The organism is Xanthomonas sp. CPBF 426, assembly GCF_903989465.1.
Lineage (GTDB): Bacteria > Pseudomonadota > Gammaproteobacteria > Xanthomonadales > Xanthomonadaceae > Xanthomonas > Xanthomonas euroxanthea.
In genome coordinates this window covers 1,380,756-1,842,128 of sequence record NZ_LR861805.1, presented here as the reverse complement: position 1 = coordinate 1,842,128, position 461,373 = coordinate 1,380,756, and the positions used below count along the sequence as shown (strand labels likewise).

Here is a 461,373-nt window from a genome sequence, read left to right as displayed (position 1 = left end):
CGGCGGTTTCGTCTGGGCGCAGGTCATCACCGGCGGCATCGCGGTGTTCTTCGCGCTGCTGGGCGCGGTGATCGGCGCGATCAGCGCGCGTCGCAACATGATCGGCGACAGCATCACCATGGACGATCTGGCCGAATACACGCGCACGCTGGGCCAGGTCGGCGACGGCCTGCTGCTGGGCGGCATCGGGATCGCCTCGGTGGTGCTGGCATTCGTGGTGTTCTTCTATTCGCTGGGCAGCCTGTACGACGACCGCCGCGACCGCAGCGTGCTGTTCTGGAAGTCGCTGCCGGTGTCCGATGTGCAGACGGTGCTGTCCAAGGCGGTCTGGGCGTTGTTGCTGGCGCCGCTGATCGCCATCGCGATCGGCGTGCTGGTCGGCCTGGCGCTGTGGCTGATCGCCATCGTGGGCGCCCTGATCGCCGGCGTCCCCAGCCCCTGGGCACTGGCAACCCATTCGCATCCCTTCTCGCTGCTGTGGCTGTTGCTGAAGACCGTGCCGATGAGCCTGCTGTGGGCGTTGCCGACCGTGGGCTGGCTGATGTTCTGCTCGGCCTGGGCCACCAGCAAGCCGTTCCTGTGGGCGGTGCTGTTCCCGCTGCTGGCCTGCGTGATGTTGAGCATCCTCTCGGCGATGCCGGGTGTCTCGCTGCCGATCGGCTGGATCTGGTACATCGTCGGCTACCGCGGCCTGCTCAGCGCCCTGCCCGGCACCTGGTCGCCACGTGCGGTCAGCGGCAACCTCGACAGCAGCGCGATGCAGAACCCCAGCGATCTGGTGCAGTGGGCGCTGCAGCACACCGACAGCGCACTGGTCTATGGCAATCCGGACATCTGGATCGGCGCCGCCATCGGCGTGGTGCTGATCGCTGCCTCCATCTACCTGCGCCGTCGGCGCTCCGAAGCCTGAAGGACATCCCATGCGTCGTCTGCTGAGTCTGGCCATCCTGTGCGCAGTGCCCGGCGCTGCGTTTGCCGAGGAGCAATGCACATTCTCCGAACCGCGCAGCCTGGAGTTGAAACTGAGCGGAGTGAAGTCGGTGCTGTTCGAGGTCGCCTCCAACGACCTGCATCTGGACGCCGCGCCAGGCAACGGCGGCCGTCTGAGCGGCCGCGCCTGTGCCGCCAGGGCCGACCTGCTCGAGGGCCTGACCGTCACCCAGAAGCGCGTCGGCGACAAGCTGGTGGTGACGCTGGCCGATGACCGCCCGTCGCGCATTTCCATCGGCGACAGCTACGCGTACCTGGACCTGCGTGGCAACGTGCCCGACACGCTGCTGGTGCAATTTGACGTGGGCTCCGGCGACGCCGAGATCAGCGGCGCGGCTGCAGTGAGTGCCGATGTCGGCTCCGGCGACATGGCCATCCACCGCACCAAGGGCCGGGTGACCGCCAAGGTCGGTTCCGGCGACATCGAACTGGAGGACATGGGGGCATTGCGCGTGCTGGCAGTCGGCTCCGGCGATCTCAAGGCGCGCCGGATTCGCGGCGCGGCAGAGGTCGGCAAGGTCGGCTCCGGCGACGTCAAGCTGCGCGGCGTTGCCGGCCACGTCAGGCTCGGCACGGTCGGCTCCGGCGATGTCGATATCGACGATGTACAGGGCGATGTCGGCGTGGAAGCGGTCAACTCCGGCGCCCTGAGCGTGCACAAGGTGCGCGGCGACGTCAGCGTGGCGCGCAAGGGCAGCGGCGACATCGACGTCAGCGATGTTGCCGGCACCACCCGCGTACCGACCGACAACTGACCACTGCATTGACCATTACTGAGGGGGACTGCTGATGAAACTGTTGATTTGTGCGGTATTGGCGGGTGCGCTGCTGGTCGGTTGCGGCAAGTCCGAACCCACCGTCGTGGTATCGGGCAAGGCCAACGCGCGCGGGGTGAGCTTCAACGGCAAGAGCCTGACGCTCCACCGCGACGGTCTGCCTGCTGCCACCATCGGCGCGGATGGCGCGCTCAGCATCGCCGGCAAGCCGGTGAGCCTGAACGATGCGCAGCGCCAGGCGATGCGCACTTTCTATGTGCAGATCCAGGGCGTCGCCGAAAAAGGCATCGACATCGGCACGCAGGGCGCGGCCTTCGGTGCGCATGCCGCCGGCGAAGCACTCAAGGGCGTGCTCAGCGGCAACACCGACCAGATCGGTGACAAGATCCAGGCGCAGGCGGAAACCTTCAAACACAATACGATGCAGATCTGCGACCAGCTGGCCACGCTGCGCAACGCGCAGGACGCCGCCGCGCAACTGGTGCCGGCATTCGCGCCGTACTCGACCCTGACCCAGCACGACGTCGACGACTGCCGCAAGTAAGCGCGGCACCGACCGCCGCTGCGCCCGTCGATGGGGGCGCAGCGGCGGACCGGAACCAGCTGGAGCGTCGTGTCGATTCTGCGCGCACGCCAGGCAACCGATACCGGCCTGCGACATCTTGTCAGCGGCGCCATGTGCCGCCGGCACTGATCGGCTGCCGGAGCGGGATTACACTAATGCGCTCCCCAGACCCCAGCGACCCCATGAACAAGTTCGTGATGCTTTGCATGGCGCTCCTGCTATGCGCCCTGACCGCCTGTGGCGACCAGTCGTCGCGGCGCGCCGAACGCGGCAAGCCGCGCGTTGCCATCACCACCCAGTCGGTGATGATCCGCCGCCCACCGGCCGCCAATGCGGAAATCACTCCGGACGGCACGCTGAAGATCGACGATATCGCGCTGCCGCAGAAGGAACCGACGCGCGCCAAATTGCAGTTGCTGTTCGGGCACCTGCAGATGCTGCGCCAGCAGGCCGTCAACGAGGCCGGCGCGGATCCGGAGTACAAGTCGATCAAGCTGACCGCCACGCCGGAGATCCAGCAGCTCAGCGGCGAATTGCTGGACGAGATCCCGTCGCTGCAACCGTATCGCGAGAGCTTCGGCAACGTGCAGGCCGAGCGGCACTGAGTCGCTGGCGACGCCGCGGACTCGCGCAAGCCCGTGTAGGAGCGCACCTGGGCGCGACGGGGCTGTATCGACAACGCCCGTCGCGCCCAGGTGCGCTCCTACACACACACGCTGTCAGTGATCAGCCACCGCCGCCACTGCTGCCGGCCTGGATGCCACCACGCGTCAGCGCGGCCGGGTCCAGCAAACGGCGCAGATCCGCCTCAGTGAGCCCGCTGTCTTCCAGCGCCACGTCCAGTACCGGGCGCTGCTCCTTGTAGGCACGTTTGGCGATCGCGGCGGCCTTTTCGTAGCCGATGATCGGATTGAGCGCGGTGACCAGGATCGGATTGCGGTCCAGCGCCTCGCGCACGCGCTCCTGGCGCACCTTCAAGCCGGCAATCGTGCTGTCGGCCAGCAGCCGCGCCACATTGCCCAGCAGGTTGATCGAATCCAGCAGGTTGTAGGCGATCAGCGGCAGGGTCACGTTCAACTGGAAGTTGCCGGTCTGCCCGGCCACGGTAATCGCCGTATGGTGGCCGATGACCTGCGCGCAGGCCATCACGGTGGCTTCGGGAATCACCGGGTTGACCTTGCCCGGCATGATCGAACTTCCCGGCTGCAACGCCGGCAACTCGATCTCGCCCAGCCCGGCCAGGGGGCCGGCATTCATCCAGCGCAGATCGTTGGCAATCTTGATCAAGGCCACCGCCAGCGCATTGAGCTGGCCGGACAACTCCACCGCATCGTCCTGCGCGGCCAGGCCTTCGAACTTGTTGTCGGCACTCTCGAACTTGACCTTGCTCAAGCCCGACAGGGCCTTGGCCACCTTGCCGCCGAAACGCGGATCGGCATTGATGCCGGTGCCGATCGCGGTGCCGCCCAGCGGCAGCCGCCGCAGGCGCTTGAGCGAATCGTCGATGCGCTCCTGCGCCGAACTCAGCTGCGCCGACCATGCACCGAATTCCTGGCCGAAGGTCAGCGGCATCGCATCCATCAGATGCGTGCGCCCGGTCTTGACGACCTTCTCCAGCCCCTTGGCGCGCTTGTCGATGGTCTTGCGCAGATGCTTGAGCGCCGGTTGCAGGTGTTCCTGCACCGCAAGCAGCGCAGACACGCGGATCGCGGTGGGGACCACGTCGTTGGAACTCTGCCCGAGATTGACGTGATCGTTGGGATGCACCGCGTCCTTGCCGGCGCGCGTGGCCAGCGTGGCGATCACCTCGTTGGCATTCATGTTGGACGAGGTGCCCGAGCCGGTCTGATAGACGTCAATCGGGAACTGCGCGTCATAGGTGCCGTCGGCCACCTGCAGCGCCGCGTCCTGCACGGCCTTGCCGATCGACTTGGGCAGCAGCCCGAGCTCGGCGTTGACGCCGGCCGCGGCGGCCTTGATCAAGCCCAGCGCGCGAATGAAGCCGCGCGGCATCGGCTGGCCGGAGACCGGAAAATTCTGCACGGCACGCTGGGTCTGCGCGCCCCACAAGGCATCGGCGGGCACCTGCAATTGCCCCATGCTGTCGTGTTCGGTCCTGAAACGTTCGCTCATCTGCACTCTCCGCACATGGTTGGTCTGTGGTGATGGATGGCTGGCAGCGGGCGCACCCACGCTGGCGAGACTGCCTACGATACTCGCTCGCGGCGTTGCGACCGTGTCGTCGCAAGCCGTGGGCTAGACTGCCCATCGATCCATACGAGGTACCACGCTGCCATGGGCGACGACCCTGACTGTAGCAACGCATTGGTTGCGTCCTTGCTGCCCGCACACCGCCCAACCCCTCACGCGCAACGGCGGACACGCGGCATGACCGCCGCTGCACGGCACCGAGGCCGACGCCATGCTGGGTAATGTGCTGCTGTTGTTCGTCGCGTTGCTGCTGGTGCTGCTGAACGGCTTCTTCGTGGCCGCCGAGTTCGCGCTGGTCAAGCTGCGCCACACGCAGGCGGTGGGCCTGGCGCAAACCAACGGGTGGCGTGGCCGTCTGTTGCTCGGGGTGCATGCGCACCTGGATGCCTACCTGTCGGCCTGCCAGCTCGGCATCACGCTGGCCTCGCTCGGCCTGGGCTGGGTCGGCGAGCCGGCGTTCGCGCACCTGCTGCAGCCGCTGTTCGACAGCGCCGGCCTGTCGCCGGAAGCGGCGCAGTTCACCGCGCTGGCGATCGCCTTCAGCCTGATTTCGTTTCTGCACATCGTGCTGGGCGAACTGGCACCCAAGACCATGGCGATCCGCCGCCCGGAGCGGATGTCGCTATGGACCGCCGCGCCGCTCTACGTGTTCTATTGGCTGATGTATCCGGCGATCTGGGTGCTCAATACCAGCGCCAACCGCCTGCTGCGGGTACTGGGCTGGGGCGATGTGGAACATCAGTCGCATCGCTATTCGCGCGAGGAGCTGATGCTGATCGTCGGCCGCCAGGATCCGAACGCGGCCACGCCCGATCACGGGCTGGCCCTGATGAGCCACGCGCTGGAATTGCCCGATCTGGTCGCCGGCGACCTGATGCGCCCGCGCGAGCACCTGCGCAGCCTGCGCGAGGGCATGACGCTGGAATCGGTGCTGGCCGAGTTCAGCGAGTCGCGCTACAGCCGCTACCCCTGGTTTGACGCCGATGGCGAGCAGGTGCTGGGCATCCTGCATACCAAGGATCTGCTGGTGGCGATGGCGCGCAGCCAGGACCTGGACGATCTGCGTCCGTTGCTGCGCCCGCCGACCCTGCTGACGCTGGAAACCCCGATCCCCAGCGCGCTGGAGCAGTTCCGCACCGGCACCACCCATCTGGCGCTGTGTGTGGAAGACCAGGGCCGCATCCTGGGCTTCTTCACCCTGGAAGACCTGCTGGAGGTGGTGGTCGGCGAGATCGAGGACGAGCACCGCCACGTGGTGCGCGACGCCCCGATCCGCAGCCAGGACGGCTCGCTGCTGGTGGCCGGCAGCACCTCGATCTTCCGCCTGGAGCGCCTGCTCGGCCGGGACCTGAGCGCGCCGGACCACGTCAATTCGGTCGGCGGGCTGATCGTGCACCGGCTGCAGCGGCTGCCCGAAGAAGGCGAGACCCTGGAACTGGACGGCCACGCACTGACGGTGCGGCGCATGGCCGGGCACCGGATTCAGGCGATCACGGTGCGGCCGATCGGCGAAGCCGGCGCCGGGGCGGCGTAGAATACGCACCCCCGCCAGCCTCCCAGTGCCCTGCCCATGTCGGATTCCGCCCTGCTCGCCCTGTCCCCGCTCGACGGCCGCTACGCTTCCAAAGTGGATGCGCTGCGCCCGATCTTCTCCGAATACGGCCTGATCAGGGCACGGGTCAAGGTCGAGATCGAATGGCTGCTGGCACTGGCGGCCGAGCCGGGCATCGCCGAGCTGGCGCCATTCTCGGCCGCCGCCACCCAGACCCTGCGCCGCCTGGCCGACGATTTCAGCGTGAGCGACGCCGCACGCGTCAAGCAGATCGAGCGCACCACCAACCACGACGTCAAGGCGGTGGAGTACTTCATCAAGGAACAGCTCAAGGACGATGCGGAGCTGGGCCCGGCGCTGGAATTCGTGCATTTCGCCTGCACCAGCGAGGACATCAACAACCTCAGCTACGGCCTGATGCTGGAACAGGCACGCCGCGAGGTGCTGCTGCCGACGCTGGACGGCATCACCGCCACGCTGCGCAGCCTCGCCCATGCCCAGGCCGGCCAGCCGATGCTCTCGCGCACGCATGGCCAGACCGCCTCGCCCACCACGCTGGGCAAGGAAATCGCCAACGTGGTCGCGCGCCTGGAGCGTCAGCGCAAGCAGATCGCCGCGGTCGAGCTGACCGGCAAGATCAACGGTGCGGTCGGCAACTACAACGCGCACCTGGTGTCGTACCCGGAGCTGGACTGGGCCGCGTTCGCGCAGCGCTTCGTCGAGAGCCTGGGCCTGGTGTTCAACCCCTACACCACCCAGATCGAGCCGCACGACAACGTGGCCGAGATCGGCGACGCCAGCCGTCGCGTCAACACCATTCTGATCGACCTGTCGCGCGACATCTGGGGCTACATCTCGCTGGGCTACTTCAAGCAGAAGCTCAAGGAGGGCGAAGTCGGCTCCTCGACCATGCCGCACAAGGTCAACCCGATCGACTTCGAAAATGCCGAAGGCAATTTCGGCATCGCCAACGCCTTGTTCGAGCATTTCTCGGCCAAGCTGCCGATCAGCCGCTGGCAGCGCGATCTCACCGACTCCACCGTCCTGCGTGCGCTCGGTACCGCATTCGGCCACACCCAGGTCGCGCTGGATTCGCTGGCCAAGGGCCTGGGCAAGCTGACCGTCAATCCGCAGCGCCTGGATGCGGACCTGGACGCGGCCTGGGAAGTGCTGGCCGAAGCCGTGCAGACGGTGATGCGTCGCCACGGCCTGCCCAACCCGTACGAACAGCTCAAGGCATTGACCCGCGGCCAGGGCATCACCGCCGCGTCCATGCAGGCCTTTGTCGAGAGCCTGCAGCTGCCGGAGCAGGACAAGCAGCGCCTGCGGGCGCTGACGCCGGGCGCTTACACCGGCCTGGCCGAGCAGCTGGCGCGCGCGATCTGAACCAGCGGCAGTCAACGACCGGCATCGCAATCCTCCATCCAGCCGTCAGGAGGAGTGCCATGGCATTGCGCTCACTGCTGTCTGTGCCCCTGCTGGCATCGGTCGCCTGCGGGAGGCAGGCCGCTGCCGCTTCCACCGCTGCCGCGTCGCAAGCGCTGGCAGGCGTGTCGACCACACGGTTGCATCGGTGCCTTCGCCCAGCGACAGCCAGCTCGCCATCCACTGACCCGCCGATGCCGGCATCCCCCGTGCATGCCGGCCACGCATGGCAGGCACAGGTGCACTGAAATCACCGCCACAGCCGCCAGCAAGGCATCGCATGGCGGGCTGGGCGACAATAAGCCACTCCGCCGGCCGCACAGCGCCGGCCCTCCTGTCGGACCCGTGACACCATGAAAAAGACCGCCGCAAAAAAGATCGCCGCCAGGAAAGGCGCGCCGCTGCCCTTCGAGGTCCACGCCACCGGCGACCAGCCCCTGGGCATGCCGGTCGAGCGCTTCCTGCGCAACTACTGGCACAAGCACCCGCTGCTGATCCGCAACGCGTTTGCGGACTTCCAGTCCCCGCTGCAGCCCGAAGACCTGGCCGGCCTGGCCTGCGAGGACGGCGTGCTGGCACGCCTGATCAGCCACGACCGCGCCACCGACGGCTGGGACGTACGCACCGGCCCGTTCCAGGAAACCGACTTCCCCGGCCTGCCCGACCATGACTGGACCCTGCTGGTACAGGACGTGGACAAGTGGGACGCCGACGTGCGCGCGCTGCTGGAACAGTTCCGCTTCCTGCCACGCTGGCGCATCGACGACATCATGATCAGCTTTGCCGCCACCGGCGGCTCGGTCGGCGCGCATGTCGACCATTACGATGTCTTCCTGCTGCAGGGCCAGGGCCACCGCCGCTGGCAGATCGACGCACGCGCGCAACAGGGCCGCAAGGCCGCGCCGCTGGCGTTCCGCGACGATGTCGAGCTCAAGCTGCTGCGCGACTTCAAGCCCACCCACGACTGGGTGCTGGGCCCGGGCGACATGCTGTACCTGCCGCCGCTGGTGCCGCACCACGGCGTTGCCGAAGACGCCTGCCTGACCTTCTCCATCGGCACCCGCGCGCCGTCGTCGGCCGAGCTGATCGGCGACTATCTGGATACGCTGATCGCCGATGCCGACGAGGCCGTGCGCTATCACGACGAAGACCTCAAGGTGCCGGCCGACCCGTACGAGATCGACGTCACCGCGATGAACCGCGTGGTCGAAGCGCTCAACGCCCTGCGCATGAACGACCCGGATCGGCTGGGCGACTGGTTCGGCCGCTTCATGACCACCTACCGCGCCTCCGGCGACGTGGTGCCGGCCCCCGAACCGATCCCGCGCGAGGCGGTCGAGCAGGCGCTGGAAGAAGGCGTGCTGCTGCACCGTCACCCCTGGTCGCGGCTGGCCTGGCGGCGCGCCAAGCGTGGCGCCACCCTGTTCTGCAGCGGCCTGGAATTCGCGCTGTCGGCCAAGGACGCCGCGCGCCTGGCCGCGGCCGAAGAGATCGACGGCACGCTGTATGCGCAGTTGTCCAACCGCGGCCGCGAGGTGGTGCTGGAGCTGCTGGCGCAGGGCCACTACCAGCGCGCCCACGAGGACGCGGAAGACGACATCCAGGACATCGACGACGACCAGGCCCATGGCCTGAGCCTGTCGGCCGACCAGGACGACGCCGAGGCCGACGCGCCGGACGCAGACGACGAGATCGACGCGGAGGCCGACGTCGAGCAGGTCGCCGATACCGCCGACGGCCCGGCCCAGGCTGATGAGGACGAACCAGCTGCCGACGCCCACCAGGACGATGACAGCGAGCTCGCCGACGACGCGGCAACGGACGCTGGCGACGACGGGTCCGACAACCGCGCATGAGCCCCCAGGCCGGCCCGCAAATCGTCTCGCTGGACCCGGCGTCCGACGCCGCGGCCCTGCGTGCGCTGCGCCTGGCCTGCGGCCGCGGCGACAGCGGCGCTGCCGAATGGGACGCTCTGGACCCGCTCGGCCTGCACCTGGCCCTGCGCAGCGAGGACGGCCAGCTAATCGGCTCGGTGCGGCTGACCGCGGATCGGCGCATCGACAGGCTCGGCATCCTGCCGGGCTGGCGCCGCCGCGGCCTGGCCGACCAGTTGCTCACAGCCGCCGTCGCCACCGCGCAACAACGCGGCTGGCCCGGCGTACGGGCCCGCGTCAATGCAGATGCCGGGGCGGTGTTCGCACGCCTGGGCTTCCTGCCGGACACCTCTTCCGACCCGCATCCCGATCGCGCCGCAACGGCGGGCGATCGGCCTGACGGGCCCTTGCACCGCCGTCTCGACGGCCCGATGGCGGTGGACGACCTGCGCGAGGCGCAGGCCGCCACCACCGGCCTGCTGTGCGCCGCACGCCGCCAGGTCCTGATCTATACGCGGGCACTGGATCCGCCGCTGTTCGACAACGCCGCAGTGCTCGATGCGCTGCGCCGCTTCGCCACCGCCCGCCACGACAAGCGCGTGCAGGTGCTGGTGCAGGACACCGCCATTGCCGGCGCCAGCAGCAGCGCGCTGCTGCGGCTGGCCCAGCGCCTGCCCAGCGTGTTCCGCTTCCGCGCGGTCAGCGATCCGGTCGACAGCAGCTATGCGTCGGCCTATGTGGTGGGCGATGACGCCTACTACTTTCGTCCAACAGGCCATCGCTTCGACGATGGCGAAACCTGGCTGTCGGGCGCGGCGCGCAGCCGCCAGCTGGAGCGCGAATTCGCGCAGATATGGGAGCGCAGCGCGCTCTGGAACGAACCGCGCGCACTCGGCATCTGAGACCGCAGCGCCTTTCGCGCCTGGGCGCCAGGCGGCCGCACCTACCCGCTCGGTCAGCTTGCAGACGCCCCCTCACTGGCGCAAGGGGGTATAATTTTTCGAGATTTGAGACCGACCGATGGGGCATCTCGCCCTGCCGCTTCCGCACAATCATCCCCACAGCAGACCCGACTTACCATCGTGGATAATCTCCTAAAGCAGTTCGCACAGTCATCGCAGCTCGCCGGCGGCAACGCCGCCTATATCGAGGATCTGTACGAGCAGTACCTCGTCGCCCCGGACAGTGTCGACCCGAAGTGGAAGAGCTATTTCGATGGCTTCAAGGGTCGCGATGCCGGTGATGTGCCGCACTCGGCGGCCATTGCCCACATCCTCGCCGCCTCCAAACAGGCCGCCAACGCCGGAACCGGCGCAGGCGCCAGTGACGAGCGCGAGCGCAACGTCGGCCGCCTGATCACCGCCTATCGTGCGCGTGGTCACCTCGGCGCGCAGCTCGACCCGCTCGGCCTGACCCCGCCGGTCAACCCGCCCGATCTGGACCTGCCATTCCACAGCCTGTCGCAGGCGGATATGGACAGTGAGTTCAGCACCGGCGGCGTCGGCGGCCAGCCGCGCATGAAGCTGAAGGATCTGCTGACCCGCCTGAAGGCGACCTACGCCAGCACCATCGGCGCAGAGTTCATGCACATCCAGGAGTTCGACCAGCGCCAGTGGATCTACAAGCGCCTGGAAGATGCCGGCGGCAAGATCGCCGGCGACGCGGCCAGCCGCAAGCGCACGCTGGAGCGGCTCACCGCTGCCGAAGGCCTGGAGCGCTACCTGCACACCAAGTACGTCGGCCAGAAGCGCTTCTCGCTGGAAGGCGGCGATGCGTTGATCCCGATGATGGACGAGATCATTCGCCAGTCCGGCAACGATCAGGTCAAGGACATCGTGATCGGCATGGCCCACCGCGGCCGTCTCAACGTGCTGGTCAATACGCTGGGCAAGAATCCGCGCAAGCTGTTCGACGAGTTCGAAGGCAAGTTCGAGCACGCCCACGACGACCGCGCGCACACCGGCGACGTCAAGTACCACATGGGCTTCTCGGCCGATATCGCGGTCGGTGGCGACAAGCAGGTGCATCTGGCACTGGCCTTCAATCCCTCGCACCTGGAAATCGTCGACCCGGTCGTGGTCGGCAGCGTGCGGTCGCGCCAGGAACGCTTCGGCGATGCCGAGCGCAAGACCGTGCTGCCGATCCTGATCCACGGCGATGCCGCATTCGCCGGCCAGGGCGTGGTGATGGAGCTGTTCCAGATGTCGCAGGCGCGCGGTTTTGCCGTCGGCGGCACCGTGCACATCGTGGTCAACAACCAGATCGGTTTCACCACCAGCGCCCGCGACGACGCCCGTTCCACGCTTTACTGCACGGACGTGGCCAAGATGATCGGCGCACCGGTCTTCCACGTGAACGGGGACGACCCGGATGCGGTGATGTTCGTGTCCAAGCTGGCCTACGAATTCCGCCAGCAGTTCAAGAAGGACGTGGTCATCGACCTGGTCTGCTACCGCCGTTGGGGCCATAACGAGGCCGACGAGCCGGCAGCGACCCAGCCGGTGATGTACCAGACCATCCGCAAGCACAAGACCACCCGCGAGCTGTACGCCGCCAAGCTGGAAAGCGACGGCGTGCTGAGCGCCGACGAGGCCAAGGCGCTGGTCGACGGCTACCGCAACAAGCTCGATTCGGGCGAATACACCACCGAACTGGCGACGCGCAAGCCGGACGAATTCGCCATCGACTGGTCCAAGTACCTGGTCGGCACCGCTGCCGATCCGGTCGATACCCGTGTCAAGCGCGAGCAGCTGGATCGCCTGGCCAAGCTGATCACCACGATCCCGGAAGGCGTGGAGCTGCATGCCCGCGTGGCCAAGATCTACGAAGACCGCGTCAAGATGGCCGCCGGCGACCAGGCCGGCGACTGGGGCTTTGCCGAGAACCTGGCCTACGCCACCTTGCTGGCCGAAGGCCACAAGCTGCGCCTGGTCGGCCAGGACGCCGGTCGCGGCACGTTCTTCCACCGTCACGCGATCCTGCATGACCAGAAGACCGACAGCTACTACCTGCCGCTTCGCCAACTGGTGCAGAACCCCGAGGACGCCACCATCATCGACTCGCTGCTCAGCGAAGAAGCGGTGATGGGCTTCGAGTACGGCTACTCCACCACCGACCCGAATGCACTGTGCATCTGGGAAGCGCAGTTCGGCGATTTCGCCAACGGCGCGCAGGTGGTGATCGACCAGTTCATCGCCGCCGGCGAAGCCAAGTGGGGCCGCATCGCGGGCCTGTCGCTGTTCCTGCCGCACGGCTACGAAGGCCAGGGCCCGGAGCACAGCTCCGCGCGTCTGGAGCGCTTCCTGCAGCTGTGCGCGCTGGAGAACATGCTGGTCTGCGTGCCGACCACCCCGGCGCAGTGCTTCCACATGATCCGCCGGCAGATGCGCATGACCACCCGCAAGCCGCTGGTGGTGATGACGCCCAAGTCGCTGCTGCGCCACAAGCTGGCGGTGTCGAGCCTGGAAGAACTGGCGGAAGGCGAGTTCCAGCATCTGATCCCCGACGCCAAGGCCGATGCCGGCAAGGTCAAGCGCGTGGTGCTGTGCTCGGGCAAGGTCTATTACGACCTGCTCGAAGACCAGACCAAGCGTGGCCAGGACGACGTCGCCATCCTGCGCGTGGAGCAGCTGTATCCGTTCCCGCGTGCGCAGCTGGCCGCCGAACTCAAGGCCTATGCCAACGCCACCGACGTGGTGTGGTGCCAGGAAGAACCGCAGAACCAGGGTGCGTGGTACCAGATCCGCCACCACCTGAACTTCTGCCTGGCCAGCGGCCAGAGCCTGCATTACGCCGGCCGTGCCCGTTCGCCCTCGCCTGCCGCCGGCCATATGGCCGACCACATCGTCGAACAGCAGAAGCTGGTCGCCGATGCGCTACTCAATCCGTTCAACGACCAAGTCGCTGAATAACTCCTCTTCCCCAAAGAACGAAAACCCTAGGACGCTCCCCGAATGGCCACCGAAGTCAAAGTTCCGGTACTGCCCGAATCCGTTTCCGACGCCACCATCGCCAGCTGGCACAAGAAGGCCGGTGAAGCGGTCAAGCGCGACGAGAATCTGGTCGACCTGGAAACCGACAAGGTCGTGTTGGAAGTTCCTTCGCCGGTCGACGGCGTGCTGAAGGAAATCAAGTTCGAAGCCGGCAGCACCGTCACCAGCAACCAGATCCTGGCGATCATCGAGGAAGGCGCCGTGGCTGCGGCCGCACCGGCCGAGGAGAAGAAGGCCGATGCACCGGCACCTGCCGCTGCTGCAGCGGCCGCCGCGCCGGCCCCGGCTGCCGCCGCTGCGCCGGCTGCTGCCTCCAAGTCGGCTGCCGATGCGCTGCCCCCGGGTGCGCGTTTTTCCGCGATCACCCAGGGCGTGGATCCGGCCCAGGTCGAAGGCACCGGCCGTCGTGGCGCGGTGACCAAGGAAGACATCGTCAACTTCGCCAAGGCCGGCGGCGTGGGCAAGGCGTCCGGCGCTCGTCCGGAAGAGCGCGTGCCGATGACCCGCGTGCGCAAGACCATCGCCAAGCGCCTGATGGAGTCCAAGAACTCCACCGCGATGCTGACCACCTTCAACGAAGTGAACCTGGCCAAGGTGTCGGCCGCGCGCAAGGAACTGCAGGACGAGTTCCAGAAGGCGCACGGCATCAAGCTCGGTTTCATGAGCTTCTTCGTCAAGGCCGCCGCCAACGCGCTGCAGCGCTTCCCGCTGGTCAACGCCTCGATCGACGGCGACGACATCATCTATCACGGCTACAGCGATATCTCGATCGCCGTCTCCACCGACAAGGGCCTGGTCACGCCGGTGCTGCGTAACGTCGAGCGCCAGTCGTTCGCCGACGTCGAGCAGGGCATCGCCGACTACGCCGCCAAGGCGCGCGCCGGCAAGCTGGGCCTGGACGACCTGCAGGGCGGCACGTTCACCATCACCAACGGCGGCACCTTCGGCTCGCTGCTGTCCACCCCGATCATCAACCCGCCGCAGAGCGCCATCCTGGGCATGCACGCGATCAAGGAACGTCCGATCGCCGAGAACGGCCAGGTCGTGATCGCGCCGATGATGTACCTGGCGCTGTCCTACGACCACCGCATCATCGACGGCAAGGATTCGGTGCAGTTCCTGGTCGACATCAAGAATCAGCTGGAAAACCCGGGCCGGATGTTGTTCGGTCTGTAAGAGCCGGGAATCGGGAATGGAGAGTGGGGAATGGGCAAGCACCCATCGACCGCTCCATTCCCGCCTTGACTCGGATGGGACGCGAGCGGCGCATGCGCTGTTGCGATTCCCCATTCCCTACTCCCCATTCCCGTGAGCAAATGAAATGAGCGAACAATTCGACGTCGTCGTCATCGGTGCCGGCCCGGCCGGTTATCACGCTGCGATTCGCGCGGCCCAGCTGGGCATGAAGGTGGCCTGCATCGACGCGGCCATCGGCAAGGATGGCAAGCCTGCACTGGGCGGCACCTGCCTGCGCGTGGGCTGCATTCCGTCCAAGGCGCTGCTGGATTCCTCGCGCCAGTTCTGGAACATGGGCCACCTGTTCGGCGACCACGGCATCAGCTTCAACGACGCCAAGATGGACGTGCCCACCATGATCAGCCGCAAGGACAAGATCGTGAAGCAGTTCACCGGCGGCATCGCGATGCTGTTCAAGGCGAACAAGATCACCCCGTATTACGGCTTCGGCCAGCTGCTGCCGGGCAACATCGTCAAGGTCGCCCAGCACGAAGGCGGCGAGATCGAGCTCAAGGGCACCAACGTGATCCTGGCGCCGGGTTCGGAATCGATCGAGTTGCCGTTCGCCAAGTTCGAAGGCGACACCATCGTCGACAACGTCGGCGGCCTGGATTTCACCGCCGTTCCCAAGCGTCTGGCAGTGATCGGCGCCGGCGTGATCGGCCTGGAGCTGGGCAGCGTGTGGAAGCGCCTGGGCGCCGAGGTCACCATCCTCGAGGCACTGCCTGACTTCCTGGCGCTGGCCGATGCCGAAGTGGCCAAGACCGCGCTGAAGGAATTCAAGAAGCAGGGCCTGGACATCAAGCTCGGTGCCAAGGTCAGCAAGACCGAGATCACCGGCAGCGGCGATGCCAAGCAGGTGGTGGTCAGCTACACCGACGCTGCCGGCGAGCAGACCCTGACCGTGGACAAGTTGCTGGTGGCCGTGGGCCGCAAGGCCGCGACCAAGAACCTGCTGGCCGAGGGCACCGGCGTCAAGCTCAACGAGCGTGGCCAGATCGAAGTGGACGGGCATTGCCACACCGGCGTCGATGGCGTGTGGGCGATCGGCGACTGCGTGCGCGGTCCGATGCTGGCGCACAAGGGCTTCGAGGAAGGCATCGCGGTGGCCGAGCTGATCGCCGGCCTGCCCGGCCACGTCAACTTCGACACGATCCCGTGGGTCATCTACACCGAGCCGGAGATTGCCTGGGTCGGCAAGACCGAGCAGCAGCTCAAGGCCGAAGGCGTCGCCTACAAGGCCGGCAGCTTCCCGTTCGCGGCGATCGGCCGTGCGGTGGCCATGGGCGAGCCGGCCGGCTTCGTCAAGGTCATCGCCGACGCCGAGACCGACCGTGTGCTGGGCATGCACCTGGTCGGCGTGGGCGTGTCCGAGCTGGTGCACGAAGGCGTGCTGACGATGGAATTCAACGGCTCGGCCGACGATCTGGCACGCATCTGCCACGCGCACCCGACGCTGTCCGAGGCGGTTCACGATGCCGCGATGGCAGTGAGCAAGCGCGCGATTCATAAGGCTAACTAAGCCGGGAATCGGGAGTGGGGAATCGGGAATCGTAGAAGCATTCCCATTACCTCACTCCTCATGCTGACGCCGGACTTAGGTCCGGCGTCATGCGTTCTGGCTTCCGCTGTGCTTCGACCTATTCCCAACTCCCGATTCCCGTTCCCATGAAAAGCATCTGCGTCTACTGCGGCTCCAATGCCGGCAACAAACCCGCCTACGCCGAGCGTGCCACTGCGTTGGGGCAGCGCATCGCCGCGCAGGGCCTGCGGTTGGTGTATGGCGGGGGCAATGTGGGTCTGATGGGCACCGTGGCCAATGCGGTGCTGGCAGCCGGTGGCGAGGTGACCGGCGTGATTCCGCAGCAGCTGGCCGATTGGGAAGTGGCGCACCGTGGGCTGACCACGCTGGAAATCGTCGGCTCCATGCATGCGCGCAAGATGCGCATGTTCGAGCTGTCCGACGCGTTCGTCGCCCTGCCCGGCGGCTTCGGCACCATGGAAGAGATCTTCGAGATGCTGACCTGGCGGCAGCTGGGCATCGGCAACAAGCCCTGTGCGTTCCTGGATATCGAAGGCTTCTACGCGCCGCTGATCGGCATGATCGACCGCATGGTGGAAGAACGCTTCCTGCATCCGGACCAGCGCACCGACCTGTGGTACGGCGCCGACATCGAGCAGATGCTGGAGTGGATGCAGCACTACACGCCGGCGCAGGCCTCCAAGTGGATCGACGAGAAGCGCCGCTCCACCCTGGTGTAAAACGGCAGCGCCTGCGCTAACCGCACCCCCGGGGACTGCGCGCGCCCATCGCGCGCCCAGCCCGTCTCAATGCATCATCGAACACCCTCGATCTGCCGGCTTGCAACGGCAGTCACGACGGCCGCAGCGTCCGGCACGACCGGCTCGCATAGAATGGCGACGATGCTCGATACCCTCGCCGCTGACGCGCACCACAGCCTGGACATCAAGCACAGTCGCTTTGTGGCCAATGCTGCGGCACTGGACTCTCCCGCGCAGGCGCTGGAGATCGTGCAGCGCGTGTCCGTCGCCGATGCCACCCACAATTGCTGGGCCTATCGCTTCGGGCAGGACTACCGGTCCAGCGACGATGGCGAGCCCAGCGGCACCGCCGGACGGCCAATCCTCGCAGCCATCGATGGCCAGGGCTACGACCGCGTGGTCGTGGTGGTCACCCGTTGGTATGGCGGCATCAAGCTCGGTGCGGGCGGTCTGGTGCGTGCCTACGGCGGCACCGCGGCCGAATGCCTGCGGTTGGCGACGCGACAGCCGTTGATTGCGTTGTCGCTGCTCGATCTGCAGTGTCAGTTCGACGACCTGGGCGTGGTGCATGCTGCCTTGAGCGCCTTCCGCGCCGACAAGCTGGATGAACGTTTCGACGCGCAGGGCGCCGCGCTGCGCGTGCAACTGCCTGCCGATCAACTGGCCAGCTTGAAAACACGCCTGTGCGACGCCACTCGCAACCGTGTCCATCTCTCATCACCGGAAGCCGCATGAACCAGCCAGCCGCCGCCAGGCCCAACCCATTGCGGAAGCTTGGCAGCCTGCGCACCCTGTGGCCGTTCGTGCAGCGCCAGCGTGGCCTGTTCGCCGCCTGGCTGATCGCACTGGCCATTTCCTCGGCCGCCACATTGAGCTTGCCGGCGGCAGTCAAGCAGATGATCGACCATGGGTTTTCCGGCGGCTCGCAGATCAACCACGCCTTCGCGCTGCTGTTCGCCGTGGCGGTGGTGCTGGCGGTGGCAACGGCCGCGCGCTTCTATTTCGTCGCGCTGCTGGGCGAAAAGGTGGTCGCCGATCTGCGCGGCCGCCTGTATGCACATCTGATCGGGCTGGACGCCGGCTTTCATGATCGCAGCCGCAGTGGCGAGCTGGTGTCGCGGCTGTCGGCCGACAGCGAGCTGCTGCGCGGGGTGATCGGCACCACCATGTCGGTGGCGCTGCGCAGCTCGGTCACGGTGATCGGCAGCATGGTGATGCTGTTCGTCACCAGCCCGCGGCTGGCCGGCTTCACCCTGATCGGCATTCCGCTGGCGGTGCTGCCGATCGTGCTGGGCGCACGCCGCCTGCAGAAGATCTCGCGCGCCAGCCAGGACCGCGTGGCCGATGCCAACACGCTGGCGGCCGAAACGCTGGGCGCGGTGCGCACCGTGCAGGCGCATGCGCGCGAGCGCTACGAGAGCCAGCGTTTCAGCCAGGCCCTGTTCGCCGCGATCGATACCGCGCGGCTGCGCATCCGCACCCAGGCCATGGTCACTGCGGTGGCGATCATGCTGATCTTCGGCGCCATCGTCGGTGTGCTGTGGCTGGGCGCGCACGATGTGATCGCCGGACGCATGACGCCCGGCACGCTGGGACAGTTCGTGCTGTACGCACTGATCGGCGGCGGCTCGGTGGGTGCGCTGGCCGAGGTCTGGAACGAGTTGCAGCGCGCGGCCGGCGGCATGGGCCGGGTCGGCGAATTGCTCGACGAGCAGCCGGCGATCGTCGCGCCGGCCACGCCGCAGCCCTTGCCGCAGCCGCTGCGTGGTGCGATCCATTTCGACCAGGTGGTGTTTCATTATCCGCAGCGCCCCGATGCGCCGGCGCTGGACGGCTTCGACCTGCATGTCCATCCGGGCGAAACCGTGGCGCTGGTCGGGCCCTCCGGTGCCGGCAAGAGCACGGTGCTGGCGATGTTGCTGCGCTTCCACGACCCTGTCAGCGGCAGACTGCGCATCGACGAGGTAGACCTGCGCCAGACCGACCCGGTGCTGCTGCGCGAACGGATTGCATTGGTGCCGCAGCAACCCACGCTGTTTGCCGCCAGCGCCGCCGACAACATCCGCTACGGGCGCCTGGACGCCAGCGACGCGGAGGTGCAAGCCGCCGCGGCGGCCGCCGAGGCCGATGGGTTCATCCGCGCCCTGCCGCAGGGCTACGCCAGCGAACTCGGCGAACGCGGCACGCGCCTGTCGGGCGGCCAGCAACAGCGTGTGGCGATCGCGCGCGCCCTGCTCAAGGACGCGCCGATCCTGCTGCTGGACGAGGCCACCAGCGCGCTGGATGCGCAGAGCGAACGCGCGGTGCAGCAGGCGCTGGACCGCTTGATGGAAGGCCGCACCACGCTGGTCATCGCCCATCGCCTGGCCACCGTGCTCAAGGCCGACCGCATCGTGGTGATGGAGGCCGGCCGCATCGTCGCGCAGGGTACGCATGCGCAATTGATCGCCGAAGGCGGCCTGTACGCCGAACTGGCGCGGCTGCAGTTCATCGACCAGTGACGCCTGGGTGACCCCGGCATGTGCTGTCATGCCGGGGTGTCCGCGGCAGCGGCCCGGGCCGACCCTGCGCCCCCACGCGCCCCACCCCTGACGACATCCCGCATGCCCCGCCCCAGAACCACCATTCGCCAGCTCAGTTATTTCGTCGCGCTCGCCGACACCGGCAGCTTCACCCGCGCCGCCGAGCAGATGGGTGTGTCGCAACCCTCGTTGTCGCAGCAGATCCGTGCGCTGGAAACCATCGTCGGCGCCGCGCTGTTCGAGCGTGGCGTGCCGGCCATCCTGACGCCGCTGGGGCGCGACCTGCTCGATCGCGCGCGCAGCATCCTGCTGGACGTGGCCGATCTGGAAGACGTCCGCGCCACCTCGGCCGACACCTTGATCGGCACCATCCGGCTGGGCGTGTCGCCCACGCTGGGCGCCTACCTGATGCCGAGCCTGGTCGCGCGCCTGCATCGCGAACACCCGGCACTGCGCGTGCACGTGCGCGAAGGCCTGCCGACCGTGCTCGCCAGCGGCCTGGCCAGCGGCGTGCACGACCTGATCCTGGCGCAATTGCCGGTGGCCGGGCGCGGCCTGCACAGCGAGCGCCTGTTCCGCGAACCGCTGCACGTGACCATGGCCGCCGATCACCCCCTGCGTGCCAAGGCCTGCATCACGCCGGCCGATCTGCGCGGCGCCAACCTGCTCACCCTGATGCCCGAATACCGCCTGGCCGAACAGGTCGCGGCGATCGCCATGGACGTCGGCGCCAATGTCCTGCGCGATTACGAAGGCACCAGCCTGGATGCGATCCGCCAGATGGCCGGGATGGGCATGGGTCTTGCATTACTGCCAGACCTGTATGTGCGCCAGGAAATCCGCGAGGGCGACGATGTCGTCGTACGGCCGATCAAAGGCGGACGCTACTATAGGGAGATCGGTCTGCTGTGGCGGCAAGGCGCAGGACGCGCGCCGGCCTTCGGGCTGATTGCCGATCTTCTGCGTGCGGTGGCCGCATAGGAAAATCCTATGCATCGAATAAGCGCTGCTGCCTTGTTCGCCAACTGCAACTCGTCAATGCTTCATTGAACTCATCAACGGAAATCGAATGGCGGGCAAGCAGATCGGATGGCGGGAAGCGGGAGCCTGGCTGGCGGAGATCGTCGGGCCGGACATGCCCTACGTGCGCCTGGCCATGGTGTACGGGGTCGCGATCAGCCTGCTGTCGCTGGCCACGCCGATCTCGGTGCAGTTGCTGATCAACAGCGTCGCCAACACCGCGCTGCCCACCCCGCTGTGGACCCTGTCCAGTCTGTTGCTGGGCCTGCTGTTGCTGGTGGCGGCGCTCAGCGCGATGCGGGTGTGGATGATGGCGCTGTTCGAGCGCCGCCTGTTTGCGCGTGTGGTGGCGGAAATCACCGTGCGCGCGGTGCATGCGCAGAACCCGTTCTTCGCCGACCAGAACCGTGGCGACGTATTCAACCGCTACTTCGATCTGGTGGTGGTGCAAAAAGCGGTGCCCAGCCTGGCCGTCGGTGCCTTCACCATCGTGCTGCAATCGGCGGTGGGCCTGATCGTCACCAGCTTCTATCACCCGTTCTTCCTCGGCTTCAACGCGCTGCTGCTGCTGATCATCTTCGCGATCTGGATGATCTGGTCGCGCGGCTCGATCCGCTCGGCGGTGGAACTGAGCCACGCCAAGCACAACGCGGCGCACTGGCTGGAAAGCGTGGGTGGCTCCAACGGCTTCTACAAATCCAGCCGCCATCTCAACTTCGCGATGGAGCGCTCCGAAGCGGTGACCGCCACCTATGTCGCCCGGCATCGGCGCCATTTCCGCTACACCTTCACCCAGACGGTGGCATTCCTGCTCACCTACGCGGTCGCCAGCGCGGCGCTGCTGGCACTGGGCGGCAGCCTGATCCTGCGTGGCGAACTGTCGATCGGCCAGCTGGTGGCCGCCGAGCTGATCCTCAGCGCGGTGTTCTACGGCATCGCGCAGTTGGGCACCTACCTGGACGTGTTCTACGACCTGGTGGCCAGCGCCGAGGAATTGTCGGTGCTGTATGCCATTCCGCAGGAGCGCCCGGTGGCTGCCGCGGGCAAGATCCCCGGCAACAGTGCCGTGCGCCTGGACGGGGTGGTGATCGAGGGGGCGCGCTTCGATTTCGCGCTGGAGGCCGGCGAACAACTGGTGACGCTGGCCGACGGCGGCGCCGAACGTCTGCTGGCGATGGTGCTCAAGCGCCATGTCGTCCCGGACCGCGGGCTGGTGATGGTCGGCGGCGCCGACATGGCCACCTTCGACATGTACCTGCTGCGCTCTGAAGTGACCGTGCTCGATCGGCCAACCATCGTCGAGGTCACCATCCGCGAATACCTGTCGATGGCCTCGGCCGAGGTGACCTCCGAGACGATGCTCGAAGCCATCGATACGGTGGGGCTGCGCGCGCGCATCGCCGCGCTGCCGCAAGGCCTGGACACCCGGCTTGCCGCCTCCGGCTACCCGCTGTGGATCGGCGAAGTGATGGCGCTGAAACTGGCCAACGCATTGCTGGTGCGTCCGCGCGTGCTGATGCTGTCGCAGCTGTACGACCTGCTGCCGGCCGAACGCCTGACCCGGGTGCTGCGGCAGCTGAAGCAGGCCGGCACCACGGTCCTGCTGTGCACCGGCCGGCCGGAGGACATCACCCTGGATGGCTGGTTCCGCCTGGAACCGGAGCGCCAGCAGCGCTACGCCACGCGCGCCGACCTGATCGCATCCACGCAGGAGGCCGACGATGCAGCACGCCTCTGACCGGATCGCGCACTTCCCCACCCTGGCATCCATGCGCCCGCCCAGCATCGCCAAGGTGTTGGCGTGGATGCTGCTGATCGGCGTGGCCATCGCCGGTTCCATCCTGGCGTTCGCACCCTGGGTGCAGACCGCCAGCGGCAAGGGCCAGGTGGTGGCGCTGGACCCGGGTGACCGCCAGCAGCAGGTCACCGCCTTCGTGCCGGGCCGGGTGGAGCGCTGGTATGTACACGATGGTCAGCACGTCGCCAAGGGCGACCCGATCGCCCGCGTCGGCGACCTCGACCCGGACCTGCTGGCCCGTCTTGCCAGCGAGCGTGCGCAGGTGGCGGCGGAAATCAGCGCCATCCAGCAATCGCGCGCGGTCGCCAGTATCGATGTGGAACGCAGCCGCCAGCTGCTCGCCGAAGGCCTGGCCGGCCGCCGCGACTACGAACTGACCCAGATCAAGGTGGCCGAAGCCGATGCCAAGCTGGCCGAATCGCGTGCCAAGCTGACCCGCATCGACATCCAGTTGAACCGTCAGTCGGCGCAGCTGGTGCGCGCACCGCGCGATGGCCGCGTGCAGCAGCTCAACGCCGCCAGCGGCAGCGCGATGGTCTCGCCCGGCACGGTGCTGGCGGTGATCGCGCCGGAGCGGGTAGAACGTGCGGTCGAGCTGTACATCGATGGCCGCGACGTGCCGCTGATCCGCCCCGGTCGCCCGGTGCGGCTGGAGTTCGAGGGCTGGCCGGCGATCCAGTTCAGCGGCTGGCCGTCGGTGGCGCACGGCATGTTCGATGGTCGCGTCCGCGCCATCGACCCCAATGCCGCACCCGACGGATTGTTCCGCATCCTGGTCGAACCGCAGCCGGGCAAGCCGGCCTGGCCGGCGCAGGAATTCGCCCGCCAGGGCGGCAAGGTGCGCGGCTGGGTACAGGGCGAAACGGTAAAGGTGGGCTACGAACTGTGGCGCCAGCTCAATAATTTCCCGCTGGAGTTCGGCCGCCGCCCGTCGGCGACGACGACGCAGGATGAGGGCAAGGCCAAGCCGGCGTCGGCCGGCAAGTCCGAAGACGACGAGACCGGCAAGAAATGATCCGCCGTCTTGTCGTCCTGCTGGTCGCGCTCGTACCGGGCGTGGTTGCCGCCCAGACCACCGCGCTGACGCTGGATGAAGTGCTGCGCTCCTCTGCCCGCGCTTCTCCGCAGATCATCGAATCGCTGGCCAAGGTCCGCCAGGCCGAAGGCAAGGGCATCTCGGCCGATGGCGCGTTCGACACCGTGTTCGATATCGACGGCCGCTCGCGCGAGGCCGGCTACTACGACGGCAGCGCGATCGAAAGCACCGTCAAGCGCCCGTTCGACGACAACGGCGGCTATTACTACGGTGGTTACCGCTCCTCGCGTGGTTCCTTCCCGGTCTACGAAGACAAGTCCTACACCGACCGCGGCGGCGAAGTGAAGGTCGGCGCGCTGTATGCGCTGCTGCGCGACCGGGTGGTCGACGAGCGCCGCACCCGCCGCAGCGTTGCCGGTGCCGATATCGATGTCGCGCAATACGAAGCGGAAATGGTCGCCATCGGCGTGCAACGCCGCGCGGTGGACGCCTACCAGAGCTGGGTCGCGGCCGGCCTGAAGCTGCGCGCGTACAACGACCTGCTGCAGCTGGCCGAGCAGCGCCGCAATGCGATTTCCCGGCAGGTGACACTGGGTGCGCGGCCCACCATCCTGCTGACCGAAAACGACCAGAACCTGGTCCGCCGACGCGCATTGGTGGTGCGCTCGGAGCAGGACTTCGCCAACGCTGCCAATGCCTTGTCGCTGTACCTGCGCGATGAAGCGGGAATGCCGTTGATCGTGTCCACCGAACGCCTGCCGGCCGATACGTCGGCGCTGGAAGGTCTGGCCGGCGCCAGCAAGATCACCGCACCGGTGGAGCGCCCCGATTACCGCGCGGTACTGACCCGCATCGATCAGGCCACCGCGCGGCTGATGCTGGCGCAGAACGATCTCAAGCCACGCCTGGATGTGAGTTTCGAGGTCAGCAAGGACCTCGGGGCGCCCGGTGTCGGCGGCCCGAACCGCTCGCCGACCGATGCCATCATCGGCTTCCGCTTCAGCGTGCCGCTGGAAAACCGCGCCGCCAAGGGCCGGGTCGCCGAAGCACGCGCCGAGATCGAGGCGCTGGATCAGCGCAGCCGTTACCTGCGCGACCAGATCACGGTGGAGGTCGAGTCGATCGTCATCTCACTCACCGCCGCCGAACGGCTGGCCAAAATCGCCGACGAAGAACGCGCCCTGGCCGACCGTCTGGCAGCCGCCGAGCGCCGCCGCTTCGAGCTGGGGTCGGGCGATTTCTTCCTGGTCAACCAGCGCGAGGAGACCGCCAACGATGCCCGCGTGCGCCTGATCGATGCGCAGGCGCGCATCGCCTCGGCGCGTGCGGAGCTGGCGGCGGCAACGGCCGATCGGGACGCGTTGCAGCTGAGCCGGTGAACGGGCTGGCGGTTGGCTCGCCAACTTGCCGCATCGCGCAATGACGCCCGGGTAACACCTGCCTGCGCATGCTCGCTTCGGCCGGCCCGGCGCCGGTGGTGCGATCCCTGGCAGCTCGCACGACGTCCCTGATTCTTTCGGAGGTGCGTATGTCGTTCCGGCAATTTCCCGCAATCGGTGCAGATGGCGAGTCCTACGTCATCATCGAATTCCGCGACGAGCCCGAATCCCGCAACGGGCAGCAAGCCCAGATGCAGTCACGCGCTGCGCCACGCTACGAACTCCCCGATGGCCGCCGCCTGCAGCGGCAGGGCCAGCGCTTCATCACCGATGGTGGCGAGTTGCGGCTGTCCACGTCCTGAGATGACGCTGGTCATTTTTTGACCACCCGGTCGGCAACCCTTGCAGTGCAAGGGCTGCACGCGGTTATCCACATGCTTGTGCAGGTTTCATCCACACCCTGTGTGGATGAAACCGCTGTGGCAAGCACTCGGCGTCGTGCCCGGCCACACCCGGTATTGCCCCCATATCGCCCTCGGCGCGTCGCATGTGGTTCAGTCAGCCAACATGGATCGCCGCAGGCCACACGCCGCGATATCGGCATCGCTCAGGCTCAGGCCGGCTGTGGATCGTGGCTACCCGGTGCGATCGGAACGCTCCAGCACCCGTCCGATGCCGCTGCGATCGATGTCGCTGGCTGCCTGCGCCAGCGCCGCGCGATCGCTGTCCGGCTCGAACCCGATGCGGAAATGCAACTCGCCCACCGGCGTGCGCGACGAGTGGATCGACGACAGATTCACCCCATGCTGCTCGAACACATGCAACAGCGCACGCAACGAACCGGGCTGGTCTTCCGGCAGGTAGACGCTCACGGTCAACGGCTCGGTGAGGTCGGCCAGCAGGTAGCCCACGCGCTCATAGGTGTAGTTGCCCGCAGCCAGCGACTCGCCGCGTAGCGCCTGCGCGTTGTCGTCCAGAAACCGAGCGCGAAACTGCGCGCGCGCCGCATCGTCGCCTTGCGCGACCAGCGCGCGCAATTCGCGCAGCTGCAGCAACAGCCGGTCGAGCATCTCGCCCACGTACGGGTTGCCGAACTGGATGTCTTCATAGATCGCCGGATTGAGCGAGAGGATGCGCGCGATCACCGCGCTATCCAGCTCGAACGAGGCCGAGCGATACGGCATCAGCGCGCGCAGTTCGCCCAGCAGCGGCGCGTAGTCGCGCAAGGTGCCGGCCTGCGCCAGATGGGTGGCGTGCACCATCGCCTGCACCAGCGCCATCACGCGGTCGTGGTGCTCGGGCGTGGCGTACACGCACTCGGCCTGCAGCGCGGTGCACAGCATCTGCACCCATGCCGACCACTGCTGCAACCGTGCCTGGCAGACCACCATCACCCGCCCTTTCAAGGTGGGCGATTTGGGCGGTGCGGTCATCGGATGCAGGCCGACGACCTCGGCCGGCGATGCCAGCATCGCGGCAACCGGCGCCTGCTTGATCGAGGTGACATCCATCCACAACTGCGACGCGGCACGCGGGCCGGCAAGGTCCACATAACGCGCGATCAATGCGGCGGTGTGGCGAATCGGCGCAGAAAAGATCAGCACGTCCGCACGCTGCGCCAGGGTGGCCTCGTCCATGTCGCCGTCACCGGCCGGATCGAAGCCGATCACCTCCAGCCCCAGGCGCGTACGCAAAAACTGCGCCAGCCAGCGTCCGTAGGCACCGGCGATGCCGACGATGCCGACCACCGGCTGCGCCATCATGCCAATCGCTCGAGCGCAAAACGCGGGGCAGCCGCGAGTGCGGCCGGTGCGGCGGCCAGCACATCGAACTCCTCGATGCCTGCATCCAATGTGGCTTCCAGTGCACCATGCACGCCGCTGAGCGCATGCCCCACCGCCTGCTCGAACCGCATATCGCGCAGCAGGAAACCGATCAGCAAGGCCATCAGCACATCGCCGGTGCCGGCCACATCCACCGGCAGATGCGGCGTGGCCCAGCGATACACCGCCGTGTTGCTGACCGCCAGGGTCACCAGCTCACCGGCCGCACCGGCCACGCTGTGCGCAAGCACCCACTGCGGACCGCGCGCCAGCAATGCGCGCGCGGCAACGACGGCATCGTCCTGCTCCAGACTCGGCAAACCGGTCAGTCGCCCAAGCTCGAACGCATTCGGCGTCACCAGCCAGGCATGCGGCAACAGCCGCTCGGCGAACACGCGCTCCAGTCCGGGTTCGACATACGGGCCGGTGTGCGTGTCGCCGATCACCGGATCCAGGCAATAACGCAGTTGCGGGGCCTGCGGCAGGGTCTGCTCCAGCCAGTCGGCAAACGCCTCGCCATTGGCCAGGCTGCCGAAATAGCCGGAGACCAGCATGCGCGCACGCTGCGGCAGGCCGCGCTCGCTCGCCCCCAGCAGCAGGTCGGCCAACCAGTCGGCCGGCAGGATGCGGCCGCGCAAGGTGGCGTAGAACGGCGCATTGCTCAGCAGCGTGGTCGGCACTTCCGCCACCCGCAGGCCAAGCGCACGCAGCGGTGGCACCGCCGCGCTGTTGCCGGCATGGCCGTAGACCAGTTGCGACTGGACCGAGATCACATCGATCGGCGAAGGACCATCCGGACGCTGGCGGCGGCCGTGGACCAGATGACTGTCGGGGGCATTGTTCATCGCAGCATTTTACGCCAGCGCCACGGCGCGCCCACCGTCGATCGATGCGACCGTCGTCCGTTCGCCGCTGCGCGTACCGCCGCCAAGCCAGTCTTCGCCAGGCCGGTCCGTGCGCTGGCAGCAGCCGATATCGCCTCCGATCTGCGCCGGCTCCTGCCGCAAGAACGCAAATGCCGGCCCCGGGGCCGGCATTCGTCTGGAGAACCTCGCTCAGTCATTCAACTTTCCGGACATTCGGGAGCATTCATCCGCTCCCGCACATCCCGAATCGCCAAAATGGCGCACCGCTCCGGCCACACCGCTCTTACGATTCCCCAATCCCGATTCCCGATTCCCAGCCTCAGGACGTCATCCGATCCCAGAAGCCCTTGACGCCATCGATGAAGGTAGCCGACTTGGGCGAATGCTTGCGTGCATCCTCACCAGTGAACGTGGCTTCGAATTGCTGCAACAACTCGCGCTGGTCGGCGGTCAGGTTCACCGGCGTCTCGACCACCACGCGGCAATACAGATCGCCTTCGCTGCGACTGCGCACCGAGCGCACGCCCTTGCCACGCAACCGGAACAGCTTGCCGGTCTGGGTTTCGGCCGGAATGCGGATTTCCGCCTCCCCGCCCAGGGTGGCCACGCGCACGGTGTCGCCCAGCGCCGCCTGCGAAATACGGATCGGCACTTCGCAATGCAGGTCGTCGCCGTCGCGCTGGAAGATCGCATGCTCGCGCACGCGCACTTCCACATACAGATCGCCCGGCGGCGTGCCGGCCGGGCCGGCTTCGCCCTCGCCGGCCAGGCGGATGCGGTCGCCGGTATCCACGCCGGCAGGCAACTTGATCGACAGCACCTTGTCTTCTTCCACGCGACCGGCGCCGTGGCAGGTCTTGCACGGATTCTGGATCAGCGTGCCGCGCCCGTCGCAATGCGGGCAGCTCTGCTGCATGGCGAAAATGCCGCGCTGGATGCGGACCTGGCCGCGTCCGTGGCAGGTCCCGCACACTTCCACCTTGCCGTCTTCCGAACCACTGCCATGGCAGGGCTCGCACTCGATCAGGGTCGGGATCTCGATGCGGCGTTCGATGCCGGCAACGGCTTCTTCCAGATCCAGTTCCAATACGTAACCGACGTCGGCACCACGTCGCGCAGCGCGCGGACCGGCGGCGCCACCGCCGAAAATATTGCCGAAGATATCGCCAAAGATATCTCCCATGTCCGGGCCACCCGGCCCGCCACCACCGCCCATGCCGTGCTCGAATGCAGCGTGGCCGTGCGCATCGTAGGCGCGGCGCTTGTTGCCGTCCGACAACACCTCATAGGCTTCCTTGCACTCCTTGAACATCGCTTCGGCAGCAGCGTCGCCGGGATTGCGGTCCGGGTGGTGCTTCATCGCACAGCGCCGATACGCCTTCTTCAGCTCCTCGTCGCTGGCGCCACGGGCAACGCCCAGCACTTCGTAGTAATCGCGTTTGCTCATGACAGGGAATCGGGAATCGGGAGACGGGAATCGTTCAAAGCGTACATCCTCAGTAAATCGCAATCGAAAGTGGAAGGATCAGACAACGGGAAGGAGCGATGCCGCAGCACCGCTCCTCCCATTCTCGATTCCCTATTCCCCACTCACGCCTTCTTGTCGTCCTTGACTTCGGTGAACTCGGCGTCCACCACGTCGTCGGCGGCCTTGGAGGCCTGCGCGTTGCCGCTGGCCGCATCGGCGTTGCCGCCCTGCTCTGCCGCGGCAGCGGCGGCGTACAGCGACTGGCCGGCTTCTTCCAGGGTCTTGCTGCGGGCCTCGATCTGCGCCTTGTCGTCGCTCTTCATGGCGGTTTCCAGATCCGACAGCGCCGCTTCCACCTTGCCGATCACATCGCCACCGACCTTGCTGCCATGCTCGGTGATCGCGGTGCGGGTGGCGTGGATCAGGCCATCGGCCTGGTTGCGGGCCTGCACCAGTTCCTGGAACTTCTTGTCTTCCTCGCGGTTGGCTTCCGCGTCGGCGACCATGCGCTGGATTTCTTCGTCCGACAGGCCCGAACCGGCCTTGATCTCGACCTTCTGCTCCTTGTTGGTCTTCTTGTCCTTGGCCGACACGTGCAGGATGCCGTTGGCGTCGATGTCGAAGGACACTTCCACCTGCGGCATGCCGCGCGGGGCCGGCTCGATGCCGGACAGGTCGAACTTGGCCAGCGACTTGTTGAAGCGGGCCTGCTCGCGCTCACCCTGCAACACATGCACGGTCACGGCCGACTGGTTGTCCTCGGCGGTGGAGAAGGTCTGCGAAGCCTTGGTCGGGATGGTGGTGTTCTTTTCGATGATCTTGGTGAACACGCCGCCCATGGTTTCGATACCCAGCGACAGCGGGGTCACGTCCAGCAGCAGCACGTCCTTGACGTCGCCGGCCAGCACGCCGCCCTGGATTGCGGCACCCACGGCCACGGCTTCGTCCGGGTTGACGTCCTTGCGCGGTTCCTTGCCAAAGAAATCGGCAACCGCCTGCTGCACCTTCGGCATGCGGGTCTGACCGCCGACCAGGATCACTTCGTTGATGTCGCTGGCGCGCAGGCCGGCGTCGTTCAACGCGGTGCGGCACGGCTCGATCGACTTCTTGACCAGGTCCTCCACCAGCGCTTCGAGCTTGGCACGGGTCAACTTGATGTTGAGGTGCTTCGGGCCCGAGGCATCGGCGGTGACGTACGGCAGGTTCACTTCGGTCTGCTGGCTGGTCGACAGCTCGATCTTGGCGCGCTCTGCGGCATCCTTCAGGCGCTGCAGCGCCAACGGATCCTTGCGCAGATCGATGCCCTGATCCTTGTTGAATTCGTCGACTAGGTACTCGATGACGCGGTTGTCGAAGTCTTCGCCGCCCAGGAAGGTGTCGCCGTTGGTGGCCAGCACTTCGAACTGCTTCTCGCCGTCAACTTCGGCGATTTCGATGATCGACACGTCGAAGGTGCCGCCGCCCAGGTCGTACACGGCAATCTTGCGGTCGCCGCCGTTCTTGTCCAGGCCATAGGCCAGCGCTGCCGCGGTCGGCTCGTTGATGATGCGCTTGACGTCCAGACCGGCGATGCGGCCGGCGTCCTTGGTGGCCTGACGCTGGCTGTCGTTGAAGTACGCCGGCACCGTGATCACGGCCTCGGTGACCTTCTCGCCCAGGAAGTCCTCGGCGGTCTTCTTCATCTTTTCCAGCACGCGGGCGGAGATTTCCTGCGGCGCCATGCGCTTGCCATCGCTGGTCTGCACCCAGGCATCGCCGTTGTCGTGGGCGAGGATGCCGTACGGCACGTGCGAGATGTCCTTCTGCACTTCGGCGTCGGTGAACTTGCGGCCGATCAGGCGCTTCACCGCGTAGAAGGTGTTCTTGGGGTTGGTCACTGCCTGGCGCTTGGCCGAGGCACCGACCAGGACTTCGCCGTCCTTGGTGTAGGCGACGATCGAAGGCGTGGTGCGATCGCCCTCGGAATTTTCGATGACGCGGGCCTTGCCGCCGTCCATGATCGACACGCACGAGTTCGTGGTGCCGAGGTCAATACCAATGATCTTGCCCATGGATACGCTCCTGATGATTCTTTAGCTGTGTCCGGCGACGCCGGGTCTGGCTGAGATGTGGGGGTGGCGCGCAGGTGTTCAAGCCATCTGTGCGCATCTGTGTTCTAACCGCGCGCCCGGCAGTTCAGCCGGGCGCCGGCAATCAGTCGTGCTTGGCCACAACCACCAGGGCCGGGCGCAGCAGACGCTCGTTGAGCAGGTAGCCCTTCTGGAACACCTGCACCACGTGGCCCGGGGCGATGCCCTCGGCCTCGCCCTGGCTGATGGCCTGGTGCTGGTCCGGGTTGAACGGCTGGCCGACCGGGTCGAGCAGGGTCAGGCCGTTGTCGGCCGCAACCTTGAGCAGTTGCTTGTAGGTCATGTCCAGGCCATCGCGCAGCGGGCTGGGCTCGGTGCCGGCCGCGGTCAGGCCGGCGTCCAGGCTGTCGAATACCGGCAGCAGCTCGCCCAGCAGCTTCTCGTTGGCGAACTTGCGCGCGTTCTCGACATCACGGGCAATGCGCTTGCGCTGGTTCTCCAGATCGGCACGCTCGCGCAGGGCATCGGCCTTGACCAGCGCGATCTCGCTGCGCAGCGATTCGATCTCGGCCTTGAGCGGATCGGTCTCGGGTGGGTTCTGGGACAGGTCTTCGGAGTCGAATTCGGGGTGGTCTTGGTTCATGTGCAGTTCCCGGGCAAGCGGAACGCCCGCCCCAACGTCACCCCGTATGTGGGCGCGCGCGCGCGTTTCAAGCAAAATGATCGTATCGATCGTTGCCGCTTATCGCGTGCCGGGCGGTTCCATCGCCGCGCCCAGCACCTGGGCGGCGGTCTGCACCAGCGGAATCACCCGGTCGTAGGCCATGCGTTTGGGCCCGATCACGCCCAGCACGCCCAGCACCTGGCCATTGGCGGCGTACGGCGCGGTGACCAGCGAGACGTCGTCCAGCGACACCATGCCGGTCTCCTCGCCGATGAAGATGCGCACGCCCGGCGCCTGGATGGTGCGTTCGAGCAGCTGCAGGATCTCGCGCTTGCTGGCGAAGGCCTCGAACAGCTCGCGCAGCCGGTCCAGGTCCGACAGGTCCTGCACGCCCATCAGGCGGGTCTGCCCGGCCATCACCATGTCGTCGGCATCGGCCGGCACCAGCGCCTCGCTGGCCAGGTCCACGCTGTGCGCCAGCAGCTGCTCCATCTCGTTCTTGGCCAGGCGCAGCTCGCGCAACAGGCTGGCGCGGATGTCCGCCAGCGCGCGCCCGGCAAATTGCGCATTGAGGTAATTGGCCACCCGCTCCAGCTCGGCCGGCTCGTAGGCCCGGCGCGGCTCGATCACCCGGTTCTGCACCTCGTTGTCGGCAAACACCAGGATCGCCAGCACCCGCCGCGCGTCCAGCGCAACGAAGTCGATGTGCCGGAACGCGAACTGCTCGCGCCGCGGCGCGCTGACCACGCCAACGAAATGGCTCATCGCCGACAGCATCTGCGAGGCACTGCCCAGCAACGACTGGGTGCCGCTGCCGCTGGCAAGCTCCGCGCGCAGGCGGCGCACTTCTTCCTCGCCGGGCGGCTGCATCTGCACCAGGCTGTCGACGAACACCCGGTACCCGTGCGCGGTGGGCACCCGCCCGGCCGAGGTATGCGGAGAGCTGAGCAGCCCCACGTCCTCCAGATCGGCCAGGATGTTGCGGATGGTGGCCGGGCTGACGTCCAGCCCCGCGTGCTGGGCCAGCGTCTTGGAGCCCACCGGCTCGCCGTCGCGGATATAGCGGGCAATCAGCGTCCGCAGCAGCTGGCGAGCGCGGGGGTCGAGCGTTGGGGACTGTGACGCGCGCATGGGATCATCCGGTGAGACTGGGCATAGATAATGTCTGGCCCTGCGGTTGGCAAGCGTCTTATTCCCTGCCCGCCGCTCCCACCCTAAGCTTCCCCAAAGCGTTCACACTCGACCCCATGCTCAGACACCTCTCCATCAAGGATTTCGCCGTCGTCCGCGCCACCGAACTGGAATTCGGGCCGGGCATGACCGTGGTTTCCGGCGAAACCGGCGCCGGCAAGTCGCTGATGGTGGACGCCCTGGGCTTTCTGTCCGGGCTGCGCGCCGACAGCGGCGTGGTTCGCCACGGCGCCGACCGCGCCGAACTGTCGGCCGAATTCCAGCTGCCGGCCCAGCACCCGGGCCTGACCTGGCTGTTGGACAACGAACTCGACGACGATGCGCAGTGCCAGCTGCGCCGGGTCATCCGTGCCGATGGCGGCTCGCGTGCCTGGATCAACGGCCGCCCGGTGACCTCCTCGCAACTGGCGGAACTGGCTTCGCGGCTGGTGGAGATCCATGGCCAGCACGAACACCAGGCCCTGATGGCCCGCCACAGCCAGCTCGCCCTGCTCGACGCCTACGCCCGCAACGGCGCGCAGCGCGAGCAGGTGCGCCAGGCCAGCCAGCGCTGGCAGGCCCTGCTGGACGAGCGCGACGCGCTGTCCGCGCAAGGCGATGTCTCCGACCGCATCGGTTTTCTGGAACACCAGCTCGGCGAACTGGAACGCGAGGACCTGGACCCGGCCGCGATCGCCGCGCTGGACGTCAATCACCGCCGCCAGGCGCATGCCACCGCCTTGATAGGCGCCTGCGACAGCGTGGCCCTGCAGCTCAATGGCGACGACGGCGCCTGCGCGCTGGGCCTGCTGCAGGACAGCCGCCACGACCTGGCGCGCGTGGCCGAGCACGAGCCACGCCTGGGCGAGGTCGATGCGCTGCTGGACAGCGCGGTCATCCAGATCGAAGAGGCGCTGGCCCTGCTCGACCGCGTGCGCGACGACCTGGAGGCCGACCCGGCCCAGTTCGAGGCGATGGAGCGCCGGCTCGGCCGCCTGCACGATCTGGCGCGCAAGCATCGCGTCACCCCGGACGAACTGGCCGCCCAGCGCGAGCGCATGAGCCTGGAAGTGGAAAGCCTGCGCGGCGCCGACGAGCGACTGCAGCAGCTGGACAAGCACATCGAGGCGGCAATCGGCGTCTGGCGCAGTGCAGCCAGCACCCTCAGCGCCAGCCGCACGGCCGCCGCCGAGGCCCTGTCGGCCGCCACCACCACGCTGATCGGCGAGCTGGGCATGGGCGGCGGGCAGTTCCTGATCCAGCTGCAGCCGCAGGACACCCTGCGCCCGGATCCCAATGGCGCCGAGCGGGTGGAATTCCTGGTGGCCGCCAATGCCGGGCAGCCACCCCGCGCATTGCGCAAGGTCGCCTCCGGCGGCGAGCTGTCGCGGATTTCACTGGCGATCGAGGTCGCCGCCCTCGGTCTGGACAGCGTGCCGACCATGGTCTTCGACGAGGTCGATTCCGGCATCGGCGGCGCGGTGGCGGACATCGTCGGGCAGAAGCTGCGCGCCCTGGGCGAAGAGCGCCAGGTGCTGTGCGTGACCCACTTGCCGCAGGTGGCCGCCAAGGGCCATGCGCACTATCGGGTCAGCAAGGCGCCGGTGGACGGCATGACCCAGAGCGCGGTCGAACTGCTCGGCCCGCAGGCCCGCCAGGAAGAGCTGGCGCGCATGCTGGGCGGGGTGGAAGTCAGCAAGGAAGCCCGCGCGGCGGCACGCAAGCTCCTGCAGAGCGCCTGAGCCGACCGGCGTGGCGCCGGCAGAGCTCGGCGTGGCCGGGCAGCCAATGGCTGCAAACGCACAAGGCGGCCGAAGCCGCCTTGTCGTTACCGCAATACCCCTGGCTTGCCGTCAGCGCGGGCGCTTCTTGCGCACGTACAGCACCAGCGAGTGCTCCTCCAGCTCGTAGCCATGCTGGGCGGCGATCTGACGCTGCAAGGCCTCGATCTCTTCGCTCTCGAACTCGATCACGTGGCCGGTGTCCACGTCGACCATATGGTCGTGATGGCCGCCGCGATCCAGCTCATAGACCGCCTGGCCGCCTTCGAAATTGTGCTTCAGCACCAGGCCGGCAGCCTCGAACTGGGTCAGCACCCGATACACCGTGGCCAGACCGATTTCGTCGCCATGATCGAGCAGCTGCCGATAGATGTCTTCTGCGCTGAGGTGGTGCTGGTTGCTCTTCTGCTCGAGCAATTCCAGGATCCGCATCCGCGGATGGGTCACCTTGAGCCCGACTTTGCGCAGGTCGTGGGTTTCCATATGTTCTCCGTTCATTGGCGATTTAGCGCCAGCTGCCATCAAACGGGTCGCGGCGACCGGCGGGAGTGTATCATCGGCGTGATTTCCTCAGCACTTAATCCCCGATGCGTAATCTCCTGCTGGTCGCCGCCGTTGCTCTTTCCACCGCTGGCTGCGGCATCATCTACAAGCAGCCGATCTACCAAGGCAATCTGATCAAACAGAATGCCGTGGAGCAACTGCAGGTAGGCCAGAGCAAGCAGCAGGTCAGCGCGTTGCTGGGTACCCCCTCGATTCCCGACCCGTTCCATTCGCAGCGCTGGGACTACACCTCCACCCAGCGCGTGGACCGTCTGGCGCGTACCGAGATCAAGAACTTCACCGTTTTCTTCGAAAACGAGCAGGTCGTGCGCTGGGAAGGCGATTATTTCCCGTCGCAGGACGAGCAGTTGGCCAAGTCGGCGCCCAAGCAGTTCGGCCGCAATCTGGCCCGCGACAAGAAGAAGCAGCGCGGCCGTTGATGCGCTTGCTCGGCGGTCTTGCGATCGCCCGAGTGTTTGTCAAATCAGAAAACGCATCCTTTCGAACGGATGCGTTTTTTTATTTGCCTGGTCGAAACGACGTGGTTGCTCATGGACGACGGTGCCGAGCCAGCTGCCGATAGCTGGGGCTTTCAATCAGATGTTTTGCATCACCCTGCGCCGGTCCAGGCCACCGGGTGCGTTCACGCTGCTGACCTGCCACCGGAACAGTTCGCTATCACGCGCACACGCACCGCGGCACTGGCAAGCAGTTACTTGCTGGGACCGGCTTTTTTGCTCGGTCCGGCACGGCGACGCCGCGCGTCCTTCGGATCCAGCAGCAGCGGCCTGAGCAGTTCGACCCGATCGCCGTCGCGCAGCACCTGATCCGCGCGCGCAATCAGCCCATGGATCGCCTGCGCCGCGGGTGGTCGGTCCGGTGCCAGACCGGACGCGGCAATCGCCTCGGCCACGGTGGCGCCCTCGGCCAGGTCCAGCGACACCGAACTGTAGCGGTCCGGCCAGGCCAGCACGACGTCGACGCGCATGCTCAGGTGTCGCCGCGATCGGCGACCCGCACGAAATCGTTGACCATGCGGTCGGCCAGGCCTTGAAAGCCCAGCGCCAGCGCCGGACCCAACAGCCGCGAGCTGGTTTCCACTTCCAGGGTCAGGCTGACCTTGCAGGCGTTCTCGCCCAGCGACTGGAATTCCCACAGGCCTTCCAGCCGCTTGAACGGCCCATCGCGCAGATGCATGACGATACGCTCGGGGCGCTCGAGCATGTTTTCGGTGGTGAACCAGGTGCGGAACGATCCCAGCCCCAGATCCAGCCGCGCCACGATGTGCGCCTGGTCCTGTTCAAGCACCTGCGCAGCATCGCACCAGCCGAAACGGCGCGGATAGGCGGCAACATCATTGACCAGGTCGAACATGCGGGTGGCGCTGTGTTCGACCAGGGCGCTGCGACGGATGGTAGGCATTCGCTAACTTGTGAAAGACAGAAGATCGTTTGATGACGCCGAATCGGCGACAATAGCGGCATGAGCAAGAAACCAGCCAAGGATAAAGCAAACGGCGCGACGGCCACGAAAACCATCGCGCTGAACAAGCGTGCGCGCTACGAATACCACCTGGAAGAGCGCTACGAAGCCGGCTTGGCGCTGCAGGGCTGGGAAGTCAAGGCGATCCGCGCCGGTCGCGCCAACATCATCGACGGCTACGCCTACGTGCGTTCAGGCGAGATCTTCCTGATCGGCGCGCAGATCACCCCGCTGATCCAGGCCTCCAGCCACACCGTGCCGGTGGAACGCCGCGACCGCAAGCTGCTGCTGCACCGCCGGGAGATCGACAAGGTGTTGAGCAGCGTCGAACGCGACGGCTACACCCTGGTGCCCACCGCGCTGTACTGGAGCAACAACAAGGTCAAGCTGGAAATCGCACTGGCCAAGGGCAAGCAGAACCACGACAAGCGCGACGCCGCCAAGGACCGCGACTGGCAGCGCGACAAGCAGCGCGTGATGCGGCGGCATAACCGCGACGCGTGAGTGGGGAATCGGGAATGGAGAATCGCAAGAGCTGGGCAGGCTCACTGCGTTGATCTCAGCTGCGTTGACCTCACGTTAGTTAAAGACGCGGGCATTGCTGGATCCGTGAGAAGCATCGCGCTTTTACGATTCCCGATTCCCCACTCCCGATTCATCACGTCGCCCCAAGCATCCGCATCAAATTCGGCACCCCCCTGCCCTGCACATAGCGATCGCGCTGCAGGTCGGTGCAGGTATCCAGCATCAGTTGCTTGACCCGGTCCGGGAAGCCGATGAACTCGCGGCGTGCGGAGAGGAATCCGGCCAGCACGCCGGAGACATGCGGTGCGGCCATGCTGGTGCCGCTCATCTCCACCATCAGGCTCGCCGGGTCGTTCGGGTCGAAGTCGTAATAGGCCGACAGGATCTTTTCGCCCGGCGCCACGACGTCCGGCTTGCCGCGACCATCGGCGGTCGGTCCGCGCGAGGAAAAATACGACACGCCGTAGTTGTGCGGGCTGCTCTTGTGCACCGAGCCGACCACGATGGCGTCTTCCAGATTGCCCGGGTCGCTGATCGACAGATCCATGTTGGCCGGATATGCATCGCCGTCGTTGCCCATCAACCACGCCAGGCCCTCGTTGCCGGCGGCCACCACCACCAGCACGCCTTGCCGCCATAGCCGCCGCAGCTCGTTGCACAGCGGCGTAAAACCGCAGCCATAGCTCTCCGGATCGAAGTAACCGCCAAGGCTCAGATTGACGCCGTGGATGACCAGCTCGCCGGCGCGCTCGTTGATTGCCGCCACCTGCTGCACTGCCTTGATCATCCACGAATCGCGGCCGTTGCCGGCATCGTCCAGCACCTTGAAACCGTAGAGCTGGGTGTCCGGCGCCATGCCGGCGAACTCCAGCGGCTTGCCCGGGTTGCCCTGCGCGTCGGCAATCACCGCGCGGCTCTGGCCGGCGATGATCCCGGCGATATGCGTGCCGTGCCCGTGCCGATCCAGCCGGGCGAAGGCATCGCCGTCAGCGCGTGTCAGTCGCTTGGCCACGCCGCGGCGCGTGCAATCCCATTGCGCCACCACCGTGTCGCGCTCGCCCTTTGCGAAGAAATGCGGATGACTGGCCGCGATACCGGTGTCCAGCACTGCCCAGCCGATCTGCTGGCCGCGTGCGCGATACGCGGTACGCGCCGCATCGGCATGCAGGACGTTGCCGGACACGTTGATCAACGCGCGCTTGCCGGCATCGCGCCACATGCGCCGGAATCCCAATGCCCGGTAGCGGTCCTGCAGCGATTCGATCTCGAACCGCGTCAGCCGTGCCGACACAAACCGCTGCAGGCCATCTTCCAGCGCGATCGCCTCGTCCAGCGCTTCGCCGCTCAAGCCGGTTGTGCCTGCAGCGGCCTGGCGCAGTTGCGCCAGCAGCAGCGCACGCGTGCCGGCCGGATCGTCGCCCGACACCCGCCGATCCAGCTCGATGAGCACCTCGTGCCGGTACTCGGCGCCATGCGCTTCCAGTTGCTCGCTGAGATCCTTGATCAGCACGGCATTGGACACCGGTTGATCGAACCCGACACCCACCGCCTCGCGCACCGCCGCACGCACCTGCGGGATCGACAGGTAGCCCGAACCCGAATGCGCGTTGTGCTGCCAGTCCGGGTTCAAGCGCGCGCCTGAGAGGTTTTCGAACCGTCCCTTGGCATTGGCGATGTCGTCGCTGAGATCCGGATCCAGCGCGATCGGATCGCGCGTATCGGCGACGTTGATCCAGCGCCGCACGCACGGAGGAAACGGCAGCTTGCGCGTGCCGGTCCAGCGCTTAAACATGCTGCGCACCTGCGGCAGGCCCAGGGGCGAGCCCAGGGTCAGGAACAGGCTGACCTCGCACTCGGCAGCCTGGAGCTGACGCAGCACGTCGAAGGCGATCATCGACCCCTGGCTGTGCGCGACCACCACAAACGGCCCGCCCCCCGAGCGCAGGCGCTGCACCAGGCTGTCGCGCATCAACGCTGCACGCTCGGGCACGAAGAACAAATCGTGCACGTCCTGCAGCAGCGCGGCGGAGATCAGCCGCAGCAGCACGCGGTTGATTGCATCGATCGGACCTTTGGCCTGCACCTCGCCGGCTGCCGGCATGGCGGGCGCGGCATCCAGCTCGTCCAGCAAACTATGCAGATCACTGCGTTCCTGCTCGCTCTGTGCCAGGGCGTCGGCGAGCAGATGCAGGTCCTGCTCGCCTGGCACCAGCCCAAGCGTGCTCAGGGCGCGCTGCACGCTCTGATTGAGTGCCGGGCCGACATCGCGCGCATCGCAATTGCCGGGTTCGGCAACCGGATAGCGCTCGCGATTGACCCAATACGCCAGGCGCGTGCGCTCGCCCATCGGCCGCCCGAACAACGCCTTGTCCCACTGACAGCGCAACACCTCGGCCGGCGGCTTGTTGCCGATGCCATGGATGTAGATCACCGTGCGCGCCTTGCCCTGCACGCGTGTCAGCGTGGTGTCCTGCGCCTCCTGCTGCGGGGCCGTGGCTGCGCGCCGAGGCTTGGCTGCGTCGACACCTGGTGCGTGCTTGCGGGGGACGCTACGTGCCTGCCGCGAACGGGGGGGCTTGCCTGTCGCCATCGCTTCTCTCCTTGATTACCAGACCATTCCGTCCGATAGGACTGAAGCCACTGTAAGCGCCGCACGTCTCACCACTTGTGACAGGGCGCCCCGATCCCTACACTGATCAGGTCAGCGTTTTTAAGCTTTCCCCGGGGGTGCACTGGTTTCGACGGGGGTCGCGAAGTCGCTTGGCGCATGCCGAGGGGGCAGCTTTCCTCGTTAATCCAGCAGCAAACTTTTAGTTGCCAACGATGACAACTACGGTTCGGACTTCGCTATCGCCGCTTAATTGGCTTTAGTTGTAGTTCTACAGCCGCCTAAGGCGAACCCCCGAACCTACTTGTGCCCGTGCTCGTAGGTGTAGGGTCATTATCACGGAACCATCGGTAGTGGCTGCCTGTCAGCTACCGGTTAGATAAAGCAGGCTGGTTTCCAGGTGCGCTTTGCCAACCGTGCTGCCTGGGAATGAGATCTAACGGAGGGCTAAGCATGTAGTGCTGGGGATGGAGTGCTTCCGGACGGCGGTTCGATTCCGCCCACCTCCACCATCTGATCGCGGAAAAGAGCAGTAAGTGCTTGATTTCGCGAAGGTTAGGCCCGGGGTTTGATGTTCAGTTTGAGCCTGCGTTAGGTATCAAACGAGGTATCAAACCCCGTGCCGAAGCCTTATTTTCTGCGCCGCCCTGCTGGGCTCTACGTGCGCTTCTTCGTCCCGACCGACCTGCAAGCCATCATTGGCTCGCGCTACCTTGTCCGTCCCGTTCGCTTGTCCCTGGGTGATGCTGCCCGACTGGCCGTAGCTCGAACTGCTGTGGCACTCTCGGAAGCATTCGATCGGATGCGGCGGGGGGCAAGCAGCATGAAGGACGATTTGCTGAGCCAGGCTTTGGCCGCATTGCAAGGCAACGAAGCTCAGCCCTACACCATCAAGGTGGGTGGGATGGAACTGTCTGCTGACGGAGCCGAAGACCATGCTCGGCTGCTCGAAGCGTTGAAAAATCTCCCGCTGCCCTCTTCCACCGAAGTGAGGAAGAAGGCCGGGCCGTTGTTTTCTGAACGCGCAGCCATCCATGTTCGTGAGATGAAAAGAGTCGGTCGAAGTGCGACCAACATCTTCGACACCGAATACAGCCTCGGATTGTTCGTTGCGTTGGTCGGTGACAAGCCTGTTGAAGACTACAAAGCCGATGATGTGCGGAGCTTCCTGGAAGCCATCGAGCACTACCCCAGCAACGCGAGCAAGAAGGCAGAGTTTGCGGGGCTGGCCCCTGCCGACATCTTGAAGAAAGCCAAAAAAGGCAGCTACGCCAAACTTGGGATGCGCACGAAGGAAAAGCATCGAGATCGTTTGGCAGCATTTTTTAATGCGTTGGCCAGCGAAGATCTGATCAGCAAAGCTCCTCATAAGGCAATCCTCAATCGGTCGAAGGCAACCACCGATGAGCCAAGTCGCAATCCATTTTCAAAAGAAGAACTCAACGCGTTGTTTGAGCCTTCAACATTTAAAATGTGGGCTTCGAAGTATCCCCATCGCTGGTTTGGCACCTTGTTGGGATTAACAACAGGTGCCCGCATCAATGAAGTTGCGCAACTTTATGTGGATGATCTAGATCAAGTGGGAGGATGTTGGGGCATCCACATTCGTGCGACACGAGCCGATCAGCGCTTGAAAAATCCGCATTCTTCCCGCTTTGTGCCACTTCCCTCTGCACTGATTGAAGCAGGAATTTTGGTCTATCGAGATGAGGTCAAGTCGGCTGGTTTTGACAGACTGTTTCCCCATCTGCCGTATCACAGTGAACATGGTTACGGGGATGCGTTGGGCGACCAATTCCGAACGTATGCCAAGAAATGCGGATTAACACAACGGCTCAAAAGCTTCCACTGCTTCCGCCACACCCTTTCCAATGCGTTGATCAATGAGCATGGCGTTTCGGTGATGACCACTCAGCAGATCACAGGGCATGATCTGACGCTCCCACCGGGGCTGAAACATTATGTTGATCCGCCCACGGTCCCAGCCCGTTTGCAAGCCTTGGAAAAGTTTGGTCCACCGCTTGATTTGCCAGCCTATCAGCCTAAGCAATTTGATCTTTCGTTTAAACAGGTTCGCCACATGGAACGGCGACGACAGACTGCAAAGCAAGAAGCTATTGCGGTGAAAAATAAAACTGGTTGGAAAAATTAGACACGAGGATTTGCGCATGGACGGTCAAGATCAAGCGGCAAAAGAGGAAGCTGCAAGCGCATCCGAAACACTGCCATCAATTATCGACAAGCCTGTTCCGCTTACAATCTTGGATGATTTCGATTGGGAGGCCCATCTCGCCGATCACGACTGGACAAATCACCGCTGGGGTGCATCCCAGCTGACGGATCAAAGATCTAAAAATTTGGCTGAGGAAGGCCACGAAGAAGAAGCATTGGTTTTGAAGTTGCTTAGTGCAGTCATATCAATGCACTTCCGTGGAAACTTGCCAGAGCCATTTGGACCAATGTGGCAGGATGGTAATCGCTGCACACCCGCTCCGCAGCACCTTGGACAACTGGATGTGCAGTTTCTTCAAGCCATGGCCAAGTCCGCGAGAAATGCTTGGCTTAAAGCGCGCTTGGCGGATGTGGCGTGCGTAGCAGGGCCATCGGTTGGTTTAAAGGGCCGGGGAATGGGAGAAATGGGAGCATTAGCAGCCCGAGCCTACCTCGATCATGCCAAGAAATTTCTCAAAGGGGACGAACCTCTCAGAGCGATGAACTCTGTGGAGTGCTTGCAGCGAGCGATGCATCTGGGCTGGAAATTTCGCAGAAAAGAAGATGCGTTCCGAGAGGAAGTTTGGGGAACAACTGTTGATGCAATCAATCGCGCTATCGAAAGACAACACCTTGGCATCATTTCCGCACTCATAGAAGAAATTTTGCAAAGGCAACATTCTTTGGCGGAAGCAACCGCTGAAAAGCTCGAAAGAGCAGTTGACGCTTGGTCCACGATCAACCAAGAGGCAGTCCGCGATAATATTCCAGAATTCTATATAAAGGCTGCCCGGCTTTGGCATGCAGCCAAAGACGCTGCTCGATCTGAGGCGTGCTATCACAAAGCAGCCGATGCCCTGATAAAAAAAGCGCGTGGCGACCGACAGGCCATGGTGCGAGCAGATTGGATGGCAGAAGGCATCGGCTTGCTTCGGAGGCACCGAGGTAACCGAACCAAAATTAACGAGCTGCAATCAGAGTTAGCTGAAATCCGAAGGACCATCTCGGATGAGATGCACTCCGTCAGTCACGCCATCGATACCAAAGACCTCATTGCTTTTGTCGAGCAGCAAGTCACAAGCACCGATCTGCCTACGGCACTAACCCAAATAGCGTTTGCGTTCTCGACCTTCACCTCGGTCGAGAAAATAAAAGCAGAAGTGATCGAGACTTCGAAGAGATATGTCTTCCAACATCTCTTTTCGAGAGTGGTCTATAACGATGAAGGCGTTCCAGTCGAACGAGGAGATGCGTTCGATGCCAACGATCCAGCCAATTTGGAACAGCACATGATCGAAAACATCTGTCGTTTTCATCATCCGCTGCTTGCCAATGTTGCTGTTATGCACGCCACCAGCTTGGTCCGCAATCAGTATGAGCCCACGCTCAATGATTTGCTGGCCCTTACTCATGCATCTCCTGTGGTTCCGGAGGGGCACGAGTGGTCGCTGGCAAGAGGCTTGCTCGCGGGTTTGGAACACGATTGGGAAGAAGCCGCCGTCTTTCTTATTCCACAAGCTGAGCCCTTTGTGCGTGCTGTGTTTAAGCGGCACAACATCAATACGCTCGCCATCAAAGATGGTGTAGAGGAAGAGAAATCTTTAAGTGAGCTGTTAGGTCATGAAGACATCGCTCAGGTGTTCCACGAAGACATCGTAATCGAGCTGAAAGCCATTCTCACGCACCGATCGGGTCACAATTTGAGAAATCTCTATGGCCATGGATTGATCAAAGATGAGCACCTCGCCTCGACAGCAACCATCGTGCTTTGGTGGACGTTACTACGCCTCATCATGTGGCCTTATCGAAGTCACTTAATTCCATCAGGAGAAGCGCAAATGAGATAAATACTTAAAATACTTTTCAGCTTTCACCCATCTTAAAAGGAGATTTTAATGACGAGATCAACGTCGCTAGGCTCAACAGCAACCGCAGCGGTCTTAGCCTCTGTTGCATTTTTTCTTATTCCTGCTCGCAATGAAAATGGAAACTTGTTGGTAGCAGCACTGATATCATTAGCATTCGTTGTAATCGCTGGCTATGTAGGCGACTCAATCTATAATTCTTGGAATGCGCCTGCCAGGCCAAAGTGGCAGCGAGCACTTTTCTTAATTACGATCATGCTTGCTGACTTATTTATTGCTTGGCTGCTGTCTCCGGTGGTCCTCAACCTCGTTAAATGACTCGCAGGACGCTTTTGTAGTTGCGTAAACCCAGTAGAAAAAAACTAAAATCCAAAATAGTTCAAAAAATTTCATTTCATCACCGATATTTTTACCTACCAGCTTTATAAGCCATAAAAATGAAAAGTAAACAATTATTTATTAAAATTTGCCGCCCTTATCAAAGGGTGGCACTTCTTTCTCAAAACCTTGGCTTCGGTGGCCTAAGTTGCATGTCCCTATTCTCGGCTGCGGCCTGAGCACCTTTCTCAACAGACGTATCCATAACCGCTGAGGCTGGTTTATCTGAAAAGCTCCGTAGAAGTGCTCGTGTTTTCCCGTTGAGACTCCTCCTGGCATCATCGATCCTCCACTCTCTTAACTTCATCACCCGCTTGGAGATCATGTGCTTTGCCCTTTGAGCTTGTCGAGCGGCCAACGCTGATTCAGCCGTTGGCGCTTCACCATCGAATTCTGAGAGCCTGGCCTTTGCGGCAAGGTAGTCACACTGCGCTCGGTAGGGGCTGACCAGCATCCGTGCATAGCGCAACATGGATCGGCCCAGCTGCTCAGTGTCCTCAAATAAAAATGGCTTGGTCGCATATTGATCCACTCGCCGACACATCAACGCGTCATACGCTTGGTTGAAGCAGTCTTCAATTTGGATGCCCGGGATGCTGTTGAGAATGTCTAATGCTTGCTTCGCCATCTCATGCTGCGCTTCCAACCATTGCTCAATGAGTTCTGCTTCTTGATTTAAAACCTCTGCATCTTTGCCTGTGGCTCTCGCCAAGCGTGTCACCTTGCTGGCTTGCCTAGTCAAAGGACTATATTGAGTATGGATACGATTTAGCGTCTGCTGGCTTGGCCTTTGAAAGGAGTTCGATCGATCATTCTTTGGTAAAGACGACCGATCTCTTCTCTCTCGTAAGCGGTCCCTGAGTGCTGCTTCATGGCTATGGCTTGCTGGGACCCCATGAATATCCCTGCCCTGCTGAGCTTCTCGACGCTCCTTTAAAATTTGAGCAAAATGTCGATCCGCTGATGTGATTTTTTCACCCAAAGCCACGGCTTTCTGATGGCGCTTGGCTTGGAAGAATTCACCCCGCGAGACGCGTTTTTTCGGGGCTCTGGTGAGCGCTCTGGCCCTCTCGTAATCGCCTTGTTTGAAAGCATCTTGCGCTTGGGCCCTCAGTGTTCTGTGGTCCACTCGTGCTTCAACGCCGGCCATGATGAGATGCGCATTGATGGTGGAAGCAATCTCTCCACGGAGAACTTTAATCTCCGTTGCCCCTGCTCCCTGCCTTGCGTCGAACTCAGCACAAGCCCGCTCCCCCAGACCGTTGGCGTCTACTTTCCTGGCAGAGATGAGTAGATGCACATGATGATTGCGCTGGTCCCCTCTTCGACCAGGTGAGTGAACAGCAACCAGCACAGCCGCTTGATAGCGCTCGACAAGAAGCTGACCAAGTGCGACCGCAAGCATTCTGCGCTGTGGAGCGTCTAGACTGTTAGGTAACGAAACTTCGACTTCTCTCGCCACCCGAGCATTTGCTCTGGTTTCTTGTTGCTCATTAATATCCCAGAAGCTTCGAACATCGAGACACCACCTCGGTGCTCCTTCGGGCGCAAGCATTTGTTGTGAAACAACGCCTGACCTCTTCTCATATTTGTGCGTCGTTTTGTGAGTTGTATCCCGCAGATTGATCCCTGCACGATAAGCAGCCGCTGCGACTGATGATTGACCTTTTCCACGACTAAACGATTTGATGCTGACATGATAAATTGCCATTAATTTCCCGGTTGAGATTGGTTGATAGTGGGAATAACAAAATGGCTAAACTTTCTTTTGTCCAGATCAAACCACTGGACCCGTTTTTGAGAGATAAATCACGGGGTTTGTGTCATTTCTAAGCAGAGCTTCTAGGCCCACTCGATGCGCAAGCAGCGGCATTTCATCGCGAAAGCGATGCCTACGGTTTTTGCGGAGCAAATAACCATATGTGGGCCCTTGACCTTCTCTTTTTTAGGTATTTATTTGAGGGAATATTAGGTGTGAATTTAAAACATATTTTGCAGGGTGCAGATGGCCAACGCCCATGATCAAATGAACATGAACAAAACCTGTACGGACTAAGTATAATGTGATCCCAAATGCCGCAATCAAGCGGCAAACAAAGACCGTCAATCACAATCAGAAGGCAGCTACAAAAAATGGAATGGCTTAAATTCTTAACCGGCGAAATCGCCGCTGGCTCCATCATCGTTTTTCTGTTGGCAGCTGCATTTACATGCTGGCGCACAGGCTCTCTCCATCCCATCAATACCCGTGTGCTGCGTCTATTTATCAGCAAGGACGACATTGAAGACCCTGTCATCCGAAAGGATTTAGCAGACCACTCCGCACTTGCGGGATTTCGAATGGCACATCAAATTCGCGTCCAAACACTCAAAGACGCGAAGGCTCTCATTGGATTCGCGGACTTACACAATATCCCGCTAAAACTCATTGGACATGCAGGTTGGGCGTTTGACCTCAAAACTCACGTCATCCACCCCAAAAGAGTTCATTCTAAGTGGTGGTTGATTTTGCCATCTATCGCATTCGTGGGGTTTATTCTTCTCGCAGCCATCCTAGGCACGATTGCCACCCAGGACAGACTGTTAGTCACCTTAAAAGAGACAGATACGAACCTTTTTATCTCAGAAAATGAGGCGAAGACTCTGGGGCTTATCTCAACCAAAAGCGACGTATTAACGATCGAACAGTGCAAAAACACCGCCGACAAACAAGTCGTCCCTCCAACATTCGATCCAAGAGACCTTAAAATTCTTTGCGACGTCTGGGCAGATCCCATTCTCAAATCGCATTTAACAAAAGAAGTGCCTAAGCAACGTAATGCATCGCTGTTCGCCTTCGTCATCTCACTATGGTGCGCTTGGTTCTTCTATACCATATTCAGAGAGCTGATCTCTGCAAATATACTTAAAACCCTTCTTGAAGAACGTCAGTTAGGCACAAGCCAATAAAACCGTGCCGAAATTTGAGCACAATTAAAAGGTGAGGAGGGGAACCCTCCTCACCTTTTATCCAGGCTTCAAATTTTACTCAATCGGCCTCGGGGACGGACGCTGATACTTAGAGAACGTCTTGTAGAGAGATGCTGCGCGCTCATCAGCAACAACATTTTCAACACCACTCAATCCACGCTGAGCAATTTCACCGGATGCTTTACTATCGCCTATGATATAAGCCAGTCGTAAATAAGCAATGCTATCAACTAGATTCTTGTTTTCACCATCGCTTGCATAGACATCTGATAACCCATAATAAGCATAAAGATTTCCGGCCACTGCTGCTCGCCGTAGAATATCTATGCCATTGTAAAATGGGCCATTCAGTGCAATCTTCTTCCCATAAATAACCGTCGCTGCTTGATTACCGGCCTGAGATTCTGCCTTCAACTGATCCAAATTTAGACCTTCCAGCCTCGCCAATTCTGCTTCAGTGGGATAGCCATGCGACAAAAGCCACTTTGCTTCGGCTTCTGAGTTGGCAACAAACGGACCACTGATCTTGCAGCCATTTACACCGTTCTTACACATATATTCTTTTGCATCTTGCACACCACTCAGTGCTGGGGTGCTCCTCGCCTTCGGGGTTGCACTTGCCACCCCACCCTGATTATTGTCGACGGTTGCAGACGTTTCAGACTGTTCTCTCGCAGCATCTTCATTTACAGCAGGCTTATCAGTCTTTCCACAGGCAGCAAGCGCGATAGAAAGTGTTGCCATGCACAAGATAAATTTCGCTTTCATAGTGCCATCCATTATAGACTGCATTGGTTTTCCTGAAAAGTGGTCCACCATCTCGAACAAGCCGCATCGGCTGTTGTCACTCGCCACTTCGTTCCAATCGAGTTATCTAAACTCTCGGAATTAAGGACTTCTCCTGGAACATATCTTTCAAGATTGACGGCATAACGTTTAGACCAGTCGATAAAGAATTGAACAAAGCTCATTTGGTCATCAGCCTCAATGTCGAGCGCCTTCATGATTTCAAAACAATAATACTCCGGCACAGTCTGTTGACCCACGATGCGATATTTATCCGATTCCATGCTTTCATAATCGCATACCGCCTTCACGTCTTCTCGAAAAATCTTGGTGGCTTCTTTTAAGGGCAGCCCGTTTTTCGTAAAATTCTCGGTCTGTTTATTTAATATGAAATCCATGAGCCAAGCGGCGGTCTCATTGGGTGCAGCTGTCGTCCCGTTAGGACCAAACGCTCTGCCTTGCGAGTAACCAATCGCCATCAAAAGCGTAGATTTTCCGTGGATACTCGCGCCAGGCAATTTGTCTTGGGCATATGTTGCGCCTGCTGGAAGTGGTATCGGGTTCGGACACATCTGAGGCTTTTGATTTCTAAGGTTATTGCAAACCACCTCAGGATCTCCATTATCGCCACCGCCGCCGCCGCCACCATCACCACCGCCGCCGTCGCCCGGATCTGGATAGTAAGGTGGTGTCGGATTTTCAATCGGCGGCGGGATGTAGGGAGGCGGAACTTCGACGGGCGGCATTGTCGTGGTCCCCTCAGTATCGGAGGCTGTTGCCAATGGCGATAAGACGCTGGCAACCCCTGCTAGCACCAAGGTCAGATAAATGGTTCGCCTGATCGCAGCTTTGAGCTGCTTGGGCTTGCCGTCTTGCGACTCATTCAATTTCATAACTATCCTTATTAATAGAGCGATCAATTCCGATGATCAGGATTTCAAGCTCGGCTGAGTAAAATATCCCCTGTTCCTGTTCTAATAGCGCCGGCAGACGCCCCATAATTTTTGCAGCAAGCGCTGGACTGCATGCATTTTTTCCAGCACAAAGCGTTTCTACGGATACATATCCGTATGAAAGAAGTGACCACAACGCTCTTGGATCCAAACCAGCCGACACCAAATCGGAAATTTTCTGCAAGATCAAATTAATTTGATCCAACCACATATCTGAATTGCTGAGGTCTAGGCTTGTGGCAGTCGAAGATGCCTGCATCCAGGTTTGACCTGTTCGCTGTTTAGCAAAGCTCAGGCAATGCGCAATATAGAGCGGATAAAGATTTCGATAGCGTCCCGCCAGATTTATCAGGAGAGTGCGGGTTACCCGTCCATTAGTATCACTAAGTGGATGGATGCAGATCATCTGATACGCAATGGCTTCGAAAAAAGCACAGTTGATCGGCTGGGCGATCTTTCCTTGTAGCAAATCTTCGAGGTTTCTCAGAAGATAAGGCAGTTGATCTGCCTGCGGTAAAACAAGCCAGGCTTCTGACGGTTTCTTTCCACCGACCCATGCATTATCCGTGCGGCTCTTAACTTGGCTATTGCCCAAATTTTTTGCTAAATTCAAGGACCAATTTAAAACGCCATGCGCATCTGGAAGCCCTGCTTTAAGGGATGCATTGATGGCTGATGTCGCGTAGCGACTTGCCCTCAAATCAGGAATGCCAGAGAATTTCCAGGCTCCTCTGCATACATGAACTAACCGAGAAGACAGAGCTGAAAGGTAGCCAACGCATTGAGCATCTGACTCAAACCGTTGGTAATCTCCTATTTTCTCATAGGTTCGAAGTGGCGGCTCTAACAACGCTGGCGTATAGACCGAAAACGATGCATCGAGCCAAACAGAAGCATTAGGCGCATCGCGTCGTCCTGGAAGTGGCGCAAAAGCCAAATCAAGGGGCGCTAACTCAAAATTTCCATCCATAAAATTTCGACGCACTGACGGAGCCCAAGCAACATGCCCTGACAACTATGTCAAATCAAGGCAAAAATCGAAGATGAAGTGACGCGCGTCACATAAATAGTGAAAATCTGATAATTATCAGAAAACCCTTACATCGATCACGTCTTTCACCGACAAACTTTGTGCCAGTTAACGCACTCGATTGGTCTTAGAGCGCGACTTGATGTCAGCCAAGAGCGCGTGCTGTTCTTTGGCAGGAAGCTGCGTGAACTCCTGGATAAGTTCTGCCAGTTCGTCTGTCTCTGCATAAAGGTAGGCAAGCGAGACCCCAAGAGCGTCAGCCATCTTCTGGGCGGTCTCACTGTCGCATTCGTGCACTGCCCGCTCGTATCGATTAATTCGAACGCCTGCGACATCTTCTGGTAGTCCCATGAGCACTCCTAAGGCCTTCTGACTGAGCCGAAGCGTCTTCCTCCGCTTCTTCATGCGGGCGGCGAAGACGACACGAACACTGCGGGCGTTGGGAGAAGTCATGCCCCAAGGATGAACGTAAGCTACGTTGTTCGTAAATTACGTTGCCCGTATGTTACGTTTAGCGTATCTTTTGCTTCGTTGCAACCCTTCTGGTTGCACCCACCCAAGGCAAAGGACCCAACCATGTCGAAGCGTCGTGTCGCACTCATCATCCTGCTCATCGCCGGGCTGACAGCCTGCTCAGGAAGTGGTCCGGCTCAGACGGAGAGAGAGCATGCGTTCTTGCAATACGTGAAAGACAACGGCAGCGATGACGCCAGGATTGAAGACTTCAAGAGTGGCAAATGCACCAAGGCAGAAGGTGCTCCAAGCTATGCCTGTGACGTAAGTGCAGAAGTCACAGCCATGGGACGAAAATTCGGCCATGAGATGGACGGCGTCTATACCTTTTCGGAAATTGGCGGAGTTTGGAAGGTCACTGGCCGCATCCAGTAATCCTCTTCTCATTGGTATCCCCCTCCTCCGCTTTGGAGCTTCAATGACGGTCTGGAATTTCCTTACTCTTCTGTTGGTTGGTGGTGCCCTTTTTATTGTGGTTGGATCTCTTGTGACCTTGAAGCTGCACAGTGAGCGTGCAGCTTTTAAGGAAAATTATCAGCGGTTCCATTTTAATAAGCGCACTGGCATTGCGATCTCTACTGCTCGCTCATCCATTAAATTTAAAATGGGCAGCGCCGCCAAAGCCTATGAGTTTTCGGATGTTCGCTCCTGGGATAAGCATTGGCACCGCTCGAAACATGAAGGAACGATCAGCGTCAGTGTGAGAGACATTTACCACCCGAATTGGACGATCAGTTTTGGAAATGAGCGCGAGATGGACAAGTGGTATGAGCTTATTCGACAAGCCGTCAATGAAGGCTTGAAGCTTTAATTTAAACTAAAGCAATAAAAAGCGGGCCCCAGTCGGGGCCTTTCTTTTAATTTAAATAAGGTCGTCAACCCGCACGGCTAATCAGAAATCTCCCTCTCCCACTCATTCTTCATTTCGTTTAAATTTGCAGCTTCGATCCAAAATTCCTCGTCTATCACGTCCAAATCGGTCATAAGCCATGATGTAAACAGGCCAATCTCAAAGCAGCAGAAGAGAGAAGTCTCAACTCTACTAGGCAAAACTAAGCCAAGCCCTACTTCAAAATGTGTGTCTGTTTCCTCCATTTTAATGGAAGGAATGATGGATCTGACATTAGGATGAGCACCGTCATCGATCATTGAGTCATACATGTCAGTGATGAGACCTGCACTTTCTGGCATCAACTTACCGAAACGCTTGCATGTTTTCTTGACTGCATCGTTAAACTCAACTCGGCACCTTTTTCGAGCATCTTGGTCTCGATGCCGTTTAACCCATACGTCGCCAAGCTCTGGCTTCTGTTCGATGAGTTGTGCGTAGCAGGCCGCTTCAAGACACGCTCTGAGAGTCGGAAAGATCGCTGCACGGTATCCAATGAGAGCAGTGTTGACCGATGCACAGAACATGCCTCTGGCACTCAACCGCAGAAGGGCCGCAATGGGCACTTGCAAACGAGCTGCTGCTGACTTCTCAATGAAAGCGTCCAGCTCAGCGCATCGCCTTACCGCACTGGCATTCGATTGGATTGCGTCTTTTGCGCAATCGGAAGCAGCTTCAAGAAATTGATAAAGGGAGCATGCGGTATCCATGATTTGAAAGCTCCGTAGAGGACCTTAAATGATACCAGTCCATAAGAATCGGGTTGGTCGTGCTGCTTCCCGGCGATTCTTATACTTGCTCAGGAATCACCTTGACTGAAGTTGATTCCCGATTATAAATGTGGCATGGGTAAAAAAACAACATCGACTGATTATCACCTCGCCGAGCCTCTTCTTGACGAAGAAGAGCGCGCGTTCCGCACTAAAATGGTAGAAACAACTTATCAAGTCCTCAAAGCCAATAAGGTCCGCCCGCCTAAGCGCGTGAAGCACCTCTCCCAGCTTTATGTCGATGGCCTGATTAGCGATAAAGAGCTAAGCGTGCTCTTGAACGCTCTCACTTCAAAGTGATTAAACAGCGCAACAAATCTAACCCATTTATATAACATTGTTCGCGACTCCTTCCACTGCTGGGGATTTTAAATTTAGCGCAACAAAACAAACTGCATCAAAAATAGTGTTTTCGACATGGGTATTGACAGCCATCTGCTCGACGTTAGTGTCGGGTGCAGAAGGAAACTCCATGCCCGATCATACAAAACAAAGCACATCTTGCAGATGCATCATTAGAAATTTGCCCCTCGGAAATACCGTCATCGGTGAGATCATTGTTGAGGGGGTAGATGCAGCCGAGTGCTTTGACAAAGTGCTGAAAACGCTCACGCGAAGAGCTAGGCGCAAGAAGTCTGATTACAGCGAAGAAAAGCCAACTCTCAAAGTGCGCATGCTTTCGGATGAGATCACGGGATATATCTCCGATCTGAAACGGACAAAAATGACGCTCACACACATTCAATCCAATGAGCAAACGCTTGGTGTCATGCTTGCGGCCATTGGCGATAAACAAATAGCGTCAGTCACAGACACCGATATTCGTGCCGCGTTGGACAGCTATAAGTTTTGGCCCAAAAATGCCAGGCGAAAAAAAGCCTACAAATATTTAAGCTTCCAGGAAATTCTGGAAATAGGCAGAAAGGAAAAGCATTCATCCATAAACGCTGCAACCTACAACAATCACGTTAAGCGGATTAATGCCTTTTTCAATATGCAGCTTGATGCCGAACACATTGAACGCTCACCCGCGAAAGGCATTGCTGTTGAGGTGGATACCTCGACATTGGTCAAAACTCGCCGACCTCTCAGCAGAGATGACCTAGCCCGCATTTTCGAATTAGAACCCTACGCCCAATGGAGCAAGGATATGCCCCACCGATGGTGGGCACCGATGATCGCGCTTTATAGCGGTGCCAGAGCAGGCGAAATTGCACAGCTTAAAATCTCAGACATTGTCACCATCGACGGCATTTCTTGTTTTTGTTTCCGCGTGACGACCAAAGATCAGCGCATTAAAAACGCTTCGTCAATTCGAGTCATCCCTATTGCTCAACCGCTTCTCGACGCCGGCATTCTTACTTACGTCAATGAGGTCAAATCCACGGGGCAAGACCGCTTATTCCCGCATCTGCCGCTTACAATTTCAGTCTACGATGGCGAGGCATACATGAAGGGTTACGGGAGCGCGATGGTTCAACAGTTTGGCCGATATCTGAAAAAACGAGGGTTTAAGACGGGCATCGGATCTCATATTTTCCGACACACCTTCGCCACAAATTTGACTCGTGAGAAAGTCGGAGCAGTTCAAATCGCGGCGTTGACCGGACACAAGGTGATCGGTTCTGCGTCAGAAAGTGTTCTGGTTCCGGGCTTGCAGTCGTATATTGATCGGAACGAATGCCCGCCCGAGTTACGCGCGTGTGCGGAGACACTTGCCAAGTTCAATCCCGGCATTGAGATCCCGATCTATACGCCAGGGCAATTTGCAAAAGCGCTATCCGACAGAAAATGCTTCAAAAAATAGCCCCGCGATGCGGGGCTCTTCGTTATCCCGGAAACTTCGGGAATTTTTCGTCCGGATGCTTTGCCTTCCATTCTTTATAAGCCGCCGATCCTTCGTAAGCTGCAAAAGCACGTGGGGTCCTACCACGACCAGACCAAGTTTCTTGCGTGTGGGGAAGCCAATACTTGGGAGCCACTTCCTTACGAGTGCCGGCTGCTTTCTTCGGACGACCAGGTCCGCCAGCAGAAGCTCCAAGCTGAGCTGCGAGATCTGCTTTCTGCTTGGCGGTAAAGTGCTGGCCGAAGCGGCTCAGCAGATCTGACACTTCCTGAAAAGCGTTCGCAGCTTCTTCTTGCAGCAGATTGGCCTCTTGCTCTTCAAGCTTTCTTAGCTCTTCCTCAAGCTTGGCTCTGGCTGAAGCAATCGAATCTAGGCTTTGTTTGCTCATCGGCTAATCATATGATATGGAAGACACCCAGATTATCTAACGCTTGATCTAAATTGCCAAGCACTTTGAGAGGCGCACTTGATGGCTAAGAATTCGACCAGTTTCATGAACGAACGAAGCTTGGAATATGTGGTTGTTCCAGAATTGGTCAGGATTATTTCAGCAAACGGAAATTCCGTCGCGCCGATATTTTTCTGGAAAAGCCGAGAAGGAGAAGCCCGATCCGCCCACGCACACAATGGAAAGATTGTTCGTGTTGTTGCCCTCTTTGCACGAAGGCCAAAGATCAACGAGGCCCCTGATATTGTCAGCGGTAAAATTAATTGGCAGCTGATTAATTTCGCTATCGAAGCTTATAAATATGGAATACCGAGCATCGCTGCCTTCTGCGCTGCAAGAACTCTATTTGAGCTTGACCCAGTGAACGCACATTGGATTAGCCTCTGGGAAAGAAAAGAGGTCGAGGATATTCAGTTCTATCAACATACTTGCGCCAAATCGCCATCCCTATTGCGCGATGATGGAACTTTGATTGCCACTATAAACAGAGAAAAACTGGCTCAATCGCTTCTTGCAGCTAGTGAACCGATGTCGTTTACCACTGCAATCCAACGAATGGACCAACTCCGTCCTTTTATCACCAACAACCCATATTACTTTAACGCCTTTTTATCAAGCAGCTATAAACCCGTTTATCTATTGATTGAAGAGCTACTATGATTTTGTTGGAAGTGCTGTCAGAATGATATCTTCAAAGCTCGATTGACTGCCAATGTATGCCGACGACATCAAAGCCGTAATTGTTTCGGCAATATTACCAACTCTCAATTTTGATGAAGTCTTGGGGTCGGAAGTGCGGTTTGGCGATGGCAGGTATCGGGCTGACCTTGTTATATCATCGCCATCACGCCTGAGCGCTATTGAAATTAAGGGGCCGAGAGATAATTTAGATAAATTGGGTGGTCAAGTGCTTGGCTACTCTGAAATGTTCCTAGACTTCTCTGTCGCTACGGATGCGAATTGGATTTCCACCGTCAGGGAACGCTTACCAAGATCAACCGGCTTAATGGCGTTGCGCGAGGATGAACTTGTCACGGTTAGAATGCCACGTGAGCGGTCTCGATTAACATCAAACGCAGCATTAAAGTGGCTAAAAACAGAAGATCTGCGCAAAATTATGCGAGAGAAGAAGCTGCCAGTGACAGGGCATTATGAGTCGCTTGCAGAGGCAACCCGGCAACACATACCGGGCGCTGAACTATCCAATTTCGCGCTACGAACCGTGCATGAAAGGCTCCTGCCACGGTTTGAAGCGTTCAGAAATGAGTTAGGCCACACGGTTACGCTTGATGATGTGCGGATGCTCACTCTTAATGAAAATATCAGCCAACGACCCTGAGTGTCTGTCGAGAGAGGTGGAAGTTCACCCTATTGGATATCCAGAAGGATGGGCTGCGGCCTGCTGGCGTTCCAGCAGCGGCCAACTTGATATTTTCCTCAGCCCAGCAAGCTAGGGGGACATATCTGGAATCCTTATAAGCTTCCTGCGCTGATTTTATATATCCCCCATCTGAACGACGATAGCGATGATAGTAAAACTTGGTATCCAGCATTACATCTACGCGAGGCACCCAGTTCGTGACAGTGCCAGTAAAATCCATAGGATGCACACCGGCATAATCGCCATAACTTAGGTCGGCATATTTTTTCCTCAAGTCATCCCAAATAAGAACTTCGGTTAGATCAAACTCGCCCTGGTCATCTCCGCCCCCCGCTGACACAACGCTGTTTGGGAATGAACTGGCTGCAATTGTCTTCGAGTAGAATTTGACTCCATTCACTGCAAATAGCATTTCTGATAGTCGAGCATGAGCCCCGCCGACTGCCTTCTGTGAGACATATCCCGCATCAAGAATCAGGCATATCTGCGAAAGATCAGAAAATACAAGTTGTAGTGCGCTAATCAGCGTCCCATAGTCGACGTAATTGGTGGGAACACGAATAGCGAGAACGGAAAATTTTTTCTTTAACTCTGCTACTTGTGATTGAAATGGGGCAACTTCAAATGGTTCAAGCAAGTGAACGACCGGAATGCACTGCTCTGGCAGGCTCTTTAAAGCAAAATTTGTCCATGCAGCAAATCCAGAATCATCACTGAGTAGCTGATCAAACTCTGCATTCTGCTGACTTTCGAGCGAAGTCAGGTCTGCTATGAACCGCTTCTCGCCCAAAATCTCACAAACAGCTTCGACACTTTTGACGATGTCACCACCAGGATTTTTGCTGGTCCGGCGAGAACGGGTTAGTTCAATGATCGGAAGAATTTTCCCCTTAGTCTGGTCCGTCAGTTCCTTCAATCCACGCAACTCGGCCGCCCTGGACCGAAGGATAGGGGAGTAGTTCGTCATTGGTTAACCTGGTAGCCTAGATTTTGGACTCTATATTTCATCGCTAATGCAGATACTCCGAAATTTGTTGCCAATCCTGATAGCGTTGTTACCCCTGACGCGATCAGCTTACGGACCTCATCTTCTGGCATAAGAAGTTGAGCAGCAAAACGATCCGCCTCGCGCTCCATGAGGTTTGGAGCATCATTGCGACGCGTGAATGTTTGATCATGAAAGCTCTTCTGCCGTGCCGAATGCAACACGTAATGAGCGATTTCATGCGCAATCGTAAACCGCTTTCGATTTCTGTGATGCAGGGAGTTCACCCCTACCACCCAGCTTCCCGATCTAACTTCGAGATAGCCAGAGAGATCGTCCGCCATCGGTTCTTCGATGACTTCCAACCCAAGAAATTCTGCAACTGCCAAAATATTAACTGGCACAGCCAATAAACCCGCCTCAGCTAGACGCAGATGCAGATTTTTTTCCAACTGTTCGCTGGCCACCACGATGCTCGTTGGAATTGACTTTTTCCGCACAACTGCCATTAGTGTTCTTTACTCCCACTACCGGGGACTACGTTACCGTCCAAATCTTCATCGTCACGCCCCACTGTAGAGCGCCTTTTAATTTTCCTTAAAATAGATTTAATAGATTCAATATCTTTTTCCAAATTTTCAAGCTGATACGCCAGTCCAGTTTCCTCAACGGCATATTTTACATTATCACCAAATTGCCTAGTTTCTAAGTAGTAACCCATCGCCTCTTTGGCCGCTTGGTGTGCGATATCCTCCGCTGCCGTCTTCGAAAGAAATCGCAGAGTTATCACGGCTAATATTCCGATCACGCCTAGCAAAAAGCCCATCAATGTGATGATTGTTTGGTAAAAGCTGCTCAGTGCTGAAACCACATCTCCATCACTCCACCGGTCTGGCTTTGATGGCGCATTGACCGAAGGCGAAGCTGCTGTTGAACCAACCGGAGCAGCTTGTGACTTCGCAGGTGTAGCAAGTGCTTTATCAGGAACCTTATGGAGAGCGTCTTGAAGGTCGAATGCATGCACTTGCCAGACCACGACAAAGAACCCGAAGAAGGCAACAAAGATCACAGAGGTCAAAATCCTGTAAGTCCAACGCTGGTAGTGCTTCGTCCTAGAAGCCTTCATACCTTTCCCCTGTCTCATCCGCTGCGACTTTGTGAACAGCATACATCATGCCTATCAGCAGGCCGGTCTTGGCAGGACCAAACGCCCAAACTTCTCGCTATGACCTAAGGTATCATTTGAGGTATCAAAGCAGGCACATCTGCTGAACCCAAATTTCTTTAGGATCAATGGGTTGTTTGAGGGCGTTTACAGGCTCCGCCCACCTCCACCAAACAACGGTCCTAAGACGACCGACTAAGGCCGGGACTCCTCGATGCAGAGGGCTCCCGGCCTTTTTCATGGGCGATACCGAGACCGCCGGCTCTGGAGACCGCGTGATCTGCCACCAACTGGCGCTGACAGGCTGCCGCGCCAGCCGTTGCCAGATGCGAACACAAGACAGGCCGAAAATTGCGCCGGTGCTGGTGCACGCGTCGAACGCCTCGGCGTGCGCCTACCCTCCAGCGCGCGGGTCTTTCAGGCCTCCTCCCTACGCCCGCCGGGAACTTGCCACGCATCGGCCGGGAGTGCGCCACGCGCGAGTGCACGCCGGCAGGATGCGTCAATTACTGACGTGGGCGGTCTGTTCGGTGCGCCCGGCAGGTCCGTCCGCAACGACGTTGACTGGCTCGTGTGCCGGTGCCGCATCGCCACGCAGTTGGTCGAAGAGCGCGAGCAGTTCGGTGGCTTCCTGTTGCAGCAGGACCAGGGCACTTTTGTTGGGTTCTTGCATGTCGCCTCCGTCCAAGACGCTCCCCAGCGTTCTCCAGGGCTGGAGCAAACCGCATGCCAGCCTGTCTGGTGCTGGCTTGGCCGATGCGACCATGCGCACCAGCACCTGCGCTCAGGCGGGTTCGAGCTGTCGTTGCGCTTCGGCGTGCATGGCCTCCAGCGTCACCATGCCGGCGACGCGAGCGGCCGCCATGGCGCTGCGGTGGTCGGGAAACGTGGCAGAAAGTGCGCTGCCTGCCCGGTCGCCGGCGCTTCCGGCACCGATCTGGGCGATCTGCCAGTCGGCAACCCAGCCGGGGCTCGGGCCATCGCCCCGGGCAGCGCGGCAGGTCAATTGATAGCTACCTAGAAAAATGACCAATCTGTTGCCCGGCTCGATGACGAGCGTAAAGCATATCGCCGTGCCGCCGCCGGAGCGACCTTGAGCCCGTCCCGCAGCTGACTGGCAAGCGAAGTGAAGCATAGGCACGCGACTTGCATCGGCCTCTACTAGACAATCAGTGTCGGGGAAACACGGTGTTGACCAAGAAAGCAAAACGCCACGCTGCCGGCGCCTTGTTGCTCGGCGGGATGATCTTCGTCCTGATCGGCATAGGCGGGTATTTGACCACGCAGCGTTCGCTGTCCGACGCCGGCTGGGTGACGCACACGCAGGAGGTGATCGCCAGCATCGACGAAATCCAGGCCGGAATGCTGTCGGCGGAGTCGTCGGTGCGCGGCTATGTCTTGACCGACAACGAAGCGTTTCTCGGGGTGTACGCCGATGCGATCGGGCGACTGCCCGAGCGCATCGTGCGGCTGGACGCCCTGGTGCAGGACAACCCGGTACAGCGGCGCCATGTCGTGGAGCTTGGACGCCTGGTGGACATTCGCCTGACGCAGATCGACGACCTGTTGCACAGCTACCGCAAGCAGGGCCTGGATGGGGCGCGCGCCTCGATCGCACGCGGCGTGTTCCAGACCTCGTCCTCGCTGCGCCGCCAGGTACAGGTCATGACGGAACTGGAGCGCCAGCAACTGGTGAAGCGCAATGACACCAACACGCGCAGTGCGCAGTGGGTGCTGTGGGTCACGGTGGTCGGGATTTTCAGCGGCTTGCTGGTGATGTTGCTGGCCTACCGGCTGCTGTCACGCGAACTGGAACGGCGCGTGCGCGCCGAGGACGCCGCCAGCACGACCAGCGAGCGCCTGATCGAATCGTTCGCCACACTCGAACGCACGTCGGCGGGACTGGAGGCGCTGGCGCGTTACTCGGGGTTGCTGCAGAACTGCCGCGATGCCGAGGAAGCACTGGAAATCACCGCACGCACGATCGCGCCGCTGGTGCCGGGCGCGGCCGGTGCGGTCTATCTGCTGCGCGCCTCGCGCGATCGTGCCGAACAGGTGGTGGCCTGGGGCACGATGGCCGACGACGACAACGCCAGCATCGCGCCGGACACCTGCTGGGCCTTGCGCCGCGATCGCACGCATGTGGTGCAAGACGCCAGCCAGGGCATGCTCTGCCAGCACGTCGGCGCCAATCTTCCGGCGCACGCGAGCACCGTCTGCATCCCGTTGTCGGCACAGGGCACGCAGTTGGGGATGCTGGCGCTGCGCAGCGAGGATCCGCGCGACCTGGCCTCGTTGACCGTGGCCGAGGCAGCGGCCGAACAATTGTCGCTGGCGCTGCACAACCTGCGTCTGCGCGAAACGCTGCGCCAGCAGTCCATTCGCGATCCGTTGACCGGACTGTATAACCGCCGGTATCTCGAAGAGGCGCTCAATCACGAACTGGCGCGCTGCACGCGACGGGTACAGCCCTTGTCGGTGCTGATGCTGGATGTGGACCACTTCAAGCAGTTCAACGACCTGCACGGCCACAGTGGCGGTGATCGCGTCCTGGCGGCGATCGGCGAATTCCTGCTGGCGCAGACGCGCGGCGAAGACATCTGCTGCCGCTACGGCGGCGAGGAGCTGACGATCATCCTGCCGGAAGTGGACCTGGCGACCGCCTGCCGGATGGCCGAGAAGCTGCGCGCCGGCATCGAGTCCCTGCAGGTCATGGCCGATGGCGTCTCGTTGCCGAAGGTCAGCGCATCGTTCGGCGCGGCCAGCTTTCCCGAGCATGCAAGCAACATGGCGCAGCTGCTGCGGCGCGCGGACGAGGCGCTGTACCGCGCCAAGCAGGCCGGACGCAATCAGGTGGTCAGTGCGGGCGCGTCGGCCACACGGTAAGCCACGCCGTTACCAGCATTGGGGCTGCGCCTGTAGCCCCACCTTCGCGCCGCCCCGGCCGACTGCGATGCAGGCAGCTTGCCGGTTGGGCAGAGCAGCAATCACGTGCAGCTCTGCCCATCCTCATCGGTAGGAATCAGGCCAGCGCCCGCCAGCATGCCGTCCACACGGGTCCGCACATAGGCTGCGTCCTCGGCCGCGGCGCTGCTCAGCAGGGCCTGGGCACGCGCCTGGAAATCGAGGTAGTCGAAATCCGCGTCCTCATCGGCGGACAGCTGCGGCAGTTCGTCCTGCAGCGCATCCAGGCGCGTGTCGAGTTCTTCGCGTGTGGGCATGGCAGACTCCGACGACAAAGACGCTACGGTTGCGGCACGGCCGTCAAGGATGTGCGAAGCCCGGCGCGGCAACGCTTCATTTTCCTACCCGTTGCCGCGGCGCGTGCACGCTCAACTTTCGCAAGGCTCCGCCGATAATGATGCCGACTCCTATAGAACCTTCCCTGTGATCCTCCACCTGCGGCGGGATTTCCGCCTCGGCATCGTCAAGACGCTGGGGCCGATCACCGCGCTGTTGCTTTGCCTTTATGCGGTGTACCTGGCCATCACCGGTCAGGCGCTGGCCTGCCTCATCACCGCCTCGCTCGGTATGTTTGCGATATGGCGGGGTTGGAGGATGCGCGATGCCGAACGCACTGGCGCTGGTGGCGTGTGGCTGGCCTCCATCAACGTCGGTGGCTGTCTCGTGGCCTGCTGGACCGGCGGCGATGGTGCCCTGCCCTGGCTGTTTCCGGTGTTGGCCACCAACTACTTCCTGTGCGGCCCGCAACGCGCGGTGCTGCTGAGCCTGCCGCTGCTGGCGGCACTACTGCTGTTGCCTGGCCTGATCGTCAGCCCCGGCCAGGGCGTGTCGACGGTCGTGGTGACGGTGGTGACGCTGGCGGTGGGCTATGCGTTTTCGTTGCGCATGCAGGACGACCGCGTGCATCTGGAAGAACTGGCCTCGCTGGATGCGCTGACCGGCCTGCCCAACCGACGCATGCTCGAGCGTGCGCTCACCCACCAGATCGATCGGCGCCAGCCGCATGAACGCCTCAACAGCCTGATCATCCTGGATCTGGACCATTTCAAGGAGGTCAACGATCTGTACGGGCATGCCGCAGGCGATGCCGCGCTGTCGGATCTGGCCACCATCCTGCGTTTCGAAGTGCGCGAGCCGCATCAGGTGTTCCGCTTCGGCGGCGAAGAATTCGTGGTGTTGTTGCGTGCCGGCTCCTTGCAGGAACTGGAAGCGGCCACCGAACGCCTGCGCAAGGTGATCCGCAACGGTCTGCGCGGCCCGGGTGGCCGTATCACGGTATCGCTGGGCGCGGCGCGCCACGATGGCGAGACGCATTGGCAGGACTGGTTCTCGCGGGCCGATGCCGCGCTGTATCTGGCCAAGAACGGCGGCCGCGACAGCGTGCGGGTGGCCGACTGAGCGCAGGCCGTCGTCTCAACGCCCGGGCAGCGGGCACACCGGTTCGGCGCTGAGCTCCCGGCACGCGTTGGCCAACAGCCGACAACGCGTCGGCGCGGCTTGTCGCAGGCCGCACAGCTGACAGCAGCTCGCACGGCTGGCGAACAGCGTCAGGTCACACGCAACCGGCGGGTACCGGTGATACTTGCCGATGGCGAGCCCTGGCCGCACTCGCCCGCCGGCGGTCCATCAGGGCGTCAGCCGCGCCAGACGGTTACGTCTCCGAGTGAGACTGCGGGGCGACCTGACCGCCGCCCCGCATGCCTGCCTAGCGATCGAGCACTGCCACCGGTGCTGCAGGCGCCTGGTCCTGCTTCCAGCCGCCCAAGGCCTTGTACACACCGACCACACCGACATTGACCGCTGCTTCGGCCTGCGCCAATGCATCGTCGGCGGCCAACTGGGTGCGTTGTGCGTCCAGCAGGGTCAGGAAGTCTTCCGAGCCCTCGCGGTAGCGGATCTGCGCCAGTTGTTCGGCACGCCGCGCCGCATTGGCCTGCTCCACCACGATCGCCAGGCGCGCCTGCTGGCGGCCGTAGCCGATCAAGGCGTTCTCGGTGTCTTCCAGCGCCAGCAACACCGTCTGCTGGTATTGCGCCAACGCGCCGTCGGCCTGCGCCTTGCTGGCACGCAGGCGTGCCCGCACGGTGCCGAAGTCGAATGCCGCCCAGCTGATCGACGGGGTGATCGACCAGGCCTTGCCGCTGCCCTCGGTCAGCCTGGCCGCGTCGCCGGACAGGAAGCCGACAAAGCCGCTGACGCTGATGCGCGGAAACAGGTCGGCCGTGGCCACGCCGACCTGCGCGGTGGCCGCCGCCAGCCGACGTTCGGCGCTGCGCACGTCCGGGCGCTGACGCAGCAATCCGGCGGTATCGCCCAGCGGCAACGCACGTGCGAACGCCGGCGTGGTGCGCGCCACCAGGGTGGCATCCAGGGCATTGGGCGGCTGGCCGAGCAACACCGCCAGGCGATGGCGGTACTGCGCTTCGGCGGTTTCCAGCAGCGGAATGTCCGCCTCGATCGCCTTCAACCGCGCCAGGCTGCTCTGCACATCCAGCTCGCTGCCCGCGCCCAGGTCCCAACGCGTCTGCGTCAGCCGCTGGGTGTCGTGCAGGTTGGTCAGCGTGCGCTTGGAAACCTCCAGCTGCTTCTGCGTGCCGCGCAACTCGAAGTAGTTGCGCGCCACTTCGGCAGCGACGGTGACCTGCACGTCAAGCAGGCCGGCCTGCTCGGCTTCCAGATCCGCGCGTGCCGCTTCGGAGGCGCGCCGCTGACGGCCGAACAGATCCAGCTCCCAGGCCGCATCCAGCCCCAGGGTGGTCTGCTCGGTGAGGAAGCGCTGGTTGCCGGCGACCACCTGCTGTTGCTCGCGGCGATCGAAGCTGCCCTGCGCGGTGATGTGCGGGGCCTGGTCGAGGCGACGCTCGACGAACACCGCACGCGCCTGCTTGACGCGCGACACGGCGATGCGCAGATCGTGATTGGCGAACAAGGCATCGCGCACCAACTGTTCCAGCACCGGGTCGTCGAACTGCGACCACCAGTTGCCGACCGGCGATTCGGCACTGAAGGCCGCGTCCTGCGCGCCCTGCAAGGTCACCGCGGCCGGCGGGTCGGGCCGGTAATCCGGCCCGACCGCGCAACCGCTGAGCACCAGCGCGGCCAGTGCCACGCTCAGAAGGTTTCTTACCATGGCAACACTTCTCCCAGATGCGTAAAGCTGCCGGTGGCGCCGTGCGCGTCGAGCAGCGCCATCTGCACGCTGCTGTGCGCGCCCTGCTCTACCTCGATCTCGCCACCACCGCCGTTCATGTCGGTTTTGACGTAGCCCGGATGCACGGTGTTGACCTTGATGGCGGTGTCGCGCAGCTCATGTGCCAGATGCACCGTCCAGCTGTTGACCGCGCTCTTGGAGGCGTCGTAGGCGGGAATCTTGAAGTCGTAGATCGGCGAGCCGGGCTGGGTATGCAGGGTCAGCGAGCCAAGCATGCTGGACACATTGACGATGCGTCCGGCCAGCGAACGACGCAGCAGCGGCAGGAACGCCTTGGTGACGCTGACGACCGCGAACAGGTTGGTGTCGAAGGTCCGCTTCCACACCTCCAGGCTCTGCTGCGACGGGGTGCGCTGCATGTCCTCGATCATGATGCCGGCGTTGTTGATCAGGATGTCCAGGTGGCCGTGACGCTGTTCCACCGTACCGACCGCCGCGGCGATGCTGATGTCGTCGTTGACGTCGAGCTGGATGGCTTCCACCGGCAGGCCTTCGGCCTGCAGCTTGAGTGCGGCGGCGACGGCATCGTCGCGCTTGCGGCCTGCCAGCAGCGTGTGCACGCCGGCCTGGGCCAGCTGCCGGACGGTTTCCAGGCCGATGCCGCGGGTGGCGCCGGTGACCAATGCGATCTTGTGGTTGCTCATTTCAATGTCCTTCTACTGCGAATGGGGGTTGGGAATGACGCACTCACGCCTTGACGTGATCGTGCGCGACGGTGGCCGGTGCGGCGGGTTCGCGACGCGTCACCCACTTGCGCAGCGCCACATAGAACACCGGGGTCAGGAACAGCCCGAACAGGGTCACGCCAAGCATGCCGGCGAACACGGTGATACCGGTGACCGAGCGCACTTCGGCGCCGGCGCCATGCCCGAACACCAGCGGCACGGTGCCGGCGATGAAGGCGATGGAGGTCATCACGATCGGACGCAGACGCAGGCGGCAGGCTTCCAGCGCGGCCTCGACGATGCCCTTGCCGTGCATTTCGAGTTCGCGGGCGAACTCCACGATCAGGATCGCGTTCTTGCACGCCAGGCCCATCAGCACCACCAGGCCTACCTGCACGAACACGTTGTTGTCGCCGCCGGTGAGCCACACGCCGAACAAGGCAGACAGCAGGGTCATCGGCACGATCAGGATCACTGCCAGCGGCAGCGTCCAGCTCTCGTACAACGCGGCCAGCACCAGGAACGCCAGCAACACCGCCATCGGGAACACGATCAACGCCGAGTTGCCCTGGGTGGATTGCTGATAGCTCAGATCGGTCCACTCGATGTTCATGCCGTTGGGCAACACCTTCGGCGCCATGCCAGCCAGCGTCTGCATCGCCTGGGTGGAGGAGAGCACGCGCGGGTCCGCCTCACCGATCAGATCGGCGGCCGGATAGCCGTTGTAGCGGATCACCGGATCCGGGCCGTAGGTCTGCCCCAGCGTGACCATGCTGCCGATCGGCACCATCTGCCCGCGATCGTTGCGGGTGCGCAGGTTGGCGATGTCCTCGACGCTGTCGCGGAACTGTCCATCGGCCTGGGCGATCACCTGGTAGGTGCGACCGAAGCGATTGAAGTCGTTGATGTAGGACGAGCCCAGATAGGTCTGCAGCGTGTCGAACAGATTGGTCAGCGGCACGCCCTGTGCCTTGGCCTTGTCGCGATCGACCTTGGCATCGAGCTGCGGCACATTGGCCTGATACGTGCCGATCGGGAACTGCATGCCCGGCGTTTGCGAGATCGCACCGGACATCGCATTGACCGCACTCTGCAACTGGCCATAGCCCAGGCCGGCGCGGTCCTGGATGTACAGCGAGTAGCCCGAGCCCTGCCCCAGGCCCAGGATCGGCGGCGGCATGAACGCAAACGCAAAACCCTGCTGGATCTGGCTGATGCGCGCGTTGATCTCCGCGTTGATCTGCGCCGCCGTGCGGCTGCGCTGACTGAACGGCTTGAGCGTCAGGAACACCGTGCCGGTATTGGGCGTATTGGTGAACTGCAGTGGATTCAGGCCCGGAAACGCGATCGCGTGGTCCACGCCTTCGGTCTGCAAGGCGATCTGGGTGATCTGACGGATCACCTCGTTGGTGCGTTCCAGCGAGGCGCCTTCCGGCAACTTGGTGCCGGCAATCAGGTACAGCTTGTCCTGGGTCGGGATGAAGCCGCCCGGCACCACCTTGAACATGAAACCGGTGACCACCAGCAGCAGCACATACACCGCGAACACCGCGCCACGCTTGCCCAGGGTCCGCGAGACCGCGCCCTGGTACTTGTGCGAACTGCTGTTGAAGAAGCGGTTGAACGGACGGAACAACCAGCCGAACAAGCGGTCGATCAACCGCGACGGGCCATCTTTCGGTGCGTCATGCGGCTTGAGCAGCATGGCGGCCAGTGCCGGCGACAGGGTCAGCGAGTTGATCGCCGAAATCACCGTGGAAATGGCGATGGTCACCGCGAACTGCTTGTAGAACTGGCCGGTCACGCCCGACAGGAACGCCATCGGCACGAACACCGCGCACAGCACCAGCGCGATGGCGATGATCGGCCCGGAGACTTCGCGCATCGCCTGATGCGCCGCGGCCAGCGGGGCCAGGCCTTCTTCGATGTTGCGTTCGACGTTTTCCACCACCACGATCGCATCGTCGACTACGATGCCGATCGCCAGCACCAGGCCGAACAGGCTCAGCGTGTTGATCGAGAAGCCTAGCAGGTACAGCGCGGCAAACGTACCGACCACCGACACCGGCACCGCCAGCAACGGAATGATCGAGGCGCGCCAGGTCTGCAGGAACAGGATCACCACCAGCACCACCAGCAACACCGCTTCCAGCAAGGTATGCACCACCGCGCTGATCGAGTCGCGCACGAACACGGTCGGGTCGTACGCAGCCGACCACGCCATGTCCTGCGGGAACTGCTTTTCCAGCTCGGCCATCTTGGCGCGCACCGCATCGGACAACTCGATCGCGTTGGCACCGGGCGACTGGAACACGCCCATGCCGACCGCGTTCTTGTTGTCCAGCTGCGAGCGCAAGGTGTAGTTGCCGGCGCCCAGTTCCAGGCGCGCCACGTCCGACAGGCGCACGATCTCGCCGCTGTTGCCGCTGCGGATCACGATGTTGCCGAACTCTTCTTCGGTGGTCAGGCGGCCCTGGGCATTGATCGAGAGCAGGAAATCGCTCTTGTTGGGCATCGGCTCGGCACCGAGCTGGCCGGCGGAGACCTGCACGTTCTGCTCGCGGATGGCGGCGACCACATCGCTGGCGGTGAGCCCGCGCGCGGCGACCTTGTCCGGATCCAGCCAGATGCGCATGGCGTAGTCGCCGGCACCGAAGATCTGGATCTGGCCCACGCCCGGAAGGCGCGACAGCTCGTCCTTGACCTTCAAGGTGGCGTAGTTGCTCAGGTACAGCGAGTCGTACTTGCCCTTGGGCGAGGTCAGATGCACGACCATGGTCAGCGTCGGCGACTGCTTCTGCGTGGTCACGCCCTGGCGCCGCACGTCCTCGGGCAGACGCGCCTGCGCCTGGCTGACGCGGTTCTGCACCTGCACCTGCGCCTGGTCCGGATCGGTGCCCGGCTTGAAGGTCACGGTGACCACCAGCACGCCATCGGAGCCGGCGACCGACTTCATGTACATCATGTCTTCCACGCCGTTGATGGCTTCCTCAAGCGGCGTGGCGACGGTCTCGGCGATGACCTTGGGGTTGGCGCCCGGATACACCGCACGCACCTGCACGCTCGGCGGCACCACTTCCGGGTACTCGCTGATGGGCAGCAGCGGCATGGCGATCAGGCCGGCGGCGAAGATGATGATCGACAGCACCGCGGCAAAGATTGGTCGGTCGATGAAAAAACGGGAAAAGTCCATGGGGGTGGTCCTGAAAGAGGTTGCCGCCGGGTGGCGGCGCGGCACAGCGGGCCCGAGCCGGCCTCGTTGCGAGGCCGGTGGTCACGGGTGCGATGCAGCGATGAATCAGTTCGACGCGGTGCGCTTGTCCGGTGCCGTGGCCATGGCAACGGGCTTGGCATCGACCGGCATGCCGGGCATGAAGATCTTCTGCACGCCATCGACCACCACGCGGTCGCCGGCAGCCAGTCCCTTGCGCACGATGCGCAGGCCGTCGGCATTGCGGCCAAGCTCGATATCGCGCCGTTGCGCCTTGCCGTCCTTGTCGACCACGTACACGTACTTGCGGTCCTGGTCGGTCAGCACGGCCTTTTCGTCGACCAGCATGGCCTTGAACTGGCCGCTGCCCAGCAACTGCACGTGCGCATACAGACCCGGCGTGAACTGGCGCTGGGCGTTGTCCAGCACTGCGCGTACGCGGATGGTGCCGGTGCTGCGGGTGACCTGGTTATCCAGGAAATCCACGCGCCCGGTGTGCGGGAAGCCCTGCTCGCCGACCAGGCCGATGCGCACCGGCAACTCGCCACCGCGCGCATCCGGGCGCTCGCCGTTGCGCGCCATCTGCGAATAACGCAGGAAGGTGCCTTCGTCGGCATCGAAGTACACGAACACCTTGTCCAGCGACACCAGCGTGGTCAGCACGCTGGCGCTGTCGCTGGCGGTGACCAGGTTGCCGGCGGTGACCATCGCACGCCCGGCGCGGCCATCGATCGGCGCACGCACGCGGGTCCAGTCCAGGTTGAGCTTGGCGGTATCCAGCGCAGCCTGCGCGGCCAGCAGATCAGCGTCGGCCTGATCGGCGGCAGCGCGACGCTGCTCCCAGGTCTCGGTGGAAATGGCCTGCTGGTCGGACAATTTGCGCGCGCGTGCCGCCTCGCTGCGGGCCAGCGTGGACTGCGTGCGTGCACGCACCAGCGCGGCGTTGGCGCGGGCGAATTCGGCGCGGTAGCTGCGGTCGTCGATGCTGAAGAGCACATCGCCCTTCTTCACTTCGGCGCCTTCGACGTAGTTGACCTTGTCGATGTAGCCGGACACGCGCGGGCGCAGCTCGACGCTTTCCACCGGCTCGATGCGGCCGCTGAATTCGTCCCACTGGCTGATCTCCTTCAGCAACACCGGGGCGACGCTGACGCTGGGCGGCGGCGGCGCGCCGGTCTCGGCAGCCTTGCTGCCGCAACCGGCCAGCACAACCGCGAGTACGGCGCCCGTCAACACAGTACGCAAGGGAAAACGGAACGGGGTGGCGTTCGGGGTCATGGGGAAATCTCTCGGGTGGGGATGGGAAAATGCAGACCGGCGAGCCGGTCGGCCGATGGAGCGGCGTGCAGGCGACGGCTGACGGTCACGATGGCTTGCCCGGGCTGGCCAGGCCCGGCGATCAGCGAGACCGCCGCGCGGCCGACATCCACGGCGCGGATCCATTCCGGACACGCATCCTTGGCACGGCCCGGCGTACACACCGGCTGCTCGACCGACAGCAGGTGCACGCGGACGCCGAGCGGCTTGGCTTCCTCGTGCAGGACCTGGGCGAGCATGCGGGTGGCGGCAGCGGCAATCGAGGTATCGCCGTGCGCGGCCCAGGCACGCAGCGCGCAGGGGCTACCCAGCAGCAGATAGCGGCCGCCGCCCTCGGCCTCGGCCAGCAGCGGCAGTAGATGCCGCGCGGCCGCCAGGTGCGGCAGCACGTCGCGCTCGATGCGGCGACGCAGCGCAGTGACCGGGCGGTCCAGCAGGCGGCCGGCCTTGAGCGGGCTGCCCACGCTGGCGATCACCGCTGCCAGCGGACGCGGGCGCTGGGCCAGTTCGCCGGCCAGCGCCTGCGCCGAAGCGTCGTCGGCGACCGAGCCCTGCAAGGTCTCCAGCAGCGGTGTGTGGCCATGCTGCGCGCGCAGCGCGTCGAGCTTGGCGGCGTCGCGTCCAATCACCAGCACCGGCATCCGGGCATCGAGCAAGGCGGCGACGATACCGGCGCCGACATTGCCCGCGCCGCCAATGACGGCCGTCTCGGATTGGACCATCCCGGTCATGGGACTTTCACTCCCGACATCGGGACAATTCCGCGCTGCGCCAGACGCGCCGACAGTCCGGTCCGCTGCGCAGGCGCCCCGCCGGCCTGACGCCTGGGCGGCGTCGAAAATGCACGTGAAACACTGGCACGCGGGCTTCTCGCCGCCGGAATCACGGGATCGAAGGCGCCTTCGATGGCGCTACGGGAGGCGGACGACACGCCGAACACATTGCACAACCACATGGCCGTGCTCCTGGATGGAGGGGATGGCGCATAAGTTAGGCCTCAAACCAGCACTTGATTAGTCCGGATTTAGGGGAATAATCGTCCCGTAAGCGGTCTAATCCCTCCTGACCCCGGAAGGCAGTCCCATGACTCACGATCTCAACGACACCCTGATCTTCGTCAAGGTGGTCGAACAAGGCAGCTTCATCGCGGCAGCCAACGCGCTTGGCCTGCCCAAGACCACCGTCAGCCGCAAGGTGCAGGAGCTGGAAACCCGCCTGGGTGCCCGCCTGCTGCACCGGACCACCCGCCGCATCGGCCTGACCGAAGCCGGCTCGGTGTACCACGAACACTGCCAGCGCATCGCGCGCGAACTGGAAGAGGCCGAGAGCGCCGTCGGGCAATTGCAGTCCGGCCCGCGCGGCTGGCTGCGTTTCACCGTGCCCTACTCGCTGGGCATCACCTGGATCGCACCATTGCTGGGCGAGTTCCATGCGCAATACCCGGAAATCCAGCTGGACATGCATCTGGGCAACGAGAAGCTGGACCTGATCGGCGGCGAAGCCGATCTGGCATTGCGCGTCGGCGCCCTGCCCGATTCCAATCTGGTCGCGCGCAAGCTCGGCAGCCTGCGCACGCAGGTGTTCGCCAGCCCGTCCTACATCGAGCGCTATGGCGAGCCGTTGCATCCGGACGAGCTGCAGTTCCATCGCACGCTGGCGCTGCGCAAGAACCGCAACGTGCACAACAACCGCTTTTTCTGGTCGCTCAGCGACGGCAGCGATGTGCGCGATTTCCCGGTCAATCCGTTGATGGTGGCCAACGATCCGGCTGCGCTCAATGGCGCGGTGCTATGCGGCGAAGGCTTGCTGCTGACCGGCGACGTGATGGCCAAGCCATTCGTGCAATCGGGTCTGGTCCGCCGGGTGCTTGCGGGTTGGACCGGGCCGGAGGTGGACTTCAACGCGGTGTTCGCCGGCGGCCGTCTGGTCTCGCCGAAAGTGCGCGCCTTCGTGGACTTCCTGGTGACGCGGATGAACTTCGATGCGGATTACATGATGGCGCAGTGCCCTGCGCGTCTGGCGGCACAGAAGGCCGACAACGATGCGAAGATCGAAGTCGGCGCAGACGCGCAATTGCGTGCAGAAGGCAAGCGCATCCTGGAAAACGTCACGGCGTAGTCCGTGCTCCATTATTCGCCCATAGGCGCAAGTCAAAAGCCTAGTTGATCGAGTGCGCGCTGCCCTTGTCGCTTGCGGGACACGCCGTGAATCCGTCCGTGGAGGCTCGGTGGCGGCATCCATGCCGCCACACGGTCCCGTAACCGGCAAGGACACTGCACCAGAATGGTGGTCGGCGGCCGTAAAACGCCGCTTTCCGCTCGACTTGCATCGGAGGTTGAGCCGGCGCTTCATAATCGAACGACGCGCATCAACGATTGCTCTTAACTGTGCACACCGACTATCCCGACTGGTCCTTGTCCGCCCACCGTCGCGGGACCTTGAGCGGCATGGATGCCGCGCCAGAGCCTACAGGGACGTACTTGCGGCGTGTCCTGCGATGGTGGGCGGGCAAGGGCCCTGCAGAAGACCCGCAGATCGGCAGCTTCGCACCCGACGCACCCACACCATCCAATCACCACAAAGGCGACCAAAACCCGAACTTCTGCGGTGATGGAATGTTCAATCCGGTTGACCTAGGTCGCGATGCTCTCCCCTCGCTTCTCCCTGCACGCCGTAAATCCATCCATGGAAGGATCCATTCCGCCCCATAGATCCCGCAACCGCAATGGAACCGCACCCGCCAAAACAGCACTCAAGAGACTTACGCGTCGCGCTTGATCAAAAAAATTCGCAGCGCAAAAAAAAACAGGCCGCTTTCGCGGCCCGTCTTGTTTACTCATCGCGGCTCGTCAATCGACTCGTCACGATTCAGTGCGGCACACTCAACGCATGCCGGTGTTGTTTCCGGCACCTTCGGAGCGCAGCGGAATCAGGCGGATTTCGACGCGGCGGTTCTGCGCGCGGCCGGCATCGGTGCTGTTGTCGGCAATCGGGTAGCGCTTGCCGGCACCCATGGTTTCCATCCGCTCACGCTGCACGCCCTGTGCGGTCAGGTACTGCGCGACCGCGCCGGCGCGTTCTTCGGACAGACGCTGATTGACCGCGTCGCTGCCCACGCTGTCGGTATGACCGACCACTTCCACCATGGTCTGGTTGTATTCGCGCAGCGTGGAGGCCACGCCATTGAGCGCGCTGTAGAACTGCGGCTTCAATGCAGACTTGCCGAAGTCGAAGGTGATGCCGTCGGGCAGGTTCAGGGTGATGTTGTCGCCCTGGCGCTGCACTTCGATACCGGTGTTGGCGGTGCGCTCACGCAGCGCGCGCTCCTGGCGATCCTGGTACTGGCCAACCGCCGCGCCGCTGAGCGCGCCGATGCCGGCACCCACCATCGCATGCTGACGGCGCTCGGTGGCGCTGTCGCCGGTCAGCAGACCAGCGGCCACGCCGATCGCAGTACCGATCAGCGCGTTGCGGCCGGTGCGATTCTGCTGTTGCGTCTGCTCGCCATATTGGTCGCGCTGCACATACGAGCCGCCGGTGGCGCAGGCGGACAACGCGATGGCGCTGGCCAGGGCAACGGCAAGGCTCTTGGTGGCTGCTGGGGACATGGTGTTCTCCTGTGGCCGGACCATCCGGCACTCAATCGTGTCGGCGAGGATAAACAGGCCAACGCGACTGGCGCATGATGAAACCGACCGCCGGCTGCATCTGGCTAGTGCTGCATTCAGGAAAACGTTTTCTGTTCAAAACTGCGCCTTACATATCTGCATCGTCTTCGTGCGTGTGCCACGCAACCGACGCAGCGCAAGCATGCGACGGCTCAGCCCTGCAAAAGAAACGCGCGGAGCTTGGGTCTCAGGTAAGTACGCAGCACCGTTGGCCTTCGCGCTGGCGCGCGTGCTTATCCGCGCGTTTTCGCATAGGCCGCCAACGCCGCGTCGCGGCCCTCGGCCAGGCCGATGACCGGCGTACGCGGATACTCCGGTGCCAGACGCGCCAACGACAACGGATGCAGCCACGGCGCGAAGCGTTCCTTCACCGCAAGCTTGCCGAGTTCCGGTAGCCAACGCGTGATGTAGGCCGCCTGTGGATCGAACTTCTCCGCCTGCGTGACCGGGTTGAACACGCGGAAATACGGCGCTGCATCGGCGCCGGTACCGGCGACCCATTGCCAGCCCATCGTGTTGTTGGCCAGGTCCGCATCCACCAAGGTGTCCCAGAACCAGCGTGCGCCCTCGATCCAGTGCACGCGCAGATGCTTGCACAACAGGCTCGCCACGATCATGCGCACGCGGTTGTGCATCCAGCCGGTGTGCCAGAGCTGGCGCATGCCGGCATCGACGATCGGAATCCCGGTGCGGCCGCGCTGCCAGGCCTGCAACGCGACCGGGTCCACCTTTGCCCAGTCGAAGCCTTCGAAGCGCGGGTTGAGATTCTGGTTGGTGGTATCGGGAAAATGGTGCAGCAGGTGATACGCAAAATCGCGCCAGCCCAATTGGCGGATATAGCCGTCGATCTCCGCCGCGTTGCGTGCGCTGCGATTGGCTTCCAGCGTGCTGGCGATCCGCCACGGCGCGATCTCGCCGAAGTGCAGATGCGGCGACAGCTGCGAGGTGCCAACCCGATCGGGCCGGTCGCGGTTTTCGCGGTAGCCGGACAGCGCACCGTCGATGAAGATCTCCAGCATCTCGTGCGCGCCGGCCTCGCCGGGCTGCCAGTGGTCCCAGAAGCCCCGGTCCCAGTCCAGCGTCGGCAGCAACCCGAGCGTCTCCACCGCCATAGTCTTCACTTGCACCGGCAACGGCGGCAGGCTGCGCGGTGCCGGCGCGGCAGCAGGCAATTGCAGCTGCGTGAGTGCGTTGCGCCAGAACGGGGTGAACACCTTGTACGGGCCGCCCTGCTGCGTCGCCAACTGCCAGGGTTCGAACAGCAGTGCGGAGTTGCAGCTGTGCACCTCGATCCCGCGCTCACGCAAGCTGCGCTTGATCTGCGCATCGCGCGGCTGTGTGGCCGGCTCGTACTTGCGGTTCCAGTACACCGCCACCGCCTTGGTCTGCGCAATCACCTCATCCAGTGCCTGGGCGCTGTCGCCGGCGCGAATGACCAGGCCGCTGCCCAGCGCGCGCAAGGCCGCATCCAGTGCCGCAAGCGAGCGATGCCGCCAGCTCCGCGAGGCCGCGCCCGGTGTCCACTCGCCTTCTTCGTGCGGCGCATCGATATACAGCGGAATCGGCTGGTGCCCCGCATCCAGCGCAGCCTGCAAGGCCGGGTTGTCTTCCAGGCGCAGATCGCGACGGAACCAGACGATGGCGTATGACATACAAGCTCGGCAGCGACGATGAGGCGCGCAGGATAAGCCAGCCGCTGCAACGATGGCGCGATGCCGCAGCGACGGATTGCCGCCCGGCACCACGCGCGACGCTTACTCGAAACTGCCTACCGAGTCGTGGGCCAGATTGTCGAAACGGGTGTATTCGCCGAAGAACTTGAGCTTGCACGAACCGGTCGGTCCGCCGCGGTGCTTGCCGATGATGATCTCGGCCAGGCCCTTGTCCGGCGAATTTTCCTTGTTGTAATAGTCGTCGCGGTAGATGAACACGATCATGTCCGCGTCCTGCTCGATCGCGCCGGATTCGCGCAGGTCGGCCATCACCGGGCGCTTGTCGGTACGTGTTTCCAGCGAGCGGTTGAGCTGCGACAACGCGATCACCGGCACGTTGAGTTCCTTGGCCAGGCCCTTGAGCGAACGCGAGATTTCCGAGATCTCGGTCGCACGGTTTTCGCTGTTGCCCGGCACCGACATCAGCTGCAGGTAGTCGATGACGATCAGCCCAAGGTCGTGCTCGCGCTTGAGTCGGCGGCACTTGGAACGCAGCACTTCCGGCGACACGCCCGGCGTGTCGTCGATGAAGATCTTGGTTTCCTTCAGCATCTTGATCGCGCCGGTCACACGTGCCCAGTCCTCGTCTTCCAGCGCACCGGTACGCAGCCGCTGCGCATTGATGCGGCCATTGGACGAGATCAGGCGCATGGCCAGCTGCGATGCCGACATTTCCATCGAGAACACCGCCACGCCCTTCTTGGATTTGATCGCGGCGTATTCGGCGATATTCAGCGCAAAGGTGGTCTTGCCCATCGCCGGACGCGCGGCCAGGATGATCAGGTCGGTCGGCTGCAGGCCGGAGGTCATCGCGTCGAAATCGTTGTAGCCGGTCGGCAGGCCGGTGATGTTGCCGCCGTTTTCGAAACGGCTGCGCAATTCTTCGAAGGCGTCCTTCAATGCGCCCGGCATCGCCACGAAGTCGGTGCGCCCTCGCGCGCCGGCCTCGGCGATCTTGAACACCGCCTTTTCCGCCGACGACAGCAACTCCACGCTTTCGCGGCCCTCGGGCTGGAAGCCGTCGTTGACGATGGTGGTACCCACTTCGATCAGTTGCCGCAGCACCGCCTTGTCGCGCACGATCTCCGCGTAGGCGGCGATATTGGCTGCCGAGGGCGTGGTGCTGGCCAGCTCGATCAGGTAGGCGCCATCGCCCACCTGTTCCAGCTTGCCTTGCGATTCGAACCACTCGCCCAGGGTCACCGCATCGAAGGGGCGGTCCTTTTCGTTCAGTTCGCGAATCGCGCGGTAGATCAGGCGATGATCGCGGCGGTAGAAATCGTTGTCGGTCAGCTGGTCGTTGACCCGGTCGAACGCCTCCGGCGCCAGCATCAGCCCGCCGAGCACGGCCTGCTCGGCCTCGACCGAATGCGGCGGCACCCGCAACTGGTCAAGCCGCGGCTCGGGACGATCGTAATCGTCGTCGCGATCGCGATTGCGCTTGGAACGGAAACCAGGACGAGCAGACATGGACAAACAGACCTGACACGAGGGAGACGGAGGCAGGAAGCATAGTCATCGGCGACGCCGACGACCATGCACAACTCTGTGGATAACTGGTGGACAGCCGGTGCATCACCGTTCTACGCGGCAGCTGTCGCAACCGCCGAGACGCCTGCGGTGCCTGGGTTTTCGCCGCACCACCGGCCGCCATTGGCGGCCGCCTCCAGGCGCACCACCGCTGTGGTCAACTCAGCGCTTGAACTGTTCGGTCAGGCCCAGGAAGGCGTCGACAAAGCCCTGCAGGAACTTGCGGCTGTCGGCGTTGGCAATCTGGTTGTCGGCCCCGAACAGCCCGTCCTTGTACTGCAGGAAAACTTCCGGCTGGCCGAGCACATGCATGTCCAGATACGACAACACATTGCGCAGATGCTGCTGCGCGGTGGCGGTGCCGATCGCCCCGACCGAGATGCCGACCACGGCAGCCGGCTTGCCCGCAAAGGCGCTGTCGCCGTAGGGACGCGAGCCGGTATCGATGGCGTTCTTGAGTACGCCGGGAATCGAGCGGTTGTATTCGGGAGTCACGAACAGCACCGCATCCGCCGCCCGGATCTGCTGCTTCAGCCGCGTGCCTTCAGCCGGAAAATCGCCGTCGCGGTCCTGGTTGTACAGCGGGATGTCGCCAATCTCCAGATACTCGAACACCGCCTTGTCGCCGGCCAGATGCTCCAGCGCGTGCGCCAGCTGGCGGTTATAGGACGCTGCACGCAGGCTGCCGACCAGCACGGCGATGGTGATCTTGCTCATGGGAACGCTCCATTGGGGAATCAGCGCCCGACTCTAGTCAGCCTAGCGCTCATACCCGGTGAAGCGCGGCCGCCTCAGCGGCCGATTGCGGCGCGTTGCGTGCGCCAGTGCGCCTGCCAGGCCTGGAACATCAGCACCGTCCACAGATGGGTATGCCATTTGCGCTCGCCGCCATTGAAGTCGCGCCATAGCCCGGCCACGGTGTCGGCAGCGAAAACGCCGTCGCGCTCCAGGGTGGCGTGCGCCAGCAGATCGTCGGCCCAGCCATGCAGATCCCCGCGCAGCCAGGCGCTCACCGGCGCGCCGAAGCCGCGCTTGCCGCGGTAGACCATCGGCTCGGGCAGATACCGGCACAGCACGCGCTTGAGCAGGTACTTGCTGACTCCGTCACGGTACTTCAGCGACAGCGGCAGCGACCAGGCGAACTCGGCCACGCGCCAGTCCAGCAACGGCGCGCGCGCTTCCAGCCCCACCGCCATGGTGGTGCGGTCCACCTTGCACAGCAGGTCATCAGGCAGATAGGCGGCAAAGTCGGCCAGCATCATCGCGTCGGCCGGCGTGCCGGAGCCGTGCAGCGGGTCGGCCAGGCTGTAGAAACTGTCGGGCTCGGTCGCGCCCAGCACCACCGCGGCCGGATCGCGCCAGCGCGAAATGCGGTTGCGATAGATGTCGCCGATGCCGCGTGCGCCGGCCTCGGCCACCAGCGCGGCCAGGCCGCCGGTGCGCGAGGACTCGCCGTTGCGGCGTGCCGCCAGCGCCATCAGCCGCCGCAGCGGCCCCGGCACCAGCCCATGCATGCGCCAGTTGCGCAGCGCACGCTGGTACCGGCCGTAGCCGAAGAACAACTCGTCGCCACCATCGCCGGACAGCGCCACCGTCACCCCGCCACGCGCCAGCCGTGCGACCAGCGCGGTCGGCACCTGCGAGGCATCGGCGAAGGGCTCGTCGAACATGTCCGGCAGGGTCGGCACCACCGCCAGCGCGTCGGTGCCGCTGACATACAGCTCGGTGTGGTCGGTGTGCAGATGCGTGGCCACTTCGCGCGCCAGCGGCGCCTCGTCGTGATGCGAGCCTTCGAAGCCGATGCTGAAGGTGTGCACCGGCTGGGTGCTCTGCGCCTGCATCATCGCGGTGACGATCGACGAATCGGTGCCGCCGGACAGGAACACGCCCACCGGCACGTCGGCCACCATGCGCAGCGCCACCGCATCGCGCAGCACCGCATCGAGCTGTTCCTCGGCCTGCACATCGCTGCCGGTGAACGGCGCCGCCAGTGCGCGCTGCATCGCTTCGCGTGCGTTCCAGAACGGCTGCTGCGCCTGGTCCGGCCGATGCGCCGCCGCGCCGGCCGCCACCATCTGCGCATCCAGCCGCAGCACGCGCCCGGGCATCAACTTGAAGGTCCGCTCGTGGATGCAGGCCGGCGCCGGGATGTAGCCCAGCCGCAGCAGCAGGGTCAGCGCATTGCGATCGACGCCGTTATCGAACTCCGGGTGCTGCCACAGCGCCTTGAGTTCGGAACCGAACACCAGCGTGTCGCCGGCCCAGCCGTAGTACAGCGGCTTCTTGCCGACGCGGTCGCGGGCCAGAGACAGGCAGTTGTCGCGCTCGTCCCACAGCGCCAGCGCGAACATGCCGTTGCAGCGGGTCAGGGTGTCGTCCAGCCCCCACTCCACCACCGCCGCCAACAGCACTTCGGTATCGGAATGACCACGGAAGCGGTGCCCGAGCGCGGACAGGGCCGCGCGCAACTGCGCGAAGTTGTAGATCTCGCCGTTGTAGGCCAGCACATAACGGCCATCGGCCGAGCGCATCGGCTGATGGCCGAGCGGCGACAGATCCAGGATGCTCAGGCGTTGATGCGCAAGCGCCACGCCGGCCTGCGCATCGCACCAGGTGCCGGCATCGTCGGGGCCGCGATGACGCAAGGCGGCCCCCATCGGCCGCACCAGGGCGTCGAGTTGTTCGCCATGCATGCGTGGCGAGGCCAGCAGCAGTCCAGCCAATCCACACATCGTCAGTGCTCCTGCCGGCAGCGCATGCCACTCATGCCGTCACCGCGCCGGGTGCCGGTGCCGGCATTGCGATGAAACCAGGTACTGCCTGCACACGCTGCAGCCAGGCACCGATCGCCGGCCAGCGCTCCAGATCGAAGCCGCCGTCCTCGGCGCAATGGGTGTAGGCAAACAGCGCGATGTCGGCGATGCCGTAGTCGCTGCCGGTGAACCAGCGGTGCTGCTGCAGATGCTGTTCCATCACCGCCAACGCCTGCTCGCCGCGTGCGCGCAGCTGCGGCAATTCGACGCGGCGCGCGGCATCGCGCGGCGTCCACAGGCTGATGAAACGCGCCCCCGCCACATACGGCTCATGGCTGTACTGCTCGAAGAACATCCAGCTCAGGGCCTGCGCACGCTGCCACGCGTCGGTGGGCAGATACGGGGTGCCTTCGGCCAGCCAGAACAGGATTGCGTTGGATTCGACCAGCACGCGGCCGTCGTCGCGCTCCACCATCGGCACCTTGCCATTGGGATTGATGGCCAGGTACGCGGGCGTGCGGGTTTCGCCGGCGACGCTGTCGACCTCGACCCAGTGATAGCGGCTGCCCAGTTGCTCCAGCAGCAGGCGCACCTTGTAGCAGTTGCCGGAACTGGACATGCCATGGACGGTCAACGGGGGACGCACGCTCGACATCAGGCTGGCTCCGCGGCAGCAACGAGGGGCTGGCAGTGTCACAGCCCCGGGAGTCTTTGCAAAGCCCTGCGCCGATTCTGCCGCAAGGCGTGGCCGCGGCTGCGTGCGCCGCGGGCGGCGCGCCTCAGCGCATCGCCACCAGCGCCACCGGCACCCCCAGCACGGCAATCAGCATGCCCAGCACCGACAACGTCAATGCCAGCGCACCAAAGGCACGCGCCCGTGTACCGCCGGTCGCACCGGCGACCGCCTGGACCGCCGCGATCGACCACCACAGCCCGCCCAGCAGCATCAGCAGCACCGCCATGGCCAGCTGCGCCAGCCTGGCTGGATCATGCACGCCGGTGCCGAACAGCACGCTATCGCCGCCGAGCGCGGCCAGCGCCGCCAGCAGGCAGACCAGCCATGGCAATGCGCTGCCCAGCAGCGCCGGCAGCAACGCACCGACCTGTGCGACACCGCCCATCCAGCGCAGCATCCGCTGCAGCAGCACGCAGCCCACCAGCGCGATGGCCAGCATGATCACCACGGCGATGGCGTGCACCCACAGCGGCCGCGGAGACACCCACATCCAGCTCGAGAGCACGACGACCAGGCCGAATACACACCACGCGCTCCAGCGCGCACCGGGCTGCGCGTGCAAGCGCTGCGCAACGGTGTGCGGATCGAACAGCATCCCGCCCAGGCCACCGCCGCGCCACCAGGCCAGGCATGCCAGCACCAACACGACCAGCGCCAGCAGCCCGGCCAGCGGATAGACGAAGACGTGCATCTCCAGCGGCTGTCTGCGCGGGTACGGCTTGAGATCGTGATTGAAGTACAGCAGGTCGCGGGCACGCTCCATGTCGGCGGCCGCACGCTTCACGCCGCTGGCGGGGATGCGGTCGGACAAGCGCTGCCACTCGCCAACGATGACGATGCGCCCCTGGTGCATGGAGACCGTGCGCGAGAACCGGAACCACGGGTTGGCGACCACCTGCGTATCGGCCTCGACCTGCACCGCCGGATCGACCCGCACCCGCACGGTCTGCCGCGCCAGCCGCGGGCCGTCCAGTGCCAGCGGGCTCTTGCGCGCCGTGGCGGGCAAGGTGTCCATCCATTCGCCGAGCTGGAACAGCGGGAAGCCGACTTCGTCGCCCTCGTCGGCCGGCCACTCCAGGCGATAGGCCTCGTGCGTGCGTACGTTCAGTCGATCGGTCGCGTCGATGGTCGGCACGCCGACCTGGGTCAGCGCGCTGTAGTACTGCTGCATGAATTCCAGATAGTGTTCGCCGACCGCCTGCGCGCCGTTGTCGTCGAAACTGGTCGCCACACGTTCGCCGCGCCCCTGCCGGTACGTCGTGTCCACGCTGAAGGTCGCCACGCGCTGCGGCTTGCGCAGCGACACCGCGATCTCCTCGTCCACCTCGATCAGCGGCAGCGTCGGCATCGGCGATGGCACCGCCACCAGGTCGCGCTGGCCGGCCATCACCGGCAGGCCACGCACGAACGGCAACGGCAGCCGTTGCGCAAGCGGGCCCTCTTCGCGATCGCGCGTGGCATCCACCCATACCTCGCCCTGCGGCAGGTGCGCGCGTACCACCACATGATCGAAGGCATACGGACTGGGCAAGCGCAGATCCAGTCCATGGCCCTTGTCGCTGCTGACCAGCACCGGCTCGGCGCGGATGCCGGCCAGCTGCAGCAGCGCAATCAGCAGCGTGGCCTTGTCCTTGCAGTCGCCATAGCGGTTGCGCAGCGTCACCTCCGGCGTATGCGGCGCGTGCGAGTTCTCACCCATGTCCAGGCCGACGTAGCGGATTTCGCCCTGCACGAAGGCCACTGCACGCAGCAGTGCGCCCTGCGGCTCGTCGCTGCGCAGCTGCAGGCTCTGCACCATGCCCTCGGCGGCGCGTGCGTCCTTGAACGCGCGCGGATACAGCTGCGCTGCCCACGCCGCCACCGTTTCCCAGTTGCCGGCCGTGGAGACTTCGATCAGGCCATACGGATCGACATCCTCCGGGGCGTCTTTTTCCTCCTGCACCGCGGGCAGGTCGCGCGCTGCAATGTCCAGCGTCGCCACGTCGCCGGCGCGGCTGACGTTGCGGCTGAAGCCTGGCGCGCTCACCCGCCACTGCAATCCCATCCCGGCGGGATACCGCACGCGCACCCGGCGCTCGCCCAGCGGTACGCCGTAGCGCGCGTCGAACACGTCGTAATAGCCCTTGCCGAACACCGGATTGCTGCCGGTGATGGTCACCCCATAGTCGACCCGGTCGCCCACGCGCAGGTCCGGCAAGGTGATCGACAGCGTCAGCGCGCCATCGATCAGGCCCTCTTCCAGTCCGCTTTCGCGGCGCAACCTGGCATAGTGCGCCTGTGTGCGCATGTCGATGCGCCTGCCGTCGCGCCAGACCTCCAGGCTGTTGAGCGCCAGCTGCTGGTATTGCGGCTGGTAATCGATGGAGATCTGCCCGGCTTCGTCCAGGCTCTTCGCACGCTGCACGGTGTAACTGAGGCGGCGATAGGCCTGCGGCGCGGCGCCGGTCAGGTCGACCTGATCGGACACCAGTGCATAGCGCAGCCCGCTGGTACCGGGCACCTTGTCGGGCACCGCATCGGCGATGACCCAGGCCGGTGGCGGCGCCATGCGCGGCGCCTCGCTGGCCTGTGCCGGTGCGATCGCGCTCGCAACCACCGCCAGCACGCAGAGCATCCAGGACACGCCACGCAGGCGCCGCCTTCCATCCTTGTCGATCAACACCCACTCCTCGTCAAAACGCATTGAGTCCCGTCAACGCACGCCCGACCACCAACTGATGCACGGTCTCGGTGCCCTCGTAGGTGATCACCGATTCCAGGTTCAGCGCATGCCGGATCGCCACATGCTCGGTGGTGATGCCGGCCGCGCCGAGCAGGTCGCGGCACTCGCGCGCCACATCCAGGGCCATGCGGCAATTATTCCATTTTGCCAGCGAGATCTGTTCGGGCCGCAGCTGGCCGGCTTCCTTCAGCCGCCCGAGCTGCAGTGCCAGCAGCTGCGCAGTGGAAATCCGCCGGGCCATGTCGGCCAGCTTGATCTGCGCGCTCTGCGTGGCCGCCAGCGGCCGGCCGAACAGGATGCGCTGCCCGCTGTAGGCCAGCGCCTCGCGCAGGCAGGCCACCGCCGCACCGATCGCACCCCAGGCAATGCCGTAGCGCGCCTGATTGAGGCAGTTCAACGGCGCCTTCAGACCGGCCGCGTTCGGCAACCGCATCTGCTCCGGCACATAGACATCGTCCAGGAACAGGCCCGAGGTCACCGACGCGCGCAGGCTCATCTTGTGCCCGATGTCCTGCGCACGGAAGCCGGCGCTGCCGGTCTCCACCAGAAAGCCGCAGACCCCGTCATCGGTATGCGCCCAGATGATCGCAATGCCGGCGATGCTGCCGTTGGTGATCCACATCTTGGACCCGTTCAAGCGCCAGCCATCGCCCTGCCGTACCGCGCGCGTGGTCATCGCGGCCGGGTCCGAGCCACCCTGGGCTTCGCTCAACCCGAAACAGCCGATCAGACGCCCCGCTGCCATCTCCGGTAGCCAGCGCTGGCGCTGTTCGTCGCTACCGTAGGCATGGATCGGGTACATGCACAGCGAGGACTGCACGCTGACGAAACTGCGCAGGCCGCTGTCGCCGCGCTCCAGTTCCTGGCAGATCAATCCGTACGCCACCGCGCCCAGGCCCGCGCCGCCATCGCGTACCGGCAGGCTGGCGCCCAGCAGGCCGAGCTCCGCCAGTTCCGGCACCCATTCGCGCGGGAAGCGCCCTGCATCGAAGGCGTCGCCGATCGCCGGCAGCACCCGCGTGTCGGTGAAGCGCGCCACCGCATCCTGCACTGCCCGCTCTTCATCGGTCAGCAGCGCGCGTACATCGAACAGATCATCGGGACGTACCGGCATGTCGGATTCCACTGCGGGAGAAGCAACGATTATCAGCCAGTTGCCGGCCGGACATGGCGGCGCCCGTGCAGCGCACGGGATGCACCGTTGGCGCCTGGAAACGAAAAGAGCCGGCAATGCCGGCTCCTTTCTTGCTACTGCAGCGCGATCCCGGGTGGGTGGCTGCCAGCGATTTACTGGCGCGTGCTGCCCGCATCCACACGGACGCCGCGGTCACCGGCCGTCGAGGCGGTCTGGGTCACCAGTTGACCATCAACCACCGGCAGGCGGTCGCTGGCCGGCTTGTCGTTCATGCGTACGGTCTTTTCGAAACCGTCGTAACGGTAGGTCACGTCGTAGGCCACCACGTTGTCGGCATCGCCCAGCGAGATGCGCTCGCCCGGCTTGCTGTCCATGCGCATGGTGCCGGTGGTGCCGTCGGCATTGCGGTAGGTCACGTCGTAGCCCACCACGCGCGAGGACTGCGAATTGGCGTTTTCGGTATGGCACTGGCGCTCGGTGCGGTCCACCACGCGGCCACCGACATGGTTGCGGTCCACGCGATTACCGACCATGCCGCCACCGACCGCACCGGCCACCGTGGCCAGCTTGCGGCCGTTGCCGCCGCCGACCTGGTTGCCGAGCAGGCCGCCGATCACCGCACCGGCGACGGTGCCGCCGACATTGCCATCGCGCTCGGGCAGACGTTCCTGCACCACCACGTCGCGGCAGACTTCACGCGGCGAGGAGCTGGTGGTGGTTTCGCGGATGGCCGCGCTGTTGACGACCTGCGCGTACTGCGGCTCGCGCTCAGTGATCGGTGCCACCTTGACCACGTCGGCGTATTCCAGACCACGCGGTGCCGGCTCGCCGTTGGCGACGAAATCGCCGGATGACGGGCGATTGTTCATAAAGGCAGCAGTGGCCACGCCTCCGACCAGCAACGCACCAGCAGCGACCAGTATAGTTGTCGTATTGCTCTTCATGATCCAGCTCCGTGCGGACACGCCGCGTTGTTGACGGCGTGATTCCAGCACGTGAACCCTGAACAAAAACGCCCTCGCTCATGAACGCCGCAGTTAAGTTCAGCTAGCGGTTACTTCATGCGCTTCTAACAGCCGGAGCATTCGCATGCGCAACCCCATCACCTCGCGCGCCCTGGACTGGGCCAGCAAGCTGCGCTACCCCACCTTGTTCAAGCTGGCTGCGGCGCTGTTTCTGGTCGACCTGGTGCTCCCGGACCCGATCCCGTTCCTGGACGAGCTGCTGTTCGGCCTGACCACGCTGTTACTCGCCAACTGGAAGACCCGCAAGGCACCGCTGCCCGCGCCGGTGCGCCGCGATTGATGCAGCTGGTCGATAGCCACTGCCATCTGGATGCCAGCGAGTTCGACCACGACCGCGCCGCGGTGATCGCGCGCGCGCAGGCGGCCGGTGTCGTGCAGCAGGTGATCCCGGCGGTCACCGCCGCCAGCTGGCCGCAGCTGCGCAGCGTCTGCACCCAGGCCCCCGGCTTGCACCCGGCCTACGGGCTGCACCCGATCTTTCTCGATCAGCACCACCCCGACCATCTGGAACTGCTGGCCGACTGGATCGAGCGAGAGCGCCCGTGCGCCATCGGCGAGTGCGGGCTGGATTTCTATCTGGACGGGCTGGACGCGCAGATGCAGCGCGAGTATTTCGACGGGCAACTGCAGCTGGCCAGGCGCTTCGACCTGCCGCTGATCGTGCATGCGCGGCGCGCCACCGAAGAGGTCATCGCCCGCATCAAGGCCGTGGGCGGCCTGCGCGGTGTGGTGCACAGCTTCGCCGGCAGCCCCGAACAGGCACGGCAATTGTGGAAGCTGGACTTCCTGATCGGCCTGGGCGGCCCGGTGACCTACCCGCGCGCCAACCGCCTGCGCGGCCTGGCCGCGACGATGCCGCTGGAGTGGCTGCTGCTGGAAACCGATGCGCCGGATCAGCCCGACGCCAGCATCCGCGGACAACGCAACGAGCCGGCCTGCCTGCGCACGGTACTGGACTGCATCGCGCAGCTACGCGGCGAGCCGGCCGAGCGCATCGCCGCGCAGACCACCGCCAACGCGCGGCGGTTGTTCGGGTTGCCGGGCTGATACCGGTACGCGCTGCAGGCGAAGTGACGCAGCGCGAATGACGCCATCAGCCTGCAGCGGCCTCGGCCGCCGGCGACGCGGTCGTGGCCCGCTTCGGCTTGAGCAACATCTCCAGGGCCTTGCCCACCGCGACAAACGCAAAGGTGCCGGTGATATGCGTGGCCGCGCCCAGCCCGGCGCCGCAATCCAGCTTGAGCGTGGCGTCGGCATCCAGCTGCGGGCGGATGCCGCAGACGCTGCCATCGGCCTGCGGATATTTGACGTTTTCCAGCGAGTACACCGCCGGCACGCCGAAATAGCGCTGCGGATTCTTGGGGAAGTTGAACTCGCTGCGCAGCTTCTTGCGGATCAGCGCCAGCATCGCGTCGTGCTCGGTGCGCGAGACATCGCGTACGCGCACCAGGGTGGGATCGGTGCGCCCGCCAGCGGCGCCCACCGTCAGCAAGGGCAACTTGCGTCGGCGGCACCAGGCGATGGTTTCCACCTTCACCCGGAAGCTGTCGCAGGCATCGATCACCAGATCGAAGTCATCGCCGAGCAGCTGTTCGATATTGCCGGCGGTGAGAAACGCCTCCACCGCATCGGCCTGGATCTCCGGATTGATCGCCAGGCAGCGTTCGGCCATCGCGCGCGCCTTGTTGCGTCCGTACTGCCCTGCCAACGCCGGCAGTTGCCGGTTGGTGTTGGACACGCACAGGTCGTCGGCATCGATCAGGCGGATGTGCCCGACGCCGGTGCGCGCCAGCGCCTCGACCACCCACGAGCCCACGCCCCCCATCCCGACCACCGCCACGCGGCAGGCGGCCAGCCGCTCCACCGTGCCGACTCCGTACAGCCGGTCGATACCGGCAAAGCGTTCACGCCATTGTGCTTTCATCGGCCTATTTTACGCGCGCCGCTCAGCGCGCGCCCATCGACATACTGATGTCCGCGTCCACCGGAGTTCCGTCCATGCCCGCCCCACCCACCGAACAATCGCGCGCCTCCCGCTATGCGTTCCTGCTGGTGCTGGGCATCCTGATCGGGCTGGTCGGCACGGTGATGGTGGCGCGCGTGCTGCAGGCCACACGCAATCCGGTGCCGGACAGCCTGATGCAGGTGATGGCTTACCAGCTGCGCGCCTTGCAATCCGACGCCAATGCCAGCTGCGATGCCACACGCCAGCGAGCGCGGCTGCAATCGCTGCGTCTGCTTGCCGACGAACTGGAACCGGCGTTTCCGGACATCGGCGAAGACCGGCGCTTCGGAGCGCATGCCAGCGCCCTGCGCACCGTCCTGGACCAGGCACGGCGCACGCCCCCAGCCGATTGCGCCGCGCTTGCCGCAGTCAGGACACAGATCAATGACGCCTGCGAGGCTTGTCATCGCGACTTCCGCTGACCCGGCATCGCGCCACTGCATTGATGCGCGCGGCAGCGTTGGTGAACAGGACGCTCGGGTTTCGTTAAGCCTGGAGTGATGCAGTTGGCAGACCGTTCACCCGGACCAACACAGGATGACGTCGCCGCGGCCCTGACCGCTTTTTTCGAACCACCCCGGAGAGACCTCATGAAGACCCGACTGCTCGTCATTGGCCTGGCTGCAACCGCGACGCTGGTTGGCTGCGCCACCTCCCAGCCCCAGTACGGCAGCTATCGCGGCGACCGCGGCTACGACCAGGGCTACTCGCAGCCGCAGGCACGCTGTGTGGATTGCGGCATCGTGACCCGCATCGATGAAGTCGGCCCGACCCGCAGCGCTCCCACCGGCACCGGCGCGGTGCTCGGCGGCATCGTCGGCGCGGTGGCCGGGCGCCAGATCTCCAAGGAGACCGGTGGCAGCAAGGGCAACAAGAACGTCTCGGCGGTGGCCGGTGCCGCCGCCGGCGCGGTGGCGGGCAATGCGATCCAGAACAACGTCACCAGCGAGAGCTTCGATGTGCAGGTGCGCATGGACGATGGCCGCGTCATCGTGGTGAACCAGCGCGATCTGGCCGGCGTGCGCGAAAACGCCTATGTGCGTGTAGTCAACGGCAAGGTCGTGCTGCGCTGATCGACGCACGCAGCCGGAGCGCCAGCACAACGACGGCGCGCATCGTCAGGTGGGCGCGGTTGGCCGCCGGAACCGGCATGGACCACGCGTGCATTGATTGCTCCGCACCTGCCTGACAACTGCTCGCTACATTCGATTCGCCAGCGTCGGCGAGACGACAGAAAGGCCCGGCAACGGGCCTTTCTGCTGTCTGCACGATGGCCTGCCGTGTCGCGCCTCGCTCAGACCACCTGCACCGCGTCGGCCTGCAGGCCCTTCTGTCCCTGCACGACGGTGAAGCTGACCTTCTGGCCTTCCTTGAGGCTTTTGAAGCCCTGGATCTGGATCGCACGGAAATGGACGAAGACGTCCTCGCCGTTTTCGCGACTGATGAAGCCAAAGCCCTTGGCATCGTTGAACCACTTCACGACACCATTCTCGCGTTCGATATTGGACATCTCGACTGACTCCCTACGACACTGTGATGGACTGACGGTGGTGGCTGTGATTGCAAGGAGGAAGCGAGGTACAAGGATGTAGCGGATCGAACGATCTACCGCATCAGGCCACGATTCACGGTGACCGTTGCAAACAGCAGCGCTGGCAACTTAACCCGCACAAAACGAATTTTCAAGCAGGTCTTGCACAATTTTGTCAAGCCTGAAACGGGACATTTTTGAACCTCATGGATACGACCGTCGTCTACTACTTCCTGGCTGGCGTGCTGGTACTGATCGGCCTTGCCGGGGTCGTCCTGCCAGCACTCCCGGGCCTGCCACTGGTGTTCGCAGGACTGCTGGTGGCCGCCTGGGCCGATGGCTTCGCCCATGTCGGCTGGGTGGCGCTGGTGATCCTGGGCCTGATGACGGCGTTGTCGTTTGCGATCGACTTCCTCGCCACCGTGTACGGCGCCCAGCGGGTGGGTGCCAGCAAGGCGGCATTGTGGGGATCGGTGATCGGCTCGGTCGTCGGCATCTTCTTCATGCCGATCGGCCTGTTCGTCGGCCCGTTCGCCGGCGCGTGGCTCGGCGAATACTGGCAGACCCGCAAGTCCGACCAGGCCACCAAGGTCGGCATCGGCACATGGCTGGGCATCGTGTTCGGCACCGCGACCAAGCTGGCGCTGGGCCTGTGCATGCTGGGCGTGTTCGCCATCGCCTGGTTCTTCTAGCGGCTCGCGACGGCCCGACAACGAGCACTTGTTTGCGTGCAGGCTCGTCCTGACGAGGACGGCGCAAGCGTTCGTCGGCTGCCGACGTCCTTCAATTGCAGCACCGCCAGGATGTTATGCCACCGTGTACACATCGCGTATGCAGGCGCGACCGTTAAGCTTCGAATCTGACGCGCCTGCCTGGCGCCTTCTTCGGCCAGACTGCCCATGTCCAAACACCGCACCCGTCCCCTGATGCTGATCGCCCTGGTGGCCGCGCCGCTGGCGCACGCCCAGGAAATCGCCCCCACTCCGGCTTCGCCGCAGGCCTGCACCTCCGTCACCTCGGATGCGGCGCGGCTGGCCTGTTACGACCAGGCGCTGGGCTACACGCCGCAATTGACCGCCGAGGCCGACGCCGCCGCGCAGATCGCCAAGCAGAAGGAGTCCAAGCCGCAGGATGAGCGCGCCATCAGCCGCGTTGGCGATTTCTTCCGCGCCGATGGCCAGGACCAGCCCAAGGCCGAGGCAGTTGCCAATGCCGGCCGCGGCTCGTTGCTGGATCGCCGCTGGGAGCTGGCCAAGGATTCCAAGCTGGGCACCTTCCAGCTGCGCGGTTACAAGCCGGTCTACCTGTTGCCGGCGTTCTGGACCAGCGATTCCAACCGCACCCCGCAGTCGCCGAATCCGGCCAACTCGGTGTCCACCCCGCAGCAACTGGACAGCACCGAACTGAAGTTCCAGCTCAGCTTCAAGACCAAGGTGGTCGAGGATCTGTTCGGCGACAACGGCGACATCTGGATGGGCTACACCCAGAGCTCGCGCTGGCAGGCCTACAACAGCGATGCCTCGCGCCCGTTCCGCGAAACCAATTACGAGCCGGAAGCGATGCTGGTGTTCCGCAACAACTACAGCCTGTTCGGCTGGAAGGGCCGCATGAGCGGCATCAGCATCAACCACATGTCCAATGGCCGCGAAGATCCGCTGTCGCGCTCCTGGAACCGGGTCATCCTCAACATCGGCCTGGATCGCGAGAACTGGGCGCTGACGTTGCGCCCGTGGTTCCGCATCAAGGAAGACCGTGCCGATGACAACAATCCCGATATCGAGGATTACATGGGCCGTGGCGATGCCACGCTGGTCTACAACAAGGACGGGCACGAAGTGGCGTTGATCGCGCGGCATTCGCTGCGCGGCGGCGACCGCTCGCACGGCTCGGTGCAGCTGGATTACGGCTTCCCAATCACCAACCTGCTGCGCGGTCACGTGCAGGTGTTCGACGGCTACGGCGAAAGCCTGATCGACTACAACCACAAGGCCACCTACATCGGCCTGGGCGTGTCGTTGCTGGAGTGGTTCTAAACAGGTCGCGTTGCTGCAGTGAGCAACGTCCAGCCTCATTGAAAAGCCGGCATGCGCGCATGCCGGCTTTTTACTTATGCGATTGCGGGTAGACAAACAGCGCAGCAGACCGTGCTGCGCCGTGCTCATGAAACGGCTTTGCTGGATGACGCGGTGTTGGCGGCGATCAGACGTCGAAGAAATCGACCTTGCCATCTTTCAAGGTGTAGTACGCACCGACCACGCGGACATTGCCTGCACGCAACGGTTCGAGCAGCGCCGGTTCAGACGCGCCCCGCAGGCGGTCCACGGTGCGCTTGACGTTGGCCTTGACCGAGGCCGCCAGCAGGTCGTCGCCGCCCTTGCTCTTGGCGGTCAGCACGGCCGGGACGATGGGCTCGATCATCGCGCCGATCGCACCGGGGAAGAAGGCGTTCTGCTCCACCACCGACACCGCCGCAGCAACCGCGCCACAGCTTTCGTGGCCCATCACCACCACCAGCGGCACGCCGAGCTGGCTGACCGCGTATTCGATCGATCCCAACGCGGTGGTGTCGACGGTATTGCCGGCATTGCGGACGATGAACATCTCGCCCAGGCCACGCCCGAACAGCAACTCCGGCGGCACCCGCGAATCCGAGCACGACACCAGGATCACGAACGGGGTCTGCCCCAGCGCCAGTTCCAGACGGCGCTTGCTGTCGGAAATGACCTTTTTGGGGCGGTTTTCCACGAACGCGGCATTGCCGTCACGCAGGATCTGCAAGGCCTGCTCGGCATTGAAATCGGTCTTCTTCGACGGCGCCGCGCCCGCGGCAAACGGCAGTGACGCGGCGGCGGCGGCAATCGGCGCACAACAGGCGCATTGCAGCAGTTTTCGACGGGATGCGGAATGCGACATGGACGAGCCCCTGCTCTCTGGTTGTCTCGCGATCGTACACCGGGGCAGGCGCGGCACCATGGCCCGGCGCGGGCTTATGTCGACACGATTTCGCAACCCGCGCCCCCGGGTTCAGGTCCAGTCCGTCAGACCCTCGCGGCGATAGGTTTCCTGAAATGCCGGCCGGGCTTTCATTCGCTGCGCATGCGCCTGCAGGGCCGGCCAGGTGTCGCTGGGCCGGGGCATGTTGCGCGACCAACGCATCAGCATGGTCAGCATGAAATCGGCCGCGGACAGGGTCTGGCCCAGCAGATACGGACCATTGGCCTGCAAGTGCGCGTCGACCTGGGCCCAGGCCGCTTCGAGCCTGGCGCGTGCCTGGGCCTGCACGGCATCGGCATGCGCGGCGCCGGCCGGCTCGTCCGGATAGAACCAGGCCCGGTAGGCCGGCTGCAAGGTGTTGGCGCAGAAGAACATCCACCGGTAGTACGCCGCCCGTGCCGGCGTCCCCGGCGGCGGTGCCAAGCCAGCCTGCGGATGCAGGTCGGCCAGGTGCAGCACGATGGCCGCCGCTTCGGTCAGCACCTGCCCATCCATCACCAGCGTCGGCACCACGCCGGCCGGGTTGAGTGCGAGATACGCGGGGGATTTCTGCTCGGCGCGCTCGAAATCCAGCGGATGCAGCACGTGCGGCACATCGAGTTCGATCAGCAGCCAATGCACGACCAGTGCGGCAGTGCTCGGGGCGTGGTACAGCGTCGTGGTCATGCAGACTCCCTCGTTAGTTGGTGCAGAACTAGTTGGTACAGGAACGCAAGCAGGCGAGCTTGTGCGGTTCACAGCGATTGACATCGCTCTGCTGGGTGCAATCGAACACCTGGGCCATGCAATTGGCCCGCTGCGCCGGATTCTGGGTGGCGTCGCAGCTCTTTCCGCGTGGTGCCACCGCCATGCGGCAGCTGCTTTCGCTGGGCCGGTCGGCGGCGCACTGCGCGGCGCGGCGGTTGCACTGCGCGATGCAACGCTCCATCGCCGAGGGGCCGTCGAAGCGCGTTGCGGTGTCGCTGGGCTTGAGCGGCTTTTTCTCGGCAAACGGTACTGGCGCGGCGGGTTGCGGCGCATAGTTGCCGGACGGGAACAGCACGGTGGGCGGGGTCCTTTGTTGCGCTGCCAGCGGCAGGCTGGCGCACACCAGGACGGCAAGGCAGATGAGACGGAGCATTCCTGTTCTCCTGAGGGTGCCGGCATGTAGGCCCCGAGCATAGCCCGTTCCTGCTGGGCCGTCCGCCACCGACGTGAGACACGCATGCAGGCGTTTTTTCCAGGACACAGGCACCGCGTGCGAACAGCAGGCACGCGCAGCGCCCAAACCGAAAACGGCGACGCAGTGCACGTGCGTCGCCGTTCCAGGTTTACTTACTCCACCACCACCGGAATCTTGCCGATGCGCGATTGCCACTGGCGCGGGCCGGTCTTGTGCACCGACTCGCCGGTGGCATCCACCGCCACCGTCACCGGCATGTCCTTGACCTCGAATTCGTAGATCGCCTCCATGCCCAGATCTTCGAAGGCCAGCACGCGTGCGGCCTTGATCGCCTTGGAGACCAGATAAGCCGAGCCGCCGACCGCCATCAGGTAGACGGCCTTGTTGTCGCGGATCGCATCGATGGCGGCATCGCCGCGCTCGGACTTGCCGACCATGCCCAGCAGGCCGGTCTGCTCGAGCATCTGGCGGGTGAACTTGTCCATGCGCGTGGCGGTGGTCGGGCCGGCCGGGCCGACCACTTCGTCGCGCACCGGATCGACCGGGCCGACGTAGTAGATGAAGCGGTTGGTGAAGTCGACCGGCAAGGTCTCGCCGCGGTTGAGCATGTCGATCATGCGCTTGTGCGCGGCATCGCGGCCGGTCAGCAGCTTGCCGTTGAGCAGCACCACTTCGCCCGGCTTGAAGCTGGCCACGTCCTCGCGGGTGATGGTGTCCAGGTTGACCCGGCGCGCATTGGTCGGGTTGTAGGTGAGCTTGGGCCAGTCCTCCAGCGACGGCGGATCCAGCATCACCGGGCCGCTGCCGTCCAGGGTGAAGTGCGCGTGCCGGGTGGCCGCGCAGTTGGGGATCAACGCCACCGGCAGGTTGGCGGCGTGGGTCGGGTAATCCTTGACCTTGATGTCCAGCACCGTGGTCAGGCCGCCCAGGCCCTGCGCGCCGATGCCGAGCGCGTTGACCTTTTCGTACAGTTCAAGCCGCAGTTCCTCGGCACGGTTGGAGGCGCCGCGCGCCTGCAGGTCGACGATGTCGATCGGCTCCATCAGCGCTTCCTTGGCCAGCAGCATGGCCTTTTCCGCAGTGCCGCCGATGCCGATGCCGAGCATGCCCGGCGGGCACCAGCCCGCGCCCATGGTCGGCACGGTCTTGAGCACCCAGTCGACGATGGAGTCGGACGGGTTGAGCATGGCGAACTTGCTCTTGGCCTCCGAGCCGCCGCCCTTGGCCGCGACGATCACCTCGACATGGTGGCCGGGCACGATCTTGGTGTTGACCACCGCCGGGGTGTTGTCGCGGGTGTTGGTGCGCTTGCCGGCCGGGTCGGCCAGCACGCTGGCGCGCAGCTTGTTGTCGGGGTGGTTGTAGGCGCGGCGCACGCCTTCGTTGACCATGTCCTCCACGCCCATCGTGGCGTCGTCCCAGCGCACGTTCATGCCGATCTCGAGGAACACCGTGACGATGCCGGTGTCCTGGCAGATCGGGCGATGGCCTTCGGCGCACATGCGCGAGTTGATCAGGATCTGCGCGATGGCATCCTTGGCCGCCGGCGACTCTTCGCGCTCGTAGGCAGCGGACAGGTTCCTGATGTAGTCGACCGGGTGGTAGTAGCTGATGTACTGCAACGCGTCGGCGACGGACTGGATGAGGTCTTCCTGCTTGATCGAGGTCACGGCTGGCTCTACGGCTGGCGGGGGCAATCCGGCCATTTTAGTCGAAACTCCCGGCGTGTCCGGGCGTTGCGTCAATCGAGGCGATTGATCGGGCCATCGATCGCGCAGGGGCGGCCCGCGGCACGCGCGCCGCCAGACACCGATCGCGTTGCCGTGCAAGCCTGCAGCCAGCGCCGCAGCAGCGATTGCGCGCCACTGCCGCAATGCGCACTGCTGCGCTCCAACACCCCGCGCCCACGCAAAGCGCTGCACACTGATGCGATGTCAGCTTCCCGTTCCGGCGCCACCGCGCCCACCGTTCCCCGTCCCGGCCCCACCCTGCGCGAGCGCCTGGATGCGCTGCGCAACCTGCCCCCGTTCCTGCGCCAGATCTGGCAGACCAGCCGCTGGCTGAGCGCCAGCAGCATCGGCCTGCGCGTGCTGCGCGCGTTGATGCCGGTGGCCTCGTTGTATATCGGCAAACTGATCATCGACGAGGCGATCCACCTGGTCGGCCAACCACCGGCCTTCGACTCGCTGGCCCAGGCGCTGGGCAGCGGGCGCCTGAACCGGCTGCTGGAATTGCTGGCGCTCGAACTGGCCCTGGCGATCGGGTCGGACCTGCTCGGCCGGCTGGTCGGCTATGCCGATGCATTGCTGTCGGAACTGTTCAACAACGCCGCCAGCGTGCGCTTGATGGAACACGCCGCACAGCTGGATCTGGAGGATTTCGAAGACCCCGACCGGCAGGACAAGCTGGATCGCGCGCGGCGCCAGACCATGAACCGCATGAACCTGATGAGCCAGCTGTTCGGCCAGGTGCAGGACGCCATCACCGTGGTCAGCCTGGCGGTGGGCCTGGTGGTGTATGCGCCGTGGTTGATCCTGCTGCTGGCGATCGCCCTGATCCCGGCCTTCATCGGCGAGGCGCATTTCAACGCATTGGGCTATTCGCTCAACTTCCAGTGGACGCCGGAGCGGCGCCAGCTCGACTACCTGCGCCAGGTCGGCGCCAGCGTCGAGACCGCCAAGGAAGTCAAGATCCTCAACCTGCACCGGTTCCTGATCACGCGCTATCGCCGGCTGGCCGACAAGTTCTTCCAGGCCAACCGCGCACTGGCGCGCAAGCGTGCGTTGTGGGGCGCGTTGCTGGCTGCACTGGGCACGCTGGGCTACTACATGGCCTATGGCTACATCGCCTGGCGCACGGTGCGCGGCGATTTCAGCATCGGTGACCTGACCTTCCTGGCCGGCAGTTTCCTGCGCCTGCGCCAGTTGCTGGAAGGCCTGCTGATCGGGTTTTCGCAAGTCGCCGGCCAGGCCTTGTATCTGGACGATCTGTATTCGTTCTTCAACATCGTGCCGGAGATCCGCTCGCGCCCGAATGCGCTGCCGGTGCCGCGCCCGATCCGCCAGGGCTTCGTGTTCGAGGACGTGGGCTTCCGCTACCCGGATGCCGAGCAGTGGACGGTGCGGCATCTGGATTTCGAACTACGCGCCGGCGAAGTGCTGGCGCTGGTCGGCGAAAACGGCGCCGGCAAGACCACCCTGGTCAAGCTGCTGGCGCGGCTGTACGACCCGGACGAAGGCCGCATCCTGCTCGATGGCCAGGACCTGCGCGATTACGACCTTGACGATGTGCGCGCCAACCTGGGCGTGATCTTCCAGGACTTCGTGCGCTATCACCTGAGCGTGGGCGAGAACATCGGCGTCGGCCAGGTCGATGCGATGGACGATGCGCCGCGCATCCGCGCCGCTGCGCAGCGTGCGATGGCCGGCGAGCTGATCGACAGCCTGCCCGATGGCTACGACCAGTTGGTCGGGCGCCGTTTCAAGAACAGCGTGGACCTGTCCGGCGGGCAATGGCAGAAGATCGCCATCGCGCGCGCCTACATGCGCGATGCGCAGCTGATGATCCTGGACGAACCCACCGCCGCACTGGATGCGCGCAGCGAGTTCGAGGTGTTCCAGCGCTTCAAGGAGCTGTCGGACAACCGCACCGCGGTGCTGATCTCGCACCGCTTCTCCAGCGTGCGCATGGCCGACCGCATCCTGGTGCTGGCCGCCGGCCGCATCGAGGCCAACGGCACCCATGCCGAGCTGATGGCGCAGGGCGGGCGCTATGCGGAGCTGTTCGAGTTGCAGGCGGCGGGGTATCGGTGAGGCTGGGAATGGGGAGTCGGGAATGGGGAATCGTTAGAGGCGGCTTCGCGGCTGCTGACAGGCACTCAACCTCCCGATCCTGAAGGGGCCCAGATCTTTCGGCGCTGCACTCCATTCCCGATTCCCGATTCTCCATTCCCAGCCAAATGAGAGTTCATCTCATTTGGCCGGCTTGAGGTAGAATTGGCCGGTACTCTTCCCACGACACTTACCGGTATGTCTTCCGCTTTCGGCGCCGAAACGGTGCTTGAGGTCCGCCATTGGACCGATGCCTACTTCAGCTTCACCACCACCCGCGATGCCGGTTTCCGCTTCGAGAACGGGCAGTTCGTGATGATCGGCCTGGAGACCGAGACCCGCCCGCTGCTGCGGGCGTACTCGATCGCCAGTGCCAATTGGGAAGAACATCTGGAGTTCTTCAGCATAAAGGTGCCGGATGGCCCGCTGACCTCGCGGCTGCAGCACATCCAGCCCGGTGACAAGGTGCTGGTCGGCAAGAAGCCCACCGGCACGCTGCTGATCAGCGACCTGCACCCGGGCCGCAATCTGTACCTGCTGGGCACCGGCACCGGCCTGGCGCCGTGGTTGTCGGTAATCAAGGATCCGGAAACCTACGAGCGTTTCGACAAGGTGATCCTGACCCAGGGCGTGCGCTTCGTGCAGGATCTGGCCTACCGCGACTACTTCGAGCGCGAGCTGCCGCAGCACGAATTCCTCGGCGACCTGCTGCGCGAGAAGTTGCTGTATTACCCGGCGGTGACGCGCGAGGCGTTCGCCAATCAGGGCCGCCTGACCGAACTGATGGCCGATGGCCGCATGCAGCACACGCTGGGCTTGCCGCCGCTGGATCCGGCCAACGACCGCTTCATGATCTGCGGCAGCCCGCAGATGCTGGCCGACCTGCGCACCCTGCTGGACGCGCGTGGCTTCCAGACCTCGCCACGCATCGGCACGCCGGGCCATTACGTGTTCGAGCGCGCCTTCGTCGAGAAATGATGCGACCGGCGTGAAACGCCAGCGCAATGCGGCGTCTCACATCACGCCTCGGCGAAATCCGCTGTCGTAGGAGCGCACCTGGGCGCGACGAGGCATTCCCGGTAACGCTTCGTCGCGCCCGGGTGCGCTCCTACGGTTCCAGCGCCATGCCCTGCACGATCACGCGCCCAGCGCGCGTTCGATGTCCGCCGCCAGGGCGTCCGGCTTGGTGGTCGGCGCGTAACGCTCCAGCACCGTGCCATCGCGGCCGATCAGGAACTTGGTGAAGTTCCACTTGATCGCTTCCGATCCCAGCACGCCACGCTGTTCGTGCTTGAGCCACCGCCACAGCGGATGCGCGCCGCTGCCGTTGACCTCGACCTTCTCGGCCAGCGGAAAATCCACGGCATAATCGAGCGAGCAGAACTGGCGGATCTGCGCGGCATCGCCCGGCTCCTGGTGACCGAACTGGTCGCAGGGAAACCCGATCACCACCAGCCCACGCTCGCGATAGCGCTGCCACAGCGCCTGCAGTCCGGCGTATTGCGGCGTAAAGCCGCATTTCGACGCGACATTGACCACCAACACCACCTTGCCGGCGTAATCGCGCATCGACTGTGTACGACCGTCCAGGTCGGTGAATTCAAACGTGGAGATGTCGCTCATGGCCGCCCCGCTGTGTGCAAGCAGGGCAGCGTAACGCAACGGCCCGCAGCGCGGCATCGCGATCGCAAGCGTGTCAGCCGGGGAAAAAGGCGGTTTTCGACGGATCCATTGCCGCAGCCACCTGGCCCTACCCGATGATCCCGACCGTGGCCGGCCGTTGGCACGGCGCGTTAGCGGCCAGCATCGGCCAGGCGGGCAGATCGGCAGCTCGCCGGGCAGCCGGCATGCAGCCAGATGAAAAACGTGCCGCAGCGCGTATCGGCAGCGCCCGTCCGGCGGCGGCGCACGCACGGCGTCAGCGGTCCTGGGCCCGCAAGGCGCGCACCGCTCGCGCCCGCCTGATGGCAAGGCGAGGACCTTGCAGCCATGCCTTTTGTCACACGCCTGTCCGGCCCGGCTGGGGTAGCCTCGGCGGTTCGCACTTTGGAGCAACCCTCTTGACCACCCGTCTCGCCTTTGCCCTGGCCGCTTCCCTGGGACTTGCCATGCCGTCCTACAGCATCGCCGCACCCGCCACCACGCAGGCCGCCACCCACGCCAATCCGTTCTTCGCAGACAGCACGCTGCCGCTGCACTACCCGCAGTTCGACAAGATCACCGACAGCGACTTCGCACCGGCCTTCGACGCCGGCATGGCCGAGCAGTTGAAGGAAGTGGACAAGATCGCCAACCAGAAAGCCAAGCCGAGCTTCGACAACACCCTCATCGCGCTGGAAAAAAGCGGCGCCACGCTCGATCGCGCCACCACGGTGTTCTTCAACCTGGTCGGTGCCGACACCAACGACGCGCGCAAGAAACTGCAGGCCGACTACTCGGCGAAGTTCGCCGCGCACCGTGACGCGATCTCACTCAACGGCAAGCTGTTCGCGCGCATCCAGACGCTGTACGACCAACGCAGCCAGCTGGGCCTGGACGCGCAAGGCGTGCGCCTGGTCGAGAAGTACTACAGCGACTTCGTCCGCGACGGCGCCAAGCTCTCCGATGCCGACAAGACCACGCTCAAGGCGATGAATGCCGAGCTGGCCAACCTGGGCACCACCTTCAGCCAGAACGTGCTGGCCGAAGTCAATGCCGCTGCCGTCGTCGTCGATGACGTCAAGCAGCTCGACGGCCTGTCCGAGGAACAGATCGCCGCCGCCGCCGAAGCCGCCAAGGCGCGCAAGCTCGACGGCAAGTACGTGATCGCGCTGCTCAACACCACCGGCCAGCCGCCGCTGACACAGTTGAAGAATCGCGAACTGCGCAAGAAGATCTACGACGCCTCGGTCTCGCGTGGCAGCCACGGCGGCCAGTACGACAACACCGCGCTGGTGTCGCGCATCATGAAGCTGCGCGCCGACAAGGCCAAGCTGCTCGGCTTCCCGACCTACGCGGCCTATTCGCTGGAAAACCAGACCGCCAAGACGCCCGAAGCGGTCAACGCGATGCTGGGCAAGCTGGCACCGGCGGCGGTGGCCAACGCCAAGCGCGAGGCGGCCGACCTGCAGGCGATGATCGACAAGGAACAGAAGGCCGCACGCAAGCCGAGCTTCAAGCTCGAGGCCTGGGACTGGGCCTACTACAGCGAGAAGGTGCGCCAGGCCAAGTACAACTTCGACGAATCCCAGCTCAAGCCGTACTTCGAGCTGAAGAACGTGCTGGAAAACGGCGTGTTCTACGCGGCCAACCAGGAATATGGCCTGACCTTCAAGCAGCGCACCGACCTGCCGACCTACCGCGACGACATCACCGTCTATGACGTGTTCGACGCCGACGGCAAGCAGCTGGCGATCTTCATCGCCGACATGTACGCACGCGAATCCAAGCGCGGCGGCGCCTGGATGAACTCCTACGTATCGCAGTCGGCGCTGACCGGTTTCAAGCCGGTGGTCGCCAACCACCTCAACATCCCCAAGCCGCCGGCCGGCCAGCCGACGCTGCTGACCTGGGATGAAGTGACCACCATGTTCCATGAGTTCGGCCATGCGCTGCACGGCATGTTCTCGGACGTCAAGTACCCGTATTTCTCCGGCACCAGCGTGCCGCGCGACTTCGTCGAGTTCCCCTCACAGGTCAACGAGATGTGGGCCGACGAGCCGTCGATCCTGAAGAACTACGCCAAGCATTACCAGAACGGCACGCCGATGCCGCAGGCCCTGCTGGACAAGGTGATTGCCGCGTCCAAGTTCAACCAGGGCTTTGCCACCACCGAGTACCTGGGTGCGGCCATGCTCGATCAGAACTGGCACCAGATCAGCGCCAGCCAGGTGCCGGACGCCGCCGGCGTGATGGCCTTCGAGGCCAAGGCCCTGCAGCAGGACGGCATCGCCTACGCGCCGGTGCCGCCACGCTACAAGACCCCGTATTTCAGCCACATCATGGGCGGTTACGCGGCCGGCTACTACGCCTACATCTGGTCGGAAGTGCTCGACGCCAACACCCAGCAGTGGTTCAAGCAGCACGGCGGGTTGAGCCGCGCCAACGGCGACCGCTTTCGTCAGACCCTGCTCTCGCGCGGCGGCAGCGTCGATGCGATGGAGCTGTTCCAGAACTTTGCCGGCCATGCACCGCAGATCGAGCCGCTGCTCGAGAAGCGCGGCCTGAGCGCGCAAGGTGGCGATGGCGCCACACCGGAAGCGCCGCAGTCCAAGCCGTAATCGCACTGCAGTGAAATGAAGACGCCGCCCGGAGCGATCCGGGCGGCGTTTTTGCTGGTCGCCATCAGAAGACCTGCTGCAGTCAGCGCAAACGCCGCGCTCAGAGCTCGACCGAATCCACGCCGTCGAGCAGTTTCCTCAACAGCTTTTCAAGCCGCACCTGCTCGGCATCGCTGATGCCGGACGTCTCTGCATTGAGCAGCGTGCAGGCATCGGGCAGAAGACTGTTGATCAACGCCAACCCCGCAGGCTGCAAGGTCAGCATGATCTTGCGTCGATCGTCCGGACTGCTGCCCCGCGCGATCAATCCCTTCTCGCACAACTGATCGGTGAGGCGGGTGATGTTGGCCGGCTTCTCGCTGGCGGCCTCGGCCACCTCGGTGGGCGTGATCGCCTGCTCCGGGGTGCCATAGAGCATCATCAGAATCTCGTACTCCGGCGGGCTGATGCCATAGGGCTTCAACCGCACACACCCTTGCGTGTGCAGCCGCTTGTAGAGATGCTTGATCAGCCTCACCAGGACGGCCGGTTCCCGCGGAAACGCCGGATAGCGCACACAGGTGTGGTCCACGCGACGTGCGGTTGGATCGAAACTACTCATATCACCCGTTTGATTACATTACTGAATGGCCAAGCCATTCAATCACATCGTCTGCCGGGTGACACCTCAGCGTGCGAAGAGATGTACATATTCCGGCGCGACCCACGCCAACAACGTCGAGGCAGCGACCTCGGCCGTCTGCGTGCCATCCGAGTACGGCCCCACCTGGTACGGCGGAAACACGAACCGAAGCGCGGTGATCTGCCCGGCAGCATTGAGCACCGGCACGAACTGGGCAAAGTTGTCGACCTGCGCCGCAGTGCCTTCGGCAATCATGCGATCGGCCGAGGCCACCTGCGCGGCCTGCTCTTCGACCGGCACACGCTCGGCTTCCACGCGTTGGGCGGCGGCGTTGTGCAATTGCACGGCCACCTCGCGCCCGATCGCTTCCCAGCCTGCCGGGTCCGGAATCAGGGCCTGCGCGGTCAATTGCCTGCGCTCCTTGACCAGCCAGACGAAACGCGCCACCAACGGTTCGCCATGCGCACCACCGGTGTAGCGGCTGCCGTCGGCGGACACGACGATCAGGTCCGGGGTCTGCAACACGGTCTCGAACGCCAGCGACAATTCGTAGGGCGCAGCCGGCTTGTCGTTGCCGAGCCCGGACACCGCCTGCATGAGTTCGGCACGCGCTGCCTGCGCATAGCTGCGGATCAGCGCGCTCAGTTCGGGAAATGCGTCCAGCCCGCGCGGATAACTGATACCCACCATATAGGCGGGCGCGTGCTCGATCACGTCTTCCAGCGGTCCGCTTTGCACAAGCACCGGCTCTACCGGCGGTGCCGTCGCAACGCTCGCCTCGGCGGCCGGCTCTGCCGATTCGGCCGTCGTCGGCGCGCGCTGGCTACAGCCTGCCAGCACCGCCAGCATCAGCAGGCCCCGGACTGCGTTCACTCCTGACAACCGCCCCATTCCCGCCTGCTCCCTTCGATACATCATCTGCAAAGACACGCCGCCGCCGATCAGGCCAGCAGATCCTGAAACTGTTGGTGCCGCCGGATATACGCCTCGGCGTAGCTGCAGGCAGGCACGACCGTGTAGCCCTGCTGCAGTGCATGGGCCAATGCCGCCTCGACCAGCACTGCGGCAATGCCGCGCCCGGCGATCGCATCCGGCACCTGCGTGTGGGTGATGGTCATGCGCTCGCCTTCCAGACGGTACGCCAGCTCGGCATGTTGTCCATCGGTGTCTACGCTGAAGCGCTGCTGCGCCGAATCGTGGTCTGCCTGCACTTTCGCTGCCCCCATGGTGGTCTGCACGAGGCAGTGACGATGACGATCAGTGTGACCAGCGCGGCGCCGCGCCTGCGTGAAAATGAATCGATGCCGTGACTGCCCGCGCAGCCTGCCGAGCAGGCACTTAAGTTCGCTCGCGCCGCGCCGATAGCTCAGCCGAAGGCGCCCGTTGCCACTGGGGGCGGTACGACCTGCCAAGGCCTTCGCCTTACCTACGAGGAGTCACCGCATGCACAACGATTCGGCAGGACACAGCGCAGACAGCGATAGCTCGCTGCTGGAAGGCTTGTTCCAGTTCGCCATCAAGGGCGACACCCACAACCCCGACTTCGCGCAGCTCAACGACACGGTGTACCAGCGCCTGCAGCAGGCCTACGGCGCGGTGCCCACCAGCAGCGTCGGTAACGGGCAGAAGCGCGACGCGGCCTGAGCCGGCATCGCATCACTCGCCAGGACCCATCGCGCGTTGGCGCTGGTCCTGGCCCGGTCGCCCAAGGCGACCCGCTATTGCCACCATTTCGACCTAGCGCGCATGCCCGCCTGCGGCCAGCGGTGCGTGTGCCCGCTGCTATCAGCCGAAGCGCGGGTTGGACAGCTGCTCCAGGAATACCTGCAGCACGCGCGGCTCCATGATCAGCATGAACATCACGCCGAACGCGGCACCGGCCAGGTGCGCGCTGTGGTTGATGCGGTCGCCGCCGCGGCGGTCCATCCACAGGCTGTAGCCGACATAGAACACCGCGTAGATGATCGCCGGCGCCGGAATGAACAGCACCAGGATGATGGTCCACGGCTGCAGCAGGATGAAGGCGAACAACACCGCCGACACCGCGCCGGAGGCGCCCAGGCTGAGATAGTTCGGGTTGTTCTGGTTCTTCAGATAGCTGGGCAGGATCGAGACCACCAGCGCCGCCAGATAGAACAGCGGATAGGTCAGCACGCTGCCGGTCAGCTGGGTCATCACGTTTTCGATCACCCGGCCGAAGAAGAACAGCGTGATCATGTTGAAGACCAGGTGGCCCAGGTCGGCATGGATGAAGCCGTAGGTGACCAGGCGGTCGTACTGCTTGTGCTTGTCCAGCGCCGGCGGCCACAGCACCAGCCGGTCGGCCAGCTTGCGGTTGTTGAACGCCATCCACGAGACGATGCCGGTGATGGCGATCAGGATCAGGGTAATCATGCGGACCTCAGGCAGAACGGTAATTGTCGACCATGCGATACCGGCGCGCGTACAGGCCGAAGGCCAGTGCCGCCAGAAACGCGAAGGCCGCGAAGAAGAACATCAGAAATGCCGCCTCACTGAGTCCAGTATCGGCGATGTGGGAGGTCACCGTTGCATTGCGTACCGCCACGTTCGACAGCAGCACCCATAGATTGCCCACCGTGGTGGTCAGGTACCAGAAGCTCATCACCACGCCCTTCATCGACGGCGGTGCCTGGCTGTAGGCGAACTCGATCCCGGTGGCCGACACCAGCACCTCGCCGAAGGTCAGCAGCGCATAGGGCAGGATCTGCCAGGCGATATGCATCGGCTCGCCGCCGTCCATGCTGATCTGGATGGCACCGACCGCGATCCAGGCCAGGCCGCCGAAGGCGATGCCGCAAGTCATGCGACGCAGCGCAGTCGGCTCCCAGCCGCCACGCCGCAGCAGCGGATACAGCACCAGATTGTTGAACGGGATCAGCAGCATCACCAGCAGCGGATTGAGCGCCTGCATCTGCGAGGCGGTGAACCAGGCCGGCATCGTCATCTCGCGCCCCTGCAGCACCCAGGTGGAGGCCTTCTGGTCGAACAGCGAGAAGAACGGCGTCACCAGCGCGAAGATCACCAGCACCCGCAGCAGCGCGCGCCCCCCTTCGACCGCGGTATCGGGATGAATGCCACGCGCACGCTCCAGCTGCCACCAGGTGCCGCCACCGATGCCGGCCAGCAACAGCACCAGCGCCATGCACAGGCAGATGACGATGCCCAACTGGTCGACCAGCGCGACGCAGGCCAGCGCCAGCAGCACCGAGACGATTGCCAGCATCAGGCCCGGACGGCCCTGCCCCGGCGCCTGGGCCAGCAATGCAGTGCGCACCACCGTACCGAAGCCGTGCGGATCCTTCGGCGGCAACGGCACCCGCACATAGCGCCTGCGGCCCAGCCAGAACACCAGCGTGGCCACGAACATCAGGATGCCGGGAATGCCGAACGCCCACGCCGGGCCGAGATGCTTCAGCGCCAGCGGGATCAACAAGGAGGCAAACAACGAGCCGAAGTTGATGATCCAGTAGAAGCCGTCGAACACCACCTCGGCCAGGTGCTTGTTGGACTGGTCGAACTGGTCGCCCATGAACGAGGCCACCAGCGGCTTGATGCCGCCCGCACCCAGCGCGATCAAGCCCAGCCCGAGGAAGAATCCGCTGCGGCTGCCTTCGAACAGCGCCAGGCAGGCATGGCCGGCGCAATACACCAGGCTGAACCACAGGATGGTGTTGTATTTGCCGAAGAAGCGATCGGCCAGCCAACCGCCGAGCAGCGGGAAGAAAAACACCCCGATCATGAAGCTGTGCAGGATGTGCTTGGCCTCGGCCTCACGGCCGGGCCCGCTGACTTCCTGCAACAGCAGCGAGGTGATCAGGAACTGCACCAGGATGTTGCGCATCCCGTAGAAGCTGAAACGCTCGCAGGCTTCGTTGCCGATGATGAAGGGAATCTGGCGCGGCAGCCGCGCACCGGCAGTGGGGCCCGGCAAGGTGGAAGTGGTCAAGGGCAGTCCGGTCGAGCGAAAAAACACGCGCTATCGTACCGGCGGCTGCCGGTTGGCCGCCATCGCGACCATGGGATAAGGCCACGGGCGCGCCGCTGCATGCGTCGAGCACCGCGCCTGGCAGGCGTTGATTGCAGACCCGGCGGGCAGGTTGCTGCCGTTGCGGCACACCTGGCCAGTGACTCGGCCCAGGCGTGCCGTCCCCGCCGTCGATGCACCGCAACCACGCCGATCACACGCAAGTCATGACGCAGTGCAGATTGGCCTGCTGCGCCGGCTCGGCTACATTGCAAACGTTTTCCTGGAACACTGGACCGCTGGATGCCCCGCTTCACCCGCCTGGCCCTGAGCCTGCTGCTGCTGACCACCTGCCCCGCCGCACTGGCCGCCGAACCGTTGACCACCCAGGCCGAGCGCAGCGGGTTCGCGCAAACCGGACGCTACGACGAAGTCATCGCACTCTGCGATGCCTTTGCACAGCGCTACCCGCAGGCGGTGCGCTGCATCGAATTCGGCACCACCCCGGAAGGCCGGCCGATGAAGGCGCTGGTCGTCTCCACCAGCGGGGCACTGGATGCCGGCAGCGCTGCGCAACGCACGTTGCCGGTGGTGCTGGTGCAAGGCGGCATCCATGCCGGCGAGATCGACGGCAAGGACGCGGGGTTTCTGGCCCTGCGCGAATTGCTGGACGGCAAGATCGGCAAAGGCGTGCTCGACAAACTGGTCTGGGTGTTCGTGCCGGTGTTCAACGTCGACGGGCACGAGCGCTTCGGCGCCTGGAACCGGCCCAATCAGCGCGGCCCCGCACAGATGGGCTGGCGCACCACCGCGCAGAACCTCAACCTCAATCGCGACTACCTCAAGGCAGACGCACCGGAAATGCAGGCGATGCTGCGGCTGGTGCAGCAATGGGATCCGCTGATGTATGTGGACCTGCACGTCACCGATGGCGCCAAGTTCGAACACGACGTGTCTGTGCAGGTGGAGCCCGTGCACGCCGGCGATGCCACGCTGCAACGCGACGGCACGCGCTGGCGCGATGCGGTGATTGCCGACCTGGCCAAGCAGGGCTCGCTGCCGCTGCCGTATTACCCCTCGTTCGTGCACGAGGACGACCCGGCTTCGGGCTTTGCCGACGACGTGTCGCCGCCGCGTTTTTCGCATGGCTATTTCCTGCTGCGCAACCGCTTCGGCATGCTGGTGGAAACGCATTCGTGGAAGACCTACCCGGTACGTGTGCGCGTCACCCGCAACGCGATCGTGTCGGTGCTGCAGCAGGCCGCGCGCAACGGTGCCAGATGGCGCGCCGATGCACTGGCGGCCGATCAGCGTGCAACCAAATTGGCTGGCGAGATGGAGCCGTTGAGCTTCGCTGCCGGCCCCGCCGCACGCACCGTGGCGTTCCGTGGCTACGCCTACACGCGCACGCCCTCGCCGATTTCCGGCGCGTTGATGACGCGCTACGACGAGACCAGGCCACAGGTGTGGAAGGTGCCGTTACGCGACCAGATCAAGCCCGACGTGGTGGTCGATGCACCACGCGGCGGCTACCTGGTGCCTGCTGCGCAAGCGGCCCTGGTGGCGGAGAAACTGCGCCTGCACGGCATCGCCTTCGACACCATCGCCACCGCCGGCACCCATCCGGTGCAGAGCTTCCGTGCCGACACCGCCACGTTTGCCGCGCGCTCCAACGAAGGCCACCAGAACCTGGCAATCACCGGGCAGTGGCGCGATGACACCCGCACCGTGCCGGCCGGCTCCTTGTTCGTGCCGATCGCCCAGCCCAGGTCGCGCCTGGTGATGGCAATGCTGGAACCGCAGGCGCCGGATTCGCTGCTGCAATGGGGCCAGTTCAACACCGCATTCGAGCGCAAGGAATACATGGAGGATTACGTGGCCGAAGAGGTCGCGCGCGACATGCTCGAACGCGACCCGGCAGTGAAGGCGCAATTCGAACAGCGCCTGGCCAGCGACGCGGCCTTCGCGGCCGACCCGAAGGCACGCCTGGAATTCTTCGCTCGCCTGCATGCCTCCTGGGACGAGCGCTACCGCCTGTATCCGGTGTTACGCACCGCGCAGACGCAGTTCTGACGCGGCACCGATTCCGGCCAACACCTCGGCGCGCACGCGCGCCCTTCGAACACGGGCAGTGCGCTGCCCTCCCCTGATTGCAACCGCACCACAAGGACCACTCGTGCCACATTCCGATATGAAACCGTTTACAAATTCCCGACCACGCCGTCTCGCGCTCGCGATCGCCGTTGGCGCCAGCGTCGCGTTTGCCGCCCCGCTCGGCGCACAGACCGCCGCTGCAGCGCAGCCGTGGATGGACACCGCCCTGACCGCGGACCAGCGTGCCGACCGCCTGCTCGCGCAGATGAGCGACGACGAAAAATTCCAGATGCTGCGCAGCTACTTCGGCCTGGGCACCGACAAGATTCCCAAGCCCGAAGGCGCACTGGGCTCGGCCGGCTATGTCCCCGGCATCCCGCGCCTGGGCGTCCCGGCGCAGCAACTGGCCGATGCGGGCGTGGGCGTGACCAATCCCGGCGGCATCCGCAAGGGCGACTTCGCCACCGCGATGCCGTCCGGCCCGTCCACGGCATCGAGCTGGAATCCGCAGCTGGCGTATGCCGGCGGCAAGACCATGGGCCGCGAATCCTGGCAGCAGGGCTTCAATGTGCTGCTGGCCGGCAGCGTCAACCTGCAGCGCGACCCGCGCAACGGGCGCAATTTCGAATATGCCGGCGAAGACCCGCTGCTGGCCGGCACCATGGTGGGCGAGTCGATCCGCGGCGTGCAGAGCGAGCACGTGCTGTCGACGATGAAGCACTACGCGCTCAACGACATGGAGACGCGCCGCAATTTCCATAGCGCGGAGATCGGCGAGCAGGCGATGCACGAATCGGATCTGCTGGCGTTCGAGATTGCGCTGAAGATCGGCGACCCCGCCTCGGTGATGTGCTCCTACAACAAGATCAACGGCATCTACGGCTGCGAGCACGATTACCTGCTCAACCAGGTGCTCAAGCAGGAATGGAAATACCCCGGCTATGTGATGTCCGACTGGGGTGGCGTGCACAGCGGCTCCAAGGCGGCCCTGGCCGGACTGGATCAGCAATCGGCCGGCGAAGTGTTCGATGCGGCGGTGTTCTTCGACGCGCCGTTGCGCATGGCGGTGTCGGCCGGCGTGGTGCCGCGCGCGCGCTTCGACGACATGGTCAAGCGCGTGCTGCGCAGCCTGTTCGCGCATGGCGCGTTCGATCATCCGACCCAGCGCCAGCCGATCGATGGCAAGGCCGGGCTGCTGTCGGCGCAGCATGTCGCCGAAGAAGGCAGCGTGCTGCTGCGTAACGAGCAGGCCACCTTGCCGCTGTCCACGGACGTGCGCCGCATCGCGGTGATCGGTGGCTACGCCGACAAGGGCGTGATGTCCGGCGGCGGTTCCTCGCGGGTGGACTACACCATCAACGGCGGCAACGCCGTGCCCGGCATCACCCCGACCACCTGGCCGGGCCCGGTGATCATCCATCCGTCCTCGCCGCTGCAGGCACTGCGCGCCGCGTTGCCGAACGTGCAGATCGATTATGTCGACGGCAAGGACCGCGCTGCCGCGGCACGCGCGGCCAAGGCCGCCGATGTGGCGATCGTGTTCGCCACCCAATGGTCGGCCGAATCGGTGGACCTGCCGGACATGCAATTGCCCGACAACCAGGACGCCCTGATCGAGGCGGTGGCCAAGGCCAACCCCAGGACCACCGTGGTGCTGGAAACCAACGGTCCGGTGCGCATGCCCTGGGCCGAGCGCGTGCCGGCGGTGCTGCAGGCGTGGTATCCGGGCATCGGCGGCGGCGAAGCCATCGCCAACCTGCTGACCGGCAAGGTCAATCCCTCCGGCCATCTGCCGGTGACCTGGCCGGTGGACGAATCGCAGCTGCCGCGCCCGTCGATTCCGGGCCTGGGCTTCAAGCCGGCCAAGCCGGGCGAAGACACGATCGACTACGCCATCGAAGGCGCCAACGTCGGCTACAAATGGTTCGCCGCGCGCAAGCTGACCCCGCGCTACCCGTTTGGCCATGGCCTGTCGTACACCCAGTTCCGCATGGGCGGGCTGCGCGTGGACGCCAACGGCAGCCAGCTCACGGCAAACTTCGAGGTGGAAAACATCGGCCCGCGCGAAGGCGCCGCCGTGCCGCAGCTCTACGTCACCCTGCCCGACGGCCACGCCACCCCGCTGCGCCTGATCGGCTGGCAGAAGCTCACGCTCAAGCCGGGCGAAAAGCGCAACGTGCAGGTGATCGCCGAACCCAAGACGCTGGCCGACTTCGATGCCAAGGCACGCCACTGGACGATTGCCGCCGGCACCTATCGCGTGCAGCTGGCGCGTTCGGCAGGCGAACCGGTGCAGAGTGCGGAGGTCACCTTGCAGGGTGCGCAGCTGCCGTAATTGCGTGCCGCGGCGGGCATGCAGTGCGCGTGTCCGTCGCGCCGTCTTCTCCCGTGGCCGGCAGGCACCCGCCACCACGAAGAATTTGTGCCAGATACGTTGACAGCGTCGCGCGTAACTTGCACAATTCTCCTCCTGAGTCGCCCAGGTGGCGGAATTGGTAGACGCACTAGCTTCAGGTGCTAGCGGGGGCAACTTCGTGGAGGTTCGAGTCCTCTCCTGGGCACCACGACTCACGGTAGATCGTAAAAAACCCCGCTCAGGCGGGGTTTTTTGCGTCTGGGCCATGCGATGGGACGATGGGCTGTCGGTGGTGGCGCGCATGCCGATCGGCTGCGCTGCAAGCGTGCGCCGCGCGTGACTTTCGACACGCGACCACGTGTTGCGGCTGTGGCGACCATGTTCGACGCCTCCACGACGGCAGCACGCCCCATGCGCATCCTCCTCTGGCTTGCCCTGCTGCCGGCCGTTGCCAGTCTGCATGCACAGGCACAGCAGACCGACAAACAGGATGCCCCGCGCCATCGCGCGCAGGTGTCTTCGCAGCAATGCGGTCTCGGCACACCATTCAACGTGCTCGCCGACAGCGGCGGCATCTGGCTTTACCGCGACAGCGATTGGCCACGCGAAATTTTCTTCCACGGCGGCGAACTGAGCATCGACCACAAGCTGCAGCAGACCGGCACGGCCGATGCACGACGCCTCTGGGAGATGGAACAGCGCACCCGCGCACTGATGCCGCAGGTTGCCGGCATTGCACATCAGGTGATCGACCTCAGTTACGACGCACTCGGCGGTGTCATCGAGGTCATGACAGGCAGTGCGCTCAACGCCCGCAAGATCGAACGGCTGCGCAAACGCGCACGCGCGTATGTGGACGGCACCCTGGGCAAGGGGCGTTGGGAGCAGAAGGCCTTCGACGGCAACTTCGCAAATTACGTCGAACACGAAGCCGAGCAGTTCAAGGGCAGCATCGCGCGCCACATGCTCTGGCAGATCGTCACCGGGCGTTCGGACGGAATCGACAAACGCGCCCAACAGATGGAGGGCCAACTGGATGCAAGGCTGGACGCCCAGGCGTTCACCATCGAGGCCAACGCCAACGCGCTGTGCACCCAGGTGCAAGCACTGCGTCAGTTACAGGACGCGCTTGAGTTCCGCTACCAGGGCAAGCGGCTGCAACTGCTCGCGCCCCTGCAGGACGACACGCCGCGCCATGACGCCGAGCATGCCGAACAGAAGTCTGACAACGGCGACGCACCACCAAACCGCGCAGTCAAGCTGCAACCAGTAACAAACAGCTGAGGCCTCACGCCCTCGGTCGGATCATTGTTTCCCTGGCGGGGCGGGCATGCCCTTGATGCGCTGCCGGATGGCGCTCGAACGGGCGAGATCTCCGCTTGCCTCATACGCCTCGGCAAGGCTGTCCAGCGCATTGCGGGACGCCGGAAACAGCAACACGTTGAGCGCGAACACACGAATCGCCGCATCTGCGTCGATCAAGGCTGCAGCGCCCTCACCGCTCCAAACGGTTTGCTGGTTGCTTTGCAAAGCGCTACGCAACCGACCATCCCGACTGGCTCTTGCCCGCCCACCGTCGCGGGACCTTACGCGGCATGGATGCCGCGTAAGCGCCTACACGGACGTACTTGCGGCGTGTCCCGCGAGGGTGGACGGGCAAGGGCCCCGCAGCCAAGTCGCAGATCATTCGCTCTGCACTGGACCGACGTGAGGTCGTTGTCTTAGCCGATGTCAGAACGGCCAAGCGCCTTGTTAGCCGGCGCCTAATGCCCGCCAGCCGCCGCTGCGCCGCCCGCACCTGCACCGAACGGCGGCTTGGCCAGCCACAGGAAGAAGATGATCGCCAGGAACGTCCAGCCGAGCAGGTAGAAGATGTCGTTGAAGCCCATCTGCGAGGCCTGGTGGTTGATCATGTTGTTCAGCGATGCCGCGCCGCGTTGCAGGTCGCCCTGCCCCATCGCCGTGACCTGCTCCTGCATGCCCGGGGTGTACACCGAGATGTGTTCGGTGATGTGCGCGTGGTGCACCTGGGTGCGGCGTGCCCACAGATAGGTGGTCAACGATGCGGCGAAGCTGCCGCCGAGGGTGCGCAGGAAGGTGGCCAGGCCTGACCCTGCCGCGATCTCGCGACCGTCCAGGTCCGAGAGCAGAATCTGCAGCACCGGCATGAAGAACAGGGCCACGCCCACGCCCATCACCAACTGGACGGTGGCCACATGGCCGAAGTCCACCTGCAGGTTGAAGTTGGAGCGCAGGAAGCTGGTGAACGACAGGAAGATGAAGGCAACGGTGGCGAGCATGCGCAGGTCGAACCGCAGCGCGTACTTGCCCACGAACGGCGTCATCAACACCGGCAGGATGCCGATCGGCGCAGTGGCAAGGCCGGCCCAGATCGCGGTGTAGCCCATGTCGCGTTGCAGCCATTGCGGGATCAGCAGGCTCACGCTGAAGAACGCCGCATACGCCACCACCATCGCCAGTGTGCCGGCGCGGAAGTTGCGGTGCCGGAACAGCTTGAGATCGACGATGGGATCCTTGTCGGTAAGCTCCCAGATCACGAACACCACCAGCGCTACCGCGGCAACGCAGGCCAGCACCACGATCTTGTCGGAGGAGAACCAGTCCTCGTCATTGCCCAGGTCCAGCACCAGCTGCAGCGCACCGACGCCGACCACCAGCAGGATCAGGCCGATGTAGTCCATGCGCGGCTTTTCCAGCTGTTCGGGACGATGCCGCAGCTGCGAGCCGACGATGCTGCTGGCGATGATGCCCAGCGGCACGTTGATCAGGAAGATCCATTCCCAGCTGTAGTTGTCGGTGATCCAGCCGCCCAGGATCGGCCCGGCGATCGGTGCCACCACGGTGATCATCGCCAGCAGGGCGAGCGCCTGCCCGCGTTTTTCGCGTGGGTAGATCGACACCAGCAGGCTCTGGGTGATCGGGTACATCGGTCCGGCAACAAAGCCCTGCAGCGCACGCGACACCACCAGCATGCCCATGCTCTGGGCCAGGCCGCACAGCAACGAGGCAATGGTGAAGGCCAGCGTCGACCACACGAACAGCTTGGTCTCACCGAAGCGGCGGCTCAGCCAGCCGGTCAGCGGCAGGGCGATCGCGGTGCTGACCGCGAACGAGGTGATGACCCAGGTGGCCTGCTGCGAGCTGGCGCCGAGATTGCCGGCGATGGTCGGCAACGAGACGTTGGCGATGGTGGTGTCCAGCACCTGCATGAACGAGGCCATCGCCAGGCCCACGGTGCACAGCGCCACGCTCGCCGGGCGAAAGCCGGCGGCGGGCGCGGGTGCCGAGGGACCGCCTGGCGCGGTGGGAGCTTGCGAGGACATGCTGGCTCAGCCCGCCTTGGACGCAGCCTGCGCAGGCAGGTTGTCCTGGATGATGCGTTGGATATCCGCGTCGGCGGCCTGCAACTGCTGCGCATACACGTCGGTGGAGAACACCGCGCCATTGGCGAACTTGGTCGGCAGCACGCTGCCCTGCTGGTCGTGCAGGTTGACGTCGACCTTCATCGACAAGCCGATGCGCAGCGGATTGCCGGCCAGTTGCTTGGCATCCACCGCGATGCGCACCGGCACGCGCTGCACGATCTTGATCCAGTTGCCGCTGGCGTTTTGCGCCGGCAACAACGAGAACGCGCTGCCAGTGCCCAGGCCCAGGCTCTCGATGCGGCCGGTGTAGTTCACACCGCCGCCGTACAGATCCGAATGCAGTTCCACTTCCTGGCCCAGGCGCATGTGCTTGAGCTGGGTTTCCTTGAAGTTGGCTTCCACCCACACCTGCTCCAGCGGCACCACCGCCATCAGCACGCTGCCGGGCTGCACGCGCTGGCCCAGCTGCGCCGAACGGCGCGCCACGTAGCCGGACACCGGCGCGATGACACCGGTGCGGGCATGGTTGAGATAGGCCTGGCGCAGCTGTGCGGCGGCGGTCTGCACGTCGGGCTGGTTTGCCACCGCGCTATCGTCCACCAGCGCGCGGTTGCGTTCGAAGCTCTCGCGCGAACCGCTCACCGCCGCTTCGGCAGCGGCCAGCTCTTCGCGGGCATGCGCCAGTTCTTCGCTGGAGATCGCGCCGCTGGCGGCCAGATCCTTGCGGCGCGCGAAGTCGGCACGTGCGCTGCGCAGGGACACCTCGCGCGAAGACAGGTCGGCCTGCGCGCCTTCCACGCTGCGGTACAGACCACGTACCTGGCGCACGGTCTTGGCCAGATTGGCCTCGGCCTGCTGCAACGCGACCGCGGTGTCGGCCGGGTCCAGCTGCACCAGCAACTGGCCGCGCTCCACGCGCATGCCGTCTTCGGCGCCGATGCTGACCACGGTGCCGCCAACCATCGGGGTGATCTGCACCTGGTTGCCTTGCACGTAGGCGTCGTCGGTGTCTTCGTGCCAGCGGCCGACCAGGAAGTACCACACCACAAGACCGATGATCGCCAGGATCACCACAATGGCCACGATGCGCAGCGCCGCGCGGCGCTTGCTGGGCGCGGCCGGCGCAGGTTGGGAAGAAGTTGGAGTCGTCTGGCTCATCGTCGCTGTCTCAGGAATTCGGTTGTGCGGAAGTGGTCTCGGCGTGTGCGGTATCGCGCGCAGGTTCCGGCGTGAATCCGCCGCCCAGGGCACGCTGCAACCTCACCGAGGCCAACAGTTGTTGCGATTGCAGGCTGGCCATGCGCTCGCGCGCGGTGAGCAATTGCTCCTGCACGCTGAGCACTTCCAGATAGCTGCCGATGCCGGCGTGGTAGCGCTGTTGGGCAAGCGCGAAGGCGGCCGACACAGTCTGCACGGCGTCGTCCTGCGCGCGTGTGCGCTGCTCCAGCGAACGCACTGCGTTGACCTGGTCGGCCACCTCGCGCAGGGCGTCGATCACCTTCTGGTTGTAATCGGCCACCGCCAGGTCGTACTGCGCATCGCTGCCGGCCAGATTGGCGCGCAGCTTGCCGCCATCGAAGATCGGCAGGCTCAGCGCCGGCGCAACCACGCCAAGTACCGAGGCGCTTTCCAGCAACTGGCCGACGTCGCGATTCACCACCCCGCCCAGTGCAGTGATGTTGAAGCTGGGGTAGAAGCGGGTCTTGGCCGCGGCGATGTCCTGATTGGCCGCCTCCACGCGCCAGCGCGCGGCGACCACATCGGGACGGCGGCCCAGCAGGTCGGCCGGCAGGTTGCTGGGCAGCTGCGCGGCGATGGCCGCGCCCAGCGTCGGGCGCGCGATCTCCAGCCCGCGATCCGGGCCCTGCCCGACCAGGGCGGCCAGCGCGTTGCGCGCCTGGTCGATCTGCTGCTGCGCCGACTGCAGCTGCTGCTGCGCCGACGGCACGCGGGCCTGCGCCTGGCGCACCTGCAGATCGCTGTCGATGCCGGCGCTGCGGCGTTGCCGGGTGAGGTCCAGGGTCTTCTGCGCGCGGGTCAATTCATCGTTGGCCACGTCATGCAGGCGCCATGCATAGTCGAGCTGCGCATAGGCCTCGGCAATCGCCGCCGACAGGTTCAGGCGTGCCGCCTGTGCATCCACGTCGGCCGCATGCGCCTGGTCCACCGCCGCTTCCCAGGTGGCGCGCTTGCCGCCCCACAGGTCCACGCCGTAGCGGAAGTCCAGCACCACCTGCGCGCTGCCGGCATAGCTGCCGCCGCGCTCCTCGCCCACCATCGATTCGGGCAACTGCAGGCCGGTGTAGCCGCCGGAGACCGACAGGCTGGGGCCGCGATCGGCCTGGGCGGTACCGATGCGTGCCTGCGCCTGGCGCAGGCGTGCGTCGGCCGCGGCCAGGCTGGGGCTGTGCTGCAGGCCTTCGGCAATCAGCGCATTCAATTGCGCATCGCCCAAGGCGCGCCACCAGTCGCTGGTCGGCCAGGCGGCCGGGCTCAGGTTGGCCTGGGCGAGGGTGCGCTCGGCATGCAGCGCGCCCGGCTCCAGCACGGTGCCCTGCGGGGCAAGCCCGCGGCTGCTGGCGCAGGCGGCCAGCGCCAGCGTCAGCGCAGTGAGGACGAGCGGCCGCGCAAGCTGCGTGGACCGCAGGCGCAGCATCTGAATCGGGGAACTAGCAGCGTTCATGAGTTGAGTGCATCGCGGACACGGATGAGGAGAGAGGTGAGTTGCTCGCGCTCGGGCGGGGCCAGATCGCGCAGGCCATGCTCGATGGCGCGTTCGCCGCGCAGCTTCAGGCGCTCCCACAGCGCCACGCCCTGTTCGGTCATGACGATCTGCAGCGCACGCCGGTCCTGCGCATGCGGCTCGCGTCGCACCGCACCGAGCGCTTCGAGCTTGTCGAGCAGGCGGGTGACCGCGCTCGGGGTCTGGTCCAGCGCCAGCGCCAGTTCGTTGGCCGTGCAGGGCGAGCGCACCGCCAGGATCTTCAGGCCGACGTAGTGGCTGAAGCCGAAGTCCGGCAGCTCGCCCTTCATTTCGGCATCGAGCTGACGCATCAGCGCGTCACGCACCTGGCGCAACAGCAGCCCGAACGACGGCGAGGTGGTGGAGAGGTCATTCATGGCGGGCTATTTTCTTCCGAAAAATATATTTGTCAACGCAAATATCCCGGAAGGGATTAAACCGCCAGCAAGGATCGTCACCTTACGCGGCTGAACGCCTGGCCTGGTAATACAATTGCGCCAATGACTGTCGAAAACCCGCCAACCACGGTCGATGCGCTGCCGCCCGGTGTGCGGGACAGCTTCGAATGGGCCGACGGACCGGAGGTGATCGCGTTCCTGGCCAATCTGCGCGCGGTATGGGCGCCGGAGGCCGTCCGGCACGCCCATGTCCGCGGGCAGTTGATGTACGTGGAGCACGGCGTGCTGACGGTGCATACCGAGCAGGGAACCCTGTCGCTGCCGCCGGGCTGCGCCGGCTGGATGCCGCCCGGGCAGCAGCACACCGTGGAGCTGGCCGGGCCGCTGCGCGGCTGGGGCGTGGTGGTCCGGCCGGATGCCTGCGCTGCGCTGCCCGCGCAAGGCGGGGTGATCCGCCTGACTGCACTCGCCCGCGAGGTGATCATGCGCGCAGCCGACTGGCCCCTGGGTCAGCCATTGGACCCCGCGCGGCAACGCCTTGCCGCGGTGCTGCTGGACGAACTGCGGCAGGTGCAGATCGACCACCTGCACCTGCCGATGCCGGCCGACCGCCGGCTGCTGCGCATCGCCCGGCAGTTGCTGGAGACGCCGGCCGACCCGCGCCCGCTGGACGCCTGGGCCGACTGGGGCGGGCTGTCGGCGCGCAGCCTGAGCCGGCATTTCCGCAGCGAGACCGGGTTGAGTTTCGCGCAATGGCGGCAGCAGGCCCGGCTGGCGGAAGCACTGCGGCGGCTCGGCCAGGGCAGCCCGGTCGCCCAGGTCGCCGACCAGCTCGGATACAGCAGCCCCAGCGCCTTCGTCAGTGTGTTTCACCGCCATTTCGGCGCCCCACCCACGCGTTATCTGGCCGGCACGCATGCGCGCGGCTTGGCATCCCCCGCCGCATCCGGATAATCGGCGCTCTTCGAGCGCGCGCCACGGCGCGGGCTCCTCTTTCGTAGGACCTGGCTTTACATGACCGATCTGACCCGCCCCACCTTCCACGGCTTCGAGCAGCTGCCGCTGCGCGAGTACGCCGAACGCGCCTATCTCGACTATTCGATGTACGTGGTGCTCGACCGCGCCCTGCCGTTCCTGGGTGACGGCCTGAAGCCGGTGCAGCGGCGCATCATCTTCGCGATGAGCGAGCTGGGCCTGAATGCCGCGGCCAAGCCGAAGAAATCCGCGCGCACCGTGGGCGATGTGATCGGTAAGTACCATCCGCACGGCGACAGCGCCTGCTACGAAGCGCTGGTGCTGATGGCGCAGCCGTTCTCCTACCGTTACCCGCTGATCGAGGGCCAGGGCAACTTCGGCTCCACCGACGACCCCAAGTCGTTCGCGGCGATGCGTTACACCGAATCCAAGCTGACCCCGATCGCCGAGGTGCTGCTGGGCGAGATCAGCCAGGGCACCACCGACTGGGCGCCCAACTTCGACGGCACGCTGGAGGAGCCGACCTGGCTGCCGGCACGCCTGCCGCACCTGTTGCTCAACGGCACCACCGGCATTGCCGTCGGCATGGCCACCGATGTGCCGCCGCACAACCTCAACGAGATCGTCAGCGCGCTGCTGCGCCTGCTCGACAATCCCGATGCCACGGTTGCCGAACTGTGCGAACACGTGCTCGGCCCTGACTACCCGACCACCGCCGAAATCATCACCCCGGTGGCCGACCTGCGCGCAATCTACGAGACCGGCCACGGCAGCGTGCGCGCACGTGCCACCTACAAGAAAGAACACGCCAACATCGTCATCGACGCGCTGCCGTACCAGGTCTCGCCGTCCAAGGTGATCGAGCAGATCGCCCAGCAGATGCGCGCCAAGAAGCTGCCGTGGCTGGAAGACATCCGCGACGAGTCCGACCACACCAGCCCGGTGCGGGTGGTGCTGGTGCCGCGCTCCAACCGTGTCGACGCCGAACAGTTGATGGGCCACCTGTTCGTCACCACCGATCTTGAGCGCAGTTACCGCGTCAACCTCAACGTGATCGGCCTGGACGGCCGCCCGCAGGTGAAGAACCTGCGCCAGTTGCTGAGCGAGTGGCTGACCTTCCGCAGCGACACCGTCACCCGCCGCCTCAACCATCGCCTGCAGAAGGTCGAGCGCCGCCTGCACCTGTTGGAAGGCTTGTTGATCGCCTTCCTCAACCTGGATGAAGTGATCCGTATCGTCCGCAGCGAGGACGAGCCCAAGCCGGTCCTGATCGCGCGCTTCGCGCTCAGCGAAGAGCAGGCCGAATACATCCTGGAAACCAAGCTGCGCCAACTGGCGCGCCTGGAAGAAATGAAGATCCGCGGCGAGCAGGAAGCACTGGCCAAGGAACGCGCACAGATCCTGGCCATCCTGGAAAGCAAGACCAAGCTGAAGAAGCTGATCAAGGACGAACTGACCGCCGACGCCAAGAAGTTCGGCGACGCGCGTCGCTCGCCGCTGGTGCAGCGTGGCGCCGCCCAGGCGATCGATGAAACCGAGATGGTCGCCAGCGAACCGATGACCGTGGTGCTGTCGGAAAAGGGCTGGGTACGCGCGGCCAAGGGCCACGAGGTCGATCCGGCCGGCATGTCGTATCGCGAAGGCGACAGCCTGCTGGCGGCGGTGCGCAGCCGCAGCACGCATCAGGTGGCGTTCCTGGATTCGGAAGGCCGTGCCTATTCGACTGCGGTGCACACCCTGCCCTCGGCACGCGGCAACGGCGAACCGTTGACCGGCCGTTTCTCGCCGGCCTCGGGCGCGGCATTCCAGGTCATGGCCAGTGCCGACAACGCCACCCGCTTCGTGCTGGCGTCCTCGCATGGCTACGGCTTCGTCACCCGCTTCGAAAACCTCACCGGTCGCAACAAGGCCGGCAAGGCGATGCTCAACCTGACCACCGGCGCGCACGTGCTGACGCCTGCGCAGGTGACCAACCCGCAGAGCGACCGCATCGTGGCCGTCACCAGCGCCGGCAATCTGCTGGCGGTGACGGCCAGCGATGTGCCCGAACTGGACAAGGGCAAAGGCAACAAGATCATCGACATCCCCAAGGCCAAGCTTGGCACCGAGCGCGTGGTCGCGGTGGTGGCGGTGGCACCGGGCAACACGCTGCTGGTGCGCAGCGGCGCACGCACCATGAGCCTGTCGTTCAAGGATCTGGATGTGTATGTGGGCGCGCGCGCGAGTCGCGGGGCGTTGTTGCCGCGTGGCTGGCAAAAGGTGGACGGGTTGGAAGTGCAGTAACGGCTGTTCACCGACGCGCGCGTTCGACGCTGCCGCTGCCTCGATTTACTGAGGCGCGGCAGAAGGTCGACGGGTTGGAGTGCAACGGTGATGCGATGGCGCGCCGCGCGATGGCGCGTTGGCCGTGCGGTCTTGGGCGACCCACAAAACTACCGCCAGCTGGACGCTGCCGGCTTTAGGGCATCGCGCCCTCGGCCGGGTTGGTTTGCAACGGCGAGGCTACGCTGAGGCTCAAGCTCTGCATCGCCTTGAGAGGTTGAGCGAACGATGCGGATGCGTCGGTTGTGGAGCGGCTGATCTGCGGCTTGGCTGCAGTGCCCTTGTCCGCCCACCATCGCAGGACACGCCGCAAGTACGTCCTTGTAAGCTCTTACTCGGCATCCATGCCGCGTAAGGTCACGCGGTGCTGGGCGGGCAAGGACCAGTCGAGAGGGTCGGTGTGCATGGTAAGCGCAGTAAATGTCGCGCGGTGGTGCGGTATGGTCTGAGCGGCTCATTTCGATCTGCAGTGTCACTGTCATTCCGACAACACGTCACTCGTCAACGCAAACCGGCAAGACACCATCATGGACACAGCATTCTGGTTGCAACGCTGGCAGAACGGTCAGACCGGCTTCCATCAGGACGAGGTGATGCCGCTGCTGCAAAAACATTGGCCGGCCTTGCAATTGCCGACGGCTGCCCGCGTGCTGGTGCCGTTGTGCGGCAAGACGCTGGACCTGCACTGGTTGGCCGCCCAGGGGCATCGCGTGCTCGGTGTGGAGCTGTCGCCGCTGGCGGTGACGCACTTCTTTGATGACGCCGGCCTGCAACCGCAGCGACACACCAGCCGCGCGGGCGAGCACTTCATCGCCGGCCCGATCGAAATCATCTGCGGCGACGCATTTGCACTGGAGCCCGGCATGCTGGCCGATTGCAGCGCCGTCTACGACCGCGCCGCGTTGATCGCCCTGCCTGCCGGCCTGCGCCAACGCTATCTGCACAGCGTGTACGCGCAGCTGCCTGCGGGATGCCGCGGCCTGTTGATCACGCTGGACTATCCGCAGGCCGAAAAGGCCGGCCCGCCGTTTTCGGTGGACGCTGCCGAGGTGCACACCCTGTTCGGTACGCAATGGCAGGTGCAGCAACTGGAACACCGCGACATCCTCGACCAGGAGCCGCGCTTCCGTGGCGACGGTGTCACGGCCCTGTCGACCGGCGTGTATCGCCTGCAGCGCAACTGATTGTCCCTGGCAAACGCTCCGTCGTAGCCAGACCATGCCGTCACGGCAGTCGGCCGCCGCATGCGCCGCACGATCGGCGCCTTGCGAGCCGATCACCAACTGCGCGGCATTGCGCCACGCAGCGATGTTGCCGAACGGTGTGACGCGCCAGGCGGCATGCTGCAGTAGACAGCCGGCAGCCGACCCAGACCGCGGCAATGGCAATGCACAGCACAACCCGGCACCAGCGACTGCAGGTCTGCGCTGCGCCCGCTCGGAGGCTACGCAGCGCCAGTCACCGGGCTCAGCCGGCGACATGCCCCTTGTCGATCTTCGAGGTCTGATACAGCTCCAGACCGATGCGCTTGATCAGGCCGAGCTGCTGCTCCAGCCACCAGGCGTGGTCTTCCTCGGTGTCCTGCAGCTGCTTGAGCAGGATGTCGCGGCTGACGTAATCGCCGTGCTCTTCGCACAGCTTCATGCCGGCGGCGAGATTGGCGCGGACTTCGTATTCCACGACCAGATCGCGCTCGAGCATTTCGACCACGGTCTTGCCGGGCGCAAACTCGGCCGGCCGCATGTCCGGGTCGCCTTCCAGGAACAGGATGCGCCGCAGCAACGCGTCGGCGTGCTCGGTCTCCTCTTCCATTTCGTGATTGATGCGCTCGTACAGCGCCATCAGGCCCTGGTCCTCGTAACGGCGCGAGTGCAGGAAATACTGGTCGCGTGCCGCCAGTTCGCCGCGCAGCAGCTGTTTGAGGTAGTCGACGACTTCGGGATGGCCTTTCATGATGTGCTCCAGCGACGCAATGCGCGCATGGTGCCCTAACCCGCCGGGCAATGATCTAATCGGAATCACTTTCAGTTGCGCTTGCGGCCAGACCCGCCACGGTCATGACCGGCGGCCACACTGTGACCGAACTCAAGGACCCGACAACAATGCGCAAATGGCTGGGCCGGCTGCTGCTGACAATTGTGGTATTGACCGTGGCGGCCCTGTTGGCCGTGTACCTGCTGATGCGTGGCAGCCTGCCGCGGCTGGACGGCAACAGCGCACTGACGGGCCTGGCGGCACCGGTCAGCGTGCAACGCGACCGGCGTGGCGTGGTCACCATCGATGCGGCCAGCCAGGTCGATGCCATGCGCGCACTCGGCTATGTGCATGCGCAGGAGCGCTACTTCGAGATGGACCTGATGCGCCGCGCACCGGCCGGCGAGTTGTCCGAGCTGTTCGGCGCCGCGGCGCTGGACCTGGACAAGCGCAATCGCGTGCACCGGCTGCGCGCCCGCGTGCAGGCCAGCCTGGATGTCGCCGCCGGTAGCCAGCGCGCGGCGCTGCAGGCCTATACCGAGGGCGTCAATGCCGGGCTGGCCGCCCTGCGCGTGCGCCCGTGGCCGTACCTGTTGCTGCGGCAGACGCCGCGGCCGTGGACGCTGGACGATTCCATCCTCACCGGCATGGCGATGTATGCCGACCTGCAGGACAACGACAACCAGACCGAACTGGCAGCCGCACGCATCCGCGCAGTGGTGCCGGCGGCGCTGGCGGCCTTGCTCGATCATCAAGGTTCCAGCTGGGATGCCCCGCTGCTCGGCGCCGCGCAAGGCGATGCCGTGCTGCCCGATGCCGCCGCACTGGACCTGCGCCGCCTGCCGCATCCGGCCGCCGCGCCCGGCGCCGAGCCGCCGACGCCGGGCAGCAACAACTTCGCCGTGGACGGCAGCCTCACCAGCGACGGCCGCGCCATCGTCGCCGACGACATGCACCTGGGCCTGCGCGCGCCCAACATCTGGTTCCGTGCACGCCTGCGTTACCCGGACACCGGCGCGCCCGACGGCAAGGTGGATGTCACCGGCTTCACCCTGCCCGGTTTGCCGGCGGTGGTGGTCGGCAGCAATGGGCATGTGGCCTGGGCCTTCACCAACAGCTATATCGACACCGCCGACTTTGCGCGGATTGCGCCGGCCACGCCGGGCCATCCGCAGGCGCTCACCACCCATGTCGAAACGATTCGCGTGGCCGGCGCCGCACCGGTGCGTTTTGCGGTCCGCGAGAGTGCGTGGGGACCGATCCTGCACGACAACCCGGATGGCAGCGTGCTCGCGCTGCGCTGGGCCGCGCAGCTGCCCGGCGCGATCCGCCTGGACTTTGCGCAGATGAGCACCGCGGCCGATCTGCAGGCCGCCTTTGCCGTGGCGGATCGTTCGGGCATTCCGGCACAGAATCTGTTGCTGGCCGATCGCAGCGGGCGCATCGCCTGGCGGTTGATCGGCGCGCGCCCGGTGCGCAATGCCGGGTGTGGCCCGAGCGGCATCGCCGAACTGGCGGGTTCGGCGCAGCACGCGGACGCGGCATTGCCGTCGGCTGCGGTCATCACAGCCTCGGCACCCGCGCCGACCGGCTGCCTGCCCTGGCCGGTGCGCAGCGACGCCGCCCCTGCGCTGATCGATCCCCCCTCGCACCGGCTCTGGACCGCCAACAGCCGCGTCGTCGATGCGCAGCAATTGGCCACGCTCGGCAATGCCGGCTACGACCTGGGCGCGCGAGCGCAGCAGATCCGTGACGACTTGTTCGCCAGGCAGCGTTTCAACGAACTGGATCTGCTCGCCATCCAGCTCGACGATCGCGCCGTGCTGCTCACGCGCTGGTGGCAGTTGTTGCGCAGCGTGGTCGAACACAGCCAGGACCCGGCCTTGCAGCAGATCGAAGCCGCCACACGGCAGTGGGACGGGCACGCCTCCACCCGCTCGGCCAGCTATCGCATCGTGCGCGGCTTTCGCGGCATGACCATCGACGCAGTGGAAGCCGGCCTGCTGGCCCCGGCAAAAGCCGCGCTTGGCAAGGACTTTTTACCGCCGCGTCGCGCGCAACTGGAAGGCATCGTCTGGCCGTTGCTGCAGCAACGCCCGGCGCATCTGCTGCCGCCGACCTATGCGAACTGGGACCAGTTGCTTGCCGAAGCGGCACGCAACGCGCAGGCGGAGCTCGCTGCGCAGGACGGCGCCTCGCCGGATAGCCCCTTGAGTGAACGCAGCTGGGGCGAACGCAACACCGCTGCCATCTGTCACCCGATCGCGCGGGCATTGCCTGCGCTTGCCAAGCGCTGGCTGTGCATGCCGCCTGACCAGCTGCCCGGCGATCGCGACATGCCGCGCGTGCAAGGCCCGGCCTTCGGCGCCTCCGAACGCATGGTGGTGTCGCCCGGCCACGAGCAGGACGGCATCGTGCACATGCCGGGCGGCCAGAGCGGACATCCGTTGTCGCCGTTCTGGGGCGCGGGGCACGAGGATTGGGTGCACGGCCGGCCGACCCCCTTCCTGCCGACCGCTACCCGCTACACGCTGCGACTGCAGCCGAAGTAGGCACGAGGCTTCGCGCGGGCCCTCATCCGCCCTTCGGGCACCTTCTCCCGGAGGGAGAAGGACAGCCGCAAGCACATCTCCGGGAGGGAGTAGGACAGCCGCGAACCCCTCTCGTCGGGAAAGGGGTCCGGGTGAGGGTACGGGCACACGCCGTGCGACCGAGGGCATTGCGCGTCCCGGTACTTGCAGATCTCAGACCGCAGCTCGCGCCTCGCATGCCGCATGCCGCATGCGGCGCCGCGCACCTCGCATGCGCATGCGCATGCGCACGCGCACGCCGCAGTCTGTGCCGCAACGCCTACCCGCCGACCTGCGCAATCAAGCGAGCACAACATGCTAAGATGCATTTGATAACCATTCCCATTAGTGACCAATGCGCCCCACGCTCCTTGTCACCGCGCTCGCCGCCGCCTTCGCTCTGCCTTCGCCCCGCGCCTTCGCTCAACAACACGGCAGGACCTCGGCAACCGTCACCGACCTGGATGGCGTCCAGGTCGTGGGCCGTGCGCAGACGCTGTACAAATCCGACGACGCCGCAGTGGCCACACGCACCGACACGCCGTTGGCGCTGGTGCCGCAGTCGGTCCAGGTACTGCCGCGCGAACTGATCGACGACCAGGCCGCACGCCAGATCACCGACCTGTACCGCAGCATCAGCGGCATCAGCTTCTTCAGCTATGCCGGCGTCACCCTGCGCGGATTCCGCCAGGAAAACGTGCTGTACGACGGATTGCGCGGCGATCCGTATGCCGGCTTCTCGGTGCCGCAGTTGTTCAATATCGAACGCGTGGAAGTGCTCAAGGGTCCGGCCGGTGCGCTGTACGGTGGCGGCGAACCCGGCGGCGTCATCAATTACGTCACCCGCAAGCCCGGCCATCAGGCCGCGCGTCGGGTGGAGCTGCAGGCGGGCAATCAATCCTTCGGAGCCGCCTCGTTCGAAGCCACCGGGCCGGCACGCGACGACGGACGCATTCGTTACCGCATCGGCGCCTATGCCGATGGCGAGGACGGTTTTCGCCGCAACACCGATAGCCAGAGCCAGATCGGCGATGCGTCGGTGGCGTTCGATATCGGCCAGACCGGCGAGCTCACCTTGCAGTACACCGACATCACCCAGAACCTGGGCGGCAATCGCCTGCGTGGCGTGCCGGTGGATGACGACGGCAATTTCCTCACCGACCGGCGCTGGAACCACAACGAACCCACCGATTTCCTCGACATGCGCGCCAAGGTCGCATTCGCGCAGTACCGCTTTGCGCCATCAGATGCGTGGGACGTGGACATGGCGCTGCGCTGGTTCAAGAACGACGAGCATCAGGTCTATCACGAGCCGATGGGCCTGATCGACCGCGATGGCGACGGCACCGCCGAATGGATGACGCGGCAGCTGCGCAACCAGTTCCGCGACAACGATGCGATCTCCAGCAACGTCAACGCGGTGTTCCGCACCCGCATCGGCGCGATCGAGCACAAGCTGCTGATGGGCGCGGACTACTATCGGCTGGATGCGGATTTCCGCGCGCAGACCGCCAACACCGCAGACACCGGCCGCGTGCGTGGGCCGGTGCCGGGCATCGACCTGTTCAACCCGGTGTATGGCCGCAGCGGCTTCTACGACTACGGCCTGGACAGCCTGCCCTGGCGCGCCACCAGTACCCGCAGCCAGCGCTATGGGGCGTATCTGCAGGACGAACTCACGCTGACGCCGCGCTGGTTTGCGATGGCCGGACTGCGTTGGGACGGCTTCAAGGACGACAACCGGCTGGACGGCTCGCGCGTCACCGGCAACGATCTCAGCTGGCGTGTGGGCAGCACGTTCGTGCTGCGCGATGGCGTCAACGCGTACGCCAGTTATGCCAGCGGCTTCCTGCCGCAGGATGCGGCCAATCAGGACAGCAGCGTCGGTGGCCCGTTCGATCCCGAGCGCAGCACGCAGTGGGAAGTAGGCCTGAAGACCGCGCTCAACGATGGCGGGCTGACGCTCAACACCGCGCTGTATCGCATCGAACGCAGCAACATCGTGCAGGCCGACGGCAGCATCGTCGCTGGGGTCAATCAACTCGCCGCGCTCGGCCTGGTGCGCAGCGAAGGCCTGGAAGTGGATCTGCTGGCCGACCTCACCGAGCGTTGGGTGCTCAACCTGACCTACGCCTACAACGATGCACGCGTGCTGGATGCGGGCACCAACGGCATCACCAACGCGTCCGGCGACCGCTTCGCCAATGCACCGCGCAACACCTTCGGCCTGTGGACGCGCTACGACCTGCCGGCCTGGAACTCGGCAATTGCCTTCGGTGCCGACTACGTGGGCGAGCGGGTCAGCCTGGAAGGCCAGCGCGTCAAGCCGTATGCCATCTTCGACATCAGCTGGCAGACGCAGTGGGATGCCTGGAAGCTGCAGGTCAACGTCAAGAACCTGTTCGACAAGGTGTACGCCGTCAGCGGGTTCACTGAGCGCACCGGCCACTTTCCTGGCGAACCGCGCCGCATCTACGCGCAGCTGGCTTACGATTTCTGAGCAGGGCGATCACGCGTGTGCAGGTCTCGGACGTTGCCCAAGTGTGACGTTCGTCGGCCACCGCATGCACGATTGCGGCCTCGACCACGACAGTGCAATGAACCTGCGCCGAATCAGGCCGGCCGGAATCAGCCAGACTTTAACGTCCGGTGGGACACACTAGAGGCCGTCGCGATCTGGAACGTGTTTCCACACGATCGCCCTCTTCCCCCCACTGACCGGAATCCGCATGCCTCAGCTTGCCCGCTCCGTTTCCGCCCTGTTGCCCCTGCTCGTTGCCACTGCCTGCTCGGCAGCGCCGCCCGCCAAGTCCGGCCCACCGGACGCGCCGGTCGCGGCCTGCACCGCCAAGGTGCGCCCCGGGCAGGATCTGCAAAAAGCCATCGACAAGCTTCCGCAAAGCGATACGCGTGCGGTGTTGTGCCTGGAAAAAGGCGAATTTCCGCTCAATGGCCTGGTCTCGATCCACCGCGGCAATCTCACCCTGCGTGGCACGGGTCCGACCACGGTGCTGCGCATGGCCGATGGCGTGCAGCAACCGGCGCTGGTGGTCGGCGACTACGAAAACCAGCAGCCTACCGGCGTGATTCGCAATGTCAGCATCGAGGACATGCAGATCGTCGCCAGCACCGGCGACAAGGAATTCATGCCCGAGCGCCCGTACCTGAGCAATAGCGCGGTGGTCGTGCGTTCCGGCCAGGGAATTCGCCTGGCCGGCCTGCAGGTCAACAAGTGCCGCAGCGCCTGCCTGCTGAGCGAGTACGACACGCGCGAGATCACCATCGAAAACAATGATGTCTCCGGCGCGATCTGGGACGGGGTGTCGTTCAACCGCACCGCCAAGGTCACGATGGTCAACAACTACATCCACGACAACGTGGCCGCAGGCCTGACCACCGAACATCTGGAAGACAGCGAGATCCGCAACAACCGCTTCGAGCGCAACGGCAGCCAGGGCATCTATCTGTCCGACGCGCGCCGCAACCGCTTCAGCAACAATCAGTTCGACGGCAACAAGGTCGCCGGCGTCTTCCTGGCCTGCGCCATCCGCTATCGCACGCCGGAAATCCTGTGCTGGGACAACAGCATGAGCCAGGATAACGTGTTCGAGAACAACCGCTTCTCCAATACGCCGTTCACCTACACCATCGGTGTGGACCGCGCTGCCAACTGCACTGCGGCCGACTTCAAGCCGAACCTGTGGCGCAACAACCAGGCCGATGTGGCCGGTGTGGATATCGAGCCGCAGCGCTACGGCTACTGCGTGCGCCACGAGTGAGCGCAGCAGCGGCCGGCAGCGCGTGCGCGCATGCCGGCCGCTGCAGTTGCAACTTGGGATGCAGCAGCGTTACGACGCCAACGCCTGCTCGTGCACGCCGGCAATCGCACGGCCGGATGGGTCGGCCATCGCGGCGAAGCTGGCATCCCAGGCGATCGCGGTCGGCGACGAACACGCGATCGACTTGCCGCCCGGCACCGTCTCCGCGGCCGCCTGGCTGGGGAAGAACTGTTCGAACAGCGTGCGATAGAAATACGCTTCCTTGGTCTGCGGCGGGTTGACCGGAAAACGCCTGGAGGCGGCAGCCAGCTCGCGGTCGCTCACCTGCGCGGCGGCATGTGCCTTGAGTCCATCGATCCAGCCATAGCCCACGCCATCGCTGAACTGCTCCTTCTGCCGCCACAGGATCGATTCGGGCAGATACCCGGCAAACGCCTCGCGCAACACGCCTTTTTCCATCCGCGTGGCGCCGCTGCTGGTCTTGTCGATCATCTTGAAGCTGGCGTCCATGCGCATGGCCACGTCCAGGAACTCGCGATCCAGGAACGGCACGCGCGGCTCCACGCCCCAGGCCATCATCGACTTGTTGGCGCGCAGGCAATCGTAGTTGTTGAGCGCATCCAGCTTGCGTACCAGTTCCTCGTGGAATTCGCGCGCGTTCGGTGCCTTGTGGAAATACAGATAGCCACCGAAGATCTCGTCGCTGCCTTCGCCCGACAGCACCATCTTCACGCCCATCGCCTTGATGCGGCGCGCCAGCAGGAACATCGGCGTGGAGGCGCGAATGGTGGTGACGTCGTAGGTCTCGATATGGCGGATCACCTCGGGCAGCGCATCCAGGCCTTCTTCGAAGCTGTACTCGAAGCCGTGATGCACGGTGCCCAGCGCGGCGGCGGCGACTTCGGCAGCGGCCAGGTCCGGCGAGCCTTTCAAGCCGATCGCGAACGAATGCAGGCGCGGCCACCAGGCTTCGGTGGTGTCGTTCTCTTCAATGCGATGGCGCGCGTAGCGTGCAGCGACCGCGGCGACCAGCGAAGAATCCAGCCCGCCGGACAGCAGCACGCCATACGGCACATCGGTCATCAACTGACGATGCACCGCGCGCTCGAAGGCCTCGCGCAATTCCTGCAACTGCACCTGCACGCCTTCCACCTCGGCGTATTCGCGCCAGGCGCGCTCGTAGTAGCGACTCAATGCGCCGGTGGCGCTGTCGTACCAGTGACCCGGCGGGAACTGCGCCGCATCGGCGCAATCGTCCACCAGCGACTTCAGTTCCGAGGCCACCCGCAGCCGGCCCTCGCGATCGTGGCCCCAGTACAGCGGCACCACGCCGATCGGATCGCGCGCGATGATCACCCGCCCGGCGGCCTTGTCCCATAGCGCGAACGCGAAGATGCCGTTGAGGCGGTTGAGGTAGGAGGCCGGCGCATCCTCGCGGTACAGCGCGTTGATCACCTCGCAATCGGAGCCGGTCTGGAAGGCGTACGGCTGCACCAGTTCCTGCCTGAGCTCGCGATGGTTGTAGATCTCGCCATTCACCGCCAGCGCAAGCGCGCCATCGTCGGACAACAAGGGCTGCGAGCCGCCGGCCGGGTCGACGATGGCCAGGCGCTCGTGCACCAGGATCGCGCCGGTGTCGACATACACCCCGCTCCAGTCGGGTCCGCGATGGCGCTGCCGCTGCGAACATTCCAGTGCCTGCCGGCGCAAAGCCTGCAGATCGTCACCGGGTTGCAGACCGAAAATACCGAAGATGGAACACATGGAAACACTCCTGGATGAAACTACGGGGGTTGGCGGCCGGTGGAAAGCGTGCTGCAGGAAGTGACGCCCATAAAAAAACCCGCATCGGCCGATGCGGGTTCTCTGATTCCTGGGCGTTTGGTGGACGTCGCCTAGTCGCAGACCCGCATCGGCCGCGCACGATTGTTCGCGCGCAGATTGTTGCGGTTGGCGTTATTGAGCTTGGCGCGCTGGAAGACCATGTGGCCGACGCTAACCGTTCGTTTTCGCTGGCGCAACTGTTTCAGCGGCAACGAGGGCGGCAGCCAGGCAGTTCAGTCGACCAGCAGCCGCTCGATCAGGCTGCGGTACAGCGCCGGCAAGGCCTGCAGATCGGCCACGCGTACATGCTCGTCGACCTGATGGATGCTGGCGTTGACCGGGCCGACTTCGATGCACTGCGCGCCCAACGGTGCGATGAAGCGTGCATCGGAGGTGCCGCCGCCGGTGCTTTCTTCCGGGGGCGCGCCGGCAAACTGGCCCAGCACCTCGCGTGCGACGCTGCGCAGGCGCCCTTCCGGGGTATAGAACGGCTCGCCGCTGCGATGCCAGCGCAGCGCATAGTCCAGCCCGTGGCGATCCAGCAATGCGACGATCTCCGCTTCCAGCCGCGGCGCATCCCACAGCGGGGTGTAGCGCAGATTGAAGGCCACCTGCAGCTCGCCCGGAATCACGTTATTGGCGCCGGTGCCGGCATGGATGTTGGAAATTTGCAGACTGGTCGGCGGAAAACTCTCGAAACCCTCGTCCCACTGCCGTGCCACCAGCTCGGCCAATGCCGGCGCGGCCAGATGGATCGGATTGCGCGCCTTGTGCGGATACGCCACATGCCCCTGCACGCCCTTGACGACCAGCGTGCCGGACAGACTGCCGCGACGGCCCACGCGCAGCAGGTCGCCCAGCCGCTCGGTGGACGAGGGCTCGCCGGTGATGCACCAGTCGATCGCCTGCCCGCGCGTGCGCAACAGCTCGGCCACGCGCCGCACGCCATCGATGGCATCGCCTTCCTCATCGGAAGTCAGCAACACCGCCAGCGTACCGGCATGCTGCGGATGTGCGGCGACGACCTGTTCGGCGGCGACCGCGAAGGCGGCCACGCTGCCCTTCATGTCGGCCGTGCCGCGCCCGTACAGCACGCCATCGCGGATCTGCGGATCGAACGGATCGCTGGTCCAGGCCTCGCGCGGTCCGGGCGGCACCACATCGGTGTGGCCGAGCAGCACCAGCACCGGCGCACCGCTGCCATGCGTGGCCCACAGATTGTCGACCTCGCCCAGGCGCAGATGCTCGCAAGTGAATCCGGCGGCCTCCAGGCGTTGCGCAATCAGCGCCTGGCAGCCGGCATCGTCCGGTGTCACCGAGGCGCGTGCGATCAGCTCACAGGTCAGTTGCAGTACGTCACTGGTCATGCTCGTCCTTCCGATAAAAAGATGCACCCGGGCCGCCGCAGCAGCAGGCAGCTGGCCTTCCACGCGCCCGCCACGGACACATATGCGCGAGCCGATGACGCGATGGCGCCATCAGGCGATGTTGAACCTGGCCTTGAAGCCGTTGTCGGAGAAGCCCTGACTGAACGCACCATCGTCGCTCACCACCACCGGGCGGCGGATCAATTGCGGGTATTCGCGCAGCAGCAGCTTCCATTCGGCGTCCGAGCCCGGCGTCTTCTTGTTGTCGGGAAGCTGCCGCCAGGTGGTCGAGGACTTGTTGATCATCGCCTCGAATCCGCCGGCCTTGCCGGCCCAGTCCAGCAGCGTCTCCGGCGCGGGTAGGTGCTCGCGGTAGTCGACGAAGGTGTAGGCCACGCCGAAGCGGTCCAGCCACTTGGTCGCCTTCTTGCAGGTGTCGCAGTTCTTCAATCCGTAGAGCGTGGTCATCTCGTCTCCTTCTCGACCCCGCGGCGCGCGTTTGCACGCGCCAACAAAGTGGTTACCAGTTGATCGTGTTCCTGCCCGTGTGCGGGCAGGAACACCACATCGGCGCGTGTGCCGTGGAATCTCAGCGCCATCCGCCGTGGCGGAATCAGCCATGCGGCATCGACCGAGCGCAACTCGGCAAGATCCACGCACTGCGAGCGTCCATGCTGGACGATCACCAGTGCATCGCCCGCATCGCGGACCTGCGCCCAGCGGGTGGATGCCCATGCCAGACGCAGCGTCATCAGCACCACCAGTGCAGGCGCCAGCCAACGCAGGACCTCCAGCTGCTGCGGCACGCCATCGCGCACCAGCGCGCCGGCCACGTAGAGCGTCACCCATCCCAACCACATGGCCGGGATGCCCCAACGGATCCAGCCACTGGCCGGATGCGACACCATGGCGCCGAGCACCGGCTGCGCGCTACTCAATCGGCCAGACCGCGCAGCAGCTCGTTGACGCTGGTCTTGCTGCGCGTCTTGGCATCCACCTGCTTGACGATCACCGCGCAATACAGCGAGTGCGAGCCGTCCTTCGACGGCAGCTGGCCGGACACCACCACGCTGTAAGGCGGCACGTAACCGTAGGAAATCTCGCCGGTGGCGCGGTTGTAGATGCGCGTGCTCTGGCCGATGAACACGCCCATGCCGATCACGCTGTGGTGACCGATCACCACGCCTTCGACCACTTCCGAACGCGCACCGATGAAGCAATGATCTTCGATGATGGTCGGGCTGGCCTGCAGCGGTTCGAGCACGCCGCCGATGCCGGCGCCGCCGGACAGGTGGCAGTGCGCGCCGATCTGCGCGCACGACCCCACCGTGGCCCAGGTATCGACCATGGTGCCTTCGCCCACATAGGCGCCGATGTTGGTGAAGCTCGGCATCAGCACCACGTCCTTGCCGAAGTAGCTGCCGCGCCGCGCCACCGCGCCCGGCACCACGCGCACGCCGGCCGTGCGGAACTCGGCCTCGCCGAAGCCGGCAAAACGCGACTCCACCTTGTCCCAGAACGGCGCCGGCTGCGCGTCGATCACCGCCATCTCGTTGACGCGGAAATACAGCAGCACGGCTTTCTTCAACCATTCGTTGACGGTCCAGCCGCCCTTCCCGTCCGGCTCGGCAACGCGGAACTCGCCGCGCTCCAGGCCGTCGATGACGCGGGTGACGATGGCGCGGGTGGAGCCGTCGATCTCATCGACGGTCAGGCTGGCGCGGCGCTCGAACGCACTCTCGATGCCGAACCTGAGTTCGTCATTGCCCACCTGCGTTGCAGCACCCTGCACCGCCTTTTCGGCGATCGGCAGTTTCTTTGCAGCGGCAGCCTTCTTGGCAGCTGGTGCCGACACCACGCTGGTCGGCTGCTTGGCCACGCGCGGGGCCGCACTGGCGGCCGGTTTGGCCGCGTTTTTCTTGGCAACGCTTTTGTTGACGACACGTTTGCCGGCGCCAACGGCCTTGCCGGCCGCCGCGGTGACCTTGGTCTTGTCGACGGCCGGTGCCTGACGCGCCTTGCCGCTGTCGCGCGTGACGCGCTTGGGCGCTGCGCTGGTGGTGGTCGCGCCCTGCTTGCGCGTGGTCTTCTTGCTGGTGGCCATGGGGGTCTCCGAACGGACTGACGGACTACTAGGTGGGATCGAGGCAGGCGCACAGCGCATCGCGCAGCGCCTGCCGTGCGGATTCGGGCAACGGGCGGTCGTGCTCGTCGGTGATCTGGAACTGGTCTTCGGCACGCTCGCCGAAGGTGGCGATGCGCGCATCGTGCACACGCAGGTGTTGCAGGCGCAGCACGTTGGCCACATCGGCCAGCAAGCCGGGGCGATCGGGCGCCACCAGGCTGATGCGGGTACGGCGGCCACCGGCGCTTTCGCTGAATTCCACGCGCGGCGCAAAGCGGAAGTGGCGCAGCTGGCGCGGCACCGCCCGCCGCGAGGGCCGCACCTTGTGCAGGTCGCCGGCCAGCACCTGGCGCAAGGCCGCGGCCAGACGCTGCGGGTCGCCATCGGCGGAGCTGTCCTGCGGCAGCACCTCGAACACGTCGAGGATCGCATTGTGCGGCGCGTCCAGCACGCGGGCGCGATGGATGCCGTAGCCCTTGCGATCCAGCGTGGCGACGATCGCCGAGAACAGGCCATCGCGATCGGGCGAATACACGAACACTTCCAGCGCGTCGTTGTCCGGCACCGCGCGACGCGCCTTGACCAGGGTCTGCCCGATCTGCACTTCGATCAGCGAGACCGCCTGCCAGGCCAGTTGCTCGGGACGGAAGCGCAGGAAGTTTTCATCCGGCATGCCGGCAAACTGGCGGTCGATGGTGGCATCGTCATGGCCTTGCGCCTGCATCAGCGCGCGTGCGGACTCGCGCGCTTCGCGCAGGCGCTCCTCGCGCGGCGGCGGATGTTCCAGGCCCTCGCGCAGCGCGCGCCGCGCGGCGAAGTACAGGTCGGCCAGCAGCCGGTCCTTCCACGCGTTCCACAATTTGGGGCTGGTGCCGGCGATATCGGCGCAGGTCAGCAGATACAGATAGTCCAGGCGCTCGCGCGTGCCGACCAGGGTGGCAAAACGGTGGATCACCTCCGGGTCGGAGATGTCCTGCTTCTGCGCGGTCACCGACATGCGCAGGTGCTGCTCCACCAGCCAGGCCACCAGCGCGGTATCGCCGTCGCTGAGCCGGTGCGCCTGGCAGAACGCGCGCGCATCCACTGCGCCCAGCTCGGAATGGTCGCCGCCACGGCCCTTGGCGATATCGTGGAACAGCCCGGCCAGCAGCAGCAATTCCGGCTTGCGCAGGCGCGGCCAGACTTCGTGAGTGATCGAAAAACGCTCGTCGGCGCGACCGGCGGCGAACAACGCGATGTTCCGCAGCACCATCAAAGTGTGCTGGTCGACCGTGTAGACATGGAACAGGTCGAACTGCATGCGCCCGGACACGCTGGCGAATGCCGGGATCCACCGGCCCAGCACGCCCAGGCGCGCCATGCGGTTGAGCGACTCCACCGCCCGCGGGCCGCGCAGCAGCGCCATGAAGCGGTCGCGCGCGGTCGCATCGGCCACGTCGTAGGCCGGCAACTCGCGCAGCACCTCGGCCAGCGCGCGCGCCGTCAGCGAATGCAGCCCACGCACCTCGCGGTGCGCCGCCCACTGCGCAAACAGCGCAAAGACCTGCAGCACATCGCCGGCCGGCCAGTCCTCCGCATCCGCGGCCAGATAGCCGCGACGCAGACCGAAGCCCTCGCCAAGCGGCTCCGGCACCGCTTCGCCATCGAATTGTTCTTCGAAGCGCTGCAGCAAGCGGTCACTGATGCGGCGGATCAACGCAGCGCTGCGGTAGAAGCGCTGCATCATCTTTTCCACGCCCAGGCTCTCCGGGTCGTCGGCAAAGCCCAGCCGCTGGGCAAGCGTCTTCTGGTAATCGAACCCCAGCCGCTCTTCCGGCCGTTTGGCGACCAGATGCAGGCCGAAGCGCAAGCGCGCCAGCTCCTCGCGTTCGCGCCGCAGCGCTGCGGCTTCGTCGAAGCCGACATGGCCGAGGCCGACCAGCGCTTCCAGATCCTTGACCCCGAACGCGCGCAGCGCCATCCAGCCCAGTGTCTGCAGGTCGCGCAGACCACCGGGGCCGTCCTTGATATCCGGTTCGAGATTGTCGGCGGTATCGCCGAAGCGCTGGTGCCGCGCCAGCAGCTCTTCGCGCTTGGCCTGGAAGAATTCGCGCGCCGGCCAGACCTGTTGCGGCGAAATCGCGGCAGCCAGGGCCGCACGCGCCTGGCTGCCGGCCACCAGCGGGCGCGACTCGATCAAGGCGGTAAGCACTGTCTGGTCGGCGGCCGCGGCGGTGCACTGCGCCGGCGAGCGCACCGCGTGGCTGATCGGCAGGCCCACATCCCACAGCAAGGCAAACAACCGCGCCAGGGCCTGCTCGTGCTGTTGCTGCACGCCGGTCTCGCCCAGCACCAGCACATCCACGTCCGAACGCGGGAACAGTTCGCCGCGCCCGTAGCCACCGACCGCATGCAACGACAGTTCGGCATCGGCCGGGATGCAGCGCGTCCACGCATTGCGCATCAATTGATCGACCGCGCGTGCGCGCAAGGCCACCAGGCGCTCGATCGGCTCGCCCTGGTCGAAGCGCTTGCACAGCCGCATGTCGGCGTGCACCAGCAGCGGGCGCGCCTGCGCGGCCCACTCGGCATCGCCGGCGGCACCCGGGTCGGGTCGGTCCGCCGGCGTGGCCGTCATACCGGCGCGGGAGCGTTCGGCGACAGCGTCAGCACATCCACGCCGTCCTCGGTCACCGCGACCATGTGTTCCCACTGGGCGGACAACTTGCGGTCCTTGGTCACCACGGTCCAGCCGTCCGGCAGCGTCTTATGGTGGTAGGTGCCTTCGTTGATCATCGGTTCGATGGTGAAGGTCATGCCGGGCTTGAGCACCAGGCCTTCGCCGGGGCGGCCGTAATGCATCACCTGCGGCTCGTCGTGGTAGACCTTGCCGATGCCGTGTCCGCAGTAGTCGCGCACCACGCTGAAGCGCTCGGCCTCGGCAAACTTCTGGATCGCGTGACCGACATCGCCCAGCGTCGCGCCCGGCTTGACCGCGCGGATGCCGCGCCACATCGCTTCGTAGGTGGTTTCCACCAGCCGCTTGGCCATCACCGATGGCGTGCCGACGTAGTACATGCGGCTGGTGTCGCCGTGCCAGCCATCCTTGATGACGGTGACATCGATATTGACGATGTCGCCGTCCTTCAGGACCTTGGCCGCGCTCGGGATGCCGTGACAGATCACGTTGTTGACCGAGGTGCACACGCTCTTGGGAAAGCCGCGATAGCCGACATTGGCAGGAATGGTGCCCTGCACGTTGACGATGTGGTCATGGCAGATGCGGTCCAGCTCGGCCGTGGTCACGCCCGCCTGCACGTACGGAGCCACGACATCGAGCACCTCGGCGGCCAGACGGCCGGCGACGCGCATCAGTTCGATTTCTTCTTTGGTTTTCAGATTGACGCTCATGGCCACGATTATCGCCGATTCGGGCTGAATCTGAACGGCCTGCGCGCGCGTTTTTGCGTTGCGGAGGCAGAACCGCAGAAACGGAAGGGGCAGCAGGAAACTGGCGGCGCCACGCATTCATGTGTGACGCACTACCGCGCGCGTCAAAAAGCCTGTCAGCGGAGTCATCCGAAAGACATCGCACTTTCGGGAAAAACCCTGAGGTTAAACAGTGAGATAGCCAAATCATTCAGGGTAATCTTTGGCATGGCTGATGCATTTGGTCAGGGGCGACGAGTCGTCGCGTCACCAATGACCAGACCGGTCAAGGAAATGTCCATGCGTACTGTCCGCCCTGTCCTGCTGTCCCTTGGCCTGCTCTCGACCATTGGCGCTGCCACTGCAGCAGATACCACCACATTCAACGTCAAGATCGCCGTCACCAAGGCCTGCACCATCACCGCCGCGTCCGCGACGGACGTCGACTTCGGCTCGGTGTTGTCCACCTCCACCGCCAATGCCGACGCCAACGGCAGCGTTACCGCACAGTGCACCGCGCTGACCCCCTACAACATTGCGTTGAGCGCGGGCAGCAATGCCGGCACCGCCAACGACGTCACCACCCGCCGCATGAAGAACACCGATGCGCTGGTCACCACCAACAACTTCATCGCCTACCAGCTGTACCAGGATCTGGGCCGCAGCACGGTCTGGGGCAGCACCACCGGCACCAATACGCTGAGCCGCACCGCCACCGGCATCAACCAGGTCTATCCGGTCTACGGCCGCGTGACCAACCCGTCGGCCAACAATCCCGCCACCGGTACCTACCAAGACACCATCACCGCCACGATCGTCTATTGAGCGCGCGCATGCCATCGCACCACCCCCTGTCCTACCGGATGCCGGGCCGGCTGGTCACGGCCGGGCTGGCACTGATGCTGGCGCTCGGCAGCGGCTGGCCGCTGCAACCGGCCCATGCGGCCAGCCTGCAGCTGGCACCGACCTCGCTGACGCTGAACGCGCAGCAGTCCGCCGACGGGCTGTGGCTGAGCAACAGCGGCAGCGCGCCGGTGCAGGTGCAGACCCGGGCCTATCGCTGGACCCAGCGCGACGGCAAGGATCAGCTGGACCCGACCCAGGAACTGCTGATCAGCCCGCCGATGCGCACGCTGGCCGCCGGCGAGCGCCAGCTGATCCGGGTCATTCGCGCCGGGTCCGCGCCCACCAGCGAGGAAGCCTGCTACCGCATCATCGTCGACGAATTGCCCAATGCCGATGCCGATCGCAAGGGCATGCAGTTCGTGCTGCGCTACTCGGTGCCGATCTTCCTGCTGCCGCCGGGCAGGACCGAATCCGCGCCGACCTTGAACACGCAGGTGATCGCCGGCAGCGACGGCACTGCGCAGATCCAGATCAGCAACACCGGCAATGGGCACGCCCAGGTCGCCGACCTGCAGCATCGGGTCGATGGCACGACCAAGACCGCATTGAACGGGCTGGTGGGCTATGTCCTGCCCGGCCAGACCATGCGCTGGTCACTGGGTTCACCGCTGGCCCAGTTCGGCCGCGGCACCATCATCGCAAGGATCAATGGTGAGGCGGACGAACGCACCTTGTTGGCAGCGCCGACAGCGCCGTGATGCGGGCCGGCTGGCGATGACGCTGCTTGCGACCGCCACCTGCCTGGCGCATGCCGGCTCCGGCGACCTGGCCGATATGGCGCCACTGCCCGATCAGGCCCCGCAGAGCGTGGCGGCCCTGCCGCAGACGCTGTACCTGGATGTCACCCTCAATCAGGCCGACCGCGGCCTGGCACCGTTCGAACTGGTGGACGGTCACCTGCGCGGCTCGGTCGACACGCTGCGCAAGCTGGGCTTCATCCTGGCCGACCGCGGCGCCAACGAACTGGTCGACCTGGATCGCCTGCCCGACGTGGAAGTGCGCTACGACGCCGCGCTGCAACGGCTGGCGCTGCAGGTACCGCTGGCGCAGCTGTCGCTCTCCACCACGGTGCTGAAGGCCGAACAGGTCGCACCGCCCAGCGCCACCGCCTCGCCGGGCATGCTGCTCAACTACGACTTCTATGCCACGCGCAATGCCGGGGCCAGCAGCGTGTCGCTGGCGACCGAAGTGCGCGGCTTCGGCATCGGCCGCGGCATGGTCGATACCACCGCGGTGTTCCTGGCCTACGACCGCCCGCAGGACCAGCGCTGGCGCAGCGAAGCGGTGCGCCTGGACAGCGCCTGGCAGATGGACTTCCCCGACAGCGCCACCAGCCTGACGGTCGGCGATTTCTACAGCGGCTTTGTCGACTGGAGCCGCTCGATCCGCCTGGGCGGGGTGCAGATCGGGCGCAATTACGCCTTGCAGCCGTACCGCGTGCTGACCCCCACGCCAAGCTTCCTGGGCGAGGCGGTGGTGCCCTCGACCGTGGAGCTCTACGTCGATGGCCTGCGCCAGTACAGCGGCCAGGTGCCGGCCGGCCCGTTCCAGCTGGCCGCGCAACCAGGCATCAGCGGGACCGGACAGGCGCAGATCGTGGTGACCGATGCGTTCGGCCAGGTGCGTCGGCTGGACTTCGCGTTCTATGGCACGCCGCAACTGTTGGCGCGCGGCATTTCCGAGTGGTCGGCCGGCATCGGCCATCTGCGCCAGGACTACGGCGTGCGCTCGTTTTCCTACGCCTCGCGTACGGTTGCCAGCGCCACGCTGCGCAAAGGCCTGCGCGAAGACTTCACCATCGAGGCGCACGCCGAGGCCGGCGGCGGCGTGGTCAATGCCGGTGCGGGCGGTGTGTGGCTGCTCGGCGTCGGCGGCGTGGTCAACGCTGCCTATGCGCACAGCCGGATGGATGCGCTGCGCGGTGGCCAGTACGTGCTGGGCTATGCCTGGAACAACCGTCGCTTCAACGTCACCGCCGGTACCCAGCGCACCCACGGCGACTATCGCGACCTGGGCGCGCTGCAGGGCGCGTTGCCGGCGCGCATCAGCGACCGCGTGGCATTCGGCATCAACGTCAATCCGATCGGCTCGCTGGGCACCAGCTATGTGCGCCTGAGCTACCCGCAAGGCGACACCTCGCGTTACGCGAGCCTGTTCTGGTCGCGCAACTTCGGGCGCAACTGGGCGGCCAACCTGTCCGGCAACCAGAACCTGGATGTGCGCAGCGACCGCAGCCTGTACCTGTCGTTGTCGACCACGTTCGGCGAGTTGCGCCAGGCCAGCGCATCGATGCAGCGCAACGGCAACCGCACCGGCTTTGTGGCCGACCTCAGCCAGCCGCTGCCCGGCGACGGCGACCTGGGCGGGATCGGCTGGCGCCTGCAGGGGCGGGCCGGCGACGATGCCAGCGGCGGCCTGGCCGAACTGGGGTGGTTGAACCGCATCGGCCGCTACAACCTCGGCGTCGCCAACCAGGATGGCAACAACTTCGGCTATGCCAGTGCCAGCGGCAGCCTGGTGTGGATGAACGGCCGCGGCTTTGCCGCGCGCGACATCCAGGATGCCTTCGCGGTGGTGTCCACCGACGGCCAGCCCGGCATTCCGGTGCGGCTGGAGAATCGCCTGATCGGCGTCACCGACGCCCGCGGGATGCTGCTGGTCACCCCGCTGCAGTCGTGGCAGCGCAACCAGTTGTCCATCGACACCCTGAACCTGCCGGCGGACCTGCGCGTGGACCGCGTCGATACCGCAGTGACACCGCGCCAGCAGTCCGGGGTGGCGGTGCGCTTCGGCATCACCCGGGTGCGCGCGGCCATGATCGTGCTGCACGACGCCCAGGGCGTGCCGTTGCCGGTCGGCAGCGTGGTGCAGCGCGAAGGCGATGCCGAACGCGTGGTGGTCGGCTACGACGGCGAAACCTATCTGGACAACCTGCAAATCGACAACCGCATCCTGGTCGAGCTGCCCGCTGGCCGCTGCAGCGCTCGGTTCACCTACCCGGCCAACCCCGGCGGCATTCCGCGGGTCGGCCCGCTGCCCTGCGTGCTCGAGCAGGAGACCCCATGAGCCTGCCCGCACCCTGGCGCCTGCTGCTCGCGCTGGCGATCGCCGTGTTGTGGCTTGCCCCCGGCCAGGACGCGCGCGCGGACACCACCTGCAGCGTCACCCTCGGCACCCCGCTGGCATTCGGCAATGTGGCGGCCAACGGCACCACCGATGCGGTGGCGACGCTCAATGTCACCTGCGCGACCGCCGCGCTCAGCGTGCTGGGCTATGCCCAGGTGAGTCTTTGCCTGGACCTTGGGCCGGGCAGCGCCAGCAACGGCCTGTATGCGCCGCGCCGCATGCTCAACCCCACCGGCGACAGCCTGGACTTCCAGATCTACAGCGAGGCCACGCGCACCCAGGTCTGGGGCTCCACCGGATCGACGACGCCTTCGCCGCGCCTGCTGACGCTGTCCTACGGCGTTCCGGTGATCACCGGCGGCTCGCAGACGACCACCCTCACCCTGTACGGGCGGATTCCGGCCAGCCAGACCCTGTCGGTCGGCAACCACACCAGCAGTTTCGGCGGCGCCGACACCGTGCTGCGCTACTCCTACAACGAGAGCATCATCGGCGTCCCGGCGGCGCCGAGCAGTTGCACGGCCGGCGGCAGCGGCGCCAAGACCGCCAGCAATGCGTTCCCCTTCACTGCCTCGGCCAACGTGCCGGCACGCTGCAATACCTACGTCACCACCGACCTGGATTTCGGCAGCATTGCCGGCACCATCGATACCGCCATCGATCGCACTTCCACCATCAGCCTGTCGTGCACCAACCGCACCGCCTGGAATATCGGGCTGGGCGATGGCATCAATGCCACCGGCAGCGTCCGGCGCATGCGCCATGCCAGCAGTGCCAACTACATCGCCTACGAGCTGTATCGGGACGCCGGCCGCGGCAACCGCTGGGGCACCAGCATCGGCGTCGATACGCTCAGCGGCACCGGCAACGGCGTCGCGCAGACGGTGACCGTCTATGGGCGTGCGCCGGCACCGCAGCAGCCCATTGCAGGGGCCTACAACGACACGGTGACGGTCTCCATCACTTACTGACAGTTAATAAAGTTCGCATCGGGGGCGTCGCTATCTGTTACGTCTCCAATGCAAACGATTGCCTTCATGACGCTGGTCACTATCCTGAAGCGCCTGACGCTGGTCGCCCTCGTCTGCACCGCGACCTCGACCGCGGCCAACGCGGCCGCTGCGCGCGGCCCGGAAAACTTCACCCTGCACATCGGACTGCGCCTGCTCAGCGGCTGCGAGCTGCGCACTGCGCCCCCGCGCGCCAGTTGTTCCAGGGGCACGCCGATGGCGATCGCCCCGCCGGCCAGCACCGCCGAGGACCCCGCCGTCACCAGCACCGGGCAGGATGCCAGTGCACTCGCCGGGCCTGCGCCTGCCGGCAGTGCGCGCATGACCACGATCGCGTTCTGAGCATGGCCACGCCTCGCTCCCGCTGCTGCCTGCTGGCGCTTGCACTGGCCGGCCTGGCCATCGCCGGCACCGCCGCTGGCGCCGAGATCGCCATCGCCCCGACCACTGCACGCATTCCCGCCGACAGCGACCAGGCGGCCATCTGGCTCTACAACCAGGCCGCGCTGCCCTGGCGCGCCGAAGCCAAACTCTACCGCTGGCGCCAGGACGGCGACCGCGAACTGCTCGAACCGGCCACCGCGGCCACCGTCAGCCCGGCGCAGTTCGAAATTCCGTCGCAAGGCCGGCAGCTGCTGCGGGTGATCCGGCTGGGCCCCAGCCCGGCACAGGCCGAGGACAGCTACCGGTTGGTGGTGACCCAGCATGCCGCCGGCAGCGATACCGAGCTGCTGCGGTATTCCACGCCGGTGTTCGCCCTGCCCAGCCAACCCGGCGAACAGCACCCGGTGCTGCAGGCCAGCGTGTCCGGCCACGGCAGCGGCCGCGCCCTGCAGGTCCACAATGCCGGGCCGAGCCATGCCCGGCTGGCCGACCTGGCCTACATCGATGCCGGCGGTACCCGCCGCAGCATCCGCGACGACCTGGCCGGTTACGTGCTGCCCGGCCAGACCCGCCAATGGCCGCTACCGACCAACCTGCCCGCAGGCAACGGCCGCTTCGTGGCACGCATCAACAGCGATACCGAGACTACGCTGGCACTGGAGCCGTGAATCGTGAGTCGGGAATGGGGAATCGGTACGGCGCATCGCCATAGCTGATCGTTTCGCGTGCGGATGCTCAAGCAGCTAGGCTCTCCCGATTCCCGATTCCCGATTCCCGATTCCCGATTCCCGATTCCCGATTCCCGATTCCCGATTCCCGATTCCCGATTCCCGTCGATTGCACCTCCCCGCCCCGCCGGCTATACTCCGCCGGCTGTTTTGCGTATTGCACGCAGTGCGTCGTTCACGTCGGACGTCACCGACGAATTCACACCTGCCGCCGCCATCCGTGCCGGGGTGCCCCCAACAGGGGGTTCGACACGGAGGCGACAGGGAAGCCCAACCCCGGAATCATGTGCGTTTTGATGCGAGTCCCTCGCAACAGCCCGCACATCCATGTGCGGACTCCTCAAAGTCAAGGCCGCGCACGGTGATTCCGCTATCAGGAGTTACTTCAATGCCCCAAGTCACCATGCGTCAGATGCTGGAAGCCGGCGTCCATTTCGGTCACCAGACCCGCTACTGGAACCCCAAGATGGCGCCGTACATCTTCGGCGCGCGCGGCAAGATCCACATCATCAACCTCGAGAAGACCGTTCCGCTCTTCAATGACGCGATGAACTTCCTCTCCTCGATCGCGCAGAAGCGCGGCACCGTGCTGTTCCTGGGCACCAAGCGCAGCGCGCGCGAGTCCATCAAGGAAGAAGCCGAGCGTTGCGGCATGCCGTTCATGACCCAGCGCTGGCTGGGCGGCACGCTGACCAACTTCCGTACCGTCAAGCAGTCGGTTGCCCGCCTGAAGGAACTGGAGTCGGCCGAGACCGACGGCACCTTCGACAAGCTGGTCAAGCACGAAGTGCTGGGCCTGCGTCGCGAGCGCGAAAAGCTGGATGCCTCGCTGGGCGGCATCAAGGAAATGAACCGCCTGCCCGACGCGATCTTCGTGATCGACATCGGCCATGAAGACATCGCCATCAAGGAAGCCAAGAAGCTCGGCATTCCGGTGATCGCGGTGGTCGACACCAACTACGATCCGGCCCTGGTCGACTACGCCATCCCGGGTAACGACGACGCCATCCGTGCCGTGCAGCTGTATGCACGCGCCGCTGCCGACGCCGTGCTGGAAGGCAAGGCCGCTGCGCCGAATTCCGCGTCGGTGCGCGAGGAAGAGTTCTCCGCCGAGTCCGCCGACGAAGGCAAGGGCCGTCGCGCTCCGGCCAAGAAGGGCGACAAGAAGGCTGACGCGCCGGCCGACGCGGCCGCTCCGGCTGCCGAGTAATCGGCCTGCAATGCGGCCGCACCATGCTGTGCGGCCGCAGCCCCGACGGGTCCACCGCGGCCCGTCGCCGAGGCCACTGAACATCTCTACGGGGGCGGCCGGCATGGCTGCGTCGTCTCCTACTGGCGGAACATTCCGCCGCACGCATTCGTCCATATGAGGTAATTCCATGGAAATCACTGCTTCCCTGGTCAAGGAACTGCGCGAGCGCACCGGCGCCGGCATGATGGAGTGCAAGAAGGCACTCGTCGAAAACGCAGGCGACATCGACGCCGCTGCCGAATGGCTGCGCAAGTCTGGCCTGGCCAAGGCCGACAAGAAGGCTGACCGCGTCGCAGCCGAAGGCCGTATCGCCACCGCACAGGCCGGCGGCAAGGCCGTGCTGGTCGAAGTCAACTCCGAGACCGACTTCGTCGCCAAGGACGAGAACTTCCTGGCCTTCACCGAGACCGTGGCCACCGCCGCGCTGAACGCGGACGCAGCCGATGCCGAAGCGCTCAAGAGCGTCAAGCTCGACAGCGGCGAGACCATCGAAGAGCGTCGCGCCGCGGTCATCGCCAAGGTCGGCGAGAACCTGCAGGTGCGTCGCCTGGTCCGTATCGACAGCGCCAACAACGTCGCAGCCTACGTGCACGGCGGCCGCATCGGCGTGCTGGTCGAGCTGAAGGGTGGCGACATCGAGCTGGCTCGCGGCATCGCCATGCACATCGCCGCGATGAACCCGCCGCACGTCAAGGCCTCCGACGTCCCGGCCGAGTTCATCGCCAAGGAAAAGGAAATCGAACTGGCCAAGATGTCCGAGAAGGACAAGGCCAAGCCGGCCGAGATCCTGGAAAAGATCATCAGCGGCAAGATCAGCAAGATCGTCAACGAAGTGACGCTGTACGGCCAGCCGTACGTGCTGAACACCGACCAGACCGTCGAGCAGGCGGTCAAGGCCGCCGGTGCCGACGTGGTCGGCTTCCAGCGCCTGGCCGTTGGCGAAGGCATCGAGAAGGTGGTGGAAGACTACGCCGCCGAAGTGATGAAGCAGGCCGGACTGGCCTGATCCTCGCCGCACCGTAGAAAAAGCCGCGGCCTGCCGCGGCTTTTTTTTGCCCGGCGCTGGCGCGCGCGCCAGCAACGCGCGAAACTGAAGCGAACGCATCCGCCAGGCCCGCAACCGGCCTCAACATCTACAGATGTCGTGTCGGTGGCCGCTACAGCTGGATGCCGACCAGGCTTTCCGCGTCCATCACGCACGCGCTGCAGCGCGGCGGCGGCCAAGCATGGCGTGCCCCATTAACGAACGCAGCGGTATGCTTGCGTTCACCGTCGGCGATGACCCATGCAACCAGATCTACAGGCCGCCCTGCACTATTGCCGCAACCTGCCGTCGCCTCCGGGTGTGGCGTTGCGCGTCATCGAGCTGGCGCAGGACCCCGACGTGGACATGACCACCACGGCCAACGTCATCGGCATGGACATGGCATTGAGCGCGCGCATGCTGCGGGTTGCCAATTCGCCGCTGTACGCCAGCCGCCGCCGTATCGACAACCTCGGCCAGGCGCTGACCATGCTCGGCCTCAACGCGACCCTGAGCCTGGCACTGGGGTTTTCGATGGTGCACGGCGTGCGCAGCACCTTCGCCGCGCATCCGCTGCATGAGCGCATCTGGCGCCGTGCCGGGCTGTGTGCGCTGGCCAGCCGCATCCTCGGGCAGGCCTACGGCATCCGCAAACCCGAAGAACTCATGCTGGCCGGCCTGCTGCAGGACATCGGCAAGCTGGCCCTGCTGCAGGGCGCGCCGGAGCTGTATGCGCCGCTGCTGGAGCAGGCGCCCGACAACGCCACGCTGCTCGAGGCCGAACGCGAGCAGCTGGGCGCCACCCATGCCGAAGTCGGCGCCTGGCTCGCGCATCAGTGGCAGTTGCCGCCGTACCTGCAGAACGCCATCGCGCAAAGCGAGCAAGAGCCCGCCGGCCTGGAGCCGTTCATGGCCTGTGTCGCGCTGTCCGGGCGACTGGCCGACATCTGGCTGTCGGCCAGTGCCGTGGCGGCCACCGAACGCGCGCAACAACAGGCGCAGGAGGTGCTGGACCTGGACGCCGAACGCTTCGAGAAGGTGATCGAACGCATCGCCGAATCGCTGCCCGAACTGGAAGCCCTGTTCGACATTCGCGTGCCGCAGCCCGAGCACATCCAGATGATCTTCGAGCAGGCGCGCGAACTGGCGATGCTGCGCAGCCTGCGCGAATTGCAGGACGTGGCCGAAGCGCGCCGGCATGCCGACGAATCGGAAAACCGCATGCGCCATCTGGCCGAACAGGCCAGCCGCGATGCGTTGACCGGCGTGTTCAATCGCCATCAGCTCGGCACTGCGCTGGCGCACGAGTTCGAGCTGGCATCGCGCCAGAACTGGCCGCTGTCGATCGCCTTCATCGACCTGGACGACTTCAAGCGCGTCAACGATGCGCATGGTCACCTGGTCGGCGACGAGGTACTGCGCAACTTCGCGCAGACGCTGCAGCGCATGGTGCGCACCAGCGACCTGGTCGCCCGCTATGGCGGCGAGGAATTCCTGGTGATCCTGCCCAACACCGCGGCCGAAGCGGCATTGATGGTGGTCGAGCGCATCCTGGCCGAAACCGCACGCACGCCGATGGCGCAACTGCAGGGCGGCCCGCTGCACATCACCTTCTCGGCGGGGCTGGCCACCCACGGCGGCGACGACCGCCAGTTCGAGAGCATCGAGCATCTGCTGCAGGCCGCCGACAGCACGCTGTACCGCTCCAAACATCGCGGCCGCAACCGCGTCACCGCCTACGATGCGACCGACGTGCCGACACCGCAGCCGCCGCGCGCGCACTGAGCAACGTGTCACGTCATTGCCAACTACCGAATTTTTACCACGCCCGGTGACAGGCTTCCGCTAGACTTGCCGGCGTTTGCCGATCCCCCACACCGAGGTTTCCCCCATGTCCGAACTTGCCTATCGCCGCATTCTTCTCAAACTTTCCGGGGAGGCGCTGATGGGAGACGGGGATTACGGCATCGATCCCAAGGTCATCAACCGCCTCGCCCATGAAGTGATCGAAGCCCAGCAGGCCGGCGCGCAGGTCGCCCTGGTGATCGGCGGCGGCAACATCTTCCGCGGCGCCGGCCTGGCCGCCAGCGGCATGGACCGCGTCACCGGCGACCACATGGGCATGCTGGCCACCGTGATCAACGCGCTGGCGATGCAGGATGCGCTGGAGAAGCTCGGCGCCAAGGTGCGCGTGATGAGCGCGATCAAGATCAACGATGTCTGCGAGGACTTCATCCGCCGTCGCGCGATCCGCCATCTGGAAAAGGGCCGCATCGCGATCTTCGCCGCCGGCACCGGCAATCCGTTCTTCACCACCGACTCGGGCGCGGCGCTGCGCGCGATCGAGATCGGCGCCGACCTGCTGCTCAAGGCAACCAAGGTCGACGGCGTCTACGACAAGGACCCGAAGAAGCACACCGATGCGGTGCGTTATGACAGCCTGACCTACGACCAGGTCATCCTGCAGGGCCTGGAAGTGATGGACACCGCCGCCTTCGCCCTGGCGCGCGACAGCGACCTGCCGCTGCGCATCTTCGGCATGAGCGAGCCCGGCGTGCTGCTGCGCATCCTGCACGGCGAGCAGATCGGCACGCTGGTGCAGGGCCGCAGCTGAGGCTGGGAATCGGGAGTCGGGATTGGGGAATCGCAAAGGCGCGGCGCCCGGGCTGCGCTGATAGCTCACGATGGCGGCGTCGGGCGTGAAGTGCCGGCAAGTGAACCGGCTGCGCGGGTCCTGACGACCCGCGAGTCGTGAAACCTCAGTCCCGGCTATAATCTCCGGATTCAGCTCCACACGGATTCCGGCGATGCTCAACCAGATCAAACAAGACGCGCAGACGCGCATGACCAAGAGCATCGATGCTCTGCGCCATTCCCTGACCACGGTGCGCACCGGCCGCGCCTCTCCGGCGCTGCTGGACGGCATCAAGGTCAAGGCCTACGGCACCGACACCCCCCTCAACCAGGTTGCCAGCATCAGCGTCTCCGAAGGCCGCTCGCTGGTCATCAGCCTGTTCGACAAGGGCATGATCAAGGACGTCGAGAAGGCGATCTATGCCTCGGATCTGGGCCTGACCCCGACCGTGGTCGGCACCGTGATCCGTCTGAACCTGCCGCCGCTGACCGAGGAGCGCCGCAAGGAGCTCAGCAAGTCCGTGCATGGCGAGGGCGAGGACAGCAAGGTGGCCATCCGCAACATCCGTCGCGATGCCAACCAGCAGGTCAAGGATCTGCTCAAGGACAAGGCGGTCACCGAAGACGAGGCGCGCAGCGCCGAGGACGACATCCAGAAGCTGACCGACAAGGCCATCAAGGATGTGGATGAGGTCGTCAAGGCCAAGGAACAGGAACTGATGACGGTCTGATCGTGGCATCGCCTGCCATGCATCCAGCACCTTCCGCTGCCGCCGTGCCGCGCCACATTGCCATCATCATGGATGGCAATGGGCGTTGGGCGCAGCGTCGGCGGCGTCCGCGCATGATCGGTCATCGCGCCGGCGCGCGCGCGGTCAACCGCACCATCGACTTCTGCCTGGAAAAAGGCGTCTCGGCGCTCACCCTGTTCGCGTTCTCCAGTGAAAACTGGGGGCGCCCGCAGGAGGAAGTCGATGCGCTGATGAAACTGTTCCTGCATGCGCTCGACCGCGAGGTCGACGAGCTGCAGCGCCGCGGCGTGCAAGTACGCTTCATCGGCGATCGCGGCCGCTTCGCGGCGCCGCTGCGCGAGCGCATGGCCGGCGCAGAACGCATCACCGCGGCCAATTCGCGCCTGGTGCTGAGCATTGCCGCCAGCTACGGCGGCCGCCAGGACATTGCGCTGGCCGCGCGGGCCCTGGCCGAAGAAGTGGCGGCCGGTCGCCTGCAACCGCAGCAGATCGACGAAGCGCTGCTGGCCAGCCGCGTCGCATTGGCCGACCTGCCGGCGCCGGACCTGTTCATCCGCACCGGTGGCGACACCCGCATCAGCAATTTCCTGCTGTGGCAGCTGGCCTATACCGAACTGTGGTTCACCGAAACTCTGTGGCCGGAGTTCGATGCCGGCGTGCTGCAGCAGGCGCTGGATGACTACGCCGGGCGCGAACGCCGCTACGGCCTGACCAGTGCCCAGATCGCCGACAAGGCGACGGAGAGCTCCTCCGCATGACCAAGACCCGCGTGATTGCCGCGCTGATCATGGCGCCGCTCGCCATCTGCGCGATCGTGCTGCTGCCCACGCAATGGCTGGCGGCGCTGGCGGCGATCCTGTTCCTGACCGGTCTATGGGAGTGGCTCAAGCTCTCCGGCATCGACGACAGCCTGCCGCGCACCGTGCTGCTGATGCTCAATCTGCTGCTGATGGTGCTGATGGTGTGGGCCTCGGCCGGCTCCATGGTGCTGTTCCAGATCGCCGCCCTGGTGGGGGTGGTCTGGTGGCTGCTGGCGCTGCTGTGGCTGCGCTTTTTCACCTTCGGTGCCGATCACGGCAACGGCCAGGCGCGCGCGCTCAAGCTCGCCGCCGGCACGCTGGCGGTATTGCCGGCCTGGGCCGCGCTGGTGCTGCTGCATGCCAACCCGGACAAGGGCAACCTGTGGCTGCTGACCGCGCTGACCATGGTGTGGGCGGCCGATTCGGGCGCCTATTTCGCCGGCCGCGCGTTCGGCAAGCACAAGCTGGCACCGCGGGTCAGCCCCAACAAGACCATCGAAGGCCTGCTCGGCGGCATGGTCGCCGGCATCGTGGTCGCCTGCGCGTTCGGCTGGCTGGCCGGGCTCACCCTGGCGCACGTGCCGCAGCTGATCCTGGTGGCGGCGGTGGCGGTGCTGGCCTCGGTGCTGGGCGATCTGTTCGAGAGCCTGCTCAAGCGTCATGCCGGCGCCAAGGACTCGGGCGCGGTGATTCCGGGCCACGGCGGCGTGCTGGATCGCATCGACGGCGTGCTCGCCGCCCTGCCGGTGTTCGCACTCGGCAAGGAAATTCTCGGGTTCTAGATATGGCTGGCTCTGCTCTCCGTCACGTCGCCGTCTTCGGCGCCACCGGCTCGATCGGTGCATCGGCACTGGATGTGATCGCCCGTCATCCGCAGCGGCTGCGTGCCAGCGTGCTGTCGGCCGGCAGCAAGGTCGACGCGCTGCTGGCGCTGTGCGTCACCCATCGCCCTGCGCACGCAGTGATCGCCGACCACTCCCTGTACCCGGCACTGCGCGACGGTTTGCGCGCGGCCGGCCTGGCCACCCAGGCCCACGCCGGCAGCGAGGCCCTGGACGCGCTGGCCGCCAGCGATGCCTGCGATACCGTGGTGGCGGCGATCGTGGGGGCGGCCGGCCTGCCGTCCACGCTGGCCGCGGCCGGCGCCGGCAAGCGCCTGTTGCTGGCCAACAAGGAATCGCTGGTGCTGGCCGGCGAATTGCTGACCCGCACCGCGACTGCGGCCGGCGCCGAGATCATCCCGATCGACAGCGAGCACAGCGCCATCTTCCAGTGCCTGCGCTCCTGCGACGCCAGCCGCGGCGTGCGCCGGGTCATCCTGACCGCGTCCGGCGGTCCGTTCCGTGGCTGGGACCGCGCCGCGCTCGGTGCGGTCACGCCCGCGCAGGCGGTCGCCCATCCCAAATGGTCGATGGGCCCGAAGATTTCGGTGGATTCGGCGACGCTGATGAACAAGGGCCTGGAGGTGATCGAGGCGCATCACCTGTTCGGCCTGCCCGGCGCCCGGATCGATGTGCTGGTGCACCCACAGAGCCTAGTGCACTCGCTGGTGGAATTCGTCGATGGCTCCACCCTGGCCCAGCTCGGCCTGCCCGACATGCGCACCACGCTGGCGGTCGGCCTGGCGTGGCCGGAGCGGGTCGAGTCCGGCGTTGGCGGGCTGGACCTGCTGACCCAGGGACGGCTGGATTTCGAGGCGCCGGACACGGCCGCATTTCCGTGCCTGCGCCTTGCCTGGGAGGCGCTGGAGGCCGGCGGGACCGCGCCTGCGATCCTGAACGCGGCCAATGAAGTGGCTGTTTCAGCGTTTCTTCAGGGCCAGGTGGGTTTCCTAGCGATTCCCGCGTTGGTCGAACACACACTGACAACGCTCGCACGGCACAATGCCGACTCCCTCGACACCCTGCTGTCTGCCGATGCGCAAGCGCGGCAGATCACCGAACGCGCCCTCGCCAATCACCGCCTTCATGCCTGATCGATTTACGCAACCGAGTTGCATCCATGGGTGATTTCATCGGTTCGGTCTGGTGGATGATCGTCAGCCTGGGCGTGTTGGTGACCTTCCACGAATTCGGGCACTTCTGGGTCGCGCGCCGCTGCGGCGTCAAGGTGCTGCGCTTTTCGGTGGGCTTCGGCAAGCCGTTGTGGATGCGTCGTGACCGCCACGGCACCGAGTTCGTGGTGGCGGCCATTCCGCTGGGCGGCTACGTCAGGATGCTCGACGAACGCGAAGGCGACGTGCATCCGGCCGAGCAGGACCAGGCCTTCAACCGCAAGACGGTATGGCAGCGCATCGCCATCGTCGCCGCCGGCCCGATCGCCAACCTGTTGCTGTGCATGGCGATGCTGTGGGCGATGTTCGTGGTCGGCAAGCAGGATTACTCGGCCACCATCGGCCGCGCCGACGGTCTGGCCGCCGAAGCCGGCCTGAGCCCGGGCGAGCGCATCGTGCGCATCGATGGGCGCAGTGTCAGCAGCTGGAGCGATGCCAGCATGCAGCTCACCACGGCGGCGATGGACCAGCGCGACATCCGCGTGCTGACCGCCACCGAAGGCGCCGGCAACCGCGAGCACACGCTGCGCCTGTCGCAGCTGCCGGCCGGCTTTGACGAGCGCCGCGTGGCGTCGCTGGCCGGTATCGGCTGGCAGTTCATGCTGCAGCCGCCGGTGGTGGGCCAGGTGGTCGCCGGCTCGGCGGCGCAGGGGCTGCTGCAGCCGGGCGACCGCATCGTGGCCATCGACGGCCAGCCGATCCGGTCGGCCGACGAGATTCCCGCCCAGCTGCAGGCACTGGGCGCGCAGGGCGGGACCGGCATGATCGAGGTCGCGCGCGGCGACGACCGGCTGGCGCTGGAAATCGCCCCGCGCCGGTCGCCGCAGGGGCAATGGCTGCTCGGCGTGGGGTTTGCGCCAGCGCAGGCGCCGGCCTACGACAGCCGCCAGCAGTACGGCATGTTCGCCGCGGTGCCTGCCGCGATCCGTGAGACCGGCCGGATGACCGCCGACTCGCTGGGCATGATGAAGCGCATGCTGACCGGCCAGGCCTCGGTCAAGAACATCTCCGGCCCGGTCACCATTGCGCGCGCCGCCAACGCCTCGGCCGAACGCGGGCTCGACTGGTTCCTGTATTTCCTGGGCTTGCTGTCGCTCAGCCTGGCGATCATCAACCTGATGCCGATCCCGATCTTGGACGGTGGGCATCTGCTGTATTACCTTATCGAGTTGGTCAAGGGCAGCCCGATCAGCGAACGGGCCATGATTGCCGGGCAATATGTCGGCCTGGCGGTCCTGGCCGGGCTGATGGGACTGGCGTTCTACAACGACATCCTCGGCCTGGTTCCACGATGAAGCTGCTCCACTCTTTCCGCCTGTTGTCGTCGTCATACGTCGGCATCCAGCAACACCCGAAATCGACTCCAACCGGATGTGACATGACGCGTCTTCCCACTCGCCGCCTGCTTGCCCTCGCTCTCGCCGCCGGCCTCAGCCTGCCAGTCGTTGCCCTGGCCGCAGAGCCGTTCGTTGCCAGCGACATCCGCGTCGACGGCCTGCAGCGCATCGCCTCCGGCACCGTGTTCACCTATCTGCCGGTGAACCGCGGCGACACCGTGGACGATGGCAAGGTCGCCGACTCGATCCGTGCGCTTTACCGCACCGGCTTCTTCGAGGACGTGCAGCTGGATCGCCAGGGCAACATCCTGGTGATCACCGTGAAGGAGCGCCCGGCGATCAACAAGCTCACCGTGACCGGCAACAAGGACATCAAGTCCGAGGAACTGCTCAAGGGCCTAGGCGACATCGGCCTGACCGAGGGGGGCACCTTCGACCGCCTGAGCCTGGACCGCGTGACCCAGGAGCTGACCCGCCAGTACAACAACCGCGGCAAGTACAACGTCGAGATCACCCCGACGGTCAGCCCGCTGGACCGTAACCGCGTGGACGTGGCGATTGCGATCAAGGAAGGCAAGGCGGCCAAGATCCGCCACGTCAACCTGATCGGCACCGAGAAGTTTGCCAACGAGGACATCCTGGAGAACTGGGAATCCAAGGAGCACAACTGGGCCTCGTGGTATCGCCGCGACGACCAGTACTCCAAGGAAAAGATGTCCGGCGACCTGGAGAAGCTCAACTCCTGGTACCTGGACCGCGGCTACGTGGACTTCAGCATCGATTCCACCCAGGTGTCGATCAGCCCGGACAAGCGCGATATGTTCGTCAGCGCCGGCGTCACCGAAGGCGAGCAGTACAAGATTTCCGAGATCAAGGTCACCGGCGACACCGTGCTGCCGCAGGCCGACATCGAGCGCCTGGTCATCCCCAAGGCAGGCGACATCTTCTCGCGTGCGCTGCTGGAGTACACCTCCGATGCGATCACCAATACGCTGAGCAACGTCGGTTACGCCTTCGCCAAGGTCAACCCGATCCCCACCCCGAACCGCGAGGACCGCACTGTCGCGGTGAACCTGCAGGTGGTGCCGGGCCCGCGCGTGACCGTGCGCCGCATCCTGTACAAGGGCAACAGCCGCACCTCGGACGAAGTGCTGCGCCGCGAGATGCGCCAGTTCGAAAACACCTGGTATTCGCAGGCGGCGATCGACCGTTCCAAGATCCGCCTGCAGCGCCTGGGCTACTTCGAGAGCGTGGATGTGGAAACGCCGGCCGTGCCGGGCAGCAACGACCAGGTCGACGTGGTCTACAACGTCAAGGAGACCACCTCCGGCAGCTTTGTGTTCGGCCTGGGCTACTCGCAGAGCTTCGGTGTGACCACCTCGGTGCAGTTGTCGCAGAACAACTTCCTGGGCGGCGGCAACCGGGTGGCGGTGGAAGCCTCGCGCAGCAGCTACCAGCAGCGCTACGCGTTCTCCTACACCAACCCGTTCTTTACCGACGACGGCGTGTCTCTGGGCTACAACCTGTCCTGGCGCTCGCTGGACTACTCGGACTTCAACACCGCCCAGTACAACAGCAAGAATGGTTCGGCGCAGGTGGTGTTCGGCGTGCCGATCACCGAGAACGATACCGTCTCGGCGATGGTCGGCATCGACAGCAACCAGATCAATACGTTCCAGGGCCAGACCCCGCAGGCGATCATCAATTACATCGATGCAATCGGTACTAGCACCTTCCATGCCTGGCGCACAGAGCTGGGCTGGGCACGCGATACCCGCAACGACTTCTTCATGCCCACCCGTGGCATGTACCAGCGCGTCGGCCTGGAGACCACCCTGCCCGGCTCCACGGTTGAGTACTACAAGTTCAACTACCAGATCTCCAACTACTGGCCGATCATCCCGGCGATCGTGTTGAACACCCGCTTCGAGCTGGGTTACGGCGACAGCTATGGCAATGACAGCCGCCGCGACATATGCGGCGTAGTCACCAACATTAACAACAGCCCCACCTACACAGAGCAAGGCTGCAACGGCAGCAACCTGATCCGTACTGTCACTGCGACCGGGCTGCCGTTCTACGAGAACTTCTACGCCGGCGGTACCAACTCGGTGCGCGGCTTCGAAGACAACACGCTGGGTCCGCGTTCGGAAAGCACCTTCAACTACACGCGCGGCCAGCCGCTGGGTGGCTCGTTCAAGACCGTCGGTTCGGTGGAAATGTACTTCCCCAAACTGTTCGACAGCCCGTCGGCACGCGTGTCGGCGTTCTTCGACTTCGGTAACGTCTACGACGGCGTGGACAACTTCAAGGCCAACGAGCTGCGTGCGTCCACCGGTGTGGCGCTGTTGTGGCGCGCCCCGGTCGGTCCCATTTCGATCAGCTACGCATTCCCGCTGAAAAAGGAAGACAACGACGAGATCGAACGTCTGCAGTTCACCTTCGGCGGCCAGTTCTAATAGCGAACGGCAACAAAGAAGGCGGCCCGCGCAAGCGGGCCGCCCGTGTATCACCGGTTGGATGTGGGCCGGTCAGAACCAGCTGTCCAACCATGTGGAGACGGTGTTGGACAGACAGCTGGCGATGTCGCCGGCAGGCAGGCTGAGACACTGCAGCTGCTGCTCACCGGTTGCCCTGCCCTGCTCGACATCGAAGGATTGGGCCGATGCACCTGCGACCGCGCCCATCATGACCAGACCACCAAGGATGGAAAGAACGGTTTTCATATGCGTGTTCCTGGATTGGCCGCTTGATTGCGACAGGACCCTAGATACGCAGGCTTTGTTGGGAACTGTTTAATGGTGTTTTCTCCCCGTTAAAGCGGCTCTCCCACACTTACAAGAGGTTCACCCTGATGCGCTTGACCGCCAGTGCGATTGCCGAACAATTTGGTCTGACCGTCATCGGTGATGGCGCCATCGAAGTCAGTGGCGTCGCCACCCTGGCGCATGCCGGCGCCGGGCAACTGAGCTTCCTGTCCAATCCGCGCTACCGGCCGCAGCTGGGCCAGAGCCAGGCCGCCGTGGTGGTGCTGCGCGCCGACGATGCGCAGGACGCACGCGGCACCGCGCTGGTCGCCAAGGATCCCTACACCGCCTTCGCCAAGATCGCCGCCTTGTTCGATGTGGCGCCGCTGCGCGAACCGGGCATTCACCCGTCGGCGGTGATCGATCCCAGTGCCCAGGTCTCGCCGAGCGCGCATGTCGGCCCGTTCGTCAGCATCGGTGCGCGCAGCCGCGTGGGCGATGGCTGCGTGATCGGCACCGGCAGCATCATCGGCGAGGATTGCGTGGTCGATGACGGCAGCGAGCTGCTCGCCCGCGTCACCCTGGTCACCCGGGTGCGCCTGGGCAAGCGCGTGCGCATCCATCCCGGTGCGGTGATCGGCGCCGACGGCTTCGGCCTGGCGATGGATGCCGGCCACTGGATCAAGGTGCCGCAGCTGGGCGGTGTGGTGATCGGCGACGATTGCGAGATCGGCGCCAACACCTGCATCGACCGCGGCGCACTGGAAGACACCGTGCTGGAAGAAGACGTGCGCGTGGATAACCTGGTGCAGATCGCGCACAACTGCCACATCGGCGCACATAGCGCCATCGCCGGCTGCACCGGAATCGCCGGCAGCGCCAAGATCGGCCGTTACTGCCTGCTTGGCGGGCATGTCGGCGTGGTCGGGCACCTGGAGATCTGCGACAAGGTCGTGATCACCGGCAAGTCGGTGGTGCGCAATTCCATCCATGAGCCGGGCGAGTATTCGTCCGGCACCCCTCTCACCGACAATCGCACGTGGCGCAAGAATGCCGCGCGCTTCAAACAACTCGATGTGCTGGCAAGGCGCATCCTGGCTGTGGGCAAGGAGAAAGAATGAGTCACCCCACTTACGAGCTGCCGATTGACGTCAACCAGATCCAGACGCTGATCCCGCACCGCTATCCGTTTCTGCTGATCGACCGGGTCGTCGACCTCGACCTGGAAGCCAAGCGCATCGTCGGGCAGAAGAACGTCAGCATCAACGAGCCGTTTTTCCAGGGCCATTTCCCCACCCGCCCGGTGATGCCCGGCGTGCTGATCATCGAGGCACTGGCGCAGGCCGGTGGCGTGATGACCCAGCTCGGGCTTGGGCGCGACGCGCTGTCCAAGCTGTTCTACATGGTCAAGGTCGACAACGCCCGCTTCAACAAGCAGGTGGTGCCGGGTGACGTGCTGATGCTGGAAGTGCAGATGAAGCGCCTGATCCGCAACATGGGATGCTATTACGGCGAGGCCAAGGTCAACGGCGAAGTCGTGGCCAGCGCCGAAATCATGTGCGCCGGCGCCAAGGAATAACCCGTTTTTGGAGGTGAGACACGATGCGTGATCAAGCACCCTTGATTCATCCCACCGCCGTCATCGATCCGTCGGCGCAGCTGGCCAGCGATGTGCGCGTGGGCGCGTTCTCGTTGATCGGCGCCGATGTGCAGATCGATGCGGGCACCGAGGTGGGGCCGCATTGCTCGATCCACGGCCCGACCCGGATCGGCCGCAACAACCGCTTCATCGGCCATGCCGCGATCGGCGGCGAACCGCAGGACAAGAAATACGCCGGCGAGCGCACCGAACTGGTGATCGGCAACGGCAACGTGATCCGCGAATTCGTCACCATCAATCGCGGCACCGGCGGCGGTGGCGGCATCACCGTGGTCGGCGACGACAACTGGATGCTGGCCTACACCCACGTGGCGCACGACTGCCATGTCGGCAACCACTGCGTGTTCTCCAACAACACCACGCTGGCCGGCCATGTCACCGTGGGCGACTACGTGATCATCAGCGGCTTTGCCGGTGCCCATCAGTTCTGCCGGATCGGCGCGCACGCCTTCCTGGGCATGGGCGCGCTGACCAACGGCGACGTTCCGCCGTTCACCATGGTCGGCAGCGAATCGCTGGGCCGCCCGCGCGGCATCAACAGCGAAGGGCTCAAGCGTCGCGGCTTCGATGCCGAGCGCATCACCGCGATCAAGCGCGCCTACCGCACGCTGTACGTCGCCGGGCTGCCGCTGGCCGAGGCCAAGCTGCAGCTGGCCGAACAGGCCAAGAGCAGCGAAGACGTGCGCGGGCTGCTCGAGTTCATCGAGGCGGCGGAAAGGCCGTTGTTGCGATGAAGGGAATCGGGAATCGGGAATCGGGAATCGATGCAGGCGCGCACGCTGACACGCCTGCCGCCGGCCCACCGCCGGCACTTCCGATTCCCCATTCCCCACTCCCGATTCCCGGCGCGCAAGCGCGCTCCCCACGCATCGCGCTGATCGCCGGCGAAGCTTCCGGCGACATCCTGGGTGCCGGCTTGATCGAGCAGCTGCGGCGCCGCTATCCGGCTGCCGAGTTCGTCGGCATCGGCGGCGATGCGATGCGCGGCGCCGGCTGCCAGACCTGGTTCGATGCCAGCGAACTGGCGGTGATGGGGCTGACCGAAGTGCTGCAGCATCTGCCGCGGCTGCTGAAGCTGCGCCGCGCGTTTCGTGAGCGTGTGCTGGCATGGAAACCGGACGTGTTCATCGGTATCGATGCACCCGATTTCAATCTGTCGGTCGAGCGCTGGCTCAAGCAGCGCGGTGTGCGCACCGTGCATTACGTCAGCCCCTCGGTGTGGGCATGGCGCGAGAAGCGTGCGGAAAAGATCGGCGCCAGCGCCGACCTGGTGCTGTGCCTGTTTCCGATGGAGCCGCCGATCTACGCCAGGCACGGCATCGATGCGCGCTTTGTCGGCCACCCGATGGCCGACGACATCGCCTACCAGGCCGATCGCGCCGCTGCGCGCGCCAAGCTGGGTCTGTCCGCCTCCAGCACCGTGCTGGCGGTGTTGCCCGGCAGCCGGCATGGCGAGATCGGCAAGCTCGGCGAGACGTTCTTCCAGGCCGCCTGGCTGGTGTCCGAGCAGTTGCCCAACCTGCACGTGCTGGTCCCGGCGGCCAATCCTGGCTGCAAGCAGCTGCTGGCCGAGCAGTTGTCGCGCTCGTCGCTGCCGGTGCTGCGGTCGCACCTGCTCGATGGCCAGGCGCGCACCGCGATGCTGGCCGCCGACGTGGTGCTGCTGGCGTCGGGTACCGCGACGCTGGAGGCGATGCTGGTCAAGCGCCCGATGGTGGTCGGCTACAAGGTCGCCCCGCTCACCTACCGCATCGTCAAGACGCTGGGCCTGCTCAAGGTCAACCGCTACGCGCTGCCCAACATCCTGGCCAACGACGACCTCGCCCCGGAGCTGATGCAGGACGACTGCACCCCGGAGCGCCTGTGCGCGGCCCTGCTGGACTGGTTCAAGCACCCGGAAAAGGTCGCCGCGCTGCAACCACGCTATCTCGCCCTGCACGCGGAACTACGCCGCGACGCATCGGCACGCGCGGCCGATGCGGTGGCTGGGCTGCTGATGCAGCCGGAATCGGGAATCGGGAATCGGGAATCGGCAGGAGCCGGGTCGTGAAGCGCTTAACTTCCCACGGTGCCGTTCTCGTTCCGACGGCGCAGGACGCGCTTTTTCACGATTCCCCAGTCCCGATTCCCGATTCGCGTTTGATTGCCGGTGTCGACGAAGCCGGGCGCGGCCCGCTGGCCGGGCCGGTGGCGGTGGCGGCGGTGGTGTTCGATCCCGGCAAGCCGCGCATCAACGGGCTGGACGATTCCAAGCAGCTCAGTGCGCAGCGGCGCGAGCAGTTGTATGCGCGCATCGTCGAGCGGGCGCTGGCGTGGTCGGTGGTGCTGATCGACAGCGAGGAGATCGACCGCATCAATATCTACCAGGCGACCATGCTGGGCATGCGGCGTGCGGTGGAAGGCGTCGCGCATGTGGCCGGGTTTGCCCGCATCGACGGCAACCGGGTGCCCAAGGGCCTGCCCTGCCCGGCCGAGGCCTTGATCGGCGGCGATGCGCTCGATCGCGCCATCATGGCCGCCTCGATCGTGGCCAAGGTCACCCGCGACCGCCTGATGCACGACCTGCACGTCCAGCACCCCGAATACCGCTTCGACCAGCACAAGGGCTACGCCACGCCGGTGCACCTGGCCGCGCTGCGCAGCCATGGGCCGTGCCCGCAGCACCGTCGCAGCTTCGCCCCGGTGCGGCGTGCATTGGGCATCGAGGCGGCGCAGTCGCCGTGGGACGTGCCCTGCGCGCCCCCGGCCGATGCGCTGCTGCTTGCCGACTGAGCGCCCCCTCCAGGCTGACCTGGCCCGGTCCCGGCGCCACCCACCAGTGGCGCGGAAACGGCCGGTGCAGCCAGGGCTTCGCGTAGCAAGTCACGCACGCCCAGCGCCGCACGCCCCCGATCCGCGCAATCGCCACCGCTGCGCTGCATCCAGCTAGCCACAGCCTGAATCGGCCACACCGGCCAGCCCCCGTGGCAGCTGGCCGCGGCGCCGCGCCGGTGCTGTCAAGCCTTGTCCGACCCGATCACGCTCGCTACCCTGACCCCGCATTATTCCGGTCTCGCATGTCCACTTCCCGCTTCGTCCATCTGCACGTCCACACCGAGTTCTCGCTGGCGGATTCCACCATCCGTGTGCCCGAGAAACCGGATCAGGCTGACCCGAAAAAGGCCAAGCAGGCCAACCTGCTGAGCCGCGCGGTCGAACTCGACATGCCCGCGCTGGCGGTCACCGACCTCAACAACTTGTTCGCGCTGGTCAAGTTCTACAAGGCCGCCGAGGGCGTGGGCATCAAGCCGATCGCCGGCGCCGACGTGATGATCGCCACCCCGGACATGACGCCCTGGCGCATGACCCTGCTGTGCCGCGACCGCGAAGGCTACCTGAGCCTGTCGCGCCTGCTGACCCGCGCCTGGATGGAAGGCCACCGCCCCGAAGGCGGCGTGGCGATCCACCCCGAATGGCTGCAGAGCGGCCATGCCAACCTGTTCGCCCTGGCCGGCCGCGACAGCCTGGCCGGGCGCCTGTTCGGCGAGGGCCGCGCCGACCTGGCCGAGCAGCAGCTGGCCGACTGGCAGCGCGTGTTCGGCGACGGCCTGCATCTGGAACTCACCCGTACCGGGCGCCAGGGCGAAGAACGCTTCAACCAGTTCGCGCTGCATGCGGCCGGTGTGCGCGGCCTGCCGGTGGTGGCCAGCAACGATGTGCGCTTCCTGTACGCCAGCGACTTCAATGCGCACGAGGCGCGGGTGTGCATTTCCTCCGGCCGCGTGCTCGACGACCCCAAGCGCCCGCGCGAGTACAGCGACCAGCAGTACCTGAAGTCCGGCGACGAAATGGCCGCGCTGTTCGCCGACGTGCCCGATGCAATCGACAACACGCTGGCGCTGGCGCAGCGCTGCAACATCGAGATGCGCCTGGGCACCTACTTCCTGCCCGCCTATCCGGTGCCCGAAGACGAGACGCTGGACAGCTGGATCCGCAGCCAGTCGCGCGACGGTCTGGCCGCACGCCTGGAAAAGAGCCCGATCGCGCCCGGCAAGACCCGCCAGGACTATGTCGACCGGCTGGAATTCGAGCTGGATACCATCATCAAGATGGGCTTCCCCGGCTACTTCCTGATCGTGGCCGACTTCATCCAGTGGGGCAAGAACCAGGGCATTCCGATCGGCCCGGGGCGCGGTTCCGGTGCCGGTTCGCTGGTGGCCTGGGCACTGCAGATCACCGACCTGGACCCGCTGCCGTACAACCTGCTGTTCGAGCGCTTCCTCAACCCCGAACGCGTGTCGATGCCCGACTTCGACATCGACTTCTGCATGGATCGCCGCGACGAGGTGATCGACTACGTGGCGCGCAAGTACGGGCGCGAACGGGTCAGCCAGATCATCACCTACGGCACCATGGCGGCCAAGGCGGTGGTGCGCGACGCCGGGCGCGTGCTCGGCTTCAGCTACGGGCTGGTCGACAGCGTGGCCAAGCTGATCCCCAACATCCTGGGCATCACGCTCAAGGATGCGATGGGCGAAGGCAAGGACTCGGAGATGGCCTCGCCGGACCTGATCCAGCGCTACCAGGTCGAAGACGACGTGCGCGACCTGATGGATCTGGCCCGTCAGCTCGAGGACCTCACCCGCAATGCCGGCAAGCACGCCGGTGGCGTGGTGATCGCGCCCGAGCCGCTGTCCGAATTCTGCCCGCTGTTCGCCGAACACGACGAGGACGGGCGCGGCAAGAATCCGGTCACCCAGTTCGACAAGGACGACGTCGAAGCGGTCGGCCTGGTGAAGTTCGACTTCCTCGGCCTGCGCACGCTGACCATCATCGACTGGGCGGTCAAGGCGATCAACGTACGCCACGCGCGCGCCGGCATCGACCCGATCGACATCACCACCATTCCGCTCGACGACGTGCCCACCTACAAGGGCGTGTTCGCCTCGGGCAATACCGGCGCGGTGTTCCAGTTCGAATCCTCGGGCATGCGCCGCCTGCTCAAGGACGCGCGCCCGGACCGTTTCGAAGACCTGATCGCACTGGTATCGCTGTACCGCCCCGGCCCGATGGACCTGATCCCGGACTTCAACGCGCGTAAGCACGGCCAGCAGGAGATCATCTACCCGGATCCGCGCACCGAAGCCATCCTCAAGGACACCTACGGCATCATGGTGTACCAGGAGCAGGTGATGCAGATGGCGCAGATCGTCGGCGATTATTCGCTGGGCGGTGCCGACCTGCTGCGCCGTGCGATGGGCAAGAAGGTGCCGGCCGAAATGGCCAAGCACCGCGAGATCTTCCGCGAGGGCGCGGCCAAGGGCGGGGTGGGCGCGGCCAAGGCCGACGAAATCTTCGACCTGATGGAGAAGTTCGCCGGCTACGGCTTCAACAAGTCGCACGCCGCCGCCTACGCGCTGGTCAGCTACCAGACCGCGTGGCTGAAACGGCATTACCCGGCCGAATTCATGGCCGCGACGCTGTCCTCGGACATGGACAACACCGACAAGGTGGTCGGCTTTCTCGATGAGGTGCGCAATCTCGGTCTGACCGTCAAGCCGCCGCGCGTCAACGAGTCGGCCTACATGTTCGAAGCTGCCAGCCCGGACACGATTCAATACGGCCTGGGTGCGATCAAGGGTGTCGGTCAGGGCGCCTGCGAGGCGATCGTCGAAGAACGCCAGCGCGGTGGCCCCTACACCACGTTGCTGGATTTCTGCACGCGCGTGGGCACCGCCAAGCTCAACCGGCGCACCCTGGAAGCGATGATCAATGCCGGCGCGATGGACGGGCTGGGCAAGAACCGCGCCTCGCTGATGCTGCAGTTGCCGGAAGTGGTCAAGGCCACCGAGCAGCTGGCGCGCGAGCGCGCCTCGGGCCAGAACTCGCTGTTCGGCGGGCCGGACCCGAGCGCGCCGGCGTTGCGTCTGGACCTGCCCGAAAGCGAGGAATGGCCGCTGGGCCAGCTGCTCACCGGCGAGCGCGAAACGCTGGGCTTCTATCTCAGCGGCCATCCGTTCGACCCGCACCGCGACGAGGTGCGCGAGCTGGTCGGCTGCGACCTGGGGTCGCTGGAGAAGATCCTCGCCTCGCAACAACGCGGCGGCGGAGGCGGCGGCGATGGCGAAAAACGCGCCTGGCGCCCGGAAGTCAGCGCCATCCTGGCCGGCCAGGTGATCGGCGTGCGGCGCAAGGGCGACAGCCAGGTGTTCGTGCAGCTCGAAGACGGCCGTGGCCGGGTCGAATGCAGCGCGTTCTCCGATGCGATGGCCGAGTTCGGGCACCTGCTCACCCGCGATCGCATCCTGATCGTCAAGGGCGGCCTGCGCGAAGACGAATTCAACGGCGGCTACAGCCTGCGGATCCGCCAATGCTGGGACTACGAGCAGATCTGTGCCGACCATGCGCAACGCCTGTCATTGCGCCTGGACCTGCGCGAGAAGCAGGCCTGGAAGCGCATCGACGCCCTGCTGGCCAAGCACCGCCCCGGCAAGACCCCCTTGCGCCTGGACCTGCTGCTGCGCGCCCCGACCGGTGGGGTGGCCGGCATGCTCGACCTCAACGGCAGCCACTCGGTGCGCATCGACCAGCAGTTGATGGACAGCCTGCGCGCCGATCCGGCGGTGCGGACCCTGAAGATCAAGTACAGCCCTCCGTGGGCGTGAGAATGGGGAGTCGGGAATGGGGAATCGCAAAAGCGAGGCCGCCATCCGCCCTGCTTTGATTCCCCATTCCCGATTCCCGATTCTCCTAACCCCACCGTACGGGTTCATCGAACGCATTCGGCTACACTCCCCGCCTTACGTTGACGACACCACTGCATGAATCCCAACTACCTCGACTTCGAGCAACCCATCGCCGATCTGGAAGCCAAGATCCAGGAACTGCGCAAGGCCAGCACCGGCCCTGCAGTCAACGTGGACACCGAGGTGCGTGCGCTGCGCGACAAGCTGCGCGTGCGTACCGCACAGATCTTCCGCGACCTGTCGGCCTGGCAGGTCTCGCAGCTGGCGCGCCACCCGCAGCGCCCGTACACGCTGGACTACATCAACACCATCTGCGACGAATTCCAGGAACTGGCCGGCGACCGCGCCTATGCCGACGACAAGGCGATCGTCGGGGGCCTGGGCCGCATCGATGGCCGCGCGGTGGTGATCATCGGCCACCAGAAGGGCCGCGACACCAAGAGCAAGGTCGCCCGCAACTTCGGCATGCCGCGTCCGGAGGGCTACCGCAAGGCGCTGCGCCTGATGAAGCTGGCCGAGCGTTTCCGCCTGCCGCTACTGACCTTCATCGACACCCCGGGCGCCTACCCCGGTATCGGCGCCGAGGAACGCGGCCAGTCCGAAGCGATCGCGCGCAACCTGCTGGAGATGGCCGAACTGAAAGTACCGGTGATCTGCACCGTGATCGGCGAAGGCGGCTCCGGCGGCGCGCTGGCGATCGGCGTGGGCGACCGCACCTTGATGCTGGAATACGGCACCTATTCGGTGATCTCGCCCGAAGGCTGCGCTTCGATCCTGTGGAAGGACGCGGCCAAGGCCAAGGACGCCGCCGAGCAGCTCGGCCTGACCGCCAAGCGCCTGAAGGGCCTGGGCCTGGTCGATAAGGTGATCCGCGAACCCACCGGCGGCGCGCATCGCAATCCCGAACAGATGGGCAAGCGCCTCAAGGCCGTGTTGCTCAATGAGCTGGAAGCGCTGGAAAAGCTGCCGGTCGAAGGCCTGCTGCAGCGTCGTTACGAGCGCCTGCGCAGCTACGGTGCCTACGAAGGCAACTGATCGGCGATACGTCGAGGCGATGGTGCTGCGTGCACCATCGCCAGCCAGCAAGACGATTGGTCATCGAGGAAGGACCTGGTCGCAATAAGCCCTGCCTCTCCTGTCACCGGTGTTGCAGGCCGCCTGCTGCGCGCTTGTCGTACTCAGCAGGCGGGCGCTGTACTGGATCTTCATCCTGATCGCGTTCGCGTTCCTGGCGGTGTTGATCCAGGTGTGCGGCTGCAGACGTGGCCGGATCCCGGCTTGTCTCCCATGCGTGTCGGCACTGCGCGCCCAGGTAATGTCCGCCGTCGGCGCGCGGTGCCGGCCTGCACCCCTCGGGGTCGCATCGCCATCGTCGGCGGCGCATCGACAGCGTCAGGCAAACGCACGCGCTGCCTGTACTTCAACAACGCTCAGAACGGCTTGGCCAGCACCAGCCAGATCACCGCGACCAGCAACACCACCGGCACTTCATTGAACAGCCGCAGCGCGCGGCCGCTGGGCAGGCTGCGGCCCTGATCCACGCCCTTCAACCAGCGCCCGGCCACGATGTAATGCGCCAGGATCAAGGCCACCGCAAACAGTTTTGCGTGCAGCCAGCCACCGGCCACCATCGTCGGAAAATCCGGAATCACCCGATAGCCCTGCCACAGCACCGCGCCCAGCAGCAGCGCCAGGCCCAGCATGCTGTGGCCGAATCTGTAGAGGCGGCGCCCCATCAGCACCAGGCGTGTGCGTACCGCAGGCTCGGCACCGGCTTCGGCGATATTGACCAGGATGCGTGGCAGGTAGAACACCGCCGCCATCCACGCAGTGACGAACAACAGATGGAAGGTCTTGATCCACAGGTACAGGGTCATGTGCTGGCTTCGCTGGCTGGCGTAGGATGGCCCGCATTTTCACCCATCCGATCATGCGAAAGCACCTGACGTCCATGTCCGAACCCGACGACAAGCAGTACGACGCCCACTATTTCCGCCGCTGGTACAGGGATGCGGGGCTGGCCGACCCTGCGCGCCTGCGACGCAAGGTCGCACTGGCGGTGAGTCAGGCCGAGTACTACCTGGAGCGCCCGATCCGCAGCGTGCTGGATATCGGTTGTGGCGAGGCGGCCTGGCGCGCGCCATTGTTGGCCTTGCGCCCCAGGCTGAGCTATCTGGGCTTCGACAGCAGCGCCTATGCGGTACAGCGTTACGGGCGCAGCCGGCAGATCCATCCTGCCCGCTTCGGCGATTTCGCCTGGCTGCGCCCCTGCGCGCCGGTGGATCTGCTGATCTGCTCGGACGTGCTGCATTACGTGCCCACCCGCGAGTTCAACCAGGGGCTGCCGGGGCTGGCCGAGATGTGCGCGGGCGTGGCGTTTCTGGAGACATTTGCCGAAGAAGACGCCTTCGAGGGCGACCACGAGGGTTTTCAGGCGCGCCCGGCGCGCTGGTATCGTCGCCGCTTCGCCGGCGTGGGGTTTGCTGAACTCGGTTCGCACTGCTGGTTGTCGCCGCAATTGGCCGATGAGGCGTCTGCGTTGGAGCGCGGCTGAGCAGGACGTTGGCCGGCTGAGGCACACATGGCGAGGCGAGTGGCTTCGCCGCGCGCCCTCCCGCCACCCTCGCCCGCAGGAAAGCGGCCTTCCTTCTTTCTCCCGCCGGGAGAAGGTGCCCCGCAGGGGCGGATGAGGGTACGCACGAAGCCTGGTGGCAGTTGAGTGCGTGTGGGCCACACCCCTTGCCCCTCCCTGCAGGCAGAGGAGCCTGCCAGGCAGTCCGCACGGCTCTGCGAGAACGCGCACTTCCAGCCCGGCGCCGTCGTCCGACGTATCTCCGATGGCGGCAACGCAAAATCGCGGCAAATCAGGGCGCTCGCGCCTGCCACAGCTTGGATGACAGCCTCTACCGTCCGCAGCCCCATTAAGGTGCAAATGCGCCAAAGGGGGTATGCTGCGCGGCAGCAAAGAGCCGCACGGATGGGTGGAATGCTTTATCAACTGCACGAGCTGACCCGCAATCTGCTAGCGCCTTGGGTGCACCAGGCCCAGGCGAACGCCAAGATGTTTTCCGACCCCGACAGTCTGTGGGCCTCGCTCCCGGGCGCCGAACGCATGGCGGCCAGCAATGAGCTGTTCCATCGCCTGGGCAAGGAATACGAAAAGCCGGCCTGGGCACTGGACGATGTCGAGGTCGACGGCCACTCGCTGCCGATCATCGAACGTGAAGTGCTGAGCAAGCCGTTCTGCCGCCTGCTGCGCTTCAAGCGTTTCAGCGACCATGTCGAGTTGATCGGCACGATGAAGCAGCAGCCGGCCGTGCTGGTGGTGGCGCCGTTGTCCGGCCACCATGCCACCCTGCTGCGCGACACCGTGCGCACGCTGCTGCGCAACCACAAGGTCTACGTGACCGATTGGGTGGACGCGCGCATGGTGCCGCTGGAAGCCGGTGCCTTCCGGCTCGAGGACTACATCAGCTACATCCAGGAGTTCATCCGTCACATCGGCGCCGAGCGCCTGCATGTGGTGAGCGTGTGCCAGCCCACCGTGCCGGTGCTTGCGGCGGTGTCGTTGATGGCCACCAACGACGAGCCCACGCCGCGCTCGCTGGTGATGATGGGCGGGCCGATCGATGCGCGCCGCAGCCCGACCCAGGTCAACAACCTGGCTACCGAGAACGGTATCGAGTGGTTCCAGAACAACCTGATCCACACCGTGCCGTTCCCGTATCCGGGCCATGGCCGGCAGGTGTATCCGGGCTTCCTGCAGCACGCCGGCTTCCTGTCGATGAACCCCAACCGGCACGTGATGTCGCACTGGGATTTCTACACCGACCTGGTCAAGGGCGACCTGCAGGACGCGCAGGCGCATCGGCAGTTCTACGACGAATACAACGCCGTGCTCGACATGCCGGCCGAGTATTACCTGGACACCATTCGCGTGGTGTTCCAGGACTTCCTGCTGCCGCAGGGCAAGTGGAAAGTGGATGGCCAGCTGGTCAAGCCCTCGGCGATCCGCAATACCGCACTGCTCAGCATCGAAGGCGAACTGGACGATATCGCCGGCCTCGGCCAGACCGAAGCGGTGCACGATCTGTGCACCGGGATCGACGCGGCGCATCGCCGTCATCTGGTGGTGGAAGGTGCCGGCCACTACGGCATCTTCAGCGGCCGCCGCTGGCGCGAAGTGGTGTACCCGCAGGTGCGCGAATTCATCGCTCGCTACGATGCCGACCCGGTGGGCAGCCGCGATCCGGCCACCGTCACCCCGATCCGCAAGCGCGGCAAACGCGCTTGACCGGCAACAAAAAACGCCCCTCGATCGAGACCGATCGAGGGGCGTTTTTTTTATGCGCAGATTCCTGGTTCGCGCCAACCCAGAGGACTGGTCGCGTGCGCGGTGCCCTCACCGCCCTCACCGCCCGCAGGAGTGCCATGAACCCTTCCCGGTTCGGCATCGTGGAGCGCATCCTGAAGCGTCGCCGGGTCCGCGCAGGCCCGGGCTGGCGCACTTGCACAAGGTCATCGGGACTGGTGGTCGGCAAGGGACGTGCCTGTCATCAGTAGGTCCCCTCCAGCACTGCGTCACCGGAATCGCGGGTGGCGCGCCAGGCGGCGCTCCAGTCGCGCAGGCAATCACGCCCGGTTTGGGTGATGCGGTAATAGCGCTGCGGCGGCCCGGACGCGGAGGGCTCGACATGGCTGTGCGGCAGCCCTGCGCCGTCCAGATTGCGCAGCACCGGATACAGCGCGCTCTGCTTGCCGCTGAGCACGCCACCCAGCCGCTCCAGCCGCTCCAGCCGCTTGGCGATCAGATAGTCGTACAGCGGCGCATCGGCCTGCGCCAGCACTGCCAGCAAGGCCAGCGACACCGTGCCGGCACTCAGCTCCTTCTGGAATTTCCGCAGGCATCGGATTCGCTCATCGGCCAGCTCCACCAGGTCGAAGGCAATGCTATTGCGAGTTAGGAATAGCGAATATGTCGGTAGTCACGGGCCGGGATAGGAAAATCGGGATTGGGGATTTGCAAAGGCAAGCAACCGAGAATTTCCGTACACGACTCAAGCGAACTGAAGAATACCTGGCGCGTTATTTGCAGGCCCGCTTTTGCGAATCCCCAATCCCGACTCCCCAATCCCCGCTCATGTACTTAGAACCATTGGGTTACTCCCTTTGCGGCAGCGCTCCACTACAGTCATTGCCCACTGGGCCGATACCACTTGCTCAGACGACTCACTTTTTCGATAGGGCGACACGATGCGACTAGCACGCTTGGCACAGCCGGCCATGGCTGAAACTTCCTTTGGCGCCACCCGGTGCCTGTGCTTGGCGATCGGGTTGTCACTGCCGGCACTGGGGTTTGCGCAGGCGCAGACCGCGCCGGTCAATGCCGAGCAGACCCAGCCGGAACCTGCGAAGGCCGCGCCCGCCGCTCCTGCGGCGCCCGCGCCCGCCAAGGGGTATCCGCTCGAAGCGCAGGGCTGGGGAGCTAAGCAGGGCGGCAACATGTGGCAGGTGCGTTGGGCCGAGGACTGGTCGTATCTGAAGGATCCATCCAAGCGCAAGAGCCCGTTCGATCCGCTCAAGTACATTCCGTTCAATGAATCGGGCGATGTGTATGTCTCGCTCAGCAACGAACTGCGCGTGCGCAGCAACACCATCACCAATCCCGGTCTGATTCCCGGCAGCCACTCGCAGCAGCAGTACCTGTTGCGCGCGTTCTTCGGTGCCGACTTCCATATTGGCGAGCACTTCCGTCTGTATACGGAACTGGCGCACGGCAGCCTGGATGGACGCAACGAGGGCGCCAAGACCGGCACGCAGGAAAACAACGCGATCCTGCAGCAGGTGTTCTTCGATGTGAAAGGACGCGTCAACGATGCTGACCTCGGCCTGCGCGTGGGCCGCCAGGTGTTTGTCGATGGCCCCGTCACGCTGATGGCCCTGCGCGACAACACCGACATCTTCGTGACCTTCAACGGTGTGCGCGCCTGGGCGATCGGCGAAAAGACCCGCGTGGACCTGTTCGATTTCAACTTTAACCTGGATGGCACCGAGGGACTGGGCGACGATCGCATTGACCGCTCGCGGCACTTCCGCGGCGTGGTCGGCGGCTGGCGCATGCCGACCGCCAAGCCGATGTATCTGGAGCCGTTCTTCTATCAGTTCCGCAACGACAATCAGGTCTGGGGCCGGCAGACCGCCGAAGAAAACCGCAACTACTACGGGCTGCGCCTGTGGGGCAATGTGGGCAAGCTGCGCACCGACTCGTTCGTGACCGTGCAGCGCGGCAGCTACGGCGGGCGCGACCTGCGTGCCTACATGGCCAGCACCTCCAATGCGTGGACGCTGAGCGACAACGGCTGGAAGCCGCGCCTGGGCTTCCATAGCGAAATCGCCTCCGGTGGCGGCGGCACCTCCGGCACCGGCACGCTGCGCAACAACAACTTCCTGTACGGCAATACGATCTACTTCAGCTGGGCGACGTTCTTCGGCCCGGTCAACCTGGTCACCGCCGCGCCCACGTTCACCTTCTCGCCCACATCCAAGCTCACGGTGAACCTGGAATGGGAAACCCTGTGGCGCCAGACCACCAGCGATGCGATCTACAACAACCAGGCACGCGCCTACGCACGCACGCAGAACACCGGCGAGCGCCGCATCGGCACCATGCCGCGCATCAACGCCACCTGGAACATCGACCCCAACTGGTCGGTGACCTTCCGCGCCGAACACCTGATGGCGGGGCCCGCGCTGGAAAAAGCCGGCTACGGCGATTCGACCTTCGTCATGGGCTGGCTGAACTTCCGGTTCTGAATGCCGTTTGCCGGCACTGCAATCTGCTGACTCGATGTGCGAGCGTTTTGTTTTAACGCGTACTCGATCACATGCCGCGTCCCGCAAGGGCGCGGCATGTTGGTTTCTAAGCCTTGACCCGTCTGATGAGCATGCGTTTTTCGCAGGCTGCATGCATCTGGCAAGCGAGGCCTTCGCCTACTTGTACGACCGATTGCGTTCGACGGACAACCGCGCCCCCGCCTGGCCGAGACACCACACCACCGCTGCCCAACCGAAAGCCATGTTTGGCTTGAGCGCAGCAGCATCAGCCCAGTCGCCCAGGCAGTCGCGGCTGTCATACGCGCCTCCAGTGCCGTGCGTCCCTTCTCTCCGGCGGGATGAGGAAGCGACCTGCTACTGCCTTGCGCACGCGACGTGTCACTGCCTGAGGGCGACCTTTCAGCACGCAGCAGTGCATCTTTTACGAATCCCCAATGCCCAATCCCAAATCCCCGCCTCACCTGCACCGCGCGCGGCCGAATGCCTACAATGCGCGCATGTCCGAATCCCCCACCCCGCATTCCCGCCCTTCCCTGCAACGGGTCTTCCTGACCGGCTTGCTCACCCTGCTGCCGGTCTGGTTGACCTGGGTGGTGGTGAAGTTCGTGTTCTCGCTGTTGTCGGGCATCAGCAGCCCATGGGTGGTGCCGCTGTCCGAACGCATCGCCGCCTCGTTCCCCGATTATCTGGGCTGGATCAAGGCGCTGTGGGTGCAGAACACGATCGCGCTGATCGCCACCGTGGGCGTGATCCTGTTCGTCGGCATCCTGAGCCGGCGCGTGATCGGCCAGCGCCTGCTGCGCTGGTTCGAGGCGATCATGCGGCGCATCCCGCTGGCCAGCGTGGTCTACGACAGCGCGCGCAAATTGCTCGACATCCTGCAGACCCAGCCCGGCAGCACCCAACGCGTGGTGCTGATCGACTTCCCGCATCGCGACATGAAGTCGATCGGCCTGGTCACGCGGGTGATCAAGGAACAGGGCACCGGCCGCGAGCTGGCGGCGGTGTATGTGCCGACCACGCCCAACCCGACCTCCGGCTATCTGGAGATCGTGCCGGTGGAGCTGCTCACGCCCACCGACTGGAGCGTGGATCAGGCCATGAGCTTCATCATCTCCGGCGGCGCAGTGGCGCCCGACTCGGTTCCCTTCACCCGCACGGCGGATCGCTGACGCAATGACACAGCCGCGTACCCTCGACGATCGTGCGGTCCGCCTGTTCATTGCGCTGGCCGCGTTCTTTTGCGTCAACGCGGCATTGGCCGAGTTCATCGGCGTCAAGATCTTCGCGCTGGAAGACACGCTCGGCATCGCGCCGTTGAACTGGAACCTGTTCGGCCAGACCGGCTCGCTCAGCTTCACCGCCGGCACCTTGTTGTGGCCGGTGGTGTTCATCATGACCGACACCATCAACGAGTTCTTCGGCAGCCGCGGGGTGCGTTTCATCTCGTGGGTGGCGGTGGTGCTGATCGGCTACGGCTTCGTGTTCGCGTTTGCCGCGATCGCATTGGCGCCGGCAGCCTGGTGGGTGACTGCGGCGCAGGGCCAGGGCGTGCCCGACTACCAGGCGGCCTTTGCAGCGGTGTTCGGCCAGGGCCTGTGGACGATCGGCGGCTCGCTGGTGGCGTTCCTGTTTGGCCAGTTGATCGACGTGTCGGTATTCCATCGCATCCGCCGCGCCACCGGCGAAAAGCACGTGTGGCTGCGTGCCACCGGCTCCACGGCGGTGTCGCAATTGGTGGACAGCTTCGTGGTGATCTACATCGCCTTCGTGCTCGGACCGCAGCACTGGTCCATCGACCAGTTCCTGGCGGTGAGCACGCTCAACTACGTCTACAAGATGGGGTTTGCGATTGCATTGATCCCGCTGCTGTATCTGGCGCGCCGCGCCATCGGCGCATACCTGGGCGCCGAGCGCGCCGAGCAGCTGCGCGAAGAAGCCGCCTCCGGCTGACAACGCGGAAGCCTGCCGGCCGCATCGCTGCAGGGCAACCACCGGCGCCCGGGCGGCGGCATCGAAACGTCACATCGGTCTTGCGCGCAGCCCGCCTGCCGCCCGTTCGCTGCGCTTGCCGATCATGCGACGGCCGCAGCGGCCGCCCATCGAAATTTTGTTCAATCCGTGGCTGCGGTCGCCAGCCATGCTGGTGCGCCCCGCTACGGATTCCGCGCCATGGACCATCTTGTCGCAATGGCCAGCTTTGCGCTGGTGTGCTCGATTTCGCCCGGGCCGGTCAACCTGGTCGCGTTGAGCACCGGCGCCAGTGCCGGCGCGCGTGCCGGGCATGGCCACGTGATCGGCGCCACCGTCGGCTTCGTCGCGCTGCTGCTGTTGGTGGGCCTGGGACTGCAGCAGGTGTTGCTGCGCTGGCCGCTGCTCGGCCGTGCCTTGCATCTGGCAGGGGTGGGGTTCCTGCTCTACATGGCCTGGCGCCTGCTGCGCGACGATGGCGTCATCGAAACGGCCAGGCCGCGCCCGGCCGCCTCGTTCTGGACCGGTGCGGCGATGCAATGGCTCAACCCCAAGGCCTGGTTGGCGGCGACCTCCGGCGTTGCGCTGTATGCAACGGCAGGCACCACGCAGCTGGCGGGCTTTGCGGCGGTGTATGCACTGGTCTGCTACCCCTCGCTGGCGTGCTGGTTGCTGGCCGGCGCAGCGCTGCGGCGGCATGTGCAGGTGCCCAAACAGCTACGGCGCTTGAACCGGGTGTTGGCCGCACTGCTTGTACTGAGCGCGGTCTATCTGCTGATGGAACTAGGGACCGCATTGCGATAACGCCCCGGTGTCACCGCCCAGGCGCGTTTGAAGCTGCGCTGCAGATGCGCCTGATCGGCGTAGCCATGCGCATAGGCGACTTCGGCGATCTCTCCGCCACGCCGCAAGGCCTCGCGTGCACGCTGGAAACGGCAGTCCAGCAGATACGCATGCGGGGTCATCCCGTGGGCCTGGCGAAAGCCGCGAATCAGCCGCGGCGCCGGCATCCCGGCCAGCGTGCACAGTTCGCGCAGCGATACCGCACGCGCGTGATGGGTCTGCAGATACTCGGCCACCCGTCGCATCGGCCCGGTATCGACCGCAAGCGCGCGACTCATCGGCTCCACATGCAGATGCAGCCGCGCCACGAACGCGATCAATGCACTCTCGCGTGCAAGCGCGTCGGCATTGCCATCGGTCAATACGGCATGCATGCGGTCGAAGGCGGCATAGGCTGCCGGGGTCTGGCACAGCGGCGCCGCCAGCAGGTGCACATCGGCGTTGGTGGCCAGGCCGAGTGCGCGCTGTTGTTCGCGCAACCACGCCACGTCCAGATACAGCATGCGGAACGACCAGTCCTGCTGCTGATCCGGATTGCAGGCATGCACCTCGCCCGGGTTGATCAGGGTCAGCGACCGCGCGCCCACCTGCGCCCTCACGCGTCCATTGCGATAACGCGCAAGCCCGCGGTCGACCGCGCCCACCGACCATTGCTCGTGCGTATGCGCGGCATAACACAGGCTGCGGCTGTTGATCACCTGGCGCAGTTCGACAAAGGGCAACGCCGGATCGCGCCAGAAACCCTGCCCACCCTGCACGGGCACCTGCGTCCCGCATGTCGATTCATCGCTTGGCATGTACGCAAGCCTATCGCACTGCAGCATGCCTGCGCGCCGCAGGCATGCGCAGCGGGCTTCATGAATTCCAGGCGCGCCCCGTGCGCCCGATGGGTGGCCGGAACGGTGCGGATCGGGCAAGCTCCCCGCTCGCTTGTTCCCGGAGCCGGTAATGCCCCTCAGCTTTTCCCGCCTGCTGTCCCTGGCCCTGGCCGCCGTGCTTAGCCTGTCAGTGGCAGCGCCCGCCGATGCGGCCAAGAAGAAGACCGCCAAGGCACAGACCACGCAAACGCGCGCGAAGGCGAGCAAGGGCAAGAAGGCCACCAAGCCGGCGGCCAGAACCAGCAAGGCCGCCAAGGGTGGCAAGGCTGCCAGGCCCAGGCCGCGTGCGGTGGCCGCCCCGGTGGTGCTGACCAAGGCGCAGCAGCTCAACGTGCTCTACGACCAGTACTGGGATGCCTCGCTCAAGCTCAACCCGCTCCAGGCCACCTTCCAGGGCGAGACCCGCTACAACGACCAGCTGCCCAACTTCCTGTCGCCGGCGTTCCGGCAGCAGTCGCACGACTTCACCGTGCTGTGGCTGGGCAAGGCCGAGGCGCTGGGGCCGGACGGCCTGAGCGGGCAGGACCTGCTCAGCTACCAGATCTTCGTGCGCGATGCGCGCAGCGCGCTGGCGGCCGAGCAGTTCCCCAGCTGGATGCTGCCGATCAACCAGTTCTACAACATCGCCAGCATCGCGGTGGTGCTGGGCTCGGGCACCGGCGCGCAGCCGTTCAAGACCGTCAAGGACTACGACAACTGGTCGCGGCGTGCGGTGGGCATCCCGGACCTGTTCGACCAGGCCATCACCAACATGCGGGCCGGCATGCAGGCCGGCGTGGTGCAGCCGAAGGTGCTGATGCAGAAGGTGCTGCCGCAGCTGGATGCGATCATCGCGCGCAATGCCGAAGACAGCCTGTTCTGGGGCCCGGTGCGCAACCTGCCGGCAGACATGCCCGAGGCCGACAAGCAGCGCATCACCGCCGAATACAAGCGCCTGATCGAAGTGCGGATCATGCCGGCGTACCGGGCGCTGCGCGGCTTCATCGCCACCGAGTACCTGCCCGCCTGCCGTGACACCGACGGCCTGACCGCGCTGCCCAATGGCGCGGCCTGGTACGCCTACGACGTGCGCCAGAGCACCACCTCCGACCTGACCCCGGAGCAGATCCACCAGATCGGGCTGGACGAGGTGGCGCGGCTGCAGGGCGAGATCGCCGCGCTGGCCAAGCAGGTCCGGTTCCGCGGCAACCTGCCCAAGTTCTACAAGTTCATGCAGACCGACAGGCGCTTCGCGTTCCGCAACGAGACCGAATTACTGGGCTATTACCGTGGCCTGCAGGGACGCGTGCAAGCGGCGGTGCCGCGCCTGTTCAATGTCCAGGGCATGCCGGCGCTGGAAGTGCGCGTGGTGGAACCGCAGCGTGCGCAGTCGGCCGCCAGCGGCTCGTACATGCGCCCCAGCGGCGACGGCAGCACGCCGGGGGTGTTCTACGTCAACACCTCCGACCTGGACGCGCGCAGGACCTGGGAAACCGAAAGCCTGTATCTGCACGAGGCCATCCCCGGCCACCACTTCCAGCTCGGGCTGCAGCAGCAGCTGACCGACCTGCCCAAGTTCCGCCGCCTGGGTGGCGAGACCGCCTACATCGAGGGCTGGGGGCTGTACGCCGAATCGCTGGGCCGCGAACTTGGCCTGTATCAGGACCCGTACAACTACTACGGCTATCTGCAGAACGCGCTGTGGCGCTCGATCCGCCTGGTCACCGACACCGGCCTGCACAGCAAGGGCTGGACCCGCACGCAGGCGATCGACTACATGCTCAACAACTCGGCCATGACCCGCACCGATGCCGAGGCCGAGGTGGACCGCTACATGGCCATCCCCGGCCAGGCGCTGGCGTACAAGGTCGGCGAGATGAAGATCGCGCAGTTGCGCGAACAGGCGCAACGCGAACTGGGCCCACGCTTCGATGTGCGCGCCTTCCACACCGAGGTGCTCAAGGACGGCTCGGTGCCGCTGGATATACTGCAGGAGAAGATCCAGCGCTGGATCGCCACGCAGAAGGGGTGAGGCGAGCTGGCGCGGCATCACGGTCGTCAAGCAACCGCAGGTAACGCGCTCCGGACCAGGCGCGTCACCTGTGGGCGTGGCCCGAAGCGCAGGCGACCTGACGCGTCTGCCAGTGGCACACACGCGGCTGACAGGTCCGTCCGAGGCGCTGCCCTGCGATCAACGCCGCTGTTCTACCGGCTGCGTTTCAACCCGCCACGCGTGCGGCCGCCAGCGCGGCAATGTCGCGCGGCGTGGTGCGGCAGCAGCCGCCGATCAACCGCGCACCTGCGGCCAGCCACTGCGCATGCCGATCGGCCAGGGTGCACGCCTGCGCGGCGCCGGCGTGCCAGCGCTTGTCGCTGGCGTCGTAGTGTTCGCCTGAATTTGGATACACCACCAGCGGCAGCGTGGTCAGCGCGGACAGGCTTTGCAGCGCGGCGGTGACATCTTCCAGCGCAATGCAGTTGATGCCCACCGCGATCACCTGCGCGCAGGCATCCAGCGCCGGCACGACCTGCGCCAGCGGCGTGCCATCGCTCAAATGCGCCGCATCACGCAAGGTGAACGAGAACCACGCAGGCAGCTGCGGGAATTCCTCCAGCAGCAGCCGCAGCGCAACGATCTCGCTGGCCGACGGCAGCGTCTCGCAGGCCAGCACATCCACGCCCGCCGCGGCCAGCGCGGCGATGCGCGGGCGATGGAAGTCCATCAGTTGCGCCAGCGGCAGGGCATAGTCGCCGCGATATTCCGAACCATCGGCCAGGTACGCGCCATACGGCCCGACCGACCCGGCCACCCATAACGGCGCATCCTGCGGTTGCGCCTGCAGATGATCGGCGCGCGCCTGTGCAGCCAGGGCCACGCTGCGTGCGATCAGCGCCTGCGACTGCGCCAGGTCCAGTCCGCGCGCGGCAAAGCCCAACGGCGTGGCCTGGTAGCTGGCGGTGATGGCGCACTGCGCGCCGGCAGCGAAATAGTCGCGATGCACCTGGTAGATCAGCTCCGGCTGCTCCATCAGCACGCGCGCCGACCACAGCGCATCGTTGAGATCGCAACCGCGTTGTTCCAGTTCGGTGGCAAGCGCACCGTCGAGCAGCACGTAGCCGTCGTGCTGCAGCGCCTGGCTGAAAAGCGCCCCGGCGCGCGGCTGGCGGGGAAGAATCGTCATGGGCGTGGCCTCCTGGCAAGCCATTGGGTGAGTGCATGGGCGCCGTAGCACAGCGCCACGAACGGGATGCCGCACCACAGCGCAATGCGCTGCTGCGGATCGAATGCCAGGCCGATGCAGGCCAGCAGGCAGAGCGCAAACCCCAGCAGCGGCGTCCACGGATACCACGGCGCGCGGTAGGCCAGGCTCTCCGGCGCGATGCCGTCGCGCAGCAACTGGCGTCGAAAGACGTAATGCGAGGCGCAGATGCTCAGCCACACCACCACCACCGCAAAACCGGACACCGCCGAAATCGCCACGAACACGGTATCGGCCGCATAGACGCCGGTGAGCAGCGCCAACAGGCCGCCCAACATGCTCAGTATCAAGGCCGGCAACGGGATGCCGCGACGGGTCAGGCGTGCGAGCCGCGCCGGCAGCGTGCCCTCGTTGGCCAGCGACCACAGCATGCGCGCGGCCGCATACAGGCCGGAATTGGCCGCCGACAGGATCGCGGTGAGGATCACCGCATTCAACACATCGGCCGCATACGGGATGCCCAACAGCTCGAACGCGCGCACGAACGGGCTGGTGTCCACGGCCGCCTGCTCGGCCGGCAGCAACGCGGCAAGCACCAGCACGGTGCCGACGAACAACACCACCAACCGTACCAGCGTGGTGCGGATCGCCAGCGGAATCGCACGCGCCGGCTCCGCGGTTTCGCCCGCGGCCACGCCGATCAACTCGGTGCCGGAAAAGGCAAAGTTCACTGCCACCATCGTCATCAGGATCGGCAGCGTGCCTTGCGCAAACCAGCCGTCGGCGCGCAGGTGGCGCAATCCCGGCGCCGGCGACCCATCGGCCAACGGCAGCACGCCGATCACCGCCGCGCCACCGAGCACGATGAACAGCACGATCGTGATCACCTTGATCAGCGAGAACCAGAATTCGCCTTCGGCAAACCAGCGCGCCGAGACCGTGTTCAGGGCGAAGATCAGCGCGCAGAACAACAGACACCAAGGCCATGCCGGGGTGTGCGGGAACCAGTACTGCATGCAGAACGCCGCCGCGGTCAGGCTCGAGCCCAATGCCACCGTCCAGGTCAGCCAGTACAGCCACGCCACCACGTACCCGGTGGCCGGGCCGAGATACCGCGCGGCATACACATGAAAGGCGCCGGTCTGCGGCATCGCCACCGCCAGCTCGCCCAGGCATTGCATCACCAGGTACACCACCAGCGCGCCGATCAGATACGCGATCACCGTGCCCAACGCACCGGTGCTGGCGATGATGTAGCCGGTATTGAAGAACAGCCCGGTGCCGATGACCCCGCCCAGCGAGAGCATCACCAGATGGCGCACCTGCATGCTGCGCTGGAATTGCGGTGCGGCATTGGACGACGGGTCGGGCATCGGCGTGTCTGATCGGTGGCAGCGCATCCTGCCATGCGCGCGCAGGCGAGCACAGCCATGCAGTGGCCAGGCGTGACGCGCAACCAGGTATTGCGGGATGCCATGCGGCATGTCGCGCCCACGATCGGCCCACGTACGCTTCGCGCTCGGCCCGGCCGGCACGACACGCCCTGGCGCTACCGGGGGTATCCTCGCGACTGCTCATCCGGACTGTTGCCATGCCATACCATCTGCACACACGCACGGCGGCGCAGACGCAGCGCTGGAGCGCATCCCGGCTACCGGCACGTCTGGCAGCCCGGATCGCTGTCGCCGCGCCTCGCGCATCCGTGCCGGCCCCGCAGCAGCGCCCGTGTCCGCAACGCGTGCGAGGCGCCGCATGAAGCTGGCCGGCATCCACCACGTGGCGATCATCGCCGGCGACTACGCGGTCTCCAAGCGGTTCTACTGCGACATCCTGGGCCTGCGGGTGCTCGATGAGCATTACCGGCAGGCGCGCGATTCCTGGAAGCTGGACCTGGCGCTGCCCGATGGCGGCCAGATCGAGCTGTTTTCGTTTCCCGACGCACCGCTGCGCCCCAGCCGCCCGGAAGCCCGCGGCCTGCGCCATCTCGCCTTCCGCGTCGAGGATCTGGACGCGGCCGTGGCGCATCTCGCTGCGCACGAGGTGAGCACCGAGGACATCCGCATCGACGAATACACCGGCCGCCGCTTCACTTTCTTCGCCGACCCGGATGACTTGCCGCTGGAGCTGTACGAGGTCGGTTGAGCGCCGCGGACAGCAGGGTCCGGTCACATCCGCCGCACGGGCACGTCGAACAGGCGTAGTCGATCGTCGCTGTGACTTCCGGCGGATGCGGCGATACCGCAACGTCGTGAAGATCCAACCACCCCAGGACACAGGAACCGTCCATGCTGCAGATCCGCGCGCTGTCCAAGACCTACGCCAATGGCGTGCATGCGCTGCAAGGCGTCACGCTCGACATCCCTCGCGGCATGTTCGGACTGCTGGGACCAAACGGCGCCGGCAAGTCGTCGCTGATGCGCACGCTGGCCACGCTGCAGGAGCCCGATTCGGGCAGCGTCAGCCTGACCGGCGCCGATGGCAGCAGCATCGACGTGCTCACCGACAAGGACGCGTTGCGGCGCCGGCTGGGCTACCTGCCACAGGATTTCGGCGTATACCCGAAGGTGAGCGCGCTGGACATGCTCGATCACTTCGCCGTGCTCAAGGGGCTCACCGATCGCGGCCAACGCAAGGAGGTGGTCGAGCGGCTGTTGCAGCAGGTCAATCTGTGGGATGCGCGCAAGCGCAAGCTCGGCACCTATTCCGGCGGCATGCGCCAGCGCTTCGGCATCGCGCAGGCACTGCTGGGCAATCCGCAACTGGTCATCGTCGACGAGCCCACCGCCGGGCTGGATCCGGAAGAGCGCAATCGTTTTCTCAATCTGCTGGCCGAAATCGGCGAAAACGTGGTGGTGATCCTGTCCACCCACATCGTCGAAGATGTCACCGACCTGTGCCCGACGATGGCCATCATGAACAAGGGCCAGGTGCTGCTGACCGGGCGGCCTGCCGATGCGATCGACATGCTGCAGCAGCAGGTCTGGCGCAAACAGGTCAGCAAGCAGGCATTGCCCGATTACGAGGCACGCTTCACCGTGCTGTCCACGCGCCTGATTGCCGGCCACCCGGTGATCCACGTGTTCAGTACCGATTGCCCGGAGCCGGGTTTCGAACAGGTCGCTCCCGATCTGGAGGACGTCTATTTCCAACGCCTGCGCACGCAAGCGCTGGCCGCCTGACGGAGCGCGGCGATGATCCTGGCGTTCCTGCGCTTCGAGCTGCGCGAACAACTGCGCTCGCCCCTGCTGTGGCTGCTGGCTGCGTTGTATGCGCTGCTTGCGTTTGCCGCGCTGTCCAGCGACGCGGTGCAGATCGGCGGTGGCATCGGCAACGTGCTGCGCAATGCGCCTACGGTGATCGCCACACTGCTCGGACTTTTCAGCCTGCTCGGCCTGCTGGTGACCACCCTGTTCGTCAGCAATGCCTTGCTGCGCGACTTCGACCTGGGCACCGCCGAGCTGGTGTTTTCCACGCCGGTAAGGCGACGCGACTATCTGCTCGGCCGTATCGGCGCAGCGCTGATCGCCGGCATGCTGATGTATGTGGTGATCGCGCTGGGCATGTTCGCCGCCCAGTTCATGCCGTGGATCGATCAGGCGCGGCTCGGGCCGGTCGCCGTACTGCCCTATCTGTGGTCGCTGCTGGTGCTGGTGCTGCCCAACCTGCTGTTCACCACAGCGCTGCTGTCGGTGCTGGCGGTGACCACGCGCAGCATCCTGTGGGTCTATATCGGCGTGATCGTGTTCTTCGTGCTGTACGGCGTGAGCCGTGCGCTGATGGCCGACCTGGACAATGTATGGATCGCCACGCTGTCCGACCCACTCGGCATCCGCGCCCTGTCGCAGACATTGCGGTATTGGTCGGTGGAGCAGCGCAATCACCAGCTGCCGCCGCTGACCGGTTACCTGCTCGCCAATCGCGCGCTGTGGCTGGGCATGAGCGGTGTGTTGTTTGCCGCCACGTTCGCGCTGTTCCGTACCGAGCGCAGCGGGACGCGGCGGCGCCGTGGTGCGGCGTCGGTTGCGCCTGCTGATGCACCTCCCGCCAGCGCGCGCGTCACCACGACACGCCTGACGGTCACGCCCAGCTTCGGCGCGGCCACCGCATGGCGGCAACTGCTGCGCCAGATCCGTTTCGATACGCTCGGCGTGCTGCGCAGCGCGCCGTTCGTGGTGCTGCTGATGCTGGGCCTGGCCAATTTCATTCCGACCGCACTGTTCACTGCGCGCCTTTACGGTACCGCCGTGCTGCCGGTCACCTCCTTGATGCTGCAGGCGCTGCAGAACAGCTACAGCTTTCTGCTGATCATCGTGGTGCTGTTCTATGCCGGCGAACTGGTGTGGAAAGAACGCAGCAACCGTATCGACGGCATCACCGATGCCATGCCGGTGCCGGACTGGGTTCCCCTGCTGGGCAAGTTCGTCGCCTTGCTGGCGGTGATCGCCAGCTTCCAGGCCGCCGGTGCGGTGACCGCGATCGCGCTGCAGCTGGGCCGCGGCTACACCAGCATCGAGCCGCTGCTGTATCTCAAGACGCTGGCGCTGGGCTCGGTACTGTACGTGCTGATGGGCGGCATGGCGCTGGCGCTGCAGGTGCTGAGCAACAACAAGTTCGTCGGCTATGCGTTGCTGATGCTGGTGCTGATCGGGCAATCGGCGCTGTCGATGCTCGACTACACCCAGAACCTCTACACCTTCGGCGGCTGGCCCAATGCGCCCTATTCGGACATGAACGGCTACGGGCACTTCCTGCCCGGCCAGTTGTGGTTCCAGGGCTATTGGGGCGTGTTCCTGCTGGCCCTGCTGTTGCTGTCTTCGGCGTTCTGGCCACGTGGCGTGGGCCATGGCCTGCGCCAGCGTGTGCGGCAGGCGCTGCAGCGCCTGCGCAGCCCGACCGGTGCGGCCCTGGCGGTCAGCCTGCTCGGCTTCGTGGCAGTCGGCGGCTGGCTGTACTGGAACACCAACGTCTACAACAGCTTCCTGTCGCCGGAACAGCGGCTGGACCTGCAGGCGCGCTACGAGCGCGATTACCGCAAGTACAAGGATCTGCCGCAGCCGCGCATCATCGCCGTCGACAACCATGTCGACCTGCATCCGGAAACCCAGTCGGTGGTCATCGATGCCACCTGGACGGTGCGCAACACCCACCCCACGCCGATCAGCGAGGTGCACATCGGCATGCAGGGCCGCACGGGGGACCGCAGCCTGGTAAAGGTGGACCTGGGCGGGCAAACGCTGACCCTGCACGACGTGCCGGCCGGCTACCGCATCTATCGACTACGGCGGCCGCTGCAGCCCGGCGAAGAGCGCGTATTCCGTTTCCGCGTGGACCAGCATCCACATGGCCTCACCGCCGAGCAGGCACAGACCGAACTGGTCGCCAATGGCAGCTTTTTCAACAACACCTTGCTGCCCTGGTTCGGCTACAACACCCGGACCGAGATCAGCGACCGCAACGACCGCCGCAAGCGCGGCCTGGGCGAACCCACGCGTATGCCCAAGCTCGAGGACCAGGCCGCGCGCGCCAACACCTACGTCAGCGACGATGCCGACTGGCTCGACTTTGCCAGCACCGTCTGCACCGCGCCGGATCAGATCGCCCTGGCACCGGGCTATCTGCAACAGGAATTCCAACGCGATGGCAGGCGCTGCTTCCGCTACGTGATGGACCGGCCGATGCTCAATTTCTACGCCTACCTGTCGGCACGTTGGCAAGTGCGCAAGGCGCGTTACAAGAACATCCCGATCGAGGTCTATTACGACCCCAAGCACCCGTACAACGTGCAGCGCATGATCGAAAGCGTGCAGAAGTCGCTGACCTATTACGAAGCCAACTTCAGCCCGTATCAGCATCGTCAGGTGCGCATCATCGAGTTCCCCGGCTACGCGCGGTTTGCGCAGTCATTCGCCAATACCATCCCCTATTCCGAGTCGATCGGCTTCATCGCCGACCTGCGCGACAAAGACGCCATCGACTACGTGTTCTATGTCACCGCGCACGAAGTGGCGCACCAGTGGTGGGCGCATCAGGTGATCGGGGCGAACGTGCAGGGCGCCACCTTGCTGTCCGAATCGCTGGCGCAGTATTCGGCGTTGATGGTGATGGAGCGCGAGTACGGACGCGCCCATATGCGCCGCTTCCTCCGCTACGAACTGGATCGCTATCTGGAAGGGCGTGGTGGCGAAACCATCGAGGAGTTGCCGCTGTATCGCGTGGAAGACCAGCAATACATCCACTACCGCAAGGGCTCGCTGGCGTTCTACCGGCTGCGCGAGGAGCTCGGCGAGCAGGCGCTCAATCGTGCATTGCAGCGCTTCCTGGCGGCCAAGGCATTCCAGCAGCCGCCCTACACCACCTCGGCCGAGCTGCTGCAGGCCATTCGGGCCCAGGCACGCCCGGACCAGCAAGAACTGATCACCGACCTGTTCGAGAAGATCACCTTCTACGACAACCGCGTGGTCAGCGCGCAGGCGCGCAAGCGCCCCGATGGCCGTTTCGACGTGACCGTGCAAACGCAGGCGGCCAAGTTGCAGGCCGACGGCACGGGCAAGGAGCATGCGGTGCCGCTGGACGACTGGATCGAGGTGGCGATCTATGGCGCTCCGGCCGGCAAGAACGCACAGGCGCCGGTACTGGCCTTGCAACGGCAGCATGTCACCAGCACCGCGCCCAGTTTCAGCATGACCGTCGACCGCCTGCCGATGGAGGCCGGCTTCGATCCGGACAACAAGCTGATCGATCGCGTGCCGGCGGACAACCGCAAGCAGGTGACACTGCAATAGCGGGTGGTTGCTGCCCTGGCTGCTGATCGGTGATCGGCGAGGGCATGCGGGACACACAGCCGGCAGCGCAAGCGAGCCGAACAGCGCCATGACCGCTGACATGAGACATACCCGGCCCCGTCAGCGGACCTGGACCGGCAACGGCAGCGGGCGCGCGTGGCATGAACGCATTCCGCAGCGCGCCTTTCCCCCACCATACTCCACGGTATACATTCCGGTCAGGCCGCCGACGGCGGCCACAGCAATCCCTGGGAGGGGACACATGCGCAAGACCTTCAAGACCCTGATGCTGGCCCTGCCGCTGGCCGCCGCCTCGCTGCTGGCCCAGGCCGCCGATTCGCCGGTGGGCCGCTGGAAAACCATCGACGACGAAACCGGCAAGCCCAAGTCGGTGGTGCAGATCGAGCAGCTCGGCAACGGTACGCTGAGCGGCAAGGTGGTCGACATCCTGCAGTCCAACCATGGGCCCAACCCGACCTGCGACAAGTGCGATGGCAACCAGAAGGGCAAGCCGATCAAGGGCATGACCATCCTGTGGGGCCTCAAGCCCGACGGTACCGCGGTGTGGAGCGGCGGCTCGGTGCTCGACCCGGCCAAGGGCAAGACCTACAAGGCCAAGGTCACCCTGACCGACGGCGGCAAGAAGTTGCAGATGCGCGGCTATGTGGGCGTTGAGGCATTGGGCCGCACCCAGACCTGGATTCGTGAATAGCTGGGATTGGGGAATCGGGAATCGGGAATCGGGAATCGTAAAAGCAGGCGCCCGCGAGGGCGCCTTTTTTGTGCGTGTCCATCTGCGCGTAGCTGTGCAGCGAGTCCTGGCAGGCGACCATCGTCGATCCATAGCGCTCCAGGGCCAGCCAAGTGCCTGCGCGCCTCAACAACACGGTCGCCTAGCCCTGCTTTGACCGATTCCCGATTCCCGATTCCCGCCACCATTCCCGACTAATGCGATAATCGGCTGTCCCCCGCATTACGCCTGCCATGACCCGCACCGCACTCGTCACCACCGCCCTGCCCTATGCCAACGGCCCGCTGCATCTTGGCCATCTGGTCGGCTACATCCAGGCCGACATCTGGGTGCGCGCGCGCCGCCTGCGCGGCGACAAGACCTGGTTCGTCTGCGCCGATGACACCCATGGCACGCCAATCATGCTTGCCGCCGAAAAGGCCGGGGTCACCCCGGAGGCCTTCATCGCCAGCATCCAGGCCAGCCATGAGCGCGATTTCGCCGCGTTCGGGGTGACCTTCGATCATTACGATTCGACCAATTCGCCGGTCAATCGCGAACTCACCGAGGCCTTCTACACCAGGCTGGAGGCCGCCGGTCACATCAGCCGTCGCTCGGTGGCGCAGTTCTACGACCCGGCCAAAGGCATGTTCCTGCCGGATCGCTACATCAAGGGCATCTGCCCCAATTGCGGCAGCGCCGATCAATATGGCGACAACTGCGAGGTCTGCGGCGCCACCTACGCGCCGACCGAGCTGAAGGAGCCCAGGTCGGTGATTTCCGGTGCCACACCGGAGTTGCGCGACTCGGAGCATTTCTTCTTCGAAGTGGGCCATTTCGACGGCTTCTTGCGTGAGTGGCTGGCCGGCGATGTGGCACTGCCCGGCGTCAAGGCCAAGCTCAAGGAATGGCTGGACACCGAAGGCGGCCTGCGCGCCTGGGACATCTCGCGCGATGCGCCGTATTTCGGCTTCCAGATTCCGGGCCAGCCGGGCAAGTATTTCTACGTGTGGCTGGACGCGCCGATCGGCTACCTGTGCAGCTTCAAGACCCTGTGCGCGCAGATGGGCGAGGATTTCCAGGCGCATCTGGTCGCCGGCACGCAGACCGAGCTGCATCACTTCATCGGCAAGGACATCGTCAACTTCCACGGCCTGTTCTGGCCGGCGGTGCTGCATGGCACCGGCCATCGCGCGCCGACCCGGCTGCACGTCAACGGCTACCTCACCGTGGACGGCGCCAAGATGTCCAAGTCGCGCGGCACCTTCGTGATGGCGCGGACCTTCCTGGACGTGGGCCTGGAACCGGAGGCGCTGCGCTACTACTTCGCGGCCAAGTCCTCCGGCGGCGTGGACGATCTGGACCTGAACCTGGGCGATTTCATCGCGCGGGTGAATGCGGATCTGGTCGGCAAGTTCGTCAACCTGGCCAGCCGCTGCGCCGGCTTCATCGGCAAGCGCTTCGACGGCAAGCTGGCCGACGCCCTGCCCGACCCGGCACAGTACGACCGCTTCGTCGCCGCACTGGCGCCGATCCGCGAGGCCTACGAGCGCAACGATGCGGCCAGCGCGATCCGCCAGACCATGGCGCTGGCCGACGAGGCCAACAAGTACATCGACGACACCAAGCCGTGGGTGATCGCCAAGCAGGACGGTGCCGATGCGCAGCTGCAATCGGTGTGCACGCAGGGCCTGAACCTGTTCCGGATCCTGGTGGCCGCACTCAAGCCGATCCTGCCGCGCACCTGTGCCGAGGCCGAAGCCTTCCTGTCGGCACCGATGACCAGCTGGGACGACGTCGCGCGCCCGCTGACCGCGCACGTGATCCAGCCCTACACCGCCCTGTTCACCCGTATCGACCCCAAACTGATCGACGCCATGACCGACGCTTCAAAAGACACCATGGCCGCACCTGCGGCACCCGCTGTCACTACCGCCAAGCCTGCTCCGTCCAAGGCCGAGACCAAGCCGGCGGCCGTTGCGACTCCCCAATCCCCAACCGCCACTCCCAGCCTCATCGGCATCGACGATTTCGCCAAGCTCGACCTGCGCATCGGCAAGGTGCTGGTGTGCGAATTGGTGGAAGGCTCGGACAAGCTGCTGCGCTTCGAGCTGGATGCCGGCGAGCTGGGCAAGCGCCAGATCTTCTCGGGCATCCGCGCCAGCTATGGCGAACCGGAAACGCTGGTCGGCCGCAGCGTGGTGTTCATCGCCAACCTGGCCCCACGCAAGATGCGCTTCGGCATCAGCGAAGGCATGATCCTGTCGGCCGGCTTTGACGGCGGCGCGCTGGCACTGCTGGACGCCGATGCTGGTGCGCAGCCGGGCATGCCTGTTCGGTGAAGCGGGAATGGGGAATGGGGAATGGGGAATCGGGAGTCGGGAGTCGGGAATCGTAGAAGCCAGAGCTGATTGTTGAGGGTGACCTGACACCAGCGCCTGGCCCGTCCCCTCATCTGCCCCTGCGGGGCACCTTCTCCCTGTGGGAGAAGGGAAAGCAGACGCTGCGCCTTCAACCAATCCCCACTCCCGACTGCCCAATCCCAGCCCCTCATGCACCTGGCCCTGTTCGACTTCGACCACACCATCACCACCTGCGACAGCTATGCGCGCTTCCTGCGCAAGGTGGCCACGCCCGCGCAGCTGGCGACGGCGAAGTGGCAGGTCGGCCCATGGGTGCTGGGGTACCGGTTGGGCATGGTGTCGGCTGCGGCGCTGCGCGCGCGGGTCACCCGTATCGTGTTCAGTGATCGCCGGCTGGACGAGGTGGCCGCGCACGGCGCCGATTTCGCGCGCACGGCATTGCCGGGCGTGCTGCGCGCCGAGGTGATGCAGCGTATCGACTGGCATCAGGCACAGGGGCATGAAGTGGTGCTGGTGTCGGCCTCGCTGGACCTGTACCTGCAGCCGTGGTGCGCACAGCATGACCTGTCGTTGATCTGCAACAAGCTGGAACACCACGCCGGCGTGCTGAGCGGGCGCTATGCGGAAGGCGATTGCGGCCCACGCAAGGCCGCGCAGATCCGCCTGCGCTATGACCTGTCGCAATACGAATGCGTGCATGCCTACGGCGACAGCCGTGAAGACAAGCCGATGCTGGCGCTGGCACAGCAGCGCTGGTATCGCGGCAAGCTGCTGCACTGACATGCACACCGCAACGCCCGCCGCATCGCCCGACCTGGTCGAACGCCTCGACCGCCTGCTGCCGCAGACCCAGTGCGGCCAGTGCGGTTACGACGGCTGTCGCCCGTATGCGCAAGCGATGGCAGACGGCAAAGCGGATGTCGATCACTGCCCGCCCGGCGGCGATGCGGGTGCGCGTGCGCTGGCGCATGTCCTGCAGGTGCCCGCGCGCCCTTACGACCGCACGCGTGGCCTGCAGACACCGGCGCAGGTGGCGTGGATCGTCGAAGCCGACTGCATCGGCTGCACCAAGTGCATCCAGGCCTGCCCGGTGGATGCGATCGTCGGCGGCGCCAAGCACATGCATACGGTGATCGCGCCGCTGTGCACCGGGTGCGCGCTCTGCCTGCCGGCCTGCCCGGTGGATTGCATCGTGTTGCGCGCCAGCGGCTAGCCCGCTGGCCGGACGCGTGGCGCAGGTGCCAGGCGCGCCCCGCCCGGAATCGGCGGTGCCACCTGCACCGCGATGTCTGCACGCCATCCGTGCCCGCACGACGCGTGCATGCTCGCGGCCGGCCCCCTGAGCCGGCAGACTTGTGTCCACGCCCCGGCTTCCGCACCCGGCTGCGCCCTCGCCCTGGCCGCTCGCGCGCGACCGGCGCGGCACCGGCAATCCCATGCATGCACCTGCGCTCCGGGCAGCGCCCAACGCCCCAAACCCGTGGCATTGGCCTCCAGGTACGACCCCGCGTCAGGAACGTCCTGACGCATCCGGCGCATCCGCACTGCGGATGCGCTCGTATTGGTAGGCACTCCCATCGAGGAATCCGCCGATGCGTCCACTCGCCGCTGCCCTTGCCGCGCTCGCCAGCGTATGCCGGCCGGTTCCGCCGTTGCTGCTGCTGGTGCTGGGTGGCTTGCCGCTGAGTGCGGCGGCAGTCACCCGTGTGGATGGCGATGCCTTCGATGGCGACAGCGGCGCGCTGCGCTATCGCGAGTCGCACTGGTTGCTCGACGATGGCGGGCGCGTTGTGCTGTATCGCTGCGCCGACGGACGCCCGTTTGCGCGCAAGCAGGTCGATGGCGGCGGCAGCTCGCCCGACTTCAGCCTGATCGACGGCCGCGACGGCTATCGCCAGGGCGTGCGTCAGCGCGATGGCGTGCGCGAGATGTTCCAGCAGGAACCCGGCAAGGCCGAGCAACGCACGCCACTGCCGGCCGACGACGGCCCGCGCGTGATCGATGCCGGCTTCGATGCATACCTGCGCAGCCACTGGGAGGCGCTTGCCGGCACCCCGCAGCGCGTGGACTTCGTGCTGCCAAGCCTGCAACGCCAGCTGGCATTCCGTGTCGAGCGCATCGACGATACCGGCGGCCAGCGCCGTTTTCGCCTGAGCCTGGATGCGTGGTACGGCGCGGCAGTGCCAGCGCTCGAAGTGCGTTATTCGATCGCCGACAAACGTCTGCTGCAATTCCGCGGCGTGGGCAATCTGCGCGACGAGCGCGGCCGCTATCCGCATGTGCGCATCGTTTTTCCGGACACCGCTGCGCGTGCGGTCAGCGCCGATGAGCTGCGCCAGGCGCGCGAGCAGCCGCTGGTCAAGAGCTGCAGCGCCCCGTGAACCAGGTCCGCGCCATCTTCACGTTCGACCACGCGCGGTTGCGTACAACGGCCCGGTCACCTCTTCCCCATACAGGACCATCGCCATGGCCAAGGCCTACCTCTGGATCAACGCAGTGCTCTACGTCGTGCTGGCGATCTGGTGCACGCTCTCGCCGGCCAAGACCGCCAATGCCGTGGGTTACACCCAGCTCTCGCCGGCCGGGCAATCGGAATACCTGGTCATCTATGGCGGCCTGCAGCTGGGCATGGCGTTCCTGTTCGGCTACTTCGCGTGGATCGATCAACCGCGCACCGGCCTGCTGGTCGCACTCGCGTTCTACGTGCCGATCGTGCTGTTCCGCAGCGTCTCCCTGGCGCGCCTGTGGCCGGTCTCCGCGCCCACGGTGGCATTGGCCGGCGTCGAGATCCTGTTACTGCTCGCTGCCGTCCTGCTGTGGTTTCAGCAGCGCAAGTGAAGGACAGCGTCCGCCCAGTCCGGTAGCATCGCCCCCACCTCAAAAAACGCCCGACCGCATGAGTGCCATCCCCGGCCACGACGACGATGAAACCGGACGACTGCTGACCGCGACCGCGGGTGGCGACCGGCATGCCTTCGAAGCGCTGTACCGGCAGACCTCGCCCAAACTGTTCGGGGTGTGCCTGCGCATGATCCCGCACCGTGCCGAAGCCGAAGAGGTGCTGCAGGACGTGTTCACGCTGATCTGGCACAAGGCCGGGCAGTTCGATCCCACCCGTGCACGCGGGCTCACCTGGCTGGCGATGATCGCGCGCAACAAGGCCATCGACCATCTGCGCGCCAATGCCCCGCAACGCCGCAACGTGGCGCTGGACGATGCCGGCGAATTGCGCGCCAGCGATGCCTCGCCGCTGGAGCGCACCGAGCGCGCCAGCACGCGCCGTCGCATCGACCACTGCCTGGCGGAGCTGGAACCGCCGCGCAGCGAATTGATCCGCACCGCGTTCTTCGACGGCATCACCTACGAAGAACTCGCCGCACGCACCGACACCCCGATCGGCACGGTCAAGAGCTGGATCCGCCGCGGCCTGGCCAAACTCAAGGCATGTCTGGAACGATGAGCACGCCCTTTCCCATCGACCAGGAACCGCCGCGCGACGTGCTTGCCGGCGAATACGTGCTGGGCCTGTTGAGCGCCGACGAGCGCCTGGCTGCCGAACAACGCGTCGCCACCGACGGCCAGTTTGCGCAGGCAGTGACGCAGTGGCAGGAACATCTGGCGCCGTTGCTGGAGGAGATCGCCGCCGTGACGCCGCCCGGCCAGGTCTGGGCACGCATCCGCCACACCCTCGGCTTCGACACGCCATTGCACGCAGTGACCCCCGCGCCGTCGGCAGCGCCGCCGGCAGGCGCGCCAACGACAGCGGTGTGGAACAGTGTGCGGTTCTGGCGCTGGGCAAGCGCCGGCGGCCTGGCCACCGCGGCCGTGTGCCTGCTGGCATTGTTGAACCTGCGCACGCCACCGGCACCGGTATCGCCGCCGCAGGGCACCGGCCCGGTGGTACAGACACCGGTCACGCCGCCGGCGGCCACCACCGCGCCGGCAACCGGCATTGCGATGACCTCCACGCTGGCCACCGAAGACGGCCGCCCCGGCTATGTCGCATTGATGGATGCCGACAAGCACACCATCACGGTGACGCCGCTGGATCGCACCGCCACCGCCGACAAGGTACCCGAGCTGTGGCTGATCACGCCGGACGGCAAGGCGCATTCGATGGGCACCTTCGACGACCAGCGTGCACGCCGCGCGCAGATTCCCGACCAGCTGATGCCCATGCTCAGCAACGAGGCCATCCTGGCAGTGACGCTGGAGCCGCCGGGCGGTGCACCGGGCGGCGTCGCCACCGGTACCGTGGTGGCCAAGGGCGGCATCAGCACGCTGGCAATGGCGCCCTGATCCGGCGCGCCTGACGCCGCCTGCGACCACGTTGCAGGCGGCGTCAGGCGCGCAACAGCCTCATCTGCGTCACCCCTGGCTGGCGCGGTTCAATGTGTGCGCAATTGCGCGATTCGTTCGCACCGGCACGCCAAGCGCGCGCACGCATGCGACGATCGAACGCGCTGGTGCATCTGTTTACCGGCAGCGTCCGTAAAGGGTCACCACTACACACGGAGAACCACGCGTGCCGAGTACTGGCTTTGACCCACATGCCGCGCCGCCGCAGCCTGCCGACACCCGCCGACGTGGGTGGATCGCAGCGCGTACAGGCAGCCTGCGTCGTTGGGTGGATTCGCAAACCGACGAACCGCTGGACGAAGCACGCGCAGACCGTATCGACTGGCTGCGTGCCCTGCCCTTCATCGCGCTGCACCTGGCCTGCCTGGCGGTCCTGTGGGTCGGTGCGTCCTGGTTCGCGGTCGGCATGGCGGTGGCGTTGTACGCGCTGCGCATGTTTGCGCTGACCGGGTTCTACCACCGCTATTTCTCGCACCGCGCGTTCAAGACCTCGCGCGTGCTGCAGTTCGTGTTCGCGGCCATCGGCGCCACCTGCGTGCAGCGCGGGCCGCTGTGGTGGGCCGCGCATCATCGCAATCATCACCGCCACACCGACACCGGCCGCGATCCGCATTCGCCGGCGCAGCACGGCTTCTGGTGGAGCCATACCGGCTGGTTCCTGACCCCGCGCAACTTCCGCACCGACTGGGAGGTCATCCCGGACCTGCGCCGCTTTGCCGAGCTGCGTTTTCTGGACCGCTTCGACATCGTGATGCCGGTGTTGCTGGCAACCGGGCTATACCTGCTCGGCGACTGGCTGGCGGTTGCCGCGCCCGCATTGAAGACCAATGGCGCGCAACTGCTGGTATGGGGCTTTGTGATCTCCACCGTGGCGTTGTTCCATGCCACCTTCACCATCAATTCGCTGGCACATCGCTTCGGCAGCCGGCGTTTCGACACCCGCGACGACAGCCGCAACAACTGGCTGCTGGCGCTGCTCACCTTCGGCGAAGGCTGGCACAACAATCACCACTTCTATCCCGGCTCGGCGCGCCAGGGGCTGCGCTGGTGGGAGTACGACCTCACCTGGTACGGGCTCACCGTGATGTCGTGGGTGGGCTTGGTCTGGGACCTCAAGCCGATGCCGACATCGCTCACGCAACGTGCCGAGCGGGTGAGCCGATGAGCGAGGGCAGGATTGCCGTGGTCGGCAGCGGGATCGCCGGCCTGGGCGCGGCGTGGCTGCTGTCGCGCCGCTACGAGGTCACCTTGTTCGAGGCCGCCGATTATCTGGGTGGACATACGCACACCCACGACATCCAGCTGGACGGCCAACGCTATGCGGTGGACAGCGGCTTCATCGTGTTCAACCCGCAGCACTATCCGCTGCTCACGCGCATGTTCGCCGAGCTGGACGTGGCCGCGCAGCCGACCACGATGAGCTTCTCGGTGCACGACGCGCGCAGCGGGCTCGAATACAACGCCGGCAGCCTGGGCGGGCTGTTCTGCCAGCGCAGCAATCTGCTCAGCCCGCGCTTCTGGGGCATGCTGGCCGACCTGCGTCGCTTCTATCGGCAAGCGCCGGCGGTGCTGCACAGCCAGGAGCGCTTCAGCACGCTGGGCGCGTATCTGCAGCGGCATGGGTATTCGGCGGCGTTTCGCGACCAGCATCTGGTGCCGATGGCCTCGGCATTGTGGTCATCGCCCTCGCAGCGCATCCTCGAATTCCCGATGGGCCAGCTGATCGGCTTCATGGCCAACCACCACATGCTGCAGCTCAGCGGGCGTCCGCAGTGGCAGGTGGTGCGTGGTGGATCCAGCAGCTACGTGCGTGCGCTGCGCCGGCGCTGGCAGGTGCTCGAGCGCCTGTCCACGCCGGTGCATGCGATCCGCCGCGCGCCCAACGGTGTGGTGCTCAGTTCCCTACGTGGCGAAGAGCACTTCGACAACGTGGTGCTCGCCTGCCATGCCGACGACGCGCTGGCCTTGCTCAGCGACGCCTCCGCAGCCGAGCGGCAGGTCCTGGGCGGCATCACCTACCAGGACAACGACACCGTCCTGCACACCGACGCCAGCGTGCTGCCGCGCGATCGCCGCGCCTGGGCGGCGTGGAATGCGCATGTGCCGGCCGACCCGCAGGCGCCGTGCACGGTGAGTTACTGGATGAACGCCCTGCAGTCGCTCAACGCGCCGCAGCCGTTCATCGTCAGCCTCAATCGCAACCACGACATCGCCCCGGACAAGGTGCTGCGGCGCATGCGCTACCGCCACCCGGTGCAGAACGCGGCCGCCCTCGCCGCGCAGACGCGCAAGGCCGAGATCCAGGGCGTGCAGCACACCTGGTTTGCCGGCGCGGCCTGGGGCTTCGGCTTCCATGAAGACGGCCTGCGCAGCGGCGTGGATGTGGCCCATGGCCTGGGAGTGGACTGGTGATGCAGCTGCTGCGCGACGCCAGCCCCGATGCGGTACCGCTGCCTCCCGGCGAGGACAGCGGTGCCGTCAGCGGGGTGGGCGCGATGCGCAGCGCGATCTATACCGGTTGGGTGCGGCACCGCCGGTTTGCGCCCAGGCCGCTGGCGTTTCGCTACCGGCTGTTTCTGATGTACCTGGATCTGTCCGAGCTCGATGCGGTGTTTGCGCGGCGCTGGCTATGGTCGGTGGGGCGCGCCAATCTGGCGCAGTTCCGGCGCAGCGATTATCTCGGTGACCCGGACATTCCGCTGGACCAGGCGGTGCGCGACTGCGTGCAGGCCCAGACCGGCGAGCGCCCCGATGGCGCGATCCGCCTGCTCACGCATCTGCGCTACTTCGGTCATGTGTTCAACCCGGTCAGCTTCTACTACTGCTTCGATCGCCACGGGGGCCTGCGCTGGGTCGTTGCGGAAATCACCAATACGCCGTGGCAGCAGCGCCACACCTACGTGCTGCCGGTCGCGCAGGCGCGCACGCATCGCCAGGTGCATGCCTGGCGCTTCGACAAGCGCTTCCACGTCTCGCCCTTCATGGGCATGCAGCACCAGTACGACTGGCGTTTCAGCGTGCCCGAGGCGCAATTGCGCGTGCATATGGATGTGCTGGATGCGCCTGGCGGCGACGCGCCGGGCGGCAGCCCCGCGGCCGAGGCCGATGGCGCAGGCAGCGGTGCACGCCGCTTCGATGCCACCCTGGTCCTGCAGCGCCAGCCGCTCAACGCGCGCACCCTGGCACGCACGCTGCTGGCCTATCCCTTGATGACCGTGCAGGTGGTGCTGGCCATCCACTGGCAGGCCCTGCGCCTGTGGCTGCGCGGCAACCCGGTCCACGATCACCCTCATCCGCCTGTGCGAGAACCCCGATGAACGCCACGTCCCTGCCCGACACCGCTGCGCCGCGCGCGGCTTCCTGGACGGACCGCCTGTTGCGCAAGCGCCTGCTGGCCACGCTCGGCGAGCTGCGCGATGGACAATTGCAGCTGCACGAAGCCGACGGCGTCACCACCCTCGGCAACGCCAGTGGCGCCGATGCGCTGCAGGTGCAGTTGCGTGTCATCGACCCCGGCTTCTATCGCCAGGCCGCGCTCAACGGCAGCGTCGGTGCCGGCGAGTCGTACATGGATGGGCAGTGGCACTGCGACGACCTGGTCGCCTTGATGCGCCTGCTGCTGCGCAATCGCGACCGCCTGGATGCGATGGAAACCGGCACCGCGCGGCTGGGCGGCTGGGCGATGCGCAGCCTGCATGCGTTCGCACGCAATACCCGCAGCGGCAGCCGGCGCAACATCGCCGCGCACTACGACCTGGGCAACCCGTTGTTCCGCCTGTTTCTCGACGAGAACCTGATGTATTCCTCGGCGATCTTCGTCGATGGCGAAGAGGCCCAGGGCGAGGCGGCCCTGGAGCGCGCAGCCACGCGCAAGCTCGAACGCATCTGCCAGAAACTGCAGCTTGGCCCGCAGCACCACGTGGTGGAAATCGGCACCGGCTGGGGCGGCTTCGCGCTGCACGCTGCACGCGCGCACGGCTGCCGCGTCACCACCACCACCATCTCACGCGAGCAGTTCGAACTGGCCACCCAGCGCATCGCCGCGGCCGGCCTGAGCGACCGGGTCACGGTGTTGTTGCGCGACTATCGCGATCTGGACGGCCGCTATGACCGGGTGGTGTCGATCGAGATGATCGAGGCCATCGGCCATCAGTATCTGGACACCTATTTCGCCAAGGTCGGCAGCTTGCTGGCCGACGACGGCCAGGCGCTGATCCAGGCCATCACCATCGAAGACCATCGCTATGCGCAGGCCTTGCGCTCGGTGGACTTCATCAAGCGGCATATCTTCCCCGGCAGCTTCATTCCATCGGTGGCGGCGATGACCGGCGCGATCGCGCGCGCCAGCGACCTGCGCCTGTTCAACCTGGAAGACATCGGGCCGAGCTATGCGTTGACGCTGCGCGCCTGGCGCCAGCGCTTCATGGCGCAGCTGCCGCAGGTGCGCGCGCTCGGCTATGACGAGCGCTTCATCCGCATGTGGGAGTTCTATCTGGCCTATTGCGAAGCTGGTTTCTTGGAGCGCTCGATTGGCGATGTGCATCTATGGCTGAGCAAGCCGGGTGCGCGCCCGCCGCAGTTCGTGCCCGGCCTTCCCGTTGACGCATGAAGCAGCTCGGCAACTATCTGGGCCTGCAGGTGCTGTGGCTGGTGGCCGTCAGCGCGGCCGCGCAGGCGCGCATCTGGCCTACCCTGCTGGTGCTGGCGCTGTTCGCGCTGTATCAGCTGTGGCCGTCGCGGCGTGCGCCGGGCGATCCGCAGCTGCTGGTCGCCGCGCTGTCGCTGGGCCTGCTGCTGGACACCACGCTGGCGGCGGGCGGCTGGGTGCGTTACGCCGCGCCGTGGCCGGGCACGTTGCTGGCGCCGGCCTGGATCCTGGCGTTGTGGCTGGGCTTTGCGCTCACGCTCAACCATTCGCTGGCATCGGTGATGCAGCGGCCATGGCTGGCGGTGCTGCTGGGCGCGATTTTCGGTCCGTTTTCGTACTGGCTGGCACAACGCGGCTGGCAGGCGGTGGAATTCCGGCCGCCACAGTTGCAGGCGGTGGTCGCAGTCGGCATCGGCTGGGGCCTGGCCTGCGGCGTGTTGTCGCTGTATGCACGCCGCCTGGCGCGACCATCGCCTGACCATCCGAGGGGAGAACTGCAATGAATGCCTGGCCGCTGCTGCATGTGGGCGTGTTTGCGAGTGTGGTGATGGTGGTCGGCTGGCTGTGGCAACGCCGCAGCGGCAATGCCGGCCCGGTCGATGTGCTGTGGGCCGCGTGCCTGGCCCTGGCTGCGCCGTATTGCGCGTGGATGTCCGATGGCGCGCTGCTGCCGCGCGTGCTGGTCGCCGTGCTCGGCGGTGTCTGGGGCGCGCGCCTGGCGCTGCATCTGGGCGTGCGTGTGTTCGGCGACCCGCATGAAGATGGCCGTTATCGTGCCTTGCGCGAGCACTGGAACGGCGACCAACGCAAGTTCCTGGGCTTTTTCCTGGCGCAGGCAGTCGTGGTGGTGCTGTTTTGTGTGCCGTTTCTGGCCGCTGCCAGCAATCCGAATCCGGCCTGGAGCGCGTGGAGCACCCTGGCGATCGCGGTGTGGTTGATCGCGGTCGGTGGCGAAGCCCTCGCCGACCGGCAACTGTCTGCGCACAAGGCCAACCCGGCCAATCGCGGCGTCACCTGCCGCAGCGGCTTGTGGCGATATTCGCGCCATCCCAATTATTTCTTCGAGTTCGTGCACTGGTTCGCTTACCTGGCGCTGGCCGTCGGTGCCGGGCCATGGCCGCTCGCCCTGGCCGCGCTGGGGCCGGTGGTGATGTTCGTGTTCCTGTATCGCTTCACCGGCATTCCCTACACCGAGCAGCAGGCGCTGCGCTCGCGTGGTGAGGACTATGCGCAATACCAGCGCAGCACCAGCGCGTTTTTCCCGCTTCCCCCTTCGTCCTGAGTCGCCTGGAGAGTCGTATGTCCACCATCACCGTTCCGCCCTCCTCGCTGCCCGAAGAATCCGGCGCGACCCGGCTGGCCGAATCCGGCGTGCTCCCCGACGCCGCATTGCGTTACGGCATCCGCCGGTTGTGCGCGCAGCGCCTGCGCGATGAGCGCACCGGCGGTGCCGATGCCAGCGGCGAGCGCCAACGTGCCTTCATCGACAGCCTGCGTGCCAGCGCGATCGCCATCGAAACCGATGCGGCCAATCGCCAGCACTACGAGTTGCCGCCGCAGTTCTTCACCCTGTGCCTGGGCCGCCGGCTCAAGTACAGCAGCTGCTACTGGGACGCCACCACGCCGGATCTGGATGCTGCCGAAGAACGCATGCTGGCGCTGTACGGTGAGCGCGCCGAACTGGCCGACGGCCAACGCATCCTGGAGCTGGGCTGCGGCTGGGGCTCGCTGACCTTGTGGATGGCCGAGCGCTATCCCGGCGCCACCATCACCGCGGTGTCCAACTCGCGTCCGCAGCGCGCGCACATTCTGGAGCAGTGCCGGGTGCGCGGATTGAGCAACGTGCAGGTCATCACTGCCGACGTCAACGCGCTGGCGCTGCCGCCGGGCAACTTCGACCGCGTGGTGTCGGTGGAGATGTTCGAGCACATGCGCAATTACCGCGAGCTGCTGGCGCGCGTCGGCAGCTGGCTGGCGCCGGGCGGCAAGCTGTTCGTGCATATCTTCTGCCATCGCGACCTGGCCTACCCGTTCGAGGTGGCCGGCGAAGACAACTGGATGGGGCGGCATTTCTTCACCGGTGGGCTGATGCCGGCGGCCGATACCCTGCTGCATTTCCAGCAGGACGTGGTCATCGAACAGCGCTGGGTGCTGTCGGGCGAGCATTACGAAAAAACCGCCAACGCCTGGCTGGAGAACCAGGACCGCCACCGCGCCCAGATCATGCCGCTGCTGAAGCAGACCTACGGCGAGGATGCGCAGCGCTGGTGGCAGCGCTGGCGGATGTTCTGGCTGGCCTGCGCCGAATTGTTCGGTTACGACCAGGGTCGCGAGTGGGGTGTGGCGCACTATCGCTTCGTCAAACGCTGATCACCGCGCGCGGCCCGGGACGCCATCGCGGCCCGCCTGGGTGAACGCGAATATCCCGGCTTTCCGGTCGTGCCGGCGAACCGGCAGGCGGGTTGGCGCCACGGCCATGCCAGCGCGCCATCCGGGGGTTTGCACTGTCTGCTGACAACGCTGCGATGCGATGCGCAACGCTTGCGCGCAGACGATGCCATCGGCGCGCGCGATCGCCCCGCGACCGCGCGCCGCCCTGCGGTCAGCTTGCCGCAGCGGTGATCACGATTTCCACCTTCCATTCCGGCCGCGCCAATTTGGCTTCGACCGTGGCGCGCGCGGGGGTGAAGCCGTGCGGCACCCATTCGTCCCAGGCCGCGTTCATGCCGTCGAAATCGGCGATGTCGGCCAGGAAGATTTCCGCACGCAGGATCTTGGTCTTGTCGCTGGCCGCCTGCGCGAGCAGCTTGTCGATTTCGCCCAGCACCTGGCGGGTCTGCCCGGTGATGTCTTCGCTGGTGTCTTCGGCTACCTGGCCGGCCAGATAGCACACGCCGCCATGGACGGTCATTTCCGACATCCGCGGACCCGTTTCGAATCGCTGCAACATTTCAGACTTCCTACGGTTGATTGACCCGGGCATTGTCCCGCGAATGCGGCAAACGTGCAGCCCCGGCGCGCGGGTGCTGCGCCAACCACGCCCCCACCCGCACCATCCAGGCCACGATCAGCACGATGGCGCTCTTCTGGCTGATGCCCAGCGGCACGCTGCTGACCGTGACGTGGACCAGCAACACCGCAAATGCGCTCAGCCCCAGGCCAGACGCGGTGGTGAAGCGGCCCCGCCACACCCGGTCGCGGCGGAAATACCACGATTGCAGCAACACCGCCGCGATCACGCACAGAAACGTCATGTCGGCCGAGAGCAGATGCACCAGCATGGCCGCGTCGGGCGCCAGCTCCGGCATCCAGCTATCGCCGATCGACACCATGCTCAGGCCCAGCGCCGCGCTCCAGAACAGCGCCACCACCGTGCGGCTGCGCGCGGGCGGCGCAAGTGCCGCCTGCAGGCCCGGCGCCATCCACGCCATCGTGGCAGCCAGCACGCAGTAGGCCGTGCGTAACAGCAGGCCGTGGTCGCCGTGCAGATAGGCGCTGAGCTGTGCGTCGATCCAGTCCAGATCCCCACGCAGCCATTGCAACAGCAGAATCAATCCGATGAAGGCCATGCCCGTGCAGGCGGCGACTGCGCCGGCCTGCACGGCCCAGCGTGGCGGGCACGACGGCCCGGGCGGCATCGCGGTGCCGGTGTGGTGTCGATCGTCCATCAATTGCCTGTCTGTGGTGCAACGGTCATCGTGTCCAGGTGGGTCGCCTGCGGCACGTGGTCGCGGCGATGCCCTATGATGCGCGCGGCCGTCCTGAGCCGACACCTGTCGGCGCGACCGAAGCCTGCGTTCACCTCATTGGGCATCCACGCGATCACCCTGCATGTACCTTGACACCGACCGGCCCATGCAGACCAACCGCCCGCACGGCACGCACCATGCATGTGCCCTTCTTCCCCTCCAGCAGATCCCGTTTCCCTCATGACGGATACCTCCGTGTCTTCTCAAGCGCCGGCCAACGGCTGGCGCCGCGCCTTGCCGGTGATCATCAGCCTGGCGATCCTGGCGATGGCGCTGCACGCGCTGTCGGGACAATTCACCGACCACGGCTATCGGCAGATCCGCCAGGCGTTCCGTGCCTTGGGTGCCGGCCAGATCGCGCTCACCTTGCTGCTGGGCTTGAGCAGCTACGCCTGTCTGGTGGGCTTTGACTGGGTCGGGCTCAAGCGCACCGGCAAGCGGCTGCACCCGGCGCGCGTGGGCATCACCGCCTTCATGGCGCACGCGGTGGGGCAGACGCTGGGCTTTGCCGCACTCACCGGCGGCGCGGTCCGCCTGCGCGGCTATGGTAGCGTCGGGCTGACCCTGGCCGAGATCGGCCAGGTGGTGCTGATGAGCACACTGGGCTTCGTCTTCGGCGCCTGGGTGTTGCTTGGCCTGGCGCTGATGCTGGAACCGGAAGCGGCCGCGCGTGCACTGCCGATCACCGCAGAAGGCATCCGCATCGCCGGTATCGCCTTGCTGGTCGGCTACGTTGCGATGCTGGGACTGGTTGGCAGGCAGGGCCGCGAATTCGGGATTGGCCGTCATCGCTTCTGGTTGCCCGACCGCACCACGGTGCTCGGCGTCACCGCGCTGAGCGTGGTCGAGCTGGGCCTGGCGGCCGCCGCGTTCTACGTGCTGCTGCCGCCGGACCCGGGCACCGGCTACTTCGGTTTCATCGGGATCTGGCTGGTGGCGGTGGTCGCCGGGCTGATCTCCACGGTGCCGGCCGGGTTGGGCGTGTTCGAGTGGAGCCTGCTCAAGCTGTTGCCGCATGTCACCCCGGCTGCGGTGCTGGCCGCCGCGCTGGCCTACCGGGTCACCTACTACATCGTGCCGCTGCTGATCTCGGTGGCGATGGCGGCAGCCTCCGGCCTGGGCGCACCGGTGCGCGCCAGCGCCAGCACCGCACGCACCGTGTGGAAGGCCCTGCGCCCCTGGTTGCCGCAGATCCTGGCGTTGGCAGTGTTTGCGGTGGGCGCGGCGCTGGTCATCGACGGCACCTTGCCGACCCCGCGCGCGCGCCAGGAAGTGGCGCCGCTGCCGCTGATCGAGACCTCGCATCTGCTGGTCAGCCTGGGCGGCATGGTGCTGCTGCTGATCGGCCAGGGCCTGCAACGCCGCAGCCATGCGGCCTGGGTGCTGGCACTGGGCGTGTGCATCCTGCTGCCGCCGCTGTCGCTGTTGCGCGGCAGCCATATCTCGGTGTCGCTGTCGGCGGCGCTGGCCGCGGTCGCGCTGTGGGCGGCACGGCGCGAGTTCTACCGCCAGGGCGCGCTGCTGGACGAAGCCTGGTCGTGGCGCTGGCTGAGCAACCTCGGCCTGGTGCTGGTGGCCACGTTCTGGCTGTTGTTCTTCGTCTACAGCCATGTCGAATACAGCAACGACCTGTGGTGGGAATTCGCCACCTCGGCCAACGCGCCACGTGCGCTGCGCGCGGCGTTGATCCTGTGCGTGGGCGTGATCGTGTTCGGCATGGCGCGCCTGCTGCGTGGCGGCCGCCGCCCGATGCCGGCCGCCGATGCCCAGACCCTGCAGACGCTGGCGCCGGTCCTGGCCAGCAGTACCGACACCCAGGCCTGCCTGGCGCTGACCGGCGACAAGGCGTTCCTGCTCGACGAGCAGGGGCGTGGGTTTGTGATGATGCAGCGTTACGGCGGCTCGCTGATCTCGATGGGCGACCCGGTCGGCACGCCCGAGGTCGCACGCGCACTGATCTGGCGCTTCCGCGAAGAGGCCGACCATATGGGCCTGCGCCCGGTGTTCTACCAGGTCGGCGAAAAATACTGGCAGACCTATCTGGACATGGGCCTGACCCTCGTCAAACTGGGCGAAGAGGCGATCGTGCCGCTGGAAGGCTTCACCCTGGAAGGCCGCGACCGCGCCGATCTGCGCCAGGCCTGGAACCGCGGCAAGCGCGGCGGCCTGACCTTCCGCATGCTGCAGCCCGAGCAGGTGGATGCGGTACTGCCGCGCCTGACCGAAGTGTCCGAGCAATGGCTGGAAGAAAAATCCGGCGAAGAGAAGGGCTTCTCGCTGGGCAGCTTCGATGCGGACTATCTGCGCCGCTTCCCGGTGGCAGTGGCCGAGGCGGAAGGCCAGATCGTGGCCTTCGCCAACGTGTGGCAAGCGCCGGCCGGCGGCGAGCTGTCGGTGGACCTGATGCGGCACAGCGCGCAGGCGCCCAAGGGCACGATGGATTTCCTGTTCATCGAGCTGTTCCTGTGGGGGCAAGCCAACGGCTATACGCGCTTCTCGTTGGGCATGGCGCCGCTGTCGGGCCTGGCCGAGCATCGCCTGGCCGGCCGCTGGAATCGCTTTGCCAGCCTGGTCGCGCGTCACGGCGAGCGCTTCTATGGCTTCAGCGGCTTGCGTCGCTTCAAATCGAAGTTCGCCCCGACCTGGCGCCCGCGCTACCTGGTCGCGCCGGGCGGCATGCATCTGCCAGCCGCATTGCTGGATGTCACCCGATTGATCTCGGTGGATCCCGGCCGCCAGGAGTAACACCACACAGGGCCTGCGGTTTTCATGCGAATGCGTCGGTCTATGGCGGGCGCCTGCACGTGTGCCTGCGCGTGTGCCTGAAGGCATTGCTTGTTGGAGAGCGGTAGCGATATTGGGAGCGTGGTGCCGCGTCCGGGGGCGGGACCGTGTGGCGGCATGGATGCCGCCACCGAGCCTCAAGGGACGGATCTACAGCGTGTCCCGACACCGGATGCGGCGCCGCGCCACCGGCCGACTCCGTACACCGATCAATTGCGCACTAAATCCGTCCGCTTCATGCGAATGCTTCGGTCTGCTGCGGGCGCTTGCACGCGTACCGGCGTGGGACACGCCGCAAGTACGTCCGTGTAAGCTCTGGCGCGGCATCCATGCCGCTCAAGGTCCCACACCGGCACGCGCGCAAGCACCACCGGTTGCTGTCGGTTGCGGAAGGAAGAGCACTGCTTGGTCGAGTGGGCGTGGCTCGGATCGTGTTTTTAGCTGGCACTGCAAAGATCAAACGTCGAGGCGGTCTCAACGACATGAAGCGCCAACTCCGCAGGCACGATGACTGCCTGAAAGCAGTGCTCGCCGATCAGCACTAGCCATATTGGGAGCGTGGTGCCGCGTCCGGGGGCGGGACCGTGTGGCGGCATGGATGCCGCCACCGAGCCTACATGGACGTACTTGCGGCGTGTCCCGACACCGGATGCGGCGCCGCGCCGCCGACCGACTCCGCGCACCGACCAACCCTGCGCATGAGATCTGCCGGTGCTACGTAGAAGCTTCGGTCTACGGCGGGCGCTTGCACGCGTACCGGCGTGGGACACGCCGCAAGTACGTCCTTGTAGGCTCTGGCGCGGCATCCATGCCGCTCAAGGTCCCACGCCGACACGCGCGCAAGCACCGCCGGTTGCTGTCGGTCGCGGAGAAAAATGCCAAGCGCCTGCCGAGCTGCAGGCGGCCGAACCGAACGGCGACGACCAGGTTGTTGACATGCGTCAGCCGGAAGTCGGCTGACGCATGGGCAAAAATGCACTGCTCGCTTATGGCTTCGACAGTGCGTGCAACTGCTCCATGATCACCTTGGCCAGGGTCGCGTAATCGCCCTTGAAGTGGTGATCGCCCGGCAGCGCGACCCGCTTGGCGGCTTGTGGCGGCAGGCTCGGGCAGAGCGCATCCTGGTCGTCCTGGCCGTAGATGCAGACGGTGGTGCCGGCGGGCAGTCGCTGCACTTCCGGCGCAATCGGCAGGCCATCGTCGTCCGAACCCAGCCAGTTGCTGACGTGGAATTCGTAATCGGCCAGCTTGCCTACCGACAACAGCGCGGTCATGCGCAGGTTCTGCTTGGTCTGCGCCGGCAGCGTGTTGATCGCGGCCGGCAATACGTCCGCGCCCTGCGAGAAGCCGATCAGCACCACCCGCTGGCGTTGCCAGCGCTGCGCATAGAAACGCGCGATGCGATCCAGGTCGGTCGCAAAGCCCTGCGGTGTACGCTCAGTCCAGAAGTAACGCAGCGAATCCAGGCCGACCACCGGGATGCCTTGCGCGGCCAGCGCATCGGCCACCTCTTCGTCCAGGCCTGCCCAGCCGCCATCGCCGGAGACGAAGATCACGAAGGTGTCGTCGTCGCTGTCGCCGTCCGGCTTGGCCGGCACTTCCACCACCGGCAGATCTTCCAGCCCGCCCGGCGGTGGCGGCAAGGCCACGCCCTTCTGCTCGCCCAGCGAGCGTGCCGCAGCGCGCAGGCCCGGCAGGATGTCGCCTCGCGCCGAACGCGTAAAAGTGCGTGCCTGCGGCACCTGCTTGAGGAAGCTGTCTTCGGCGGCGGCCGGGCACCGCTTGTCCTGGCTCCCGGCAAGCACCCAGGGAATCTGCAGCGGCACCGGCAGCAGCGTGTTGCTGCCCGGGCGCACGCCCGGCTGGCAGATCGCCTGATCGGATACCGTGGCGGGGCACAGCCCATCGGTCAGCAGGCCGGCCAGCACATGCGGCTTGGCTTGCGCCCCGATCGCATAGGCCAGCGCGGCCCCCTCGCCGTCGCCGACCAGCAGCGGCAGGCGGTAGGTGGGCACGTGGTAGAAGGCCTGCACGTAGCGCGAGAAATTCTCCACATCGCCGACCGAGAACGCGCAGGTGCCGCCGGCCTTGCGCAGCACCGCATACAGATGCGCGGTATCCACCATCGCCACCATCGCGCCATCGGCACGCAGGCTTTCCGCCTGCGTCTGCCGCTTGACGTTGTTGCCGGTGCCGCTCAGCCAGATCACCACGCGCTGCGGCTCGCCCTTGGGCATCAGCACCGGCACCTGCTCGAAGCGGCCGTGGCTCACTGGCTGCGTCGTCTGCGCAGCCGCCATGCCCGATAGCGTCAACATCGCCGCGCCGCAGAGCGCGCTCCACATCTCAAGTCGTCGCATGTCGCACCATCGGAAAGAGTGGTTCAAAGATAATCGCTCCGGGCGGCCACGCGAAGCGCGGCGCTTCGCTTATCGCGCATGTGCCTGCTGCCGCGCTTCCCAGGCGGCCAACGCCTGCCGGTAGCGCGCCAGTTCCTCCGCGTACAGATCGTGCACGCACAACGGGCAACCGCTCTCGCAGCACTCGTTGGGTGCAGGCGGCTCGGGCGGCTGCGGGCGTGGATCATGATCGGGAGCGACGCGGTCGTGCATGTGCGCATTGTAGCGTGCGCCACCAGCGCGCCCGGATGAACCGCCTGGCCCCGTGTGCCGGGTCAGCGCCCCAGCCGCCGCCGCAGATTGGCCCGTGCCGCAGCGTCGTAGCGCGCATGGAAGTCGTCGCTCAGAAAGATGCGCGGACGCTCCAGCAGGCCGGCCAGGAACCGCCTGCGATTGAGCCGGAACAACAGGCTGGGCACATTCCCGCGGTATTCGACGGCAATGGCCTGGTCGTAGGCATCGAACACCGCCGCCGGTGCGGCCAGGATCGCCATGTCGCAATCCAGGAACAACGCCGCTTCGGCATCCACATCCGACGGCTGCAGTTGTCCGTGGCGCGCGGTCAGCAGGATCAGGTGCTGCACGCGCTGCAGATCCACCGACACCTGCGGCCACCAGCGCGGGATGCAGTCCGCCGCCCACCTGGCCGACTCCGCCTCGTTGTCGCTGCGCCCGGGTTGATACACCGCATCGTGGAACAGCACCGCCAACCAGACTTCGACCGGCTGCTGCCAGCCCGGCCCGGCGGCGACCTCGGCGTAATGCTGCAGCAGCGCGCGCACATGACCGAAGTGGTGATAGGCGCGCGGCGGCGTGGCATAGGCCTGTTCGAGCGCGGCCAGGTGCTCGGGCTGCAATGGCAGTGGTGTGGTGGTGGCGTCCATGCACGCAGGCTACCGCGGACGCACCTGCCCGCGCATCAGCGCAGCGACCACTGCCCTTCGAGCTGGTAACGCGACTGGCCCAGAAAGCTGCGCACCAGCGCGAACTCGCGCACCGTCCACGCCAGCGCCTCGCAGCGCCGTTGCGGCAACGACTGGTTGCAATACAGCAGCGTCATATGCGGCGTGTACTGCGCATCGCCGGCAATGCCCGCATGCGCAAGTTGCCGACCCAGCGCGCCCTGCAGTTCGTACAGCCCGCGCACCTTGTCTTCGCCACGCAGCACGCACGGCAGCTGCGAACGTCGTCCCCCGAAGGTGCCCACCCGATCGAACTCCACCGCGAACGCGTCCATTGCCACGCGCTCAGCCGCCTGACTGGCACGGCTCACCAACGACGGCGGCAAGCCGCCCGCGTAATCCCCCAGATGATGCAGGGTCACATGCAAGCGTTCGCGCGCCAGCGGCCTGCCATCGACCTGGCCACCATGCAGCAGCCCATCGGCAATCGCTGCGGCGCGCTGGGCAGTCGATGCATCGGCCATCACCGCGAAGAACAGGCGCTCGGTGGTCTTCTCCTCGCCAAGGCCAAGCGACAGCTGCGCCTCGGCCGAGGACAGGTACAGGAACTGCTGTTTCATGGGCTGATTCCACGACCGCGTACGCGGACCTGCCGGAAGAAGGGCGGCGGATACTAGCAGACCAACTGCGTGCGTGACACGCCTTCAACATCCACGCCACAACGTGGAACGCGCGCAATGCGTGGAACAAGAACTGCGTGTCACTGGCTGCGCGTGGCACAAAAAGAAACGGGCAGCTCGCGCTGCCCGTTTCCGCCTTTATCGGTTCACTCCACAAGCTGCATCACGGGGATGTGCCTGGGTCACGCGCGCAGGTTATGCGGCGCTCTTCATCGCATGCTTGCGGTTACGCATCACGTCATGACAGGCGCGCACTTCCGGCAGCAGACGCAGTGCGGCGTCGCGTGCGGCGGCCGGGGTGTCCTGATCGGCGATGGTTTCATCGAATGCCTTCAGCAAACGATCTTCGGACTCTTCCAGTTCGGCCACATAGCCATACTTGGTGTCGCCCAGGGTTGCGCGCACCTTGCCGTAGAACTGCTGCATGCTGCCGACCATGGTGCCGCTGGTTTCCGGCTTGCCACCGACCGAGGCGACGACGCTGCTCAGGTTGCTGACGATGTCGGACTTCACACCGGCGATGCGGCGGAACAGCGTTGCAAGTTCCGCATCGCCCACCTTGGCAGCAGCTTCTTCGTAGAAGTCCTTGCCGTCGCGGGAAATGGCGATGAGGTCGTTGAGGCTGTGCTCGGTCTTGCTCTGAATGCTCATGTGTCGCTCCTGGTTACGATGGGCCAGCGCTGCGCGCGTTGAAAAGGCGCTTGCGCTGGCTTTCGGGGGATGAGGCAATCAATGGATTGATTGCATGCATTGCGTTGTGTACGGCCTTAGCTTGGCGGGCCGCCCATAATCGAGATGTGAGTGCGGTGGCGATTGTCCTCACGCGATCATGCAGGCAATGAATGGCGATTCATCGATGCCAAGAATGAGTCAAGCTATTTCGGCTGCCGGCTCGCCCACATGTTGTCGACCAGATTGGGATACGGCCGGCCAGCCTCCTCCGCACGCTGTCTGGCAGCGGTTTTATGGGCAGCGGTCAGCGGCGTGGACGCGGACCTCCCCTTGGGCTTCGGGCGCTTCCATGGAGGTGGGGTGAAGTCGGTCATGGCGCTGTACGGTCCGCTCGCGATGAAGCATGCAGTCTCGATGTCGGGCCGTGAGTCGGCCGTGGATGGAGCCCTGCATCCTGGATGTGCAACTGCATCGCGACGGGTACGACCGCTATCCATGCTGCCACTCATCACGGCAACGGCAGCATGTGGCAGAGCAGGCCGGATAACCGCCTGCGCCACCGCGCCCCAGCCGCTGCGCTTCAGCAGCTCGCCAGCGCCGTCCGCTGCCGGCGTTCCTGCCAGACCGCCAGGGCATACACCAGCAAACCGCCCAGCGCAGTGGCCGCGCCCACGTAGCCGGTCGAGGTCCAGCCCCACCCGGCCGTGATCGCCATGCCACCCAACCATGGGCCCAGCGCGTTGGCGGTATTGAACGCGGCATGGTTGGACGCCGCCGCCAGGGTCTGCGCCTCTGCGGCCACATCCATCAGCCGCGTCTGCAGTGCAGGTGCCAGCGCACCCATGGTGCCGACCGCCACGATCGACACGAATACCCACAGGCCCGACTGCGCGGCCAACGGGAAGGTCAACATCACCACCACCGACCACGCCAGCAACACCGGTACCGCACGGAACTGCATGCGATCGAACAGCCAGCCGCCCAGGATGCTACCGAGCACGCCGCCGACACCGAACGCCACCATTGCCAGCGGAATCCGCGCCGGCGCCACGCCGGTCACTGCGGTCAGGGTGGGCGCCAGATAACTGAAGACGCAGAACATGCCGGAAAAACCCACCGCGCCGATCGCCAGGGCCAGCCACACCTGCGGCTGGTTGAAGGCCCGCAGCTCGCGCAGCGGCTGTTGGCGCGGCTCGTCCGGCGCGGGCGGCAAGCGTGATGCCACTGCGGCGACCGTGCACAACGCAAGCACCGATACCGCCGCGTAGGCCCAACGCCAGCTCACGATCTGGCCCAGCCAGGTCGCCAACGGATTGCCCACCAGCAAGGCGATGCTCAGGCCCAGCAACACCCGGCCCACCGCAGTGGCGCGCTGATTGGGCGGGCTGATCGACGCGGCGACCAATGAAGCAACGCCGAAGTAGGCGCCGTGCGGCAAGCCGGCGATAAACCGGCACAGCAACATCGTGTGGTAGCTCGGCGCCAGCGCACTGGCGAGATTGCCCAGCGCGTAGAACACCATCAACAGCAGCAACAAGGTGCGCCGCGGCCAGCGCGCGCCAATAATCGCCAGCAACGGCGCACCGACCACCACGCCCAATGCATAGGCGCTGATCACATGACCGACCTGCGGCTCGCTGATCTGCAGGCCCTGCGCGATCTGGGTCATCAGCCCCATGGTGGAAAATTCGCTGATGCCGATCGCAAAGCCACCCATCGCCAACGCAAACAGGATCAGCACGTAATCGCGCCGGGACACAGGCGGCGTTGAAAGATCGGTATCGGACATGCCCGACTCCAGGATGACGGGGCGGCTTATTATTGTGCAACGCAGCAATCGACGAAAGCGCGGCGCCTGCTGCGATTCAGCGCCAGGCCCCAGCACATCACAGTTTGGCCGATCCCGTCGCGACAAAAGACGCTGTGTCCTATCGCTATCGCTCGAATCCGCTTTGGTCCGCCACCATCGCTAGGGGGCACTCGCGATCGGCGCGGTGTCGCGCACGGCGCGTGATCCACACCCAATTGGTTGCTGATGTCCACATCCACTGAATCCCCATTGTTCTCACCGGTGCGCCTGGGCGCGCTGGATCTCGCCAACCGCGTGATCATGGCGCCGCTGACGCGCAATCGCGCCGTCGCCGGGCAGGTGCCCTCGCCGCTCGCCGCCGAGTACTACGGCCAACGCGCCAGTGCCGGATTGATCGTGGCCGAAGGCACGCAGATCAGCCCGCTGGGCCAGGGCTATCTGGATACGCCCGGCATCCACACCGCTGCGCAGGTCCAGGGCTGGCGTGCGGTCACCGATGAAGTGCATCGTCGTGGCGGCAAGATCGTGTTGCAGCTGTGGCATGTGGGCCGCGTCTCGCACACCAGCGTGCTACCGCCAGGCGAATCGCCGGTGGCGCCCAGCGCCATCCGCGCCGAGGGCAAGACCTACACCAAGGATGGCTTCCAGGATGTCTCCGAGCCGCGCGCGCTGGCGCTGGACGAAATCCCCGCCTTGATCGAGGACTACCGCATCGCCGCGCGCAATGCCATCGACGCCGGCTTCGACGGCGTGGAAGTCCATGCGGCCAACGGCTACCTGCTCGACCAGTTCCTGCGTGACGGCTCCAACCAGCGCACCGACGCGTACGGCGGCGACATCGAAAACCGGACCCGCCTGCTGACCGAAGTGATGCAGGCCATTGCCGACGAGATCGGTGCCGAGCGCACCGGCGTGCGGCTGTCGCCGGTCACTCCGGTGTACGGCATGCACGACTCCGACCCGCAGCCCTTGTTCGAACGTGCGGTGGAGCGTCTCAACCTGATCGGCGGGCTGGCCTTCGTGCACGTGATCGAGGGTGCAACCGGCGGTGCGCGCGACAACGTCGCCTTCGACTACGCCGCGCTGCGCGCCAGGTTCGACGGCGCCTGGATCGCCAACAACAGCTACGACAAGGCACTGTCCGAGAAAGCCCTCGACAGCGGCTACGCCGATGCGATCGCCTTCGGCCGGCCCTTCATCGCCAACCCGGACCTGGTGCGTCGCCTGCGCGAGAACGCCCCGCTGGCCGATGTCGACCAGGCAACGCTGTACGGCGGCGGTGCCAAGGGCTATATCGACTACCCCGCCCTGCCGGACTAAGAGCGCTGCAGCACTACCGTGCCGCCGCCGGGCGGGCGCGGCCGGTGCGCGGAACCGGCATCACGTCGGTTCCTCCGCGCCATCCGCACCCATCTGACAACGGCTCGCTATGTTCATCAGCCGCTGTAAGGCGCACCGGTTGCGCTCGGCATCAAGCGAGCGCAGCCGCTGCCACAGATCGGTCCGTCCATGCACGCAGCGCGGCTCCGGGCCTCGGGCAGCCCCGTGCGTCTTGCATGCGCCAAGCGCCCTGCTGCCGGATCGCGATGCGGCGGCCATCGGGCACCTGCCCACTCAATCATTGAACCAGCGCACAACACCACGCGCTTGTGCGTGTTACGCAACAGGCTGGCGACGACGCATACGTATCCATGGCACCGCGCTTGCAACGCCGATGCCTTCGCACCGTCGCACTATCGGCAGCAACCACATGACGCGCGCACCCGGCCCCGCTAGGATCATGCCGACACTGTTTTCTGGACTGCCGATGCGGCCCCTGCTCACTGCTGTTCTCTTCTGCACGTTGCTGATCTGCGGGCAAGCCTCCGCCGTGCCGTTCTGGGGCGCGCGCCAGTCAAGCCCTGCGGAAACGGCGCCGGCCGACCTCAAGCCGGGCGAATGGATCTGGGGCGGCGTCAGCAAGGGCTGGGGACCGATGGCGGTGATCGTCAGCCTCACCGAGCAACGCGCCTATGCGTATCGCAACGGCATCCTGATCGGCATTTCCACCATCAGCTCCGGCAAGCCCGGGCACGAGACACCGACCGGTGTGTTCACCATCCTGCAGAAGGACAAGGACCACCGCTCCAATCTCTACAACGCCGCGCCGATGCCGTATCAGCAACGCCTGACCTGGGACGGCGTGGCCCTGCACGCAGGCGGCCTGCCCGGGTATCCGGAATCGCATGGCTGCGTGCATCTGCCGTCGGAATTCGCGCGGCTGCTGTTCGACAACTCCAACATGGGCATGGTGGTGGTGGTTGCGCAGGCCGGCGTGGATGCCGACGCGGTGGTGCATCCACGCGCGCTCAGCCCGATCGACCCCACCACCGGCGCGCAGCGTGCGTTGCTGCCGCTGCCCAACGGCCAGACCTTTGCGTGGCAACCGGAACTGGCGCCCACCGGCCCGATCTCGATGCTGGTCAGCAGCAGCGATCAGCAACTGGTGGTGTATCGCAACGGCGTGGAAATCGGACGCGCGCAGGTGGCATTGCGCGCCCAGACCGGTGCCGCGCCGCTGGGCACGCAGGCGTTCATCGTCGGCCAGGGCTTCCTGCCTGGCGAGGTGCCTGGCCTGCCCGGTCAACGCATGCCCAACTGGATGCGCATCGGCATCCCCGGCAGCAATGCCGCGGCAGGACAGCCGCTGGATGCCGACACCATCGCCCGGCTGCAGGTACCGCCGGCATTCCTGGCAGGCCTGCTGCCGCTGTTGACGCCTGGCGTGGTGCTGGTCGCCACCGATCAACGCATCCTTCCCGAAACCACCGGCGGCAAGCTGCAGGTGCTGGATTCGGATCCGCCCGAGGCGCCGTGAGCGCAGGCTGCGCCGCGTTATCACGCCGGCGAGTTGCAAGCTGCGCGTGAGGTTGCGCGCGCACATGCTTGCAGCCCAGCATCGGCAGGCACTCGTCTGCGCGGGCGGTGCCGAGCGCTGGCCGCCCGCCCGGCGCTGTTGAGCGCGCGACCCGACGCGCGTTGCTGCGATTGTCAGCGCGACCTGCCTGGCAGATGATGCGGACATCCCTCATTGCCAAGGATGTGCGTGATGCGTTTACTCACTGCGGTTCTGCTCGGCAGCACGCTATTCGGTTACGCGTCCTCCACGGCAGCGGCCGAGCCGCTGCGCCCTGCCGCACCGAACGCCGAGTGCCTGGATGCGCGCAAGGTGACGGAACTGCATCAAGCCGATCCGCGCACGCTGGCGGTGGCCGAACAAGGCGGACGGCTGTTCCGCATCAGTCTGGCGCAGGACTGCCCGCAGCTGGCCGCACACGCGGATGCGCGCCTGCTGGCGGCGCACGGCTGGGTCTGCAACGGTGCGCCGGCATACGTGAGCTCGGGCCAGCAGCACTGCGCGGTCAGCCAGATCGCCAGCTTGAGTGCGCGCGAGTACGCCAGCGCGGCGCGGCAACGCGACAGCATTATCCCGACCCTGGACGGGGTCAGCGTGCGCGAAGCGCGCCGGCGCAATTTCGCCGGCTCGTCCAGCTACTGCTTCAACCCCAGCATGCTGCGTTCGTGGTCGGAAGACGGCCAGGGGCTGGTGGTGGAAGTGTCGCCACGTCACCCCGGCACGCATCGCCACTACCGCGTCGAACTGATGGACAGCTGCCGCGAACTCAGCGGCGCGCCGCCGATTCGCTTCGTCTCCGGCATGGGCTTGAACGCGATCTGCGGCAATCCCGGCGACAAGGTCGATGTGCTCGACGAAATGGCACTTGCCGGCGCAGCTGCCGGATCCGGCCAGCAGGGCGACCTGAGCACCACCCGCGGCGGCCTGGCTGCGCGGATGCGCCAGAGTTGCATGGTCGCGGCGGTGTATCCGCGCGACTGAGCGTGCCGCAACGTAGGAGCGCGCTTGCGCGCGAGGGAGCATTAGCGATGACGCCCCATCGCGCGCTAGCGCGCTTCTAACACACGCTACATGCGGCGCCGCCGCAACAGCCTCAGGCCTTGCGCAGGAAACAGGTCTTCAACACCAGGCCCTTGATCTTTTCCGAATTGCCTTCGATGTGCTCGGCATCGTCTTCGACCAGGCGGATGTTGCGGATCAGCGTGCCCTGCTTGAGCGGAATCGACGAACCCTTGACCTTCAGGTCCTTGATCACGGTCACCGTGTCGCCGGCCTGCAGCAGGTTGCCGTTGCTGTCGCGCACCACCGTCATGGTCGCGGCGGATTCGCCGGCGCTCCATTCGAAGCCGCAGTCTGCGCAAATCCACAGCGCGCCATCGGCATAGGTATTGTCCAGGCCACATTGCGGGCAGGCGGGAACGGAAGACATGCGATTCCTGAGAGTTGAAACGGGTGTGAATTGTAGCCTCCCTGCCGCGCGATCACGTCTCCGGCACGGCACCAGCGCGATAGTGCGGCGCTTGTCGAATGCCCTGCAGGTCGCGCGTGTCCAACCCATCGGTTCCCCAAGCCCCCGGCGCTGCGCCAGGACCCACCGAGCCCGCGGCTGGCGAACCGGGCGCGGCAAAAAAAACCGGCTCGCATCTGGTGGTCTACGTCGCGCTGGCCGGCAACCTTGCCATCGCGGTCGCAAAATTCATTGCCGCAGGGATTTCGGGCAGCTCGGCGATGCTCAGCGAAGGCGTGCATTCGCTGGTGGACACCGTCAACGAAGTCCTGCTGCTGTACGGTCTGCGCCGCGCAGCGCAGGCACCGACGCCGACCCATCCGTTCGGTTACGGGCGCGAGCTGTACTTCTGGAGTTTCATCGTTGCGCTGCTGGTGTTCGCGATGGGCGCAGGCGTGTCGCTGTACGAAGGCATCGTGCATCTGCGCAACCCCGAGCCGGCCAAGAGCCATCTGGTCGCCTACATCGTGCTCGGCGTGTCGATCGTGTTCGAAGGCATTTCCTGGGTGGTGGCGCTGCGCGAATTCCGCGCCAAGAAGGGCCGCATGGGGTATTTCCAGGCATTCCGGCAGAGCAAGGACCCCAGCACGTTCACCGTGCTGCTGGAAGACAGCGCCGCCTTGATCGGCTTGTTCATGGCGGTACTGGGCCTGGCCGGCGCGCAATTGCTGGACATGCCCGAGCTCGATGGCATCGCCTCGATCGGCATTGCCTGCGTGCTGGCCTTCACCGCATTCCTGTTGGCGCGCGAAACCAAGGGCCTGCTGATCGGCGAACCCGCGCATGCGCACGTCACCGAATCGCTGCTGCGCATTGCCGCCAGCGATCCGGACGTGCGTGCCGCCAATGGCGTATTGACCATGCAGATGGGCCCGAACCAGGTGGTCGCCGCCCTGAGCGCCGAGTTCGAGGACAGCCGCACCACCCCGCAGATCGAGGCCTGCGTCGGGCGCATCGAAGCGGCCGCCAAGCGCCAGCACCCCGAACTCACCGCGCTGTTCATCAAGCCGCAGACACCGGAAACCTGGCATGCGCGGCGTGTCCAGATGGAACAGGGTGCCGAGAAGGAATAGCGCGCTGCAGGCCGTGGATTGCGCGCGATGCGATGCGATCCGATGCGGCCAACCGCTGCGCAGTAATGCGCATGGCGCTGCTGACGTTCGAGCACCGATGCAGCGCCAGGAATGGGCCGCATCGCAGAGCTGACATCGTCACCACCAAGCTGATCCTCGCCATAACCGCCGCCGCGGCTGCGGTTGCATCGCCCGGGGCGATTGCCTACGGTAGGCGGGCACCAACTCCTGGCGTCGTGAGTCAGCCGACGCATCCCACTCGATCATCAGCATGGAGGTTTCCGATGGAAATCAGCCAGGGTCGCGTTGCGACCATTCATTACACCCTTTCCGACGACAGCGGCCAGGTCCTGGACCGTTCGACGCCAGACACGCCGTTGAGCTATCTGCACGGCGCCGGCAACATCGTGCCCGGCCTGGAACAGGCGCTGGACGGCAAGCGCAGCGGCGAGACGCTCACTGCCGACGTGGTGCCCGAACAAGGCTACGGGCCGCGCCACGCGCAGCTGATCCAGCAGGTGCCGCGCGCGGCGTTCCCGACCGATGTCGAGGTCGTGCCGGGTGTGCAGTTCGAGGCGCGCACGCAGCAGGGCCCGGTGCTGGTCACCGTCACCGAGGTCGGCCCGGAGCAGGTCACCGTCGACGGCAACCATCCGCTGGCCGGGCAGACCCTGCACTTTGCGGTCGAAGTCGTCGACGTGCGCGAAGCCACCACCGAGGAACTGAACGAAGGCCAGGTCGCCAGCGTCGCTGCCTGACCCTGCGTGCCGCGTGCCGGCGGGCATGCGGCACGTCGCTTGCTGCGACGTCCGAACGTAGGGCGATGGGCGTCGCCGGCAGCAGAAGTAGTAAAGTGCGCGGCCCGCTCACAGGCCTGCTTGCATGAAACTCGGCATCGACTTCGGTACCAGCAACTCCGCCGCTGCGGCGATCGTCGATGGCCAGGTGGTGCCGGTGCGCTTCGGCGAGGCCCTGCAGTTCCGCACCACGGTGTATTTCCCCGACACGATGCGCGACCCGGACGATTTCAGCCTGACCCCGGCGCTGGAATACGAGGTCGAACGGCTGATCGACTCCGGCCGTCGCGACGCTGCCGCGGCCGGCCGCACCTCCAGCACCGAGAGCCTGCGCCGCGACGCGATCCGCATCGTGCGCCGCCAGTGGATGGAAGAGCAGGTGCGCGAGCCGCGCAGCTCCGCCGCCCTGCTGCAGAACGCGGTCTATGGCGACGAAGCGCTGGATGCGTACTTCCTGGAAGGCGAAGGCAGCCTGGTGCAGAGCCCCAAATCGATGCTGGGCTACAACCTGCATCCGCGCGCGCGCCAGACCATCACCGGCATCGCCACGCATGTGCTGGAGCACATCCGGCTCACCGCCTCGCGCCAGTTCGACATCAATATCCGCAGCGCCACGCTGGGCCGCCCGGTGCAGTTCCGCAGTTCCATCGGCGAGGCCGGCAACGCGCAGGCGCTGGAAATCCTGCAGACCGCCGCGATCGCCGCCGGCTTCGACCAGGTGGATTTCCTCGAAGAACCCGCAGCGGCCGCGATGCACTACCACGTCAGTCACGACAGCCGCCACGACACCGTGGTGGTGGACATCGGCGGCGGCACCACCGACATCGCCCATGCCAGCGTCGGCGGCAGCACCGCGCCGCAGGTCCACCGTGCCTGGGGCATCGCGCGCGGCGGTACCGACATCGATCTGGCGCTCAGTCTGGCCGCCTACATGCCGCTGTTCGGCCGCGGCATCACCCGCGTGCCCACCCACCACTACGTCGAAGCGGCGATGGTGCAGGACATGACCCGCCAGCGCGAATTCCGCCTGCACAAGTACCAGGACGTCCCCGCCCCGTTCGACAAGCGCCTGCAGGCGCTGCAGGACACCGGCAATACCGCGCGCCTGTACCGCGGCGTGGAAGCCTGCAAGATCGCACTCAGCGAGCGCGACCGGCATCAGGCCGCACTGGACTTCATCGAACGCGGGCTGGACGTGGAGGTGCAGGCCAGCGCGCTGGTTGCGTCTGCTTCCAACTATCTGGGCGAACTGGAAGGCTTGCTCGCACAGGTCCGTGCCGACCTGGCTGCGCCGCCCGCGACACTGTTCCTGACCGGCGGCATGTCGCGCGCCGGCTATATCCGCGACACGGTGGCAGCCGTGTTCCCGGAATCGCGCCTGGTGCAGGGCGACCCGTCCTTCGGCGTGGTGCAGGGCCTGGCCTGGGCAGCGGCCGCCGGGGCCCGTCTGTCGGCCGGTTAAGGCAACCCGCGCTCGCATCCCTTATAATGCACGGTTGCTGCATGATGCTTAGCCGTCTTGTCAGCAAGGCACGCTTGCCGTGCCACCGCGATTGCGCACCGAACGCGACCGCACCTCTCGACACCGCTTCCGCGCGCGCCACCCTAGCCGCACGCGGTGTCATTGCACTTCCCCGCTACAGGAGGCCACATGGCACGTCCCGCGACCAAGCAGAAATCCCAGCCCAGCATCGCTCGCAGCGAAGGCAAGTCGCAGCCGCTCAGTCGTGAGCGCATCGCTGCCGACATCGCCGCGTTCCGCAAGACCGGCGGCCGGATCGAAGTGCTCACCACCAACTTCGGCCCTGCGCGTAACGACGGCGACAAGATCGCTTAAGCGTTACCCGCAATCGAAAAGCGTAGAACCGACGTGCCACCGCAAGGTGGCACGTTCGTTTCCGGCCCTGGGCGTTGCGGGCGTCCGGCATCGTCATCGATGCGCCCCCGACCAACATGCGATGCCGGCCCGATGGCGCCATCGCCGGTCCCCAGCGGCAACGCCGCGGCGATATGCGCGATCCCGCAAGCCATCGCAGCAGCCATGAGTGCGCCCTGCCGTCGCCACCGCTGCGCGCACATTCACCCCGCGCACCGGCCGCGCAACGACGGCCCCGTTACAATGAGGGTTCTCCAAGAACCTGCACGATGTGATGTCCGCGTCCGACGCTTTGCCCACGATGATCCGTAGCCTGCTGCCGCACTGGAACCCGCAGTGGCTGACCGTCGCCGTAGTGACGGTGCAGATCGTGTTGATCCTCGGCGTTGCCGCACTGGTTCGGCTGCTATTGCGGCAAGTGCTGCGACGCCTGTGTACGCGCTACAGCCTGCCGGCGGAAATGATGATCGGCATCCGTCGCGTGGGCAGCTTCGTCATTTCCGTCACTGCGGTGCTGACGGTACTGAACGTGCTGGGCGTCTCCAGCGGCACCTTGTGGACGGCGTTCACCGGATTTGCGGCGGTTGGTGCAGTGGCGTTCTTCGCGGCATGGAGCGTGCTGTCCAATATCTTCTGCACCTTCCTGATCATCACCACGCGCCCGTTCCGCCTGCACGACCATATCGAACTGCTGGAAGGGGGCGACAAGCCCGGCCTGAAGGGCCGGGTGATCGACATCAACGTGATTTACACGACCCTGGAAGAAACCGGCGACCACGCCGGTAGCGTGCTGCAGGTTCCCAACAGCCTGTTCTTCCAGCGCACCACGCGGCGCTGGCGCGAGACCAGCCACTTCACCCCCAACTGAGCGTAGCTGCCAGCAGTGCCTGATAACACCTGGCCGGCGACTTTCAGAGGTGCGGTCGGCGCATCGGCCGCTGCGGCGTACCAGCGGCAAGGGCCGTCTGTAACACGGGCCGCGCCCGCTTCTTGCGCCCAGCCCAGTCGTCGGTTGGCCGCGCTGGAACGCCCGGATGGCAATCAACGCAGCTGGCTGTCCTTGCTGCCACGACGGTTGTAGCCGCCTTGCGCGGCTTGATCAAGGTCGTGCGCCTGCTGACAGTTCACGCACAGGTGCACCCCCGGCACCGCCTTGCGGCGTGCCTCGGGAATGGGGGCATCGCATTCTTCGCAATGCGTCAGGCTCGGGCCTTGCGGCAGCTGGCTCCGCGCGCGCTTGATCGCATCCTCGACGGTCGCATCGATCTGGTCCTGCACCGCCCCATCACCTGCCCATCCGGTCGCCATGATCGCCTCGGCTTGTCTGCTCAGAATTGGAATATGGGCATGCGCACGGGCAAATCCAAGCCACACGTGCACAGTGCGCTCAAACCAGGTGCTTTAGCATCCGCTCATCCGCACTCTTCGAGGAAGTCGCAATGGAACAACCCGTCCACCCGTTCTCCGAACTATTTTCCCAGTTGGGCCTGCCATCGGACGAAGTCAGCATTCGCGGCTTCATCGATGAACACTCGCCGCTGCCGGGCGACATGCGTCTGGAAGAGGCGCCCTTCTGGACGCCGGCACAGGCGCAGCTGTTGCGTGAAGAACGCCTCGACGATGCCGACTGGATCGTGACCATCGATCAACTCAATATTGCGCTGCATACCACTGCCGAGAACACCGGCGTCTGATCTGCGCACGCGGGCAGCGATCGCCCTGCGCTCGACCTCGCTCGCGGCCTCGCTGTCGATATCTCGGTTCAGCAGATGGCAGGGACAAAAAAGGAGCGGCCAGTGGCCGCTCCTTCTGCTTTCCGGGTGATGCGGCCGGCCTGCAAAGCGCACGCCGCAGCCACGCCCTGCGGGTCAGGTCACCTTCTTGGCGATCGTCATGCCGAGCACGAACAGCACGATGGCGATGATGATGCCGGCCCAGAACAGGAACTTGGCAATCCCCATCGCAGCGCCTGCCATGCCGCCAAATCCGAGCGCACCGGCAATCAGTCCGATGATGGCGAAAATAATGGCCCACTTGATCATGTTTGTTGTCTCCTCATCCGGCACGGTGCCGTGTTCAGTCGTGTGCTTGCGCGGTCGTGCCGCAAAACATGCGCTGCACGCTACGCATCCGGATGTGCCGCATTCGTGAATACGCCTGACACACGACGCCACATTCGTGCATGCACAGTCGCCAGCAGCACCCGCATCGGCGATCATGCGCACTTCGCAGCAATCGATTGGCATGGACACTCTTCGCTACCTCGCCGGTTACCCGCCCGCCGTGCTGGATCAGGTACGCGAGCTGATCGCGCAGGACAAACTCGCACTGGTACTGGCACGCCGCTACCCGGATCGCCACACGATCCGCACCGACCGGCAGTTGTACGACTACGTCAAGGCCATGAAGGAGCGCTACATGCGCTCCTCGCCTACGCTGCACAAGGCGCTCTACGACAACCATCTGCAGGTGGTGAAGCATGCGCTGGGCACGCATACGGCGATCTCGCGCGTCCACGGCAGCCGGCTCAAGGCCAGCCGCGAGATCCGCATCGCCTCGATCTTCCGCGATGCGCCCGAACCGTTCCTGCAGATGATCGTCGCCCACGAACTGGCGCATCTGAAAGAGGCCGATCACAACAAGGCCTTCTACCAGCTGTGCAACCACATGAGCCCGGACTACCACCAACTGGAGTTCGACCTGCGCCTGTATCTGACCCACCTGGCGCTGTCCACGGACGCCTGATCGCGCACCGGCAAGCGAAGGCAGTGCGGCCAGGTCGCCGCCCGTCCGTGGCGGCCGTTGCCAGGCCGGCAAGCACCATCTGCACCGATCACCGGCACTTGCTGCCCTCCACCTGGCCTCGTGCGGCATCCGCGCCCGCCCGAGGTCAGACACGACAGGGGGGCTGGCCTCTCCTAGAATGCGGCCATGCAGGCACCGTCCCTCCAGCAGCTCACCGATGCCGCGCAGACCGCGCAACCTGCAGCAATGACGGCGTTGGCACATGCATTGGTGCGCATGGGGCAGGCCGAGCAGGCGCTGGACTGGTACACGCGTAGTGCGGCCGCAGGCGATGCCGGCGCGCAGATCGAAGCCGGCCGCATGCTGGCCTACGGTGTCGGGTGCGAGGTGGACGTGGCCCAGGCGCTGACCCACTGGGAGCAGGCCGAACGCCAGGATGTGGCGGCAGCGCGCTATCTGTTGGCGACCCTGGCCGTCACCGACAACCCTGTGGCGCTGGACGTGCAGGCAACCTCTCGCCTACGGGCCGCAGCCGCTGCCGACCATCCGCCTGCGTTGCGCGCGCTGGCCATCCAGCATGGCCGGATCGATCACCCCACGCAGCAACGCCGCTGCGTTGCCTTGCTGGAGCGCGCCGCCGCAGCCGGCGATGCAGTGGCGGCCGCGCTGCTGGCCGAGCGCCTGCTGCGTGGCGAAGGTGTCCCGCCGCAGCCCGACGCCGCGGCCCAGCTGCTGCGGCAATTGCAACCGCTGGGCATTGCCGCGCCGCCTGCCGTGCGGATCACGCCACCGGATCCGGGCGGCGACGATCAGCGCATCGGTTTCGCTGCCCGACACATCGCCACGCGCCGCCATGACGCGCCCATGATCGAAGAAATCTCCGGCGTGCTGTCTGCCGACGAGTGCCGCTTGCTGATGTTGCTGGCGCGGCCGCACCTGCGCGCCTCCGAGGTGGTCGACCCCGACGATGCCAGCACACGCCGCGCGCCGATCCGCACCAGCCGCGGCGCCACGCTGGACCCGATCCTCGAAGACTTTGCCGCGCGTGCGGCGCAGGCGCGCGTGGCGGCCTGCGCGCAGCTGCCGTTGACCCATGCCGAAGCGCTATCGGTGCTGTGCTACGCGCCGGGTGAGCAGTATCGTGCGCATCGCGACTACCTGCCGCCCGGCACGATCGCCGCCGACCGCCCCACTGCCGGCAATCGCCTGCGCACCGCCTGCGTCTACCTCAACGACGTCTACGCAGGTGGCGACACCGACTTCCCGGTCGCGGGCGTGCGCGTGCGTCCACGTGCCGGGTCGGTGGTGTGCTTTGACAATCTGCACGCCGATGGCCGCCCCGACCCCGACTCGCTACACGCCGGCCTGCCGGTCAGCGCAGGGACGAAATGGCTGGGAACCCTGTGGTTTCGGCAGCGGCGCTATCGGCATTGGTGAACAGATTCATACACCAGCCCCCGCCGACGTGGTTTAAAATGTTGCAGCGCGACGTGATCGGACAGGGTCTGCAGACGTCGCGTTTTTGTTCCCATTGCACGGGTTCCGGCCCGGCCTCAGGGAAGGCACATCACGCAGCCCCCGCGGAGCCTTCGATGCTTTTCGAAACCCTCGACACCACCGGCCACGAGCAGGTGATCTTCTGTCACAACCGCGACGCCGGCCTGAAAGCGATCATCGCCTTGCACAGCACCCGTCTCGGGCCTGCGCTGGGTGGCGTACGCATGCGCCCCTACCCCAATAGCGAGGCGGCGCTCAACGATGCGCTGCGGCTCAGCCGCACCATGACCTACAAGAACGCGCTGGCCGGATTGAATGTGGGCGGCGGCAAGGCGGTGATCATCGGCGACCCCAAAAGCGACAAGAGCGAAGCGCTGTTTCGCGCGTTCGGCCGCTTTGTCGACACCCTGGGCGGGCGCTACATCACCTCCGAGGACGTCGGCACCGACGTCAACGACATGGAACAGATCTATCTGGAGAGCGAGTACGTCACCGGCGTGCACCAGGTGCACCGCGGCTCCGGCGACCCGGCCCCGTTCACTGCCTACGGCGCGTTGCAGGCACTGATGGCCTCGCTCAATCGCAGGCTCGGTCACGAGGAAGTCGGCAAGGCCAGCATTGCGATCCAGGGCCTGGGCCATATCGGCATGGAGCTGGTGAAACTGCTCAAGGAACGCGGCGCCAAACTCTATGTGGCCGACCTGAACCCGGCGCTGGTGGACCGCGCGGTGGCCGAATACGGCGCCGAAGCGGTGAGCATCGAGGAGATCTACCAGGTGCCGGCCGATGTGTTCGCACCGTGCGCGCTGGAAGGGGCGATCAACGAAGACACACTGCCGCGGCTGAAGGCCAAGATCATCTGTGGCACCGCCAACAACCAGCTTGCCAATGCCGCCATCGGCGAAGAGCTGCACAAGCGCGGCATCCTGTATGCGCCCGATTACGTGGTCAATGCCGGCGGCGTGATGAATGTGTCGCTGGAGATCGACGGCTACAACCGCGAACGCGCGATGCGCCTGATCCGCAGCATCTATCACAACCTGGAAAAGGTGTTCGACCTGTCCACCCGCTTGGGCGTCGCGCCGCAGCAGGCAGCCGACCAGATTGCCGAGGCGCGGATCGAGGCCATCAGCAAGCTCAAACTGCCGCTGGGCCGCACCGCACCGCGTTTTCTGCACAAGCTGCGCGGCGAGTGATCCACCTGCCCAGGCACGTTGCCTGGACAGGTGCACCACCGATCACACACCAACGCTCACCCATGCAACGCGCCGATCAGAAATCGGCGCTGTAGCGCAGGCTCAGTGCGCGATCGTCACCGCGCTCGCCCACCCGCTGGTCATAGCCGAAGCGCAACTGGCTCTGCTGTCCCAATGGAGCGGCCGCGGTGATGCCGAACAGCCCACCCGAGCGCGCCGGCTGCATGCCGCGCAATGGTGCCCATGCATCCACACCGATGAAGCTGGCATCGAGCATCAGACCTTCGCTGCTCAACGCCTGCTGCCATTCGGCATAACCGCCGAGCTGCACGCCGCGCCAGCGATAGGCCGAACGCACGCCGGCCAGCACCTGGGTGCGCGAGGACGTGCTGGCATCGGCACGCAAGCCGAAGCCGTCGCCACCGCTTTCACGGAATCCTTCGCTGCGCAGGCGCACGTAATCCACGCCCATGTAGGGCGTCAGGCTGGCGCGCGCGCCGCCCAGGCGATACCCGGTTTCCAGGTTGCCGCTGAGGTAATTACCGCTGTAGTCGCTGAAGGCATTGCTGCGTTCTTCGCCCAGTTGCAGGCTGCGCTCGATCTGCCGGTTGACGTTGCCGAAACCCAGCTGGCCCAGCGTGTACGCCGCCCCCAGCGTGGTGCCCCAGTACAGCTGCCCCTGCACCTGCCGGTCGCGCCCGCGTGCACCGTCCAGATCGCCCAGGCTGCTGGAGCGCGTTTCGCCGAAGGCAAAACCGGTGACTGCGCCGGACGCCAGGCGCAGGTCGTTGCCCATCATCCAGCCCGAAGTGGCGAATCCCGCGGTGGTCACCCCACCCTCGCCCGGCCCGCCCAGCGCACGCTGCCAGACGCCCAGCAGGCGCGGCTGCTGCGATAGCCCATCGAAATGCGCGGCCAACGCACGCCTGCCCAGATCGATGGTGTCGAAGGTCATCGCTGCCGACTCGGCATGCGCACGGCCGGACAGACTCCGCAGCGAATCGGCGGCAGCCCTGGCATCCGGTGACTGCTGCAACGCCGCTGCGGCGCGGATAAAGCCGCTGCTGATGCCGCCAGCGCCCTGCAGCTGCTGCGCATCCACCTGCTGGAATGCCTGCTCGACACGGATTGCCGAATCCATCGCCGCCGTGCCGGTCATGCCCAGCGTGGCGGCAACGGCGGTGGCATTCAAACTGCGCAGGGCAAGGTAGGCCGTATTGCTGTCGTAGGTCAGCGAGGCATCCAGAAAGGTCACGGCCGCGCCGCGGCTGAGCGTATCGAAGGTGCCCTGCAGCCCGCTGCTGGCCTGCAACAGCGTGTAGGTGGTGTTGTCGACCACGTAATCGCGGCGACCGAGCACCTGCAGATCGCCGGCAATCGTCGCGGTCCCGGTCACGTTCACCCGGTCGCCCACGTTCAGCGCCAGGCGACCGTCGCTGGCCTGGGTGTAGTTGCCTGCGATCGACAGCGTCGCACTGTTGACCTGCAACGTGCCGGCATTATCGACGCGTCCGCCGATCCTGCCCGCGCCGATCAACGCCGCGCCATTGGCAATGCCCACGCGCGCACTCTGCAGGCTGGCCGTCTGCAAGGTGCCCTCCAGCACCTGGGTGTCGCCGTTGAACGTATTGGCCCCACTGCTCAACACCAGCGTGCCGGTGCCGCGTTTGGTCAGGCCACCTGTGCCACTGATGTCGTTGGCCCAGGTGGAACGCAAGGTGTTGACGGTGACATCCACCGTGCCCCAATCGAAGCGCGCCGGCCCCAGCACCGCCTTGCCGACATTGAGCAGGCCGTAGCCGAAGGTCGGGTCGACACCGGCCGCGCCCAGATCGGTCGCCGTTCCCAATAACGTCTGCCGCACCAAGTCGTTGTTGAAGTACGGAAACGCCTGCCACACCAGCGCAGCCGCACCGGACACCAGCGGTGCGGCAAACGAGGTGCCGCTGCCATAGAAATAACGGAGATTGCTGGCGGTGGCATCGGGGTCGAGGAACATCGAGGTGCCCGGCGCCACCAGGCAATAGCGCATCGCCACGCCGCAGGCATTGGAATACGACGCCAGCTGCGTGGGATTGGCGGTATCCAGTGCGCCGACGACCAACCAGCCACGTTCCAGATCGGCGGCCGGCAGCGTGCCGTTCGGGCCCACCTGGCTGGGAAGCGCGGCGGTATCGGACGGTTGCGATCTGGATTCATTACCCGACGCGAACACCACCAGCCCATCGTTGCCGATGACGAACGGCCGGTATTCCTGCGCGATCTGGTTGGTGACGGCCGGGTCGTTCCAATACAGCCCGCCCCACGAGTTGTTCATGATGCGCACGCCTGCGCTGACCAGATCGGCATGCACCGGCGCCAGGCCAAGCGGACCATCGACCTGGTTGCCTTCGCCGCTGCCATCATCGTCCGGCGCTTCGTCGTTGATGATGCGGGCGGACACCAGGCCCGCGCCGCTGGCGATGCCGCCCGGCCACTGGCCCACTGCGCGCCCGGCTGCCAATTGCGCCACGACGGTGCCGTGGCCCACCACATCGCCTGCGGCGACATTGTTCGTGCGCGGATCCACATAGATGAAGCTGTCGCTGACCCGCCCCTGCAGGGCCGGATGATTGGTATTGATGCCGGTATCGATCACGCCGATGCGATATCCCGCACCGGTGAACCCCAATACCTGCGCGGCGCGTGCGTTGGTCAGCGTCAAATGCGCATCGATTGCAGGTTCCGGCGTGGTCGGCGGTGCCACCACCGGCGGAGGCGGGGGCGGAGGCGGCGGTGAAGTCGGCGGCGGCGGGGGTGGTGGCGAGGTCGGTGGCGGTGCCGTCGGCGTGCTCGGTCGGATACCACCGCCCCCGCCACCGCCGCCACACGCGGTCAATGCCACGGCCAACGCCGAGGCCAGGACAGTCCTGGCGACGTCTCTCTTCTGCATTTGGATGTTCTCCCCGAACCCATTCCATGGATAGGGCCCAGTCCCGGGCCCGAACGCCGTCTTTATACTGCATCCTCACACCCCTGTCGCAGCTGAGTGCGTAGCGCATGGCGCCGCATCGGCACGTGCTGGCGCGAACCGGGCGTGAGGCAGATAATCGTTTCACTTTCAACGGTATCTCCTCATGTCCGACATCGTCATCGTTGCTGCCAAACGCACTGCCATCGGCTCGTTCCTTGGTCAATTCAACGGTGTGCCGGCGCCGACACTCGCCGCCGCCGCGATCGAAGGCGCGCTGGCGCAGTCCGGCGTCGCGCCGGCCGACATTTCAGAAGTCATCGTCGGCTGCGTCCTGCCGGCCAACCTGGGCCAGGCGCCGGCACGGCAGGCGGCGATTGCCGCAGGCATCCCCACCTCGACCGGCGCCACCACCATCAACAAGGTGTGCGGCTCGGGCATGAAGGCGATCATGTTCGGCCACGACCTGATCAAGGCCGGTTCGGCCAGCATCGTGGTCGCCGGCGGCATGGAGTCGATGAGCAACGCGCCACATCTGCTGCCCAACTCGCGCACCGGCAACCGCTACGGCAACTTCCAGGCGGTCGACCACATGGCCTGGGACGGCCTGACCAATCCCTACGACGGCCAGGCGATGGGCGTGTTCGGCGAGGCCACCGCCGAGAAGTTCGGTTTCAGCCGTGCCGATCAGGATGCGTTTGCGATCGCCTCGGTCGAACGCGCGCAGGCGGCGCAGCGCAGCGGCGCGTTTGCCGATGAAATCGTTCCGGTCACGGTGGCCACGCGCAAGGGCGAGGTGGTCGTCGACAGCGACGAGCAACCCGGCAAATCCGACATCGCCAAGATCCCGACCCTGAAGCCGGCCTTCAAGAAGGACGGCAGCGTCACCGCCGCCAGTTCGTCGAGCATCTCCGATGGCGCGGCGATCACCGTGCTGATGCGCGCAGACGAGGCGCAACGGCGTGGCATCGCGCCATTGGCACGCATCGTGGGGCATGTCACCCACTCACAGGAACCTGAGTGGTTCACCACCGCCCCGGTCGCTGCGATCAAGACCTTGATCGGCAAGATCGGCTGGCAACTGGACGAAGTGGATCTGTTCGAAATCAACGAAGCATTCGCGGTGGTGGCGATGACGCCGATCGCCGAGCTGGGCATTTCGCACGACAAGGTCAACGTCAACGGCGGTGCCTGCGCATTGGGGCATCCGATCGGCGCATCCGGCGCCCGCCTGGTGGTGACATTGGTGAATGCGTTGCGCACGCGCGGTGGCAAGCGCGGAATCGCGACGTTGTGCATCGGCGGCGGCGAGGCGACTGCCATCGCTATCGAATTGATTTAATTGTTTTTAACGGCGATTTTGCAAAACTGAATGCGCGTACGCTTGACACTGGTCTTTGGACCGTCATCATGTCGGGGGCGCGCAATAGCGCGTTGCCTAATCTAACGACGAGGATTGAAACAATGACCATTAACAAGCTGCTGATCGCAATGGCTCTGGGCCTGGCCCTGACCGCTTGCTCGAAGCCGGAACAGGCTCAGGACGCTGCTGCTTCGGCTAACGAAGCCGCTGCCGACGCTCAGACCGCTGCTGACCAGGCTTCCGCCTCGGGCTCGCAGTCGGCTGACGCCGCTCAGGCTGCTGCCAACACCGCCGCTGCTTCGGCTGACACCGCTGCTGACGCTGCTCAGGCTGCTTCCGGCGCCGCCACCGACGCTGCTGCTGACCAGGCTGCCGACGCTGCCAAGACGGCTGAAGACACCGCCGAAGCTGCCAAGGACACCGCCGAAGAAGCCAAGAAGTAATCACTTCTTAGCTCCAAGCGAGTTCGGAGAAAGCCGCTGGTTTCCAGCGGCTTTTTCTTTGCCTGCGATTTGCCGTAAGCGGGTTGCGTCGCTGTCCAAACCGTCGAACGCGCGGCGTGGATGGCGCATGCCGCCTACCGGCTGAATGGCCGGCAGCGCATTGACGCCGGCTGCATCGGTGCGTGCATAAGCTCCGCCTTCCAACACCGGAACAGGAACAGGACCACCCATGAAGACGATCCGCATGCTGTCGTTGAGCGCCATCGCCGCTTTCACTCTCGCCGCTTGCCAGGGCCCTGACGCCGAGCAGGCGCAACGCGATGCCGCCTCCGCTGCCAAGCACGCGGCGGCTGCGACCGAACAGGCTGCCGATCGCGCAGCCGTGCAGGCCAAGGCCGCCACCGCCGATGCACGCGTGGCAGCACGTGAACTGGCCGCCGATGCGAGCCGCGCAACCGCCAACGCCGCAGATGCCACCGCCGATAAGACCCGCGAGATGGCCAACAAGGCCGAGCAGAACGCCGACAAGCACGACGCCGAACATCCGCAGCACTGATCGACCGTGTGACCGTCTCAACAGTTTGCAGATGTGCCGGCCAGATTGCGCCGGCGCATCTGCGTCCTGCCAACGGCAACCTCGTGTTGTCCAGTCTGGCGGGCTAGCATCCGTCCATGCCCTTCTCTTTCACCGCGCGCCGCCGCAACCAGCTGGCGCTTGCGTTTTCCGCCCTGATCTTCATCGCCATCGGTGTCGGCATCTTTGTCGGTGCCCGCCGCTCACTGGCCGACGCGGCACTGGTCTCGCATACGCATGAAGTGATCGGCCGGGTCGACGAGATCCAGGCGCGTGTGCTGGACGCCGAATCGGCGCAGCGCGGCTTTCTGCTGACCGGCAACGATGCCTATCTGCTCGACTATCAGACCAGCGTCGAGCGCCTGCCGATCCTGCTCGACAACCTGCGTCGCCTGATTGCCGACAACCCCGACCAGGTGCAGCACCTGGACAGCTTGCGGCGACTGGTGGAAACGCGACTGCAGCAGATCCAGCATGTCCTGGACGTGTACGCACAGGACGGCCTGGAGCCGGCGCGTGCCGGCATCCGCCAGACCGCCTTCCGCACCACCAGCGCGATCCGCGAGCAAGCGCTGACCATGGTGCAACGCGAGCAGGAACTGTTGACGCAACGCGCCGAAAGCAGCCGGCAGAGTGCGGCCTTGTTGCTGATGCTGGCACTGGCCGGCATCCCGTTCGGGCTGGCGGTGGTCGGCCTTGTCTATGCCCTGCTGATGCGCGAGCTGCGGCATCGCTCGCAGGCCGAGAAAGAGGCGGCGCAGGCCAATCGCGAGTTGGCCGACAGCGTCGTGGCGCTGCAACGCAGTACCGCCGATCTGAATCTGCTCAGCCGCTACACTGGCCTGCTGCAGGGCTGCATCAGCGCGGAAGAGGCGCTGGTGGTGACCAGCCGCACCCTGGCCAGCCTGCTGCCGGGCGTTGCCGGCAGCGTCTATCTACTGCGTGCCTCGCAGGATCGCGCCGAGGCGATCAGCCACTGGGGCGAGCCGCTGGTGCACAGCGCGCCGCATCTGTTGCCTGAAGAGTGCTGGGCGCTGCGCCGCGGTCAACCGCACATCATCGAAGACCTGGCACGGGATGCACCATGTGCGCATATCGGCGCGCCCGAGCACGGCAGCGCCGTCACCACCGCATGCCTGCCGATGTCTGCGCAAGGCACCCAGCTCGGCTTCCTGTTCCTGTCTTCGCCGGGCCCGGGGCCGATGCCGCGGCTGGAAATCGCCGAGGCGGCCGCCGAACAGCTGTCGTTGGCGCTGAGCAATCTGCGCCTGCGCGAATCGCTGCGCCGGCAGTCGATTCGCGACCCGCTGACCGGGCTGTACAACCGCCGCTATCTGGAAGAATCGCTCAGCCACGAGCTGGCGCGCTGCGCACGCCGCAGCCTGCCGTTGTCGGTGCTGATGCTGGACGTGGACCACTTCAAGCAATTCAACGACAGCCAGGGCCACGCCGGCGGCGACCTGTTGCTGGCGGCGCTGGGCGAGTTGCTGCTGACCCGGTTGCGCGCCGAAGACGTGGCCTGCCGCTATGGCGGCGAAGAATTCACGGTCATTCTTCCCGAGGCCGACGGCGCCGAGGCAGCGCGTGTGGCCGAGGCCATTCGCGGCCATATCGTGGCGCTGGCAGTCAGCGACGGCCAGCGCGCGTTGCCGCGGGTGACGGCCTCGATCGGCGTGGCCAGCTTCCCGGTCGATGGCGAGCTGGGAGCCAGCCTGCTCCAGAAGGCCGATGCGGCCTTGTACGTGGCCAAGCGCGGCGGACGTAACCGGGTCGAGCGGCACGGCGCGGCCAGGCCCGCAGTGGACTGAGCACGCGCGCCATCGACCTTGGTTTGCGCAATCCATCACACAAAAGATCGGCCCACGCGGCGATAGTCGGCTTTGATCCCCTGGCGAGGCAGTCCGATGTCGATGTGGCGCGATCAAGGTCCCAACAAGAAAGACGGCGTTCCCGCAGCAGCTGAGGTCCCCGCGGCCGATGGGCGGCTGTTCACTGCCGAGGCCAGCCCGGCGCCGCCGGTCCCTGCCCCCGCGCCCCCCAGTGCCGCGCCCGCCGCGCCTGCACCACAGCGCCACGGCGAGGCCAAGGAGTCGCTGATCGCCGCCGACATCAGCATCGAAGGCAAGATCGAGGGCGCCGGGCACGTGCGCCTGGCTGGCCGTTTCAAGGGCGATGTCAACGTCAAGGGCGATCTCACCATCGAGCGTGGCGCCAAGCTCAACGGCGGCGTCCGTGCCAACAAGGTGATCATCGCCGGCGAGTTGGAGGGCAATATCGAATCGGCCGCGCAGGTGGAACTGCAGACCTCCGGCGTGCTGGTCGGCGACGTCAAGGCCGGCAGCCTGACCGTGGCCTCGGGTGCGCGCATGCGCGGCCAGGCCGATTTCGGCTGGGGCGAGGACACCGGCAAACCGGTCGGGACGGCCAAGCCGGTTGTCAGCGGAGACAGCGACGCCACATGACCGCGCTCCGCCCGGGCACGCCCGGTGCCACGCGCAGCTGCCCGCATTGCAAGGCGACGATCCTGGAAAGCGCCAGCGTCTGCCCTGCGTGCAAGCACCACCTGCGCTTCGACTCGGCGGCGGTGCAGCACGCACAGCCGGCCCCGATCGTGCCGCTCAAGGTGGACGGCACCATTCGCCATCCCGCCGATGGTGATCCGTGGGAATACACCGTGGTGGTGGTGGTGCGTAACGGCAAGGGCGAGGAGATCAGGCGCCAGGTCGTGGACGTGGGTGCGATGCAGGGTGGCGAAGAGCGCGGCTTTACGCTGGCGGTGGAGGCGACCGCCGTGCGCGCGCCTGGACGGCGGGTGCGGCATTAGGGGTTGGGGCGGGGATTGGGAATCGGGAATCGGGAATCGGGAATCGAGGTGGATGATGCGGGCTAGCGCTTGCGTGGGTGTTCGATTTCCGAGTCTTGACTGATTGTTCCGGTGAGCAATGGCGCGAGCTGGCGGCGTGCGTGCCGCATTGAAGGCCAGCTCACGCCCCGCCAGGCGCTTGATCGATTCGATGGCCTTGCACTGATCGTGCACTGGCTCGATTAGCGATTGCGATCTGCAGGCCTTGCCGCATCGGTGCACCGATGCGTGCCATTCCCATTCTCAGGATCTGCACACCGGCTTGGCCAGAGTTGCCGCATGCGCAATGGCAACGAACAATCTGGCGATCTGGTGGTGCTCGGGCCCGAAGGCCTGTATTGCCCGCAGGGTGATTTCCATATCGATCCCTGGCGGCCGGTGCCACGTGCGGTGATCACCCACGGACACGGCGACCACGCACGCAGCGGCATGGGCGAGTACCACTGCACGCACGAGAGCCTGCCGATCCTGCAATGGCGCCTCGGCGAGCAGGTCTATCACACGCATGCCGACGGCGAAGCGTTCGATCTGGGACGCGCGCGGGTGTCGTTGCATCCGGCCGGGCATGTGCTCGGCTCGGCGCAGGTGCGCATCGAAGTGGACGGCGAGGTCTGGGTCGCCTCGGGCGACTACAAGCGCCAGCACGATCCCACCTGCAAGCCATTCGAAGTGGTGCCCTGCGACACCTTCATCACCGAAGCGACCTTCGGGCTGCCGGTGTATCGCTGGCCGGACACCTCCGATGTCGCGGCCGACATCGTCGCCTGGCGCCACGAATGCGCCGAACGTGGCGAGGCGGCCATTCTGTATTGCTATGCCTTGGGCAAGGCGCAACGCGTGCTGGCCGAATTGCGCGCCTGGGACACGCAACCGGCGTTGCTGCACGGCGCCATCGCCGTGGGCGTGGAGGTGTATCGCCAAGCCGGCATTCCGATGCTGGACACCCAACCGGTCAGCGAACACGCGCGTGGCGCCGACTATGCCGGGCAACTGGTGCTGGCGCCGCCATCGGCGGCCGGCAGTGCCTGGATCCGTCGCTTCCGGCATGCGCAACAAGGTTTTGCGTCGGGCTGGATGCGCATTCGCGGCAACCGCCGTCGGCGCAATTACGACCGCGGCTTCGTGGTGTCCGATCATGCCGACTGGCCGGACCTGCTGCGCACCATCGAAGACACCGGCGCACGGCGGGTGATCGCCACCCACGGCAACACCGATGCCTTGATCCAGCACCTGCTGGAGCGCGGCGTCGCTGCCGAAGCCTTCCGTACCGATTTCGGAGCCGAGGAATGAACCCCTTGCCTGCACGCCGCTATGCGCGCGCGCGCCCACGCCTGCGACTGACCGGCGCCCTCGCGTTCCGCCGGCACGCATTGGCATTTCGCCTACATCGCGCAGTGCCGGCCGCGGTGATCGGGCCGCCGCGGCCCTACCGGCGTCCACGCTGCCTGAGCGCGTTTACGCGCCGCGCACTGGAGCTGCGTGCTGCCGACCACCGCGCATACCTGCAGGGCCCGGCGTGAAGCGATTTGCCGCGTTGTACCGCACCCTGGATCGCAGCACCGGCACGCTCGACAAGCGTGCGGCCTTGGTCGCCTACTTCAGCAGCGCACCGCCGCTGGATGCGGCGTGGGCGCTGTACCTGCTGGCCGGCGGCAAGGTGGCCGGCACGCGCATGCGCATTGCCAGCAGTGGCGAATTGCGCGAATGGATCACCGAAGCCGCCGGCATCGCCGACTGGTTGGTGGCCGACAGCTACGACCATGTCGGCGACCTGGCCGAGACCTTGGCCTTGTTGCTGGACGACCCGATCACCGAAGCGGCCGATCTGCCGTTGGCCGACTGGATCGAGCAGCGGTTGCTGCCAATCGCCAATCAAGATGTCGAGGTGCGCAAGGCCTGCATCGTGCAGGCGTGGCGCAGCCTGGCCTTCGACGAGCGCCTGGTGTTCAACAAGCTGCTGACCGGCGCCTTGCGCGTGGGCGTGTCGCAGCGCCTGGTGCAGCAGGCGCTGGCGGAGATGTCCGGAATCGAGATCGCACGCATCGCGCAGCGCATGCTCGGCAGCTGGCGGCCGCATCCGACCTACCTGGCCAACCTGCTGACTGCCGAAGAACTGCCCGGCGATCGTCAACAGCCCTACCCGTTCTTTCTCGCATCGCCACTCGAAGCCGAGGTCGAAACGCTGGGCACGGTCGATGACTGGTTGCTGGAATGGAAGTGGGACGGCATCCGCCTGCAGCTGATTCGACGCGCGGGCGAAGCGGCGCTGTGGTCGCGTGGCGAAGAACGCCTGGATGGCCGCTTCCCGGAAATCGAACAGGCCGCGCTGCAGTTGCCCGATGGCACCGTCATCGACGGCGAGCTGCTGGCCTGGCAACCGGAGCAGCCCTTGCCGATGCCGTTCACCGCATTGCAGACGCGCATCCAGCGGCTCAAGCCCGGGCCAAAGACCTTGGCGGCGGCGCCGGCGCGGGTGGTGGCCTACGATCTGCTTGAGCTCGGCGGCGAGGACTTGCGCGAACGTCCCATGCAGGAGCGCCGCGCGTTGCTGGAAGGGGTGCTGGGCACGCTCGCCGACCCGCGTATCGTCGCCTCGCCGCTGGTGCAGGTCGGCGACTGGCAGGCGGCGGCGCAGGTGCGCCTGGATGCCCGCGAACGCGGTGTGGAAGGGCTGATGCTCAAGCGCGCCAGCTCGATCTACCAGTCTGGCCGCCGCCGCGGCGACTGGTGGAAATGGAAGATCGACCCGCTCACCATCGATGCGGTGCTGCTGTATGCGCAGGCCGGCCACGGTCGCCGCAGCACGCTGTATACCGACTACACCTTCGGGCTATGGCACGAGGGCCAGCTGGTGCCGATCGCCAAGGCCTACTCGGGTCTGGACGACAAGGAGATCCTGCAGCTGGATCGCTGGATCCGCGCCAACACCACCGAGCGCTTCGGCCCGGTGCGTGCGGTCACCGCGCATCATGTCTTCGAGCTGGGGTTCGAAGCGGTCAACCGCAGCGCGCGGCACAAGTCCGGCATTGCGGTGCGTTTCCCACGCATCCTGCGCTGGCGGCAGGACAAGCCGATGAGCGAAGCCGATCACCTGAGCAGCCTGCAGGCGCTGGCACGGTGAGTGCCGCGCAGCAGACGCGCGGTACGCCCTTGCAGCAATGGCGTGCCTGGTTCGCGCAGCGCGGCTGGGCGCCGTTGCCGTTTCAACGCGATGTGTGGAAGCGCTATCTCGCCGGCGAGTCCGGCTTGCTGCATACGCCCACCGGCAGCGGCAAGACGCTGGCTGCCTTCGGCGGGCCACTGCTGGAAGCCTTGTCCACGCGTGGACGCAAGCCGGCGAGCAAGCCCGCGCCGGCCGCGCGGCGCCAACAGCAACGCACGCTGCAGGTGCTGTGGATCACGCCGCTGCGCGCACTCGCCGCCGATACCGCACGCGCCCTGCGCGAGCCGGTGGAGGCCTTGGGGCTGGATTGGCAGGTGGGCCTGCGGACCGGCGACGCCAGCGCGCGCGACAAGCGGCTGGCGCGCAGCGGCAAGCTCGATGTGCTGGTCACCACGCCCGAATCGCTGGCCTTGCTGTTGTCCTACCCCGACACCGCGCCACAGTTGTCGGCGCTGCGCTGCGTGATCGTCGACGAATGGCATGAGCTGCTCGGCAACAAGCGCGGCGTGTTGCTGCAGCTGTGCCTGGCGCGGCTGCGCGGCTGGGCGCCGGCGCTGCGCATCTGGGGCCTGTCGGCGACGCTGGGCAACCTGGCGCAGGCACGCGACGTGCTGCTGCCGCATCTTCCCGATGCTGCGCTGGTCTCGGGCGTCAAACCCCGCGCGATGACCCTGGAAACGCTGCTGCCCGACAGCGGCGAGCGCTTTCCGTGGGCCGGGCATCTGGGCCTGGCGCAGCTGGCGCGCGTACTGCAGAAGATCATGCAGCAGCGCACCAGCCTGGTGTTCACCAATACGCGCGCGCAGGCCGAGTTGTGGCATCAGGCCTTGAGTGCGGTGTGGCCGGACGACCTGGCCACACTCGCGCTGCATCACGGCTCGCTGGACCCGTCCTTGCGTGCGGCCGCCGAACACGGCTTGCGCGATGGCAGCCTGCGCTGCGTGGTCGCCACCTCCAGCCTGGACCTGGGCGTGGATTTCCCCGCCGTCGATCAGGTGCTGCAGGTCGGCAGCCCGAAAGGCATTGCGCGCCTGCTGCAACGCGCCGGCCGCGCGCGCCACCGTCCGGGCGAATCCGGGCATGTGGTGTGCGTGCCCTCGCATGCGCTGGAGCTGGTGGAGTATGCCGCCGCGCGGCGCGCCATCGCGCACGGCCAGATCGAAGCGCGGCCGCCGCCGCGGCTGTCGCTGGATGTGTTGGCGCAGCACTGCGTGACCCTGGCACTGGGTGGCGGCTTTCAGGCCGATGCAGTGTTCGAGCAGGTGCGCGGCACCGATGCGTTTGCAGCACTGGATCATGCCACCTGGCAGGCGGTGCTGGACTTCATCGTGCAAGGCGGCAGCGCGCTGGCGCACTATCCGGATTTCCACAAGGTCGTGCGCGACGAACAGGGCGTGTATCGCGTCATCGATCGGCGCGTGGCGCTGCGGCATCGCCTGTCCATCGGCACGATCACCAGCGACGGCAGCGTGCGCGTGCAGTTCCTGCGCGGCGGGCGCCTGGGCGCGGTGGAGGAACAGTTCGTCGGCCGTCTACGCCGTGGCGACCGGTTTCAATTTGCCGGCCGTTTGCTGGAGCTGGTGCGGCTGGAAGACATGACCGCCTATGTGCGCGTGGCCAAGGGCGGCAGCGGCGTGGTGCCCAAGTGGATGGGCGGACGCATGCCGTTGTCGTCGGCCCTGGGCCGCGAGGTCGAAGCGGTGTTCGCCGATCCCGGCGACGCGCCGGAGATGCAGGCGCTGGCACCGTTGCTGCGCCTGCAATCGTCACTGTCCTCGTTGCCCGGCCCTGACCATCTGCTGGTGGAAAGCATCAAGGCGCGCGATGGCCGGCACGTGTTCGTGTATCCGTTCGCCGGCCGCCAGGTCAACGAAGGGCTGGCCGCGTTGCTGGCGGCGCGCTGGGGCCGGCGCCAGCGCAATACCTTCAGTTTTGCTGCCAACGATTACGGCTTTGTGCTGTCGCCGGCGCAGGATGTGGACCTCGATGCGGGCGTCTTGCAGGCCTTGCTGTCGCCGGAGGGCCTGTTTGCCGATCTGCGCGACAGCCTCAACCTGGGCGAGCTGGCACGCCGCCAGTTCCGCGAGATTGCGCGCGTGGCCGGTTTGCTGTCGCCATCGTTGCCCGGCCGTGCACCACGCAGCCTGCGTCAGCTGCAGGCCTCCAGCGGATTGCTGTACGACGTGTTGCAGCGTTTCGATCCGGATCACCTGCTGCTTGCCCAGGCCGAGCGTGAAGTGTTCGAAGGCCAGCTCGAGCTGGCGCGGCTTGCGCACGCACTGGAAGATTGCGCGCGGCGCGACCTGCGCCTGTGCAAACCGCGCAGCCTCACCCCGTTGTCGTTTCCGCTATGGGCCGAACGTGTGCGCGGCCAACTCAGTACCGAAGACTGGAAGGCCCGCGTGTTGCGTGCTGCCGAACAACTGGAGCGCAAACATGGGCGATAGCGTGCAGCTGCAGCTGGCCGGCGAAACGGTGGAACTGCTCGGCGAACGCGCACTGTATCGGCCGGCACAACGCGCCTTGTTGATCGCCGATCTGCATCTGGGCAAGGCCGATGTGTTCCGTCGCGCCGGCATCGGGATGCCGGCCGGCGGCACCGCGCACGATCTGGAGCGGCTGGATGCGCTGCTGGAACAGCGCGAGGTGGACGCGTTGTGGATACTCGGCGACCTGCTGCATGGCCCCGCACCGCGCGCAGCCTGGCACCGCCGCTGGAGCGCATGGCGCGAGCGGCATTGCGCATTGCGCGTGATCGCCATCCGCGGCAATCACGACCGCGCCTTGGCCGGCGCCGATCTGCATATCGAGCCGGCCGGCGAACAGGTGGAAGATGGCCCCTTCGTGCTGCGCCACGATCCGCTGCCGCATCCGACCGGGCACGTGCTGTGCGGGCATCTGCATCCGCTGGCCGCACTGCCCGGCATGGCGCGTCGCTGGCCGGCGTTCTGGTTGCGCGAACGCGTCACCATCCTGCCGGCGTTCTCGCATTTCACCGCCGGCATCGTGCCGACGCTGGTCGAAGGCGAACGCCTGGTTGCCTGCGTGGAAGACGATGCGCTGGCGTTGCCGGTGCGCTAGCGGGCGCGGCCGTGCGTGAGCCGCAACGGCCTCTATGCGGCCGCTTCGGTCTTGTCGACGGCCACACGCGGCAACGGTTGCGACAAGGCCTCCACGAACTCCGGCGCCAATGCCAGTTTGCCGAACCAGCCGTGCTGGGTGCCGCTGAGCACGCGCAACATGTGTCCGCGCCCGCCGGGCACGCGCCCCATCGGGTGCAGCAGCAGGTCGCGCCCGTGCGCCCACAGATCGCGTTCGGACTGGAACAGCGGCGTCAGCCAACGGCTCCAGCGGTGGTAGATCGCCACATGCGCCTGGCGCTCGCGCTGGTAGCGCTGCAAGGCCGCATCCAGATCGGCACCGGCCCGCAAGGCATCGCGCAGCGCCAATGCGTCCAGCAGCGCCATGTTGACGCCCTGCCCCAGCTGCGGACTCATCGCATGCGCAGCATCGCCGGCCAGCACGAAACGGCCGCGATGCCAGCGTTTGACCACCGCGTCGCGGTAACTGGCACGCGCCAGTGCGCCATGCACCTGCACGCTGTCCAGACGCGCATGCGCCTGCGGCCACATCTGCGCGATCTCCTCGCGCCATGCGGCAATGCCGCGCTGCTCCCATGCGGCAAAGTCGCTGCACGGCAGGCTCCAGAAAAAACTCAGCCGCGGGGTGTCGTCGCCCGGGCGCGTGCCCACCGGCAGCAGGCCGATCATCTTGCGCGCGCCGATATAGCGCTGGCGTAACTCGTCGACAAACGGCCAGTCCTCGCGCGGCAGCAGACACCACAACGCCCCCCACGGATACACCCGATCCAGCCGCGTGCCCTGCGCCTGCGCGCGCAAGGCCGATGCGGAACCATCGGCGGCGATGATCAGATCGTAGCGGCCATGCCAGTGCCCACGCTGGTCCTGCACGCGCACGCCGTCGTGATCGATGGCGGTGATCTGCGTATCCACATGCAGTTGCGCGTGCTCCGGCCAGGCCTCGCGCAACAGCGTGAACAAGGCGCCGCGCTGCATCCCCAGGCCCATCAGCCGCGCATCCAGGTCGCGATACTGCATGTCCATCACCGCGCGTCCGCACGGCGTTTCGCCATACAGCCGGCGCACCGGCGCGCCATGCGCAAGCGCCTGCGGCAGCAGTCCCATCTTCCACAGCACCTGCAAGCCGCTGGGCTGCAGCAGGAACCCTGCGCCCACCGGCCCGGGCGCGGCAGCGCGTTCGAACACGTCCAGTCGATGCCCGTCGGCGCCCAGCAGCGCGGCCAGTGCCTGCCCCGCCGTGCCATAGCCCACTACCGCAATCCGCATTGTTCGCTGCATGTCCTTCGCTCTTTGAAGCTCACCGACCCCGCATGGACCGATGCAAAAAAAACCCCGCCGTGGCGGGGTTCTTCAACCGCACAATCGAGTCACATCACTCGACCGGCGTGATGTTCGAAGCCTGGGCACCCTTGGGGCCCTGGGTCACGTCATAACTGACGCGCTGGCCTTCCTGCAGGCTGCGGAAGCCCTTGGAGTTGATCGCGGAGAAGTGCGCGAAGACATCGGCGCTGCCGTCCTCCGGTGAGATGAAGCCAAATCCCTTGGCGTCGTTGAACCACTTGACGGTACCGTTCGGCATGGTGATGCGAGACCTTTGCAATAATTAATGGGTGGTGTACGGCAATGCGTACGCGCCGAGTATGCAAAGCTTATGCCCCGATGACAATCACCCGCGTGCAAGTTCGCCAATCAGCTCCGGCAATCCGGACGAGGCGGCATCGACGTTGGCCAACACCTCCGCCATGGTGATTTCCTGCGCGTCGCCGCAGCCGGCCGCCCAGTTCGCCACGATCGCCAAACACGCATATTCCAGGCCTTTTTCGCGTGCAAGACCGGCTTCGGGCATGCCGGTCATGCCGACCAGATCGCAGCCGTCGCGACGCATGCGGGCGATCTCTGCAATCGTTTCCAGCCGCGGTCCCTGGGTGCATCCGTAGCATCCGCCGGCAACCATCGTGACGCCGGTCACCTTGGCCGCGGCGATGACCTTGCTGCGGAACATCGGCGAATACGGATGACCGAAATCCACGTGCTGCACCTCGCTGCCCGGCTCTTCGCAGAAGGTGGACACGCGGCCCCAGGTGTAATCGATCAACTGATCCGGGCAGGCCAGTACGCGCGGACCGAACTGCTCGGTGATGCCGCCGACGGTGTTGAGCGCCAGCACGCGCGCAGCGCCGATTTGCTGCAGCGCAGCGATGTTTGCGCGGTAATTGACCTTGTGCGGCGGCAGCGAATGGCCTTCGCCATGGCGCGCCAGGAACGCCACGCGGTGGCCCAGCAACATGCCGACGTGGATCGGGCCGGAGGGCGCGCCATACGGCGTTTCGATAGCGTGCGTCTGCACCTCGTCCAGCTGGGCGAGCTTGTAGACGCCAGTGCCGCCGATGACGGCCAATGCGATGGAATTGGGGGACACAAGCAACCTCTGCTACAAAAAGACATGACGGTGCGCGCACGCGTGCGCGCCGGGCTGCCCGCAGAAACGCGGGCACGCTGCGGCAGTTACTGCTTCATCGCGTAGATGGCGGGAATGCCGCGCAGCTGCTCGTTGACGTCCATGCCGAAACCGAACACGTAACGGTCGGCCACTTCCACGCCGACATAATCGGCGGCCACGCCGGGCACGCAGCGGTCGTGACGCTTGACGGTCAGCACCGCCACGCGCACGTCGGTGGCGCCCTGCTCCAGGCACCACTGGCGCACGCCCTGCAGCGTGTAGCCCTCGTCGAGGATGTCATCGACCAGGATCACCCGGCGGCCGAACAGCGCAGTGGCCGGACGGTGCTTCCACACCAGCTCGCCGCCGGTGGTTTCGCCGCGATACCGGGTGGCGTGCAGGTAATCGAACTGCAGGTCCTGGCCGCGTGCGCCCAGCTCCAGCGCCAGCTGGCCGGAGAACGGCAGCGCGCCGTGCATGATGGTGAGATACACCGGCACTTCGCCGGCATAGTCGCGCGCAATCGCGTCGGCGATGCTGGCAACGGCCGCATCGATGGCGGGGCGGTCGACCAGCAGGTCGGCTTGGGCCAGGGCCTGGGAAATGGTGAGCGTGGACATCAGGCAGTTGTTCCGAAAGAGGCGGAAAGGGGAGTGGTAAATGCGGCGTCGGAGCCGGCGAGCAGGCCATCCCAGCCCAGCGCGCCGCGGCCGATCAGGCCGATCAATGCTGCGGTGTTGAGGCTGCGGCCGGCCACGGCCTGCAGCGATGCATCGACCAGTTCCGGGTGGCAGACCAGCACCACGTCGCAGCCGGCATCCAGATGCGCATGCACCCGGCCCGCCACGCCGCCGGCGCTGAACGAGGCGGCCATGCCGATGTCGTCGGAGAACACCACGCCACGGAAGCCCAGTTGCCCGCGCAGGATCTGCTCGATCCAGCGCTGCGAATAGCCGGCCGGTTCCGGGGCGATCTGCGGGTAGACCACGTGCGCCATCATCACCGCATCGGCGCCGGCCTCGATGCCGGCCACGAACGGCACCAGATCCTCGGCCTGCAGGACTTCCAGCGGCCGCGGGTCGCTGGCATGGTCGACGTGGGTGTCCTCCAGCACGGTGCCGTGGCCGGGGAAATGCTTGAGCGTGGCGGCCATGCCGGCGCCGTGCAGCGCCTGCACATAGGCGCGGGTGAAGCTGGCCACGACCTGCGGGTCGTCGCTGAAGGCACGGTCGCCGATGGCGCGGTTGCCACGGCCCAGATCCACCACCGGCGCGAAGCTCAGGTCCACGCCGCTGGCACGCACCTCGCTGGCCATCAGCTGCGCATGCGCGCGTGCAGCGGCGAGCGCGGCCTCGGGGTCCTGCGCGTACTGCACGCCGAAGCTCTGCAGCGGCGCCAGCGCGCTGTAGCCGTCGCGAAAGCGCTGTACGCGCCCGCCCTCCTGGTCCACGCAGATCAGCACCGGGCGCGGTGCGGCCGCGCGGATGGACGCAGACAGTTCGGCCACCTGCGTGCGCGAGGCGAAATTGCGCGTGAACAGCACCACGCCGGCGACCGCGTCGTGCTGCAGCCAGTCGCGTTCCTGTGCGCTGAGTTCGGTACCGGCAACGCCGATCAGAAGCATGTTGGGGGACTCCCGGGCCAGGCGCCAGGTTGGCGCAGCGCGGCATTGTCGCAGATGCGCGTTGCAGCGTCAGATCGCGCATTCAGGCAGGCGCGCGTTTGCTGCCGTCTGGGCCCCGCCGCGGCCCGCCGGCCGTGCCTCAGAGCACCTCCAGATTCGCCCGCCAGTGCGCGGCCTGCGCCTGCACCTGGTCCAGCACCTCCGGTGCCATGGCATCGAGCTGCCGGTACGGCAGCGCCAGGCGCTCGTTGGCACCCAGCAGCGTGCGCTGCCGCGCCAGGAAATCCCAGTACAGCGCGTTGTACGGGCAGGCCTGCGCGCCGACCCGCGCCTTGCGCTGGTAGCGGCAGCCCCCGCAGTAATCGCTCATGCGGTCGATATAGGCTGCGCCGCTGATGTAGGGCTTGCTGCCGAGCAGGCCGCCATCGGCGAACTGGCTCATGCCGACCGTGTTGGGTAGTTCCACCCATTCGAACGCATCGATATAGACCCCCAAGTACCAGCGATGCAGCGCCTGCGGCTCCAGCCCCGCCAACAGCGCGAAATTGCCGATCACCATCAGCCGCTGGATATGGTGCGCGTGCGCGTTGGCCAGCGAATTGCCGATCGCATCGGCCAGGCAGCGCATGCCGATCTGCCCGTCCCAGAACCAGTGCGGTAGCGGTGCATGCTGGTCGAGCTGGTTGGACTGCGCATAGGCGGGCATCTGCGACCAGTACACGCCGCGTACGTATTCGCGCCAGCCCAGGATCTGGCGGATGAAGCCCTCCACCGATGCCAGCGGCGCATGCCCGTCGTGCAACGCCGCCTCCGCGCGCGCGATCACCTCGCGCGGATGCAGCAGCTTGACGTTGAGCGCGAACGACAGCAGCGAGTGAAACAGCCGCGGGCTGCGCGTGCTCATCGCATCTTCGTAGCGACCGAAGTGCGGCAACGCATGCGTGACGAAGGCATCCAGGTGCTGCAAGGCTTCGTCGCGGTCCAGCGGCCACGGCAGCGCGTCGGCGTTCGGTGCGCCGAAGCTGCGAACGCCGGCTGCCTCGATAGCGCTCCACAGCGCGCGGTGATCGTGCGCTGCGCGCCACTCCTGCGGCGCGGGCGGATCGCCCGGCCATGGCGCACGGTTGTCGTGATCGAAATTCCAGCGCCCGCCTTCCGGCTCGCCCGCGGCATCGAGCAGGATCCGGTGGCGACGGCGCATCTTTCGGTAGAACACTTCCATGCGCCATTGGCTACCGGCGCGAAAACAGCCGGCGACCTCATCGCGTTCGGTCAGGAAATGCTCGCTATCGATCATGCGCGTGGCGAACGGCTGGCGCGCGCACCAGTGCTGCAATGCCTGATCCAGGCGCCATTCGTCCGGCGCCTGGTACTCCAGCCGGCTGGCGCGGTAATGCGCCATCAGCGCGTCCAGATTGGCGGGGATCGCATGCCGATTGCTGGGGTTGTCGATGGCCACATAACGCACCCGGTGACCGGCCTGCCGCAAGTGCGCGGCGAACGCGCGCATCGCCGTGAAGATCGCCAGGATCTTCTGCGCGTGGTGCAGCACGTAGTCGGTTTCCTCGCGCACTTCCATCAGCACGTAGACCACACCCGCATCGATCGCATCGAACCAGCTGTGTTGCCGATTGAGTTGATCGCCCAGGATCAGCCGCACTGTGTGCGCGGCGGCCTGCGGGGTGTGGCCAGCTGTGCCTGCCACCACATCAATCCTGACCGCTGCCCGCGGCGTCGCCGGCGCACACCCGCGCTGCCAACGCCACACCGCTTTGCCAGGCCCCCTCGACCTTGCCGCCGGCCAGCCAGTCGCCGCAGATGCCGATGCCCGGCCGCGCCTCCCAGGCACAGCCTATCTGCAACGCAGGCTCGGTGCTGGCCACCGTCCAGCGGTATGCATCGCAGGAGTGCGGTGGTGGCAGGCCGAGCGCGGCCAGCGCCGGCAACAGGCTGGCGATCACGGCCTCAGGCGTTGCGTCCAGATGCGCCTGACTCCAATCGGCAGTGGCATGCAGCAGCCAGGTTTCCACGCCCGCCCTCCCCGGCTTGCTGGAGTTGCGTGCCACCCAGCGCACCGGGCCGGCGTTGACGAACAAGGCGTCGTAGCCGGGATCGACCGCCAGGTCGAAACGCAGCACCACCGCCCAGGCCGGCTGCATCCGTGCAGTGGCGGCAAGCGTCGCCAGCGCGGGGGCGAGGCCCGCCAGCAAGGCAGCCGCACGCGGTGCCGGAACCGCCAGCAGCACGGTGTCGAAGGCGTGTGTCGTCGCGTCCTCCGCCAGCTCCAGCTGCCAGGCGTCGCCATTGCGTTGCAGTGACCGCACGCAGGCGCCCAACCGAACAGTGAGGTCGGCCGCAAGCGCACGCGCCGGTGCGGCCATGTCCGGCACCCCGACAAAGCGCGTCAACCCGCTGTGCGACGCACGCAGGGCGGTGCCATCCCAACTGGCGACGCGCGCAGGCCAGGCCGCCGCGGCGCCGCGCGCGATCCACGCATCCACCACGGCGGCAAACGCCGGGGCGCGTGCGGTGAAATACTGCGCGCCGTGATCGCACTGCCAGCCATCGCCGCCACAGCTGCGCATGCGTCCGCCGGGCAGAGTGTCCTGTTCGAACAGCGTCACCGCCAGACCCGCCGCCTGCAGCCGTTGCGCGCAGGCAAGCCCGGCCAGCCCGGCGCCGATCACCGCAACCGTCTTCGAGCGGGCGGGCGTCATCTCTCAGCTGCAGGCAGTCGCATCGCGCCGCCGGCCGTTCATACCGCGCAGCCGTCCGGCCCGCAGGCATCGGGACCACCGATCGGCGCCGATTCGGCCGCCAGCTGCAACAACGCCTGCGCGAAGCTCTCCGGCGGCTGCGCGCCCTGGATCAGGCTGCGTCCGTCGATGACGAAACTGGGCACCGCACGGATTCCCAGCGCAGCGGCTTGCGCCAGTTGCGCCTGGACGGCAACGACGCCTTCGTCGGAGTCCAGCAGCGCGCGCACGCGCGCCTCGTCCAGGCCGCCGGCGGCGCCGGCGGCCACCAGCGTTTCGGTCGCGCCGACGTTTTGGCCTTCGGCAAAATACGCATGGAACAGCGCTTCGATCACGGCCTCGACATCGCCCTCGCGGCTGGCCAGCCAGATCAGCCGATGCGCGCGCAGGGTACTGACCTGCACCTGCCCGCGCCCGAAGTCGAACGGCAGGCCTTCGGCGCGCGCGGTGGCCTGGGTCTGCGCCAGCATCTGCTCCACGCGCGCGGCACCGCCGAACTTTTGCGCCAGCGCATCACGCAGCGGCGTCGGCTCCAGGCCGGCCTCGGGATCGAGCTGAAACGCGTGGTAATGGATGTCCAGCGCCGGCGCCTGCGCACCAAGCGCGGCCACCGCCTGCTCGAAACGGCGCTTGCCGATCCAGCACCAGGGACAGACCACGTCAGACCAGATATCGATGCGCATGGGCGGGGATTGGAGATGCGTCATTGGGGATGCGCAAAGCATAAACCCAATACCAAGGCAGGGATTGGGGAGTCGCAACGCAATCAGCCCAAGTCCGACGCATCGCGTTAGCTTTTACGAATCCCGAATCCCGAATCCCGAATCACACATCCTCGCTCCAGTTCTTGAACGGATGCGAGGCCAGCGCCAGATTGTAGTAACGCACGTCGTCGGTGACTTCCGCGCCGACCCACGCAGGCCTGGCGAAGGTCTGGTCGGCATGTTCCAGTTCGATCTCGGCCACCACCAGCCCGGCATTGTCGCCAAGGAATTCGTCCACTTCCCACACCTGCCCCTGGTACTGGACCAGATGCCGGCGTTTGTCGATCAAACCGCCGACGCACAGCGCCAGCAGCGCACGCGCCTCGACCACCGGAATCGGATACTCGAACTCCTGCCGCGTGTGCCCCACCTCGCGCGATTTCAGATTGAGAAACGCGCTCTCGCCCTGGATACGCACCCGCACCGACGCGTTCTGCGTACCACTGCGCAAGGCGGCCTGGTCGTTGATATAGCCCTGTGCCATCGGGATCACCGCATGCGCGGCAGCGCGCCAGCCATCGCCGGTCACCAGGAATTTGCGTTCGATTTCGATGGGCATGGGAATCGGGAATCGGGAATCGGGAATCGGGAATCGCAACAGCATACGGCGAACCGCACCTACGATTCCCGATTGACTATTCCCGATTCACCGCCGTTCAAACACCGCAATGCTCTCCACATGCGCGGTATGCGGAAACATGTCCATCGCGCCGGCGGCCTTGAGCGTGAAGCCCTGCTCGTTGACCAGGTAGCCGGCGTCGCGCGCCAGCGAGCCGGGGTGACAGCTTACATAGACGATGCGCTCGAACGTTTTCAGCGGCAACTGCTGCAGCACTTCCAGCGCGCCCGAGCGCGGCGGGTCCAGCAGCAGCTTGTCGAAGCCCTGCCGCATCCACGCAGCATTGCGCTGGTCCTGGGTCAGGTCGGCCGCATGGAACTGCGCATTGGCCAGCCCATTGCGCTGCGCATTCTCGCGCGCACGTGCCACCAGCCCGGCATCGCCCTCCACCCCGACCACTTCGCGCACGCCGCGCGCCAGCGGCAGGGTGAAATTGCCCAGCCCACAGAACAGGTCCAGCACGCGGTCGTCGGGCCTGGCATCGAGCAGCGCCAGTGCGTGCGCGATCATCTTCTGGTTGAGCGAGGCGTTGACCTGGATGAAATCCAGCGGCCGGAACGCCAGCTCCACATCCCACTGCGGCAAGCGGAACGACAGCGGCACCTGCTGCGGCCACAGCGGATGCACGCTATCCACGCCGCCCGGCTGCAGGAAGATCGCAAAACCCTGCGCCTGCGCGAACGCCGTCAGCGCCTGCAGATCGCGCTCGCTGAGCGGCTGCATGTGGCGGATGGTCAACGCCACCGCCTCGTCGCCGGCAATGAATTCGATCTGCGGGATGTCGCGCTTGCCGTCCAGGCCTTCGACCAGCGCCGCCAGCTGCGGAATCTTCTCGCCGATCTGCGGGATCACCGTGTAACAGACCGACAGATCGGCCACGAAACGCGGATCCAGCTCGCGAAACCCCACCAGGGTCTTGTCCTTCTTCTCGACGCGACGGACCGAAAAGCGGCCCTTGCGCCGGTAGCCCCAGTTATCGCCGACCAGGGCCGGCAACACCGCCTGCGGCGTGACGTGGCCGATGCGCTCCAGGTTGTCCATCAACACGCGCTGCTTGGCCACGATCTGCTGCGACTCTTCCAGATGCTGCAGCACGCAGCCGGCGCAGACGCCGAAATGCGGGCAGCGCGGGGTCACCCGCTGCGGCGATGCCTCCAGCACCTCGATCGTCCGGGCCTCGTCGAAATGCCGGCTGCGCGCGGTGGGTTCGGCACGCACCAGCTCACCCGGCAAGGCGCCACTGATGAAGGTGACTTTGCCGCCCTCGCCGTCGCGGCGGGCCACACCGCGCCCGTCGTGGCTGAGGTCGGTGATCGCGGTCTGGAACGGCGTACGGTCGAAGCGGTTTCGGGTTCTGGCCACGTGGCGACGAGCTGCGGGCAAAAAGGGTGCGTATTGTCGCAGATGCGATCGATCGCGGCCGCCTCGCGCCGCAGAACAATTGTCGCGCCCCGCAAACACAGGCACACTTCCGCTGCACGCGGCTGCTAGGACGCGGCATCGCTGACAAGGAGGCAGCATGAACATGGCAACACGCCAGGAACCCCAACCACGACTCTTGCTGGTAGAGGACGACCCGATCAGCCGTGGCTTTCTGCAGGCGGTGCTGGACGGTCTTCCCGCCCATGTGGACTGCGCGGACTCCTTGTCGTCGGCACTGGACCGCGCGCGCACACGTCGCCACGACCTGTGGCTGATCGACGTCAATCTTCCCGATGGCACCGGCAGCGGCCTGTTGCGGGCACTGCGCCTGCTGCACCCTGACGTGCCCGCACTGGCCCACACCGCGGACACCAATCTGGCGATGCAACGCAGCCTGCAGTCCGATGGGTTCCTGGAAATGCTGGTCAAGCCGCTGACCTCCGAGCGCCTGCTGCAGGCGGTCCGTCGCGGACTGGCGCGCGGCCGCTACAGCATGGCACCGGTGGGTGTGGTCGACATCGCTGCCAGCGATTGGGACGAAGCGGCCGCGCTCAGCGCGCTCAACGGCCAGCAACACCATCTCAACGCGCTGCGCGAGTTGTTCCTGGCCGAGTTGCCGGGCACCCGCGATGCGGTGGATTCGGCCCTGCAGGTCAGCGACGATCAGGCGCTGCGCAGCCATCTGCATCGGCTGCAGGCCAGCTGCGGATTTGTCGGCGCGGCGCGGCTTGCCGGCGCAGTGCGCCTGCTGCGCGGCGACCCGCATTCCAGCACGGCGCAGACGCAGTTCCACGCGGCGGTGGCTGCGCTGCTGCACTGAAGGATGACGGCGCCGATGCTCTTGGACGCGGCGCAGCGTCGGCAGTCGGGACGCGCGACACCGAGCATCATGCGTGCGCGGCGGGTCCACCTGGACCCTGACGTGCGTCCGCGCACTGCTCGCCAGGCCTGGTCGAGCAGCCTTGCGCCCCTCAACGCCGCCGCGTCAGATCCTCGAGCATTTCCCAGGATTTCAGCCCGCGTCCGCTCAGATGATGCAGCAGCACGCCACGCATGCTGCGACGCAGGCCAGGCATGTCGTCGGCCGCGGGCATGACGTCCTGGCCCAAGGCCAGCAGCGCCGCGCCGGTCACGGTGTCGCGCCGATCCTGCGCCATCGCCTCGCTCAATACGCGCAAGGCGCCTTCCTGCGGATCGAGCCGGTAACGCGCCGCCGGGTCGATCGCCTGGCCGTCGCGGTCGTGCTGCAGATCGAACGCAAAGCCCAGGCCATCGAGCACATCGCGCTCGAACTGGCGCAGGCCCCAGGCCAGCGGCAGGCCAGAGGCCAGGTGCGCCCGCGCTTGCGCATAGCAATCGAACAATTCCGGCACCGGATCGTTGCGCGGCGCCAGGCGCAGCAGCAGCTCGCTGATATAGAAACCGGCCAACATGGATTCGCCCGCCAGGCGGGGGGCGGTATCCAGCGCCTCGGCCTGACGCAACTGCGCCAGTTCGCCGCGTTGCACCGCGGTGAACTGGATCAGCTGCAATGGCTGCAGCGCGGCCCGCAGGGCCTGCTTGCGCGGGCCTTGCACCCCGCGCGCCAACAGCCCGACCCGCCCATGCTGCTCGCTCAGCACTTCCACCAGCAGGCTGGTCTCGCGCCAGGCACGCACATGCAGGACGAACCCGCGTTCGTGTTCGATCAGCATGCGCTGCAGAGCCCTGAGCGACGTCCGGAGAACCGGGGCCCGGGAAATGCCAGGGCAGGCATTCGATCCACATGCCGCCGAAGGAGCGCGTCATCGCATTCGCCAGCCCCGCGTGCGGCGTGACCAGCACATGGCTGGCTGCGCAGCACCGGTCCACCCCGCCTTGCGACGGCCGATCCGGCGCTGCTCTCGGGTCCCGGGTCCCGGGTCCCAGGTCCCGGCTTCATTCGTATCCGAACGCCTTCAATGCCGCTTCGTCGTCCGACCAGCCTTCGCGCACGCGCACCCACGTTTCCAGGAACACTTTTGCACCGAATAGCCGCTCCATCTGCAGCCGCGCCTTGCCGCCGATGTCCTTCAGGCGGGTACCGCCCTTGCCGATCACGATCGCCTTCTGGCCCTCGCGCTCGACCCAGATCACCGCGCCGATGCGCAGCAGCGCGCCATCTTCGGCAAAGCGTTCGATCTCCACGGTGGTGGCATAGGGCAGTTCTTCGCCGAGCTGACGCATCAACTGCTCGCGCACCAGCTCCCCGGCCAGGAAGCGCTGACTGCGGTCGGTGATCTCGTCCTCGCCAAACATCGCATCGGCTTCCGGCACCAGCTTGAGCAGGTCGCCGACCAGCGCCTCCAGGCCCTTGCGCTTGAGCGCCGACACCGGATGCACCGCCGCGAACGTCCGCCCCTCGCTGACCTGGGCCAGGAACGGGAACAGCGCGGTCTTGTCCTTGAGCCGGTCGACCTTGTTGACCACCAGCACCACCGGTACCTCGGCGTCGCTCAGGACCTTGAAGGCCAGGGTGTCCTCGTCGTCCCAGCGGCCGGCTTCGATCACCAGCACCGCCGCGTCCACGCCTTCCAGCGAGCCGCGCGCGGCGCGGTTCATCACCCGGTTCATCGCGCGCTTCTGCTCGCGATGCAGCCCGGGCGTGTCGACCAGCACCAGTTGCCCTTCGGGGAAGGTGGCAATGCCCAGCAACCGATGGCGCGTGGTCTGCGGCCGGTTGGACACGATGCTGACCTTCGCGCCGACCAGGGCGTTGGTCAGGGTGGACTTGCCGACGTTGGGCCGGCCGATCACCGCAACGCTGCCGCTACGGTGGGGGGAAGAGGTTGCGCTCACGTGTTCGAATCCAGTTGTGCGATGACGAGGGTGGCCGCCTGTTGCTCGGCGAGGCGACGCGAGGTGCCCTGGCCTTCGGCGCGGGCGACGGGCTGCTCCAGGATGCAGGCGACATGGAACTGCTTGGCATGTTCGTCGCCGCTTTCGCTGATCAGCGCGTAATTGGGCAGCGGCAGTTGCCGCGCCTGCAGCCATTCCTGCAGCCGGGTCTTGGGGTCTTTTTCCGCCTTGCCCACCGGCAGCGCCGCCAGCGAGGGCTCGAACCACGGCAGCACCACCGCGCGGCAGCGTTCGAAGCCGCAGTCCAGATAGATCGCCGCCACGATCGCCTCGACCGCATCGGCCAGGATCGAATCGCGTCGATGGCCGCCGGACTTCAGCTCGCCCGGGCCCAGCGTCAGCCGCTCGCCCAGGTTGAGGGCGCGGCCGATCACCGCCAGCGCCCCTTCCCGCACGAGTTCAGCGCGCGCGCGGGTCAATGCGCCTTCGTCGGCCTTGGGCCAGCGCTGATACAGCGCCTCGGCGATCAGCAGATTGACGATGCCGTCGCCAAGGAATTCCAGTCGTTCGTTATGCGGAGTACCGGCGCTGCGATGCCGCAGCGCCTGGGCGAGCAGACCCGGATCGGCGAACGCATGCCCGATCGGATCGCCGCGCTGGAATGTCCTATTCGCCACCACGTCCCGTCATGTCCTGGGACGTCTCGAACTTGCCGACGACATCAAGATTGCCGATCAATTCGCGGCGGACTTCATAGTTGACCTTCATGCGCCAGCCACCGTCCACGCGCTCGAACTTGACGTCTTCCTTCTTGACGTTTTCCGAGTAGTTGATGTACAGCCGACGAAAGAACAGGTCCTGCAACTTGGACGGGTCCATGTTGGCGCTATCGGGCTCCTTGGCCAGGCTCTTCATGGCCGTGCGCACGGAATAGTATTCCTGGTACATCGGAAACAACTTCATCCCGATGTACAGGGCAAAGCCCACCACCGCCAGCACCACCACGAACGACGTCAACGTCATACCGCTTTGCTTGCGCTTCATTGTGCTTCCCCGGCACGCCGTGCGTGCATTACTGGATTCCGGTCCCGATCCGCGACGGATCGAAACTCCCCTTGCAGAACCATCCTTCGCAATTGAGCCAGATCAGGAACGCCTTGCCGCGCAGGTTGGCCTCCGGCAGGAAGTGCGTCTGGGTCCAGAACCGGCTGTCTTCGCTGTTGTCGCGATTATCCCCCATCACGAAATAGCTGTCCGCCGGCACGGTCCAGTCGCCCTGCCCGGCCGGCATGTTGCGGTCGACCCACTCCAGCACGGTGTGGGTGCGGCCCGGCAAGTCCTCGACCAGCAAGGTGGTGCCGGTCATCTCGGCGCCCTTGCCCTTGCCGATGTACTCGCCCTTGACCGTGTAACGCATCGGCTTGTCGTTGATGTACAGCGTATCGCCGTGGAAGCCGATCTTGTCGCCCGGCAGACCCACCACGCGCTTGATCCAGTTCTGGTCGGGCGCATGCGGCGGCTTGAACACCACCACGTCGCCGCGCTTGGGCTCGCCGGTCGGAATGAACTTGGTATTGGTGATCGGCAGACGGAAGCCGTAGGCGAACTTGTTGACCAGGATGAAGTCGCCGATCAGCAGGTTGGGCATCATCGAGCTGGACGGAATCTTGTACGGCTCGGCGACGAAGCTGCGCAGGATCAACACCACCGCCAGCACCGGAAAGAAGGCGCGCGAGTAATCGATGATCGCCGGCTCGCTGTCCAGCAGACCGGCACGTGCAGCGCGGCGCTTGGCCAGGAACAGCTTGTCCAGCAGCCAGATGAAGCCGGTGCCCAGCGTCAGCACAACCAGGGCGATTTCAAACCATTTCATTGATGTTCCTTTCGGAAAGGGAATCGAGAATCGAGAATGGGGAATAGGAACAGCAGGAGCACTCGCGCCCTTACGATTCCCGATTCCCGATTTACCATTCCCAGCTACTTATCCATCTGCAAGACAGCCAGGAAGGCTTCCTGCGGAATCTCCACGCGGCCGACCTGCTTCATGCGCTTCTTGCCTTCCTTCTGCTTTTCGAGCAGTTTTTTCTTGCGCGAAACGTCGCCACCATAGCACTTGGCCAACACGTTCTTGCGCATCGCCTTGACCGTGGAGCGCGAGATGATTTGCGAGCCCACGGCGGCCTGGATCGCCACGTCGAACATCTGCCGCGGGATCAGGTCCTTCATCTTTTCGCACAGTTCGCGGCCGCGCCGGTCGGCATAGCTGCGGTGCACGATGATCGACAGCGCATCGACCTTGTCGCCATTGATCAGCGTATCCACGCGCACGAACGGGCCGGCATCGAAACGCAGGAAGTGGTAATCCAGCGAGGCGTAGCCGCGCGAGACCGACTTGAGCTTGTCGAAGAAATCCAGCACCACTTCGGCCATCGGCAGCTCGTAGCTGATCTGCACCTGGCTGCCCAGGTAGTTGATGCCGATCTGGGTGCCGCGCTTTTCTTCGCACAAGGTGATGATGTTGCCGACGTAATCGGGCGGGGTGAGGATGTTGGCGCGGATGATCGGCTCGCGGATCTCTTCGACGTTGTTGAGCGGCGGCAGCTTGGATGGATTGTCCATCGGGACGATGCTGCCGTCGGTCTTGAGCACTTCGTAGACCACGGTCGGCGCGGTCGAGATCAGGTTGAGGTTGTACTCGCGCTCCAGCCGCTCCTGCACGATCTCCATGTGCAGCATGCCGAGGAAGCCGCAACGGAAGCCGAAGCCCATCGCTTCGGAGCTTTCCGGCTCGAAGCGCAGCGCCGCATCGTTCAGGCGCAGCTTGTCCAGCGCCTCGCGCAGATCCGGGTAGTCCTCGGCATCGACCGGAAACAGGCCGGCGAACACGCGCGGCTGCATTTCCTGGAAACCGGGCAGCGCATGCGGCGCCGGGTCGGCCGCCAGGGTCAGCGTGTCGCCGACCGGCGCGCCGTGCACGTCCTTGATCGAGGCGTTGATCCAGCCCACTTCGCCCGCGCCCAGCGCAGCAAGCTCCTTGCGCTTGGGCGTGAACACGCCGACCTTGTCGACCAGATGGGTGCGGCCGGTGGACATCACCAGGATCTTGCTGCCCGGCTTGATCTCGCCCTGCATCACGCGCACCAGCGAGACCACGCCCAGGTAGTTGTCGAACCAGGAGTCGATGATCAGCGCCTGCAGCTTGTCGGTGTCGCGGGGGGTGGGCGGCGGAATCCGCTGCACGATCGCTTCCAGCACCAGATCGATGTTCAGACCGGTCTTGGCGCTGACCGCCACCGCGTCCTCGGCATCGATGCCGATCACCGCCTCGATCTCGGCCTTGGCACGCTCGATGTCGGCGGTGGGCAGGTCGATCTTGTTGAGCACCGGCACCACTTCCAGGCCCTGCTCCACCGCGGTGTAGCAGTTGGCGACCGACTGTGCTTCCACGCCCTGGGCCGCATCCACCACCAGCAGCGCGCCTTCGCACGCGGCCAGCGAGCGGCTGACCTCGTAGGAGAAGTCCACATGCCCCGGGGTGTCGATGAAGTTCAGGTGGTAGACCTGCCCGTCCTTGGCCGTATACGGCAAGGACACCGACTGCGCCTTGATGGTGATGCCGCGTTCGCGCTCGATCGGGTTGGAGTCGAGCACCTGGGCCTCCATCTCGCGCGCCTGCAGGCCGCCGCACAGCTGGATGATCCGGTCGGCCAGGGTGGATTTGCCGTGGTCGACGTGGGCGATGATGGAGAAGTTGCGGATATTCCGCATTGAATCAGAGGACATTGAGGTGGGCGCCGGCGGTGCCGTCGTCAGGGTAACGCAGCATTATCGCACGCCACGGCCCCGCGGGGCCGAGAATTGGGAATCGGGAGTGGGGAATCGGAAAAGCCAGGCGAGCTCTCACCTCGCAGAGCCGCTCTTGCCATTCCCGATTCCCGATTCCCGATTCTCCACTCCTCCCTCAGCCGCCGGCCTTCAAGGCCACATAGCTGGTCGCCTTGCCATCGGTGACCAGCAGCATGACCACGTCGCCCTTCTTGTAGCTGGACAGGGCGCGGTTGAGGTCGGCGACGCTGCCGACCTTGGTGCGGCCGACGCGGGCGATCACCAGACCCGGCGACAACGGCGGCTGGGTGCTGCGTGCTGCCGCGCCGGTCACCGCGGCGATGCGCACGCCCTCGCCTGCTTCCAGGCCCAGGCGGCTGCGCTCGACGGCGGTCAGATCGGCCACCTGCAGGCCGAGCAGCTCCACGCTGGCGGGGGCGCCGGGCTTGGCGTCGTCGGCAGCGGTGCGCGGTGCGGCGTTGCCGGCCGGGTTGTCCAGCGTCGTCAGGGTGACCGCCACCTTGCGCGGCTTGCCATCGCGCAGCACGTCCAGGTTGACCTTGGTACCCGGCGCCATCAGCCCGATCATCGGCGGCAGGTCGCTGGCGACATCGATCGGCTTGCCGTTGACCGCGCGGATCACATCGCCCACCTCGATCCCGGCCTTGGCGGCGGGGCTACCGGGCGGGATGTCGTTGACTAGTGCGCCACGCGTATCCGGCAGGCCCAGGCCCTGCGCCTTGAGCGAGTCGATCGGGCCGACCGCCACGCCCAGCATGCCGCGGCTCACGTGGCCGGTGGCCTTGATCTGCTCGGCGGCGCTGAAGGCCAGATCGATCGGGATCGCGAAACTGATGCCCATGTAGCCGCCGGAGGCGGAGAAGATCTGCGAATTGATGCCGACCACTTCACCGCGCGTATTGAGCAACGGGCCACCGGAGTTGCCCTGGTTGATCGCCACGTCGGTCTGGATGAAGGGCACGTAGCGCTGGTCCGCATACGGATTGCTGCGCCCGGTAGCGCTGACGATGCCGGCGGTGACCGAGTGATCCAGGCCGAACGGGGAGCCGATCGCCACCACCCACTGGCCCGGCTTGAGCGTGTTGGAATCGCCCAGGCGCACCGTCGGCAGGCCCTTGGCGTCGATCTTGAGCAACGCCACGTCGAACTGCTCGTCGCTGCCGACCACCTTGGCCTTGAACTCGCGGCGGTCGGTCAGCTTGACGGTGACCTCGCTGGCGCCATCGACCACGTGGTGATTGGTCAGCACATAGCCGTCGGCCGAAATGATGAAGCCCGAACCCATCGACTTGCCGGCGATGCCGCCATCGTCATCGCCGCCCTGGCCCGGCCCCTGGCGCGGCCCGCCCGGCATCTGGAAATCCGGCCCGAAGAAGCGACGAAAGAATTCCGGCATCTGCTCGTCGCCGGGCATCGCGCCGCCGTCCTGCCCACCCGGACCACCGCGCCGCTGGCGCGCCATGGCGTCCTTGCGGGTGATGGTGGTTTCGATATTGACCACGCCCGGGCCGACCTGCTCGACCAGATTGGTGAAGTCCGGCAACCCGGCCACCAGCTGCGGCGCCGGCGTGGCGCTGCGGTTGGCGGCAATCGGGGCAACGTCCTTGGCAGCGGGCGCGGACTGCTGCGCGCAGGCGGCCAGCGGCAGGGTCATGGCGATCAAGCCGAACATCTGGGTGCGAATGCGGTGGTTCATCAGGTTGCCTCCGATGGCAGGGCGACAGGGGCCAAAGCCCCTGCCGTTGCAGGGGTCCGGCACGATAACGGAAGAGGAAGCGCCGAACGGATGAAGAGCGGTGGCGGTATCAATCCTGCGGCGGCTGCACCGGCAGCGGCCGGCTTGGCGCAGGGCTGGCAACACCCTGCGGCGCGGGCTCGAACGGATAGAACGCGGTGCCTTGGCCGCCTTGGCGGAAGCTGGCATTGAGCGGACTGTCGCCGGCACCGGACAGCGCCGCACGCGGCCACGGGCGCGCCTGCAGGGTGGTATCCGGATGCGTGAACGGATTCGATGGCGCCGCAACGGCCGTGGCGGCCGCCGAGGCGGGAGCAGCGGATGCCAGCGCGCGGGCTGGCGCCTGCTGCTGCCGCGCCGCGACGCTGCGGGCGACCTGTTGGTTGCGCGTGGCCGCGCCACGGCGCGTGGATGCCAGCGCGGCAGCCGGCACCGCTGCGGCCAGCGCGGCGACCTCGTCGGGGGCGGCCGGGCCAGGCTCGGCCGGCCCCTTCGGCGCCACGGGCGTGGTGGGAGCCTGCGCGGTGGCGGGCAGCTGCGCCACGGTGGCGAACACCGGGACCTGCGTGGCAGGCGCTGCGGTCTCCGGCAGACGCTCGCGCGCCATGAACAAGGCGATCGCCGCGACCGATGCCGCAATCGCCGCGCCACCACCCCAGCGCCAGCGCGCCGCCGGACGCGTGGATGGCTGCGCCTGCGGCACCGGCTCATCGGCGATGGCACTGCGCACGCGCGCGGCAAAATCCAGCGGTGCCGGCGCGCTCGCCGCACCACGCAGCACATCGCCGCACAGCTGCCAGCGTTCGTGGCAGCCGGCCAGTTCTTCGTCGTGGGCCAGGCGGCGCAGCAAAAAGCGCGACTCGTCGGCGCTCAATTCGCCATCCACCAGCGCAGACAGCTGCTGGCGGTAGTGACGCTCGAACTTGTCGGTAGTGGACATGGCAGGGTTATGGCTCATACACGGTGTCGCTCACGGGTAGCGCTTTCGGTCTCCAGCAGAGGCCGCAGCTCGATGTCGATGGCCTCGCGCGCCCGGAAGATGCGCGAGCGCACCGTTCCGATCGGGCAATCCATCTTTCGCGCGATTTCGTCGTAGCTCAGCCCATCCACCTCGCGCAGGGTGATGGCCGACCGGAGCTCTTCCGGCAGGGCTTGGACCGCGCGCATCACCGTTTGTTCCAGCTCCTGTCGCATCAGTTCACGCTCCGGGGTGTCGGTGTCGCGCAAGCGGGTGGCACCATCGAACTGTTCGGCATCGCTGATCTCGATATCGTCGGTGGGCGGACGGCGGTTGTGCGCAACCAGATGGTTCTTGGCAGTGTTGACGGCAATGCGGTGTAGCCAGGTATAGAACTGCGAGTCGCCGCGGAAACTGTTGATCGCCCGGTAGGCGCGCACAAACGTATCCTGGGCCACGTCCTGGCATTCGCTCCAGTCGGCGATGTAGCGCCCGATCAACGCAACGATGCGGTGCTGGTATTTGCGCACCAGCACATCGAACGCTGCGCTGTCGCCGCGCTGCACACGCCGGACCAGTTCCAGGTCAAGCTCCTGAGGTGTATCGACTTCGGCCATGTCGGGCCGCACTCCTGTCAGCCCACCGAAGTCGGGCAATGAGACAACCATTGAAGGGAAAAGTTCATACCGATCCGTACGATCGTCGCGCAACAGGCTAGCTGCACCGATGCGCCACTGGCGACGCCTCGCACCAGGCGCGCGTCGCCCTGCCGACAGGTATGGGTATTTGACGTGAAGGAAACAACCTCTGGATGATAACGACCTTTCCTTATATCTCCGGACGGCCAGACGCATGCTTCCAGGTTTCGACGGGCTCCGATTCAGCCATTGGCAGGCCGACCTGCGCGAGGACGGCGTGGTCGTGCTCAGCCTTGATCGCCAGGGCGCACCGGTCAACGCATTTTCGCAGGAGGTGCTGCTCGAACTGGGCGCGCTGGTCGAACGCCTGGCGCTGGACCCGCCCAAGGGCGTGGTGCTGCGCTCGGGCAAGCCCAACGGCTTCATCGCCGGCGCCGACCTGAAGGAATTCCAGGAGTTCGACCGCAAGGGCACCGTCAACGATGCGATCCACCGCGGCCAGAACGTCTTTCAGAAGCTGGCCGAGCTGCCCTGCCCCACGGTCGCGGCGATTCACGGATTCTGCATGGGTGGCGGCACCGAGATCGCGCTGGCGTGCCGGTATCGCGTGGCCTCCGACGATGCCGGCACGCGCATCGGCCTGCCGGAAACCAAGCTCGGCATCTTTCCCGGCTGGGGCGGCAGCGCCCGCCTGCCGCGCCTGATCGGTGCGCCGGCAGCGATGGATTTGATGCTGACCGGCCGCACCGTCGCGGCCAAGGCCGCACGCGCCATGGGCCTGGTCGACAAGGTCGCCGCGCCGGCGGTGCTGGTCGATGTCGCCGCCGCGCTGGCGCTCACCGGCAGCAAACGTCCGTTCAAGCAGCGCGCCACCGCATGGGCCACCAATACCCTGCTCGCGCGCAAGTTGCTGGCGCCGCAGATGCGCAAGCAGGTCGCACGCAAGGCGCGCAAGGAGCATTACCCGGCGCCCTACGCCTTGATCAACGTGTGGGAACGTGCCGGCGGCAGCGGCATCCAGGCGCGCCTGGCGGCCGAGCGCAAGGCGGTGGTCAAGCTTGCCAGTACGCCGACCGCACGCAACCTGATCCGCATCTTCTTTCTCACCGAGCGCCTGAAGGCGCTGGGCGGCAAGGACGCCGGCGCTGCGGCCTTGCCCCCGATTCGCCATGTGCATGTGGTCGGTGCCGGCGTGATGGGCGGCGATATCGCGGCCTGGGCTGCCTACAAGGGCTTCGAGGTGACGCTGCAGGATCGCGAACAGCGCTTCATCGACACCGCACTGGGCCGTGGCGGCGAGTTGTTCGCCAAGCGCGTCAAGGACGAGGCCAAGCGGCCGGCAGTGGCCGCGCGCCTGCGCGGCGACCTGGCCGGTGCGGGCGTGGCGCAGGCGGACCTGGTGATCGAAGCGATCATCGAGAACCCGCAGGCCAAGCGCGAGCTGTACCAGTCCGTCGAGCCACAGCTCAAGCCAGATGCATTGCTGACCACCAATACCTCGTCGATTCCGTTGACCGAGTTGCGCGGCCATCTCCAGCGCCCGGCGCAATTTGCCGGCCTGCACTACTTCAATCCGGTGTCCATGATGCCGCTGGTGGAAATCGTGCAGCACGACGGGCTGGATCCGGCCAACGTCGCGCGCCTGGCGGCATTCTGCAAGGCGCTGGACAAGTTCCCGGTACCGGTGGCCGGCACACCGGGCTTCCTGGTCAATCGCGTGCTGTTCCCGTACCTGCTCGAAGCGGCCACCGCGTATGCCGAGGGCGTGCCGGGCCCGGTGCTGGACAAGACGGCGGTCAAGTTCGGCATGCCGATGGGGCCGATCGAACTGATCGATACGGTGGGGCTGGATGTCGCCGCCGGTGTGGGCGCAGAGCTCGCGCCCTTCCTGCACCTGCCGATTCCCGCGGCACTGGCCACCGTGGAGCCGGGCAAGCGCGGCAAGAAGGACGGCCAGGGCTTGTACAAGTGGGAGAACGGCCGCGCGGTCAAGCCCGAGGTGGCCAGCGGCTACGCGGTGCCGGCAGACCTGGAAGATCGCCTGATCCTGCCGTTGCTCAACGAAGCGGTCGCCTGCCTGCACGACGGCGTGGTGGCCGATGCGGACCTGCTCGATGCGGGTGTGATCTTCGGCACCGGCTTTGCGCCGTTCCGAGGCGGCCCGATCCAGCATATCCGCAGTGTCGGCGCCGACGCGTTGCTGGAACGCCTGCTGGCTCTGCAGGCGCGCCATGGCGAGCGTTTCGCACCGCGCCCGGGCTGGGAGTCGCCGTTGTTGCGTGAGCCGGTGGCGTAACGCGTTGACGCGGCCTTAGAACTCGGCAAGATACCCAAGCGCCATGCACTCGGCCACGGTGGTGCTCAGAAGGTTGCAGCGCGGCACACCATTGCCACCAGATGCAGGCAATCAAAAACAACGGCGAGCCAAGGCTCGCCGTTGTTTTTTTACCAATTCGCAAGGCGACTCAGAAACGCAGGCCCACACTGGTGAAGAAGTAACGACCCGCCTGGTCGTAACCGGCGAGCGAGTTGCCGTTGAATGTCAGGCTGCCACCCACCAGCGGCGGCTCCTTGTCGGCGATGTTGTTGATGCCCAAGGTCCAGGTGACGTAATCGCCCAGCTGCATCGAACCGGAGAGGTCGAAGTAGTTGTACGCCGACACCTTGTTGTCCTGGTTCACCAGGCGTACGTCGGTTGTGCCACGGGTCCCGTCGGTGTTCTGGTAATCCAGCTCGCCGATATAGCGCCAGCGCAGGCTGACGGTGTAGCGGTCGAAACTGTAGCGCGTGCTCAGCACATGCCGCCATTCGGCACTGTTGCAGGCCACGTTCACCACGCCCGCGCAGTCGTAGGTCACTTCCTGCACGCCCGGAACAGGCTCGTATTCCTGCTTGATGGCGTAGCTGCCCATCATCGAGGCGGTCAGGCGCCCGGGGCCGACGCTCCACGCGTACGACGCGGTCAGATCCACGCCCTGGAAATGCAACGACCCAAAATTATCCTGGGAATTGAAGATCAGGCCGGAGACGTCCGGGTCGCTGCCGCGGAACAGGTCGCCTGTGGTGGCATTGCGGCGGACGCGGCTGCAGATATCCGCGTTACCGGTCACGCCGCATGCGGTCAGGATGTTGGAGGAACCGATGGCACGGATGGCGTCGTCGATCTTGATGTCGTAGTAATCCACGCTCAGATCGAGCCCCTTGATGGGGCTGGCAGCAAAACCGACGGTCCAGGTGTTGGCCGTTTCCGGCTGCAGTGTCGTATTACCACCGCCGATCTCGTTGTACTGGCCCGCCGGGTTTGCCGCAACGCGGCCGTACTGCGCCGCCGTCACGCCAGTATTGGCGCACTGGGCCTGGGTAAAGACCGGATTGGCACCGGCGCATGGGTCGCTGCCGCTCCACAGTCCGATCGTATTTTCGTTATATAGCTCGGTGACGTTCGGCGCGCGGATTGCACGATTCCAGCCGGCGCGCAGGTGGTACTTGCCATCGGCGAATGTCGCGCCCAGACCGGCCTTGTAGGTGCTGACGCCACCGGAGATGTCGTAGTCCGAGTAGCGATAGCCAAGCTGCATGTCGAGATGATCCAGGCTGCCGGCCTGCGCCACCAGCGGCACCGCGCCCTCCAGGAACAGTTCCTTGACGCCGATGTCGCCGGAGACATTGGAGGTCGGGCCGCCCAGACCGGTGAAGTTGCCGGTCTGCATGTTGCTGTCGGCCACCCGCTTGAAGGTTTCGGTACGCGTTTCCACGCCGCCGACGACGCTGATCGGATTATCCCCGGCCCACGGCAGGCTGTAGCCGAAATTGCCGGTCACGTAGGCGTTGAACACGCGCATCGAGGTTTCGTAATTGACGATACCAACCCCCTGCAGCGCTTGCGCCTCTGCGGCGGTGACACTGTCGGTCCACACGCTGTAGGGCACGCAGCCATCGAACGCCCCCGGCTGGCAGCCCAGCAGCGCATCGCGTACACGGGTGGTCACGAAGTCATTGATGTTCTCGGACTTGGTCGTGCTGCGGTTGTAGGTGAAGGACGCGTCGTAGGACCAGTTGTCGTTGATATCGCCCTGGGCACCGGCGGTGATGCTGAAACTGTTGGTATCCGAGTCGGTGATGCGCGGGCCGCCTTCGACGTTGCGCTTGGCCACATAGACGGTGAACTCATCGTCGGTGATGCCGACATCGTTGCACAGGCTGCCGATCACCGAGGTGGCGCAGTTGACGTTGAGGTCGGTGAAAAACGCACCCGACGGCGCGATCTGCGTCGAACTTTTGCGGTTGACGAACAGGGTTTCAAGATAGGGCTTGAAGTGCTCGTTGACCTCGTACTTGATGTTGGTGCCGGCCGTGTAGCGCGTATCCGGACGCTGGTAGTAATTCAGCGGCGCGAAGTTGTAGAGATTCGGGGATGCGACCTGCGACCAGGTTCCGCCGGCCGAAGGCTGCACGTAAAAGGCACCTGCAGACGGAGCGACGACGTAGAAGTTGGCCGGATCTGCAGTGGCAGACCCGCCGCACGCGGTGCCGCTGTTACTCAATGCGCAGGCGGAGTAATCGCGCTGGCCCTGCAGCAGGGGATCGTTCTCGCGCCAGGTGGCCCATGCGGTGGCATGCCCCGCTTCGCCGAAGCTGCCGCCGATGGCCAGGTCCACGTTGCGGGAGATGCCGTCGAAACCGGAGTTTCCGGTCGGGTAATCGTAACCGGCATCGTCCATCAGACCGCGCATCAACGTATTGCCGTTGTCATGCTGGTAGGCGTTGTAGCCCATGTCGACGCTGACCCCTTCGAACTCGTCGTCGAGCACGAAATTGACCACGCCGGCAACGGCATCCGAGCCATACACCGCCGAGGCGCCGCCGGTGAGGATGTCCACGCGACGCACCAGCGCGGCCGGGATGATGCTGATATCCGGACTCTCGCCGATGCCCTTGGGAATGCGCCTGCCGTTGACCAAGGTCAAGGTACGCTGCGCGCCCAGTCCGCGCAGGTCGACGGTCGCATACCCTTGCGAGCCATTGTTGGCGAAGTTGTCGAAGCTCGCCGAAAGCTGTGGATACTGATTGATCAGATCTTCGACCTTGGTCGAGCCGGTGTACTGGAATTCTTCCTTGTTGATCTCGGCCACCGGACTGGAGGCAGTCATCGTCTGGCTCTTGATGCGCGTACCGGTGACACTGACCGTGTCCAGGCTCTTGAGTTCGCTCGCGGGCTGCTCCTGCGCCATCACGGTTCCGGACAGGGCCAACGCCGCGGCGCCCGCGGTGAGCGATACCCGGATGGCGTCGCGCAGCTTGGTGGTCTTCAATCTCATCTCTCTCTCCGAGAAGTTCGAACGGGTAAGCGCAACGCACTGCGTCGGCATCTGATGCAATGCCGGCACGTGCTGCGACGTCATTGGCAAGCGCGTCAAACCGCGCTTCCACACTGGCTAACGGCCGGGCGAAAGAGCGCCCGAAAAAAACGTTGCCAACCCGATGTTAAGACCACGTTGAAGAGAATTAAAGCGCCATTCAGAAATGCTCCGAATCGGTGCGGCGAAGCCCCAAAAGGGTGCGGGAATCACGAAAAAAAGCACTTTTGACGCGCCCCCCCTTCCCGAGGCACGATTTCGCCGCGTACGCTCGTTCGGTGTTCGCGCGCCGCCGGCTCATTCCGGTGAAATACCGAAACGCGTGGTCGGCCAGCGAGAAATCCTTAGGCCACTTCGACGCCGGGCAAGGCCACATCCGCTGCCCGGAGCCGCTTCAACAACGGCATGAGCCCGTCCAGGTGCCGCCGCGAGCTATGCACCGACCGTTGATGGACATCGCCGCGCACCTGCGCCGCACTCGCGGTCACGAATGGCACATTCTCCAGCCCGGTGATGGTTTCACTGCTCGTCAGCCCGCACCAGCTCAGCACCTGCGAGATCTGATGCTCGGTATCGCGTACCAGCTCTTCGTAATGCACGTCGAGAATGCCGCCGGGCAGTACCGCATGCCAGTGACGCATGGTCTGCTGATAGGCCAGGTAGTAATCAGCGAGCTCATCGAGCGCATACGAGAACGGATAGGCGTTGTAGAACAAGGTCTTGTACATCGCATAGCACGTGTCCAGCGGATCGCGCACCAGATGGATGATGCGTGCGCGTGGCAGCGCAGTGGCAATCATGCCGCAGTAGAGGTAATTGACCGGCATCTTGTCGATGACTACCGGATGGTCGTGCACCAACTCACGGGCACCGCGCAGATACTCTTCGCCGAGCGCAGCAAAATCGATCTGCAGCGATGCCTGGGCGGCGGTCAATCCGGGATTGGTCGCCAGTACGCCGGATGTCGCACTGCCCAGCAGCGCACCGAAATCCATCAACTCCCCGGCCGAGCGCGCACCGCCGCGCTGGATCAGCAGGCGCTCCAGCAAGGTGGTGCCTGAGCGCGGCAAGCCGACGATGAAGACCGCACCCTCGCCCGCATCACCCGGCTGCAGTGCCCGCAAGGCATCCGGGGCGTACGCCTCCCGTACCTGGGCGATATGCGCACACTCGGCGGCAACGTCGTACTGCAGTGTCTTGCGCTTGCAGGCCGCTGCGGCGGTCAACGTCTCGAACGATTCCGCATGCCGGCCCAGATCCTCCAGCTCCTTGCTCAAGGCGTACAGGCCTGCCGCCCTGGCGGAAGGGTCCGATAGCGTGGTCAAGCGGTGACGCAGGTCGTCCAGATGATTGTGCTGCCCGGTCTGACGCCGGAGCGTGGCGCGCAGGTACAAGGCATCGCCGGTCTCGGGTGCCAGTTGCAGCAGCCGCTCCAGGGTGACCTCAGCGGCATCGAACTCGCCGCCAAAGAACTGCATGGTGGCAAGGTCGTACAGCAGGCCCGGCTGTTCTCCCAGCCATGTCATCGCATGCCGATACGCGTCACGGGCGGCCGCCACCTCGTGGCAGCCGCTGTACAACGCGCCGATCCGCCACCACGCCGCACCGTCGGCGCCGGCCAGTGCCTGCGCCTGACCGGCGACAAGGCGGGCCTCGCGGCGGCGACGCAGCTGCAGCAGCAAGCTGGCGTACTTGATCAAGAGCGGCACCGGTGACGCCGCAACCGCCGCCGCCCGCGCGATGCGGTCGACCGCGGCTTGCGGATCGCCATTGGCCAACCGGGCCTCGCTGGCAAGTTCCAGCAGATGCGCATTGTCAGGCTGGTCGGCGCAGGCGCGGTCGGCCAACGCAACTGCCTGGCCATAACGTCCCTGACGCAGCAGGTGATACCCGTCGTGCAGCACTGCGCGCAGCTGTCCTTCAGTCATGCGTTCTCTTCTGTTGGTTGCGATGCCATCGGCGGCCCGGCTAGTCGATGCGGCGGGCGCGTAGCGCCACCCCGGCAGCGGTCACCAGCATGTAGCTTCCCATCGCGGCCTTGCGAATCACCACGACTTCGCCTTCGGCCAACGGACCGCGGCTGGTGGCTTCTGTCAGTGCCCAACGCTGACGACTGTCCAGCGACACGATGCGCGTACCGTCTGGCTGATACGCCACCGCGAACACCTTGGCCGTGAGTTGCGCAGGCGATGATTGCTGCGCAGCCGTTGTTGCAGAGGCCTGTTGGGGACTGCGGCCGAATGCCCTGACTCCCCTGTCCGCCTCCGCCGCCCGTACGGCCTGGGTTGGCGGAAAACTGGCGTCATAACAGGCCAGCCGCGGCAATGGATCGAGGACTGCAGCGCAGCGATGCGTCGGCACGTCCTGCGCCGATGCCGCCCAAGCACAGCTCAGGACTGTCAGACCCACCACCACCGGTTTGTGCATGTGCGCATCTCACTGCTCGACTGCAGCAGAGCATACAAGCCAACCGGCAGGCGCAGGAAAGGCCGACCCTCATTGTCTCGCCACCGGGCGGATTGAACGCACCGCCGGCGCCGCCTAAGCTGCAGGTCCCCCGACCCGCGGCAAGACTGCCTGGAAAACGCCTTGGACCTGTCCTTGCAGCACGCCGCACGCTTACTGCAACACGGTCATCTGCCGCAGGCGATCGCCGCCTATCGAGCCATCCTGCAGGCCCGGCCCGGCTGCGCCGATGCCTGGTACAACCTGGGATATCTGCTGCGCCGGACCGGCGAAGCATCCGCTGCGCTGGATGCGTACGCGCAGGCACTGCAGTACGGCGCTGCACTGCCGGAACAGATCCACCTCAATCGCGCCGCGCTGCTGAGCGACCATCTCCACCAGGATGCGGCCGCGCTGGAGGAGCTCGACCTGGCACTGCAGTGTCGGCCGGACTACGCCCCGGCCTTGCTCAATCTGGGCAACCTGCACGAAGAGCTGGGCGCACGCGACCAAGCGGTCGCCGCCTATCGCCGACTGCTCGCCAGTCCTCCCGGCGACGCCCGGACACGGACGCTGCAGTTGCAAGCCAGCGCACGTCTGCTGCATCTGGATCCTCCGACGCAGGCGCAGGACCCACGCCTGCTCGAACTCGAGCAGGCCAGCTCGGTCGCAGGGCAGGACCCTGCATTGACGGCCACGCTGCTGCACGCGTTGGCCCATGCCTACGATCGCCTCGGCCTGCACAACCAGGCATTCGATGCGGCCAGTGCCGCCAACCGGCATGGCCACGCCCATGCAAGGCGTTACGATCCGATCCGCACGCAGCAGCATTTCGACAGCATTGCCGCGGTATTTGCCAACGCAAGGGACGCGCAACAGCCACCCCCCATGGCTGCTGGAGAAAACACGGTGCCGGCCCTGTTTATCTGCGGCATGTTCCGCTCCGGCTCCACATTGCTCGAACAGGCCTTGTCGCGCCACCCGTGCATTGCCGCCGGCGGTGAACTGGATGCGCTGCCGCGACTGGTTGCGCAGTCGTTGTCGCCGTTCCCGCAGGCCGCGCAGCAGCTGTCCCCACATACGCTGGCGCAGCTGGCCGCGGCATATCGTCAACGTGTGGCGGCAGCCGTTCCCCAGCATGCGCAACTGCGCTACATCACCGACAAGCGCCAGGACAACTTTCAGCTGATCGGACTGATCAAACAGCTCTTTCCGGCTGCCAGGATCGTGCACACGCGCCGCCATCCGCTGGACAACGGGCTGTCGCTCTTCCTGCAGCAGCTCAATCCGCAACGCTTTGACTATGCGGGCCGGCTGGAGGACATCGGGCATTTTCTTGCCGCCTACCAGCGACTGATGGAGCATTGGCTGTCGCTATATCCCGACAGCATCCACACCTTCGACTATGACGCCTTCGTCGCCGCGCCGGAGCCCACCTTGCGCGCATTGCTGGACTTCCTGCAGTTGCCCTGGGAACCGGACTGCCTGGAGTTCCACAAGGCGCCTGGCGCCGTCAAGACAGCCAGCTACTGGCAGGTGCGCCAGCCCCTGCATGGCGATGCGTCCGGACGCTGGAAGCCCTACGCCGCTCAGCTCGCTCCCCTGCGCGCCACGCTTGCCCGGTTCGGCATCTCACCTGCGGACTGAACCGGCCGGCGACCGCCCCCCCCTCATCCGGCACGGTGGCGGGCAATCGTTGTTTCCATGGCGTTGACCATCTGCCGCTCCTCCTGGCTCAGCAGGGGGTTCCAGACATCGAAGATCAGCACCGCGCGCAGCTGCGCGCTCTGGTTGCGCGCCTCGTGTTCGATCGAGTCGTCGAACACCAGCACCTTGCCGACCTCCCACTGCCGCCAGTCGTAACCGACCCGGAAGCTGCAGCCGTCGGGCACGATCAACGGCAGATGTGCCACCAGACGTGCGTTGGTCTCGCCGTGGTGCGGTGGAATGACCGTCTGCGGCGCCAGCACCGAGAACATCGCGTTTGGGCATACGCCATCGATCCGTGCCGCATCGACCAATGCCAACGCGGCGGCGGTTGCCGGGCACTGCCGCAGATGTTCCTCCACCGGCTGGCCATGCGCCCACAGCGGATAGGAACTCCAGGCCGGCGAATGGTTGAGGTCCTTCCACTGATTGACCGGCTGGTCCGGCGCGTAGGCGATATACGGCGCAAAGCCGCCCTTGTCCGCGTCCATGACGGCGCGCAGTTCCTGCGCAATCGCCTCGGTCTGACGCTGTACTGCAGCGATCCACGGAAACGCCTCCGGCGGATGAAACGGCAGGGCGGGCAGTCGCGGTACGTACAGGCGGTTGGATTGGGAGTGGAACGGGCGGCTGCGTCCACATGCGATCGCGGCCGCTTCCGCCCAGCGTCCCGCGAGCGCGGCGTCCACAGCGACGCCGGGCGTGTCCAGGACGGCGCGCAATTGCGCCTCGAGCTCAAGCGTGTCCTGCTCCACCGCCTGCGTGGCCAGGGCAAGCTTGCGACGCAGAACCGCAGGCCATTGCGGCTCGGGTGGCGCAACCTTCAGCGCGTCGCGATAGACGCCGGCGGCGGCACGCGGACGGCCGCGCGCCTGCAGAAACGCGGCCTTTGCCAGCAACCCCGGCAGGAAATACGCATCCAGCGCCAAGGCCGCGCTGATGGCCTGCCATTCGCCATCCACATCGCCTTGCGACTGCTTCACCACTGCAATGGTCAGCACGATCATCGGATCGCCCGGGCTGCTTGCGCGTGCGCCGGCCAGGTAGTCCAGCGCCGCTATTGCATCGCCACGCTGGTAGGCGTGCACGCCCAGGCTGTACAAGGCCTGCGGATGCGCCGGCGCCAACTGGCGCACCTGTGCCCACAGCTGCTCGGCCTGCTGCCAATGCCCGGCCGAAGCCGCAGCGCCCGCCTCGGCGATCAGCGCGGCGATGCGTTGGTTGCGTTGTTCGATCTGTACCGCCATCGCGCCGCCGGCCTCTCAATCTTCCCGGCTCGATCATACGGCCTGGGCGGCGGCGCGATGGCGCGATTGGCCTCCCCACAACCGGACAGGGTGGCCCGGCTACGTGCTGTTCCAGGCAACGTCACGCCACGCCAGCGCCAACCAGGCGACAGCCCACTGGCGTGCGGTCCGTGTCAGTGCGCGTGGCCGCCATGCGAATGCGCGTGACCACGATGATCGTCGTGCGCAGGGCCTTGCGTGGCCGGTGGCGTGCCACACGGCTCGGTGCCGCAGTCGCCGCTCTCCACCTGCAAGGTGACATGGGAGATCTCGAAGCGCGCGTGCAGCAGCTCGGCGAGGGCGTCGCGCAGGCGGTCGCGGTCGATGGTTTCGCCGACCACCACGTGTGCGGTGAGCGCAGGCGTGCTGGAGGCCAGTGCCCAGACGTGCAGGTCGTGTACGTCCTCGACGCCGGGGTAGCTGGCCAGCGCCTGCTGCACCTGCGGCAGATCGATGCCTTTGGGCACGCCTTCCAGCAGCACGTTGATCGCCTCGCGCAGCAGCACCCAGGTGCGCGGCAGCACCCACAGGCCGATCAGCACGGCCAGCACCGGGTCGATCCACTGCCAGCCGGTCCAGCGGATCAGCAGCGCGCCGACGATCACCGCCACCGAGCCGAGCATGTCGCTCCAGACTTCCAGGTAGGCGCCCTTGACGTTCAGGCTCTCGCCGCTGCCGGCGTGCAGCAGCTTCATGGCGATCAGATTGATCACCAGGCCGAAGCCGGCGATCAGCAACATGCCGCTGGAGGAAATATCCTGCGGTGCGCGAAAGCGCTGCGCGGCCTCCCACAGGATGTAAGCGCCGACCGCAAACAGCAGTGCACCGTTCGCCAGCGCGCCGAGCGCTTCCAGCCGCACATAGCCATAGGTGCGGCGCGCATCGGCAGGGCGACGGCTCAGGCGCACGGCAAGCAGGGCGATCATCAGGCCCACGGTGTCGGTGGCCATATGTGCGGCGTCAGACAACAGCGCCAGGCTGTTGGTGATGAACGCACCAATGACTTCCGCCAACAGGAACGTGGCGGTGAGCCCCAGCGCCCACCATAGCGGTGTCTCGTGGCGGATTTCGCTGGGTGCGTGGTTGTGGTCGTGTCCCATGGATGCGGTAGCCTCGTGCGATGCGCGCACCTTAGGCGCACGCGATGGCGGAGACTATTACACCCGGGCGTGATGACATCACATCACGTGGGCGTGGTGCTGCGCCTTGTTGCCCAGGCCGGGCAGCAATTTGGAGCGGCCAACAGAACCTCTCGAACGCCGCAGCGATGGCGGCAACGCATCGGCCACCCTCGCTTTCGTTAGCGTGTGGAGTGATGTCGTATTGGCAGTGAGATTGCTCGGATAGAAAGAGGCTGATCAGACCGTACCTCATCGGACAGCTGCGCTGCATGCACTGCCTGCCCCTACTTGCAACCATGCGTACCGACCATCGTGACTGGTCCTTGCCCGCCCACCGTCGCGGGACCTTACGCGGCATGGATGCCGCGTAAGAGCCTACAAGGAGGTACTTGCGGCGTGTCCCGCGATGGTGGGCGGGCAAGGGCCCTGCGGCAAAACCACAGCGTCGAGTGCGCGGTGCCCTCACCGCTCGCGGGACACGCCGTAAACCCGTCCCTGGGGGCTCGGTGGCGGCATCCATGCCGCCACACGGTCCCGCAACCGGCAAGGACACCGCACCAGACAGTTGGTCGGCGCTCATCTGAAAGCCGTCTGTCGTGCGGTGTGCATCAGACGTGGAGCCGCTGCTCATGATCAAACGAGGCGCTTCCAGCGCTGCTCTTCCCATGCATACCGACCATCTCGACTGGTCCTTGCCTGCCCACCGTCGCGGGACCCTGAGCGGCATGGATGCCGCGCCGGAGCCTACATGGACGTACTTGCGGCGTGTCCCGCGATGGTGGGCGGGCAAGGGCCGTGCAGCCAGCTAGCAGCGTCGAGGGCGCGGTGCCCTCACCGCTCGCGGGACACGCCGTGAACCCATCCCTGGGGGCTCGGTGGCGGCATCCATGCCGCCACACGGTCCCGCAACCGGCGAGGACACCGCACCAGACAGTTGGTCGACGCTCATCTGAAAAGCTGCCTGTCGTGCGGTGTGCATCAGACCTGGAGTCGATGCCTCATGATCAAGCAAGGCACATCCAGCACTGCTCTTCCATGCACACCGACCCTCTCCACTGGCCCTTGCCCGCTCACCGTCGCGGGACCCTGAGCGGCATGGATGCCGCGCCGGAGCCTACAGGGACGTACTTGCGGCGTGTCCCGCGATGGTGGGCGGGCAAGGGCCCTGCAGCAAACTCGCAACGTCGTGGGCGCGGCGCCCTCATCGCTCGCGGGGCACGCCGTAAACCCATTCCTGGGGGCTCGGTGGCGGCATCCATGCCACCACACGGTCCCGCAACCGGCAAGGACACCGCACCAGCGTAGACGCTTTGTCAGCCGCTCTCAAACCTTGGCCACCAGCTTGATCACGCTGGAAAAATCCAGCGCACCGTTGCCGGCCTGGCTGTTCATCGCATACAGATTGCGCGCCAGCTCGCCGAGCGGAATCGACACTCCCGCCTGCACTGCGGATTCGGCGACCAGCCCCAGGTCCTTGAGCATCAGATCGTTGCCGAATCCACCGCTGTAACCGCGCGATGCCGGCGCGTTGGGCAGCACGCCCGGCCACGGATTGCAGACTTCGGTGGCCCAGCTGCGCCCGGTGCTGACCGCCATCATCTGCGACAGCACCGCCGGGTCCAGGCCCTGTGCAACGCCGAGCGCCAGCGCCTCGCCGGTGGCGGCCATGATCACGCCCAGTGCCATGTTGTTGCATAGCTTGGCGACCTGGCCGGCGCCGTTATCGCCGACGTGGAAGATGTTCTTGCCCATCGCCTGCAACACCGGCCGCGCACGCTCCAGCACCTCTGCAGCGCCACCGACGATAAACGTCAGGCTGCCGGCCGCCGCGCCAGCGGTACCGCCGGACACCGGCGCATCCAGCATCGCCAGGCCATGCGCCTGCGCCTGGGCGGCCAGCTTGCGTGCGCTGGCCGGTGCGATGGTGCTGCACTCGATCACCAGGGCAGCGGCAGGAATCTGCGCCAGGATGCCGGCCTCGCCCAGGTACAGCGCTTCGACATGGCGGCTGGCCGGCAGCATCGAGATCACGATCTCGGCGTCGGCCAGGGTGTCGTGCGCGGAGCTGGCGGCATGCGCGCCGGCGGCGACCGCGGCGTCCAGCGCGGCAGGCACCAGATCGAACACCCGCAGCTGGTGCCCGGCCTTGCTCAGGTTGGCGGCCATCGGCCCGCCCATGTTGCCCAGGCCGATAAAAGCGATCTTGCTCATGGTGTGGTTTCCAGGGTTGGGTGGCCATCACCGATTGGCGCGGCCGTTGAATGGTGTGCCCGGCCGCGGCGCCGCGCGGCAAACGGGCGCAATGGCATACATTGGTCCTGCAGTGCGGATGCGGCTCATTGTCCGCATCCGCCAAAGACCGTTCGCAGCGGCGTGTCAGCGACTCAACCTGCACCAAGATCGGCAAGCGGATGCCGCGCAGGTGGCCAGGGCGATTGCAGGAATGCAGCCGCCCATTGCGCATCGGCCTGTTCCAGTTCGGCAGGCTGCCACTGTGGCGTGCGGTCCTTGTCGATCAACAGCGCGCGAATGCCTTCGGCAAAATCGCCGTGGGCGGCCGCATGCAGCGCCACTACGTACTCGGTGCGAAATGTCTCCGCCAACGTGCCGGTTTCCGGATGATGGTGCAGCTCCCAGGCCAGTCGCGCCGAGCCGGGGGCACCGGCTGCCAGCGTTGCGCGCGCGGCCTGCAGCCAGGCGTCCTCGCTTTGCAGTGCCAGGATTGCAGCGACCACCTCCTGTAGCGTCCGGCCTGCCACCAATTGCGCGATCAAGGCCGCATGCACCTGCAGTGGGCCCGGCTCCAGCGGTTGCGCAATCCCGTGCAGGAACGCGCCGAGCTGGGCGCGATCCTCGTCTGCATCGCCTGTCCAGGCATGTGCGCTCAAGGCTTCCAGCACTGGCCCGTATTGCGCATGCTCCAGCCGGACATCCGCAAGCCCGGCGTAGATGGCATCGCTGGCATCCAGCGGCGCACCGGTCAGTGCCAGAAACAACCCGGCAGCGTGCGGCACCCGGCGCAGCAACCAGCTGCCACCGACATCGGGAAACAGGCCGACACTGATCTCCGGCATCGCCAGCCGCGAGCGCTCGGTGACCACGCGATGGCTGGCGCCGGACATCAAGCCGATGCCGCCGCCCATCACGATGCCGTGGCCCCAGCACAGCAGCGGCTTGGGATAGGTGTGGATGCGATGGTCGAGCCGATATTCCTCTTCGAAGAACGCAGCGGCATGCGCATTGGCTTGCGGCTGCGCGCGACGCTCCTGCGCATCCGGCACCGCCTCGCGATGCGCACGCATGCTCTGGTACAGACCATGCAGGTCGCCGCCCGCGCAGAACGCTTTCTCGCCTGCGCCACGCAACACCACGCAGGCAATTTGCGCATCGTCGGCCCAGGCGCGCAGCTGCGCATCCAGCAGGCGCGTCATCTGCAACGACAGGCCGTTGAGCGTCCTGGGCGCATTCAGGGTGGCGATGCCGATGCGGTGCCCGTCGGCGCAATGACGTTGCTCGAACAGCACCGGCGCGTCTTCGGTTGGGCGCACATCCAGCATCAGCCATTGCTCCACTGCGGTGCGCGCTTTTCCAGAAAGGCTGCCACTCCCTCGGCCTGATCGGGCTGCTCGAACAGGTCGACGAAGGCCTCGCGCTCTGCCACCAGCGCGGCGGCATGGGTGCCATGGCGGGTGGACTGCACCAGGCGCTTGCACGCTGCGACACTGGCCGGACTCTGCTTGCCGGCGCGCTGTGCCCAGGCGATGGCATGCGCACGTGACTCGCCCTTGCCGACCACCTCTTCCACCAGGCCGATCCGCTGTGCAGTGGCGGCATCCAGACGTTCGCCGAGCAGGATCATGCGCTTGGCCCAGCCCTCGCCAACCAGGCGCGGCAGGTTCTGGGTACCGCCGGCGCACGGCAGCAACCCGACGCTGGCTTCCGGCAAGGCCAGTTGCGCGTGTTGCTCGGCGATGCGCAGATCGCAGGCCAGTGCGCACTCCAGGCCACCGCCCATCGCATAGCCGTTGATGGCCGCGATCGACACGCCGCGAAACGCGCTCAGCGCTTCGAAGGCTTCGCCGAACCGCCGCGCCGCGGCGCGCGCATTGGCCTTGTCGCCATCGGCAAACTGCTTGAGATCGGCGCCGGCGCTGAAGAACTTCTCGCCGTCGCCGGTGATCACCAGCGCGTAGATGCTGCGGTCCGCATCCAGCGCGTGCACCAGATCGCGCAAGGCCGCAAGGCTGTGCACGGTCCAGGTATTGGCCGGTGGATTGCGCAAGGTGACGATGGCGACATGGCCATCGCGTTCGACCTGCAAGCCGGTATGCGCGCGTGTTTCCCAATCGCTCATCGCAGTTCCTCCTCGCCATTGAGCAGGTGGCGCGCAATGATCATGCGCATCACCTCGTTGGTGCCTTCCAGGATACGGTGCACGCGGCTGTCGCGCAGCAGGCGCTCGATCGGATACTCGCGGATATAGCCGTAGCCGCCGTGGATCTGCAGGGCATCGTCGCAGATCGCAAAACCGGCATCGGTGGCGAAGCGCTTGGCCATCGCGCACCACACGGTGGCATCGTGGCTGCCGGCATCGAGCTTGCGCGCAGCGGTGTGCACCATCTGCCGGGCGGCAACCAACTGCGTGGCCATGTCGGCCAGCTTGAACTGCAGGGCCTGGAAATCGGCCAGCTTCTTGCCGAACTGACGGCGCTCGCCCATGTAGCGACGCGCGGCATCCAGCGCGCCTTGCGCCGCGCCCAACGAACAGGCCGCGATATTGATGCGGCCACCGTCCAGCGCCTTCATCGCCATCTTGAAGCCCTCGCCCTCCCTGCCGAGAAGATTGCCGGCCGGAATGCGCACATTCTCGAAGCTCACCCCGCGCGTGGGCTGGCTGTTCCAGCCCATCTTCTCTTCTTTGCGGCCGTAGCTGATGCCGGGCGCATCGGCAGGCACCACGAAGGCGCTGATGCCACGGGCGCCGTCGTCGCCGGTGCGGGCCATCACCACCAGCACATCGGTGGCGCCCGCGCCGGAAATGAAGGCCTTGCTGCCGTTGAGCACGTAGCTGTCGCCATCGCGCTGTGCGCGGGTCTTGAGCGAGGCCGCGTCCGAGCCGGCGCCCGGCTCGGTCAGGCAGTACGAGCCCAGCTTGACGCCGCTGGTCATCGCCTCGCCCCATTGCGCGCGCACCGCGTCATTACCGTAGCTGGCGATCAACCAGGTGGCCATGTTGTGGATGCTGATGAACGCCGACGTGGACGGATCGACCGTAGCCAGTTCTTCGAACACCACCGCAGCATCGAGACGGCGCATGCCCAGGCCGCCCACGCCTTCATCGGTATACAGCCCGCAAAAGCCCAGCTCGGCCGCCTTGGCGATGGCCTCGCGCGGGAAGTGGCTTTCCGCATCCCAGCGCGCGGCGTGCGGGGCGAGTTCCTTGTCGGCGAAGTCGCGCGCAGCGGCGCGGAACGCTTCCTGCTCGTCATTCAAGTCGGCCGTATTGGCGTGTAGCTGGATGGCTGCATTCATGGCGATCAGGTCACTTGAGGGAGATGGTGGTGTTGACGCCGTGGCCCAGCGTCTCGTCGTCGAACCAGCGCGCGGTCACGGTCTTGGTCTGGGTGTAGAACATCACCACCTGCTTGCCGTACGGGCCCAGGTCGCCGAGCTTGGAGGCACGCGAGCCGGTGAAGGAAAACAGCGGCACCGGCACCGGAATCGGCACGTTGATGCCGACCTGGCCCACATCGATGTCCTCCTGGAAACGCCGCGCCGCCGCGCCGGACTGGGTGAACAACGCGGTGCCATTGCCGTTGGGATTGGCATTGACCAGGGCGATGGCGTCATCCAGCGTGGCGGCCTCCAGGATCACCAGCACCGGGCCGAAGATTTCCTCGTCGTAGATGCGCATGCCGGGTCTGACCCCGGAAAAGATCGTCGGGCCGACGAAGTTGCCTTGCTCGAACCCCGGCACGCTGGGCGCGCGACCATCCAGTTCCAGCGTGGCGCCCTGCTCCACGCCGGAGGCGATCAGGCCTTCCACGCGCGCGCGCGCCGCGCAGGAGATCAGCGGCCCGACCTCCGTGCCCGGCGCATTGCCCGCGCCCAGCTTCAGGCCCTTGGCCTTGGCCACCAGCGCCGGAATCCACTGCCGCGCCTCGCCTACCAGCACCAGCGTGGAGGCCGCCATGCAGCGCTGGCCGGCCGCACCGAAGGCCGCGCCGACCATCGCGTTGAGCGTCTGTTCCTGGTTGGCGTCCGGCAGCACCACGGCATGATTCTTCGCACCCATCATGCATTGCACGCGCTTGCCTGCCAGCGCGGCGCGTTGATAGACGTGCGTGCCCACCTTGGTGGAGCCCACGAACGACAGCGCCTTGATATCCGGGTGGTCGCACAGCGCGTTGACCACGTCTTCGCCGCCGTGCACGACATTGAGCACGCCCTTGGGAATACCCGCCTCCAGCGCCAGTTCCACCAGCCGCATCGTCACCATCGGGTCCTGCTCGGATGGCTTGAGCACGAAGGTGTTGCCGGTGGCAATGGCCATCGGAAACATCCACAACGGAATCATCGCCGGGAAGTTGAACGGGGTGATGCCCGCACACACGCCCAGCGGCTGCAGCAGGCTATAGGTGTCCACGCCGTTGGCGACGTTGTTGGCCAGCTCGCCCAGCTGCAGGTTGCCGATCGCCGCGGCGTGTTCGACCACCTCCAGCCCACGGAACACATCGCCCTCGGCATCGGCCAGGGTCTTGCCCTGCTCGGCACTCAGCAACGCGGCCAGCTCGGGCAGGTGCTCGCGGATCAACTGCTGGTACTTGAGGAAGATGCGCGCACGCGTGCCGATCGGGGTCTTGCGCCAGCTCACGAAGGCCTGGCTGGCCGCAGCCACCGCCGCGTCCACTTCGCCGGTGGTGGCGAACGGCACCTGCGCCAGCACGGATTGATCGGCCGGGTTGACCACCTCCTGCCACTGGGTGCTGGCGGAGGTGACGAACTGGCCGTCGATCAACAGGGACACGCGCGGGACGGAATCACTCATTGCAGGTTCGCTCGCAGAAGATCAATGCAGATACTTCGCATTGTTCGCAGCGCAAGCTGGCTTTCCCAGCCCGAGACTGCTTAATCGCGCTAAGCTGCCGCCACTCTTTTGCGAATCTTGCGAATGCCCCAGTCGCAGCTCCCGCTCCGTCACCAGCTCGGCCTGCGCCTGCAACGGCTGCGCCAGCGCCACGGCCTGACCCAGGCCGAGCTGGCGCGCCGGCTCGGCCTGTCGCCGAGCTACCTCAACCAGATCGAGCGCAACCAGCGCCCCTTGACCCTGGCGATCCAGCAACGGCTCAAGGCCACCCTGGGCGATCTCGACGGCCTGCTCGACCTGGACGACCCGGCCGCGCTGGTCGAGCCGCTGGACGAATCGCTGCGCAGCCTGGGCCACAGCCTGTCGGCCGCCGAGCTGCGTGTGCTCACCGGCAATCTGCCGCAGGTGGCCCAGGCCCTGCTGGACCTGCACCGCGCCCACCAGCACCTGCTCGAGCGCAACGCCGCGCTGGAAATACAGATCGGCGCCGACCACGCCGCGCTGCCCTCGCTGTCGCCGGGCGAGCAGGTGCGCGACTACTTCAATCGCGCGCACAACTATCTGCCGGAACTGGATGAGCGCGCCGAGGCGCTATATGCCGAACTCGGCCTGACCTCGGACAACCTGCCGCTGCGGCTGCGCCAACGCCTGGCCGACCGCCACGGCCTGCTGGTGCAGGACGCGCCCGATCTGCACAGCGACAAGCGCAGCGTGGATACGCAGGCGCGCGTGCTGTGGCTGCCGGCGCATCTGCGCCCCGGCCAGCAGGCCTTCCAGATGGCCGCGCAACTGGCCTTGCTGGAATGCGCACCGCTGCTGGACGCACGCATCGCCGATGCCGGCTTCGCCGATGCCGAGCGCATTGCACTCTCGCGCATTGGCTTGTCGAACTATTTCGCTGGCGCCCTGGTGATGCCGTACGGCGAATTCCTGCGCAGCGCCCAGCGCTCGCGCTACGACATCGAATGGCTGGCCGACCGCTTCGGCGTCGGCTTCGAGGCGGTCTGCCACCGGCTCAGCACCTTGCAGCGGCGCGGCGCGGCCGGGCTGCCGATCTTCTTCATGCGGGTCGATCGTGCCGGCAATGTGTCCAAGCGCCATTCGGCCACCGACTTCCATTTCTCGCATGTCGGCGGCGCCTGCCCGCTGTGGATCGTCTACGAGGCCTTCAACCAGCCCGACCGCATCCTCACCCAGATCGCGCGCATGCCCGATGGCCGGCGCTATTTCTGGCTGGCGCGCCAGGTCAGCAGCGGCGCGCCGGGCTATGGCCGCCCGCGCAAGACCTTTGCGCTGGCGATGGGGTGCGACCTGCGCCATGCCGATCAGCTGGTGTATGCGCGCGGCTGGGACCTGGATGCGGTGGACGATGCGGTACCGATCGGCCCCGGCTGCCTGACCTGCGAACGCAACGACTGCGTGCAACGCGCATTTCCGGCATTGCCGCGGTTGTCTGCCAGCGCACGCTGACCCGGGACCAGGGTCCGTCGCATCGATCAGGTACGTCATTGCCTGGCGCCTGCAACTCAGGCCGCAACGGTGACGAACCAGACGCTACCGCTGCAGTGCAGCATTCCAACGCGAGATAGCTCACGCAAAATGCTTCATTGGAATGGAATGACTTGCGCTTCTACCCTGAAGCGGACACATGCAGGACAGGGGGACGCCAGGGCGATCGACGATCGTCACAGCGTCACGCAAACGACCAATCGGCTCCACACCGCAGTACCGCAGCAACCGCCATGCCCGCGCCGGACGCACCCGCGCGCAGCCGCGCCAGAGCGCCGCACCAGCGGCCACTATTTCATTCGGTAACTTTGTCCTGGGAGGGATCAAACGATGCCCGTTCACCACACCGGCCACCCGGCCAGCCGGCGCCTGCGCCGCACACCCGTGCGCGACGTCCTCTGCACCACCATCGCCTGCGTGCTGGCCACCGCCTTCAGTGCGCACGCGCAGGACAGCGCGCCTGCCGCAGCGCCGGCCACCGATGCCACCACCGCGGCTGCGCCGCCGGTCACGCTCGACAACGTCACCGTGATTGGCCAGCGCGCCAGCCTGAATCAGGCGGTGCAGGCCAAGCAGATGTCCGATCACGTCATGGAAGTGATCTCCGCAGACAACATGGGGCAGATGCCCAACGTCACCGTGGCCGAAGCGCTGGTGCGCCTGCCCGGCGTCAACGGCACCCGCGACCGCGGCAACGAGAGCCTGGCCACCGTGCGCGGCCTTGGCCCGCGCATGACCATGGGGACCGTCAACGGACGCGAGATCGCCTCCTCCGAGCCCAATCGCGCGGTGCGCTGGGAAGTGTTTCCCACCGAGATCGTCTCCACCGTCAAGGTCTACAAGACCCAGTCGGCGGACCTGGTCGCCGGCGGTCTCGCGGCAACGGTGGACATCTCCACCATCAGCCCGCTGGATTACACCGGCCCGGGCTTTGTCGGCACCGCCGGCCCGGTGTTCTATGACCACGCCAAGGACGTGGATGGCTACACCCCGTGGGGCAGCCGCTTCGGCGCCAGCTGGGTGCACCAGATCAACGACAACCTGGCCGTTGCGCTGGGCGCCACCTACCAGAAGCAGAAGAATTCCAACTCCTCGATCGGCAGCTGGGGCTATACCGATGCCACCACCTCACGCGATGTGGATGGCGACGGGACCGTGGACCCGACTCCGTTCGGCGCGGCCGACCAGCTGAAGCTGACCGACCAGACCCGCACCGGTGCGATGGGCACCGTGCAATGGCGCTCGGGCAACTTCGAATTGAAGTTCGACGGCCTGTACTCGCGTATCGAGATCGACGAAGACCAGTTGCAGAACTGGTTCAACGGCCTGGCCTACAGCACCTTCTCGACCGGCGCCAATCCGTACACCACGCCGGGCTCGTCCTACACCATCGTCGATGGCGATGTGGTGGCCGGCACGCTGGCCAACTCGAACCTGCAGGTCGACCATGTGGTCAGCCACTACAACGAGGTCAAGACGCTCACCGCCGGCGGCCTGAACGCCAAGTGGAGCGGCGATGTGTGGACGCTGGGCAGCGACCTGTCGTTCTCGCAGGCCAAGCGCGACAACACCTGGCAGGCGGTGCGCTTCGGCAGCAACCCGGATACCGTCTCGTTCGATTTCCGCCGCAGCGTCACCCCCACTATCCGCACCAGCTCGGATACGCCCGAATGGGGCATCGCCGGCCAGACCGAGCCGCAGGGGCTGCGCGACAAGATCGCCGCGCTGGCGCTCAACGCCAGCCGCTCGATCGATGCCGCTGCATTCACCTCGCTGGAGTTCGGCGCACGTGCCGCGCGCCGCGAGAAGCAGAACCGCCGCTTCATCAGCAACCAGTCCGGCTATGACCAGCCGATCTCGGCCTATCAGGGCCTGATCTACCCGGTCACCATGCCGGACTTGAACGTGCCCACCCTGACCGGCGGCAACATGGATGCCATCGCCGAGATCGGCTTCGGCGGGTTCGACCCGGCCACGCTCAACGAGCAGTTGCTGGACCACTGGAACGTGAAGGAAGACGTGCGCGAAGCCTTCGCCAAGGCGGTCTTCAGCTCGCAGCTGTTCGGCACCGATGTCACCGGCAATATCGGCGTGCGCCTGGTCAACACCAAGACCACCAGCGATGGCTTCGATTCGGTCGGCACCACCGTGCAGGCAAGCAGCGACCGCAAGGAATACACCGACGTGTTGCCCAGTGCCACCGTCAACTTCCTGATCGACGATCAACGCATCCTGCGCTTTGCGGTGGCCAAGGTCATCGCCCGTCCGCCGCTGGACGAGTTGCGCACCGGCCGGCGCCTGGACGACCCCAACGTCACCATCGGCCAGCTCACCGGCAGCGGCGGCAACCCGCAGCTGGATCCGTTCAAGGCCACCCAGGTCGACCTGTCCTACGAGTGGTACTTCCACAAGGAAGCGCTCGCCGCACTGGCCGTGTACCGCAAGGAAGTGGATTCCAGCATCGGCTACCGTACCGACCGCGAAATCATCAACGGCCTGGACTACCTGGTCAGCGCCCCGTTCAACGGCGGTGGCGGGCATATCAACGGCGTGGAACTCACCTTCCAGACGCCGTTCTACTTCATCCCGCACATGGAGAACTTCGGCGTCTATTCCAACTTCTCGCTGGTCGATTCCAACCTCAAGGAGTTCTCGCCGGAGAACAACCCGCTGCCGCTGAGCGGGCTGGCACGCAAGACCGGCACCTTCGACCTGTGGTACAGCAACGGCAGCTTCGAAGCGCGCGTGGGTTACAAGTACCACAGCCCCTACACCGTGGTGTATGGCTGGAATGCGGCGCGCCTGGCACGGCTGCAGAGCGAAGGCACGGTGGATCTGAGCCTGAACTGGCAGTACAGCAAGCAGCTTGGCTTCCGCTTCCAGGCCGGCAACCTCACCAACGAACCGCTGCGCGCCTATACCGACAACAAGCCCAACCGCCTGGCCAACCAGGACGACGGCGGCTACCAGGTGTTTGGCCGTCGCTACTCGCTGGAAGCGACCTACAAGTTCTAAGCGTCGCTGACTTCCGCTGCACGACTGCTCCACAGCTGCGGGCGGTGCGCAATCGTCTCCGTCAGCAGCGGTGCGATTGCGCACCGACCGCACGACGGCACCGCCGCCTGCGGCAGGCTGTCACCGCTCCGCGCTCTATCTGTCGAGGAATTGCATGCGCTCCACACGTCGCCTCTGGACACCCGCGCTGCTCGCGCTGGCCATATCCACCTTCGCACACGCCGCCCCGGCCCCCGCCACGCTGTATCTGGGCGCAGACCTGTCCTACGTCAACGAGATGGAGGAATGCGGCGTGCAATACCGCGAGAACGGCGTGGTCAAGGACCCATTCGAACTGTTCCATGCGCACGGCGCCAACCTGGTGCGCGTGCGGTTGTGGAACGATGCCCGCTGGACCCGCTACAGCGACCTGTCCGACGTCAAGAAGACCATCGCGCGCGCACGTGCGCAGGGTATGCAGGTGCTGCTGGACCTGCACTATTCCGACGACTGGGCCGATGGCGAAAAACAGCTGATTCCCAAGGCCTGGGCCAGCATCACCGATACCGATGAACTGGCGCGCACGCTGTACGGTTTCACCTATGACACGCTCAGCGCGCTCGACCGTGCTGGCCTGATGCCGGAGCTGGTGCAGGTCGGCAACGAAAGCAATTCCGATCTGATGGACAGCCAGCCATGGGACAAAAAGCGCCCCATCGACTGGCAGCGCAACGCCAAGCTGTTCAACGCCGGCATCAAGGCGGTACGCGACATCGGCGCACGCTCCACGATCAAGCCGCGGGTGATGCTGCATATCGCCCAGCCGGAGAATGTGGAGCCGTGGTTTGCCGCAGCCACCAAGGCCGGCGTCACCGACTACGACCTGATCGGCATCAGCTACTACCGCAAATGGTCGACCCAGTCGATGGCCGAGCTGGGCAAGACCATCAAGCGCCTGCGCGGCCGATACGACACCGATGTGGTGGTGGTGGAAACCGCCTATCCGTGGACGCTGGAGCCCGGCGACACCTCGCACAACCTGCTCGGCGAGGATTCGCTGATTGCCGGCTACCCGGCCACCCCGCAGGGCCAGTTCCGCTACATGGTCGACCTCACCCAACTGGTGATCGACACCGGCGGCGCCGGCGTCGTGTACTGGGAGCCGGCATGGACCAGCAGCAGCTGCAAGACGCGCTGGGGCACCGGCTCGTCGTGGGAAAACGCCAGCTTCTTCGACTTCAAGCACGCCAATGACGTGCTGCCGGCGATCGACTTCATGCGTCACCCGTATACCGGCGTGCCGGCGTCCGGTCAGCCTGCAGCAGCCAAGCCTGCGTCGATCACCCCAGGCAAGCCCACCGACGCCCGCAGGAGGACCCAGCCATGACCGGCATCAATCGCCGCGAACTGCTGCGCGGCATGCTCGCCAGCGGCGTGGGCGCCGCACTTCCGGTCGGTACGGCCGGTGCGTTGCTGCCCGCCATCGCCGCTGCAGCGCCAGCTGCAGCCGACAACGCCACGCCGCTTGCCGCACTCGGCGATGCAGCCCTGGCGCCGCGCGAACGGCTGCTGTTCGACTTCGGTTGGCGCTTCCATCTTGGTCACGCCAGCGACCCGTCGCGCGACTTCGAGTTCGGCACCTTCCAGCGCAGCTTCGCCAAGGCCGGCAAGGACACCGCCACCGCCGCGCAGCTCGCCTTCGACGACAGTGGCTGGGAACTGCTGGATCTGCCGCACGACTGGGCGGTCACCCTGCCCTTCCGGCAGGAACCGATCTCGGCCACCATCACCGAAGAGGACCCGGCCGCTGCGCACGGCTACAAGCCGCTGGGCACCAGCTTTCCGGAAACCAGCGTGGGCTGGTATCGGCGCACGCTGCAGATTCCCGCAAGCGATCTGGGCAAGCGCATCAGCCTGGTGTTCGACGGTGTGTTCCGCGACTGCATCGTGTTCTGCAACGGCCACATCGTCGGGCGCAATGCCAGCGGCTATTGCGGTTTCGAGGTCGATCTCAGCGAAGTGCTCGACTACGGCAAGCCCAACCTCATCGCCGTGCGCGTGGATGCCACGCTGGGCGAAGGCTGGTTCTACGAAGGCGCCGGCATCTACCGCCATCTGTGGCTGCACAAGACCGACCCGCTGCATCTGCCGCAGGACGGCGTGTTCGTGCGCAGCACCGTGCACGGCGACAACGCCACCGCGCAGCTGTCCACCGAAGTGCGCAACGATGGCGGCGGCGCGCGCCAATGCACGGTGCAGGTGCGCGTGACCGCGCCGGATGGCCGCGTCGTTGCACAGGCAGCCAGCGCCACGGTCACCGTTGCACCCGGCCAGGTACAGCGCGTCGAGCAGACCCTGCCGCTTGGCCAGGCTGCGTTGTGGTCGATCGACACCCCGCAGCTCTACCACCTGACCACCAGCGTGCACAGCGATGGCAAGGCGGTCGATGCGGTGGTCACGCCGTTCGGCGTGCGCACGGCTGTCTTCGACGCACAACGCGGCTTCCTGTTGAACGGCGCACCACTCAAGCTGCATGGCACCAACAACCACCAGGATCACGCCGGCGTCGGCACCGCCATCCCGGACAGCCTGCACGAATGGCGCCTGCGCCAGCTCAAGTCGATGGGCTGCAACGCCTACCGCAGCTCGCACAATCCGGCCACGCCCGAACTGCTCGCACTCTGCGATCGGCTCGGCATGTTGGTGATCGAAGAGACCCGCCGCATGTCCACCGACCCCGAAGCGATGGGCGAGTTGGAGACGATGGTGCGGCGCGGGCGCAATCATCCCAGCGTGATCCTGTGGTCGCTCGGCAACGAAGAGCCGCAGCAGGTCACCGAGCGTGGCGCGCGCATCGTCAGCCGCATGCAGCAACGCGTGCGTCAGCTCGATCCCACCCGCCCCACCACCTTCGCCATGGACAAGGGCTTTGGCGATGGCGTCGGCCAGGTCGTGGATGTGGTCGGCTTCAACTACCGCACCAGCCAGATGGACGGCTTCCATGCGCAGTACCCCCACATTCCAATCTATGGCAGCGAAACCGGAAGCACCGTGTCGGTGCGCGGCAACTACCAGCGCGACGACACGCGCGGCTACACCCGCGCCTACGACACCGACCACCCCTGGTGGGCCAGTACCGCCGAAGCCTGGTGGAGCTATGTCGCCCAGCGCCCGTTTATCGCAGGTGGCTTCATCTGGACCGGCTTCGATTACCGCGGCGAACCCACGCCCTACAACCGCTGGCCGAATGTCGCCTCGCAGTTCGGCGTGCTCGACAGCTGCGGCTTCCCCAAGGACAACTACTGGTACTACCGCGCGCAATGGACCGGCGAACCGGTGCTGCATCTGTTCCCGCACTGGAACTGGGACGGCCTGCTGCAGCCCGACGACAAGGGCCGCGTCGCGGTCTGGTGCCACAGCAATCTCGAAGCGGTGGAACTGCTGGTCAACGGCGTCAGCCAGGGCCTGCAGCAGGTCCCTGCGTACGGCCATGTCGAATGGCGCGTGGTCTACGCACCCGGCGTGATCGAGGCCCGGGGCTATCGCGGCGGCAAACTGGTGCGCAGCGAACGCCGCGAGACGGCCGGCACGCCGGCAGCGATCCGCCTGAGCTGCGACCGCAATGCAGTGCGCGCCGATGCCGAAGACGTGGCGGTGGTCAAGGTGGAAATCGTCGATGCACAGGGCCGCGTCGTTCCCACCGCCGATACCCTGGTGCAGTTCGCATTGCGCGGCCCGGCGCGGTTGATCGGCGTGGGCAACGGCGATCCTGCCAGCCACGAGGACGACAAGGCGCCGCAACGCAAGGCCTTCAATGGACTCTGTGCGGCCCTGCTGCAGAGCACGCGCAGCGCCGGCAGCATCGTGCTGCAGGCCACCGCGCCCGGCCTCGCCGCTGCCACCCTGCGCCTGGATGCCGACAAGGCCAGGCTGCGCGCATCGGTGGCCTGACGCTAGCCGGAGCAGCGGCTGCGTTGATCACCAAAAATCACGTCAGCACCAACTGACCGCAGGCCCGGGAGCCATGACCGGCTCCCGGCACTGGCGCCCGCCTGCACAAGCGTCGTGCAGAGTGGCCACACCCGCCCGGCCCATCGCCGCTACGTCACGCGAGTGAGCCATTGACCGGCCAGTTCATGCATCCGGGCGCTGCGCATCCGGCGCACGCGGAAAGTAGCGGCTGAGTTTTTCTTCCCAAGCCTGGAACTGCTCGAGCGTGTAGGCATCCATCGGCCGTGGATCGGCGGCCACCGCTTTTTTCTGCGCGACATATGCGATGCGCTGGGACGCCAACTCGTCCCATGCCTTGCGCAGCATCACCGGGTCGGGATGCGAGACCATCATCGCTTCCAGCAGCGTGGCCTGGGCCACGCGTGCGGCCAGCAGGTCGCTGAGCGCCTCGGTCACGGCCTGCATCCACTCATGTTGTTTCTGTTCCATACCCGACCGGACCGCCTGCGTGATGTGCCCCACACGGTAGCGCCTCCGCTGGCACGGCCATGTGCAGCCATCATCGGCCCGGTGCCGGCGAACACGCCTCCCCGGTGTCGCGGCGCGCGCGGGCCCGCCTCACGCAGGTCTTGCATATCGCGACGAACGCGCAAGCAGGACCCAACGCGACAACGTCACGCTCACTTCCGCCAGCAGCGACGATAAACGCAATCCCTCGGTCTCCAGGCAGCGCCCGACGTCCGCATCACAGGCGCGGCCATTGTCGGAGGCGATGCCGCTCGACATCCCGCGCTCATTGCCCGGACCATGGGGGGCGCTGCGCGCACGCCGTCATTGCCGACCATGATCGAAGATCCGGCGGATAACGGCCTCGGCCATGACATGCAGCAGCGCACCGGTGATGCCCCCGAGAAGAACCTCGGTGCCGCGATAGACACCGACCAGAAGATAGGAGCGTTCCGGGTCTCCAGTCAGAAACACGATGGGGCACGTCCACATGCACACCCGCAGAGGCGGATAAAGACGCGCGACCGCTGCCGCAAGCCCGACGGACATGGCGACTTTGGCGGCGATGTCGATCTCCAATGATGTGGTCAACGTCCCGACCGTCACCGCGATGGCCACGCCAACCAGCGTGCCGAGCAGACGGCTCACTGTTGCGTCGCGTGTTTCACCCAGCCTCTCCTGGGAGACGATGATGCCGGACATTGCCGCCCAAACCGGATGGGGGAGCCCGACAGCCTGCCCGAGCATGAAGGACACGGTCGCCGCCCCCGAGCAGCGCAGCACGAACGCGACATCGCGGGCGTGCTTCTCGGCCCGCGACTGGACGATTTCGGCTCGGTCGTCTGGATCTGCCAGGCCCATCATCCGATCAGAACCTCAGGTTGGTGCGGGCAAGATCGACCACCTCGTCACCACGTCCGTTGATGAGCGCTTTCAGCATGAAGAGGCTGAAGCCTTTGGCCTGCTCGAGCTGGATCTTTGGCGGCATCACGAGTTCCTGCTTGGCAGTCACCACGTCCACCAGCACCGGCCCGGGGTGGGCAAAGGCCGTGCGCAGCGCATCGTCGACATCGTCCGATTGCTCCACCCGTATGCCCTTGACACCCATCGCCGTCGCCATGGCGGCGAAATCGGGATTCTTCAGGTCTGTGCCCGTGTCCAGATACCCGCCGGCCTTCATTTCCATTGCCACAAAGCCCAGCGAGCCGTTATTGATGACGATCACTTTCACCGGCAGCCCGAGCTGAGACAGGGAAATGAAGTCGCCCATCATCATGGAAAATCCGCCGTCGCCTGAGAGCGACACCACCTGCCGCTCCGGCGCGGCCGCCTGTGCTCCGATGGCCTGGAGCAACGCATTGGCCATTGATCCATGGTTGAATGAACCGAGCAGGCGGCGCTTGCCGTTCATGGCCAGATAGCGTGCCGCCCAAACCGTCGGCGTGCCGACGTCCGCGGTGAAGATGGCATCTTGCGCTGCGAGCTCGCTGATACGGCGAACAAGATACTGGGGATGGATCGGCCTTCCTGGCGGCGATGCAACGGCAAGATCGTCCAGTCCCTTGCGCGCCTGCGCGTAGTGCTGGCGCGCCGACTCCAGGAAGGCACGATCCGTGCGCTGGTTCAACAGCGGCAGGAGGGCTGCGAGCGTCTCCCCCACATCGCCGACCAGCCCTTGCGTCAGCGCAACGCGCTTACCGAGGGCGCCGGGGTCACGATCGATCTGAAGCACCTGCGTGCCGTTGGGATAAAAGGCGCGATAGGGAAAGTCCGTGCCCAGCATCAACAGCGTGTCGCTCGACAGCATCGCGTGATAGCCGGAGGAGAAGCCGATCAGCCCCGTCATGCCGACATCGTAGGGATTGTCCCACTCGACATGTTCCTTGCCGCGGAGCGCATGCACGATTGGCGCGTTCAGCTTGGCCGCCAGCGCAACCAGGGCATCGTGACTGCCTGCGCATCCGCTGCCGGCGAGGATGGTGATGGTCCTGGCGGCATTCAATCGCTCCGCCAGCGTCTCGATTTCGCTGACGGCGGGAAGTGTGCGCGCGGGTTTGGGCAGTGCGGCATTCCAGGGGGCGATCGCCGGGGCGGGCAGCAGCGCCACATCGCCGGGGATGACGAGCACGGAGACACCGTGACGGCCGATGGCGGTGTTTAGCGCCCGATGCAGCAGTCCGGGCATCTGCGCGGGGTTGGAGACCAGCTCGATGAAGTCGGCACACTCGCGAAACAGTTCCTGCGGATGGGTTTCCTGGAAATAGCCCGATCCGACCTCCGACGATGGGATGTGCGCGGCGATCGCCAGCACGGGAACATGATTGCGCTTGCAGTCAAACAGGCCGTTGATCAGATGCAGGTTGCCCGGCCCGCAACTGCCGGCACAGACCGCGAGTTGTCCGGTGATCGCCGCTTCCGCGCCAGCGGCAAATGCAGCGGTTTCCTCATGGCGCACATGCATCCAGTCGATCTTGCCGAGCCGGCGCAGGCTGTCATTGAGGCCGTTGAGGCTGTCACCTGTGACGCCCCAGATCCGTCTCACGCCCGCGTCCGCGAGGGTATTGGCGATCAGGTCGGCGATTGTGAGGGACATGGCGGCGTGGTTCCTTGCGTTTCGAAGTGCACGCATCGTAGCTAAGCTTTCAATATATTAAAATCGCGTTTTTGATATCCAAATATGAATAACATCGACCTCCGGCATCTGCGCTACTTCCTCGTTCTCGCGCACGAACTCCACTTCACGCGTGCGGCCCAGAAGATTGGAATCCGGCAACCGCCGCTGAGCATGCAGATCCAACAGCTGGAAGACATCGTCGGTGCGCGGCTTTTTCGTCGCCGGTCACGCGGCGTGGAGCTCACGGCTGCGGGGCGAAGTCTGCAACTGTCGGCAACCGAAATCTTTGCGCGGCTGGACGCTGCCCTGGCCGACGCGCGGCGTCATGGCGAAGGGCAAGCCGGGCAGTTGCGTGTCGGCTTTGCTGGCGCAACCTATTTCAACCCCGCCATTCCTGCAGCGATCCAGGCCTTTCGCACCCGGCATCCCGATGTCGTGCTGTCGCCCGAACAGAGCAATACGCCCGCGCTGCTGGCGGGCTTGCGTGACAACAGACTGGATGTGGCATTCATCCGCCCGCCGGTTGACCAGGATGATCGCGTGACGGTGCGCCCCTTCGTAGACGAGGAGATGGTCATCGCCGTTCCAAGCGGCCATCCGCTCGACGGTGAAACGCCGCTCCCCCTGTCTGCCACAGCGGGCGAAACCTTGATCCTGTTTCCTCGCACCATCGGCACGGGGCTTTACGACACCGTGATGTCCGCCTGCCGCGATGCGGGGTTCACCCCTCGCCTGGGACAGGCGGCGTCCCAGATCGCGTCCATCATTCCCATGGTGGCGGCGGGGTTCGGCGTGTCGGTCATTCCGCAATCGGTCAGCCGCATTCAAAACGAAGGCGTCACCTACCGAAGGATCGCTGGCCAGACGCTACACGCGCCTATCGCACTGGCCACCCGTGCAGACGACCTTTCTCCGCTGGTGTCCGGTTTCGTGGCCGCAGTGCAATTGATCCAGCAGGCCGGAAGCCGGACGACAGCGTGAGGCCAGCCTGGACGCTGCGCTGGTTTGTCAGATCGCATGGCCTGATTTGCGATTGCATCGCACACGTGTGCCCATCACTCATCGCTGCAGGGCAGCGCGTAGGAAACGAATGACAGCCGCGCCGCTTTCCCGGTCGGCTCTTGCATACCCCTGAGGGCTGCCTCCGACCTGAAGATGAGGACCCAACTCATGCCGGTAGGTTGTTGGCTGCCACAGCGGCGAGATCAGATGCCCCGCATCGCTGAAATAGAGGATCTGGTCGGGCTGCTTGCGCGCGTGCTGGGCCAGGTAACGCTTTGCCACCGCCGCCATCTGGCCGGAAAGACCCAGTTGGTCGTCCCCTGCCGCGACAAGCATCAGCGGGCCGTTGATCTTTTCAAGGGGCAACATTGCGGCCTTCAATGCCGCCTGGGCCTGCAAATCCGTGTCGTCCAGCCAGGAGGCGCCCGCACGGTAGGGCAGGAATGGCAGGTCCTTCCCTGCAAGGGTCAAGCCGGGCTTGTCGACGGCACGGAAGTCAGCCGGCTCGACGTCTCGCTGGATGCCCCGAAAGGGCGCCGGGCTTCCCACCAGCGAAACCACGGCGTGGAGTCGCTGATCATGCGATGCCGCCGCCATCGCAATAGTGCCGCCCCATGAGCCGCCCAGCACTCCAATCCCGGATGGGTCGACGTAGCGTTGCTTCTGTAGCCAATCCACGGCCACCGAGACAGGATCGATCGGCACCCGCACGAGATCCTTGGGCAATCCAGGCAAGCGATAGTAGCCGACGGACATCGCCACAAACCCATGCGATGCCAGCCAGGCGGCATACATGTCTGCACTGTCGATACCCCCCTCGGAACCACCCAGGGTAATGACGGCGGGATGGCGGCGTCCGTCCACCAACGCACTTCTGGGCGCGTAAACGTGGGCAACAAGTCCGGGGGAATGCACCGCGAATGCCGAGACGCCTTCACCATCGATCCATCGTCGCATCTCGACGGTATCAACTACCCGCCCGGCCAGCACCATCTCCACCGTGAACTGAGCCGGTGCAAACCTGAGATCCGCGTCCCTCCTCCTGATGGGAAAGGGCGAAGGCCTGGCGGGCCCCTCCGGCCGCATCGACCAAAACAATCCCGCCTCATCGACTCCGACGTAGGTTCCCGCTTCCGACGCCGTGCTCGATGGATCCACCCTGCCGTCCAGATCCGCACGGTACAGCGCGCTCGAGCGCCAGAGGTTGCCCTTGGCATCCCTCATGGAGAGCCTGAGTTCCACAAGCTCGGTGGGCTGCATGCCTGAGACGTGCACACCCAGGGGCGCATCTGCGCCGCTGTCCAATGACCAGACGCGAAGATCTGCCGCAGAGGCGGTGTTGCAGCCCAGCAATGCAACAAGGACGATGGCGAGTCGGTGCATAACGGAAAAATCGGGAAAGGACACCGGGACGATGCACCCCCCGCACTCGGCTTTGGCTGCGTGTGGCGCGACTCGTGCGTCCGACGACCTCAGTCGTGCAACAGCGGCTGAGACAAGGTGGGCAGGCGCGCCTGGAGTTGTCCTCGAAACTGTCGGCTCACCCGCAGCGTTGCGCCGCCTAGAAGCTCCAGTTGAGCATCCTGGTTCCGCGCCGGACGGAGCGCCACGACACGCGTCACATTCACCAGGGACGATCGATGGATACGGACAAATCCATGTGGCTCAAGGCAATCGGCCAGGTTTGCCAGGCTATCGCGGCGCAGATACGTGTCCTTTCCGGCGTGGATACAGACGTAATGGCCCGCCACCTCGACATAGTCAATCTGCGCCGGTGCCAGGTAGACGGTGCGATCCCCCACGTCAACGGCCAGGCGGGCCGTCTGCGCACCCTTGCCGTCGATGCGCTGCCGCACGCGGCGTATCGCAAGCTGCAGGCGTTTGGGATCCACCGGCTTGAGAAGGTAATCCAGTGCCCCGGCGTCGAACGCGCGCACCGCGTGCACGCTGTAGGCGGTGACGAAGACGACATGTGGCACGAGCGTTTCCAGGTGACGCACAAGGTCCAGGCCACTGCCATCGGGCAGACCGATGTCCAGCAGGACCAGGTCGACATCTCCAAGCCTGGCCCGCGCAAGCGCGGCTTCGAGGGTGGCCGCTTCACCGACCACGAGGACATCGGGCTCGGACGCAAGAAAACGCACAAGCCGGTCGCGCGCAAGCGCCACGTCATCGACGACCAGGGTACGAATCACGCTGCCTCCGTCCCCACCGGGAAACGGAGCGTTGCGACAAAGCAGGTCGCCTGCCGCTCCGTGGACAACGATGCCGCTGCGCCATGGGTGAGAGCCAATCGCCTCCTCAGGTGATCCAACCCTATGCCCAGCCCCCCGGGCTGATCGCCACCGATCGGGTTCACCACAGTGATCATGAGCTCGGCGTTTTCGACAATGGCCTTCACTTCGATACGAACAAAGCCACCCACCCGTGCTCCATGCTGGATGGCGTTTTCGAGCAACGGCTGCAATGCCATCGAGGACACCGGGGCATTCCATGCCCGCGGCTCTACATCGATATTGAACGTGATGTCACCAGACAGCACCTGGTGCAACTCGATGAACTCCGCGCTTGCGCCTATCTCTTCCCTTAGCGATACCACGGGCGCGCTTTCCAGCATCGCGCGAAGAAGGTTCGCTACATGGCCAAGCGCAAGGTCCGCCCGAGCAGCGTCACGATAGCCAAGCTCTCCGATCGCATTGAGCGCATTGAAGATGAAGTGCTGATGCAACCTGGACCGCAGCGCCTGTTCGTTCACTCGGGCCAGCAGCAGCTCTCGCTCACTTCTCAAGACCAGGTGGCCCCAGAGCTGCCCTGCCCCCATGACGACCAAATAAAGGGGAATAGCGAACAGGGTCGTCGCGGTGAGGGCGCCCTGGCCGCCTTGGAGATCACGCCACCCCATGCCCTCGAACCCTGCCAGGTGCAAGAGACCATGGCCAAGCACCCAGCCCAGCACCGTCAACACCGGTATGGCCACCAGGCCGGTCAAGGCGATCAATGCCAGATGACGCGTGCTTCGCCCTGTTCCAATGATCCATCGTCTGGACAGCCAGAGAAGCGTCGGCGTGAGCGCTGCCCAAGGCACGTAGCTTCCCACCAGAAACAGGAAGGCACCGAGCAGGCCCAGAGCACCGCGCGGCTTGTCGGCCAGCGATGTCAGGGCCACCGCGGGAGCGTAGGCCAGCGCGAGCACGAGCCATGGCACGGCGATGCCCGCCCAGTGGGGGCCTACCGGAACCAATGGACGCTTGGCAATCGAAGAAGTGTGTGTCCGCATGGACGGTCATGCTCGGGACGGCGCAGATTACCCCACATCACCGATATCCACGACATGGCGCACCTGGCGCCTTCGCCTGCCCGGCGCCTCTACCGTCGGCGTCGATGTTCCCTGCCACGCCTCGCTTGCGCCCTTACGGCAGCGGCCTGGCTCGCCCGCTCGCCTCCGCAGTTCACCATCTCGTGGGGGACAGCGGTCCAGCCGAGTGTCGACTAAGGCCGACCTACGCCTGCCCGGTGGCGGCCTTCCGCCGTTCAGAAAATGGCGCGAGGTCTCGCTATAGGTAGATCCTTTACTGCCGATATCAGATGCATCCCAAACGCTGCCGCTCCATGTCGACCGAACTCAGAACCCAAGTCCCCTTCTCCGGCATGGCAGACACCGCGAGCGAGCTGCTTGAGCGGCTTGCCGAGCTGACGCCGCTGAAAACCTGGGTGCTTGCCGAGGTCAAAAACGATCATTGGATCATCCGTGGCTGCACCGACGCCTCCTTCGGGTTGAAGGTCGACCAGTCCTTGAGCTGGCCCGAGTCGGTGTGCCGCAGCATGATCGTCATGGGCGGCCCCCAGTTCGCCCCAGACCTGCAGAAAGTCGAACACCTGGCCCAATCCGCCGTGGCGACACGGCTGGGTATCGCAAGCTACCTGGGCGTGCCGATTCGAATCCCTGGCAAGGTCGAGGGGATGCTCTGCGGGCTGGACAACCGGGTCGTTGACGACAAACTCGAGCACCTCCTGCCGCTGGTTGAAACCTTTGGACGGGTCCTGGCCGGATCGTGGGCCCAGCACCTGGCCGAGGTGCAACGGCTGCCGGCTGATCCGCAGGTCATGGAAAATGCACAAGCGGTGGCCGGCCTCCACGATCTCGGGACGTTCCGTGATGTCCTGCAGGCAGCGGCGGATCATCGCCATCGCAACGAGCAAGGCGGCGTATTGCGCTTTGACGTGGACGCCAACAGCTCGGCCGACGGCGTCGGGCCAGAGCAGAACGTAGCGAAGGCCATTGCCCTGCTGAAGCAGGCCACCCGTCCCCAGGACAGCCTGGCGCAGCTGGCGCGCGGAGAGTTCGCCCTGTTCCTGCCTGGCAGCAGCGAAGCCGGGTTGGTGTCGGTCGCCCGGCGTATCCAGTCGTCCTTGAACGCAGAGGGGCTCAGCGCGCGATGGGGAGCCAGCTGGTTCAAGGAAATGCAGCAGCTCGACAATATCGATCAGCTCATCAAGGTGGGTCCCCTGCCAAGCGCAAATCCGGCCGAAGGCAATGCGCATCCGATCCCGTCGGCCGCCCGGTAGGACCGGGCCAAGCCTTACAGGCCGCGGGCACGGAGCGTTGGCAGCGGCACCGCCATTGGCGGGTCAGGAAAATACTTACAGTCACGTTCGTCTATTGCCGATAGTGGATTGCGCTGTTTTCTTCAATGATGGCGTGTCACCCGGCGAGCATCGACAGCCAATCGTCTGACACTGATGTTGGACGAAGGTAGGTGCCTGCCCATCAAGGAGGATTGCTATTGGGCGTCACCGCAATTCGGCACGTGGGCGATTATCTGCTCACTGCCCACAGCGTTCCGTGCGATGGAAAGTTCCTGCCGGAGCTTCTGATTTCCAGGCCCGGCGGCATCACCTTGCATCGCTGCCAACCTGGAAGCATCACCTTTGCCGATCAACGCGCCGCGTATGACTACGCCAAACGCTGGATGGCGACGTGCCAGGTGTCGAGCACGGGCTCGGTCAGCGCAGCCTAGCAACGGGCAGGCCTGCGACTGCGTCCTCGCCTGCGGGACGCAGCGCTCGATGCGATCGTTCCATGCCGCCAACTGTTCGAGCGTGTAAACCTCGACCGGCTTCGCCGCTGCCGACAAGGCTTTGCGTTGCGCAACCGTCGCCATCAGGGATGACGACAGGCGGTCCCGGCAGCCGGTCAGCGATGCGGGGTCCGGATGCGAGGCGCGCCCCGCCTCAAGCACCGCGCCTTGAGCCACTCTTGCCGCCTGCAGGTCACTCAGTGCATCCGCCACTGCTGCCATCCATTGCGCGTTCACTGCTCCATCTCTTCCCCAGTGCCTAGTCGGAAGTGGATAGCCCTGCCATCGGTGTTATCGCGCATCAGCCATCGACAACCGCCGAACCCTCAACTGCATTGCCTTCCCACGTGCGCAACCGCTCCGCCTGACATGCGTCAGGCGTACCCCGACAGCGCGGACGTTTTCTGAAGGGTTAGATTATCGTTTAGTGACAGATATTCCAGTTTTTGAGGAGAGCGCCGTTATTGGGAAACCGATGCCAGGCTCGCTAACCGCGTGAGCATCGATGCCTCTACTGATCTCTTCTGGGACGTCCATGATCGCTTTTCTCCAACGCTTCAACGTCGGCCACCGCCTGGCCGTTGCATTTGGAATCTTGATTCTCCTCTCAGGCCTGCTCGTGGCCACCGGCCTGGGCACCATGGCGAACGCGCGAGCGCAGCTGGACTTCATCGTCCTCGACCGCACCGCCAAGATCCAGGTCGGCAACGGCATGCTGGATGCCAACTCCTCGCTGCTGATCGCATTGGGCACGTATGCCATGGCGACAAGCGAAGAGCTCAACACCGAAGCACTCACCACGATCAACGCGCAGCGCCAGCGCTACCAGGAGCTGCGCACCAAGCTGGACGCGCTGTCCAGCTCGGAGGAAGGGCGGAAGATTCGTGCCGAGATGGACGAGCGTCGGGCGACCTCCGTGAAGTTCAACGACGAAGTCATCGCACTGGCAGCCAGGAACGAGAACGCGCAGGCCCAGGACATCCTCAGCGAGCAAGGGCGGCCCGCCACCCTCGCCTGGCAGGACAAGATCCGCGAACTGGTCACCCGCCAGGAAGGACAGAGCAGGCAGGCCTACGCAGAAGCAGTCAAGTCGATGGACCGGGGCAAGCTCCTGCTCATCCTTGGCGGTGCCGCGGTCGTGCTGGTCAGCAGCCTGCTGGCGTGGCTCATCACCCGAAGCCTGACCCAGCCGCTGGCACGCGCCACGAAAGCGGCTGAAGCCATTGCCAATGGTCAGCTCGGCAACGACGTGCACACGCAGGCCAAGGACGAAACCGGCCGGCTGTTACGCGCCATGCAAGGCATGCAAACGCAGCTCCAGGCCCTGTTGACCGCGCAGGGCGACATGGCAAAGCGCCACGATGAAGGCCAGACCAGCTTTCGCATGGATGCCCAGGCCTTCCCGGGTGACTACGGCCGCATGGCCGAGGACACCAATGCCCTGGTGGCTTCGCACCTGGCCGTGCAGTCGAACCTCGCACGGATCATGGGGCGTTACGCCATCGGCGACCTGAGCGAGAGCATGGAGCGCTTGCCCGGTGAGAAAGCCGTGCTGACGCAGACCATGGACGAGGTCAAGGCGAACCTGTCTGCCATGAATATCGAGATCAAGCAGATGGCGCAGTCCGCGGCCAACGGTGACTTCACCGCGCGCGGCGATGCCGATCGCTTCCAATATGATTTCCGCGTCATGGTGGAGAGCTTGAACCTGCTCATGGCCACCGCGGACGGCAACCTGCAATCGCTGTCGTCGCTGCTGCAATCCATCGCTGCAGGCGACCTCACCGCGCGCATGACGGGCGAGTTCAAGGGGGTCTTCGCGCAGATGCGCGACGACGCCAACGCCACCGCCGCGCAGCTTGCAGAGATCGTCGGGCGCATCCAGCAATCGGCGGTGTCGATCAACTCGGCGGCCAGCGAGATTGCCGCCGGCAACCAGGACCTGTCGCAGCGCACCGAACAACAGGCCGCCAACCTGGAGGAGACGGCTGCCTCCATGGAAGAGCTGACCTCCACCGTTCGCCAGAATGCGGAGCACGCACGCCAGGCCAATCAGTTGGCCATCGGTGCCGCAGGCGTCGCCTCCCAGGGCGGGGAAATCGTCAGCAAGGTGGTGGGGACCATGGCCGGCATCGAGGCCTCGTCCAAGAAAATTGCCGACATCATCTCCGTGATTGACGGCATCTCGTTCCAGACCAATATCCTGGCCTTGAATGCCGCCGTGGAAGCGGCGCGGGCTGGTGAGCAAGGCCGTGGGTTTGCGGTGGTCGCATCGGAAGTGCGGACGCTGGCACAGCGTTCCACCGCTGCGGCCAAGGAAATCAAGACCCTGATCGACGACTCTGTCGAGCGCGTCACCGAAGGCTCCACGCTGGTGCATACGGCGGGCACCACGATGGCCGAGATCGTCTCCAGCGTGCAGCGCGTCACCGACATCATGGGTGAAATCTCTGCGGCCTCGCAGGAACAGTCGGCCGGCATCGAGCAGGTCAACATCACGGTAACGCAGATGGATGAAACCACGCAGCAGAACGCGGCCCTGGTGGAGGAAGCCACTGCCGCTGCACGCTCCATGGAAGAACAGGCCGTCCAGCTCACCGAGGCCGTTGCGGTGTTCAAGATTGACACCACCGCGATGTCGCCAATTGTTCAAACCGCTGCACTCGTCTCCAGCAGGAAGCCGGCGGGACCCAGGTCGCTGCCTTCGGTTGCACGTGCGAAGGCGAACATCATTGCCCCGCAACAGGCTGTTTCCTCGACAGCTGTCGCCACGGATTGGCAGGAATTCTAGCCACCGTCTCAGGAGGCCCGGCACTGCCGGGCCTCTGCCGCCCAGAAACATGCTCCTTTGCGATTCCTTTTTTCCACCGAAAATGCAGCGCAAGCGTTCCCGGCACCAGCCTTCAATGATGGATGTCTTGCGCCGAATCGCGCATCCGCATCATCCGGCCTTATCGAGTTTCCGGCGCGCTTGCGGGCAAAAAGCATCCCGTTGACTCCATTGGTTAATAGCGTTCGCCGATCGCAGGCAGGCCAGGGTTGATTCCGGTCATGGCGACAGAGATGTCCCACAGCCGCCTGGCGAGCGCCGGGTCTTCAGCTTGCGGGGCGCGTCTGGCCTCTCCGGCCACACCCCTGATCCCGCAGAAGCCGGTGGGGCCGTAATAGCCGCCGGGCTTCACGGGCCCGGTCGCTGCCAGCAGGGCCGGCCACGCGCCCTTCGCAGCACTGTTGAGCAGCAGGCCGACAAGTGGGCCCATCACCTGGATGGGGCCCATGTGCCGTCCCAGGCTGGTGCTGGCCACGCCGGGGTGGGCACCGACAGCCACGATGGGCGACCGGGTCGCGCGTAGGCGCCGGTCCAGTTCGAAAAAGAACAACGCATTCGCCAGTTTGCTCGCTCCATAGCGATCGCCCTTGGAGTAGCTCCGCTCGGCGTTGAGATCATCCCAATCGAGGGTTGCCTTCAAATGCGCGATGCTGGACGTGACCACGACGCGCGAGCCGGGTGTCTCGGCCAGCTTGGGCAGCAGCAATGAGGTCAGCGCAAACACCCCGAGATGGTTGACGCCGAACTGCGATTCGAAGCCCTGCTTGGTGCGCATCAGCGGCGGATTCATGATGCCGGCGTTGTTGATGAGCACATTGATGCGTGGCTCCTTCAAAACATGTGCGGCGGCTGCACGGACGCTATCGAGATCGCCCAGATCCAATGGCAACCATGCAAGATCGGCACCGGGTGTCAGCCGCTTGATGCGCGCAATCGCCGCATCGGCCCTGCCCTGCTCGCGGCAGCCCAGCAACACCCGCGCGCCCCGCGCGGCGAGCACCCGGGAGATCTCAAAGCCCACGCCTGCGTTGGCGCCGGTGACGATGAAGCATTTTCCCGCCTGGTTCGGCACATCTGTTTCGGTAAAGCCGCTTTGATCAAGCAACATGGGTCGCTCCTATTTGAGTGAGTGCTTACGCATTTAAATGGCAAAAAATTAGGCGGCAGACCCCTTCCAGAAAAGGTCGAATCCGGCCCGTTGAATCGCCTCGCGCTCGGCGGGGTTTGCCACGATGGCGTTCATGGTGATGTCGGCAAGCTCGAACAACACAGTGTCGATGTAGAACGTGAGCCTGTCAGGCGCCGAATGCTCCGCAAGACACCGCTCCACGAGTGAGCGCGCGTCGAGAAAAATCGAGTGGCAGCGCAGGCGGCTCTCGGTCGTTACACGGTCCGAGACCTTCAACTGCCGTAAGGCGTTACGTGCCGCCGCATGCTTCAGCCCCCAATCGATCAGCCGACTCCACACCACGAAAAGCCGGTCGTGGGCGGATGCGTCCGCCGGGTACGGCCCCGCCATCGATTCGGCAAGTTCGCCTTCCAATGCCAGGAACAGCGCATTGAGAAGGTCATCCTTCGTGGGAAAGTAGGTAAACAGGGTTCCTTCGGACACACCTGCGGCCTTGGCAATCTTCGAGGTGGGCGCCCCAACGCCCAACTGCGCGATGAGCGCACATGCGGCTTGAAGAAGCGCATCGCGCTTTTCTTCGCTCAGGGGACGCGCCATGATCTGCCACCGTTTAATGAGTGATCACTCAATCATCTTAAACGGAAGCATTTTTGTCAAGGCTTAGCTCGACGGTGCTGTTCAAGATCATGTCTGCGCTCACCGACGTGATGCGCGTCGTACAAAACTCAGGAGGTTCTTTCGCCGCCGTGATCCAGAGGCGATACGTCATTCTCCGCATGCACCTGATCCTCGGACACCCCATCGCTGATGGGATCCCATGTCGGCAGATAGGCGGTTCTCCCCGGTGCTTCTCAACACCGCCAACTCATCCCTGGCGACGGCACAGGCGCTCCTCCAGGCCGCTGTCAGTAACGTTACCCGGCGCGAAGCGACGCGCGCCCTGCGGGCCACGCCGGACCACTTCACAGGCCGTGGTCCGCTTTCCTGCATAGAACCCGAATCCAGTCAGCGCCCACTGGAACCGATGGGCGGCCCCTCTCGATCGACAGCTCAAGGATTTGTCGATGGCTGAGCTTAAACTTGAGCCCATGCCGACTTGAGGCGGCCCCTGGTTCCGTCGCAACATCTGCGCCACTCCAAGGCCTCGTCCGTTTCGTCGCATATCGATCCGATCTCGTTTGGAGGGTCGCCGCAACGGCGCCGCGACAAAACTCACCGTCACTCGCCGCTACCGACCCTGATTGACCGCCACATCCCGGAAGAACATTTCTTGCAAAGCACTGACACAAAAGAAAAAACCAAGAACACCGGCGGGGCTGCAGAGCACACCCCGCTCATGAAATCTTGGCGTGTGGTGATCGTATAGCTCAAAAGCCTTGTGCAGCAAGCGTATTGAGGAAGCGGACAGGGAGTGTCTAGCCCGTCGCAACAATTTCGCAACATTCTTAGTCTGCTGCACTGGTAGCCGAGTTGCTCGGAGGAGCTCGACCATCACTGAACAGTGGTATCCCTGCCTCTGGCCCTTGGCAGCCGCGTTGCTGGCTTCGATCAATCGACATGCAGCGCACGCAATCAGAGACCGTGTATCTCAACCTATGAGAAAACCTTCGGCGACATTTTGGAGACGTCCCCTCCCACTTGAGTCGAGAAAATGGCCGAGCATCTTTTTGCCCCCATCCCCAGCACGGCCGAACTGCTGACGAAGATCAAAAGACCCCGAGAGGAGCGCTCGACCGCCGCGAAAGTTGAGCGGTGGTGCTTTTACGCGGCTTTGGTCATTGCGGTTCTTATGGCAGCAGCAGCTGGACTCGGAGTGACCGGGATACTGACTGCCGACACGACCAGAGCTGTCTTGATGATCCTGATGATCGTCCTCGCTGCAGATTTCTTGATTTGGTGTGTTACGCAAATTGTGGACATGGTTCTCACGCTTAAAGCCGGGTATCTCGGCGCTGCCACACGGGTAGATGAAGACATCATGCTTGAGCAAAAGATCATCGCCAGCCTGACACGCTGCGAACCGATCCGCCTACGAGAGCATGGCAAGCAACTGGATCTGAAAGCCAAGCTCCTGACCAGAAGATCGCAGATGGGAACAGTGCTATCAGCGGTTGGCGTAGTTGCAATCAATCTCAAGGAGGCTGGTGAAAAAGCCTCCATCTGGGGAAAACTCCAAGATGTCCCACCCTTCGTCTTTGCGGGCAGCTTGGGCGTTCTTATCGGAGCTGCCGCCATCATCATGCTCGCTGGCCAGCTGGAGCGACTATCGGGCTTGCTTATGCTCGCCGCCGACCGGATCGAATCGGACAAGAAACAGGTTGACCGGGCAGCGCCCGGAGACTCCTGTCGCTCCTGAATCACGTAACCAAGCGATTGCCTAATACGTGACGATGGAAGGCTAATACCTCCTATGAAATTACGGCGCAGCCAGCCATCAAATTTGTGAAGTGCCGCGTCAAGCGAGCTCTTGCGTGAAAAGAGCTAACTGATTTTATGGGTGCTTACCCAACACAGGAGCACCCATGCACCACCAAACGCAGATTCAGATCGCCAGTCGCTTGCTCGGCCACCTCCTTCAGCAGCGCACCACCCGCCTTCCCCCTCATGAGGTGGAGGACATCAAATACGCGCTCGACTTGGCTGCCGAGCTACTGAGACTCGGCGGGACAGGGCCAGCCGGTCAGGCGCAGGCATCGACCATGGCCCCATCCCAACCCATCGTCGTCAAACGAGCCGCTGTCGATCGTAGCGTCGTGCCGACCATGCCTGCTTCAATTGAGGAGTGGCGAGAGGCGCGCAAGAAGAACAAGGAGAAGGACAACGTCCCCCGCCCCAAGGAGTCCATTGGAGTCGAGCACATAGATTTGCGCCCTCGTCCTCGGCCCCAGCACTGAGGGCCAAGAGAAAAAGCCCCGCAGATGCGGGGCTTTCGATATTCATCAGGGCCGCGGCCGCCGGCGTGTTGGTTGCAGCGCTGGCACTGGCATCGGCGAAGGCTTGGGCATGGCTGGAGTAGCGTCGATAGATGCAACAGAGCCATGGACGATTTCATGCTCTGGACTTGCGAGCACCGCTTCGCTCCACTGCTCCACCTGAGCCGCGCGGATCTCAATCTCGTTCTCGTCGTCGTTCCACCGCTGCTCGGAGACCGCTGCCCGGGCTGTCGCCAATTCGGCTGTTCGTTTTTCCAGCACGGCCAACCGCCGTCCTCGTCGCGTTTCCCATTCTTGAGAGGACCACTCGCCATCGGGCCGAGGATGGCCGCCGTTGAACTGCTCCCATGCCTGCTCAGCTAGGTGGAAGAGCTTCTCGGCACGCCCCAAGGCGCTGGTTCGTTGGGCGAACTTCACCACGCTGCGCTTGAGGCTGCCCAGTCGTTCGACCAGCCCATCAAGCCCTCGGCGAAGGCTGGCGTTGTCGACAAACGTCGCCGCATGCGCATTCCATCTCCTCACCAAGCGCTGAGTCGCGGTCAACGCAAGGTCGGAACGGGTCGAGAGGATCTCCGCGAGGTCACGAGCCGCCTCGGCGACCAGCTCACTGATAGAGCGAAGCGGCCGCACCTGCGTGTCTTCGGCAGGCCGACCCAGCGCATCGGAGAGGCGCATGCCGCGGAGCCCGTGGATTTCCAACCCGGGCACAGCGGTTTGAAGGTCATTCGTGGGGCCAGCCCGACGTCGACGGTCGCGCTGCGGCTGGTTATGGCTATGACCATTGGAGCCCGGAACTGCCCTGCCCTCCTGCTCGGCTTGCGCAAGCAACCGTTCAAAGGCCTCTTCGTTTTCTCGAACGATGCGCGCGTTTTCGGCGGCACGGTCGGTCATCACGCCCTTGCGGGCCAGTGCTGTTGCTGTCTTGCCCATGTGCTTCGTGGGCTGCCGGGACAGGACCATCGCTTCGGCCCAGTCGCCGCGAGCCAGGGCCTCTTCGGCCTGGACTTCCAGGCGGCGGTGGTCGACCCGGGCATCGATGCCCGCAGCAGCCAGATGTTCGTTGATAGTTGAGGCGATGGTTTGGCGGATCCACTCGATTTCAATCTTCCCAGACGCCCCGCCATCCAGCTCACGCGTCTTCTCGGAAAAACCGTCGCTGGTCAGGCGGCGCGTGGTGGCCAGCAGATGGACGTGATGGTTCAGCCCATCGCGTGAGCCTGGAGAGTGGATGCTCGCTTGCACAGCAAACCCGTAGCGGGCGACCAGGGCTTGCCCGATGGCCACCGCGAGCTCGGACCGCTGCTCGTCATTGAGTTCGTGGGGCAAGGCCACTTCAAACTCGCGGGCCACCACCGAATTTTTGCGATTCTCCGCCGCCTCGGCTTTCGGCCAGAGCTCGGCCGGGACGAAGGCCCATGCCGGGGCATCCTCGGGAGCCAGACACTCAGACGCGACAACTCCACCGCGGCGGCGATAGTCGTGGCGCTGGCCGGTGAGGTGATCGATGAGAAGCAGCCCACCGCGATAAGCGGCAGCGGCGACAGCGGAATCGCCGCGGGAACGACTAAAAACTTTGACGCGGGAGTGGTAGATGGCCATGCAGAGCTCCGGATGAGGTTGCTCCCTTTATGCCGCGGCTTTTGATTTGCGCAAGCGCTTCGCGCTTGGGGTCCGGGGGCGTAGCACCTGGCGCGCGCTATGTCGCAGACATTGCATCAGTGCGCTCTTGCTTCTTTCTTTTAAGCCTTCTTTTTCAGACTTTTCGATTTTCGAAGCGGCCGAAATTCGAGACCACCTCAACGCTTGACGCAAGCCGTTTTCCTGGTTGACTCATTTCCAAGCGACAGGAGAAACGCATGACCGCAACGAATCACTACCGAGACCAAATTCAGCGGGCCACCGAGCGCTTAGCACAGCTGCAAGCGAAAGAGCTTTTAGCCAACCAGCGCCGCGAAGCAAAGGCGCAGGAAACAGCAAGGCGCGAAGAGATGAGACGGCGGCACCGAGTGGCTGACCTAGTCTTCCAGACGGGTGCACATGCACTAGACGAGGCAGAACTGGAAACGTTGCTGCTCAATCACATGAGGGACCGGGCAGGCTTGCTCCACTAACCTTGCCCTATCAAGTCAGCTTTTTTGCAAGCCGCCCAATGCTCGCCCATGGTCATCCGAGGCCCTTGCTCCTGCTGGACGCTCCCCGGCTGCATCGGTTCCATGACTTGCCAACGGATCTGGCCCTGTTTGATAGCGCGGAAGAGCTCTACGGGCCGAGGACGGTGATGGCGTGAAGTCCCGACTCTATCGCAGCCCTGATGATCCTGTAGCTGTCCCGGTCGAAGCCCAACGGCTCGCCTTTCAGCTTCCTGGCCGCCGTCAGTGTCGTGACGGTGCCCAGGTAGTGCCAGGCATCCAGCACGTGGAGCTGGCGCAAGTTCTCGCCCTTCTCTTCCAACGCAATCCGGCCATGAAAGGGCCAGGTTGAAAGCTCTAGACGAATGAGTGCAGCACGTAAGCGCTCTTCGTGCTCATCCAGGGTCTCACTTCCCGAGCAAGCGCCCGCGCATCGCTTGAGCATGGCGCGAAAGCATGGGCGGCCCAAAGGCAGCCGCTCGAGCCCTACCAGGGAGTAACAGAGCCGGTGGTCATCGGCGATGCGCCGCAAGCTTTTTTGAGCGGACTGCGGGCTGGAGTAGAGCCCGTAGAGCATCGGTGAGGAGGTCACGTCGTATTCTGCCGAGTGGACGATAGAGACCTCGCCCCGATAGAGGCGGATGGAGAACTGCCGCGGGACCTTCCGAAGCAGCTTGTTGTAGAGCGGCATCTGACGCTTGACCATTTGCGCCTCCAGCAAACGTGCACCAACGTCCCCTGCCATGGAGATACAGGAAACCGAGGTCGTTTGACGAAGCAGTGAGGCCTCTTCCGGGGTGCGGCAATGGTCCATCACCCGGGTGCGCACGTTGATGCTCTTACCGATGTAGAGCGGCAACAGGCCTTCCTTCCCGTGAAAGGTGTAGACCCCTGCTGCTTTAGGAAGTGCTTCCACGCAATCGCGCAAATGCTCTGGGTAAGCGTAGTCGAAAACATCGGATGCGCGGCGGGCGCGCTTGGCACTACTGGGCATGCAGTATTGTGAAGGCGGTGATTGTAGGGGTGACACTCTGGTGCAACGCCGTCTCAGTCTGTGCGACTGCACTCTGCACCGCCCGCGTCGATCCGCTCTAAGCTAGCCTCAGCATAGCTGTGCCTAGCAGGGCCTTGGTGCGAGGACGCCACCGGTCAAGTTAGCGGTATGCGTCAAAGGCGGCGGGTCTGGTCCTACTGACGGCTGGGCCAGTTCAGCCACGGCATTTCAGACATTCCTAAGAACATGCTTTAGATATAGACAGGGGCAAGGAGAGCCATCTATCGACGACCTGCCTGCTTCTTCGACGCCGTGCGGCGGATAGGGAAATTTCAATCGAGCCAATCGAGATCGCTCCCCGCGACTACATCGTCATCCTTGGTCCCTGCTCCTGTTGAACGTTTTGCTGCTGCGTCTGTTCGAACGCCTGCTGGCGGACCTGGTTCTGCTGAATGGTTTCAGCCTGCTGAAGGTTCTGCTGGGCCGGCTGCTGGGAGGCCTCGCGTCCGTCGACATGGGCATGGAACATGGGCGCGACCCCCACCCCATGTGGAGCGTAGACCGCAAAGACGTTGTGCGCCCCATCTCGGCCTAAGCCCCCGATGACTTGGTCCACACGTTTCAACAGCGGATCGTCCACCTGCTGCTTGTAGAGTGACGCCGACACGTTGCGGCTCTCCTCATCGCTCCAGTTGCCAGTGCCTTTGACCCAGTCGTGGATGCGGGCATAGGTCTGATGGTCGGGGTGAGCGGGATTGTCTGCCAGCACCTGCGAAGGTGATCGAAGCGATGGGGGCTCAATGTCCGGGCGATGCCGCGCTGTGCCCAGTTGGCGCACCTCCACTTCCCGCTGCTGACCGTGGGAAGTATCGACGAACCCGAACGCTTTGCCCTGCCCGCCCAAGTTCAGTCCGGCTCCCTCCAGCTTGGCCGTATCGGTGCCGAGCTCTGCGAGGTTGTAACCCAGCCGCGGCAAGGCCTGGGTCGTCGAGCCTGCGCGATCTTTTAGCAACGCAGCCCCTGCGCTCACAGGGTAAGCCGCGTAGTAGCCGGGGTAGTTAGCCGTGCCTTGGCGCCCCATGCTGCTGTCGCTTCTATCGAAGTGGCAAACGGCAACGGCCTCCACAGCCGGGCTGGAAATGCTGTTTCCCGTCCGCTGAAGTCCGCGCTCGTCCAAATGGATGCCTGGCTCAAGCTTTCCGTCTTTCACGCAAGCGGTTGTCGGCTCGACGCGACGCAGAAACTCGGCCTGGTTGAACTCTCCCGTAGTCGTCGTCACTCGACTGGCCACGGAATTCATGCTCACCAACTCGGCCAAGGCTTCGTTCTGCCTCGCGGACGCGATGTATTCCTTGGATGGCGCTGTCACATCAACCACCGATTCACCGTATTGGACGCCGTCTTTTAGAGCGGTATCGAGCTTGAACACAAAGGTGTTCAAGGAAACCTGCGCCGACGGCGCCATCAGCGCATGCCCAGTCTCGTGCCCCAACGTTCCCGCCAACATGTCTAAGCGGTCGGACCGAATGGACGGCGCGAAAATCGAGGTGTTGATGCTGACGGTGCCCGTCCTGTCATCGTAGTGCCCGCCCTCATTCGGCTGGTTGGACACTTCCAGGCGACGGAGGGTGCCCAGATCGATGGCTTGGGTCATGACCGAAGCAAGGTAAGGCGAAGTATCTATGGCTTCACGGAGGTCACGCACCGCACCCTTGGGGAGGCCCGGCTGCCGCTCCAGGTCTTGAAGCAACCGGTCAATGTCGCGCTGATCAGCCATCACGCGGCTCCATTTCGAGCCTGACCCGCGAAACGCAGCGTGGGTCCTCGTGCTTGTCCGTGCTGACGACAACATACAAGCCAAGCCCGTCTGCGAGTGCTCGCTCAAAGTAGACCGTCGGTTTGAAGCCCACCGCGTTCTTGGTCACACCGAACCCGGCTGCAACCAATGGGTCATGCAGTGATTTAAACGACAGGTCGCAGGCCTCGGACGGCCGCACGGTGAGCTCGATGGTGTGCCCAGGATGACGCGCGTAAGGCTTCCACACAGCGAACTCATAGTGCCCCGCACCTAGTGCGCCCTGGAGCCCTGTGCGCCGCACTTGACTGTCTGGCGTCACCTCAAGCCCTGACACATGCGCAACGTGAGCCGGGGCCATGTCTGCTCTGGTTTCGAAAGATTTGGCCATTCGAACGATGGCCTCGACCAATGCACCTGACGTTAGCGCCGGGCCTTGCGGCAATGGGGGGTAATCGCCAGACACCACAGCATTGGGAGCGGCTCGCCGGGTGGCCTCGTCTGCAGCCCTGTCCGCACTAGCAGCGGCTTTGTCTTGCTCGGAGCGCACGTCTGCAGCGCTGGGGGGATGTCCTTCCATTGTCTTCTCCTGAGTGCCTTGGCTACTCGCCGGCCCTTGAGCACAGGCCAGCGTCCCTAACGAAAGAGTAAGCACGACAATGCTGCGAATCAGTAACCGCAAGCTGAGCCTCCGTGAGTGCTCGATGTGCTTCGTTGCCACCAGAGTCTAACCGTCAGGTGCGGCGCGCGTCCCAGAATGGAATCACGCTCTCGGATCACTGGCACCATCAGCACCGTCTACGACACCGAAGTCCCTCACCAGCCATCCGTAAGCATCGCTAAGCGCATCGGCGATGTCTTCTTCGCTCGCGCATTCGACCGTGGCTTCAGTGGGCAATTTAGGACGCTTGCCATCGGTCTCCCAGACAATTCCACGCACGTGAAACGCCTTCATTCCTGCTCCATGGTTGTGCATCTGCCTTGGCAGTTTAGCGTCGGCAGACTACATAGGTGAAGGGGCGGGCTATGCCCACCCCCTTGCCGCAAGGCTGACGCTCTTCTGGCCGCCGATGACCAAGTGGTCCAGCACCCGGATATCCAGGAGGCCCAATGCTTCCTGCAGGCGCTTGGTAACCCTGCGGTCGGCTTCGCTCGGCTCCGGATTGTCACTCGGGTGGTTGTGGAAGAGGATGAGGGCGACGGCGTTGAGCTCCAGGGCGCGCTTGGCGACGACTCGGCTGTGGACTTCGCAGGCGTCGGTGGTGCCGGTGAAGAGGTGCTCGGTGGCCAGGATGTGGTGCTGGTTATCCAGGAAGACGACGCCGAAAATTTCGTGACTCAGATGTGCGCAGCGGGCAATAAGGTAGCTACCGGCCTGCTCGGGGCTGTGGATCCGACCTTGGCGCTGAAGCCGCCCTTCGAGGATGCGGGCTGCTGCGAGCAAAATACCCGCCTCGTCCATCTGGAGTTGATACTGGACTGCTCGGTCTTGGGTGCGCTTCATCGGTTCTTCTCCACCAGCGCGTTGTGCGCCTCGTGGGAACCGGCAAGCGAAGCGTCCGGCCCTACCGCACCCGGGAGTGAGCACCGTTAGGCGCGCAGCGGAGGGCCGCAACAAAGCGCCAGCGTCGAGAAGGAGGCTCGCCCTTGCGGCGGGGGCAGCGAAGCTAAGGTCCCTTCCAGAGGCCCAGCGCTGGTGGAGACAGCACCATGCATGCCCTACAAGGCCTGCGGGCTAAACGGCATTCGGATGGGAGGGGGTGATCGATGTCAGCAGGCGGCGCCTGGGCTTTGCAGCCAGTGGGGCTTCTGCGGACCTGTGCCTGCCTTACGCACGCATCGCTGCGCAGGAGAAGCACGCAGGCATCGGGATGGGCTGGTCGACCCCAACGGGCTCAGACGTGTTCGTCTATGTTTCCCAGTCCGTGCCACGACAAGATTTCCTCGGCCCGACGGCCGACGAACTGCGCGTCCTCGCTCGTCATCGCCTTGCTCTCGATGGCAGCAGCCATATTGGCAAAGGCTTGCCAAAAATGACGGCGATCAGGACTTGAGGCCCGCAGGGCGGGCACCGCAGCATCCAGGCGTTCGAGGTGACGGCGAAGCTCGGCTCTGTCCATGGGCCTGAGTATCGGCAGTGCGGTCGCACTGCTTGAGACGCCGCGGCCAACGCAAGACAGCTAGCCCCTTCAGGTGCCGAGATGGCGCTGCTCAAGCGCCCCGTAGGGTGAGCGACCATTGGGTCCCACGTCCGGCAAGGTCAGATTGCGCTCTTGGCATTCGTCGCGCTATCGGATGTCAGAAAGTTCTGAACCAAGCAGATCGCTGCTTTGAATATAAATCAGACTAACTATCAATCCAGAGGATTGAATAGGGCCGCGCCGATGGCCTCAGATGCTCTCGCAAGCAGAAAGAGCCTTGCGGCCCTTTCTGTGCAGCAGTGATATGTCGAGCGCGGCTTACGTTCCCGCAGAGCAAGAAGTCATGTGCTCTACGGCAGCTGTCACCACACCATCCGCATCTTTGACAGTTGTTTTCCATTTGAAGCTTGCCGCGGGTTTGGTGCTTGGAGCATCGCAGTAATACGTGGGGGTGACCACGTTATCAACCGCCTTTGTGAAAGAGTTTGTTTTACTACCGCACGTCCAGGTTGACGGACAGCTGACAGGAACAGTCACCACAGTGACCGGAAACCGTGGATGACCCTGAAGTGTGACTGGCACAGGGAACCGAACCCGAAACTTGCCGGAGGCCGTGGGGATGGATGCAATCTTGAAGGGCAAGCATGTGGTCTCACCTGCCTTAAATGTTCTATAACCCTTTTCAACACCACGCATGGCAGCAGCACGGAATACGGAATTACGCAGGGCGATCGAATCATCTGCGTTGGTGTGAAATCCCACCTCTATCAAAGCCGTTGGCATGGCGGCTACTCTGACCTCACCGTAGCTTGCACCGTCTCTTACACCCGGTCGGATGGGGTAGGTGGAGTAAGCGGGGAGTTGACGAATTTGCTCGGTGACGTAACAGAGAATATTTTGCCCCAACTGATTCGACGCGCTGTCGTCTACGTTTGCAATGACTGTGGCACCGCGTGCGCTTGTGTTGGTGCTGGCATCGGTGTGGAGAGAAATCAGTGTGTCTGCGTTGATGTAATTTGCATATTCAGGCCGTGCACGGATGTCATCGTCGTATTCTCGCAAATTGGCTCGGTCGGGCTGTTTCCGGTCAGGCGAGCCATTTGGAAATTTATTCCAAATGGTTGCACCCAGTGCTGGATAGAGTCTTTTCAGGTAATAGCGAGCACCGAGAGCAGCCCAAGCCAACCCGCTTTCCGGGTCGACATTGGTGTTGCCTATGTCGCGCGTGTGCTTGATGCTCGTTGCAGTGTTGGCACTTCTTTCGGTCAACAGACTCGCCAGCATTGAAGAATAGCCGGGCGTGACAACGTCTTCGTAAATATCAGTTGTCCCAACATAGAGCGTTGGCCGCTGATAGCGCCATGTCTCATCCTCGTGGTTGAGATATTTGCCATGCCCTGGATTTAAGACGACAAGTCCTTCAACAGGAACAGCAGCCGCATCTACGCTCGCTCTCTTCTTTTTCAGATGCTCCGGAGGGTAGATCTCGTTGAGGTTCTTTCCCCCAATACGCACCCGGATGTATCGAAACTTTACGACGCCTTCGATCAATTCGTAACCTTCGTTCTCGACCTCTCGCACCTTCTCGCCGAATCCCTCTGTGAACTCAGAGATCCCCCTCGGCAAATATCCAGAATCAAGGTCAATCCAGACAATGCCCGCCTGGATGTCAGGCGTCACTTTGACGAGCACCTGCTTGGCTTGGGTGGGCAAGCGCTCTTGCTGATCCACAAACTGCTGCAACGCTGGCTCAATCTCTTTAGCAATGGATTGACTATTCTTTGCACTAAGCACCGGTAGTTCGGGATTTTCCTGGGCGACGGCACCGAAGCTGAAAAGACAGCTCAGCGTCACGCCCACTACACACGTCACCAACGTCTTTCCATGTCTTGCGCGCATCATGCACCTTCCCTTGTTTCCTAACTTTTTGACCTCCGAACGAGAGGCCTTCGTTCCCCCTGCTCCTTTTTTTCGATGTGCCTTAAACCATTTACCGCAAACAAGCGTCCCCGGAATGACAGGCCGTGCGCATGCTTGCGAGCCCGTCGATGCAACCAGGAATCGATACGTGCCTCGCTCAGTCCTCCATCCCTGTTTTGCGTCTGATGGACAGGCAGTCGACCAAGAATCCTGCCGAAAGCAGCTAAAGAACAAGAGTGTCCATTCGGTCAAGTGCTGGAGCATAGCTCAGCTTGAGGAGCTTCGGATGGTCACTAGCCGCTGCCCATGCACGGGATCTCTACTCTAGATACTTTGGTTGCCGGCTTGACGCTGCTCAAGCGTCGCGCGGGGTGAGCGACCATCGGTCCCGCGTCCGGCAAAGTCAGGCTGCGCTGCAGGCGTTCCGTGGCCTATAGGCCTGACACCCCTTGGGCTGTCAGGAAGTTCTGAGTCACGCGGCGCTGTCGCCCTACGCGATTGAAACCCGGCTTGGCCGAGGCCGCGGGGCTCATTGCGGACGGGTCTTCAAAGGCACCCCGATTCCAAGACCGGTAGCGCCAGGCACGACATCCTCCAAGAACATGGTTCGCGGGCTCGGTAGGCTGCGCCCTTTGAATACCTGAGCGCATCAAGGCATACGTTCAAAAAGTAGCGTGTCGCGCTGACCCTTGACGAAGATCGAAAGCGTCGCGCTGCCATCCGGACGAATCTGCATGGTGGCTTGGCTGTCGCTGAGCTGACGGCAATATCCGCGATCATTCGCGACGACCCATGTGGTCAACGCCCCATCGACGCGACCGGCGTATCGCAATTCCACTTGACAATCCCTAGGAGCGCCATAGCGCAGGCGACCAAGCACATCCCCAGGCCGGACGCTGGCCGCAACAATCTCTAACTGTGCGCTGATAAGGCCCGCAGCTCGCCAGCGACCGGCTTCAGCCACCCCTTCCTTTTTCTGGTCCAGGGTTATGACCAAAGGCTGCTCATGTCCCAGCAGTGTGAGCTCTATACTCTCTGCTGTCTCGTCCATCACCCTAAGCTGAGCCTGTTTACCGGTCTGCGCGTCGCAGAACTTGCCCCCGTTACGGGACGTCAGCGTGTAAGCATCGTTCTGCGCCCGCAATTCCAGGGCACAGTTGAAGGGCGGCCCAAACCGCAAGTCCCCAACCTGGGGGCCGCTGCCGCCTGTCGCGCGCTCACTCAAGCGGACATAAACCGGGCCCGCGGCCCCGCTAGCGGGCAGGATTCCGCGCCAATCACCAGCTGGAATGCCAACAACCGGAGCTGCCTGAGTTACAGCTGACGTTAAACAGCTCGCTAGGAGCAACGCCACGAGGAAGATGTGCTTAGGATGTTTGCCTTGACTAGACATTGGTGCCTCTTACTGGCGTATGCAGGATGGAATGATCAATGACGCCTTGCTCAGCACGCTGCAACGGCAACCAAGGAGGCACGCATATGATGGCTATGAATGGCCTTCGGAACCGAGACCTCTAGCAGAGATTCCGAAGCAATCTTCCCTCACCCGGCGCAAAACGCTCTGTTCGAGTATGGCTCTCAAAGAGAAAAGGCTTTGAGGGGCCATCCTATTAGCACTCCGCGTTAATCAGCTCCTAGACCCAGCGAAATTTCTGCCCGAGCCACTTTTGAGGATGGCAATAAAGCTGCTGAGGCCGGCGAGACGCTATCGGGGCATTGCATGAGGCAAGTAACGTTGATGTTGATTTTTTCCACAAGTGCTGCCGTCAAGACTGGGGACATGCAATTATAAGGACTCTCCTCCTTGAGAGTCTGCACATGGGTGACACATCTTTGTTCTTGGGCGATCGCTTGACCCGTTTTCAATTCGATTGGGTTCCGGCAGTTCCCGAAAAGAATATTCCCAAAATCGTGCTATTAACCTTCGAAACAGAATCCGGCGATATTTCAGCCTGGGCCATCGGTCGCCCATTGGTGAAACGCTTGATCGAAGACCTAAGGCGGGAAACGCTTAAGCAAGGCCACTCAATTACCTCCTTGTCAAAAGAAATCCAACACTATCTGTCGTTGCCTTTGCTACGCTCGGATAACGTAGTGTGGTCAGCCTCACAGATCAAGGCGCCCCAGGTCATACACTTGATGATCCACCCCACCCACTACGCAATGGATGTGTCTTGTCCTGGTGAGGAGGCCCGACGCATCTCATTATCACCTGCAATGACTGTGGTCTTCACAGCCCAGCTAGAAGAGGCGCAGGACAACTGATCGGCCACCTGGCAGATCATGTCCTCGCTTATGCAGAGAATTTTTGGCCGGCGGCGTAAAGTATTGACAGGGGAAGACAGAGCAAGAGACACGTTCGCTGACCGTTCAAGAGAGTCCACCGACATTAGCTAAAGGGGACCTTCCGTCAAGCCTTACACCGGTGGTTGACTTAAAAATCAGCCATCGGCGGGTTATCCAAGGACGCGCGCACCTATAAGATGCGACCCTAGCTGCTGACGAACAGCGCGCGATCCGCTCGAAAGTAATCGAGCAGCACGCCCTCGAAGGAGTCCATGTTAGGTAACTTTCTTTTTTTGCTGAATATTTACTTAGATAATACTAACATCCGAGCACACCATTTAGGAACAGTACACCTTAAAAACTAACATAAAGACTGCCTTAGTTAGTATATTTGCATTAAACAGTACAGTAATGACAGGGAAAAACACTCGAAAATTATTGTCCAAACACCGCTAAGACATTGAATTTTATGGAACCGCCGCGTGCAACCCAGACAGAATAGTTTTGCCAAAAGTTGGACCCGAGCCTTTTCGGTAGAGTTTGCTTCAAGCAAAGTAAAAAACTGCTTTTTTTGATTGACGAATTTCTGGGCTGTTTTATCACTACTTCCATTGTTCCAATGGAAGCAAGCCGTGTCATCTACAGTCCAGCAGCAACTCCGCGATTACATCACCGCCCCCTTCGGTCTCCTGCAAATAAAGGATGTCCATGTTGGGAACGTCCGGGCCTCCGAAATCAACATTACGGGTCGCGAAGCTGCGATCCACGCCCTGGAGCTCTTCGACCGCGCAGACGAACGCTCTCGGCGGGTGCGCCTCAGCAAGAACCGGACTCATTACCCCGAGCCCCTGCCTATGGGCTCCCCTGCTCGGTTACTCTCGGTTGAGATCTCGGACTACCTCGGGCACCGCGAGCGGTGCGGCCTGGCCAAAGAGACCGTCGAAGACACGGCTCGCTCGCTGAAGCTCCTGCGGATCGCCTGCGGTGACATTCCTGTGTCGCGCATCGACCACGCTCACATCTACAAGCTTTGGGACCTGATGCATTGGGCCCCACCCCTTCTGCTGTCCGATCCCAAGTATCGGGATTACACGCTCGAACAGGCGGTTGCCCTTGGCAAGGAACTTGGCGTGTCGCCACCTGCTCCTGCCACGCTTGAGAAGCACAGAAGGTTCTTGGTGTCTTTCTTCGGCAAGCTGGTGAAGGCCAAAGCCATTCCCATGTCGCCGATGGACGCATTCCCCGAAATCAAGAAGGACCTAGTAGTGGACCCGAACAAGCCCGAGCGCTTGTTTGACAAGGAAGAGCTTCAGCGCATTTTTTCACCCAAGACGTTCCCGGCCTGGGCCAAGAAGTATCCGCATCGGTGGTGGCTGCCCATGATCTCGCTCTACACGGGGGCGCGCATCAACGAGCTCGCTCAGCTGAAGGTGGCCGACATTGTCGAGGAAGCCAAGGTCTGGTGTATCCGCATCCAAAAAACGGTCGACGCCGATCTCAGGCATAAGGATCGAAACAAGAGCCGTCAAAGCCTTAAAGGCAAAGCAGCAGTGCGCACCCTGCCCATCCCCAAGCCACTCCTCGATGTCGGCTTCCTGGACTTCCTGGAGGACATCAAGGCTTGCGGGCACCCTCGCCTCTTCCCCCACCTCTCTGCAGGCGTCAACCGGGAGACCGGTGAGACGAATGCGCGCTACAGCCAAGGGGCAGTGAACCAGTTCAGCAGTTACATGAAGACCTTGGGCTTCGGAAAGGGCATCGGCGCTCACGCCTTCCGCCACACCCTGGCCACCGAGCTTCACCACAAGAACGTGTCCGACCAAGACATCGCCCTCATTACGGGCCACTCGCTGCGGAAGAACGTGCCAGTGCTGCACGACGCGTATTTCCACAAGAAGCCCAAGCTCGCCCGGGCCAAGCAAATCAAAATTCTGGCGAAATACAAGCCACCGGTTGAGCTACCCAAGTATGAGCGAGGCCAGTTCAAGGAGAGCTTGGCAGACCCCACCAAGTTTTACCCGTAACAACGCACGGCCGGCCAAGGGCAACTTGGCCGATTGGTGTGGCTGGGCTCTAAACACTCCAGCAGTGCAACCAAGTGCAGTCGAATCTCTTCTAGCCTACGATTCGGCAAGACGTGGGCTACTGAGGTCTATAGCGAGCTCAAGCGATAGTAGCCATGGATTATTTAATAGCATCAACTCCAAGGAATTGGTATGCCGCGTGTTCGCCACATTGCAATTCGCAATTTTCGCGCAATTCAATCTCTGGATTGGGCTCCGTCGCCCGGCATCAACTGCCTGATTGGTCCCGGGGATAGCGGAAAGTCCACGATTCTGGATGCGATTGATCTCTGCTTGGGGGCTAGGCGATCAGTGACATTCGGCGACGCGGATTTCCACGGCCTCAACGTCAACGTCCCGCTCTCCATCCAAATCACACTAGGGGAGCTCCCTGCCACACTGATGGACATCGACATCTATGGGGATTTCCTCAGGGCGTTCGACCCAACGACCGGAGCTATTGAGGATGAGCCCAAGGCCGAGTGGGAAACGGTTCTGACGCTTCAGCTGCTGGTCAATGCGGATCTTGAGCCTTCTTGGACGTTGTTCTCGGAACGCGCTAATCAGGATGGCCTTGAACGAAGCCTGCCTTGGAAGGAGCGATCCGCCATAGCTCCGGCCCGGATCGGACAGTTCGCAGCTTCCAACCTATCGTGGAGCAGAGGGTCTGTCTTGAACCGTCTAACGGAGGAGAAAGCAGAGTTAGGGGCTCAATTGGCAGCCGCTGCCCGGCAGGCACGTGCAAGTTTCGGCACCCAGGCGACGCCGCACCTGGCCGCGACGCTGGCGGTCGTGCAGACCACTGCTCAAAACTTGGGCGTGTCCGTGGGAGCAGCCCCTCAGGCTTTGCTTGACGCGCACGCAGTAGCTATTGGTGAAGGAGCGATTGCACTTCACGACCAGCAAGGCATCCCGCTTCGATCCCTCGGCACAGGCTCCTCACGCTTGCTAGTCGCGGGACTTCAGCGTAAGGCCGCGACAGCTGCCCCGATCGCTTTGGTTGACGAAGTGGAATACGGCTTGGAACCCCATAGGCTCATGCGACTGCTCGACTCGCTTGGTGCCAAAGAGTCCCATCTTCCTGTTCAAGCATTTTTGACAACCCATTCCCCTGTTGCCTTGCGCGAATTGTCAGGGCACCAACTTTTCGTTGTTCGCTGCTACCCCTATCTGCACCGGGTGTGGTCAGCAGGGACGTCGGATGAGGTCCAAAGCACCCTGCGAATGGATCCGGAAGCCTTCCTAGCCAAGTCGGTGATCATCTGTGAAGGTGCAAGTGAAGTTGGTTTTGCACGCGGCCTGGATCAGTGGGCGGTGGCCACTGGAGAGACCTCGTTTCTCGCGCACGGAGGCGCCTACGTCAACGCGGGCGGAGGCTCTCCCGACAACGCCTTTGCCCGTGCAGAAGCTTTAATGGGCCTTGGCTATCGGGTCTTGGTCTTCATCGACGCAGACAAGAGTGCCAAGCCGGGCGTGGCGGAGGGCTACCGCTCAAACCTGGGGGACATCGCGACGTGGCGGCTGGGTCTAACTTTAGAAGATGAGCTGTTTCGCTACCTCCCTGGCACTTCCATTGATGCGCTATTGCTCAAGGCTAAAGGGCTTGTCGGAGAAGACCTGATGAACCAGCACATCCAGACCAGATCGAACGGTCGATGGACGCTGACTGCCATTGAAGCGCAGAGGCCGACAACGGATTACTCTTCGGAAACGCGAGAGCTCTTGGGAGCAGCCTCACGGATTCGTGGAAGTGGATGGTTCAAATCACTGACGGCCTATCAAGACATCGTCTTATCCATCGTCTCCCACGGCTATGAAAACGCTGATAAAGAGTTTCGGTCGGTTGTGGATCAACTTTGGAGGTTCATGCGTGCCCCCTGAAATCGACCTTGTCGCCATCCAGCGCGGTTCCATCACCGCCCCAGCCGGCTGCGGCAAGACGGAGCTAATTACCAGGTCCTTGGCTGGGAGATCGCCCGGCAAGCCAGTTTTGATCCTCACTCATACCAACGCGGGGGTGGCAGCCCTACGGGCCCGTCTGAAGAAGGCGAACATATCTGGCGCGGCCTATCGGTTATCGACGATCGATGGTTTCGCCATGCGGCTCATCGGCAAGTTTCCGGCTAGAAGCGGCCATCCCCCGAGCCTTTTGGAACTTGGCAACCCCGCCACGGACTATCCAGCAATCCGTCAAGCTGCCCTTAGCCTGCTGACAGCGGGACACCTTTTCCAAGCTGTCGCTGCCACTTATGACCGTCTATGGGTGGACGAATACCAGGATTGCAACACGGTCCAACATGCCTTGGTCTGCGGCCTGGCGTCGATGTTGCCCACGTGTGTGTTGGGCGACCCCATGCAAGCCATTTTCGGGTTTGGCAACAATCGCCTGGTGAATTGGCACGCAGATGTGCAGCCGTTCTTCGTGCCTTCCGGAGCACTCGGAACCCCTTGGCGCTGGCGCAACGCCGGCACAGAACCGCTGGGACAATGGTTATTGGGTGCACGCACGGTCTTGGAAGCAGGCGGAACAATTAATCTTCGGGCAGCCCCGCCAGAACTGAAATGGGTCCAGCTCACCGCAGGCAGTGAGGCTGTGCAGCGGATGATGGCAGCACGGACCAATGCTCCAGGCCAGGGAACCGTGCTTGTCATCGGTGATTCGATGAACGTGCGAGGACGCCACCAACTCACCAGTCAAACGCCCGGGGCCATGGCTGTGGAAGCCGTCGATTTAAAAGACTTGGTCGCATTTGCACGAATCTTCAATCCCGAAAGCGCAACCGCGCTACGAGAGCTAGCCGAGTTCGCTGGTCAAATAATGACAGGGGTCGGCGCTCCTAACTTGCTGACGCGAGTTGCTAGCCTGCAAAGCGGCCGGGCAAAGAATCCCCCCACCGGTCCTGAGGCCGCGGCAATGTCCTTTGAGACAAACCGAACTCTGCAAGGCGCCTTGCAACTCATCAACGCGCTCGCCAACCACGTTGATACGCGCGTCTATCGACCAGAAATTCTCCACTGTTGCCGATCCGCGATGGAATCAGCGGTTCGTGGCGAAAAGGAGTTCTTGGCGGCCGCATTGCATGCACGTGAACGCAACCGACACACCCGCTCCTCGATAGCCAGGCGGGCGGTTGGCAGCACGCTGCTGTTGAAAGGTCTGGAGGCGGATGTGGCCATCATCCTGGAGCCGGAGGTCATGAGTGCGCAGCACCTCTATGTTGCCCTCACACGTGGAGCCAAAGCTGTCGTCGTTTGCTCCTCCACCCCCCTTCTAACTCCACGCTAGGTCCCCATCACCTCAAGCACCGCCGTGTGCTTGACGTCGGTGTGGCAATGCTCGCCGAGCGAACCTCAGTTCATGCTTACCTAAGCTATGCGACTTCAGCACGATCAGACATAAGGACCATCAGACTTTCATGAATTTTCCCACGATACATAAAACTGGACATCGCGCTGAGCTAGCTGTTGAGGATCTATTTATGTCTTGGGATTGGAATGTGGGTCAAGACCGTATTGACATTGGCTATGACCTCTGCATCACTCCAGACCAGAACATCTACAGGGGGATAAGATTTCTTGTCCAAGTAAAAGGAACCGCCGTATCAAGTAAGCGACCTAAGGCATTGGTTGCGAGTAGTCGACTCCGTCAATATGCAGCAAGCATCCTTCCTGTGTTCATATTACGGGTTGCATCTGACAAAACCATATACTGGGTGCACGCGCAAGCTTGGGCGGCCACAAATAAGGAGGTCCTTCTGGATAAAAAAAGAAGAACAGTCACCTTCGATCCAGCTCGGACAATGGAGGACAGGAAATTCTTCGAACAGTATCTGCAAGAAAGCATTAGATCATTGATCCAAACAAAAGACCGTCTCTCCATAGAAATAGAAGGTCGAAACTTCACTCCGAATGTAAAAAAGATTACACCCCAACAGCCACAACCTTCAAAAACAAGAGAGGCGCCACCTTTATATTCACCCCCTAATGCCAACATCTCTTTTCGGCCCATTGATAGCCCAGAGAACATAGAACGCTTGAAGGATGCTTATGAATACGGCCTCCCACGCTCCTTCGACGTGAGCGATTTTAAAATCACGTTACCAAGCAATTTCTCAAATACAATTTCGCCAGCGCCGCTTTCCAAAGGCATGGTGACCATGAAGCAGATATCCGCTAAGAAAGGGCTCGTTAGTATCTGTCCAGGACGGGAATATTCGGTCTTGGCAAGCGAGCTGATTTTGCCGGCAGATCTTTTTTCAGGATCGAAAGGCTCAGGGATCACAAATGAGCTCCAGCCTTCTCCTATCAACTTAGTTCTACGCTTGACTCAAGAAGAGACACGCCTCAAGACCGTTCTTAACATTGGTATCCGGGCAGGTTATTTTCAAGAAAACGTTCTGCAGTCGTTCCATGAACTCGCTCCACTCGCTAGCTGGGCAGAGCAAGTTGCCGCAGAAGACTCAATGCACATTGCACTTGATTTTGATAACCAACGAATCGAGCTCAAGCCCCCCGTCGAATCCGTCGATGGATGGCTACCCGTTTTGCAGCGGATCAGAAGTCTTAGTCGGCTACATATGATTACTAGAGTGCTCAACTCAAATTTTTCCGTTAAAAAAGACGACCTTTTCTCTTCAGAAGACTTTGAGGACATAGATCTAGCATTCGAACTTTTGAGAGGGGCTAAAAAATCCGTTAACATTGGCGCGATGGAAGTAGACCTATCCAACAACGGAGCACTTAGGCACACAAAGGTTGCAGGAGAGTTTCTTTGCGAAACGCAATGGTCTCTTGAAGTAGCCGGGAAGGAAGTTGGAAATATCCCGGTAGAAATAAGCATGACAAACTATGTCATGGATGTGATTCCTAACTCCAATAGGGTCAGCATTACAAAAGATGAGCGGGGCCAAGCGTGGCTTAGGCACTGTAAGACTATGGTAAGCAGTGGAAAGATTCGGAGAAACCGCTAAGGGTTTGATTGCCCGGCAATCTCTTTCAAGCGCTCAAGTGCCTCTTTCTGCTTGGCGACAGGCAACCGCGACACAATCAAGATGATGTCGGCCAGCACGTCGGAAGTGGCGTGGAAATAGGCCACAGGTAGCTTTAACGCCTTCGCTAGTGCCTCAGCGGTCGCAGGATCCGGGTCATGTTGCCCCGTCTCGTAGCGGCTCACGCGCGTGGCTCCCGACACCGAGTCCACCATCCCAATGCGCTCCGCCAGATCGGCTTGGGTCCAGCCCATGGCCATCCGCGCATTGCGCAGACGCGTGCCATAGACCGTGGCAGGTGTCTTGGGTTTGGGCATCGAGAAGATTGCACGAAAGCTGAATTCCCTCAGTGTGCCGCTTGGAAGCGGGCGACTCATCTGCGATTATCGTAAATGCTGCCAGACCGGCGGTCTACAGGGGCTTTTCGTATGAAGCACACAGGACACGGAGCGTTCGCTGCGCTCTTGGCGTTGACGCTCGTCTCTCCACTCAGTGCCCAAGCCCAAGAGGTGTCGGAGCAGAAGTCCGGCTTTTTCCGTCAACTTGGAAAGGGGTTGGCCGACACCGGCAAGCAGATGGTGGGCATCAAGCCGAATGCTGGTAGTAAGGCAGCAAACCAAAGGACGGGCTCGATTTACACGCCTATCAGTGGCGCCGGAAAACTGCCCAACCTCTTCAAGGGCGATAACCACCAGCAGGCCCAGCTTGGGAAGCTGGATTGGCCCCGGGTCGCGTTGACCTTTACCGAGTGGGGGGCATCCCTGCCCTGCTGGACCGCGGAAGCCCGCATCTGGAGCAGCCCGACAGCCTCAAGCGTCGAGACCTTCCGCACCTGCTTCGATGCTGCAGTGACGGAAACGGACGACCTGGGCGAGACGGCGGAGCTCAACAGCGCAGCCCTGTGGAAAGGCCGCGACTCGCTCAGCGGGATCAGAGTGATGCCCAGCAAGCCCAACACGGGCGCTCAGCGGTCCACAGGCCCCACCCCGCCGGCTCAGCCCTTCGTGGTCAACGTCAGCCGGCCCGGAGTCGCTGACCGCGCCCTGGACGTGTCGCTGCGCATCGCCTGGGTGAGCGGCTTTGTCCAGACCGCCGACCTGCACCCGGGGGCCAGCGGCCTGCTGACGCCCTTCAAAGACACCCGGATGTGGATCGCCGGGTTCAAGCCCGACGGGAACCGCGACAAGTAAGCCGGTCGCCCTCTCTATCACTCATCAGCAAAGGAACGACATGAAAAACGCACGGATCGCCTTGGTCGTCCTGACCATGGCCCTGGGCCTGACCGCCTGCGGCGGCAAGCCCTCATCTAACAACGCCAAGGAAGCCTTTGTCCGGCTGCTGCAAGACAGCGGCGCCGGCCAGGTCACCGACGTCCAGCAATTTGAGCTCTCCGGCTGCGTTGAAGCGGAAGGCGCCGAGGGCTACCGCTGCGATACCCGTGGCCAAGCAGTGCTCAACATCGAGGGTCGGCAGGTGCCGATTCCGGTGAGCAAAAACCTGCGCTATGCAAAGAACGACGGCACCTGGAGGGCTTACGCCAAATGAGCACGAAGACCGATTCGATGGTCGGCACGTCAGCAGGCGCCATCGGCGACTTCCGCGAAGACGGCGCCATGCGCGCTGCCCCCAAGAAGGTGACTACTCCGCACAACCGGTTCTTCTGGTGGTATTCGCTGTCTCTGCTCTTCCTGGGCCCGTTCGGCTTCATCGTCGGGCCGCTGATGGCTCGGCGAGGTTTGCGAAAAGCAGAGCGCACCTACGCTTTCGAGGCTCACATGGCCCGCCAGCGCGATCGTGGCTTCAGCTGGTGGCAGTGGTGGGTCATGACGCCGCTGACCGTGATGGGGGCTTTCTGGGTCAGCTCGATGCTCAGCGGACTTCCCATGGTGCTGCTCGTGTTGTGGCTTCAGTTGACCAGCTGAAGGTCTCGCTCCTGCCTGACAGCACAGAACTCAAAACATGGAGGAGTCGCTCAATCCGCCAGTCACCGAGAGGAATCAGCTCTGCTCTGGAAACTGCGAGGCCCGCATCACTGCGGGCCTCTTCGTATTGGGTCGAGAAAACCGCCATTAGATCTTACGATCGCGGCCGCTCGCGATATCTCTTTTCAAATTGAGACCTTAGCTCCCCAACACCCGCACCAACGCACTTTTCGTCCTTGCAAGGCCTAATCAGAGGCAAACCACTGGAGAATGCCCATTCCAGGGGGTCTCCATCATAAGGAGGCAGCAAAATTGTCAGATTGCAGGACCCATCAGACTTGAGCTTGACTTGAATTCGATCCCAAGAACCGTTTTCCCACGGCACCCCTTGTTCAAATTCAAGCAACTCCAGCGTATCCGAAAGCCCACTTTTGCATCCGTTGGGTTCAAGAACAATCACTTTAGATGCAGGCTTGGACCTTCCTCGCATAGACCAGACCTTGTCATGAACGGAGTCGTTAGCCAACTGTCGGTTTATTTCGTAAGCCCCTTCGGCAATACACCATGCCGACAAACGAATCTCGCACCGTGAGGGAGGCGCAGCTGGCGCCTGGATTATAGGTGAAGCGGTTGTAACACTGCTTCCAAGAAGTCCAACCATGATTGCGATAAGTGACAATTTGTTCACTAACAACCTCCGTTCGCCGCGCTTACGCCTTTATCGCAAGAGTTTACATTGGTCTTGGCATTGATGATCTCTCCGAGACTCTGAGAATTTGCCGGCTGGCCAGAGAGATCCTTCATCACATTAGCGGGACCTGCGACATCGGCCGGAAGCGTATTTCCGTTAGCGTCAACACCACCCGCATATTGATCGCCTGCACCGCCAGAATGGCCACCAAGTTCGTGCGACATTGTTAAAGTTGTTGCCGCATCTACTCCACCTGCACCAACTGTTACTTTATTTCCGCCGATAGCGTTAGTTTGGGAACGCCCGCTTTTAGTGACGTTAGCCGTATCAGCTACGACATTGACGACGTTGACGCCTTTGCCCCCCTTTGTTTGATAGACACCTTGCGCAGTCATTGTAACCTTGACGCCATTTACAGTGACGGTTCCAGAGAAATCTTGAGCAATCTGTGCATTGACGGAGGCAGCCGTGAAATTGGATGTTGGCACACCAGTCATCGTCCATGGAACTGTAAAGGTCACTCGATCGGGCGCTGACCAGAAAAGTCTACCGTCTCGCCCATCCGGGTCAGTGAACCGATACGGATTGTTGTTCGCATACCAGTAGCGATTGAAGTTGGCCGCCAACACCGAATCAGCGGCCACCGGGTCCACGCTCAAGAACCGCCCAAGGTCCTGGTCGTAGTAGCGCTGCTGCATGTAGGTCAACCCGGTCGCACCGTCCATGGCATGACCGGTGTAGCCGATGCCATCGACCGTCTTGCCGATAGGGCTGCCGTAAGGCTGGTAGTCGGTGCGCTCTACTACCTGCCCGGCCGTGTCAGTCACTGCAATCGGGCTGCCCAGCGCATCGGTGTGCTGGAACTTGATAGCCCCTGCATTGCGCGTGGCGAGCAAGCTCCCGTTGAGGTAGACGTATTCGGTGTTGCCCTTGCCGCGCACCTCAGCGTAAAGCAGCTGTCCCGCCTGGCTATACGCTTGGATGTTCAAGGTAGATAAGCCTCCAGACAACACCCGACGTCCATAAGCGTCGTAGCGATAGGCCTCTTTCCCTGTCACGTCTCTCAGACGATTTCCATAGTCAAACGCGTAGGCCTGGCCATTCTTGTTCTTCAAGTTGCCCTGAACGTCGTAACTCAGTCCGATTGTCGTGGACCCTTCATTGCTCAGGATGTTGGTGAGGCGGTTCTTAGAGTCATACCAGTAGTTGTTCTCACGCACACCTGGGAGCTTGGCGGTGAGGATGTTGTCCAAAACATCGTAGGTGTAGTTGTTCCAGTTGCTTCCACCAAACCGCTCAGACCCTGCTTCCATCAGGCGATCCAGCCCGTCATACCCCATGTAGCGGTTGAAGCCTGCGCCTCTTTGCTGGTCGAAAATCGCGCTGACGTTCCCGTTGGCGTCGTATTGATACTCGAAGGACGCAACGTTGTTGTCCCGCACTTGCTGGGGCATCTGACGCCCGTTGAGCACGAGCGAGTGATTCACACCGTTGCCATAATTAAACTGGCTGGCCGCACCATTTGGGTAGTAGGCAATCCCAGTGGCGTAGTTGTTTCCAGTCTGGTCCCGCACGGCCGTTGGCTGACCCAGCGCATTCGGCGAATAGGTCACTGTTGTGCCGGTGGGATAGCTCTGGCTCGCCAAAGCTCCATTGGCGTCGTAGCCGTAGCCAAATGACCAACTGACCCCTGGCTGCTCAACCACCTCAGACAGCAACTTCCGTCGCTTGTTGTAGTTGTAGGCGTTGACGACTGTCGTATTGCCCGAGTCGTTGACCGTGCTCACGCGAGAAGGAAGGCCATCTGGCGTGTAGTCCCAATTTTGATCGCCGTTGCGGTCCGGAAACTGCAAGGTCTTGAGTCGGTTGCGAGAGTCGTAGGTGCGGGCGACACGCCTTCCACTGTTCGCTGCCGCATCCAGATCACAGCTGGTCGTGCTCGGAAGGTCCAAGCCGCTGGCCGACCAAGCCAGGTTGCCAGCCGCGTCGTAAGCCATGACCGTGGCGCCGCTTTCCGGCTCAATCACCTTGCACAGCTGCTGGTTCGCGTCGTAAACGTAACTACGCGCCGCCAGGCCCACACCGTGCTCCACCGGCGGCGGAGCCACCACCTGCACGACTTGGTTACTGGACTCATTACCCAGATCACCAGCACCATCGCGCATCCGCCAACGCAGGTTGTAGCCGCCCGCACCCAAAGGTGCCCGGAGGCTGAAATTGAAATCCACGCTGCCACCCGGCGGAACGTCCGATGGCAGGCCGATTTCGCCTGGAGACCACCCGCGTGTATCACCAACCAACACTGCCCGATAGCCCTGCCCTTGGCGCCAAGTGACGTTGCCCGTATTGGTGAAGCGAACCGAACCGTTATAAGAACGGCCCGTCGAGAGCTGTGCAGGCATGTTCTGGGAGGCAAACGCAGCACCACGCTGAAGCGCTGGAATTGCTAGGGCCCCTGACCCATCAATGAGGTTGTTCCCTCCACCAACCGGTGACAGACCGTGAATGTAAAACGGCTTGCCTCCGTAACTGCGGATTAGCTCGTCGGTAATTGGGATAGAAAAACGATAATTACTTCCCGATGCAGCACATGCTCCGGCAATGCCACCATCGCTGGGAAGGTTCGCGCCTGCACTTGCTACCATCGTCCCGCTACCGGCGGCTCCGCCCGCATACATGTGAACCTCGATGGATTGGCTCAATCTGGTCGAGCACGCCCATCCAACGATCGCTCGGTTGTTGTCAATGCCATCGATTCTTCCTTTGACGACCGATGCCGGCACCACCACTGCCCCGGAACCCGCGATGACATTGTTTGCGCCACCGATGGGTGAAAGGCCATGGATGTAGATCGGCCTTCCACCGTGGTTTCGAATCAGGTCTTCCGTGATGGGAATGGAGAAACGGTAATTACTCCCCGACCCCGAACAGGCACCAGCAACGCCCCCTTCACTGGGGAGATTGGCCCTGCCGATCGCAGCAAGACTGCCGGTTCCATAGGCGCCGCCCGTATACATATGGATATCAACCGACCGGGCCAAGCCGGTCGAACACGCCCAGCCGACGATGGCGTTGTCATTCTGGATTCCGTCGATGTTGCCTTTGATAATCGATGCAGGCACAGCGACTGAACCTGACCCAGAGATGGTGTCGTTCCCTGCTCCCACTGGAGATATGCCGTGGATGTGGATCGACTTCCCGCCGTTCTGGATGATGAAGTTCTCATCGATGGGGAACGAAAACCGATAGTTGCTGCCAGAAGCGCTACAGGCATTTGCGATACCAGCATCACTTGACAAGGTAGCTGCGGTGGCTCCAGCGAAGGTTCCCGAACCAGCAGAGCCGCCCAGATACATATGCACATCGATCGAGCGGTTCAAATACGTTGAACAGGCCCAGCCAGATATTGCGTTGTAAGTAACGCTTTCGATGCTGCCTTTGATCAGCGAGGGAAGCACCTGAATAGATGAAGCTCCAAACGCTCCGAACCACTCTTTTCCCTCCTGCACCATTCGCCAAGCAAATGAATATTGGCCTGGCGTAAGTGGCGCGGTGACATTGAAATTGAAGGTTACGTTACTTCCAATCGAGACAGCACCTGGCAGTTCTACCCTTGAAATACCCCAAGGGCTGACAGGAACAGAGCTGCCGCCATATCCGAGCTTGTGGCCGATGCTTGAACCCCACACTTGGTTGCCCATGTTCTGGTAGGTCGCGCTGACCGCATACGTCTGCCCAACGACCATCTGGGATGGCACGTTATAGCCCACCCAGCGGGCCTCATTGTCTGGAACGTCCGGACAAATGTTTCCTCTACCCGCAGGGCTGCCGTCTGGACATTGGCGAGCTGCGTGCGCAAATCCCGGCAACACGAGGAGTAGAAGGAAAACGAGGCAGCCTCCAAAGATCCGAAGAGCCCTGAACTTGCCAGTGGAGCCAAGAACGTAAAACTTCGTCCTTTGACCGATTGCATCCATGCATTGAATCATTGGGCACCCCGCTCGATCTTGACCGCCTTGCCGAAAACATCGCGAGCAATATTGGTCCTGCTGGACTCTGGTAGCTGCACCCAGACAGGTGCGTCATAGATCGGTTGATCGAACACCTGGTAACCCGTGCGCGTCTGAGCACCACGCGGATTGGTAACCAGGGTTTGAGCGCCAGGCAAATATTGCGTGATCGTGGTCAGCAGTCCCTGCTCACTGTCCTGGGATACGGCCGTGGGCCGACCCACTACGTCGAAGTCTGTCCAGACTCCGGTGTTGGCGGTCTCGTTGCCACTCGGATAAGAAGCAAAGACAGGTCGTCCTTCGTGGTCGTAGACAAAGCGCTTGACCCGAAGCGTTCCCGCGACGTTTGCCGCATCGTATTCCCGCGTCAAGAGCGGCTGCCACAGCGCATCAAAGTAGGTGATCTTCTGTGCGTTTCCGGTAGTTACGGTCTGGCGCCAATGGCCGGCGCCGATGCCGTATTCGTCGCCGCCCACTCGCTCGAACGCCTGTGCAGTCGAGTTCCAAGCGGTGCTGTCGCCCGATGGGTAGTTCGTGGCGTTCAGCCGCCCCATCGCGTCGTAGCCATACGTCGTCGCAAATCCATTCTCGTCGTTGGTCTGACGGATCCACCCATTGTCGTCCACGGATGCGGACTTAGCCGTGCCATCGGCATTTGCAACGGTCTGGGGGATGCCGCGCTTCCAGCCAGACAAGGTCGTTGCGTTTCCTAAGCCATCCTTGATTTGTGCCAGGGTCCCATCGGGATTGTAGGTGTAGCTTGCGACCAGCTTCCCGTTGCGCCACTCCGTTCGGGGCAATGCATTGCTGCCGTAATCGACCTGAGAGGTGACGATGCCCGTGTTGATGTTGCGAGCCATGGCGGTTTGCCCCAAGACCCAAGCGCCGCGTTCGTCGTAATACGTGGTTTCGTCGGTGCGGCTGTGCCAGGGACTGAAGCGTTCGATCCGCAACGGACGGGCGAATTCGTCGAAGCACGGCTGCCCATTGCAGTCCGCAATCCGCCAAACGAACTGATCGCCATTGTCTATGATCGTCACTTGACGGGCTGGCCGATGCTCTGCTGCGACAGTGTTATCACCCCAATCGCCCGCTGGATACATAGTGCGGGCTGCATAAGGGGAGGTGGACGCCGCTGCGTAGTCTGTCAGTTTGCTTCGCGCTGCACCCGAGCCGTTCCATCCAAAGTCTTGCTGAAGCAGCAACCCCTCGTTAGCCCGATAGCGGTTACCAAACCGGTAGCGGGTGGTTTGGCCCGCAGGATCCTTGACCGTGATGTCTCGGGTGATGGGCGAACCGGCATTGCACTCGACGTATCTGGAAGGGTCGAGTGGTTTCGGGTTGGGACTTGGCTGCCAGCAATTGTTTGGTGTTCCATAGTTGTAAGACCACGTCAGGCCTTGGGACGGCAATCCCGGGCCGGAGATACGCCGACTGGTCACTGCCATGACATAGAACTGGTAAGGGATGTCTGAGTAGGCTTCCTGGATATGGCAGACTCGAGGCACCCAGGACCGCCCCATTAGCATGGAATTGAGCGTGTAGTCGCTGCGAGCACCGGTGGGGGCAGTGATGCTTCCCACAACATTGTTGCGAGACCAAGGACGAATGTTGTCGCAGTCTGGCGGCTGGCTATAAGTCACGCGTGCACGAGACAAGGCAAGCAAATCGAACGTCCAGCCGCTGCCGTCAGGCAGCGTCACTGTATCCAGGGTGTCGCTGTAGCCGTAAGACCAGGTTCGCCCGCCTGTGGTCACGGAGGTGATGGTCTTGCCATCCCCTCCAGCATACGACAGGTCAATGCGACGCCCATCGCTGGCAACAATGCTTAGAAGCTGCCACGGAGCACCGGGATTCCAGTTATAGGTCACCGTGTTGCCAAAGCGGTCCGTCACCCGAGTCGGATAGATCAGGACCTCTTCCCTCACCAAGTTGTAGTTCAGGCCAACCATGGGGACAATTCCGCCGACGGCGGCAGTTTGCATCGCACTTCCCGCGGAAATCGACTGAGGAGCTGGTGACGACTTGTGCAGTGCTGGGTAGCTGCGTGACACCAAGTGATTGAACGAATACATCGAGCCTTGGGTGTCCACTAACTCAAACCCTTCACCGCGAGCACCGGCTTCACTTGCACCATCCAGTGAGGCTAAGCATCGGATTGCAGACCCATCTTTTAGGACAATGGGATACGTCCTTCCATCTGCTGGCCTCAGGGCTCCAGCAGACGCTTGAAGAAGCTCTTGGTCGCCAGCACCTGGGCGGTATGCAAAGCTTCCCCGCCAATACTCCGGGGCATCGAAGAAACCGCCCTGGACCTCGATGACTGGAGGCCGACCGTAGAGGCTGCAACGGTTGTGGACGAGATCGCGCGCGGCTTCAACAGTCCACCCGCTGCCAGAAAAGACCCCGTGCATGTAAGGAATGTCCAAGTCCCAAAGCTTGAAGTGCCCTTTTGTAGGACTTCCGACTGAGAAGCGACGACCGATGCGCACCTGGAGGGCATTGTTGCCCTTCAAATCCACGTCGGTTTGAACGATCTCCATCGACCCGGTGTAGAGGTTGATGTTTTCTCCGAAGAGCTGGTCGCCGGGGCTCTTCACCACTGCGCCCGATTGGATCAACTTGCCATAGTCGTCGTAGACATCCTCGGCGGCACCCAATGCAGGAGACAATCCTGCCAAAGCAGCCAATGCCCATCCAAACGCGCGCATCTGGCGCGGCTTTGTGCCCGATTCCATAGCATCTTCCAAGTTGATGACTGACCGAGATCCGGGTAGACCTCATCGCTCTTGCGAACTCGCGCTCATGCGAAGGCAAGGCATGGCAACGCATGCCCCGCCAAGCCGTTTGGCAGGTGTTCGTGTTCAAGAATCCGGAGGGTGCGCGAAGCGCGACCGCGAGGTCATTCCCCAATACCCCCCACGCGCATTAGAGTTGCCCGGCGCCAGTTCGATGTCAACTGCCTGCTATCGGCTGCCCACCGGTGATGGACCTAGAACGCAGGGCGACAAATTCTTGACGTTATGAGGAACGCTCACGAAAGGCGGAACTAAGGCCCCCGCCCCATGCTGGGTTCAGAAAATTCTGACGCTGTCGTCAGTGGTCATCTGACACGGACCCGGCGTCCCTCATCACTCGCCAGTTGGGCCGCCTTCGGCTGTCCGCACTGTTCCGCAGGTCGCTAGCTTCAACCAAGGCGTCACGTGCCAGGGAAGACGTCGCCGAGTGCTGCCGGGACATCGCCAGCTAAAATCTACAATGGCGTCCTCTATATCGACCACTTCATTCCAGTCACGGCATCCGGACGCTGGACTTCTTCCAGAAGACAGTCATTACGGCCAGCCCTACGTAATGCCCGATGCTGCCAAGGAGTCCCCTGTCTTCCCAGATTTGATTAAGAACTCTGAGCATTCACTGAAAACTAAAAAGAGTGCACTCGCGCTCGCTTGCATCAGTCGATAAGCCGCTTGAGTTCGGTCATTGCAGCTAGAACAGCGCCGCTAGCGACTTGCAACCTAAGGCGCCCTGAGGCTAACGTTGCTTATCCAAAGGGGGATGAGCAATGGAACGCTCGCATTATTTTGTTGATCGCAGCCTATACGGCGATGAAGTAGTGGCTCGAGCAGCTCACCGCTACACGGGCATTTACGACGTAGAAATGCGGGTGGAGGGCGACTCACTCATGGTCGCTTTTTCGAGCAAAGACGACGCTTCCGTTGCACCCGGACTTCATGCTCAGTTTTCTCGTGATCTACTCGATGAGCGTTTGCGCGCGCTGGTCCGCACTGAAACGCAGGGCTTGCAGCAGGAACTAGTTCGTGCCGCATTGAACCAAGCTCAACCGCTGACGCGTTCTAATGTCGAGGTTTAAGCCCAGCCAGGCCTTTGGCCACGCATCCTCATACAAGTTGCTACCCCTTCGATTTCGGCGCCTGCCGTGGGATGAGACCCGCGCGTTCGTGTCATCAATGGCTGGCGACTGGCTCCTCATGGACATGGATGACCTTCAGCGGTTTGTCTCCCATGAGCTCTCTGCAAACTCTCCTTTGCTCGCAGATCTACAGGCTAGGCACTTGGCGATCGTGCAGACCGACCGCAGCAGCCTATCGCCGCTCCTGAGTCAGATCCGCACCCGGAAGTCCTACATGGTGGGTGGGCCAGCACTTCATATTTTCGTTGTGTCTTTGCGGTGCCACCACACCTGCAGCTATTGCCAAGTATCCCGCCAAGCAACAACCGCCACTGCCTTTGATATGACTGGCTCGCATGCGGAGCAAGCGGTCGAGCGGCTCTTCGAATGGCCTAGCCAAGAACTCACTATTGAGTTCCAAGGTGGGGAGCCCCTGCTCAACTTTGAGCAAGTCATGGGCATCACGAAGCTCATCGTCAAGCGCAACGCTTCCGAACGGCGAGACCTACGATTTGTCTTGGCTTCGACGCTTCATGACCTCACCAAAAGCCAACTGGCATTTCTGGCAGAACACCGCTTCAAGTTATCCACCTCTTTGGACGGTCCGGAGTGGCTCCACAACGCGAATCGCCCGCGACCTGGCCGTGACAGCTACCGTCGGACCCTGAATGGCATCGACCTGGGGCGGCGTTGGCTTGGGGACGATGGGGTTTCGGCTCTGACCACATTGACCAAGCTGAGCTTGGAAGTCCCAGAAGCGATCATCGATGAGTATCGAAAGGTAGGACTTCACTCCATCTCGTTGAGGCCTCTTAGCCCCTACGGATTCGCGAATCGGACGGCTCGCCGAACCGGCTACTCAACGGAAGACTACCTGGCCTTCTACATGCGAGCCTTTGGCCACTTGATAGCGGTCAACCGCTCCGGTTATGCATTAGAAGAGTCGTATGCATCGCTGCTGCTCTCCCAGCTCTTCACTTCGTTTGGTCATGGCTATGTCGATCTCAGGTCGCCATCTGGTGCAGGCCTTGGGGCCGTCATCTATGACCACGACGGGCGGGTCTACCCTTCTGACGAGGCAAGAATGCTCGCAGCAATGGGAGATGACCAGTTCGCCCTTGGAGACGTTTCACAACCGGTGACCGATTGGCTTTCATCCCCAGTCATGGCGCGGCTCTTGGAAGCTGGCGTAGCTGAGGCTTTACCTACCTGCTCCGATTGCGCATTCGTGCCGCTGTGCGGCGCGGACCCGATTGAGCACTACGCACGCCAGGGAGACACCGTCGGACATCGCCCGACTAGCGACTTTTGCAAGAGGAACATGGGCTTGTTCGATCTTTTGTTGGAGCGCTACGAGGCGTCTGACCGGTGGACCCAAAGCCTGATGCGATCCTGGGCGGCTCCCAAAGCAACGGAGGAAGTTTCCAATGTTGCCGCTTGAGACCAAAGCACTGCTTGCGCCATCCACCCGCGCATCCTTACTGAAAGTTGTTGGCTTGGCAGATTTTTCGCAGTCCCCACTGCCGTTAGAGCGGATGGCTTTGGATATAAGGGGCTTGGACCTGCATCGGCTGAGCGAATCACTGCTAGGCCTGCCCTGGGGCGCTGTCCTTGCACCTGAAGAAGCGGTGTGGTTCGACGATCTCCCTATCGTTCGTTTGAAGGGATCGCCGGACCTCTGTAAACCAGGCGACGTCATTGAACTCAATCCACTTCAAAGCAAGGTTGCCATTCGCTACCGGCGGGGCGACACAGGAAACGTGCTGTTCGCTACCGAGCGTTGCAACAGCTACTGCCTGATGTGCTCGCAGCCCCCGCGTGAGGTAGAAGACGCTTGGCGTGTCCAACATCTGCTGGACTTGATTGACCTAATCGACCCGAACGAGCCCTCTCTCGCTATCAGCGGAGGCGAACCCACGTTGCTTGGGGATGGCTTGGTCCAGGTCACCAAGAAGTGTGCGGATGCGCTGCCGAAAACCCACATCCACGTCCTCTCGAATGGACGGCTGCGCGACCCAGCGCTGCCTGCAAAGTTCGCGGGTATCCATCCAAATCTGAGCTGGGGTGTCCCGCTCTATGGCGATCACCACGCCCTGCATGACTATGTCGTTCAGAGCGAAGGCGCCTTCGCCCAAACCTTGAGGGGCGTGTATGCCCTCGAGGCCGCTGGCCAGAGAGTTGAGATCCGCGTAGTGCTAGTGAAGCCGAGCTTCGAGCGGCTGGCACAGCTCGCTCGCTACATCTGGCGCAACCTTCCCTTCGTGGAGCACGTGGCGCTGATGGGCATTGAACCAATCGGATTTGCGAAGGCGCATCAGCAGGAACTATGGGCTGACCCGGCAGACTACGCCAAGGAGCTTGCGGAGGCGGTTGAGACGCTCGCAGAGGGAGGAATCGCCGTTTCCCTCTATAACTTGCCGCTTTGCACCCTGGATCGCTCTCTTTGGCCGTATGCAGTTCAAAGCATCTCGACTTGGAAGAACGACTACCTTCCCGCATGTAACGCTTGCTCAGTTCGAGAGCGTTGCGGCGGGTTCTTTTCGTGGGTCACTCCGGCGTGGACCAGTCGCGCCGTATCACCAGTATTGGAAGCCTAGACATGTCCAACGCATTGATGATTATCGGCTCCGCCACCTTTGGCAGCTTGGCCACCGAGCCGCCCAAAGGACAGTCTGATCTCCGAATGCTTTCGGAGATGGACGGGAAATACGCCACAGTCCTGAGCACCTCATTGAATGCCGGGCGTCACAATCTCTATGCCGGGCACAGAAGCCACAGCTCTCACCGTTCGCACAGCTCGCATCGGTCACATTCTTCCGGTTCTGGCAGTTCTTATAGATCTTATTCGCCACCGCCTGCGACAACCTATACGGCGCCAGCGAGCACCTACGCACCATCCTCAACATCGAAGAGCACCAACGGCAGCTCGGCCACCTCGTATGGCCAGAGCCTGCAGCCGACGAGCACATCAACAACGCCCGCGAGCAACGGCAGCTCGCAAGCGCTCTCTTCGACCACCAGGCTGGCGTCGGAGGGTCGGGATGCGGACGCCCTGAAGCTACTCATCATGCGCGTCCAGGCTGCCCTTTACTCGAAGGGCTACGATCCCGGTGCCATTGATGGGACCCTGACGCCTGAGACGAAGTTAGCCCTTCGGCTGTTCCAGCGAGCCTATGGACTCACGGCGACCGGCACCATGACCACGCCGACGCTTGATGCACTCGGAGTGCGTCTCTAAAGTTCCTCTCGCTTCAGTCCTATACGGGCTGAAAGAGGCTTACTAAACCAGGTATGCGTGGTCATCGCACCGATCCACGCGAGCAGGGTCATGTCGTGCTGCTCCACAAGAAGCCTTGTCGACGCGCAGCAGCGCGGCCCTCTTAAGCTGTATGTGGGCAGCGTCGAGCCATCGTGCGGCCAGCGAGAATACTTCGCTATGTGCATGGCCGGCACTAGCACGCTGTATCCCAGAAGTGAACTTGCATGCCCAAGAGGCGTTCAAGAATCCCCAGAGGGAGAGGGCTACAAAGTCACGATCGGACGACTATTCCACTGGGCAACCGAGACGCCTTGACAAGGTCTTCCTTTGCGCTAAAAAGGGATTAATCTTTATGGACTATATATCGTGAACCAAACTAGAGCCAAGAATTATTTGCATCGTTACGGTATATGCCTATCCCGTCAGGATGATAGGAAGAGTAAAGAATGGTTGACGACACCAGCAAACAATCCTGAAAAACGACTTTCTTTCCCTACGATTCTAGCCGCGATTGAATACTGGGATTGTCAGGCACGCTGGCTTGCGTTCGATACTGCCCTTGCCGCTGCGGCCCTAGAGCATGCCAAGTCCCTAGGGATTGCTGACCGGATTGCTTTCGATGAATGTATCGACGGCGCCGACGCCCCCATGCCCGAAGCAATGATGAACTCGTCAATGCGCGCGACGTTCCCAAAGGACTGGAGAAACTTAGTTCAAGCTTGGACAGCTCGGGAGGGATCTATTGCACAAATTGATATTTTTCGCACACTAAAGCATGCTCGCTCAGAACAACAAAACCCCTCCCCGCCACGTGAAAGGGAAACGAAAAATGAGCATAGAATGGCCGAGCGAAGAGACTGCCTCAAGGGTGGAGCATCTGGTTAACGCATGCGCTGGACCCATAGATCAGCTTGTGAGGCCAACGCCACTTTCAGGTGCGCTGCAAATTGCGACTTATCAAATCCTAAAATCCCATACTACAACCCCTCAGAGAGAGGAGGATGTAACCTCCATGCTCAGCGGAGCCTATGCTAGCTCTGTGAGCTGGATTCTTCGGTGCCTTGAAATTTGGCAAAGCCACGGTCTAGACCTGATTCCATACGATAAATATGGCGCATCCCCCATCAGCGAAGGGTCTACGGGTGCAGATTTTTCTCTACTCATAAGATTTAGTGACGAGTTCGCACGCGTAAGCGTATTTCAGGCAAAGGTAAGCGACAGCATCGACGAGGTTGACGTCCATCGTATTGCCCCGTTCCGGGCAGCGAGCAAGAAGGCGCCAGAAAAGCTACCGGAACCTCAAGCGCTGCGACTCGTGGAATATGGACTCAGTCTCATTGCCTCCAAGAATGAAGATGATCTCAATTGGATCCACTTTTGCGCTTACGCACCCAATTCTTTCTTTTGCATCCCTCTCAGCCAGGCATTGACACTTATCACAAGTTACAGGGGGACCCAAGCCGCTATCACTAAGGACCTACAAGATTTTCGTAAAGAAAAGAGTGGAGAGAATAATCTTTCAACTCTACTGCGAAATAAAGCAAGGCAACTCTATGGCACCCGAAAAACCACGATCTTGCGTCGAGACTCCCACACGCTAGAGCTCATTCACCTTCTAGCGGCAGGCGCATCAATCAAACCCGACTTGAAAGCACCCGGATGGCTGAACCTCAATAGCGCCGCGGAAATCAAAAATTTCAAGGACACGTGTCCACAAGAAGTTCAGCTCATCGAACTCAGCGGAAGCCCATCCCCTTCTCCATCCCCTTCCTTAGAAATCGTCGGCAATCTAAATCAGGCCGCCAAATGCTACACAACCGAGATTAACTTTAACCCCATCCCAACTCCCGGGGCTGGCAGTAGCCCAAAACTTGGACGGTAATCAAATCACTGACCTTGCCGCGGAGTAAGAAGGGAGACAGCTTAGGCGCGGGCCGGCGAACCTCTAAAACGGAGTGCGGGGAAGCACTATCGCCGGAGGCAGCCTCTCTTCAAGGTCGCGGCTTCGCTGCGCCGAGCGTTCCTGCGCAAGGTGTCGCGTCAGCTCCGCCAATGCCGTATCCATCGCCTCGCTGAAAGGGTCTCGAGCCTCATTGTCGACCCAAGGCTCTTGTAGCGCGTCTTCAAGGGTGGCCGTCCACACCTCGCCAAGCTCCGAACCAACCCCGGTATGAGGAACATTCGCTTCGTTTGTGCCGTTCGCTTCGTTTGCTCCATCCGCAGCAGTCACAGCCGTCAGCACATTGCCTGGCACGGTCAATACATGGCCAACCAAGCGACCGCCGACCAGCACCCAGTCATGCTGGACGGTCAGACACTCCCTCACCGTCGTTAGTGCCAGCACCCTGCCCGCCTTCCTTGTCATACGGGCGACCTGATCCTTGACCGCCTGCAGTTCGAGTTGGAGCTCGAGCTCCCGAGCTTGCTGCCTCAGTCGCTCCAGCTCGTCTAGCAAACGACGCTCTTTGGGCGTCTTGCTGGCCCTGGCTTTTTGCCACTCCACCAAGTCTTCGTAGAGGTAGCGCACGTGCTGATTGGCCCCGCCACCTGTGAGTCCTGCGCCTTTCTGGAAGGGCGGCCCCAACGGTGGGGAGCGGCGACGCCACTCCCCCAGCGTGTCGAAGTGGACTCCCAAGAACCGTGCCGCGGCTTTGCTGGTGACGGTTTGCGTCAACCCAGCTCTTGCACGCTCCAGTTCCTGGTCCAGCGCGGCCTCCAACAGCGCGCGGTAGTCCTCTTCACTGCGAACAACCTCAATCATCCAATGCGGTCCGCTGGTTCCGTTGAGCAAAGATACTAACCGGAGGGTCATTGGCCTCGTCCAGCCGCGGCTTGTCCGTCCCCTTCAGTCTGTTCCACACCCGCGGACTCTTGGCGACCATGGCTTCCTCAACTCGCCCCATCGCTTCTCGCAACTTGGACCACTCCTGCTCGGTGTAGCGCTCCGACACCGCGGCCATCCTGTCCTGGCCCTGCCCGCGGGTGTGATGATGCAAGAGCTGCGAGACGATTCGGCTTTCTCCGAACAAATGCGCCGCGTAGCGCCCCATGGTCCGACGGAGGTCGTGCGGGGTCAGTCCGATGTCGATGTCCTCGCTGAGGTTCAACAAGCCCGCATCGCGCCGGACATTGGCCACGATGCTCTTGCTGTCTGAGTAGTGCCCCGATCGGCTGCGGCTGGAACGCGCCGGGAAGACGTAGCGGGTTCGGTCAAGGGCATGTCGGGCTTTCTCCAATTCTGCCTCCAATCCCTTGATCAGCTCCCGTCTGGCTCCTCTGGCTTTAGCGGCTCGAAGCAAGCCTTCCATGGTCGCGACCTCCTTCTTCGCCTCGGTATCGTCCAAGCGCTCCTCCAGACGCCGCTGAAGCACTTGCTCGGCGAAATAGGTCACTGGCAAATAGCGCTCGTCTCCGTTCTTGGTGTCGAACAAGTAGACCTGCGACCCCTCGCGGCGGGTGAAAGGATTGACCTGCCCCGGTGGCGTCAACGACACCCACGACACCTCACGCTGAGTCAGCTCTCCCGGCGTGCACCGGTCGAACCACCGCAACGCGGCTGCTTCGCTGCGCCGGGTGCCCCACAACAGGGTCAGCAGCAGGTAATCGGCTCCGGCCGCATTCAAACCGCCCTGCTCATCCCGGCGAGCCAGGATGACCTTCATCACCTTGGGCAGCGTGTCATCCCCCAACGGATTGCGCACCTCAGCCCGGCTGTAGTGGTTGCGCAAGTCCTGAGCCCCGCGAAGTAGATCCTTGCTGTAGATGGCCTGGAACGGGTTGTAGATTATCTTGGGTTCCCGCCGAGTCTCGTGTGCCTGTTCTTGTTCCACTTCGTTGAACAGGTCCACGGAGCGCTTTGCATCGGTGAAGGTGTGCTCGGCAGCGGCGAGTCCTGCGGCCCTCACCCGTTGAATGTATTTCCCGGCGATGCCCAGTTCTCCAAGCTGGGCTGTGGAAAGCTGGGCCCAGTCGTCGTGGGATGCCAAGGCTTGGCGCATGGCAGTCGGGATACGGTTGGAGCGAAGCATGGCGCTCTTGCGCAACGCATCGTATCCCCGCACCACGTCCTCGGTTCGCGTGTCCCGAATTTTCAGATCGGCCAAGCCCACCTCGGGTCGCTCCAGACGAGCCAAGCTACTGCGGACAGCCTCGACACTGACCTGCTTCACTTTCTTTTTCCTAGCACGCTCTCCCATGCGCTCGATGTAGAGCTCCATGCATTGCCGAAGCGTGATGTCTTCTGAGCGCTTGTCTCGACGCTTGGCTCGGAGTTCTGCGCGCTCCTGTTGCACCGGATTGGTCCCGGTCTGCCTGAGCACCGACAGGTGCCCCTTGGCTACCTCGTAGGCTTCGTCCAGCCCCATGTCGGTGACGTTGCCCAAGGAAAAACGGCGGATGCCCGTCGGCCCACGCTTGACCACCTCGTATGTGGTCTTGGTTCTCCCTACCCGAAAACTAAAACCGGAGGGAGCCTTGTCACTTCCATCCACCAAGCGGTAGGGTTCGCCGGCCTCTTCAGGGTCCCGCTCCACCAGCTTGACCTTGCCCGCTTTGTCCAGCACGGGTGTCCGATCCACCGACAGGCTCAGGACTTGGGCGTAGGTCAGCTTAAACTTGAGCGACCCGCGCCTCTTCGGCAGATCTGGCAACTCCGGCGTCTTGCTCATGCATCCTCCATTGCTGTCGTGCGAGTGCTGTTGGTTGCAACCCACGTCGCAACATCAACATACGCTTTTCTTACCATGCGAACTCGTCGCAACATGCCAAATTGGGTCTCGCTTTGAATCGTCGCAACACGGTCGCAACAAAAAAGACCGTTACTGCCCGCAATAGCCCTCTTTTGACCGTCAGTTCCGTTACAGAGCAAATTCATAAGTGACTGTTTCCTCAAATATTTCCAAGACCGGCAAGGCCCCTCAAGAACATACGCCTGCCATGAAGCAATTCTTCGCCGCCAAGTCGGACTATCCCGACCTGCTGCTGTTCTTCCGCATGGGCGATTTCTACGAGCTGTTCTACGACGACGCGCGCAAGGCTGCGCGGCTGCTCGACATCACCCTGACCCAGCGCGGCAGTTCCGGTGGCGCGCCGATCCCGATGGCCGGCGTGCCGGTGCATGCCTACGAGGGCTACCTGGCCCGGTTGGTGGCGTTGGGCGAGTCGGTGGCGATCTGCGAGCAGATCGGCGACCCGGCGCTGGCCAAGGGCCTGGTCGAACGCAAGGTGGTGCGCATCGTCACACCGGGCACGGTCACCGACGAGGCGCTGCTGGACGAGCGCCGCGACACGCTGCTGATGGCGATCGCGCGCAGCAAGCAAGGCTACGGCCTGGCCTGGGCCGATCTGGCCGGCGGGCGTTTTCTGGTCAATGAAGTAGATAGCGTGGATGCGCTGGAAGCGGAGATCGCGCGCCTGGAACCGGCCGAGCTGTTGGTGCCCGACGAGGACAACTGGCCGGAATTCCTGCGTGGCCGCGTCGGTGTACGGCGGCGGCCACCGTGGTTGTTCGACGCCGACAGCGGCCGGCGCCAGCTGCTGGCATTCTTCAAGTTGCACGACCTGTCCGGCTTCGGCATCGACGACAAACCCTGCGCCACCGCGGCCGCCGGCGCGCTGCTGGGTTATGTCGAGGAGACCCAGAAACAGCGCCTGCCGCATCTGACCTCCATCGCGATGGAAGTGGCCAGCGAGGCGATCTCGATGAACGCGGCCACGCGCCGGCATCTGGAACTGGATACGCGCGTGGATGGCGACACCCGCAACACCTTGCTCGGGGTGCTCGACAGCACGGTCACGCCGATGGGCGGGCGCCTGCTGCGGCGCTGGCTGCACCGTCCGCTGCGCCTGCGCGAGGTGCTGGTGCAGCGCCACCACGCCGTCGGCACGCTGATCGACAGCGGCGCCGACGCCGACGTGCGCGAGGCCTTCCGCGCGCTTGGCGATCTGGAACGCATCCTCACCCGCGTGGCGCTGCGCTCGGCGCGCCCGCGCGATTTTTCCACCTTGCGCGATGGTCTGGCGCTGCTGCCGACGGTCCGCACGATCCTGGCGCCGCTGGATTCGCCGCGCCTGCAGGCGCTGCATGCCGAACTCGGCGAACACGATGCCACCGCGCATCTGCTGCTCAGCGCGGTGGCCGAACAACCGCCGCTCAAGCTCAGCGACGGTGGCGTGATCGCCACCGGGTATGACGCCGATCTGGATGAGTTGCGCCGCCTGTCCACCAACGCCGATCAATTCCTGATCGACCTGGAACAACGCGAACGCGCCAGCAGCGGCATCGCCACGCTCAAGGTCGGCTACAACCGCGTGCACGGCTACTACATCGAGATCAGCAAGGGCCAGGCCGACAAAGCCCCGCTGCACTACAGCCGCCGGCAGACGCTGACCAATGCCGAGCGCTACATCACCGAAGAACTCAAGAGTTTCGAGGACAAGGTGCTGTCGGCGCGCGAGCGCGCGTTGTCGCGCGAAAAGCTGCTGTATGAAGGCCTGCTCGATGCACTCGGCGGCGAGCTGGAAGGCCTCAAGCGCTGCGCGAGCGCATTGAGCGAACTCGATGTGCTGGCCGGCTTCGCAGAACGCGCGCAGGCACTGGATTGGTCACGGCCGGAACTGGACAACGCACCGTGCCTGCGTATCGAACGCGGCCGCCACCCGGTGGTGGAAGCGGTGCGCGACCAGCCGTTCGAACCCAACGATCTGGAGTTGCACGCCGACCGCCGCATGCTGGTGATCACCGGCCCGAACATGGGTGGTAAATCGACCTACATGCGCCAGAACGCGCTGATCGTGTTGCTGGCGCATATCGGCAGCTATGTGCCGGCCAGCCGCGCGGTGATCGGGCCGATCGACCGCATCCTCACCCGCATCGGCGCCGGCGATGACCTTGCGCGCGGGCAATCCACCTTCATGGTGGAAATGGCCGAGACCAGCTATATCCTGCACCACGCCACGCCGCAATCGCTGGTGCTGATGGACGAGATCGGCCGCGGCACTTCCACCTACGATGGCCTGGCATTGGCCGATGCGGTTGCACGCCATCTGGCGCATAGCAATCGCTGCTACACGCTGTTCGCCACGCATTATTTCGAGCTCACCGCACTGGCCGACGAATCGCATGCCGGCGGGACCAGCGGCATCGCCAACGTGCATCTGGACGCGGTCGAACACGGCGAGCGCCTGGTGTTCATGCATGCGGTCAAGGACGGCCCGGCCAATCGCAGCTTCGGCCTGCAGGTGGCCGCGCTCGCCGGCCTGCCCAAGACCGCCGTGACCCAGGCGCGTCATCGCCTGGCCGAACTGGAACAACGCGGCGGCGAAAGCCATGTCGCACAGATGGCACCGGCGGCACTGGATGCGCCGCAACAGTTCGGTTTGTTCACTGCGCCCTCTTCCGCTGCGCAGGAAGCACTGCAGGCGCTGGACCCGGACGAACTCACGCCCAAGCAGGCACTGGAAGCCTTGTATCGGTTGAAGGCGTTGCTTTGAGTGCGGGGATTTGGGAATCGGGAATCGGGAATCGTAAGAGCGTAGTTGCCTGGCTCTACGCTTTGCGGGGTTGGTCAACCTTGCCGTGTTGTTGTCGATTGAAGTGGCTTGATTGCCACTGTGCGGTATCGCTGCCCTCGCCCTGCATCGCGGCGCGTGCCGTGTTGCCCTGATGGCGCGACGGGCGCACGCTGCCGCAACGTTTTGTCCAACCGGAGACACCGATGACCACGTCCGCCTCGTTGACCGATCAACTTGCCGCGCAGTTGCAGGGCCCGCAGTTGCAGCAGCTCGCCAGCCGGCTCGGCATCGCGCCCGAGCAGGCGCAATCGGCGGTGCAGACCGCGCTGCCGCTATTGATGGGCGCGCTGGGCCGTAACAGCCAGCAGGCCGGTGGCACCGATGCGTTGCTGGGTGCCTTGCAGCGCGATCATGCCGGCAGCCCGGACATCGGCAGCCTGCTCGGTACGTTGCTGGGCGGCTCGGCCAGCGGTGCGCAAGGCAATGGCGCCGGCATCGTGGGGCATCTGTTCGGCGACAAGGCACCGCAGGCTGCCGCAGGCCTGGGCCAGGCCACCGGGCTGGAAACCGGCAAGGCCAATCAGCTGCTGCAATTGCTGGCACCCATCGTGATGGCGTATCTGGCCAGGCGCTTCCTCGGCGGCAATGCCGCGGCCAGCAGCCAGCTCGGCCCGGCCCTGGCGCAGGAAAAGCAGCGCGCCGGCAGCAATACCGGGGTCAACGGCCTGCTGGGCAGCGTGCTGGATCAGGACGGCGACGGGAAGCTTGGGCTGGGCGATGTCATGAAGCTGGGTGGCAGCCTGTTCGGCAAGCGCTGACATCGCGCGCGCAGGTTGGGGACATCGGCGCGCCATCCATAGCGCCTCGCTATCGATATGGTTGAATAATTCGAATTCCCCAACCGATCGATGCTACTTATCGTGTGCACACCCCGCCACGATGAGCCCGCCTGACGCGCATGTCTGCCAGTCACACTCTGCACATCGCCCCATACCGGCCCCTGCAGGCAGGCGCTAGCATCGCCATACGCGGCGACGCTTCTCGATGCCCCCACGGCCGCATGTGCGCCGTGGATGACCACCCCTGACGCATTGCCCGCCCTTTCAATTCCACCAGCGCGTGTCCGCAGTTTCGGCACACAGCTCCCCAGGTGCTCACGCACACAGGTATTGCCATGACAACCGAAGCAAAGTGCCCGTTCAACCACGCCGTCGTCGGTACCGGAACCACTAACCGCGATTGGTGGCCCAAGCAGTTACGCGTGGACCTGCTCAGCCAGCATTCGAGCAAGTCCAACCCGCTGGGCCAGACCTTCAACTACGCCGAGGCGTTCAAGCGCATCGATCTGGCCGCACTCAAGCAGGAACTGCGTGCGCTGATGACCGACTCGCAGGACTGGTGGCCGGCCGACTTCGGCCATTACGGCCCGCTGTTCGTGCGCATGGCCTGGCATAGCGCCGGCACCTACCGCATCGGCGATGGGCGTGGCGGCGGCGGTCGCGGCCAGCAGCGCTTCGCACCGCTCAATAGCTGGCCGGACAATGTCAGCCTGGACAAGGCGCGCCGCCTGCTGTGGCCGATCAAGCAGAAGTACGGCCAGGCGATCTCCTGGGCCGACCTGATGATCCTCACCGGCAACGTCGCGCTGGAAAGCATGGGCTTCAAGACCTTCGGCTTTGCCGGTGGCCGCGAAGACACCTGGGAACCGGATCAGGACCTGTACTGGGGCCGGGAAACCAAGTGGCTGGGTGGCGACGAGCGCTACTCGCGCGGTTCGCCCGGCGTGGACGAAGCGCACGGCGTGCTGGTGAAGGACGACGACAGCGAAGTGCCGCACACCCGCGATCTGGAGAACCCGCTGGCCGCCGTGCAGATGGGCCTGATCTACGTCAATCCGGAAGGCCCGGACGGCAAGCCCGACCCGGTCGCCGCCGCGCGCGACATCCGCGACACCTTCGCACGCATGGCGATGAACGACGAAGAGACCGTGGCGCTGATCGCCGGCGGCCACACCTTCGGCAAGACCCACGGCGCCGGCCCGGCCGACAACGTCGGTGCCGAGCCGGAAGCCGGCGAGCTGGAGAGCCAGGGCCTGGGCTGGCACAACCGCTACGGCAGCGGCAAGGGTGCCGACACCATCACCAGCGGCCTGGAAGTCACCTGGACCACCACCCCGGCGCAGTGGAGCAACGACTTCTTCGACCACCTGTTCAAGTTCGAGTGGGAGCTGAGCAAGAGCCCGGCCGGTGCGCACCAGTGGGTGGCCAAGAATGCCGACGCCATCATCCCCGATGCGCACGATGCGTCGAAGAAGCATCGGCCGACCATGCTCACCACCGATCTGGCGCTGCGTTTCGACCCCGCTTACGAGGCCATCTCGCGTCGCTTCCATGCGCATCCCGACCAGTTCGCCGATGCCTTCGCCCGCGCCTGGTTCAAGCTCACCCACCGCGACATGGGGCCGCGCTCGCGTTACCTGGGGGCGGAGGTGCCGAGCGAAGAACTGCTGTGGCAGGACCCGGTGCCGGCCGTCGACCACCCGCTGGTCGATGCGCAGGACGCCGCCGCCCTCAAGCAGGCCATCCTCGACTCCGGCCCGAGCGTGGCGCAGCTGGTGTCCACGGCGTGGGCATCTGCGTCGACCTTCCGCGGCTCGGACAAGCGCGGCGGCGCCAACGGCGCACGCATCCGGCTGGCACCGCAGAAGGATTGGCAGGCCAACCAGCCCGAGCAGCTGGCGCAGGTGCTGGGCACGCTGGAGCGCATCCAGGCCGACTTCAACGGCGCACAGTCGGGTGGCAAGCAGATCTCGCTCGCCGACCTGATCGTGCTGGCCGGTAACGCCGCGGTCGAGCGCGCCGCACAGGCTGCGGGCCACAGCGTCACCGTGCCGTTCGCACCCGGCCGCACCGATGCCTCGCAGGAGCAGACCGATGTCGAGTCCTTCGCGGTGCTGGAGCCGGTGGCCGATGGCTTCCGCAACTACGCCAAGCAGCGCTACGCAGTGCCGGCAGAGGCACTGCTGATCGACAAGGCACAGCTGCTGACGCTGACCGCGCCCGAGTTGACCGTGCTGGTCGGCGGCCTGCGCGTGCTCGGCGCCAATGTTGGCGACTCCAGGCACGGCGTGTTCACCGCCCGCCCCGGCGTGCTGAGCAACGACTTCTTCGCCAACCTGCTCGACATGCGCACCGAATGGAAAGCCACCTCCGAAGCGAAAGAGGTGTACGAAGGCCGCGACCGCAGCACCGGCGAACAGAAGTGGACCGGCACGCGCGTGGACCTGGTGTTCGGTTCCAACTCGATCCTGCGTGCGGTGGCCGAGGTCTACGCCAGTGCCGATGCCCAGGAGAAGTTCGTGCACGACTTCGTTGCCGCCTGGACCAAGGTGATGCAGCTGGATCGTTTCGATCTGGCCTGAGTTGCAAGGCGCACGCCCTCGTGCGTGCGCCTGCAGCGGTGTTGAAATACACGCAAGAGCTCGACTCGGCACACTGAAGACGTCCGTGGAGCGGCTGTTCTGCGGCTTGGCTGCAAGGCCCTTGCCCGCCCACCATCGCGGGACACGCCGCAAGTACGTCCTTGTAGGCTCTTACGCGGCATCCATGCCGCGTAAGGTCCCGCGACGGTGGGCGGGCAAGGACCAGGCGGGATGGTCGGTGTGCTTGGTGAGAGCAGGCACGGTGCCCTGGTGTTCTGACAAAGAAGCGTCAGCCAATTTCCTAGCGCAAGCCGATCAACGACAAGCGTTTAAGCAAACAACCGATCAGCTATCTGGTGTGGTGTCCTCGCCAATTGCGGGACCGTGGGGCGACATGGATGCCGCCACCGAGCCTACAGGGACGGATTCACCGCGTGTCCCGCAATTGGTGAGGGCGCCGCACACTCGACTCAGCTGGGAAGCGCCGTTTCCTCTTGCGTGAACGGCAACGCTCTGGGTGTTTTACGTCCATCACCCAATTCGCAGCGGGCAGCCACGCACTGCTACAACGCGTCGATATCGCCCAGCGCGTTGATCAGCCGGCGTGCACGCTTGTCCGGCTTGCCCTCGGGTGCGCGATAGCCGGTGCGTTCGGCGGCACGCTGCAGCCGCCATTGTGCACGCGCCTCGCGTGAGGCATCGCTTTCCAGGTACAGCGTCTGTGCGACCGGTGCCGGGCCACGCACATCGCTCAGCGCGGCAACGGTGATCTCGAAGATTTCGCCACCGCGGTCGATGCGCAATTGCTCGCCGGTGCGCAGGGTGCGCGAGGGCTTGGGCCGCTGGCCGCCCACATCCACCTTGCCGTTGTCCACCGCCGTCTTGGCCAGGCTGCGCGTCTTGAAGAAGCGCGCCGCCCACAGCCAGACATCCAGCCTGACCGTCGTCGCTTGTTCCACCAGTTGAGTCATCGCGTTGTGCTTGCCGTCGGGTCCAATGGGGCCACAGGCCGCTGTCGTGATCGCCGCTGGTGCGGCGCCTCGCAACGGGCTGCGTTGAACAAAAAACATTTGGGCACCTTCGCCGGAACTCAAGCATGGCGAGCTGCAGGACCTGGCACGCGACCACGCCCTGGCTGACCGATACAGGCAGAACCGCAGAACGGGTGCCTGCCCCGCGTCCTCGAAACGCCGGGCAACCGCATGCCTCACACAAGCCAATGCTAGTGTTCGCAGCTTCCGTCCCACGGCGCGTCTGCGATGCCCAAATCCGCTGTCCTGACCGAAGGCCCGATCGGCAAGAATCTGCTGCTGTTCGCGATGCCGATCCTTGCGGGGAATATCGCGCAATCGCTCAATGGCTCGATCAACGCGATCTGGGTAGGTCGCTACCTCGGCGAGGCGGCGCTGACTGCGGCAGCCAATGCCAACAGCATCATGTTCTTCCTGATCGGCTCGGTGTTCGGCATCGGCATGGCTTCGACCATCCTGATCGGCCAGGCGATGGGCGCGCGCGACATTGCGCAGGCGCGCAAGGTCATGGGCACCAGCGCCAGTTTCTTCGGCGGGCTGTCGGCGCTGATCGCGGTGCTGGGCTGGTTTCTGGCGCCGCACCTGTTGACTGCGATGGGCACGCCGCCGGCATCGCAGACGCTGGCCGAGCAGTACCTGCGGGTGATCTTCCTGGCCATGCCGCTGATCTATGTGTTCGCGTTCCTGTCGGCGGCACTGCGCGGCACCGGCGATGCCCGCACGCCGTTCCGCTTTCTGCTGGTGTCGGTGGTGCTGGACATCGTGTTCAACCCGTTGCTGATCTTCGGTCTGGGGCCGTTTCCGGCATTGGGCATCGCCGGCGCGGCCTGGGCCACGTTGCTGGCGCAGGCAGTGGCGCTGGGCGGTCTGCTGCTGTACCTGCGCAGTCAGCGTCATGTGTTGTGGCTGGGACGCGGCGACCTGCACCTGTTCCGCATCGCGCCCACGATCCTGCGCGCGCTCATCGTCAAGGGCGTGCCGATGGGCCTGCAGATGGTGCTGATTTCGCTGGCCATGATCGCGATGATGACGTTGGTCAACGGCTTCGGCACCGACACCGCCGCCGCCTACGGCGCTGCGTTGCAGCTATGGACCTATGTGCAGATGCCGGCGATGGCGCTGGGCGCGGCATGTTCGACGATGGCGGCGCAGAACGTGGGCGCCGGATTGTGGACGCGTGTGGATGCAACCGCACGCACCGGCATCGTCGCCAACTTCCTGATGACCGGTGTGTTGATCGGGCTGCTGATCGTGTTCGACCGCTGGACGCTGGCGCTGTTCCTGCCGAGCGACAGCCCGACACTGGAGGTTGCGCGGCATCTCAATCACATCGGCATCTGGTCGTTCCTGCTGTTTGGCGTGAGCTTTGTGATTTCCGGCGTGGTGCGGGCCACTGGCGCGGTGATCCCGCCGCTGCTGATCCTGGCCTTCGGTCTGTGGGGCGTGCGCGTGCCCCTGGCGAACGCCTTGATTCCGCACCTGGGAGCCGATGGCATCTGGTGGAGCCTTCCGATCAGCTCGGTGTGTTCGATGCTGCTGTCGCTGGCGTATTACCGCTGGGGCGGCTGGCGCAAGGCACGCATGCTGACCACGCCAGCGCATCCGGCGAATCCTGCGGAGCTGGCCGCCGCTGCCGAAGTACCGGCGCATCCGGCCTCGCCGGTCGCCGATACCGCGCCGATCGCAGCATTGCCGCAGCACCGCCAGCGCTGATGTCGGCCGGCATCACCGGGCAGCAGTATCGACCGAAATCAAGCCAGGTCGAACCTATCAGCCGGGTGCCCTGTTGAGATGATCGATCCAGCGCATGGCCGCCTGGTGCGTGATCCACTCGACCAAGTCCACGGAACACCTAGCGGGCAGCTGCCAGGACGTCTTTCCCTCGACCAACGCAGCACGCGCTCGCCTACCCCGCGAACCTCACGCACGCACCACCACCACCAAATCCCCAATCCGATTCCCTAATCTCGATTCCCGATTCCCGATTCCCACAACGCAAACGGCCGCCCGAAGGCGGCCGTCTGGCATCAGCAGGACAAGCCTGCCGGTGACTTACTCAGCCTTGGCAGCAGCCTGGCGAGCAGCCTTGGCCTGTGCAGCGGCGGCCAGATCTTCCTTGATGCGGGCGGCCTTGCCTTCCAGACCACGCAGGTAGTACAGCTTGCCGGCGCGAACCTTACCGCGACGCTTCACTTCGACCGAGTCGATGATGGCGCTGTGGGTCTGGAACACGCGCTCGACGCCGAAGCCGTGCGAGATCTTGCGCACGGTGAAGGCGGAATTCAGGCCGGCGTTCTTGGTACCGATCACGACGCCCTCATAGGCCTGCACGCGCTCGCGGTTGCCTTCCTTCACCTTGACGTTCACCACGACGGTGTCGCCCTGGTTGAACTCGGGAAGCTTGCGCTGAATCTGGGCGGCTTCGAAGTCAGCCAGGATGGTCTTGTTGAGTTTGCTCATGATGGGCACCGCGTGTCTGGTGATATTGGACCGGCAGTCGCCGCACGGCGATTGCTCGAGGTTCGTAGGAGGGCCAGACGCAAGGCTGGCCAGCAAGCCGCATATTGTACCCCAATCGATATTGCAAGAGCTAGGGGTGAGCCCTTATTTCTCGTCGCCTTGGGCGAGTTCGCGGCGAAACTCGTCCAGCAGACGGCGATCGTTCTTGTCCAACCCGGCCTCGTCGAGCAGGTCCGGGCGACGCAACCAGGTCCGGCCCAGCGACTGCTGCCGACGCCAGCGCGCAATTGCAGCGTGATTGCCCGAGCGCAATACCTCCGGTACATCGCCCCAGTCATGAGTCGACGGATGGCTGTAGTGCGGGCAGTCGAGCAGGCCTTGCGGGCCTTCGAAACTGTCCTGGGCTGCGGATTCGGCGTCGTTCAACACCCCTTCCTGCAACCGCGTCACCACATCCACCAGCACCGCCGCGCCAAGCTCGCCACCGGACAACACGTAGTCGCCGATGGAGATTTCCATATCCACCGCCTGCGCCAGAAAACGCTCGTCCACGCCTTCGTAGCGCCCGCACAACAACACCATGCGTGGCAACTGCGCCAGCTCGCGGGCAAGCGGCTGGGTGAGCGGCCGCCCCTGCGGGCTGAGATAGATCACCGGCGCCGGACGCGGGTCCGCCGCTTGCACCGCGTCCAGACAGGCCCGCAACGGCTCGATCAACATCACCATGCCGGGCCCACCACCGAACGGACGGTCGTCCACGCGGCGGTAATTGCCCTGCGCATGCTCGCGCGGATTCCAGCCCTGCAATTCCAGCAGGCCACGCTCCTGCGCCCGCCCGACCACGCCGAACGCTGCGCATTGCGCAATGAACTCGGGGAACAGGCTGATGACGTCGATGCGCACTAGCGGGAGTCGGAAATCGGGATTGGGAATGGATAGAGCAAGCGCGGAGCCGGGGCACCGCCTTGATCAGAAATCCGGATCCCAGTCCACCACGATCAGGTTGGCGTCGAAGTCGACCGACTTGACGAAATCCGGCAGCACGAACGGCACCAGCCGCTCGCGATCGCCGCGCACCACCATCACGTCGTTGGAGCCGGTGGAGAACAGGTGTGACACCGTGCCGAGCTTGACGCCCTCGACGGTTTCTACCTGCAGCTCTTCCAGATCCACCCAATAGTATTCATCGGGCTTGGGTGGCGGCAGCACGCTGCGCGAGACATAGATCTCGGTCCCGTGCATGGCTTCGACGGTGTCACGGTCGCCGACGTCCGGGAACACTGCAATCAGATTCTTGCCCTGATCGCGTCCACGGACGCCACTCACGACCGACTCCTGCCCCGAGGGCGTCCGCACGATCCACGGTTGATACCGGAAGATCGCACTGCGCGGCTCGGTCCAGGATTCGAGCTTGAGCTCGCCCTTGACACCAAAAGCGCCGACAATCCTGCCTAACAGGATGCGGCGCTCGGTCGGCTTCATCTGCGTCGACTCTGGGCCGGGCGGTGACGCCCGGCCCTCAAGATCAGGCCGCAGCGGCCTGGGACTTGGAGGCTTCGCGATACAGGTTACGCACCTTATCGGTCAGCTGGGCGCCCTGGCCGACCCAATGGTCGACGCGTGCGACATCCAGCACGACGCGCGGTTCTGCGCCCTGTGCAACCGGGTTGTAGTAACCCAGACGCTCGATATTGCGGCCATCGCGCGCGCTGCGCACGTCGGTCACGATGATGTGGTAGAACGGACGCTTCTTGGCGCCGCCGCGGGTCAGTCGAATCTTGACCATGGTGTCGTTTTCCTAAAGTTGCCCAGTCGCCAGAATGGCGCGGTAAGCCGGCGATTATAGCGGGCTCCGGCGGCGAAGCCAAGTCACCCCCAATTCGCTCAGATCCCTTGCCAGGCCTGGGTCTGCAGGGCCTGCTCCAGCAATGGCAGTTGCGCGGCCTGCGCCGGCCACGACGCCGCTCCGGCTTGCACGATCGCCTGCTGACCACGCGCATTGCAGCTGAACACCCCATCGAACCCGTCCAGTTCGCCCAGCATGACCGGGCGCGACTCCTGCGGGATCCCGAGCATTTGCAGGCCTGCCTGCAGCAGACGCTGCTGGGTGCCTAGCAGCGCCGGTCCTTGCGGCCACACCACCCTGCCCTGCTGCCACAGGCCCAGATTCCAGAAGGCACCTTCCAGCAGATGCTCCTGGGCGTCGACCAGCAGGGCATCGTCGTAGCCGGCCACCAGGGCCTGGCGACGCAGGTGCAGCAGCGCGAAGGTGCCGACATGCTTGTGCCGGGGTTGCTCGCGCACGTGGCAGACCGGCTGCACGCGTAGTGCGGTGGCTGGCATCCGGGCGGCGGGCGCGATGGAGATCAGCACATCGAGCGCAAGCTGCCGCGATGGATCGCGCAGGTCGAAATCCTGCGCAAACACAGTGATGCGCACGCTGGCATCGGCGCAGTCCGCAGCCGACAACGCACCGCGCAACTGGGCGCGCAGGGATGCCTCATCGATCGCTGCACCGAACAAGGCAGTGCCGTCGTGTTGCAGCCGCTGCAGATGCAGGTCCAGCCCGCGCACCGCACCGGCGCGCACCTGCAACGTGGTGAAGTGGCCGTAGTTGATCAGTGCGGCGGCGCCCAGTTGCTGCGCTGTCGCCACTGCACCGTTGCAGAAGATCAGCGGCACACCAGCGCCTGCGCCTGCGCCCACCACTGGGTCACCAGTTGCGCGGCAGGCTGGGCCGGTGCCATCCAGGCCGATTGGCCGGCCCAGGCCTGCATGGTGTCCAGGCGATTGTCGCGCGCCGCGGCCTGACGCATCGGCGCGGTCAGCGCGCGCTGCACCGGATACGGCGCCGGCACCGGTGCCTCTGCGGCGGCGGACGCATGCACATACGGCGTGGCGAGCGCACGCCCCAGCCGGCCGGAAAATGCGCGGGTCGGCTGGGTCTGTTCCGGTTCGGCCTGGGCCAGGGCATCGGCCCAGGCGCTTGGCAGCGCCGCCTCGGGGGTGCGCAGCAGGCCGGTGCCGATCTGCACGGCACTTGCGCCCAGTGTCAGCGCCGCGGCAATGCCGCGCGCGTCGGCGATGCCGCCTGCGGCGATCACCGGAAGATCCAGGTGATCGACCAATCGTGGCAACAAGGCGAACAACCCGGTCATCTGCCGCTCGGCGCGACCGGCATCGAATGCACCACGATGCCCACCGGCCTCGGCCCCCTGCGCAACCACCGCATCGGCACCGGCCGCCTGGGCCGCACGCGCTTCGTCCAGCGTGGTGGCGCAGGCGAACCAGGCGATGCCGGCGTGCTTCAGGCGTGCAACCTGGTCAGGCCGAAACACGCCCATGATCGACGAGGCCACCGCAGGCCGCGCGGCGAGCAAGGCCTCGAACTGGGCATCGAAGTCGGCCGGAGTTGCATCGCCCGCGTCCTCGGGAACTGGCGGCCCCCATTGCGACAGAAACTTACGTACGCGCGCCTCCGCAGCGGCGTCGCGCACCGGTGCCGGATCGGGAATCCATAGATTGACCTGTGCAGGCCCGGTGCTCGCGTCACGGAAGGCCGCCATCCACGCCACGATGTCCTGCGGCTGCGACAACACCGCGCCCATCGCACCCATGCCGCCGGCCGCAGCAACCGCCGCCGACAACGGCACCGGGCAGGCGCCGGCCATGGGGCTGAGCAGGATCGGGAGTCCTAAACCAAAACGCTGCTGGAAGGCGTTGACATGCGAAAACGAACCCATCGTGCGCGGCCTGAAATCATGAGACTTCATGGTAACCGCCCGTGCATCCGGACGTCCCCTCACCGCCTGCAGGCGGCGCGCGTGCGCAGTGGGGCGATCAACGTCGGCCCGACATTTTTGACCCAACGCATGCGTGTCGCGGCACGCACTGTGCGTGTTGCTGCTAGAAACTCAGCGGAACGGCATGCCGCCGCGGCCGCCCATGGCGCCCATCATGCCCTTCATGTTGCGCATCAGGCCCTTCATGCCGCCGCCGGCCAGCTTGCCCATCATCTTTTCCATCTGCTGGTACTGCTTCATCAGCTTGTTGACGTCGGCCGGCTGCATGCCGGAGCCGCGGGCGATGCGGGCGCGGCGCGAGCCGTTGAGCAGGGCCGGGTTGCGCCGCTCCTTCTTGGTCATCGAGTTGATGATCGCGATCATGCGCGGCACTTCCTTGCCGGTGACCTGCTGCTTGACGTTGTCCGGGATCTGGCCCATGCCCGGCAGCTTGTCCATCAGCCCATGGATGCCGCCCATGTTCTGCATCTGCTCGAGCTGTTCCTTCATGTCGTTGAGGTCGAATTTCTTGCCCTTGGCCACCTTGGCGGCGAGCTTGGCGGCCTTTTCCTGGTCGACGCTGTGCTCGACCTGCTCCACCAGCGAGAGCACGTCGCCCATGTCCAGGATGCGGCTGGCGACGCGGTCGGGGTGGAACACGTCCAGGCCGTCGGTCTTTTCGCCGGTACCGACGAACTTGATCGGCTTGCCGGTGATGTAGCGCACGCTCAGTGCGGCACCACCACGGGCGTCGCCGTCGGTCTTGGTCAGCACCACGCCGGTCAGCGGCAGCGCCTCGCCGAAGGCCTTGGCGGTGTTGGCCGCGTCCTGGCCGGTCATCGCATCGACCACGAACAGGGTTTCGGTGGGGTTGACCGCGGCGTGCAGCGCCTTGATCTCGTCCATCATCGCCGCATCGATCGCCAGGCGGCCGGCGGTATCGACCAGCAGCACGTCGGCGAACGACTTGCGCGCATCGCTGATGGCGGCGCGCACGATGTCGACCGGCTTTTGCGAGGCGTCGGACGGGAAGAACAGCACACCGACCTGCTCGGCCAGGGTCTTGAGCTGCTCGATCGCGGCCGGGCGATAGACGTCGGCCGAGACCACCATGACCTTCTTCTTGCGCTTTTCCTTCAGGTGCTTGGCGAGCTTGCCGACCGTGGTGGTCTTGCCCGCGCCCTGCAGGCCGGCCATCAGGATGATCGCCGGCGCCGGCACGTTGAGGTTGAGGTCGGTGGCGGCTGCGCCCATCACCGCGGTCAGCTCGTCGCGGACGATCTTGATCAGCGCCTGGCCCGGGGTCAGCGACTTGAGCACTTCCTGGCCGACCGCGCGCACCTTGATGCGCTCGATCAGCGCCTGCACCACCGGCAGCGCCACGTCGGCTTCGAGCAAGGCGATGCGCACTTCACGGGTGGCTTCGCGGATGTTCTCCTCGGTCAGGCGGCCGCGGCCGCGCAGGCGCTCCATGGTGCCGGAGAGACGTTGGGTAAGGGACTCGAACATGCGCAAGGGACCGCGTGAGGGGAAACGGGCGTCGATTATAGCGGCACCGGCCAACGCGCCGCCCCGGCGGCCCCGCTGCCCGGCCGGTCAAGCCAGCCGGGACGCCGCCGCACCACCGCTCGTCCATGCGCGCGGCCAGCCAGCGCCAGCGCCGCGATGGACAGAAACCACAGCCGCCGGACCAGCGGCCGCCCCATCCCAGGCCCGCCCCACCCACTCGCGGCCTGCCCCCGCAAGCCGCCCAGCGTCAGCCTGCAGCTCGCAACCCGCTTTTCCCGATTCCCGATTCCCCGCCCCACCAATATGCGAAACTGACACGATGACAATCGTTCTCATCGCGTTCGCCTTGTATCTGCTGGCCACGGCGCTGCTCACCCGGTCGGTGCTGCGTGATGGCAACCAGGCGCCCGCACGCTGGCTGATCCCGGCGCTGGCGGCCGTGGCGGTGCACGCCGGGTATCACGTGCTGGTGGCACTGCGCACCGCCGGCGGGCCGGACATGCATTTCTTCGCAGCGCTCTCGCTGAGCGGCCTGGGCATGGCCGCGCTGACGGCGGTGTTCGGCGCGCGCGGGCGCATGGCGGCGGTGGGTGTGGTGGTGTTCCCGCTGTCGGCGATCCTGCTGGCCTGCTACCACGCCTACGGCCACGAACCGAGCTCGGACCTGGGCTGGCGGCTGGAACTGCATGCGTGGATGGCGCTGCTGGCCTATGCCACGCTGGGTATCGCCGCGTTGCTGGCGATCATGCTGTGGCTGCAGGAGCGGGCCCTGCGCCGGCGCGATTTCCACACCTGGCTGCGCGCGCTGCCGCCGTTGACCGAGCTGGAGACGCTGCTGTTCCGCACCATCACGGTGGGCTTCGTGCTGTTGAGCCTGACCCTGCTGACCGGCCTGCTGTTCGTGCAGGACTTCCTGGCGCAGCGGCTGCTGCACAAGACCGTGCTCAGCATCCTGTCGTGGATCGTGTTCGGTGCGCTGCTGATCGGCCGCTGGCGCAACGGCTGGCGCGGCACCAAGGCGGTGCACTGGACGCTGACCGCGATGGCGCTGCTGGTGTTGTCGTTCTTCGGCAGCAAGTTCGTGATCGAACTGGTGCTGGGGCCGCGCTGATCGGCTTGGCTTTAGGAGCCTCCCCGGCCGCCCCATCGTTGCGATACCCCCTCTCAGGCGTCCAGCGCAGCGCTCACCGCCGCCCAGGGCTGATCCGGCCCCGGGTCGGCGAAGTGATAGGCGATGCGGCGGCGGTAGACCTGCCCGGGCCGCAGGATCGTCGACGGGAAGTTGGGGTGATTGGGCGCATCCGGGTAGTCCTGCGGCTCCAGGCAGACGCCGCGGCCAAGGCCGGGATGGTGGTCGTCCAGATGCTGGCCTTCGCAGAGTTGCACCGCCGGCGCGTCGCTGCTGATGCGCAGCGCCACGCCACTGTGCGGCGAGTACAGCTCGGCCACGCACTCGGCCCCGGCGGCCAGCACCAGGCATTGGTCGTAGCCCTTGCCCAGCACCACCTGCGGGTGCGATGGGTCGATATTGTCGGCCAGCGCCGCCGCATGGCGGAAATCGAACGGCGTGCCGGCGACCGAGGCGATCTCGCCGGTCGGGATCGATTCGGCATCCACCGGCAGATAGCGATCGGCCGGCACGCGCAGCACCTGCAGCGCGGCGCGCCGATGCGGGTCGCCGGAGAGATTGAAGTAGGGGTGATGGGTCAGGTTCAACGGGGTGGCGGCATCGCATTGCGCCTCGAAGTCCAGCTGCAGGCGGCGCCCTTGCAGCTGCAGCCGCGCGCGCACCTGCAGATTGCCGGGATAGCCTTCTTCGCCGTCGGGCGAGTGGTAACCGAGCAGCAGTTGGTCCGGCGCCTGCTCCAGCACGCTCCACACGCGCCGCCCGAAGCCGCGCAGGCCGCCGTGCAGCTGGTTACGCCCTTCGTTGGCGGCCAGCGTGTGGGTGACGCCGTCCAGCGTGTAGCGCGCACCGGCGATGCGGTTGCCGAAGCGGCCGACCAGGATGTTGAGGCTGTCGCCATCGGCGGCGTACGCCGGCAGATCCGGCAATGCCAGCAGCAGCGGCACCACCCCGCGCGCGGTGGTCAGCCGCAGCGCATGCAGGATGCCGCCGTAGGTGAGCACTTCCACCTCCAGTCCGGCATCGCTGCGCAGCGTGAGCGCATGGACTTCGACACCGCCTGGCAACTGCCCGAACACTCGCTGCATGGATCGTCCCGCCGATACTGGAAGCTGGCGAGCATAGCGGGGGAGCGCGGTCGACGACCATGCCCCGGCGCACATCCCGGCGCGCAGCGATGGCGATGGCGGCAAGGCATGCACCAGCGTTCGGCGGCTTGATCGCGATGCAGCAATACAAGCCGAGGTTGCAGGCACTAGGCTAGCGGCGCGCCCGCCGACGCTGCGGCGTGCGACCACCTCGATCGATCAGCACAGGAGCGCCAAGCCGATGCAGTGGATTCTTCCCGCCTTGCGGATATCGCCCAGACGGCTGTTGCAGGCTGTCGTTGGCGCGGCCGTGGTCGCCAGCGCGCTCGCCGCCTCTGCTGCCGAGGTCGAGGTGACCGGCACGCTGCGCGCGGACCAGCCCGGCGCGCAGGTGTCGCGGCAGCTGTTCGGCCAGTTCGCCGAGCATCTGGGGACCGGCATCTATAGCGGGGTGTGGGTCGGCGAGGACTCGGCGATTGCCAATACGCGTGGCTATCGCAACGATGTGCTGGCCGCGCTGAAGGCGATTGCCGTGCCCAACATCCGCTGGCCCGGCGGCTGCTTCGCCGACGAATACCATTGGCGCGATGGCGTCGGCGCGCCGGCCAGGCGCCCGGTCAGCGTCAACACGCACTGGGGCGGCGTGGAAGAATCCAACCGCTTCGGCACGCACGAGTTCATGGACTTCACCGAACTGCTGGGCACCCAGGCCTATATCGCCGGCAACGTGGGCAATGCGGCGCCGGACGAAATCGCGCAGTGGGCCGAATACATGACCGCACCCACCCGCTCCAGCCTGGCCAACGAGCGCCGCGCCAATGGCCGCAACGCGCCGTGGCAGGTACCCTACTTCGGCGTGGGCAACGAGTTGTGGGGCTGCGGCGGCAACATGCGCGTGGAATACGCGGCCGACGTCTATCGGCGCTACCAGACCTTCGTCAAGGCACCGGCCAACCAGAAGATCCTCAAGATCGCGCCCGGCCCCAACAACGACGACTACCACTGGACCGAAGTGATGATGCGCGAGGCCGGCACGCTGATGGACGGCCTGAGCCTGCACTACTACACCGTGCCCGGTGGCTGGCCGCCGCGCGCCTCCTCCACCGACTTCGACGAAGCCGCCTGGATCGACACGCTGTCGCGCACGCTGGTGATGGACGAGCTGATCAGCAAACACAGCGCGATCATGGACCGCTACGACCCGGGCAAGAAGGTCGCGCTGGTGGTGGACGAATGGGGCACCTGGTACGCCGGGCTGCCGGATGCGAACCCCGGCTTTCTGCATCAGCAAAACAGCCTGCGCGATGCACTGGTGGCCGCGTTGAACATCGACATCTTCAGCGCACATGCCGAACGCGTGCGCATGGCCAACATCGCGCAGATGGTCAATGTGCTGCAGGCGATGATCCTCACCGACGGCGACAAGATGGTGCTGACGCCGACCTACCACGTGTTCGCGCTGTACAAGCCCTACCAGGACGCCACCCAGCTGCCGCTGCAACTACGCACACCCGAGTATCGCCACGGCGATGTCCACGTGCCCGCGGTGCACGGCTCGGCGGTCAAGGCCAAGGACGGACACGTCTACATCGCGCTGACAAATCTGGCGGCCAACGCAGCGGCGAGCGTGAGCGTGCAGGTAGAAGGCCTGTCACCGAGCAGCGTGGCTGGGCAGATCCTCACCGCGCCGGCGATCACCACGCACAACACCTTTGCCCAGCCGCATGCGGTGGAGCCGAAGGCGTTCACGGGCGCACGGGTACGAGGCAAGGCCTTGACGGTGGCCTTGCCGGCGCGTTCGATCGTGATGCTCAAGCTGGAGTGAGTGATGGCGGCGGCACCAGCTGCCGTCGCCGCAGTGGCTGGCGAGCGATGGCTGCGCAAACGGTGTTGCAAGGCGAATGCTCTCGACGCATCGCACGCCCGCGCAGGACGCCTGCGTGCGCCTTGTGGACCAGGGCACGCTACCGGGCGGTCTCCAGATGTCGAATGCCGGCTATACGCCGGTTGCCGCCTGGGCGGGCGCAGGCGCCAGCGTGGGTTCGGCGATACGCCATTGCACGGGCAGGCGTTCGAGCACGTGCTGCATGAAGGCACGCACCTTGGGGGTGAAGTCGCGGCGGTCGGCGACGCAGAGGTAGATCCGCAGCGGTTCCGGCAATGCCTGGGCGCTGCTGCCGAGGGCGGAGACAAACAGCGGCTGCAGCTGGCCGCGCTGCAGATAAGGCTGCACCACATAGGCGGCCAGGCGCGCGATGCCGCCGCCGGCGGTGGCCATGGTAGCGAGCGCATCGATATCGTCGCTGACCATCGCCTTGCCCAGCTCCGGCTGGAAGCGCACGCCATTGCGCACGAAATTCCACGGCAGGCAGCGTCCGTCGACCGGGTAACGCAGCAGCAGGCAATCGTGATACTTCAAGTCGTCCGCGGTTTGCGGCGTCCCGCAGCGCGCCAGATACTCGGGCGCTGCGCAGACCACCAGCGGCACCTGGGCGATGCAGCGCGCCACCAGGCCGTCTTCCAGCTGCGCTTCGATGCGCAGGCTGACATCCACGCTTTCCTGGGCGTGCTGCACAGCCCGGTCGGTACACAGCAGCTCGATCTCCAGCTGCGGATACTGCTGACGCAGGGCCGGCAGCATCGGAGCGAGTACGTGCCGCGCGAAGGCCGCGGTGCTGGCCACCCGCAATCGCCCCGCCGGAGCCTGCTGCGGCCCGGCCACCGATTGCCGCGCGCGCTCCAGATCGCGCTCCAGCTGCCGCACCTGTTCGAAGTACAGCGTGCCGCGCTCGGTCAGCGCCAGGCTGCGCGTGGTCCGGTGCAGCAGACGCACGCCCAGATGCTGTTCCAGACGCGCGATGTTCTGGCTGACCGCGGCGGCACTGATCCCCAGCAACTTGGCGCCTCCGGCAATGCTGCCGGCATCGACAGTGCTGACAAAGCTGCGGATGGACTGAAGAATGTTCATTGAATAGGCAAGTATTACCAAACGATTCGTAAGTTTTTCTTACGTAAGCCGCAAGGCTACGCGATCTACCCCGGCCGCGGTGGCGTCCCTACAGTGCTGCCCATCGTGCCGATCCGCGGCAACCGAGGCCATTGCATGTCGACATCTCCCCCTTCCTCCCCGTTGATGCGCCCGCGCTGGAAACTCGGCGTGCGCACCACGCCGTTCGTGTTCGCGTTCTACATGGCCGCGATCATGGCCCTGCTGATGTGCCTGGTGATCACGGGCGCCAATACCGGCCTGGCCCCCGGCTACCTGTGGCGCGTGCTGGACGCCTACCGCATTGCGATGCCTACCGCATTCTGCTGCGTGCTGGTGGTGCGCCCGCTGGTGATACGACTGGTGGCGTGGACGGTGCACGCCGGGCATTGAGTCGGGCGTGCGCGAGCATGCCCGGAAACGGCCGTACGGCAAGCGTACCGATGCGCAGCAGCATGCGCCTTGCCTGCCGCAGTGGCATCCAGGACGAGGCATTGCTGCAGAGGCTGCACGCGCTCGCATGCATCGTCGACCCGCCATCTCCCCCGCTTGAATGTTCCGACCTGGACGCTGCGCATGCCACCTGCCGGCAGCGGACATTCGCAGCCAGCTGCTGCCGCGCAACATCCGGTGCATGCAGTCTGCGACCGCCGTCATGCCAATGATGGACTATTCCGGAATGAACACCACGGAACTGAAACGCGCCACACAATCGCTTTGACACTGAAGTAGCCGCTGCGCAGCGTCACGTCTCCATGGACATCGGTCCACTTTCTGGAGAAGCACGCATGAACACGCGACGCAGTGCCGCTGTGCAGCTCGCCCTGCTCTGGGCCGTGGCGATGCCACCAGGCGCGCACGCGCAAACCCTGGTGTGGGAGGACAACTTCAATGGGCCCGGCATCGATGGCAACAAGTGGACCTACGATGTCGGCAACGGCTGCCAGATCGGCTTGTGCGGCTGGGGCAATGGCGAGATGCAGTACTACACCAGCCGCGCCGAAAACGCGCGCATCGAGAATGGCCGGCTGGTGATCAAAGCGCGGCGCGAAGCGTTCCAGGGCATGCCGTTCACCTCGGCGCGCCTGAAGACCGAAGGCCGCATGCACTTCAAGTACGGCACGCTGGAAGCGCGCATCAAGACGCCGGTGGTGGGCAACGGGCTGTGGCCGGCATACTGGATGCTGGGCACCATCGGCGTGTGGCCAGGCCGTGGCGAGATCGACCTGATGGAAGCCGGCATGGCCGCGGCGATCGCCAATGGCACCGCCAATCGCCGTATCGGCGCCGCCGTGCACTGGGACTACAACGGCCAGCAAGCAGACTACGACACCAGCTACACCAGCCCCGTGGATCTGCATGCCGACTTCCATGCGTACCGCATGACCTGGGACCCGCAGTTCATCCGCGTGTCGATCGACGGCCAGCAATACTTCGAATTTGCGATCTCCAATATCGAGGGCGCCTCGCTGCACGAATTCCACCAGCAGCAGTATCTGCTGCTCAACCTCGCCGTGGGCGGCAGCTATACCGGTATCACCTCGCCTGCGGCGGTGACCGCGCCGCTGCCGGGCAGGATGGAGGTCGATTACATCCGCCTGTATCAAAATCCCGGTTCGCAGCTGTACGTGGGCGCGCAACATGCCGCGCCGGCAGGGCGCTTTGGCGTGTTCACCGAGCAGGCCGACACCAGCGGGCGGCTGCAGTTCGGCCAGGATGCCGAGCTGTATCTGTGGAACAACCTCACCCCGATTGCGCAGGCGCCGTTCGAAGGCAGCAACGTGATGGCGTACCGCGCCAACGCCGGTGCCTGGTATGGCCTGGGCATCCAGACCGACTATCGCAACATGGCCGCCTACGCCGGCGGCGCGCTGAAGCTGCAGCTGAAAACCACCACGCCGTCGACGTTCAAGATCGGCATCAACACCAGCTTCGGCGACAGCTGGGTGGATTTCGCCACTGGCGGCAATCAGTACGGCCTGGTGCGCGACGGCGCCTGGCACGAGGTGAGCATTCCCTTCAGTGCGTTCTACGATCTGGACCTGCAGGCGGTCAAACAGATGTTCATGCTGGTGGCCGATCCACCCGCCGCGCCGGTGGAGATCGCCATCGACAAGGTGTATTACCAGAGCCGTTGAGCGGCATCCACGCAGCAATCCCGGCGAAGGCGCCACACGATGGCCGCGCAATTCCATGCAGCGGCTTCGGCAGCGCGCGACCGGCGCAGCCCATGCTCAGGCGTTGGCTGCAACGCCTTTCAACACGTCGATCAGCTGACGCAGACGATACGGCTTGGGCAGGAAATCCACCCGCGCCGGCAGCGGTGGCAACTGCGCCTTTGCGAATCCCGAGGCCAGGATCACCCGCGCCTGCGGCAGCAGTTGCGCCACGTGTTCGCTCAGTTCGATGCCCGACATGCCGTTGGGCATGCGGACATCGCTGAAGACCACATCATAGGGGCCATTCTCGCGCAGCATGCGCAAGGCGCTATGGCCGTCGTCGGCGGTCTCGACGGTGATGCCTGCATCGCGCAGCGCCTCGCCGATCAGTTCGCGCAATTCCTGCTGATCTTCCACCATCAACAGACGCAGGGGTTCAGTCATGCTCAGCCTCCTCGATGGCCGGGAGAAACAGGGTAACGGTGGTGCCGCGGGCGGGAGCGGTGTCCAGCTCGACGAAGCCGCCGGACTGGGAGGCGAAGCCATACACCTGGCTCAATCCCAGGCCCGAGCCCTTGCCCACGTCCTTGGTGGTGAAAAACGGCTCACTGGCGCATCGCGCCACGTGCGCGGACATGCCGGGGCCGTCATCGCGCACGGCGATACTGACGTAATTGCACGGCTGGCCATGCGGATCGGACGGCGCAACACGCTGCTGTACGGCCGTTTCCAGCACGATATTGCCGCCGCCGGGCATGGCATCGCAGCTATTGAACACCAGATTGAGCAAGGCCGCTTCCAGTTGGCCAGGGTCCACGCGGATATCGGGCAACTGCTCGGCGAACGCCAGCGACAGCACGATCCCGGCCGGGCAGGCACGCCGCAGCAGCTCCAGCGAGCGCGTCACCACCGCGTTGGCGCCATGGCGCTCGGGAATCAGCCGCTGCCCACGTGCGAAGGACAGCAGTTGGCGCGTCAGCAAGGTGCCACGATCGACTGCGGTCTGCGCTGCTTCCACCAGCATGCGCGTGCGCGCATCGTCGCCGGCACGCAGCGCGATCAGATCCAGGCTGGTCACCATCACGGTCAGCAGATTGTTGAAATCGTGCGCCATGCCGAGCGTCAGGCGGCCCAGCGCATCCACCTTCTGCGACTGCAGCAGGGCGTGCTGCGCCTGCTGCAACAGCTGCTGCGCCTGGTGTCGCTGGTCGATGTCGCAGGTGACCTTGGCAAACCCGACCAGGACGCCGAATTCCAGCACCGGTTCGATCGCCACGCTCGCCCAGAAGCGGCTGCCGTCCTTGCGCAGCCGCCAGCCCTCGGTGGCAAAGCGCCCTTCGCGCTTGGCGGTGTCCAGATTCTGCGCCGGCTCGCCGCGTTGCACGTCCTCGGGCAGGTAGAAACGCGAGAAGTGCGAGCCAATGACCTCGGCGGCGGTATAGCCCTTGATGCGCTCGACACCGGGATTCCAGCTGCACACATGGCCGCCCGTATCGAGCATGTAGATCGCGTAATTGGACACGCTCTGCACCAACAGCTGGCACTGCCGGCTGTCGTGAGAAAGCGGCCCCGCACTGTCGACGGCCGTCTCCGCATCCATCGCGCGACTTTTCCCCCGGAAAAGCGCGCGACCATAGTGACGGGTGCGTGAAGGCTGCGTGCAAGCCGACCCGACTGCAAAGCGTCAAAATACCGGCGATTTGCGCGTGAAACTTATCGGCTACCATGACCGCCCCCCAGTCAGGTCCGCGCCGTCATGCAGAACATCTCGACCACACGCGACCGCTGGGTGTGGGTGATCGCGGGGGCCCTGATGGCGGGAACACTCGGCGTGGAGTTGGTCACCCCACTCGGCTATGCAGTGTGGCTGACCTACTTCGTCGCAGTGGGCGTGACGGTCTTCCAGAATCGCGTGCAGGCGCCACTGGTGGTCGCCGCGCTGTCGTGCATGCTGCTGGCGGTCGGCTTCAAGCTGGCGCCGGCCAGTACCAGCTCGAGTTTCTCCTCGATCAACCGCAGCATCGGTGGGGTCTCGTTCCTGGCGATGGCGCTGGTGGTGATGCAGGCCATCCGCGCGCGCCGTCAGGCCGAACTGGCGTTATGGCTGCAGCAGGCCGAAAACACCGTCGAAGCGAGTCTGCGCGGCGACCACAGCCCGGACGATCTGGCCAATGCGGCCGTGCAGGCACTGTGCGACACGCTGGATGCCCAGGTCGGCGCGTTGTATCGCATCGAAGGCGACCGCCTGCGGCTGACCGGCGGCACCGCGCTGCCGGCCGATGCATCCAGGACGCTGCCGACCGATGCCGGCCAGCTCGGCGAGGCCTTGCGTGGTGGCACGGTACGCCGGGTGCGCGGCGTGGACGCCGGACATCTGCAGATCGCCTCCGGCCTGGGCCGCAGCGCCTGCCAGGAACTGCTGCTGGCGCCGGTCATCGCCGATGGGCGGGTGATCGGCATTCTCGAACTGGGCCGCGCCGCCGCACCGGGCATCGCCCGCACGCGCGAAGAAGAGCTGCTCGCACGCTGCGGCGAAAACATCGGCCTGGCCTTGCGCACGGCATTGCTGCGCGCGCAGCTGGTGGCCCTGCTGGAAGAAACCCAGCGTCAAAGCGAAGAACTGCAGACCCAGCAGGAAGAGCTGCGCGTGGCCAACGAGGAGCTGGAGGAACAGAGCCGCAGCCTGCAGCAATCGCAGAGCGATCTGGAGATGCAGCAAGCCGAACTCGAACAGACCAATGTGCAGCTGGAAGAACGCACCCAGGCACTGGAAGCGCAGAAGCAGGCCTTGCTGGTGGCGCAGAATCAGCTGGTGCGCAACAGCAACGAGCTGTCCACCGCCTCGCGCTACAAATCCGAGTTTCTGGCCAACATGTCGCACGAGTTGCGTACGCCGCTCAACAGCGCGTTGATCCTGGCCAAGCTGCTGGCGGACAACAAGGACGGCACGCTCAGCCCCGAGCAGGTGAAGTACGCACAGGCGATCCTGTCGTCCAACAACGATCTGCTGGCGTTGATCAACGACATTCTCGACCTGTCCAAGATCGAGGCCGGGCATGTGGAACTGGCCGACGAAACCATCGCCACCAGCTCGGTGGTACAGCGCCTGCGCGAAACCTTCGAGCCGCTGGCGCGCCAGAAAGGCCTGGCCCTGCAGCTGGCTGCCGAATCCGATGCACCGACGCAACTGGTCGTCGACAGCCAGCGCCTGCAGCAGATCCTCAAGAACCTGCTGGCCAATGCGATCAAGTTCACCGAGCACGGCAGCGTCAGCCTGTCGATCCAGGCGCATACGCCGGGCCGGGTGCTGTTCAAGGTCAACGACACCGGCATCGGCATCGCGCACGAACAGACCGAGATCATCTTCGAAGCGTTCCGTCAGGCCGATGGCAGCACACGCCGTCGCTATGGCGGCACCGGCCTGGGCTTGTCGATCTCGCGCGATCTGGCCCAGCGCATGGGCGGCAGCATCCGCGTGGACAGCCAGCCGGGGCGCGGCAGCTGTTTTACGCTGGAATTGCCGATCGACGGCGCCCCGGCCGAGCTGGCGATGGCCGCGCCGGCAAACGCGGGCGCGGCACTCGGCGGCACGCCGTCGTCGCGGTTCGCCAGCGGCACGGCCATGGCCTCGCGGCTTGATGGGCGCGCCACGGTGGCGTCCACCGGGATGCCGCTGCCGCTGCCGATTCCGGCAACCGCCACTGCGCCGCTGCAGCGCGCCGACGACGATCGCGACCAACGCACCCGCCCCGGCCGGCTGATTCTGGCAGTGGAAGACGAAGCACGCTTTGCGCAGGCGCTGGTCGACCTGGCGCACGAACTGGATTTCGACTGCGTGGTGGCGCCCAGCGCCGAAGAAGCGCTGCGCCTGGCAGCCGAACTGCGCCCCAGCGGCATCCTGCTCGACCTCGGCCTGCCGGATGCGTCTGGCCTGAGCGTTCTCGAACGCCTCAAGCGCGATCCGGCCACGCGCCATATTCCGGTGCATGTGGTATCGGCGCTGGAGCGCAGCCAGATCGCGCTGGAACTGGGCGCGGTGGGCTATTTGATCAAGCCGGCCACGCGCGAGCTGCTGGCAGGTGCGATCCGTCAACTGGAGGACACCAATGCTCGCGCGGTACGCCGCCTGTTGATCGTCGAAGACGACAGCGCCCTGCGCGCGAATCTGCAATTGTTGCTGGCGCGCGACCAGCTGGACATCATCGCGGTGGGCAGCATTGCCGACGCGATGCAGCAGCTGGCCGGCTCGACCTTCGACTGCATGGTCACCGATCTGGCGCTGCCCGACGGCAGCGGCTACGACCTGCTCGAACGCATGGCCGGCAACGACGCGGTGGCGTTTCCGCCGGTCATCGTCTACACCGGGCGCGCGCTCACCCGCGACGAGGAACAGCGCCTGCGCCGGTACTCCAAGAGCATCATCATCAAGGGGGTGCGCTCGCCCGAGCGTCTGCTCGATGAGGTGACGCTGTTCCTGCACAGCGTGGAAGCCTCGTTGCCCAGCGACCAGCAACGCCTGCTGCGCGAAGCGCGGCGCCGCGACGCGGTACTGGACGGCGCCACCGTGCTGCTGGCCGAAGACGATGTGCGCAACATCTTTGCGCTCTCCAGCGTGCTCGAACCGCTCGGCGTGACGCTGCAGATCGCCCGCAACGGCCGCGAGGCGCTGGAACATCTGGCCAAGCACGAGGTGGACCTGGTGTTGATGGACATCATGATGCCGGAGATGGACGGGCTGACCGCGATGCGCCAGATCCGCGCCAATCGCCAGTGGCAGGATCTGCCGATCATCGCGCTGACCGCCAAGGCCATGGCCGACGATCGCGAACGCTGCCTGGAGGCCGGCGCCAACGACTACATCGCCAAGCCCATCGACGTGGACAAGCTGGTGTCGCTGTGCCGTGTGTGGTGCTCGCGGCAATGAACGCGGTGGAGCTGTTCGATCTGGAGCTGCGGGTGCTGCTGGAAGCGGTCTACCAGCGCTATCACTACGACTTCCGCGATTACGCGGTGTCCTCGCTGCGCCGGCGCATGCGCCACGCGATGGCGCGCATGGAGTGCACGCGCGTGGCCGACCTGCAGCACCGCCTGCTGCACGAACCGGACACCTTCGCGCAGGCGATGCAGTTCTTCACCGTGCAGGTGTCGGAGATGTTCCGCGACCCGGCCTACTTTCGCGTCCTGCGCGAACATGTGGTGCCGGTGTTGCGTACCTATCCGTCGATCAAGCTGTGGGTGGCCGGCTGCAGCACCGGCGAGGAAGTCTGGTCGCTGGCCATCCTGCTGCACGAAGAAGGCCTGCTGGAAAAGGCGGTGATCTACGCCACCGACATCAATCCCGAAGCCTTGGGCATGGCCGAAGCCGGCGCTTTCGGCATCGACCGCATTGCGCAGTTCAGCCGCAATTATCTGGACGCCGGCGGCCGCAGCTCGCTGTCCGACTACTACACCACCGCCTACGATGGCGCGGTGTTCGACCGCCGTCTGAAGCGCAATATCGTGTTCGCCGATCACAGCCTGGCCACCGATACGGTGTTTTCCGAAGTGCACCTGGTGTCGTGCCGCAACGTGCTGATCTATTTCAACCGCAGCCTGCAGGACCGTGCAGTGGGCCTGTTTTACGATGCGCTGGTGCATCGAGGCTTCCTGGGCCTGGGCAGCAAGGAGTCGCTGCAGTTCGGCGCGCATGCGCAGGCGTTCGAAACCGTGGCGCGCGAGCAGCGCCTGTTCCGCAAGGCGGCCGCATGAACGTCTTGCACACGGCGGCAGCACAGTTCGACGCGATGGTGATCGGTGCCTCTGCCGGCGGTGTCGTGGCCTTGCAGGCGCTGTTGTCCAGCCTGCCTGCGGATCTGCCGATGCCGGTGCTGGTGGTGCTGCATCTGCCGCGCGACCGCACCAGCCACCTTGCCGAGCTGATGGATGCCCGCTGCGCCTTGCCGGTGCGCGAGGCCGAAGACAAGCAGCCGCTGCTCGTCGGCAGCGTGACCATCGCCCCGCCCGACTACCATCTGCTGGTGGAAACGCGCGACAGCCTGGCGCTGTCGATGGATGCACCGGTGCTGTTCTCGCGTCCGGCGATCGACCCCTTGTTCGAATCGGCTGCCGACGTGTTCGGGCAGCGCCTGCTGGCGATCCTGCTCACCGGCGCCAGCAGCGACGGCAGCGCCGGGGTGGCGGCGGTGCGCGCGGTCGGCGGCAGCGCCTGGATCCAGCGCCCCGACGATGCCGCCTCACCGCTGATGCCCGCCTCCGCGCTCGCCCATGCCGGCGCCGATGCGGTGCTCACCCTGCAGGCGATCTGCAGCCGACTGGAAACCTTTCACCCATGAACCTCACCGCGACCGGCCTGGCGACAACCAGCAACGATGACGAACCGGCCAAGCTGCTGATCGTCGACGATGTGCCGCAGAACCTGGTGGCGATGGAAGCGCTGCTGCAGCGCGACGGCATCCAGGTGCTGTGCGCCGCCTCCGGTGCGCAGGCGCTGGAGCTGTTGCTCGAACACGATGTGGCGCTGGCATTGCTGGATGTGCACATGCCGGAAATGGACGGCTTCTCGCTGGCCGAGCTGATGCGCGGCTCGCAGCGCAGCCGGCATGTGCCGATCATTTTCCTGACCGCCTCGCCGAACGATCCGATGCGCGCGTTCCAGGGCTATGAAACCGGCGCGGTGGATTTCCTGCACAAGCCGATCGAGCCGCATGTGATCCTGAGCAAGGTCAATGTGTTCATCGAGTTGTACCAGCAGCGGCGCCTGCTCAAGGCACGCAATGCCTCGCTGGAACGCGCGCTCACGCTCAACGAAACCATGATGGCCGTGCTCACCCACGACCTGCGCACGCCGCTGTCGGTGATTCTGCTGTGCGCCGACAAGCTCAGCCTGGATGTGGACGCCGATGGCTCGGCCGCGCGCACGCTCGATCACCTGGAAAACAGCGCGCGGCGGATGGCGCGGATGGTCGAGCAGCTGCTGGATTTCTCGCGCCTGCGCAGCGACGGGCTGTCGATGCAGTTCGGCCCCTGCAATCTCGGCGACGTTACCCACAGCGTGGTGGGCGAAGTGGCACAGGCCAATCCGCACACCCCGATCGACCTGCGTACCGAGGGCGACCTGCACGGCGATGGCGATGGCGATCGCCTGGCACAGGTGGTGTCCAATCTGGTCGGCAACGCGGTGCTGCACGGTGGCAGCGAGCCGGTGCGGGTGCACCTGGACGGACGCGAACGCGACACGCTGCGGCTGTCGGTGCGCAACGTCGGGCGCATCCCCGACAGCCTGATGCCGCGGCTGTTCGAGCCGTTCAAGGCCAGCTTCCATGCCAGCCAGGGCCTGGGGCTCGGCCTGTTCATCGCCGACCAGTTCGTCAAGGCGCACGGCGGCACGCTGCAGGCACGCAACGAAGACGGCGACGTGGTGTTCGAAGCCATCCTGCGGCGCCACAACCTGGCCGCGTAATTGCACCGGACCGCCCACCGAGCGTCTGCCGCGGCGGGGCCTGCGGTCTGATCCAGGCCCGCGCAATGCCGATGCCGGCGGCCTTCCGCAACGCCGGCCCATCGCGACGGGATACCCCTACCTGACGAGCTCATCCAGGACGCGTCACGCAGCGTGCCGCGGGTGCGATCCGGCAAAGAAAACCGGGCATAACGCCAGTGTGGATCGCCATGCGGGCGCGAGCAGTGCTTGCCATCCAGATGCACCGTATGCTCGCAATCCACGCGGGCAACACGCACCCTGGCGCGGCTTTCCAGCGTGTTCCGATCGCACCAACATCTGTTCGCCGTCATCAGGTGCACGCCGTGCGCCATGTCTGAGGAGGTGCTTATGTCGTATGTGGATGGGTTTGCACTCGCGGTGCCCACGGCCAACAAGGCCGCGTTTCTGGAACATGCCCGCCTGGGCGATGCCATCATCATCGAATACGGCGCACTGCGCGTGGTGGAGTGCTGGGGCGATGATGTCCAGCATGGACAACTGACCGACTTCCATCGCGCGGTCGAGGCCGCCGAGGACGAAACCGTGGTGTTCTCCTGGATCGAATGGCCGGACAAGGCGACCCGCGATGCGGGCATGCGCAAGATGATGGACGACCCGCGCATGGACCCGTCGGTCAACCCGATGCCGTTCGATGGCAAGCGCCTGATCTACGGCGGCTTCGTTCCGATCCTGAGCCTGGGGCAAGCGGGCTGACCACGGCAGCGCGCTGCGGCGCGCCTGTCTGTCTGTTGCGGCATTGCGGCACACCCGGTGCGGCGGCGGCAGCCTTCGGCATCGGGTCCTTGGCGATGGCCGTTACACTGGCCGCATGCCGCCGCGCCCGCCGCCCATGGTATGCGGGCGCGGTGACTGCATTGCCTGCCACCGGAGACCGCCACATGCCCGACGCACCGCTCCTGATCGCCTGCCCGAGCTGCGCGGCGATGAATCGTGTCGCACACGCGCGTCTGCGCGATGCGCCCAACTGCGGCAGTTGCCATAAACCATTGTTCCTGGGCGCGCCGGTGGCGTTGTCGGCGGTCGACTTCGACAAGCATGCGGTACGCAGCGCGCTGCCATTGGTGGTGGATTTCTGGGCGCCGTGGTGCGGGCCGTGCCTGAGCATGGCACCACACTTTGCCGCCGCCGCGGCGATGCTCGAACCGCAGGTGCGGCTGGCCAAGGTCGATACCGATCTGCACCCGGTGCTGGGCACGCGCTTTGGCATCCGCAGCATCCCGACCTTGCTGGTCATCCGCGGCGGCAGTGAGCTGGGCCGTCATTCCGGTGCGGTGAGCAGCGCGCAGGTCGTCAGCTGGGTACAGTCGGTATTGCGCAGCCGTTGATACAAAAAAAAAAACCCGCTGCGTGATGCACGCAGCGGGCCTGGTTCTACGATTGGCATCACTGCGACGCATGCGCAATGATGCGGTCGATCGACCAGCAACCGGAGCGGCTGACAAGATGACTGTGCAGCCGCTCGCTACTGGTTCAACCGCTCTTACTGCCAGTTGACGTTGACCGACACACCCACGATGCGCGGCTCGTTGTAGACCGCCGCCATGTAGTTTTCGATCACGCCCTTGACGTTCTTCTCGTTGGTGATGTTGCGCGCGAACGCCGCCACTTCCCATGCACCGTAGCCGCCGGTGTAGCCGAGCTTGAAGCCGCCTTCGACATTGCCGTCGGCGCGGAACTCGGTGGAGTCGTACAGCACGAAGCTGGTTTCGCCCTGCTTGTTCCAGTCGGTGGAAACGAAGAACGCGCCATCGGTGCCCACCGGAATGTCGTAGCGCGCCGCCAGGTTGAGGTTGTACTTGGGCGCGTTGGGCAGCGGGTTGCCGTCGATCTGCGCAAAGGTGTTGGCACCGACGCGGATGGTCGGGTCGTTGACCGTGCACACCACCACGCCATTGAGCGCACAGGCCTGCGCGTAGACGCGATCGTCGTGGATTTCGCTATGCAGCAGGCTCAGGCCGGCGGTCAGCGACAGGTTGGAGATCGGGCGCCAGTCCAGGTCTGCTTCCAGGCCGTAGGCCTTGGCCTTGTCGGCATTGAACAGCACGCCGTTGCCGTCCGAATCGTTGCCGTTGAGCTGGATGTCGTCCACCGTGTAGGTGAAGCCGCTGACATTCAGACGCAGGCGATTGTCGAACAGGCTGCTCTTGATGCCCGCTTCCCACGACAGGATGGTTTCCGAATCGGCGGTGGTGAAATCCGAATTGAACACCGCGCTGCGGCCCTGGATGGTCGGGCCGCGGAAACCGCGTGCCACGCGCGCGTAGACGCTCAGCGCGGGGTTGATTTCATACATCGCGCTGAGGTCCCAGCTGGGCTGGGTGTCGGACAGGCGCACGTCGCGACGGCCGCGATAGGTCACCGCGCCAGCGGCGGTATCGGCGGTCTTGAGCAGGCGGGTTTGCTTGGTGTCCTTGGTCTGGCGCAGACCGGCGGTCAGGGTGAGCGCGTCGGTGGCCTTGTAGCTGAGCTGCCCGAAACCGGCCCAGGAGGTGTTGGTGTTGCGCAGGCGCACCCAGTTGTTGGGGTTGCGCGCGGCGGTCTGCAGGAAATAGGCACGCTGATAGAAATCGGTGGTGTCGCGCCCGTCGAAGTAGAACGCGCCGACCTGCCATTGCAAGGCATCGTCGCCTTCGCTGGCCAGGCGCAGTTCCTGGGTGTACTGATCCAGGTCGCGGATCTGCCCCATCGACTGGCCGAAGCCGTTCGGCACGCCGTTGACCGGGTAGTTTGCCGCCGCACCGCCATCGGTGTCGCCACGGCTATAGCCGGAGGTGGTTTCGTAGGCGGTGATGGAGGTCAGCGACACGCCACCGAAATCGTAGATCGCCTTGATCGAGCCGCCATCGGTCTGATACGCCTGCGGATTGTCGTGTGCCTCGTCATAGGCAACGCGATCGCGCGGCACGTCGACCTTGTCGCTGCCGCGCGTCACTGCATTGCGCAGGAACAATGTGGAGGTGCCGTCGTAGTCGCGCGTATGCACCGAGCCCAGCAGCGAGAATGCGTCGTTGGGCTTGAGCAGCAGCTGCAGGCGCGCATTGCGGTCGTTGTAGCCGCCCATCGCATCCTTGCGCGGCGTGCGCGTGCCGTCGGCACTGCTGCCGGCAAAGGTGTTGTCCACCCAATCGTCGCGGTGCTGGTACAGCGCCGACACGCGGAACGACAGCACGTCGTTGATCGGCCCGCCGAAGCCACCATCCAGCGACACCGTGTTGTAGCTGCCGTAGCTGGCATCGACGCGGCCGGTATAGGTCTCGCTGGGCTTGACCGTGTCGAACTTGACGATGCCGGCGGTGGTGTTGCGGCCGAACAAGGTGCCCTGCGGGCCGCGCAGCACTTCGACCTGGTCCACGTCGTACACCGGGTTGGACTTGAGCACCACGTGTTCCAGTACCACGTCGTCCTGGATGATGGACACCGGCTGCGAGGCGCCGAGGTAGAAGTCGATATTGCCCAGGCCGCGGATATAGAAGCGCGGGAAGATACGCCCGGTGGTGGTCTCGGCGTAGAAGCCCGGCACGCGGCCGGACAGCGCCAGCAGCGTGTCGTCGCCACCGGCGGTGAACTCGCGCATTGCCGCACCCTGCACCACGCCCACCGACACCGGCACCTCCTGCAGGTTTTGCTCGCGGTGCTCGGCAGTGACGGTGACTGCATCCAGCGCCGTCGGGCTGCCCTCGCCCTGGCGCGCCGGCACCTGCTGCGCAGCGGCCGCTGCCGCCAGCGAGGCGAGCAGCAGGCCGGCGCAGGCGCGCGCCAGCGGCGTGCGCTGCAATGCGGCGCGACGGGGTGCGGTTACGTGCGTGGCGGCGGGCGTCAGCGACGCGGAGACAGACGAGGACAACGACATGCGAGATGATCCTTGGGTAGGTGACGCGAGGGGTGAGACAGGGGCAATAGCGGCGATCAACATGACTGCGCAGCCATCGGGCGCGCGCGGCCGGCGCTCGGAATCGGGTGCACCACCGGCACTCGGTTCCTCTGCGCCATCCGCGCCATCTGACAGCCGCGCTACGTTTTGTTTCCCCCACCAACATCCGTCGGCATCGAACATGCCGGCCGGAGGCGCAACGTGGCGCCGCGCGCACGATATGTCAGCAATGTTGCAGCTCTATGGCAAGCGTGCCGCCACGCACATGGCAGCCGCCGCAGAGCCACGGTCGCCGTGGCGTGTTCAACGCATAAGCGGGTCGCCACACTATCGTCGTGCGATCGGCAGGCGTCGGCAGCAGGCCCCAGGCGCGCAACCCCCGCGTCAGGCGCGGGCGGCCAGCACGCTGCTGTCGAGCATCTGCCCGACCATGTTCAACAGATCGTTGAGGCTGAAGGGCTTGGGCAGCAACGCCATGCCGTCGGCCAGGAACTCCTGGCGGGTGGCGGCGTTTTCGGCGTAGCCGGTGATGAACAGGATCGGCAGGCCAGGCCGCAGCGCGCGCGCCACGTCTGCCATGTCGCGCCCGTTCATGCCGGGCAGGCCGACATCGGACACCACCAGATCGATCTCCACGCCGGCACGCAATTGATCCAGCGCGCCGTTGGCGTCTTCGGCTTCGACCACGTGGTAGCCGGCGTCGCTGAGCACCTCGCTCACCATCATGCGCACCACGTCGGTGTCGTCCACCAGCAAGATGCGCTCGCTGCGGGTACGGGGCGAATTCGGTACCGGTGCCGGCGGCAATGCGCTGGCAGTGAGTCCACGCGGCAGCAGCAAGGCCACCGTGGTACCGCGCCCCACCGTGCTGGTGATGCGTGCGGTGCCGCCGGACTGGCGCGCAAAGCCGTAGGTCATCGACAGGCCCAGGCCGGTGCCCTCGCCGATCGGCTTGGTGGTGAAGAACGGCTCGAAGACCTGGTTGAGAATGGCCGGCTCGATGCCGCTGCCGTTGTCGATGACGTTCACCGCCACGTACTCGCCATCGTCCAGTTCCGGATCGCCCTGCGCGGTATGGGCCGCGCTCTGGATGCGGATGGTGCCCCTGCCCTTCAACGCGTCGCGCGCATTGATCACCAGATTGAGCACCACGTTTTCGAGCTGGTTGGCATCGGCCACCGCCACCAGCGGCGTGTCCGCCAGGTCCAGCTCCAGCACGATGTTCTCGCCGATCGAGCGGTGCAGCATGTCTTCCAGCGAGCGCACGCGTGCGTTGATGTCGAAGGCCTGCGCATCCAGCGATTGCTTGCGTGCGAAGGCGAGCATGCGCTGGGTCAGCGCAGCAGCGCGATGCGCCGAACCGGTGGCGATCTCGGCCAGCCGCGGCACACGCTCGATGCGATTGGACTCGACCGCCAGCTGGATCATGTCCAGGCCGGAAATGATGCTGGTCAGCAGGTTGTTGAAGTCGTGCGCGATGCCGCCGGTGAGCTTGCCCAGCGCTTCCATCTTCTGTGCCTGCAGCAACTGGATCTCGGTGCGCTGGCGCTCGGCGATCTGGTGGGCCAGCTCGGTGGTGGCGGTATCCAGTTCCTGGCGCTGCTCACGCTCGCGCATGCGCTGTTCGGTGACATCCTCGACCAGCAGCAGGCCCAGGTCCGGTTCGCGATACGGCGACACGCGCCACTCGGTTTCGCACACCTTGCCCTCGCGCAGGATCGACAAGGCACCGCTCCAGCGCTCGCGCTGCGCCAGCGCGTCGATCAGCGCGTGCACGGTGGCGGCCTGGTCCACGCCGGGCACGGCCAGCGCCTCGCCGGGTGTGGCGGTGCCGATCAGGCGCTGGAACGCCGCATTGGCTTCATGCGTGTGCAGCCTGGCGTCGACCACCGCAATCGGTGCGCTGATGTGCTCGAAGATCTCGCGGAAGCGGGCCTCGCTGATGCGCAAGGCGTCCTCGGCCTGGCGCGCGCGCAACAAGGTGCGCAACGTGGCGACCAGCACGCTGGGGTCGACCGGGTGAATCAGGTAGGCATCGGCGCCGGCTTCCAGGCCGGTGATCATGTCGCCGGTGGCGATCGAGGCGGCCGACACATGCACCACCGGCAGCAACGCGGTGCGCGGCTCGGCGCGTAGCGTGCGCACGATGTCGAAGCCGCTCATGTCCGGCAGATTGACGTCCAGCACCACCGCAGCAAACGCCTGCTCGGCCAGCCTGGCCAGGCCGTCGGTGCCGGTGCCGGCTTCTTCGACCACGAACTGATGGTGTTCGAGTACGCGCCGCACCGAATAACGCGTCACCGCGTTGTCGTCGACGACCAGAATGTGTGGCTTACTGCCCAAGTGCATCCTCCGCTGCCAGCGTGACCGGCAGCACCACGAAAAACTCCGAGCCCTGCCCGACCACGCTGTTGATTCCCACCCTGCCGCCCAGCAGCTCGGCGAAACGCTTGCAGATCGACAGCCCCAGACCGGTGCCGGTGAGGCGTTTCTGCAACGGTGAATCCACCTGTACAAAATCCTCGAACAAGGCGTCGTGAAGCTCGGCCGGGATGCCGATGCCGGTGTCCTGCACGCCGAAGCGCACATGGCTCTCGCCTTCCAGCTGCGCGAACACGCGCACATGACCTTGCGGGGTGAACTTGAGCGCGTTGGAAATGAAGTTGCGCAGGATCTGCGCCAGCTTCTTGTCGTCGGTATAGAGCATCGGCAGCACCGGCGGATCCTCGAAGATCAAGGTGGTGCTGCTGACATCGGTGAGCGGGCGGAACATGCCGCGCAAGGCCGCAAACAGGTCCATCAGATCGAACCAGCCCGGCGAGATGGTGATGCGCCCGGCTTCGATCTTGGCCAGATCCAGCAGGTCGTCGACCATCTCGGTGAGCTCGCGCGCCGAGGCGCTGACAAAGCGCACCTGTTTGGACTGCTCGGCAGTGAGCGGCCCGTCCATGCCGTCCTCGAGCAGCCGCGTGATGCTCAGGATCGAGCTGAGCGGGGTGCGGAACTCGTGGCTCATGTAGGACAGGAAGCGGCTCTTGAGCTCGGACACGTCGCGCAGCTGCTCGGCCTGCTGATCGAGCTCGGCATACAGCGCCAGCACGCCCTGGTTGGTTTCTTCCAATTCCTCGCGCAGGGCCTGGTTCTGCTGCCGCAGCGCGTCCAGTTCGGCCAGCGGATCGATGGGCGATGTCTCACCGGAAGCATTCATTGCAGGCCTCCCAGCCGCATGACGAACACGCCGCAATCGTCGCGGCCCCGCGTGTAATCGCGCAGCAGCACGGCCGCAATCAGGCGCGGATGGCGCGACAGCAGACCCGGATGATCGCGCAGGCTCCAGCGTGATTGCAGACCATCGCTGTGCATGACCAGCAGTTTGCCGGCGGCGTCCGGAAAATCGAACGGCTGCGCCTTGCGGAACTGCACCCCGACGATGCCCGGATGCGAGGGCATGCCACGCACGCCGTCGCCATCGCACAGCGACGCGACGATATTGCCCACGCCGGCAAAGCGTACCCGGCCGGTGCTGCTGTCGAATTGCATCACCGCCGCCGCGCCCCCGCGGGTGCCGGACATGCCCGCATGCAGCTGCGCGATGCGCTCGCCGGGCTCGCCGCTGGCCGCGGCTGCAGCGCGCGTGCCGGCATCGGCAGCGTCGGCGGCGCCTGGACCGTGGCCCAGGCCATCGATCACGGTGACGGTCACGCGCTGCTCGCCAACGGCCAGATGCCAGGCATCACCGCACACCGTTTCGTTGTGCAGCGGCAGGCGGATCGCGCCGTACGGCAGGTCCAGTTCGGCGCGTTGCTGCGCAAACAGCCGTGCCATCACCACCGCGCCCTTGGCATCGGAATACGCGTCCAGCACCTGCGCCTGGCGCTGGATCGCGCCCAGCCCGGTGCCCGGCGTCCCGGCGGTGGAATAGCCATCGCGCAGGCCGTCCACGAGTGCGAAGCCCGGCCCGCCGTCGATGGCGCAGATCTCCACGCCCATGCCCTGGCGCGTGGCCACCGTGGACAACTGCAGGCAGCCGCCACGTCCATGCTTGACCATGTTGGTGGCCAGCTCGGTGGCCACCAGTGCCACGCGGCCACAGGCGGCCTCGTCGAAACCCAGTGTCTGTGCCAAAACCGTCGCTTCGCGACGTGCCTGCCCGACCTGGCTGATTTCGTCGACACGAAACGCGCGCGTGACCTCGCCGGCGAGCGTCACTTCCATTTGGTGATGGTGATGCGCGTGCCCTTGCCGGCTGCGGTATCCAGGACGAAGTCATCCACCAGCCGCCGGCTGCCGGACAGGCCCAGTCCCAGCCCGCTACCGGAGGTCCAGCCATCGGTGAGCGCCAGGTCCAGGTCGGGAATGCCGGGACCTTCGTCGCGGAAGGTCAGCTGCACGCCCTTGCGGATGCCGCTTTCCACCAGGGCCCAATCCATCTCGCCGCCACCGCCATAGATCACGGTGTTGCGCGCCAGTTCGCTGGCTGCGGTGACCAGCTTGGTCTGGTCGACCAGACGCAGGCCGCACTGCACCACCAGCTTGCGTACCGTCTGCCGGGCCAGCACCACATCCTGTTCGGTACGCACCGATTGCGAACCGGTCGTCATGAAGTGCGATCGGGCTGCTGCAGCAGGCGCATGCCGCGTTCGACATCGAGCGCGGTGCGCACCGATGGCAGGGTCAGCCCCAGCTCGACCAGCGTGATCGCCACGGCCGGCTGCATGCCCACCACCACGGTCCTGGCATCCATGATCGCCGCCAGCCCGGAGATGGTGCTGATCATTCGGCCGATGAAGGAGTCGACGATGTCCAGTGCGGAAATGTCGATCAGCACGCCACGCGCGGAGGTGGCGCTGATCTTTTCCGACAGGTCCTCCTGCAACGTCATCGCCAATTGATCGTGCATGTCCACCTGGATGGTGACCAGCAGCAGGTCGCCCATCCGCAGGATCGGGATGCGCTCCATGTCAGCCCGCCTTGTTCACGGTCACGCCGATGCGCTTGAGCGCCAGCGCCAGCGCATCGGACAAGTTGGCCTTGGTGACGATGCCCTGCAGGTCCAGCCCCAGATGCACGATGGTCTGCGCGATCTGCGGGCGCACGCCGCTGATGATGGCATCGGCGCCCATCAGGCGGATCGCGGTGACGGTCTTGAGCAGGTGCTGCGCGACCAGGGTGTCCACGGTGGGCACCCCGGTGATGTCGATGATGGCGATTTCCGAGCCGGTATCGACGATGCGCTGCAGCAGCGACTCCATCACCACCTGGGTGCGCTGCGAATCCAGCGTGCCGATCATCGGCAGTGCCAGTACACCGTCCCACAGCTTGACCACCGGGGTGGACAGCTCCAGCATTTCTTCCTGCTGGCGCACGATGATGTCTTCGCGGGTCTTCTGGAACGCCTTGACGGTGTACAGGCCCAGACGGTCCAGCAGCTCGGACAGCGCCCACAGCTGCTGGCCCAGATCCTCCGGCGTGTCGGCATATTCGCGCTGCACAAGCGCGAACAGCACCCGCTTCAGCGAGAAGATGAAGTTGGCGGTTTCCTGCGAATCGAAGCCACGGGTGGCGCGATCGCGCGACAGGTTTTCCAGGAAGCGACGCACCTCGCTCCAGTCGGCGCTGTCCAGGCTGCTGCCACCGTCCTTCAGGGAGGCGACCAGCAGGTGCAGGAAATCCGCGCTCTGGGTTTCGACGTCCTGTCGGGAAATGCGTCCATCGCTGCCCAGGCTGGAGCCCAGCCATGCCGCCAACAACGCAGCTTCCTGGCCACGAATCGCATCGATCGAGCGCTGCTGCAATGCCACCATGAGATCACCCGCCAAGAGTTAGAAGAGAGAAGGCTGGGCATGCGGGGCGATTGCGCCCCCCTGACTGGCGCGGCGCCCCCACGCCGAAGCGCTGCAGAGTAAAGCAATTCAGTTTCGGCAACCAGCGACGAACCTGTAGCGGTCAGAGGAAGATCCGTACGGAGTTTGACATTGCCGCGCACGCCGCGAACGTGAGCGCGACCACGCCTGGACAGATGCGCTTGCCGCCGGCCCGCCACCCTGCTCTCGGGCGCAACGGCGCCCGGTCACGGACTGCCGCCGGACCGGCCGTGATGCGGTCACCGACCGCTGCGCGAAGGTGGTCCAACTTGTGGGAAGACCGCCTGACGCCGGCCCGGACCGATCGCAACGCCCCTCCCATGGCAGCGGACGCGCTCGATGTGCCGGCAGGCCGGTTTGCCCACGCCCGGCACCGCATGCACGCGCCGGGTCTCGCCACTGCGGGGTCAGCCTGCAGTGCGTACTGAAGCCATCGCTTGCCGATCAGCACTAGCGATACCGGGAGCATGGTGCCGCGTCCGGGGGCGGGACCGTGTGGCGGCATGGATGCCGCCACCGAGCCTACATGGACGTACTTGCGGCGTGTCCCGACACCGGATACGGCGCCGCGCTGCCGACCGACTCCGCTTACCGATCAATCGTGCGCACCGCATCTGTTGTTTCCATGCGAATGCTTCGGTCTGCTGCGGGCGCTTGCACGCGTACCGGCGTGGGACACGCCGCAAGTACGTCCGTGTAGGCTCTGGCGCGGCATCCATGCCGCTCAAGGTCCCACACCGGCACGCGCGCAAGCACCACCGGTTGCTATCGGTTGCGGAAGGAAAAGCACTGCTTGGTTGAGTGGTCGTGGCTCGGATCGAGTTTTCAGCTGCCACTGCAAAGATCAAATGTTGAGGCGATCTCAACGACATGAAGCGCCAACTCCGCAGGCACGATGACTGCCTGAAACCAGTGCTCGCCGATCAGCACTAGCCCATATTGGGAGCGTGGTGCCGCGTCCGGGGGCGGGACCGTGTGGCGGCATGGATGCCGCCACCGAGCCTACATGGACGTACTTGCGGCGTGTCCCGACACCGGATGCGGCGCCGCGCCGCCGACCGACTCCGCACACCGATCAATCTTGTGCACCACATCTAGAGTTCCACGCGAATGCTTCGGTCTGCTGCGGGCGCTTGCACGCGTACCGGCGTGGGACACGCCGCAAGTACGTCCATGTAGGCTCTGGCGCGGCATCCATGCCGCTCAAGGTCCCACACCGGCACGCGCGCAAGCACCACCGGTTGCTGTCGGTTGCGGAAACAAAAGCCAAGGGCTCGCTGAGCTGCACGTCCTCGAGAGCGTCACCATTCCTGACGACATACCAGCAGTTGGCACGCAAACCACACATGCCAATCCCGAATGCCCAATCCCCAATCCCGGCGGCAGCGGCGACCGCATCAGCAGCCGCTGCGCGACGAGCCTGATCGCCGCCCTACAGCCCGTAACGCTCCACTGCGTCCAGATGCGGGCGCGGGTCCTGATCGCAGGCCTCGGCCAGGCGCAGCCAGCACATCGGGTGCGCCCACTGCGCGGTTGTGGCCAGCAGGACGCGATGCAGTTCCAGCGGCGCCGCCGCTTCCGGCAGCGCCACGGTGAACAGCACGCCCGGCAGACCCGTGCTTGCATCTTCCGGGTCGAACGCGTCCGCGTGTGCCGGATCGACCACGCGATAGTCGTCGCGGCTGTGCAACCATAGCTTCCAGCCGCGCGCTTCGACGTCCTGCCGCAAGGCCTCGATCGCCTCCTCGCCAGGGTGCACGCCATCCACCAGCCAGCTGCTGCCATAACCGCCTGGCTCCAGCACATGCACCTGCGCATAGGTCGGCACGAACCGCTCGCGCTCGGCCTCGTCGTCCGGTGGCGGATACAGCAACTCCGCGTCGAACACCACCCAGTCGCCGACATGCTGGCGCCGATGTGCCGGTGCATTTTCGACGATACGTGCCGTGACCGGGCCGGTGCGCCGTGCGTAGTACTCGGCTGCCTCGCCGTCGTCCACGCAACGCACGATCACCCACCCCCAGGTTTCTTCGACCACGCCACTGGTGCTGCTCAGCTCCATGCCGAGCGCCAGCGCCGAGGCGCGCACCGCGTCCCACTGCTGCGCCGCGCTGGCCGCGGTCATGTGATCCCAATGCGCGGAGCGCGGCTCCTCCATCAACTCGGTCAGCTGGCGATACACCTCGGTGGCTTCGGCGAAGCGGCCGGTGTTGAGATACATGCGCCCCAGCAACCCGCGCGCGCCATGCGAGCCGGGCGACAATTCCAGCAACGCGGTGCAGGCCTGCTCCAGCGCCGGCCAATCGGCCAGCCGCTGGGCCAGCTGCGCCTCGCACCACAGCGCCGCCACCGGCACCAGCGGGCGATACAGCTGCGCCAGCCGCCGCAGGCCGGCTTCATCGCCGCGGCCCAGCAACAGGTTCATCAGCCGGAAGGTCGGGCTGGTCTCGCGGTCGGCATGCCGCTGCACGAATGCCCACAGCAGCGCGATCGCCTCGTCGTCGGCCGCACACGCGCTCAGTGCCGACGCCGTGGTGTCCACCAACTCGGCGTCGTCGGGACGCTCGGCCACTGCCTGCAGCAACCACTGCGCCTCGCGCTCGGGATTCCGCGCCACGTCTTCGGCTTGTGCATCCAGCCACTGCAGCAACTGCTCAGCGGGCACCGGTGCCGGCTCGCCCGCCGGTGCGGCCTCGATGCGCGCAGCCAGGCCGTCCAGCAGCTGGGTTGCGCCACGGTCCTGGCGCAACTTGGGCACATGCGCACGCGCAAGCGCCAGGTGCCGGCGCGCGGTCCACACCGCACCACGCTGCAACGCCAGCGCGATCGCCATCTCGGCCGCTTCGATCAGGATGCGATGCGCACCCACCTGCGCGTAATGATCGAGCATCACCTGCAGGCGGCTGCCCAGATCCCAGGTGTTGCGCTCGGGCTGGCGCGATACCAGCACCACCACCGCACGCAACCAGTGCAGGCGGTAGCGCGGCGCAACCTCGCGCCACGGCAGAAAGGCTTCCAGTGCTTCGTCGTCGCGATTCAACATTGCCAAGGCACGGGCTTTCTGCAGGCGCCGCGGCTGACTGCAGTTGGCCCATTCGGCCCCTTCGCGCGCGGCTTCGCGTTCGCGCTGTTCGATCAGCGCCAGCGCCTCTTGCGCGCGGCCCAGCGAGAGCAGGATCGAGATGCGCATGTCCGGCACGCCGTCGTAGATCTGCCCGCCATGCGCAACGATGGTCTGCGACTGCTGTTCCAGATAACTCAGTGCCGCCTCGCCGCGTCCATCGTCGAGCAGGGCATCGGCTTTTTCGCAGCTCAGGCACTGGTAGCACGACCAGCTCGGATCGATGCGGCCCAGCGTTTCCTCGCACACCTCGATGCGCTCTTCCACCCAGCCCGGCCCGTCGATATTGGCGTAGCAGGCGGCCAGGTCCTGGGTCACGCACACCGACTGCGGGCACTCCACCGCATCGGCGCGATGCGCGCGTTCGAACAACGCCACCGCGTCGCTGAGCGCACGCTCGCCTTCGCAGAGATTGCCGACGCGGTTGCGCATTTCCCAATGCCCGACGAACACCTCCAGCCACGGATTGGCCAGCGTCTTGCCCAGCGCACGCGCCTCGGGCAACAACGCTTCGGCGCGTTCGATCTGCAGATCGCAGATATGGTCGGTCAGGCGTGTCAGCAGCTGCGCATTCTGCGGCTGCCCGGCTTCGCCCAGATCGTCCTGCAGCTTCTCTACCCAGTTCCAGATTTCCATCGTGTTGCTCCTTCGATGCGGCGCTCAGCGCGCCAGCAGTTGGGTCACGGCCTCGGCAAGATCGCCAAAGGCCCGGTTCAAATCCGATCCGCCCGATGCGTTGGCACCCGGCTGCGGCTGGCTGCGCCCCTGCGTCGACACGATCACCTTGAGTGAGCGCAGCAACCGCGCCGCCACCGCCGCCTGTGGATTGCCGGCGCGCTGCGCCGCCAGCAGTGCCTGCAAGGCCGGGTTGTCGAGATTCAGATACAGCCGCTGGGTCTGCCGCGCCTGAATCCCCGCTGTGAACTGCCGGGCCAGCCGCAACGCGGCGGTGGACACGCGCTTGTCGTTCTCGTCCTGCTCCAGCCGGCGCTTGAGTTCGGCCTCGCGGTCGGGCACCACCACCAGCGGCAATGCCTCAGGGCTGAAGCGTGCCGGCACCAGCGCCTCGCCATCGCCCAGGTGCTGTTCCAGCCAGGCCAGTTCGTCGGCCGGCAGCGTATCCAGCTGGAACAACTGCCGGTTGCCCTGCTCGGTGCCCAGCTCGACCAGGCGCACGCCCTTGGCCTGCGCCCAGCGGCGCAGGAACGGCACCACCGCATAGCGGTTTCCGTAAGCCACCGGCACGCCCATCGCGCGGAACAGCATTTCCTCGAAACCGCTGTCGCTGTCCAGGATCACATGTACCGCGCCACGCGCCGGCAACTGCTGCGCGGGCAGGTCGCCCTGCGAGGTCGGCACCCGCACGTGTTCCATCAGCAGCGCGAACAAACGCTCGTCGCACAGCGCCGCGCCCAGCAATGCCTCGTTGTGCCGCAGCAGGATGCGCCGCCAGGCTTCCGGCTGCTGACGCGCCACATCGGCCAGGCCTTGCACCAGCGCTTCGGACAGCGCGTGCTGCACGGCCGTGTAGGTGGCATCGCGTTGCAGATCTTCGCGGCTGGCGGTGGGCGTCAAGCGATTGGACTCGATCACGCCCCCGATAAAGCCCGCCCACGGTGGCAGCAGTTCGCGCGCGTTGTCGTCCAGCAGCATGCCGCGCAGGAACACCGACAGGTTGCGGTTGTCGCTGGTGCCGTAGGTGGCTCCGTCCTGCACCCACAGCAGGCCGACCGCATCGCTGCCCTCCTCCGCACGCACCGGCATGCAGCACAAGGGCTCGAAGTTGCGCTCGAAACGCGCGGCAAACTCGCGCTGACGCCGCCAGGCCTGCACCGGATGCAACGGCACCGCATCGTGCATGCGCCACGGCGGCGGCTCGGGATTGATCGCCTGGGTATCGCCGCCGATCCAGATCGGCTCGCGCAACAGCGCGCAATAACGCGACAGGATCTCGCGCAGCCGTGCTTCCTGGGCCAACGGCAGATAGTCCTCGTGCAGCTCCAGCACCACTTCCGTTCCGACCTGGGCACGCGCCGAAATCGGACTCACGGTGTATTGCTCGGCATTGCTGGAGATATAGCAATGCCCCAGCGTCGGGCTCTGGTAGGAGGTGGTGCGCACGGTGACGCGGCGCGCCAGCACGAAGGCCGACAAAAAGCCCAGCCCGAACATGCCGATCAGGCCGCTGTCCTCATGCCCGCCTTGACGCAGGCCACGCGTATACCCCACGCCGACGGTGGCCAGGTAATCGTGGATTTCCTGCTGGGTCAGTCCGGCGCCGGTATCGACGATGCGCACGATGCCCTGGGCAGCATCGGCATGCACTTCGATGCGCGATTGGCCTTGCCAGTCGGGTTGTTCCAGACGGCGACGCAGGATCGAGTCGTGCGCGTTCTGCACCAGCTCGCGCAGCGCGACCACCGGCGTGGAATACAGATGCTTGCTGAGAACGGACATCAATCCGTTGAGATCGACGCCTGCGCGGCGGATCTGGGAGGCGTCCGTCGCCTCGGAGGTGTGATCTTGCATGATCGTTCGTCGTTTCCTTGGCGGCCACGCCCATCCTCGGACGCGCCTTCCTGGGTGGCAGTGCGAGCCGCACAGGATAGCCGCAAGCCGCCCCACACGCACGCACGTCACACTATGACGGCGTCTCGCGCGTGGCCGGCGCGCGGCCGCCACGGCAGCGCGCCCCTTGCAGAAACGACGCACCACGGCCTGCGTCGACGCATGGCCGTGGCGCGCAACGGCTTACCGCTGCAAGGTTTCCATCGGCGCCTCATTGAAATGCTGGCGATAGCCCTTGGCCAAGGCCGACCGGCTGCCCACGCCCCAGCGGCTCGCCGCCTGCAGCACGCTGCCGCAGCCGCCTTCGGCCAACAGTTCGTCGCGGATGCTCTGCATCCGGTAACGCCGCAGCACCTGGGTCGGCGACAGCCCGGTGGCGGACTTGAACGCCTGCTGCAAGGCGCGCCCGGTCACGCCGATCTGCGCGGCCACCTCGTTGATGGACAGGTCCGAACGGTGCGCATTGGTGATCATGTAGGCGTAGGCGCGCCGATACTTGGCCGGCAGCCGCGCGGAGATGTCATCGCTGACATGTGCCGGCGTGCCGCTTTCCAGCAGCCGCGGCGCCTGCACCTCGCTGCGCAGGCACTGCACCGCGCCCAGCGCGTACCGGTTGTACAGCAACAGCGCCTGCTCGGTCTTGCCCAGCGCCTGGCTGATCTTGGCCTGGCAATACTCGAACTCCAGATTCCAGCGCGGCGCGTGGTGACGTCCGGCGCCGGCCAGGGCGCGCTCTGCCAGATCCGCGCGCCCCACCGCCAATGCGGCAAGCGCCAGTTCCACCTGCGCATCCTGCCGGGCGCATGGCGGGCACCCGGTGGCAGCGGCCGGCAGCGCATCGATCTGCGCATCGAAACCGAAGGTGTCGCCACCGGCAATGCGCAGCAGGTTGCGCACGTGGCGCATGCGCTGGGCGAGCACCGGCATGCTCTCGGCCAGGTCGGCGATGCAGGCGCGCAGCTCGTTGGGCTCGAACGCATGCGCCGCATCCTCCTGGCGCAGCGTGGCCTGCCAGAACACGTGGTCGCTCATCCGGTCGGCACGCCGGATGCGCAGCTGCGCGATCATGTCCAGACGCAGCGCGTTGGCGATGCGCTGCCACTCGGTTGCGCCGTTGTCCAGTTCCCCCAGCGCTTCGTTGGCACGCTCCAGCGTCTGCAGCGCCAGCGTGCTCTGGCCCAGATGGAAGTGAGTCAGCGCCTTGCCCAGCAGACTCTCCCCGCATAGGCAGGGCGGCGTTTCGCGGTCCATCGCCAGCTGTGCGAAGCAATTCAATGCAGCGCTCAGGCGGCGCTGGCTCAGCATCAACCAGGCGGTGTTGCGGCAGGACAGCAGCCGCAGTTGGCGCTGATGCCCGCGCATCGCCTTCAAGGCGTGGCGGTAGGCATCTTCGGCCTCCTCCTGGTATTCGAGGATCAACAATGCATCGCCGCTGGCACCGAGCAGGCTGACCTCATCCTCTGCACCATCCGGGGCGGCCTGGCCGTCGCGGCGTTGTTGAAGATGTTGCAGACCTTGCGGCCAGGCACCAACCAGCATCCTGCTTGTATAGATAGGAAGACGGTCTGCGTACGACAACGCAGAGATTGCCGCGAAGTAGGTTGAAAGGATCATGCCGGGCTCTCTCATAGGGGGACGAGCAAAAACAACAATGCGCCGGTTTGGCTGGCGCAAACGATTGTATGCAGCGGATCCAATGGAATTTCTCACTCCAAGGCACTAAGAAAATCAAAAATCCTCACTCTGTCTGTCGGCGAACCAGTTAAGCGGCGTGCAGATAAAGGGCACTTTTTGCATACCGCCACCGCATGCGTGCATAGGACATTCCGCGCCATGCGAAGCCGTATTGAAGACAGGACGCCAGCCAAAAAAGCAATCGTCGGCCATTCGAGCACCTGAGCCCGTGCGCAGCTGGACCATTGTCCTGGCATGTCGCGGCGATGGCCGCGTGCAAGGTATTTCAGTAAATGAAAGATGCACTTCAAACCAATGCTGCCGCGTTCCATGACATCAACCGATGGCCCACATATTCCATGCGCGCTTCGCGCACGTGCAAATCGCAATACCGTGGTATAGACCTGGCATTGCATTCAACGACCTGGCGATCGTGCGTATTGTTTTCCGCCGGAACCATCGGCCCGCGTACCGCGCGATGTCGGAATTTTGTTAGTCGCCGTCGACGCATGCCCTGGATGTAAGAGCTGCGTTGCGCCTAAATGAGCGTACGTTAAAGCCGGCCCGCCCGAAGCCGAAGAAAAGTACGCAGCAGTGAAACTTTCTGGCTCCGCAATGGTACATACCATTCGTCCGGCCTCAGGCCGGATCCCCTGGCAGCCGAAGGCGATGGCGATGCACTTATCTATACATGTGGGTTTTGTATTGGCGCCTGCTGTCCACAACAGGCATCCAGCACACGACTGGTACGTGGGCAGACATGGGACGGCCGGCTGATGCACGGCAACCCTACCGGCAAGCAAGGATCGGCTTTCCTGTTGACGCAGGACGCGCGTCTGGCATCGCAGGTCAATGCGAGCCTTGCACCGCTGGCCCCGAGTTTTGCGGTGTTTTCCGACGAACTCGAACTCCTGCGCTCGCTGCGACATTCCCCCTGCGAGCTACTGGTCTTCGACGCGACCTGCGTCGCGTCGGACGACAGCTCGCTGCTGGCCTGGCAACGCTGCCACAGCGGTCATCCCACGCCCTTGATCGTGCTGGGGCGTTTCGACTGTGCGCACGACATTCTGGCCTGGTACCGCGCCGGCGCACACGATGTGCTCGCCCTGCCGTTCAATTCCCACGAATTGCATGTACGCGCGGCATTGGCGCTTTCGCCGGTGGCCGAGGCATGCTCCGAGAGCCAGCAGCTGAGTGTTGGTCCCTACCACCTGATTCGCGACGAAAATACCGTGTACCTGCACGGCAAGCCGATCGTGCTGACTGCACGCGAGTTCTCGATCGCCTGGCTGTTGTTTTCCAGCCCCGGCGTATGTTTCCGCCGCTGCCAGTTGGCCAAGGCGGTGTGGGGTAGCCACACCGAGTTCACCGACCGCACGATGGAGCAGCACATCTATAAGCTGCGCAAGAAGCTGCAGCTATGCAATCACAGCGGCGTGGTGCGCATCAGAACCGTGTATTCGCATGGCTACAAGCTGGAACTTGCTACGCCCGACAAGCACGCGCCCAGCAAGGCCGTCAGCCCCAGCACCGCCCATCACGCCGCGGCCTGTTGACCAACGCGGGCTCGCAACAGCGGCAGCGCGGCGAACGGCGGCGAGCCGCGCTTGCTGCATGCCATCGGCGCCTGCAGTGCAGTGAGCCGTCCGCTGTGATGCGTTGATCTGGTCGGGCATTGGCTGGACTGCTTTTCGCCTGCTGCCACGCCGGGCGGAAAACCTGTCCACCTGGTAGTTCAATCATGTAGTGAACACACGAGCAGGCTCTTGGCCTATTGCCGCTCGACCGCTTCCCACGCCCTGGCAAGACGGATACGTTTTTGCGGTCGGCTCAAATGCCCCTATCGCACCCAGTGCCGCACTCGAACAGGTGCGTGCCCTTTGGCAACCTCCGCCGGCGGCTCTCCAGAAACGACAATGGCGCGGAGGACTCCCCGCGCCATTGTTCGATCAGGCATCGCACCCGGTTACTGCTTGGGATTCTCGCCGTACTCGTTCGGGCCGGGCGTGCCTTCCAGGCACATGAAGACCAGCACGATGAAGCCACCGACGTAGGGCACCAGGCTGATCAGATAGAACCAGCCGGACTTGCCCTGGTCATGCAGGCGACGCACGGTCACCGCAATGCTCGGCACGATCAGTGCCAGTACGAAGATCCCCATGATGGCAAGCACCAGCCATGCCAGTGCGCCGGGACCGTTCTCGCCGCCCATCACTGCCGCCGCGATGCCGAACAAGCCACCCAATACCAGCAGGACGATCGCCTGCAGCAGCATGAACATCCAATATTCCTTGCGGCGCGAGCGGCCATTGAAGTCGGCGTAGCGCTTGAGTGGCAACAACATCCATTCCATCGTGTTCTCCTGGTGACGCGCAGTGGGCGCTGTCTGTGATCCGGTGCACCGTGCAACGGGCCGCGCATGTTGCCATAGCCGCCCTCTGCTGAAAACGGTTTCTTACCGGCTGGCGGCATCTCGCGACTGCTGGCCGACCAACGGTCGCCGCAGTTGCCGGCGGCCAACCCGACAACGTCACTGCTGCAATTCCGCCATCGCGCGGCGCAATGTGTGCGGCCCTGCACCGGCGCGCGCGATCAGCTCACCGCGTGCAGCGCGATGCCCCGCGCACGCGCGCTCCATCCCACGCCGGCATCACTCGGCCGCCGCTTCCAGCGCCTGGCTCAGCCGCTCCACCGCGACGATCTCCATGCCCTTGATGCTGGCAACCTTGGGCGCGTTGGCCTTGGGCACGATCGCGCGCTTGAAGCCATGGGTGGCGGCTTCTTTCAGACGATCCTCGCCGTTGGGCACCGGCCGGATCTCGCCCGACAGCCCCACTTCGCCAAAGGCAATCGTCTTCTCCGACAGCGGCCGGTCGCGCAGCGAGGACAGCACTGCCAGCAGCACCGGCAGATCGGCAGCGGTTTCCTGCACGCGGATGCCGCCGACCACATTGACGAACACGTCCTGGTCGCCCACCACGATGCCGCCATGGCGATGCAGCACCGCCAGCAGCATCGCCAGCCGGTTCTGCTCCAGCCCCACCGCCACGCGCCGCGGATTGGACAGCGGCGAGGCATCCACCAGTGCCTGCACCTCCACCATCAGCGGCCGGGTGCCTTCGCGGGTGACCATCACGCAACTGCCCGGCTGCTGGGTGCTGCCGCCGGACAGGAAGATCGCCGACGGGTTGGAGACCTCCTTGAGGCCCTTCTCGCCCATCGCGAACACGCCCAGCTCGTTGACCGCCCCGAAGCGGTTCTTGAACGCGCGCAACAGGCGAAACCGGCTACCGCTCTCGCCTTCGAAGTACAGCACCGCATCGACCATGTGTTCCAGCACGCGCGGGCCGGCGATGCCGCCCTCCTTGGTCACATGGCCGACCAGGAACACGGCGGTGCCGGTCTCCTTGGCGTAGCGCACCAGCCGCGCCGCGCTCTCGCGCACCTGGCTGACCGAGCCCGGCGCCGCGGTCAGCGACTCGGTCCACAGCGTCTGGACCGAGTCGGCCACGATCACCTTCGGCCGCGCCACGCTGGCATGCTGCAGGATGTTTTCGATGCCGGTTTCGGCCAGCGCATTCAAGCCTTCCAGCGGCAGATCCAGCCGCACCGCGCGCCCGGCCACCTGCGCCAGCGATTCCTCACCGGTCACGTACAGCACCGGCAGCGTGCTGGCCATGCTCGCCAGCGCCTGCAGCAACAATGTCGACTTGCCGATGCCCGGGTCGCCACCGATCAGCACCACCGCGCCCTCGACCAGCCCGCCTCCCAGTACCCGATCGAACTCGCCGATGCCCGTGGACACACGCGCCTGCTCGGACTGCTGCACATCCTTGAGCGCGGTGATCTTGGGCGCCTCGGCCTTGCCGGCCCAGCCGCTACGTCGCGAAGCCGCAGGCGAGGCCTTGCCGCCGGGCGTGGCGCTTTCGAGCACGATCTCGCTGAGCGTGTTCCAGACCCCGCACTCGGTGCACTGCCCCTGCCACTTGTTGTATTCGGCGCCGCACTCGCCGCAGACATAGGCCGTTTTCGCCTTCGCCATCGTCAGTTAACCCATCGCTTCTGGAGCGACAGGATAGTCGGCGTCAGTCTCAGGATGCGCGACGCTGGCTCGGGAGTCGGGAGTCGGGAGTCGGGAGTCGGGAATCGGGAATCGGGAATCGGGAATCGGGAATCGAACAGCTGACGCCGCCGCAGGAAGGGATGCAAGCACCCATTCCTGCGGCGGCGTTTTCACCTGGCCGCATTGATGAGCGGACCGGTCGGCTGGCGCGCTGTCTTTCGATCGGTCGCACCGGCATCGGCATCGGTACCGACGAAAACCGGCGCCTGGCGCTGCATGATCGATCGCTCCCGGGCACGCACCGCCAGGTTTTTCCACTGCCCGCTCGAATGGCTGCTGGCAGCCGATCGCCGCTCAGCGCGGCTTGTACAACTCGCTCAGGCGGTCCGGCTTGCCGGGGATACGTTCCAGATGCGGATACAGCAGGCCGCCGTGGTAATCGATGCGCACGGTGTCGTAGCGGTCCAGGCGCTTGACCAGCAGTTCGATCGGCGCGGTGGTGCCCTTGGCCGCCTTGATCGCGTCCTTGATCACCTCGCTGCTGAAGGCGCGGCCGTTGACCGCCACGATGGTGTTGCCGGCGATCAGGCCGGCATTGAAGGCCGGGCCGTCCCAGAGCACATCACCGATGTCGCCAGAGGCTTTCAAGGACACGCCAAGCGAATAGGCCAGGTTAGCGTCCTTGTCGTCGCTCTCGTCGGCCTTGGTGGCCAGATTGGGCTCGTCGTTGTAGACCAGCTTCCAGCCATTGGCCTCGATGCCCCCGTTCAACGAGCCATGCCCGTCCATGCGGCTGCGCAACAGGCTGGCCCAGTCGTAGGCGGCAATGCCGTTGAGCGTGGCGACGATGTCGTCGAAGGTGTACGGGTTGACGTCCCAGTCGCCGTTCTTCATGCCGAAGAACGCCTTGCCGAAATCGTCGATGGAGCGCTTGTTGTTGGTCAACGCGCGCAACTTGCTGTCCACTTCCAGCCACATCATCTGGCCGCCGGAATAGTAGTCCTCGCTCATCTGATAGCTACGGTACGCCTTGGGCCGGCGCATCGACATGGTCGGGTCGTTGGTGGTGTCCTGCACGGTGCGCCAGGCCATGCCGGGGCGCCCGCGCTCATAGCTCGCCGCCACGCCGGCCAGCATCTCGCGCGCCTGGTCCTGCGTCCACAGGCCCGAACGCGCGGCCATCACTTCGCCCCAGAACTGGGTCTGGCCCTCGTACAGCCACAGCAGGCTGTCGCCCATCGGCACGTTGAAGTTGGGCGTGGCCAGGTCGGCGCCACGGCGGTACTTGCCGTTCCAGGAGTGGTTGAACTCGTGCGCGAGCAGGTCGCGCCCGGTCCAGCTCTTGTCCCACTCGGTGAAGTAGGTCGGCACGCCGCTGTTTTCGCTGGAGCGGTGATGCTCCAGGCCGATGCCACCCAGTTTCTTGGTCAGCGCCAGCAGGAATTCGTAATGATCGAAATGGCGCGCGCCGTAGAGCTTGTCCATCTGCTGCACCAGCGCTGCATGCGCCTTGATCTGCTCGGGCTTGGCCTCCAGCGACTTGGCTTCGTCGGCGAACACGTTGAGGTAGACCGGCTGCTTGCCGGCGCTCAGCTCCACGCGCTTGTAGTACTTGCCGGCGAACATCGGCGAATCGACCAGGTCGTCGAAATCGATCGGCTTGAAGGTCACCGTGTCGCCGACGCGGCGGTCGGTTTCCAGTGCCGTGGCATAGCTCCAGCCGGCTGGCAAGGTGACGCTGGCCTGGGCCTTGATGTTGCGTGCGAACACGCCGGCCGGATACAGCGCGGTGGTGTTCCACTGCAGGTTGAGCATCTCCGGGGTCATCATCACCCGGCCCTGGTTGGGGGCCTGCGGCGAGAGGAACTTGAACTCGGCCACCAGCTCGCTGGCGCCCTGCGGCACGTCCACGGTGAAGGCGTACACGTCGAACTGGTCGCGCTTCCACGGCACCACCTTGCCATCGACCTTGATCACCAGACCGGCCAGCTTGTCGATCGGCCCGGTCGGCGAGTGATTGCCGGGAATCCACTGCGGATACAGCAGCGTCATCGGGCCGGGCTTGGCCGGCATGGTGGTTTTGACCTTGAAGATGCGGTGGGCCAGATCGGTGGCATCGACGTCGATCTTCAAGGTGCCGTCGAACGGCACGTCCTGCGGCGCAGCGGTTTGTGCGGCCGCAGGCAACGACAGTGCCGCCAGCAGCGACACGGACAACAAGGTGGGGATCTTCATCGCAACTCCGCAGGGACCTGGAACAGGCAAGCCCACGATGCTAAGCGCCTGCCTGCGCTTCCCCCGTATGCCATAGGTCATGCTGCGCACCGATTCGCACGCAAAAAAAAAGCCGCCAGTGACCTGGCGGCTTCGTTGTGTCCGGTATGCGTCGATCCGGCGTGCCGGGATCGGGCGCCATGCCGTCTCAATGCATCATGTTGACGTTCATGTTGTGCAGCACCCACAGCGAACCCACGATCACGATGCCGATGATCAGCAACGAGAACAGGCCCACCTGCACGTTGGAACGCTGCTCGGGCGAGCGGTCCATGTGCAGGAAGTACACCATGTGCACCAGCATCTGCACCGCGGCCATCAGCGAGATCACGATGACGGTGACACCCTTGGAGAACGCTCCGCTCATCACCATCGCAAACGGGATGACGGTGAGGATCACGGCCATCACAAAGCCGATCAGGTAGGACTTCAGGCCGCCGGCATGTGCGTCGGCAGCGGTTTCATGCGCGTGGTGATTGGCCATTACAGCGCTCCCAGCAGATAGACGACGGTGAACACACCGATCCAGATGATGTCCAGGAAATGCCAGAACAGGCTCAGGCAGGCCAGACGCGTGCTGTTGCGCGGGGTCAGGCCGTTCTTGGAGATCTGGATCACCAGCACTGCCATCCACAACAGGCCGGAGGCCACGTGCAGGCCGTGCGTCCCCACCAGGGTGAAGAAGGCCGACAGGAACGCGCTGCGTCCCGGACCCGCCCCTTCGTGGATCAGATGGTTGAACTCCCAGACTTCCATGCACAGAAAGCCGATGCCCAGCAGCGCGGTGACGCCCAGCCAGGCGTACAGCCCGGTCATGTTGCGCTTGTGCGCGGAAATCATCGCAACGCCGAAGCTGAGACTGCTGAACAACAGCAGGAAGGTTTCCACCAGCACGAACTTCAGGTCGAACAGCTCCTTGGCGGTCGGTCCGTCCACCGTGGCGCCCGAGAGCACCGCATAGGTGGCGAACAGGCCGGCGAACAGCAGGCAGTCGCTCATCAGGTAGACCCAGAACCCGAAGACGGTGTTGCCACCGGCGTCGTGATGTTCGTGGTCATCGTGGCCGCCCGCGTGGGCGGCGTGGTCAAGCGTGGTCGAGGAAGACATGGTCATACCACCTTCGCGGCCTGCGCCGCATGTTGCTGTTCGAGCAGGGCAAAGCGCGCGTTTTCGATGCGCTCCACTTCTTCGGCCGGCACCCAGTAATCGATGTCGTCATCGAAGGTGCGCGCAATGAAGCTGCCGATCATGCCGACCAGGCCGATGATGGCCAGCCACCAGATGTGCCAGATCAGACCGAAGCCCATCAGCACGCTGAAGGCACCGATATACACGCCTGCCCCGGTGTTGCGCGGCATGTGAATCGCCTCGTACTTGGACGGACGCACCCAGCCCTTGCCGTTCTGCTTGTCGGCCCAGAACTGATCGCGGTCGTCGATGTGCGGCAGCACGGCGAAGTTGTAGAACGGCGGCGGCGAGGAGGTGGCCCACTCCAGCGTCCGGCCATCCCACGGATCGCCCGTGTAGTCCATGTGCTCCTTGCGCTTCCACACGCTGTAACCGATCTGCACCAGGTTCAGGAAGATACCCAGGCCGATGATCGCAGCACCGGCCGCAGCGACGTACAGCCACGGCGCCCACTCGGGGTGGTTGTAGGTGTTCATGCGACGGGTCATGCCCATGAAGCCGAGCACGTACAGCGGCATGAAGGCCACGAAGAAGCCGATGATCCAGCACCAGAACGAGGCCTTGCCGATCTTCTCGTTGAGCTTGAAGCCGAACGCCTTCGGGAACCAGTAGGTCAGGCCGGCCAGATAGCCGAACACCACGCCGCCGATGATCACGTTATGGAAGTGCGCGATCAGGAACAGGCTGTTGTGCAGCACGAAGTCCACCGCCGGGATCGCCAGCATCACGCCGGTCATGCCGCCGATGGTGAAGGTGATGATGAAGCCGATCGTCCACAGCACCGGCGAGGTCATGTGCACACGACCGCGGAACATGGTGAACAGCCAGTTGAAGATCTTCACGCCGGTCGGGATCGAGATGATCATCGTCGTGATGCCGAAGAAGGCATTGACGTTGGCACCCGAGCCCATGGTGAAGAAGTGGTGCAACCACACCACGAACGACAGCACGCCGATGCACGAGGTGGCGTAGACCATCGAGGTGTAGCCGAACAGGCGCTTGCGGCTGTAGGTGGCGATCAACTCGGAGAAGATGCCGAACGCCGGCAGGATCAGGATATAGACTTCCGGGTGACCCCAGATCCAGATCAGGTTGACGTACATCATGGCGTTGCCGCCACCGTCATTGGTGAAGAAGTGCGTGCCCAGGTAACGGTCGGCACCCAGCAGCGCCAGCGCCACGGTCAGGATCGGGAATGCGGCGATGATCAGGATGTTGGTGATCAGCGCGGTCCAGGTGAAGATCGGCATGCGCATCAGGGTCATGCCCGGCGCGCGCATCCGCATGATCGTCACGAAGAAGTTGATGCCGGTCAGCAACGTGCCCAGGCCTGAGACCTGCAGCGCCCAGATGTAGTAGTCGACGCCGACCCCCGGACTGTATTCCAGCCCCGACAACGGCGGATAGGCCAGCCAGCCGGTCTGGGCGAATTCGCCGACACCCAGCGAGATGTTGATCAGCGCCGCACCGGCCACGAACAGCCAGAAGCTCAGCGAGTTCAGGAACGGGAACGCCACGTCGCGCGCACCGATCTGCAGCGGCACGATCAGGTTCAACAGGCCGGTCATGAACGGCATGGCCATGAAGAAGATCATGATCACGCCGTGCGCGGTGAAGATCTGGTCGTAGTGATGCGGCGGCAGCACGCCTTCGCCGCCGTTACCTGCCAGCGCCTGCTGGGTGCGCATCATCGCCGCATCGGCGAAGCCGCGCAGCAACATGACCAGCGCCACGATGATGTACATCACGCCGATGCGCTTGTGGTCCACCGAGGTGAACCACTCGTTCCACAGGTAGCCCCACAGCTTGTACTTGGTGATGGCGCCCGCGATGAGCAGGCCGAGCAGGCCTGCACCACCGAGTGCGACCATGATGATCGGCTCGTGGTACGGAACCGCCTCGATCGTAAGTTTGCCTAGCATCACTTGTCTCCAGAAGTGCACATGGCAACCGGCTCTGCAGCCGCTGCCTGATGGTCGCCATGGCCTTTGTTATGGCCCGGACCATTCATGTATTTGTCGACGAGCGAGCGGAACATGCCGTCCTGCACCGACGAGTAGTAGGTGACCGGATACTGTTCCTTGTCGTTGCGATTGGCTGCCAGCACCTGGTACTCGGCGGCGTTCAACGCGGTCGGCGATGCCTTGACCTTGGCCACCCATGCATCGAAGCCGGCCTGATCGACGGCATGCGCCTTGAAGCTCATCTTCGAGAAACCGTGACCGCTGTAGTTGGTCGATAGGCCGAAGTATTCGCCCGGCTCGTTGGCCACCAGGTGCAGCTTGGTTTCCATGCCGGCCATCGCGTAGATCATCGTACCCAGGTGCGGGATGAAGAACGAATTCATCACCGTGTCGGAGGTGATCTTGAAGTTCAGCGGCGTATGCACCGGGAAGGCGATTTCGTTGACCGTGGCGATGTTCTGGTCCGGGTAGATGAACATCCACTTCCAGTCCAGCGACACCGCTTCGATGGTGATCGGCTTGACGTCCGAATCCAACGGCCGGTACGGGTCCAGCGCGTGCGAGGAGCGCCAGGTCAGCACCGCCAGCACCAGGATGATCACGCACGGGATCGACCACACCACCACCTCGATCGCGGTGGAGTGCGACCAGTCCGGCTCGTAGCGTGCCTTCGTGTTGGACGCGCGGTATTTCCACGCGAACGCAATCGTCATCACGATCACCGGGATGACCACGATCAGCATCAGCACGACCGAGGTGATCAGCAGCTGCTTCTCGTCGTGGCCGATCTGGCCTTTCGGGTTGAGAATGGCCGAACTGCAGCCTGCCAACAGCAGGAACGGCAGCATCAGGCCTGGACGAAGTACACGCCCGAGATGTTTCAACGGAATCATCGGTCGATCCAAGTGCGAAGGAACGCCAGCCTCGTTCGTCGTATCCAGGTGGAACTTGTCCTGACGGCACGCTTCCTGAAGGAAGGCGGCCACGCAGACCGAAGACACGAGTTAGCTCCCTGATTTTAGACTTTGCTGCACCTGCACGAAACCCATCGGCAATGATCTGTCGCAATTAATGCGCACAAAACTGTGCGACATGTTGTCGCAGCGCTGCGCAGGACGACAAAGACGCAGCCGCGGCCATCGATTGCGGACGCCACGATGTGTGGCGTATATGGCCGGGCCAGCGGCAAGATGCGCGTGCTTGGGCCCAAACGCAGCTGGGCCGACCAATGGTCGACCCAGTGTTGAAGCAATGGTGCCGGAAATAGGAATCGAACCTACGACCTACGCATTACGAATGCGCCGCTCTACCAACTGAGCTATTCCGGCGAGCCGTGCATTGTAGGAGCGGAGCCGGTGCCCGGTCAATCGCCGCCAGGCGCCGCACTGCGTATCCCGGCCCCGGACCTGTGGACCATGGCCGGCGGAGGACGACCACCTACAGCTGCGAAGCAGCCGGGCTTGCCGCAAGTACCCGCCACCGCAAGCAGCCCGGAGCGCCCGCTGTCAGCTGACCAGGCGCAACCGCAATTCCTTGGGCAGCGCGAACACCATCGATTCCGGCTCGCCTTCCAGCTCGGACACACTGCTGGCGCCCAGCTCGCGCAACCGCGCCAGCACGCCATCGACCAGCACCTGCGGCGCGGAGGCGCCGGCGGTCAGGCCGATGTGCTGCTTGCCCACGATCCAGGCCGGGTCGATCTCGCTGGCGTTGTCGATCAGGTAGGACTCCACCCCGTCGCGCCGGGCCAGCTCGCTGAGGCGATTGGAATTGGAGCTGTTGGGCGAACCGACCACCAGAACCAGATCGCATTGGCGCGCGAGATCGCGCACCGCGTCCTGGCGGTTCTGGGTGGCGTAGCAGATATCGTCGTGGCGCGGCCCCTGCATGGCCGGGTAGCGCGCACGCAGGGCCTCGATGATGCCCATGGTGTCGTCCACCGACAGCGTGGTCTGGGTGGTGTAGGCAATGTTCTCCGGCTGGCGGATCTGCAGCGTGGAAACCTGCTCGATGTCCTCGACCAGATAGATCGTGCCCGCGCCGCGTTCGCGGCTCCACTGCCCCATCGTGCCTTCCACCTCCGGGTGTCCGGCGTGGCCGATCAGCACCACGTCGCGGCCGGCCCGGCAATGCCGCGCCACCTCGAAATGCACCTTGGTCACCAGCGGGCAGGTTGCGTCGAACACCTTCAGCCCGCGGCGCTCGGCTTCCTGGCGCACCGCCTGCGAGACGCCGTGTGCGCTGAAGATCACCGTGGCGTTGTCCGGCACCTCGTCCAGCTCTTCGACGAAGACCGCGCCGCGCTGCTTGAGGTCGTCGACCACGAAGCGGTTGTGCACCACTTCATGGCGCACATAGATCGGCGCGCCCAGCGTTTCGATCGCGCGCTTGACGATCTCGATCGCACGGTCGACACCGGCACAGAAACCACGGGGATTGGCGAGCAGGACATCCATGGCGGGCATTCTACGGGAATGGGGAATGGAGGATGGAACCGGGCGATGCCGGTACGCCGCGACTTCAGCGACGATTCCTACTTCCGGATCCCCGCCTCCCGCTTGCCGGACCTGTCGAACAGGCCGAATACCGCGATGCCGATGGCGCCGCCCACGATCGCCGAGTCGGCGATGTTGAACGCAGGCCAGGTATGGCTGCCGATATACCACTGGATGAAATCGACCACGTGGCCGTGCATCAGGCGGTCGATCACGTTGCCGATCGCCCCGCCGATCACCAGCGCATACGGCACCGCGCTGCGCCATTCGCCGCGCGCGGTACGCGACAGCCAGAACGCCAGCAGCCCGCTGATGCCCACTGCCAGCGCAGTGAAGAACCACAGCTGCCAGCCGCCGGCATCGCTCAGGAAGCTGAAGGCCGCGCCGGTGTTGTAGGTGCGGTACCAGTTCCAGAAGCCGTCGATCACCGGCACCGGGGTGTATTCGGGTAGGCTGGACAGCACCCAGGCCTTGCTCCACTGGTCCAGCCCGACCACCAGTGCCGACAGCAGCAACCAGATCAGGGCGGAGGGTTTGGGGCGTTGACTCATGTCGAAAGATCGCAGTTGGTGGTGACTTCTCCGACGCCGGAGAAGATGCCTGGATGGCGTTGGGGATGGCGGTGAGCAGAACAAAAGCTGGAAGACAGGCGGGCAAGGATGGCATGGACGTCCGAGCCAGCCGCATTGCCCCGCATTGCCGCGTGCGCCACGCTTCAGCAAGCGATGGACTGCGGCGCCGGGGCCATCTACGACAGCGGTGAATGCCGATGAGCTCGCGCGCAGGCGCACGCCCGGCCCATCCGGGTCTCGATCACGCGTGGCAGGATCGGCCCGCCACACGCAATCATGCGCACCCCATCAGAACCAGCGACGCTCCTCGCCGGGGCCTTCGATATTGCTGACGCAGCGGCTGCACAGTTCCGGGTGACGCGGATCGCTGCCCACGCTGGCCTGGTGGTGCCAGCAGCGCACGCACTTGGCCTTGCTGGTCGGCTGCGCGCTGACGAAGATGTCGTCGGTGCTGGCCGCGGTGACGGTGACATCGCCACTGATGAACAGGAAGCGCAGCTCCTCGGCCAACGGCTGCCAACGCGCGGCAGTCTGTGCATCGGCGGCCACGGTGATCTCCGCTTCCAGCGCCGCACCGATCGCGCCATTGGCACGCATCGGCTCCAGCACCTTGGCCACCTGCTCGCGCAAGGCCAGCAGCTTGTCGACATCCGCACCGGTCAGCGCAGCATCGGCCGGCAACGGCGCCAGGCCGTCATACCAGGTGGCGAACAGCACGTTATCGGTGTGCTTGCCCGGCAGGTAGCCCCACAGCTCTTCGGCGGTGAAGCTCAGCACCGGTGCGATCCAGCGCACGAACGCCTCGGCCACGTGATACATCGCGCTCTGCGCCGAACGGCGGCCGCGTGCATCCTCGGCCATCGTGTACAGACGGTCCTTGGTCACGTCCAGATACAGCGAGCCCAGATCCACGCTGCAGAAATTCAGCAGCGCCTGCACGATCTCGGCAAAGTCGTAGCGCGCATACGCGGCGACGATCTTCTCCTGCAGCTCGTGCGCGCGATGCACGATCCAGCGGTCCAGCAGCACCATGTCGTCCAGCGCCACCAGATGCTGCAACGGATCGAAGCCATGCAGGTTGCCGAGCAAAAAGCGCGCGGTATTGCGCAGGCGACGGTACGCGTCGGCATTGCGCTTGAGGATCTCCTGCGACAGCGACATCTCGTTGCTGTAATCGGCCGAGGCGATCCACAGGCGCAGGATGTCCGCACCCAGGGTCTTCATGATGTCCTGCGGCTCGATGCCGTTACCCAGCGACTTGGACATCTTGCGGCCGTGCTCGTCCACGGTGAAGCCGTGGGTCAGGCACTGCTTGTACGGCGCCGCCCTGTCCATCGCCACGCCGGTCAGCAGCGAGGACTGGAACCAGCCACGGTGCTGATCGGAGCCTTCCAGGTACAGGTCGGCCGGCTTGGGCAGGCCGCGGTCCACCAGCACCGCTTCATGGGTCACGCCGGAGTCGAACCACACATCCAGGATGTCGGTGATCTTGTCGTAATCGGCGGCCTCATCGCCCAGCAGTTCGGCCGCGTCCAGCGTGTACCACACGTCCACGCCGCCCAGCTCCACGCGGTCGGCGACCTGGCGCAGCAACTCGGTGCTGCGCGGATGCGGCTCGCCGGTTTCGCGATGCACGAACAAGGCGATCGGCACGCCCCAGGTGCGCTGGCGCGAAATCGTCCAGTCCGGACGCCCGTCGACCATGCCGGCGATGCGTGCCTGGCCCCAGGACGGATACCAATGCACGTTGTCGATGGCCGCCAGCGCATCGGCGCGCAGGTTGGCCTGCTCCATCGAGATGAACCACTGCGGCGTGGCGCGGAATGCGATCGGCGTCTTGTGGCGCCAGCAATGCGGATAGCTGTGCTCCATCTTGCTGGCCGCCAGCAGCACGCCGGTGTCGCGCAGCGCCTCGATGAGGATGTCGTTGGCCTTCCAGATGTGCAGCCCGGCCAGCACGGTCTCGCCCAGCGGCGGCGTCGACGGCAGGTACACGCCCCGCCCGTCCACCGGGTTGATCTGCGCAGCGCCATAGCGCTCGAGCAGGCCGTACTGCTTGGAAACCTGGTAGTCCTCCTGGCCATGTCCCGGTGCGGTGTGCACCGCGCCGGTACCGTCCTCGGCCGACACGTGGTCGCCCAGCAACAGCGGGATTTCGCGCTCGGCATAGAACGGGTGGTTCAGCAGCATCTGCTCCAGCGCCGCACCCTTGGCATGCCCGTGCACCACCACCGTGTCCACGCCGTAGCGCGCCAGCGCCTTGCCGGCCAGGGCTTCGGCCACTACCAGCCAGCGCGGCTGGCCGCGATCGGCGGGGCCTTCGACCAGCACGTAGTCCAGGTCCGCGCCCAGGCTCACCGCCAGCGACGCCGGCAGCGTCCACGGGGTGGTGGTCCAGATCGGCACCGCCACGCCCACGCCCGCCGGCAGGCTCGCGCCGAATGCAGCAGCCACGGCCGCCGGATCGCGCGCCGGATAGGCGATATCCACCGTCGGCGACACCTTGTCGGCGTATTCGATCTCGGCCTCGGCCAGCGCCGAGCCACAGTCGAAGCACCAATGCACCGGCTTGACACCGCGGGTCAGATGGCCGTTGTCGACCACCTTGGCCAGCGCACGGATCTCGTTGGCCTCGAAGCGGAAATCCAGCGTCTTGTACGGGTTGTCCCAGTCGCCGATCACGCCCAGGCGCTTGAAGTCGCGCCGCTGCAGGTCGATCTGCTCGGTGGCGTATTCACGGCACTTCTGGCGGAATTGCGCCGCATCCAGCTTCACGCCGACCTTGCCGTACTTTTTCTCGATCGCGATCTCGATCGGCAGGCCGTGGCAGTCCCAACCCGGGATGTAGGGCGCATCGAAGCCAGCCAGGTACTTCGACTTGACGATGATGTCCTTGAGGATCTTGTTGACCGCGTGGCCCAGATGGATCTGGCCATTGGCATACGGCGGGCCGTCGTGCAGCACGAACAGCGGGCGCCCGGCCGCATTGGCGCGCAGCTGCGCGTACAGCCCCTCGCGCTCCCAGCGCTCCAGCATCGCCGGCTCGCGCTTGGGCAGGTCGCCGCGCATCGGGAATTCCGTCGCGGGCAGATGGAGAGTGGCTTTGTAGTCTTGGGTCACAGGTCTCTACCGTTGCGCTGCGTTGTCTGAAGTGTCTGCACTTACATGTACAGACGTTTGCGAGGAACTCGCGTGTCCATTGTCCGCACACGGATGTGCGGGCTCCTGCGAGGGACTCGCATCATAGGCGGGCTGTTGCGAGGAATTCGCGTGTGTCGCAGAAACTGCATGCCTGTCCAGCACCGCACGCGCCTGCTCGGCATCGCGGTGCATCTGCACCGTCAGCGCGTCCAGGCCGTCGAACTTCTCTTCGTCGCGCAGCTTGGCGACGAATTCGACGGCGATATGCCGGCCATACAGATCGCCCTGGAAGTCGAACAGGTGCGCCTCCAGCAGCGGCTCCACGCCGGCCACCGTCGGCCGCGTGCCGAAGCTGGAGACCGACGGCCACGGCCGCTCGGCCACACCATGCACCCAGGTTGCGTAAATACCCGACAGCGCCGGCGTGCGCGGAAACCGCAAATTGGCGGTCGGATAGCCCAACGTGCGTCCAAGCTGCTTGCCGCGCACCACCCGCCCGCCAATGGCATACGGCCGGCCAAGCAATTGCCCGGCGTGCGCGAACTCGCCTGCACCCAGCAACTCGCGGATGCGCGTGGCCGAGATGCGCTCACCGTGCAGATGCACCGGCGCGATTTCGCCCGCCTCAAAACCGTAGTGCGCACCGAGCGCGCGCAGCAGGCCGATATCGCCACCACGCCGATGGCCGAAACGGAACTCCGGGCCGATCCAGACCTCCTTGGCGCATAGCCGGCCGACCAGGGCCAGCCGCACGAAATCCTCGGCGCTCATCGCCGACAGGCGGCCGTCGAAACGGATCATGCCCACGCTGTCGGCACCGAAGCCGTGCAGCCCTTCGATCTTGGCGCGGGCCAGGGTCAGCCGGGGCGGCGGCGCGGCCGGGGCGAAAAATTCGCGCGGCAGCGGCTCGAAGCTCACCGCCACCGCCGGCACGCCCAGCGCGCGCGCGCGCGCGACTGCGTGCTGCACCAATGCCCGATGCCCCAGGTGCAGGCCATCAAAGGCGCCGATGCAGACCACGCTTCCGTGCGGGAACAGCGTCCCGCCCTCGACGTCTCTAAACAGCCTGCTCATTCCTCGATCCAAACAGATGCCGGCCTGCCGGCCGACCCTCGTTGATGCATAACCCGCAAGTATAGCCGTGCCTGTCAACCCGCATGGGCGCCGCCCGGCCGGTGCCGCGCCAGCTGCGTCCCGGAAGCGGGCAGGCGATTGCGCGCCCGCCTGGCCCGGCATCAACCCCCACCGTCTGACCGATGGCTCTGCACCCGCTCGGCCAGCCTGGCAGGCGACTAGCCCTCGCGCAGATGCCGCGGCCGCAAACCGAGCGCCACCTGCGCCACCAGATAAGTCGCCCCGCCGCTACCGACCAGCACTGCCAGCCATCCGATGCGATCCCACTTGTCCATCACGGTGAACGATGGCAGCCACCACAGCAGGCTCAACAGCACCGCCACCATCGCCGCGCACGCCAGCAGCAGGCGCAGCGCATAACCGGCCCAACCCGGCCGGCGCTGGTAGACGCCGGACTTGCCCAGCCAGTACCACAGCAAGCCCAGGTTGAGGTAACTCGACAGCGCGCTGGCAATGCCCAGCGCCAGATGCAGACCCGGCTGCTTGCCCAGCGCCTGCATCACGCCCTGCGCCTTGAGCTCGGGCGGCACCATGACCTGGTAGACCACCGCCAGCAAGGCGAAGTTGAACACCATGTTGGCGATCAACGCCGCCACGCCGGCCCGCACCGGGGTACGGGTGTCCTGGCGGGCGTAGAAGGCCGGCAGCAGCACCTTGAGCATGGCGTAAGCCGGCAGGCCGAAGCTCAGGCCATAGACCGACATCGCGGTCATCCGCGTATCGAAGGCAGTGAACTGGCGGTACTGGAACAAAGTTGCCACCAGCGGCTCGGCCAGCAGCAGCAAGCCGAGCATTGCCGGCACTGCGATCAACAGCGTGGTGCGGAACCCCCAGTCCAGCGCGCCGGAGAACGCACTGCGGTCGGTCTTGACGTGATGGCGCGCCAGCGCCGGCAGGATCACCGTGCCCAGCGCCACCCCGAACACGCCCAGCGGCAGCTCCAGAAAGCGGTCGGCCAGCGACAGCCACGACTGCGAGCCATCGGCCAGGCGCGCGGCGATGACCGTGTCCAGCATCAGGTTGATCTGCGCGATCGACGAACCGAACAGGGTCGGGATCATCAGGGTCAGCACCTTGCGCACGTCCGGATGCGTCCAGCCCCAGCGCGGCAGCGTCAGCAGATCGATGCCCCTCAAGGCCGGCAGCTGAAACAGCAACTGCAGCGCACCGGCCACCAGCACCGCCCAGCCCAACGCCAGGATCGGCACCTCCAGCCGCGGCGCCAGCCACAGGGCACCAGCGATCATGCACAGGTTGAGGATCACCGGCGTCAGTGCCGGAATCGCAAACCGCTGAAAGCTGTTGAGCGCCCCGCCCGCCAGCGCGGTCAACGACACGAACAGCAGAAACGGAAACGTCAGCCGCAGCAGATCCACCAGCAGGCCGTACTTGTCCGGATCGGTGGCCGCGCCATCGGAAAACACCGACGCCAGCTGCGGGGTGAAGATCAGCCCCAGTGCGGTGATCACAAGCAACATGCCACCCAGAGTGCCGGACACCCGCGACATCAGCTCGCGCAGGTCCGCATGCGGGCGGGTTTCCTTGACTTCGGTGAACACCGGCACGAAGGCGGTGGCGAACGAGCCCTCGGCGAACAGGCGACGCAGGAAATTGGGGATCCGGAACGCCACCCAGAACGCGTCGGTCACCGCATTGGCGCCAAAGGTGGTGGAGATCGCCTGGTCGCGGATCAGGCCCAATACCCGCGACACCATGGTCATACTGCTGAATGAGAGCAGGCCTCTCAACATGCCGGGCTTGCTCACGCAGCCTCCCTCTTGACAACTGACTTGACGTACATAACTAAGCCCATCATACTTTCCCGCTTGCTTTTTCCACTACACCGATTTTTCAGGAACCCACCACCGTGGCCAATATCAAGTCCGCCAAGAAGCGCGCCAAGCAGACCGTTGTGCGCAATGAGCGCAACACGGGCCAGCGTTCGATGCTGCGCACCGCCGTCAAGAAGGTGATCAAGGCCCTTGACGCCAACGATGCTGCAGGCGCCGAAGCTGCTTTCGCCGTCGCTCAGCCCATCCTCGACCGTTTCAGCGCCCGTGGCCTGATTCACAAGAACAAGGCTGCGCGTCACAAGAGCCGTCTGACCGCTCGCATCAAGGCCATCAAGGCCGCGTAAGCGCGCCGTGTCGGCATCACCGCAGGCCTGGCTTGCGGTGGCATAGAAAAACCCGGCCTTGGCCGGGTTTTTTGTGTGCCTGCGCATGCGCTCAGCCGGCATTGCGTGCCTCGAGCTCGTCCTCGCGCTGACGGTCGAAGAACGCCATGACGTCCTTCATGATCGGGAAGGTGCCATCGCGACCCAGCGCCGAGACCAGATACCACGGCGCGGTCCAGCCCAGTTCGGCCACGATCGTCTCGGCCGCGGCGCGCGCCTCGTCCTCGAACATCAGGTCGGCCTTGTTGAGCACCAGCCAGCGCGGCTTCTTCAGCAATTCGGGATCGTGACGTTCCAGTTCGCGCTCGATGGTGCGCACCTGGTCCACCGGCGACGCCTCCACGCCACCATCCATCGGCGAGATGTCCACCAGATGCAGCAGCAGGCGGGTGCGCTGCAGATGGCGCAGGAACTGCGTGCCCAGCCCGGCACCGTCGGCCGCGCCCTCGATCAGGCCCGGCACGTCGGCGATGACGAAGCTGCGATACGCCTCGACACTGACCACGCCCAGATTCGGATACAGGGTGGTGAACGGATAGTCGGCCACCTTCGGGGTCGCCGAGGACACCGCGCGGATCAGCGTGCTCTTGCCCGCGTTGGGAAAGCCCAGCAGGCCGACGTCGGCCAGCAGCTTCAGCTCCAGCTTGAGCAAGCGCTCCTCGCCCTCTTCACCGGTGGTGGACTGGCGCGGCGCACGGTTGACCGAGCTTTTGAAATGCATGTTGCCCAGGCCGCCTTTGCCGCCCTTGGCCACCAGCAGGCGATCGCCATGCTGGGTCAGGTCGCCGATGACCTCATCGGTCTGCACGTTCATCACCACGGTGCCGACCGGCACCACGATGATGCGGTCTTCGCCACCCTTGCCGTAGGCCTGGCGACCCATGCCGTTCTCGCCGCGCTGCGCCTTGAAGGTGCGCTCATGCCGGAAGTCGACCAGCGTATTGACGTTCTCGTCGGCCACGATCCACACGCTGCCGCCGTTGCCGCCATCACCGCCGTCGGGCCCGCCGAGCGGGATGAACTTCTCGCGGCGAAAGCCGACACAGCCATTGCCGCCATTGCCGGCACTGACCAGGATTTCTGCTTCGTCGACTAACTTCATGAGCTTGCAACCGGGAATTGGGAATGGGGAATAGGGAATCGGCCAAAGAAACCAGCCTACCCCCTGCCGGCGAGCGCACTCACCAGCAAGACAACAAAGAGCGAGAAGAAACCTGGAGCCGGCGTTTCCGATTCCCGATTCCCTATTCCCCACTCCCGGCCGTCAAACGAAAAACCCCGCAAAAGCGGGGCTTTCCGTCTCGTCCACCGGGCAGCGATGCCTGGCGGACTGGCCTGCATGGAGCGGGCGATTACGCCTCGGCAACCACGCTGACGGTACGACGCTTCTTCGGGCCCTTGGTGGAGAACTCCACCTTGCCGTCGACCAGCGCGAACAGCGTGTGGTCACGGCCGAGGCCGACGCCGGCGCCCGGATGGAACTGGGTGCCGCGTTGACGCACGATGATGTTGCCGGCATCGATGGCCTGGCCACCGAAGATCTTCACACCCAGGTACTTCGGGTTGGAATCGCGACCGTTGCGCGAGGAACCTACGCCTTTTTTATGTGCCATGACTGGTTCTCCTTACTTCTTATCGCCACCGGCAATGCCGGTGATCTCGATTTCGGTGTAGTACTGACGGTGTCCCTGACGCTTCATGTGGTGCTTGCGGCGACGGAACTTGATGATGCGCACCTTGTCGGCGCGGCCATGGGCCACAACCTTGGCGGTGACCGAGGCGCCCTTCAGCGCATCGCCCAGCTTGATGCCATCGCTATCGCCCAGCATCAGGATGGTGTCGAACTTGATCTCGTTGCCAGCTTCGACTTCGAGCTTTTCCACGCGGAGCGTTTCGCCCTGCGCGACGCGGTATTGCTTACCGCCGGTTACCAGAACTGCGTACATGACCAGGTTTTCCTCTGTAGTTATTATGGTCGCACTGACGTGCCCTAGGGCAGACAGGAGCGGGATTGTACGGGCTGACGGGGTTTGGGGTCAACCTGCCGGGCGCCGGGCCGCAGCCATGCCCGATCCACCCGTGCAACGCATCATCCGGCCGCCACAGCGGCCCGGTCAGACTGGCATTTGGGGCAATTGCCCTCACCTAGGTCGGCGGGTAGGCTGATCGACTGCCACTCATTCCTGCTGAGCACGCTCGCACCACTGCCGGTTCGCCGGCCCGACATCGGATCCCCCATGGCGATGGATTTCATCCGCATCCGCGGCGCGCGGACGCACAACCTCAAGAACATCGACCTCGACCTGCCTCGCGACAAGCTGATCGTGATCACCGGCCTGTCCGGCTCGGGCAAGTCGTCGCTGGCGTTCGACACCATCTATGCGGAGGGTCAGCGCCGCTACGTCGAGTCGCTGTCGGCGTATGCGCGCCAGTTCCTCAGCGTGATGGAAAAGCCGGACCTGGACCACATCGAAGGCCTGTCCCCGGCGATCTCGATCGAACAGAAATCGACCTCGCACAACCCCCGTTCCACGGTCGGCACCATCACCGAGATCTACGACTACCTGCGCCTGCTGTACGCGCGTGTCGGCCAGCCGCGTTGCCCCGATCATGGTTTCCCACTGGAGGCGCAGACCGTCAGCCAGATGGTCGACCACATGCTCACACAAGACCAGGAGCAGCGTTACATGCTGCTGGCGCCGGTGATCCGCGAGCGCAAGGGCGAACATGCGCAGGTCTTCGAGCAACTGCGCGCGCAGGGCTTCGTGCGCGTGCGCGTGGATGGCGAGCTGTACGAGATCGACGCGGTGCCGCCATTGGCGCTGCGCCAGAAGCACACCATCGAGGCGGTGATCGACCGCTTCCGGCCGCGCGAGGACATCAAGCAACGGCTGGCGGAAAGCTTCGAGACCGCACTCAAGCTCGGCGAAGGCATGGTCGCGGTGCAGTCGCTGGACGACCCGGCCGCCGCGCCGCACCTGTTCTCGTCCAAGTACAGCTGCCCGGTCTGCGATTACTCGCTGCCGGAGCTGGAGCCGCGGCTGTTTTCGTTTAACGCACCGGTGGGCGCCTGCCCGAGCTGCGATGGCCTGGGCGTGGCCGAGTTCTTCGACCCGGATCGCGTCGTGGTGCATCCGGAGCTGTCGCTGTCGGCCGGCGCGGTGCGTGGCTGGGATCGGCGCAACGCCTATTATTTCCAGCTGATCGCCTCGCTGGCCAAGCACTACAAGTTCGACGTGGATGCGGTGTGGAATTCGCTGCCGGCCAAGGTGCGCCAGGCGGTGCTGTTCGGCAGCGGCGATGAGGTGATCAGCTTCACCTACTTCACCGATGCGGGCGGTCGCACCACGCGCAAGCACCGGTTCGAAGGCATCCTGCCGAACCTGGAACGCCGTTACCGCGAAACCGAATCGCCGGCCGTGCGCGAGGAGCTGAGCAAGTACGTCAGCCAGCAGCCCTGCCCGGCCTGCAATGGCACGCGACTGAATCGTGCCGCGCGCAACGTGTTCGTCGCCGACCGGCCGCTGCCCGAACTGGTGGTGCTGCCGGTCAACGAGGCACTGAGCTTTTTCCGTGGCTTGTCGCTGCCGGGCTGGCGCGGCGAGATCGCCAGCAAGATCGTCAAGGAGATCGGCGAGCGGCTGGGCTTCCTGGTCGATGTCGGCCTGGATTACCTGACGCTGGAGCGCAAGGCCGACACCCTGTCCGGCGGCGAGGCGCAGCGCATCCGGCTGGCCAGCCAGATCGGTGCCGGCCTGGTCGGGGTGATGTACGTGCTGGACGAGCCGTCGATCGGCCTGCATCAGCGCGACAACGAACGCCTGCTCGGCACGCTGACGCGGCTGCGCGACCTGGGCAATACCGTCATCGTCGTCGAGCACGACGAGGACGCGATCCGCCTGGCCGACTACGTGCTGGATATCGGCCCCGGCGCCGGCGTGCACGGTGGCGAAATCTGCGCGCAGGGCACGCTGCAGGACATCCTGGATGCGCCCGGCTCGCTGACCGGCCAGTACCTGTCGGGCAAGCGCCGCATCGAGATTCCCAAGCAGCGCCACAAGCCCAACCCGAAGATGATGCTGCATCTGCGCGGGGCCACCGGCAACAACCTGAAGAATGTCGATCTGGACATTCCGGCCGGCCTGCTGACCTGCATCACCGGCGTGTCCGGCTCGGGCAAGTCCACGCTGATCAACGACACCCTGTTTTCGCTGGCCGCCAACGAGATCAACGGTGCCTCGCATCCGGTGGCCGCGCATCGCGAGGTCGAGAACCTGGATCTGTTCGACAAGGTCGTGGATATCGACCAGTCGCCGATCGGGCGCACCCCGCGCTCCAATCCGGCCACCTACACCGGCATGTTCACGCCGTTGCGCGAGTTGTTCGCGCAGGTGCCGGAAGCGCGCGCGCGCGGGTATTCGCCGGGCCGTTTCAGCTTCAACGTGCGCGGCGGACGCTGCGAGGCCTGCCAGGGCGATGGCCTGATCAAGGTGGAGATGCACTTCCTGCCCGACGTCTACGTGCCCTGCGATGTCTGCCACGGCAAGCGCTACAACCGCGAGACGCTGGAGATCCGCTACAAGGGTTTCAACATCAGCGACGTGCTGCAGATGACCGTCGAGGACGCGCTGCGGCTGTTCGAGCCGGTGCCGTCGATCGCGCGCAAGCTGGAAACGCTGGTGGATGTGGGCCTGAGCTACATCAAGCTGGGCCAGAGCGCCACCACGCTGTCCGGCGGTGAGGCGCAGCGCGTCAAGTTGTCCAAGGAGCTGTCGCGTCGCGATACCGGACGCACCCTGTACATCCTCGACGAGCCGACCACCGGCCTGCACTTCCACGACATCGAGGCGCTGCTCGGCGTGCTGCACAAGCTGCGCGACGAGGGCAACACGGTGGTGGTGATCGAACACAACCTGGACGTGATCAAGACCGCCGACTGGATCGTGGACCTGGGCCCGGAAGGCGGCCATCGTGGCGGCAGCATCCTGGTCTCCGGCACGCCGGAAGATGTGGCTGCGCACAAGGCGTCCTACACCGGACAGTTCCTGGCCAAGATGCTGCCGTCGGTGAAGGCGCGCGAGACCCGGCCGGCGGCGATGGCCAACAAGCCCGACGCGCGTCCGCCACGCAAGGTCAAACCGGAGAAGGTGGCGAAAGTCGCCAAGTCCGCCACCAAGAAAACCGCGAAGAAGAAGGCAAGCTGATGAGCGAAGAGCACAAGGTGTTGGCACGCATCCCGATCAGCGTGCGCTGGCGCGACATGGACAGCATGGGCCATGTCAACAACGCCAAGTACATTTCGTATCTGGAAGAAGCGCGCGTGCGCTGGATGCTGGGCGTGCAAGGCGTGTCGATGACCGACCGTATCGCGCCGGTGGTCGCCGCCACCAACGTCAACTACAAGCGCCCGCTGGTATGGCCGAACGACATCCTGGTGGAACTGTTCGTCGAGCGCCTGGGTAGCAGCAGCATCACCATCGGCCATCGCATCCTCGACCAGAAGGACGAGGGCGTGCTGTATTCCGATGGCAACGTGGTGGTGGTGTGGATCGATACGCAGACCGGCAAGAGCGCATCGCTGCCGGACGCGGTACGCGCCGCCAGCAGCTGAGAGCAGCTGAGATTTGCCAGTTGTGCGCTGGATCTCCAGCGCCATAAGACGGCGGCGGCTCTTCCGGGAGCCGCCGTTTTTTGTTTGCAGCGATCCTGTCATGCCGCTGCGCGACATCACCGACAGGCCGCGTGATCGGGAGCGGACCGACACAATGAAGTGACAGCCTGCTCGCCACCACGCATCGCGTTTGATCGGCTACATCGCGCAGTGGGCTCTGCAAGGATTGCAGCCTGCGAGACTACAGCCTCGCTCAGCCACGCCCTGCGCGCGCTTACGCCCCCGGCGCGCGCTTGCGCGCCTGCAGCGTGGTCTTGATCTGGCGGCCATCCTGCAGGGTGAAGGTCACCGGCACCTGCGCGCCTTCGTGCAGCGGCGCACGCGCTTCCATCAGCATCAGATGCAGACCGCCCGGTGCAAGCGGCACCGACCTGCCGGCCGGCAACGCCAGCTCCGGCACCGCGCGCATGCGGCTGACACCGTTGGTCTGCGTGGTCTCGTGGATGGACACATCGGCAAACGCGCTGCTCCTGGCCGCGGTGACCTTCGACGGCTGCGCACAGCCGTTGTGGAACTGCCCGAATCCCGCTGCCATGCCCATGCCACCAGGCGGCGGAATGCGGATCCAGCCATCCTTGAACTCGGGCAGGCACTGCGCGCCAGCGCCTGCACTTGCCAGCATCACCAACGCACCCAGCAGCACGCGTCCCTGCATGCGCCGCCTGCTTCGACTGCCGTCTATCATGACCCAACCTCCAGGAGCCCCGAATGAGCATCCAGATCTTAGACCATGGCCGTCTTCGCGAAATCCGTCTGGCGCGCCCGCCGGTCAATGCACTGGACAGCGCGTTGTGCCAGGCGCTGAGCGTTGCGGTGCAGCAGGCCGGCGAGGAGACCGACGGCATCGTGCTGTCGGGCAGCGAGCGGATCTTTTCCGGTGGCATGGACGTGCCGCACCTGCTGGCGCACGGCACCGACCGTGCCGCGTTGCTGGCCAGCTGGACGGCCTTCTTCGAGGCCGCGCAGGCGCTGGCCAACAGCCGCGTGCCGGTGGTGGCGGCCATCGGCGGGCATGCGCCGGCCGGCGGCTGCGTGCTGGCGCTGTGCTGCGACTACCGGGTGATGGCGCGCAGCGCCGATACCGCCAGGCCCTATGCGATCGGCTTGAACGAGGTGCAGGTGGGCCTGGCCGCACCGGAAGGCATCCAGCGCCTGTTGCGCCGCGTGGTCGGTGCGCACCGCGCCGAGCGCCTGCTGATCTCCGGCCAGTTGCTGCCTGCCGAACAGGCGGTCACGATCGGCCTGGTCGACGAACTGGTCGATGGCGACCTGGTCACCGCCCGCGCGGTGGCCTGGCTGCAGGAGCTGCAGCAGCTGCCACGCCAGCCGATGCTGACCACGCGCGCGATTGCGCGGGCCGATCTGCGCGCGGCGCTGGCACCGGAGCTGATCCAGCTGGAGCGCTTTGTCGACGGCTGGTACGCGCCCGATGCACAGGCTGCCTTGCACGGCCTGGTCGCGCGGCTGCAGAAGGCCTGAAGCCACTACCGGCACGGCGCGCACGGGTGGCCCGCTATAATCGCGGTCCGTCGCACGCCCAGGCCAGCCCCTTGTCCGCCACTGCTGAACCCGTCGTCTCCGAACTGATCAGCCTGCTGTCGCTGGAGCGCCTGGAAGACAACCTGTTCCGCGGCCAGAGCCGCGATATCGGTACCAAGTACGTGTTCGGCGGGCAGGTGCTGGGCCAGGCGCTGGCGGCCGCGCAGGCCACCGTGGACAACGGCCGCCAGGCGCACTCCCTGCATGCTTATTTCCTGCGCGCCGGCAACATCGACCACCCGATCGTGTACGACGTCGACCGCACCCGCGATGGCGGCAGTTTTTCGGTGCGCCGGGTCACCGCGATCCAGCACGGCAAGGTGATCTTCTTCTGCGCGGCCTCGTTCCAGCAGCGCGAGGACGGCGCCGAGCATCAGTCGGTGATGCCGGTGGTGCCGCCGCCCGAAGACATCGAACCCACTCCGCCATTGGCAGCGGAGGTGCTGGAGAAGCTGCCTGCCAAGGTGCAGCGCTGGCTGTCGCGTGGCGGCCCGTTCGAGTTTCGCCATGTCTTCCCGCGCGACGAACTCAGGCCGCCCAAGCGCCCGCCGTTCCAGCAGATGTGGCTGCGCCTGAGCGACCCGGTCGGCGACGACGTGGGCCTGCACCAGGCCTTGCTGGCATATGCCTCGGATTTTCAGCTGCTGGGCACCTCCACGTTTCCGCACGGCATCAGCTACTACACGCCGAACGTGCAGATGGCCTCGCTCGATCACGCGCTGTGGTTCCACCGCCCGTTCCGCACCGACGACTGGCTGCTGTATTCGCTCGACAGCCCCACCGCGCAGGGTTCGCGTGGCCTGGCGCGCGGGCAGTTCTTCACCCGCGATGGCGTGCTGGTCGCCAGCACCACGCAGGAAGGCCTGATCCGCGTGGTGCCCGACGGCAGTACGATCGCCGTGCCGGCAAACGACGTGCCATGTTGATGTCTCCACTGCGTTGGCCGTGCATCGGCATGCCGGTTGCCGCGTCCACCTTGCGGCGCGGATCGATGCCCCTGGCTTTCCTCTTCTTCAGCTCGGACACGCGCCCTCGCCATGCGCTGTGTTCGGCAATCGCCGGCACCCCTTAAGCATGCGCAAGATCTTCAGCAGTCAACGTATCGAAACCGCCGAAGGCGTGGCCGATCTCCTGCGCAACGCCGGCATCGACGTGCGCATGAGCAACGGCCGCTCCTACGAGAGCAAACGCAGCGGCCAGTTCAGCTACCTCGAACAGGGCAACGCGCAGGCCTACCCCACGGTGTGGATCGTGCACGCCGACGACCAGCCGCGCGCACGCGACCTGCTGCGCGACGCACGCCTGCTCGACACCACCCGCCGCGATCTGCCGAATGTGGAATACACCTTCCGCGACGGCGAAAACGGCTCCAGCACCAACGCGCGCAGCTGGGCCTGGCGCATCCGGCTGGTACTGCTGCTGGTGATCGGCGCGGTGGCCATGTTCGTGGTGCTGCGCCATCGCAATGCGCCCGACGCAGTCGGGCCGGCGGCACAGCCGGCAGCACGGCAGGCGCCTGCCGCCACCACGGCGCCGCCAGCCGCAGAGGACGAAGAAGTGCGCGTGCGGATCCAGCCGGCGCGCTGAGCGCGGCCAGCCAGGGTGCAACGCGGCCACCCGTCGCTGCGGTCGGCGCGCCACCACCATCCCCCCGGTCACATCCGGCGCTCGCATGCGTCATGCTGGAACCAGGACATGGATTGCGCCGATGCATACCGACACGCTGGAGCTGATGCTGCAACACGAATTGCCGGTCGCTGCCGCCGGCTGCCAGCAGGCGTATGGCCGCATCGTGCGCGCCTGCCAGAACACGGTGACCGCCATCGCGCTGGCGATCACCCGGGATATCGCCGCCAGCGAAGACATCGCCCAGGAAGCCTTCCTGCGCGCCTGGCAGCGACTGGCACAATTGCATCAGCCAGCCAGTTTCCTGCCCTGGCTGCGGCAGATCACCCGCAACCTGGCGCGCGACTGGCTGCGCGCCAACCGGCATCGTGCACTCAGCGGTGAAGCGGCCGAGCTTGCGATCGCCATGGCCGCCGACCCGGCCCCCTCGCCCGCCGACCATCTGCTGCAGGTGGAAGAAGAGATCGCCGCGCTCGACATCATTTCGGCATTGCCCGAAGAAAGCCGCGAGACGCTGCTGCTGTACTACCGCGAAGGCCAGAGTTCACGGCAGGTCGCCGCACTGCTCGGCCTCAGCGACGCGGCCGTGCGCAAGCGCCTGTCGCGGGCGCGGGCCAGCGTGCGCGGCGAGCTGTTGCGCCGGTTCGGCGAATTCGCGCGTGGCAGCGCGCCCAGCGTGGCCTTTGCCACTGCGGTGACCTCGGCAACCCTGCTGGCCGCGCCCGGGACGGCGAGCGCGGCCATCGTGCTGACGGGCATGGGTGGCGCGGGCAAATTAGGCGTGAGCGGGCTGACCGGATCGGCACTGGGTGGGGGCGGCGCCGCGGGTGCGCTGAGCCTCTGGCTCGGCATGCCGGCGCTGTTCGCCGCTGGCGCCGTGCTGGTTGCTGGAGTCGGCACGTACTGGTCGTGCTGGTATCTGCTGCGCTTTGCGCAGACCGCCGCCGAGGCCGCCGCGATTCGTCGTTTCCTGCACGCCACCACGCTGACATCGGTGCTGGTGGTGGGCAGCACGCTGCTGTTGAAACATCTGGATGCGGGTGCGTGGGCGTCGCTGCTGATGCTCTGCGCAGGCATGGCGGTGCTCAACTATCAATCCATCCGGGTGCTGCCCCGCGTCATGCGCCCGATGCTGGAACGCGATGCGCAACGACGCGGCAGCACGCATGCACCGCTGCTGTATCGCTGCATGTTCAGCCCGGGTGCGACGCTGGTGAGCACCGCGGCAGTCATGCTGCCCATCCTGCGGCACTACATGACGCTGGGGATGCCCTGATCCCGACGTGACGTCACCGCCGCAGGCACCAATGGCGAACATGTCCAATCAACAAAAAACGGCCCCCTGCTTGCGCAGGAGGCCGTCGGTCGATCGGCGCCTTGTTGCGTAGTGCGGTTTACATGCTGCAGAGGATGCGGGGACTGCCCCGGTCGCAGCACTGCGACCGGATAACGCTGCCGCGACGGGATGAACTCAGTTGCCCGCAGCAGGCTTGGCCGGCATCGGACGCTTGCCGTGCTCGCCATGCTCGCCCGGACCGCGCGGGCCATGCTCGCCACGCTGCTTGGATGCGGCATCGAACTCGGCCTTGCTCAGCTTGCCGTCCTTGTCGGTGTCGGCCTTGGCAAACCACGCGTCGCGATGCTGCTGCATGCGCAGTTCACGGTCGGCGCGATCGACAAAGCCGTCCTTGTTGACGTCCATCTCATCGAAACGCGCAGCGAACTTGGGCTCGGCCTTGGCTTCCTCGCGGCTGATGCGGCCGTCCTTGTTGGTATCGAGCTTGCTCATCCATTCACCACGTCCACCACGCCCCGGGCCGCGATGATGCGGGCGCTCATCGCGCGACAGCTTGCCGTCCTTGTTGGTGTCCAGGGTGTCGAACTGGGCGGCCAGCTTGGGGTCGGCAGCGGCTTCGCTGCGGTCGATCATGCCATCGCCATTCTTGTCCAGCCTGGCAGGACGCGGCGCATCGCCGGCGGCAGGCGGGGCGGCGAACACCGCGCCGGTGGACAGGGCAGCCAGCACGGCCAGTGCGAGAAATGGTTTGCGAGACGTCATGGGAAACTCCTGGGATGTGGGAACCACACGCGGCACCTGCATGGGCCGCATCGCGTGGGTGGCGCATCCGGATCCACCGTGCGCTGCCACCAACACCCACATCAACGAGCCATCGGCGCGCGCGTTGACGCGGCGACCGGGCGTATTCATCCGGCGGACAGTCGCCGCTGTTGCGACGCGCAGGCGCTATCCTGACGCCATGGCCATCCACGCCGACACCCATGACGACCTGCGCCTGTTCCAGACGGGCGAGCATGCCTGTGGCTACTGGCCCGACCGCCGCGCACGCGACCTGGTGCTGGATCCGCACGATCCGCGGCTGGGCGCGATCTATCCGCAGGCCCTGGCATGGGGATTCCGTCGCTCCGGCGATCTGGTCTACCGGCCGCATTGCGAACATTGCCGCGCCTGCGTGCCGGTGCGCATCGCGGTGGATGCGTTCCGCCCCGATCGCAGCCAGCGCCGCTGCCTGGCGCGCAACACGGACCTGGTGGTGCGCGTGGTCGCCGCCGAACGCACCGACGAACAACTCGCGTTGTATCGGCAGTACCTCCAGCACCGCCATCCCGGCGGCGGCATGGACGAACATGGCGCCACCGAATTCGACCAGTTCCTGATCGGCGGCTGGTCGCATGGACGCTTCCTGGAAATTCGCGAACCCGCAGTGGCGCACGCGCCGGGGCGACTGCTCGCCGTTGCGGTCACCGATGTCACCGAGCATGCGTTGTCGGCGGTGTATACGTTCTACGCACCGGATGCCACTGCGCGCAGCCTGGGCACATTCGCGATCCTGCAGCAGATCCAGTGGGCGCAACGCGAGCGCCGCGCGCATGTGTATCTGGGCTACTGGATCGACGGCCATGCCAAGATGAACTACAAGCGCCGCTTCAGCGCGCTGGAGGCCTACGACGGCCGCCAATGGCGCGGGCTTCCTGCCGCTGCACCGGAAGGTTGAACCACGCCGGGACGACATCGGCCTGTCGTCTTGCACATGCGAGAATGTGGCGATGATCAGACCTCTCTTACTGCTTGCGCTGACCGCGCTCTGCGCCGCCTGCGCACATCAGGCGACCTCTCCGGATACAAGCGCCAAGGTAACTGCCGCCTCCGCGCCAGCCCGGCTGCGCATCGCCACCTACAACACCTCGCTGTATTCCGACCAGGCCGGCGGCCTGGTGCGCGAGCTGCAAGGCGACAGCGCGCATGCACGCAAGATCGCCGCAGTGCTGCAGCGGGTACGCCCGGATCTGGTGCTGCTCAATGAGTTCGATTTCGACCCCGAGCACCGCGCCGCCGACCTGTTCCAGCAGCGCTATCTGCAGGTTGCCCAGGCGGGCGGCGGCGAGGCGCTGCGCTATCCGTACCGCTATCTGGCCCCGGTCAACACCGGCGTGCCGAGCGGCCTGGATCTGGACAACAACGGCAGCATCGGTGGCGACGGCCGCACCCGCGGCAACGATGCCTGGGGCTACGGACTGCACCCCGGCCAGTACGGCATGCTGGTGCTGTCGCGCTACCCGATCGATGCGCAGGCGGTGCGCAGTTTCCAGTTGTTGAAATGGAGCGCACTGCCGGGCGCGCTGCGGCCGACCGACCCATCCAGCAAACGATCGTTCTATCGCGATGCGATCTGGGCGCAGCTGCGGCTGTCGTCCAAGTCGCATTGGGACGTGCCGGTGCGCACGCCGCTCGGTGTGGTGCATACGCTGGTCTCGCACCCCACCCCGCCGGTGTTCGATGGCGCCGAAAAGCGCAACGTCGCACGCAACCATGACGAACTGCGGCTATGGCGCGAGTATCTGGACAATCCCAAGGACGCCGGCTGGCTGTGCGACGACCAGGGCCGCTGCGGCGGGCTGCCCGCCGATGCGCGCTTCGTCATTCTCGGCGACCTCAATAACGACCCGGTCGATGGCGCCGGCCGGCACGATGCGATCCGCGCGTTGGTCACGCACCCGCGGGTGCTGCAGTACCCCGCGCCGCACAGTGCGGGCGGCCCGGAAAAGACCGCCGAGTACGCCGCGCAAGGCGTCGCGCACAAGGGCGATGCGCACCAGGTCACCGGCGACTTCGGGCCGCAGGCGGGCACGATGCGCCTGGACTACGTGCTGCCTTCGCGCCAGTTCAGCTTGATCGGCAGCGGCATCTTCTGGCCCGCCAGCACCACGCCCGAAGCGGCCATTGCCGACGGCAGCGATCATCATGCGGTGTGGGTGGATGTGGCTGGGGAGCCGTGATTCGGGATTGGGGATTCGAAGGGTCGGGCTGTTGCTTGTGGCGTGGGGCGAATGCAGCTTGTCGCCGCAATCGCGCCATGCCGATCACCGCACTCAGGCGTCCAGTTGAACCTGTAATGCCTCGGCGGCCGTACGCGCCTTCGCGCGCGCGGCGTCGATGCTGTCCGCGCGCGCCAGGGTGACGCCGACGCGGCGGTGGCCGTCCACGCGCGGTTTGCCGAATAGACGCAACGCGGCGTCCGGGTCGCGCAGGGCCTGCGCGACATTGTCGAACACCGGGACGCCATGGCCATGGGCAAGCAGCGCGCACGAGGCCGACGGGCCGCTCTGACGGATCACGCCACCGTTCTGCGCACCGACCGGCAGGCCGAGAATCGCACGGGCGTGCAGTGCGAATTCGCTCAGGTCCTGCGACACCAGCGTGACCAGGCCGGTGTCGTGCGGGCGCGGCGAGACTTCGCTGAACCAGACCTCGTCGCCCTTGACGAACAACTCCACGCCGAACAGGCCCAGGCCGCCCAGGTCGTCGGTGATGGCTTGCGCGATCTGCTGCGCGCGTTGCAGGGCGGCCGCTGACATCGGCTGCGGCTGCCAGCTTTCGCGGTAGTCGCCATCCTTCTGCCAATGCCCGATCGGGTCGCAGAACGACGTGCCGCCAGCATGCCGCACGGTCAGCAGGGTGATCTCGTAATCGAAGTCGATGAAGCCCTCGACGATGCAACGGCCGGCACCGGCGCGTCCGCCGGTCTGCGCGTACTCCCAGGCCGCATCGATGTCCGCTTCGCTGCGCACGGTGCTCTGGCCCTTGCCCGAGGACGACATCACCGGCTTGACCACGCACGGCAGGCCGACCGCGGCGATCGCCTCGCGGTACTCGGCGGCCGTGTCGACAAAGCGATACGGCGAGGTCGGCAGGCCCAGCGTCTCGGCTGCCAGGCGACGGATGCCTTCGCGGTCCATGGTCAGCCGTGCGGCGCGCGCGGTCGGGATGACCCGCTGGCCCTGCTCGCGTTCCAGCGCGACCAGCGTTTCGGTATGGATCGCCTCGATCTCCGGCACGATCAGGTGCGGTTGCTCCTGGGCGATCAGTGCGCGCAGCGCCTGCGGATCGAGCATGTCCAGCACATGCGAACGGTGTGCGACCTGCATCGCCGGGGCGTTGGCGTAGCGATCGGCGGCAATCACTTCCACCCCGAAGCGCTGCAATTCGATCGCCACCTCCTTGCCCAGCTCACCCGAGCCCAGCAGCAACACGCGGGTGGCGGAAGGCGACAACGGCGTGCCGAGGGTAGTCATGAGCGCGGTCCAGATCGGATGGGGGGCCGCCATTCTAACGGGCCGCCATCACGACCGACGACCGAAGGCCTTGCATCGACTGATATCACTTTGATATCTTTTTTTTACTTCCCAAGGACACCGCCCTCATGAAAGAGAAACCGATCAGCTCACTGCCGGGCATCCCCGTCGTTCTCGTCGCCGCTGCGGCATTCGCCGCCGCTGTCTGGATGCTGCTCACCGGCGACGCCAAGCCTGCAGCACTGATCACCACCGGTGTGGTCGGGGCGGCTGGCATCTTCTTCCTGGCCGGCCTGTACACCCTGGAACCGAACCAGGCGGCGGTGTTGAGCCTGTTCGGCAAGTACGTCGGCACGGTCAAGGATGCGGGCCTGCGCTGGAACAGCCCCTTCTACGCCAAGCGCCGGGTCAGCCAGCGCGTACGCAACTTCGAAAGCGGCCGACTCAAGGTCAACGAACTGGACGGCAGCCCGATCGAGATCGCCGCGGTGATCGTGTGGCAGGTGCTGGATGCCTCCGAGGCGGTCTACAAAGTCGACGACTATGAGAGCTTCGTGCATATCCAGTCCGAAGCGGCGTTGCGCGCGATGGCCACCAGCTACCCCTACGACCAGCACGAAGACGATCAGATCTCGCTGCGCAGCCATCCGGCCGAGATCAGCGAGCAGCTCAAGCGCCATCTGGACGAACGCCTCACCCAGGCCGGCGTGGACGTGATCGAGGCGCGCATCAGCCACCTCGCCTACGCGCCGGAAATCGCCCAGGCCATGTTGCAGCGTCAGCAGGCCAATGCGGTGATCGCCGCACGCACGCGCATCGTCGCCGGTGCAGTGGGCATGGTGGAAATGGCCTTGTCCGAGCTGCAGAAAAACGGCGTGGTGCAGCTGGACGAAGAGCGCAAGGCGCACATGGTCAGCAACCTGCTCACCGTGCTGTGTTCTGATCGCGGGACCCAACCGGTGGTCAACGCCGGCTCGCTGTATTGAGGTGATGCAATGAATGTCATGGTGCCGTTGGTCGTCGCGCTGTCCGGCTTGCCTGCACTGGCAATCGCCGCCTCCATCGGTGCGGACGACGACGAGCGTGCGCGCGGCCTGGGGCTGCGCTGGGCCTTGATCAGCCTGGTCATCCTGGTCGGCGCCGCCTGCCTGTACTGGGCCGGCGACAACCGCGCCGGCATCTACGCGGTGGTGATCGGCATGCTGGTCGGCGTGAACGTCTTGATCGTCTCGATGGTCATGCACCTGCGCCGCCACAGCGGCCGCGGGGAGCGCGAATGAGCGAGAAGAAGGCCTATCCGCTGCGCATCAACGCCGATGTACTGGCCGCCGCGCAGCGCTGGGCCGACGACGAACTGCGCAGCCTCAACGCGCAGATCGAATACCTGCTGCGCGATGCCCTGCGCAAGGCCGGGCGCCTGCCAAAACCGCGCGATGACAAGGAACCGCAAGCATGAGCAAACGTTGGAACTATCTGACCATTGAGTTGAAACCGTCGTTTATCGGCACGATCAAGCGCGAGGACATCCAGGCCGAACTGGTCAAGCAGGGCAGCCTCGGCTGGGAGCTAGTCAACGTCCTCATGCAAACGCCGCTGAGCGCGGCGCTGCTGGTATTCAAGAAGGAACTTTGACGTCGGCGCGCCAGCGAGCCTCGGCAGCTAACGCGCAGTGGCCTCTCGTCCGCCGCGTTAGTGAAGTAGCTCGGCAGCGGTCGTCGCAAAGCGCTTGCAGCCACAGTCAACCGCCGTCGGACCAGGATGTGCCTGCGCTGGCCGCGCTGACCACTTCGGCCTACTCTGTGTCGATGCAAAGACGCCCCTTGCCGACCCTGCTGCTCAATACCCCCTCTATCGAACTGGTGCCAGCCGCCCTTCTGCAGGCACGTAGCAATGCCGACGCGCGCGTGTTGGCGCAGGCCGACTGGCTGCTGAGGCGCAAGCGCGACGGGCGTTATCTGGCCGCGCAGCTGACGCAAGGGCTGATGCCGCTGGTGCCGCGGCTGGCACGCGAGCCTGGCCTGGATGAGGCGCTGGATCGGCTGGATGCCGACACGCCTCGCTCGCCGCCTGGCGCCACCACGCTCCCGATCGACGGCCTGCAACGCCGTCTGGCGCAGTTGGGCATTGCTCAAGACGATTACGTCAGCCAGACCGGCCTGATGCTGATCGCGGAGCCGTCCGTGCTGCAGCATGCCGGCCGCGACCGCTTCGGTCGGCCGCTCTGGCTCAGCCACGGCGCGGCCCGCGCCTGGCACCACATGCGCATCGATGCGGCGCGCACGGGCATCCTGCTCGATGCGATCTCGGGCTATCGCAGTCACGACTATCAACTTGGCATCTTCGAACGCAAGTTTGCACGCGGCCTCACGCTTGCCCAGATTCTGGCCGTCAACGCAGCGCCAGGCTTCAGCGAACACCACAGCGGCGATGCACTGGATATCGGCACACCAGGCGAGCCGCCGGCCGAAGACGCCTTCGAAGCGACGCCGGCGTTCGCGTGGTTGCGTACGCATGCCGCGCAGTTCGGTTTTCGCCTCAGCTATCCGCGCGACAACCCGCATGGCATCGTCTACGAGCCGTGGCACTGGCGGTGGTCGGCGGCGTAAGCTGGCCGCGCGTCACGCGACGCAGCGCGACACGCCCTCCCATCTCGTCCGCAGCCTTCCAAGCAAGCTACTCCTGCGAGCGCGGTGTCGGCACCTTGGCGGCCACGCTGAAGTCGGCGATCTTCCACAGATAGAACGCGGCATAGCTGCGGTACGGGCCCCAGCGTTCGCCGCGGATGGCCAGTTCCTTCGGCGTCGGCATCTGCTCCTGCCTGTCCACGCGCTGGGCGCCCTTGCGCACGCCAAGGTCGTCGACGGGCAGCAGGTCCGGGCGACCCAGCCGGAACATCAGCATCATTTCCACCGTCCAGCGGCCGATGCCGCGCACCGGCACCAGGGCCTGGACAATCGCTTCCTCGTCCATGAAGGCGAGCTTGCGCAGGGAAGGAATCTCGCCATCGCGCTCACGGCGCGCCAGATCGCGCAAGGCCAGCGACTTGTTGCCGGAGACACCGCACGCACGCAGTGCCGCATCGTCGATGCGACCAAGCGTGTCTGCATGCAGGCGCGACGCACCGATGGCTACTTCCACCCGTGCCACGATCGTCGATGCGGCCTTGCCGCTGAGCTGCTGAAACAGGATCGCGCGCGCCAACGCATCCACCGGGTCGAACGGCTTGCGCCAACCCGGCTGCGCGGCAATCGGGCCGATGCGCTTCATCCATGCACCCAGCGCGCGATCGCGCCGGGCCAGGTGCGCAAATGCGGCTTCCACATCGAATCCGCGGGCGTGGCGCGGCATGCTCAGCGCCTCAACGCGCCGATCGCCAGCACCACCCAGCCCAGCATCAGGCTGACCCCGCCAACCGGCGCCAGGCTGGTCGGCCAGTGCAACACCGCGCCGCCGGCCAGGCTGCCGGCAAACAGCAGCGTGCCGAGCAACAGCAGATACAGGCCGATCCGGCCAAGCGCACGCGTCTCTGTGGCGCCGAGCACCGCCAGCACGGCACCGTGGCCGAAGGCATACAGCGCTGCCAGTTGCAGCCGCGATTGCACCAGCGCATCGGTCACGCCATGCGAGGCATAGGCCGACAGGCCCACCGCGATGGCGGCCAGCAAGGCGCCGCAACACGCCAGCAGCGAAGGATGTTTCTTGCGACGTTCGAGCAGGGACATGAAGGCGGTTCCATTGCAGCGCCGTGGCACAAAAAAAAACGCGCCGCAGGACTGCGGCGCGTTTTGGTCTGGATCAGGTCATCGTGGCGAAACGATTACTTGATGGCCCAGTAGACGTCGTAGGTACCGTCCTGCGTAAACGACTTGTCCACGCCGCCCTTCCACGACTCGTACGGACGCTCGGTCACGTCGTTGCCGTTGGTGGCAGCCCAGGCACGCAGGGAGCTACGCACTGCATCCAGGCCGGCCATGTGGCCTGCATAGGTCGCAAATGCGGAACGGTGCGCCTTGGTGCGCTCGTACTTGACCGGTGCTTCCGACGGGATATTGACCTTCAACTCCTCGCCCGCGGCAGCAACCGGCGTTGCATCCACAGGTGCGGCAGCCGCAGCGTCATCCTTCTTGGCATCAGCCTTGGCGGTCTCGGCCTTGGGGTCGGTCTTCGGCGCGCCACCGGCACGCTTGCGGACCGGCTGCACCACGTCGAAGGCGTACTTGTCGGAGGCAAAGTCGGTGGTCACGATGCGGACCGGACCAGCAGCCTCGAGGCCGTTGGCGTCCATCACGCGCTTGATCCACTCCTGGTTGTCCTTGATCGACTTCTTGATCGTCTCGTTGTCACGATCGATGTTGCCTGCGTTGACGACCAACAGGTCCTCGGCCGGCACATCGACGATCTTGAGATCGCTCAACACCGGCTTGCCGTCGAGCTGGGCGCGGTAGTCGAAATTCGGCACGGTGGCCAGTGCGGTCGCCAGACGCGACAGACCCAGCTTCAGGTCGTCGCCCACGTGGCGGCTGACATACAGACCGGCATAACGACCGAACAGGTTCCAGCCGTACTTGACGCTGTAGTCCTGGGTGATCTTGACGTTCTTGTTGTTCTTGCCAGTCGGCGCAAGGGTGAAGTTGGTGACTTTGTCGTAGCCCTTGGTGGGATCGTCGATCGAAATCTCAACACGCTCGTTCTTGACGCTGTTGGTGATCTCCCAGCTGCCGTCGCCGATGTAGCCTTCGGTGGAGCTGTATTCGACGCGTGCACCCTTGCCCTCTTCCGGGCCGACCAGCTTCAGCTGGATCTTCGGGTCACGCAGCACAAGCGGGTTCCAATCCTTGAAACGACGGAAGCTGTTCACGGTGTCGTAAACAATCGTCATCCTGCGGTTGGTCTCAACACTCTCGGACATCTGCCGCTCCGAGGGCAACACCAAGCCCACCACGACAAACAAGCCAGCCACGATCCCCAAGGCGATCAGGAACTCGATAATACGGGTCATTCAGGAGGTCTCCGGGGCCGATCCCACGGCCGGGTTGAGTGAAGCGAAGCCGCCATCCTAGCAGGCTTCGAGAAAGATGTTCAGTTGTGCGACGGGTAGCGCGGTCTTGCGGTGTCATCCACCGCGCAACCGCGCGGTCCATGACTGCGCAATCCCAACCTGCACAAGGGTTTGGGCAGATTGCGCGCAGCTATCATGCACATCGCGCGATGCCTGTGTGTGATGCGATGGCTACCGGCGCCGTTTTCGGCCTCCGGCAGCGCGCTGGATCCGGTCCGGAAACGACCAGACCACCCCGCCGCGCCCGCTGGCGCACGCGCGGCGGAGCGCACGCACCGCCGCAGGCCGGAAGCAGCGCCACCTGCGTTGCCGATCAGACCAATTGCAGTTCGAAGGCCTTCAACACCGCGCGGGTGCGGTCACGCACGCCGAGCTTGGACAGGATGTTGGAGACGTGGTTCTTGATGGTGCCCTCGGCCACGCCCAGCGAGTTGGCGATCTCCTTGTTGGAAAAGCCGCTGGCCATCAGCCGCAGGATCTCGGTCTCGCGGTCGGTCAGCGGATCGGGCCGGTCCAGGCTGACGAACTCGTTGCGCATGTGCTCCAGGCCCGACAGCAGGCGCTGGGTCACCGCCGGCTGCACCAGCGAGCCGCCGTCGGCCACGGTGCGGATCGCGCCGACCAGTTGCTCCAGCGAGACGTCCTTGAGCAAATAGCCCTTGGCACCGGCCTTGAGTCCGGCCAGCACCAGCTGGTCGTCGTCGAAGGTGGTCAGGATGATGGTCGGCGGCAGCGTGCCGTTGCGCGAGAGCATCTGCAGCGCTTCCAGGCCGGACATCACCGGCATGCGCATGTCCATCAGCACCACGTCGGGCTGGATCTGCGGGATCTGCTCCACCGCCTGCTTGCCGTCGGAGGCCTCGGCCACCACTTCGATGCCGTTGTCCAGCGCCAGCAGCGAGCGGATGCCCTGGCGTACCAGGGTTTGGTCGTCGACCAGGCACACACGGATCATCAAAACACTCCTTGAGTAACGGCCGCAGGCATCAGTGCCGGCGCGCCTGGAACGGAGATGCGCAGGCCGAAGCCGTCACCCCGCCGGGTCTGGATCTCCAACTGGCCACCATACTGGTTCAGCCGTTCGCGCATGCCGCGCAGCCCGTTACCGGGCGCCACCGTCTCGGCGCCGTGGCCGTCGTCGCGCGCGTCGATCAGCACGCTGTCTCCGTCCCGGCGCACCTGGATCCACAGGTTGCGCGCACCGGCGTGGCGCACCGCATTGGTGATGATTTCCTGGGTACAGCGCAGCAGCACATGCGCACGCTCGGGGTCGTCCAGGGTCAGCGGCTGGGCGATGTCCAGATGGATGTCCAGCGAGGGCACCTGGGTCACCAGCGGGCGCAGGGCCGCTTCCAGGTCGATCGCGCCGCTGTCGCGCAGCTGGCTGACCGCTTCGCGCACATCGGTGAGCAGCAGCTTGGCCAGCGTATGCGCCTGGCGCACATGCTCCTGGGCCTGGCCGTCGGTGATGTGGCCGGCCACTTCCAGGTTCAGGCTCAGCGCGGTGAGGTGGTGGCCGAGCAGGTCGTGCAGTTCGCGCGAGATGCGGGTGCGCTCGTTGACGCGGGCGCTTTCGGCCAGCAGCGCACGGGTGGCGCGCAGTTCGGCATTGAGCCGGCGCTGTTCCTCGCGGGCATCGGTCTGCTGGCGCGCGACCAGGCTGGTCACGAAAATGAACATCGAGAAGCCGCCGTACAGCAACGACTGCATCAGCGCGGCGAACAGGGTGAAGTCCGGGCGCAGGTAATAGAACACCGGCAGCACCGCCAGCTGGCTGAGTACCAGCCAGGCCACACCGATGCGCAGCGGCAGCAACCAGGGGATCACCCCGGCCGCCACCATCATCAGGATGCTGCCCAGCCCGGTTCCGCTCAGATAGCTCACCGCCAGCGCGAAGATGGTCAGCAGCAGCAGGATCAGCCGGTCGTACCAATGGGCGTGGCCGCCGCTGCTCAGGCCGCGGGTCAGCCAGAAGTAGCTGGCGCCGAAACCGACGAAGAACGCCGACATCAGCAGGCCCTCGGCCACGCTGCGGTGGTCGCCCTCCTCGGCGGCCGGCCAGTAGGTGTACACCAACGGCATGGCGATCATCGCCCAGGTGAACAGGCCGGCGAAGCGCAGGACGCGCGTATGACTGAGGTATCCCAACATGCAGGCATCTTAGGCGCTCGCCGGGCGGCTGCCCTCTTGCCGGAAGTCATGCATGTGCTTGCACGGACGGACGGTCCCGGCAGCAAGACCTCCCGGCGTCGGCGTGGTGCGTCCGCCTCGTACGCACAGGGCCGGCACACGGCGGGTCGCCGCTTCAGGCCCCGCATGCAATAATCCGACGCAGATCCGATTTCGGGTCGAGAGCGTTACCCCACGGAGTCCCAATGTCGATCGTTATCCGCGACGTGCGCGAGCACGAGCTCGATTCCGTCCTGGCCCTGAACAACAATGCCGGACTGGCAATCCTGCCGCTGGATTCAACCAAGCTGCAACGTTTCTACGAGCAGGCCGAATATTTCCGCGTCGCCGAGCGCGACGGCAACCTGGCCGGGTTCCTGGTCGGGTTCGGCAGCGGCAGTGCGCATGACAGCAGCAATTTCGCCTGGTTCCGGGACCGTCACCCGGAATTCTTCTATATCGACCGCATCGTGGTCGCCAGCCGCCGTCGCGGCGGCGGCGTCGGGCGTGCGTTCTATGCCGATGTGCAGAGCTATACCGAGTTGCGCTACCCGCAACTGGCCTGCGAAGTGTTCCTGGACCATGGCGCCGATGCGGCGTTGCTGTTCCATGGCAGCTTCGGCTTTCGCGAGGTCGGCCAGAACACCATGGCCGATGTCGAGGTGCGCGCCAGCATGCTGATGAAAGACATGTGCAGCTATCCGTGGGTCAAGGAGACCTATGCCGGCAAGTTGCCGGACCATCTTCCGTGGGTCGGCCGGCCGCGGCATGCCGCCACCGACAACCCGTCGACGGGGAGCTGAGGCGTGGCAAGCGTGAATGTGGATTTCGAACAGGCCGGCGAACTGAAGATCGGCCAGGTGGGCATCGCCAACCTGCGCGTGCGCACGCTGGACGTCCCGCGCCTGGTGCGCGAGATGCGCGAACGCGTGACCCGCGCGCCGAAGTTGTTCGGACGCGCGGCGGTGATCCTGGATTTCGGCGGGCTGTCGCAGTTGCCGGACCTGGACACGGCCAAGGCGCTGCTGGACGGTCTGCGCGATGCCGGCGTATTGCCGGTGGCACTGGCCTACGGCACCAGCGAGATCGACCTGCTCTCGCAGCAGCTCGGCGTGCCGCTGCTGGCCAAGTTCCGGGCGCAATACGAGCCGACCGCGGTGAGCCCGCCCCCGCCCCCGCCTCCCCCGCCGCGTGCCGAACCCGCAGCGCCTGCCGCGCGGCCGGCACCTGGACGCATGCAACGCAACGCGGTGCGCTCGGGCCAGCAGCTGTATGCGGAGAACTGCGACCTGACTGTCCTCAGTACGGTCGGTGCCGGAGCGGAGGTCATCGCCGACGGCAGCATCCATATCTACGGTACCCTGCGTGGCCGCGCGTTGGCCGGCGCCCAGGGCAACCCTGACGCGCGCATCTTCTGCCGCGACTTCCACGCCGAACTGGTTGCCATCGCTGGCCACTACAAGGTGCTGGACGATGTTCCCATGGACCTGCGTGGCAAGGCCGTCCAGGTCTGGCTGGAGCAGGATCAGATCAAGATCGCTGCGCTGGATTGACGCAGCCCAACCACAGAAATATTTCGGAGAAATCCTTTGGCTGAAATCATCGTAGTCACCTCCGGCAAGGGCGGCGTCGGCAAGACCACCACCAGCGCGAGCCTGGCCTGCGGGCTGGCACGGCGCGGCAAGAAGGTCGCCGTCATCGACTTCGACGTCGGTCTGCGCAACCTGGACCTGATCATGGGCTGCGAGCGGCGCGTGGTGTACGACTTCGTCAACGTCGTGCATGGCGAAGCCACGCTCAAGCAGTCGCTGATCAAGGACAAGCGCTTCGACAACCTGTACGTGCTGGCTGCCTCGCAGACCCGCGACAAGGACGCGCTGACCCAGGAAGGCGTGGAGAAGGTGCTCAAGGACCTGGCCGCCGACGGCTTCGACTACATCGTCTGCGATTCGCCGGCCGGTATCGAGAAGGGCGCATTCCTGGCGATGTACTTCGCCGACCGCGCGGTGGTGGTGGTCAATCCGGAAGTCTCCTCGGTCCGCGACTCGGACCGCATCATCGGCCTGCTCGATTCCAAGACCCGCAAGGCCGAGCAAGGCCAGACCGTGCCGGCCTTCCTGCTGCTGACCCGCTACAGCCCGGGCCGCGTGGAAGGCGGCGAGATGCTCAGCATCACCGACGTGGAAGAAGTGCTCGGCCTGAAGGCCATCGGCGTGATCCCCGAATCCGGCGACGTGCTCAATGCCTCCAACAAGGGCGAGCCGGTGATCCTGGATGCCGAGTCCCCGGCCGGCCAGGCCTACGACGACGCGGTCGCCCGCATCATGGGCGAAGAGCGCCCGATGCGATTCACATCCGTGGAGAAGAAAGGCTTCTTCAGCAAGCTGTTCGGAGGGTAAGCATGGGCCTGCTCGATTTTCTCAAGAGCAAGAAGAACACCGCCGAGACGGCCAAGAACCGCCTGCAGATCATCATTGCGCAGGAGCGCAACCACCGCGGCGGTCCGGATTACCTGCCGCTGCTGCAGCGTGAATTGCTGGAAGTGATCAAGAAGTACGTCAACATCGACGCCGATGCGGTGCGGGTGGACCTGGTCAAGGATGGCGAGCATGACGTGCTCGATATTTCCGTCGCCTTGCCCGAAGACGGCGACAAGTAAGCGATACCTGCAGCACCGTGCCTGCACGGTGCTGCGGTGACGGCCCGAACCGACCGCGAGCCTTTGCGTGTGACCATCGATTCTTCCTCCAGCGCCGAGCCAGCCAGCGTGTTGTGCGTGGGCGATATCGGCCTGGATGCACCCACTGCCCTGCTCTCCGGTTATGGTTTGCGCCTGCATCGGGTGGACGCCGGCGCGCCGATCCCCGGCAGTTTCTGGGGCGAACCGGAGGCCGGCATCATCGGCTGCGATGTCTATGTGCGTGACGACACGCCGGTGCATTCGCTGCTGCACGAGGCCGGGCACCTGATCGTCCTGCCGGCCGACAAACGCGCGGCCGTGCATACCGACGCGACCGATTCGGTGGATGAGGAAGACGCCACCTGTTACCTGCAGATCCTGCTGGCCGAGCAGTTGCCCGGCGTGGGCAGCGCGCGCCTGATGACCGACATGGACACCTGGGGCTACACCTACCGGCTCGGATCCACGCGCGCCTGGTTCGAGCAGGACGCGGACAATGCGCGCAGCTGGCTGCTCGCTCGCAACCTGTTGCCGCAGTAACGCCGGATCGCCGCTGCCTGATCGTCAGGCCGTGGCGTACCTGCAGGCCGGCATGCACAGGCTGCCAGCATACCTCCCCGAATCGAGCCAGTGGCCACGCACTGCAGTGCCACTTCACTGCGTGGCATAAGCAGGCCGCAGACGACGGGGTCGTCAGCATCCGCATAGACCATGCCGAATGCTCGCGTGTAAAACATGCCGGCTGCCGTCTCCGTGCAGGTCGCGCGCATCGCCAGGCGCGGTGTTTCGTAGCACTGCAGTCACGCCGCGCAGCATCACGACGGCGCAGACATCTCCTCAACGCCACGCCGCGTAGGCTGCAGCGCATGCATAGCCTGTTTTTCAACACGGTGCTGCTGGGCGGCACCGCAGCCGATAAATTGTCGGCCGCGCAGGCGGCCGGCTTCGATGCGGTCGAATTGTGGGAACAGGATCTGCAGCAGTTGGCGCGATCGCCGGCGCAGGTGCGCGGCGCCCTCCACCAGCTCGGGCTTGGACTGACCGACTACCAGGTGCTGCGCGATGTGGACGGTGCCGCTGACGCGCAACGCGACCGTTGCCGCGCGCACGCGCTGCAGATGCTGGAAACCGCCGCCGCGTTGGGCGCGGGTGTGGTGCAGGCACCGGCCAACACGCGTGCCGACGTCGTGCCTGCACGGATCGTCGAGGATCTGCGCTGGCTGGGCCGTGCCGCGGCGGAGCACGGCCTGCGCATCGCCTACGAACCGATGGCGTGGAGCACGGTCAATCACACCCTGCCTGCCGCGTGGGCAAGCGTGCGTGCCAGCGGCGCGGACAACATCGATCTGGTGGTGGATGCCTACCACCTGTTCGCGCCAAGCCGTGGGCTGGACGACCTGGACGCCATCCCGGCCACGCGCATCGCCAATGTGCAGTTATGCGATGTGGCGCAGCCGGTGGCGCCAGGTGCGCTGGGCGCGGTGGCGCGGCATGCGCGCCTGCTGCCGGGCGAAGGCTGCTTTCCGCTGTCGGCGCTGTTGCGGCGCCTGGCCGGCATGGGCTACACAGGGCCGATCGGCATCGAGGTCTTCAACGATGCCCGCAAGGCGGCCGCTGCTCCGGCCACCGCGGCGGCGGCGATGGCCGCACTGCGCAGCTGCCTCGAGCGTGCCGGCGCTTAGCCGCGCTGCGCGCCGCTGAGATCCAGCGTCACCACCGTGCCCTGCCCTGCACTGGAATCCAGGTGCAGATGCCAGCCCAGATGCTCGCAGAGCCGTCCGATCAGCTCCAGCCCGATGCCGTTGCCCTGGCGTGCGTTGTCGCGCGCCAGGAGCGCGTAGATCGCGCTGATCTCCTCCGGCGTCATGCCGTGGCCCGGGTCGGCAATGCGCACTACCCCTGGTGCCGATAGCGAAACGCGGATGATGCCGCGGTCACTGTTCTCGATCGCGTTGCGCAACAGATTGCCGATGGCGGTCTGCACGATCGCCACCGGTGCGGTGAGGCTGCATGGCGGAAGCGGGTCGGTGAGGACCTGCAGATCCTTGTCGGCGAGCAGATGCGCGTGGTCGGCGACGATCTCCGGCAGCAACAGATCCAGGCGCAGCGTATCGCTGCTGCGCGTCAGCCGGCCGGGGTCCTTGGCCAGCACCAGCAACAAGGTGATCAACTGCTCTACCGCGGCGCTGGTCTGCGCGATGCGCTCCAGTTGATGACGCACCGCCGACGGGGTGCCGGGTTGTTCCAGTGCCAGTTCGGCAGCGTTGCCGATCACCGCCAGCGGGGTGCGCAACTCGTGGCTGGCACTGTCGATGAAGGCGCGTTCGCGTTCGACGAACTGGCCGTTGCGATCGAGATAATCGTTGAGCGCATCGGCAATCACGTACAGCTCGGCGCTGCCCTGCGGGCCAACAGCAATGCGTTGTGCACGCCGCTCCGGACGCAGCGCGCCGATGTCGCGCGCCAGCTCCACCAGCGGGCGCACCAGCCGCGCCATCGCATAAGTCCCCATCAACAAGGTGATGCCGATCAGCGCGACGCCGGCGGCCAGCATCCAGCGGGTGATGAACTGCTCCAGCGCTTCGAAGTCGGTGATATCCAGCACCAGCGCCAGGCGCCCGGCATGCGGGGTGTCGCGCACCATCACCGCGCTCTGGCGGCCGGCGATCTCCAGCTCGTCGTGCAGGCCGGGATGCAGCGTGCGCAGGACCGGCGGCACCATCGCGCTGCCGTCGACGCGATACAACCGCAAGGTGTCCGAGTCCTGCCAGCGGTAATCCGGATTCTGCGCACTGCGATCCAGGATGCTGTCCAGCTCCGAATTCAACAACGAGCGCCACACGCCGTGTTCCGCGCGCTCGTGCAGATACTGCGCGGTGCCGAACACCGCCAGCACCATCAGCAGCGTGTAGCCGAACAACCACACCAGCACGCGACGGCCCAACGGGCGCTGCCTAAGCATCGCTACACTCGCCCGTGGACTGATCGCCGGCGCCTTCCAACGGCGCCAGGCGATAGCCCAGCCGCGGCAGCGTATGGATCAGTTTCTGCGCGAACGGGCCATCCACGCTGCGGCGCAACTCGTAGATATGCGAGCGCAGCATGTCGCCATCGGGCGGGTCGTCGCCCCAGAGCGATTGCTCAAGACGCTGCCGGGTGACGGCGGCGGGGCTGGCCTGCATCAGCACTTCCAGCAACTTGCGGCAGGCCGGATACAGGTGCAGCACCTGGCCGGCGCGGGTGGCTTCCAGGGTGGACAGGTCCAGGCGCAGATCGGCCACCTGCAGCAACTTGCCGCGTCGGCGCCCATGCGCACGCGCCAGCAGGGCCTCGATGCGAACCTCCAGTTCCGGCAGCGCGAACGGCTTGGTCAGGTAGTCGTCGGCACCGGCGCGGAAGCCGGCGATCTTGTCGGGCAACTCGTCGCGGGCGGTGAGCATGATCACCGGCAATTCGGACTGGTGCTGCTCGCGCAGGCGGCGCAGTACTTCCGGGCCGTCCATGCGCGGCATCATCCAGTCCAGCACCAACACGTCGTAGTGCTGGGTGGTGGCCAGGTGCAGGCCGGTGATTCCATCGGGCGCGGCGTCCAGGGTGTGCCCGCGCGCTTCGAAATAGTCGAACAGGTTGGCAACCATGTTGCGGTTGTCTTCGATGACCAGCAGCCGCATGAGCGCGTTTCCAGGGCGGCCCGGCAGGGACGATGTGCGCATCCTAACCGAGCCTGGCCGAACACAGCCGCTCTGGAGAGTTCCGACAAAATTCCGACCTGCCAACCGGATAGTGTGGCGCCCCACCGCTCGGGGCGTGCGCGTGTCGCCTGCCATCTCCGCCGCCACTTCCCGCCACCGCGCACTGCTTGCCGCCGTGGTGCTGATCGTCGTCAGCCTGCTGGCCGGCCTGGGCCTGCGCCAGCCCAACCCACCGGATGAGCCGCGCTTTGTGCTGGCCGCACGCAGCATGGTCGAGACCGGCCAGTGGTTGCTGCCGCATCGCGGCCGCGACCTGTATGCCGAGAAGCCGCCGGTGTTCATGTGGTTGCAGGCCGCCAGCTATGAGCTGGTGCCGCACTGGACCGTCGCCTTCCTGCTGCCTTCGCTGCTGGCTGCGCTCGCCACCTTGTGGCTGACCTGGGACATCGCGCGGCGCCTATGGAACCGGCGCGTGGCGCGTCATGCGGTGCTGGCGTTGTTTGCGGTGCTGCAGTTCGGCCTGATGGCCAAGCGTGCCCAGATCGACATGGTGCTGGTCGCGCTGACCACGCTGTCGTTGTGGGGAATGCTTCGGCATCTGCTACGCGGGCCGGACTGGCGCGCATGGACGCTGGGGGTATTCGCAGCCGGCGTGGGTACGGTGACCAAGGGCGTGGGCTTCCTGCCATTGCTGCTGTTGCTGCCGTGGATGGCGCTGCCGCGCAGGCACTGGAGCGTGCTGCCGGCACGCGCACAGGCTGGGCGCAGCTGGTTGCTGGTGCTGCCGGCGTTTCTGGCCGGCACTGCGGTATGGCTTGGTCCGCTCGGCATCGCGTTATGGCAGAGCAACGACCCGGCGCTGCACGCGTACGCGCACGAGTTGTTGTTCAAGCAGACCGGCACCCGCTACGCGCACGCATGGCATCACCTCAAACCGGCCTGGTACTACCTGCAGGTGATCGCCACGCTGTGGTTGCCGGGCTGCCTGGTGTTGCCATGGTTGCTGCCGGCGTGGTGGCGACGGCTGCGGCGCGGCGACCCCCGCTATCTGTTGCTGCTCGCCTGGAGCCTGCTGGTGCTGGTGTTTTTCAGTGCCAGCCCAGGCAAGCGCGAGGTCTACATCTTTCCGATGCTGCCGGCCCTGTGCATCGCCGCGGCACCGCTGCTGGCCGGACTGCTGCGCAAGCATGGCGTCCGCGTGTTACTGACCGGCTACCTGCTGCTGCTTGCGCTGGCCGCTCTTGCATTGGGCAGCGGCATCGCACTGCATCTGCACTGGGCGGAAAACACTGCATTGAAGCGTGGCATGGCGTTGGCCTCGCTGCAGTCGGTCGGTGTGTGGTTGATCGGCCTGGGCGTGGTCGGCCTGGCGGCACTTGCCTGGTCGCGCGGCAAGCGCACCGGCACCGCGGTGGTGGTGGTGACCGCCGCGCTATGGATCGTCTACGGCCTGGGCTTGATGCCTGCACTGGATCCCTACAGCTCTGCTGCGCGGGTGATGCAGCGCGTGGGGCAGCACATCGGCCCGGATGCCGAGCTGGGCATGCTGGCCTGGCGCGAACAGAACATGCTGCAGGCGGACCGGGCGGTGACCGACTTCGGCTTCAAGGCAAGCTGGCAGCAGCAATGGGCCAAGGCAGGCCCCTGGCTTGCACACGCCCCCGAGCGTCGTTGGTTGTTCGTCCTCAAGCAGGCAGTACCGGCCTGCATCGATCCGGCGCAACGTTTCGATGTTGGCGAATCCAATCGCAATCAATGGCAGTTACTGCCGGGCACGGCATGGCATGCCGGCTGCGTTGCCGCCGATACCGACACCGATACCGATACCGATCCTGGTGCCGGCGACAGCGAGACAGACTGAACGCCGGATAGCGTGTTAACAGCCGAGCAACCTCGGTCCGACCGCTTTCCGACATGCCGCTTTCGAAGATGCCGGGCATAGACCACCGGCCGATGCTTCGATGACCACGTTTCCCGTATACGCACCTGCCCTGACGCGCACAGCCACTGCTGCGCAAACCCGCTTCCTGGTTCGGCATCTGTGGCTACCGCTGGCCGGCGTGCTGGTGCTCAGCGCGTTGTTGATGAGTGCCGGTGGCGACCAGTGGATTGCCGATGCGCTGTATCGGCTGGAAGGCGGGCATTGGCTGCTCAAGGACCACTGGTTCACCAGCGGCGTGATTCACCGCGTCGGCAAATGGCTGAGCACCGCAGCCGCTGTCAGCGTGCTGGTGCTGGCGCTGGTCGCCTGGTGCCGGCCACGCCTGCGTGTGCTGCGCTGGCCGCTGACCTATCTGGCTACATCGATCGCACTGTCGACCTCGCTGGTGTCCTTGCTCAAGTCGTGGACGGCGATGGATTGCCCCTGGGATTTGAGCCGTTATGGCGGCACCCAGCCGATGATCGGGCTGTTCGAATCGCGCCATGGCATTGCCGCGTCCGGTTGTTTTCCCGCAGGTCACGCCAGTGCCGGTTATGCGTGGGTGGCGTTGTATTTCTGTGCGCTGGCACTGCGTCCTGCATGGCGTGTTCCTGCATTGTGGCTGGGCATCGCGGCAGGGCTGTTGTTCGGGATTGCGCAGCAACTGCGCGGCGCGCATTTCCTGTCGCACGACCTGTGGTCGCTGGCGGTGTGTTGGGGAACCGCACTTGCACTGTACTGGGGGATGCTGGCTCGACCGCATCGCGCCAATGAAGTGGTGTTGCAATCGGGGGATGCAGCATGAGCACCTATCTACCGCAATCGCGTGGGCGCAAGCGCCTGCGCGCACTGACCTGGACAACGCGCCCCACGGTTTCGACCGAGACGCTGGTGCTGCTGTCGAGCGTGTTCTTTGCACTGGTATGCAATCAGCTGTTCTGGCATACGGCCATGGCCACGCATCCGGGCAGCCTCGGGTTTGCCATCTCGTTGATGGCGCTGCTGGTGGCCGTGCATGCGTTATTGCTGGGTCTGCTGGTCTGGCGCTGGAACGCCAAGCCACTGCTGACGCTGCTGCTGTTCACCACAGCGCTGGCTGCGCACTACATGGACAGCTACAACGTCTATCTGGATGCGGACATGCTGCGCAACGTGCTGCATACCGACCATAAGGAATCGCGCGAGCTGCTCACGCCCGGCTTGATCCTGCCGCTGCTGTGCTACTTCCTGATTCCGACCACGCTGTTGTGGCGCACCCGCCTGCACGCGCGCAGCATCGGCAGATCGCTGGCAACCCGCGCCGGCTTTCTGCTGGTGGTGGCAGTGCTCGGCGCGGCCGGCGCGATGCTGTCCTCGCAAGACGTCTCCGCGTTGATGCGCAATCACCGCGAGGTGCGTTACCTGGCCACGCCGATCAATTACATCGTGGCGCTGCGGCAGAACCTCAAGTCCGATTCGCCGATCAAGCACGCGCCCAGGCAACCGGTCGAGCACGATGCCATGGCCACGCCACGCGCACCGGGAAGCCGTCCGCGCCTGCTGCTGGTGGTACTGGGCGAAACCGCGCGTGCGCAGAACTGGGGCCTCAACGGCTATGCGCGCCAGACCACGCCCGAGCTGGCGCAGGCCGGGGTGATCAATTTCCCCGACATGCATTCGTGCGGCACCAGCACCGAGGTCTCGGTGCCGTGCATGTTTTCGCCATTCGGCCGCCGCGATTACAACGAGGACATGATCCGCAGCCACCAGTCGCTGCTGCATGTGCTCGAACATGCCGGCATTTCCACGCTGTGGCGCGATAACCAATCCGGCTGCAAGGGCGTCTGCGACGGACTGGAGATCCAGAAGCTGGACGATGCCACCACGCCAGGGCTGTGCGCCGACGGCCGTTGCATGGACGAGATCCTGCTGAGCGATCTGGCTGCACAAGTGCGGGCAAAGCCCGGCGACCGCGTGGTGGTGCTGCATCAACTCGGCAGCCACGGACCGAGTTATTTCGAGCGCTACCCGGCACGGTTCGAGCGCTTCAAGCCGGTGTGCAAGACCGCCGACCTGGGCAGTTGCAGCCGCCAGGACATCGTCAACGCCTACGATAATTCCATCGCCTACACCGATCACTTCCTCAACCAGGCCATCCACGCACTGCGCGGGTTGCAGGATTACGACACCGCGATGATCTACCTCTCCGATCACGGCGAATCGCTGGGCGAAAAAGGCCTTTACCTGCATGGTGTGCCGTACGCGATCGCGCCCAAGGAACAGACCCATGTCCCGATGGTGATGTGGTTCTCGCCGGAGTTCGCACGCGACCGCGGCCTGGACGAAACCTGCCTGCGCCACCGTGCCGGCCAGTACACCGACCAGGACGCGCTGTTCCCATCGGTGCTCGGGCTGATGCAGGTCAAGACCAGCGCCTATGCACGCGAGCGCGATCTGTTTGCGCAATGCACGGGATAAACAACTGGGTAATCCGAACTTGGTTATCGAGTGCGCGGCGCCCCTCAGACATGGAGCCGACACGTCATGATCGAACAGGGCGCATCCGGCACTGCTCTTCCATGCGCACCGACCATCTCGACTGGTCCTTGCCCGCCCACCGTCGCGGGACCTTGAGCGGCATGGATGCCGCGCCAGAGCCTACACGGACGTACTTGCGGCGTGTCCCGCGATGGTGGGCGGGCAAGCGCCCTGCAGTAAAGCCGCAGATCAGCCCCCTGCTTTATCGATGCTGCCCAGGCCTTTAAAGCACGACATCCAGAGCAACCGGGACTTAGAACACTGGCATCGTTTAAGCGCGATCAAATGCTTGAGCCAAGAGCTTAGTCAGTGGAGGGCGCGGCGAGGACACCGCACGAGACGGTGTGCTGATTGTTTTTACTGAAAGCCATGCACACCGACCATCTCGACTGGCCCTTGCCCGCCCACCGTCGCGGGACCTTACGCGGCATGGATGCCGCGTAAGAGCCTACATGGACGTACTTGCGGCGTGTCCCGCGATGGTGGGCGGGCAAGGACCCTGCGGCAAACTCACAGCGTCGCGGGCGCGGTGCCCTCACCGCTTGCAGGACACGCCGTAAACCCGTCCCTGGGGGCTCGGTGGCGGCATCCATGCCGCCACACGGTCCCGCAATCGGCGAGGACACCGCACCAGACGGTGTGCTGATTGTTTTGCTGAAAGCCATGCACACCGACCATCTCGACTGGTCCTTGCCCGCTCACCATCGCGGGACCTTGAGCGGCATGGATGCCGCGCCAGAGCCTACACGGACGTACTTGCGGCGTGTCCTGCGATGGTGGGCGGACAAGGGCCCTGCAGCAAACCCGCAGTCCGAGGGCGCGGTGCCCTCACCGCACCAGACAGTGTGCTGGTTACTTTGTTGAAAACCATGCACACCGACCATCTCGACGGGTCCTCGCCACACATCGTCGCGGGACCTTCGTCTCCCCTGATCAGCAGGTATGCACCTGCAGACGTCCGCGTCGCGTGCGCAGTGACAGTGCTTGCGGTAGACCGCGCTGCGTTCTAGCCTGCGTCGGACTTCACCGCAAGGACCACCCGTGAATCCTCGTTTGTTGTGGCTGGCATTGGCCGTGGCCGCCGGCACGCTGTCGTTGTCGGCCTGCCGTCGGGATACGGCAGAACCCGCCAGGCCCGCTGCGGCCAAAACCGCGCCGCAGGAAAGCGCCGACCAGTTTGTTGCTCGCATCAGCGCCGAGTACAAGGCCGCGTACCCGGAAGTCACTGCCGCGCAGTGGTTGTCTTCGACCTACATCAATGGCGATTCCCAGTTGCTGGCCGCCAAGGCCAACGAGCGCTCGCTGGCGCAGCTGGACCGCTGGATCGAACAATCCAAGCAGTACGCAGGTACCCCGATGTCGGCCGACAGCGCGCGTGCATTGCAACTGCTGAAACTGATGAGCGCCCTGCCCGCGCCACGCGACCCAGCCAAGCTGGCGGAGCTCACCCGGATCGCCGCCAAGATGGAAGGCGACTACGGCGCCGGCAGCTATTGCGTGGGCGATGGCGAGCAACGCCGCTGCCGCCAGCTCGGCGAGCTGGAGCAGGTGCTGGCCAGCAGCCGCGATTACGCAGAGCAACTGGATGCCTGGCAGGGCTGGCATGGCACCGCAATCCCGATGCGCAAGGACTACCAGCGATTTGTCGAGCTCGCCAACGAGGGCGCGCGCGGACTGGGCTTTGCCGATGTCGGGGTGCTATGGCGCAGCGGCTACGACATGCCGCCGGCGCAACTGGCCAGCGAAACCGACCGTCTCTGGGAGCAGGTCAAACCGCTGTACGCACAACTGCAGTGCTATGCGCGCGGCAAGCTCGATACGCAATACGGCAAGGACAAGGGCGAGCTTGCCGGCGGCATGTTGCCCGCGCATCTGATGGGCAATATGTGGCAGCAGGACTGGAGCAATCTGTGGGACCTGCTGCAGCCGTATCCAGGTGCCGGCGATCTGGACATCACCGCCGCGCTGGAAAAACAATACCAGGGCAACCTGAGTGCGGTGCTGGCACGCACCAACGTCACCACGGGCACCGAAGGCGGCAGCGGCGCCCGCTTCCAGGCCGAACGTGAAGCGCAACTGCGCACCGCAAAACAGATGACCGAGCGTGCGCAGGACTTCTACACCTCGCTCGGCATGCCCAAGCTTCCCGACACCTATTGGCAGCGGTCGCAGTTCATCAAGCCCCTGGACCGCGACGTGGTCTGCCATGCCAGCGCGTGGGACATGAACATGGGCGGCGAGCCAAACCAGAATATCGGCGCGGACGTGCGCACCAAGATGTGCATCAAGCCAACCGAAGAGGATTTCACCACCATCTACCACGAGCTCGGCCACATCTATTACGACCTGGCCTACAACCCGCTGCCGCCGCTGTTCCAGAACGGCGCCAACGATGGCTTCCACGAAGCGATCGGCGACACCATCGTGCTGGCGATGACGCCCAGGTATCTGCAGTCGATCGGCATGGTGGGCGAACAACAGGCCGGCCGCGAGGCGCTGATCAATTCGCAGATGCGCATGGCGCTGAGCAAGGTTGCCTTCCTGCCATTCGGTTTGATGATCGACCGCTGGCGCTGGGGCGTATTCGACGGCTCGATCACCCCCGAGCACTACAACCAGGCCTGGTGGGAGCTGAAAGCCAAATACCAGGGCGTGGCGCCGGTGAACCCGCGCGGCGAGGAGTTCTTCGATGCCGGTGCCAAGTACCACGTGCCGGGCAATACGCCGTACACCCGCTATTTTCTGGCGCACATCCTGCAGTTCCAGTTCTACAAGGGCCTGTGCGAAGCCGCAGGCCACCAAGGCCCGTTGTACGAGTGCAGCTTCTACGGCAACAAGGACGCCGGGCAGAAGTTCTGGTCGATGCTGCAACGTGGCGCCAGCCAACCCTGGCAGACCACGCTGAAGGAACTCACCGGCAACGAGCGCCTGGATGCCGGCCCGATGCTGGAATATTTCGCACCGATGAACGAGTGGCTGAAGCAGCAGAACCAGGGGAAATTGTGCGGCTGGCAGGCGACCGCGCCCGCTGCCGCCGGCAACGCGCCGCCGCCTGCCGCGATGCACTGACGCGCCGCTTTCCCTGCGGCATGCGGCCGCCGCCGCCCTGGCCGCCGCATAACATTGATTTGATAAATGCCAAAAACGCCGGCGATATACTGCGCGCCCGCTGCACCGGCGCAGCATGCAGGATGCATCCAATGAACAACGCCTCCACCGGCCCGGACCCGCGCGACGCGGACACCAACAAGCAGCTCATCGACGACGCGAACGACCGCGCGTTCGACCCGACCTACAGCAGCAAGAACAGCGACTATTCGGTGGAACTGGGCAGCAGCACCGTGGAGCTCAACCCCGAAGATCAGTCGGTCAAGTATTCCCATACCAGTGAGCAGGGCAACGGCAGCCAGGCCCGGCCACTGGGCGAGAACAGCCTGCAGACCAACACCTCGCTGGGCCTGGGCAAGCTCAGCGATGCCGACGCGAAGACCACCACCTTCAATCTGGAGGCCGACGCGCGTACCGGCCAACAGCAAAGCCTGCAGACCAAGCTCGGCGACGGCAAATTGAACATCGAAGCTGGTGTCAGTGGCGGGCAGCGCATGCGCTACGCACTGACGCTGCCCGGTGCCGACCAGCCTGCAGAGGCTGCCACGCGCGTCAATCCACTACAGCCGGAGAGCCTTCCGATCGGCGCGCGTGCGGTGATGGACACGCAGACCTACACCCAGCGCGATTCCTCGGCGAGCCTGCAACACCTCAGCATGCAGAGCGAGATCACCGAAGCCAGCGGCCGCAGCTACCTGATCGAGCGTGTGGACGAGCGCCACGTGCGGGTGGTGACCGGACCCAACGCAGCCATCGAGGCGGTGAACGCAGCTGGCTTCAAGGTGGGACCGGCGCAGGCCCTGCTCGGGCGCGCCGACTCGCTGGGCCAGTCGCGGGTGGAGAGTGCGCAGTTCGACCTGGCCGATCCGCGTGCGCTCGCGGCCATGGGCCAGTTCGTGCGCGAGGGCACGCTGGCACCAGGCGTGCCCGGCGTCGACGAACAACAGACGCTGGAGCGCATCAACTTCAGCTCGCAGCAGCGGCTGCAGCTGGAATTGGGCCCGCTCAGCGCCGATGTGGCCGGCAACCGCAACCAGGGCAGCCAGGTGCGCATCAGCACACCGGGCCAGGACGGCTACACGGTGGTGCAACAGCTGCAATACGGAGACAACGTGCCGCTGACGATCGTGCGCCAGTACGACGGCAACGACACCGAACGCGTGCAGGACCGCAGCTACCGCTTCGAGATCGATGGCGACGTTGCCACGCCGGGGCTGCTGCAACGCCTGGGCGGGCGCAACGAGGCCAGCGAGGAAAAGGCGATCGCGCAGAATCTCAACAGCGCGCTGAGCGGCGAGATGGCGGGCACCGGTGCGATCGCGCCAGGGCAGAAGACCACGCTGGCCTTCAGCGAGGCGCAGATGCAGGCGCTGATGGAGCAGACCCAGGCCAGCGTCGAGGCCAGCAGGATCGGCGGCAGCTCGCTGAGCTCGCTGGTCGGCGACCGCGGCGCCGCGCCGCAGTCACCCGAACGCTTCGCGATCGCGATGGCCCGCAATGTGGGCAGCACGCCGTATCCATTCGTCGAGCGGCTGCAGCGCATCGCCGACGGTGCCGATGGGACATACGACGGCCAGTTGCAGCGCATCGATGCCGAGGTCGTTCCGCGCCAGGCAGCGACGGCGACCGCCGCCTCGGATGCGCGCCATCCGGCCAATCCGGACCATGCGCTGCTGAACCAATGCACCGCAGCGGTGGAGCAGCTGGAGGCCGCGCGTGGCCGCGTGCCCGATGCGGACAGCGAGCGCCTGGCAGCCGGAGCGCTGGTGGCCGCGCGCGAGCATGGGCTGCAGCGCGTGGATCACGTGGTGCTGGGGCGCGACCCGGCACAGGGCTTCGTGGTCCAGGGGGCGCTGGATTCGCCGGCCCACCTGCGCGGACCATTCGATGCGCAGGCCGCGCAGCAGACGCCGGTGGACCACAGTCTGCAACGCGCGCAGGCGCTGGGCGCCGGGCAGGATCGCAACGCCGCCGCGCAGGAACAGACGCAGCAGCAGGACCTGCAGCGACAGGCACCGGCGCGCTGATCCGGCGCACTGGCTGATTCGCAGCCAGACGCTGGCGCAGTTCAGCCCGACCACTGCCCATCTGCGGAATGGGCAATGGTCGGAATCGGCTTCGCCGACACCGCTGCGTGTATGGCCTCAGTTGGGACGCGCGGGCACCAGCTTCTGCGCGAACTCGATCCGGAACGCCTCGAAATCCCTGCCGTCGGCAGCGGCCTCGGCATGCGCCGCATCCTTGAGCGTGTCCGAGTAGGTCAGCCGTACCGGCGTGCCCTGGCGTTCGTGCAACTCGGCCGCGCGCATGATCAGGGCCAGCACCTGGGCGGCACTGGTGCTCTCGCCGGCGATGCGGCCGTCCATGCCGAGCACCCATTCGCCGTCGCGGCGGACGATGCCGGCCAGTAGCGTGCGCTGCTGGTCGCGCAGTTCGGCATGCGGCTCGATCGGCGAAACTGGCGCGGGATTGGCGGCGGCCTGGTTGCGCAGGCGCTCGGCGGCGCGCTTGCGGGCGTCGCGGCGCAGCTTGGAATCGGTGGACATGCAGGCTCCTGTGAGGTCAGAGATGGTCGGCCGGCTCCAGAGGCACGGCCTCTTCGGCTTGGCGGCGGCGTAGACGGCGGCCGCTGCGGCGCTCCCAGCGCCAGAATAGCCAGCCCAGCAGGAAAAAACCGGTCATGCCGATCGCCAGGTGGCGCGGGTGTTCACTCAGCAGCGGCGACAGCACCCCGGCTACCAGCGTATTGGTCATCAACTGGGTGAAGGCCTGCAGCGAGGACGCCAGCCCGCGCTGGTGCGGGTACATGTCCAGCACTGCCAGCGCCAGGATCGGGAAGATCAGTGCCATGCCCACGCCGGCCAGGAAGATCGGCAGCACCGCCCATGGCAGCGCGATCTGCGCTGCCGTCATGGTGTAGCCCAGGTTCGCCAGCGCCGCCACGCCGCAGCAGATGAAGCCGATGCGGATCTGCCGCACCGGGTCCATGCTGCCGGCCATGCGCCCGGACAGGAACGAGCCCAGCGTCATGCCGCCGATGGTGGGAATGAACAGCCAGGCGAAGTCGCCTTCGCCCAGGTGCAGGTGGCGCATGATCAGCACCGGCGCCGAGGCGATGTACAGGAAGATGCCGGCGAAGTTGAACGCACCGGCCGCGGCCAGGCGCTGGAAGCGCGGGTTGAAGCCGATCCGCACGTAGTCGTGCAGCAGGCGCTTGAGCTGCAGCGGCGTGCGCGCCTCCACCGGGTGGGTCTCCGGCAGCCAGGTCAGCGTGGCCACCAGCAGCACCAGCCCGAACGCCACCAGAAACCAGAAGATCAGCGGCCAGCCGGCACCGCTGAGCAGAATCCAGCCGCCGATGATCGGCGCGATCGCCGGGGCGATGCCGAAGATCATCGACACCTGGCTCATCAGCCGTTGCGCGTCCGGGCCCTGGAACAGGTCGCGGATCACCGCCCGCCCGACGATCATGCCGACCCCGGCCGACAGGCCCTGCAACGCGCGGAACGCCAGCAGGGTGGGCAGGTCCTGCGACAGCGCGCAGCCCACCGAGCCGGCGATGAACAGCACCAGCCCGCCCAGGATCACCCGCTTGCGGCCCCAGGCATCGGACAGTGGGCCGTGCGCGATGCTCATCAGCCCGTAGGCGAGCAGATAGACGCTGATGGTCTGCTGGATCGCCACTTCGTCCACCGCCAGGCTGCGGCTGAGCCGCGAGAACGCCGGAAAGATGGTGTCGATGGAAAACGGACCAAACATCGCCAGCCCGGCGAGCAGCAGCGCCATGCGACGGGTGGAAGGCGTGGTGGGGGGCATGCAGGGATCCGAAACGTGGTGCACCGGGGGACGCACGCCGACGCTGGCCTGGGGGGGGCGCGTCGGGATGGGCACAAGGGCGTCGATGATAGGCGCTCGCCGTTGCAAGGTTAAGCAGGCCCGAGTGCATGGGGCGTGCCCCCGCCCTGGCGGACGCGCCCGCCGCTGCGCACGCAGGCTATAATCGGCCGGCAACACGGTGGGAGAAGCGGCACTGCCGCTGCCGAAGGCGCAACAGCCCGTAATCGCTCAGGCCCGATACCATCCGCAGTACAACTCTGGAGAGACCGGCCGATGCCGGCGCCGAAGGGGCACGGAACGCAGGCAGGCCCAGCGCCATGCCGCGCTCTTAAACTCTCAGGCAAAAGGACAGAGGGGCGCGAGGAAGACTGTCGCTGCGACAGGAGGTGATGCGCTGCGCGCGTCACGCCGGTCTGGCGGCGGTCGACCATTCGTCTGCCCCCTGCCCCGGATGCCCGCCATGTCCCAGACCACGTCTTCCTTGCGCGACCTCGAACACCACAGCGCGTTCGTCGAACGCCATATCGGCCCCAACGACGCAGAAATCGCACAGATGCTGGACGTGGTCGGCCACGCCTCGCTGGATGCGATGACCGATGCGATCGTGCCGGGCAACATCAAGTCGCCGGCGGCGCTGGCGCTGCCCGAGGCGATCACCGAAGAAGAAGCGTTGGCCAAGATCCGCGCCATTGCCGGCAAGAACCAGGTGCAGCGCAGCTTCATCGGCCAGGGCTACTACGGCACCCATACGCCGAAGGTGATCCTGCGCAACATCCTGGAAAACCCGGCCTGGTACACCGCCTATACGCCGTACCAGGCGGAGATTTCGCAAGGCCGCATGGAAGCGCTGATCAACTTCCAGACCCTGTGCGCCGACCTCACCGGCATGCAGATCGCCAACGCCTCGCTGCTGGACGAAGCCACCGCCGCGGCCGAAGCGATGACGCTGGCCAAGCGCTCGGCCAAGTCGAAGTCGGAGACCTTCTTCGTGCACGACGCGGTGCATCCGCAGACCCAGGAACTGCTGCGCACCCGCGCCGAGCCGCTGGGCATCGTGCTGCGCGTCGGCACGCCGGAGGAAGCGCTGCAGGCCGAGTGCTTCGGCGTGCTGCTGCAGTACCCGGACAGCTTCGGGCATATCGGCGATCACGCCGCGCTGGCCGAGGCAGTGCACGCGCAAGGCGGGCTGGTCGCGGTGGCGACCGATCTGCTGGCGCTGACGCTGATCGCCGCGCCCGGCGAATGGGGTGCGGACATCGTGGTCGGCAATTCGCAGCGCTTCGGCGTGCCGTTCGGTTTCGGCGGCCCGCATGCGGCCTTCATGGCCTGCCGCGATGCCTACAAGCGCTCGATGCCGGGCCGGCTGATCGGCGTGTCGATCGATGCCGCCGGCAACCCGGCCTACCGCCTCACCTTGCAGACGCGCGAACAACATATCCGCCGCGAGAAGGCCACCTCCAACATCTGCACCGCGCAGGTGCTGCTGGCGGTGATGGCCTCGATGTACGCGGTCTACCACGGCCCCGCGGGCCTGACCCGCATCGCGCGGCGTACCCATCGCCTGGCCGCGATCCTGGCCGCCGCCTTGCGCGGCGCCGGCGTCAGTGTGGGCGAGCATTTCTTCGACACCCTGCACGTCAAGGCGATCGATGCCGATGCCATCCACGCCAAGGCGCGTGCGGGCGGCATCAACCTGCGCGCGATCGACAGCGAAGCGGTCGGCATCAGCCTGGATGAAACCAGCACGCGCGCCGACGTGGTCGCACTGGCCGCGTTGTTCGGCGCGCAGGCAGATGTGGATGCGCTCGATGCCGCCACCGCCGACGCGTTGCCGCAGGGCCTGCTGCGCAGCACGCCCTTCCTGACCCACCCGGTGTTCAACACCCACCACAGCGAGCACGAACTGCTGCGCTACATGCGCTCGCTGGCCGACAAGGACCTGGCGATGGATCGGACCATGATCCCGCTGGGCAGCTGCACGATGAAGCTCAATGCCACCGCCGAGATGATCCCGGTGACCTGGCCCGAGTTCGGCGCGATCCATCCGCTGGCACCGGCCGAGCAATCGGCCGGCTACGCGCAGCTGATCGATGAGCTGGAAGCGATGCTGGTCGAATGCACCGGCTACGACGCGGTGAGCCTGCAGCCCAACTCCGGTGCACAGGGCGAGTACGCCGGCCTGCTGGCGATCCGTGCCTATCACCGCTCGCGCGGTGAGGCGCACCGCGATATCTGCCTGATTCCCGAATCCGCGCACGGCACCAACCCGGCCTCGGCGCAGATGTGCGGCATGACCGTGGTCGTGACCAAGTGCGATGCCAACGGCAATGTCGATGTCGACGACATCCGCGCCAAGGCAGAGAAGTACTCCGGGCGCCTGGCCGCGTTGATGATCACCTACCCGTCCACCCACGGCGTGTTCGAAGAGGACGTGGTGGCGATCTGCGAAGCGGTGCATGCGCATGGCGGCCAGGTCTATACCGACGGCGCCAACATGAATGCCCTGGTCGGCGTGGCCAAGCCCGGCAAGTGGGGCTCGGACGTGTCGCATCTGAACCTGCACAAGACCTTCTGCATTCCGCATGGCGGCGGCGGTCCGGGAGTGGGTCCGTGCGCAGTGAAGTCGCACCTGGCGCCGTTTTTACCGCGCACGCTGGGCGGCGAAGGCGACGTCGGCATGGTCAGCGCCGCCAGCTACGGCTCGGCCTCGATCCTGCCGATCAGCTGGATGTACGTGACCATGATGGGCAGCGCCGGCCTGCGCAAGGCAACCCAGGTGGCCCTGCTCAACGCCAACTACATCGCCAAGCGCTTGGCGCCGCACTACAAGACGCTGTACACCGGCCGCAATGGCCTGGTGGCACACGAGTGCATCCTGGACATCCGCCCGCTGGAAAAGACCAGCGGCATCGGCGCCGAGGACATTGCCAAGCGCCTGATCGACTTCGGCTTCCACGCACCGACCTTGAGCTTCCCGGTCGCCGGCACCTTGATGGTGGAACCGACCGAAAGCGAATCGCAGCATGAGCTGGACCGCTTCATCGACGCAATGATCCAGATCCGCGAGGAAATCCGCGCCATCGAAGACGGCCGCCTGGATCGCGACGACAACCCGCTCAAGCATGCCCCGCACACCGCCACGCAGGTATCGGCCAGCGAGTGGACCCACGCCTACCCGCGCGAACTGGCCGCCTTCCCGCTGCCCAGCCTCAAGCAGCAGAAGTACTGGCCGCCGGTCGCACGCGTGGACAACGTCTACGGCGACAAGAACGTGATGTGCGCCTGCATCCCGGTGGATGCCTACAAGGACGATGTGGAGGCGTAAGCGCTGCCCTGTCGCGCTGACGTGTGGCATTCAAACCCAGCCCGGGAATTGCCGGGCTGGGTTTTTCGTTTCCGGCGGCAGCAGTCAGTGTCTGGCCACATCGCGCGTTGCTGGCAAGCGCCTGCGCCGTAGCCGGGCACGGCTTGGGTGGGGCCATCAAGCGACGCCAAGACTCACTGTCGCGGTCACTGCGAAAGGTGATTGAACGGCGAAGGCGTCACTGGCAAGGCGGCTGCTCTGCGGCCTGGCTGCAGGATCGTGCCGCTCACCTCCACGGCGTTCGAAAGCGTGTGTCAGCCGCGCTTGGTCGGGCGGCCTGGGCGTTTTCCTTCCCTACACGTGCACTCGCGATGATGTGTGTCCGGGACAGGACACAACAGACCGTGATCAAGCGCGACAGAGATTCATTGAAACGCAACCTGGCCTGCCTGCTGCTTGCAGGCCTTGCGTTGACCGCGTGCGCACCACGCCGCCCTGGCGAGGTGCCGGCGCTGGTGCATGCGGCCGATGCGCAGGCCGAGGTAGTGCAGACCGATGCCGGTGCAGTCCGCGGTGCCGCCGGCGCGCACGGGCGGGTGTTTTTGGGCGTGCCGTTCGCCGCGCCGCCGGTGGGCGCGTTGCGCTTTCGCGCCCCGCAAGCTGCGCCAGCCTGGAAGGGCGTCCGCGATGCCACCCAGGCCGGGCCGGCCTGCCTGCCGCGGTATCGCTTCGGGCAGAAGCAGATATCGGAGGATTGCCTCACCCTCAACATCTATGCGCCGCCCGGCCCGGCGCCAGCGCATCCGCGCGCAGTGATGGTGTGGATCTACGGTGGCGCGCTGGAGCTGGGCAGCAATGTCGACTACGACCTGAGTGCCCTGGCGGCGCGGCAGGACGTCATAGTCGTGGCGCCCAATTACCGGCTGGGGGTGTTCGGTTTCTTCGCGCATCCGGCGCTGCGTAGTGAAGGCGAAGGGGCCTATGCATTGCTCGACCAACAGGCCGCGTTGCGCTGGGTGCAGCGCAATATCGCCGCCTTCGGTGGCGATGCCCACAACGTCACCGTGTTCGGTGAATCGGCCGGCGCCTGGAGCATCTGCTATCAGCTCGCCTCGCCGGGCGCGGCCGGTCTGTTCCAACGCGCAATCCTGCAGAGCGGCAGCTGCCTGGCCAGCGATTCCAGCGTGCCGCGCGCCGAGGCCGAGCGCGGCGGTGCGCGCATGGCACAGACGCTTGGCTGCGCGCATGCAAGCGACGTGGGCGCGTGCCTGCGCGCATTGCCTGCCGATACCGTGGTCGATGCCAAATCCCAGCGACGTGGCCTGACCGGCAGCGATGCCTGGGCGCCGATGTCTGGCGGTGACGTCTTGCCGTTGCCGCCCACCGAGGCGATCGCCAACCTGCACCATGTGCAGGTGCCGGTGCTGATCGGCACCAACCGCAACGAGGGGCGGCTGTTTGCGCAGTTGCTGTCCTATGTGGGCAAGCTCAACCTGCGCAGCGGCTATGAGGCACGCCTGCAGCGCATGCATGCCGACCCGACAGCGATCATGGCGCGCTATGCAGACATTGCCGGGCAATCGCGCTGGGATGCATTCGCCGACATCGTCACCGATGGCGGCTTCGCCTGCCCGACGCGTCGGCTGGGCCAGGCCTTGCGTACCCGCACGCCGGTGTATGCGTACGAATTCGACGACCCGCAGGCGCCGTACGGCCTGTGGCGTCTGCCGTTCTCGCATCCGCTGGGCGCGTATCACGCCTCCGAACTGGTGTACCTGTTCCAGCGGCCGTGGGTGCTCAGTGGCGAGCCGGCGTTCACTCCGGCGCAACAGGCCTTTGCCGATACGCTGCAGGATTACTGGGGCGCGTTCGCGCGCACCGGCGACCCAAATGGAGCTGGGCGTCCGCCGTGGCCACGCTTCGATGGCGACGCTCCGTTGACGTTGTCGCCCGGCAGGATCGGCGCAACGCCCGACTTCGCGCAACGGCATCGCTGCGCGTTCTGGGATGCACAGGCAACGCTGACGCCACCGCACGCGACCGCAACGCCGGCACAGTCACCCTCGCATTGATCGCATCATCAGGAGCCACCCATGTCCGTTTCCACTTCATCCCCCTGCCCCACGGTGCGCCTGCGCAACGGACGCAGCGTGCCGGCACTCGGGCTCGGCTCATGGAACCTGGGCCAGGGCCGCCACGCGCCGCAGCAGGAGATCGATGCGCTGCAGACGGGCCAGCAACTGGGCATGCGCCTGATCGACACCGCCGAGATGTACGGCAATGGCCGGTCGGAGCAACTGATCGGCCAGGCGATGGACAGCGTGCAGCGGCCTTATCTGGTGTCCAAGGTCCTGCCGAGCAATGCCAGCGCGCGCGGTATCGCGCGTGCCTGCGAGGCCAGCCTGCAGCGGCTCGGCGTGCGTACACTGGACCTGTATCTGCTGCATTGGCGCGGCGGCAGCGATCTGCACGAAGTGGTCGATGCCTTCGAGGCGTTGCGCGATGCCGGCAAGATCCGCGACTGGGGCGTATCGAACTTCGATGTCGATGATCTGCAGGACCTGTGGCGCATCGATGGCGGGCAACACTGCCTGGTCAATCAGGTGCTGTATCACGCCGGTAGCCGCGGCATCGAGTTCGATCTGCTGCCGTGGTGTACACATCACGAGGTAACAGTGATGGCGTACTCGCCATTGGGCAGCCGCGCATTGCTGGATCATCCGGTGCTGCACGCGATCGGCGAGCGACGCGGCGTGGCTGCAACCGCCGTGGCGCTGGCCTGGGCGATCCGCAGCGGGCAGGTCATTGCCATTCCCGAATCGGGAACGCCTGCCCATGTGCGCGAGAATGCAGCAGCGTGCACGCTGCAGCTGGACGCGCAGGATCTTGCCGACCTGGACCGCGCATTCCCGCCGCCGACACGCAAACAGCCATTGGATCTGCTGTAGCCCACATGTAACGCTTGGGTCCGCTACATGCGTTCGCAGACAGCGCGTCGGATCATTGCGTGACCTGCGCATCAGCCCGCTGCGATCCAACGCAAGCTTTCGGCTGCATGTGAGTATTCGTTCGCATGCAGACACGTGCATTTAACAGCGCCACTCCCACGCTGAACGGATCAGCCCGCATCCCAGCCCGCCAGAGTGGAGTCCCCATGGCCAAGTCCCCCAGCAAGCCCGCGCAACTTCCATCCACCGCCGCTGTCAGCGCAACTCCCGAGACGCTGCGCGGCACGGGCGACGAATTGCACCAGAAGGCCGGCGGCACGCACCCGCAGCTGACCACCAACCAGGGCATTCCGGTTGGCGACAACCAGAACTCGCTGCGCGCCACGCCGCGCGGGCCGACGTTGCTGGAAGACTTCATCCTGCGCGAGAAGATCACCCACTTCGACCACGAGCGCATCCCCGAGCGCATCGTGCATGCGCGCGGTAGCGCGGCGCACGGCTATTTCGAGCTGACCAAGTCGTTGAGCCAGTACACCACCGCCAAGATCTTTACCGAGGTCGGCGAAAAGACCCCGTTGTTCACGCGTTTTTCCACTGTCGCCGGCGGCGCCGGCTCGGTGGACACGCCGCGCGACGTGCGCGGGTTCGCGGTGAAGTTCTACACCAAGGAAGGCAACTGGGATCTGGTGGGCAACAACATCCCGGTGTTCTTCATCCAGGATTCGATGAAGTTCCCCGACCTGATCCACGCGGTGAAGATGGAGCCGGACCGTGGTTTCCCACAGGCCGCCAGTGCGCACGACACCTTCTGGGATTTCATCTCGCTGAGCCCGGAATCGATGCACATGATCATGTGGGCGATGAGCGACCGCACGATCCCGCGCTCGCTGCGCATGATCGAAGGCTTCGGCATCCACAGCTTCCGTTTCCTCAATGAAAATGGCGACAGCACCTTCGTCAAGTTTCATTGGCGCCCCAAGCTCGGCCTGCAGTCCACGATCTGGGACGAGGCGGTGAAGATCGCCGGCGCCGACCAGGACTTCCATCGTCGCGATCTGTTCGAGGCGATCCAGAACGGCGATTTCCCCGAGTGGGAACTGGGCGTGCAGCTGTTCACCGAAGCGCAGGCCGAGGCCTTCCCGTTCGATCACCTGGATTCGACCAAGGTCATCCCGGAAGAACTGGTGCCGCTGCAGATCGTCGGCCGCATGGTACTGGACCGCTGGCCGGACAACTTCTTCGCAGAGACCGAGCAGGTGGCGTACTGCCCGGCCAACATCGTGCCCGGCATCGACTTCAGCAACGATCCGCTGCTGCAGGGCCGCCTGTTCTCGTATCTGGATACGCAGCTGAGCCGTCTGGGTGGACCGAACTTCCACCAGATCCCGGTCAATGCGCCCAAGTGCCCGTTCGCCAATAACCAGCGCGACGGCCACATGCAGATGGGCGTGCCCAAGGGCCGTGTCGCCTACGAGCCCAGCTCGCTGCAGGCCGATGCGCCGCGTGAGGCGCTGCGTGGATTCCCCAGCCACGCAACCCCGGCCGAAGACGGCGCCAAGGGCCGCGTACGCGCAGAGAGCTTTGCCGATCATTACAGCCAGGCGCGCATGTTCTTCCGCAGCCAGACCGCACCGGAACAGGCGCACATGGCATCGGCGCTGGTGTTCGAGCTTTCCAAGGTGGAAACCCCGCACGTACGCGAAGCCATCGTCGGTCACCTGCGTCACATCGACCCGACGTTGGCGCAGCGTGTGGCCGATGGCATGGGGATGACCGCATTGCCGCCGGCACCGCCGGCGGCGGTCGCTCCGACCGACATGCCGTTGTCGCCCGCCCTGCAGTTGATCGGCAAGATGAAGGACACCTTGCAGGGCCGCACCGTGGGCATCCTGATTCACGATGGCTCCGACGCGGCGACGATCAAGGCCGTGCGCAAGGCCGCCGAAGCCGCCGGTGCCACGGTCAAGATCGTCGCGCCGAAACTGGGCGGCGCCAAGCTCAGCGACGGCAAGCAACTGGCCGCCGATGGTCAGCTGGCCGGCACGCCGTCGGTGATGTTCGATGCGGTGGCGGTGCTGCTGTCGTCGGAAGCAGCCAAGGCGCTGACACGCGAATCGGCAGCGCTGGATTTCGTCAGCAATGCCTGGGCCCATCTGAAGGCGATCGCCTTCGACGACGGCGCGCAGCTGCTGCTGAAGGCCGGCAATGTCGGCAAGGACGCCGGCGTGATCGCCGCAGCGGATACCAAGGCCTTCATCACTGCCGCCAAGACCCGCCAGTGGGCACGCGAACCGAAGGTGCGCATGCTGGCGTAACCGCATCCGCATAGGCTGCACAGGCTTGGGCGCGAACGACTTCCACGTCGTTCGCGCCCAAGGCGTTTATGCGGGCAACAATTCATCAACGGAAAACCAGCGCATCCTCTGCAACGGCCAGCCTTCAACCCGTCTTTTGGCCGCGTCTCATAAACGACGCAGCGATTTGGAATCCGGCTGTCTTTACGTCGTTGCGCGGTCGTGTCTTTGGGGTGTCGGCGCGCGCGGCCAGGTCGGCATAGAGCCGCGGGCTGCGGTTTGGCTGCAAGGCCCTTGCCCGCCCACCATCGCAGGACACGCCGCAAGCACGTCCGTGTAGCAGTCGTCTTGTCAGATGCGCTAGGACGCTTCGGCGGGAAACTGCGCAGCGTTCGCCAGCGCGCGGTACTCGCGTGGCGTCATGCCCACCGCCAGCTTGAATTGCCGCGCAAAGGCGCTTTGATCGCTGAAGCCGCAGGCATGCCCGATTTCGGTCAGGCTCTTGTTTCCGTGCAGCAGGTGCATCGCCATCTGCAAACGCAGCTTGGCCAGCACCTGTTGCGGGGTCAGCTGAAACACCTTGCGGAACGAGCGCTGCAGCTTGGACATCGAAAAACCGGTGATCTCCACCAGTGCCTGCATGCGCACGTTCTGCGCGTAGTTGGCGTTGAGGTACGCCAGCGCGAGCCGCAGTTTTTCGTACTGCGATTCGTGCCCGTCCTGCGGTCCCAGATCACGCGAGATGCCGATGATGCCCTGCACCTTGCCGTCGACCAGCAGCGGACGTTTGCAGGTCAGGCACCAGCCCGGTTCGCGATTGGCGAACAGATGCAGTTCCAGCAGGTTGTCGATCACTTCGCCGGCCAGCACCTGCTCGTCCTGGTTGGCGTAGTTGGTGCCCAGACCGCTGGGATAGACCTCGGCAACGCGCTTGCCGATCAGGTCCTTGCGCGACTTCAGCCCCAACCGCCGCAGCATGGTCTGGTTGACGTGGGTATAGCGGCCCTCGCGATCCTTGACGAAGAACAGCACGTCCGGCACGGCATCGAACAACGCTTCCAGATCGGCAGGATCGATGCTCTTCATGCAGGACGTCATGCAGGACTGGACTCGGGATCAGGAAAGACGCAGCTGGCGATGACACCTGCCGCCGATGCAGGCCGCAGCGCATGCCACGCCATGATACGCCGCGCGCATCAGACGCCGGCGCCCGCGCTCAGCGCGGGTTGTCGGCCACGTTGGCCGCGGCCGGCGCGGCCTTGCTGTCCACCGCCGCAGCCGTCGGATTGCCGATGCGATCCAACGGCACCTGCTGCGCGCGCCAGCCACTGACCACCGCCGCACCGGACTGCGAGCCGACCTGCACCTGCAGGCGTGCACTGCCGCCGGGCGCGATGAACTCGACGGCGCAATCGCCGGCGGCCATGCAGCTGTCGGCGGCCAGCGGATCCACCAGCTGCCAGCCCTGCTCCATCACCGCCTGCGCAAACGCGCGGTAACCCATGCCGGACTTCAGCGTGGCCGGCAGCGGCACGCTCGGGTCGCTGGCCGCGTCGGTACCGGCGACAGTCGCGGGTGCCGAAACGGGCGCACGCGCGGGCACCGTGGGCCGCGATGCGGCATTCAGGGCAGGACTACAGACTAGGGCGAGCGCCCACAATGAGGGGCGGAACAACGTGCGCATGCGAACGGTCCTTGCGGCCTGCAGGGAACTGGGGAAGTTAAAGAATCGCTATTTTGACATGGCGCGCGTGCGCTGCGGCACTGCTGGCGCCGGCCATTCAGCCGGGCGCAGTGATCCAGGCCAAGTCTATCAGCCACAAGCGGACTCATCCTTCAGGCGTCATCGACCTTGACGCCTACCTGTGAATATCGTCCGGCAGGCAACGCGCGACTGCACTTGCGACGGGTGGGAGATCGAACCATCCCATCCGGGGCGGGCACCGCGCCCAGTCGCCATCCTTGCGAGCGCGTTGCATCATTGCGGTTTGCGCGTGGAGTACCCGATGCCCGACACCACCTCTCCCGCTTATGCGGTTGGCCAGCTGTGGCGCTGCCGTGGGCGCACCGCGACGGAGACGCCGTTGTTGCTGATCAACCAGATCGACGTGCATCCCCACGGCGGCCAGATCCTGCACGTGAGTATCAGCGACATCCAGGTGCGTCACGCGGGATTGCCCGATGGAATCCTCGATACGCTGCCACACATCCCGGTGATTGCGCAGACCCTGGAGCGCAGCGCCGCCGAATACGTCGGCGATGCCGCGCCCACCCAGGATTACCTGCCGGGCTATGCAGAATGGAAAGCCGCCTTCGACGCCGGCAATGCCGGCTCGTTCGGGATCGCGGTGGCGGAGATCCTGCAGATCGTGGAAGGCCAGTTGGCCAGGCGCGATCAGCAGCGACACTGACCAAGCCCGGCGCCTGTCGAAACACTGAAGCCCGGGCCGTCACGCTGCATCAGCCCACCAACCGGCACGCCGCTCCAGGCGGCGTGCCGGTCGCACCCTCATTGGCCGATATGCTGCTTCAGCCAGCTGTTGACGGTGTCGTGCCACAGCACGCTGTTATCCGGCTTGAGCACCCAATGGTTCTCGTCCGGGAAGTACAGGAACTTGGAGTCGATGCCCTTGCGCTGCAGCGCGGTGAACGCGGCCAGGCCCTGCTCGACCGGGATGCGGAAATCCTGCTGGCCGTGGATGACCAGCATCGGCACCTTCCACTTGTCCACGTGCAGCACCGGGTTGAACTTCTCGTAGCCGGCCGGGTTCTGCCACGGCGTGCCGCCGTTTTCCCATTCGCTGAACCACAGTTCCTCGGTGGCATAGCCCATGGTGCGGTTGTCGAACACGCCGTCGTGGTCGACCAGGCACTTCCACGGCTGGTTCCAGTTGCCTGCCATCCAGTAGACCATGTAGCCGCCGTAGCTGGCGCCCAGCGCGCAGGCCTTGTCGCCGTTGAGGAAGCCGTATTGCTTCTGCGCGGCGGCCCAGCCCTTCTGCAGGTCTTCCAGCGGGCGGTCGCCCCAATGCTGGCTGATCGCGTCGGTGAATTCCTGGCCGTAGCCGGTGGAGCCGTGGAAGTCGATCATCACCACCGCGTAGCCCTGCCCGGCATAGGTCTGCGGATTCCAGCGGTTGCTCCAGCCGTTGCCGAAGCTGCCCTGCGGCCCGCCGTGGATCAGGAATGCCACCGGGTAGGTCTTGCCTTCCTGGTAGTTGTACGGCTTGACCACGTAGCCGTGCACGGTGTCATTGTTCCAGCCCTTGAACTGGAACTGCTCATAGTCGCCGAACTGCACGTCCGGCAGCAGCTCGCCGGCGCTCTGGGTGATCGCACGCAGGCCCTGGCCCTGCACGTCGCTGACAAACACCTGGTCGCCGCTCTTGAGCGAGTTGCGGGTAAACGCCAGCGTGGTGCCGGCCAGCGTCGGTGCATGCACAACGCCCTCGCCGACCAGTTTGGTCGGGGTGCCGGTGGCGATGTCGATCTTGAACAACGGATGCTCGCCGAGGTCGTCGGCGCTGGTGTAGATGCTGGCGCCGTCATCGCTCAACACGATCTCGCCAGCCGAGCGGTCCCACTTGGGCGCGATCTCGCGCGTCTTGCCGCTGGCCACGTCCATCGCCATCAGGCCGAAGCGGTCGGCTTCGAATCCGGGGCGCTTCATCGCGCGGTAGTACAGCGTCCTGCCGTCGCTGCTGAACACCGGGCCGGCATCCCAGGCCGGGTTGGCCGCGGTCAGGTTGACCGGCGCTGCCTTGCCGGCCGCATCCAGCCGGTACAGGTCGAAGTTGGTCTGCCACGGCTCGTCGTTGCCGGTGGGCTTGCCGGCGGCCTTGGCGTTCTTGCCCGCTTCCGGGCCATGTGGCTGCGGGATGCGCACGCTGGCCACCACGCTGGCACCATCGGGCGACCAGGTGTAATCGTCGTTGCCGCCGAACGGCTTGGACGGCGCATCGCCGGCCAGCGTGGCGCTGATCGCCGAGGCGCCGACCACGGCCTTGGCGCCGGCAGCCGGCAGCTCGGCGACGAACAGCGTATTGCGGCGGCCGTCGTTCCAGGTATCCCAGTGCCGCACGAACAACTGGTCGTAGACCACGCCGCTGGCCTTGGCGTTCTTGACGCTGGCGAGTTTGGTCTTGGTGCACGCCAGGTCCGAGCCGCAGTCCTGGAACACGCCGGCACTGAAGGCGATGCGCTTGCCATCGGGCGAAAGCTTGTAGCTGTCCACATCCACTGCGAACGCGGTCACTTGCTGCGGCGTGCCGCCAGTCATCGGCTGTGCGTACAACTGCTGCGTGCCGGATTTACTGCTGAGGAAATACACCGTCTTGCCGTCCGGCGACAGCGCCGGGCTGTTGACGTTCCAGCCGTCGGGCGTGAGCCGCCTGGGCGGCGCTGCATCGCGGGTACGCAGGTTGCGCGTCCACAGGCCGGTGGACGGCTTGCCGTTGCTGCTCTTGGCCTGCCGCTTGGCAAACACCAGCACGCTGCCGTCGGGGCTGAGCGTGGGCGACGACACCCGGTCCAGCGCGACCATGTCGCGCACATCGAATCCGCGCGCGGCGGCAAGGCTTGGCAAGGTAGCCAGCAAACACAGGGGCAATACGGCGTGACGCAGCTTCATCGAGAGTTCCCGCAACGGCAAAACGCCGATGGTAGGCGTTGCTGCAGCGCACGCGCAAAGGTAGGAGGTCATGCGCGCACAGGTGCCGCACGTTGCTGCGCCCGGTAGCGGCCCGATGCGCGCCGTGCGCATTGGAGGTCGGCAACGGCGCCCTACGCTGCAGCGCAGGTGGCGCTCAGAACGTGAGCTTGGCCTGCAGCCCGACCACCAATGCGTTGTGCGTGCGGGTATAGGCGTAGGTTCCGGGGTTGACGATGTATTGCACGTCCGGGCGCAGCATCAGCCACGGCGTGAGCTGCGCGCTATAGGCGAGCTCGTAGAGCTCTTCGGCAGCGCTCAGGCCGACCAGTGGCGAATCGGCCGGCACGCCGGCATCGATCGACTCGGCGCGGCGTGCATCGAGCAGCCGATGATTGATCCGGCCGGCCACATAACCCAGGGCGATGCGGTCCTGCGTGCGTGCGCCAATGCCCTGGTACACCCCGCCAACCGAATACCAGCGTGTCATCAGCGCACTGTCGTGGTCGCTGGCCATGAACTGGGCGAATCCGGTCAGGCCAATGCTGGCGTCCGCTCCGGGAGTGACCAGCTTCTGTTCGACCAGCAGATAGGCGCCGTCGCGTCCGGTGCTGCGGCTGGTATCCAGCCCACGCCTGGCGACCGTCGAGGAGTCGTAATAGCCACCGAACTTGTACACGCCCGGATAGCGCGAGGCGGCCGGCTTCCAGGTGAATTCGAGCGGGAAGATCGCACCGGTGGTGCCGCTGGCGAACGGCTCGAACGCGTAGGTGTCGCGGGCGCCGAAGCCCAGATTCGGATTGACCTGGAACCAGCCGGCATGCAGGTTGAGCTGCGGGGTCAGCTGCTGCGCCCCTTCGATGCCCCAGCGCGCGGCCGGGTAGTTGTACCAGCCACTGTTGGCCGAAAACGCCAGCGGATGCGCGCAGAACGCGGCATTGACGAAGTTCACCAGCAGCGTGTGCGAGGCAAACTGGTTGCCCATCGCATAGAAGCCCAGTTTCAGATACGTGCCGCCCTGGTGGAAGCTGCGGTCGTAGCTGAACTCGCTCAGGCGGGTGTACTGGCCTCCGTACACTTCCTGGATGGGGAAGCGATTGCCCACCAGGTCGGCGGAGGTGCTGCGGCCGCGGCGGTCGTTGATGGTGACATGCAGGCTGCCACCGTCCCAGCCGGCGAGTTTGGCCATGTCCAGATCCACGCCCACCCGCAGTTGCTGCGCATAGCGCGCACTGTTTTTTTCGTAGCCGCCGTCCACCACGCCGAACGTCTCGGACACGTAGTCGCCGCGAACGCTCACTCCGTGCTCGGCCCAGGCGGACCGACGCCCGCCCCAGTCGCCGGTCAGCGTGGTGTCGCCCGCGGCGACTGCGGTGGCCGGCAGTGCCAGCAGCAAGGCGTAGCCCAGCGCACTACGGCGCGGGAAAAAAGTCAGACGATGCATCGTGGTTCTCTGAGTCGGGGCAGCGTGCACCGCCGGCGGTGGCGATGCAGGGCGGTGATGCCCAGGCGCCGCTGCGGTAACGGGACCGTTGGCCGGATGCGCCAGGCACCCGGCCGTCGGGTTGCGCCAAGCGCGGCTGACACACCGGTGCGCGCCCGTCAGGCGCGCGCGGTGTGTTGGCCGCTCCAGGACCACGCGAGCAGATGCCGGCGTGGTCCTGCGTGGGCGGTGGGTCAGTGCGCGTCGGGCAAGGTGTAGGCGATGACGTTATCGCCACGATCGGGCGACTGCCGCGCACCGCCGGCACTGATCACCACGTACTGTTTGCCGGTCTTGTGCGAGACGTAGGTCATCGGCCCGCCCTGACTGCCGACCGGCAGGCGGCCCTTCCAGAGCTCCTTGCCGGTGCCGCTGTCGAACGCGCGCAGGTAGTAGTCCTGGGTGCCGGCAATGAACACGAGTCCGCCCTGCGTGGACAGCGTGCCACCCAGCGTCGGCATGCCGATCGGGATCGGCAGATGCATCTTGACGCCGAACGGGCCGGTGTCCTGCACCGTCCCCACCGGCACCTGCCAGGCGATGCTGCGCGTCTTGAGGTCGATGGCGCTGAGCGTGCCGTACGGCGGCGCCTGGCATGGAATGCCCAGCGCCGACAGGAAGCGGTTCTTGTTGACCGCATACGGCGTGCCCTTCAGCGGCACGGCGCCCATGCCGGTATTGACTGCCTCGCCACCACCGGACGCCTCGGCCTTGCGGGTGTCGGCAGGAATCATCTGCACCCACAAGCCCAGGCGCATGTCGTTGGCGAAGATGACGTCATGCACCGGGTCGGTCGACAGGCCACCCCAGTTCATGCCGCCCAGCGAGCCGGGAAAGCTCAGCGACACATCGGTACCCGGCGCGGTGTACAGGCCTTCATACCGCATCTGCTTGAACGCGATGCGGCACAGCATCTGGTCGATCGCGGTGGCGCCCCACATGTCCGATTCGGTCAGGTGCTTAGTGCCGATCTGCGGCATGCCGACCGACAGCGGCTGGGTCGGCGCGTACTGCTCGTGCGCAATATCCGAGCCTTTCACCGGCACTTCCCTGACCTCGGTCAGCGGCTTGCCGGTGGCGCGATCGAGCACGTAGATCTGCCCGGCCTTGGTGCCGATGACCACGGCCGGGGTGTGGCTGCCGTCCTGGTTGGGGAAGTCGATCAGGCTGGGCTGCATCGGCAGGTCGAAGTCCCACAGATCGTTGTGCACGGTCTGGTAGACCCACTTCTCCGCACCGGTGGTGGCATCCAGCGCCAGCACCGAGGCGCCGTAACGGTGATCGAGCGCGGTGCGCTCGGCGCCGTACAGATCGGTCGATGGCCCGCCCAGCGGCAGGAACACGGTGTTCATCGCCGCGTCGTAGGACATCGGTGCCCACACGTTCGGCGTGCTGCGCACATAGCTGCTGCCAGCGGCCGGCGCCTGGCGATCATGCGGATTGCCCGGGTCGAAGGCCCAGCGCTGCGCGCCGGTGACCACATCGAAACCGCGCACCACGCCACCGGGCATGTCGGTCTGCACGTTGTCGGCCACGCGTCCGCCCACCACCACGGTGGTGCCGGCCACCAGTGGCGGCGAGGTCAGCTGGTAGAACGGATCCGGCGCAGCGCCCAGGCCGGCCTTGAGATCGATCTGGCCGTTGCTGCCGAAACCCTGGCAGAACGCACCGGTGTCCGCATCCACCGCGATCAGGCGACCATCGATGGTGTTGGTGAACAGGCGGCGACGGCAGTTGGCATCCTGCGCCACCGCCACTGCGGTGATCGGCGAGGGGTTGGCCACGCTCGGCGTCGGCAACGCCGCATCGGCATCGAAGTAGCCCAGGCCACGGCAGCGCTGCCACACCGACGAGGTCGCATTGATCTCGCGCCGCCACAGCTGCTTGCCGGTGCTGGCGTCGAGCGCAATCAGATTGTTGTGCGGTGTGCACAGGAACACGGTCTCGCCCACCTGCAGCGGGGTCAACTGGTCTTCGGCACCGTTGCCGTCGCTGTTGGCGATCTCGCCGGTGTGGTAAGTCCAGGCGACCTGCAGCTGGCCGACATTACTGCGGTTGATCTGGTCCAGCGCAGCAAAGCGGCTGCCGCCATCGGTATTGCCGTAGGCGGACCAGTTCCGTTGCGCGCTTGCCGGCCGCACCGCCGTCATGCCGGGCCCGTGCTCACCTGCCACCGGCGGATGCGGCACGAACATGCCGCCGATACCGGCCAGGACCGCCAGCGCCAGCACCGTTGCCACGCCATAGGCAGTGCGCCCGGCCGGCAAGGCCCGGCTACGCCGCAGCGCCGGCCAGGCCAGTGCCACCAGCACGGCGAACGCCGCAGGCAGCATCAGCCGCGAGATCAGCGGCCAGAACTCCAGCCCCGCCTCCCAGAGCGCCCAGACCAGCGTCAGCACGAAGGCAGCGCCATACACCAGCGCACCGGCCGGCCGACGCAGCACGATCAACACACCGGCCACGGCGGTCGCCAGGCCCATCAGCAGGAAGTACCAGCTGCCGCCCAGGCTGGCCAACCTCGCGCCACCCAGCAGAAAGATCAGCCCCACCAGCGCAATCAGCATGCCCAGCACCAGCAGCAATGCCCGGCCCGGGACCGGCAACTTCGATTTCGTTTCCACGTTGCAACACCTCGATCAGGAGATTCCGCCCTGCACTGCGCCCGGCATTCCGATCTGGATGCTGCAAGGTGCCCGCACGGCGGCCAGTAGAGGCAGCATCACTGCCCACTTTCCGTCACTCCCCTCCCCGGCCCACGTACCGCTGGTGGGACCGGCACCGGCATGCCCGGCAGACTGACGACATAGTGTCGCACCGCACCGGGCATTTATTACATATCTGAAGCGATTGCCTGCAGAACACTGCAGTCCGCGCAGGCGCGGACCGCAGCGGCTTTTGTGTGCGCAGCGCGCGCTGCGCGCCTCAGAAGCGGTGCGACATGCCCACATACACCTGCGCGTCCGGGGTGCGGTCGTTGAGGCCGAAGTTGGCGCCCACATCCAGCTGCAACAGCGGATTGAGCAGATACGCAGCGGCGATGTCGGCCGAATACTGCTCGATGGTCTGCGCCGGGTCGCGGTTGATCGACGACCATACTTCCACCGCCATCGACAACTTTGCGGTGAGCGGATGCGCCAGATTGATCGCGTTGACGATGGCGACATGCTTGCCGCTGCCATCGCTGTCGGCCAACCAATCCACCTCGGGCCCGAAGGTCAGCGAAAAGCTATTTGGCAGCACGAAATTGATCGGCAAGGCGACGCCGCCTTCCCACTCGTCGTTGCCCAGGCCGGTGCGCGCGGTCGGTGCCTTGACGAACGGCAGCAACGCCACGCTGGCGGTATCGCTTTCGTAGAAACGCGCCTTCATGCGCAGGAAGATATCTCCGCCGCCGCTCAGGCTGCTGCGCGCACCGGTGGCGCGGTCGGTGGTCTTGACCTGCAGCTGCGGTGCCCAGTTCAGCTGCAGATCGATGCGGTCGCTGACGCCGTATTTGAGCGTGGGATTGGTGAAGTACGCCGTTTCGATGCGGGTGGCGGGCTGGCTGTCGCGGGTGTAGCTGCCGATATCGGTCTCCAGCTGCCAGGCGCCGGTTGGCACGGTACAGGTGGAATTGGCCTTGGTCGGGCGATCGGTACACAGCGCCGCTTCGGTGGCCTCTTGTGCCTGTGCCTGCAGCGCGAGGCTGCACAGCACGCCGGCCAGGGCGAGGCTCAGCAAGGGGACGCGTCGTGCGCGGGTGGAGCGGTGGGAGATGGCAGTCAGCATTGCAGTGGTTTCCATGGCAAGACGCTGGACAGCTCGCGGGAACGGTCAGCGTTGGGGAGGGGGAATGCGCGTGGATGTCGAACGACTGCATGGCCGCCGGTCTGGCGGCGTGTTGCCAATCGATCTTATAGGCGTCGGCGGGCCTGAAGACGCCGTCGGTGACAAAAGCGGCCTCAACAGTGTGCGGATGTCGCACAGCGTGATGCGAGTCGCTTTTCCACGCCCATCCTGGATGGGGTTACGCGGTGCGAGGACGTGCGCGGTGGCGCGTCATCGGGATCGATCGAAGCATGCGGTCGCCGTGGTGCACCCATCGGTGCGGGAGACGGCACGATACGGAGCAGCGGCATAAAGTCGCTATGCACGCGGCCTGCGCAGGGCGTAAAGCCGGCGCAAAGGCGCTGCGGTGATGCAGACGCGATGGCCTGAGCGTTGTGCGTGCGTTGCCTGAGCGCAGCCGCGTGAGGCGTCGCCGGATTGCAGCTGCGCGCGTGTCGACCGATCAGCAGGTCAGCCGGGCGCGCCGATGTCGTTGCCCTGCATCGACAAGGCAGATCCGCTCACGGCAGCAATGCACGAGCTTGCAGGG

General features: G+C 65.0%; 387 protein-coding genes, 2 tRNA genes, 2 other RNA genes, 3 pseudogenes and 1 riboswitch (1 of these 395 cut by a window edge). Of the genes and pseudogenes, 202 read left to right on the top strand and 192 right to left on the bottom strand.

Annotated features, from left to right (window positions below; all coding sequences use genetic code 11):
• The 4 genes from H7A87_RS07880 to H7A87_RS07865 form a co-directional block, all read left to right on the top strand.
• Nucleotides 1-910, top strand: partial view of an ABC transporter permease gene (locus H7A87_RS07880; protein WP_119129079.1) — the 3' portion only. The gene continues 77 nt to the left of window position 1, outside the view; the window shows 910 of its 987 coding nt (coding positions 78-987); its start codon lies beyond the left edge, outside the window; it ends in the stop codon at nt 908-910.
• A 10-nt stretch (nt 911-920) separates the two neighbouring features.
• The gene (locus tag H7A87_RS07875; RefSeq protein ID WP_119129078.1) at nt 921-1,745 is read left to right on the top strand and encodes a DUF2807 domain-containing protein; all 825 of its coding nucleotides are present in this window, start codon (nt 921-923) and stop codon (nt 1,743-1,745) included.
• Nucleotides 1,746-1,779: 34 nt separating this feature from the next.
• Complete coding sequence (locus tag H7A87_RS07870; RefSeq protein ID WP_104648403.1) at nt 1,780-2,310, top strand: DUF2884 family protein; 531 nt, start codon at nt 1,780-1,782, stop codon at nt 2,308-2,310.
• Between the two features lie 203 nt (nt 2,311-2,513).
• Entirely contained in the window at nt 2,514-2,936 is a 423-nt protein-coding gene (locus H7A87_RS07865) for a hypothetical protein (RefSeq protein ID WP_102596853.1), read from the top strand.
• Nucleotides 2,937-3,057: 121 nt separating this feature from the next.
• Here H7A87_RS07865 and H7A87_RS07860 read toward each other — a convergent pair whose 3' ends face one another.
• Entirely contained in the window at nt 3,058-4,464 is a 1,407-nt protein-coding gene (locus H7A87_RS07860; protein WP_119129077.1) for a class II fumarate hydratase, read from the bottom strand.
• A 289-nt stretch (nt 4,465-4,753) separates the two neighbouring features.
• On the opposite strand from H7A87_RS07860, the gene H7A87_RS07855 reads away from it, so the two are divergent.
• From H7A87_RS07855 to H7A87_RS07785, 15 genes are all read left to right on the top strand, one after another.
• Nucleotides 4,754-6,076, top strand: coding sequence for a hemolysin family protein (locus H7A87_RS07855; RefSeq protein ID WP_119129076.1), 1,323 nt, complete (start codon nt 4,754-4,756; stop codon nt 6,074-6,076).
• A gap of 36 nt (nt 6,077-6,112) precedes the next feature.
• Nucleotides 6,113-7,480 carry an adenylosuccinate lyase gene (gene purB / locus H7A87_RS07850; protein WP_119129075.1) on the top strand — a complete coding sequence of 456 codons (1,368 nt, stop codon included), beginning with the start codon at nt 6,113-6,115 and terminating at the stop codon, nt 7,478-7,480.
• A 416-nt stretch (nt 7,481-7,896) separates the two neighbouring features.
• Nucleotides 7,897-9,375: a cupin domain-containing protein gene (locus tag H7A87_RS07845; RefSeq protein ID WP_180497002.1), complete on the top strand. Its 1,479-nt coding sequence runs from the start codon at nt 7,897-7,899 to the stop codon at nt 9,373-9,375.
• Nucleotides 9,372-10,295 (top strand): GNAT family N-acetyltransferase, encoded by a 924-nt coding sequence (locus tag H7A87_RS07840; RefSeq protein ID WP_119129073.1) that lies wholly within the window; start codon nt 9,372-9,374, stop codon nt 10,293-10,295. The genes H7A87_RS07845 and H7A87_RS07840 overlap by 4 nt, the downstream gene beginning before the upstream one ends.
• Nucleotides 10,296-10,400: 105 nt before the next feature.
• Entirely contained in the window at nt 10,401-13,304 is a 2,904-nt protein-coding gene (locus tag H7A87_RS07835; RefSeq protein WP_180496936.1) for a 2-oxoglutarate dehydrogenase E1 component, read from the top strand.
• Nucleotides 13,305-13,346: 42 nt separating this feature from the next.
• Entirely contained in the window at nt 13,347-14,561 is a 1,215-nt protein-coding gene (gene sucB, locus H7A87_RS07830) for a dihydrolipoyllysine-residue succinyltransferase (protein WP_119129071.1), read from the top strand.
• A gap of 145 nt (nt 14,562-14,706) precedes the next feature.
• Nucleotides 14,707-16,143 carry a dihydrolipoyl dehydrogenase gene (lpdA, locus tag H7A87_RS07825; protein ID WP_119129070.1) on the top strand — a complete coding sequence of 479 codons (1,437 nt, stop codon included), beginning with the start codon at nt 14,707-14,709 and terminating at the stop codon, nt 16,141-16,143.
• Nucleotides 16,144-16,289: 146 nt separating this feature from the next.
• Nucleotides 16,290-16,883: a TIGR00730 family Rossman fold protein gene (locus H7A87_RS07820; RefSeq protein WP_104648393.1), complete on the top strand. Its 594-nt coding sequence runs from the start codon at nt 16,290-16,292 to the stop codon at nt 16,881-16,883.
• A 153-nt stretch (nt 16,884-17,036) separates the two neighbouring features.
• Complete coding sequence (locus H7A87_RS07815; RefSeq protein ID WP_180497001.1) at nt 17,037-17,639, top strand: YigZ family protein; 603 nt, start codon at nt 17,037-17,039, stop codon at nt 17,637-17,639.
• The gene (locus tag H7A87_RS07810) at nt 17,636-19,405 is read left to right on the top strand and encodes an ABC transporter transmembrane domain-containing protein (RefSeq protein WP_104648392.1); all 1,770 of its coding nucleotides are present in this window, start codon (nt 17,636-17,638) and stop codon (nt 19,403-19,405) included. The genes H7A87_RS07815 and H7A87_RS07810 overlap by 4 nt, the downstream gene beginning before the upstream one ends.
• 102 nt (nt 19,406-19,507) lie before the next feature.
• The gene (locus tag H7A87_RS07805) at nt 19,508-20,407 is read left to right on the top strand and encodes a hydrogen peroxide-inducible genes activator (protein WP_104583328.1); all 900 of its coding nucleotides are present in this window, start codon (nt 19,508-19,510) and stop codon (nt 20,405-20,407) included.
• 88 nt (nt 20,408-20,495) lie between these two features.
• On the top strand, nt 20,496-22,184 hold the full coding sequence (locus H7A87_RS07800; RefSeq protein ID WP_104583329.1) for an ABC transporter ATP-binding protein: 1,689 nt from the start codon (nt 20,496-20,498) through the stop codon (nt 22,182-22,184).
• On the top strand, nt 22,168-23,259 hold the full coding sequence (locus H7A87_RS07795; RefSeq protein ID WP_104648391.1) for an HlyD family efflux transporter periplasmic adaptor subunit: 1,092 nt from the start codon (nt 22,168-22,170) through the stop codon (nt 23,257-23,259). The genes H7A87_RS07800 and H7A87_RS07795 overlap by 17 nt, the downstream gene beginning before the upstream one ends.
• Entirely contained in the window at nt 23,256-24,659 is a 1,404-nt protein-coding gene (locus H7A87_RS07790) for a TolC family protein (protein ID WP_104648390.1), read from the top strand. The genes H7A87_RS07795 and H7A87_RS07790 overlap by 4 nt, the downstream gene beginning before the upstream one ends.
• 149 nt (nt 24,660-24,808) lie before the next feature.
• Nucleotides 24,809-25,021, top strand: a complete 213-nt coding sequence (locus H7A87_RS07785) for a hypothetical protein (protein ID WP_104583332.1) — start codon at nt 24,809-24,811, stop codon at nt 25,019-25,021.
• A gap of 273 nt (nt 25,022-25,294) precedes the next feature.
• Here H7A87_RS07785 and H7A87_RS07780 read toward each other — a convergent pair whose 3' ends face one another.
• The 6 genes from H7A87_RS07780 to hrcA all read right to left on the bottom strand — a co-directional run bounded on the left by H7A87_RS07780 (nt 25,295) and on the right by hrcA (nt 32,680).
• On the bottom strand, nt 25,295-26,422 hold the full coding sequence (locus H7A87_RS07780; RefSeq protein ID WP_104648389.1) for a prephenate dehydrogenase: 1,128 nt from the start codon (nt 26,420-26,422) through the stop codon (nt 25,295-25,297).
• A complete protein-coding gene (gene pdxY / locus H7A87_RS07775; protein WP_119129069.1) occupies nt 26,419-27,327 on the bottom strand; it encodes a pyridoxal kinase in 909 nt (302 codons plus the stop codon). The genes H7A87_RS07780 and pdxY overlap by 4 nt, the downstream gene beginning before the upstream one ends.
• 340 nt (nt 27,328-27,667) lie before the next feature.
• Nucleotides 27,668-28,795, bottom strand: a complete 1,128-nt coding sequence (dnaJ, locus tag H7A87_RS07770; protein ID WP_119129067.1) for a molecular chaperone DnaJ — start codon at nt 28,793-28,795, stop codon at nt 27,668-27,670.
• Nucleotides 28,796-28,938: 143 nt separating this feature from the next.
• A complete protein-coding gene (dnaK, locus tag H7A87_RS07765; RefSeq protein WP_039511674.1) occupies nt 28,939-30,867 on the bottom strand; it encodes a molecular chaperone DnaK in 1,929 nt (642 codons plus the stop codon).
• 142 nt (nt 30,868-31,009) lie between these two features.
• Complete coding sequence (gene grpE / locus H7A87_RS07760) at nt 31,010-31,528, bottom strand: nucleotide exchange factor GrpE (RefSeq protein ID WP_010366360.1); 519 nt, start codon at nt 31,526-31,528, stop codon at nt 31,010-31,012.
• Between the two features lie 99 nt (nt 31,529-31,627).
• Nucleotides 31,628-32,680 (bottom strand): heat-inducible transcriptional repressor HrcA, encoded by a 1,053-nt coding sequence (gene hrcA / locus H7A87_RS07755; protein WP_119129066.1) that lies wholly within the window; start codon nt 32,678-32,680, stop codon nt 31,628-31,630.
• Nucleotides 32,681-32,796: 116 nt separating this feature from the next.
• Here hrcA and recN point away from each other — a divergent pair, with 116 nt between their 5' ends.
• The gene (gene recN / locus H7A87_RS07750) at nt 32,797-34,461 is read left to right on the top strand and encodes a DNA repair protein RecN (RefSeq protein WP_119129065.1); all 1,665 of its coding nucleotides are present in this window, start codon (nt 32,797-32,799) and stop codon (nt 34,459-34,461) included.
• 111 nt (nt 34,462-34,572) lie between these two features.
• Here recN and fur read toward each other — a convergent pair whose 3' ends face one another.
• Nucleotides 34,573-34,983: a ferric iron uptake transcriptional regulator gene (fur, locus tag H7A87_RS07745; protein ID WP_016901564.1), complete on the bottom strand. Its 411-nt coding sequence runs from the start codon at nt 34,981-34,983 to the stop codon at nt 34,573-34,575.
• Nucleotides 34,984-35,087: 104 nt separating this feature from the next.
• On the opposite strand from fur, the gene bamE reads away from it, so the two are divergent.
• Nucleotides 35,088-35,483: an outer membrane protein assembly factor BamE gene (gene bamE, locus H7A87_RS07740; protein WP_039528130.1), complete on the top strand. Its 396-nt coding sequence runs from the start codon at nt 35,088-35,090 to the stop codon at nt 35,481-35,483.
• Nucleotides 35,484-35,755: 272 nt separating this feature from the next.
• Here bamE and H7A87_RS07735 read toward each other — a convergent pair whose 3' ends face one another.
• Both H7A87_RS07735 and H7A87_RS07730 read right to left on the bottom strand, forming a co-directional pair.
• The gene (locus H7A87_RS07735; protein WP_119129064.1) at nt 35,756-36,031 is read right to left on the bottom strand and encodes an RnfH family protein; all 276 of its coding nucleotides are present in this window, start codon (nt 36,029-36,031) and stop codon (nt 35,756-35,758) included.
• Nucleotides 36,032-36,033: 2 nt separating this feature from the next.
• Complete coding sequence (locus H7A87_RS07730) at nt 36,034-36,465, bottom strand: type II toxin-antitoxin system RatA family toxin (protein ID WP_104583340.1); 432 nt, start codon at nt 36,463-36,465, stop codon at nt 36,034-36,036.
• 60 nt (nt 36,466-36,525) lie between these two features.
• On the opposite strand from H7A87_RS07730, the gene smpB reads away from it, so the two are divergent.
• Entirely contained in the window at nt 36,526-37,029 is a 504-nt protein-coding gene (gene smpB / locus H7A87_RS07725; RefSeq protein ID WP_039520446.1) for an SsrA-binding protein SmpB, read from the top strand.
• 154 nt (nt 37,030-37,183) lie between these two features.
• Here the strand turns inward: smpB and H7A87_RS07720 are convergent, their stop codons facing one another.
• The gene (locus H7A87_RS07720; RefSeq protein ID WP_119129063.1) at nt 37,184-39,640 is read right to left on the bottom strand and encodes a S8 family peptidase; all 2,457 of its coding nucleotides are present in this window, start codon (nt 39,638-39,640) and stop codon (nt 37,184-37,186) included.
• 133 nt (nt 39,641-39,773) lie between these two features.
• Here H7A87_RS07720 and ssrA point away from each other — a divergent pair.
• The 4 genes from ssrA to H7A87_RS07700 all read left to right on the top strand — a co-directional run bounded on the left by ssrA (nt 39,774) and on the right by H7A87_RS07700 (nt 44,052).
• Nucleotides 39,774-40,170: a transfer-messenger RNA gene (gene ssrA / locus H7A87_RS07715) on the top strand.
• Between the two features lie 107 nt (nt 40,171-40,277).
• Entirely contained in the window at nt 40,278-41,810 is a 1,533-nt protein-coding gene (locus tag H7A87_RS07710; RefSeq protein ID WP_119129062.1) for a site-specific integrase, read from the top strand.
• 16 nt (nt 41,811-41,826) lie between these two features.
• Complete coding sequence (locus tag H7A87_RS07705; protein WP_119129061.1) at nt 41,827-43,716, top strand: DUF4209 domain-containing protein; 1,890 nt, start codon at nt 41,827-41,829, stop codon at nt 43,714-43,716.
• Nucleotides 43,717-43,764: 48 nt separating this feature from the next.
• A complete protein-coding gene (locus H7A87_RS07700; RefSeq protein ID WP_147421103.1) occupies nt 43,765-44,052 on the top strand; it encodes a hypothetical protein in 288 nt (95 codons plus the stop codon).
• A 181-nt stretch (nt 44,053-44,233) separates the two neighbouring features.
• On the opposite strand, the gene H7A87_RS07695 is transcribed toward H7A87_RS07700, so the two are convergent.
• Entirely contained in the window at nt 44,234-45,823 is a 1,590-nt protein-coding gene (locus H7A87_RS07695; RefSeq protein WP_119129060.1) for a MobA/MobL family protein, read from the bottom strand.
• 422 nt (nt 45,824-46,245) lie between these two features.
• Here H7A87_RS07695 and H7A87_RS07690 point away from each other — a divergent pair, with 422 nt between their 5' ends.
• Nucleotides 46,246-47,061, top strand: a complete 816-nt coding sequence (locus tag H7A87_RS07690) for a DUF6216 family protein (protein WP_180496935.1) — start codon at nt 46,246-46,248, stop codon at nt 47,059-47,061.
• Between the two features lie 75 nt (nt 47,062-47,136).
• Here the strand turns inward: H7A87_RS07690 and H7A87_RS07685 are convergent, their stop codons facing one another.
• The 4 genes from H7A87_RS07685 to H7A87_RS07670 form a co-directional block, all read right to left on the bottom strand.
• Complete coding sequence (locus H7A87_RS07685; protein WP_232087950.1) at nt 47,137-47,850, bottom strand: hypothetical protein; 714 nt, start codon at nt 47,848-47,850, stop codon at nt 47,137-47,139.
• A gap of 11 nt (nt 47,851-47,861) precedes the next feature.
• Complete coding sequence (locus tag H7A87_RS20820; protein WP_232087949.1) at nt 47,862-48,761, bottom strand: hypothetical protein; 900 nt, start codon at nt 48,759-48,761, stop codon at nt 47,862-47,864.
• A complete protein-coding gene (locus H7A87_RS07675) occupies nt 48,748-49,791 on the bottom strand; it encodes a Fic family protein (protein WP_180496933.1) in 1,044 nt (347 codons plus the stop codon). The genes H7A87_RS20820 and H7A87_RS07675 overlap by 14 nt, the downstream gene beginning before the upstream one ends.
• 168 nt (nt 49,792-49,959) lie before the next feature.
• On the bottom strand, nt 49,960-50,256 hold the full coding sequence (locus H7A87_RS07670) for a helix-turn-helix transcriptional regulator (protein WP_119129244.1): 297 nt from the start codon (nt 50,254-50,256) through the stop codon (nt 49,960-49,962).
• A 171-nt stretch (nt 50,257-50,427) separates the two neighbouring features.
• On the opposite strand from H7A87_RS07670, the gene H7A87_RS07665 reads away from it, so the two are divergent.
• Nucleotides 50,428-50,739, top strand: a complete 312-nt coding sequence (locus tag H7A87_RS07665; RefSeq protein ID WP_119129055.1) for a hypothetical protein — start codon at nt 50,428-50,430, stop codon at nt 50,737-50,739.
• A 43-nt stretch (nt 50,740-50,782) separates the two neighbouring features.
• Complete coding sequence (locus H7A87_RS07660; protein WP_119129054.1) at nt 50,783-51,175, top strand: hypothetical protein; 393 nt, start codon at nt 50,783-50,785, stop codon at nt 51,173-51,175.
• 77 nt (nt 51,176-51,252) lie between these two features.
• Here H7A87_RS07660 and H7A87_RS07655 read toward each other — a convergent pair whose 3' ends face one another.
• Nucleotides 51,253-51,963 (bottom strand): hypothetical protein, encoded by a 711-nt coding sequence (locus H7A87_RS07655; protein WP_119129053.1) that lies wholly within the window; start codon nt 51,961-51,963, stop codon nt 51,253-51,255.
• Between the two features lie 135 nt (nt 51,964-52,098).
• On the opposite strand from H7A87_RS07655, the gene H7A87_RS07650 reads away from it, so the two are divergent.
• Both H7A87_RS07650 and H7A87_RS20815 read left to right on the top strand, forming a co-directional pair.
• Nucleotides 52,099-52,323: a hypothetical protein gene (locus H7A87_RS07650; protein ID WP_088056792.1), complete on the top strand. Its 225-nt coding sequence runs from the start codon at nt 52,099-52,101 to the stop codon at nt 52,321-52,323.
• A 172-nt stretch (nt 52,324-52,495) separates the two neighbouring features.
• On the top strand, nt 52,496-53,830 hold the full coding sequence (locus H7A87_RS20815) for a site-specific integrase (RefSeq protein ID WP_231895772.1): 1,335 nt from the start codon (nt 52,496-52,498) through the stop codon (nt 53,828-53,830).
• A 22-nt stretch (nt 53,831-53,852) separates the two neighbouring features.
• Here the strand turns inward: H7A87_RS20815 and H7A87_RS07640 are convergent, their stop codons facing one another.
• Complete coding sequence (locus H7A87_RS07640) at nt 53,853-54,257, bottom strand: H-NS family nucleoid-associated regulatory protein (protein ID WP_119129052.1); 405 nt, start codon at nt 54,255-54,257, stop codon at nt 53,853-53,855.
• A 105-nt stretch (nt 54,258-54,362) separates the two neighbouring features.
• Between H7A87_RS07640 and H7A87_RS07635 the strand changes: the two genes are divergently transcribed.
• Nucleotides 54,363-54,977: a hypothetical protein gene (locus H7A87_RS07635; RefSeq protein WP_147421102.1), complete on the top strand. Its 615-nt coding sequence runs from the start codon at nt 54,363-54,365 to the stop codon at nt 54,975-54,977.
• 52 nt (nt 54,978-55,029) lie between these two features.
• Nucleotides 55,030-55,656, top strand: a complete 627-nt coding sequence (locus H7A87_RS07630; protein WP_147421101.1) for a sce7726 family protein — start codon at nt 55,030-55,032, stop codon at nt 55,654-55,656.
• On the opposite strand, the gene H7A87_RS07625 is transcribed toward H7A87_RS07630, so the two are convergent.
• From H7A87_RS07625 to H7A87_RS07605, 5 genes are all read right to left on the bottom strand, one after another.
• Nucleotides 55,640-56,665 carry a beta family protein gene (locus H7A87_RS07625; RefSeq protein ID WP_119129051.1) on the bottom strand — a complete coding sequence of 342 codons (1,026 nt, stop codon included), beginning with the start codon at nt 56,663-56,665 and terminating at the stop codon, nt 55,640-55,642. The genes H7A87_RS07630 and H7A87_RS07625 overlap by 17 nt on opposite strands.
• Complete coding sequence (locus tag H7A87_RS07620; RefSeq protein ID WP_180496932.1) at nt 56,662-57,150, bottom strand: ImmA/IrrE family metallo-endopeptidase; 489 nt, start codon at nt 57,148-57,150, stop codon at nt 56,662-56,664. The genes H7A87_RS07625 and H7A87_RS07620 overlap by 4 nt, the downstream gene beginning before the upstream one ends.
• 41 nt (nt 57,151-57,191) lie before the next feature.
• Nucleotides 57,192-57,752 carry a hypothetical protein gene (locus H7A87_RS07615; protein WP_147421100.1) on the bottom strand — a complete coding sequence of 187 codons (561 nt, stop codon included), beginning with the start codon at nt 57,750-57,752 and terminating at the stop codon, nt 57,192-57,194.
• A gap of 598 nt (nt 57,753-58,350) precedes the next feature.
• A complete protein-coding gene (locus tag H7A87_RS07610; protein ID WP_164739080.1) occupies nt 58,351-58,521 on the bottom strand; it encodes a hypothetical protein in 171 nt (56 codons plus the stop codon).
• A gap of 111 nt (nt 58,522-58,632) precedes the next feature.
• Entirely contained in the window at nt 58,633-58,881 is a 249-nt protein-coding gene (locus H7A87_RS07605; RefSeq protein WP_115677062.1) for a hypothetical protein, read from the bottom strand.
• Between the two features lie 155 nt (nt 58,882-59,036).
• Here H7A87_RS07605 and H7A87_RS07600 point away from each other — a divergent pair, with 155 nt between their 5' ends.
• Complete coding sequence (locus H7A87_RS07600; protein WP_119129049.1) at nt 59,037-60,734, top strand: diguanylate cyclase; 1,698 nt, start codon at nt 59,037-59,039, stop codon at nt 60,732-60,734.
• A 101-nt stretch (nt 60,735-60,835) separates the two neighbouring features.
• On the opposite strand, the gene H7A87_RS07595 is transcribed toward H7A87_RS07600, so the two are convergent.
• Nucleotides 60,836-61,141, bottom strand: coding sequence for a hypothetical protein (locus H7A87_RS07595; protein ID WP_119129048.1), 306 nt, complete (start codon nt 61,139-61,141; stop codon nt 60,836-60,838).
• A gap of 94 nt (nt 61,142-61,235) precedes the next feature.
• On the opposite strand from H7A87_RS07595, the gene H7A87_RS07590 reads away from it, so the two are divergent.
• A complete protein-coding gene (locus tag H7A87_RS07590; RefSeq protein WP_104583344.1) occupies nt 61,236-62,210 on the top strand; it encodes a GGDEF domain-containing protein in 975 nt (324 codons plus the stop codon).
• Between the two features lie 307 nt (nt 62,211-62,517).
• Here H7A87_RS07590 and H7A87_RS07585 read toward each other — a convergent pair whose 3' ends face one another.
• From H7A87_RS07585 to H7A87_RS07560, 6 genes are all read right to left on the bottom strand, one after another.
• Nucleotides 62,518-63,942 (bottom strand): efflux transporter outer membrane subunit, encoded by a 1,425-nt coding sequence (locus tag H7A87_RS07585; protein WP_104583345.1) that lies wholly within the window; start codon nt 63,940-63,942, stop codon nt 62,518-62,520.
• Nucleotides 63,936-64,667, bottom strand: coding sequence for an SDR family oxidoreductase (locus H7A87_RS07580; protein WP_016904913.1), 732 nt, complete (start codon nt 64,665-64,667; stop codon nt 63,936-63,938). Before H7A87_RS07580 ends, H7A87_RS07585 begins: the two co-directional genes overlap by 7 nt.
• A gap of 43 nt (nt 64,668-64,710) precedes the next feature.
• Complete coding sequence (locus tag H7A87_RS07575) at nt 64,711-67,881, bottom strand: efflux RND transporter permease subunit (RefSeq protein ID WP_054592673.1); 3,171 nt, start codon at nt 67,879-67,881, stop codon at nt 64,711-64,713.
• 105 nt (nt 67,882-67,986) lie between these two features.
• Entirely contained in the window at nt 67,987-69,177 is a 1,191-nt protein-coding gene (locus H7A87_RS07570; protein WP_119129047.1) for an efflux RND transporter periplasmic adaptor subunit, read from the bottom strand.
• Nucleotides 69,174-69,947 carry an SDR family NAD(P)-dependent oxidoreductase gene (locus H7A87_RS07565; protein ID WP_039520429.1) on the bottom strand — a complete coding sequence of 258 codons (774 nt, stop codon included), beginning with the start codon at nt 69,945-69,947 and terminating at the stop codon, nt 69,174-69,176. The genes H7A87_RS07570 and H7A87_RS07565 overlap by 4 nt, the downstream gene beginning before the upstream one ends.
• Nucleotides 69,944-70,171 (bottom strand): hypothetical protein, encoded by a 228-nt coding sequence (locus tag H7A87_RS07560; protein WP_104648379.1) that lies wholly within the window; start codon nt 70,169-70,171, stop codon nt 69,944-69,946. The genes H7A87_RS07565 and H7A87_RS07560 overlap by 4 nt, the downstream gene beginning before the upstream one ends.
• A 128-nt stretch (nt 70,172-70,299) precedes the next feature.
• Here H7A87_RS07560 and H7A87_RS07555 point away from each other — a divergent pair, with 128 nt between their 5' ends.
• Nucleotides 70,300-71,334 carry a LysR family transcriptional regulator gene (locus H7A87_RS07555; protein WP_104583349.1) on the top strand — a complete coding sequence of 345 codons (1,035 nt, stop codon included), beginning with the start codon at nt 70,300-70,302 and terminating at the stop codon, nt 71,332-71,334.
• Between the two features lie 764 nt (nt 71,335-72,098).
• On the opposite strand, the gene H7A87_RS07550 is transcribed toward H7A87_RS07555, so the two are convergent.
• The 9 genes from H7A87_RS07550 to H7A87_RS07510 form a co-directional block, all read right to left on the bottom strand.
• Nucleotides 72,099-72,824, bottom strand: a complete 726-nt coding sequence (locus tag H7A87_RS07550) for an OmpA family protein (protein WP_016902719.1) — start codon at nt 72,822-72,824, stop codon at nt 72,099-72,101.
• Between the two features lie 293 nt (nt 72,825-73,117).
• Complete coding sequence (locus tag H7A87_RS07545) at nt 73,118-74,536, bottom strand: deoxyribodipyrimidine photo-lyase (protein ID WP_119129046.1); 1,419 nt, start codon at nt 74,534-74,536, stop codon at nt 73,118-73,120.
• Between the two features lie 102 nt (nt 74,537-74,638).
• Complete coding sequence (locus H7A87_RS07540; protein WP_104583351.1) at nt 74,639-76,066, bottom strand: replicative DNA helicase; 1,428 nt, start codon at nt 76,064-76,066, stop codon at nt 74,639-74,641.
• 222 nt (nt 76,067-76,288) lie between these two features.
• On the bottom strand, nt 76,289-76,843 hold the full coding sequence (locus H7A87_RS07535) for an NADPH-dependent FMN reductase (protein ID WP_104648377.1): 555 nt from the start codon (nt 76,841-76,843) through the stop codon (nt 76,289-76,291).
• 74 nt (nt 76,844-76,917) lie between these two features.
• Complete coding sequence (gene asnB / locus H7A87_RS07530) at nt 76,918-78,858, bottom strand: asparagine synthase (glutamine-hydrolyzing) (RefSeq protein ID WP_119129045.1); 1,941 nt, start codon at nt 78,856-78,858, stop codon at nt 76,918-76,920.
• A gap of 31 nt (nt 78,859-78,889) precedes the next feature.
• Nucleotides 78,890-79,534, bottom strand: a complete 645-nt coding sequence (locus tag H7A87_RS07525) for a glutathione S-transferase family protein (protein ID WP_180496931.1) — start codon at nt 79,532-79,534, stop codon at nt 78,890-78,892.
• A gap of 124 nt (nt 79,535-79,658) precedes the next feature.
• Nucleotides 79,659-82,229, bottom strand: coding sequence for a DUF3857 domain-containing protein (locus H7A87_RS07520; RefSeq protein ID WP_119129242.1), 2,571 nt, complete (start codon nt 82,227-82,229; stop codon nt 79,659-79,661).
• A 58-nt stretch (nt 82,230-82,287) separates the two neighbouring features.
• On the bottom strand, nt 82,288-83,463 hold the full coding sequence (locus H7A87_RS07515) for an acyl-CoA dehydrogenase family protein (RefSeq protein ID WP_180496930.1): 1,176 nt from the start codon (nt 83,461-83,463) through the stop codon (nt 82,288-82,290).
• A gap of 161 nt (nt 83,464-83,624) precedes the next feature.
• On the bottom strand, nt 83,625-84,416 hold the full coding sequence (locus H7A87_RS07510; protein WP_006451921.1) for a glycine zipper 2TM domain-containing protein: 792 nt from the start codon (nt 84,414-84,416) through the stop codon (nt 83,625-83,627).
• Between the two features lie 145 nt (nt 84,417-84,561).
• Here H7A87_RS07510 and H7A87_RS07505 point away from each other — a divergent pair, with 145 nt between their 5' ends.
• Together H7A87_RS07505 and H7A87_RS07500 are read left to right on the top strand one after the other, a co-directional pair.
• Entirely contained in the window at nt 84,562-84,777 is a 216-nt protein-coding gene (locus H7A87_RS07505) for a DUF6116 family protein (RefSeq protein ID WP_023903489.1), read from the top strand.
• Nucleotides 84,777-85,544: a TatD family hydrolase gene (locus H7A87_RS07500; RefSeq protein WP_119129043.1), complete on the top strand. Its 768-nt coding sequence runs from the start codon at nt 84,777-84,779 to the stop codon at nt 85,542-85,544. Before H7A87_RS07505 ends, H7A87_RS07500 begins: the two co-directional genes overlap by 1 nt.
• Nucleotides 85,545-85,590: 46 nt before the next feature.
• Here H7A87_RS07500 and H7A87_RS07495 read toward each other — a convergent pair whose 3' ends face one another.
• The gene (locus H7A87_RS07495) at nt 85,591-86,421 is read right to left on the bottom strand and encodes a tRNA threonylcarbamoyladenosine dehydratase (protein WP_104648373.1); all 831 of its coding nucleotides are present in this window, start codon (nt 86,419-86,421) and stop codon (nt 85,591-85,593) included.
• A 74-nt stretch (nt 86,422-86,495) separates the two neighbouring features.
• On the opposite strand from H7A87_RS07495, the gene H7A87_RS07490 reads away from it, so the two are divergent.
• A complete protein-coding gene (locus H7A87_RS07490; protein ID WP_119129042.1) occupies nt 86,496-86,924 on the top strand; it encodes a hypothetical protein in 429 nt (142 codons plus the stop codon).
• Nucleotides 86,925-87,092: 168 nt separating this feature from the next.
• Nucleotides 87,093-87,575: a glycine zipper 2TM domain-containing protein gene (locus H7A87_RS07485; RefSeq protein WP_104583358.1), complete on the top strand. Its 483-nt coding sequence runs from the start codon at nt 87,093-87,095 to the stop codon at nt 87,573-87,575.
• A gap of 221 nt (nt 87,576-87,796) precedes the next feature.
• Here the strand turns inward: H7A87_RS07485 and H7A87_RS07480 are convergent, their stop codons facing one another.
• Entirely contained in the window at nt 87,797-88,012 is a 216-nt protein-coding gene (locus tag H7A87_RS07480) for a cold-shock protein (protein ID WP_003483561.1), read from the bottom strand.
• Nucleotides 88,013-88,239: 227 nt separating this feature from the next.
• Here H7A87_RS07480 and H7A87_RS07475 point away from each other — a divergent pair, with 227 nt between their 5' ends.
• Both H7A87_RS07475 and H7A87_RS07470 read left to right on the top strand, forming a co-directional pair.
• Nucleotides 88,240-88,725, top strand: coding sequence for a DUF456 domain-containing protein (locus tag H7A87_RS07475; RefSeq protein WP_119129041.1), 486 nt, complete (start codon nt 88,240-88,242; stop codon nt 88,723-88,725).
• 207 nt (nt 88,726-88,932) lie between these two features.
• A complete protein-coding gene (locus H7A87_RS07470) occupies nt 88,933-90,066 on the top strand; it encodes a phospholipase A (protein ID WP_119129040.1) in 1,134 nt (377 codons plus the stop codon).
• 166 nt (nt 90,067-90,232) lie between these two features.
• Here the strand turns inward: H7A87_RS07470 and H7A87_RS07465 are convergent, their stop codons facing one another.
• The 4 genes from H7A87_RS07465 to H7A87_RS07450 form a co-directional block, all read right to left on the bottom strand.
• Nucleotides 90,233-90,871: a carbonic anhydrase gene (locus H7A87_RS07465; RefSeq protein ID WP_180497000.1), complete on the bottom strand. Its 639-nt coding sequence runs from the start codon at nt 90,869-90,871 to the stop codon at nt 90,233-90,235.
• Nucleotides 90,872-91,057: 186 nt separating this feature from the next.
• Nucleotides 91,058-91,693, bottom strand: coding sequence for a glutathione S-transferase family protein (locus H7A87_RS07460; RefSeq protein ID WP_119129039.1), 636 nt, complete (start codon nt 91,691-91,693; stop codon nt 91,058-91,060).
• A 28-nt stretch (nt 91,694-91,721) separates the two neighbouring features.
• Entirely contained in the window at nt 91,722-92,255 is a 534-nt protein-coding gene (locus tag H7A87_RS07455) for a hypothetical protein (RefSeq protein WP_232087947.1), read from the bottom strand.
• 86 nt (nt 92,256-92,341) lie between these two features.
• Nucleotides 92,342-93,859, bottom strand: a complete 1,518-nt coding sequence (locus H7A87_RS07450) for a fumarate hydratase (protein WP_164740114.1) — start codon at nt 93,857-93,859, stop codon at nt 92,342-92,344.
• A gap of 261 nt (nt 93,860-94,120) precedes the next feature.
• On the opposite strand from H7A87_RS07450, the gene H7A87_RS07445 reads away from it, so the two are divergent.
• Both H7A87_RS07445 and H7A87_RS07440 read left to right on the top strand, forming a co-directional pair.
• Nucleotides 94,121-96,001: an ABC transporter ATP-binding protein gene (locus tag H7A87_RS07445; protein WP_104648554.1), complete on the top strand. Its 1,881-nt coding sequence runs from the start codon at nt 94,121-94,123 to the stop codon at nt 95,999-96,001.
• Nucleotides 96,002-96,217: 216 nt separating this feature from the next.
• Complete coding sequence (locus H7A87_RS07440) at nt 96,218-96,997, top strand: ferredoxin--NADP reductase (RefSeq protein WP_104645084.1); 780 nt, start codon at nt 96,218-96,220, stop codon at nt 96,995-96,997.
• A 159-nt stretch (nt 96,998-97,156) separates the two neighbouring features.
• Here H7A87_RS07440 and H7A87_RS07435 read toward each other — a convergent pair whose 3' ends face one another.
• A complete protein-coding gene (locus H7A87_RS07435; protein ID WP_104648368.1) occupies nt 97,157-97,642 on the bottom strand; it encodes a glutathione peroxidase in 486 nt (161 codons plus the stop codon).
• A 437-nt stretch (nt 97,643-98,079) separates the two neighbouring features.
• On the opposite strand from H7A87_RS07435, the gene H7A87_RS07430 reads away from it, so the two are divergent.
• Nucleotides 98,080-100,278 carry a M3 family metallopeptidase gene (locus tag H7A87_RS07430; RefSeq protein WP_180496929.1) on the top strand — a complete coding sequence of 733 codons (2,199 nt, stop codon included), beginning with the start codon at nt 98,080-98,082 and terminating at the stop codon, nt 100,276-100,278.
• A 100-nt stretch (nt 100,279-100,378) separates the two neighbouring features.
• Here H7A87_RS07430 and H7A87_RS07425 read toward each other — a convergent pair whose 3' ends face one another.
• The 3 genes from H7A87_RS07425 to H7A87_RS07415 form a co-directional block, all read right to left on the bottom strand.
• Nucleotides 100,379-100,879: a MarR family transcriptional regulator gene (locus H7A87_RS07425; protein ID WP_104583365.1), complete on the bottom strand. Its 501-nt coding sequence runs from the start codon at nt 100,877-100,879 to the stop codon at nt 100,379-100,381.
• Between the two features lie 66 nt (nt 100,880-100,945).
• Nucleotides 100,946-101,791: a DUF3298 and DUF4163 domain-containing protein gene (locus H7A87_RS07420; protein ID WP_119129037.1), complete on the bottom strand. Its 846-nt coding sequence runs from the start codon at nt 101,789-101,791 to the stop codon at nt 100,946-100,948.
• A 50-nt stretch (nt 101,792-101,841) separates the two neighbouring features.
• Complete coding sequence (locus H7A87_RS07415; protein ID WP_119129239.1) at nt 101,842-102,126, bottom strand: GNAT family N-acetyltransferase; 285 nt, start codon at nt 102,124-102,126, stop codon at nt 101,842-101,844.
• Between the two features lie 217 nt (nt 102,127-102,343).
• On the opposite strand from H7A87_RS07415, the gene H7A87_RS07410 reads away from it, so the two are divergent.
• Nucleotides 102,344-102,544: a hypothetical protein gene (locus H7A87_RS07410; protein ID WP_104583368.1), complete on the top strand. Its 201-nt coding sequence runs from the start codon at nt 102,344-102,346 to the stop codon at nt 102,542-102,544.
• 141 nt (nt 102,545-102,685) lie between these two features.
• On the opposite strand, the gene H7A87_RS07405 is transcribed toward H7A87_RS07410, so the two are convergent.
• Both H7A87_RS07405 and H7A87_RS07400 read right to left on the bottom strand, forming a co-directional pair.
• Nucleotides 102,686-103,294 (bottom strand): rhomboid family intramembrane serine protease, encoded by a 609-nt coding sequence (locus H7A87_RS07405; protein WP_104532558.1) that lies wholly within the window; start codon nt 103,292-103,294, stop codon nt 102,686-102,688.
• 7 nt (nt 103,295-103,301) lie between these two features.
• Nucleotides 103,302-104,867 carry an oligopeptide:H+ symporter gene (locus H7A87_RS07400; RefSeq protein WP_119129036.1) on the bottom strand — a complete coding sequence of 522 codons (1,566 nt, stop codon included), beginning with the start codon at nt 104,865-104,867 and terminating at the stop codon, nt 103,302-103,304.
• Between the two features lie 321 nt (nt 104,868-105,188).
• Between H7A87_RS07400 and H7A87_RS07395 the strand changes: the two genes are divergently transcribed.
• The 4 genes from H7A87_RS07395 (at nt 105,189) to H7A87_RS07380 (ending at nt 110,619) form a co-directional block, all read left to right on the top strand.
• Nucleotides 105,189-106,958 (top strand): M14 family metallopeptidase, encoded by a 1,770-nt coding sequence (locus H7A87_RS07395; RefSeq protein WP_119129035.1) that lies wholly within the window; start codon nt 105,189-105,191, stop codon nt 106,956-106,958.
• 118 nt (nt 106,959-107,076) lie between these two features.
• A complete protein-coding gene (locus H7A87_RS07390) occupies nt 107,077-109,314 on the top strand; it encodes a glycoside hydrolase family 3 C-terminal domain-containing protein (protein ID WP_119129034.1) in 2,238 nt (745 codons plus the stop codon).
• Between the two features lie 142 nt (nt 109,315-109,456).
• Nucleotides 109,457-109,543, top strand: a tRNA-Leu gene (locus tag H7A87_RS07385).
• A gap of 203 nt (nt 109,544-109,746) precedes the next feature.
• Nucleotides 109,747-110,619: a DUF2884 family protein gene (locus H7A87_RS07380; protein ID WP_119129238.1), complete on the top strand. Its 873-nt coding sequence runs from the start codon at nt 109,747-109,749 to the stop codon at nt 110,617-110,619.
• Nucleotides 110,620-110,640: 21 nt separating this feature from the next.
• Here the strand turns inward: H7A87_RS07380 and H7A87_RS07375 are convergent, their stop codons facing one another.
• The 5 genes from H7A87_RS07375 to H7A87_RS07355 form a co-directional block, all read right to left on the bottom strand.
• Entirely contained in the window at nt 110,641-110,877 is a 237-nt protein-coding gene (locus H7A87_RS07375; protein ID WP_147421099.1) for a hypothetical protein, read from the bottom strand.
• A 221-nt stretch (nt 110,878-111,098) separates the two neighbouring features.
• On the bottom strand, nt 111,099-112,679 hold the full coding sequence (locus H7A87_RS07370; RefSeq protein WP_104583372.1) for a DHA2 family efflux MFS transporter permease subunit: 1,581 nt from the start codon (nt 112,677-112,679) through the stop codon (nt 111,099-111,101).
• Nucleotides 112,680-112,685: 6 nt separating this feature from the next.
• A complete protein-coding gene (locus tag H7A87_RS07365) occupies nt 112,686-113,879 on the bottom strand; it encodes an efflux RND transporter periplasmic adaptor subunit (RefSeq protein WP_104583373.1) in 1,194 nt (397 codons plus the stop codon).
• Nucleotides 113,880-113,889: 10 nt separating this feature from the next.
• Nucleotides 113,890-115,377, bottom strand: a complete 1,488-nt coding sequence (locus tag H7A87_RS07360; protein WP_164739082.1) for an AdeC/AdeK/OprM family multidrug efflux complex outer membrane factor — start codon at nt 115,375-115,377, stop codon at nt 113,890-113,892.
• Between the two features lie 23 nt (nt 115,378-115,400).
• Nucleotides 115,401-115,841: a MarR family transcriptional regulator gene (locus tag H7A87_RS07355; protein ID WP_104583375.1), complete on the bottom strand. Its 441-nt coding sequence runs from the start codon at nt 115,839-115,841 to the stop codon at nt 115,401-115,403.
• 123 nt (nt 115,842-115,964) lie between these two features.
• Between H7A87_RS07355 and H7A87_RS07350 the strand changes: the two genes are divergently transcribed.
• The 3 genes from H7A87_RS07350 to H7A87_RS07340 all read left to right on the top strand — a co-directional run bounded on the left by H7A87_RS07350 (nt 115,965) and on the right by H7A87_RS07340 (nt 120,343).
• Complete coding sequence (locus H7A87_RS07350) at nt 115,965-116,816, top strand: helix-turn-helix transcriptional regulator (RefSeq protein WP_104648357.1); 852 nt, start codon at nt 115,965-115,967, stop codon at nt 116,814-116,816.
• Nucleotides 116,817-116,876: 60 nt separating this feature from the next.
• A complete protein-coding gene (gene parC / locus H7A87_RS07345) occupies nt 116,877-119,120 on the top strand; it encodes a DNA topoisomerase IV subunit A (RefSeq protein WP_104583377.1) in 2,244 nt (747 codons plus the stop codon).
• Nucleotides 119,121-119,686: 566 nt separating this feature from the next.
• Nucleotides 119,687-120,343, top strand: coding sequence for a thiopurine S-methyltransferase (locus H7A87_RS07340; protein WP_119129032.1), 657 nt, complete (start codon nt 119,687-119,689; stop codon nt 120,341-120,343).
• Between the two features lie 283 nt (nt 120,344-120,626).
• On the opposite strand, the gene bfr is transcribed toward H7A87_RS07340, so the two are convergent.
• Entirely contained in the window at nt 120,627-121,112 is a 486-nt protein-coding gene (gene bfr, locus H7A87_RS07335) for a bacterioferritin (protein ID WP_039511630.1), read from the bottom strand.
• A gap of 149 nt (nt 121,113-121,261) precedes the next feature.
• Here bfr and H7A87_RS07330 point away from each other — a divergent pair, with 149 nt between their 5' ends.
• From H7A87_RS07330 to hpaM, 3 genes are all read left to right on the top strand, one after another.
• Nucleotides 121,262-123,685: a penicillin acylase family protein gene (locus H7A87_RS07330; protein WP_180496928.1), complete on the top strand. Its 2,424-nt coding sequence runs from the start codon at nt 121,262-121,264 to the stop codon at nt 123,683-123,685.
• 373 nt (nt 123,686-124,058) lie between these two features.
• Entirely contained in the window at nt 124,059-126,203 is a 2,145-nt protein-coding gene (locus H7A87_RS07325; protein ID WP_119129029.1) for a TonB-dependent siderophore receptor, read from the top strand.
• A gap of 229 nt (nt 126,204-126,432) precedes the next feature.
• A complete protein-coding gene (gene hpaM, locus H7A87_RS07320; RefSeq protein ID WP_104648352.1) occupies nt 126,433-127,482 on the top strand; it encodes a type III secretion-associated outer membrane-bound protein HpaM in 1,050 nt (349 codons plus the stop codon).
• A 69-nt stretch (nt 127,483-127,551) separates the two neighbouring features.
• On the opposite strand, the gene asnB (H7A87_RS07315) is transcribed toward hpaM, so the two are convergent.
• The 7 genes from asnB (H7A87_RS07315) to map form a co-directional block, all read right to left on the bottom strand.
• Nucleotides 127,552-129,246 (bottom strand): asparagine synthase B, encoded by a 1,695-nt coding sequence (asnB, locus tag H7A87_RS07315; RefSeq protein WP_104583383.1) that lies wholly within the window; start codon nt 129,244-129,246, stop codon nt 127,552-127,554.
• Between the two features lie 293 nt (nt 129,247-129,539).
• Nucleotides 129,540-130,673 carry a succinyl-diaminopimelate desuccinylase gene (gene dapE / locus H7A87_RS07310; RefSeq protein WP_119129028.1) on the bottom strand — a complete coding sequence of 378 codons (1,134 nt, stop codon included), beginning with the start codon at nt 130,671-130,673 and terminating at the stop codon, nt 129,540-129,542.
• A 111-nt stretch (nt 130,674-130,784) separates the two neighbouring features.
• Nucleotides 130,785-131,141 carry an arsenate reductase gene (locus H7A87_RS07305; protein WP_115676605.1) on the bottom strand — a complete coding sequence of 119 codons (357 nt, stop codon included), beginning with the start codon at nt 131,139-131,141 and terminating at the stop codon, nt 130,785-130,787.
• On the bottom strand, nt 131,138-131,611 hold the full coding sequence (locus H7A87_RS07300; RefSeq protein WP_119129027.1) for a hypothetical protein: 474 nt from the start codon (nt 131,609-131,611) through the stop codon (nt 131,138-131,140). The genes H7A87_RS07305 and H7A87_RS07300 overlap by 4 nt, the downstream gene beginning before the upstream one ends.
• Nucleotides 131,608-132,777 (bottom strand): 2,3,4,5-tetrahydropyridine-2,6-dicarboxylate N-succinyltransferase, encoded by a 1,170-nt coding sequence (gene dapD, locus H7A87_RS07295; protein ID WP_180496927.1) that lies wholly within the window; start codon nt 132,775-132,777, stop codon nt 131,608-131,610. The genes H7A87_RS07300 and dapD overlap by 4 nt, the downstream gene beginning before the upstream one ends.
• Before the next feature lie 28 nt (nt 132,778-132,805).
• The gene (locus H7A87_RS07290; RefSeq protein WP_119129026.1) at nt 132,806-135,415 is read right to left on the bottom strand and encodes a [protein-PII] uridylyltransferase; all 2,610 of its coding nucleotides are present in this window, start codon (nt 135,413-135,415) and stop codon (nt 132,806-132,808) included.
• Entirely contained in the window at nt 135,412-136,188 is a 777-nt protein-coding gene (gene map, locus H7A87_RS07285) for a type I methionyl aminopeptidase (protein WP_039520326.1), read from the bottom strand. The genes H7A87_RS07290 and map overlap by 4 nt, the downstream gene beginning before the upstream one ends.
• Before the next feature lie 291 nt (nt 136,189-136,479).
• Here map and H7A87_RS07280 point away from each other — a divergent pair, with 291 nt between their 5' ends.
• The 16 genes from H7A87_RS07280 to bamA all read left to right on the top strand — a co-directional run bounded on the left by H7A87_RS07280 (nt 136,480) and on the right by bamA (nt 154,671).
• A complete protein-coding gene (locus H7A87_RS07280) occupies nt 136,480-137,031 on the top strand; it encodes a spore coat U domain-containing protein (RefSeq protein ID WP_104556086.1) in 552 nt (183 codons plus the stop codon).
• Nucleotides 137,032-137,039: 8 nt separating this feature from the next.
• Nucleotides 137,040-137,810, top strand: a complete 771-nt coding sequence (locus H7A87_RS07275) for a molecular chaperone (RefSeq protein WP_119129025.1) — start codon at nt 137,040-137,042, stop codon at nt 137,808-137,810.
• Nucleotides 137,811-137,826: 16 nt separating this feature from the next.
• Nucleotides 137,827-140,178 (top strand): fimbria/pilus outer membrane usher protein, encoded by a 2,352-nt coding sequence (locus tag H7A87_RS07270; RefSeq protein WP_119129024.1) that lies wholly within the window; start codon nt 137,827-137,829, stop codon nt 140,176-140,178.
• On the top strand, nt 140,175-141,209 hold the full coding sequence (locus tag H7A87_RS07265; protein ID WP_180496926.1) for a spore coat U domain-containing protein: 1,035 nt from the start codon (nt 140,175-140,177) through the stop codon (nt 141,207-141,209). The genes H7A87_RS07270 and H7A87_RS07265 overlap by 4 nt, the downstream gene beginning before the upstream one ends.
• Nucleotides 141,210-141,257: 48 nt before the next feature.
• On the top strand, nt 141,258-141,590 hold the full coding sequence (locus H7A87_RS07260) for a hypothetical protein (protein WP_119129023.1): 333 nt from the start codon (nt 141,258-141,260) through the stop codon (nt 141,588-141,590).
• A 2-nt stretch (nt 141,591-141,592) separates the two neighbouring features.
• Nucleotides 141,593-142,300, top strand: a complete 708-nt coding sequence (locus H7A87_RS07255; RefSeq protein ID WP_119129022.1) for a fimbria/pilus periplasmic chaperone — start codon at nt 141,593-141,595, stop codon at nt 142,298-142,300.
• 448 nt (nt 142,301-142,748) lie between these two features.
• Complete coding sequence (gene rpsB / locus H7A87_RS07250; RefSeq protein ID WP_026064294.1) at nt 142,749-143,570, top strand: 30S ribosomal protein S2; 822 nt, start codon at nt 142,749-142,751, stop codon at nt 143,568-143,570.
• 169 nt (nt 143,571-143,739) lie between these two features.
• Nucleotides 143,740-144,618: a translation elongation factor Ts gene (gene tsf, locus H7A87_RS07245; protein WP_104583393.1), complete on the top strand. Its 879-nt coding sequence runs from the start codon at nt 143,740-143,742 to the stop codon at nt 144,616-144,618.
• A 279-nt stretch (nt 144,619-144,897) separates the two neighbouring features.
• On the top strand, nt 144,898-146,421 hold the full coding sequence (locus H7A87_RS07240; RefSeq protein ID WP_115676600.1) for a GGDEF domain-containing protein: 1,524 nt from the start codon (nt 144,898-144,900) through the stop codon (nt 146,419-146,421).
• A gap of 106 nt (nt 146,422-146,527) precedes the next feature.
• Nucleotides 146,528-147,250 carry a UMP kinase gene (pyrH, locus tag H7A87_RS07235; protein ID WP_104648342.1) on the top strand — a complete coding sequence of 241 codons (723 nt, stop codon included), beginning with the start codon at nt 146,528-146,530 and terminating at the stop codon, nt 147,248-147,250.
• Between the two features lie 193 nt (nt 147,251-147,443).
• Nucleotides 147,444-148,001 (top strand): ribosome recycling factor, encoded by a 558-nt coding sequence (gene frr / locus H7A87_RS07230; RefSeq protein WP_104532588.1) that lies wholly within the window; start codon nt 147,444-147,446, stop codon nt 147,999-148,001.
• 17 nt (nt 148,002-148,018) lie between these two features.
• Nucleotides 148,019-148,780 carry a polyprenyl diphosphate synthase gene (gene uppS, locus H7A87_RS07225; protein WP_164739074.1) on the top strand — a complete coding sequence of 254 codons (762 nt, stop codon included), beginning with the start codon at nt 148,019-148,021 and terminating at the stop codon, nt 148,778-148,780.
• Nucleotides 148,777-149,604 (top strand): phosphatidate cytidylyltransferase, encoded by an 828-nt coding sequence (locus H7A87_RS07220; protein ID WP_104648341.1) that lies wholly within the window; start codon nt 148,777-148,779, stop codon nt 149,602-149,604. Before uppS ends, H7A87_RS07220 begins: the two co-directional genes overlap by 4 nt.
• Nucleotides 149,605-149,606: 2 nt before the next feature.
• Nucleotides 149,607-150,797, top strand: coding sequence for a 1-deoxy-D-xylulose-5-phosphate reductoisomerase (locus tag H7A87_RS07215; RefSeq protein WP_104583398.1), 1,191 nt, complete (start codon nt 149,607-149,609; stop codon nt 150,795-150,797).
• Between the two features lie 26 nt (nt 150,798-150,823).
• Entirely contained in the window at nt 150,824-152,170 is a 1,347-nt protein-coding gene (gene rseP, locus H7A87_RS07210; RefSeq protein ID WP_104583399.1) for an RIP metalloprotease RseP, read from the top strand.
• Between the two features lie 83 nt (nt 152,171-152,253).
• Complete coding sequence (gene bamA, locus H7A87_RS07205; protein WP_180496925.1) at nt 152,254-154,671, top strand: outer membrane protein assembly factor BamA; 2,418 nt, start codon at nt 152,254-152,256, stop codon at nt 154,669-154,671.
• A gap of 72 nt (nt 154,672-154,743) precedes the next feature.
• Here the strand turns inward: bamA and H7A87_RS07200 are convergent, their stop codons facing one another.
• Nucleotides 154,744-154,938, bottom strand: a complete 195-nt coding sequence (locus tag H7A87_RS07200) for a hypothetical protein (RefSeq protein WP_104583401.1) — start codon at nt 154,936-154,938, stop codon at nt 154,744-154,746.
• A gap of 128 nt (nt 154,939-155,066) precedes the next feature.
• On the opposite strand from H7A87_RS07200, the gene lpxD reads away from it, so the two are divergent.
• The 7 genes from lpxD (at nt 155,067) to H7A87_RS07165 (ending at nt 164,379) form a co-directional block, all read left to right on the top strand.
• Nucleotides 155,067-156,080, top strand: a complete 1,014-nt coding sequence (lpxD, locus tag H7A87_RS07195; protein WP_119129020.1) for a UDP-3-O-(3-hydroxymyristoyl)glucosamine N-acyltransferase — start codon at nt 155,067-155,069, stop codon at nt 156,078-156,080.
• Nucleotides 156,077-156,538: a 3-hydroxyacyl-ACP dehydratase FabZ gene (gene fabZ, locus H7A87_RS07190; protein ID WP_119129019.1), complete on the top strand. Its 462-nt coding sequence runs from the start codon at nt 156,077-156,079 to the stop codon at nt 156,536-156,538. Before lpxD ends, fabZ begins: the two co-directional genes overlap by 4 nt.
• Before the next feature lie 23 nt (nt 156,539-156,561).
• Nucleotides 156,562-157,353 (top strand): acyl-ACP--UDP-N-acetylglucosamine O-acyltransferase, encoded by a 792-nt coding sequence (lpxA, locus tag H7A87_RS07185; RefSeq protein WP_104583403.1) that lies wholly within the window; start codon nt 156,562-156,564, stop codon nt 157,351-157,353.
• A complete protein-coding gene (gene lpxB, locus H7A87_RS07180) occupies nt 157,350-158,669 on the top strand; it encodes a lipid-A-disaccharide synthase (protein ID WP_232087946.1) in 1,320 nt (439 codons plus the stop codon). The genes lpxA and lpxB overlap by 4 nt, the downstream gene beginning before the upstream one ends.
• Entirely contained in the window at nt 158,666-159,391 is a 726-nt protein-coding gene (locus tag H7A87_RS07175; RefSeq protein ID WP_119129018.1) for a ribonuclease HII, read from the top strand. Before lpxB ends, H7A87_RS07175 begins: the two co-directional genes overlap by 4 nt.
• 284 nt (nt 159,392-159,675) lie before the next feature.
• Nucleotides 159,676-163,263 carry a DNA polymerase III subunit alpha gene (gene dnaE / locus H7A87_RS07170; protein WP_119129017.1) on the top strand — a complete coding sequence of 1,196 codons (3,588 nt, stop codon included), beginning with the start codon at nt 159,676-159,678 and terminating at the stop codon, nt 163,261-163,263.
• Nucleotides 163,264-163,419: 156 nt separating this feature from the next.
• The gene (locus tag H7A87_RS07165; protein ID WP_053045248.1) at nt 163,420-164,379 is read left to right on the top strand and encodes an acetyl-CoA carboxylase carboxyltransferase subunit alpha; all 960 of its coding nucleotides are present in this window, start codon (nt 163,420-163,422) and stop codon (nt 164,377-164,379) included.
• Between the two features lie 395 nt (nt 164,380-164,774).
• Here the strand turns inward: H7A87_RS07165 and H7A87_RS07160 are convergent, their stop codons facing one another.
• Complete coding sequence (locus H7A87_RS07160) at nt 164,775-165,221, bottom strand: CopD family protein (RefSeq protein WP_104583405.1); 447 nt, start codon at nt 165,219-165,221, stop codon at nt 164,775-164,777.
• Nucleotides 165,222-165,295: 74 nt separating this feature from the next.
• Here H7A87_RS07160 and H7A87_RS07155 point away from each other — a divergent pair, with 74 nt between their 5' ends.
• Complete coding sequence (locus tag H7A87_RS07155; RefSeq protein WP_180496924.1) at nt 165,296-165,898, top strand: class I SAM-dependent methyltransferase; 603 nt, start codon at nt 165,296-165,298, stop codon at nt 165,896-165,898.
• A 432-nt stretch (nt 165,899-166,330) separates the two neighbouring features.
• Complete coding sequence (locus H7A87_RS07150; protein WP_039520278.1) at nt 166,331-167,638, top strand: polyhydroxyalkanoate depolymerase; 1,308 nt, start codon at nt 166,331-166,333, stop codon at nt 167,636-167,638.
• 262 nt (nt 167,639-167,900) lie between these two features.
• Here H7A87_RS07150 and H7A87_RS07145 read toward each other — a convergent pair whose 3' ends face one another.
• Nucleotides 167,901-168,272: a PadR family transcriptional regulator gene (locus H7A87_RS07145; RefSeq protein ID WP_119129234.1), complete on the bottom strand. Its 372-nt coding sequence runs from the start codon at nt 168,270-168,272 to the stop codon at nt 167,901-167,903.
• Nucleotides 168,273-168,597: 325 nt separating this feature from the next.
• Here H7A87_RS07145 and H7A87_RS07140 point away from each other — a divergent pair, with 325 nt between their 5' ends.
• The 4 genes from H7A87_RS07140 to H7A87_RS07125 all read left to right on the top strand — a co-directional run bounded on the left by H7A87_RS07140 (nt 168,598) and on the right by H7A87_RS07125 (nt 172,953).
• Nucleotides 168,598-170,157, top strand: coding sequence for an alginate export family protein (locus H7A87_RS07140; protein WP_180496923.1), 1,560 nt, complete (start codon nt 168,598-168,600; stop codon nt 170,155-170,157).
• A 518-nt stretch (nt 170,158-170,675) separates the two neighbouring features.
• Nucleotides 170,676-171,350, top strand: coding sequence for a DUF502 domain-containing protein (locus H7A87_RS07135; protein ID WP_053046264.1), 675 nt, complete (start codon nt 170,676-170,678; stop codon nt 171,348-171,350).
• 4 nt (nt 171,351-171,354) lie between these two features.
• Entirely contained in the window at nt 171,355-172,131 is a 777-nt protein-coding gene (locus H7A87_RS07130; RefSeq protein WP_119129013.1) for a queuosine precursor transporter, read from the top strand.
• A 219-nt stretch (nt 172,132-172,350) separates the two neighbouring features.
• Nucleotides 172,351-172,953, top strand: a complete 603-nt coding sequence (locus H7A87_RS07125; protein ID WP_166761703.1) for a LysE family translocator — start codon at nt 172,351-172,353, stop codon at nt 172,951-172,953.
• Here the strand turns inward: H7A87_RS07125 and H7A87_RS07120 are convergent.
• Nucleotides 172,917-173,756: an AraC family transcriptional regulator gene (locus H7A87_RS07120; protein WP_182486069.1), complete on the bottom strand. Its 840-nt coding sequence runs from the start codon at nt 173,754-173,756 to the stop codon at nt 172,917-172,919. The genes H7A87_RS07125 and H7A87_RS07120 overlap by 37 nt on opposite strands.
• A gap of 184 nt (nt 173,757-173,940) precedes the next feature.
• Between H7A87_RS07120 and H7A87_RS07115 the strand changes: the two genes are divergently transcribed.
• Entirely contained in the window at nt 173,941-175,881 is a 1,941-nt protein-coding gene (locus tag H7A87_RS07115) for a DUF885 family protein (protein WP_119129011.1), read from the top strand.
• Between the two features lie 187 nt (nt 175,882-176,068).
• On the opposite strand, the gene mmuM is transcribed toward H7A87_RS07115, so the two are convergent.
• Together mmuM and mmuP are read right to left on the bottom strand one after the other, a co-directional pair.
• A complete protein-coding gene (gene mmuM / locus H7A87_RS07110) occupies nt 176,069-177,031 on the bottom strand; it encodes a homocysteine S-methyltransferase (protein ID WP_119129010.1) in 963 nt (320 codons plus the stop codon).
• Nucleotides 177,028-178,422, bottom strand: coding sequence for an S-methylmethionine permease (gene mmuP / locus H7A87_RS07105; protein ID WP_119129009.1), 1,395 nt, complete (start codon nt 178,420-178,422; stop codon nt 177,028-177,030). Before mmuP ends, mmuM begins: the two co-directional genes overlap by 4 nt.
• A 379-nt stretch (nt 178,423-178,801) precedes the next feature.
• Here mmuP and H7A87_RS07100 point away from each other — a divergent pair, with 379 nt between their 5' ends.
• From H7A87_RS07100 to H7A87_RS07015, 18 genes are all read left to right on the top strand, one after another.
• Entirely contained in the window at nt 178,802-179,191 is a 390-nt protein-coding gene (locus tag H7A87_RS07100; RefSeq protein WP_104583413.1) for a VOC family protein, read from the top strand.
• Between the two features lie 143 nt (nt 179,192-179,334).
• A complete protein-coding gene (locus H7A87_RS07095; RefSeq protein WP_115676585.1) occupies nt 179,335-180,228 on the top strand; it encodes an ABC transporter ATP-binding protein in 894 nt (297 codons plus the stop codon).
• A gap of 12 nt (nt 180,229-180,240) precedes the next feature.
• Nucleotides 180,241-183,831 (top strand): M1 family aminopeptidase, encoded by a 3,591-nt coding sequence (locus H7A87_RS07090; RefSeq protein WP_119129008.1) that lies wholly within the window; start codon nt 180,241-180,243, stop codon nt 183,829-183,831.
• 262 nt (nt 183,832-184,093) lie between these two features.
• Nucleotides 184,094-184,543 (top strand): DUF2147 domain-containing protein, encoded by a 450-nt coding sequence (locus tag H7A87_RS07085; protein ID WP_104583415.1) that lies wholly within the window; start codon nt 184,094-184,096, stop codon nt 184,541-184,543.
• A gap of 272 nt (nt 184,544-184,815) precedes the next feature.
• The gene (metG, locus tag H7A87_RS07080) at nt 184,816-186,903 is read left to right on the top strand and encodes a methionine--tRNA ligase (protein WP_119129007.1); all 2,088 of its coding nucleotides are present in this window, start codon (nt 184,816-184,818) and stop codon (nt 186,901-186,903) included.
• Nucleotides 186,904-187,113: 210 nt separating this feature from the next.
• Nucleotides 187,114-187,704, top strand: a complete 591-nt coding sequence (locus H7A87_RS07075; RefSeq protein WP_119129006.1) for an HAD family hydrolase — start codon at nt 187,114-187,116, stop codon at nt 187,702-187,704.
• 1 nt (nt 187,705) lies between these two features.
• The gene (gene rnfB / locus H7A87_RS07070; protein ID WP_104583418.1) at nt 187,706-188,137 is read left to right on the top strand and encodes an Rnf electron transport complex subunit RnfB; all 432 of its coding nucleotides are present in this window, start codon (nt 187,706-187,708) and stop codon (nt 188,135-188,137) included.
• Nucleotides 188,138-188,516: 379 nt separating this feature from the next.
• Complete coding sequence (locus tag H7A87_RS07065; protein ID WP_119129005.1) at nt 188,517-189,305, top strand: hypothetical protein; 789 nt, start codon at nt 188,517-188,519, stop codon at nt 189,303-189,305.
• Between the two features lie 85 nt (nt 189,306-189,390).
• Nucleotides 189,391-189,762: a DUF4345 family protein gene (locus tag H7A87_RS07060; protein ID WP_104648322.1), complete on the top strand. Its 372-nt coding sequence runs from the start codon at nt 189,391-189,393 to the stop codon at nt 189,760-189,762.
• Nucleotides 189,763-189,820: 58 nt separating this feature from the next.
• Nucleotides 189,821-190,384 (top strand): sigma-70 family RNA polymerase sigma factor, encoded by a 564-nt coding sequence (locus H7A87_RS07055; RefSeq protein WP_104583421.1) that lies wholly within the window; start codon nt 189,821-189,823, stop codon nt 190,382-190,384.
• Nucleotides 190,381-191,223, top strand: a complete 843-nt coding sequence (locus tag H7A87_RS07050) for an anti-sigma factor (RefSeq protein ID WP_180496921.1) — start codon at nt 190,381-190,383, stop codon at nt 191,221-191,223. Before H7A87_RS07055 ends, H7A87_RS07050 begins: the two co-directional genes overlap by 4 nt.
• Nucleotides 191,224-191,449: 226 nt before the next feature.
• Entirely contained in the window at nt 191,450-192,448 is a 999-nt protein-coding gene (locus H7A87_RS07045; RefSeq protein WP_119129003.1) for a fatty acid desaturase, read from the top strand.
• On the top strand, nt 192,445-193,695 hold the full coding sequence (locus H7A87_RS07040) for an FAD-dependent oxidoreductase (RefSeq protein ID WP_119129002.1): 1,251 nt from the start codon (nt 192,445-192,447) through the stop codon (nt 193,693-193,695). The genes H7A87_RS07045 and H7A87_RS07040 overlap by 4 nt, the downstream gene beginning before the upstream one ends.
• Nucleotides 193,695-194,600 (top strand): DUF1365 domain-containing protein, encoded by a 906-nt coding sequence (locus tag H7A87_RS07035; protein WP_119129001.1) that lies wholly within the window; start codon nt 193,695-193,697, stop codon nt 194,598-194,600. The genes H7A87_RS07040 and H7A87_RS07035 overlap by 1 nt, the downstream gene beginning before the upstream one ends.
• Entirely contained in the window at nt 194,597-195,892 is a 1,296-nt protein-coding gene (locus H7A87_RS07030) for a cyclopropane-fatty-acyl-phospholipid synthase family protein (protein WP_115676576.1), read from the top strand. Before H7A87_RS07035 ends, H7A87_RS07030 begins: the two co-directional genes overlap by 4 nt.
• A complete protein-coding gene (locus H7A87_RS07025) occupies nt 195,889-196,434 on the top strand; it encodes a DUF2878 domain-containing protein (protein ID WP_119129000.1) in 546 nt (181 codons plus the stop codon). The genes H7A87_RS07030 and H7A87_RS07025 overlap by 4 nt, the downstream gene beginning before the upstream one ends.
• Nucleotides 196,431-197,213 carry a DUF1295 domain-containing protein gene (locus H7A87_RS07020; RefSeq protein ID WP_119128999.1) on the top strand — a complete coding sequence of 261 codons (783 nt, stop codon included), beginning with the start codon at nt 196,431-196,433 and terminating at the stop codon, nt 197,211-197,213. Before H7A87_RS07025 ends, H7A87_RS07020 begins: the two co-directional genes overlap by 4 nt.
• 17 nt (nt 197,214-197,230) lie before the next feature.
• A complete protein-coding gene (locus tag H7A87_RS07015) occupies nt 197,231-198,301 on the top strand; it encodes a cyclopropane-fatty-acyl-phospholipid synthase family protein (RefSeq protein WP_119128998.1) in 1,071 nt (356 codons plus the stop codon).
• 232 nt (nt 198,302-198,533) lie between these two features.
• Here H7A87_RS07015 and H7A87_RS07010 read toward each other — a convergent pair whose 3' ends face one another.
• Nucleotides 198,534-198,881, bottom strand: coding sequence for a RidA family protein (locus H7A87_RS07010; protein WP_104583431.1), 348 nt, complete (start codon nt 198,879-198,881; stop codon nt 198,534-198,536).
• Between the two features lie 10 nt (nt 198,882-198,891).
• The gene (locus tag H7A87_RS07005; protein WP_119128997.1) at nt 198,892-199,599 is read right to left on the bottom strand and encodes a DUF998 domain-containing protein; all 708 of its coding nucleotides are present in this window, start codon (nt 199,597-199,599) and stop codon (nt 198,892-198,894) included.
• Between the two features lie 261 nt (nt 199,600-199,860).
• Between H7A87_RS07005 and mprF the strand changes: the two genes are divergently transcribed.
• A complete protein-coding gene (mprF, locus tag H7A87_RS07000; RefSeq protein WP_119128996.1) occupies nt 199,861-202,425 on the top strand; it encodes a bifunctional lysylphosphatidylglycerol flippase/synthetase MprF in 2,565 nt (854 codons plus the stop codon).
• A 1,025-nt stretch (nt 202,426-203,450) separates the two neighbouring features.
• On the opposite strand, the gene H7A87_RS06995 is transcribed toward mprF, so the two are convergent.
• The 6 genes from H7A87_RS06995 to H7A87_RS06970 all read right to left on the bottom strand — a co-directional run bounded on the left by H7A87_RS06995 (nt 203,451) and on the right by H7A87_RS06970 (nt 208,906).
• Nucleotides 203,451-204,824 carry an AcvB/VirJ family lysyl-phosphatidylglycerol hydrolase gene (locus H7A87_RS06995; RefSeq protein WP_119128994.1) on the bottom strand — a complete coding sequence of 458 codons (1,374 nt, stop codon included), beginning with the start codon at nt 204,822-204,824 and terminating at the stop codon, nt 203,451-203,453.
• A gap of 69 nt (nt 204,825-204,893) precedes the next feature.
• Nucleotides 204,894-205,076 (bottom strand): oxidoreductase-like domain-containing protein, encoded by a 183-nt coding sequence (locus H7A87_RS06990; RefSeq protein ID WP_104648309.1) that lies wholly within the window; start codon nt 205,074-205,076, stop codon nt 204,894-204,896.
• 62 nt (nt 205,077-205,138) lie between these two features.
• On the bottom strand, nt 205,139-205,747 hold the full coding sequence (locus tag H7A87_RS06985) for a hypothetical protein (RefSeq protein WP_119128993.1): 609 nt from the start codon (nt 205,745-205,747) through the stop codon (nt 205,139-205,141).
• A gap of 35 nt (nt 205,748-205,782) precedes the next feature.
• Nucleotides 205,783-206,385, bottom strand: coding sequence for an RNA 2',3'-cyclic phosphodiesterase (thpR, locus tag H7A87_RS06980; RefSeq protein ID WP_104648307.1), 603 nt, complete (start codon nt 206,383-206,385; stop codon nt 205,783-205,785).
• Between the two features lie 255 nt (nt 206,386-206,640).
• Nucleotides 206,641-207,096: a PA2169 family four-helix-bundle protein gene (locus tag H7A87_RS06975; protein ID WP_016903501.1), complete on the bottom strand. Its 456-nt coding sequence runs from the start codon at nt 207,094-207,096 to the stop codon at nt 206,641-206,643.
• A 601-nt stretch (nt 207,097-207,697) separates the two neighbouring features.
• Nucleotides 207,698-208,906 carry an MFS transporter gene (locus H7A87_RS06970; protein WP_180496920.1) on the bottom strand — a complete coding sequence of 403 codons (1,209 nt, stop codon included), beginning with the start codon at nt 208,904-208,906 and terminating at the stop codon, nt 207,698-207,700.
• Between the two features lie 246 nt (nt 208,907-209,152).
• Between H7A87_RS06970 and H7A87_RS06965 the strand changes: the two genes are divergently transcribed.
• The 4 genes from H7A87_RS06965 (at nt 209,153) to H7A87_RS06950 (ending at nt 212,804) form a co-directional block, all read left to right on the top strand.
• Nucleotides 209,153-210,247 (top strand): alkene reductase, encoded by a 1,095-nt coding sequence (locus tag H7A87_RS06965; protein WP_104583441.1) that lies wholly within the window; start codon nt 209,153-209,155, stop codon nt 210,245-210,247.
• Between the two features lie 59 nt (nt 210,248-210,306).
• Nucleotides 210,307-210,369: non-coding RNA, sX9 sRNA (locus tag H7A87_RS06960), on the top strand.
• Nucleotides 210,370-210,728: 359 nt separating this feature from the next.
• Nucleotides 210,729-211,784: a L,D-transpeptidase gene (locus tag H7A87_RS06955; RefSeq protein WP_104648550.1), complete on the top strand. Its 1,056-nt coding sequence runs from the start codon at nt 210,729-210,731 to the stop codon at nt 211,782-211,784.
• Between the two features lie 231 nt (nt 211,785-212,015).
• Nucleotides 212,016-212,804: a hypothetical protein gene (locus H7A87_RS06950; RefSeq protein WP_232087944.1), complete on the top strand. Its 789-nt coding sequence runs from the start codon at nt 212,016-212,018 to the stop codon at nt 212,802-212,804.
• A 112-nt stretch (nt 212,805-212,916) separates the two neighbouring features.
• Here H7A87_RS06950 and H7A87_RS06945 read toward each other — a convergent pair whose 3' ends face one another.
• Nucleotides 212,917-213,252 (bottom strand): zinc ribbon domain-containing protein YjdM, encoded by a 336-nt coding sequence (locus tag H7A87_RS06945; protein WP_119128990.1) that lies wholly within the window; start codon nt 213,250-213,252, stop codon nt 212,917-212,919.
• A gap of 98 nt (nt 213,253-213,350) precedes the next feature.
• Here H7A87_RS06945 and H7A87_RS06940 point away from each other — a divergent pair, with 98 nt between their 5' ends.
• The 5 genes from H7A87_RS06940 to H7A87_RS06920 all read left to right on the top strand — a co-directional run bounded on the left by H7A87_RS06940 (nt 213,351) and on the right by H7A87_RS06920 (nt 217,944).
• Nucleotides 213,351-214,403 carry a cation diffusion facilitator family transporter gene (locus tag H7A87_RS06940; RefSeq protein WP_104583444.1) on the top strand — a complete coding sequence of 351 codons (1,053 nt, stop codon included), beginning with the start codon at nt 213,351-213,353 and terminating at the stop codon, nt 214,401-214,403.
• 284 nt (nt 214,404-214,687) lie between these two features.
• Nucleotides 214,688-215,161: a peptidylprolyl isomerase gene (locus tag H7A87_RS06935; protein ID WP_047130752.1), complete on the top strand. Its 474-nt coding sequence runs from the start codon at nt 214,688-214,690 to the stop codon at nt 215,159-215,161.
• Between the two features lie 124 nt (nt 215,162-215,285).
• The gene (locus tag H7A87_RS06930) at nt 215,286-216,662 is read left to right on the top strand and encodes an Hsp70 family protein (protein ID WP_119128989.1); all 1,377 of its coding nucleotides are present in this window, start codon (nt 215,286-215,288) and stop codon (nt 216,660-216,662) included.
• Between the two features lie 189 nt (nt 216,663-216,851).
• A complete protein-coding gene (locus tag H7A87_RS06925; protein ID WP_010366034.1) occupies nt 216,852-217,037 on the top strand; it encodes a hypothetical protein in 186 nt (61 codons plus the stop codon).
• 313 nt (nt 217,038-217,350) lie between these two features.
• Nucleotides 217,351-217,944, top strand: a complete 594-nt coding sequence (locus H7A87_RS06920; RefSeq protein ID WP_167765204.1) for a mechanosensitive ion channel family protein — start codon at nt 217,351-217,353, stop codon at nt 217,942-217,944.
• Between the two features lie 173 nt (nt 217,945-218,117).
• Here the strand turns inward: H7A87_RS06920 and H7A87_RS06915 are convergent, their stop codons facing one another.
• Nucleotides 218,118-218,384, bottom strand: coding sequence for a DksA/TraR family C4-type zinc finger protein (locus H7A87_RS06915; RefSeq protein WP_119128988.1), 267 nt, complete (start codon nt 218,382-218,384; stop codon nt 218,118-218,120).
• Nucleotides 218,385-218,515: 131 nt separating this feature from the next.
• On the opposite strand from H7A87_RS06915, the gene H7A87_RS06910 reads away from it, so the two are divergent.
• Nucleotides 218,516-218,770 (top strand): DUF2789 domain-containing protein, encoded by a 255-nt coding sequence (locus tag H7A87_RS06910; RefSeq protein ID WP_115676431.1) that lies wholly within the window; start codon nt 218,516-218,518, stop codon nt 218,768-218,770.
• Nucleotides 218,771-218,944: 174 nt separating this feature from the next.
• Here the strand turns inward: H7A87_RS06910 and H7A87_RS06905 are convergent, their stop codons facing one another.
• Nucleotides 218,945-219,118 carry a DUF1328 domain-containing protein gene (locus H7A87_RS06905; protein WP_003489471.1) on the bottom strand — a complete coding sequence of 58 codons (174 nt, stop codon included), beginning with the start codon at nt 219,116-219,118 and terminating at the stop codon, nt 218,945-218,947.
• 175 nt (nt 219,119-219,293) lie between these two features.
• Here H7A87_RS06905 and H7A87_RS06900 point away from each other — a divergent pair, with 175 nt between their 5' ends.
• The 3 genes from H7A87_RS06900 to H7A87_RS06890 all read left to right on the top strand — a co-directional run bounded on the left by H7A87_RS06900 (nt 219,294) and on the right by H7A87_RS06890 (nt 222,514).
• The gene (locus tag H7A87_RS06900; protein WP_180496919.1) at nt 219,294-219,821 is read left to right on the top strand and encodes a M48 family metallopeptidase; all 528 of its coding nucleotides are present in this window, start codon (nt 219,294-219,296) and stop codon (nt 219,819-219,821) included.
• 186 nt (nt 219,822-220,007) lie between these two features.
• Entirely contained in the window at nt 220,008-221,258 is a 1,251-nt protein-coding gene (locus H7A87_RS06895) for a 2OG-Fe(II) oxygenase (protein WP_119128987.1), read from the top strand.
• Nucleotides 221,259-221,413: 155 nt separating this feature from the next.
• Nucleotides 221,414-222,514 carry a Glu/Leu/Phe/Val dehydrogenase dimerization domain-containing protein gene (locus H7A87_RS06890; RefSeq protein ID WP_104648298.1) on the top strand — a complete coding sequence of 367 codons (1,101 nt, stop codon included), beginning with the start codon at nt 221,414-221,416 and terminating at the stop codon, nt 222,512-222,514.
• 76 nt (nt 222,515-222,590) lie between these two features.
• On the opposite strand, the gene H7A87_RS06885 is transcribed toward H7A87_RS06890, so the two are convergent.
• Entirely contained in the window at nt 222,591-225,446 is a 2,856-nt protein-coding gene (locus H7A87_RS06885; RefSeq protein ID WP_119128986.1) for a S8 family serine peptidase, read from the bottom strand.
• Nucleotides 225,447-225,630: 184 nt separating this feature from the next.
• Between H7A87_RS06885 and H7A87_RS06880 the strand changes: the two genes are divergently transcribed.
• Nucleotides 225,631-226,806, top strand: coding sequence for an acetyl-CoA C-acyltransferase (locus H7A87_RS06880; RefSeq protein ID WP_119128985.1), 1,176 nt, complete (start codon nt 225,631-225,633; stop codon nt 226,804-226,806).
• Nucleotides 226,807-226,928: 122 nt separating this feature from the next.
• Nucleotides 226,929-227,270, top strand: a complete 342-nt coding sequence (locus tag H7A87_RS06875) for a hypothetical protein (protein WP_104585815.1) — start codon at nt 226,929-226,931, stop codon at nt 227,268-227,270.
• On the opposite strand, the gene H7A87_RS06870 is transcribed toward H7A87_RS06875, so the two are convergent.
• A complete protein-coding gene (locus H7A87_RS06870) occupies nt 227,271-227,534 on the bottom strand; it encodes a hypothetical protein (RefSeq protein ID WP_146099341.1) in 264 nt (87 codons plus the stop codon).
• Between H7A87_RS06870 and H7A87_RS06865 the strand changes: the two genes are divergently transcribed.
• From H7A87_RS06865 to pdeM, 9 genes are all read left to right on the top strand, one after another.
• Nucleotides 227,500-227,826, top strand: a complete 327-nt coding sequence (locus H7A87_RS06865) for a hypothetical protein (protein ID WP_104585817.1) — start codon at nt 227,500-227,502, stop codon at nt 227,824-227,826. The two genes, H7A87_RS06870 and H7A87_RS06865, sit on opposite strands and share 35 nt — an antisense overlap.
• A 116-nt stretch (nt 227,827-227,942) precedes the next feature.
• Entirely contained in the window at nt 227,943-229,652 is a 1,710-nt protein-coding gene (locus H7A87_RS06860; RefSeq protein WP_119128984.1) for a diguanylate cyclase, read from the top strand.
• A 96-nt stretch (nt 229,653-229,748) separates the two neighbouring features.
• The gene (locus H7A87_RS06855; RefSeq protein ID WP_104585821.1) at nt 229,749-230,306 is read left to right on the top strand and encodes a polymer-forming cytoskeletal protein; all 558 of its coding nucleotides are present in this window, start codon (nt 229,749-229,751) and stop codon (nt 230,304-230,306) included.
• Nucleotides 230,303-230,668 carry a hypothetical protein gene (locus H7A87_RS06850; protein ID WP_119128983.1) on the top strand — a complete coding sequence of 122 codons (366 nt, stop codon included), beginning with the start codon at nt 230,303-230,305 and terminating at the stop codon, nt 230,666-230,668. Before H7A87_RS06855 ends, H7A87_RS06850 begins: the two co-directional genes overlap by 4 nt.
• 318 nt (nt 230,669-230,986) lie before the next feature.
• Nucleotides 230,987-231,997: a ligase-associated DNA damage response exonuclease gene (locus tag H7A87_RS06845; RefSeq protein ID WP_119128982.1), complete on the top strand. Its 1,011-nt coding sequence runs from the start codon at nt 230,987-230,989 to the stop codon at nt 231,995-231,997.
• Complete coding sequence (locus H7A87_RS06840; RefSeq protein ID WP_115676423.1) at nt 231,994-232,227, top strand: hypothetical protein; 234 nt, start codon at nt 231,994-231,996, stop codon at nt 232,225-232,227. The genes H7A87_RS06845 and H7A87_RS06840 overlap by 4 nt, the downstream gene beginning before the upstream one ends.
• Nucleotides 232,224-233,828 carry an ATP-dependent DNA ligase gene (locus tag H7A87_RS06835; protein ID WP_119128981.1) on the top strand — a complete coding sequence of 535 codons (1,605 nt, stop codon included), beginning with the start codon at nt 232,224-232,226 and terminating at the stop codon, nt 233,826-233,828. The genes H7A87_RS06840 and H7A87_RS06835 overlap by 4 nt, the downstream gene beginning before the upstream one ends.
• A complete protein-coding gene (locus H7A87_RS06830) occupies nt 233,825-236,317 on the top strand; it encodes a ligase-associated DNA damage response DEXH box helicase (protein WP_119128980.1) in 2,493 nt (830 codons plus the stop codon). The genes H7A87_RS06835 and H7A87_RS06830 overlap by 4 nt, the downstream gene beginning before the upstream one ends.
• Nucleotides 236,307-236,951: a ligase-associated DNA damage response endonuclease PdeM gene (gene pdeM / locus H7A87_RS06825; RefSeq protein ID WP_115047635.1), complete on the top strand. Its 645-nt coding sequence runs from the start codon at nt 236,307-236,309 to the stop codon at nt 236,949-236,951. The genes H7A87_RS06830 and pdeM overlap by 11 nt, the downstream gene beginning before the upstream one ends.
• A 32-nt stretch (nt 236,952-236,983) precedes the next feature.
• Here the strand turns inward: pdeM and H7A87_RS06820 are convergent, their stop codons facing one another.
• The 10 genes from H7A87_RS06820 to rlmD all read right to left on the bottom strand — a co-directional run bounded on the left by H7A87_RS06820 (nt 236,984) and on the right by rlmD (nt 246,536).
• Nucleotides 236,984-238,249: an NAD(P)/FAD-dependent oxidoreductase gene (locus H7A87_RS06820; protein ID WP_119128979.1), complete on the bottom strand. Its 1,266-nt coding sequence runs from the start codon at nt 238,247-238,249 to the stop codon at nt 236,984-236,986.
• Nucleotides 238,250-238,343: 94 nt separating this feature from the next.
• On the bottom strand, nt 238,344-238,550 hold the full coding sequence (locus H7A87_RS06815) for a cold-shock protein (RefSeq protein WP_003488188.1): 207 nt from the start codon (nt 238,548-238,550) through the stop codon (nt 238,344-238,346).
• Between the two features lie 87 nt (nt 238,551-238,637).
• Entirely contained in the window at nt 238,638-239,390 is a 753-nt protein-coding gene (locus H7A87_RS06810; RefSeq protein ID WP_119128978.1) for an S-methyl-5'-thioinosine phosphorylase, read from the bottom strand.
• 86 nt (nt 239,391-239,476) lie between these two features.
• Complete coding sequence (locus H7A87_RS06805; protein ID WP_016903731.1) at nt 239,477-240,031, bottom strand: hypoxanthine-guanine phosphoribosyltransferase; 555 nt, start codon at nt 240,029-240,031, stop codon at nt 239,477-239,479.
• Nucleotides 240,031-241,035 (bottom strand): beta-N-acetylhexosaminidase, encoded by a 1,005-nt coding sequence (gene nagZ / locus H7A87_RS06800; RefSeq protein WP_119128977.1) that lies wholly within the window; start codon nt 241,033-241,035, stop codon nt 240,031-240,033. Before nagZ ends, H7A87_RS06805 begins: the two co-directional genes overlap by 1 nt.
• A 139-nt stretch (nt 241,036-241,174) precedes the next feature.
• The gene (locus H7A87_RS06795) at nt 241,175-242,740 is read right to left on the bottom strand and encodes a cryptochrome/photolyase family protein (protein WP_180496918.1); all 1,566 of its coding nucleotides are present in this window, start codon (nt 242,738-242,740) and stop codon (nt 241,175-241,177) included.
• 4 nt (nt 242,741-242,744) lie between these two features.
• Nucleotides 242,745-243,752, bottom strand: a complete 1,008-nt coding sequence (locus H7A87_RS06790) for an FAD-dependent oxidoreductase (protein ID WP_119128976.1) — start codon at nt 243,750-243,752, stop codon at nt 242,745-242,747.
• Between the two features lie 38 nt (nt 243,753-243,790).
• Nucleotides 243,791-244,474: a DsbA family oxidoreductase gene (locus H7A87_RS06785; protein WP_115676417.1), complete on the bottom strand. Its 684-nt coding sequence runs from the start codon at nt 244,472-244,474 to the stop codon at nt 243,791-243,793.
• Nucleotides 244,475-244,616: 142 nt separating this feature from the next.
• Nucleotides 244,617-245,114, bottom strand: coding sequence for a CYTH domain-containing protein (locus tag H7A87_RS06780; RefSeq protein WP_119128975.1), 498 nt, complete (start codon nt 245,112-245,114; stop codon nt 244,617-244,619).
• 87 nt (nt 245,115-245,201) lie between these two features.
• Nucleotides 245,202-246,536: a 23S rRNA (uracil(1939)-C(5))-methyltransferase RlmD gene (gene rlmD, locus H7A87_RS06775; RefSeq protein WP_119128974.1), complete on the bottom strand. Its 1,335-nt coding sequence runs from the start codon at nt 246,534-246,536 to the stop codon at nt 245,202-245,204.
• A gap of 157 nt (nt 246,537-246,693) precedes the next feature.
• On the opposite strand from rlmD, the gene H7A87_RS06770 reads away from it, so the two are divergent.
• Entirely contained in the window at nt 246,694-247,416 is a 723-nt protein-coding gene (locus H7A87_RS06770; RefSeq protein ID WP_119128973.1) for a response regulator, read from the top strand.
• 151 nt (nt 247,417-247,567) lie between these two features.
• Here H7A87_RS06770 and recO read toward each other — a convergent pair whose 3' ends face one another.
• From recO to rpoE, 9 genes are all read right to left on the bottom strand, one after another.
• Nucleotides 247,568-248,290 (bottom strand): DNA repair protein RecO, encoded by a 723-nt coding sequence (recO, locus tag H7A87_RS06765; protein ID WP_119128972.1) that lies wholly within the window; start codon nt 248,288-248,290, stop codon nt 247,568-247,570.
• A 223-nt stretch (nt 248,291-248,513) separates the two neighbouring features.
• Nucleotides 248,514-249,413: a GTPase Era gene (gene era / locus H7A87_RS06760; protein ID WP_104585851.1), complete on the bottom strand. Its 900-nt coding sequence runs from the start codon at nt 249,411-249,413 to the stop codon at nt 248,514-248,516.
• A complete protein-coding gene (gene rnc, locus H7A87_RS06755) occupies nt 249,410-250,090 on the bottom strand; it encodes a ribonuclease III (protein WP_104585872.1) in 681 nt (226 codons plus the stop codon). The genes era and rnc overlap by 4 nt, the downstream gene beginning before the upstream one ends.
• The gene (locus H7A87_RS06750) at nt 250,080-250,457 is read right to left on the bottom strand and encodes a DUF4845 domain-containing protein (RefSeq protein WP_104585853.1); all 378 of its coding nucleotides are present in this window, start codon (nt 250,455-250,457) and stop codon (nt 250,080-250,082) included. Before H7A87_RS06750 ends, rnc begins: the two co-directional genes overlap by 11 nt.
• Before the next feature lie 28 nt (nt 250,458-250,485).
• A complete protein-coding gene (gene lepB / locus H7A87_RS06745) occupies nt 250,486-251,286 on the bottom strand; it encodes a signal peptidase I (protein ID WP_011036465.1) in 801 nt (266 codons plus the stop codon).
• A gap of 104 nt (nt 251,287-251,390) precedes the next feature.
• Entirely contained in the window at nt 251,391-253,181 is a 1,791-nt protein-coding gene (gene lepA, locus H7A87_RS06740; RefSeq protein WP_161960003.1) for a translation elongation factor 4, read from the bottom strand.
• Nucleotides 253,182-253,374: 193 nt separating this feature from the next.
• Nucleotides 253,375-254,955, bottom strand: a complete 1,581-nt coding sequence (locus tag H7A87_RS06735) for a DegQ family serine endoprotease (RefSeq protein WP_119128971.1) — start codon at nt 254,953-254,955, stop codon at nt 253,375-253,377.
• A gap of 109 nt (nt 254,956-255,064) precedes the next feature.
• The gene (locus H7A87_RS06730) at nt 255,065-255,952 is read right to left on the bottom strand and encodes a sigma-E factor negative regulatory protein (protein WP_119128970.1); all 888 of its coding nucleotides are present in this window, start codon (nt 255,950-255,952) and stop codon (nt 255,065-255,067) included.
• Nucleotides 255,949-256,569 carry an RNA polymerase sigma factor RpoE gene (rpoE, locus tag H7A87_RS06725; protein WP_119128969.1) on the bottom strand — a complete coding sequence of 207 codons (621 nt, stop codon included), beginning with the start codon at nt 256,567-256,569 and terminating at the stop codon, nt 255,949-255,951. The genes H7A87_RS06730 and rpoE overlap by 4 nt, the downstream gene beginning before the upstream one ends.
• Nucleotides 256,570-256,804: 235 nt before the next feature.
• On the opposite strand from rpoE, the gene H7A87_RS06720 reads away from it, so the two are divergent.
• Nucleotides 256,805-258,886 (top strand): 3-hydroxyacyl-CoA dehydrogenase NAD-binding domain-containing protein, encoded by a 2,082-nt coding sequence (locus H7A87_RS06720; RefSeq protein WP_119128968.1) that lies wholly within the window; start codon nt 256,805-256,807, stop codon nt 258,884-258,886.
• Between the two features lie 169 nt (nt 258,887-259,055).
• Here H7A87_RS06720 and H7A87_RS06715 read toward each other — a convergent pair whose 3' ends face one another.
• The 3 genes from H7A87_RS06715 to H7A87_RS06705 form a co-directional block, all read right to left on the bottom strand.
• On the bottom strand, nt 259,056-261,908 hold the full coding sequence (locus H7A87_RS06715) for a TonB-dependent receptor (protein ID WP_104650558.1): 2,853 nt from the start codon (nt 261,906-261,908) through the stop codon (nt 259,056-259,058).
• 383 nt (nt 261,909-262,291) lie between these two features.
• Nucleotides 262,292-263,875, bottom strand: a complete 1,584-nt coding sequence (locus H7A87_RS06710; protein ID WP_119128967.1) for a tetratricopeptide repeat-containing sulfotransferase family protein — start codon at nt 263,873-263,875, stop codon at nt 262,292-262,294.
• Nucleotides 263,876-263,915: 40 nt separating this feature from the next.
• Nucleotides 263,916-264,374 (bottom strand): hypothetical protein, encoded by a 459-nt coding sequence (locus H7A87_RS06705; RefSeq protein WP_119128966.1) that lies wholly within the window; start codon nt 264,372-264,374, stop codon nt 263,916-263,918.
• A gap of 162 nt (nt 264,375-264,536) precedes the next feature.
• Here H7A87_RS06705 and H7A87_RS06700 point away from each other — a divergent pair, with 162 nt between their 5' ends.
• Nucleotides 264,537-266,039: a sulfotransferase gene (locus tag H7A87_RS06700; protein ID WP_119128965.1), complete on the top strand. Its 1,503-nt coding sequence runs from the start codon at nt 264,537-264,539 to the stop codon at nt 266,037-266,039.
• A gap of 23 nt (nt 266,040-266,062) precedes the next feature.
• On the opposite strand, the gene H7A87_RS06695 is transcribed toward H7A87_RS06700, so the two are convergent.
• The 7 genes from H7A87_RS06695 to H7A87_RS06665 form a co-directional block, all read right to left on the bottom strand.
• The gene (locus H7A87_RS06695) at nt 266,063-267,346 is read right to left on the bottom strand and encodes an aspartyl/asparaginyl beta-hydroxylase domain-containing protein (protein ID WP_119128964.1); all 1,284 of its coding nucleotides are present in this window, start codon (nt 267,344-267,346) and stop codon (nt 266,063-266,065) included.
• Between the two features lie 173 nt (nt 267,347-267,519).
• A complete protein-coding gene (locus tag H7A87_RS06690; protein WP_119128963.1) occupies nt 267,520-268,485 on the bottom strand; it encodes a cation diffusion facilitator family transporter in 966 nt (321 codons plus the stop codon).
• Between the two features lie 1,344 nt (nt 268,486-269,829).
• The gene (gene mmsB, locus H7A87_RS06685) at nt 269,830-270,717 is read right to left on the bottom strand and encodes a 3-hydroxyisobutyrate dehydrogenase (protein WP_119128961.1); all 888 of its coding nucleotides are present in this window, start codon (nt 270,715-270,717) and stop codon (nt 269,830-269,832) included.
• A gap of 173 nt (nt 270,718-270,890) precedes the next feature.
• Nucleotides 270,891-272,063, bottom strand: a complete 1,173-nt coding sequence (locus H7A87_RS06680) for an enoyl-CoA hydratase/isomerase family protein (RefSeq protein WP_180496917.1) — start codon at nt 272,061-272,063, stop codon at nt 270,891-270,893.
• Nucleotides 272,063-272,860: an enoyl-CoA hydratase gene (locus tag H7A87_RS06675; RefSeq protein ID WP_119128960.1), complete on the bottom strand. Its 798-nt coding sequence runs from the start codon at nt 272,858-272,860 to the stop codon at nt 272,063-272,065. Before H7A87_RS06675 ends, H7A87_RS06680 begins: the two co-directional genes overlap by 1 nt.
• Nucleotides 272,857-274,038 carry an acyl-CoA dehydrogenase family protein gene (locus tag H7A87_RS06670; RefSeq protein WP_104650514.1) on the bottom strand — a complete coding sequence of 394 codons (1,182 nt, stop codon included), beginning with the start codon at nt 274,036-274,038 and terminating at the stop codon, nt 272,857-272,859. Before H7A87_RS06670 ends, H7A87_RS06675 begins: the two co-directional genes overlap by 4 nt.
• Nucleotides 274,039-274,048: 10 nt before the next feature.
• Entirely contained in the window at nt 274,049-275,554 is a 1,506-nt protein-coding gene (locus tag H7A87_RS06665; RefSeq protein WP_104585518.1) for a CoA-acylating methylmalonate-semialdehyde dehydrogenase, read from the bottom strand.
• A 123-nt stretch (nt 275,555-275,677) separates the two neighbouring features.
• Between H7A87_RS06665 and H7A87_RS06660 the strand changes: the two genes are divergently transcribed.
• From H7A87_RS06660 to galA, 4 genes are all read left to right on the top strand, one after another.
• Nucleotides 275,678-277,063 carry a short-chain fatty acyl-CoA regulator family protein gene (locus H7A87_RS06660; RefSeq protein WP_104650515.1) on the top strand — a complete coding sequence of 462 codons (1,386 nt, stop codon included), beginning with the start codon at nt 275,678-275,680 and terminating at the stop codon, nt 277,061-277,063.
• Nucleotides 277,064-277,432: 369 nt separating this feature from the next.
• Nucleotides 277,433-280,117, top strand: coding sequence for a TonB-dependent receptor (locus tag H7A87_RS06655; RefSeq protein ID WP_119128959.1), 2,685 nt, complete (start codon nt 277,433-277,435; stop codon nt 280,115-280,117).
• A 154-nt stretch (nt 280,118-280,271) separates the two neighbouring features.
• Nucleotides 280,272-281,483, top strand: a complete 1,212-nt coding sequence (locus H7A87_RS06650) for an arabinogalactan endo-1,4-beta-galactosidase (RefSeq protein ID WP_119128958.1) — start codon at nt 280,272-280,274, stop codon at nt 281,481-281,483.
• Entirely contained in the window at nt 281,480-284,047 is a 2,568-nt protein-coding gene (gene galA / locus H7A87_RS06645; protein WP_119128957.1) for a beta-galactosidase GalA, read from the top strand. The genes H7A87_RS06650 and galA overlap by 4 nt, the downstream gene beginning before the upstream one ends.
• A 183-nt stretch (nt 284,048-284,230) precedes the next feature.
• On the opposite strand, the gene H7A87_RS06640 is transcribed toward galA, so the two are convergent.
• The 3 genes from H7A87_RS06640 to poxB all read right to left on the bottom strand — a co-directional run bounded on the left by H7A87_RS06640 (nt 284,231) and on the right by poxB (nt 287,135).
• Complete coding sequence (locus H7A87_RS06640) at nt 284,231-284,536, bottom strand: hypothetical protein (protein ID WP_180496916.1); 306 nt, start codon at nt 284,534-284,536, stop codon at nt 284,231-284,233.
• A gap of 342 nt (nt 284,537-284,878) precedes the next feature.
• Nucleotides 284,879-285,418, bottom strand: a complete 540-nt coding sequence (locus tag H7A87_RS06635; protein WP_119128956.1) for an FUSC family protein — start codon at nt 285,416-285,418, stop codon at nt 284,879-284,881.
• A 4-nt stretch (nt 285,419-285,422) separates the two neighbouring features.
• Entirely contained in the window at nt 285,423-287,135 is a 1,713-nt protein-coding gene (gene poxB, locus H7A87_RS06630) for a ubiquinone-dependent pyruvate dehydrogenase (protein WP_197942531.1), read from the bottom strand.
• A gap of 96 nt (nt 287,136-287,231) precedes the next feature.
• On the opposite strand from poxB, the gene H7A87_RS06625 reads away from it, so the two are divergent.
• Complete coding sequence (locus H7A87_RS06625; RefSeq protein ID WP_232087943.1) at nt 287,232-288,149, top strand: LysR family transcriptional regulator; 918 nt, start codon at nt 287,232-287,234, stop codon at nt 288,147-288,149.
• Nucleotides 288,150-288,227: 78 nt separating this feature from the next.
• Here H7A87_RS06625 and H7A87_RS06620 read toward each other — a convergent pair whose 3' ends face one another.
• The 3 genes from H7A87_RS06620 to H7A87_RS20810 form a co-directional block, all read right to left on the bottom strand.
• Nucleotides 288,228-289,577, bottom strand: coding sequence for an acyl-CoA thioesterase/bile acid-CoA:amino acid N-acyltransferase family protein (locus H7A87_RS06620; protein ID WP_147421098.1), 1,350 nt, complete (start codon nt 289,575-289,577; stop codon nt 288,228-288,230).
• A 65-nt stretch (nt 289,578-289,642) separates the two neighbouring features.
• Nucleotides 289,643-290,365, bottom strand: a complete 723-nt coding sequence (locus H7A87_RS06615; RefSeq protein WP_232087942.1) for a LytTR family DNA-binding domain-containing protein — start codon at nt 290,363-290,365, stop codon at nt 289,643-289,645.
• Nucleotides 290,362-291,447, bottom strand: a complete 1,086-nt coding sequence (locus tag H7A87_RS20810) for a histidine kinase (RefSeq protein ID WP_119128952.1) — start codon at nt 291,445-291,447, stop codon at nt 290,362-290,364. The genes H7A87_RS06615 and H7A87_RS20810 overlap by 4 nt, the downstream gene beginning before the upstream one ends.
• 332 nt (nt 291,448-291,779) lie before the next feature.
• On the opposite strand from H7A87_RS20810, the gene H7A87_RS06610 reads away from it, so the two are divergent.
• Entirely contained in the window at nt 291,780-292,736 is a 957-nt protein-coding gene (locus H7A87_RS06610; protein WP_119128951.1) for a GAF domain-containing protein, read from the top strand.
• A 215-nt stretch (nt 292,737-292,951) separates the two neighbouring features.
• Here H7A87_RS06610 and H7A87_RS20985 read toward each other — a convergent pair whose 3' ends face one another.
• A complete protein-coding gene (locus tag H7A87_RS20985; RefSeq protein ID WP_321186786.1) occupies nt 292,952-293,485 on the bottom strand; it encodes a hypothetical protein in 534 nt (177 codons plus the stop codon).
• Between the two features lie 298 nt (nt 293,486-293,783).
• Between H7A87_RS20985 and H7A87_RS06600 the strand changes: the two genes are divergently transcribed.
• Entirely contained in the window at nt 293,784-296,039 is a 2,256-nt protein-coding gene (locus tag H7A87_RS06600) for a methyl-accepting chemotaxis protein (RefSeq protein WP_119128950.1), read from the top strand.
• A gap of 214 nt (nt 296,040-296,253) precedes the next feature.
• Here the strand turns inward: H7A87_RS06600 and H7A87_RS06595 are convergent, their stop codons facing one another.
• A complete protein-coding gene (locus H7A87_RS06595) occupies nt 296,254-297,186 on the bottom strand; it encodes an oxidoreductase (protein ID WP_119128949.1) in 933 nt (310 codons plus the stop codon).
• A gap of 48 nt (nt 297,187-297,234) precedes the next feature.
• Nucleotides 297,235-297,804 carry a TetR/AcrR family transcriptional regulator gene (locus H7A87_RS06590; RefSeq protein ID WP_119128948.1) on the bottom strand — a complete coding sequence of 190 codons (570 nt, stop codon included), beginning with the start codon at nt 297,802-297,804 and terminating at the stop codon, nt 297,235-297,237.
• Between the two features lie 1,054 nt (nt 297,805-298,858).
• On the opposite strand from H7A87_RS06590, the gene H7A87_RS06585 reads away from it, so the two are divergent.
• Both H7A87_RS06585 and H7A87_RS06580 read left to right on the top strand, forming a co-directional pair.
• Nucleotides 298,859-299,563: a hypothetical protein gene (locus H7A87_RS06585; RefSeq protein WP_119128947.1), complete on the top strand. Its 705-nt coding sequence runs from the start codon at nt 298,859-298,861 to the stop codon at nt 299,561-299,563.
• A 166-nt stretch (nt 299,564-299,729) separates the two neighbouring features.
• Nucleotides 299,730-300,101, top strand: a complete 372-nt coding sequence (locus tag H7A87_RS06580; protein WP_104627773.1) for a hypothetical protein — start codon at nt 299,730-299,732, stop codon at nt 300,099-300,101.
• Nucleotides 300,102-300,146: 45 nt separating this feature from the next.
• Here the strand turns inward: H7A87_RS06580 and mobQ are convergent, their stop codons facing one another.
• Entirely contained in the window at nt 300,147-301,739 is a 1,593-nt protein-coding gene (gene mobQ / locus H7A87_RS06575; RefSeq protein ID WP_119128946.1) for a MobQ family relaxase, read from the bottom strand.
• Between the two features lie 257 nt (nt 301,740-301,996).
• On the opposite strand from mobQ, the gene H7A87_RS06570 reads away from it, so the two are divergent.
• The gene (locus H7A87_RS06570) at nt 301,997-302,251 is read left to right on the top strand and encodes a hypothetical protein (RefSeq protein ID WP_119128945.1); all 255 of its coding nucleotides are present in this window, start codon (nt 301,997-301,999) and stop codon (nt 302,249-302,251) included.
• 148 nt (nt 302,252-302,399) lie between these two features.
• Here H7A87_RS06570 and cho read toward each other — a convergent pair whose 3' ends face one another.
• The 8 genes and pseudogenes from cho to H7A87_RS06530 all read right to left on the bottom strand — a co-directional run bounded on the left by cho (nt 302,400) and on the right by H7A87_RS06530 (nt 310,512).
• Nucleotides 302,400-303,263 carry an excinuclease Cho gene (gene cho, locus H7A87_RS06565; protein WP_119128944.1) on the bottom strand — a complete coding sequence of 288 codons (864 nt, stop codon included), beginning with the start codon at nt 303,261-303,263 and terminating at the stop codon, nt 302,400-302,402.
• A gap of 364 nt (nt 303,264-303,627) precedes the next feature.
• Nucleotides 303,628-304,035 (bottom strand): annotated as a pseudogene (locus H7A87_RS20980) (XVIPCD domain-containing protein); the annotation flags it as partial.
• A gap of 997 nt (nt 304,036-305,032) precedes the next feature.
• On the bottom strand, nt 305,033-305,308 hold the full coding sequence (locus H7A87_RS06555) for a hypothetical protein (protein ID WP_147421097.1): 276 nt from the start codon (nt 305,306-305,308) through the stop codon (nt 305,033-305,035).
• Nucleotides 305,309-305,821: 513 nt separating this feature from the next.
• Nucleotides 305,822-306,013 (bottom strand): hypothetical protein, encoded by a 192-nt coding sequence (locus H7A87_RS06550; protein ID WP_119128941.1) that lies wholly within the window; start codon nt 306,011-306,013, stop codon nt 305,822-305,824.
• Nucleotides 306,014-306,082: 69 nt separating this feature from the next.
• Nucleotides 306,083-306,562 carry a DNA repair protein RadC gene (gene radC, locus H7A87_RS06545; RefSeq protein ID WP_119128940.1) on the bottom strand — a complete coding sequence of 160 codons (480 nt, stop codon included), beginning with the start codon at nt 306,560-306,562 and terminating at the stop codon, nt 306,083-306,085.
• A gap of 391 nt (nt 306,563-306,953) precedes the next feature.
• Nucleotides 306,954-307,178 carry a hypothetical protein gene (locus H7A87_RS06540; protein WP_025989212.1) on the bottom strand — a complete coding sequence of 75 codons (225 nt, stop codon included), beginning with the start codon at nt 307,176-307,178 and terminating at the stop codon, nt 306,954-306,956.
• A 339-nt stretch (nt 307,179-307,517) separates the two neighbouring features.
• Nucleotides 307,518-309,059: an N-acetylmuramoyl-L-alanine amidase gene (locus H7A87_RS06535; RefSeq protein ID WP_232087941.1), complete on the bottom strand. Its 1,542-nt coding sequence runs from the start codon at nt 309,057-309,059 to the stop codon at nt 307,518-307,520.
• A gap of 709 nt (nt 309,060-309,768) precedes the next feature.
• Nucleotides 309,769-310,512 carry a hypothetical protein gene (locus H7A87_RS06530; protein WP_119128939.1) on the bottom strand — a complete coding sequence of 248 codons (744 nt, stop codon included), beginning with the start codon at nt 310,510-310,512 and terminating at the stop codon, nt 309,769-309,771.
• A 425-nt stretch (nt 310,513-310,937) separates the two neighbouring features.
• Between H7A87_RS06530 and H7A87_RS06525 the strand changes: the two genes are divergently transcribed.
• From H7A87_RS06525 to H7A87_RS06505, 5 genes are all read left to right on the top strand, one after another.
• Nucleotides 310,938-311,384 (top strand): hypothetical protein, encoded by a 447-nt coding sequence (locus tag H7A87_RS06525; protein ID WP_147421096.1) that lies wholly within the window; start codon nt 310,938-310,940, stop codon nt 311,382-311,384.
• A 653-nt stretch (nt 311,385-312,037) separates the two neighbouring features.
• The gene (locus tag H7A87_RS06520) at nt 312,038-313,429 is read left to right on the top strand and encodes a site-specific integrase (protein ID WP_180496915.1); all 1,392 of its coding nucleotides are present in this window, start codon (nt 312,038-312,040) and stop codon (nt 313,427-313,429) included.
• A 192-nt stretch (nt 313,430-313,621) separates the two neighbouring features.
• Nucleotides 313,622-315,349: an ATP-binding protein gene (locus tag H7A87_RS06515; protein WP_119128937.1), complete on the top strand. Its 1,728-nt coding sequence runs from the start codon at nt 313,622-313,624 to the stop codon at nt 315,347-315,349.
• Nucleotides 315,339-316,754 carry a UvrD-helicase domain-containing protein gene (locus H7A87_RS06510; RefSeq protein WP_119128936.1) on the top strand — a complete coding sequence of 472 codons (1,416 nt, stop codon included), beginning with the start codon at nt 315,339-315,341 and terminating at the stop codon, nt 316,752-316,754. Before H7A87_RS06515 ends, H7A87_RS06510 begins: the two co-directional genes overlap by 11 nt.
• Nucleotides 316,755-316,884: 130 nt before the next feature.
• Nucleotides 316,885-318,438, top strand: a complete 1,554-nt coding sequence (locus H7A87_RS06505) for a DUF4365 domain-containing protein (RefSeq protein ID WP_119128935.1) — start codon at nt 316,885-316,887, stop codon at nt 318,436-318,438.
• Here H7A87_RS06505 and H7A87_RS06500 read toward each other — a convergent pair.
• On the bottom strand, nt 318,435-318,833 hold the full coding sequence (locus tag H7A87_RS06500) for a helix-turn-helix transcriptional regulator (protein WP_232087940.1): 399 nt from the start codon (nt 318,831-318,833) through the stop codon (nt 318,435-318,437). The two genes, H7A87_RS06505 and H7A87_RS06500, sit on opposite strands and share 4 nt — an antisense overlap.
• 51 nt (nt 318,834-318,884) lie before the next feature.
• Between H7A87_RS06500 and H7A87_RS06495 the strand changes: the two genes are divergently transcribed.
• Genes H7A87_RS06495 through H7A87_RS06485 form a run of 3 tightly spaced genes read left to right on the top strand, consistent with a single transcriptional unit; the run spans nt 318,885 to nt 320,378 of the window.
• Nucleotides 318,885-319,646 carry a hypothetical protein gene (locus H7A87_RS06495; protein ID WP_180496914.1) on the top strand — a complete coding sequence of 254 codons (762 nt, stop codon included), beginning with the start codon at nt 318,885-318,887 and terminating at the stop codon, nt 319,644-319,646.
• Between the two features lie 40 nt (nt 319,647-319,686).
• Nucleotides 319,687-320,001, top strand: a complete 315-nt coding sequence (locus H7A87_RS06490) for a hypothetical protein (protein ID WP_119128932.1) — start codon at nt 319,687-319,689, stop codon at nt 319,999-320,001.
• Entirely contained in the window at nt 319,998-320,378 is a 381-nt protein-coding gene (locus H7A87_RS06485) for a hypothetical protein (RefSeq protein ID WP_180496913.1), read from the top strand. Before H7A87_RS06490 ends, H7A87_RS06485 begins: the two co-directional genes overlap by 4 nt.
• Nucleotides 320,379-321,065: 687 nt before the next feature.
• Here H7A87_RS06485 and H7A87_RS06480 read toward each other — a convergent pair.
• Both H7A87_RS06480 and H7A87_RS06470 read right to left on the bottom strand, forming a co-directional pair.
• The gene (locus tag H7A87_RS06480) at nt 321,066-325,058 is read right to left on the bottom strand and encodes an RHS repeat-associated core domain-containing protein (protein WP_232087939.1); all 3,993 of its coding nucleotides are present in this window, start codon (nt 325,056-325,058) and stop codon (nt 321,066-321,068) included.
• On the bottom strand, nt 325,055-327,829 hold the full coding sequence (locus H7A87_RS06470) for an RHS repeat protein (protein ID WP_119128931.1): 2,775 nt from the start codon (nt 327,827-327,829) through the stop codon (nt 325,055-325,057). The genes H7A87_RS06480 and H7A87_RS06470 overlap by 4 nt, the downstream gene beginning before the upstream one ends.
• A gap of 418 nt (nt 327,830-328,247) precedes the next feature.
• Here H7A87_RS06470 and H7A87_RS20805 point away from each other — a divergent pair.
• The 7 genes and pseudogenes from H7A87_RS20805 to H7A87_RS06440 all read left to right on the top strand — a co-directional run.
• Nucleotides 328,248-328,428, top strand: a pseudogene (locus tag H7A87_RS20805) (DNA/RNA non-specific endonuclease); the annotation flags it as partial.
• 213 nt (nt 328,429-328,641) lie between these two features.
• The gene (locus tag H7A87_RS06465) at nt 328,642-328,950 is read left to right on the top strand and encodes a hypothetical protein (protein ID WP_104645172.1); all 309 of its coding nucleotides are present in this window, start codon (nt 328,642-328,644) and stop codon (nt 328,948-328,950) included.
• A gap of 97 nt (nt 328,951-329,047) precedes the next feature.
• Complete coding sequence (gene hxsB, locus H7A87_RS06460) at nt 329,048-330,430, top strand: His-Xaa-Ser system radical SAM maturase HxsB (RefSeq protein WP_232087938.1); 1,383 nt, start codon at nt 329,048-329,050, stop codon at nt 330,428-330,430.
• Nucleotides 330,417-331,586: a His-Xaa-Ser system radical SAM maturase HxsC gene (gene hxsC / locus H7A87_RS06455; RefSeq protein ID WP_119128929.1), complete on the top strand. Its 1,170-nt coding sequence runs from the start codon at nt 330,417-330,419 to the stop codon at nt 331,584-331,586. Before hxsB ends, hxsC begins: the two co-directional genes overlap by 14 nt.
• Before the next feature lie 2 nt (nt 331,587-331,588).
• A complete protein-coding gene (gene hxsA / locus H7A87_RS06450; RefSeq protein ID WP_119128928.1) occupies nt 331,589-332,227 on the top strand; it encodes a His-Xaa-Ser repeat protein HxsA in 639 nt (212 codons plus the stop codon).
• 387 nt (nt 332,228-332,614) lie between these two features.
• Entirely contained in the window at nt 332,615-333,133 is a 519-nt protein-coding gene (locus H7A87_RS06445) for a hypothetical protein (RefSeq protein WP_147421095.1), read from the top strand.
• A 127-nt stretch (nt 333,134-333,260) separates the two neighbouring features.
• Entirely contained in the window at nt 333,261-334,130 is an 870-nt protein-coding gene (locus H7A87_RS06440; protein ID WP_147421094.1) for a hypothetical protein, read from the top strand.
• Nucleotides 334,131-334,193: 63 nt separating this feature from the next.
• Here H7A87_RS06440 and H7A87_RS06435 read toward each other — a convergent pair whose 3' ends face one another.
• Both H7A87_RS06435 and H7A87_RS06430 read right to left on the bottom strand, forming a co-directional pair.
• A complete protein-coding gene (locus tag H7A87_RS06435; RefSeq protein ID WP_119128927.1) occupies nt 334,194-335,009 on the bottom strand; it encodes a nucleotide-binding protein in 816 nt (271 codons plus the stop codon).
• Complete coding sequence (locus H7A87_RS06430) at nt 335,002-336,915, bottom strand: integrase (RefSeq protein ID WP_119128926.1); 1,914 nt, start codon at nt 336,913-336,915, stop codon at nt 335,002-335,004. Before H7A87_RS06430 ends, H7A87_RS06435 begins: the two co-directional genes overlap by 8 nt.
• Before the next feature lie 268 nt (nt 336,916-337,183).
• Here H7A87_RS06430 and mutS point away from each other — a divergent pair, with 268 nt between their 5' ends.
• The 3 genes from mutS (at nt 337,184) to katG (ending at nt 343,181) form a co-directional block, all read left to right on the top strand.
• Nucleotides 337,184-339,739 carry a DNA mismatch repair protein MutS gene (gene mutS / locus H7A87_RS06425; protein ID WP_232087937.1) on the top strand — a complete coding sequence of 852 codons (2,556 nt, stop codon included), beginning with the start codon at nt 337,184-337,186 and terminating at the stop codon, nt 339,737-339,739.
• Between the two features lie 224 nt (nt 339,740-339,963).
• Nucleotides 339,964-340,578: a DUF937 domain-containing protein gene (locus H7A87_RS06420; RefSeq protein ID WP_119128924.1), complete on the top strand. Its 615-nt coding sequence runs from the start codon at nt 339,964-339,966 to the stop codon at nt 340,576-340,578.
• Nucleotides 340,579-340,934: 356 nt separating this feature from the next.
• Nucleotides 340,935-343,181: a catalase/peroxidase HPI gene (katG, locus tag H7A87_RS06415; protein WP_119128923.1), complete on the top strand. Its 2,247-nt coding sequence runs from the start codon at nt 340,935-340,937 to the stop codon at nt 343,179-343,181.
• Nucleotides 343,182-343,744: 563 nt separating this feature from the next.
• Here katG and H7A87_RS06410 read toward each other — a convergent pair.
• Entirely contained in the window at nt 343,745-344,152 is a 408-nt protein-coding gene (locus H7A87_RS06410) for an RNA-binding S4 domain-containing protein (protein ID WP_119128922.1), read from the bottom strand.
• Between the two features lie 288 nt (nt 344,153-344,440).
• On the opposite strand from H7A87_RS06410, the gene H7A87_RS06405 reads away from it, so the two are divergent.
• Nucleotides 344,441-345,925: an MATE family efflux transporter gene (locus H7A87_RS06405; RefSeq protein WP_104585472.1), complete on the top strand. Its 1,485-nt coding sequence runs from the start codon at nt 344,441-344,443 to the stop codon at nt 345,923-345,925.
• Between the two features lie 339 nt (nt 345,926-346,264).
• On the opposite strand, the gene rplS is transcribed toward H7A87_RS06405, so the two are convergent.
• The 7 genes from rplS to ffh form a co-directional block, all read right to left on the bottom strand.
• Entirely contained in the window at nt 346,265-346,672 is a 408-nt protein-coding gene (rplS, locus tag H7A87_RS06400) for a 50S ribosomal protein L19 (RefSeq protein ID WP_005989873.1), read from the bottom strand.
• A 144-nt stretch (nt 346,673-346,816) separates the two neighbouring features.
• Nucleotides 346,817-347,575 carry a tRNA (guanosine(37)-N1)-methyltransferase TrmD gene (trmD, locus tag H7A87_RS06395; RefSeq protein ID WP_119128921.1) on the bottom strand — a complete coding sequence of 253 codons (759 nt, stop codon included), beginning with the start codon at nt 347,573-347,575 and terminating at the stop codon, nt 346,817-346,819.
• Nucleotides 347,576-347,641: 66 nt separating this feature from the next.
• On the bottom strand, nt 347,642-348,154 hold the full coding sequence (rimM, locus tag H7A87_RS06390) for a ribosome maturation factor RimM (protein ID WP_104585468.1): 513 nt from the start codon (nt 348,152-348,154) through the stop codon (nt 347,642-347,644).
• Nucleotides 348,155-348,197: 43 nt separating this feature from the next.
• On the bottom strand, nt 348,198-348,458 hold the full coding sequence (gene rpsP, locus H7A87_RS06385; RefSeq protein ID WP_011036396.1) for a 30S ribosomal protein S16: 261 nt from the start codon (nt 348,456-348,458) through the stop codon (nt 348,198-348,200).
• A gap of 98 nt (nt 348,459-348,556) precedes the next feature.
• Complete coding sequence (locus H7A87_RS06380) at nt 348,557-349,354, bottom strand: aminotransferase class IV family protein (RefSeq protein ID WP_119129223.1); 798 nt, start codon at nt 349,352-349,354, stop codon at nt 348,557-348,559.
• Nucleotides 349,345-350,415: a nitronate monooxygenase gene (locus H7A87_RS06375; protein WP_119128920.1), complete on the bottom strand. Its 1,071-nt coding sequence runs from the start codon at nt 350,413-350,415 to the stop codon at nt 349,345-349,347. The genes H7A87_RS06380 and H7A87_RS06375 overlap by 10 nt, the downstream gene beginning before the upstream one ends.
• A gap of 171 nt (nt 350,416-350,586) precedes the next feature.
• Entirely contained in the window at nt 350,587-351,963 is a 1,377-nt protein-coding gene (gene ffh / locus H7A87_RS06370) for a signal recognition particle protein (RefSeq protein WP_046342053.1), read from the bottom strand.
• A gap of 319 nt (nt 351,964-352,282) precedes the next feature.
• Here ffh and ccsA point away from each other — a divergent pair, with 319 nt between their 5' ends.
• Nucleotides 352,283-353,074, top strand: a complete 792-nt coding sequence (ccsA, locus tag H7A87_RS06365) for a cytochrome c biogenesis protein CcsA (protein WP_104582471.1) — start codon at nt 352,283-352,285, stop codon at nt 353,072-353,074.
• A 53-nt stretch (nt 353,075-353,127) separates the two neighbouring features.
• Here ccsA and H7A87_RS06360 read toward each other — a convergent pair whose 3' ends face one another.
• Nucleotides 353,128-354,177, bottom strand: coding sequence for an aldose epimerase family protein (locus H7A87_RS06360; RefSeq protein ID WP_119128919.1), 1,050 nt, complete (start codon nt 354,175-354,177; stop codon nt 353,128-353,130).
• 241 nt (nt 354,178-354,418) lie between these two features.
• Here H7A87_RS06360 and H7A87_RS06355 point away from each other — a divergent pair, with 241 nt between their 5' ends.
• Nucleotides 354,419-356,002, top strand: coding sequence for an alpha-L-arabinofuranosidase C-terminal domain-containing protein (locus tag H7A87_RS06355; RefSeq protein WP_180496912.1), 1,584 nt, complete (start codon nt 354,419-354,421; stop codon nt 356,000-356,002).
• A 171-nt stretch (nt 356,003-356,173) separates the two neighbouring features.
• Here H7A87_RS06355 and H7A87_RS06350 read toward each other — a convergent pair whose 3' ends face one another.
• On the bottom strand, nt 356,174-357,145 hold the full coding sequence (locus H7A87_RS06350; RefSeq protein ID WP_104582469.1) for a LysR family transcriptional regulator: 972 nt from the start codon (nt 357,143-357,145) through the stop codon (nt 356,174-356,176).
• Between the two features lie 135 nt (nt 357,146-357,280).
• Here H7A87_RS06350 and H7A87_RS06345 point away from each other — a divergent pair, with 135 nt between their 5' ends.
• Together H7A87_RS06345 and H7A87_RS06340 are read left to right on the top strand one after the other, a co-directional pair.
• Entirely contained in the window at nt 357,281-357,556 is a 276-nt protein-coding gene (locus H7A87_RS06345) for a DUF2798 domain-containing protein (protein WP_104582468.1), read from the top strand.
• A gap of 395 nt (nt 357,557-357,951) precedes the next feature.
• Complete coding sequence (locus H7A87_RS06340; RefSeq protein WP_119128918.1) at nt 357,952-359,301, top strand: glycoside hydrolase family 16 protein; 1,350 nt, start codon at nt 357,952-357,954, stop codon at nt 359,299-359,301.
• A gap of 96 nt (nt 359,302-359,397) precedes the next feature.
• On the opposite strand, the gene H7A87_RS06335 is transcribed toward H7A87_RS06340, so the two are convergent.
• Nucleotides 359,398-359,766 carry a response regulator gene (locus H7A87_RS06335; RefSeq protein WP_104582466.1) on the bottom strand — a complete coding sequence of 123 codons (369 nt, stop codon included), beginning with the start codon at nt 359,764-359,766 and terminating at the stop codon, nt 359,398-359,400.
• Nucleotides 359,759-360,922, bottom strand: coding sequence for a PAS domain S-box protein (locus H7A87_RS06330; protein ID WP_104582465.1), 1,164 nt, complete (start codon nt 360,920-360,922; stop codon nt 359,759-359,761). The genes H7A87_RS06335 and H7A87_RS06330 overlap by 8 nt, the downstream gene beginning before the upstream one ends.
• Nucleotides 360,923-361,078: 156 nt before the next feature.
• On the opposite strand from H7A87_RS06330, the gene H7A87_RS06325 reads away from it, so the two are divergent.
• From H7A87_RS06325 to trxC, 6 genes are all read left to right on the top strand, one after another.
• Nucleotides 361,079-364,246 (top strand): response regulator, encoded by a 3,168-nt coding sequence (locus H7A87_RS06325; protein WP_119128917.1) that lies wholly within the window; start codon nt 361,079-361,081, stop codon nt 364,244-364,246.
• Nucleotides 364,219-365,070, top strand: coding sequence for a CheR family methyltransferase (locus H7A87_RS06320; RefSeq protein WP_180496911.1), 852 nt, complete (start codon nt 364,219-364,221; stop codon nt 365,068-365,070). Before H7A87_RS06325 ends, H7A87_RS06320 begins: the two co-directional genes overlap by 28 nt.
• The gene (locus tag H7A87_RS06315; protein WP_119128916.1) at nt 365,067-365,654 is read left to right on the top strand and encodes a chemotaxis protein CheB; all 588 of its coding nucleotides are present in this window, start codon (nt 365,067-365,069) and stop codon (nt 365,652-365,654) included. The genes H7A87_RS06320 and H7A87_RS06315 overlap by 4 nt, the downstream gene beginning before the upstream one ends.
• The gene (locus H7A87_RS06310; protein ID WP_104582461.1) at nt 365,651-366,781 is read left to right on the top strand and encodes a hybrid sensor histidine kinase/response regulator; all 1,131 of its coding nucleotides are present in this window, start codon (nt 365,651-365,653) and stop codon (nt 366,779-366,781) included. Before H7A87_RS06315 ends, H7A87_RS06310 begins: the two co-directional genes overlap by 4 nt.
• Nucleotides 366,782-367,150: 369 nt before the next feature.
• Nucleotides 367,151-367,516, top strand: a complete 366-nt coding sequence (locus tag H7A87_RS06305; protein ID WP_119128915.1) for a DUF1428 domain-containing protein — start codon at nt 367,151-367,153, stop codon at nt 367,514-367,516.
• Between the two features lie 185 nt (nt 367,517-367,701).
• A complete protein-coding gene (trxC, locus tag H7A87_RS06300; protein WP_119128914.1) occupies nt 367,702-368,148 on the top strand; it encodes a thioredoxin TrxC in 447 nt (148 codons plus the stop codon).
• 155 nt (nt 368,149-368,303) lie between these two features.
• On the opposite strand, the gene H7A87_RS06295 is transcribed toward trxC, so the two are convergent.
• The 10 genes from H7A87_RS06295 to H7A87_RS06250 all read right to left on the bottom strand — a co-directional run bounded on the left by H7A87_RS06295 (nt 368,304) and on the right by H7A87_RS06250 (nt 383,786).
• Nucleotides 368,304-370,673 carry a TonB-dependent receptor gene (locus H7A87_RS06295; protein ID WP_119128913.1) on the bottom strand — a complete coding sequence of 790 codons (2,370 nt, stop codon included), beginning with the start codon at nt 370,671-370,673 and terminating at the stop codon, nt 368,304-368,306.
• A gap of 405 nt (nt 370,674-371,078) precedes the next feature.
• Nucleotides 371,079-373,037, bottom strand: coding sequence for a response regulator (locus tag H7A87_RS06290; protein ID WP_180496910.1), 1,959 nt, complete (start codon nt 373,035-373,037; stop codon nt 371,079-371,081).
• Nucleotides 373,027-373,902 (bottom strand): ATP-binding protein, encoded by an 876-nt coding sequence (locus tag H7A87_RS06285; protein WP_104582456.1) that lies wholly within the window; start codon nt 373,900-373,902, stop codon nt 373,027-373,029. Before H7A87_RS06285 ends, H7A87_RS06290 begins: the two co-directional genes overlap by 11 nt.
• Nucleotides 373,899-374,909 (bottom strand): ATP-binding protein, encoded by a 1,011-nt coding sequence (locus tag H7A87_RS06280; RefSeq protein ID WP_104582455.1) that lies wholly within the window; start codon nt 374,907-374,909, stop codon nt 373,899-373,901. The genes H7A87_RS06285 and H7A87_RS06280 overlap by 4 nt, the downstream gene beginning before the upstream one ends.
• Entirely contained in the window at nt 374,900-375,295 is a 396-nt protein-coding gene (locus H7A87_RS06275; protein WP_104538234.1) for an ATP-binding protein, read from the bottom strand. Before H7A87_RS06275 ends, H7A87_RS06280 begins: the two co-directional genes overlap by 10 nt.
• On the bottom strand, nt 375,292-375,654 hold the full coding sequence (locus H7A87_RS06270; RefSeq protein WP_104538235.1) for an STAS domain-containing protein: 363 nt from the start codon (nt 375,652-375,654) through the stop codon (nt 375,292-375,294). Before H7A87_RS06270 ends, H7A87_RS06275 begins: the two co-directional genes overlap by 4 nt.
• Before the next feature lies 1 nt (nt 375,655).
• Nucleotides 375,656-376,498 (bottom strand): STAS domain-containing protein, encoded by an 843-nt coding sequence (locus tag H7A87_RS06265; RefSeq protein WP_104582453.1) that lies wholly within the window; start codon nt 376,496-376,498, stop codon nt 375,656-375,658.
• A gap of 1,492 nt (nt 376,499-377,990) precedes the next feature.
• Nucleotides 377,991-380,315, bottom strand: coding sequence for a hypothetical protein (locus H7A87_RS06260; protein ID WP_119128910.1), 2,325 nt, complete (start codon nt 380,313-380,315; stop codon nt 377,991-377,993).
• 24 nt (nt 380,316-380,339) lie between these two features.
• Entirely contained in the window at nt 380,340-382,208 is a 1,869-nt protein-coding gene (locus H7A87_RS06255) for an ATP-binding protein (protein WP_180496909.1), read from the bottom strand.
• 222 nt (nt 382,209-382,430) lie between these two features.
• On the bottom strand, nt 382,431-383,786 hold the full coding sequence (locus H7A87_RS06250) for a helix-turn-helix transcriptional regulator (protein ID WP_180496996.1): 1,356 nt from the start codon (nt 383,784-383,786) through the stop codon (nt 382,431-382,433).
• Between the two features lie 911 nt (nt 383,787-384,697).
• Between H7A87_RS06250 and H7A87_RS06245 the strand changes: the two genes are divergently transcribed.
• Nucleotides 384,698-385,477 carry a response regulator transcription factor gene (locus tag H7A87_RS06245; protein ID WP_104582449.1) on the top strand — a complete coding sequence of 260 codons (780 nt, stop codon included), beginning with the start codon at nt 384,698-384,700 and terminating at the stop codon, nt 385,475-385,477.
• A gap of 410 nt (nt 385,478-385,887) precedes the next feature.
• Here H7A87_RS06245 and H7A87_RS06240 read toward each other — a convergent pair whose 3' ends face one another.
• The 13 genes from H7A87_RS06240 to murJ form a co-directional block, all read right to left on the bottom strand.
• Complete coding sequence (locus H7A87_RS06240; protein ID WP_104582448.1) at nt 385,888-386,274, bottom strand: DUF805 domain-containing protein; 387 nt, start codon at nt 386,272-386,274, stop codon at nt 385,888-385,890.
• Between the two features lie 297 nt (nt 386,275-386,571).
• On the bottom strand, nt 386,572-387,963 hold the full coding sequence (gene radA, locus H7A87_RS06235) for a DNA repair protein RadA (RefSeq protein ID WP_119128907.1): 1,392 nt from the start codon (nt 387,961-387,963) through the stop codon (nt 386,572-386,574).
• 375 nt (nt 387,964-388,338) lie between these two features.
• The gene (locus H7A87_RS06230) at nt 388,339-390,219 is read right to left on the bottom strand and encodes a tetratricopeptide repeat protein (RefSeq protein ID WP_180496908.1); all 1,881 of its coding nucleotides are present in this window, start codon (nt 390,217-390,219) and stop codon (nt 388,339-388,341) included.
• 187 nt (nt 390,220-390,406) lie between these two features.
• A complete protein-coding gene (cyoD, locus tag H7A87_RS06225) occupies nt 390,407-390,742 on the bottom strand; it encodes a cytochrome o ubiquinol oxidase subunit IV (protein ID WP_006450195.1) in 336 nt (111 codons plus the stop codon).
• The gene (cyoC, locus tag H7A87_RS06220; protein WP_180496907.1) at nt 390,742-391,371 is read right to left on the bottom strand and encodes a cytochrome o ubiquinol oxidase subunit III; all 630 of its coding nucleotides are present in this window, start codon (nt 391,369-391,371) and stop codon (nt 390,742-390,744) included. The genes cyoD and cyoC overlap by 1 nt, the downstream gene beginning before the upstream one ends.
• The gene (gene cyoB, locus H7A87_RS06215; protein WP_119128906.1) at nt 391,368-393,368 is read right to left on the bottom strand and encodes a cytochrome o ubiquinol oxidase subunit I; all 2,001 of its coding nucleotides are present in this window, start codon (nt 393,366-393,368) and stop codon (nt 391,368-391,370) included. Before cyoB ends, cyoC begins: the two co-directional genes overlap by 4 nt.
• On the bottom strand, nt 393,368-394,303 hold the full coding sequence (gene cyoA, locus H7A87_RS06210; protein ID WP_104650267.1) for a ubiquinol oxidase subunit II: 936 nt from the start codon (nt 394,301-394,303) through the stop codon (nt 393,368-393,370). The genes cyoB and cyoA overlap by 1 nt, the downstream gene beginning before the upstream one ends.
• A gap of 359 nt (nt 394,304-394,662) precedes the next feature.
• Nucleotides 394,663-394,738: transfer RNA gene (locus tag H7A87_RS06205), tRNA-Thr, on the bottom strand.
• A gap of 177 nt (nt 394,739-394,915) precedes the next feature.
• On the bottom strand, nt 394,916-395,866 hold the full coding sequence (ispH, locus tag H7A87_RS06200; RefSeq protein ID WP_115676372.1) for a 4-hydroxy-3-methylbut-2-enyl diphosphate reductase: 951 nt from the start codon (nt 395,864-395,866) through the stop codon (nt 394,916-394,918).
• A 77-nt stretch (nt 395,867-395,943) separates the two neighbouring features.
• Nucleotides 395,944-396,456 (bottom strand): signal peptidase II, encoded by a 513-nt coding sequence (gene lspA, locus H7A87_RS06195; RefSeq protein ID WP_119128905.1) that lies wholly within the window; start codon nt 396,454-396,456, stop codon nt 395,944-395,946.
• A gap of 309 nt (nt 396,457-396,765) precedes the next feature.
• Nucleotides 396,766-399,597 (bottom strand): isoleucine--tRNA ligase, encoded by a 2,832-nt coding sequence (gene ileS / locus H7A87_RS06190; RefSeq protein WP_119128904.1) that lies wholly within the window; start codon nt 399,595-399,597, stop codon nt 396,766-396,768.
• A 6-nt stretch (nt 399,598-399,603) separates the two neighbouring features.
• A complete protein-coding gene (locus H7A87_RS06185) occupies nt 399,604-400,692 on the bottom strand; it encodes a bifunctional riboflavin kinase/FAD synthetase (RefSeq protein WP_119128903.1) in 1,089 nt (362 codons plus the stop codon).
• Between the two features lie 218 nt (nt 400,693-400,910).
• Entirely contained in the window at nt 400,911-402,503 is a 1,593-nt protein-coding gene (gene murJ / locus H7A87_RS06180; protein WP_119128902.1) for a murein biosynthesis integral membrane protein MurJ, read from the bottom strand.
• A 116-nt stretch (nt 402,504-402,619) separates the two neighbouring features.
• Here murJ and rpsT point away from each other — a divergent pair, with 116 nt between their 5' ends.
• A complete protein-coding gene (gene rpsT, locus H7A87_RS06175; protein ID WP_002807888.1) occupies nt 402,620-402,889 on the top strand; it encodes a 30S ribosomal protein S20 in 270 nt (89 codons plus the stop codon).
• A gap of 91 nt (nt 402,890-402,980) precedes the next feature.
• Here the strand turns inward: rpsT and obgE are convergent, their stop codons facing one another.
• The 3 genes from obgE to rplU all read right to left on the bottom strand — a co-directional run bounded on the left by obgE (nt 402,981) and on the right by rplU (nt 404,874).
• Nucleotides 402,981-404,030 (bottom strand): GTPase ObgE, encoded by a 1,050-nt coding sequence (obgE, locus tag H7A87_RS06170; protein ID WP_104582439.1) that lies wholly within the window; start codon nt 404,028-404,030, stop codon nt 402,981-402,983.
• Between the two features lie 250 nt (nt 404,031-404,280).
• Complete coding sequence (gene rpmA, locus H7A87_RS06165; RefSeq protein WP_003484326.1) at nt 404,281-404,541, bottom strand: 50S ribosomal protein L27; 261 nt, start codon at nt 404,539-404,541, stop codon at nt 404,281-404,283.
• 12 nt (nt 404,542-404,553) lie between these two features.
• A complete protein-coding gene (gene rplU, locus H7A87_RS06160; protein ID WP_005989959.1) occupies nt 404,554-404,874 on the bottom strand; it encodes a 50S ribosomal protein L21 in 321 nt (106 codons plus the stop codon).
• Nucleotides 404,875-405,165: 291 nt separating this feature from the next.
• Between rplU and uvrA the strand changes: the two genes are divergently transcribed.
• Nucleotides 405,166-408,132 carry an excinuclease ABC subunit UvrA gene (gene uvrA, locus H7A87_RS06155; RefSeq protein WP_104650273.1) on the top strand — a complete coding sequence of 989 codons (2,967 nt, stop codon included), beginning with the start codon at nt 405,166-405,168 and terminating at the stop codon, nt 408,130-408,132.
• On the top strand, nt 408,132-408,539 hold the full coding sequence (locus H7A87_RS06150; RefSeq protein WP_119128901.1) for a thioesterase family protein: 408 nt from the start codon (nt 408,132-408,134) through the stop codon (nt 408,537-408,539). Before uvrA ends, H7A87_RS06150 begins: the two co-directional genes overlap by 1 nt.
• Nucleotides 408,540-408,813: 274 nt before the next feature.
• On the opposite strand, the gene H7A87_RS06145 is transcribed toward H7A87_RS06150, so the two are convergent.
• A complete protein-coding gene (locus H7A87_RS06145) occupies nt 408,814-409,242 on the bottom strand; it encodes a copper chaperone PCu(A)C (protein WP_119129220.1) in 429 nt (142 codons plus the stop codon).
• Nucleotides 409,243-409,307: 65 nt separating this feature from the next.
• Between H7A87_RS06145 and H7A87_RS06140 the strand changes: the two genes are divergently transcribed.
• From H7A87_RS06140 to H7A87_RS06125, 4 genes are all read left to right on the top strand, one after another.
• Nucleotides 409,308-410,078 (top strand): enoyl-CoA hydratase/isomerase family protein, encoded by a 771-nt coding sequence (locus H7A87_RS06140; protein ID WP_104582436.1) that lies wholly within the window; start codon nt 409,308-409,310, stop codon nt 410,076-410,078.
• Nucleotides 410,079-410,149: 71 nt separating this feature from the next.
• Nucleotides 410,150-411,064 carry an acyl-CoA thioesterase II gene (gene tesB / locus H7A87_RS06135; protein ID WP_104582435.1) on the top strand — a complete coding sequence of 305 codons (915 nt, stop codon included), beginning with the start codon at nt 410,150-410,152 and terminating at the stop codon, nt 411,062-411,064.
• Nucleotides 411,065-411,212: 148 nt separating this feature from the next.
• On the top strand, nt 411,213-411,725 hold the full coding sequence (locus tag H7A87_RS06130; RefSeq protein ID WP_119128900.1) for a pathogenicity-like protein: 513 nt from the start codon (nt 411,213-411,215) through the stop codon (nt 411,723-411,725).
• Nucleotides 411,726-411,846: 121 nt separating this feature from the next.
• Entirely contained in the window at nt 411,847-413,040 is a 1,194-nt protein-coding gene (locus tag H7A87_RS06125; protein WP_119128899.1) for a sigma-70 family RNA polymerase sigma factor, read from the top strand.
• Between the two features lie 195 nt (nt 413,041-413,235).
• On the opposite strand, the gene H7A87_RS06120 is transcribed toward H7A87_RS06125, so the two are convergent.
• Nucleotides 413,236-413,823, bottom strand: a complete 588-nt coding sequence (locus tag H7A87_RS06120; protein WP_119128898.1) for an EF-hand domain-containing protein — start codon at nt 413,821-413,823, stop codon at nt 413,236-413,238.
• A gap of 40 nt (nt 413,824-413,863) precedes the next feature.
• Here H7A87_RS06120 and H7A87_RS06115 point away from each other — a divergent pair, with 40 nt between their 5' ends.
• Both H7A87_RS06115 and H7A87_RS06110 read left to right on the top strand, forming a co-directional pair.
• Nucleotides 413,864-414,778, top strand: a complete 915-nt coding sequence (locus H7A87_RS06115) for an arginyltransferase (RefSeq protein ID WP_104582431.1) — start codon at nt 413,864-413,866, stop codon at nt 414,776-414,778.
• Between the two features lie 52 nt (nt 414,779-414,830).
• On the top strand, nt 414,831-416,060 hold the full coding sequence (locus tag H7A87_RS06110) for an endonuclease/exonuclease/phosphatase family protein (protein ID WP_232087936.1): 1,230 nt from the start codon (nt 414,831-414,833) through the stop codon (nt 416,058-416,060).
• 93 nt (nt 416,061-416,153) lie between these two features.
• On the opposite strand, the gene purT is transcribed toward H7A87_RS06110, so the two are convergent.
• The gene (gene purT, locus H7A87_RS06105) at nt 416,154-417,356 is read right to left on the bottom strand and encodes a formate-dependent phosphoribosylglycinamide formyltransferase (RefSeq protein WP_119129219.1); all 1,203 of its coding nucleotides are present in this window, start codon (nt 417,354-417,356) and stop codon (nt 416,154-416,156) included.
• 128 nt (nt 417,357-417,484) lie between these two features.
• Between purT and H7A87_RS06100 the strand changes: the two genes are divergently transcribed.
• The 5 genes from H7A87_RS06100 (at nt 417,485) to H7A87_RS06080 (ending at nt 419,962) form a co-directional block, all read left to right on the top strand.
• Complete coding sequence (locus H7A87_RS06100; RefSeq protein ID WP_119128895.1) at nt 417,485-418,342, top strand: SPFH domain-containing protein; 858 nt, start codon at nt 417,485-417,487, stop codon at nt 418,340-418,342.
• Nucleotides 418,343-418,351: 9 nt separating this feature from the next.
• A complete protein-coding gene (locus H7A87_RS06095) occupies nt 418,352-418,636 on the top strand; it encodes a hypothetical protein (protein WP_115676364.1) in 285 nt (94 codons plus the stop codon).
• Nucleotides 418,633-418,812, top strand: a complete 180-nt coding sequence (locus H7A87_RS06090) for an Arc family DNA binding domain-containing protein (RefSeq protein WP_104582427.1) — start codon at nt 418,633-418,635, stop codon at nt 418,810-418,812. The genes H7A87_RS06095 and H7A87_RS06090 overlap by 4 nt, the downstream gene beginning before the upstream one ends.
• The gene (locus H7A87_RS06085) at nt 418,809-418,988 is read left to right on the top strand and encodes a DUF4177 domain-containing protein (RefSeq protein ID WP_104582426.1); all 180 of its coding nucleotides are present in this window, start codon (nt 418,809-418,811) and stop codon (nt 418,986-418,988) included. Before H7A87_RS06090 ends, H7A87_RS06085 begins: the two co-directional genes overlap by 4 nt.
• Nucleotides 418,989-419,161: 173 nt before the next feature.
• Nucleotides 419,162-419,962, top strand: a complete 801-nt coding sequence (locus H7A87_RS06080; protein WP_119129218.1) for a M15 family metallopeptidase — start codon at nt 419,162-419,164, stop codon at nt 419,960-419,962.
• A gap of 67 nt (nt 419,963-420,029) precedes the next feature.
• On the opposite strand, the gene H7A87_RS06075 is transcribed toward H7A87_RS06080, so the two are convergent.
• From H7A87_RS06075 to H7A87_RS06055, 5 genes are all read right to left on the bottom strand, one after another.
• On the bottom strand, nt 420,030-420,704 hold the full coding sequence (locus H7A87_RS06075; RefSeq protein ID WP_119128894.1) for a DNA-3-methyladenine glycosylase: 675 nt from the start codon (nt 420,702-420,704) through the stop codon (nt 420,030-420,032).
• Nucleotides 420,705-420,706: 2 nt separating this feature from the next.
• Entirely contained in the window at nt 420,707-421,078 is a 372-nt protein-coding gene (locus tag H7A87_RS06070; protein WP_104582424.1) for a DUF423 domain-containing protein, read from the bottom strand.
• A gap of 95 nt (nt 421,079-421,173) precedes the next feature.
• The gene (locus H7A87_RS06065) at nt 421,174-422,355 is read right to left on the bottom strand and encodes an SRPBCC family protein (RefSeq protein WP_119128893.1); all 1,182 of its coding nucleotides are present in this window, start codon (nt 422,353-422,355) and stop codon (nt 421,174-421,176) included.
• A gap of 373 nt (nt 422,356-422,728) precedes the next feature.
• Nucleotides 422,729-423,370, bottom strand: a complete 642-nt coding sequence (locus H7A87_RS06060; protein WP_005990002.1) for a response regulator transcription factor — start codon at nt 423,368-423,370, stop codon at nt 422,729-422,731.
• On the bottom strand, nt 423,370-424,566 hold the full coding sequence (locus H7A87_RS06055) for a sensor histidine kinase (protein ID WP_104582422.1): 1,197 nt from the start codon (nt 424,564-424,566) through the stop codon (nt 423,370-423,372). The genes H7A87_RS06060 and H7A87_RS06055 overlap by 1 nt, the downstream gene beginning before the upstream one ends.
• Nucleotides 424,567-424,790: 224 nt before the next feature.
• Here H7A87_RS06055 and H7A87_RS06050 point away from each other — a divergent pair, with 224 nt between their 5' ends.
• From H7A87_RS06050 to H7A87_RS06025, 6 genes are all read left to right on the top strand, one after another.
• Nucleotides 424,791-425,387, top strand: coding sequence for a GNAT family N-acetyltransferase (locus tag H7A87_RS06050; protein WP_104582421.1), 597 nt, complete (start codon nt 424,791-424,793; stop codon nt 425,385-425,387).
• A gap of 3 nt (nt 425,388-425,390) precedes the next feature.
• Nucleotides 425,391-426,137: a septum site-determining protein MinC gene (minC, locus tag H7A87_RS06045; RefSeq protein ID WP_104650286.1), complete on the top strand. Its 747-nt coding sequence runs from the start codon at nt 425,391-425,393 to the stop codon at nt 426,135-426,137.
• Nucleotides 426,138-426,173: 36 nt separating this feature from the next.
• Complete coding sequence (gene minD, locus H7A87_RS06040; RefSeq protein ID WP_046342008.1) at nt 426,174-426,983, top strand: septum site-determining protein MinD; 810 nt, start codon at nt 426,174-426,176, stop codon at nt 426,981-426,983.
• Between the two features lie 2 nt (nt 426,984-426,985).
• The gene (gene minE, locus H7A87_RS06035; RefSeq protein WP_005994583.1) at nt 426,986-427,243 is read left to right on the top strand and encodes a cell division topological specificity factor MinE; all 258 of its coding nucleotides are present in this window, start codon (nt 426,986-426,988) and stop codon (nt 427,241-427,243) included.
• 63 nt (nt 427,244-427,306) lie between these two features.
• Nucleotides 427,307-427,804: a hypothetical protein gene (locus tag H7A87_RS06030; RefSeq protein ID WP_119128892.1), complete on the top strand. Its 498-nt coding sequence runs from the start codon at nt 427,307-427,309 to the stop codon at nt 427,802-427,804.
• Between the two features lie 326 nt (nt 427,805-428,130).
• Nucleotides 428,131-428,946 carry a sugar phosphate isomerase/epimerase family protein gene (locus H7A87_RS06025; protein ID WP_119128891.1) on the top strand — a complete coding sequence of 272 codons (816 nt, stop codon included), beginning with the start codon at nt 428,131-428,133 and terminating at the stop codon, nt 428,944-428,946.
• Here the strand turns inward: H7A87_RS06025 and H7A87_RS06020 are convergent.
• A complete protein-coding gene (locus tag H7A87_RS06020; RefSeq protein WP_119128890.1) occupies nt 428,943-430,226 on the bottom strand; it encodes a HAMP domain-containing sensor histidine kinase in 1,284 nt (427 codons plus the stop codon). The genes H7A87_RS06025 and H7A87_RS06020 overlap by 4 nt on opposite strands.
• Nucleotides 430,219-430,935 (bottom strand): response regulator transcription factor, encoded by a 717-nt coding sequence (locus tag H7A87_RS06015; RefSeq protein ID WP_119128889.1) that lies wholly within the window; start codon nt 430,933-430,935, stop codon nt 430,219-430,221. Before H7A87_RS06015 ends, H7A87_RS06020 begins: the two co-directional genes overlap by 8 nt.
• A 136-nt stretch (nt 430,936-431,071) precedes the next feature.
• Between H7A87_RS06015 and H7A87_RS06010 the strand changes: the two genes are divergently transcribed.
• From H7A87_RS06010 to H7A87_RS06000, 3 genes are all read left to right on the top strand, one after another.
• Complete coding sequence (locus H7A87_RS06010) at nt 431,072-432,817, top strand: glycosyltransferase family 39 protein (protein WP_180496906.1); 1,746 nt, start codon at nt 431,072-431,074, stop codon at nt 432,815-432,817.
• Between the two features lie 100 nt (nt 432,818-432,917).
• Entirely contained in the window at nt 432,918-433,682 is a 765-nt protein-coding gene (locus tag H7A87_RS06005; protein ID WP_104650293.1) for a phosphatase PAP2 family protein, read from the top strand.
• Nucleotides 433,679-435,334 (top strand): phosphoethanolamine--lipid A transferase, encoded by a 1,656-nt coding sequence (locus H7A87_RS06000; RefSeq protein ID WP_119128888.1) that lies wholly within the window; start codon nt 433,679-433,681, stop codon nt 435,332-435,334. Before H7A87_RS06005 ends, H7A87_RS06000 begins: the two co-directional genes overlap by 4 nt.
• A gap of 595 nt (nt 435,335-435,929) precedes the next feature.
• On the opposite strand, the pseudogene H7A87_RS20975 reads toward H7A87_RS06000, so the two are convergent.
• Nucleotides 435,930-436,123: pseudogene (locus H7A87_RS20975) on the bottom strand (hypothetical protein).
• A 312-nt stretch (nt 436,124-436,435) separates the two neighbouring features.
• Between H7A87_RS20975 and H7A87_RS05995 the strand changes: the two are divergent.
• The gene (locus tag H7A87_RS05995; protein WP_119129215.1) at nt 436,436-438,463 is read left to right on the top strand and encodes a M2 family metallopeptidase; all 2,028 of its coding nucleotides are present in this window, start codon (nt 436,436-436,438) and stop codon (nt 438,461-438,463) included.
• A gap of 131 nt (nt 438,464-438,594) precedes the next feature.
• Nucleotides 438,595-440,529, top strand: coding sequence for an XVIPCD domain-containing protein (locus H7A87_RS05990; protein WP_119129267.1), 1,935 nt, complete (start codon nt 438,595-438,597; stop codon nt 440,527-440,529).
• Between the two features lie 117 nt (nt 440,530-440,646).
• Here H7A87_RS05990 and H7A87_RS05985 read toward each other — a convergent pair whose 3' ends face one another.
• On the bottom strand, nt 440,647-441,048 hold the full coding sequence (locus tag H7A87_RS05985; protein WP_104649754.1) for a hypothetical protein: 402 nt from the start codon (nt 441,046-441,048) through the stop codon (nt 440,647-440,649).
• A 16-nt stretch (nt 441,049-441,064) separates the two neighbouring features.
• Complete coding sequence (locus H7A87_RS05980; RefSeq protein WP_115676351.1) at nt 441,065-442,318, bottom strand: multidrug effflux MFS transporter; 1,254 nt, start codon at nt 442,316-442,318, stop codon at nt 441,065-441,067.
• A 268-nt stretch (nt 442,319-442,586) separates the two neighbouring features.
• A riboswitch (glycine riboswitch) is annotated at nt 442,587-442,701 on the top strand.
• 89 nt (nt 442,702-442,790) lie between these two features.
• Between H7A87_RS05980 and gcvP the strand changes: the two genes are divergently transcribed.
• The 4 genes from gcvP (at nt 442,791) to H7A87_RS05960 (ending at nt 450,906) form a co-directional block, all read left to right on the top strand.
• Nucleotides 442,791-445,664 carry an aminomethyl-transferring glycine dehydrogenase gene (gene gcvP, locus H7A87_RS05975; RefSeq protein ID WP_180496905.1) on the top strand — a complete coding sequence of 958 codons (2,874 nt, stop codon included), beginning with the start codon at nt 442,791-442,793 and terminating at the stop codon, nt 445,662-445,664.
• Nucleotides 445,665-446,017: 353 nt separating this feature from the next.
• A complete protein-coding gene (locus H7A87_RS05970; protein ID WP_232087935.1) occupies nt 446,018-447,715 on the top strand; it encodes a carboxylesterase/lipase family protein in 1,698 nt (565 codons plus the stop codon).
• A gap of 21 nt (nt 447,716-447,736) precedes the next feature.
• The gene (locus H7A87_RS05965; protein ID WP_119129212.1) at nt 447,737-448,591 is read left to right on the top strand and encodes an aldo/keto reductase; all 855 of its coding nucleotides are present in this window, start codon (nt 447,737-447,739) and stop codon (nt 448,589-448,591) included.
• A gap of 206 nt (nt 448,592-448,797) precedes the next feature.
• Complete coding sequence (locus H7A87_RS05960; RefSeq protein WP_104649749.1) at nt 448,798-450,906, top strand: catalase; 2,109 nt, start codon at nt 448,798-448,800, stop codon at nt 450,904-450,906.
• 339 nt (nt 450,907-451,245) lie between these two features.
• On the opposite strand, the gene H7A87_RS05955 is transcribed toward H7A87_RS05960, so the two are convergent.
• Nucleotides 451,246-451,971 (bottom strand): AraC family transcriptional regulator, encoded by a 726-nt coding sequence (locus H7A87_RS05955; protein WP_119129211.1) that lies wholly within the window; start codon nt 451,969-451,971, stop codon nt 451,246-451,248.
• A gap of 130 nt (nt 451,972-452,101) precedes the next feature.
• Entirely contained in the window at nt 452,102-452,569 is a 468-nt protein-coding gene (locus tag H7A87_RS05950; RefSeq protein ID WP_104582400.1) for a hypothetical protein, read from the bottom strand.
• Between the two features lie 322 nt (nt 452,570-452,891).
• Between H7A87_RS05950 and H7A87_RS05945 the strand changes: the two genes are divergently transcribed.
• Entirely contained in the window at nt 452,892-453,296 is a 405-nt protein-coding gene (locus tag H7A87_RS05945; protein WP_208413834.1) for a hypothetical protein, read from the top strand.
• Nucleotides 453,297-453,394: 98 nt separating this feature from the next.
• On the opposite strand, the gene H7A87_RS05940 is transcribed toward H7A87_RS05945, so the two are convergent.
• The 4 genes from H7A87_RS05940 to H7A87_RS05925 all read right to left on the bottom strand — a co-directional run bounded on the left by H7A87_RS05940 (nt 453,395) and on the right by H7A87_RS05925 (nt 460,781).
• A complete protein-coding gene (locus tag H7A87_RS05940) occupies nt 453,395-455,515 on the bottom strand; it encodes a S9 family peptidase (protein ID WP_119129210.1) in 2,121 nt (706 codons plus the stop codon).
• 175 nt (nt 455,516-455,690) lie between these two features.
• On the bottom strand, nt 455,691-456,977 hold the full coding sequence (locus H7A87_RS05935; protein ID WP_119129209.1) for a carbohydrate porin: 1,287 nt from the start codon (nt 456,975-456,977) through the stop codon (nt 455,691-455,693).
• 233 nt (nt 456,978-457,210) lie between these two features.
• Entirely contained in the window at nt 457,211-459,637 is a 2,427-nt protein-coding gene (locus tag H7A87_RS05930) for a glucose/quinate/shikimate family membrane-bound PQQ-dependent dehydrogenase (RefSeq protein WP_232087934.1), read from the bottom strand.
• A 301-nt stretch (nt 459,638-459,938) separates the two neighbouring features.
• On the bottom strand, nt 459,939-460,781 hold the full coding sequence (locus H7A87_RS05925) for a transporter (RefSeq protein ID WP_119129264.1): 843 nt from the start codon (nt 460,779-460,781) through the stop codon (nt 459,939-459,941).
• Nucleotides 460,782-461,373: the final 592 nt, after the last annotated feature.

Bases quoted from the DNA above. Each gene is read 5' to 3' on its own strand.
- H7A87_RS07875 (WP_119129078.1), top strand. From the start codon at position 921: ATGCGTCGTCTGCTGAGTCTGGCCATCCTGTGCGCAGTGCCCGGCGCT.
- H7A87_RS07870 (WP_104648403.1), top strand. From the start codon at position 1,780: ATGAAACTGTTGATTTGTGCGGTATTGGCGGGTGCGCTGCTGGTCGGT.
- H7A87_RS07865 (WP_102596853.1), top strand. From the start codon at position 2,514: ATGAACAAGTTCGTGATGCTTTGCATGGCGCTCCTGCTATGCGCCCTG.
- H7A87_RS07860 (WP_119129077.1), bottom strand. From the start codon at position 4,464: ATGAGCGAACGTTTCAGGACCGAACACGACAGCATGGGGCAATTGCAG.
- H7A87_RS07855 (WP_119129076.1), top strand. From the start codon at position 4,754: ATGCTGGGTAATGTGCTGCTGTTGTTCGTCGCGTTGCTGCTGGTGCTG.
- purB (WP_119129075.1), top strand. From the start codon at position 6,113: ATGTCGGATTCCGCCCTGCTCGCCCTGTCCCCGCTCGACGGCCGCTAC.
- H7A87_RS07840 (WP_119129073.1), top strand. From the start codon at position 9,372: ATGAGCCCCCAGGCCGGCCCGCAAATCGTCTCGCTGGACCCGGCGTCC.
- sucB (WP_119129071.1), top strand. From the start codon at position 13,347: ATGGCCACCGAAGTCAAAGTTCCGGTACTGCCCGAATCCGTTTCCGAC.
- lpdA (WP_119129070.1), top strand. From the start codon at position 14,707: ATGAGCGAACAATTCGACGTCGTCGTCATCGGTGCCGGCCCGGCCGGT.
- H7A87_RS07820 (WP_104648393.1), top strand. From the start codon at position 16,290: ATGAAAAGCATCTGCGTCTACTGCGGCTCCAATGCCGGCAACAAACCC.
- H7A87_RS07815 (WP_180497001.1), top strand. From the start codon at position 17,037: ATGGCGACGATGCTCGATACCCTCGCCGCTGACGCGCACCACAGCCTG.
- H7A87_RS07810 (WP_104648392.1), top strand. From the start codon at position 17,636: ATGAACCAGCCAGCCGCCGCCAGGCCCAACCCATTGCGGAAGCTTGGC.
- H7A87_RS07805 (WP_104583328.1), top strand. From the start codon at position 19,508: ATGCCCCGCCCCAGAACCACCATTCGCCAGCTCAGTTATTTCGTCGCG.
- H7A87_RS07800 (WP_104583329.1), top strand. From the start codon at position 20,496: ATGGCGGGCAAGCAGATCGGATGGCGGGAAGCGGGAGCCTGGCTGGCG.
- H7A87_RS07795 (WP_104648391.1), top strand. From the start codon at position 22,168: ATGCAGCACGCCTCTGACCGGATCGCGCACTTCCCCACCCTGGCATCC.
- H7A87_RS07790 (WP_104648390.1), top strand. From the start codon at position 23,256: ATGATCCGCCGTCTTGTCGTCCTGCTGGTCGCGCTCGTACCGGGCGTG.
- H7A87_RS07785 (WP_104583332.1), top strand. From the start codon at position 24,809: ATGTCGTTCCGGCAATTTCCCGCAATCGGTGCAGATGGCGAGTCCTAC.
- H7A87_RS07780 (WP_104648389.1), bottom strand. From the start codon at position 26,422: ATGATGGCGCAGCCGGTGGTCGGCATCGTCGGCATCGCCGGTGCCTAC.
- pdxY (WP_119129069.1), bottom strand. From the start codon at position 27,327: ATGAACAATGCCCCCGACAGTCATCTGGTCCACGGCCGCCGCCAGCGT.
- dnaJ (WP_119129067.1), bottom strand. From the start codon at position 28,795: ATGAGCAAACGCGATTACTACGAAGTGCTGGGCGTTGCCCGTGGCGCC.
- dnaK (WP_039511674.1), bottom strand. From the start codon at position 30,867: ATGGGCAAGATCATTGGTATTGACCTCGGCACCACGAACTCGTGCGTG.
- grpE (WP_010366360.1), bottom strand. From the start codon at position 31,528: ATGAACCAAGACCACCCCGAATTCGACTCCGAAGACCTGTCCCAGAAC.
- hrcA (WP_119129066.1), bottom strand. From the start codon at position 32,680: ATGCGCGCGTCACAGTCCCCAACGCTCGACCCCCGCGCTCGCCAGCTG.
- recN (WP_119129065.1), top strand. From the start codon at position 32,797: ATGCTCAGACACCTCTCCATCAAGGATTTCGCCGTCGTCCGCGCCACC.
- fur (WP_016901564.1), bottom strand. From the start codon at position 34,983: ATGGAAACCCACGACCTGCGCAAAGTCGGGCTCAAGGTGACCCATCCG.
- bamE (WP_039528130.1), top strand. From the start codon at position 35,088: ATGCGTAATCTCCTGCTGGTCGCCGCCGTTGCTCTTTCCACCGCTGGC.
- H7A87_RS07735 (WP_119129064.1), bottom strand. From the start codon at position 36,031: ATGCGCGTCGACGTCGTGCTGGCCTGGCCGGACCGCTACAGTTCGGTG.
- H7A87_RS07730 (WP_104583340.1), bottom strand. From the start codon at position 36,465: ATGCCTACCATCCGTCGCAGCGCCCTGGTCGAACACAGCGCCACCCGC.
- smpB (WP_039520446.1), top strand. From the start codon at position 36,526: ATGAGCAAGAAACCAGCCAAGGATAAAGCAAACGGCGCGACGGCCACG.
- H7A87_RS07720 (WP_119129063.1), bottom strand. From the start codon at position 39,640: ATGGCGACAGGCAAGCCCCCCCGTTCGCGGCAGGCACGTAGCGTCCCC.
- H7A87_RS07705 (WP_119129061.1), top strand. From the start codon at position 41,827: ATGGACGGTCAAGATCAAGCGGCAAAAGAGGAAGCTGCAAGCGCATCC.
- H7A87_RS07700 (WP_147421103.1), top strand. From the start codon at position 43,765: ATGACGAGATCAACGTCGCTAGGCTCAACAGCAACCGCAGCGGTCTTA.
- H7A87_RS07695 (WP_119129060.1), bottom strand. From the start codon at position 45,823: ATGGCAATTTATCATGTCAGCATCAAATCGTTTAGTCGTGGAAAAGGT.
- H7A87_RS07690 (WP_180496935.1), top strand. From the start codon at position 46,246: ATGGAATGGCTTAAATTCTTAACCGGCGAAATCGCCGCTGGCTCCATC.
- H7A87_RS07685 (WP_232087950.1), bottom strand. From the start codon at position 47,850: ATGAAAGCGAAATTTATCTTGTGCATGGCAACACTTTCTATCGCGCTT.
- H7A87_RS20820 (WP_232087949.1), bottom strand. From the start codon at position 48,761: ATGAAATTGAATGAGTCGCAAGACGGCAAGCCCAAGCAGCTCAAAGCT.
- H7A87_RS07675 (WP_180496933.1), bottom strand. From the start codon at position 49,791: ATGGATGGAAATTTTGAGTTAGCGCCCCTTGATTTGGCTTTTGCGCCA.
- H7A87_RS07670 (WP_119129244.1), bottom strand. From the start codon at position 50,256: ATGAAGAAGCGGAGGAAGACGCTTCGGCTCAGTCAGAAGGCCTTAGGA.
- H7A87_RS07665 (WP_119129055.1), top strand. From the start codon at position 50,428: ATGTCGAAGCGTCGTGTCGCACTCATCATCCTGCTCATCGCCGGGCTG.
- H7A87_RS07660 (WP_119129054.1), top strand. From the start codon at position 50,783: ATGACGGTCTGGAATTTCCTTACTCTTCTGTTGGTTGGTGGTGCCCTT.
- H7A87_RS07655 (WP_119129053.1), bottom strand. From the start codon at position 51,963: ATGGATACCGCATGCTCCCTTTATCAATTTCTTGAAGCTGCTTCCGAT.
- H7A87_RS07650 (WP_088056792.1), top strand. From the start codon at position 52,099: ATGGGTAAAAAAACAACATCGACTGATTATCACCTCGCCGAGCCTCTT.
- H7A87_RS20815 (WP_231895772.1), top strand. From the start codon at position 52,496: ATGCCCGATCATACAAAACAAAGCACATCTTGCAGATGCATCATTAGA.
- H7A87_RS07640 (WP_119129052.1), bottom strand. From the start codon at position 54,257: ATGAGCAAACAAAGCCTAGATTCGATTGCTTCAGCCAGAGCCAAGCTT.
- H7A87_RS07635 (WP_147421102.1), top strand. From the start codon at position 54,363: ATGAACGAACGAAGCTTGGAATATGTGGTTGTTCCAGAATTGGTCAGG.
- H7A87_RS07630 (WP_147421101.1), top strand. From the start codon at position 55,030: ATGTATGCCGACGACATCAAAGCCGTAATTGTTTCGGCAATATTACCA.
- H7A87_RS07625 (WP_119129051.1), bottom strand. From the start codon at position 56,665: ATGACGAACTACTCCCCTATCCTTCGGTCCAGGGCGGCCGAGTTGCGT.
- H7A87_RS07610 (WP_164739080.1), bottom strand. From the start codon at position 58,521: ATGCAAGAACCCAACAAAAGTGCCCTGGTCCTGCTGCAACAGGAAGCC.
- H7A87_RS07585 (WP_104583345.1), bottom strand. From the start codon at position 63,942: ATGGTAAGAAACCTTCTGAGCGTGGCACTGGCCGCGCTGGTGCTCAGC.
- H7A87_RS07580 (WP_016904913.1), bottom strand. From the start codon at position 64,667: ATGAGCAACCACAAGATCGCATTGGTCACCGGCGCCACCCGCGGCATC.
- H7A87_RS07575 (WP_054592673.1), bottom strand. From the start codon at position 67,881: ATGGACTTTTCCCGTTTTTTCATCGACCGACCAATCTTTGCCGCGGTG.
- H7A87_RS07570 (WP_119129047.1), bottom strand. From the start codon at position 69,177: ATGACCCCGAACGCCACCCCGTTCCGTTTTCCCTTGCGTACTGTGTTG.
- H7A87_RS07565 (WP_039520429.1), bottom strand. From the start codon at position 69,947: ATGACCGGGATGGTCCAATCCGAGACGGCCGTCATTGGCGGCGCGGGC.
- H7A87_RS07560 (WP_104648379.1), bottom strand. From the start codon at position 70,171: ATGTGGTTGTGCAATGTGTTCGGCGTGTCGTCCGCCTCCCGTAGCGCC.
- H7A87_RS07555 (WP_104583349.1), top strand. From the start codon at position 70,300: ATGACTCACGATCTCAACGACACCCTGATCTTCGTCAAGGTGGTCGAA.
- H7A87_RS07550 (WP_016902719.1), bottom strand. From the start codon at position 72,824: ATGTCCCCAGCAGCCACCAAGAGCCTTGCCGTTGCCCTGGCCAGCGCC.
- H7A87_RS07545 (WP_119129046.1), bottom strand. From the start codon at position 74,536: ATGTCATACGCCATCGTCTGGTTCCGTCGCGATCTGCGCCTGGAAGAC.
- H7A87_RS07540 (WP_104583351.1), bottom strand. From the start codon at position 76,066: ATGTCTGCTCGTCCTGGTTTCCGTTCCAAGCGCAATCGCGATCGCGAC.
- H7A87_RS07535 (WP_104648377.1), bottom strand. From the start codon at position 76,843: ATGAGCAAGATCACCATCGCCGTGCTGGTCGGCAGCCTGCGTGCAGCG.
- asnB (WP_119129045.1), bottom strand. From the start codon at position 78,858: ATGTGTGGATTGGCTGGACTGCTGCTGGCCTCGCCACGCATGCATGGC.
- H7A87_RS07525 (WP_180496931.1), bottom strand. From the start codon at position 79,534: ATGTCGAGCGTGCGTCCCCCGTTGACCGTCCATGGCATGTCCAGTTCC.
- H7A87_RS07520 (WP_119129242.1), bottom strand. From the start codon at position 82,229: ATGCTCTGCGTGCTGGCGGTGGTTGCGAGCGCGATCGCACCGGCACAG.
- H7A87_RS07510 (WP_006451921.1), bottom strand. From the start codon at position 84,416: ATGAAGAGCAATACGACAACTATACTGGTCGCTGCTGGTGCGTTGCTG.
- H7A87_RS07505 (WP_023903489.1), top strand. From the start codon at position 84,562: ATGCGCAACCCCATCACCTCGCGCGCCCTGGACTGGGCCAGCAAGCTG.
- H7A87_RS07500 (WP_119129043.1), top strand. From the start codon at position 84,777: ATGCAGCTGGTCGATAGCCACTGCCATCTGGATGCCAGCGAGTTCGAC.
- H7A87_RS07495 (WP_104648373.1), bottom strand. From the start codon at position 86,421: ATGAAAGCACAATGGCGTGAACGCTTTGCCGGTATCGACCGGCTGTAC.
- H7A87_RS07490 (WP_119129042.1), top strand. From the start codon at position 86,496: ATGCCCGCCCCACCCACCGAACAATCGCGCGCCTCCCGCTATGCGTTC.
- H7A87_RS07485 (WP_104583358.1), top strand. From the start codon at position 87,093: ATGAAGACCCGACTGCTCGTCATTGGCCTGGCTGCAACCGCGACGCTG.
- H7A87_RS07480 (WP_003483561.1), bottom strand. From the start codon at position 88,012: ATGTCCAATATCGAACGCGAGAATGGTGTCGTGAAGTGGTTCAACGAT.
- H7A87_RS07475 (WP_119129041.1), top strand. From the start codon at position 88,240: ATGGATACGACCGTCGTCTACTACTTCCTGGCTGGCGTGCTGGTACTG.
- H7A87_RS07470 (WP_119129040.1), top strand. From the start codon at position 88,933: ATGTCCAAACACCGCACCCGTCCCCTGATGCTGATCGCCCTGGTGGCC.
- H7A87_RS07460 (WP_119129039.1), bottom strand. From the start codon at position 91,693: ATGACCACGACGCTGTACCACGCCCCGAGCACTGCCGCACTGGTCGTG.
- H7A87_RS07445 (WP_104648554.1), top strand. From the start codon at position 94,121: ATGTCAGCTTCCCGTTCCGGCGCCACCGCGCCCACCGTTCCCCGTCCC.
- H7A87_RS07440 (WP_104645084.1), top strand. From the start codon at position 96,218: ATGTCTTCCGCTTTCGGCGCCGAAACGGTGCTTGAGGTCCGCCATTGG.
- H7A87_RS07435 (WP_104648368.1), bottom strand. From the start codon at position 97,642: ATGAGCGACATCTCCACGTTTGAATTCACCGACCTGGACGGTCGTACA.
- H7A87_RS07425 (WP_104583365.1), bottom strand. From the start codon at position 100,879: ATGAGTAGTTTCGATCCAACCGCACGTCGCGTGGACCACACCTGTGTG.
- H7A87_RS07420 (WP_119129037.1), bottom strand. From the start codon at position 101,791: ATGGGGCGGTTGTCAGGAGTGAACGCAGTCCGGGGCCTGCTGATGCTG.
- H7A87_RS07415 (WP_119129239.1), bottom strand. From the start codon at position 102,126: ATGGGGGCAGCGAAAGTGCAGGCAGACCACGATTCGGCGCAGCAGCGC.
- H7A87_RS07410 (WP_104583368.1), top strand. From the start codon at position 102,344: ATGCACAACGATTCGGCAGGACACAGCGCAGACAGCGATAGCTCGCTG.
- H7A87_RS07405 (WP_104532558.1), bottom strand. From the start codon at position 103,294: ATGATTACCCTGATCCTGATCGCCATCACCGGCATCGTCTCGTGGATG.
- H7A87_RS07395 (WP_119129035.1), top strand. From the start codon at position 105,189: ATGCCCCGCTTCACCCGCCTGGCCCTGAGCCTGCTGCTGCTGACCACC.
- H7A87_RS07390 (WP_119129034.1), top strand. From the start codon at position 107,077: ATGAAACCGTTTACAAATTCCCGACCACGCCGTCTCGCGCTCGCGATC.
- H7A87_RS07380 (WP_119129238.1), top strand. From the start codon at position 109,747: ATGCGCATCCTCCTCTGGCTTGCCCTGCTGCCGGCCGTTGCCAGTCTG.
- H7A87_RS07370 (WP_104583372.1), bottom strand. From the start codon at position 112,679: ATGTCCTCGCAAGCTCCCACCGCGCCAGGCGGTCCCTCGGCACCCGCG.
- H7A87_RS07365 (WP_104583373.1), bottom strand. From the start codon at position 113,879: ATGAGCCAGACGACTCCAACTTCTTCCCAACCTGCGCCGGCCGCGCCC.
- H7A87_RS07360 (WP_164739082.1), bottom strand. From the start codon at position 115,377: ATGCTGCGCCTGCGGTCCACGCAGCTTGCGCGGCCGCTCGTCCTCACT.
- H7A87_RS07355 (WP_104583375.1), bottom strand. From the start codon at position 115,841: ATGAATGACCTCTCCACCACCTCGCCGTCGTTCGGGCTGCTGTTGCGC.
- H7A87_RS07350 (WP_104648357.1), top strand. From the start codon at position 115,965: ATGACTGTCGAAAACCCGCCAACCACGGTCGATGCGCTGCCGCCCGGT.
- parC (WP_104583377.1), top strand. From the start codon at position 116,877: ATGACCGATCTGACCCGCCCCACCTTCCACGGCTTCGAGCAGCTGCCG.
- H7A87_RS07340 (WP_119129032.1), top strand. From the start codon at position 119,687: ATGGACACAGCATTCTGGTTGCAACGCTGGCAGAACGGTCAGACCGGC.
- bfr (WP_039511630.1), bottom strand. From the start codon at position 121,112: ATGAAAGGCCATCCCGAAGTCGTCGACTACCTCAAACAGCTGCTGCGC.
- H7A87_RS07330 (WP_180496928.1), top strand. From the start codon at position 121,262: ATGCGCAAATGGCTGGGCCGGCTGCTGCTGACAATTGTGGTATTGACC.
- H7A87_RS07325 (WP_119129029.1), top strand. From the start codon at position 124,059: ATGCGCCCCACGCTCCTTGTCACCGCGCTCGCCGCCGCCTTCGCTCTG.
- hpaM (WP_104648352.1), top strand. From the start codon at position 126,433: ATGCCTCAGCTTGCCCGCTCCGTTTCCGCCCTGTTGCCCCTGCTCGTT.
- asnB (WP_104583383.1), bottom strand. From the start codon at position 129,246: ATGTGTTCCATCTTCGGTATTTTCGGTCTGCAACCCGGTGACGATCTG.
- dapE (WP_119129028.1), bottom strand. From the start codon at position 130,673: ATGACCAGTGACGTACTGCAACTGACCTGTGAGCTGATCGCACGCGCC.
- H7A87_RS07305 (WP_115676605.1), bottom strand. From the start codon at position 131,141: ATGACCACGCTCTACGGATTGAAGAACTGCGACACCTGCAAGAAGGCG.
- dapD (WP_180496927.1), bottom strand. From the start codon at position 132,777: ATGGCCACCAGCAAGAAGACCACGCGCAAGCAGGGCGCGACCACCACC.
- H7A87_RS07290 (WP_119129026.1), bottom strand. From the start codon at position 135,415: ATGACGGCCACGCCGGCGGACCGACCCGACCCGGGTGCCGCCGGCGAT.
- map (WP_039520326.1), bottom strand. From the start codon at position 136,188: ATGAGCGTCAATCTGAAAACCAAAGAAGAAATCGAACTGATGCGCGTC.
- H7A87_RS07280 (WP_104556086.1), top strand. From the start codon at position 136,480: ATGACCAGACCGGTCAAGGAAATGTCCATGCGTACTGTCCGCCCTGTC.
- H7A87_RS07275 (WP_119129025.1), top strand. From the start codon at position 137,040: ATGCCATCGCACCACCCCCTGTCCTACCGGATGCCGGGCCGGCTGGTC.
- H7A87_RS07270 (WP_119129024.1), top strand. From the start codon at position 137,827: ATGACGCTGCTTGCGACCGCCACCTGCCTGGCGCATGCCGGCTCCGGC.
- H7A87_RS07265 (WP_180496926.1), top strand. From the start codon at position 140,175: ATGAGCCTGCCCGCACCCTGGCGCCTGCTGCTCGCGCTGGCGATCGCC.
- H7A87_RS07260 (WP_119129023.1), top strand. From the start codon at position 141,258: ATGCAAACGATTGCCTTCATGACGCTGGTCACTATCCTGAAGCGCCTG.
- H7A87_RS07255 (WP_119129022.1), top strand. From the start codon at position 141,593: ATGGCCACGCCTCGCTCCCGCTGCTGCCTGCTGGCGCTTGCACTGGCC.
- rpsB (WP_026064294.1), top strand. From the start codon at position 142,749: ATGCCCCAAGTCACCATGCGTCAGATGCTGGAAGCCGGCGTCCATTTC.
- tsf (WP_104583393.1), top strand. From the start codon at position 143,740: ATGGAAATCACTGCTTCCCTGGTCAAGGAACTGCGCGAGCGCACCGGC.
- H7A87_RS07240 (WP_115676600.1), top strand. From the start codon at position 144,898: ATGCAACCAGATCTACAGGCCGCCCTGCACTATTGCCGCAACCTGCCG.
- pyrH (WP_104648342.1), top strand. From the start codon at position 146,528: ATGTCCGAACTTGCCTATCGCCGCATTCTTCTCAAACTTTCCGGGGAG.
- frr (WP_104532588.1), top strand. From the start codon at position 147,444: ATGCTCAACCAGATCAAACAAGACGCGCAGACGCGCATGACCAAGAGC.
- uppS (WP_164739074.1), top strand. From the start codon at position 148,019: ATGCATCCAGCACCTTCCGCTGCCGCCGTGCCGCGCCACATTGCCATC.
- H7A87_RS07220 (WP_104648341.1), top strand. From the start codon at position 148,777: ATGACCAAGACCCGCGTGATTGCCGCGCTGATCATGGCGCCGCTCGCC.
- H7A87_RS07215 (WP_104583398.1), top strand. From the start codon at position 149,607: ATGGCTGGCTCTGCTCTCCGTCACGTCGCCGTCTTCGGCGCCACCGGC.
- rseP (WP_104583399.1), top strand. From the start codon at position 150,824: ATGGGTGATTTCATCGGTTCGGTCTGGTGGATGATCGTCAGCCTGGGC.
- bamA (WP_180496925.1), top strand. From the start codon at position 152,254: ATGACGCGTCTTCCCACTCGCCGCCTGCTTGCCCTCGCTCTCGCCGCC.
- H7A87_RS07200 (WP_104583401.1), bottom strand. From the start codon at position 154,938: ATGAAAACCGTTCTTTCCATCCTTGGTGGTCTGGTCATGATGGGCGCG.
- lpxD (WP_119129020.1), top strand. From the start codon at position 155,067: ATGCGCTTGACCGCCAGTGCGATTGCCGAACAATTTGGTCTGACCGTC.
- fabZ (WP_119129019.1), top strand. From the start codon at position 156,077: ATGAGTCACCCCACTTACGAGCTGCCGATTGACGTCAACCAGATCCAG.
- lpxA (WP_104583403.1), top strand. From the start codon at position 156,562: ATGCGTGATCAAGCACCCTTGATTCATCCCACCGCCGTCATCGATCCG.
- lpxB (WP_232087946.1), top strand. From the start codon at position 157,350: ATGAAGGGAATCGGGAATCGGGAATCGGGAATCGATGCAGGCGCGCAC.
- dnaE (WP_119129017.1), top strand. From the start codon at position 159,676: ATGTCCACTTCCCGCTTCGTCCATCTGCACGTCCACACCGAGTTCTCG.
- H7A87_RS07165 (WP_053045248.1), top strand. From the start codon at position 163,420: ATGAATCCCAACTACCTCGACTTCGAGCAACCCATCGCCGATCTGGAA.
- H7A87_RS07160 (WP_104583405.1), bottom strand. From the start codon at position 165,221: ATGACCCTGTACCTGTGGATCAAGACCTTCCATCTGTTGTTCGTCACT.
- H7A87_RS07155 (WP_180496924.1), top strand. From the start codon at position 165,296: ATGTCCGAACCCGACGACAAGCAGTACGACGCCCACTATTTCCGCCGC.
- H7A87_RS07150 (WP_039520278.1), top strand. From the start codon at position 166,331: ATGCTTTATCAACTGCACGAGCTGACCCGCAATCTGCTAGCGCCTTGG.
- H7A87_RS07140 (WP_180496923.1), top strand. From the start codon at position 168,598: ATGCGACTAGCACGCTTGGCACAGCCGGCCATGGCTGAAACTTCCTTT.
- H7A87_RS07135 (WP_053046264.1), top strand. From the start codon at position 170,676: ATGTCCGAATCCCCCACCCCGCATTCCCGCCCTTCCCTGCAACGGGTC.
- H7A87_RS07130 (WP_119129013.1), top strand. From the start codon at position 171,355: ATGACACAGCCGCGTACCCTCGACGATCGTGCGGTCCGCCTGTTCATT.
- H7A87_RS07125 (WP_166761703.1), top strand. From the start codon at position 172,351: ATGGACCATCTTGTCGCAATGGCCAGCTTTGCGCTGGTGTGCTCGATT.
- H7A87_RS07115 (WP_119129011.1), top strand. From the start codon at position 173,941: ATGCCCCTCAGCTTTTCCCGCCTGCTGTCCCTGGCCCTGGCCGCCGTG.
- mmuM (WP_119129010.1), bottom strand. From the start codon at position 177,031: ATGACGATTCTTCCCCGCCAGCCGCGCGCCGGGGCGCTTTTCAGCCAG.
- mmuP (WP_119129009.1), bottom strand. From the start codon at position 178,422: ATGCCCGACCCGTCGTCCAATGCCGCACCGCAATTCCAGCGCAGCATG.
- H7A87_RS07100 (WP_104583413.1), top strand. From the start codon at position 178,802: ATGAAGCTGGCCGGCATCCACCACGTGGCGATCATCGCCGGCGACTAC.
- H7A87_RS07095 (WP_115676585.1), top strand. From the start codon at position 179,335: ATGCTGCAGATCCGCGCGCTGTCCAAGACCTACGCCAATGGCGTGCAT.
- H7A87_RS07090 (WP_119129008.1), top strand. From the start codon at position 180,241: ATGATCCTGGCGTTCCTGCGCTTCGAGCTGCGCGAACAACTGCGCTCG.
- H7A87_RS07085 (WP_104583415.1), top strand. From the start codon at position 184,094: ATGCGCAAGACCTTCAAGACCCTGATGCTGGCCCTGCCGCTGGCCGCC.
- metG (WP_119129007.1), top strand. From the start codon at position 184,816: ATGACCCGCACCGCACTCGTCACCACCGCCCTGCCCTATGCCAACGGC.
- H7A87_RS07075 (WP_119129006.1), top strand. From the start codon at position 187,114: ATGCACCTGGCCCTGTTCGACTTCGACCACACCATCACCACCTGCGAC.
- rnfB (WP_104583418.1), top strand. From the start codon at position 187,706: ATGCACACCGCAACGCCCGCCGCATCGCCCGACCTGGTCGAACGCCTC.
- H7A87_RS07065 (WP_119129005.1), top strand. From the start codon at position 188,517: ATGCGTCCACTCGCCGCTGCCCTTGCCGCGCTCGCCAGCGTATGCCGG.
- H7A87_RS07060 (WP_104648322.1), top strand. From the start codon at position 189,391: ATGGCCAAGGCCTACCTCTGGATCAACGCAGTGCTCTACGTCGTGCTG.
- H7A87_RS07055 (WP_104583421.1), top strand. From the start codon at position 189,821: ATGAGTGCCATCCCCGGCCACGACGACGATGAAACCGGACGACTGCTG.
- H7A87_RS07050 (WP_180496921.1), top strand. From the start codon at position 190,381: ATGAGCACGCCCTTTCCCATCGACCAGGAACCGCCGCGCGACGTGCTT.
- H7A87_RS07040 (WP_119129002.1), top strand. From the start codon at position 192,445: ATGAGCGAGGGCAGGATTGCCGTGGTCGGCAGCGGGATCGCCGGCCTG.
- H7A87_RS07035 (WP_119129001.1), top strand. From the start codon at position 193,695: ATGCAGCTGCTGCGCGACGCCAGCCCCGATGCGGTACCGCTGCCTCCC.
- H7A87_RS07030 (WP_115676576.1), top strand. From the start codon at position 194,597: ATGAACGCCACGTCCCTGCCCGACACCGCTGCGCCGCGCGCGGCTTCC.
- H7A87_RS07025 (WP_119129000.1), top strand. From the start codon at position 195,889: ATGAAGCAGCTCGGCAACTATCTGGGCCTGCAGGTGCTGTGGCTGGTG.
- H7A87_RS07020 (WP_119128999.1), top strand. From the start codon at position 196,431: ATGAATGCCTGGCCGCTGCTGCATGTGGGCGTGTTTGCGAGTGTGGTG.
- H7A87_RS07015 (WP_119128998.1), top strand. From the start codon at position 197,231: ATGTCCACCATCACCGTTCCGCCCTCCTCGCTGCCCGAAGAATCCGGC.
- H7A87_RS07010 (WP_104583431.1), bottom strand. From the start codon at position 198,881: ATGTTGCAGCGATTCGAAACGGGTCCGCGGATGTCGGAAATGACCGTC.
- H7A87_RS07005 (WP_119128997.1), bottom strand. From the start codon at position 199,599: ATGGACGATCGACACCACACCGGCACCGCGATGCCGCCCGGGCCGTCG.
- mprF (WP_119128996.1), top strand. From the start codon at position 199,861: ATGACGGATACCTCCGTGTCTTCTCAAGCGCCGGCCAACGGCTGGCGC.
- H7A87_RS06995 (WP_119128994.1), bottom strand. From the start codon at position 204,824: ATGCGACGACTTGAGATGTGGAGCGCGCTCTGCGGCGCGGCGATGTTG.
- H7A87_RS06990 (WP_104648309.1), bottom strand. From the start codon at position 205,076: ATGCACGACCGCGTCGCTCCCGATCATGATCCACGCCCGCAGCCGCCC.
- H7A87_RS06985 (WP_119128993.1), bottom strand. From the start codon at position 205,747: ATGGACGCCACCACCACACCACTGCCATTGCAGCCCGAGCACCTGGCC.
- thpR (WP_104648307.1), bottom strand. From the start codon at position 206,385: ATGAAACAGCAGTTCCTGTACCTGTCCTCGGCCGAGGCGCAGCTGTCG.
- H7A87_RS06975 (WP_016903501.1), bottom strand. From the start codon at position 207,096: ATGAGCATTCAGAGCAAGACCGAGCACAGCCTCAACGACCTCATCGCC.
- H7A87_RS06970 (WP_180496920.1), bottom strand. From the start codon at position 208,906: ATGTCCGATACCGATCTTTCAACGCCGCCTGTGTCCCGGCGCGATTAC.
- H7A87_RS06965 (WP_104583441.1), top strand. From the start codon at position 209,153: ATGTCCACATCCACTGAATCCCCATTGTTCTCACCGGTGCGCCTGGGC.
- H7A87_RS06950 (WP_232087944.1), top strand. From the start codon at position 212,016: ATGCGTTTACTCACTGCGGTTCTGCTCGGCAGCACGCTATTCGGTTAC.
- H7A87_RS06945 (WP_119128990.1), bottom strand. From the start codon at position 213,252: ATGTCTTCCGTTCCCGCCTGCCCGCAATGTGGCCTGGACAATACCTAT.
- H7A87_RS06940 (WP_104583444.1), top strand. From the start codon at position 213,351: ATGCCCTGCAGGTCGCGCGTGTCCAACCCATCGGTTCCCCAAGCCCCC.
- H7A87_RS06935 (WP_047130752.1), top strand. From the start codon at position 214,688: ATGGAAATCAGCCAGGGTCGCGTTGCGACCATTCATTACACCCTTTCC.
- H7A87_RS06930 (WP_119128989.1), top strand. From the start codon at position 215,286: ATGAAACTCGGCATCGACTTCGGTACCAGCAACTCCGCCGCTGCGGCG.
- H7A87_RS06925 (WP_010366034.1), top strand. From the start codon at position 216,852: ATGGCACGTCCCGCGACCAAGCAGAAATCCCAGCCCAGCATCGCTCGC.
- H7A87_RS06920 (WP_167765204.1), top strand. From the start codon at position 217,351: ATGTCCGCGTCCGACGCTTTGCCCACGATGATCCGTAGCCTGCTGCCG.
- H7A87_RS06915 (WP_119128988.1), bottom strand. From the start codon at position 218,384: ATGGCGACCGGATGGGCAGGTGATGGGGCGGTGCAGGACCAGATCGAT.
- H7A87_RS06910 (WP_115676431.1), top strand. From the start codon at position 218,516: ATGGAACAACCCGTCCACCCGTTCTCCGAACTATTTTCCCAGTTGGGC.
- H7A87_RS06905 (WP_003489471.1), bottom strand. From the start codon at position 219,118: ATGATCAAGTGGGCCATTATTTTCGCCATCATCGGACTGATTGCCGGT.
- H7A87_RS06900 (WP_180496919.1), top strand. From the start codon at position 219,294: ATGCGCACTTCGCAGCAATCGATTGGCATGGACACTCTTCGCTACCTC.
- H7A87_RS06895 (WP_119128987.1), top strand. From the start codon at position 220,008: ATGCAGGCACCGTCCCTCCAGCAGCTCACCGATGCCGCGCAGACCGCG.
- H7A87_RS06890 (WP_104648298.1), top strand. From the start codon at position 221,414: ATGCTTTTCGAAACCCTCGACACCACCGGCCACGAGCAGGTGATCTTC.
- H7A87_RS06885 (WP_119128986.1), bottom strand. From the start codon at position 225,446: ATGCAGAAGAGAGACGTCGCCAGGACTGTCCTGGCCTCGGCGTTGGCC.
- H7A87_RS06880 (WP_119128985.1), top strand. From the start codon at position 225,631: ATGTCCGACATCGTCATCGTTGCTGCCAAACGCACTGCCATCGGCTCG.
- H7A87_RS06875 (WP_104585815.1), top strand. From the start codon at position 226,929: ATGACCATTAACAAGCTGCTGATCGCAATGGCTCTGGGCCTGGCCCTG.
- H7A87_RS06865 (WP_104585817.1), top strand. From the start codon at position 227,500: ATGAAGACGATCCGCATGCTGTCGTTGAGCGCCATCGCCGCTTTCACT.
- H7A87_RS06870 (WP_146099341.1), bottom strand. From the start codon at position 227,534: ATGGCGCTCAACGACAGCATGCGGATCGTCTTCATGGGTGGTCCTGTT.
- H7A87_RS06860 (WP_119128984.1), top strand. From the start codon at position 227,943: ATGCCCTTCTCTTTCACCGCGCGCCGCCGCAACCAGCTGGCGCTTGCG.
- H7A87_RS06855 (WP_104585821.1), top strand. From the start codon at position 229,749: ATGTCGATGTGGCGCGATCAAGGTCCCAACAAGAAAGACGGCGTTCCC.
- H7A87_RS06850 (WP_119128983.1), top strand. From the start codon at position 230,303: ATGACCGCGCTCCGCCCGGGCACGCCCGGTGCCACGCGCAGCTGCCCG.
- H7A87_RS06845 (WP_119128982.1), top strand. From the start codon at position 230,987: ATGCGCAATGGCAACGAACAATCTGGCGATCTGGTGGTGCTCGGGCCC.
- H7A87_RS06840 (WP_115676423.1), top strand. From the start codon at position 231,994: ATGAACCCCTTGCCTGCACGCCGCTATGCGCGCGCGCGCCCACGCCTG.
- pdeM (WP_115047635.1), top strand. From the start codon at position 236,307: ATGGGCGATAGCGTGCAGCTGCAGCTGGCCGGCGAAACGGTGGAACTG.
- H7A87_RS06820 (WP_119128979.1), bottom strand. From the start codon at position 238,249: ATGCAGCGAACAATGCGGATTGCGGTAGTGGGCTATGGCACGGCGGGG.
- H7A87_RS06815 (WP_003488188.1), bottom strand. From the start codon at position 238,550: ATGCCGAACGGTACCGTCAAGTGGTTCAACGACGCCAAGGGATTTGGC.
- H7A87_RS06805 (WP_016903731.1), bottom strand. From the start codon at position 240,031: ATGTCCACGCTCACCATTTCCCAGGCCCTGGCCCAAGCCGACCTGCTG.
- nagZ (WP_119128977.1), bottom strand. From the start codon at position 241,035: ATGCTTCTGATCGGCGTTGCCGGTACCGAACTCAGCGCACAGGAACGC.
- H7A87_RS06790 (WP_119128976.1), bottom strand. From the start codon at position 243,752: ATGACGCCCGCCCGCTCGAAGACGGTTGCGGTGATCGGCGCCGGGCTG.
- H7A87_RS06785 (WP_115676417.1), bottom strand. From the start codon at position 244,474: ATGCGCATCGATATCTGGTCTGACGTGGTCTGTCCCTGGTGCTGGATC.
- H7A87_RS06780 (WP_119128975.1), bottom strand. From the start codon at position 245,114: ATGCCCATCGAAATCGAACGCAAATTCCTGGTGACCGGCGATGGCTGG.
- H7A87_RS06770 (WP_119128973.1), top strand. From the start codon at position 246,694: ATGAACATGGCAACACGCCAGGAACCCCAACCACGACTCTTGCTGGTA.
- recO (WP_119128972.1), bottom strand. From the start codon at position 248,290: ATGCTGATCGAACACGAACGCGGGTTCGTCCTGCATGTGCGTGCCTGG.
- H7A87_RS06750 (WP_104585853.1), bottom strand. From the start codon at position 250,457: ATGAAGCGCAAGCAAAGCGGTATGACGTTGACGTCGTTCGTGGTGGTG.
- lepB (WP_011036465.1), bottom strand. From the start codon at position 251,286: ATGAAATGGTTTGAAATCGCCCTGGTTGTGCTGACGCTGGGCACCGGC.
- lepA (WP_161960003.1), bottom strand. From the start codon at position 253,181: ATGCGGAATATCCGCAACTTCTCCATCATCGCCCACGTCGACCACGGC.
- H7A87_RS06735 (WP_119128971.1), bottom strand. From the start codon at position 254,955: ATGAACCACCGCATTCGCACCCAGATGTTCGGCTTGATCGCCATGACC.
- H7A87_RS06730 (WP_119128970.1), bottom strand. From the start codon at position 255,952: ATGAGCCATAACCCTGCCATGTCCACTACCGACAAGTTCGAGCGTCAC.
- rpoE (WP_119128969.1), bottom strand. From the start codon at position 256,569: ATGGCCGAAGTCGATACACCTCAGGAGCTTGACCTGGAACTGGTCCGG.
- H7A87_RS06720 (WP_119128968.1), top strand. From the start codon at position 256,805: ATGCTTCCAGGTTTCGACGGGCTCCGATTCAGCCATTGGCAGGCCGAC.
- H7A87_RS06715 (WP_104650558.1), bottom strand. From the start codon at position 261,908: ATGAGATTGAAGACCACCAAGCTGCGCGACGCCATCCGGGTATCGCTC.
- H7A87_RS06710 (WP_119128967.1), bottom strand. From the start codon at position 263,875: ATGACTGAAGGACAGCTGCGCGCAGTGCTGCACGACGGGTATCACCTG.
- H7A87_RS06705 (WP_119128966.1), bottom strand. From the start codon at position 264,374: ATGCACAAACCGGTGGTGGTGGGTCTGACAGTCCTGAGCTGTGCTTGG.
- H7A87_RS06695 (WP_119128964.1), bottom strand. From the start codon at position 267,346: ATGGCGGTACAGATCGAACAACGCAACCAACGCATCGCCGCGCTGATC.
- H7A87_RS06690 (WP_119128963.1), bottom strand. From the start codon at position 268,485: ATGGGACACGACCACAACCACGCACCCAGCGAAATCCGCCACGAGACA.
- mmsB (WP_119128961.1), bottom strand. From the start codon at position 270,717: ATGAGCAAGATCGCTTTTATCGGCCTGGGCAACATGGGCGGGCCGATG.
- H7A87_RS06680 (WP_180496917.1), bottom strand. From the start codon at position 272,063: ATGCTGGATGTGCGCCCAACCGAAGACGCGCCGGTGCTGTTCGAGCAA.
- H7A87_RS06675 (WP_119128960.1), bottom strand. From the start codon at position 272,860: ATGAGCGATTGGGAAACACGCGCGCATACCGGCTTGCAGGTCGAACGC.
- H7A87_RS06670 (WP_104650514.1), bottom strand. From the start codon at position 274,038: ATGAATGCAGCCATCCAGCTACACGCCAATACGGCCGACTTGAATGAC.
- H7A87_RS06665 (WP_104585518.1), bottom strand. From the start codon at position 275,554: ATGAGTGATTCCGTCCCGCGCGTGTCCCTGTTGATCGACGGCCAGTTC.
- H7A87_RS06660 (WP_104650515.1), top strand. From the start codon at position 275,678: ATGCCCCAGTCGCAGCTCCCGCTCCGTCACCAGCTCGGCCTGCGCCTG.
- H7A87_RS06655 (WP_119128959.1), top strand. From the start codon at position 277,433: ATGCCCGTTCACCACACCGGCCACCCGGCCAGCCGGCGCCTGCGCCGC.
- H7A87_RS06650 (WP_119128958.1), top strand. From the start codon at position 280,272: ATGCGCTCCACACGTCGCCTCTGGACACCCGCGCTGCTCGCGCTGGCC.
- galA (WP_119128957.1), top strand. From the start codon at position 281,480: ATGACCGGCATCAATCGCCGCGAACTGCTGCGCGGCATGCTCGCCAGC.
- H7A87_RS06640 (WP_180496916.1), bottom strand. From the start codon at position 284,536: ATGGAACAGAAACAACATGAGTGGATGCAGGCCGTGACCGAGGCGCTC.
- H7A87_RS06635 (WP_119128956.1), bottom strand. From the start codon at position 285,418: ATGATGGGCCTGGCAGATCCAGACGACCGAGCCGAAATCGTCCAGTCG.
- H7A87_RS06625 (WP_232087943.1), top strand. From the start codon at position 287,232: ATGAATAACATCGACCTCCGGCATCTGCGCTACTTCCTCGTTCTCGCG.
- H7A87_RS20810 (WP_119128952.1), bottom strand. From the start codon at position 291,447: ATGCGGACACACACTTCTTCGATTGCCAAGCGTCCATTGGTTCCGGTA.
- H7A87_RS06610 (WP_119128951.1), top strand. From the start codon at position 291,780: ATGTCGACCGAACTCAGAACCCAAGTCCCCTTCTCCGGCATGGCAGAC.
- H7A87_RS06600 (WP_119128950.1), top strand. From the start codon at position 293,784: ATGATCGCTTTTCTCCAACGCTTCAACGTCGGCCACCGCCTGGCCGTT.
- H7A87_RS06595 (WP_119128949.1), bottom strand. From the start codon at position 297,186: ATGTTGCTTGATCAAAGCGGCTTTACCGAAACAGATGTGCCGAACCAG.
- H7A87_RS06590 (WP_119128948.1), bottom strand. From the start codon at position 297,804: ATGGCGCGTCCCCTGAGCGAAGAAAAGCGCGATGCGCTTCTTCAAGCC.
- H7A87_RS06585 (WP_119128947.1), top strand. From the start codon at position 298,859: ATGGCCGAGCATCTTTTTGCCCCCATCCCCAGCACGGCCGAACTGCTG.
- H7A87_RS06580 (WP_104627773.1), top strand. From the start codon at position 299,730: ATGCACCACCAAACGCAGATTCAGATCGCCAGTCGCTTGCTCGGCCAC.
- mobQ (WP_119128946.1), bottom strand. From the start codon at position 301,739: ATGGCCATCTACCACTCCCGCGTCAAAGTTTTTAGTCGTTCCCGCGGC.
- H7A87_RS06570 (WP_119128945.1), top strand. From the start codon at position 301,997: ATGACCGCAACGAATCACTACCGAGACCAAATTCAGCGGGCCACCGAG.
- cho (WP_119128944.1), bottom strand. From the start codon at position 303,263: ATGCCCAGTAGTGCCAAGCGCGCCCGCCGCGCATCCGATGTTTTCGAC.
- H7A87_RS06550 (WP_119128941.1), bottom strand. From the start codon at position 306,013: ATGAAGGCGTTTCACGTGCGTGGAATTGTCTGGGAGACCGATGGCAAG.
- radC (WP_119128940.1), bottom strand. From the start codon at position 306,562: ATGAAGCGCACCCAAGACCGAGCAGTCCAGTATCAACTCCAGATGGAC.
- H7A87_RS06540 (WP_025989212.1), bottom strand. From the start codon at position 307,178: ATGGACAGAGCCGAGCTTCGCCGTCACCTCGAACGCCTGGATGCTGCG.
- H7A87_RS06530 (WP_119128939.1), bottom strand. From the start codon at position 310,512: ATGTCTAGTCAAGGCAAACATCCTAAGCACATCTTCCTCGTGGCGTTG.
- H7A87_RS06525 (WP_147421096.1), top strand. From the start codon at position 310,938: ATGGGTGACACATCTTTGTTCTTGGGCGATCGCTTGACCCGTTTTCAA.
- H7A87_RS06515 (WP_119128937.1), top strand. From the start codon at position 313,622: ATGCCGCGTGTTCGCCACATTGCAATTCGCAATTTTCGCGCAATTCAA.
- H7A87_RS06505 (WP_119128935.1), top strand. From the start codon at position 316,885: ATGAATTTTCCCACGATACATAAAACTGGACATCGCGCTGAGCTAGCT.
- H7A87_RS06500 (WP_232087940.1), bottom strand. From the start codon at position 318,833: ATGAGTCGCCCGCTTCCAAGCGGCACACTGAGGGAATTCAGCTTTCGT.
- H7A87_RS06495 (WP_180496914.1), top strand. From the start codon at position 318,885: ATGAAGCACACAGGACACGGAGCGTTCGCTGCGCTCTTGGCGTTGACG.
- H7A87_RS06490 (WP_119128932.1), top strand. From the start codon at position 319,687: ATGAAAAACGCACGGATCGCCTTGGTCGTCCTGACCATGGCCCTGGGC.
- H7A87_RS06485 (WP_180496913.1), top strand. From the start codon at position 319,998: ATGAGCACGAAGACCGATTCGATGGTCGGCACGTCAGCAGGCGCCATC.
- H7A87_RS06480 (WP_232087939.1), bottom strand. From the start codon at position 325,058: ATGATTCAATGCATGGATGCAATCGGTCAAAGGACGAAGTTTTACGTT.
- H7A87_RS06465 (WP_104645172.1), top strand. From the start codon at position 328,642: ATGGAACGCTCGCATTATTTTGTTGATCGCAGCCTATACGGCGATGAA.
- hxsB (WP_232087938.1), top strand. From the start codon at position 329,048: ATGGCTGGCGACTGGCTCCTCATGGACATGGATGACCTTCAGCGGTTT.
- hxsC (WP_119128929.1), top strand. From the start codon at position 330,417: ATGTTGCCGCTTGAGACCAAAGCACTGCTTGCGCCATCCACCCGCGCA.
- hxsA (WP_119128928.1), top strand. From the start codon at position 331,589: ATGTCCAACGCATTGATGATTATCGGCTCCGCCACCTTTGGCAGCTTG.
- H7A87_RS06440 (WP_147421094.1), top strand. From the start codon at position 333,261: ATGCTCAGCGGAGCCTATGCTAGCTCTGTGAGCTGGATTCTTCGGTGC.
- H7A87_RS06435 (WP_119128927.1), bottom strand. From the start codon at position 335,009: ATGATTGAGGTTGTTCGCAGTGAAGAGGACTACCGCGCGCTGTTGGAG.
- H7A87_RS06430 (WP_119128926.1), bottom strand. From the start codon at position 336,915: ATGAGCAAGACGCCGGAGTTGCCAGATCTGCCGAAGAGGCGCGGGTCG.
- mutS (WP_232087937.1), top strand. From the start codon at position 337,184: ATGAAGCAATTCTTCGCCGCCAAGTCGGACTATCCCGACCTGCTGCTG.
- H7A87_RS06420 (WP_119128924.1), top strand. From the start codon at position 339,964: ATGACCACGTCCGCCTCGTTGACCGATCAACTTGCCGCGCAGTTGCAG.
- katG (WP_119128923.1), top strand. From the start codon at position 340,935: ATGACAACCGAAGCAAAGTGCCCGTTCAACCACGCCGTCGTCGGTACC.
- H7A87_RS06410 (WP_119128922.1), bottom strand. From the start codon at position 344,152: ATGACTCAACTGGTGGAACAAGCGACGACGGTCAGGCTGGATGTCTGG.
- H7A87_RS06405 (WP_104585472.1), top strand. From the start codon at position 344,441: ATGCCCAAATCCGCTGTCCTGACCGAAGGCCCGATCGGCAAGAATCTG.
- rplS (WP_005989873.1), bottom strand. From the start codon at position 346,672: ATGAGCAAACTCAACAAGACCATCCTGGCTGACTTCGAAGCCGCCCAG.
- rimM (WP_104585468.1), bottom strand. From the start codon at position 348,154: ATGAAGCCGACCGAGCGCCGCATCCTGTTAGGCAGGATTGTCGGCGCT.
- rpsP (WP_011036396.1), bottom strand. From the start codon at position 348,458: ATGGTCAAGATTCGACTGACCCGCGGCGGCGCCAAGAAGCGTCCGTTC.
- H7A87_RS06375 (WP_119128920.1), bottom strand. From the start codon at position 350,415: ATGGGTTCGTTTTCGCATGTCAACGCCTTCCAGCAGCGTTTTGGTTTA.
- ffh (WP_046342053.1), bottom strand. From the start codon at position 351,963: ATGTTCGAGTCCCTTACCCAACGTCTCTCCGGCACCATGGAGCGCCTG.
- ccsA (WP_104582471.1), top strand. From the start codon at position 352,283: ATGACAATCGTTCTCATCGCGTTCGCCTTGTATCTGCTGGCCACGGCG.
- H7A87_RS06360 (WP_119128919.1), bottom strand. From the start codon at position 354,177: ATGCAGCGAGTGTTCGGGCAGTTGCCAGGCGGTGTCGAAGTCCATGCG.
- H7A87_RS06355 (WP_180496912.1), top strand. From the start codon at position 354,419: ATGCAGTGGATTCTTCCCGCCTTGCGGATATCGCCCAGACGGCTGTTG.
- H7A87_RS06350 (WP_104582469.1), bottom strand. From the start codon at position 357,145: ATGAACATTCTTCAGTCCATCCGCAGCTTTGTCAGCACTGTCGATGCC.
- H7A87_RS06345 (WP_104582468.1), top strand. From the start codon at position 357,281: ATGTCGACATCTCCCCCTTCCTCCCCGTTGATGCGCCCGCGCTGGAAA.
- H7A87_RS06340 (WP_119128918.1), top strand. From the start codon at position 357,952: ATGAACACGCGACGCAGTGCCGCTGTGCAGCTCGCCCTGCTCTGGGCC.
- H7A87_RS06335 (WP_104582466.1), bottom strand. From the start codon at position 359,766: ATGACTGAACCCCTGCGTCTGTTGATGGTGGAAGATCAGCAGGAATTG.
- H7A87_RS06330 (WP_104582465.1), bottom strand. From the start codon at position 360,922: ATGGATGCGGAGACGGCCGTCGACAGTGCGGGGCCGCTTTCTCACGAC.
- H7A87_RS06325 (WP_119128917.1), top strand. From the start codon at position 361,079: ATGCAGAACATCTCGACCACACGCGACCGCTGGGTGTGGGTGATCGCG.
- H7A87_RS06315 (WP_119128916.1), top strand. From the start codon at position 365,067: ATGAACGTCTTGCACACGGCGGCAGCACAGTTCGACGCGATGGTGATC.
- H7A87_RS06310 (WP_104582461.1), top strand. From the start codon at position 365,651: ATGAACCTCACCGCGACCGGCCTGGCGACAACCAGCAACGATGACGAA.
- H7A87_RS06305 (WP_119128915.1), top strand. From the start codon at position 367,151: ATGTCGTATGTGGATGGGTTTGCACTCGCGGTGCCCACGGCCAACAAG.
- trxC (WP_119128914.1), top strand. From the start codon at position 367,702: ATGCCCGACGCACCGCTCCTGATCGCCTGCCCGAGCTGCGCGGCGATG.
- H7A87_RS06295 (WP_119128913.1), bottom strand. From the start codon at position 370,673: ATGTCGTTGTCCTCGTCTGTCTCCGCGTCGCTGACGCCCGCCGCCACG.
- H7A87_RS06285 (WP_104582456.1), bottom strand. From the start codon at position 373,902: ATGAATGCTTCCGGTGAGACATCGCCCATCGATCCGCTGGCCGAACTG.
- H7A87_RS06280 (WP_104582455.1), bottom strand. From the start codon at position 374,909: ATGGAAGTGACGCTCGCCGGCGAGGTCACGCGCGCGTTTCGTGTCGAC.
- H7A87_RS06275 (WP_104538234.1), bottom strand. From the start codon at position 375,295: ATGACGACCGGTTCGCAATCGGTGCGTACCGAACAGGATGTGGTGCTG.
- H7A87_RS06270 (WP_104538235.1), bottom strand. From the start codon at position 375,654: ATGGAGCGCATCCCGATCCTGCGGATGGGCGACCTGCTGCTGGTCACC.
- H7A87_RS06265 (WP_104582453.1), bottom strand. From the start codon at position 376,498: ATGGTGGCATTGCAGCAGCGCTCGATCGATGCGATTCGTGGCCAGGAA.
- H7A87_RS06260 (WP_119128910.1), bottom strand. From the start codon at position 380,315: ATGGAAATCTGGAACTGGGTAGAGAAGCTGCAGGACGATCTGGGCGAA.
- H7A87_RS06255 (WP_180496909.1), bottom strand. From the start codon at position 382,208: ATGCAAGATCACACCTCCGAGGCGACGGACGCCTCCCAGATCCGCCGC.
- H7A87_RS06250 (WP_180496996.1), bottom strand. From the start codon at position 383,786: ATGCTGGTTGGTGCCTGGCCGCAAGGTCTGCAACATCTTCAACAACGC.
- H7A87_RS06245 (WP_104582449.1), top strand. From the start codon at position 384,698: ATGCACGGCAACCCTACCGGCAAGCAAGGATCGGCTTTCCTGTTGACG.
- H7A87_RS06240 (WP_104582448.1), bottom strand. From the start codon at position 386,274: ATGGAATGGATGTTGTTGCCACTCAAGCGCTACGCCGACTTCAATGGC.
- radA (WP_119128907.1), bottom strand. From the start codon at position 387,963: ATGGCGAAGGCGAAAACGGCCTATGTCTGCGGCGAGTGCGGCGCCGAA.
- H7A87_RS06230 (WP_180496908.1), bottom strand. From the start codon at position 390,219: ATGAAGATCCCCACCTTGTTGTCCGTGTCGCTGCTGGCGGCACTGTCG.
- cyoD (WP_006450195.1), bottom strand. From the start codon at position 390,742: ATGGCCAATCACCACGCGCATGAAACCGCTGCCGACGCACATGCCGGC.
- cyoC (WP_180496907.1), bottom strand. From the start codon at position 391,371: ATGACCATGTCTTCCTCGACCACGCTTGACCACGCCGCCCACGCGGGC.
- cyoB (WP_119128906.1), bottom strand. From the start codon at position 393,368: ATGCTAGGCAAACTTACGATCGAGGCGGTTCCGTACCACGAGCCGATC.
- cyoA (WP_104650267.1), bottom strand. From the start codon at position 394,303: ATGATTCCGTTGAAACATCTCGGGCGTGTACTTCGTCCAGGCCTGATG.
- ispH (WP_115676372.1), bottom strand. From the start codon at position 395,866: ATGGATGTCCTGCTCGCCAATCCCCGTGGTTTCTGTGCCGGTGTCGAC.
- lspA (WP_119128905.1), bottom strand. From the start codon at position 396,456: ATGAGTCAACGCCCCAAACCCTCCGCCCTGATCTGGTTGCTGCTGTCG.
- H7A87_RS06185 (WP_119128903.1), bottom strand. From the start codon at position 400,692: ATGAGCAGGCTGTTTAGAGACGTCGAGGGCGGGACGCTGTTCCCGCAC.
- murJ (WP_119128902.1), bottom strand. From the start codon at position 402,503: ATGTTGAGAGGCCTGCTCTCATTCAGCAGTATGACCATGGTGTCGCGG.
- obgE (WP_104582439.1), bottom strand. From the start codon at position 404,030: ATGAAGTTAGTCGACGAAGCAGAAATCCTGGTCAGTGCCGGCAATGGC.
- rpmA (WP_003484326.1), bottom strand. From the start codon at position 404,541: ATGGCACATAAAAAAGGCGTAGGTTCCTCGCGCAACGGTCGCGATTCC.
- rplU (WP_005989959.1), bottom strand. From the start codon at position 404,874: ATGTACGCAGTTCTGGTAACCGGCGGTAAGCAATACCGCGTCGCGCAG.
- uvrA (WP_104650273.1), top strand. From the start codon at position 405,166: ATGGCGATGGATTTCATCCGCATCCGCGGCGCGCGGACGCACAACCTC.
- H7A87_RS06150 (WP_119128901.1), top strand. From the start codon at position 408,132: ATGAGCGAAGAGCACAAGGTGTTGGCACGCATCCCGATCAGCGTGCGC.
- H7A87_RS06140 (WP_104582436.1), top strand. From the start codon at position 409,308: ATGAGCATCCAGATCTTAGACCATGGCCGTCTTCGCGAAATCCGTCTG.
- H7A87_RS06130 (WP_119128900.1), top strand. From the start codon at position 411,213: ATGCGCAAGATCTTCAGCAGTCAACGTATCGAAACCGCCGAAGGCGTG.
- H7A87_RS06125 (WP_119128899.1), top strand. From the start codon at position 411,847: ATGCATACCGACACGCTGGAGCTGATGCTGCAACACGAATTGCCGGTC.
- H7A87_RS06120 (WP_119128898.1), bottom strand. From the start codon at position 413,823: ATGACGTCTCGCAAACCATTTCTCGCACTGGCCGTGCTGGCTGCCCTG.
- H7A87_RS06115 (WP_104582431.1), top strand. From the start codon at position 413,864: ATGGGCCGCATCGCGTGGGTGGCGCATCCGGATCCACCGTGCGCTGCC.
- H7A87_RS06110 (WP_232087936.1), top strand. From the start codon at position 414,831: ATGATCAGACCTCTCTTACTGCTTGCGCTGACCGCGCTCTGCGCCGCC.
- purT (WP_119129219.1), bottom strand. From the start codon at position 417,356: ATGACTACCCTCGGCACGCCGTTGTCGCCTTCCGCCACCCGCGTGTTG.
- H7A87_RS06100 (WP_119128895.1), top strand. From the start codon at position 417,485: ATGAAAGAGAAACCGATCAGCTCACTGCCGGGCATCCCCGTCGTTCTC.
- H7A87_RS06095 (WP_115676364.1), top strand. From the start codon at position 418,352: ATGAATGTCATGGTGCCGTTGGTCGTCGCGCTGTCCGGCTTGCCTGCA.
- H7A87_RS06090 (WP_104582427.1), top strand. From the start codon at position 418,633: ATGAGCGAGAAGAAGGCCTATCCGCTGCGCATCAACGCCGATGTACTG.
- H7A87_RS06085 (WP_104582426.1), top strand. From the start codon at position 418,809: ATGAGCAAACGTTGGAACTATCTGACCATTGAGTTGAAACCGTCGTTT.
- H7A87_RS06080 (WP_119129218.1), top strand. From the start codon at position 419,162: ATGCAAAGACGCCCCTTGCCGACCCTGCTGCTCAATACCCCCTCTATC.
- H7A87_RS06075 (WP_119128894.1), bottom strand. From the start codon at position 420,704: ATGCCGCGCCACGCCCGCGGATTCGATGTGGAAGCCGCATTTGCGCAC.
- H7A87_RS06070 (WP_104582424.1), bottom strand. From the start codon at position 421,078: ATGTCCCTGCTCGAACGTCGCAAGAAACATCCTTCGCTGCTGGCGTGT.
- H7A87_RS06065 (WP_119128893.1), bottom strand. From the start codon at position 422,355: ATGACCCGTATTATCGAGTTCCTGATCGCCTTGGGGATCGTGGCTGGC.
- H7A87_RS06060 (WP_005990002.1), bottom strand. From the start codon at position 423,370: ATGATCCGTGTGTGCCTGGTCGACGACCAAACCCTGGTACGCCAGGGC.
- H7A87_RS06055 (WP_104582422.1), bottom strand. From the start codon at position 424,566: ATGTTGGGATACCTCAGTCATACGCGCGTCCTGCGCTTCGCCGGCCTG.
- H7A87_RS06050 (WP_104582421.1), top strand. From the start codon at position 424,791: ATGTCGATCGTTATCCGCGACGTGCGCGAGCACGAGCTCGATTCCGTC.
- minE (WP_005994583.1), top strand. From the start codon at position 426,986: ATGGGCCTGCTCGATTTTCTCAAGAGCAAGAAGAACACCGCCGAGACG.
- H7A87_RS06025 (WP_119128891.1), top strand. From the start codon at position 428,131: ATGCATAGCCTGTTTTTCAACACGGTGCTGCTGGGCGGCACCGCAGCC.
- H7A87_RS06020 (WP_119128890.1), bottom strand. From the start codon at position 430,226: ATGCTTAGGCAGCGCCCGTTGGGCCGTCGCGTGCTGGTGTGGTTGTTC.
- H7A87_RS06015 (WP_119128889.1), bottom strand. From the start codon at position 430,935: ATGCGGCTGCTGGTCATCGAAGACAACCGCAACATGGTTGCCAACCTG.
- H7A87_RS06005 (WP_104650293.1), top strand. From the start codon at position 432,918: ATGACCACGTTTCCCGTATACGCACCTGCCCTGACGCGCACAGCCACT.
- H7A87_RS06000 (WP_119128888.1), top strand. From the start codon at position 433,679: ATGAGCACCTATCTACCGCAATCGCGTGGGCGCAAGCGCCTGCGCGCA.
- H7A87_RS05990 (WP_119129267.1), top strand. From the start codon at position 438,595: ATGAACAACGCCTCCACCGGCCCGGACCCGCGCGACGCGGACACCAAC.
- H7A87_RS05985 (WP_104649754.1), bottom strand. From the start codon at position 441,048: ATGTCCACCGATTCCAAGCTGCGCCGCGACGCCCGCAAGCGCGCCGCC.
- H7A87_RS05980 (WP_115676351.1), bottom strand. From the start codon at position 442,318: ATGCCCCCCACCACGCCTTCCACCCGTCGCATGGCGCTGCTGCTCGCC.
- gcvP (WP_180496905.1), top strand. From the start codon at position 442,791: ATGCCCGCCATGTCCCAGACCACGTCTTCCTTGCGCGACCTCGAACAC.
- H7A87_RS05970 (WP_232087935.1), top strand. From the start codon at position 446,018: ATGTGTGTCCGGGACAGGACACAACAGACCGTGATCAAGCGCGACAGA.
- H7A87_RS05965 (WP_119129212.1), top strand. From the start codon at position 447,737: ATGTCCGTTTCCACTTCATCCCCCTGCCCCACGGTGCGCCTGCGCAAC.
- H7A87_RS05960 (WP_104649749.1), top strand. From the start codon at position 448,798: ATGGCCAAGTCCCCCAGCAAGCCCGCGCAACTTCCATCCACCGCCGCT.
- H7A87_RS05955 (WP_119129211.1), bottom strand. From the start codon at position 451,971: ATGAAGAGCATCGATCCTGCCGATCTGGAAGCGTTGTTCGATGCCGTG.
- H7A87_RS05950 (WP_104582400.1), bottom strand. From the start codon at position 452,569: ATGCGCACGTTGTTCCGCCCCTCATTGTGGGCGCTCGCCCTAGTCTGT.
- H7A87_RS05945 (WP_208413834.1), top strand. From the start codon at position 452,892: ATGCCCGACACCACCTCTCCCGCTTATGCGGTTGGCCAGCTGTGGCGC.
- H7A87_RS05940 (WP_119129210.1), bottom strand. From the start codon at position 455,515: ATGAAGCTGCGTCACGCCGTATTGCCCCTGTGTTTGCTGGCTACCTTG.
- H7A87_RS05935 (WP_119129209.1), bottom strand. From the start codon at position 456,977: ATGCATCGTCTGACTTTTTTCCCGCGCCGTAGTGCGCTGGGCTACGCC.